Raw genomic sequence first — 461,373 nt, forward strand, 5'->3', positions numbered from 1 at the left:
GTTGGTTTTATGTTTTATCCTGAAGCTAATGTGTTATTTAAGGCGAATGTTGATCCGCACTGTGGGACTCCGGCTTATAAACGGGTTCCGGTTTGGATTTATGGGGGTGATTTATGACAGAAGAGGTAGAGAAACAGGAAGAATCTAAGTCTGAGGAGAAAAAATCGTCAGATTTAGCCCAACTTCATGATCAAGTTAACCAGGTGGCTCCATTGGTTAAACCATTAGGGGCCAATGTTCTGGAATTAATCAAGTCCATTCCCTTTATTGGAGCATCCGCCGCAGGCGGTATCAGTTTTTGGCTGCAACAAAAGCTAGTCACCTCTTTGCTTTATTTTGGAATCGTCTTTTTTCTGGTTTATTTTCTTTTGCCTTTTTACAACAGTGCAGGCAGGCGTTTACGCCATTATAGCGATCAATGGGGTAGCTCATTTATTGATGGCCTAATTGCACGATTCAAACGGGAATTGCGAGAAATTCAGTGGCGATATGCCCGCAAAAATCAGAAATTTCTCTTAGTTCAAGCTGCAAATTGTCGATATGACATAATGGAAAGTTTTGGCCATGATCGCTTCACACCACAACTCAAAGATATTTTTGTTCCTTTACAATTAGTCTCAGTCCACCAAGAAAATTTGCACCGTAGGGGTTTGGTTCCCAAATCCACTCCTTCGATTGCCAAACTTATTATTTCGGTTGCTAAATTTATTCCGTTTCCTAAATTCATTAAACAGAGGACTTGGAGACCAAGCCCCTACAATCAACTCCAGGAGCATCAAAATTTACAAATTTGGCATTTATTAAGACTCGCTAAACGCGATCACACTTACCGACGCATTTTAATTAAAGCAAATGGTGGCAAAGGCAAAACATTTCTTTTACGTTACATCACCTATAGTTATTGCGATCAACAACTACGGCAAGGATTACCCAAACTGTTGCCTGTCTTTATTCGGTTGCGCGAATGGGATCATCGTTTAATTCCTCAAAATTTAGCTTCTGACCCTGAAAAAGCCCAAGCTCCTATTACTGATTTAGCGGAACTTTTACAAACCTATATCAAGGAAAATAGTCTGCTCGAAAAGTACAACTTTCCAGATAATTGGGCAAAAAATGCCCTAGAAAAGGGTCAATTATTAATTCTATGGGATGGCTTTGATGAGGTTGAAAAAGATTGGCAAAATGCCGTCAGTGATTGGCTAGGCCAACAAATGTACAAATACTCTGAAAGTTATTTTATTTTAACGTCTCGTCCCCATTGGTATGATCAAAGTTATACCGCGAAAGAAAAACCCAGGGCTGTTTTATACATCGAAAAATTCAATCTCGATCAAATCCACAATTTTGTGTATAAGTGGTATGCTTACCGCTTAAATAGTATCAATGAGATTAATAATTATCCCGATCCTCAAGATTTTGTGGATAGTAATATTAAAGACTATACAGATAATTTATTGAAGCAGATTGAAGAATATCCCGACCTCAAAAAATTAGCAGAGATTCCGCTCAATCTCAATATGATTGTGAATTTACACATGATTGTGAATTTACACAGTTCTAATCCAAAGGTAAAACTCCCCCAACGTCGTGCGGATTTGTATAAAGAAATTCTGGAGTTACAATTAATTCAACGTCCTAGATATCGGGAACAAAATATGGTTCTGCACGAACCAGATCGCCAAAAGGTTCTCCAAAATTTAGCTCTATTTATGGGAGAAAATCAAGACAAAACTAAGCAAATAGAAATTGACAAAAAAAGTTTGGATAATCATGTAATTGAATTCATTCAGTCCTTGGGCTATCCCGATAGTATTAATAGTGCCGCTTTTATCGAAAAAGTAGTGACAATCAGTGAAATTCTGTTTCAAAAAGACCAGTTTTATGAATTTGCCCATCTTAGTTTTCAATCCTATCTAATGGCTAAGGAAATCACTGATCAAGGTCTGGAGGATTTACTCTTTGACAAAATTACCGAAAAAACTGATTGGTGGAGAGATACAGCGAAACTTTATGCTGCTTCTCAGCGAAATCCTTCTATTTTTCGTCGTCGTTTAGTTGCTTTAAATAATGAGGATGCAACGGCTTTAGCAAAGGAGTGTTTGCTAGAAATTCCCCATGATCATCTTGAACCTGAGTTATTGGCCGAGTTAAAAGCGGTTGAAAAAACAGTTCAAAATTCTCTTTATCAACAATTGGAAACTTTTTTGAAAAATAGTCAATGGAAAGAGGCAGACAAAGAAACAGACCGCCTAATGTTGCAAATCGTGGGTAAGGAGACTGATCAATGGTTAAACGAAGAAGATATTCAAAACTTTCCCTGTGAGGATTTACGGGCGATTGACAAGCTCTGGGTAGATTACAGTAAGGGCAAATTTGGCTTTTCCGTGCAGAAAAAAGTCTGGATGGCTTGCGGTGGTGTCGCCGGGGAGTCTGATTATGAAGTCTATAAAAAATTTGCTGACCAAGTGGGTTGGCGACGGAGCGGCAACTGGTTGGGCTATGATGAGCTAACTTTTTCTTTGATGGATTGGTATGTTGTGGAAGGGTAGTAAGAAACACGCACACCTACCAGCATCCCAAAGTAAAAAATCGAGATATATTACCATGTCTCTTTTCTCGCGCAGCGACTTGTAACCTGTAGCCTATCACAGATTGAAGAATTTTAAAACCTTAATTTTGGGCTATTTTTTCACGAGATCATAGGGTTTTCCTCAATTCATTACCTGACACCAACGGTCTAAAAAATTGAATTGAGATAACAAAACAAGAACTATTGCTCTGGTCAGGTCAGTTTTGTTACCTGATCGCCCATCAAGAATCATTGAAAAAACGCATCGCAATTTTGGGATCATAGGCATTGGCCGCCACAAATTTTTCCGCCACCGCTTGAATTTCTGGATTGGTTGCCACAGTCTCGCCCCAGGGCAACGGTATTTGTCCAGGTGAATGTTTTTTGCGGTCTTTCACCTTCAGAATTTTCGGCAACAAACGACAACCCCAAGAAAATCGCCTTTCTGACTTCGGTTTCGGTTTGTATTTCTTGCAAAACTTGCGGTATTTTTTGGCACATTCATCCAAAGATTTACCTAAACTTAAAAAAGCAGGATGCCACTGAGTTAAACCATCATCCGTTAGGCGATCATGAATGCCATAATTAGAAAAATCATAAAAGAAACCCGCTTGCATTCCCGCCGCTTTAGGGTTAGCATGAATATATCGTAAAGTATTTAAAACCCGCTTGTAATCACCATTCGGAAACCCGCCACTGTAATACCGTGCCTCCCAAAAATGTCCCGTTCGATTTAACATCCGATTGAAACACATGGCGGTGTACCAGTTAATCCAGTGCATAATTTTGGATAAATCTTCAGGACTTTTCGGCTCCAACAAATAATGAACATGATTGCTCATAATGCAAAGTGCATAGAGCTTAAAACCAAATTTTTTCTTAGCTTGATTAAGAGCATATAAAAAAACTTCACGACATTCATGGCGTAATAATTTAAACTCTCGATTATTACAACGAACAGTGATATGGTAGCAGTAACCTGCTTGTAAATGCCTAGGCTGACGACTCATAAAGTTAATATCAAAGAAAAGTCAGTAGGGGCGAATTGCGTTCGCCCAAAAAGGCAATTTGATCACCATAAATATAATATTAGTTCCACTCAAGGCACGAGATTTTATTCCCATTTATAACCGCATTTTGTTGATCATTGATTACCCATTTTTTATCACATTGATAACCGCGATTGTTTATTGGGCGCACGCCATGCGCCCCTACAGTGAATATAGAAAAATGTGGCGGCGATCGCATTAAATTTTACCCATATTTTGTAGGGACTTAACACTGTTAAGTCCTCCAATCAACGTAATAGAAAACAGCGTTAAAAAAAGGACATAAGCGTTAAAAAAAGGACATAAGCGTTAAAAAAAGGACATAAGCGTTAAAAAAAGGACATAAGCGTTAAAAAAAGGACATAATGGTATTATGTCCCTACGGTTAATTTTGTTTAGTAGAAAAAGATAGCCGCGATCGCATTAAAATTACCCATTTTCCGTAGGGATTTAACACTGTTAAATCCAGATAAGTGTCATCATCAAGGACAAGGACATAATGGTATTATGTCCCTACGGTAAATTTTGTTTAATTGATTATTGCTGTAGAGAAATATGGCGGCGATCGCTAATCCAAAAATCATTAATAAATTGCATCGTAAATCGGCGATCGTTTGAGTCCATTCTGCTCGGATGGAAACCAGCTCAGACTCTACTTGTGTGTACACAGTAGGTATTACGCGAACTAAAACCTGAAACCCTTGCTACAGGGCAAATTTAGAATTACTGATTGATGACACGCCCTAAGACGGGAGCGTTTTCTTCAGATTTTTGGGATCGCGATGGACTTGAGGGAAGCCCAGGGGTTTAATTTCCTGTTCTGTACGATTCTCTTCCAATTGTCTTAAGGTCGTATAGTCAGCCCAATAAATACAGTCAACAGGACAGGTATCGATCGCCTCTTGCACAATCGCCTCGGTATCGCCATCCTGATTAAAGACCCGCGATCGCCCATAATTGGCCTCAATAAAGAAAGTATTTGGGGCAACATGGGCACAATGCTTACAACCGATGCAGGTGATTTCATCCACATAAACCCCCTTTTGTCGGTCTAGTCCCCCCAACTCTGGCTCGAATCCAGTGCGGTCAGATAAATTACGTAGTATTCCCCCCAACTCTGGCTCAAAACCGGTGCGATCGGGGGGCGAGGAAAAGTCAGCCATTAGGCACTCCAACGTTGAACCACCAAGCGAATCGAACCATCTTGGTTATTTTGCTGTTCCGCCACCTGAAAACCTTGTTTACTGGTTTCCAACAAAATGGTTTGTAGTGCGTAACCCTGGGTCACTTTTTTCAGAAAACCTTCTACGGAAAGAGGCTGCTGCCAATATTGTAGATCGGCCACCAGTTCATACTCCTGACCATTCCAACGAAAACCTAAATCATAGTTATTCTCTTGTTTGACCACGATCGCTGCCTGTAGGGTTTGGCCCTGATAACCTCTGACCATTTCTGGCCCCTCTTGCCAATCAATACCTAGATTAGTTAAAGCACCTTTAAGAGAATCTAAGTTACGGATTTGAGTCTTGATATTACTAAAGTGTGACATGGCGTTATTTTGATAAAAAGAAACAACATTGGAATCGGAAAATCAAAAGGCTGGTAGCAAAAATTACCAACTATGATAATCGTTGGCCTGATTGACCTTGAGAGTTTGGTCATTGGTTTGGGCGTAATAGTCAGCCGTTGTGGCCTGGGAGAGAACATTTCCCAGTTGGGCTTCGATCGCCGCCGTAACTTCTTGACAAGAGTTTCCTACGATTCCCGTCACCATCTCTTTGACACGGCCATCTGGGTAAATCACAAATTCTAGGGTTTCCATATTCATGAGCGATCCTCAGTTAACCGTTGATCTTGAGCGGGGCCAGAAATCGTATTAGTACTAAGCATGGGAATAAACTTTTTACCAGTTTAAACTGATTTGTCCAAATATCTTATCAAAAATTCATATTTATGACAGAATTTATTCTTGTTTCTGTATCATTTCTGTAACATTAGTTAACTACGACCCAAGGAAGAACAGCAAGGCTTCTCGGTCTAGTCCCACCAGCCTGGAGCCGCATCTCAGCAAGCTTGGTCAAGAGATAAATACGATAACGATTGAGAAATATGTATAGAGAACCTAGGAAATAGCAATGGTCAATTAGCGTCACGAGAGGGAGGTAACAGAGGCAGAGTGGTCGAGGACAGCTTTTGTTGTAGTGTTTGTAGGGATTTTTCTAAATTGTTGACTTTGTTGTTCAGTCTGGCGATCTCCATTTGGGATGCTTCTGTTTGATTGGTACGAAGATTAATTAATTCTTGTCGTAAGGCGGCTTGTTCCCGATGCAGTGTTTGGATTTCCCGCTCTAGTTTTTGGTTGATCTGGTCTAGATCGGTACGACTTTGTAGGACGTAGGGTAAACGATTGTGGGTTAATAGGTAAGTCATCACTCCTAGCACGACAGCACCACTGAAAATACCGAGGTAAAGCCAGCGTTGTTGACGTTTTTGGCGATCGCGTTGAAATGTTTGTAATAAATTGAGAGCTTCTTCTGAGTCTGGTTGAATGGCTAAACATTGACGGACTTGCCGATGGAATTGGGTTGCATCTTCCCGTTTATGGGATCGTCTCCAGCGTCCTAAATAGGCACTGGCAGAAGCCAACATCATGGCCGCCGAACTGGGATTAAAGGCGATCGCTTCTTGTAACTCTAAAATGGCATCATCCCAATATTGCAAACGCAAATAACCCTGGGCGCGGGTAAAATGGGCTTGCGACTCCTTTTCTGCCTTGGCAATTTCTTCGGGCGCAATACCTAGCTCCGTGACAATTTTTTCGAGTTCATGAGGGGTGGGAATGCGTTTAGTCGATTGACTTAATTCCGTAACCCGTTCAATATAGGTTTCGATTACACTGCTCGGCATTAGGGGCATAGTAGGAACTGTAAATAGCAAGTCTGGATAACAGGGCCGTTGGCTGAACGACCCTCAGCCGGTTTTAAACCTGGGCAAAAAGTTGTTCTAAGGGCAGGGCAGAAACATCCGGTTTACTAATAATTTCCAGAATTTTGTGATCCGCAGTGGACTGGAAAAGAGCTTCGACGCAAACTTGTGCTACTTTCTGACGGGGAATACTCCCTTCAAATAAACTATCGGCCCCAGCCATAACAATCCCATTGGCATTATCTTCATTTTTTAGACCCCCAGGCCGCACAATCGTATAATTTAAGCCGCTCTTTTGTAGATAGGCTTCCGCCTGTTGCTTCCAAAAAAGAATTAACCAAAAGAGATTGAGAGGATGGAAGAATTGGGAAACACAAAGAGAAGAGACCAAGATAAATTTTTGAATGTTATTGGCCTTGGCTACATCGACTAAGTTGCGAGTTCCTAAGTAATCCACCTGATAGGGGCCAGTGATATCTAAACTGGGTCTCGCTCCCGTTGCACAGAAGACCACATCACAATCAGCGATCGCGGCCTTTAGGGTTTGAGGTTGCAGCACATCTCCCACGACAATTTCTGCTTGGGGCGGTAATAACGTTTTGGCCTGATCAAAATTTCGTACCATTGCCCGCACAGCAATCTGTCGAGCCACTAAGGTTTCCACAATCCGCCGTCCTGTTTCCCCTGTTGCGCCGACTACTAAGGCTTTCATTGACTGTAACTCTCCAGAGACTACAAACTGTTAACCCTTCTATTGTAGGCAGTTGTCACTAGATCAGTTTCAATACAAAAAAAGAGAAAAAGTTTAACTCAATCAGTGCTATTCGAGAATCTGTTAATTCAGGGCAAACGCATCAAAATTCTAGACTCTTTATTTGACAAGCCTTTTAGCATTTCATAAAAAATCAATAATGATTGCTGAAACCTTTACCTAGCCTATCGTTCAAAAATAATATGCGTTTGCCCTGAGCCCTAGAAGAGCAAGAGGAGACGGTGCCGAATCAGTTGGGAAAGCCGACTCAGCGTCCGACATTGCGTTGGATTTTTCAATGTTTGAGGGGATTCATTGGGTTGTACTGGACGATTGTCCCCAAATTATCAATCTAACGCATGAGCGCGAGAGACTTTGAGGCTTTTGGGGAGCTACTACTTGTCAGTATTATCTGTTGTCATGAGAGTTTTTCTTATTTTCTTTGTCCTTGTCTTTAGTACGAAATGTGGGTTGTAAGGTGAGTGACTGGTTGATTTGATTGTAGCTATTCCGTTGCTATTTCTGAGCTTATTTTTTACTTTCTCTTAACCAGTACGGAATATGGGTTAGAACAGCTCAATGATTAATTAATCATCTTCGTAATCGTCGTCGTCATCGCCAAAATCATCCTCGTAGATTTCCTCCAGTTCCTCATCATCATTATCGTCATTAGTGCGACGAAAACGGTTGCCGGTATAGACACGAGCGATGTTATCATCTAGCACCATGTGATCATCGCCATCTAAGTCTTCAACCTTGAGACGAGATTTACGACTAGCAATGGGTTGTTCCACTGTTTCCAGCAGATTGTAACTAGAGGAGCGATTATATCCGGTATCTTCGCTGCTATCTGCCATACTGAGAAGCTCTTCGTGGTTATTAAATCCCGTCCCAGCCGGAATCAGGCGACCAATAATCACATTTTCCTTCAGACCTCGCAACCAATCGGATTTTCCTTCGATCGCCGCTTCAGTTAGCACACGAGTTGTTTCCTGGAAGGAAGCTGCACTAATAAAGCTATCCGTATTCAAAGAGGCTTTTGTGATTCCCAGCAGTACAGGGGTATAACGGGCTGGCGCACCTCCCGTAATGGCCATAGCCTCATTCACCTGTTCCACCTGACGCAATTCAATCAACTCCCCAGGTAACATAATTGTGTCACCACCATCATCAATACGAACCTTAGAGGTCATTTGACGAACAATGACTTCAATATGTTTATCGGAAATATCGATCCCTTGGGACTGATACACCATCTGCACTTGATTGACCAAGAACTTCTGGGCAGCCTGTAATCCCATCAACGCCCCTTCATATACGCCTTTGATATCAACGTAGTAACTGAAGAAAACATCAAGGATTTCATGAGGATTGGCCGGGCCATCGGTCAGAGGATCTCCCACTGTCACCCTTTGTTCATCGGCGACCATGGCATTTTGGCCTGGTAGCAAGGGATATTCGCTGATCGTACCATCATCTTCAATGATCTTGACATCAACGCTTTCATCCTCCATGTACTCTACCTGACAAACCCCTGGTTTACGGGCCAGAATACAAGCTTCTTTGGGTTTACGAGCCTCAAGCAGTTCTTCGATCCGAGGTAAACCTTGAATAATATCACCAGTTTTAGCCCGTTCAAACACGAGTAATACTAAGTTGTCTCCCCGTTGTACGAGATCTTCATGGTCAATATGCAAAACTGCACCAGGAGACACTCGATAAGGACGCGCTAAACGCAATTTAATTTCATAGCTATCCCCTTTCTCCGTAATTTTCAGCACTTGCCCCGATTCAGAAATAGAGACACCACTGGTTAAGGGAGAAGCTGCCACTAACAAAGCACCTTCTTTGACGAGGGGAGGTTCATTGACCGTAATGGTTTGAATATCCGCATCCCGAACAATCAGTACCCGACGCACCGATTCACTGCCACTTTTCACACCGCGAATCAAACCCGCTTCCTTACATTGGATCTCAGTGCGAGCCACAACAGCCCCGGCCGGAATTTGATCGCCATCTTTAATCAGTAGGCGGGTTTGGGTTGTACCACTATGGGGATCATTTTCCGTATCCCGACGCAGGACAAGGGATTCTAAAATCACCAGTTGCAGACGTTGACAGTCCTCATCCTCATCATCTTGCAGTTCAATATCCGCCGATAAATGGGCAATACTGTCCACATTGTCGCCTGACATTTCCAGTACCAATTGAGTACTGAGAAGATGGGAGCCTTCAACCGATTTAACCCGTTCACCATCCTTAAAGAATAAACGTTGAACAGAACGCAGTTCAATTTGTCGTCCGCCATCAGAATTCTGAGATCCCTGGGAAGGAGCAGCCGGTTCGTCAAACACCGTATATTCTTCGACGGGGCGCAGCAACAGCCCTAAACCTTCCGTACTTTCGATCCATTCGGCCTGCCGTAATTCGGTCACGACTACTCCAGGTAAGACTTCTGTCCCTGGTTGAATCAGCTGACCGGCTTCAATTTTAATGGCATCGGGATCTACGTCTAGATGATATTCTCCTGGTTTAATAATAATTTCGCGGAGAATATCGTTCTTTTGGATGACTTCTACCACTCCACTGGATTGACAGAAAATATCCTTAACAACTTCAGTTCCTCCCTCTAAGTACTGACCATTCTCAACGATCAGCAGGGAAATATCTTTGTTGATTTCGTGGGTTTCTTCAGGAATCCAAAGTAAGGTTCCTCCCTTGGTCACTTCGTAGCCCTGTTTGCGGGTTCCTTTAGCAACTTCAATGCCTCCATAACGAATCAACCCTCCCGTTGTGGTGCGATAGCGATCATCGATCAGTTCTGCCACGATCGCATGATTAGTGACTTTCGTTCCAGGAGCAGTTTTCAGTAAAAAGCGTTGGCCATCAGCCGTATAGATAACGTATTGCTCCCGACCACCGGCACTTTCAACCTTGACCTGGGCCTGATCTAGCAGCACCGAAGCCGTAATAATATCAATTTCCCGACTACCTTCTAAATGACGAACCACGCCGCCACTGACGGAGGTTAGTTTGGTTTCTGCCAGTACACTGCCAACCTGAACTTCTACCCCATTTTGGACAACGGATTCCGCCCCAGGGGGTAAGTTATAAACCTCACCAGAGAGTACCCAGATCAGTCCGCCCCGTTGAGCGATACGGGTAGTGTTGCCCTGGCGATCGGTTTTTTCTTCCGGCACTAACTTGTCAAAGAAAACTTCCCCCGCTAAATCGGTGGATACATCCTTGGTTGCCCGCTCCGTTGAACGTTGGGCCTTAGAAAGGGAAACCTCCGTTAATAGCTGATCAGCTTCGACCGCATCCCCATTTTGGACAAAGACAAGAGAACCAGGCGTGAGGGAAATGGCTTGGGTTTGAGGCTTTTTACCTTCTCCCTTCCAGATTAAATCTCCGGCCACTTCGACCTGCTCGGCCTCTTCACCATGACGGGTACGGACTTTACGGGTATTGAGTCCTGGCCCCCATTTCACCGTTCCTTTGGCAGGAGCCTTGACTTGACGAGCCACTTCCCCAGTAAAAACTCCCCCGGTGTGGAAAGTTCGCATGGTTAATTGAGTCCCTGGTTCGCCAATGGATTGGGCGGCAATGATTCCCACCGCTTCGCCTAAGTCCACCATCTTCCCGTGGGCTAAACTCCAGCCATAGCAACATTGACAAACAGAACGGGCCGCTTCACAGGTCAGGGGCGATCGCACCCAGACTTCCGGTGTTTGGGATTTTAATTCTGGAGATAGATCATATTTTTTCTGAAGTTCTCGACTGATTTTCTCGGCCAACTCTTCGTCCATTTCCTGGTTTCGTTGGGCAATGACTTCGCCGTCTTTATCCACCACATCCTTGGCTAATAAACGTCCAATCAGGCGATCGGCCAACTTGATTTTGACTTGATCAGCCTCAATCATGGCTGTCACCCGCAAACTCCGCTCCGTACCACAGTCAAATTCCCGCACGATCATATCCTGGGAAACATCGACTAGACGACGGGTTAAGTAGCCCGAATCCGCCGTTCGTAAAGCCGTATCTACCAGACCTTTGCGCGCACCGTAGGAAGAAATAATATACTCCGTTACCGTCAACCCTTCCCGAAAATTGGTTTTGATCGGTAAATCGATAATTTCCCCCTGGGGATCCGCCATCAAGCCCCGCATCCCCACCAACTGACGTACCTGGCTCATATTGCCCCGCGCCCCGGAGAAGGCCATCATATAGACGGAATTAAGCGGATCCGTTTCCCTGAAATTCCGAACAACCTCATCTTTCAGTTCTTCTGAGGTGCTATTCCAGGTGTCAATTACCTTCTGGAAACGTTCAACCTCCGTAATTTCTCCCCGCGCATAGCGAGTTTCTGTGATCCGAATTTCCTTTTCCGCACTTTCCAGCATGTCTTTTTTACTAGGCGGAATGGTTAAATCCTCCACACTAATAGAAACCCCCGCCTTAGTCGCAAACTGGAATCCCAGAGCCTTCAATTCATCCGCCAACTGGGAACAACGAGCAGCACCGTGAGTCCGAAAAGCCGCAGCAATCAGCTTTTTCAGGCGACCTTTATCAATCGTATAGTTGTAAAATGTCATAGCAACGAGGGAAGAATGGAGAATGGAGAATGGATAATTGAGAATGGATAATTAAGAATGGAGAATGAATAATTAAGAATGGAGAATAGATAATTAAGAATTAGAAATAGGATAACTAACAGACTAGAATTAGAAATCATCAACTGTTAATTGTCAATTATTAATTATCAATTAAATTAAACTTCCTCTTCCTCCAGATCATCCACATGGAGAGACTCATAGGTAGGACGGCTAGGCGCACGACGTTGAGAATCAATCATCAAATCTACCTCCACATCTCGACTACTACCATCGTCAGATAATTCGACCTTATGAACCGCAATATCTAAACCGAGGGATTGCAATTCCCGCATCAAAACCTTAAAGGATTCTGGGGTTCCGGGACGAGGAATCGGTTTACCTTTCACGATCGCATTGAGAGCTTCATTGCGGCCCTGCATATCGTCAGATTTCACCGTTAACAACTCCTGCAAGATATAGGCGGCACCGTAGGCTTCCAAAGCCCAAACCTCCATTTCTCCAAAACGCTGCCCCCCCTGTTGAGCCTTACCCCCCAAAGGTTGTTGCGTTACCAAGGAATAAGGTCCCGTCGAACGAGCGTGAATCTTATCATCAACCAAGTGAACCAATTTCAACATATAGGCTTGACCCACCGTCACAGGACGATCAAACGGCTCTCCCGTGCGACCATCAAAGACCTGAATTTTACCAGGATGCTCAGGATTGAAGACCCAGTTTTTATTGGGTTTCTGGGAAGCATCATTGAGCAAACCATGTACCGTTTCACGGGATGCCTCAGCCCCATACATTTCATCAAAGGGAGTCACCTTAAAGCGCAGACCCAGATTTTCCCCAGCCCAGCCCAGCAAACATTCAAAGACTTGACCCACATTCATTCGGGAGGGAACTCCCAGGGGATTAAGGACAATATCCACCGCCCGACCATCAGGAAGATAGGGCATATCCTCTAGGGGCAAAATACGGGAAATAATCCCCTTATTACCGTGACGACCGGCCATTTTATCGCCCACTTGGATCTTCCGTTTTTGAGCCACATAAACCCGAACGACCATATTGGCTCCCGGCGGCAATTCATCCCCTTTCTCACGGGTAAAGACTCGCACATCCACAACCCGACCCTTTTCACCGTTGGGAACTCGTAGGGAATTATCCCGTACATCCCGTGCTTTTTCCCCGAAAATGGCTCGCAGCAGTTTTTCTTCCGGTGGTTGATCGGCTTCCCCCTTTGGTGTGACTTTCCCCACCAGAATATCGCCTGACTCTACCCAGGCCCCAATGCGGATAATGCCATGTTCATCCAAGTTACGCAGGGAATCTTCCCCTACGTTCGGAATTTCACGGGTAATTTCTTCAGGCCCTAATTTGGTTTGACGAGCTTCAATTTCAAATTTTTCAACGTGGATACTGGTATAGGTATCGTCATAAACGAGACGTTGACTAATGAGAATAGCATCCTCATAGTTGTAACCTTCCCAGGGCATATAGGCCACCAGAATATTTTGGCCGAGGGCTAATTCTCCCCCTTCTGTGGCTGAACCATCCGCTAAAATTTGACCTGGTACTACATCTTCGCCGACATAAACCAGGGGACGTTGATTTAAACAGGTGTCCTGGTTAGACCGTTGATACTTTTGCAGTTCGTACTCAATATGCCGTTCCTGATCCGCCACCTTAACGCGGATCTTATTAGCATCCACATAGGTGACAACACCGTGTGTCCGCGAAACAATGACCATGCCAGAGTCACGAGCCGCCTGGGCCTCCAATCCGGTTCCCACTAAGGGACGTTCTGGACGCAAAAGGGGAACAGCCTGCCGCTGCATATTAGAGCCCATCAAGGCGCGGTTAGCATCGTCATGTTCCAGGAAAGGAATCATGGAGGTAGCAACAGAAACAATCTGAACAGGGGAAACAGCTACATAATCTACCTGTTCTGGGCTGGTGGTGGAAAACTCCTGACGGTAGCGAATGGGCACACTTTCCCCCAGAATTTTACCATCGAGATCGGTGGAGATATCCCCAGGAGCTACCCGCATATCGTCTTCCTCATCTGCCGTTAAGTAGAGGGGAGCCGTATCTCGCAAGACCCGTCCATTTTGGACTTTATAGTAAGGTGTTTCAATAAAACCATAGGAATTGACCCGCGCACAGGTCGCCAGGGAACCAATTAAACCGGCATTAGGGCCTTCAGGCGTTTCTACCGGACAAATACGACCATGATGGGAAGGGTGAATATCCCGTACCGCAAAGCCGGCTCGTTCCCTGGTTAAACCGCCTGGCCCTAGAGCAGAAATCCGTCGTTTGTGGGTTAACTCTGCAAGGGGATTAGTTTGATCCATAAACTGGGAGAGTTGGGAAGACCCAAAAAATTCCTTAATGGCAGCTACTAACGGCTTGGGATTAACTAAGGAGGCCGGAGTCAGCATATCGGACTCAGTAACGGTCATCCGTTCGCGAATGATACGTTCTAAACGGTTTAAGCCGACGCGAATTTGGTTTTGCAATAATTCCCCAACGGAACGAACTCGACGATTGCCTAAGTGATCAATGTCATCGGTGGTACCAATATCGAACTCTAGATTAACCAGATAATCGATCGCCGCCAAAATATCTTTGGGAGTGAGTACACGGGTCACATCCGGTTCATTGAGCCGTAATTTTTTGTTGAGTTTATACCGACCAACCCGACCAAGATCATAGCGTTTGGGGTCAAAGAAACGAGAATCTAGTAACTGCTGTCCCCCATTAACGGTCGGTGGCTCCCCTGGCCGCAACTTTTTATAAAGTTCGATCAAGGCCTCTTCTTCACTGGGATTGCCTTCTTTGTCCAGAGTCTTTTGATAAAACTCTGGGTGACGCAGGGAATCTAGGATTTCGTTATCACTTAAACCGATCGCCTTGAGCAACACCTGGGCCGATAATTTACGGGTCTTGTCAATGCGAACCCAAACTAAGCCATTTTTATCGGTCTCAAATTTTAACCAGGCTCCTCGGTTCGGAATTAAAGAGGCGGAATAGGTACGACGACCATTTTTATCTAATTCTTTTTTGTAATAAACGCCAGGAGAACGAACAATTTGGTTAACGATAACCCGTTCGGCTCCATTAATAATAAAAGTTCCCCGTTCCGTCATTAGGGGAAGATCGCCAATAAAAACTTCCTGTTCCTTAATTTCCCCCGTTTCTTTATTAATTAGGCGGGTCGGAACGTACATCTGCACGGAATAACTGGCATCCCGTCGTTTTGCCTCATCGACCGCGTACTTCGGCTCCTTAAGCTTATAGTCTTTGCCCAGAAAATGAAGTTCTAGCTTACCAGTATAGTCGGTAATCGGAGAAAAACTATTGAGTTCTTCAATTAATCCTTCTTCAAGAAACCAGCGAAAACTGGAATGCTGAATCTCAATCAGATCGGGTAAAAGACTGTTAGCAAGGTTAGTCATAATTCTGTTTAAAATCTTACAGAGGTCGGGATTAAGGAGTGAGGATGCCAGGATTCAAAAATCGGTGTTCAGCGTTAACTGAAAGAGTTCACAAGCATTACGGGTCGTTTGATGAGCAAGCTTTTCTAAAGGGACTTCTCGCAAAGCGGCGATCGCCTCGGCCACATAACGAACATAGGCAGGTTCATTGCGCTTACCTCTTTGGGGAACAGGAGCGAGAAAAGGACAATCGGTTTCAATTAAAAGACGATCCTCTGGTACTATTTTGGCACTGGCATGGATTTGTTCAGCTTTTTTAAAAGTCACAATACCACTAAAACTAATATAAAAGCCTAAATCTAAAAACCACTGGGTTTCGACGGGACTACCGCTCCAGCAGTGCATTACACCGCGAACGGGGCCATTCGTTTTTTGAAAAGTCAAGATTAAATCCCGTAGGCTTTCTGCCGCATCACGGCAATGAATAATCACTGGTTTATCGAGTTGATAGGCGATTTCCAGTTGGGCTTGAAAGACCTGCGCTTGCCAAGCCTGATTATCTGCTTTAAAAAAATCTAAGCCTGTTTCACCAATGGCCACAACCCGCCGATCAGACTGAGCCGCCTTCTGAATTTGATCTGCCATTGTATCCGTCCATCGATGAGCATCTAGGGGATGCAAGCCAACAGCAAAAGAGAGTTCAGAAAAACGATCCGCTATGGACTGAATTTGCTGAAACTCCCCTGGTTCCACACAGGAGTGAACCAAGTGAACAACCCCCGCCTCTTGCCAACGGGTTTGTAAGGATTGAAGTTCAGGCTGGAAGACCTCGAAATTAATGTGGACATGCGTATCGATTAACGGAATCGACATCTCACCCAACCCTTGAGTTGTATCAAATTGCAATGGTTTTATGGAAGCGATAAGACCAGGTTAACCTGTTGATCTAAAACGAGACCTAGGAAGCAACCGTCGTTGCTTGTTTGAGAGCTTTGGCTAAACGGGCTTTTTTACGAGCACCATTATTGCCGTGCAAGACATTCCGTTTAACAGCTTTATCAATCTTGCTGTAGGCAGAAGACAGGTTTTTCTGAACCTGCTCCAGGGCTTCTTCATTCGGACTTGCCTTATAGCTATCAACCGCCAGAAATGTTTTTTTCATGAGGGTTCTGATTGCCGACTTATAGGACTTATTGCGAAGTCGGTTGCGTTCGGAAATTTCAATACGCTTTAGCGCAGACTTGGTGTTGGCCACGATTGCTCTCGGAAGGAATTATAACGAAAAATAGACAGTGATCTTAGAACCAGAATTGCCATTGTAACAAAGATGGGGACACTCTGGCAAGGGAATCTCCAGAATGTTATTGGTCAATCTATGGGCGCAGAGAGTTAAGGTTAGAAAAAGACCTGTTAAGATTCGGCCACATCTAGTATTTCAAGCGGAATTGATCGAGTGAGCACGGGGGCAAGGTGAATTTTTTCAACCAAGGGACGAAACCCTAGCCATTGCTGGGACACTTCGGCAAAGGTATCGGGACAACCACTAACGGTAAAACGGGTTGCTAATGATCGCTGAAGATTGCTTAAACCTAAGACTTCTAACTCTTTGCGAGCAGCCTTAACCACATAGCTGGCGGGATCAATTAACTGAATCGAGGCCGGTAAAATGTCCCTAAAAACAGGGGTCAAGTGTTGATAGTGAGTACATCCGAATACCAGTGTGTCAATATTCGCATCTAAAAGCGGTTTTAGGTAGCGTTGGGCAACCTGTTTGGTGTAGGGATCACTAATGCGATTTTGCTCAATTAACGGGACAAACTCTGGACAAGGCATTTGCCAAACTTCGGCAGTGGGATCAACTTCTTGAATGGCATTACGGTAGGCATTACTGGCAGCAGTGGCGGGGGTAGAAATGACACCAATACGTTTACCTTTGCGAACGGCGGCTCTGGCACCAGGTAGAATGACCCCTAAAATGGGGATATTAAATTCTTCACGAACAATGTCTAGGGCAAGGGCAGAACTGGTATTACAGGCCATAATCACCATTTTGATCTGTTCCTCTCCCATCCAAGTCAGGATTTCCCTAACATACTGGATAATTTCCTGGGGAGTTCGTGTTCCATAGGGTAATCGGGCTGTATCCCCGAAATAAAGAATCGGTTCCTTGGGAAGTTGTCGATAAAGCTCTCTTAAAACGGTTAAACCACCCACACCACTATCAAAAACGCCAATACGGCTTAGTTGAGCTTTTCTCATATCAAGCAATATCTAAAAAGATGTTGATTATTGAAACATGAATATTCAGAGAAGTAAATACGATTGAAAATGATTTCCAGTCATATTTCCCAAGCATACTAGGAGTTGTTAGAAGTAATTTGCTTTAATTTTGTTGCATATATTCGACGATTCCTCTGGCGATCGCCTGGGCCATCTGTTGTTGATAGGTGGGATTAATCAATTTAGCCGCATCATCATAACCCGTCACAAAGCCTACTTCAACTAGGGTGGAAGGCATTTTACTATGGCGTAATACATAAAATCTAGCCCGTCTTACGCCGCGATCTGGAATACTGACACTTCTTAAAATACTACGATGGATGGTATCGGCTAAACCGCGATCGCCGAAATAATAAACCTCTAAACCACTAATATCAGGACGACCAGCCCCCATCGAATTGGCATGAATACTGACAAATAGATTGGCATTGGCCCGATTGGCCATATCCGTCCGTCCCCGTAAACTGACAAAATAGTCACTGGTACGGGCTAACATCACCCGAATGCCCTGCTGTTCTAGATAATTGGCCACATATTGGGAAATAGCCAAAATAATATCTTTTTCCTGAATCCCATTTAAGCCGATCGCCCCTGGATCTTTACCGCCATGGCCTGGATCAATAAAAACTAAACGACTACCTCTATTGGGACGAGGATAATTATTACTCGGTGGTGGGAAATTGTTACTTGGCAGTGGAAAGGAATTATTGGGGGGAACATTGATCGGAATCGGCGTATTACCACTGGAAGGATTGTAAACTTGAGTCCTTCCCCCATAGAGCGGTCGAGAACTGCCGCCCCCCCTCGGCGATATTTCCAGCGCCACTCGCCCATCGCTACCTTGAATAATGCGCCCAAAACGAGTGCCAATGGAAGGCTGTACCAGAATGGAGACGCTGTTAGTCCCTTCCTGACGAATTCGCAGTTGGTAAATGGGACTAGTGCGACCCAGTTGGGGCCCCTTTAGGTTATCGATCAGTCGGGCATCATCAACACGAATTTCGTAGTCTCCCGATAGACGATTGAGGTTTCCCCTGGCTTGAATAGGGCGATCGGCAAGAATAATTAGCTGTCGATTATCCCTGGTCAGTTCTAAACCGCTAATGGTCGCAATGTTGGGATTAGAAATGGTCGGCAGAGGATTGGGACTAAGGCTTGAAAGGGTCGAAAGAGGAATGCCAGTGGAGGGTGGTGGAGAAAAGTCCTGAGCCGCTTTCATCCCACCTCTCGGTAATAAGACAATGCCGCCTAGACGACTATAATAGGCTTGCCAAGGAGGACTATCACGGTTAATGGTTAGGTTAATTTGCGGGCTATTTTCAGACGAGACAATGAATTGAATATCACTGACACCATATTGATTCATGGCAAAGGTCTGACCCGCTAAAGGCTTTGGGAAAGTTGCCCCCGGTAGAATGAAACTGACTGTCTGGCCATCTTCACTGCGATTGGTAGTAATACTGCTATTGCTGCCATTGCGGTCTAGGCGAACAAAAATGCCGTTCTGGGTGGGCTGAACATATTCGTTGTTTCCCGAACTATTAGTTGCAGGATTATAGGAACTGGATTGGGGTCGGGGATTGGCTGGATAGGACGGAGCCGTGGACTGGGGGCGAGGCCAAGGATTGGGATTGGAGGCTGGGGGTTGGGGATAAGCAGGTGGTGAGGTAGATTCAGGTAATCGCTGAGGTGTGGGTAACTCGATTGTCCATTGAGTAGGAGTGATGCCTCGCACTTTGACCTGTTGCGGATCGACGGTATAGCCAGGGGCTAACTCAATGACTAAACGAGTTGTAAAGGCATCAAATTGGGCCACGCGAACATTACTGACGACACCACCAATGGGTTGATTGACGGTTGATCTTCCCAGGGTGATGCCAGGGAGATCGACCACGACCCTTGTGGGGTTAGGGATCAATTGGGCAGTGGGTTGAACCCGATCATCGGTCGTAAAAACCAAACGATTTTGGGCTGATTCAAATCGCCAATAGACCAATTTACCGGCCTGGGCTGGCAGAGCATAAAGCAGTAGCGCGAGAAAGGTAAGGACTAATCCGTGAAATTTGGACATCATGACTCCTAACATAGGATGCTCATTTAAGGCTGATAATTTTTTTGCTACCTCAATAACACCCGCTCAGGATAAGGTGTAGAGAAGCGATCGCGACGGATCAACTTCGTAGTGTGCCAAAAAATTATCACCAAAAATGGCAGTATGACCTTGAGAGATGTTAACCGCAAAAGGGTGATAAATCAAGGGATAGTATGCCAGATAGATCTGTGCTTGGGAATCTAAGCCCTACAAAAAAGGGGTGATGTTGTAAGCCTGTGGATCGAGTTTCTGAATCGTAGCCAGTTTGCCCATTAGAGAGCGATCTATCTACAGATTCAGAACACGGCCTCATTTCTGTTTGTCTTGCCTCATTTGTTGCTGAATCATTAAATTCTTAGCAATACTTCGGGGGAGTAAATGAAGATGATCTAGTATCAAATTCCAAATGTAGCCATATTGGGAAAATTTTCTGAGTAATAAAATTTCAGCAACAAGATAAAAACGGTTATGTCTTGGGTACTGGGGAGGATTATCTTCTATCCGGATCATTTCAGGTAAAGGCATCCAATGACCAATAACTTTATCCGGCTCAAAAAATCTAGCTTGAATTGCCAGTCCTAACAGGCGATCAAGACACCAAAAAGGAATATATTTAAAGGGGCCAGGTATATTCATTGTATCAATAATATCTTGAATTGTTACCTGAACCATTGCAGTTTTCCAAACCTTTTTATCAAAATTTTCTGGGTGTAATCCATTCTGATCTGTTCTCCCACGCAGTAGGATTAGTAAGTCAATTTTTTTATTGAGAGGTGCAATAGGTAGTTCTAATAAATCTTCTTCGTCCCGATAATCTTTCTTATCTAGACTTGATTTTCCATAAACCTTAAGGAGTTCTATTGCTGGCGGATTAATCCAGGGTTTTTCAAGTTGAGGTTTGTCACCGTATTTAAAGCATTGTATTCTTACACGCATGACCCAACTATCGGGAAATCGATTAAAATAATGTTGTGTAATTTCTACTATGTTCGGATTAATATATTCATCACAATTACAGCTTAAAGTATAGATTCCTGTTACATTTAAAAGTCCTGTGATTCTTTGGATAATTTCTCCTCGAAAAGGGGCATAAATTTGTCTAAATCGAGGGTCAGCGATTGCAACTTTTGGGCAGTTAGGAGGATAAACTAAAATAACTTCTATATCACCTTTAACCTTGAGAAGTTCCTGTAACCAATGGGCTTCAAAACCTTCACGAGTCGGTATAACCACTGATAAAATCGGTACACTCATAACCCTCTACCAGCTAAGTACAGAACAAAAGGCTTGAAAAGTATAAAAGAAAGGGGTTTCATAGAAAATGAAGGTAATTCAAGAAACCCTATAAACCAATTTGCAAGGGGATTAATTTTTACGATCTATTAGGTTGTATATTCGGCATTAATACGAACATAGTCGTAGCTAAGATCACAACCCCAAGCGGTTCCGATACCTGAGCCATTGCCCACACAAACGCCAATCAGGACAGTATCCTCCTTGAGGTAAGCTCCTTCGGTAGCCGCTTTGAGATATTGACTCGCAGCCGCCCGATCAAAGGGTAAGGGTTGCCCGTTTTCCATTAACAAAAAATTGCCTAATTTAATCTGTAGATCCTCTTGATTAAAGGTTACACCTGCTCGACCGGCAGCCCCGGCAATCCTTCCCCAGTTGGGATCACGACCAAAGATGGCAGATTTTACAAGGGATGATCCGGCAATGGTGCGGGCAATTTTACGGGCGGCTTCATTATCGGATGCACCACTGACCTGAACTTCGATTAAACAGGTGGCCCCTTCTCCATCACGGGCGATCGCCTTAGCTAAATATTCACAAACGGCGGTGAGCATGGCTTCAAGTTTTTGGGCATTGGCACTGGCTTCGGTAATGGCGGGAGTGCGGGATTGGCCATTCGCCAGGGCAATTAAGCTGTCATTGGTACTAGTGTCGCCGTCAACGGTAATTTGATTAAAGGTTTTATCCGCAGCCCGACTGAGCATTTGTTGCCAGAGTGAGGTGGACACCGCAGCATCACAAGTAATGAAGGCTAACATAGTAGCCATATTGGGGTGAATCATTCCCGATCCTTTGGAAATACCGCCAATTCTGACAGGACGGCCATCAATTTGGGTTTCCAGGGCGATCGCTTTGGGGACTAAATCGGTGGTAATAATGGACTTAGACGCTGCATCTCCTCCGGTTTCCGACAATTCCGACACTAATTGGGGAATGCCCTGCCGCAGAATATCCATTTTGATGCGTTGCCCGATCACGCCGGTTGAGGCTAAGAGTACGGATTCCGAGGATAAATTCAGAGCTTCTCCCACTAATTCGGCACATTCAACGGCATCATCCCATCCTTGTTTGCCTGTTCCTGCATTGGCCTGACCCGCATTGACCAGAACGGCCCTGGCACTGGCTTTGGACTGTAAGCGTTGACGACAGTAATCGACACAGGCTGCTCGTACTTGACTGGTGGTAAAGACTCCCGCCGCGATCGCCTCCGTGTCAGAATAAATCAGAGCTAAATCGGGGGCACCGGATGGTTTTAAACCAGCTGTAATCCCAGATGCCTTAAACCCTTTAGGAGCGGTAATGTTGCCGTCAATGACTTGCCAGTCTGTCATGGGAGATTGATCCTGATTCTTTGCGTAAAAAGTTGATTATATCAGTTGACTTTAATGTCTTTGGAGCGAGGAGAGGAAAGCGTTAACATTTCTTGACCTTTAAGCTAAGCGAGTAATCTAAGCAAGTTCCGCTTACTTTTCTCAATATCGACGATTCTTTCATTGTACCAATCTAATTTTGAAATGAACGGCGATCGCGGAGATTAATTTTTTCGGCAAGATTGCTAGTTGTTCTGGGTGTGACCTTTAGTTGATGAAGGAAAAGAAAAGTGTTAACATGAGATGAAAAGTGACAAAGAGGAAACAATGATGACAGCAAAACTAATTAATGTAGAGGGTTCAAAGATAAAAATAGAACTAACATTAGAACTAAGTCGTTCAATGTTGGATACAGAAATAAATATTCAAAAAGGCTTAAACGAAGTAGGTTGCATCGCCAGCAAAGAAGCCTTGAAATATTTAGATACAGATGGTTCACCCTTAAAAATCGGTGAAGAAATCTGGAAGAGTAAGGGAGAGCAACCGAAAGAATATCAAACACCTTATGGTGAGGTTATAGTGAATCGTCATGTATATCAGCGTTCACCTTTGAGGAAAAACGTATTGCCCCTTAGAAAGAGAAGCAAGGATAATCATAACATCAACGCCATTATTGGCAAAACAGGTATCCTCAAAAATGTCAGGGATGGCAGGCAAAGAGGCGAAAAATGATTTATTAGAAAATCATGGTAGAAAAGTAGCGCTATCCTATATCCAAAGATTGAGTGAAGCAGTAGGAAGTGTGGTACAGGCAAAAGAAGAAGCGTGGAGTTATGCCCCGCCCAAGGAGGATAGCCAAATTGCAACAGTGGGAATAGGATTAGATGGAACCTGTATGCTGATGTGTGAGGATGGCTACCGTGAAGCAATGGTGGGAAACGTTTCCCTATACGATAGTGAAGGCGAACGTCAACCTACAATCTATCTAGGTGCGGCACCAGAGTATGGAAAAAAGAGTTTTCTAGAAAGATTAGAAAGAGAAATTGAGCGAGCGAAAAACCGTTATCCAGAGGCAACATTGGTCGGGATAGCAGACGGGGCAGAATCAAATTGGAAGTTTTTAGAAAAGCAAACGGAAGAACAGATATTAGATTTCTATCATGCCTCTGGTTACTTAGGTGCCTTGGCAGAAGCGTTGCATCCGAATACCGTGTCAAAACAAAAAGAATGGTTGACTGAAAATTGTCGAGAACTCAAGCATGAAAAAGGAAAAGCAGGAGAACTGCTAAATCTGATGAAAGAAGTCAAAGAAGAAAAAAGTCATTCTAAGAATCTTACCGAGAAACTACAAGCGGCGATTACTTATTACGAGAATCATCAGCATCAAATGGATTATGCTGAATACATAGAGAAAAAGTATCCGATTGGTTCAGGTGTTACGGAAGCAGCTTGTAAGACGTTGGTCAAACAACGATTATGTTGTTCAGGGATGCGATGGAAGGAAAAAGGAGCAGGAATTATTTTGAGCCTACGAGCTTTGGTATTGACCAAGGAACGATGGAGTCAATTTTGGGCAAAACTTGATCAATATGGGTTCCCTGTAGAACCCTGATTACAACAGCTTTTATCAACTAAAGGTCGCACCCGTTGTTCTCAACAATTTTAATCTCTGAATCTTCGCTATTTTTTAAACTTTTTTCTTTTTCTGAGAATTATTTAAAGCCGTTTGCATCGTTTTTAATTCCAGCTTATTTAACTTCCACAATTTAGCCGCCAGTAAATCAACTTGAGCCTCTAAAACAACAATCTGATCAAGTTGATTTTTCTGTTTTAAATCATGACATTGTTCTGACAAAGTTGCTAATTCTAAATGAGATGAATCATTTTCTAAAAATTTGGGGATAGCAATATTATCTAATACATGAGTTGATGTCGAAGTTGAAATAGCATAGGAAAAAACAAGCAGTTTGCAAGGTGCAGAATTTAATAGTGCCGATAAATAATATGCTTCCCTGGCGGAGGAACAAGATACTAGCATTAATTTATGGTCTGGAATGGGAGGATGAGTCGTTTCTGAAATAACCACCGAAGCTTGAAAATCGGCAGACTGTTCACGCCAAACTACTTTATAAGGAGAAATTGTCTGAGCATTGACATTATAAAGAGAATAAAAGGGATCATTTGCTTGAAAATAACGACGGTAGCCCGAACGTTTTCTTAAAGCTTGTTCAAATTGCTTAAAATAAGCAAAAGTTTTGGGATAATAACGCTTCATCTCTGTTTCAGCAATCCCCATACGACTTGTTGTATCCTGGGGCATAACTAAATAAATAGAAGGTTCAGCTTGCCAACGGATAACATCTCTTCCTCGGAGTAGTGGATAGACTAACTTGGATTCAATAACAGTTTCTACTTGTTCAACTTTAATATCACCAATATTATAAAGATTTTCAATGCGTAAATCACCATTACGCAGTTTCTCAATAATGTTAATCCAATATACACCGTTAAGCCAGGTACAGCAACCTGCATAGGCTTGATAATTGCTTTTTCCAAGAATTTTTTGCAATCCTGACAAAGTTGCCTCAGGAGCCGTTAGCCAGGGAGAATTTATCTTTTTAGGTTGAACAGGAAGGGCTCCAAATTGTTGATAACTTGTTAGAGCATTGACCTGAGCTAAACTTATATCCTGATTAATACGAGAAGTTCCTTGCCAAATTTTGTAGGGAATAGGATAATTAAAAGATTGATTTGTTTTTTGGCAAATAAAGACAGCCGTGCGATTTGTGGCTCCATCAAATACTTGAATTTTACTCAAATCATCAACGATTAAGGGTTGAATAATAATTTTATTTTTATTATTTGTAAATTCAAATTGACGAAAACCATCGCCTGCCCCCTGACTCTTAAAAATTGATTGAGTAATGACAAAACCTAAATAGCCTGAGTCAGATAAATAGTTATCAATACAACTATAAACAAACAACATAGATAAATCTTTTTTGCCCCCACCCAGTCTTCCCTTTGCCCCAGATAGGGAAAAAAGACCGTAAGCTTGCCAAAGGGGTTTCATACTATCTCGATAATTGGCAGGTAAACTTTCCCAATTTACCCAGGGCGGATTACCAATAATAAAATCTACTTTGCCAATGAATAAAGGAGCAAAAGCATTCTTAATAATTCTAGCCCAAATACCATTTTGATTTTCCTGATCTAATCTCAATAATTCCCGATATAAGGCTTCGTGAATAGGTTGAACGGAATGGGTTAATTGCTGTTCTTGGGACGACGCTTCTTTATTTGATGATAAAGCCACTGGTAATCTCTCATCTTGACAGCGTTGAATAAATTCAGTTGGTGAATAATCATTTTTTACACAAAATTCTAAAATCTCAACATATTGACTAATTAATTCTAGACTACCTGTAATTTCTGTGGGAATATAAAAATTAGCTACAGAGGTTTTTAACTCTTGAGTTGAACCAATTTCCCCAACAGCTAAACCTGTTTCTGTTAATAAGCGGCCACTACCATAGTTAGAAGGGGTCATAATTGAATCGCATAGATAGACAGGAATTTCAACTCTATCCACATAACGAATTAAATCTCGGATAGCGACTAAATAGTTAGTTCTGGCTGCCATAACTGCTAAAGGATTGAGATCAAAACCAATCACATTACTCAATATTTTTTGACATAATTCTCCTTCTTCAAAAGGACAGTTTTCTCGATTTTCTTCATACCAGGCACGGATACGAGTGATTGCCATCACTAAAAAGGTTCCAGAACCACAGGATGGGTCTAATAAGCGGCGATCGGGGTTGCCATCATATTGCAAACGATTGAGAGTATGTTCTGCCAACCAATCGGGAGTATAGTATTCTCCGAGATCATGGCGCAGAGATTTGGGGAAAAGTTGTTGATAAAGTTTTTTTAATAAATCTCGACTGCTGGCAGGGTCTTCTGAAAGAGTGGCAGGGTTATATTCATCTAATTTATTGACCATCGCTCGAATTAATATCTCGATATCTTCATTCCAAGCAGGCAAGTACCAAGCAAATAAATCCCCTTCTAAGAAATTGATAATTCCCAAGTCTTTAAAAATACTACCAGTCTCAAGTTTTTCTAACTCTTGTTTAAGTTTTTGAGAGGTTGCGGCTCTTAGCATTTTTTTATGGGGTGAGGTCGCAAAGCTTTGGGACAAAACGACAATCTCGGCAGCAATAAGTTTAATTAATAAGGCGTAATAGCTATGGACAGCAAATAGTAATTCTGGTGCTTTTAAGGCTTTTTTATCTTCCGTAATTCCATAGAATTCTGCTAACTGAGTAATTTTTTCTGAGGGAATATTAACGTCATAACCGCAGACCTGACCAAAAAGAATTTTCCATTGTCGGAAGAAGGCTTGGGCTTTAAGATTATCTGTTATAAAAATGGCTTGATAGAGAGTTTTAATTCCCGCCTGGGCAACGCTTCCCTCGGCTCCAAAATCCTGAGCTAAATAGTCTGGAACAAAGGGTTTTCCTGAAATTCCTAAGTTAAAAAGAACTCTAAGAAACCTTGTGACTGAGTATTTATTCATGGCGATGGGTTCTTGTACATCCCATTGCTTTTGTCGGTAACGGACAAAAATAAAGTAATGACCATCAAAACCAACCCCAAATAGCGATTCAGGGGGATGACCTAAATCTTTTTGTAGAGGACTAAAACGGCTTTTTATTTGTTCGATGACTTTCTGGTTGCCAGTATCTTCTAAACGTGCAGATAGGCGATCGCCTTTGCTATTAGGATTTTTATATTCGATAAAAACACGGTCATAGGCTGAATCGATACGGCCTTTTGTTTTGGCGACCGTAAATTCATATTTAGCCTCTAACTCAATATCAACGTCCTTTGCTACCTGTTGAATTTGTAACTCTGTTGCAATTTTAATATCCTCCTCATTCTTCACTTTTTGAATTGCCTGTTTAAGATTATTGGCAAATTCTTCAGCTTTTTGAGTAATTAATTGATCGTTGAGCCAGATTGGAGTATTCATTAGCAATTTAAAAATATGTTGTTGGTATTGGTGATTAAATTAAAGATAAGGTTTTACCTGATGCTATTTCCCGGCAACCAATCTTCAAGAACTTGTTCGATTCTATAGAGACAAAACTCTGGAAAAATACTAATTTCCAAAGGGTATAACCTTTATTTGATGAAGGGAAAGAAAAGTGTTAACATGAGATGAAAAGTGACAAATAGGAAACAATGATGACAGCAAAACTAATTGAGGGTTCAAAGATAAAAATAGAACTAACATTAGAACTCAGTCGTTCAATGTTGGATACAGAAATAAATATTCAAAAAGGCTTAAACGAAGTAGGCTGTATCGCCAGCAAAGAAGCCTTGAAATATTTAGATACAGATGGTTCACCCTTAAAAATTGGTGAAGAAATCTGGAAAAGTAAGGGAGAGCAACCGAAAGAATATCAAACACCTTATGGTGAGGTTATAGTGAATCGTCATGTATACCAGCGTTCAGTAGGAGGAAAAACGTATTGCCCCTTAGAAAGGGAAGCAAGGATAATCATAACATCAACGCCATTATTGGCAAAACAGGTATCCTCAAAAATGTCAGGGATGGCAGGCAAAGAGGTGAAAAATGATTTATTAGAAAATCATGGTAGAAAAGTAGCGCTATCCTATATCCAAAGATTGAGTGAAGCAGTAGGAAGTGTGGTACAGGCAAAAGAAGAAGCGTGGAGTTATGCCCTGCCCAAGGAGGATAGCCAAATTGCAACAGTGGGAATAGGATTAGATGGAACCTGTATGCTGATGTGTGAGGATGGCTACCGTGAAGCAATGGTGGGAACCGTTTCCCTATACGATAGTGAAGGCGAACGTCAACCTACAATCTATCTAGGTGCGGCACCAGAGTATGGAAAAAAGAGTTTTCTAGAAAGATTGGAAAGAGAAATTGAGCGAGCGAAAAACCGTTATCCAGAGGCAACATTGGTCGGGATAGCAGACGGGGCAGAATCAAATTGGAAGTTTTTAGAAAAGCAAACGGAAGAACAGATATTAGATTTCTATCATGCCTCTGGTTACTTAGGTGCCTTGGCAGAAGCGTTGCATCCGAATACCGTGTCAAAACAAAAAGAATGGTTGACTGAAAATTGTCGAGAACTCAAGCATGAAAAAGGAAAAGCAGGAGAACTGCTAAATCTGATGAAAGAAGTCAAAGAAGAAAAAAGTCATTCTAAGAATCTTACCGAGAAACTACAAGCGGCGATTACTTATTACGAGAATCATCAGCATCAAATGGATTATGCTGAATACTTAGAGAAAAAGTATCCGATTGGTTCAGGTGTTACGGAAGCAGCTTGTAAGACGTTGGTCAAACAACGATTATGTTGTTCAGGGATGCGATGGAAGGAAAAAGGAGCAGGAATTATTTTGAGCCTACGAGCTTTGGTATTGACCAAGGAACGATGGAGTCAATTTTGGGCAAAACTTGATCAATATGGGTTCCCTGTAGAACCCTGATTACAACAGCTTTTATCAACTAAAGGTCGCACCCTGTTAAACCATTAACCCAACCTTCCAAAATATCTAGGCGTTTATCCAGTCCAGACACCCTCTCATCTAGGGTCGTAATTTGTCCCGACAGTTTCTCAATGCCGATTTTTATCCCTGTTATCTCTGAGTTAATTTCCTTAAACCCTGATGTCATCAGGTCTTTTATTTCCTTTAGTTCCGAATCAGTGACGGTAGGCATAGGACAGTATTCCAGAAGCAACAATACAAATTATACAACAAGAAAAAGTGCGATCGCATAACAATAATTGGTAAACCCTTTTGACAAAGCCGTTACAGTCACCACCACGATCAAATCATTACCTAATTTCTGGCAAACACTAAATGATAAGATGGATAACAGTCAAAACCATTTCTTGCTCTGCCCCTATGTCCACTCTGCTAACGCCTGCCATGACTATTAACTTTCCCCTGACGGCGATCGTTGGACAGGATGCGATTAAATTGGCTCTACTGTTAGGGGCGATCGATCCCAGTTTGGGCGGTATTGTTTTGGCAGGACGGCGTGGTACAGCGAAATCTGTGATGGCGAGGGCCATTCATACTTTGTTACCGCCCATTGAAATTATTAAAGATAATCGTTTTAACTGTGATCCGAGCGATCGCTGTGCCTGGGATGATGACACCATTGAACAGTACGGCTCTCAAGATTTTGACCAGATACCGACGGCGGTAATTCCTGCGCCCTTTGTGCAAATTCCCCTGGGTGTAACCGAAGACCGTTTATTGGGTTCCGTTGATGTGGAAGAATCCATTAAACAAGGACAAGCCATATTTCAACCAGGGCTATTAGCTCAAGCCCATCGAGGCGTTTTATACATTGATGAAATTAACTTATTAGACGAACAAATTGCTAACCAATTACTCAGTGTTCTGAGCGATGGGCGCAATCAAATTGAACGGGAAGGTATCAGTTTTCAACATCCTTGCAAACCCTTATTAATTGCTACCTATAACCCCGAAGAAGGGCCACTACGTCGTCATTTATTAGACCGAATTGCGATCGCCCTTTCTGCTGATGGCGTGTTGGGATTAGATCAACGAGTACATGCTGTAGAACAGGTATTAGATTATTCCCTTTCCCCCCAAAGTTTTATTCAACAATATGATGCCGATTTAGATGACTTAAAAACCAATATTATTTTGGCGAGGGAATGGTTAAAAGAAGTTACTATTACCCACGATCAAATTGCTTATATTGTCGAAGAAGCAATTCGGGGACGGCTCCAGGGACATCGGGGAGAACTCTATGCTATGCGGGTTGCCAAGGCGATCGCAGCTTTAGATGGACGTAACGTGATTACCGCCGATGATTTAAAACAGGCCGTAGAATTGACTATTGTACCACGTAGTATTTTAATGGATGAGATGCCACCGCCACCGGAACAACAGGCCCCTCCTCCCCCACCGCCACCGGAACAGCCCCAAGATGAGTCAGAACAAGAACAGGACGAAGAGGAAGACGAAAATCTCGACGAACCTGCTCAAGAACCACCAGGCATTCCCGAAGAATTTATCTTTGATGTAGAAGGAGTCAGTCTCGATCCCAGTGTCTTGTATTTTGCCCAGATGGCCCAACGGCAGGGAAAATCGGGCAGCCGTACTATTATTTTCTCGGAAGATCGGGGACGTTATCTCAAACCCATTATTCCCAAGGGCAAAGTACGACGTATTGCAGTAGATGCTACCCTGCGAGCCGCTTCTCCCTACCAAAAAAATCGTCGCCTACGTCATCCCGGTCGTAATTTGATTGTGGAACAGGGGGATATTCGAGCCAAACGGTTAGCCCGCAAAGCCGGAGCCTTAATTGTTTTTGTAGTGGATGCGTCGGGATCAATGGCTCTTAATCGGATGCAGGCGGCCAAGGGTGCAGTCATGCAATTATTAACAGAGGCTTATGAAAACCGCGATCAGGTGGCCTTAATTCCCTTCCGAGGCGAAAAGGCTGATGTTTTATTACCGCCTACTCGTTCCATTGCCATGGCCAAAAAGCGTTTGGAAACCTTACCCTGTGGGGGAGGCTCACCGCTCTCGCACGGTTTAACCCAGGCGGTTCATGTGGGTATGAATGCCAAAATGTCGGGAGATATTGGTCAGGTGGTGATTATTGCCATTACCGATGGTCGGGGAAATATTCCTTTATCGCGTTCTTTAGGAGAACCCCAAACCGAAGGAGAAAAGCCTGATATTAAGGCCGAATTATTAGATATTGCCGCTAAAATCCGTCATGTGGGAATGCAATTATTAGTCATTGATACGGAGAAAAAGTTTGTCTCCACTGGTTTTGGTAAAGAGTTGGCCCAAAAAGCGGGCGGTAAATATTATCAATTACCCAAGGCAACGGATCAAGGCATTGCTTCTATGGCCCGACAGGCGATCGCGGATATGAAGTAGGCATCAGCAATTCTAAATTTGCATTGTAGCAAGGGTTGCAGGTTTTAGTTCGCGCAATACGGGGTAAAATTCAACAGGATTAACAAGTTCATTTTACGAGTCTTCAGGCTTTTAGGCACAATAGTACGCCCATGATTGCCCCAAAACTAAGTACAGAACAAAAGGCTTGAAAAGTATGCGAGCAAGGGGTTTTATAGAAGATGAACGTAATCCAATAAACCCCATAAACCAGTATAACGCCTTGAAACAAGCCCTAAAACCCCATTTGGGATGGCATGGTGCCAGACTCTCCTTCCTCGCCTTGTACTGACTCGCTCTCCTCAAAGTGAAAACGGTTAACCTTAAAGAATTGGCCTTTGGGTTTTGAAGGTCGGGCATTGGTGGATTCTCATTACAAACGCTTACAACGCTTTTTCTCAGAATTTGAGCTGGATTACCACCAGATTGCTCGTATTGTGGTCAGTTGGCTGGATATCCCTTAACCTTGGGTATTAACCCACATTCCGCAGGGAACCTCGAAAAAAAATTTTTGTTATAAATTTGGGCGTTGGACAGTAGCAAGATTAGCAACACATATGGAAAAGGGTGCGACCTTTAGTTGATAAAAGCTGTTGTAATCAGGGTTCTACAGGGAACCCATATTGATCAAGTTTTGCCCAAAATTGACTCCATCGTTCCTTGGTCAATACCAAAGCTCGTAGGCTCAAAATAATTCCTGCTCCTTTTTCCTTCCATCGCATCCCTGAACAACATAATCGTTGTTTGACCAACGTCTTACAAGCTGCTTCCGTAACACCTGAACCAATCGGATACTTTTTCTCTAAGTATTCAGCATGGGTGTGACCTTTAGTTGATGAAGGAAAAGAAAAGTGTTAACATGAGATGAAAAGTGACAAAGAGGAAACAATGATGACAGCAAAACTAATTAATGTAGAGGGTTCAAAGATAAAAATAGAACTAACATTAGAACTCAGTCGTTCAATGTTGGATACAGAAATAAATATTCAAAAAGGCTTAAACGAAGTAGGTTGCATCGCCAGCAAAGAAGCCTTGAAATATTTAGATACAGATGGTTCACCCTTAAAAATCGGTGAAGAAATCTGGAAGAGTAAGGGAGAGCAACCGAAAGAATATCAAACACCTTATGGTGAGGTTATAGTGAATCGTCATGTATATCAGCGTTCACCTTTGAGGAAAAACGTATTGCCCCTTAGAAAGAGAAGCAAGGATAATCATAACATCAACGCCATTATTGGCAAAACAGGTATCCTCAAAAATGTCAGGGATGGCAGGCAAAGAGGTGAAAAATGATTTATTAGAAAATCATGGTAGAAAAGTAGCGCTATCCTATATCCAAAGATTGAGTGAAGCAGTAGGAAGTGTGGTACAGGCAAAAGAAGAAGCGTGGAGTTATGCCCCGCCCAAGGAGGATAGCCAAATTGCAACAGTGGGAATAGGATTAGATGGAACCTGTATGCTGATGTGTGAGGATGGCTACCGTGAAGCAATGGTGGGAACCGTTTCCCTATACGATAGTGAAGGCGAACGTCAACCTACAATCTATCTAGGTGCGGCACCAGAGTATGGAAAAAAGAGTTTTCTAGAAAGATTAGAAAGAGAAATTGAGCGAGCGAAAAACCGTTATCCAGAGGCAACATTGGTCGGGATAGCAGACGGGGCAGAATCAAATTGGAAGTTTTTAGAAAAGCAAACGGAAGAACAGATATTAGATTTCTATCATGCCTCTGGTTACTTAGGTGCCTTGGCAGAAGCGTTGCATCCGAATACCGTGTCAAAACAAAAAGAATGGTTGACTGAAAATTGTCGAGAACTCAAGCATGAAAAAGGAAAAGCAGGAGAACTGCTAAATCTGATGAAAGAAGTCAAAGAAGAAAAAAGTCATTCTAAGAATCTTACCGAGAAACTACAAGCGGCGATTACTTATTACGAGAATCATCAGCATCAAATGGATTATGCTGAATACTTAGAGAAAAAGTATCCGATTGGTTCAGGTGTTACGGAAGCAGCTTGTAAGACGTTGGTCAAACAACGATTATGTTGTTCAGGGATGCGATGGAAGGAAAAAGGAGCAGGAATTATTTTGAGCCTACGAGCTTTGGTATTGACCAAGGAACGATGGAGTCAATTTTGGGCAAAACTTGATCAATATGGGTTCCCTGTAGAACCCTGATTACAACAGCTTTTATCAACTAAAGGTCGCACCCCTCATAAAAACCCAATGAATCGCCGCCGATGCAAATGCTCCCAACACACAAGCGAGATATTTTGCTTCTGGTGTCAACTCATCCCAACTCAAATCAAAAGCCGCTTGAACTCCCCTGGTCGCTTTGATCGCCATCGGCACTTCTTCGGGTGACAAAGCAGGATGTTTAACCTTTTCCTTTAACTTAGCCAGCATCGCCGACAAAGAGAGAGATTGATAATCCTCATCCTCCAAATAATAACCCACCAATTCCAACGCCAAGGGCAAATAGCCCAACTCCTCACAAAGTTTTTCTGCGGCTGATGTTTCTCTTGCCACCCTTTCTTGGCCAATAATCGAAGCTAATAATGCCACTGCCGCTCCAGGTAACAATACTTCTAGAGGCAATTCTTCGGCAATGCGTTGATCAGGTGTATCGCGTGAAGTGAGCAGTAACCGCAACTTCCCTAAATCCGCAGGCGGTAAATATTGCTTAAAATTTTTCGCTAAACCAGACACATCGGCACTGGTATCGTCTAGCTAGAAGCTATAAACGTTGCAATACAAGAGGTTCAACAAATCAGGCGAATTTGGAGTAAGTCCTCCCAAGTTAACCCTTTTTGAATTATACCGAGAGCTACCGCAGGAACTTTTTTCGTCGTAAAATGGCTGCGAACAAAGTTATGAACCATCCAGAAAATATCTAGCACTCGCTGTAATCCCACAACAGATTTAGCATAAGTATTTGTTCGACGACGAAAGGCGGCTAAATAGCGTCGTAGAGAACTATTAAATGCCTCAACGTGGTTGGCATGAACATCCTTGTCTTCTGGTTTTTCTGTTGTCTCAGGATGTTCAGTTTTCGGAGTTTCTACTTTCTCTAGTTTACCCTCAGAATCTCGACGTTTACTACTCTTATTTTTTAATCTTACCACCATACCCTTCGGTAATACTTTGGTGGGACGACCTCGCTTCCCAGTCCTTAATACTTCGTGACAAATATTAAATAGCAGTTGACTATATCGCTTTTCTCCATCTGTAAATAACTGGAGAGATTCTGCACTCCTTTCAAATAATTCCGCTACCGTCATCATTGCTTCTAGAAATAATTTCTGCTCTTTTTTACCACATTTTAAATGCCAAATAAAGCGGCTAGCCCTGTCCATGAGCACGATTGTCCACCCCTCAGAGGCACTTGCTTCTTTATTTTTTCCAACTTTTGTGTATAGTTCATCCCCTTCTATTACTAATTTAACAAATTCATTCACTAAGGCGTATAAAAATAATGTCTCTTGTAATCCTGATAATTTCTTTTCCCAATTCAATATTGTTGTTTTTGCGTAGCCGAATACTCGGGCTGCTGCATTTAATCCTATTCCTTCCATTCTGGCTTTTAATACTTTTACAATTTCACTTAATGGGGTTTCTAAGCCAGCGATTACGCTACCATAAGTCTCAGCAAAACAAGAACCACATTCTTGACAGATGAACATTTTACGTTCCCCGTTACCTTTCGTTTGGTAATGAGAATGTATTTTTACTTTTTCACTATAGCAATGAGGGCAGTTTTTCTGAAATAAGGCTTCCTCTTTCTCTTGAGGTAAGCCAATATCACTTAGGAGGTCAATTGAGCTTTTATTCAATGTTGACATTGCTTTCCGTTTTCCCTTTCTTTAATATAATGACAATAATAATAGTATAACAAAAACGGGAATATGTCCAGTCGTAAGTTATTTTCTATTTTCTCAAACTCTTACACCATAACTTTTTCTAGCTTTGATCACACGATACCAGTACCGACACATCATCGAGAATTAATAACACCGCTTCGGTCTGGTTTTTCCATTCTTGCCAACACTGAGTTACTTTCTGGGTATCCGATAAACTATCCTCTATCTCACGCTGAAAATGATGCTTAGTCACGGCCACAATCTCAGCCGCAATATTCTCACGACTCCGTGCATCCAGATAAAATACTCCTCCCGAAAAATGTGCCTGGCAATCATCACTTGTGGCATAGTTCCGCACTAATTCCGTTTTACCCACTCCTCCCATGCCCGACACCACACAGACATTCTTCTTCGTTTGCAATAACTTATGCAGTCTGTCTAACTCGATTTCCCGACCAATCAATCCTCCCTCGCGGGGTTGCGGTGGTACAAAAGGATTTCCTTCTAGGGAATTTTTTCCCAACTGGCCATAGTTAATATTGACCGTGCCAAAATTATCTTTGACGATGGGAGCTTTGTTATCGGTAAAGAGATTCTGCTCGGCTTTACCTGTCACATTCCAAGACTCAGAACCTTGTGTTTCGTTTGACATTTTTTTCTCCTAAGTTAAGTGGAACAGGCTTCTAGCCTGTGGATCCCCCCCAGCCCCCCTTAAAAAGGGGTGAGGACATGAAACGCTTACTGTGTATGGCTTTGAGTTTTTGGGTTAGGAGATTCGCGCAACAAACAGCTTTGAAAGGGGGAAGACAAATTAAAGGTTTGAAGTCCCCCTTTTTAAGGGGGATTTAGCGATTATCTTGTTTGTCAAGGCCTTGATAGGATCGCTATCAAATAAAATTAGGGCTTGCTGAAAAAAGCTGAAACCTTTACGGAGAAAAATAGTAGGCGAATTAAGAACCGCTAGAATGCACGAAAATAGGGTAGAATGCCTCAAAACCATTGCATTAAGAAGAGAGAAAGCAGATGTACCGAAAGCAACAGTACTCAATTGAAACACCAGAAAACTTGAAAAATCTGTTCGGCGGGCAGTTAGACGAAGAAAATCGTTGGATAGAAATGTCAAAAATGATTCTTTGGGAAGAATATGAGGAAGAATATGCAAAAAACTTCACAGAAAAAAAAGGAGCCCCAGCCAAATCATTTAGAATGGCATTAGGAGCATTAATTATCAAAGAAATTTCAGGAAAAAGTGACAGAGAAACAGTAGAACAAATAAAAGAGAACCCTTATTTACAGTACTTTATAGGAATGGAAAGCTATAGTAGCAAAGAAGCATTTAATGCGTCAATGATGGTTCATTTTCGTAAAAAAATAGGAATGGAATTAATAAATAAAATTAATAAAGAAATAGAAAAAAAGCGACGGGTGTAGCGTCAGAAAAAAAAGAAAATGAAGGAAAGTTATTGTTAGATGCGACTTGTACACCAGCAGATATAAAATATCCAACGGATATAGGAATATTGAATGATGCCAGAGAAAAAACAGAAAAAATAATAGATAAGCTGTATGAAGAAATAAAAGAGAAAAGGAAAGAAAAGCCGAGGACTTATAGGGAAGTGGCAAGAAAAGAGTACTTAGCCATAGCAAAAAAACGTCGTGTGTCAAAAAAAGAAAGAAGAAAAGGAACAAAAAAACAACTAGGATATATAAAAAGAAACTTGTCTCATATAGAAAAAATGATAGAAGAGGGAGCAAAGTTAGAAAAACTAACGAAAAAAGAGCAAGAAGAGCTTGTAACGATAGGAAAAGTGTATGAGCAACAGTTAGAAATGTATGAAAAAAAGACAAATAAAGTAGAAAACAGAATTGTGAGTGTAAGCCAACCTCACGTGCGTCCAATAGTGCGTGGAAAAGCGGGAAAAGCAGTAGAGTTTGGAGCTAAAATATCGGCAAGTAATGTGAATGGCTTTGTCTTCTTAGACAAATTAAGTTGGGATAATTACAACGAATCGGGAGATTTACAAGCGCGAATAGAAGAATATAAAAGGGAAACAGGATGTTATCCGGAATCGGTTTATGTGGATAAAATCTATCGAACAAAAGCGAATCGAGCTTATTGTAAAGAAAGGGATATAAGAATGAGTGGTCCCCGATTGGGAAGACCGCCGAAAGAGGTGAGCAAAGAAAAAAAGAAAGAGGCACGCTCAGATGAAAGAGTGCGTAATGCCATTGAGGGTAAATTCGGACAGGGAAAGAGGAAATTTAGTCTTGGTCGAGTGATGGCCAAACTACCTGAGACCTCGGAAACGGTAATTGCGATGAACTTTTTGGTAATGAATCTTTCTACTCTACTTCAGAAGACAAAAAGTAAAAAGTTGTAGAGTCGTTTTTCTTGTGAAAAATGGTGTTAATTTTCCTCTCTTTTGTGAGGAGTGATTTGTGTTGACCTTTTTAGACAGAAAGGAACAATAGATTAAACAAAATCTGTATTTTGATTTGTTTCCATAAGGATAAGTTATCTATGCTTTTTCAGTCCATACTTCCCTAACCCACATTTCTTTCGTTTTTTGACTTTTTCAGCAAGCCCAAATTAGTCAAAACAAACAACTCATCCTCATACAACTCGTCAGAGAATGAGTTATGTTAACTCTTTCAACCAATATCAGAGAATTAGCACGCTTGCAGTTTTTCCTCCTTTGTCTCTATATTTTCAGGACATCGCCAAGGTTTTTGACTCTTGACTATAGCATGAAGAAATCCCAATAGCTTATGAGCGCAGGCAATTAAAGCTACTTTTTTGGCCTTACCTGCCTGGAGCAATTTTTGATAAAACGCCTTAATTACCGGATTGTGTTGTATTGCCACTAGGGCTGACATATACAGCACGGCACGCACCCTTGCTCGTCCACCGATAATACGTCGTTTTCCTCGCATTTGCCCACTGTCACAGTTCATGGGAGCAATTCCCACTAGACTCGACAGTTTCTTCAATGGTAGCTCTCCTAATTCTGGCAACATTGATAGCAAGGTCACGGCCGTTACTCTGCCCACTCCAGGTACACTGGTTAATAGCTCATACTGCTTTTTACTCTCTTCGTTGTCTTGCCGCAGTTGGTCTATCTGCTCATCCATTCCTTTTATCCTTTGTTTGAGCCATTGAATATTAGTCTCAATGTCAGCTTTCGCCGTGCTACTACGAACACTGTGCGCTCGTTTTTGTTCACTGTTTAGCATTTCCACTAACTGACTACGACGATTGACCAAATCGGATAAAGCTACTTGAGATTCTGATGCTAACGGTTTTGGGCTTGGTTGCAAGGCTTCTCCAAAATGGGCTAATACCTCGGCATCTATTTTGTCCGTTTTCGCTAGACGACCTGATGCCTTGGCAAAATCTCTGGCTCTTTTGGGATTAATCACTGCTACCTTGAATTCCTCTTTTTGCAGCTTGTGAGCCACTCCTCTTTCCATTCCTCCTGTTGATTCGATGATGATTAACTCAATTTTGTATTTTTTGAGTTGTTCGCTTAATTCCTGCCAGCCTGACTCTTGATTGGTTACTTGCAAAACCTTATTCGCTGGACGTAAAGCTATGTCCAACTTGGCTTTGCTGACATCTATACCAACCCATTGGCTTGCTACTTGAGTTTCCATGCTTTTACCCCTTTACTTTGAGTTTTTATCTTCATTACTCGACCTTGTTCACTACGGGTTCGAGACCCTCTCGATTTTTCGAGTTTTTGAAGGATTGATGAGTGGCGACCTAGACTAAATCTCGGCTTTTATAACCAAGGGGGAATCGGTCTACCACTCTTCCTTTAAGATACAAGGGGGCTCAAACCTAAAAGCGTAGCCTATGGACAGGCAGGATGCCCATCCCACATTTTATATTTAATTGTAGAACAGGCTTCTAGCCTGTGGTAGCCTATGGTAGCCTGTGGCAGCCGATAGACAGGCAGGATTTGTACTGAGCTTGTCGGAGTATGCCTATCCTACTTATGATTGAGGTGGTATGCCGTAGTTAATGTTTACAGTACCACTGCTATCTTTAATAATCGGTGCTTTATTATCCGTAAATACATTCTTCTCTGCTTTACCAATCACATTCCAAACTTCTCCCCCTGCACCCTGCTGAATATCAATATCTTGCTGAATTTGCTGGGCTAATGATTGCACTTGTTGGGCAAAAGCCTCATCCTGCATGGCAGATTCTAAATGTTCACCGACCGTTGCGATCGCAGTAAGATCACCTTTTTCCGCGCCCGTTAGTGCTGTATCTAACTTTTCATCTTTGCCCCGTAATTTATGAACAATCATTTTACGCAATGCGTTCATTTTAGCGATCGCCTCTGCGGAAAACTTCTTAGCTACTTCACCCGCTCCCGATTTAATAAATTCTCGAAACGCTAAATCGGCTATCGCGCTGGCGGTGAATATGGTGACGGGATCGGTCATTTTTCTGTCTCCTAATGTAAATTAACTGGTCTCATTATATGTTATATCAATGAATAAAATATGCTATGGCGAATTATCGTTTAGAATAGATTAGGTCGTCAAACAATGAATAACACCATTAACGAAATTAATATTGTTGCTTTAACTCAAGATTTACCAAAATTAGGGTTAAATAAAGGACCTGACTTTTCCCGTTAAGTCCAAAATCCAGCAATGCAAACTTCTAGAGGCTTTATCTGGCAAGGGTTTGAGTAATGATTCTCTTGACAGGAAAAAAATATTCTGAAGCCATCATCCCGCTTATCGTTCAAATTTCAAAAACAAAGGATGAAGGGAGTATGAGACTGTAAAATGGAGAAAATCTTAAAGGGCAGGTCAAAAAATGTTGGAATGGTGGACAAAAAACTTTGCCAGTTGTGAATTGGGAGACGAGAGGCTAAACAATCGTGCCTTCTCGATTGGGAAAAAGTTAAGTGAGGGGTTTGGAAAAGCCTTATCAGAAGTGTTTAAGGGAGGAAACGAGTTAAAGAGGTCCTATGAATTTTTGGGAATCCGAAAACAGACTTTGTCAAGATAATAGAGCCGCACTGTGAAATGACAACTGCCGCCGTAGAAGAATATAAGATAATGCTATCAGTCGGAGATACGACCTTCTTAGATTATCGCAATATCAAGGAAAAAAGGGAAGGGTATGGGCCGACTGGAAAAGGAGGGAATGGATTAATACTGCATAGTGCTTTAGCAATTGAGCCAGAAAAAGGACAAGTATTAGGTTTATTATGGCAAAAACTGTGGAATAGGGAGGTAAAAGAAAAGCCCCCAACAGATGAAACGGCGAAGCAGAAAAAAGAAAGACAGAAAGAACAAAGAAAAGCAGCTCGTCAAAGACCATTTGAGGAAAAAGAATCCTACAAATGGGTAGAGGCTCTAAACACCTGTGAGAAACAGGTAGAAAGTTCAACGAGGGTAATTCATGTATTTGACAGAGAAGGAGATGTTTCAGAAGTCTTTGACTCAGTGCGTCAACTCAAGCATACAGGAGTGCTGGTCAGAGCGTCTCATAATCGTAGTTTAGACAAAAATAGTGAACGACTTTGGCAACATTTGGAATCAGAACCGATTCGTTTTCATCAAGAAATCGAGATTCCGAGTACAGGAAAAAGAAAAGCACGGAAGGTTAAGCTTGCCGTCCGATTTTGCTCAGTTAATCTACGAACTCCCTATCGTTTTGATAATCGTGACCCGTTGAATGTCTATGCTGTTTATGCGACAGAAATCGATTGTCCCGAAGGCGAAACTCCTTTATCTTGGATGCTTCTGACTACAGAAGTTGTTGAGACTATTGAGATGGCTGTCACTATTCTTCGTTGGTACACCTACCGATGGCGGGTTGAAGAATTTCATAAAGTCCTTAAGTCTGGTTGTCAGAGTGAGCGTTATCGACTTGCCTCTGATGGAATGAAAACTCTTTTGGGTTTTTTAAGTGTCATTGCTGTTGAACTTTTACACGTTACTTATCTTCATCGTACCCAGCCCGATGCTCTCGCGATTGAAATTCTTAATCCTCTTCAACTTCAGGTGTTAAAAGCAGCCGCCTCTCAAAAACTTCCCCCTATTTTGACTGTTGCTTGGGCTGTCGAGTCTGTTGCTTTTCTTGGTGGTTATCTTGAACATCGTCGTAAAACTCCTCTCGGTATCCAAGTCCTTTGGCGCGGTTGGTTGAAGTTGCATGACCTTTGCCAAGGCTGGCAGCTTGCAATCCGCACTTAACGGGAAAAGTCAGAATAAAGGACAAGCTGGAACTGTAGTAGATATTTCTGAATCAGGAGTGTTTTTAGTTGAATTTTCTAATGAAAAGGGAGAAATGATCTCTCTAGAATCTTTAAAAAGAGAACAGATAACATTAGTAACTTCTTATACTCAAGAAAAAACTAAAATAATGGGATATCAACTTGGGTGCGACCTCTGATTGATAAACTATTGCTGCGTAAGGATTCTGGTTGTTGCTAATTCACAACATGATTTTTGAGTGGATTCGATGAAAGCTTTGCTAGGCAAGAATTTTCCAGAGTCGAGAAGGTATCATATGAAGGTCGCACCCATCAACTTAAGGCAGGCCAGCTTACCCGGAAAGGGTTTTAGCTTTGCTCCTACAGAGTAAGCCTTACAGCCATTTTCATTAGTCAAGATCCAAATCAAAGTGTTCCGCTTTACACTGCTACCCGCTTGCTGTGCCAAAATTGAGAATTGCTGAGTCCTTACGCGGCTGGCTCTGCTTGGCTGCGGAGCATTTTAAGCAAAATAGTTAATTTCTTCTAGCAGTTCAGGAGAGACCGGTTGACCATCACGACGGCGCAGTTCAATTTCCACCATCATTTTCAGTCCCATCGCAGGAGGCGCGGGTTTTTGGTGAAAGATAATTTCGTAGTCATTGGGATCATGCTGTCGTTCCCGCAACCAGTCCTGAACCTTGAAGGCACAAAAAAAGGACTGACCCTGGTCAAACATTCGACTGAGTTGCAGACGGAGGTTATAGGAATCAAATCTAGCCATACTTGAGCATATTGGGAAAAGACGAAGGACATTCAGACTGATTTCAGTCTAACGCGACCATTGGATTAGTGAGGATAGGCTATGGAGCTAAACCTGGACAGAGCCAGATCGTCGGTAGGATGAGCAAGCTTTTTGGTAAACTAGTTTGTAACAATAGCAGCCTTAGCCAAATCAGATTTTTAATTAAAACTTTAGATTTGACGGAGGTTCTGCTAGAATTTTCTAGGTTTCTATCACTTTTAGACCAATGGCAGCAACGCGGGCAAGAATTGCACTAGACGCTATGGGCGGCGATCACGCTCCCGATGAAATTATTGCTGGAGCCATACGCGCCTCCGAGGAACTGGATGTCGAGATTCTACTGGTGGGCGATCGCGCTCAAATCACGGACTATCTCCAACAGCATGGCTCCCATTCCCAAAATCTAGAAATTGTGGAGGCTGAAGCGGCCATATCGATGGAAGAGGAAGCGGTTACTGCCGTCCGTCGTAAACCCAAAGCCTCTATTAATGTGGCCATGGAATTGGTCAAACAAAAACGGGCTGATGCGGTGGTGTCGGCAGGCCATTCCGGTGCAGCAATGGCGGCGGCTTTGTTACGGTTAGGACGTTTAAAGGGAATTGATCGTCCGGCGATCGGAACCGTTTTTCCCACCTTACTGGCCGATAAATCGGTAATCGTTCTAGATGTGGGGGCCAATGTGGACTGCAAGCCCAAATATTTGGAACAATTTGCCCTGATGGGAAGCATCTATAGCAAGTACGTCATGGGAACGGAAGAACCCAAAGTGGGACTGCTCAATATTGGAGAAGAAGCCACCAAAGGGAATGAATTAGCTCTTCAGGCTTATCAACGATTGCAAGACAATCCTCACCTGCTTTTTATCGGTAATGCAGAAGGTCGGGATGTCCTCTCTGGCAATTTTGATGTCATTGTCTGCGATGGCTTTGTGGGCAATGTTGTACTCAAGTTTGCCGAGGCAGTTGGGGGTATTGTACTGAATATTTTAAAAGAAGAATTACCCCAGGGATGGCGCGGTCAATTGGGAACGCTACTACTCAAACCCAATCTCAAACGGATTAAACAACGTATTGATCATGCAGAACATGGTGGAGCCTTGCTGTTTGGGGTAGATGGCATTTGCATCATTAGTCATGGTAGTTCCCGCGCACCCTCAATTTTTAATGCAATCCGTTTAGCAAAAGAGGCTTATGATAATCGGGTTTCGGAACGCATTCAATCCTGGACAGATGGCATAGACAGTGCTGAAACCAGTTCATTACTCAATAGTGAACGTTAATCTTCAAAGCAGAATGACATCACTCGCTCAATTCGGGCAGCATTAACACAGGTATTAATCGGGAGTAAGGGATTGGACAGCCTTAAAACGGGAATCACCATCATTGGCAGTGGCTCGGCTACCTCAGCCCAGCTTTTGAGCAATGAGGATCTCAGTGAGATGGTGGAAACCTCGGATGAATGGATTCAAACCCGCACGGGAATGCGTCAGCGTCATATCTGTTCTCCTGATGAGTCCTTGGCGGATTTAGCAGCTCAGGCTGGTCGTAGGGCTTTAGAAATGGCGGGTATAGGCGCAAACGAGATTGATTTAATTATTTTGGCCACTTCTACTCCTGACGATTTATTTGGGAGTGCTGGCAAAGTTCAAGCCTTATTAGGCGCGTCCCAAGCCGTTGCCTTTGATCTAACGGCTGCCTGTTCGGGGTTTGTGTTTGGCATGGTGACTGCGGCCCAGTTTCTTCGCACTGGAGTCTATCAACGGGTGTTGCTGATTGGTGGTGATGTGCTTTCCCGTTGGGTGGATTGGTCAGATCGATCAACTTGTGTCTTGTTTGGAGATGGTGCAGGGGCAGTGGTGCTTCAGGGTCAGTCTGATCGAGATCATCTTTTAGCCTTTGAAATTTATACCGATGGGAATCTCAATCATTCGCTCAATTTGGGTTATCAAGGACAACCGCGATCGCTGACTGAGGAAAAAACCATTAGCCAAGGGAATTACCAGCCGATTAGTATGAACGGTCGAGAGGTCTATCGCTTTGCGGTGGCACGGGTTCCTGAAGTGATCGAGAAGGTTTTGTTCAAGGCGCAATTGGAGATAACGGCGATCGATTGGCTAATTTTGCACCAAGCCAACCAGCGAATTATGGATGCAGTCGGTGATCGCCTACAACTTCCTTCAGAAAAAATTATTAGTAATCTGGCCCAGTATGGCAACACCTCGGCGGCTTCCATTCCCATCGCCCTAGATGAAGCAGTCCGAGCCGGAAAAATTCAAACCGGAGATTTGATTGCTGCTTCTGGATTTGGAGCCGGACTTAATTGGGGAGCTATCCTTTTCCGTTGGGGAGAAGATTGCAACGGTCACAGTTAATAGCCAACGATAATCTGACTCATTAATATAGCCAAAACAATAATAGCTAGATGTTGAGGCCAAAGAATCTTCAGGGATTGGCGACCAATTTTTTGAGTAATTAACATGGCAGCTAACGACCCAACAATTAATAAGCATCCTTGTAAAAAAGCAATAACCGCAGGATGAGCGATGAGGACTGGTAACTGTTGACCCGACAAACCGAAAGTTGCCATAAAAAGAGGCATAATTGTCCCTGCTTCTCCCATTCCCAAACGCAGATAATGGGCCAGATTACCCGCTAAAACTAGAGGCAGATAACCATAGGCTAATTCCACAAAAGAGATATGGCTGAGAATGCCTTTTTTGGGGATAAATTGATGGCTGAGTAAGGGAATAAGAATCGGTAAACTTAAGGTGAGAAATGCGGCTAAAAAATGAAATGCAAAGGGTTCAAGATTCAAATGTAAACCCCATTCTAGATTGATTTCTGGCAGTCGTCTTAAAAATATACTATTGAGCAAAAGAAATAACAGAGCAACTTCGTAGGCACGGGGAACATGGGTTGTCCAAAGCTCGATCGCCGGTGGACGGAGATTAAATTCCACAGAGCGATGGGGACAGGCTTTTAAACAGGTCATGCAGAGAACACAATCCCGATTATCTTCCAATTGGGCAGGATGGGAATACAGAGGACAACCTGCCGTTGCTTGCCCTTCTCCCTTTTGGGGGCCACCCTTATAACATTGATAGGTATTGCATTCGGCGGAACAAGTTCCCTGTTGGGCCCGTAATTCAGTCATCGCCAGTTTGGCAAACAGACCATTCATGCCGCCAATGGGACAAAGGTAACGACACCAAAGACGACGTTCAAAAATAGCAGAACAAACCATTGCTCCGGCAGTAATTAACAATAACAAACAGGCGGAAAGATAGGCCGTATTTTGTAAATGCCAGAGTTCTTCCCAAAGTAAAATTAAAGCAAAAAGTCCAAATAAAAACCATCCTCCCCATTTTTCTAGCGTTTGCTTCGGCCATTTCTTTAAAGTGCGAGGAAAGAGCCAGAGGGACAGTTTTTGAGTAATTTCACCGTAGATCATAAAGGGACAAACGGCACACCAAAGTCGTCCAACAAAGGGAAAACTAATCAAAACCAGGGGCCACCACCAAGCCCAAAAAAGATTCAGGGCAAAATTTTGATCACGAGTCTGGGGGCCAACAAATAAAATGATCACGATCGCCGCAAAGGCCCAGGTGGTAATGCCATAGTTAATCCTGTCTGGCCACCAAGAACTGCGAAGAAATTGACGTAATTGGGAATAGGTATTGAGTAAATTCAAGCGAAATTGTTTTTTCTTGCTCTGGGAGGGCCAAATGATTTCCTCGGTAATTTTTGTATAGCCCTGAAGTTGAGTAACAGCCCGTTCAACTAGGTTAGAAAGTTCCCGTAAATTATTGGGAAAATCGTAGGCCTGTAGTTTTCGTAGGGCTTCAGGGGTGATGGGTACAACGTCTATACCCTTGGCTTTACAGGCTAGACTAATGTAGTAGTTTACATAGTCATCAATATCAGCTTTTCTGACTCGTAGGGGTGGAACTTTAATATTTTTAGGAAAAAGAGTATTAAGAGAAGGAACGATGGTTTCTGAGATGGCAATAATGCGAGCTTGGCTAACTTGTTCAGGTACAATTTCTTCCTCATCACGACTAACCGGATGGTAGGTTTTTTGTTGAATTAATTGGGCTATTTTAGGTAATAATTCCTGGGGTAACTCTTGAATATTATTTAACAGTAATGTGCCTTTACCCAGGGCTGCTAACAAACCCATTTTGCCGTTGGCCCGACCAAATAGCTCGGCTCCACTCCCTTTTAAATTGGCACAATTGACCTTAATCATTGGTTCTTTACGATATTGATCAGAACCAAAGTGAATTAGGGCGGCCATATTATCTTTTTCTAGACCAGGTTCTCCAAAAATCAACACAGCTTCGTCTGTTTCAAAGGCTTCTCTAAGCTGCGATCGCAATTTAACCGCATAACGACTTTTCCCCATAATGGCCCGACGGGCTTTCGGCACAATATAAGAGCGTAAAACCGCATGACGCTGCTGTTCAAAGAATAACTGAGCCGATAATTCCTGAACTTCCGCAGCCAGATATTGGGAAAAAGCTTGGGTAATTTGGGGATATTGACGAACAAACTCTCGAAAAGTATTGGCTTCCAAAAACAAAAATTCACATTGTCCGGCTGTCACCACGGATCGCCGCACCGGTTGATCGAGAATTAAGGCTCCTAGATTAATCACTTCCCCTGGTAGCAAACCTAAATTTTGGGTTGTTCCCTCCAGATGTCCTTGATAAAGAACATAAAGTCCCTGGGGTTTAGTTCCCGCTTCCACCACCGTTTGCTGATCTGCCAGGGTGAGAGATTGTAGATGGGGCGCGATCGCCGTTAAAATCTCCTCATTCAATAAACTTAATTCTGTTCTTTCCTTGAGCCAGATTACAATATCGCTAGATAACATTAGCCGCTCCCCCGAATTGATCGAGCACTTTACCCCTGCATGGTTCCATCCCTGACGACAGTTACTAACGCTTCTCTTTGTATTTCAGAACAAACGTCCGATTCGTCTTCTAGTAATCAGTCTGCTCTAAAATTATCGCTAATTTTGCCGACCTATAACGAGAGTGGCAATATTACAGAAATTGTAGCGGTACTAACTCGGCTGCTTGACCCTGTATTGGGAGAGAATTATGAGTTGATTGTAGTCGATGATGATAGTCCTGATTATACGTGGAAAATTGCCCTAGCATTGCTGGAGTCTTACCCCCAATTGCGGGTTATGCGCCGTACTGAAGAAAAGGGTCTTTCTACGGCGGTGATTCGGGGTTGGCAAGCAGCCAGAGGTGAAATTTTAGGCGTAATTGATGCCGATCTTCAGCATCCGCCCGAAGTGTTATTGCAATTACTGCAAGAAATGGAACAGGGGGCTGATCTGGCTCTGGCTAGTCGTCATGTGGAAGGGGGAGGGGTCAGTGAATGGAGTATGATTCGCCGTATTCTCTCTAGGGGAGCGCAAATGCTCGGCTTACTGATTTTGCCGGAAGTGATTAGTCGTCTTTCCGATCCCATGAGTGGCTATTTTATGGTCAAACGCCAGGCGATCGCCGGTAAAACCTTAAGTCCGGTGGGTTACAAAATTTTAGTGGAAGTGGTTGCCAGGGGAAAAATCCGTTGGATTGGAGAAGTGGGTTATGTTTTTCGAGAACGGCAGAGTGGAGAGAGCAAAGTTACTAGTCAGCAGTACTGGGAATATTTACAGCATTTAATTCGATTACGCCTGTCCCTATCATCTCGCTTTGTTCAATTTTGTTTAGTCGGTTTAACGGGAGTTGTGGTTGATATGGGTTTTCTTTATTTACTCCATGATCCCAGTACCCTCGGTTTCCCCCTAACTCGTAGCAAGATTATCGCCGCAGAATTGGCAATTTTAAATAATTTTTTGTGGAATGATCTTTGGACTTTTCGAGATGTAGCCCAGCGTCAACCTGGCAAACGTCAAAGGATCAAACGTTTTCTTAAATTTAATCTTATTTGCTTAGTGGGTTTGTTCCTTAATGTCATTTTTCTTAACCTATTGGTTAACTTATTTGGCTTAAATCATTATCTAGCTAATTTTCTGGCGATCGCCCTAGTAACTGTATGGAACTTCTGGTTTAATCTGAAACTCAGTTGGCGGGTTACAGATGTTTAATCGCTTGATAAAGTCTAGACATCTCTGCTAAGAAGAGGATAATTGTACAAAGATGGAAAATAGAACTGCTATGTGAATTCTTATTCAAAGGTAAAGTTTTGTTACGGAATTCAACATTTCTGTTAACCAATGACTAATGACTTAGGTCTTTCGGTTAAGATTCGTTATCTTTTCCTCGCAACTCTTGTCGAGAAATTTTCAATTGTTTCCAAAGTTGACGAATTTCTTGATAAGCTTCTTCTGGTGTGATTTTGCCATTGGTTTCTAGACCACAGAGATAAATAATGCGTTGGGCAAATTCTTGAAGATTGGCATTAAAAACTAAGTTTTCTGGGGTAAATGCTCCCTCATAGGAATGGTGAGGATACAGAAATTTTTCTATCGGATCGGGTTCAGTTGGGTGTTGATTAGACATGAGGACTCCTCAATTAAATAAGTAACAAGAAATAATTACCAGAAAGGTAAGTTTCTTAATTAAGGCAATTTTTTGCTTTAATGGGACTCCATAGGGATGAGAACATCATCCAAAATTGTCACTGCACATTAGTTTATTTAGTCTATTGATCAAATATTTTTATTGGTACAAAAACAAGATTGTTTTATTTTGCAGACTAATTTACTAATATTTGCATACGATTATAACCCCATGAGCAAATAGCAAAGGTTAAGAAAAAGATAAGATTTGATTTACTTCTGTTTAATTTCCAGTCTAACTATCAAGATGACTTCCTTGGGTTTTGACTAATAGAGCTACGATTTGCATTTTCTTTAAGGCGCGAAGTAAGCGTTGGGCCTGGGGACGATAAAGAGGTGTTATTAACGTATTAGGAAGATCATCGAGTAATTCCCTCGCCTGTTGAAGAGAACAACCTGAAATGCGGCTGATGGTATTAGCTCCATCAAAAATAAAATCCTGATTGATAATCTTTTCTATTCGTATTCGCCAGGTTTTAGGTTTTAAATCACGCACCTCGATTTTTCTTAAGCTTTCAATGGTCGCTAATACGACTAGGCGATCGCCTTCTCTGAGTAAGACATCATCAGAAGGAAATAATAAAGAAGGGTGATTACTCGACTGGTACAATAAAGGGACAATACTATAACCGTAGGCAACTTCTGCTAGTAATAAACCGACCAATGTATCCTGATTTTCAATATAATATTCCGTCACCAGAATAGTTTGATAGTGAAGCCGAAAAAGATTGAGAATATTTTCTCCAAAGGCAGCCCCAACAAAAACTTCTGCGGCTAATCGATAGGTTTCTAATACCTGAGCTTTAGGCAATAATCCCATTAAACTATGGCTTAATCCCTGGCGAGAAGTCCGAATAACTAAGTTTGCTCTGGGATTAATTTTATGGGTTGTCAAAGCAACTTCTAGATTTAACATATCGTCATCAGTTACCACGACGACACTATTGGCTGTGGCTAAATTTACTTTAGCAAAATTTTCTTCTAGGGATTGATTAACAATGGGAATATCGGGTAAAAGGCGGAAATCAAAATCAAATTTAAGGGTGATACCGATAAGGGGTTGCTTCCAGGTTTTTAAGAGACGAGCAACCCGTTGACCAATGCGTCCTAAACCCAAGAGAACAATATGGTTTTGTTTGGGTAAAGTCAAACGTTTACGGGCAAAAATAAATTTCGTAGCTAAAAGACTTTCTGTTAATAAGGCATAGAGAATGCCGACAAAAGCAATGCCCGCTAACGTTAACAATAATGCTAAAGGTTCCAACAGCCAACGGTAGTTTTTGACTTCTTGAAGTTCAGCAAATAGATCTCCATAACCACCTAAAAGTAACACGAAAGTTCGATATAATGCGCCTAAAATTCCGATCTGAGGAATGGTCAAATAAAATAACAGGGTTCCTAATATTAACAAACCCAAAATTACCAATCCGGCAAATAGGATTACAGGACGGGATTGCACTGCTGATTTGAATTGTTGCCAATGTTCTAGTTGGGTTTCTAGCCAGAGAGATTGTTTGCTTAGGGTAAAATTATTTAAGGTTTTCTTGGGGGAATATTGTAAATTAGAGAAAAGATTATCTACCGCTTCGATGGCAATAATAACATCGTTAATTCTAACAACTTCTTCCCCGTCCCATTGATGAAAACCCCAATCCTCTGAAATTTCCCCTCTTTCAACACTCAAAATACGGCGATCGCGGCGATTTAAATCCTGAAGTCGAGACTGATTTAACCCAGGATGATTGGGAAAAATGGGAATGCGAATAACTCGTAACCATTGCTTTTCCAACTCAAAAAAACCGAGGGTTTCATTCCCTAACGCAGCCAGCGCGAAAGCATTAGCAGGTAAATCTAGGGGATCATAAGCAATAAAATTGCCCAGTTGTTCTCCTAATAACTGATTGAGGTGAGTTTGTCCTGATCGTACAACTAAACGAGTGGTGGGATTTAATTCTCGAATCATGAGGGCGGTTTCAATATTAACTTCCTCATCACTGGTGACTAATAAAGCGGTTCGACATTGGGCAATATTGGCACTTTCCAGAACGGGTAAATGGCTACAATTGCCGATAATTAATTGTTCCAAAAGAGAGGGAACTTTAGGGATTTCGTAGGCATTAGGCGTTTGTTTTTCAATCGCGATAATTTTGACATTAAAGGAACTCAGAGCCACCACACACTGTTGCCCTAAATTGCCTAGTCCACAGACTAAAAAAAAATCTAACGACATGGAAAGAACTAAGTCATTGCTTTTTGTAATTGAGCTTTAACTTTCCGTAATCGTTCTGAATAACTTCGCAAAAGTTCCAAGGCAAACATCGGGGTTTGTTGCACTGCAAAAAAGAAATGTTCTTTTTCCATGGCCGCAAGGCGAACTTCAGTTTTTGCGATCGCCGTACAGAAGCGTCGGTGGTCTTCATGAACTAACGCTCCAACTCCAAAAGCATCTCCTGCCTGCAAAGTTTCTAGCAATTTGCCTTCCAAATACATTTCGACTTCTCCCTCAATCAAACCATACATAAATTCACCGCGATCACCGGCTTCAAAAATAACTTCTCCCGTCTTAAGTATTTTTTCAGGGTGACTTTCAAAAATAAGAATAGAATCAATCGGTTTTAACATCGCTACAAAATATAGGGATTTTAAGCTACTTTTTGAGTAGCAGTTTAGTCTTGAGGCTCTAAACTTAAACCTCAAGCAATTAGATCATACTGGGATAGGTTGACACAAAGTGTTAAGAACAGAATAAGATTCGATTAAAATCAAGCCACTCATAGAATAAACCCATCAGTCCAATTAATGATTAGCGAAAAAAAATAGGGAAAAATACTTAGAAAAAATGGACAGCAAAACAGTGTAAAAAGAAAGAATGGATAAAATCAAAAAGTGTGAACTAAAAACAGAAGGCATCAACAGAGAACTATTTTGGGCTATGTCCGTTCCATCGTTATTCCTCAAAATCAAATTCGTCCATATCTTCTATTCTTGTACGTCGTTTTGCCGGACGTTGCCAGAGTAACGGTAAGAAAGCACCTAAAATGAGTCCAAAACCAATACAAAAGGCGAGGAGAATACCAACGGGTAATTGTATGGACTCAAAAACAAATAAGCGGAGGGAGACAGGGGTAATATTTTGAACGGCAAAAACCGCGATCGCCGCAAAGCCCAGGGCGATCATTAAAGAACTTAAAAAGTTAGCGATAAAAGTCATAGATACCCCTAAAAACTTAGGGATTGGTCGTCGTTGTCGGGTTCAGATCGGTAGGCAGGGGAGGACTCTCCAACTCTGGAGTATTGGGTGTGACAGGAACACTGGTCGGAACAGGTGTTAAGGCCTGTTTCCAATCCTTAATCAAGTCTCTGGCCGTGTTATAGGCGGCACTTTCCTTGGGAATTACTCGTGCTAGGCGAATCGCTTCTGATAAAGAAGCCTCACTGGCTTTTTCCTGGGCTAGGGATAGGAGTTGATAGCTCCATGTATTAATCGATTGAATCCGCTGACTGCCTGCTTCCGTTGAGAGGGGAATTTGGAGAATTAAACGAATGGCATTGGAGAGAGATTCTGGTGTTCGAGCCTCGGCCAGTGCGTTTGCCCGTTGCAGGGTTTTCTGAGATTGAATTTCCTGCTGCCAAAGATTGATATTTTTACGCGCTTCAGGATACAGAACTCGTCCAGAGCGAACTTGAGATGCCGTACTAATCGCTGAGGCATAGTCTTGATTGGCAGCGATCGCTTTTGCTTGATCGAGCAAGGGTTGATCCTCTTGGCGTTCTACCATTGTCTGCCATTCTCGCATTTCTTGACGGGCTTCGGAATAAAGAGCGCGATCGCGGCTAATACTAGAAGCTTGATCGATGGCCTGTTGCAGATCGCCAACATTACCAGAGTCAGCTAATTCTTTTGCCTTAGCAAGTACTGGTTTATCTTCATAGATTTGAATTTGCTTTATCCAGTTATTGATATCCCGTAGAGCATCTTGATAACGGGGATTGCTATCGGGAACCAGTTTGGCCTCGGCGATCGCGGTCGTTAAATCTGCGACCGTACCCGATTCAGCCATTTGTCGAGCCTTAGCCAATTGGGTTAAAGCCGTTTCCTCCGTGCGCCAACCTTGGATTAATTCTTGCGCCACCGTGTAAAGGGGACGAGTTTGATCTGCTATTCTTTCCGCCGTTGAAATGGCCGATTGAATGCCCTCTAACGTGCCGGATTGAGCATCACTGCCAGCCGTTCCTAGTAACTGCCATTCGTTAGTATCTTCCGCCGGAAAAATATTTTCTGGAATACGATCAACGGTGCTGGACAGGGTTTGCCAATCCTTGTCATCAATTAGATTTTGAATAAAGTTCTGTAATTTTTCCTTGGCTTTATTTATTAAACCCAAAGATTCCTGATAGGCATAACTTTCCTTGGGAATTTTTTGAGCTTCGGCGATCGCTTTCAGCCAATTGTCAATGCCACCCCGACGCAAAATCCGATAAGCCGTGTCTAATTTACTGCTTTCTTCCTGGGCTAACTGAATATTTTTAACGCTTTGATCGTATCTCGTCGTTCCCCAGTAACGATTATCCAGATTCAATAATTTTACCGCCGCCCGAAAAGCATCATTCCAGCGTGCCTTCCGCAGGTTATCCTCAACCTCAGCAAAAATAGCTTCTCCTTTTTTCCAGGTCTCTTGCCAACTGCTAATACGCTCTTCAACTAATTTATAGGCCTGTACCTGATTGGGAATGCGTTTTACCGTGGCGATCGCTTCATCTAACTTGCCATCTTGGAAAGATTCATCCGCTAAACTCACAATTTCATTGGCCCATTCTTCAATGCTACGGTTTGCTTCGCCATAGAGAGGGTGATCCTTGGGCAAGCTTGCTACCAATTTGATCGCCTGTAATAGACTATCCACCGTTCTATCATCCGCAGATAACTGAGCACAATATAAGCGCATAGAGGCGGAGGCGATCGGCCAGAAAATACGAGAACACTGGGGACTCTTGGGCAACTTAAACAGCATGTTCGTTGCCGTAAAGCCAATCCCTCCTGACACCAAAATCAGCACAATCGCCCAAAACTGATAGGGAAACCGTTCGGCTTGACGCTGAACCTGCTGATAAGCTTGGCGACTAACAGATTGTAAATTATTCATCAGAGGAGGCCGTTGATGGTCTGGAGGAGTCGGGTTTGAAAACACAGTATTATCAGGCTAGGGAATTGAGGACACCGAGAGAGGATTTAATCTCTGGACGACTAAGATCAGGAATTTTCTGAAAGCAGGAAATTTTTGACCTATCTTAGCATTACTTTGACGATCTCCCTAGGCATTTTTCCTTAGCCAACCCATTTTTTCTCCAAAACAACAGAGAGTGATCGCCGCTTAACGAAATCTTCGCTAGACCAGGGGCGATCGCTTTTCCTCAAACGCTTTAAACTACAACGCAACTGTTGACAGACTACTCGGTTCAATCACCTTATCAATGAGTCCGTATTCCTTCGCTTCGGCTGCGGACATAAAATAATCCCGGTCCGTATCCTTGGCAATTTTCTCGATGGTTTGGCCAGTGCGAAGGGCCAACATTTCATTGAGTTGCTGACGAATCCGCAGAATTTCCTGGGCCTCAATTTGAATATCCGTTGCTTGACGACGACCGGTACCCCCCATCGGTTGGTGAATCATGATACGGGCATGGGGCAAGGCTAATCTTTTACCCGGCGTACCGGCGGCTAATAAAAACGATCCCATTGATGCCGCTAAACCCACACAGATTGTCACCACTTCCGACTTAATGTATTGCATGGTGTCGTAGATGGCCATGCCTGCCGTTACCGATCCCCCCGGAGAATTGATATACAGATAGATCGGTTTACTGGGATCATCGGAGTCAAGATAGAGTAAAAAAGCGACAATGCGGTTGGCGATCGAGTCATTCACTTCTTGACCCAGAAAAATAATTCGTTCCTGGCTTAGACGAGTATAGATATCGATCCAACGCTCATACTGACTACCGGGCAGACGATAGGGAACACTGGGAACACCAATAGGCATAGGTCAAAAGGTCAAAAATATTCAAAAGGACAGAGGACAACAAGGCAGGAGTGTAAAAACTTAGCGTAGAGCCGCAAGCGGTTGGGGCAATTGCTTGGAATTTTCTAAGACCTTATCAATTAATCCGTACTCTTTAGCCTGTTCTGGGGTGAGATAAAAAGTACGATCCAAGTCTTTGGCCAATTTCTCAACGGTTTGACCCGTCGTTTGGGAAAGAATTTCTAGCATGGTACGTTTATTGTCTAGTACCTCCTTGGCCCGAATTTGGATATCTGTGGCCTGCCCTCTTGCTCCCGTACGATTTTGATTCAGGACAATGGTGGCATGGGGTAAACTAGCTCGAAAGCCCTTCGTTCCGGCAGCGAGGATCATAGCAGCCGTTCCCATCGCTTGACCAATACAAATAGTATGGACGGGGGGTTTAATGTAATTAATCGTGTCGCAAATCGCAAAAGCTTCTGTTTCAAACCCGATCGCATCCCCTGTGTACCAGGAAGTTCCCGTTGAATTAATATAGAAAAAGATCGGTTTATCGGGGTCATCAAATTGCAAGAAGAGGAGTTGGGCAATGATTAATTGCGTCACATCCAGCCCGACTTGCTGTTTATGCTCATCGGAAGAAAACAGCGGCATTCCCAAATAAACAATCCGTTCTTTGAGTAACAGGGACTCTAGATCGGGAGGTGGAGTACGGAAAGACATATCTCCGTAGTAGGCAGTTTGAACCGCTTTAATTTCCATTGTTACTTTGCTAGTCAGGTTAGGGCTAAAGACAAACGCGATTTTGGCAAAATGTTGTCTGTTTTTTTAGTCTAGTTATGTATTCTAGCGCAGATCAACTTCCGAATCATGGCCCGAATCATTGCCACAAAAAACAACCCGATCTCCTTAACTGAAGTCGGGCATAGAGGCTTTTAATTAATTTCCAGCAATTGCTAACCGCCAAAAACCTAAAGAGGAGATTTCTAATCAGTAGAATAGCGGGGACGGGAGCGACGACGCTGAAACTTTTCTGCTTCATGCCCGTTGCCGTAGGGTCGTCTTTTTCTGGTCAGATAGGAACTGCTTTGATCGCGATCGCTCTCATAGACATCCAGATAAACCGTTTGACCCACCGTTGCCGCTGCCACCTCTAGAACAGTGCAGATAGCATTCAGATTGCGGCCACCACGCCCAAAGATACGACCCTTATCTTCACCTTCTATGGCCACTCGAATCCAAACCCGTTGTTTACGGTTCGCTTGTTCACAGTCAACGCGCAGAGAATCAGAAGCCGATAAAAAAGGGGTTATTAAAAAAGAGACCAATCCCATGTAGTCGGGACTATGAATTTGAGGAGAGACAGCAAGAACCATTACATTTATGCTTTGAGTTGTTCAAATACTTGAGCTTTCTCTAGTAAGGAGCGCACTGTATCAGTGGGCTGAGCACCTTGCTTGAGACGCTGGATAATTGCAGGTACATCAAGGCGAGTTTCATCAGTACGGGGATTATAAAATCCTAACTCTTCCAAGGGACGACCATCACGGCGACTAGTACTGTGCATAGCCACAATACGATAACTCACTTCTCTTTTTTTACCGAAACGTTTTAAGCGCAACTTGATCATAAGTTCTTCAAAATTCACCTTTCCGATTCTATCGTATTCCTGGCATTCTGGTGCATTTTCTAAGATCTAAGGCCTGTCAAGGGTTAAGCGAGGAGCCTATTTTCAAAAGCTTAGATCATCCTAGAGTTGACTTCTGAATTACAATAATCAGGATACAAATCTTTACATATTGTCGAATCACCGAAAATTATGGCCGCTAACGTTGAAATCTATACCTGGAGAACTTGTCCGTTCTGTATTCGTGCAAAATCCCTGCTCAAGCAAAAAGACGTAGATTTTACGGAATACTGTATTGATGGGGACTCTGCCGCTCGTAGTGCCATGAGCGATCGCGCCAATGGTCGTTCTAGTCTGCCTCAGATTTTTATCAATAATCAGCACATTGGAGGCTGTGATAATCTCTACGCACTCAATGCTCAGGGTAAATTAGATGCCCTGTTAGTTGCTTAATTGCTTTTCTGTACGTTTTACCCTTTTTTTAGCAGGATAATTGCCGTGAAATTTGCCTTTATCATTGACCCCTTGGCCCGTCTCGACCCAGGCCATGACACCACTGTCGCCATTATGGAAGCCGCCCAGCGTCTTGGCCATGAGGTCTGGATCACAGAAATGAATCAGTTAAGCGTGGTCAATGGTAAAGCCTGGGCAACCTTACAACAGCTTAAACTTAATCCGGTATCCCTCATTGAGGGGCGTTGGGTGGCAGAGGCTCGATGGTATGAGATTCAAGAAACGGGTTTTTTCTGTCTAGAAACAATGGATGGAGTCTGGATGCGAAAAGATCCCCCTGTCACCATTCGTTATCTCTATGCCACCTATATTTTGGATTTAATTGATCCCCAAAAAACCCTGCTGATTAATTCTCCCCAGGGATTACGGGAAGCGAATGAAAAAATGTACACTCTGCAATTCCATGAGGTAATGCCCGCAACCATTGTCAGTCAAGACAAAGCAGTTATTCGGGAATTTGTAGAAGAGCATGGTTCGGCTGTCCTGAAACCCTTGGGAGGAAAAGCAGGGGAAGGAATTTTATTTTTAGAACCCGGCGATCGCAATTTTAATTCGATGATTGAAATCAGTACTCAACAGGGGCTGGAACCTGTGATGGTGCAGCGTTTTTTACCAGAAGCGAAGGAGGGGGATAAACGTATTATTTTACTTAATGGGGAAGCGATCGGAGCCGTCAATCGCATTCCGACGGGTAAAGAATTTCGCGGTAATATGGCTGTTGGTGGAAGGGTTGCTAAAACGGAAATTACACCCAGGGAACAGGAAATTTGTCAGCGTTTAAGTCCCAAGTTACAAGCAGATGGTCTTTATTTTGTCGGCATTGATGTAATTGGGGGTTATCTGACGGAAGTGAATGTCACCAGTCCAACGGGAGTGCGAGAAATTGATCGACTCCAGGATGTCAGTTTAGGAGAGACGGTCATTCGTTGGTTAGAATCTTATCGTGCTAAAAATACCTAATCCACCGGCGATCGCGCTTTCTCAACACTTAACTTCCATAGGCTGACATAAAGATAAAAATGATGTTGCAGAGACTTTCCACAACATCAAAAATATCTCAGAACTTTAGTGTTAGATCTTGTTAGATATCGTCCCAGCCTGATACGCCAGAAGACATAACATAGCTGGTAACAGTGGCCTCAAAGAAATTAGCCTTGGTATGACCTTCTTTTTTGGTATCAGAAAAACGCTCTAAATGAGTATAGGGACTCTTATCATATTTAGAGTCTTTAAATAAAGGTTCTAACCCGATCGCTCGCAGGCGCATATTGGCTAAATACTTAGTGTATTGCTCTGTGCTGTTTTCGGTGATCCCCAAAATGTTATTGCCAACAATATGATTTGTCCAACGACATTCTTGCTCTACGGCTCCCGCAAACATTTCATAAACTTGATCAACAGAATAAGGAAAAATTTGCATGGCTTCAGGCAATAGTTTTTGGTAAAGTCGAACGTGACTTAATTCATCCTTTATATGTTCAGCAAGGTTCGTTAGTCCCTGCCCGTCCTTCACAGAACAGCTAATAGTCACCTACTAGAACAGACCATATCACCTTCCCCATTGGGAAGCCCCCCATTTCGGACTACTTAGCCCTACGCCTCTCGGCTGGTCGTTGCACCTTCAGACTCGACGACATCCCAAGCATCTAACCAAGCCTTCTTATATCGAACATTACTGATTTGAGAAGGATCTATACCGAGTTGAATCGCTAATTCCTTATTCGAGCAAGTAGAAAGTTTTTTAATAACTTCAATTCTTTTCTCGATAGGGATTTTACTATTCAATCCTCGACTATTTACAGTTTTGGTAATACCATTCAGAGACTCATACTGGTTCCAAATAGAAGTTAGTCGCTTTCTATGGCGAATCAAAGAAACGTAACGGCTATGCAATCCATACTTAAGTCCAATCTCCGTGTTGTCAAGTCCATCAATAATGTCTTGAATTAACATTAAATATTGGGCATTTGTAAGTTTAGCCATCCCATTATCCTCCGCTTTTGATGGAGGCTTTAAACCTATTTGGATCGCATGGCGGATGTTCTCTGATGGAGTTACCAATTCTAAATTAGTTAGCTGGTTATTTGCTTTGTTTCCATCAATGTGATTAATTTGAAATCCGTCTGGAATTTCGCCGTTGAATGCTTCCCAAATTACTCTATGAGCCAACCAAACTTTTCCATAGCAAGAAAATTGACTATAGCCACTTGTGCCTTTTGTCATTTGCTTAAACCCAGAACCTCTGGTTTTCAACATAGAACCATCATCAAAGATTCTATACGGCAACATTGGATGTTTCGCTTCCATATCATTTCCTCTTCATCTACGAGATGAATTATGACATGAGAGAGTTCGTCTTGTCCACTTGGCTCAGGATTGTCTCTGTGAGATATTCCCTGAATTAAAGGGGTTTTTCAATTGGAATTACTTCCAAAAGCCGCTACGAATTAACGGTTAATCATTTTGAAAATGTCGGCTGAACCAGGCATTAACATCCGTGAAGCTAAGTTGTAAAAGTAAATAACGCGAATACCCATCTTTTCAGTAGGGGCTAGAACATACCATTATCTTTGAAAACCTAAAGATACTCACCCTCTGTTCGTTGAACCTTCTCCCAATATGGGGGCTTGGCTGCTGATCGCCCATTATTAAGATCAAATCCCTTACGGCTTTCGATCAATCCCTTAATTTTTTTCTGCTCTCGCTCCATTACGTTTGTCATTTCTAACTTCGCTTTGGCATAAAGGCTTTAGGGGGTTCCAGCAATTTGGCGAGTTTTCACTGACATCTCACGATGCTAGGGGGCCTTAATTTAACCCATTGTAAAAATACAAACCTTCTAGTAAATAATCTGCCAAAAGGGCAATAAAGTAATTTTCTTGAGTCGAATTATCTACATACTTTTGATACAGTCCCGCAATAAATTGACAACGATCTTTTAAGACCTTATCTGTACGCCAAAAATCATAAACAGCAGTTCTTTTTTCAGAAGGAATAATGCTCTCAATCATGTACTGATAACTCTGGTTGTGCATTCCTTCCTGGGAAATTTGTTCTGCCATACAAAGACTAATTTCAGGAGCCGTAATCGAATTTTTAAGATGAGGAATGTTACACGTTTGGACGGAATCGAGAAAAGTTAAATAAGATAAAATTCCATCAAAAGCGTAGCGTTCATCATCGGTTAAATTCCAATAATCGGTAACATCCTGGGTAATATCTAAACGCTGCGGAATCCAGAAGTTTTCACGCATTTGCTGATATAAACCAACTGCCCAATTGTAACGAAGTTGCCCTAAGCACATGTGTCACCACTTGCACTCGGCTTCAGAACGTAGCATGAGACTTTCACCTCACTACGCTCCTGACTTCTAATCCCTTTCGGTTTGCCAGATGGTTTACCGTTGAACTTTGTTTTCCCTACAGGTTTCTTCCTTCATATCAATCCTTGTTTTCTTGTCATGGCAATCCAGATGGAGTAGCTGGAGATTATAATAATAATCCTTGCCGCCTTTATAAGTGGGGACAATGTGGTCTATCTCCCATTTGTCGTCAATCCTGAATGGATTGTGACAGTATGGACACACTCCTTTTTGTCTGCTCATTAGTTTCAGTACTCTTGGGCGTATGGTTGGATGGTGTTTCACCCTGTTTGCCCAATATGCCTCGTTTCCATCATAGATACTTGCGTGACCTTTTACCCTTATGTGCCTTTCGATTTTGGTGTCCGAATGAGCGTGTAGGGTGGTATTGTTGTCAGAAAATTCCCATTTTCTGTCCTTATTAGTATCCATCGTGTGGAAATACTTATTATCCACCCATCCTCTTGGTTTTTGAGGATGTCTTCTTCTAGCCCATTTTCTGAGTTTCCAGAATAGTAGATGGTCTAATTTCCCAAATGTTTCTTTGGAATTGGCGAATCGGTAATAGTTCGCCCATCCTTTGATGATTGGGTTTAGTCTTTTGATAAGGACTTCTTGTGGGGCTGACTTGCAATGGTCGATGATCTCCGCTAGTCTTCCATAGTGTTCCTTGATTGCCTTACGAGAAGGTTTGATGAGCGTTGTGTATCCTGTTGGCTTGCCATTGGATAGCTTGTTGCTTCTGTATAATCCAGTTTTGTATTGCTTGAAGTTGAATCCGAGAAAGTCGAATCCTTCTCTGCTGCTTTTGATACTGGTTTTGTCTTCTCTGAGTGTAAGACCAATGGGGGTCAGAAATTTCTGGATAACCTCTTGACATTCTTCTATGATGTCCTTGTCTTCGTGTATTACCACGAAATCATCAGCGTATCTTACTACTGTTAGTGTAGCTTTGGTTTGTTGCTGACTTAGACTGTGCATAGAGTTTGTGCAGATGTTGTAATATTTCTTCCTGTATTTCTTTTCGCTCCATAGCCATTCCTTGAGGTCTGTTTCCAGTCCGTGTAAGGCTATGTTTGCTAACAGGGGTGATATTATTCCACCTTGCGGTGTGCCTTTGGATGTAGGGGAGAATCCTTTATTGTCCTTTATCCCATAAAAATCTATTGCTCCAGATTTTAGCCATGCTTTTATCTGTCTTCTGATTTTTGGGGTGGCGTTCACCTTGTCAAGTAAGTACTGATGGTCGATGTTGTCGAAACATCCACTAATGTCGGCATCTAGCACCCATTTTTCTTCACTTTTGGATAGTGCGCTAAACACCATGCCACAAGCGTCGTGGGTACTTTTTGCTGGTCTAAAGCCGAAGCTGTTTGGCTCGAATTTAGATTCCCATTCAGGCTCTAGTGCCATTTTTACAAGTGCTTGCCTTGCTCTCTCCTCTATTGTGGGTATTCCTAGAGGTCGTTTTTCGTCCTTGTTTGGCTTAGGTATCCAAACCCTTTTAACTGGTTTTGACTTACTTTTTAATTTGAGTTCGTTGACCAGTTTTAGGCGTTGGCTCGGAGTTAGTTGTTTTATTCCATCTACTCCTGCCGTTTTCTTCCCTCTATTCTCTTGTGTTACCTTTTTGACGGCGAGAGCTTTGGCTGACCAAGAATTGAGCAGGGTTTTTTGTAGAGATTTAGCTGTTCTGTGGTTTCCTTCTTGAGTGGCTTTGTAAATACGTTTCTGTAGTTTGTATACCTTCCTTTCCACCTTGCGCCAGTTGATTTCTGACCAATGTGTAGATTCAGGGTACTTTACTTTCCTCTTAGTACTACTACTAATGGCATTAGTCATTTCTACTTACTCCAATAATTTACTCTTTAGAAGCCTCTCCACGTCAGCTTATCTTTCTCGTTACAAGAAAGCCTTTGCTTCTTGGAGAATCCCTCCCTTTAACGTCTTGCGCGGACTAACTACTTAGAAAATCGACCTTTCTAAGAGACGTTAGAGGGTTATCCCGTTCCCAATCGACCTTATATGATATTTAGGTTCTGCCCTTAAGTCGGATTCTATTTGGGTATGTTTAATTAGACAACGACGCAGTCTAATCCTAGAATCATGCCTTTTGGCTTGGCGTATCATCTGTTATGTTTTCGCCATTGCAACTTACGACTCGGAAGCAGTTCACTTTCGTTAACCATGTATCATTCCCTGCCATTTCTCGGTCTAACAGCTAACCGATTCTGGCTTTTCTCCTAGCTTCAGACCCTTGGGTGGTCATCCTTTTGCGCCTGTAGGAGTGGAGTCACACTGTATACCTCAGTGGGCTGGGCTCCTTAGTTCCCCTGACCTGTTTTGTTGCCTGTGAGGCTTAGGTCTTGGTTTCTAATCCACCAGCAGGTTGATTGAGTTGTCAAGGTTCGGTTATTTCTACCTAAATTACTCGGTAGTTTGTGAACCTTGCTGGCTGTTCCCCTGTTTCAGATTGCGTTTAAACGCTTTCTGTGTATGGGTTTAAGCCAAACGGGTCGCACCATCATTGAGTTGCATCAAATTTGTGGTATTACCAAACCAAATAGTTCGGTTTGCCACTGAATCATCCCCCGTTGGATTAAAGATCGGGGTAATAGGCATTTTTTGAGTAGGATTATGAGTCGTCAATAGCATGGGCATTTAGAAAGTAACAGTGCATTCGTCTATAAAGACAAGCTGTTTTATTCTAGCCTAATTTTTAAAAAATAACTTCAGAAGTTTGAGTTTTCTCTCTAAAATAGTGAAGATAAAAATAATGGAAGCATCAATATAGATCACAAAATATGAAAATTAAAATATCACTTTGTTCTTGCTATTTGTTCTGAAAAATGTCATTTAATATCAAACATTAAAGGTAAAATTTCCTCGGCTAATCCCAGATATTCTTCATGAAAATAAGGGTTTTTAGGTTCCATTGGCTCTAAATTAATCAGTATAGTTCTAGCTCCAGCATAATCTGCTGAACGAACATAATTAGAGACGGGGGATACTGTTCCAGAAGTGCCGATCGCAATAAAAAGATCACAATTCCGTAAGGCTTTTTTAACGAGCCACTCTTCTTGAATGGGTAGATGTTCACCAAATAATACTGTATCTGGGCGCAATAGGGAACCACAGAGCGAGCACATAGGCAGATCTTGATGAGGCTCTTTATCTATGTAGGGCTTCAAGCTACAAGCTGGATTGTTACATCGAGTTCGTTCTACATTACCATGAATTTCAATCACGTTTTTGCTACCGGCATGTTGATGTAGTCCATCACAATTTTGAGTAATTAGGGCTTGCTGAAAAAGTCAAAAAACGAAAGAAATGTGGGTTAGGGAAGTATGGACTGAAAAAGCATAGATAACTTATCCTTATGGAAACAAATCAAAATACAGATTTTGTTTAATCTATTGTTCCTTTCTGTCTAAAAAGGTCAACACAAATCACTCCTCACAAAAGAGAGGAAAATTAACACCATTTTTCACAAGAAAAACGACTCTACAACTTTTTACTTTTTGTCTTCTGAAGTAGAGTAGAAAGATTCATTACCAAAAAGTTCATCGCAATTACCGTTTCCGAGGTCTCAGGTAGTTTGGCCATCACTCGACCAAGACTAAATTTCCTCTTTCCCTGTCCGAATTTACCCTCAATGGCATTACGCACTCTTTCATCTGAGCGTGCCTCTTTCTTTTTTTCTTTGCTCACCTCTTTCGGCGGTCTTCCCAATCGGGGACCACTCATTCTTATATCCCTTTCTTTACAATAAGCTCGATTCGCTTTTGTTCGATAGATTTTATCCACATGAACCGATTCCGGATAACATCCTGTTTCCCTTTTATATTCTTCTATTCGCGCTTGTAAATCTCCCGATTCGTTGTAATTATCCCAACTTAATTTGTCTAAGAAGACAAAGCCATTCACATTACTTGCCGATATTTTAGCTCCAAACTCTACTGCTTTTCCCGCTTTTCCACGCACTATTGGACGCACGTGAGGTTGGCTTACACTCACAATTCTGTTTTCTACTTTATTTGTCTTTTTTTCATACATTTCTAACTGTTGCTCATACACTTTTCCTATCGTTACAAGCTCTTCTTGCTCTTTTTTCGTTAGTTTTTCTAACTTTGCTCCCTCTTCTATCATTTTTTCTATATCAGACAAGTTTCTTTTTATATATCCTAGTTGTTTTTTTGTTCCTTTTCTTCTTTCTTTTTTTGACACACGACGTTTTTTTGCTATGGCTAAGTACTCTTTTCTTGCCACTTCCCTATAAGTCCTCGGCTTTTCTTTCCTTTTCTCTTTTATTTCTTCATACAGCTTATCTATTATTTTTTCTGTTTTTTCTCTGGCATCATTCAATATTCCTATATCCGTTGGATATTTTATATCTGCTGGTGTACAAGTCGCATCTAACAATAACTTTCCTTCATTTTCTTTTTTTTCTGACGCTACACCCGTCGCTTTTTTTTCTATTTCTTTATTAATTTTATTTATTAATTCCATTCCTATTTTTTTACGAAAATGAACCATCATTGACGCATTAAATGCTTCTTTGCTACTATAGCTTTCCATTCCTATAAAGTACTGTAAATAAGGGTTCTCTTTTATTTGTTCTACTGTTTCTCTGTCACTTTTTCCTGAAATTTCTTTGATAATTAATGCTCCTAATGCCATTCTAAATGATTTGGCTGGGGCTCCTTTTTTTTCTGTGAAGTTTTTTGCATATTCTTCCTCATATTCTTCCCAAAGAATCATTTTTGACATTTCTATCCAACGATTTTCTTCGTCTAACTGCCCGCCGAACAGATTTTTCAAGTTTTCTGGTGTTTCAATTGAGTACTGTTGCTTTCGGTACATCTGCTTTCTCTCTTCTTAATGCAATGGTTTTGAGGCATTCTACCCTATTTTCGTGCATTCTAGCGGTTCTTAATTCGCCTACTATTTTTCTCCGTAAAGGTTTCAGCTTTTTTCAGCAAGCCCTAATTAAGGTAAATTTTTGGTTGGCAGATAATTGAGCTTCAAATTCGACTAGTTTTAGATGGGCAATATTGGGTTGAGCTATTGCTATTTTCTTTCTTAGATCCCATATCCCGTACTAATTTTGAAAAAATAAAAATAGATTCAAAAATAGCAACAGAATAGTTAAAATAAAAAAGCTAACAAACCGAGGAGAAAATGACCCAATTAAACGTTAAAAATCTCGACCATTTAGGAATAATCGCGGCCGTAGTTGATGAACTAGGTCTAGTGGATTATATCAATGAACAGTTACAAGAAAATGACCGTGCGAAAATCAGTGCGGGTCTGGTGGTTAAAGCCATGATTCTCAATGGCTTAGGATTTATTAATTCTCCCTTGTATTTATTCAGGGAGCATCTCACCTTTGCAATAAGTAGAAATACTTAACGAGGTAAATGAAAGAGTCAAAAAAGGTAATCATTTAAATAGGAACAGCGATGACGAAGGACTTGTGGTACATTGTCAGAATTCCAACTCGCACCAGTAATTTTAAGACGATGACCAATTTGTTTAACTTGAGATTCGACAGAGCCAGAGCCAATGGAAATGCCCTCTGCCTGCAAATAACCATAATTGACAATCCGATGTTTATGCTTGTTTAAATAAATGATAAAATTCTCAGCTTGAGGCTCTGACCATCCCTCAAAACAGGAGATAGCGGCATCCACTTCACCCGTCCAAAGAAAAGACTTGACCTCCTCAATTCGCTGGAATGACCCCCCAACTTTATAGAGGTTTTCAATTAAGTGATACCAGTCCAAAATTTCAATTCGCTCATGTTTCTGTCCTATCTCACGAAATAAGTTCCAGATACCATCATGTCCATCTCCCAAACAAATTAAAGGCTTAGCCAAAATTTGAGAATTAACCAAATCTAATAAAGCCGAGTTATCTTGAAAAAAGGCAGCTACCCCCAATTGATGAAAACTGACTCCTTTATAATCACGCCAAATTAAGGGTTCTCCCTTGGGAGTTCTGAGTCGTACCTTCCCACCATCTATGCTAATTTCTTCGACTTCTGTGTTAGAGCCCGTATTCCGTACTAGTTTTGAAAAAATAAAAATAGATTCAAAAATGGCTACAGAATAGTTAAAATAAAAAAGCTAATAAACCCAAGAGAAAATGACCCAATTAAACGTTAAAAATCTCGACCATTTAGGAATAATCGCGGCGATAGTTGATGAACTAGGTCTAGTGGATTATATCAATGAACAACTAGGAGAAAATGACCGTGCTAAAATCAGTGCGGGTCTGGTAGTGAAAGCGATGATTCTCAATGGCTTAGGCTTTATCAACTCTCCTTTATATTTGTTCAGTCGTTTTTTTGAAGATAAACCAGTAGAACATCTTTTAGGAAAAGGAATAAAAGCCAGCGACCTGAATGATGACCGTTTAGGGAGAGTCTTAGATTTAATCTTTATGGCCGGCATCAGCCGTTTGTTTCTCGGAATTTGTCTAAAAGCCGTAGAAATCTTCAAAATAGTGATGAAAAGTTCCCATTTAGACTCCAGTTCATTATCGGTACAAGGGGAATATAAATTATCGGTGGAGAGAGAAGACAAAGAAAGCCAAATAATCCATATCACTCATGGCTATTCAAAGGATAAGCGACCAGACTTGAAACAATTTGTCTTGAATCTAGTCTGTTGGGGGGATGGCGACATTCCCGCTTTTCTCGAATTAGGAGATGGCAATCAAAGTGATAAAAAAGAGTTTGCTAAACTCTTGAAAAAGTTCAATGAGCAGTGGCAATTCGATGGTTTGTATATAGCAGATTCAGCCTTATACAGTGCCGATAACTTGCAAAAGTTAACCGGCATATACTGGTTATGTTCTGTGCCGAAAACGATTAGAGAAGTGCAGGATGCGGTCAGTCAATTAGCCTCGGAGCAATTCATCACAACTGATTTAGAGGGCTATCGTCTTACCTCCTTAGAAAGTGAATATGGGGGAGTCAAACAACGTTGGATAGTGGTAGATAGCGAGCAAAAAAAAGCTTTAGACCTCAAACAACTGACGAAGAAGACAGAGAAAGCAACGGCTCAAGCTCAAAGACAATTAGAACAATTACAGCGTCAGGAATTTGCTTGTCGGGAGGATGCTTTAACCGCCCTGAGCCGATGGGAGAAGAGTTTAGAATGGCATCTTCTTCAAGACCTAACTGTCGTCGAAAAATGTCATTACGGTCATCGAGGTAAACCCCGTCCCCATGAACAGCCCATTCGTCGTAGCTATCATGCCCAAGCCACTTTCAGCCTCAATAGTGCGAAAGTTCAAGCTTCAGAGCGGGCAGCAGGACGTTTTGTCTTGGCGACGAATCAGCTAGATGGAGACTCTTTGAGCGATGAGCAACTGCTTGTCCACTACAAGCAACAGCAAGGGGTAGAGCGAGGTTTTCGCTTCCTTAAAGACCCTCTGTTTTTGGCGTCCAGTGTTTTTCTCAAAACCCCTGAGCGGATTATGGCATTGAGTTTCATCATGGTGTTGTGTTTACTGGTGTACAGCTTGGGACAACGTAAACTGAGACTGGCTCTGGCAGAGCAGGAGGAGACTGTGCCTAATCAGTTGGGAAAGCCGACTCAGCGTCCGACACTGCGTTGGATTTTTCAGATGTTGAGAGGAGTTCATTGGGTTGTACTGGATAATTGTCCCCAAATAATCAATCTAACGCTTGAGCGAGAGAGGATTTTGCGCTTTTTTGGGGCTACTACTTGTCAGTATTATCTTTTGTCATAATGACTTTTCTTATTTTCTTTGTTCTTTTTTTATGTAGGGCTTGCTGAAAAAAGCTGAAACCTTTACGGAGAAAAATAGTAGGCGAATTAAGAACCGCTAGAATGCACGAAAATAGGGTAGAATGCCTCAAAACCATTGCATTAAGAAGAGAGAAAGCAGATGTACCGAAAGCAACAGTACTCAATTGAAACACCAGAAAACTTGAAAAATCTGTTCGGCGGGCAGTTAGACGAAGAAAATCGTTGGATAGAAATGTCAAAAATGATTCCCTGGGAAGAATATGAGGAAGAATATGCAAAAAACTTCACAGAAAAAAAAGGAGCCCCAGCCAAATCATTTAGAATGGCATTAGGAGCATTAATTATCAAAGAAATTTCAGGAAAAAGTGACAGAGAAACAGTAGAACAAATAAAAGAGAACCCTTATTTACAGTACTTTATAGGAATGGAAAGCTATAGTAGCAAAGAAGCATTTAATGCGTCAATGATGGTTCATTTTCGTAAAAAAATAGGAATGGAATTAATAAATAAAATTAATAAAGAAATAGAAAAAAAAGCGACGGGTGTAGCGTCAGAAAAAAAAGAAAATGAAGGAAAGTTATTGTTAGATGCGACTTGTACACCAGCAGATATAAAATATCCAACGGATATAGGAATATTGAATGATGCCAGAGAAAAAACAGAAAAAATAATAGATAAGCTGTATGAAGAAATAAAAGAGAAAAGGAAAGAAAAGCCGAGGACTTATAGGGAAGTGGCAAGAAAAGAGTACTTAGCCATAGCAAAAAAACGTCGTGTGTCAAAAAAAGAAAGAAGAAAAGGAACAAAAAAACAACTAGGATATATAAAAAGAAACTTGTCTGATATAGAAAAAATGATAGAAGAGGGAGCAAAGTTAGAAAAACTAACGAAAAAAGAGCAAGAAGAGCTTGTAACGATAGGAAAAGTGTATGAGCAACAGTTAGAAATGTATGAAAAAAAGACAAATAAAGTAGAAAACAGAATTGTGAGTGTAAGCCAACCTCACGTGCGTCCAATAGTGCGTGGAAAAGCGGGAAAAGCAGTAGAGTTTGGAGCTAAAATATCGGCAAGTAATGTGAATGGCTTTGTCTTCTTAGACAAATTAAGTTGGGATAATTACAACGAATCGGGAGATTTACAAGCGCGAATAGAAGAATATAAAAGGGAAACAGGATGTTATCCGGAATCGGTTCATGTGGATAAAATCTATCGAACAAAAGCGAATCGAGCTTATTGTAAAGAAAGGGATATAAGAATGAGTGGTCCCCGATTGGGAAGACCGCCGAAAGAGGTGAGCAAAGAAAAAAAGAAAGAGGCACGCTCAGATGAAAGAGTGCGTAATGCCATTGAGGGTAAATTCGGACAGGGAAAGAGGAAATTTAGTCTTGGTCGAGTGATGGCCAAACTACCTGAGACCTCGGAAACGGTAATTGCGATGAACTTTTTGGTAATGAATCTTTCTACTCTACTTCAGAAGACAAAAAGTAAAAAGTTGTAGAGTCGTTTTTCTTGTGAAAAATGGTGTTAATTTTCCTCTCTTTTGTGAGGAGTGATTTGTGTTGACCTTTTTAGACAGAAAGGAACAATAGATTAAACAAAATCTGTATTTTGATTTGTTTCCATAAGGATAAGTTATCTATGCTTTTTCAGTCCATACTTCCCTAACCCACATTTCTTTCGTTTTTTGACTTTTTCAGCAAGCCCTATGTACGGAATGTGGGTTAGATCGTTATTAAATTGCCAGATAGCGGATGGATTGGTTTCCAGCAAGGAGAATTCTACATATTCTAACGGATCGATTTCATTCCACAAACCATTTTCACCACGAAAGGGACGAATTCCAGAAGCAACAGATATTCCGGCTCCGGTTAAAATAACAATGTTGTGATAACGATTAAAGTTTATAGTTTGCAAGCTTATTTCCTCTTTGACTAGTTTATTTATCCCGATTTGAAAAATTCAATACAGAACTCATAATACTAAAATTATACGATAGAGTTTTTCTACCTGTTCTTTGGAAAAAGTATGATAAGACTTCCGCGATAACATCGGACATAATCAACGAAAAAGTTACAGCAAGGTATAGTCTCATTTTAAATGAATAAATCAACAAAAAAGGGCAGCGATTAACTACCCTTAAAATCTAAAATCAGCCGATTAACTTAGAGAGCATTACCACGAGGTAAAACTTCCTCAGGGAAAATAAAGTTTTCGTGGGGTTGATCCTGCGGAGCCATCCAAGCTCGCATCCCCTCATTTAATAGGATGTTCTTAGTGTAGAACGTTTCAAACTCTGGGTCTTCAGCCGCCCGTAGTTCTTGGGAAACAAAGTCATAGGCACGCAGGTTTAAAGCTAAACCGACGATACCCACGGCACTCATCCACAGGCCCGTTACCGGCACAAAGAGCATGAAGAAGTGTAACCAGCGTTTGTTGGAGAAAGCGATCCCGAAAATCTGTGACCAGAAACGGTTAGCTGTTACCATCGAGTAGGTTTCTTCGGCTTGAGTCGGTTCAAAAGCGCGGAAGGTATTGGCTTGATCACTATCTTCAAACAAGGTGTTTTCTACTGTCGCACCGTGAATCGCGCAAAGTAAAGCACCACCCAAAATACCAGCAACACCCATCATGTGGAAGGGGTTGAGAGTCCAGTTGTGGAAACCTTGTAGGAAGAGAATGAAGCGGAAAATTCCAGCTACGCCAAAACTAGGGGCAAAAAACCAGCTAGATTGTCCCAAGGGGTACATTAAAAAGACGCTGACAAAGACGGCAATGGGGCCAGAGAAGGCGATCGCGTTATAAGGACGGATACCGACTAGACGGGAAATTTCAAACTGACGCAGCATAAAGCCGATCAAGCCAAAAGCACCGTGCAGAGCCACAAAGGGCCACAGACCACCGATTTGACACCAACGAGTAAAATTACCTTGGGCTTCAGGGCCCCATAAAAAGAGAATGGAGTGACCGAAAGCGTCGGCGGGAGAAGAAACAGCAACGGTTAAGAAGTTAGCACCTTCGAGGTAGGAACTGGCTAACCCATGAGTGTACCAAGAGGTAACAAAGGTGGTTCCCGTTAACCAACCACCGAGGGCAAGGAAGGCACAGGGAAATAGAAGTAACCCAGACCAACCAATAAATACGAAGCGATCGCGCTTAAGCCAGTCATCGAGGGCATCAAACCAACCCTGTTCTGCTGGGGCGCGTCCGACTGCTATGGTCATGGCACCGATCTCCGAATAATATATAAGTACGAGATTTGTGACTCCTCACCCTTTCTCAAAAGACCACTTTCCGATAGGGGAGCAGAAGTTTGAAGCAATTGTGAGAAATCTTTACTTTTCTTAACTTACACTATCTTAAAGGAAATCGGGGCTGCGTCCAATGCCAATTCTTAACAAAATCTAAATTTTTCTAGCGGCGATGATTCTCAGGGTTAACGTTTTCTACGATTGAGCGTCGGCTTTTGAAATCCCTGTTCTAGATTGACATGACGTTTCAAAAAGCGAATTTCGGATGGTTGCAAACGACGATAGTGACCACTGGCTAATCGTTCTTGGGATGAATTAAGCTTAATTTCACCGATCGCCCGACGATGGAGCTTGAGGATCTCTAACTCAAAAATTTCCTCGACGATGCGTCGGATTTGACGGTTGCGCCCTTCGGTCAGTTTAACTTCAAGCTGGGTTTGAGAACGATCCCAATCTAGGATTTCCACCTGGGCCGGCAGAGTTAAACTATCATCCAGCATTAATCCTTTTCGCCATTCTTCTAGCTGTTGTTCTGTCAGATGGCCAGCAATCACAACATCATAGGTTTTTGGCAGATGATAACGGGGATGGGTGAGACGTTGGGTTAATTCACCATCATTGGTTAGGAGCAAAGCCCCCGTAGAGTTACGATCCAAGCGTCCTACTGGATGTAAACCTTGACCGTCTCGTAAATGGCTAGGGAGTAGATCTAACACTGTTTTTCGTGCTTGAGGATCATCGCAGGTGGATAGTACTCCTTTCGGTTTATTAAGAAGCAGGTAAATTAACGGCGGTTTGGTGGCCGATTCAACCCGTTTGCCATCCACTTCTAGGCGATCGCGGTAAGGATCGGCCTCATCTCCCAGTTTGACCAATTTGCCATTCAATTTCACTCGACCCGCCAGGATTAATTCCTCGGCATGACGACGGGAGGCAATTCCCCACTGCGATAAAATTTTCTGTACCCGTTCAGCCATGTTTGATCTTCTCTCGGTCGTAGCGTCACTCAGTTATCGATAAACTCTTGTAAACTTGGTGTTACAAAATTTCTGTCATTTAATCCTACCCACTATTCTATGGCCCTTAGCCCTTCTAACCTGATTAGTAAAATCCTCTCCCCTGCGTTACGGCTTTGGTTGCGTTCCCAAGTAGAACAGGCTGAAGAGCTAGAAATTCAGATTCAGGGACAGGATCGGCAGATTTTACGAGGTTATGTCCCAGAGGTTTCTCTCCAGACTCGTCGGGCTATTTATCAAGGTTTGCGTTTGGGTCAGGTGTTATTGCAAGGGGAAAATATTCGCATTAATATTGGTCAGGTGGTTAAGGGTAAACCATTGCAGCTATTGGAACCCATTCAAGTCAGTGGAGAAGTTCAGCTTACGGAAACCGATCTACAGGACTCGCTTTCTTCAACTATTTTAGCCAATGCTTTGACAGAATTATTGATTGCTTTATTAGAACGTCAGGGTGTTGCCAATCCCCAGAATTTTCTGGCTTCCTTTGTAGTGAAATGGCGAGCGATCACGCTAGGAATGGATTCTTTTAGTTTAGAGGGAACTATCCTTTTTCCTGATCGTCAACAACAAATTTTTAAACTTTGTGCCCGTTTAATTCTGATCAATGCTCAAAGCTTACTGCTTAAGGAGATTCGTTTAGAAGGTTTTCCTCCCCTTACGGATGCCATTCAGGATTATCCCATTGATTTAGGAACCGATGTGGCGATCGCCTCTTTAACGCTTCGTCCGGGGGAATTGGCTTGTGTGGGACAACTTTTGATCCGTCCCTAGTATCATCTCTGAGCCAAGTTATGACGGAATTAATATTTGTGGGGTTGCTAAGATCAAGATTGGCAAATCTTTTAACCAAATTCTGATGGGGAGAAGTCTATGGGGACTACCTATGATCGCGATTTAACTCTCTGGGCGGGTGTGACCTTTAGTTGATGAAGGAAAAGAAAAGTGTTAACATGGGATGAAAAGTGACAAAGAGGAAACAATGATGACAGCAAAACTAATTAATGTAGAGGGTTCAAAGATAAAAATAGAACTAACATTAGAACTCAGTCGTTCAATGTTGGATACAGAAATAAATATTCAAAAAGGCTTAAACGAAGTAGGTTGCATCGCCAGCAAAGAAGCCTTGAAATATTTAGATACAGATGGTTCACCCTTAAAAATCGGTGAAGAAATCTGGAAGAGTAAGGGAGAGCAACCGAAAGAATATCAAACACCTTATGGTGAGGTTATAGTGAATCGTCATGTATATCAGCGTTCACCTTTGAGGAAAAACGTATTGCCCCTTAGAAAGAGAAGCAAGGATAATCATAACATCAACGCCATTATTGGCAAAACAGGTATCCTCAAAAATGTCAGGGATGGCAGGCAAAGAGGTGAAAAATGATTTATTAGAAAATCATGGTAGAAAAGTAGCGCTATCCTATATCCAAAGATTGAGTGAAGCAGTAGGAAGTGTGGTACAGGCAAAAGAAGAAGCGTGGAGTTATGCCCCGCCCAAGGAGGATAGCCAAATTGCAACAGTGGGAATAGGATTAGATGGAACCTGTATGCTGATGTGTGAGGATGGCTACCGTGAAGCAATGGTGGGAACCGTTTCCCTATACGATAGTGAAGGCGAACGTCAACATACAATCTATCTAGGTGCGGCACCAGAGTATGGAAAAAAGAGTTTTCTAGAAAGATTAGAAAGAGAAATTGAGCGAGCGAAAAAACGTTATCCAGAGGCAACATTGGTCGGGATAGCAGACGGGGCAGAATCAAATTGGAAGTTTTTAGAAAAGCAAACGGAAGAACAGATATTAGATTTCTATCATGCCTCTGGTTACTTAGGTGCCTTGGCAGAAGCGTTGCATCCGAATACCGTGTCAAAACAAAAAGAATGGTTGACTGAAAATTGTCGAGAACTCAAGCATGAAAAAGGAAAAGCAGGAGAACTGCTAAATCTGATGAAAGAAGTCAAAGAAGAAAAAAGTCATTCTAAGAATCTTACCGAGAAACTACAAGCGGCGATTACTTATTACGAGAATCATCAGCATCAAATGGATTATGCTGAATACTTAGAGAAAAAGTATCCGATTGGTTCAGGTGTTACGGAAGCAGCTTGTAAGACGTTGGTCAAACAACGATTATGTTGTTCAGGGATGCGATGGAAGGAAAAAGGAGCAGGAATTATTTTGAGCCTACGAGCTTTGGTATTGACCAAGGAACGATGGAGTCAATTTTGGGCAAAACTTGATCAATATGGGTTCCCTGTAGAACCCTGATTACAACAGCTTTTATCAACTAAAGGTCGCACCCCCTTAGCTCAAGCTCAGTCAGAGAGTGCGGGGGTCAGTATAGATGGGGGAAAGATTTGTCTGCGGGGCGAGGAGAAGGAAGGGGGACAGTGGCGAGATTATAAACTGGTGAGTCTTCATGGCAATGTCTGTGAAGCCTTTTTCCAAGACCCAGAGGGCTTAAAGAATTGGAGCAATGTTCAACCTTTGTCTCCAATAGTGACCTTTTTGGGAGATGGTCATCCCGGAATCTGGAATGCGGTAGAGAGTTTCGCCACTCAATCGTGGCTGATACGACGAGAGGTGTTGGATTGGTATCATCTCAAGGAGAATCTGTTCAAAGTGGGTGGCTCTCTCAAACGGCTAGAAGCAGTGGAGCATTTACTGTGGCGGGGTTTTGTGAACAAGGCAATAGATCTGACTTTTCCCGTTAAGTGCGGATTGCAAGCTGCCAGCCTTGGCAAAGGTCATGCAACTTCAACCAACCGCGCCAAAGGACTTGGATACCGAGAGGAGTTTTACGACGATGTTCAAGATAACCACCAAGAAAAGCAACAGACTCGACAGCCCAAGCAACAGTCAAAATAGGGGGAAGTTTTTGAGAGGCGGCTGCTTTTAACACCTGAAGTTGAAGAGGATTAAGAATTTCAATCGCGAGAGCATCGGGCTGGGTACGATGAAGATAAGTAGGGCTTGCTGAAAAAAGCTGAAACCTTTACGGAGAAAAATAGTAGGCGAATTAAGAACCGCTAGAATGCACGAAAATAGGGTAGAATGCCTCAAAACCATTGCATTAAGAAGAGAGAAAGCAGATGTACCGAAAGCAACAGTACTCAATTGAAACACCAGAAAACTTGAAAAATCTGTTCGGCGGGCAGTTAGACGAAGAAAATCGTTGGATAGAAATGTCAAAAATGATTCTTTGGGAAGAATATGAGGAAGAATATGCAAAAAACTTCACAGAAAAAAAAGGAGCCCCAGCCAAATCATTTAGAATGGCATTAGGAGCATTAATTATCAAAGAAATTTCAGGAAAAAGTGACAGAGAAACAGTAGAACAAATAAAAGAGAACCCTTATTTACAGTACTTTATAGGAATGGAAAGCTATAGTAGCAAAGAAGCATTTAATGCGTCAATGATGGTTCATTTTCGTAAAAAAATAGGAATGGAATTAATAAATAAATAAATAAAATTAATAAAGAAATAGAAAAAAAAGCGACGGGTGTAGCGTCAGAAAAAAAAGAAAATGAAGGAAAGTTATTGTTAGATGCGACTTGTACACCAGCAGATATAAAATATCCAACGGATATAGGAATATTGAATGATGCCAGAGAAAAAACAGAAAAAATAATAGATAAGCTGTATGAAGAAATAAAAGAGAAAAGGAAAGAAAAGCCGAGGACTTATAGGGAAGTGGCAAGAAAAGAGTACTTAGCCATAGCAAAAAAACGTCGTGTGTCAAAAAAAGAAAGAAGAAAAGGAACAAAAAAACAACTAGGATATATAAAAAGAAACTTGTCTCATATAGAAAAAATGATAGAAGAGGGAGCAAAGTTAGAAAAACTAACGAAAAAAGAGCAAGAAGAGCTTGTAACGATAGGAAAAGTGTATGAGCAACAGTTAGAAATGTATGAAAAAAAGACAAATAAAGTAGAAAACAGAATTGTGAGTGTAAGCCAACCTCACGTGCGTCCAATAGTGCGTGGAAAAGCGGGAAAAGCAGTAGAGTTTGGAGCTAAAATATCGGCAAGTAATGTGAATGGCTTTGTCTTCTTAGACAAATTAAGTTGGGATAATTACAACGAATCGGGAGATTTACAAGCGCGAATAGAAGAATATAAAAGGGAAACAGGATGTTATCCGGAATCGGTTCATGTGGATAAAATCTATCGAACAAAAGCGAATCGAGCTTATTGTAAAGAAAGGGATATAAGAATGAGTGGTCCCCGATTGGGAAGACCGCCGAAAGAGGTGAGCAAAGAAAAAAAGAAAAAGGCACGCTCAGATGAAAGAGTGCGTAATGCCATTGAGGGTAAATTCGGACAGGGAAAGAGGAAATTTAGTCTTGGTCGAGTGATGGCCAAACTACCTGAGACCTCGGAAACGGTAATTGCGATGAACTTTTTGGTAATGAATCTTTCTACTCTACTTCAGAAGACAAAAAGTAAAAAGTTGTAGAGTCGTTTTTCTTGTGAAAAATGGTGTTAATTTTCCTCTCTTTTGTGAGGAGTGATTTGTGTTGACCTTTTTAGACAGAAAGGAACAATAGATTAAACAAAATCTGTATTTTGATTTGTTTCCATAAGGATAAGTTATCTATGCTTTTTCAGTCCATACTTCCCTAACCCACATTTCTTTCGTTTTTTGACTTTTTCAGCAAGCCCTAAGTAACGTGTAAAAGTTCAACAGCAATGACACTTAAAAAACCCAAAAGAGTTTTCATTCCATCAGAGGCAAGTCGATAACGCTCACTCTGACAACCAGACTTAAGGACTTTATGAAATTCTTCAACCCGCCATCGGTAGGTGTACCAACGAAGAATAGTGACAGCCATCTCAATAGTCTCAACAACTTCTGTAGTCAGAAGCATCCAAGATAAAGGAGTTTCGCCTTCGGGACAATCGATTTCTGTCGCATAAACAGCATAGACATTCAACGGGTCACGATTATCAAAACGATAGGGAGTTCGTAGATTAACTGAGCAAAATCGGACGGCAAGCTTAACCTTCCGTGCTTTTCTTTTTCCTGTACTCGGAATCTCGATTTCTTGATGAAAACGAATCGGTTCTGATTCCAAATGTTGCCAAAGTCGTTCACTATTTTTGTCTAAACTACGATTATGAGACGCTCTGACCAGCACTCCTGTATGCTTGAGTTGACGCACTGAGTCAAAGACTTCTGAAACATCTCCTTCTCTGTCAAATACATGAATTACCCTCGTTGAACTTTCTACCTGTTTCTCACAGGTGTTTAGAGCCTCTACCCATTTGTAGGATTCTTTTTCCTCAAATGGTCTTTGACGAGCTGCTTTTCTTTGTTCTTTCTGTCTTTCTTTTTTCTGCTTCGCCGTTTCATCTGTTGGGGGCTTTTCTTTTACCTCCCTATTCCACAGTTTTTGCCATAATAAACCTAATACTTGTCCTTTTTCTGGCTCAATTGCTAAAGCACTATGCAGTATTAATCCATTCCCTCCTTTTCCAGTCGGCCCATACCCTTCCCTTTTTTCCTTGATATTGCGATAATCTAAGAAGGTCGTATCTCCGACTGATAGCATTATCTTATATTCTTCTACGGCGGCAGTTGTCATTTCACAGTGCGGCTCTATTATCTTGACAAAGTCTGTTTTCGGATTCCCAAAAATTCATAGGCCCTCTTTAACTCGTTTCCTCCCTTAAACACTTCTGATAAGGCTTTTCCAAACCCCTCACTTAACTTTTTCCCAATCGAGAAGGCACGATTGTTTAGCCTCTCGTCTCCCAATTCACAACTGGCAAAGTTTTTTGTCCACCATTCCAACATTTTTTGACCTGCCCTTTAAGATTTTCTCCATTTTACAGTCTCATACTCCCTTCATCCTTTGTTTTTGAAATTTGAACGATAAGCGGGATGATGGCTTCAGAATATTTTTTTCCTGTCAAGAGAATCATTACTCAAACCCTTGCCAGATAAAGCCTCTAGAAGTTTGCATTGCTGGATTTTGGACTTAACGGGAAAAGTCAGGGCAATAGATGCGTTTGATGGAGTCAAAAGCAAGAGGGCAAAGAATTTTCAAGCCTATTTGACGAAGCATTATCAGCGTATCCCTGATTACCAATACTATCAACAGCTTGGTATTGTGATTGGTTCTGGTGATGTGGAGTCTAAGATTAAACAGGTGGGAGCTAGGGTTAAATTGTCGGGAGCACGTTGGCATCTTCATAATGTTTCTCGTATTCTTCGGCTACGATGTGCTTATCTCAATCCATCCGTGTCAACTTAAAGGAATGGGTTCCCAAATTTGTTGATTGAGAGCGGCCTTTTCTCGATGTCGCTTTCTCTCAGCTTTGACCAAACCAAATAACTTAGCACGTTCAGCCAGATAGGTTACTGTATCAGGCTTTTCTCCTCTAGCAATAGCCTTCGCTACATAGGGCTTGCTGAAAAAAGCTGAGACCTTTACGGAGAAAAATAGTAGGCGAATTAAGAACCGCTAGAATGCACGAAAATAGGGTAGAATGCCTCAAAACCATTGCATTAAGAAGAGAGAAAGCAGATGTACCGAAAGCAACAGTACTCAATTGAAACACCAGAAAACTTGAAAAATCTGTTCGGCGGGCAGTTAGACGAAGAAAATCGTTGGATAGAAATGTCAAAAATGATTCTTTGGGAAGAATATGAGGAAGAATATGCAAAAAACTTCACAGAAAAAAAAGGAGCCCCAGCCAAATCATTTAGAATGGCATTAGGAGCATTAATTATCAAAGAAATTTCAGGAAAAAGTGACAGAGAAACAGTAGAACAAATAAAAGAGAACCCTTATTTACAGTACTTTATAGGAATGGAAAGCTATAGTAGCAAAGAAGCATTTAATGCGTCAATGATGGTTCATTTTCGTAAAAAAATAGGAATGGAATTAATAAATAAAATTAATAAAGAAATAGAAAAAAAAGCGACGGGTGTAGCGTCAGAAAAAAAAGAAAATGAAGGAAAGTTATTGTTAGATGCGACTTGTACACCAGCAGATATAAAATATCCAACGGATATAGGAATATTGAATGATGCCAGAGAAAAAACAGAAAAAATAATAGATAAGCTGTATGAAGAAATAAAAGAGAAAAGGAAAGAAAAGCCGAGGACTTATAGGGAAGTGGCAAGAAAAGAGTACTTAGCCATAGCAAAAAAACGTCGTGTGTCAAAAAAAGAAAGAAGAAAAGGAACAAAAAAACAACTAGGATATATAAAAAGAAACTTGTCTGATATAGAAAAAATGATAGAAGAGGGAGCAAAGTTAGAAAAACTAACGAAAAAAGAGCAAGAAGAGCTTGTAACGATAGGAAAAGTGTATGAGCAACAGTTAGAAATGTATGAAAAAAAGACAAATAAAGTAGAAAACAGAATTGTGAGTGTAAGCCAACCTCACGTGCGTCCAATAGTGCGTGGAAAAGCGGGAAAAGCAGTAGAGTTTGGAGCTAAAATATCGGCAAGTAATGTGAATGGCTTTGTCTTCTTAGACAAATTAAGTTGGGATAATTACAACGAATCGGGAGATTTACAAGCGCGAATAGAAGAATATAAAAGGGAAACAGGATGTTATCCGGAATCGGTTCATGTGGATAAAATCTATCGAACAAAAGCGAATCGAGCTTATTGTAAAGAAAGGGATATAAGAATGAGTGGTCCCCGATTGGGAAGACCGCCGAAAGAGGTGAGCAAAGAAAAAAAGAAAGAGGCACGCTCAGATGAAAGAGTGCGTAATGCCATTGAGGGTAAATTCGGACAGGGAAAGAGGAAATTTAGTCTTGGTCGAGTGATGGCCAAACTACCTGAGACCTCGGAAACGGTAATTGCGATGAACTTTTTGGTAATGAATCTTTCTACTCTACTTCAGAAGACAAAAAGTAAAAAGTTGTAGAGTCGTTTTTCTTGTGAAAAATGGTGTTAATTTTCCTCTCTTTTGTGAGGAGTGATTTGTGTTGACCTTTTTAGACAGAAAGGAACAATAGATTAAACAAAATCTGTATTTTGATTTGTTTCCATAAGGATAAGTTATCTATGCTTTTTCAGTCCATACTTCCCTAACCCACATTTCTTTCGTTTTTTGACTTTTTCAGCAAGCCCCAATTAGGAGATGGCAATGAATCGGACAAAAAGGTGTTTCCCCAGATAATCAAAGACTGTCAAGAAACGTTGAATATGGAAGGTTTATCGGCGATTGATGGAGCTTTTTATACGGCGGAAAATGTGGGCATGGCGAGGTCAATTCAATGGTTAAGTCGTGTCCCTCTGAAAGAAGCCACTGAGACTTTGGCAAATATATCAGAAGACCAATGGCAGCAGGGTGAACAGGACGGTTATCGTTGGCAAGTGAGGGCTTCGGAATATGGGGGTGAACAGCAACGATGGCTTGTGGTCGAAAGTGCTCAACGTCTCCAGTCCGATAATAAAGCTATAAGTCAAAAAATTGAGAAAGCCGATAAAGTTGTCAAAAAAGAATGGCAGAAACTTTGTGGACAGAATTTTGCTTGTGAGGCCGATGCTCTTACTGAGGCTCAACTCTGGCCAAAAACCTTGACTTATCATCAACTCAGTCAAGTTGAGGTTCAGACTATTCCTTACTATGCCAAGGGAGGAAGACCGAAACAAGGGGCTACCCCTCTCGGTTTTCATTACCGCTTAACTGGGCAATTAAGCCTTGATTCCTCTTGCTTGGAAGCCGCATCTAAACGGGCTGGACGTTTTATTTTAGCTACTAATGTTCTTGATTCTCAGGTTTTGAGTCCCGACCAGATGTTGGCTGAATATAAGGCTCAACAAAACACCGAGCGCGGCTTTCGCTTTCTCAAAGACCCTTTCTTTTTTGCCTCTGCTCTTTTTCTCAAGAATCCTCAACGCATTATGGCTTTGATGATGATTATGGTTGTCTCTTTATTGGTTTATACTTTGGCACAACGTCGCTTACGACAGGCTTTGGCTCTTGCCCATCAGACTATTCCTAATCAAAAGGGTAAACCGACCGCCATTCCCACTCTGCTTTGGGTCTTTCAGTCTTTTCTGTTTATCCGTTGGTTAGAGATTGACGGCATTCAAACTATCGTTAATTTGACCTCCAAACACAAACATATTCTTTCCTTTCTTGGCTCTTCATGTCAAAAGTACTACTTTGTCTCTTGACTTACCTGCGGAATGTGGGCTATACGGTCTTAAATCAATTGGTAGGGGAAGTGGCGATTGCTCTAAATCAACCGAAAGAAAAAATCTCAGTAGAGATGGTGTTTCGGAGTCTATACTATGTAGCGAAGGCTATTGCTATACTTCAAACGTTCATAATCTGAGATTTATCAAAGCGTTGAAATCGTAAGGTGAGCAAAGAATCAAGCTCCTCCTTATATTTTACGTTAGCATCTTCAAGACATCCTGAAATTGCTGCAGAAAACTGCGTAAAATCTTCATAATATTTTGCGTATAAACACTTCTTCTTCACAAACTTCCACAGTCTTTCAATTAAATTCAAGTTAGGAGAATAAGGAGGTAAGTACAGTAACTCTATTCCTAATGATTCTGCCAACTCCTGCACAATTCGGCATTTTTGATAACGAGCATTGTCTAATACCAACGTAATCGGTATTAATAGTCCTAATTCTGCTATCTTTTCTAGGAGTTCACAAACCTGAGTTCCCGTAATATAAGAACTGTTCGTTACCATAATTACTTCATGGGTAATTGCATTTAATGCTCCTAACACATTAAAACGTTTTCTCCCTGATGGTGACTTAATAAAAATCCTTTTGAAGCACCATATAAAATTTACAAATGCTCCCATTACAAAATGAGAGGCATCTACAAAGAAAACTGCCCTTTTTCCTGCTTTTGCCTCTTCTAGCCTTGGTTCTAGCTCTTTTTCTCTATAGCTATCCTGAGCTTCTACATCTGCTTTTGATGGAATTGTTCCCACCTTTAGACACCTCATTCCTATTGACTTTAAAAATTTTCTGACTTGCGTTGGACTTCTTTTTATTCCCGTTAATTCTTCTATTCTTTTTACTGCTTCATTTATTCTTGCTGGTGGATTTGACTCAAAATATGCCTCAATTTTCCCTTGATGCTCTGTTAACTCGCTTTTCGGGCGATTAAATTTTATTTCTTTTAGTTTTTCTATCCCGCCCTCTTGATAATCACGGATATAGCTTGTCACCGTATTTACTGAAACTCCTGCGAATTGAGCAATTTTTTGATGAGATAATCCCTGACTTTTTAACCATAAAACTTCCATCTTTAGCTGTACTCTAGGATGCGGGTGATTAAACCGACCGTAAGACAACAGTCTTTTGTCTTCTTCCGTAAATTCTAACTTAATCATTTCTCAGCCTCTTGACTACTTTTTCTATTTTTACTATATTATCTCTTATTTTTAAAATTCGCAACTTGTGACCGTGTTCAGTATAGAGTAGAAAAGCCTGATACAGTAACCTATCTGGCTGAACGTGCTAAGTTATTTGGTTTGGTCAAAGCTGAGAGAAAGCGACATCGAGAAAAGGCCGCTCTCAATCAACAAATTTGGGAACCCATTCCTTTAAGTTGACACGGATGACTACCATCCCATGGCTACCCTAGTGAACGGATCGCTCAACTAGCCCTCCAACATCAAGCCCAAATGATTTTTCCTCAAAGTCCACTCAGTCTGCTTTTGCCTAAATTCCTTGCCGCTAAACTTGCCTCTTCCCCAAGCCCTGATATGCTTACTTTGGCCGCATAGTTATTACCTTATCTGGCATCCATAAACTTCGCACTGTCCAGTTTTATAAACCTCTACTAATAAATTCCATTGATCATCTTCTACTGTGCGATGATAAATCTCCCTCGCTTGAGTAATAGAAAGCTTTGCTGCTTGTTTGGTAATCGGTAGATTTTCAATATGATCAAACGCCGAACGAATCAATAACATCAGATTACGAATATGTCCCCCACTCATTAAACATAGTTTCTCTAAAACTTCCATGCTTTGAAAAACATTAGTTTCTAAAGGTTGGGTTGGTGCATACTTCCGCACACGACGAGCAATCAATTCTTTAAGCTGTTTCATCCCTTCATCACAAATCTTTTGATTATCAGGCATTTCCACCATAATCATCGGCAAAACTAAGGGATCATTATCATAAATATCTCGCAAATCTGAAACACGAGAAGAATAGACCATTGAAATAGGAATGGTATAAATAACGTGACAATCTAATCCCTTTAATTGATTAGCTCGATCAATAAAAATCTCCTCATGGTTTGTGCGATTATTCGTTCGATTCATTGGCACAATGCGGTCTAAATTATCCACAATCACCACTAATTGCGATTGATCGGTTGGTAAATACCGCTTTCCATCCCCAATAAATTCATTTAAGGCACTCAGCAAAGTAACCGTATGAGGGTCTAATTTAGCGCGAATTTTCGTTCGTTCATTGGGAATTGCTCGAATCGTTGAAGATAATTTACCAAATAGTCCGATCGCCGTCTCTAACTTCAGATCATCAAAGCGAATTTCTGTAAACGCTAACTCTTGTAAATCTTTCTGCCTATCAGATAACCAAGTTAATAAAGGTTGAGGATTAGCATTTTTTAACTGCTCCAATAAATGACGAGTACAAGCAATTAAAATATCTGTGTATTGGGCATCTTCTTTATCAATATCTCCTTCATCTGCCGCAAAATAAACGACAAAACAGCCCTGCTTTTCTAACTCTGCTTTTAATCGCAATAATTCTGTTGATTTACCGCCGCCCCGATGACCGACATAAAGTTGACAAGTATTTCGATTAGGCGATCGCAGAATTTTATGGCCAAAATCCCGAATAATATCACTGTCTCCCCGCACTGCTTTTAAGTCAACATAAACAGGATCACCCGCAGGCAGAGCCTTATCAGGATCAAACGCATTATAGAGATTGGTAATAAGGTCTTGAGACATCGGCGATCGCCAAAAATTACTTGTCTAACCCATTATAGACAAATTCCCCGCCTTCCCAACCTCTGCAATTATCATAGAAATTGTCCTCCACCTTTGCCCCTTGTGACAGAACGCGATCGCCCCGACTGGCTACGACTCCAAAAAGCTCTCTCTGTGGAAGCAGAGCGGGGTTTTACTGACTTGCAAGGCAATCAATATCGTTTTAGTGAATTTTTGTGTTTAACCTTGGGACAATCACCGCCGCCTGGTACTCCCGCCCGCCTTCGTCATCGTTGGCAAGAATTAGCGGTCAAATTTAGCGATTACAGTCAACAAACCCTCGAAGAAAGACAATCCCTCGTTGCCACAACTCGTCGTTTTCTGCACGAATTACGCCAAAATCTCGAAACACCTAATGCGCCTAAAACCGTCGTTCGGGAAGTCGAAAATAAACCGCCTGCTCCCCTACCGATTAGCAATAAAGCGATCGCCTTGGATCAACTATTAAAAGAAGTCGAGGATATTGGCACTTATCGAGCGAAAACCTTAGCCTATTTAAACTTACAAACTGTTCGGGATTTACTCTTTTATTTTCCCAGAGATTATATTGATTATGCCCAACAAAAAAGCATTGTCGAATTAAAAGCAGGGGATACGGTTACGCTTATCGGTCGTGTGGTCAAATTTAATATTTTTAATAGTCCTAAAAATCCCAAACTAGCTATTTTTGAAATGATCATACGGGATCAAACAGGACGCATTAAACTCAGTCGCTTTTTAGCGGGGAATCGTTTTACCAGTAAAGCCTATCAAGAAGGTCAAAAAAAACGTTATCCCCCAGGAACTGCGATCGCGGCTTCAGGATTAGTTAAAGAAAATAAATTTGGGCTAACCTTAGATAATCCCTCTATTGAAATTCTAGAAGACCCTAATTCGCCCGTTGAATCCCTTAATATTGGTCGCGTTCTGCCCGTTTATCCCCTCACTGAAGGCGTTCCCATTGACTTACTGCGAAAATGTGTGGTTATTGCTCTAGGGGCAGTTTCCCAATTAGAAGATGCTTTACCTCCCGCCATTCAAAAAAAGTATGACTTAATAGATTTAAAAACCGCGATCGCTCAGATTCATTTTCCCGATGACAATGATAGTTTAACCTTAGCTCGACGACGATTAGTTTTCGATGAATTTTTCTATTTGCAACTCGGTTTTTTACAAAGAAAATATATTCAAAAAGCCACAGAAAAAAGTGTTGTGTTCACCCCTAGTGGTGAATTAATTGAAAAGTTTAATCAACTTTTACCTTTCAAATTAACCAATGCTCAACAGCGAGTTGTCCAAGAAATTTTAGAAGATTTAAAAAATTCTACTCCCATGAATCGTCTCGTACAGGGAGATGTGGGGTCTGGAAAAACTGTTGTTGGAGTATTTGCCGTTTTAGCCGCTTTGCAGTCAGGTTATCAGGCCGCTTTTATGGCTCCAACGGAAGTTTTAGCCGAACAACATTATCGTAAATTAGTGCAATGGTTTAATCTGCTTTATTTACCTGTGGAATTATTAACAGGTTCGACAAGAGTTAAAAAACGTCGTGAAATTCATACGCAATTAGAAACAGGAGAATTACCATTATTAGTGGGAACCCATGCCCTCATTCAAGATAAGGTTAATTTTAATCGGTTAGGCTTAGTGGTGATTGATGAACAACATCGCTTTGGGGTACAACAACGGGCAAAACTGTTAGCAAAAGGCGAAGCTCCCCACGTTTTAACTATGACGGCAACTCCCATTCCTCGTACCATGGCCTTAACCTTACATGGGGATTTAGATGTGAGTCAAATTGATGAATTACCCCCAGGTCGTCAACCGATTCAAACGACGGTTTTAACACCGAAAGAACGGCAACAGGTCTATGATTTGATTCGGCGAGAAGTAGCTCAGGGGCGACAGATTTATATTATTTTTCCGACCATTGAACAATCTGAAAAATTAGATTTAAAGGCCGCTGTAGATGAACATCAATATTTATCAGAAACAGTGTTTCCCAACTTTCAAATTGGTTTGTTACATGGTCGCATGAGTTCAGCCGATAAGGATACAGTATTAAATTCATTTCGAGATAATCAAACCCAAATTATTGTTTCTACCACAGTGATTGAAGTGGGGGTTGATGTTCCCAATGCAACAGTAATGTTAATTGAAAATGCGGAACGTTTTGGTTTATCGCAATTACATCAATTACGTGGTCGTGTAGGTCGCGGTGAACATTCTTCCTATTGTTTATTAATGACTAATAGTAAAAATCCCGATGCCCGTCAACGTTTAAGTGTTTTAGAACAGTCTCAAGATGGATTTTTTATCTCTGAAATGGATTTACGTTTGCGCGGGCCTGGTGAAGTTTTAGGCACTCGTCAATCGGGTTTACCAGATTTTGCCTTAGCGAGTTTAGTAGAGGATCAGGAAATTTTATTATTGGCAAGGGAAGCGGCAGAAAATATGATTAAAACTGATGCCAGTTTGGCTGATTTTCCGATTTTGCAAGGGGAGTTACAACGGCGTTATGAGAAGATAATTGGAGCAGAAATGTTAACTTGATTTTTGATTTTTTAGAGAGCGATCGCAATTTTATCCCCCTAAATCTCTCTTGAAAAAGGAGACTTTTTTGAAGCGGTTTTATCCCTCTGAATCCTCATTTGAAAGGGTGACTTTTTTAAATTTGCAATAAGTCTAATGCGATGAGAAACAAGTGATCAATATTGATGAAATAATTCTCTGTAATTATTATGACTGATGATCAATTGAAACAATTAATCGAGTCCAATGCCAAATCTATTGCGGCTTTATTTGATTTAATGGCAATCGAGCGAGAGGCGATCTCCCAGACACGTTTAGAACAACTGAGCCAGGACTTAGTTAAAACTCCTGAAGAGACTACCGAAATCCCAAGCTGGCGACCCGTTCAAATGGCAGTCATACTTATACGCCAAAAATTATTTAGAATTTCGATACTAAATCAGTCCATATTCTCTGGTTCCATATCGTCTTCAAATTGATGTCTTAACTTGCGATTTATGTTTGCATCCTTTTGTGGATCGTAAGAAGTATCAGGTAAGTTAATTGCTCCTAATATTTTTAGAACATACAAATCACGATTAGTCAAACCTGTTACACCTTTAAAGTCCGCATTACGCCAAGTTTTTAGAAACTCATTTCCTTGAGTTCCAAGAAGTCCATCTGGTTGAGTATCAATACTGATAATTTCTCCTTCAATAGTAAGAATATGGATTAAATCACCATCTTTTTTATATTTCAAAATAAATACGGAATTAATCTTTTTCTGCCACTTTATAGATTTATCTTCCTTTATGTAAGCAATTATTATTTCGTTGTCTCTCGGATAAATAAGATTATCATCAAAATCGCTTTTATAAATATAATCATCACCTGGATAGATAAATAAAATGTATGGAAGGGGTATTGAAAACGCATTTAATTTATTTAATGATTTTTGATTTAAACTTATTGAAGTCCCAACAAACCATCCATTCATGTCATAAAAATGAACATTTTTAAATTGACAGCCTTGCATTTTAGTATTAATCATTAAACAATTTTCACCAAAGACAGCATTGCTAAGATTGGCAAATTCTAAGTTACATCCTGATAGATCAGCAGATGGCAAATGAACAAAACTTAAATCCACGCCATATAAATCTTGCCCAATTAATGCGTTTTTATTATAGGTAGTCAAAATAGTTGCAACATTACCACCGATTGATCCCACTTGACTTAAAGGTTGATTGCGTGTCTGTTTGATAATTGATAATAATCGTTCTTTGACCATTTCCTTGTCAGAGGAAAGCATATTTCTGATTAGAGAAATAATCGCAGATTCGCCTTGATCATCAAAATTGGATTTATTGCCCATTAATGGTTCTTTACCAATTGTTTCAACTATCAAATCAAAATTCTCTGGAAGAAATTCGTCCAACGGTGGAATAGAATTAACGAATCCCTTTTCGTTACATTGACGATGAAAATAAGATGACCAAGTATATTTAGATGATTGCTCTTGATTTAAGCCTGATTGTTCTTTGGCTAACTCCAAAAAATCTGGAGCTAATACTCCTAGTTCAGCAGCAAATTTGTAGGCGACAAAAAATTCTAATAGTGAACGATGAGCAGGCGTATAATCACCATCTGCATTACGAATAAGCATTGTTTGACCCATCATGTCATAATGCCAATGATCAAGATTTTTCTCCTCTTGTACAGCGTGTCCAAATAAACGGCGTAAGCGGTCAGGAAAAAGCCGATAATTGAGACTCATCTGATCCGTAGAAAGCATTTCCCATGATAATTCACAAAGAAAATAAAGTTTGTCAGCTAGTGATGTAAAAGTCCTTTCTGCTTTAATATCCCGCTTCATTTTCTCCTTGACTGCATAGAGATAAATGCGAGACATATCAATGGGTTTACCTGCTTCAATCTCTGGCAATGCTTCTAAGATTAATTCGGTCATTACTGGACGACGAGCTAAATCCAATAATTGAGGATTTCCCATTATCTCTTCTACAACAGAATCATTAGTTCGTAAAGATAAAACTTGACGAATTTGCTCATCATTAAACTTCTCTAATTCCACTACTTCAAATTGTGGAGGTTCACCTGTTAGAGCAGAAATAGAGGCTTTTAATTCTGCATTGAGCAATGCACGTCCTGATTTAGCTTCTGGAAAATGTTCAGTCCGACTGGTTAAAATAGCTTTTGAACCAGGGACAACAACTCTCGCCAGTTCCCAGAAATTATTAATCATTTTTTGTTCATCTACTCTGTCTGCCATCTCATCAAAACCATCAAAAATGAGGAGCAGTTTCCCCATACGATTTAGTTGTTCAAAAGCAGAATAACTAGGCAAAGGAATTTCATATTTACGAAAGAAAAATTCCGAGAATAATGATTCTATACTCACTGCCTTGGCATAATCTCGCAGAGGAATAACCAAAGGAATACGGGGTCTTTCAATACCTTGTTCTTTTGCAGTTTTATATTTTTGTAACGCTGTCCAAGCATAATGTAAAGTTATCCAGGTTTTTCCTGTGCCAAATTCACCCAATATTGAAATATGTTCCTTTGATGGATCACCTAACCAGCGATCAATATAGCCATCAATCCATCCCTCATTTTCTCCATATTTGCTAACAGCAATCTTTTCTTTAGTTATCAGATTAAATTCATCTTTAGTGCAGGCTAAAGGAACATACATTTTATCAATTTCTTTTCGCGTTACTTCAGCTTCTAACCAATCAAGATACGCATTAAAATTAGCATCCTGATCTATAAGTTCATCAAAGGTATAGCAAAATATTTTCTCTTGATTTTCTGGTTTATCTGCTTCATTACGAGCGGCTGGACTAATTCGACGATGGGCTACGAGCCAGCCCTCTTGTGTTTTTTGTGCCTTTACAGACCTTTGTAAAGCTTCAACATCAGGGACTTTTGCTTCCCCTTCAACTCCACGAACTAGAACACGATCATAACCTCGTCTGCCTGGAATACGAATAATTAACTCAAAATATGTATTGTCCTGAACATCATAGCTTTCTATCTCATATTTTAAAGCTGTAAACCATGATCTCATTTCCTGAGAGAGAATAAATTTTCTAACTTTTCCTGAATTGATATTAGTGGTAGGCTGAAGATATTGCAATTGTTGGGCTAGAGCTAGTAAAATATCTTCTGGTTTCTCAAGCCTGACTAATTGATTTTGTAAACTTGTAATACCTCGCTGTATCTCATCAAGCTTTTGATCCCTTACTACATCCGCTGGAGTACGTGTTCTTTCCGTCACATGCCAAAAATGTGATAAAAAATAAGCAAACTCTCGTAGTAGATTAATCCCAATTTCTTTTATTTCATCTCCGAGCGCATATCCATCTATAAATGCTTGTCCTTCGCTAATTAAAATAGAAAAATCGTTCTGTTCAAATGCTTCTCGAAAAGCCTTGCGGATTTGATCTTGCTGAAATAACTCCAAAACAGCTTGAGGTTTGCCAACACCATATTCAACAAGAGAATAAGCATAAACTCCCGCAAAATCAGCAGGAGGATGATCTGGCTCAAAATCACACTTCTTTAATAGCTTAATTACTTCTGTATTACGCTCAAGCTTATTTTTGACGGGATTAGTTGCAACCCCTGTAATACCAGTAATCATTTTGATAACAAAAGAAAGTTCCATCACCTAAGACCTTTTGATTGATGTGCTTTCTATTATAGTGCTTGTTCAGACAGCCATGACAAAATTATCATCACCCTTGACAACATTTTTGAGACCCACGCTCATCAAGTAGGGAGTTGGCTATGTTAGCGTATCATAACAAGTAATTGTAGTTGATGAATAAAACCAGTTAAGGACGACGACGAAAGCAATAATCGCGTTTTTTCCGACTGTTTATAATGGTGATCGCACTTTTTTTGAGTGTTTATGAAGGCGATCGCTTTTTCGGATAGGAGAGGAAAATGGCAATCTTGCCGATTTGTCTAAAATTTACGATATTGTAGAGGGTAGCCGCAGGAGCGTTGAAGTTCACTTGGCCCTTATAGCTCATCTTATTTGACCCATTTAAGGTACTCTCAATGTGAAATATCAAGTTAAGTTTCAGCCAAAAGCAATCAAAGCACTAGACAAGTTACCGACCTCAGAAAAGATCAAAATTGTAACCAAGATTGAAGCTTTGAAGGACGATCTACAAGGAGATGTTAAGAAATTAACGAATTTTACGCCAGAGTATCGCTTACGAGTTGGTAATTACCGAGTGCTATTCGGTATTGAGGGACAAACTTTAACCATCTATCAAATTAAACATAGACGAGACGTTTACAATTGATTTCAGGAGTCTAAAATGCTTGAATTACATCCCGAATTTCTAATCAAAAATGGTAAAAAAGAGTTTGTTGTTCTAACCTATGAAGAGTTTATAGCAATCCAAACTATGCTGGAAGATTTAGAAGACTTGCACGATCTAAGACAAGCCAAAAATGAGCAGATAAATGAGCCATCATTTCCTTTAGAAGATGTTAAGGTAATGCTTGCTATTGATCATCTTTGTTGATTCTATTTGAATTGATTGCTGCTTAAAAATAGATTTAGAGAAGGCGATCGCACTTTGTTTGAGTGTTTATGAAGGCGATCGCTCCTATAAATCCTAACATCTCTATTGCCCTCTTGGTGACTCTTATCACACCATTAAGAATGGGTTCCGTCCATAATAGTAAGCTCCAAAATTTTTGAATGGATAATTATCAACTATTCACTATTCACTATTCACTATCAACTATTCACTAAATCATCGTTATTTTGCAGACCATCTAACATCTCTTTCACAAAACTGGTACAGGGTACGGCAATTAAAACACCGAGGACACCGGCCACCTTAGCCCCAATTAATAAAGACAACAAGACCCAGACCGGATGAACACCTGTAAATTTTCCTAGCAATCGAGGGGCGATCGCATTTTCCACCAATTGATCGATGATAGTGGCAATGATAAAGACTTTTATTCCCAGCCAAAAACTATTGAGCGTTGCTAAAAAGCTAATGATAATAATACTAACCCCACCCCCAAAGGGAAATAAGGCCATGAGGCCAATCACTAATCCAAACAACAAACCAAAGGGAACATTAAAGAGAATAAAAGTAAGAATTAACGATAATCCTAATAAAGTGGCTACGGTTGCTTGGCCAATATAATAATTTTGAAAACTGCGTCGCAAACTTTGCCGAATCCGATGTCGCCAAGGTCGAGGAAACCACTGGAAAATACCATCCCAAAAACTTTTTCCCCGCAACAATAAATAAACCGCAATAATGATAATTAAACCCGCTTCAAAAATACCACCAGCGGCCCCAATAAAAAAGCCTAATACTTGCCCAACAATGGACTGTAACTGTTCTGGTAGTTTCTCCGATAATTTATTTGCCAATTGGCTTAAATCGGTTGGTAATTGCCATTGTACAGACCAATCATGTAGGGCTTTTAAGTGATGACTGCTAGAGGCTCCCCATTGGGGCAGACTTTGTAACAATTGATTAATTTGAGTGGCTAATAAGGGAATAACTGTAATTGCAATTAATCCTAATAAAATAAAGGCAACAGATAAGACTAAAATAACGGCTTGTAATAGCTGAATACGAGGATGACGTTGCAACCAGCGCACAGGATAACCTAAGATAAAAGCAATCAAATTAGCAATTACAAAAATGCGAATTGGAGCTTGGAAATAGTCAATAATGAGGGTTAAAACCCAACCATTTAAAACCATCAAGGGTAATGCCAACCCCCAAACAATAATCTGTTGTCCTTTTGGTGGCAGCCCCTTAAGTTTAATCATGGTTCTTAATCATTATGCCCTGTTATAAATAGTAAGATTTAATTTAGGAATGCAATTTTGCTTGAACTTGTCGGAAACCTTCATAGAAGCCAAGGCTTAGGGTTGCTAACAAAAGAGGTATCCAAAAATAAATGACTCGATAAGCTAATAATGTTCCCAACAGTTGTACGGAGGAAAAAAGGGGGGTTAAACTCAATAAAATGACTGTTTCAAAGATGCCTAGTCCTCCTGGTACATTACTAATTAATCCAACAATTTGAGCCAATAAATAAATACCAAAAAAGCCAGGATAACTGAGGGAGGAATGGTTCGGTAAAAGAATATAAAGAATGGCCGCGGCTAGTCCCCAATCGATCGCCGTAATGATAATTTGCCAAAGGGAAAGATAAAGTGGAACATGGGGTAAACGCCATTTCCCAATTTGGAGCGATTGACGGCTTAAAAGACTTAACCAGAGATAAGCTAAAGTAAGAGTTAAGAAAATAAATCCTAAAGGATGGGCTGAAGCAAAAGGCAGCCGCAGAAAGGAGGGAACCTGTAGGGGATCAATGAGGAACGTAATCCCACCCACCGTCAATAAACCTAGCCAAAAACTGAGATTACAAAAGGCAATAATACTAGCAATTGTACGATTGGAGAGACCCCATTGGCTATAAAAACGATAGCGAATAGCACTACTACTGAGTAAGGCTAATCCCACACTATTGCTAATGGCATAGCTCACAAATCCCACAAATCCTGTTTTGAGATAGGGTAAAGATTCTCCCACATAAGTTATTGCCAGGGTGTCATAGGCCGTTAGGAAAATATAATTAATTACCATCAGCACGCCTGCCCCTAACAGATGTTTGCGAGGAATATTTTGGAGACTTGTTAAAACATTTTGCCAGCCGTAGCGATGTAATTCCTGATGAATGGCCCAAAGGGAAAGACCAAACAATAATAATCCTAATAAAGCTGGCGCGAAACGTTTTAAGGCTTGCCATTGATTCGTCATTGGTCTTATCAAGAAGCTGTTTCCAAGGAATTTAGACTGGCTTTTTCCTGTTGAACTTCAATGACTGTATGCACATTTCCCCTTGGACTAAAGTCTGCTTTGATTTTGACAAATAGAGGATTGCAGGCCGCGACAAAATCATCTAGGATCACATTGACAACCTCTTCATGGGAAATACAGCGATCGCGGTAATGATTAATATAAAGTTTCAGAGCCTTTAACTCGACAACCGTTTGATCTGGACAGTAGGTGATATTAATGGTGGCAAAATCAGGATAGCCCGAAAAAGGACATTTACAGGTAAATTCGGGCAGGGTAATATGGACATCATAGCGACGGCCAACCCTCGGATTCGGAAAGGTAATTAATTGTCCAGACTCAATCAGACGTTCACCATACTTAACTTCAGTACTATTTACGTTCGTAGGCAGATTTGAGACTTCATTCATGGAAAATAGATTTAATGACCGTTAACAATCCTTCTATTATGGCAAAAGATTACCCTCTCCTATCTCCAGTTCTCGCAAACTGATTGCTTGTCCTCTAAGCTATACTGAACACGGTCACAAGTTGCGAATTTTAAAAATAAGAGATAATATAGTAAAAATAGAAAAAGTAGTCAAGAGGCTGAGAAATGATTAAGTTAGAATTTACGGAAGAAGACAAAAGACTGTTGTCTTACGGTCGGTTTAATCACCCGCATCCTAGAGTACAGCTAAAGATGGAAGTTTTATGGTTAAAAAGTCAGGGATTATCTCATCAAAAAATTGCTCAATTCGCAGGAGTTTCAGTAAATACGGTGACAAGCTATATCCGTGATTATCAAGAGGGCGGGATAGAAAAACTAAAAGAAATAAAATTTAATCGCCCGAAAAGCGAGTTAACAGAGCATCAAGGGACAATTGAGGCATATTTTGAGTCAAATCCACCAGCAAGAATAAATGAAGCAGTAAAAAGAATAGAAGAATTAACGGGAATAAAAAGAAGTCCAACGCAAGTCAGAAAATTTTTAAAGTCAATAGGAATGAGGTGTCTAAAGGTGGGAACAATTCCATCAAAAGCAGATGTAGAAGCTCAGGATAGCTATAGGAAAAAAGAGCTAGAACCAAGGCTAGAAGAGGCAAAAGCAGGAAAAAGGGCAGTTTTCTTTGTAGATGCCTCTGATTTTGTAATGGGAGCATTTGTAAATTTTATATGGTGCTTCAAAAGGATTTTTATTAAGTCACCATCAGGGAGAAAACGTTTTAATGTGTTAGGAGCATTAAATGCAATTACCCATGAAGTAATTATGGTAACGAACAGTTCTTATATTACGGGAACTCAGGTTTGTGAACTCCTAGAAAAGATAGCAGAATTAGGACTATTAATACCGATTACGTTGGTATTAGACAATGCTCGTTATCAAAAATGCCGAATTGTGCAGGAGTTGGCAGAATCATTAGGAATAGAGTTACTGTACTTACCTCCTTATTCTCCTAACTTGAATTTAATTGAAAGACTGTGGAAGTTTGTGAAGAAGAAGTGTTTATACGCAAAATATTATGAAGATTTTACGCAGTTTTCTGCAGCAATTTCAGGATGTCTTGAAGATGCTAACGTAAAATATAAGGAGGAGCTTGATTCTTTGCTCACCTTACGATTTCAACGCTTTGATAAATCTCAGATTATGAACGTTTGAAGTATATCATCAACTCAGTCAAGTTGAGGTTCAGACTATTCCTTACTATGCCAAGGGAGGAAGACCGAAACAAGGGGCTACCCCTCTCGGTTTTCATTACCGCTTAACTGGGCAATTAAGCCTTGATTCCTCTTGCTTGGAAGCCGCATCTAAACGGGCTGGACGTTTTATTTTAGCTACTAATGTTCTTGATTCTCAGGTTTTGAGTCCCGACCAGATGTTGGCTGAATATAAGGCTCAACAAAACACCGAGCGCGGCTTTCGCTTTCTCAAAGACCCTTTCTTTTTTGCCTCTGCTCTTTTTCTCAAGAATCCTCAACGCATTATGGCTTTGATGATGATTATGGTTGTCTCTTTATTGGTTTATACTTTGGCACAACGTCGCCTACGACAGGCTTTGGCTCTTGCCCATCAGACTATTCCTAATCAAAAGGGTAAACCGACCGCCATTCCCACTCTGCTTTGGGTCTTTCAGTCTTTTCTGTTTATCCGTTGGTTAGAGATTGACGGCATTCAAACTATCGTTAATTTGACCTCCAAACACAAACATATTCTTTCCTTTCTTGGCTCTTCATGTCAAAAGTACTACTTTGTCTCTTGACTTACCTGCGGAATGTGGGATTCACGACGGCTGAGGCTCGTATCCGTCTCCATTGGTGTCAACTTAAGCCAAAAGCCTTACTAAATAGGGCTTGCTGAAAAAAGCTGAAACCTTTACGGAGAAAAATAGTAGGCGAATTAAGAACCGCTAGAATGCACGAAAATAGGGTAGAATGCCTCAAAACCATTGCATTAAGAAGAGAGAAAGCAGATGTACCGAAAGCGACAGTACTCAATTGAAACACCAGAAAACTTGAAAAATCTGTTCGGCGGGCAGTTAGACGAAGAAAATCGTTGGATAGAAATGTCAAAAATGATTCCCTGGGAAGAATATGAGGAAGAATATGCAAAAAACTTCACAGAAAAAAAAGGAGCCCCAGCCAAATCATTTAGAATGGCATTAGGAGCATTAATTATCAAAGAAATTTCAGGAAAAAGTGACAGAGAAACAGTAGAACAAATAAAAGAGAACCCTTATTTACAGTACTTTATAGGAATGGAAAGCTATAGTAGCAAAGAAGCATTTAATGCGTCAATGATGGTTCATTTTCGTAAAAAAATAGGAATGGAATTAATAAATAAAATTAATAAAGAAATAGAAAAAAAGCGACGGGTGTAGCGTCAGAAAAAAAAGAAAATGAAGGAAAGTTATTGTTAGATGCGACTTGTACACCAGCAGATATAAAATATCCAACGGATATAGGAATATTGAATGATGCCAGAGAAAAAACAGAAAAAATAATAGATAACTGGACAGTGGGAAGTTCTCGAGGCGTGTAAGTGGAGAAAAGAAAATCGGACATCCGATACAAAAGAGTGCCGTTATGTCCGAAACTGGCTGATATAAGAAAATCGATAGCCAGTGCTATCTATCAATTATGCAACTATGTCAGCGACTAGAGCAAATCCTCAATAATCTCCGTCCAGCCTTTAGCCGAGAAGCAACGTTCCAATGGTTTATCCTGTTAGTCTGGGGAGTAGTGCTCAACAGCCAACCCAGCGCAATAACTAGCTATGTCAATGCCATTGGCTGAACAGAGAGCTACTACAATCAGGCTCTACATTGGTTTGATTCCAAGGCGTTTAGGGTCGAAGGACTAACTTTACAATGGTCAAAGTGGCTAAGTCAGCATGAAAGTCTATACAGAATTAAAGGGAAACGGGTGTATGTGGGTGATGGCATCAAAGTGGGGAAAGAAGGACGCAAGATGCCAGGTGTAAAACGACTACACCAAGAATCGGAAGATGTGTCCAAGCCAGAGTGGATAAGGGGTCATTACTTCAATGCCTTGAGTATTTTGGTGGGAGTAGGGAAAGCCTGCTTTGCCTTGCCCTTAGTGTTGCGGCTAGACGATGGCATCAAGTCCAAAGCAACCGAGAAGGGGGAGGGAAAAGGCAAAAAAAAGGTGAAGACGAGCCTGGTGACAAAAATGGCTGACCTTTGTGTTACTTACGCAGAGGCAGGGAGTTATGTAATTTTGGATGCTTATTTTGCTTGCGAACCAGTGCTCAAAAGTTTTCGCCAGAACGCCTTGCATCTAATCACAAGAGTGCGTTGCTCCACCGTCGCCTATGCCCCCTTTTGTTCCGTGCCGACGCTGACGGGGAGAGGACGACCACGGATTTGGGGGAGTTCGATAAAACTAGAAAAGCTGTTCGCTCTGGCGGCGGACTTTCCGACAGCTAAAGTCTGGCTCTATGGTCAACAAGTCACGGTTTCTTATCAGTGCTTTGAGTTCCACTGGGATAGTCCCCATCAGCTCGTCAAGTTTGTTCTGACCCAATTGCCTAACGGACGACGACTGATTCTGCTTTCTACTGATCTCTGTTTGACTGGACCTGAGATTATTGCCGCTTACGGTCTCCGATTTAAGATTGAAGTCACTTTTCGTCAATTAGTCCATCTTTTGGGCAGCTTTGCCTATCGTTTTTGGCTTAAGAGTCTTCCTACTTTACCTACCTGGCCCAGCAATCTTATCCTCAGTGACTATCCACAAGCTGTTCAGACTCAGATTTTAAACAAGGTAGAAGCCTTTGAGCGTTTTGTTAACCTTAATGCCATTGCTTTAGGGCTACTTCAAATTCTCGCCTTAGAGTTACCCCAGGGGATTTGGGCTAATTTTCCTCGATGGTTTCGGACATTACCATCCCATGGCTACCCTAGTGAACGGATTGCTCAACCTGACTTTTCCCGTTAAGTCCAAAATCCAGCAATGCAAACTTCTAGAGGCTTTATCTGGCAAGGGTTTGAGTAATGATTCTCTTGACAGGAAAAAAATATTCTGAAGCCATCATCCCGCTTATCGTTCAAATTTCAAAAACAAAGGATGAAGGGAGTATGAGACTGTAAAATGGAGAAAATCTTAAAGGGCAGGTCAAAAAATGTTGGAATGGTGGACAAAAAACTTTGCCAGTTGTGAATTGGGAGACGAGAGGCTAAACAATCGTGCCTTCTCGATTGGGAAAAAGTTAAGTGAGGGGTTTGGAAAAGCCTTATCAGAAGTGTTTAAGGGAGGAAACGAGTTAAAGAGGGCCTATGAATTTTTGGGAATCCGAAAACAGACTTTGTCAAGATAATAGAGCCGCACTGTGAAATGACAACTGCCGCCGTAGAAGAATATAAGATAATGCTATCAGTCGGAGATACGACCTTCTTAGATTATCGCAATATCAAGGAAAAAAGGGAAGGGTATGGGCCGACTGGAAAAGGAGGGAATGGATTAATACTGCATAGTGCTTTAGCAATTGAGCCAGAAAAAGGACAAGTATTAGGTTTATTATGGCAAAAACTGTGGAATAGGGAGGTAAAAGAAAAGCCCCCAACAGATGAAACGGCGAAGCAGAAAAAAGAAAGACAGAAAGAACAAAGAAAAGCAGCTCGTCAAAGACCATTTGAGGAAAAAGAATCCTACAAATGGGTAGAGGCTCTAAACACCTGTGAGAAACAGGTAGAAAGTTCAACGAGGGTAATTCATGTATTTGACAGAGAAGGAGATGTTTCAGAAGTCTTTGACTCAGTGCGTCAACTCAAGCATACAGGAGTGCTGGTCAGAGCGTCTCATAATCGTAGTTTAGACAAAAATAGTGAACGACTTTGGCAACATTTGGAATCAGAACCGATTCGTTTTCATCAAGAAATCGAGATTCCGAGTACAGGAAAAAGAAAAGCACGGAAGGTTAAGCTTGCCGTCCGATTTTGCTCAGTTAATCTACGAACTCCCTATCGTTTTGATAATCGTGACCCGTTGAATGTCTATGCTGTTTATGCGACAGAAATCGATTGTCCCGAAGGCGAAACTCCTTTATCTTGGATGCTTCTGACTACAGAAGTTGTTGAGACTATTGAGATGGCTGTCACTATTCTTCGTTGGTACACCTACCGATGGCGGGTTGAAGAATTTCATAAAGTCCTTAAGTCTGGTTGTCAGAGTGAGCGTTATCGACTTGCCTCTGATGGAATGAAAACTCTTTTGGGTTTTTTAAGTGTCATTGCTGTTGAACTTTTACACGTTACTTATCTTCATCGTACCCAGCCCGATGCTCTCGCGATTGAAATTCTTAATCCTCTTCAACTTCAGGTGTTAAAAGCAGCCGCCTCTCAAAAACTTCCCCCTATTTTGACTGTTGCTTGGGCTGTCGAGTCTGTTGCTTTTCTTGGTGGTTATCTTGAACATCGTCGTAAAACTCCTCTCGGTATCCAAGTCCTTTGGCGCGGTTGGTTGAAGTTGCATGACCTTTGCCAAGGCTGGCAGCTTGCAATCCGCACTTAACGGGAAAAGTCAGATTGCTCAACTAGCCCTTCAACATCAAGCCCAAATGATTTTTCCTCAAAGTCCACCCAGTCTGCTTTTGCCTAAATTCCTTACCGCTAAACTTGCCTCTTCCTCAAGCCCTGATATGCTTACTTTCGTCGCATAGTCATTACCTTATCTGGCATCCATAAACTTCCCACTGTCCAGTTCACAAGAAAAACGACTCTACAACTTTTTACTTTTTGTCTTCTGAAGTAGAGTAGAAAGATTCATTACCAAAAAGTTCATCGCAATTACCGTTTCCGAGGTCTCAGGTAGTTTGGCCATCACTCGACCAAGACTAAATTTCCTCTTTCCCTGTCCGAATTTACCCTCAATGGCATTACGCACTCTTTCATCTGAGCGTGCCTCTTTCTTTTTTTCTTTGCTCACCTCTTTCGGCGGTCTTCCCAATCGGGGACCACTCATTCTTATATCCCTTTCTTTACAATAAGCTCGATTCGCTTTTGTTCGATAGATTTTATCCACATGAACCGATTCCGGATAACATCCTGTTTCCCTTTTATATTCTTCTATTCGCGCTTGTAAATCTCCCGATTCGTTGTAATTATCCCAACTTAATTTGTCTAAGAAGACAAAGCCATTCACATTACTTGCCGATATTTTAGCTCCAAACTCTACTGCTTTTCCCGCTTTTCCACGCACTATTGGACGCACGTGAGGTTGGCTTACACTCACAATTCTGTTTTCTACTTTATTTGTCTTTTTTTCATACATTTCTAACTGTTGCTCATACACTTTTCCTATCGTTACAAGCTCTTCTTGCTCTTTTTTCGTTAGTTTTTCTAACTTTGCTCCCTCTTCTATCATTTTTTCTATATGAGACAAGTTTCTTTTTATCCCACATTCCGTACTTGGCAACAAGAATTTTAATTAATACGAACAAGTCTAGATTAGCAGAAGTGCTTCCCCACAACGGTTTCAGGAATCACAATCTGCTGATCAACAAAAGTACGCCTCTTTATGCAGAACAAAAGCACTGATAAACGCACTACTATAGTCTTTCCTTCTCCGTCTATATCTAGTTTTGTGATGGCTAATGATGCCTGCATATAGCGTGTAAATTTTAAATTATTTATTTTCTTCTAATTGGTACGGAATATGGGTTTTATATATCCTAGTTGTTTTTTTGTTCCTTTTCTTCTTTCTTTTTTTGACACACGACGTTTTTTTGCTATGGCTAAGTACTCTTTTCTTGCCACTTCCCTATAAGTCCTCGGCTTTTCTTTCCTTTTCTCTTTTATTTCTTCATACAGCTTATCTATTATTTTTTCTGTTTTTTCTCTGGCATCATTCAATATTCCTATATCCGTTGGATATTTTATATCTGCTGGTGTACAAGTCGCATCTAACAATAACTTTCCTTCATTTTCTTTTTTTTCTGACGCTACACCCGTCGCTTTTTTTCTATTTCTTTATTAATTTTATTTATTAATTCCATTCCTATTTTTTTACGAAAATGAACCATCATTGACGCATTAAATGCTTCTTTGCTACTATAGCTTTCCATTCCTATAAAGTACTGTAAATAAGGGTTCTCTTTTATTTGTTCTACTGTTTCTCTGTCACTTTTTCCTGAAATTTCTTTGATAATTAATGCTCCTAATGCCATTCTAAATGATTTGGCTGGGGCTCCTTTTTTTTCTGTGAAGTTTTTTGCATATTCTTCCTCATATTCTTCCCAGGGAATCATTTTTGACATTTCTATCCAACGATTTTCTTCGTCTAACTGCCCGCCGAACAGATTTTTCAAGTTTTCTGGTGTTTCAATTGAGTACTGTTGCTTTCGGTACATCTGCTTTCTCTCTTCTTAATGCAATGGTTTTGAGGCATTCTACCCTATTTTCGTGCATTCTAGCGGTTCTTAATTCGCCTACTATTTTTCTCCGTAAAGGTTTCAGCTTTTTTCAGCAAGCCCTATGTATTCAGCATAATCCATTTGATGCTGATGATTCTCGTAATAAGTAATCGCCGCTTGTAGTTTCTCGGTAAGATTCTTAAGAATGACTTTTTTCTTCTTTGACTTCTTTCATCAGATTTAGCAGTTCTCCTGCTTTTCCTTTTTCATGCTTGAGTTCTCGACAATTTTCAGTCAACCATTCTTTTTGTTTTGACACTGTATTAGGATGCAACGCTTCTGCCAACGCTCCTAAGTAACCAGAGGCATGATAGAAATCTAATATCTGTTCTTCCGTTTGCTTTTCTAAAAACTTCCAATTTGATTCTGCCCCGTCTGCTATCCCGACAAATGTTGCCTCTGGATAACGTTTTTTCGCTCGCTCAATTTCTCTTTCTAATCTTTCTAGAAAACTCTTTTTTCCATACTCTGGTGCCGCACCTAGATAGATTGTATGTTGACGTTCGCCTTCACTATCGTATAGGGAAACGGTTCCCACCATTGCTTCACGGTAGCCATCCTCACACATCAGCATACAGGTTCCATCTAATCCTATTCCCACTGTTGCAATTTGGCTATCCTCCTTGGGCGGGGCATAACTCCACGCTTCTTCTTTTGCCTGTACCACACTTCCTACTGCTTCACTCAATCTTTGGATATAGGATAGCGCTACTTTTCTACCATGATTTTCTAATAAATCATTTTTCACCTCTTTGCCTGCCATCCCTGACATTTTTGAGGATACCTGTTTTGCCAATAATGGCGTTGATGTTATGATTATCCTTGCTTCTCTTTCTAAGGGGCAATACGTTTTTCCTCCTACTGAACGCTGATATACATGACGATTCACTATAACCTCACCATAAGGTGTTTGATATTCTTTCGGTTGCTCTCCCTTACTCTTCCAGATTTCTTCACCGATTTTTAAGGGTGAACCATCTGTATCTAAATATTTCAAGGCTTCTTTGCTGGCGATGCAACCTACTTCGTTTAAGCCTTTTTGAATATTTATTTCTGTATCCAACATTGAACGACTGAGTTCTAATGTTAGTTCTATTTTTATCTTTGAACCCTCTACATTAATTAGTTTTGCTGTCATCATTGTTTCCTCTTTGTCACTTTTCATCTCATGTTAACACTTTTCTTTTCCTTCATCAACTAAAGGTCGCACCCATTTAGAATGGCATTAGGAGCATTAATTATCAAAGAAATTTCAGGAAAAAGTGACAGAGAAACAGTAGAACAAATAAAAGAGAACCCTTATTTACAGTACTTTATAGGAATGGAAAGCTATAGTAGCAAAGAAGCATTTAATGCGTCAATGATGGTTCATTTTCGTAAAAAAATAGGAATGGAATTAATAAATAAAATTAATAAAGAAATAGAAAAAAAGCGACGGGTGTAGCGTCAGAAAAAAAAGAAAATGAAGGAAAGTTATTGTTAGATGCGACTTGTACACCAGCAGATATAAAATATCCAACGGATATAGGAATATTGAATGATGCCAGAGAAAAAACAGAAAAAATAATAGATAAGCTGTATGAAGAAATAAAAGAGAAAAGGAAAGAAAAGCCGAGGACTTATAGGGAAGTGGCAAGAAAAGAGTACTTAGCCATAGCAAAAAAACGTCGTGTGTCAAAAAAAGAAAGAAGAAAAGGAACAAAAAAACAACTAGGATATATAAAAAGAAACTTGTCTGATATAGAAAAAATGATAGAAGAGGGAGCAAAGTTAGAAAAACTAACGAAAAAAGAGCAAGAAGAGCTTGTAACGATAGGAAAAGTGTATGAGCAACAGTTAGAAATGTATGAAAAAAAGACAAATAAAGTAGAAAACAGAATTGTGAGTGTAAGCCAACCTCACGTGCGTCCAATAGTGCGTGGAAAAGCGGGAAAAGCAGTAGAGTTTGGAGCTAAAATATCGGCAAGTAATGTGAATGGCTTTGTCTTCTTAGACAAATTAAGTTGGGATAATTACAACGAATCGGGAGATTTACAAGCGCGAATAGAAGAATATAAAAGGGAAACAGGATGTTATCCGGAATCGGTTCATGTGGATAAAATCTATCGAACAAAAGCGAATCGAGCTTATTGTAAAGAAAGGGATATAAGAATGAGTGGTCCCCGATTGGGAAGACCGCCGAAAGAGGTGAGCAAAGAAAAAAAGAAAGAGGCACGCTCAGATGAAAGAGTGCGTAATGCCATTGAGGGTAAATTCGGACAGGGAAAGAGGAAATTTAGTCTTGGTCGAGTGATGGCCAAACTACCTGAGACCTCGGAAACGGTAATTGCGATGAACTTTTTGGTAATGAATCTTTCTACTCTACTTCAGAAGACAAAAAGTAAAAAGTTGTAGAGTCGTTTTTCTTGTGAAAAATGGTGTTAATTTTCCTCTCTTTTGTGAGGAGTGATTTGTGTTGACCTTTTTAGACAGAAAGGAACAATAGATTAAACAAAATCTGTATTTTGATTTGTTTCCATAAGGATAAGTTATCTATGCTTTTTCAGTCCATACTTCCCTAACCCACATTTCTTTCGTTTTTTGACTTTTTCAGCAAGCCCTAATTAGCCGCGATCGCCGTTTTATTGACCTCATTAATCAAGCGCGATTCCCCGTAAAAATTTAACACGGTTAAAATCTCAAAATATCCCTACCTGTAAATAGGGCTTGCTGAAAAAGTCCACAAAACGAACCTAGATGCCACAGGGCGCGAAAAATGGTGACTTCAGAGATCAGTTTCCAGTTTTACCTCATATTTTTCCAGCAAAGTGCATGGATTTTGAGCCTCCAAATGCCATAACCTTGCATCTGATCGTTTGTAAAATGCCTGAAAGTATTGTCTAGCAAGGATTTTATCCTTATTCAGCAAGCCCTAAATAATTCGTTGATAGATTATCCTGTGAAACGGTACGATAGGGCTTTCGAGCTCGCGTCAGATGTAATCAACGAAAATTTTACAGCAAGTAGAAATTTGCCCAATATTGCCGCTCCGCCAAGAGGCTATCCAGTTTGCCTAACTGTACCAATCCCACCGCCCCTTGCCGATCCGTCATGCGATAGTTAAATCCCAATAGATTAAACTCCGGCAGTAAATAGGTTTACTCTTTTTCTCTTTGATAGCTGGCAACACCTCCTTAATTTTATGCTTGAGCAGTTTGACCCTCTTCCCACTGCCAACTCTTCCTAGTCTTTCAAATTTAGAATTGCTGGCTAAAGGGCCAGGGCGAACGCATCTAAAAATGATACAGATACAAGAACATTATAGAGGGATGGATAAGGGAAAATAAGGGAAAGTGCATAGAAAACAAAAGCGATGAAACTCCGACCCAAATATAGACTGGTAGAACACTTTGCCGAAATAGATGACCCTCGCATCGAACGAACAAAACGGCATAAACTCATTGATATTCTAACGATTGCCATCTTAGCCGTCATTTGTGGAGCAGAAGGTTGGGTAGCCATGGAAAGTTTCGGCAAGGCTAAACATCAATGGCTAAAAAAAATTTTGGAATTGCCAAATGGCATCCCCTCCCACGATACGTTTGCGCGTGTATTTGCTAGTCTGAATCCAGAGCAATTTCAAGACTGTTTTCTGCATTGGGTCAAAAGTATAGCGGAGGTAAGTGAAGGGGAAGTGATAGCGATTGACGGCAAAACCCTTCGCCACTCCTATGATAATGCCAACGGAAAGGGCGCAATTCAGATGGTAAGTGCATGGGCAACAGCAAATCGTCTAGTACTAGGACAGTGCAAGGTGGAAAGCAAATCGAATGAAATCACGGCGATACCCAAACTCCTGAAAATGCTAGAGGTCAAAGGTTGTATCGTAACGATTGATGCCATGGGAACTCAGACAAAGATTGCCCAACAGATAGTAGGGCGAGGGGGAGATTATGTTTTGGCATTGAAAGGCAATCAAGGTAATCTATGTGAGGATGTTGAACAATTATTTGCTCATGCTCAATCGGTTAATTTTGCGGGAATTAAGCATGATTTTCATCAAACAATAGACAAGGGACATGGACGGATTGAAATTCGCCGTTGCTGGACGATGGAACAAACAGAATTTTTGCTGGGTGGGGAGAAATGGGCAAAGTTGACGAGCATCTGTATGATTAAAGCGGAGAGACGATTGAAAGACAAAACAGAGTATGAGACCCGCTACTATATCAGTAGCCTGCCGAGTAATGCTCAAAAATTATCCCAATCTGTTCGTAGTCATTGGTTGATAGAAAACTCTTTACATTGGGTTCTAGACTTGGCCTTCAACGAGGATGCTTGTCGCATTCGTAAGGATTTTGCTCCTGAGAATTTAGCCGTCTTACGCCATATCGCTCTTAACTTGCTCACAAAGGAAAATACTCTGAAACTTGGTATCAAGAATAAACGGCTACGCGCTGGTTGGGACGAGGACTATCTCCTTAAGGTTTTACTCGGATAAGATGCGTTTGCCCTGTTCTGACCTTATCTGGCATCCATAAACTTCGCACTGTCCAGTTAGGCAACTTGCTCAAGAGCAGCATCAACAGGAAAAGCGATTAATTTTCTATAACAAGACTCAAAACCGCGATCGCAGAGCAAACGCATCTAAATTCTAGACTCCTTATCTGATAAGACTTTCAGCGTTTCATAAAAAATCAATCATGATCTCGGAAACCCTTATCCAGCCTACCTTTCAAAAATAAGATGCGTTCGCCCTGGCTAAAGGGCTGGGTTTCTACCCATTTTTCCGATGAATGGGAGAATAGAAAAGACAATTTGACGAATAACGCTGACTCTGATTCTAGAACCTTGACTAGTACTGTAAAATGTTGCTCCTTCAATTTAGTACTTCTCACTACTGTCGTAAAGCCCGATTAGCTCTTAACTATAAGGGAATTTCCTTTCAAGTTGAAAACTTAACCCCTGGTCTCCATGTTCTAAAACTCAAACCACTTACGGGATTAACTACCATTCCGGTATTGCTGCCTCAAGAAGCAGGACAACCTCAAGTGGTAGCTGATTCTACTCAGATTTTTCATTACTTAGAACAATATCAGCCTTTACCCCCTTTAAAGTTGCTTAATCCCCAACAACAACTCCAGGCCGCATTATTAGAAGACTGGTTAGATGAAAGTATTGGTACAGCAACCCGATTTGTCTATTATCATTTTCGAGCCGGAGCCGGCAAGATGCTCGATGCTTCGCTGATGAGTCAGACCGTGATTAGCGTTGTCCGTGCTCAGTATGGTATCAATCCAGCTTCCGTCAAATTGGCCCGCGATCGCCTGACATTGGCCATGCAGGTACTAGAGACATGGAAAGTTTCTCCCTATCTAGTCGGAGAGCAAATCAGTATAGCAGATTTAGCGGCCGCCGCCTTACTCAGTCCTTTAGCTTTGATCCCTGACTATCGGCAATCCTATCCCTGGCTCTTTGAACGAATTCGGGAAATTCATCAACAATGTGGTGAACCCTTACCCCCTGGATTAAACCCAGGCTAATTTATCAATTAAGCTTCCTCCACTGCTCTGCGCTTGCGATCGGCAATAAAAGATTCTACTAATTTGACATCCTCTTTGCTACCAATCACTAATGGCGTGCGTTGATGAAGCTTTTTCGGAACTAAATCTAAAATAGCTTGAGAACCATCACTGGCTTTACCGCCCGCTTGTTCGACTAAAAAGGCCAAAGGAGCCGTTTCGTAGAGTAAACGCAATTTTCCTTCGGGATTTTTAATGGTACCAGGATAAAGAAAAACGCCTCCCTGCATCAGAATGCGATGAATGTCTCCCACTAAGGCCCCGCTATAACGAGAGGTATAACCTTCATGGCGATGAACATAACGAGTATAGTCCCGAAGAGCTTCGTCCCACTGCCAAAAGTTGCCTTCATTGGTGCTGTAGATGGGGCCATGATCGGGAATTTGAATATTCTCCTGGGCTAAAATAAATTCTCCCAAACTGGGATCTAGGACGAATGAATGCAGACCCGCGCCGAGGGAATAGACCAAAAGGGTAGAAGGGCCATAGAGAATATAACCGGCTGCCAACTGTTGACGGCCATTTTGTTGTAATAAATCCTGGGCATCTCCGGCTAGATCATCTCCCTGTTGTTGACGAATGGCAAAAATGGAACCGACGTTTAAATTAATATCCACGTTGGAGGAGCCATCTATAGGATCATAAAGCAGGGTATAGCGACCAATCGGGCAATTTTCAGGAATGTAGTAGGGTTTTTCCATTTCTTCAGAGGCTAATCGACAGACCAGACCGCTTTGTTTAAAAACGGAAATAAACACGTCGTTAGCATAAACATCCATTTTTTTGACGGATTCCCCCTGGACATTCGTTTCGCCAGTAAATCCCAGAACATCGGCCATTAACCCAGCTTTGCTCAAACGACGAGAGATTAATTTACCGGCCAGGGCAATACGATTCATAATGGCACTGAGATCCTGGGCTTCGGCACTAAAACTATGCAGTTGTTGCAGAACGTGGCGAGAAAGGGTTGTGCAATCTCGATCCAGGGTATGTTCAGGAATACTTACACCACTTGCCTCAACCATGACATTCACCTCTGAAGTTAAAAGTTAACAGGACGGAATCAATGGCCAATCAATCAATGGAAATGGTCTGGGGGCGATTATCGTTGCTACGATCTATGTCCTGACTGGAAAAATCGGTGACACCTTGTTTCTCTAACCAACTTTTGAGGGGATCTTCGGTCAGTTTGACTCGTAGTAATCCAGAGAAAAAGCCACCGGCAAAGGCAAGCGGTTGATGAACGAGTTCTTTCAGAATTGGTTGTAGTTCAGTGATAAACATAAATGAAGTAGGTTGGTTCGAGATAGAGAATGAAGGTGCGTCTGTTTTGCCGTTAACAAAGCCACTACTTAAAGCTAATACTTAGGTTAACGCATGATAATGGGGTAAAATTTTCAGATCCTGAATCGGTTGATTGTTAAGACAATACCAGTGACAGGTAAATAGATCCGGGGATTGAAGACTGAGAGAGGCGATCGCCGGTGCTGCCGGAAAGGGCCAGAGACGATCAAAGATTACCGTCTGCTCACTGAGACCAAATTGCAGAAGATAGACTGAAGGCGGAGCGGCCAAGGCTTCCAAACAATTAAAGGCAAAGGAATAAAGCTGCTGTCGTAGCGCATCTGTCAAGTCAATGGCTGGCTGATAGGCATTGGGCATTTCGCCTTCACTAATTATCTCACCATACAAAGGCCCTTTACTTGTCCAGACAATAGGTAGCCAGTGATCTCCTAACCAATGAATATCGGTGTGACTAGTGCAATTTAACTTTTCTGTTACCCAGCGACGATAACCTAAGATATCCTGACAAGTTTGATAGACCGAACGGGCGGGAAAGGTTAACCAAGGGGGCAATTGAATCGTTAAGGGACAGAGGATTTGGCCCACCGTCGGCATTGATCGCTGTCCCCCCTCTGACCAAAGTGAGGCTACGGCGATCGTTTCAATCACTGTATGAGGAGAATTGGTATCAATCGCTTGTTTGAGAGCCATCACCATTCTTTCTGTGACGGGGGACGCAGCAATTAAACGTCCTTCCTGTTTAACTTTGGCATTGACAATAATACTGACTCGTCCATTGCGGTTTGGTTGTTTAAGTTGATGATTGCCCACGATCCCTAAAACCTTAATTGTTAATGCTGACGTTGGAAGGCGATCGCCTCTCATACCTGTCTCTTACTTTACTTTAACGATGAACGGGTAAGGTAAACACAAAACAACTTCCCTGTTCCGGCACACTATTGACCCAAATTTGTCCATAGTGGGCCCGAATAATTTTACGACACAGAGAAAGTCCCAAACCATAACCATCCTTTTCCTGATCTCGTTGGAGACGAAAATGCCCTTCAAAGATACTTTCTTGTTTAGTCTCAGGAATGCCAGGCCCATTATCAGCAATGCTAACTTGTACCTTTTGAGTTGTACGGTGAAGGATTGATAGGGTAATTTTTCCGCCATCCGGTGTATATTTGATGGCATTGTCTAACAAATTGACAATTACCTGTCGAATTAATTCCTCATCGGCAAAGACAAAGGGAACATCCTGGGGAATATCATCAATTAACGCCAAGGACTTTTTCCGAAATTTTTCCTGATAAAGCTCTAGTATTTCATAGCAGAGAGACTGAAGACACATGGGACTGCTATTGACCACGAACTGAGCATTCATGTTTTTAGAAGCCTGAAGAATATCAGTAATCAGACGGTTCATAACCCGAAACTGCTTACGGGATTGTTGAAAGAGTTGATCCCGCAGTTTTAGATTTTTTTCGGTATTTCCTTGACTCTGCAAAATCTCTAAGGTATCCACAGCAATGGATGCGGCTGTTAAAGGACTTCGTAAATCGTGAGCTAACATCGCCAGCACTTGATCCTTAAACTTAAGCTGTTCTAATAAAGCTTCCTGCTCCTGTTTCAAGTGGAAAATTTCATCCGCCATTTTCATGATTTCCCCAGAGTACCCCACCGATGACAATTCTCTTGGACAACTAGGGGCAACCTCTTCTAAGTGAACCTGTTGCAACAACTGTTCGGCGATCGCTTCTTCCCAACGAGGCCACCATTTTTTCAGTTGATTAACAATATTACTGCCGGCTAAGGTTTGCTTTGGTTCTGGAGCAACTTTTACCAAGGAAGGTGTAGCTACTAATCGAAAATGCTCAACCAATTGGGGCTGTTTGCCGATCTCAATCACTTGAAGCTCAAAATCGTAATGCTTTTCAATTGTTTTCAGATAATTTTGGATTTCTTTAACATATTCCTGGGAATAGGGACGCTCATCAATAAACAGCAAAAATTGCAGTGACAGAGGAACTGAGTTACCTTGCCTAGAGGCTGTTGGCATACTATGAGGTCTACTCCTGAAAGGATGAAAAGTCTGTCCTTGGCGGAATCTCTCTGATAAAAAGATATAACAGAACGAGCTTGCTTGATTTTAATGTCTGCTTAAGGATTAACGCAATGCCCCTATTGTCAAACGACTCAGAAGCGACTGCCCTGATTCTCCTCTTCCAACTTAAAGCGATTCGTTTTAGCCGGGCTCTCGTAAGATCTTGCCATGAATACTGGTAAAATCAGCTAAACTTAACAGTGAATGTTAAGACAACCCCAAAAAGGTGCGGAATCCCTATGGCTCTTGGCTACGTTGCCCTTGTTCTCCACGCTCACTTACCTTTTGTCCGACACCCTGAAAGTGACTATGTATTAGAAGAAGAGTGGCTCTATGAGGCAATTACGGAAACTTACATTCCCCTCATTCGTGTTTTTGAAGGGCTGAAACGAGACGGTGTTGATTTTAAGATCACCATGAGTATGACACCGCCCCTGGTTTCTATGCTTCGGGATTCCCTCTTGCAAAAACGCTACGAAGAACACCTCACTAAACTGCAAGAATTAGTTGATCAGGAAATTCTCCGTAACGAACATAACGGGCATCTTCGCTACTTAGCGGAATATTATGCCCAGGAATTTGCCAATATTCGAGAAATTTGGGAACGCTACGATGGCGATCTGGTGACTGCCTTTAAGCAGTTTTTAGATTCCAATAATCTGGAAATTATTACCTGTGGTGCGACTCACGGTTACTTTCCCTTGATGAAAATGTATCCCCAGGCGGTCTGGTCTCAAATAAAAGTTGCCTGTGATCATTATGAAGAACATTTTGGGCGATCGCCGAAGGGGATCTGGCTACCAGAATGCGCTTATTTTGAAGGCGTAGAACGGATGCTGGCCGATGCAGATTTACGATATTTTCTCGTAGATGGTCATGGCGTTCTTTATGCCCGTCCCCGTCCCCGTTTTGGAACCTATGCTCCTATCTTTACTGAAACAGGGGTTGCCGCCTTTGGACGAGATCATGAATCCTCTCAACAGGTTTGGTCATCCCAGGTTGGCTATCCGGGCGATCCTGAATATCGAGAATTTTATAAAGATTTAGGCTGGGAAGCTGAGTATGAATATATTAAACCCTATGTCATGCCCAATGGACAGCGCAAAAATATTGGTATTAAGTATCATAAAATTACTAGTCGTCAAGCCGGACTATCCGATAAAGCTCTCTATGATCCCTACTGGGCTAAAGAGAAAGCCGCAGAACATGCTGGTAACTTTATGTATAACCGAGAACGGCAGGTCGAAAATCTAGCTGGAATGATGCAACGGCCTCCCCTAGTTGTTTCTCCCTACGATGCCGAACTATTTGGCCATTGGTGGTATGAAGGGCCCTGGTTCATTGACTATCTTTTCCGCAAGTCTTGGTACGATCAAAGTACCTTTGCCATGACTCACTTGGCCGATTATTTAAAAGCTAACCCCTTTCAACAGGTTTGTCGTCCTTCCCAGTCTAGTTGGGGTTACAAAGGCTTTCATGAATACTGGCTTAATGAAACAAATGCCTGGATCTATCCTCATTTACACAAAGCGGCGGAGCGCATGATTGAAATCAGTTGTCGAGAAGCGATCGATGAACTGGAAGAGCGTGCCCTTAATCAAGCCGCCAGAGAATTGCTATTAGCCCAATCCTCAGACTGGGCCTTCATTATGAGAACAGGAACGATGGTACCCTATGCCGTTCGCCGTACCCGCTCCCATCTTTTGCGGTTTAACAAACTTTATGAGGATGTCAAATCAGGGAAAGTCGATTCTGGTTGGCTCGAAAAAGTAGAAGCAATGGATAATATCTTTCCTCGCATTGACTACCGAGTTTATCGCCCCCTTTAGAAATTTATTAACGAGACCATCAAATACAATTAACACAAAAGCGTTGCCTATAAATTCAAAATAAGCAACGCCTTTATTTTTGTAGTCAGATTTTAAGTAAATCTAGCAGAAAGAAGCTTTTGGGGCTTACCACATGCCACGAATAGGAGCGGGGGTCGGAGCCGGTTGATAAACAGGTGCAGCAGAGGGCTGAACAGGGGGAAGAGAAACAGGTGCAGATGACTCAAAGTTGATAGCACTCTTTTCAACAACGGAAATTTCTTTGATTTTCAAACGAGTAACCCAGTAGGGATGAGCTTGGGAAACGAAAGTCTGGATATATTTAGCATCAATGAAGTCCCAACCAACATACTTGCCGTTGGAGAATCGAGGACGAACAATGATATCATCACCTGGCTCTGCCGCCCCTTCAATGTGGAGATGGGTCATTTTGTTGCCGTTGCCTAAGTCAATGTAACCCGGAAAAGCTCCATATTTTAAAAATTCGATCTGGAGAATGTTGCCAACTTTACCCCGTACCCGACCGACTGCGTAGTTTTTCCAGAGGAGCTGGTCTTGTTTCATATAGGTGTTATGACCGGCTAGTTGACTGATCAAGACATTTTGTTTGGCCGATACTGGTTTAGCCTGGGCAGGAATGGCAGAAATGCCATAAGCAGCTAGAGCTACAAGAACACCCGTAATAGTTTTAGCAGACTTATTTAACACGATAACCTCGCTTGTGAATCACGAAAAAATTAGTCGGACGATCCAAAGTATATTATGGTTCCTCAATTATGGTAAAGATTTTTATCCATAACTTTAGAATTCGTTAACTTGAGAGCCGTTTGGGGACGACAAAGCCATTCTACCGTAATTCTCTAGTTTGGGTCATTCGCGATCGCCTCTATTGTTGTGCCAGTTGTTGTCTCAGTTGTTTCTGGTAACGGATTAGGGCTAGGAGATTGAGGAATATTGTTTTCTGGAACTTTTACGTCAGTCATTTCAGCGTTCTCTTCCCCTGGTGCTCCACTCGATGGTATTTTCTTCTCCTCTAAAGGCGGCAAATTTGGCTCCAGGAGCGGCAATGTTGTGGTCTCTTGTTCTTGGGTCTGGACAGGATTCTCGACCGATGGGGGGATTGCGGCTTTTTCTGGCTCAATCGCCGGAACGATGGGTTCTAATGAGTTATCCGTAACTGGTGTTGGGACAATCGAGTCAAAAACCGCTGGTGAGTCGATAAGAGGCAAATTAGGAGAGCTGATTTCTTCTGGGGGTGGCAACTGATCATCGGGCAATAGGACTGAAGCAGATGGGGTGTTATCCACCATACCCTTGGCAATGGCGAGGGGAAGATCTCCTCTCACTAAACGAGATAGGGTATCTGTTCCTTGGGGATGATAGTCCATGACTCGCACGGTGTTGTTGAAACTATTGGCGACTAAGTTTCCCGCTTCATCAATAAATTCGAGTTTGATCCAATTTTGTCCAGGTTCAAAGCCTTTAAGATAGACAGGTTGCCAGTGGTCTAACAGAAAACTTTCATTGTTAATGGTTACTCGAATCCGCCAATCTGCGATCGCATCGGTTGGATCTTCCTGAGCAACAAGATGTAGAGGTGCATTGCTGAGATAGAAGTCGAGTAATATGGGTTCTGCTCCATAGCTACCCTTCGGACGGCTATAGGTTAGTAACGGTAGCGCAGGATTGGGACGATTATCTTCCGTGGGAGTTAAAACATGAAAAGTGGTTTGAGCATAAGCTCCATCATTCTTAAAACTCTCATGCCAAGGACGCACTGGAAAAGCCCGCAATGTGTGAGTTCCTGGGGTGAGATCTGAAAGGATAATCGGCTGTTCTATGTCATATATAGCCTGATAGGGTTGGTTATCTAAAATAAGATGAACGTGGGGGCCCATTTCAAGGTCAGGATTCTGAAAGAGGGGAAGATCTTGAACCTCTAATTTGACTGCTACTTTTGTTTCCTTAAGAATTTCCTCTGGTTGAGGACTCAGAATCCTTACCTGGGGTTTGTATTGCTCTAAGGATGGTCGAAGTTGCTCAATCAGAAGAGGTGTTGCAACTTCAGCCAGTTTTCCGGCAACAACGGGGGATGGAAAGAGACCAAGCTTAGGTGGCGCAGGTGTAAGTGCATGATTACAGCCGCTCAGTAGCCCACTGACCAGAAGCAACCCTAAACCCAAACGTATGAAATAGGACAACGGCGATCGCGCCCGAAATTTAGACATCAGGATAACCTCCTCTTGAGGAGCTAGAGGATCTATAGGGCAATATAGCTCAATCCGAGGACACTCTCCCGCCAAAATTCACCTTTGTCTATCTTTGGATCACAGTCTGTCCCGTTTATCACAATTATTGCCAAAAACAACAAATCTTAATATTTCTTAAAATATCTTTGGTAGATAATTTGCATTGAAAAAAAACCATAGCCCTTACTGTCAAGATCTAGGGCACAGGAATTCTGAGTAAGAATATTGCTTTTTGTAAAGAAATCGTTTTTTGTCTTGACTTTTATCAAGTTTTTCTATGGTTACAATGCTGATTTGGCAGCCAGTTGGCTGAATTTTAATTATTGTTAAGCGATCAAACAGAATGGGAGGGGAAGACCTATCATCATTTATTGATGCTTCTGCTTGGTAACGTCAAAAAACTAGGCAGATTCAGCGAATCTATTTAGGTTAGGAACGCAAAATGATTCCCCTTTTGCACTTCCTCTATTACACTGTTCAAAATAGGAAACCCTTAAAGTTCATTGTCGAGAGAGGAGTACCCTCATGACAATTAGTCCTCCCGAAAGAGAGGCGAAAGCCAAAGTCACGGTTGATACCAATCCTGTCCCGACTTCCTTTGAGAAATGGGGCAAGCCTGGCCACTTCGACCGTACCCTCGCTAGAGGTCCAAAAACCACTACCTGGATTTGGAATCTCCACGCCAACGCTCATGATTTTGATAGCCAGACCAGCGACCTAGAAGATGTTTCGCGCAAGATCTTCAGTGCCCATTTTGGTCACCTCGCTGTTGTTTTTGTCTGGTTGAGTGGTATGTATTACCACGGCGCGAAATTCTCGAATTATGAAGGCTGGTTAGCCGATCCGACTCACATCAAGCCCAGTGCTCAAGTGGTTTGGCCGATTGTTGGCCAAGGCATTTTGAATGGCGATGTCGGTGGTGGCTTCCACGGCATTCAGATCACTTCTGGATTGTTTTATATGTGGCGGGCCGCTGGCTTCACCGACAGCTATCAGCTTTACTGCACCGCAATTGGCGGTTTAGTGATGGCTGCCCTCATGCTGTTCGCTGGTTGGTTCCACTACCATGTCAAAGCTCCCAAACTGGAATGGTTCCAGAATGCTGAGTCAATGATGAACCACCACCTGGCGGGTCTATTGGGCTTAGGCTCTTTGGCTTGGGCCGGTCATTTAATCCATGTTTCTCTGCCAGTTAATAAACTACTAGATTCTGGTGTTGCACCTCAGGATATTCCCTTACCCCAGGAATACGTTCTGGATGCGGGCAAAATGGCTGAGTTCTTCCCCAGTTTCGCTCAAGGTTTAACACCATTCTTTACCCTCAATTGGGGAGCCTATTCTGACTTCCTAACTTTTAAAGGCGGTTTAAATCCGGTTACTGGCGGTCTCTGGTTAACTGACGTTGCTCACCACCATGTTGCGATCGCTGTTCTATTTATCGTTGCCGGTCATATGTATCGCACGAACTGGGGCATTGGTCACAGCATGAAGGAAATCCTAGAGGCACATAAAGGCCCCTTCACGGGCGAAGGTCATAAGGGTCTCTACGAAATCCTGACCACCTCTTGGCACGCACAGTTAGCGATCAACCTAGCACTGTTAGGATCTTTGACGATCATCGTTGCACAGCATATGTACGCGATGCCGCCCTATCCCTATCAGGCGATCGACTATGCGACCCAGTTATCCCTCTTTACCCATCATATGTGGATTGGCGGCTTCCTGATTGTCGGTGCTGGTGCTCATGGCGCTATTTTCATGGTTCGTGACTACGATCCAGCCAAAAATGTGAATAACCTTTTGGATCGGATGTTACGTCACCGCGATGCCATCATCTCCCATCTCAATTGGGTTTGTATTTTCCTCGGTTTCCATAGCTTTGGGCTTTATATCCACAACGACACGATGCGTGCGTTAGGTCGTCCCCAGGATATGTTCTCGGATTCGGCGATCCAACTGCAACCCATTTTTGCTCAGTGGATTCAACATATTCATTCCCTAGCCCCTGGCAGCACGGCTCCCCATGCTCTTGCGACGGCGAGTAATGTGTTTGATGGTGCAACGGTAGCGGTGGCGGGTAAAGTTGCGATTTCGGCTATTCCCCTTGGTACGGCTGATTTCCTAATTCACCATATCCACGCTTTCACCATCCATGTGACAGTGTTGATTCTCCTCAAAGGGGTTCTTTATGCCCGTAGCTCTCGGTTAATTCCCGATAAAGCGAACTTAGGCTTCCGTTTTCCTTGCGATGGCCCTGGTCGGGGTGGTACTTGCCAGGTTTCTGGTTGGGATCACGTCTTCCTCGGACTGTTCTGGATGTATAACTCCCTCTCCATTGTGATTTTCCACTTTAGTTGGAAGATGCAATCAGATGTTTGGGGGACTGTAGCACCGGATGGAACCGTAACCCATGTTACGCTTGGTAACTTTGCTCAAAGCGCGATCACTATCAATGGTTGGTTACGCGACTTCCTTTGGGCACAAGCTGCTAACGTAATTAATTCCTACGGTTCGGCACTGTCAGCCTACGGAATCATGTTCCTTGCAGGTCACTTCGTCTTTGCTTTTAGTCTGATGTTCCTCTTTAGTGGACGGGGCTATTGGCAAGAGTTGATTGAGTCGATCGTTTGGGCCCACAATAAATTAAATGTGGCTCCTGCGATTCAACCCCGTGCTCTGAGTATTATTCAGGGTCGTGCCGTGGGTGTAACTCATTACTTGTTAGGTGGCATTGTTACCACTTGGGCATTCTTCCTCGCTCGTAGTCTTTCCATTGGCTAGACTCAAAGCTTTTAGGATTTAGGAGTCAGGGTAGGAGGCTTAGGGGCAGCTTTTGTCCTGTGGCCTTTGCCCTGAAACCCCTCCTAAGAATTAACAAAAACGGTTTTCAGTTAGCCTATCAAACTGTTTACAGCCAGCTTGTCAAACTGTTTACAGTGAGTTTATCGAACCGTTTTGATCCGTATTTATGTCTTCATCTGCTACAACCTTTTGTGTTGTAGTTCATTTTAAAAACCGGAAATGAGCAGCGAATTCTGCATTTGCCTCATTTTGCTTGCTTAACGAGGAGAATTTCCGAAAAAGCTATGGCAACTAAATTTCCCAAATTTAGCCAGGATCTCGCCCAAGACCCGACGACTCGTCGGATTTGGTATGGGATTGCTACAGCCCACGATTTTGAAACCCATGATGGGATGACTGAGGAGAATCTTTACCAAAAGATTTTTGCTTCTCATTTTGGTCATATTGCCATCATCTTCCTGTGGACTTCTGGCACCCTTTTCCACGTCGCGTGGCAAGGTAATTTCGAGCAATGGATCAAAGATCCTTTAAATATTCGCCCGATCGCCCATGCGATTTGGGATCCTCACTTTGGCGAAGGGGCTTTAAATGCCTTTACCCAAGCGGGTGCTTCTAATCCCGTGAATATTTCCTACTCTGGGGTTTATCACTGGTTTTATACCATTGGTATGACCACCAATCAGGAGCTTTACCAAGGCGCAGTTTTCCTCCTCATTCTGGCTTCTCTATTCCTGTTTGCGGGCTGGCTGCACCTCCAACCCAAGTTCCGTCCTAGCTTGGCTTGGTTCAAAAATGCGGAATCCCGTTTGAACCACCACTTAGCTGGTTTGTTTGGGGTTAGCTCTTTGGCTTGGGCAGGTCACTTAATCCATGTGGCTATTCCAGAATCTCGTGGTCAGCACGTCGGTTGGGATAACTTCCTCTCCACGCCTCCTCACCCCGCAGGTTTACTGCCCTTCTTTACGGGTAATTGGGGAGTCTATGCAGCAAATCCTGATACCGCTAACCATGTATTTGGAACTTCTCAAGGCGCGGGTTCTGCGATTCTCACCTTCCTCGGTGGTTTCCATCCCCAAACTGAGGCTCTGTGGTTGACGGATATTGCTCATCACCATCTGGCGATCGCTGTTATCTTCATTGTGGCTGGTCATATGTACCGCACCAACTGGGGAATCGGTCACAGCATTAAAGAAATTCTTAATGCTCACAAAGGCCCTTTAACGGGTGAAGGTCACAAAAATCTGTATGACACCATCAATAATTCCCTCCACTTCCAGTTAGGTTTAGCCCTAGCGAGTTTAGGGGTTATTACTTCCTTGGTGGCTCAGCATATGTACTCTTTGCCTTCCTATGCTTTCATTGCTAAGGACTACACCACCCAAGCGGCTCTTTACACCCATCACCAGTATATTGCTGGCTTCCTGATGGTTGGTGCATTTGCTCATGGTGCGATCTTCTTTGTTCGTGACTACGATCCCGTTGCTAACAAAAATAATGTGTTGGCACGGATGTTGGATCACAAGGAAGCTCTAATCTCCCACTTAAGCTGGGTAACGCTTTTCCTCGGTTTCCATACCTTAGGTCTCTACGTTCATAACGATGTTGTGGTTGCCTTTGGAACCCCTGAAAAGCAAATCCTGATTGAACCCGTATTTGCTCAATGGATTCAAGCGGCTCACGGTAAACTCCTCTACGGTTTTGACGTACTGCTTTCTAATCCTGACAGTGTTGCTTATACCGCTTACCCTAACTATGGCAATGTCTGGTTAACCGGTTGGTTAGATGCAATTAACAGTGGCAAAAACTCTTTGTTCCTGCCCATTGGCCCCGGTGACTTCCTCGTCCACCATGCGATCGCGTTAGGGTTACACACAACTACCCTAATTCTGGTTAAAGGTGCTTTGGATGCTCGCGGTTCCAAGTTAATGCCCGACAAAAAAGACTTCGGTTATGCCTTCCCTTGTGATGGCCCCGGTCGTGGCGGTACTTGCGATATCTCTGCTTGGGATTCCTTCTACCTTGCTATGTTCTGGATGCTCAATACCTTGGGCTGGTTAACCTTCTACTGGCACTGGAAACACCTCGGTGTTTGGTCTGGCAACGTTGCTCAGTTCAACGAAAATTCTACCTACCTGATGGGTTGGTTCCGCGATTATCTCTGGGCTAATTCGGCTCAGTTGATCAACGGTTACAATCCCTACGGTGTGAACAACCTCTCGGTTTGGGCTTGGATGTTCCTCTTCGGACACTTGGTCTGGGCGACTGGATTTATGTTCCTAATCTCTTGGCGCGGTTATTGGCAAGAGTTAATCGAAACAATCGTTTGGGCTCACGAGCGCACTCCTCTAGCGAACCTGGTTCGTTGGAAAGACAAGCCCGTTGCTCTCTCCATTGTTCAAGCTCGCTTAGTTGGTTTAGCACACTTCACTGTTGGCTATATCCTCACCTATGCTGCGTTCCTAATTGCTTCTACGGCTGGTAAGTTCGGTTAAACGACGACTGGTTTCAGGTGATTAAAGCTTTCCCCTGCCTTCATCGGTGGGGGATTTGCTTTGGGAAGGCGAAAAGCTATTTTTTCCTGATGTTCCAATCATAGAGTACAAAAATGAATCTGTTAGACTAACAGTGGATTGGGTTTTATGGAGTCGTAACGATGACAACTTCCCCGACATATTCTCTTTTTGATGTTGTTTATCCTGAGAGTGACGGTTTACCGATGGCTGAAAGCGATGCAACCAGGGATTATTTAATTTATGGCGTTGAAGCTCTAGATCGTTATTTTCAGAAAGATCCCAAGGTTTATGTTTCGGGAAATTTATTTATTTATTATGAGCAGGGTAATCCCAAGGCTGTGGTGGCTCCTGATGTATTTGTCGTTTTGGGAGTGGATAAAAAGAAGCGATTTTCCTATAAAACCTGGGAAGAACGAGACAAGATGCCTGATTTTATTTTAGAAATCACTTCCAAAAGTACGGCTAGTCAAGATCGTGGCATCAAGAAAGGCTTATATTCTTATTTGGGAGTTAAAGAATATTTTCAGTATGATCCGACTGCGGACTATCTAAGACCCTGTTTGCAAGGTTTTCGTTTGATGGAAGGGAATTATTTACCGATTTTGGGCCAACTTCATGGCGATCACCTATCAATTCATTCTGAAACCTTAGGTTTGGAGTTACGATTAGAGGCAGATGGTGAAATGCGTTTTTATAATCCTAAAACGGGTGAGAAATTACTGAGTACTGGGGAGATGGAACAAGCCAGGGTACAAGCGGAACAAAGAGCTGACAAGTTGGCGGCTAAGTTACGGGAACTCGGACTTGATCCAGATAGACTTTAACCGGCGGCGATGTTAGCAACTCATTTTGAGGAGTGAGACTAGAAGGTTGTCAGTTGGGAAGAAGGATGATTTCTTTTAAGGTTGTACAAGAATATAAGACCATCTCCCTGTCCATCTAAATGGTGACAGATTTTGTTTTATGTTTTTTGACACATTAATAAAAACAACAAAGACTATAATGTCAAGAAAAGCTGATAATAAATTTGGTGTACTTTATCCTAATTTAATATATTGTGGTATATTAACAATAAGAGTATAATTTTGTCAAGGATAAAACATTATGACTCAGAAATCCTATGAAGTTTTCCAAGCAGTGGAGAATAAAGCTAATCTGCTTGCTGTTTATTGGGATAACTTCAAAACAGAAATTATTCAGCATTTACCTGAGTCGTATCATGCTGAGATTGACGAGCTTTCTAGCAATCTAGAGAAAGCATCAGAGAAGTTGATTGATGAGTTGCGCCATCCAACCCTGATTTTAGCGACTACAGGTACAACGAGTAGTGGTAAGAGTACCTTAGTAAATTTTCTGTGTGGTGCTGACATTGTGCCAACAGCCGTGAGTGAAATGAGTGCAGGGACGGTCACGATTGAATATAGCGAAGAGAGGGCTTTGATTATTCAAGAAACACAAGGAGCTTTGTGGGAATGTGGAAAATGGAAAGGTATTAGTGACGAGGAAATTTATGATCGTTTGGATGAAGTAATGATTAGTTATCTTAATGCTAGGGAAGAGCAAACTAATTTAGCTTGTCCACAATCTATCATTTATTATCCTTTTAGATTGGTTAAAGATGAAAAAATTTTAGAATTACCAAAAGGTGTCGCAGCTAAGTTGTTAGATTTGCCTGGGTTATCCCATGTTGGAGATGAAGGAAGTCTTTCGGTTATAAAACAGTGCCGTGAAGCTTTATGCTTAGTGACTTATAATAGTGCAGAAAATAATCAAGTTACGCAAGAAAAGTTATTGTCAGAAGTAGTTGAACAAGTAAAAGAATTAAAAGCGTCTCCCGCTCGAATGCTTTTTATTCTAAATCGAGTTGATGAGTTTAGAAAAGACGTAAAATGGCCGAGGAATGAAGATCGTTTTTTTGATAAAATGACAAAAAGTATTAAAGCCAAATTAATGGAAGAACTAGGAGAATATGTAAAAGATACTGAAAATTTGGCAATTGTTAAACTGAGTACATTGCCAGCTTTGTTGGCTGTACAAATTGAGAAAAACAAAGAATTAATACAAGATATATTGGGAGAATTACCCAGTATTGAAGATAAGTGGTCATCTCATGACAGAAGTAGAATCGATGTACTGCTGAAACCTTATGAAATAGTGGATGATTACTTTAAGCCATTAATCAAAAATATAGTTAAATCTCTACCTCCTGATCCAAAAGATTTGTCTATTAAACAACGGAGTTTAATAGCCCAAGAACTGCGACAACAATCTTATGCACAGGTTTTTGAAGAACACTTAAAAATACATATAGCAGAACATTTTCCTAAGCTAGTTATTCCCCAAGCTATAGAGAGATTTAATGTTGCCGCAGGAAATAGTATTGCACAATGGGCAGTACAAACTACTACAGTTATTCTCAATAGTTCAGAAGAAGATTATCAGCGAGAAATTGAGAGACTTTCACAAATAAAATCATCTCTTGATCATTTTCTAAAAGTTAGTGATGCTAATTTAAGAAAACCTTTTGAAAAAATCAATCAAAAGTGTGAAGAGTATCTTAGTCAGCAAACAAAAGCTGATCCACTCTCTGTGTTAACAGAAGCCATTACAGAACTTCAATTTACCGAACCTTATAACGATATTGAAGAAAAATTAATTCCTCTCTACGATTGGAGAAATGCTTTGGGGAGAGGCGTTGATCAGATTTTGGAAGCAGTAGCAGAATCTTTAGAAAAAGGTATAGTTACTCTAGATCATCCTAATTTTAAAAAAGCTAGTATTGCCAATGTAAAATTGCTAGAGAGTAATCTAGGAAGATTGATTAAGTTAGGCTATAGTTATTCAACTGCACGAGATGGTCAAAATGTGGTTGCAAAAACACAAGAAGAGAAGGATAATCTTAATCAAAAAAACAAAGAATTAAACGAATTATCTATTCATCTTAGTTTGATTATTGCGCAAGTACTGGACAAAATTTCTACTCAAGAGATTCATCGAATGTATGAGGCCGTTAATGAATTATTTATATGTCATCTTGCTTATTTAGAGAAAGGTTCTAATTCTATCGCGGAAAATATTGTGATTAGATTTCCAGAGTCAGAGCTAAACAAAGTTAAAAATGATCTAAAATTTGATTTTGTTAAGTTTGATTCAGATTTTAAAATTAAAGAAGAAGACTACACTGAAGAACGAAGAACTTGGAAGCATTGGTTATGGATCGTTCCTAAAAAGGAAGAACGCTCTAGTGAGAATGCAGAAATTCCAAGCACAGGGCAAATTTTATCCGATTGGAAAAAACAATTAAAAAAAGTTGAACCTGATATGTTAAAACAAGTGATAGAATGGTTACTAGCACAAATTAATGATTTAAAAAAAAATGTAGATGAAACCCAAAGTGATGTTCTTAATCTCTATCGAGATAGATTGGAGAAAGCTAGACAAGAAATTACCTTGGATTACGAGCAAAAGCAAAATGTGTGGAAACCTATGCAACAAAGAGCCGAAAAATTAAAAGAAAGATTTTCTCGACTGGGGAACTTTCAAGAGGAGGTTAATCCAAGTGGGAATTGAATCCTTTGAAACAAATTTTGATCAAATTTTTAAAAAAGTTTATCCCCATATCGAAGGTCATAAAACAGGGACTTTAAGGACTGTGATTTACTTGATTTTGGATAGCCTTCAAGCGGAAAAACTTTGTCAAGAATATGACATTAAAAAAAATGCTCCCTTAGACGATGATCTAGATTTATCTGATGATATTATATATACGGTTTCCATCAATAAACAAAAACCTGTGAAAGAAAACTGGTTCTTCAAGACAGGGGGGGAAACTGTTAAAAACTTGTCCAGACCACTTCGTAAATCACTAGATAATAATAAGGACAAAATGGAATTTATTGTAGTTGCTGCTGTTATTTTAATTGGAACTTATATTACTCAAACTTTTTTGAGTAAGACTCCTACACAAAGTATAACTTCTCCTGCGCTTTCTAGCCAACCAATTCCTACTGCAATATGTTTAGCTGTTCCTGCATCAGTAGTTTACGGCTTAACTTTAGGAAAAATAATAAATAAAGAAAAAATGATTGAACTAATTGAAGCCGCTCCAGAATTTTTATGTATTAAAGCAGAGGAAGCCAATAAAAAAGTTATAGATGTAATCAATCAAGAAGTTTCACCAGATAGTCAACTTAAATTTTATATTAGGATTGACATCCCTAACGGACAAGAGATAATTGGTTCAGAGACTAAGTATGTCATCAAAAGGGATATTCCACCTAATGCACAAGGTCAAATTATCCAGCTAGGCCGTCTGAGAGATGCTTCTATTCTCAAAACATTTAACCGTATTTAAGGAATTAATTTAATGGATTGGAAATCCGCTTCATCCTACTACGAAACACGCCTCAGTGATGTCTTAAACATCCAACATTATGCCGTTGACTTAGCTAAACTTCCCCAAGCTGAAGTTCCCTCTAAATTAACAGAAACTCTTATTCAAGAAGCCGCACCTGCTAACCGCCAACTCGATCGCCTAAGAAAACGAGAATTTCGCATTGCTGTAGTTGGTTTAGAAAAAGCAGGAAAAAGTACCTTTATTAATGCTTGGTTAGAATGTGACTTACTTCCCGCCAAAGGAGGAAGATGTACCTTTACCACCACCCAAATTTATTCCGTTAAAAGTGAATCTAAACAAAGATTAGAAGTGCAAACTCGCACCGAAGAACAGTTTATTCATTTACTTAAAGAATTAGAAACCGTTGGTGCAAAGGAAGACTTAAAAACAATTAGAGAATATGAAACTACCTTACAACAAGTTAGAAAAGAAGGAAATTTAGTTATTCCCTTTACCCGACTCGAAGACATCCGAGAACAACTTAAAAAATACGTTGCTGATGAAAAATATGCCCATGCCGTCTTAGAAGCCAGACTTTATACCAATAAACTTGCCCAAGCAGAAGGAATTGTCTTTTATGATGTTCCTGGTTCAGATTCTGGGTTAACCAAGCACGTTGATGAAGCCCAACAAATGCTCTCAGATTGTGATGCCGTGATCGTGATCCAGCGTTTCCGTAGCATTCGAGAAGCCGAATTAGAAATTATTAAATTTACAGAACAAGGCGATAAAAATATCACTATTGCCGATAAACTATTTGTTTTTTTAAGTCATATTGATGCTCTCGGTAGCGCAGAATCCCTTAAAACCCATATTGCAGAAGCTTCTCAAGATTGGTCAAAACGCGCCAATTTACCACAAAATCGTATTGTTTCAGGTTCAGCAGGAGCTTATTTAATTTTAAACAATCTTGCGGAAGAACATACCCAATTAGAAATTGGAAAAGCTAGTAATATTCAAGATAAATTAAGCACTTTAACTGGTATTAAAGACGATGAAATCCTAAGAACTCAAGGGACAGGTATTCCTGAAATTAAAGAAAAAATCTTCAATTATATTAATACTGAGCGAGTTACGATCCTGAAAAAACGCTGTGAAACTTCTATTGATAAAATCATCAATACCTCAGAAGAAATTTATCATCTTGTTAGTCAAAGATTTCCCGAAAATCCCGAAGAAGCACAACGCTTTGAAGAAGAAAGAAGACGAATTTCTTTTTCAGAGTGGTGGAAAAGTCAATGGGAATATATTAAAGCTGATTTGCAGAAATTTTATGAAACATCAGTGATTAATCAGCCCTTAGAAAAAGTTAATAACGAATCTTCCAGTAGCATTGAGAAATTTAGAGAACGTTATCTACAACTGATAGAAAGTGAAATGAACAAATTAAGAGAAGAAACTTTAAGGAAAAAAGAGATTATTTTTGATGCTAACTCTTTTCCAGACTTTGACAAGGCAAGAGCTAATTACGCTTGGCGAGATGATTTATATGCAGATATAAGAAAATTGTTAGATCAGCTTGCCCGACAATTGGCTGCCGAGTTAAAGGATGAATCCTTAAAATTAGTGGATTATATGTCATCATTATTATGGGGAAGTTCTCAAGTTAAAGAACGACTAATTGGTTATTCAGAAGATGAATTTTTAATCCGTTTAGAAAATAGTTTGAGTGTTTTATTTTTAAGATTTGCTCGTCCAGTTGCCGAAGCCTTAATTCGCGGCCCCGTTAACAGTGATACCCGAACTCAAATTGTTAAATCTCTAGGGGCTGATGTTGAATTGATTGATAATTATTATCAAGGAGATGAACCCGCTTTTAGAGTGTTGAAAAAATACGTTAAATATGGTTCTGATTTGCTCTTTAACCGTGACCTTCGCCAACAAGTGTTAGGCGTAACAGGCATCGCTGAAGAAGTTATCGGGATGACGATAGATAAAGTCATAGATTTAGCTGACCAATTAACTCCACCTAGAGAATTTGTTACCTTTGAAGTCACTAATGATATTAATGCTTTTGAAGAATACTTACGCAATGGTATTTTTGAAGCGGCTGGATTTGAATCCTATTGTATCCAAGAATTAAGAGGTTTAGTAGATCTCTTTCGAGAAAAGGAGGGTACATGGGCTGGCGTAGCACAAAACGAATGGTATAAGGAAAATCCTCAACTTTTAGCCGAATTGCCTGCTAACCTAAAATCCCAAGAATTTAATTTAGAGGTTAGTGAACGCCTACGACAATTATCAATTGCTTTAAAGAGAAACAGTTTTGGTGAGTAGTTTTTAGAAAGAGAAATAATAACCCACATTCCATCGTACATAAAATCGGGTTAAAGATTATCTAAAAATTTTCCCGATCAATCCATGACTATGATGTCCCACTGTCCATTTTTAATGCGATCGCAGTTAATTAGGGCTTGCTGAAAAAAGCTGAAACCTTTACGGAGAAAAATAGTAGGCGAATTAAGAACCGCTAGAATGCACGAAAATAGGGTAGAATGCCTCAAAACCATTGCATTAAGAAGAGAGAAAGCAGATGTACCGAAAGCAACAGTACTCAATTGAAACACCAGAAAACTTGAAAAATCTGTTCGGCGGGCAGTTAGACGAAGAAAATCGTTGGATAGAAATGTCAAAAATGATTCTTTGGGAAGAATATGAGGAAGAATATGCAAAAAACTTCACAGAAAAAAAAGGAGCCCCAGCCAAATCATTTAGAATGGCATTAGGAGCATTAATTATCAAAGAAATTTCAGGAAAAAGTGACAGAGAAACAGTAGAACAAATAAAAGAGAACCCTTATTTACAGTACTTTATAGGAATGGAAAGCTATAGTAGCAAAGAAGCATTTAATGCGTCAATGATGGTTCATTTTCGTAAAAAAATAGGAATGGAATTAATAAATAAATAAATAAATAAAATTAATAAAGAAATAGAAAAAAAAGCGACGGGTGTAGCGTCAGAAAAAAAAGAAAATGAAGGAAAGTTATTGTTAGATGCGACTTGTACACCAGCAGATATAAAATATCCAACGGATATAGGAATATTGAATGATGCCAGAGAAAAAACAGAAAAAATAATAGATAAGCTGTATGAAGAAATAAAAGAGAAAAGGAAAGAAAAGCCGAGGACTTATAGGGAAGTGGCAAGAAAAGAGTACTTAGCCATAGCAAAAAAACGTCGTGTGTCAAAAAAAGAAAGAAGAAAAGGAACAAAAAAACAACTAGGATATATAAAAAGAAACTTGTCTGATATAGAAAAAATGATAGAAGAGGGAGCAAAGTTAGAAAAACTAACGAAAAAAGAGCAAGAAGAGCTTGTAACGATAGGAAAAGTGTATGAGCAACAGTTAGAAATGTATGAAAAAAAGACAAATAAAGTAGAAAACAGAATTGTGAGTGTAAGCCAACCTCACGTGCGTCCAATAGTGCGTGGAAAAGCGGGAAAAGCAGTAGAGTTTGGAGCTAAAATATCGGCAAGTAATGTGAATGGCTTTGTCTTCTTAGACAAATTAAGTTGGGATAATTACAACGAATCGGGAGATTTACAAGCGCGAATAGAAGAATATAAAAGGGAAACAGGATGTTATCCGGAATCGGTTCATGTGGATAAAATCTATCGAACAAAAGCGAATCGAGCTTATTGTAAAGAAAGGGATATAAGAATGAGTGGTCCCCGATTGGGAAGACCGCCGAAAGAGGTGAGCAAAGAAAAAAAGAAAGAGGCACGCTCAGATGAAAGAGTGCGTAATGCCATTGAGGGTAAATTCGGACAGGGAAAGAGGAAATTTAGTCTTGGTCGAGTGATGGCCAAACTACCTGAGACCTCGGAAACGGTAATTGCGATGAACTTTTTGGTAATGAATCTTTCTACTCTACTTCAGAAGACAAAAAGTAAAAAGTTGTAGAGTCGTTTTTCTTGTGAAAAATGGTGTTAATTTTCCTCTCTTTTGTGAGGAGTGATTTGTGTTGACCTTTTTAGACAGAAAGGAACAATAGATTAAACAAAATCTGTATTTTGATTTGTTTCCATAAGGATAAGTTATCTATGCTTTTTCAGTCCATACTTCCCTAACCCACATTTCTTTCGTTTTTTGACTTTTTCAGCAAGCCCTAATTAGGGCTTGCTGAAAAAAGCTGAAACCTTTACGGAGAAAAATAGTAGGCGAATTAAGAACCGCTAGAATGCACGAAAATAGGGTAGAATGCCTCAAAACCATTGCATTAAGAAGAGAGAAAGCAGATGTACCGAAAGCAACAGTACTCAATTGAAACACCAGAAAACTTGAAAAATCTGTTCGGCGGGCAGTTAGACGAAGAAAATCGTTGGATAGAAATGTCAAAAATGATTCTTTGGGAAGAATATGAGGAAGAATATGCAAAAAACTTCACAGAAAAAAAAGGAGCCCCAGCCAAATCATTTAGAATGGCATTAGGAGCATTAATTATCAAAGAAATTTCAGGAAAAAGTGACAGAGAAACAGTAGAACAAATAAAAGAGAACCCTTATTTACAGTACTTTATAGGAATGGAAAGCTATAGTAGCAAAGAAGCATTTAATGCGTCAATGATGGTTCATTTTCGTAAAAAAATAGGAATGGAATTAATAAATAAAATTAATAAAGAAATAGAAAAAAAAGCGACGGGTGTAGCGTCAGAAAAAAAGAAAATGAAGGAAAGTTATTGTTAGATGCGACTTGTACACCAGCAGATATAAAATATCCAACGGATATAGGAATATTGAATGATGCCAGAGAAAAAACAGAAAAAATAATAGATAAGCTGTATGAAGAAATAAAAGAGAAAAGGAAAGAAAAGCCGAGGACTTATAGGGAAGTGGCAAGAAAAGAGTACTTAGCCATAGCAAAAAAACGTCGTGTGTCAAAAAAAGAAAGAAGAAAAGGAACAAAAAAACAACTAGGATATATAAAAAGAAACTTGTCTCATATAGAAAAAATGATAGAAGAGGGAGCAAAGTTAGAAAAACTAACGAAAAAAGAGCAAGAAGAGCTTGTAACGATAGGAAAAGTGTATGAGCAACAGTTAGAAATGTATGAAAAAAAGACAAATAAAGTAGAAAACAGAATTGTGAGTGTAAGCCAACCTCACGTGCGTCCAATAGTGCGTGGAAAAGCGGGAAAAGCAGTAGAGTTTGGAGCTAAAATATCGGCAAGTAATGTGAATGGCTTTGTCTTCTTAGACAAATTAAGTTGGGATAATTACAACGAATCGGGAGATTTACAAGCGCGAATAGAAGAATATAAAAGGGAAACAGGATGTTATCCGGAATCGGTTCATGTGGATAAAATCTATCGAACAAAAGCGAATCGAGCTTATTGTAAAGAAAGGGATATAAGAATGAGTGGTCCCCGATTGGGAAGACCGCCGAAAGAGGTGAGCAAAGAAAAAAAGAAAGAGGCACGCTCAGATGAAAGAGTGCGTAATGCCATTGAGGGTAAATTCGGACAGGGAAAGAGGAAATTTAGTCTTGGTCGAGTGATGGCCAAACTACCTGAGACCTCGGAAACGGTAATTGCGATGAACTTTTTGGTAATGAATCTTTCTACTCTACTTCAGAAGACAAAAAGTAAAAAGTTGTAGAGTCGTTTTTCTTGTGAAAAATGGTGTTAATTTTCCTCTCTTTTGTGAGGAGTGATTTGTGTTGACCTTTTTAGACAGAAAGGAACAATAGATTAAACAAAATCTGTATTTTGATTTGTTTCCATAAGGATAAGTTATCTATGCTTTTTCAGTCCATACTTCCCTAACCCACATTTCTTTCGTTTTTTGACTTTTTCAGCAAGCCCTAATTAATCTCTTGAATCTTGCCTAAATCATTGAAAAAAAGGAGTAACTCACCAATGAAGAAGACAAAGTATTGGCAAGTTTTTCCATCAAAGGTAGTAAGTAACTCGGTCAAGTTGCACGGGTATTTAAAACAATGACTCGAATCGAGTATCTTGATAAATTTTGTTGATGAGGTAAGTTTTTGTCGGCTGTGATAAAAATATCAAAAGGGTAACTTGAAGCTCGTTCCAAAATTTCCCTATCCTTAAGACCTTGCCATCTCAGATCATAGACATTTAAAACCCGATAACCTCGTTCTGTAAAAGGCTGCTTAAGTTGTTTATTTAAAAGATTCTCATCTAACAAGATAAGCATTATTTTGACGGGCTTCAATAATAACTAATTTTGCAACATTTTCTAAAACTTTAACTGCTAACTTCTCCAAATAGGGGAAATCATTAACGAACTCACTTAAACCGTCTGGTCCTTCCAAATAGTCAAAAAAGGTTTGTAGAGGAACGCGGCTACCAACAAAAACAGGAGTTCCACTCATAATTTCTGGATCAGAGTGGATTACCTCTTCTCTTTCTAATATACTAACAAGTTGCATATTTCTGGCTAATTAGATGTTATTTTCATTGTAGCTCATGCTCTCCGATATTTTAAGCAAGGATAATTCAAAATTATTATTTTAAAAACGCGATCGCCTTTTCTAAACCATTCATCTCAATCCAATTCTTACTGAAACTGAGATAACAACCAAGCCCCAACCTCGGCTTGATTCGTTTGGCGACTACGCTGTAAAGCCTCCTCTAAAACAGCAACTTCCAATTTAGGCAAAACTTGAGAAACCTGAATCCGTTGACTGCCCTGATTCATCATCGAATAAGCCAACAATTGAGCCTCTTGAACATCCACTACCCAATATTCATTAACCCCTAACTCTTCATATAAAGAGCGTTTTGTCCCCAAGTCATCTAACAACGAAGATCGTGCAATTTCAATCGCTAAATTAGGCGAAGGATATTGATCCAAATTCACGATCCCTGTTCCCGATGGAATGGTTTTAGCATTTTCCCCCAAATAATAAGCTACATCAGGCTGACATTCTCGCACACCTATTTTACGAAAAGTCGTTGTATCTAAACCCGTCGCAGGAATTTGTTTCAGCGCAACAAATAAATTCACAGCAAAAATAATAATTACATGATCCTGACCATGATCAAAGCTAACGGGTGACATCTCAATCCTCATATGTCCTTTATAATAGTAGCCCTTGGCTTGTTGATAAATCGGATCATTTAACTGATTAATATAATCATCCCAGGTCGCCAAAACCCAAGAATCTGTGCGGGGTTTAACTTGTAAACTGGTCATCCCTTAACCCTCCTGTAAAAATGAGAAATTTTGTGGTTTAGCGAAATCAATAAACATCTCAGCAATTTCATCTAAAAATAAATAATTGTCGAACAATTTCTTCTGGTTTAGCTGGCCGTTCCTTACCATCTACAAAATCTTGCAAATAACCTTTACCCTTACGATCAAATTATTGAATCGCTAATTTTTCTTGCCCATCAAAAATCGTCAGTGCGTAATCTGTCCCCTTAAGAACGTCAGAAATCGTATATTTTGGCTCATTATCGTTATCCATAAAACTTAAATCCACAAGAATCAGTGTTTTTCGCTTAATCTATAAAAAGTGATTAAATACGACACTTTATAATATTAGCATAATGCGATCGCTCCTGAGAACACAATTAAGATGAGGTCTGCGTAAATAAATTATCTGGATTTATTACTGTTACGGGCGGAAGACTTTTTTCTTGCTAGAGATTTCCTTGTGTGAATCAAAATAATCTTGTAAACCATGAATTGTATAGAGTTGCTGAGGGGGGACTAAATTCCAAACCGCAGGAACAACATCCAGTAACCACCAATTAAATAAGTCTCTGCAATTCTCTGACCCAGGGAAAATAGCATAACCTTGAAAACAGTCATCTAAGATTTCTAATAACGCATTTTGTGACAAGCTGGGTACGAGAGTTTTAACAAGATTTTTAAATACATCAAATGCTTCGTCAATTTCTTGAAGTCCAAAGGAAATTTCAGGAAATAGTTTCTCTAAATCTTTTTCTATTTTTGCTATTAGTTTCTTTTGATCAAGTAAATTGTTGTTGACTTTTTTCTGAATTAATAGATAATTAATCAATTGAAAAACTTTTTGACTCCTGTTGTCCTTATGCAATTTCTTTTTTATTGTAGGCTCAACAGCATCAGCCATAATTAATGCCATATAAAGATAGCGTTTTTGAGTTAATAATTCATCCTTATCTTTTAAATTATTTAAAATCTTAAGACACATATCATCTAACGAAATTTTTCCAGCATTTTTCTCATATAATTCTTCATATTTTTCTTGACAAGCAAAATTAAGCAACTCCCTTAATGTTGGAGGAATATTTGACAAACAAGAATCTGATTTTATGGAATACTTTAATAATATAGTCATGGTAGTTGTTCTCCTATTAAATTAGGGATAGGGGTAGTCTCAAAATACTTATAGTCTAATATCAGCAAAAATTTTCTCAAATTGCCGAATAATTTCTGAGCAACTTCTACAGGGTTGTCTTTCTGTATAAAGATAAAGCTTTCCTTGAATAATTTTAGGGTTAATAGTCTCCAAAGTCTCTGCAAGAGCAAAAAGGGCTTTGTATTCAGCATCTTTATCTCTTAAATAATCATCTACAATCGGTTGAAAATGGCCACCTTCAGATCGGGCGTTGGGTTTTGGAGTTGGGCTTTTCGTTCCACCTCTAGAAGTAGCAGCCGTGCCAATAACAGTACCATTTGTAAGATGTAATTCAATGATAGCAACATTAGCTTTAGGAAAAGGTTTGTCAAGATAAATTTTGCGAACTAAAGCCGCATCCGCCTGTAAACGCTTTTTAATATTGTCCATTAATAAAGCCTATTTCATATCAGCGATCGCCTGTCGGGCCATAGAAGCAATCCCTTGATCCGTTGCCTTTGGTAATTGATAATATTTACCGCTGAAGATGAAGAATGAGGACAAGGTTTATCCAAGGGTGATTTTAGCTCGTTTGATCCCTTCGATCATTAAATCAACGGCTAATCCTGCCTGTAAGACAGCAAAAACCCAGCCCACAATGACGAGGGTAATAATATTAACTTTTTGGACAATGACTTTAGCGAAAATCATTCCTAGCCAGTTTAGCAAAATGATCAATAACAACAACGCAAAAATACTGATTTGCCGTTTAATGTCCCCCTCAGCTTGACTAGTCGCCACTAAAATTGCCACAATACCGTAGGGGGTGATAATTGCGGGAATAGTTAAAGGGTTAATAGCGATCGCGGGAATATTCTCTTCAGTATAGGGTTCAGTCTCAGGAGATAAGGGTTTGGGCAGACTAAAATTAGATAACATTTGTAGAGAAGCCATCAGAATCAAGAGTCCACCTGCGACAAATAGTGCCGCCGTAGAAACATCCCACTTCGCTAAAATACCTTTACCAATGATTGCAACCGCAAAGAGAATAATACTAGAAATTATGGTTGCTTTCAAAGCCAGCTTTTTGGCAAAATTAGGCTCCGTTTTATAACAAAGGCGGTTAAAAATGGGAATCACCTTGAGGGGGCCAAGGGTCAAAAAGAAAATCACAAAAACATAAGAAAATGGGTAAACTTGTACAGTGTCTTGCATGGTAATAGTCTGGAATTTAATCTAGAATTTGACAATTTTTGCCTAAAGGAACGAGAAGTTGATCAACTTTAGCAATTTCCCTAAAAACAATTTAGAGACAAGGAACATAAGCCCCTAGATAGAAAAACTCTATTAATACATCACAGCGTAAAAAGCGCGATGGTTAACATTACTGAGCATCCACATCAGGGTAAAAATGACAGTGGGTAACTCTTTTTTCAAGACCCGTTAAGACGAAGAAAAGAGAGCTTCTTCTGCTAATTTAGATTGTTCTTTTTCTAGTGCTAATTCGGCTTCTAGTTCTTTACTCAGGAAGTAGTTTAAAAAAGTACGAATCAGAGCCAGTAATCCGAGTTTTCCCAAACTGTCTAAGGTCGGTGCGATCGTTGTGGCTAATATGTCTGCACCGAGTTGAAATTCGAGGGCGAGGGCCAACCACATCCCGAACCGAAGGCGGATCTTATTAAAGGAGGGGATAGGGGTACGTTGACGATTTAATTGATAGGCTAATTGCAAGGTTTTAATAAAACCAACGACAATACAAATAACAGAAAAAGCTTCTAAAGCAAACTTGCTAATCGTAACTAAATGTTCTAGAGCTTGCTCAAATATTTCTAGCATGGGTCAGTTTATCCTCCAATAATTAAGATACTAAGAAAGGCAAAAACACCCACTGAAATAAGGGCGATCGCCACCACTAAACCTAGGGATAAACGGGGTTGATAGGTAAACTGTCCATGCTCAATACGTTTCAAGTCTTGACGATGATTAAGAGCCGCGACTCCAAGAGCTAAAGTGCCAATAATAATAAACAATAAACCTAAAATTCGGGAGAGATGGAAAGAATCCAGATTGGTGTTAAAAGTACTATGAATAGCCGCAACAATTCGATCAATTCCCACACCAAAACTAATGAGAGAAAGACTGGTACGAATCCAGGCCATGAGGGTTCGTTCGGCCGCCGCTCGGTTCCGCTCTTTGGCTAATTCATTGGTCATTTTATAAGCATCAGGAGAAGAATTCATGGGTTTTCGCAGGGAAAAATTGAGAAAAGAAATTTGTGGCAAAAATAAAGCTTAAATAATAGACTTCTTGCACAATAGCGTTCGATCCCCCTAAATCCCCCTTAAAAAGGGAGACTTTCTTTAATTTGCAAGAGGTCTAATCTGATGACTAGGTTGACTGGGGTAAACGAGTATTCTCTAAATGAGCAACACTTAAATCAACATCGGTCAGATTCGCTTGGGTTAAATCAGCATTGGTTAAGTCGGCATTAGTTAAATTGGCTCCTTGTAAATTAACTCCTTGTAAATTAGCTCCAATGAGTCTGGTTCCTGTCAAGTTTGCCTGAGTTAAATTGACATCCTGCATATTTGTATAAGAAAGTTCACTATTAATTAAATTTGCTTTACTTAAGTTAACAAGATGGAGATGAACATGGGGGATTGCTAGTTGCTCTAAATTAGCTCCCTCTAAATCCAAATTATCAAAATGAATTCCTGCTTCTCCAAGTATTTCAAGGGCTTCGATACGAGCAATACTGTAGATATGCCCTTGGGTATTATTAACAATTTCGAGGGCTTCTAAATTTTGCTGTTGTTTTCGCTTAGATTTTTCTAAAATATACATCCAGGCAGCCGTTACAATACTAAATGACTCTACATTACCCACGCTGATTAATCCTAAAAGATTAGAACTTAAACAGGTGGAAACAAACTTTTGCTGGTTACAAATTTCAAAACGTTGAACCAGGGCAAGAAACCCCAAAGAAATGCCCGACGCAAGCAGTAAGCGAAATGTAAAAGAACGATTCAGTAACCGAAAAAAAGGTTGTTTCTTTCTCGCTTGGTATTTCTCATACCAAGTTTTTCGTTTTGGAGGCTGTGTTGTTACCATTATGCCAAGTAAAAAGTTAACGAAGAAAAGAACAATTAACAATATGAGCTAAAAAATAAAAACATATTGTTAGAAAAATGAAAAAATCAAAAAAATAAATTTGAGCGGAAGAACGACAATCACATTATTTACCGAGCCAATTTACCAAAGCCTACAGGCTTATTTTTAGCCCGATCTTTAGCCGCTAATTTTGGCATGATTTCAGTGGCATCCTTACCTTGGCGGAGTAAATTTACCATCATTTTTAAGGGGTTATCAATGTGAGTAAAAAAGGTTTTATAACCCGCACAAAGGTAATTTAGCCCTGGCTCACCATCAGGCGTATCGGTAAACCGATGTTTTGGACATTCTCCATGACAAGCAAACCGCACTTCACACTGTTGACAATAGCGAGGCAAGGTCGTTAACTTATCTTGACCAAACTGAAATTGACGCGAACTTCCCACTAATTCTGCCATCGAAGTCTCTTGAATATTTCCTAATAAGTAATCTGGCTCTACAAAATGATCACAGGAATAAAGATCGCCATTGTGTTCTAAGGCTACTCCAGAGCCACAGGTAGGCGAAAAAAAGCACATTCCTGTTGGTAGGCCGAGCCAACTCCTGACTGCTGCTTCAAAGGTTTGTACAAAAATTTTTCCCACATCTCGCCGTACCCATTCATCAAAAATGGTTGTTAAAAAAGTGCCAAATTGTTCGGGCAAAACGGAATTTTCTGAAACTTGTGTGCCTTTTTGATAGAGCGTTTTCCCATCTTCATTGATGCGTTCAACTACAGGAATAAACTGTATCCAACTGGTTTTCACTTCATCGCGTAGAAAACGATAAACCTCTAGGGGATATTGACTATTGACCCGATTAACGGTAGTTAAAATGTTATATTCAACCCCATGTTTTTGGAGTAAACGTAACCCCTTCATCACCCGATCAAAGGTCGGACGACCGACTTTATCCACGCGATTAGCATCATGGAGTTCTCGCGGCCCGTCTAAGCTTAAACCAATGAGATAGTTATTTGCTTTAAAAAATTCACACCATTCGTCATTTAATAGCGTTCCGTTCGTTTGTAAGGTATTTTCAAAGGTCATCCCCGGTCGGCGATATTTTTCTTGGTAGGCGATCGCCTTTTTAAAAAAATCTAAGCCCATTAAGGTCGGTTCTCCCCCCTGCCAGGCCACAGTCACTTCAGGGGTTTTATGGCTTTCAATCAATTGACGAATATAGGTTTCTAAAATCTCATCACTCATGCGAAAATTACTATTCGGATAAAGCTCTTCTTTGTCTAAGAAGAAACAATAGGAGCAGTCTAAATTACAGATCGCACCAGTGGGTTTGGTTAAAACGTGAATACGCGGTGGCAGAAAGTTTTCCATAAAAAACGAATGGTTTCGAGTTAGATAGGGTTTAATTTGTAATTATAAATAGCTGATTTAAGTAAGTGGGCTTAATTAATTGTTAGATAGTGGAACAGGCTTCTAGCCTGTGGACGGGCAAGATGCCCATCCCACGTTTTATATTTAATTGCAACCAGCTACTTAATTCTAAAATTAAGCCTCAAAATCAAGATTAATCTGAGTTTAAAAACTGAAGATAGCCCAGACGATAGCCTAACCAGCCTGGAATGGCTAAGGTCGCTACTAAAATTGTGGTCGTCGTGCTTAACCGACTCGATAAGGTGCGAGCAGGATCAAGACCTTCAAAAACGAATTTAAGGGCGACAATAAAGGCATAGGCTACCGTAGTTAATGCGCTGGCTCCTTTAATAAATTCCTTTGGACGCGGTATTTTTAAATCGTGGGAGCCTTTACCGATTAACAGCCCCGAAATGAAGCCCGCAATACTCAATAAAGCAATGGTTGTTAAGCGATCGCCAAACGCAATTTTGGGTAATAATTCCTGGGGATCGGCAATGACTAAGGCCGTTCCGCCAACGGCTCCCGCGATCGCGCCTAAATTCGCCCACCATAAAATAGGATGGGTCTGACGGGTGCTGGCTAAACCCGACAGGGTAATCACAACTACCGTACAAATAAACGCTGAGATTAATTCCGAGAAATGACTAGTAATGCGATAGAGAATCACACCACCCGCGATCGCGCCAAGCAGTCGTAAAAAATCGGTTTTGATGGATGTTAAATGGTTCTGCATCGCGTTTTAGGTAGGATTGAAATCAACAACTAGTTGATCACTTTAATGACAAAAAGTAAGATAACGCCAAGCCTAGTAATTGTTTTTCTATCTTTCCTCTACATAAACCTTAAAAATTTGTTTCCAATCTCGTTTCATACTGATAAACCACGTCTATTTTGGGAACTGAAGTTTTTTGAGATATATTTCAGGCGCAAGTCCCCCTTTTTTAGGGGGATTTAGGGGGATCGACTTGAGTGATTAAAAACTATGGATTTCGAGTTAGACGGGGTTTAACTGACCCATCATTTTCTTTCACAGTTGTCCCCACAGCAAGTGTTAAAAATTGCTGGCGTGTAAGTTTCGACATAACAAAAAACTAGAAAATGTAGGGGCTTAGTCTCCAATTCCTAGACTTTAGAAACTTAAAAACTAAACTCCTACCAAAACATTAAGGCCCTTTTGACCAAGAAATTTCGTCTAATTTGTAGAGCCAATTAAGCACTCGGTATCCCGGCTTCCAGTTTTTCTAGCACATTGTCTAGGCTAAAACTGGCGGCTTTTTGGCGAGGTGGGTAGTCCTTAAAGGTGGCTAAAAATTCCCCGACGATCGCCTGGGCAGGAACCAACATAAACGCTCGGTCTATCATCCAATCGTAATAAGTATTGGAAGTAATATCGGCTCGTTCGTAGGGATCCGTCAACAAATTAAAGATTTTCGGAACTCGTAAGGGGGTAAACGGTTCAGCCCAAACACGTAACGTACCTGCCGCCCGTTGTTCCATAAAAACGATTTTCCAGTTGTCGTAACGTAGGCCCGTTAAATCACCATCATCAGAGAAATAAAAGAACTCTTTACGCGCACTGGTATCTGTTTTACCTGTCCAATAATCCAACTGGTTATAACCATCTAAATGGATTTTGAAAGTTTTAGAGCCGACTTGATGCCCCTTCAGAAGTTTTTCCTTAATGTTGGGTTCTCCTGCGGCGGCCAAGAGGGTCGGCAACCAGTCCAAATGGCTGACAATACCGTTATAGACTTGACCAGGAGCAATTTTGCCAGGCCAACGCACCATCGCTGGCACTCGATAGGCCCCTTCCCAATTGGAATTTTTCTCATTGCGGAAAGGAGTCATCCCCCCATCTGGCCAAGTATTCATGTGGGGGCCATTGTCCGTGCTGTACATGACAATCGTATCTTCAGCCAGACCCAACTCATCAAGCAGATCCACCAGTTCTCCCACCTGCTTATCGTGGTCAACCATGCAATCGTGGTACTCACTTTGCCAACGTCCTGCCTGCCCTCGGCTTTCGGGTTTGATATGGGTGCGGAAGTGCATATGGCTGGTATTGAACCAGAGAAAAAACGGCTCATCGTCCTTTTGAGAATCTCGGATAAAGCGTTTGGCTTCTGCAAGGAATTCCTCATCAATGGTTTCCATCCGTTTTTTGGTCAAGGGGCCAGTATTTTCGATACGTTGTCCCCCATTACCATCAGCCCAGCAATGCAGAACGCCACGCGGGCCATACTTCCCTTTGAACTCAGGGAAATCCTTGGGGCTGGGATAATCTACCTGCTCAGGTTCTTCCTCCGCATTGAGATGATATAAATTGCCAAAAAATTCATCAAAGCCGTGCATCGTTGGCAAATGTTCATCGCGATCGCCAAAGTGATTTTTGCCAAATTGACCCGTGCGATAACCGAGAGGTTTTAAGAGTTCGGCAATAGTGGGATCTTCTGCTTGAAAACCGAGTTTCGCCCCAGGTAAACCGACTTTACTGAGGCCCGTCCGAAAAACACTTTGACCTGTAATAAAAGCTGCCCGTCCTGCCGTACAACTCTGCTCCGCGTAGTAGTGATTAAAGCGGATCCCTTCGTGGGCAATGCGGTCAATATTGGGAGTCATATAACCCATCAAGCCGCCCGTATAGCAACTGAGGTTACTTTGACCAATATCATCTCCCCAAATAATGAGAATATTTGGTTTGTTTTTAGGCATAAAAAGCTACTCCTAGATAGGGTTATAAATCATTATTTCAGATGAGTTGACTCATTTAAATAGATAGCCTGAAAGACAGGATTGCTCCTTCGTTAATGCCGTATTAGGGGCCAGCACAGTGTCTCATCCTAAGGGATAACCAAGGGATTAAGCGTCTTGCCGCCTATTCAAAAATTGCACGTTTTTCGTTAGAATTAGCCCAAAATAAAGATTTCCTTTATATTCTTATTCTCTCAACGAATAATGTACTCATATTTTCTGGGAAGATTGGGATGGACAATTTTCTGATTCTGCATCGAACCTTTAATCATATCGATAAGTTGAAACCCTTGTAGAACCAGTTTTTTAACGTCATTACGGAGTTGTTTGGCATCCTGGCCGAGATGGGGATCGTCTTTGAGCTTATCTAAAGAGGTGTTAAAGATGTCGGTAAGTTTCTTTGTTCCTGCCTGTTCCTGACCTTGTTCGTACTAGTAATTCTGATATTTCATCCTATTTTTTCCCTTTATTCTTCAGTAATAGAATTAATATTCTTTCTCTTGTAACCGCGTGCTCTTCAGTTTTTAGAGCTTTCTGTCGCTCTTTCTTTGTTTTTTTGTCTAAGAAGTCTAACTTCAGTATAACTATATCAAAAATTAAGTCTATATATTCTAGCTTATATCCACTTAGAGTGTTGACAGCTTATTCCAGCAATAAGTTAAAAAATCTCGGCGATCGCAGGCAAAAATCCGCCCATGAACTAGATATTCAGCTATTTTGACAAAATGCCTAAAAGCCTTGCTTTGAAAGCCTTTCAGCGATTGTGAGTCTTGAAGAGGTTTGAAGGACGTTGGGGGCTGAAACCCTAGTAAACTCGTTGACTTTCCTAGAACTTCGCACTGTCCAGTTGTCAGGATATTACTCAATCGCTACAGAAGAAATACAATAGGCTTTCAACACGAGGTTGAGATGTAAAATAATTTCTTCATTTTCTTGTTCCGTTGTTAACATTGCTCTTCGGACTAGAGAATGAATTGCATTTAATGAGTCTGCAACAGGGAGAGAAGATTGATGAAGAATTTCTTTTAGGTAAACAGGACAGTTGAATTTTGCCAACTCTGTCATTATAATTTTTTCTGATTGCGTTAATCGCTGTAACTCTTCAGCTAAGACTTGTCGTAAAGCTTCTCCCAAAATAGGATTTTCGTGCTGTAGAAATTGATTAACCTTTCCCAAAAATAATTCCTGAATCAAGCTAGATGTTAATTTTAGCCAAAGAGGATTACCTTGATAAAGGTTAATTAGTTCTATCCACTTTTGCTCATCTAAAAGATGATAATCTTGAAATATTTCTATACTTTTCTCTTTTAAACCTGACAAAACTAATGCCTTAACTAATTTATGTTTGGCTTCTGTAAAAGTAATATCTATCGGTTTTTCTTGACTTAATAAAATAAGACAGCTTTGATGATTAACTTCAGCTACTAATTTAAAAAAGCGTTGATAATCTTTATAATCTGATTGATAGTTTCCCGCCAGTTGATTGGGGGAAAATAGATTTTGTAGATCATCCAAAATAATCAAGAGTTTATGTTTTTTTATAGTTGCTAATAAAAGATTTAGTTTACTCTCAAGCTTTTGTGCAACAGGCATTTGAGCATCTATCAACTTAAGAATATTAGTGAGTGTTTCATCTAAACTTGGACAAAAAGTAAGGTCTCGATAAATGATATATTTAAAGTTAGATTTGATATTTTCAATAAGCTTAATAGCAAGGGTCGTTTTACCCATACCTTTTAATCCTAAAATAGTGATGAGACGATATTTATTTTGGATAATATAGGTTTCTAGAGTTTCTAATTCTTGCAAGCGTCCATAAAAACGGTAAATATCGGGGGCATTTCCTAAATCAATCAAAGGTGTATTGGGATTAGATACGGGTTCTGAACTTTTTTCTATCGGAGATGAGTTATTTGTACAGATATGAATATTATTAAAAGAAACAAAATCTCTACCAGATGAAACATGATTATAAAATTGGGATTTCTCTAAGACTGCTCGGATATTTGATTTACTAATATTTTCTCCTAAAATTTCGCCTAAGATTTTCCATAATTCCGAAGCCTTATCCCGAATATGACTTTCACTCACATGAAATTCTTTGGCAATATCCGCGTATTTTTGTCCATCGAAAGTACCTTCAAGAATTATCTTTTGAAAATAGTCTAGATTTTGTCCTGTTTTCGCTAAAACCAACTCATCTAAAAACTTTAGAACAGTATCAGGTAAATGTTCTTGAGACATAAATTAATAGCCCGATGAATCTTTAATCGTTATCTTAGCCGATAATTCCGACATTTCCGATACTTTACCCTATTTATCCGATCCAAAAATGTCCTACTTTTCCGATTACGATACTTGACATTTTAATTTATATTTAACTGTGTCACTGGTGTGGTGGTGTCATCTAGCACTGTAAACCGCTAAACGGCATAAGTAATTTCTCCTGTTTGACTTGTTTGGGCCATTAAAAAACGAGACAAAGACGCTTTCGTCCTGATTTTTTATCAAAATTATGAATGTTGATCAAGTTAATTCAGACTGTCCGCCTACAGAGTTCCCTGTGGATAGCGATCAAATCTATCCAGATTCTCGGCCAACAGTGATTCACTCTGAAGAGTCATCACCGACTTCAGATGCAGAGCATCAAATTCTCGGTAAGCTCACTGAGCTTGAAACCCAGTTAAAATCATTGAACAATGTCTTTGAGCAACGCCTCACCTACGATAAGGACAAGGAAAAGGCTTTTGACTTACTTTATGGTGAACTGGAAGCACTGAAAGAGAATTCAGCGTTCGATAGTGTTAAATCTCTCTATCTTGACCTCATTCTACTACTTGACAGGGTAGAAACCATTAAGGAGAGTATCACTGATCAAAATCTTTCAACTCAGTCCGATGCAATTAAGGGAATTTTAACCTCAGTCAGTGAGGAGGTGTTAGAAATTCTTTTCCGTCAACAAATAGAAATCATACAGACGGTTGCTGGCCTCTCATTTGATCCTACTCAACAAAAAGCGATTCAAACTCAAAAAACTGCTGTTGAGTCGGAGAATAATAAGGTTTTCTCTATTGTCCGTAGTGGATTTCGCTATGGCAATCGAATTTTACGGCCAGAGGAGGTAATTATATTCAAATATCATAAGGCGTAGTTCCCTATTTTTATAGTATTAAAAATTAAACTTTAAAGCTAATTTTAAAAAGAAATTAACATGAGTGAAGAAGTCATTGTCGGTATTGATTTAGGAACAACGTTTTCTGCGATCGCTTACATAAATAGCTATGGAAAACCTGAAATTATTCCTAATCTAGAAGGAGAAAGAACAACACCATCGGTTATCTTCTTTGAAGAAGAAGATGGTACACCCATTGTTGGTCAAGTTGCTTTTAATCAAGCAATTACTAATCCTGAGAGAACGGTTAGATTTGTTAAGCGAGATATGGGTAATCCATCGTTTCGTTTTAATGTTGACGGGGAAGATTATTTACCAGAAACGTTATCCGCTATCATTCTTAAAAAACTTAAAAATGATGCTGAAGAACGTTTAGGAAAAGAGATTAAAAAAGCAGTAATTAGTGTTCCTGCCTACTTTAAAGATTCCCAAAGAGAAGCAACAAAACAAGCTGCTCAGATTGCAGGATTAGAAGTTATTCGCATTATTAATGAACCTACTGCTGCGGCATTAGCTTATGGTTTAGATAAAGAAGAGAATCAAACAATTCTCATTTATGATTTCGGAGGTGGAACCTTTGATGTCACAATTTTAAGAGTTAAAGATCGTGAATTTACGGTTTTAGCGACTGATGGAGATCCAAAATTAGGAGGCAGTGATATAGATTCGCTGCTAGTTAATTATCTAGCTGAAGATTTTAAAGAAGTCCATAATATGGACTTAAGAGAACAACCTCATACCCATCATGAATTATGGCAAAAAGCTGAAATTACTAAAAAAGATGTTGGGTTAAGACCATCCGTAAAAGTTATTTTATCTCATGGGGGAAACACCGCCAGTGTCAACGTTGATCGAGATAATTTTGAGGATTTAATTGAAGATTTGATTAACAAGACTGAAACCTATATGGAGAAAGTCATTAAAGATGCCAATATGGATTGGTCAGACATTGATAAAATCATATTGGTAGGCGGATCTAGCCGTATTCCTGCTGTTCAAAAAATGATTAAGCGTGTAACAGGAAAAGAACCCGTCAAAGACACTAATCCTGATGAATGTGTGGCGTTGGGGGCTGCTATTCAAGCTGTTGTTACGACTAAAGAGACTCCAAAAAAATCAAATGGGAAAAAAACAAGCCAAGAAATACCAGATCTCAAATCAGATAAAGGAGAATCTGTTGATCTGGTTATCAATGAAGTGGCTTCTCATAGTTTAGGAGTTCGAGTTAAATCTTCACAAACAGGCAAATATATTAATAGTATTATTATTCCTCGGTTAACTCCAATTCCCTGTGAAAAGACTAAGGATTACACAACTTTAGAGGATAATCAAACCAGGGTTGAATTTGATGTACTTCAAGGAGAAGATGAAGATCCTCATTCCCCTGATGTGGACAGGATCGGTAAAGCAGGATTAAGAAACTTACCTCCTTGCAAAGCAGGGGAATTAAAAATTGATGTCACTCTTAAATATACGGCTGACGGCATTATTGAAGTTGTTATCCGTGAACAGATAAGTGGCCAAGTTTCTCGTGAGTCTATCATGCAAAAATCAAATATTCTAGCTGATGATATTGTTAATGCAAGTACGCAAAAACTAAAGGCAATGGATATTTAACTTTAAATTTAATTTAACTAACTTAACTTGGAGAAACTATTATGGTTAAAGCTATTGGTATTGATTTAGGAACAACCTATTGTGCTATTGCTTTTACTAACAAGTATGGCAAACAGGAAATTATTCCTAATCGAGAGGGAGAGCGAATAACACCTTCGGTCGTTTTATTTGAGGATGGTTCACCTATTGTTGGAAGTATAGCTAAGCGCTCTGCTGTTGCTATGCCTCTTGATACGGTTCAATTTGTAAAGCGATACATGGGACAAAAAAATTGGAAATTTATCTCCGAGAATGGAGACGAATATACTTCTGAAGAGATTTCTGCTTTTATTCTTAAAAGATTGAAGGAAGATGCAGAAACAGCACTAGGAGAAGGTATTACAGATGCAGTGATTACCGTGCCTGCCTATTTTAATGATGCTCAACGTACAGCTACAATGGATGCTGGAAAAATTGCGGGATTGAATGTATTACGGATTATGAATGAGCCTACGGCGGCCGCATTAGCCTATGGAATTAATCAACAAGAAAATAACCAAAAAATCTTAGTTTATGATCTAGGAGGAGGGACATTTGATGTCACAATCATGGAAATTGTGCAGGGAGAAATTAAGGTCATTGCTACAGGTGGGGATAAAGATTTAGGAGGCTTTGATTGGGATAATAAAATTATGAATTACCTCAATGAAGAATTCAAGAAAGAATCGGGAATTGACCTTTATGATGACCCGACTTTAACTCAAGACTTAAGGGACAAAGCAGAAATCACCAAGAAAACTCTTTCTAGTAAAAATTCAACTAAAGTGTTTTTAACCGCAGGAGGAAAAACTATTTCTGTTCCAATCACACTGGAAAAGTTCCAGGAAATTACTCAACCTGAGCTACAAAGAACAGAAACAATCACCGAACTTGTCCTTGAAGACTCTAAATTGACCTGGAAAGATATTGATAAGATCCTTCTAGTTGGTGGGTCAACAAGAATGAAAGCAGTTCCAGCTCTCATTGAGAAAATGGCAGGAAAAAAACCTTCTATGGAGTTGCATCCAGATGAGGCTGTTGCAATGGGAGCAGCATTTCAAGCTGCGCTATTACAAATTCAAGAGGGAACTTCTGATTTAGTAGAGATAAAAGACTTCCCCTTAGTTGAAATTAAAGATGTTACTTCCCATAGCATGGGAGTTATTTCGGTAGATCAGAATGATCGTAAGGTTAATAGCATTGTTTTGAAAAGAAATACTGTTATTCCTTGTAAATTCAGTGAAGAATTTCGCACTATTCAAGATAATCAGCGCGAAGTTCTTGTGCAAGTTACTGAAGGTGAGAGTCAAAATGCCAAAGAAGTTACAATCAAAGCCGAAAAGCCGATGAAACTCAAGCCTTACCCTAAAGGCTCACCCATTCGCGTCGATTTTGAATATGATGCAAATCAAATGATTACTGTAAAAGTCTTTGATCTGACTCCTAAAAAGCCTGAATTTCTGGGTGAAATTCAAATTGAAGGGCGTTCATTGACAGAAAACCAAGTAGCAGATAAACAAGTAAGAATGAGCATGACCACTGTTCAGTAAATTTTTAATGACTTTCCTAAACTCAAGTAAAACCCCTGGAGAAATCATGAAAGACTACTACAAACTGTTAGAAATTGACAAAACTGCCTCAGAACACGAAATTGACCAAGCAATTCGCAGGCAAACACGGCGATATCTTGGACTGCAAAATCATCCCGAACAACATCGCAGACAAGAAGCTGAACGAGTAATGAAAGAGTTGGCAGAAGCTAAGACCATTCTGCTTGATGCTAATAAACGCCAACAGTATGATCGTGATCTCGCTCGTAATCCGCCTGAAACACGTCAAGTTAATGACAACAATTTATCTCAAAATTCAAGTGAGCTAATTAAAGAAGCAGAAGAGCTTATTGCCGATGGTCAAATTCCTGATGCAATCGTTGTTGCAGAAAGGGCAACTTTATTAGAACCAACAAATGCAGATGCATGGGCGGTTTCAGCGCGTGCTAAAGCTAAATGGGGTGAGACAAGAGAGGCAGATTATGAATTTAAAAAAGCTATTTCACAGCGTCGCAACTACGCTCCATTCTACTTTGATTATGGATTTTTCCTACAATCAACTGCTGATTCGCAAAAATATATGGCTGTTGCCAATTCACCCGATGAAGCCTTGATGAAAGCACTTGAACAATTTGAGCGCGCCTATTCAATAGATCCGCAAACAATCTATTTACAGGCTCAAGGTTTAATTTACACTAATAGTAATACTCTTCAACACAAGACTCAATATAAGCAGGGTATTGAAATTCTTGAACGTTGTGTAGCTCAAGAACCTGAAGACGAGCGGTACAAAGAAAATTTAGGATATGCGTATCTTGATGCTTGCATTCTAGGTTGGACATACGTCACTAAAGAAGGTTGGCAAGAGGCTTATTATGCAACAGAAAGAGCGCATATAGATGAAGCTCAATTATATATTATTAAAGCTCAGAGTCTTAATCTTAACGATGAAACAATTATAAGTAGTATTCGTACAAGGGAAAGTTTAATTGTAGCAAATCTTAAACGTCATTTTACAGGTAGTTGGATTTTAGCTATAGTTGGCGGCTTAATTTATTCTAGGTTAGCAATTGTTTTTGTCCCTCTGTATTGGTTCTCAGCCCGAGTTACCCAGTATAATATTAATAATAAATTACTTAATAATCGTAGTAACAACATTGTGGATACTCTCTTTGGTGGTTCAACAAATGGGATTTATCGATTGATTGTGTTAATAATCTGTGGAATTTTATTTCCAGTTATTATTTTGTTGAACTTTTTTTCAAACTATAAGGAGGATATTCAATCAAAAATCAAAGCTAAAGACTAAATTTCTATAATTTTGAATCTAAGCAATTTATCCATTAATAATGAGGTGATGATCATGTCGTTAAGTCAGCCAGCAATACAAGCTAATATCAACAAACTTGAAGCTGAGGCTAGAGATCATGAGAGCAAGGCAAAAGAATATAAGTCTCTAGCAAAAATGGCTGGATCTCGTGATCCTAGAGAAGCCAGCGCATATGAAAAAGCAGCAGGCAGTGAATTAAAAAAAGCTGAACAATGTAGAGAAGAAGCCGAATCGCTAAGAAAGCAACTTAAGCAACGCGAAGAAAATCAAAGAGAAAAATCTCAGACCTGGAGCGAGAAAGCCGAGGTATCCTACTCATCCGCAGAAAGAGCAAAAGACGCGCGCGAAAAAGCAGAAAGAGAAGACGCGGAAAGAAGAGCGGCGGCAATTCAAGAAAATCTTCGTAATAGAAGTAGGGGTTAAAATTTATATGATTGGAGGTTTATTGAAGGTATTTTTTCAACTCGTCCAAATATTCTTGCAACTCACTGCTAAAATATTTCTAGTTTTACTCGATCTAACTCGTCTTTATCCTTTCCATTTCCTGGGAGGTTTCTTATTAGTTATAATTGCTCACTTTATCTGGGCTGGATTAACGTTGAGTCATCTTATTTTTATTTTTTGTGGTGGTGTTGTAATTGCAATACTTCTTAAAGCAAAAACTTTTCCTTTTTTGGGTAAAAATTCTGATAAAAAAAGAATTGGCTCTGGACAAGCTACAGCACGTTGGTCAGATGAAACCGATATGAAATCCTTAAATTTATTTGAGTCAGAAGGTCTTCTTTTAGGGAAAATTGCTAAAAGGAAAGGAATTATTTCATTTTCATCTAAGCAAAAAATACAGCCAGACTCAACATTACTCAGATTTAATCAAGATTTTAGTAGCTTTGAAGGTAATTTACTAACTGTTGCTCCCCCTGGTGCGGGAAAAGGCGTTGGAGTTGTTATTCCCAATCTCTTAACCTACCCAGGATCAGTTATTGTTACTGATCCTAAAGGAGAAAATTATGCAGTAACAGCCCTCGCACGTCGGCGCATGGGACAAGGAGTATTCTGTTTAGATCCCTTTGAAATTTGTGACAAGAAAAATAGAGCAAAATTAAATCCATTGGATCTTTTAGATCCCAATGAAGATGACTTAATTGATGACGCAAGAACTTTGGCGGATTCTTTAATTTTAAGACCAAAAAGTGAGCAAGGCAATGATAAATACTTTAATGATGAAGCAGTTACTCTTCTGACAGGATTGATTCTGTATGTAGTTTGTGAATTGCCTGAAGAATCGAGACATTTAGGAGAGGTGAGAACACTGCTCACTTCCCCTGCTGATGAATTAGCTTTTATCCTTAATATGATGGAAAGTTCCCCCTATGCTCATGGAATAATCGCCAGAACTGCATCTAGCTTTAAACAATTACCAGAAAACACTTCAGCCAGTGTCCTTTCCACCGTCAAAAGTAACACCGGATTTCTTGATTCTCCTAGAGTAGTTAAGTCTTTATCTAAGAGTAGTTTTGACATTAGAGATCTAAAAAAACGGGGTGATATTTCTATTTATTTAGTCTTGCCTACTGATAAATTATCATCCTATTCTCGCTTGCTTCGCTTATGGATAAGTACAGCCATTCGAGCCATTTTAAGCGTTCAAGGTAAGCCTAAATACCGAGTTTTATTTTTATTAGATGAAATGGCACAGTTAGGTCGTATGGACTCTCTGAGAGATGCCGTTTCAATTGTCAGAGGCTATGGAGCAACTATCTGGACAATTCTTCAAGATCTATCCCAAATAAAAGCTCTTTATCCTAATGATGAATGGCAACCCTTTGTGTCGAGTAGTAAAGTTCAGCAGTATTTTGGTGTGGCTGATTTAGAAACGGCTAAATATGTTTCAGAAAAACTAGGGAAGAAAACTATTGAAGTAGAATCTATTAATGAAGGGCAAAGTCGAAATTATGGACAACATGGAGGTAATAGCACTAATCAAGGAATTACAAAAACGCAACAAGTTAGACCACTTCTTCATTCGGACGAAATCATGAGAATGAATCGTAACGAACAAATAATTTTTATTCAAGGTCAAGACCCAATTTTGGCAAACAAGATAGAATATTTTAAAGAGGCCTATCTTCAGAAAATTGCTAACTCTAATCCTCAACATAAATCCGTCTAATCGTTTTTTATCAATATAATTAGCGATCGCCGTTTTCTATCCTGTTTTAAAGGGAAATCATCAGAAATCGTTTTTAGAATTAGATAAGACGCGATCGCTTTTAAAAATAAGAGAATGGAGAAGCGATCGCTGTTTTAGGGATGTGGGAGGTGCGATCATTCTTTGAGAATTTGAGGGGTGATCGCTGTCTCCTTGTTGGTAAAAGTTTAAAACTGCAATCACCCCTTACCCAGTAACAAAAAGTGATCCTGTTTGCGATGCAGAATGTAGAGTGAAGGGGCAATCATTGAAGAGATTGGAATGGCGATCCAGCTTATGCACTTCATTTTTTAATTGGCGCATTAATGAAATGTAACGCATCTTTTTATATTTATTACATTAATAATTTGTTGGGTGTTTTTTAATGATAATATATCCCAAAAAACTATTTTAATACTGTTGCTAAAATCAAATTTAACGCTGAGAAAACGGTACCAATTACAAAAAAGTTTCCAGCTAATATTAATTGTCTCGCTTTCCAATCATTTAAACGAGCTAGAGTTTCAATATCCTTCTCATACTTGTCAACAAACCACAATTTGTACTCATCGGATGTTAACTCAAGAAATTTCTCCACCTGTTCATTAGGAGAAATAATCGAATCTTCCCCACCTCGTTTTTTCAAAATTCCTACTAAACTAATAATCGCTGAAACAACCAATAAAACCAAACTTAAAACATTCATAACAGAACAACTATAACAAGGCAATGAATCCTGTATAATCACCTGCTGATCGGGTAAATCTCCCGCAAACTTGATTAATGCTGCACTAAAACCCGCCAGCGCACTCAATTGAGTATTGAGAAGATTAACACGACTATCAAGAGTATTGATAGATTCTTTGGCATTTGTAAAAATAAGCTCTATGATTTGAGAATAGCTATTTGGAAGAGGATCATCATTCATGCCAGACATAAGTAACTCGGAAACAACTTTTCAAAATAATACCGAATCTCAGGATAGTAAACCACAACGCCCCAAAAAGCCCGAACTGTATTTCTTGAAAACCTATCCCTTTCGCTATGATAGCTCGCACCACCATCCCCAGGAACAAGATTATTGGAATGAAACCGTTGAAATCGAAACTTCTCAAGGTCAAACCCTAACCATCACCGCCTATTTACTACGAGTTTATCCTACGACCTTTAATGAATATGATGCCTATATGGACATCCCCTATTGCTCATTATCTGATATTACTGGCCCCGTCAAATCCCCTGATATTAAAACCGCCAAATCTCCCCGTTTAGAAAAAATTTGGAAAGTTGTTGCAGGCCCTCAAGAATCAACCATTAACGGTTATTTTCGCGGTGACTATACCAACAATAACCCCCCTGCTTGGATATTCGGACTTCGCTTATTAAGTCAAGAACAATCTAGGGCGATCGCCGCTTCGTAGGTTGGCTTGAAAAAAGGGAACTAAACTAATAACTTTGAGGTTGAAAATTTTCAGGAGTATCCAGTTCAAAAACTTGGTCGTGAATACGAGCAACATAAAATCCTTCTTGCCAAGTTTTTTCTCGTAAATCGGGAGACATATTAACCGCCGCTAAAATGCCATAGAGTTGTTTATTCTGATGTACAGGGCAGAAAAATCGAAAACGTTGCAGGATGCTTTTAAGTTGAGTAATCGAGTCCTAAGTACAGGACAAAAGGCTTGAAAAGTATACGAGAAAGGGGTTTCATGGAAGATGAACGTAATGTAAGAAAACCCATGAACCAATATAACGCATTGAAACAAGCCCTAAAACCCCATTTGGGATGGCATGGTGCCAGACTCTCCTTCCTAGCCTTGTTCTTACTCGCCCTCCTCAAAGTGAAAACGGTTAACCTTAAAGAATTGGCTCTGGGTTTTGAAGGTCGGGCATTGGTGGATTCTCATTACAAACGCTTACAACGCTTTTTCTCAGGATTTGAGCTGGATTACCATCACATTGCCCGTATTGTAGTCAGTTGGCTGGATATCCCTCAACCTTGGGTATTAAGTATTGACCGCACAACCTGGGAGTTTGGCAGTCATGGTTATAATATCCTCACTGTCGGCATTGTCCATGAAGGAGTAGCCATTCCCATCTTGTGGTGGATGCTTAGCAAGAAAAAGGGCAATTCTAACAGTGATGAACGAATGCGTTTTATCGAGGAGATGCTCAAGATTTTTCCCACCGCCCTGATTCGTTGTTTATGTGGCGACCGTGAGTTTATTGGTCAGGCTTGGCTTCGCTATCTTCTGCTCGAACCGCTACTGGCTTTCTGTCTGAGAATTCGGGCTACGGACAAGATTGAGCACAATGGCAAGCTTTTGGCCGCCAAAGTCATTTTTGCCCATCTTGCAAAAGAGTGAATCTCAACGTCTTCAAGGGAGTTGTCGGGTTTGGGGATATCCTGTTTCTGTAGAGGCTCTTCGCTTGCCTGATAATTCTCTACTCATCGTCATTGGACATCCCGATTCCCAAGGTCTTATTCACGATTATGCCCTGCGTTGGGGCATTGAAACCCTTTTTGGCATCTTTAAGACTCGTGGCTTTTGCTTGGAATCTACTCACTTTACTGACCCCAAGCGTCTTCGTAAGCTTTTGGCTTTACTGACTTTAGCTTTGGCTTGGTCTCTCAAAACTGGTCTAGCAATTCATCATCTTCATCCCATTCCCCTCAAGAAACATGGTCGCCTAGCGCAGAGTCTTTTTCGTCTTGGTTTTGACCATCTTCGTCATCTTGTTCTTAATCCTTCTCTACCCAATTTTTCTCTTTTTCTCGACTCCCTACATTTTTTGTCCTGTACTTAGAATCGAGTCTTCTACAGGATGATTTTTGACATCTACAATGTAGGCGGCATTAATGGGAGCGTTAGCATAAGCAAGGACATCAATTCTCATCTGTTCTTCACCGTTTCTGCATATCCTTACACTCGGACAGATTACTTTTATTCCAAATTGTTCGCGGAGAACCGTTTCCATTGAGGGTAGAGCTAATCCTTCAGTAAAGCCACCAAATTTAGCCCCAAATCTGCTAATTTGTCTTTCTGATTCGGCTAAGATTTGCCATACGTCTTCGGAGCTGGTTGCCATAGATGATTTTTCTCCTTGATTTCACCTAATCACTATTTTATCGGATTTTAAGTGATCGGCGTTTGCTATCCCGTTTTAAAGAGCGATCGCATTTTCAATTTAAAACTATCAACTATTCACTATCAACTATCAATTAATCGGCGATCGCGTTTTGAGTTTAGACTTAGGAGGCGATCGCTTAAAATTCGATAAAATAGTGATTGACAAATTTGAGAGAGATTATGGCAACTACAGCAGAAGACGTATGGCAACTGTTAGCTGAATTAACAACGGCTCAAAAAGAGACCGACCGACAACTGAGGGAAACCAACCTACAACTCAAGGAAACCAGCCTACAACAGCAGGAGACTGACCGACAACTCAAGGAACAACAGAAAGAAAGCAAGAGACGGGAAAAGAAGACCGATCAGCAACTCAAAGAATTGGGTAAACAGATTGGGGGACTTGGAGCGAAATTTGGCAGCTTTACCGAAGGTTTAGCCCTGCCTTCCATGACCACCATTCTGGAACAACAATTCGGAATGGAAACTATTAGTCCTAGTGTACGAGTTAGCAAAAATGGACAACATATAGAAATTGATGTCCTTGCCTATGCTAATGGCAATCTGAATACTGCCTATGTTGTCGAGGTTAAAAGTCATGCAAGAGAAGAATCTATTGCTCAATTAAAAAGTATTTTGCAACGTTTTCGTAGCTTTTTTCCTGAACACAAAGATAAACAACTCTATGGCATTTTAGCGGCGGTTGATTTGTCCAATGGATTACGCGAAAAAATTCTACAAGAAGGATTGTATGTAGCCCGTATTCATGACCAAGTTTTTGAACTTGATATTCCCGATAATTTCCAACCTAAAACTTATTAAAATATTTTAGGTGATTGCATTTTCAATGGATAATTGACAATGGATAATTATCAACTATTCACTATCAACTATCAATTAAGAGGCGATCGCGTTTTCAATGAATAATGGACAATTGACAATGGATAATTATCAACTATTCATTATCAACTATCAATTAATCAGCGATCGCGGTTTTCCATCCTATTTTAAAGGCGATCATCAGGCATCGTTTCTTGATGGTAATCTTGACCGGCTCCATATTGCCAAGCGTCTCGCCAACGATGATAACGATATTTCTGCTCAGTAGAGAGAGATTGGGTTAACGGTTCCAGGGATCGCGCTAGGGGATAAAGACCACTGTAGGCGGCCAGATTGCCATAGTGCTGAAGCCAATCGAGAAGAGGATAAAGTCCGATCTGGGATAGAATTGGCAAAACCTTAAGGGGATTAACCAAAGGCAAGGTTTTCGTTAAAGCGGAAAACTGGATCACATCTTGTAAAAAGGGTCTTAATACTGGGTCGCCTTGCTGATCCATGACCTTAAAAACCGCACTCATTAAGTCATTAATTTGTTGAGGGTTAACCTTTTGGTTCAGTCCCACACTCATGGTTTTTTGAAAAAGCCAGGTCACAGCAATATTGGGTTGATAGGGTTGCAGTAAAGCTAGATTAGATTGCTCTAATTGATCGCTGCTTAAGGCTTCACTAATCCCTTGAGTTAAACGTTGTAAATGCCGCACCATCGCTCCAAAACCGCCAAAGCTAATGGGAGATTGACCGCCCGCACTGTCGCCGATCGCTAACAGTCTTGACCAGGGCATTTGCAGAGGACTTTGACGATAGGCAGGGAAAAAGCCAAAGAGAAAACGCTGAAATTGTAGTTGTGTCAGTTCACAGTTTTGGTAAGTCGGTAAAAGCCGCAGATATTCCGTCATCAGGAACTCTAAACTAAAGCGATCGCATTGGGCATCCAGATAGGTAAAAAGATAAGTGGTGCGGCCATCACGAGCTGGAAACGCTTCCCAAAAATATTGGCATTGATGCAAAATTGGAGTGATAGTAGCGATCAAGTCTCCCGTTTGATTATGATCAAAACCCTGGGCACAGCTACCCACCACCAGACAAATACCATCCGGTTTCGCGCCCTGTCTAACCTGTTGCACAATGGGCGAAAAATGACCCATTGCATCGATCAGTAAACGGCAATTGAAGGTTTGTTCTCCGACCTGTAATTTGACACCTGAATCGCCAATTTCGGCTCTTTGAAAAGCGGTTTTTTCTAAGAGAATACCTCCTGCTTCTAGAAATTTTTGTTTCAGAGTTGCTAATAGATAAACCGGATCAATGCCAATATTGAGAATATCCTTGACCCAAAGTTCATAACCTTGATAAAAACTGAGACGGGCCGGATTGTATTCTGTGGCGATCGCCGTTGCCAATTCCGATTCTGTCAACAAATCTAAGTCCAGAAAAACCTGCAATTCTTGACGAGAAATATTCCATTCCTGCTTTCTTCCCTGGAGCTTACCCTGTTCCAATAAGACCACTCGCCATCCCTGGCTTTGCAAGGCTGCCCCTAGAAAAATGCCCAAAGTTCCCCCCGCGATCGCCACATCAAAGCTAACTTCCCCTAAACTTTCTGTGAGGGGATAAATTACCCTAGGAGGCGGAACCGCATTGCACCGCAATTGTAACCAACGTTGATCAACGCGACGCAGATTTTCGAGGGGATTACCCGCCGTTTGAGAAAGCAAGTTAACCAGGCTTGTCATGGGTTTCGTGGCCACAGTTTAGGATTCAAGATTTTGCAAAAGAGCCTCTCCCATCTCCCGACAACCGACCAGTTGGGTTCCTGCCGAAAGAATGTCTCCAGTGCGATAACCCTTTTCTAACACCGCATTGACGGCTTGCTCAACTTTGGTAGCGGCTGCCGGTTGATTCAGCCCATAGCGTAACATCATGGCCACACTTAACACCTGGGCGAGGGGATTGGCCTTATCTTGACCCGCAATATCAGGAGCCGAACCATGAACGGGTTCAAATAAACCGGGCCCCGTTTCTCCCAAACTGGCAGAGGGTAACATCCCAATACTGCCGGTTAACATAGCCGCCTCATCGGAAAGAATATCGCCAAAGAGATTACTCGTCACAATGGTATCAAACTGTTTGGGAGCGCGAACTAACTGCATAGCAGCATTGTCCACATACAAATGGGACAATTCCACATCGCTGTATTGACTGGCCATCAGGGTAACGCGATCGCGCCACAGTTGGGACACATCTAAAACATTGGCCTTATCAACGGAACAGAGTTGATAACGACGTTTGCGAGCAATTTCAAAGGCCACCTTGGCAATACGATCAATTTCCGACTGTCGATAGGCCATGGTATTGACCCCTCGCTTTTCCCCCGTTTCGGTTTCAAAAATACCCTTGGGTTGGCCAAAATAAATTCCCCCTGTCAACTCTCGTACTACCATAATATCTACTCCTTCTACCACTTCGCGTTTGAGACTAGACGCATCAATTAATTGGGGAAAAATGGTTGCGGGTCGCAGATTGGCAAATAGTCCTAAACCTTCTCGAATCGCCAATAATCCTGTTTCTGGTCGTTGTTGACGAGGTAAATTATCCCACTTATAACCCCCGATCGCCGCCAGTAGCACTGCATCACTATCCCGCGCCACCTTCAGGGTTTCTTCCGGTAAGGGTTGACCGGTGGCATCAATCGCGGCTCCTCCAATTAAGGCATTCTCAAAGGTAAAGGCTAGATCAAATTGGGAGGCGATCGCCCTAAGAACATCGACAGCAACGGCCATAATTTCAGGGCCAATGCCATCGCCAGGCAGGAGAGTGATACGGTATTGCTGAGTCATGGAACTAGAGTAGGCGTTAGAGTTTGCAATTTGCACAATCTTTAATTGTACAGGCCCCAGACCGCTTCTTAACGGGAACTCAAAATGTTGAATGGGTGCGATCGCGATAAAAGCTATTCTACCCTTACGGATTGTTATTCATTCTACTGGTCTGGAATATCACCAGATTTTAGTCTTAATCAATCTTGCTAAATGTACTTTTTGAGCCAAAGGTGGTTAAAGATCAAGCGGTAAATACGATTATTGATCTTGAGAGAATTCGCTTTTTTAATCACTAATCCTGATAGAAGTAATTCTCTTTCGACAGAATTGTCAGTTAGGGGAATTTCTTCCTGTTCTAACACCTGTCGGTAAAGTTCTAAGAGTTGGGCTGATCGTTTACTTTTCAGAAGGCGATCGCGAATCGTTTTCAAATGTTCTGGCTCGTCCTGATATTCCCAATTCTGGATCACCTGGGTTTGGATCAAGTTTTGGAGCCAGGTGGCTTCGTCGTTGACGGGAATGGGAGTAGAAGTATTATGAATCAGTTTACAAATTTTTTGAGTGAGAAAAGGTTGACCATTCGTCCAGTTGAAGACTTCTTTGAGTAAGGTTTGGGGATTACTGACTTTTTCAGCTAAGCCTTGCAATAAAGGTTGGGCTTCATGTTCTTTAAAACCTTCTAGATGAATCGCTTGACCAATATTAAAAGGGGTTATCTGAACATCGGTCATTAAATCGCTAGGCGTTGTGACTCCAAAAAGAGCAAAGGTCAAACGCTGATAGGCGGGATTAAGACTGCGTTGATTGTAACAGGAACGAATGAGGGCAAAAAAGTCATGAACAGAGAATTTTAAGCCGAGAACGCTGTCAATTTCATCAATAAAAATAACCAAGGGTTTGGTGGGAATACCATTTTCTACACCCACTTCCGTTAATAGGACTTCTTCGATCAAGTCACTTAATCTTTGAACAGGGGGCCTATCTTCTCGTTCTTGCCACCAGCTTTTTAGGTTAATCTTGCTCCGCAAATCAAAACGGCGTAATAGCTCAAAGGCGAATCCTTTATACCACTGTTCTGGAGTTACGTTTTCACTGCCGATGCGGGTCATGTCAATGGGCGCACAGCAATAGCCCTCGCGCTGGAGATAGTCAATCATCCGCACCATTAAACTGGATTTACCGACCTGTCGGGGATTAAGAACGTAGCAAAATTCTCCTCGTTTTAAGGCTTTATAAAGATAGCGATCGCTGACTCGGACGACGTAGGTAGAGGCATCCATCGGTAAGCTTCCGCCCACTTGATAATCGAAATTTGAAAAGGAATCTTCGCTACGGAGTAAATCATTTTCAAAACGGAGTTCGGCTTGGGTAGCTTGGAGAATTTTTAGGGTTTGAGATAATTCTTTGGTTCGTTCTTCTACTTTTTGTTCCAAAGTCTGACTATACTCTTCTAGTTCATTTTTAGCTCGTTCTAGAGCAAGATTTTTGAGGGCTAGTTCTTGGGTAAACTGAACTCGATCCGTTTCAGCTTGTTTGCGTTGGGTAATATCTTGGAAGGCAGCGATCGCATAGGCAATTTGACCTTTCTCGTTAAAAACAGGAGTAGCTGATACATCTAAAGGAATTGTTCGATCAACTTGGTGAATCTCCATATCATCCGCAGTTGTACTTTCGCCATTTAATGCTTTTACAATGGGTTGTTGTTCAGTTGGGTATAATTGGTCTGTCCCTGCTAAATAAGCATGGTAAATTTCAGTCAATTGATTGCTTGATGCAAGAGTTACAATTCCTTTGCCAAGAATGTTCTGGGCAGTCTGATTTGCATAGTAGGGTTCGCCCTTAGCATTAAGCACAAAAATACCTATGGGGATAGCTTCTAAAAATTGAGTTAATCTTTTCTCATTCTCACTTAGAGCGACATAAAGTTGAGCGTTTTGTAGAGAAATTCCAGCTTGATAAGATAAGAGTTTTAGGACTTCTAAGCGATCAGGAGTAAAGGCACCAGTACTGAGATTATTTTCTAAGTAAAGCAGTCCAATAACTTGACCTTGATGGATGATGGGCGTACATAAAATAGATTTAGATTGGTTTTGAATTATATAAGGATCTGTTGTGAATATTCCCTCACAAGTTGCATCGTTTAAAACCACATTTTCTCTGGTTCTTTCTACATAATTGATTAGAGATAGGGGCAAATGTTGGCTAGTCGAAACCATGACTGATTCGCTCACTATCACTTTATCTTGCTCCACAGTACCTTGGGTTTTAATGAGTAACTGACCTTCCTTTACCAAGATGAAAAAACCAGTTTGAGCACCAGCATTCTCAATCATGATTTTTACCAAATTTTCCACAAGTTTATCCAACAAAATGTCGCTAGAAATCGTTTGCGATGCTTTAAGCACGGTAGCTAAATCTAGGGCTTCACTAGAACCACCAGTAGTTTTTGAAACGCTTGGGAAAGTGGCTTTGTTTTTGGATAATGCTGAAGCCAAAAACTGCGGGTATCGAGTCTCCATATCTTTTAGCTTGGCTAAAGCCCCCCAGCGCTGATAGGCGTAGTAGGCATCAACTAAATAATGACGAGCTACCTGTTTTTGGTCCCTGCCTAAATAAAATCGGGCTGCTAGTTCGTTAGCCAGAGCTTCTTCGTTGATATATTCGTTTATTGTTGCTAGAGAGATAGCTTGATCGTAATATTCCCTAGCATCTTTATGTTGACCTAATACCCTGGCAAGTTCAGCCTCAACTAGATAATATTTATGCAAATAATTCATGGGGGCATGATGAGACCAATGCTTCATTTTTGTCTGATTGGCAGTTACTTTTTCGAGAATGTACTGTTGTTGGATATTTAGAGTATCAGTAAGCATCGCCAATCTAGCGAGAGAATCATAAAAGTGAAAAATGGCAAAATTAATTGTCCCGACTGCGTTTCCTACATATTCTTCTGCCTCTGTTGAATTTTCAATAGCTTGAGGGTATTTCTGAAATAAATAGCAAAGAATTAGTTTCTGGAGATACATCTCACAAAGGGCATTGCGATCATTTATTTCCAGATAAACTTGTCTCATGGTTTCTTCATTATAATGCTCTCCAATTAAGCGACAATTGTCTTCAGATTTTCCTCTCAGATTTAAGACGGCTTGCCAATAAGTTTTATGTCTTTCAAGTATATGCTTCTGCTGAATTTGAGATATGGCAGCACTAGCTTTTTCCATTTCCCGTTCTAGTTCTCCCAGTTCCTTACCCATATAGTAGCCAAAGTAGCAGCATGAATGTATTCCCCATGCAGCAAAATGCAAATCCCCTGTTTCTAGCCCGATTCTATATCCTTCTAAAAAAGGAGTGAGAGTTTCTCTGATATGCTCTTTCCAATGTCTGACAAAACAATTTACGATGAAGAAAGTACTCGGCTTAAGTTCTTTGGCATCAAATTTTTTGAGCAGCTTCAAAGTGAGTTGACCAACTTTATAACCACCATCAAGATCTTCTACTACTCCACAGAGAACTATTCCATATAGAGCATAGGCCTTAGCCGACAAAATTGTATTACCATATTTAACCGATAAGCTGACCATTTTCGACACAACCATTGTGAAGAGGGGAGGAGAGGTAACATAGCAACAGTGTATCATTTGAAACATGAAATCCATGACTGCCAGTTTTTCTGGATCTGTCATTTCAGGCAAATTGACTAAATCCTCTATATCTTTAATTCCCCTCTTACCTAAAGCCGATTTAACTTCTTCAAGACTCTTTTCAACATCCAATTGGCTGGGTAGTTTTGGAAAAACTACGCCCATCATTTCCAGAATTGACAGCGCGATCTTCACTGCTTCGACTAGCTTATTCTGCGAGGCATTAGCTTGGATTTTCAGAGTATAAACTTTCGCTTTATCCAGCAATGTGTTTGCTTTTTGCAATACGACCTCAATTAACCGTTCCATCTGCTCCAGATCACCAATGAGGAACTTTGTTTCTGCCGCTTCTATATACAGTTTTAGTGTTAAATCATACTGCCTCTGCCAGTAGTCCTCCCCTAATAGGCTCAATCCAACCTGAAAGTAATTGAATGCTGGTTGATAAGCTGCTGATTTCTTGGCTTTTTTACCAACTATTAGATTTAATCTAGCTAGTTCATCTCGCTCTTCCTGTCGATTAATTAACTGCCTACCCAAGTTTAATTGGTTGACAATCTCAAAGATTTTAGAATCTTCTTTTTCTAAAGAAATGCCATGCAACAGCAGTTGACCTATATGCAGATGAACAGCTTGTTTATCCGCTTCGGGAATTAGGGAATAGACTGCCTGGTGGATTCGGTCATGGGAAAACTTATATTCAACAGTGACTGTCTCTGCCAAACCCTGTACATCAGATTCTGTTAGCTTGTAAGCATCACTAAGAGGTAAAACTAAACCATTGAAAAGTGCTGGCAACAGATCTGTTGCGGTTTTTTTGGGCGATTGTTTATATACAGTTGCCAAAGTCTGGAGATCAAATTGGTTACCAATAGAGGCTGCCAACTTTAATACCTGTTGTGTTGCCACCCCCAACTTTTGCACCTTAATGGCCATTAGTTCGACCACATTATCGGTTATAGCTTGAGCTTGAATTTCCCTTAAATCCCACTGCCAATGGTTAAGCTGATAGTCAAATGTTAACAGTTCTTCGCTATACAGTGCTTTTAAAAACTCATTTATAAAGAAAGGATTGCCATTAGTTTTGGTTAGCACTAATTCTGCCAGTGGTCTAGCAGTCTCTACTGCAACATTGAGAGTCATACTAATTAACTGATTTACCTCGATCAATTTTAAAGGCTGCAAGGTGATGTAACTGACAAGATCTTCAGTTTTACTAATCTCATCCAAAGTAAGCATTAAGGGATGAGCCTGAGTGACCTCATTATTTCGATAGGCACCAATAATGTATAAATAATAGCTTTCAGTTGGTGTCATTAGTAGTTGAATGAGTTTCAAGGAAGCTTCATCAGCCCATTGTAAATCGTCTAGAAATAACACTAATGGATGTTCAGGCTGGGCAAATACCTGGATAAAGTTTTTAAATACCAAGTTGAAGCGATTTTGGGCTTCCATTGAAGCTAGTTCTGCTACAGTGGATTGGGAACCAATAATCAGTTCTACTTCGGGAATTATATCAATAATTATCTGACCATTATTTCCCAGAGCAGCTAATAATTTTTGTCGCCAAGCAGATATCTGGACTTCGTTTTCCGTCAAGAGTTGCTCTATTAAGAAGCGAAAGGCTTGTACTAGGGACGAATAAGGAATATCTCTTTGAAATTGGTCGAATTTCCCAGAGATAAAGTACCCCTGCTGCCGAGTAATTGGCCTATAGACTTCCCTTACTAAAACCGACTTACCAATGCCGGAATAACCTCTTACCAGCATCATTTCCTTTCCCCCTTGGCTGACTCGTTCAAAGCCAGCCAACAATTGCTCAATTTCCTGTTGTCGCCCATATAATCTCTGAGAAATTTGGAATCTATCCGAAATATCCTGCTGTCCTAGAAGAAAGGGATTAAGGCATCTCGTTTGCTCCCATTGTCTGTGACATTCCTCTAAATCCATCTTGAGACCGTAGGCTGATTGGTAACGATCTTCAGCGTTTTTAGCCATCAGCTTCATGACAATCTCCGATAGAATGTGAGGAATCTCTGGCACGAGTGCGTGAGGAAAGTTGGGTTGTTTAGCGATATGGGAGTGAACCAACTCCATTTCCTCAGTAGTTTCAAAAGGCAATCGATTAGTTAATAGCTCATAAAAAGTTACCCCCAAAGAATAAAAGTCAGTGCGATAATCAATGTCTCGATTCATGCGCCCAGTTTGTTCTGGCGAAATGTAGGCTAATGTACCTTCTAACTGATTCGGGTTGCCTAAGGTGGTTTTTTCTCGTGAGAGTACGGTTGAAATGCCAAAGTCAATGAGTTTGATCTGACCTGTTGTGGGGTTTAAAACTATGTTGGATGGGTTAATATCTTTGTGGATTATTAGACACTGATGGACCTGAATTAGAATCTCAACAATTTGTCTGGTAATGGTTAGAAACTCAGCCAAAGTGAATTGTCTGCCTTTCTGCATTAATCGTTCTAGAGATTCAGCGCCAAAATCCTCCATGACTATTAGCCAACAGTTTTGTTCATTTTCCAAGTTATAGGCATTTACTACGCCCCTAAGTTGAAGGTTTTTGGTGATTGTATACTCTCGTTTGAACCAGGCTATTTTTTCTGGAGGTGGATAGGCTTGCTTTAGGGTTTTGAGTATAACTGTTTGGCTATCTCCTACCCGATGTCCGCGATAAACCAGCGAGTTGGTACTTTCATAAAGTTTTTCAATAATCTGATAGCCGGAAATAATTGCCATAATTATTATTGCTTTTGCTATAGATCTCAATTAAAATTTTTCTAAATTTTTATTAATTATGCTTCAATTTGAAGATTTGCTTGTCAGTCGATATTTTTCATGATAGCGTACCTGTACAGTAGATGCTACTTTTACCTAATTCAATATCAAACGATTCCTTTAGAGGAATCACAATAGCTCAATCACTTGTCTGCTCTAAATTTTACACACTTTGTTCCTCTGCTCTACAACTGACTACCAATGCTCGACGTTGTTGGACTGTCTTATTTGGGCGGGAATAATGTAATGTGTGGCAGTGGTGAACAGTTGCTCCTCCAGGTGCTAAGGGGCAAACAACTGCTTGAGAGTATTGTACTCCGTCTGCTATCAAACCTGAGCCTGTCCTATCTCCTTCATAGGGACGATGCGGTATAATGCCTCCAAGATGAGAACCAGGGATGAAATGCAAACAGCCGTTCTCGGGGGTGGCAGGGTCTAAAGGCATCCAAATTTTGAGGAGATCAAGCGAGCCAGGATAGGCAGCATCTTGGTGCCAGGGCATCTCAGCACCAAAGTGTGCTGGCTTTAGGTACAGACGCACTCTGCCGATGACCTTTGTTTCCTCGACATTGAGAAGGTGTGCCACAATCTTAAGGGTATTGCGGAAGTAGATCGTATCTATCAGTTGGGGAAAGACTAACTCTGGAGATGGTATCCACACCAAGATTTCTCTCCCACCAGCAAGAGGTAGCTGTTGTTGATCTGCAAGTAGAGCTATCTTTTCTGGGCAGTATACTTTCATCTCTTCTATGATGCGATCGTAGATTCCCTTCAGCCACTCAATTTCTTGGTCAGTAGTAATACGGTCGAAAATCAGGAATCCTTGTTTTTTAAAGACGGTAACTTGCTCATCTTTCAGATTTAAATTCAATTTATCTTTCATAACTTGGTGACAAGATAACAGATGTTGTAGAGGTTTAGCAATGCCAAACCCCTGCAATAATGTAACATAAAATACATTTTCCCATGACATCGGGAGAGCTAGATTTTCCCTAAGGTTCTGTTAAAAGAATTGGGGTCAAATGCAACAAAGTTGCATTATCCCAAAAATACCCGGGTTCTCCGAAAGAAACTGTTCAAGCTCCTTTAGAGTTAAGCTTCCCAAACCTTCTGGTAAATCGGGTATGGCAAAAAATCCACCAGCACCACTACCAAGGTCACTTATATCACCTAGTTCTGGGGGCTTTTCCGCTTGTAGCCTTTCAATCTCTGTTTTAGGATCTTGCCGCAAATTGGCCAAAATGCTTGGGTTACTCCAAGCATTAGCAATTAGTCTAGCCCATTGTTCTTGTTCGTTCATATTTTTTTTAAGTGGGAAATGAAACAATTTATGCTCTCTGCAGCGTCTTATGGTATCATTCTAACTGGGTTTCATGTCAAGTAAGTTTCGTACTGGGTATGAGGGGTTTAGAGAACATCGTCTTGTAAAGAAACATTACTTGTGGTGTGGAGTCACTATGAAGAGCCAATATTGTGGAGGAAAATTATGCTAAGTAACACTAATCAAGATGCAAACAATAATTATGACGAAGCTTACAATTTTTTAGAACGATCAGAAATAGACCCCGATCAACCAGACATTCGTTTCAGACTAGAGGATATACAAGGCAATATTCTTAAAAGTCACGGGAGAACTTATTCTATTTATGTTTTCTTACACTTTGACAACAGTCAACCAGAAGCTACTAAGAAATGGATTGGGGATTTTGCTGAAAAGTATGTTGTATCTGCCATTAGGCAACGAGAACAAACCCAAGAACATAAAAAATTCCTTAAAACAAAGAAGGAAGCTTCGTCTTCAACCTTATTTGTTAATTTTTCTTTATCATTTAAAGGGTATGAAGCATTAGGATTAGATGCTAAGACTAATTTCCGAAAACTTTATCAGCAAAAACTACAAGATAAAGAACGTTCTTTTTCTACACATCCTTTCGAGGAGGGAATGCTCGAAAACCTAGAGAGTCTCAAGGACAAGAAAAGAGATTGGGAGATTGAGTATCAACAAGTTGAGTCCAGTGTAATGAACAACGATATTCATGCTTTAATCTTACTGGCTGATTGCGATATCGATAATTTATGTGAAAAAACACAACAAATATTAGATAATATTGAAGCGAACAACATTAGAATTATTAAGAAAGAAATTGGTTGGGTACGTAAGAACGATCAAGATCAGTGTATAGAACCATTTGGGTTTGCAGATAATATCAGTAATCCTTTATTTCTGAAATCAGATATTTACCAAGTAACAGATAAAGACCAATGGGACCCAAGTGCTAACTTGCGCTTGGTGCTTAATGTCGATCCTTTTGGCAATCTCCAGAATAAGGGTTATAGCTATGGAAGTTTTTTAGTTTATCGAAAGCTGGAACAAAATGTAGAGGGTTTCAATGAAAAAATCAAAGAGTTAGCTGGTAAGTTAGAAAATCTAGGAGCCGATTCCCATCCAAAAAAGAAACAGAACAACTCGTTAAAGCTTATACTATGGGGCGTTTCCAAAATGGACGGCCTGTTATGATTTATAGTAGCCCAGATTCTCTAGAACAAAGTGGAGTAGATTTAAATAATTTTAACTATGGAAAGGGAAATGATTTTAAAGAAACATCTCGATGGAAATGCCCATTTCACGCTCACATTAGGAAGATGAATTCGCGGGCAATAAGTGATAATGTACATAGTGGTACTTATAAAGATAAACCAGATAACCAACGTCAGAGAAGAATTGTTCGGCGAGGAACAACCTACGGTTTACCCAAAGAAAATCAAACTTCACTCTTGTCACAAACAACGAAAGAAAACTTACGGCACTACAAAAGCCTCTCAGAAAAACTGGGAGTCAAAACAGAAGTGGGTAAGGAAGGATTGCTATTTTTTTGTTTCCAAAGTGATATTCACGCCCAATTTGAGAAGCTTCAAGACTACGCTAATGATAACAATTTTGGGACAAATCCATTCGGAAAACTAGGCGCAGATCCTATTTTGGGACAGCAAAAGACACTGTTAATTCAACAGGTGACAGATAGGATATTAAAAATACCGTTAATTCATCGGGTGACAAATAGTATATTAAAGACACCGTTAATTCAATGGGGGAGAGAAAAATTGCCGCCAATGCTAAAAGAAGCGTTTGGCAAATGGCCAAGTCAGACATGGCCAAGAACGTGGGGAAATTCACAAGACCCAGTTAAGGATTTCGATTTTTTTGGGTATGTGACTCCTAGAGGAGGTGAATATTTCTTTACACCCAGTCTAAGTTTCCTGAAATCCCTAAAAGAAGAATGAGTCAGATAACTGCTTATCGTCCCAAATTGAAATCCTGCTTTCGTTGTGAAATTATTCCCTCGGAAGGGGTTTTGCTGCTATCTGAAAACCAATCTATTATTCTTCCTAATCCTGCCTTCATTAAGTTAGTTCAACTTCTCGATGGCCAGCACACCCTAGAAGAGATTATTAAGCAACTTCAGCAAAAAATGCCTTCCGCAGAAGTTCTATCCCTGCTGATGCAAATTAAGAACTATACAGTTGATGCTACTCCTTCTATACCCTCAGAACAAGCTGCTTTTTGGGAAATGCTTGGCATTCAACCAGAAGTAGCTTACCAACGGTTGCAAACCACCTCCGTGACAGTAACAACCTTTGGCAATATTGATCCAACTTCCTTCGAGACCATGCTAACTTCCGTGGGGGTACAAGTCAGGGATGGAGAAGAGCGGTCAATCGTTCTCACTGATGATTACCTGCAACCAGGGCTAGAAGCTTTTAATCAGCAAGCTTTGTCCGAAAATCGTTCTTGGCTGTTAGTCAAACCTATGGGGACAGAGATTTGGTTAGGCCCCTTGTTTATTCCAGATAAAACAGGGTGTTGGGAGTGTCTCGGACAACGACTACAGGGTAAGCGAAAGGTCCAAACCTATCTCCAGCATAAACAAAAGACGAATCACCCTTTCTCTTCATCCTTAGCTGTTTTACCCTCTACTTACCAAACAGCCCTCAGTTTAGCCGCCACCGAAACTGTTAAATGGATAGTAAGTGAAGCAAATGAAAGTATTGAAGGTAACATCATTACCCTCAATACTTTAACTCTCGAAAAAAACAACCATCCCCTGATTCGTCGTCCTCAATGCCCAACTTGTGGAAATCCCAACTTGATGGCTCAAAAACAATCAATAATACCAGTTTTACAAAGTCGCCAAAAGAATTTCACCAGTGATGGCGGGCATCGCAGTATTGCACCAGAGGAAACTTTTAGGAGATTGCAACCTTATATTAGTCCAATTACAGGAATAATAAGCCTTCTGGGACAACCTCAAGGTTGGGAACACCAGCAGCAATTCACGCCTGCTTACATTAGTCAGGGCATTTTCTTAGAGTATAACCAAGACTTAGAATCTCTACGCCGCAGTCTGAATCGATGTGCTAGTGGTAAGGGAAAAAGTGATATCCAAGCCAGAGTTAGTGCCATTGGGGAGGCGATGGAGCATTATTCAGGAGTTTTTCATGGGGATGAATACCGCGTTCGAGACCGCCTGAAAAATCTCAGTAACCCAATTCATCCGAACGCCTGTATGTTGTTTAGCGATCGCCAAATCCAAAATCGGCATCTAGAAACTTCCAACCCGTCTCGTCTCAACTGGATTCCCGAACCCTTTGATGAAGAACAGCAAATTGATTGGAGTCTAGTTTGGTCTTTGACTGATAATGAGCCTCGATACCTTCCTACTGCTTATTGTTACTACGGCTATGCTCAACAGCATCACATCAAGTTTACTAGGGCTGACTCCAATGGCTGTGCTGCGGGTAACACCATGGAAGAGGCGATTTTACAAGGCTTTATGGAGTTAGTCGAGCGGGATAGCGTAGCTTTGTGGTGGTACAACCGTTTGCGAAAACCAGCAGTGAATCTTGCCGATTTTAATGAACCATACTTCCAAGAATTGCTGAGATTCTATCAGCAACACCACCGCGATCTCTGGGTATTGGATATTACCAGCGATTTTAACATTCCTACCTTTGCTGCCATTTCTCGACGAAATGACCAAGCTGTTGAAAATATTATTCTCGGTTTTGGAACCCATTTTGACCCACAAATTGCTATTCTTCGCGCCTTAACTGAACTCAATCAGTCACTCCCTGCTGTCTTGTCTAACAAGCCTGAACACAGTCGTGCTTACCGAGATCATTATCCTGAAGCCCTAGAATGGTGGCAAACGGCAACTCTTGAAAATCAACCCTATTTAATCCCTGATGAAAGTACAACCTGTAAGGTTTCAGCAGACTATCATAACAACGGTTATGGTGACCTTTATACTGATGTAATGAGTTGTGTAAACCTGGCTCAATCCAAGGGATGGGAAACTCTAATTTTAGATCAGACTCGCCCTGATGTTGGATTGTCAGTTGTCAAAGTTATCGTCCCTGGGCTGCGACATTTTTGGCCTCGATTTGCCCCAGGACGGCTGTATGATATTCCCGTCCAAATGGGGTGGTTAACAACACCATTAACAGAGGAGCAATTAAATCCTCTACCTATTTTCTTTTAAGCGATTCGGCTACCTTGAATTTTAACATGAGTGACTCATCAAGCAAGGAGCAGCATTTTGTTATCTCTACCTCAGAGAAAACTTGGGCTGAGATCGCTCCTTTTGGTACAAAACAAGTTGTCCCTTTTCCTCTAGAGTCGAACCAACTATATACGCTCTCACGTTTTGCCTACCTCCACAATCTTGACGGGAAAATGGTGCTGGAATCTCCCTTGGCTCATTGTCAAGTGATTCTGTATGATGAGCGATCGCTTGCCATTTTTCATGCTCTTTCTGCTCCTCAAACTCTGGCACAATTGGGTAATCAATTTTCAGATATTCCCCAAGATATTATTGCAACCTTCCTAAGTTGGTTGCTAGGAGAGAAATTTTTAGCGGTTACTGATAAAGATGGAACGGTCAATGAGGAACCATCATTACATCTGTGGGAACTTCACGACCTGTTGTTTCATGCCAGAAGTCGTTTAGGAAGGCATAATTATCCCTATGGGAAAAGCAATCTCCATTTAGGTAAAATCGAACCACTTCCTGCTGTGAAGTCGTCAAACTCATTTGCAACAATTACTCTATATCAGCCAAATATTGAAGCCTTGATGGATTGTGATATTCCCTTCACTCGTGTCATGGAACAAAGGCGATCGCAAAGGCAACAAGGTAAACAGCCAATTACTATTGAACAATTAGGTGAGTTTCTCTATCGTACTGCTCGTATTAGATCGCTCAAAATGACTGAATCTGTCGAGTATGAATTTAGCGATCGCCCCTATCCTAGTGGTGGTGCTTGTTATGAGTTGGAACTGTATTTGATAATCAATGCTTGTCAGGGAATAGAATCAGGACTCTACCATTACTGTCCCAAAGAACATTTTCTCTGTCAATTAAACGGTTACACGGGAGAAGTTTATAAACTTTCCTGTCAAGCAGTTACTGAATCAGGCTTACCTCAAGTCTTAATTATCCTAGCAGCCCGCTTTTCCAGAGTCGCTTGGAAATATCGCTCTCTTGCTTATTCCTTGACATTAAAACACGTCGGCGTTCTTTATCAAAGTATGTATCTAGTTGCAACAGCGATGGAGCTTGCCTCTTGCGCCATCGGAGGAGGAGATTCTGACCTGTTTGCCGAAGCAACTAAAACTGATTACTTGATTGAAACTTCCGTCGGTGAATTTATACTGGGTAGCCAAGCAGACTAGCAACCTCTCTTTACCGTGGAAATATCAATTTAGCGACTATTGAATCTTTCGGCAAAATACTGTCTATACAACTCACAACTCAAGATCACTTGATTTCCATACTGTTTAATTAGTCCCATGCTACTTAATTTATGGATCAGAATATTATCATCTAGAGAAATAGCTTCAGTCGCATCCATGACACGTTTAAGCGCAGTAGTTAATTTAGGTTGTTCTTGCAATGTGGCCCAATGTCGCTGCAAATAGTGAGTATAAATGCCAACATTTGTGGCCGCAGTTTCTAATAGTTGTTCTAGGGTCATTTCTCCCTGACCCAGGTGATAAAAGGCAATTTGTACCAATGCGGGATGACCATCTACCATCTCCATCAGTTGTTGACAATGTTCTCCTTGTCCACAGTCTAGTCCGTAGCATTGTGCTAATTTTTTAACCTCTTCTTGAGAAAAGTTACTTAACTGAATGGGCAATCCTATATTAAAGGGAGACTGATTAAGCTGAAGCGGAACGTAAATTTCTGTGGAGTGGACGATGACTAGACGAAGTCTTTGCCAGAGGGGTGAGGTTTTGGCTTCTTCGTACCACGATCGCAGTAGAGGAAAAAAATCCTTTGCCACCTCAGAATGCTCAAAAAGCTGGTTTGCCTCATCTAAAGCCAAAACGAGAGGCGTTTGGATTGACTTTAATAGATAATCTTCAAAATAGGAAGTACAACTAATTTTGCTACCTAAGTCTTGATCCCAATATTCATCTAATCTAGGTTCTAAGTGAAGTTGACGGGCAACATTAGCACAAAGCCAGCGCAAAAATTGATTGAGGTTATTCAGGATGGCTTGATCCGCTTGGTCTAAATTGAGGCTAACGGTCTGGTAGCCCTGGTTTTTTGCAAATTCCAAAAGTCTCAGTAATAGCGAGGTTTTACCCATTTCCTTTGGAGCTTTGATTCGCACGAGGGAACCTGGTTTCCTAATTTCTTGTTTACTTTGTTCTTCGACGGGAAAGCGTTCGAGATAAAAAGGGGAACCGAGGGGAACGGCTCCATTGGGGTAAAGCGGCTGGGGATTAGGATTAGTTTCTAAAAATTCAAGGTTTTCAGGGGTTTTAGGATTTGTCGGGGATGTTGTTTCAAAGTCCAGATTAGCTATTTCTTTCCATTCCAAGCCCAATTGCCGACAGAGTTCTTCAAAGGTGGTGAAGTCAACGGGTTTGCCTGTGAGAAAGTTACTGACGGTAGCCAGGGCCAAACCAACCTCTTCCGCTAAGGCTCGTTGGCTGGGGAAGCCGTTGCGTTGGAGGGCTAGTTTGACGCGGCCTAGTTGGGCTGGTTGGACTCTCAGCGATCGGGGCATGGAGGGGCGGTTTTAAGTTTAATGGTCTTATTCTAAGGCAAAAGTCAGAACTCAGAACAAAAGTAGTCATAAGTCAGAAAGAAGTCAGGTGTTCTCAGGTTTGAAGTCAGATAATGGTGGAGTTTTATGGATATATCGAGAAGTTCTACTTTAAGCAATCAACCAATTACAGGGAGTAAACGATGACAGGGCAAATTGTTGAAGCGAATGATTTTAAGCTTGGTAACAAGGATACGCAAATCTACTATCTAGTAGAAAATATCGTTGGTAAACCACAGCTAATTTATAAAACGCCGCAACTTGACCGTCAGTTTTATGGAGAAGACATCCGTGTTCTAGAAACGGAGATTGGTAAGTTAGTCACTGTTACCGTCGAAAGACCACCAATTCCCGATATAGGGGGAAAAGTTGTCACCTTAACTTTGTTGTTACCAGTTATAAACTTATCAGCTAGTTTAGAAATTTCTATTCAGACTGAGGCAGTTTTAACTACTAAATTGCAACAAGGTTTTATTAATAACCCGCCTGAAGGGCAACTACAGACTTATGAAATCCTTTCTTTAGCAGGGACGGCCAATCTGGTTAATACTTAATATTTCTATACGGGACAAAATATTGAAGTCTTTTAGATAATTTAAAGCAAGATTGCTGAGTATTTAACTATAAGAGTTTCAGAAAAACTTTTGATCTAAATCAAACTTTTTGTCCCGTTTTTTGGATTTGTCCTGTCATTAGTTCCGTAAAACCATAATACTTTATTAGTTCTTTAAGAGTGTGACTTCGATCACGCAGGAGCATCTATGAAAAAGTTAGTTCGTCCGTTTGCCCTTGGTTTAAGTATGATGGTTGGCTTCGGGGTCAACATTCCTGCTCTGAATGCAAAAACTCCATCTAAACCCAATCAGTCAGTAGCTAATCCTTGCGAAGAAGCTCAAAACGTGTGTGCTGCTGAATCCGTTCCACTTTATTACAATCGTTCAGCAGACGCAATTAAAACGATACTGGAAAAAATTGTTGGTGATGGTAAGACTGGCAAATTTGCGGGAACTTTTATCGGAGAAAATGGCACTGGCACTGGCGAAGCATCTGGTAATAACCATAATGTAATCGTCCTATATGGTACAGATGACAACCGAAAAAAACTCAAACGAATCATTGCAATTCTCGACCTTCCCCGTGAGCGCGTCAATATGGAGATGTGGGGAATACTAATCTCTAGTGACAATCCTCAGCAATTGGCTGAAGTCATGAATCGGGTTAACAAGGAAATTGATAAGACTCAACAATTACTGCAAGAGACCTACAATCAAATTAAAGAATATTCCATCAATTATGCTCTTAAGGCAGAGAATAATCCTGATCTTAAAATAGAACCTGATTTTAAGAATTTATTTACAGAGGTTCTTGGATATAAAACAGCATTTGATGAAGATTCTTCTTCTCTCTCTATGATAGATATTTTGCTAATCTTGTTAGCAAGAAATAAACCTAATATTGCATATAATAATGCAGCAAATGGTCTTTGTCAGATTTTCTTTAAAAAAGACGGCCAGCCTAAAGAAGATTTTCAACCCTATTTAGAGGCTTTAGCTAAAAATGAAAAAAAACGACCCTTTGAAAACTATATCCGTTTGGGTTTACATCAAGAGGATAAAGGATCAACCCCAGGGTGTAACAGTCTAAAAAATGCTGAGGATTTAGATCAAAGAAATTTTATTGCACGAAAAGCCGTTCTAAATTTTGCCTTACAATATTCTCGTCTCAAGAGAATACCAGCCGAAATTGATCCCGATGCTTTACAAGAATCTGCCGAAACATTGAACTCTGTTTTGGAACCTGTGGTTAATGCGCTTAACCGTGACATAGAAGATTTGTTCATTCAACCGACTTTAGAAAGAATTCAACGCATCGTGAGCGAATATGATGATGTAAGCTATGCGGAAGTGGGCAAAACCAGTGTCGCAGGATTAAATGGTATTCATTCGGAAGTCTCTTCAACATCAGTCAGTACCTTTGATGAAACTGGCCCTTTAAGGCTTAGTCAATGGCTTGAGGATGCGGGCAAACTCAATAACAGTGTCTCAAGTTTATTACCAAAAGAGGTTGCGTTTGAAGGTAGTCCAATCCCTGTATCCTCTTTGATAAGTACGGTTGCTGCCCTGAGCGCGGATCACTCCCAATGGCGAGGATTAACATCAGGGATTTCGATAACGATTACCCCTTCGGTGTTACGCAACAGCGAGTCGGCAGAACTGCAAATAGATTTTACCACTGGCCCAAAAGAGATCACTCAAGGAGAAGAGAGTAACAACGGACAAACGAAGCTACGTCCTTTATCCCGCATTGCCCAGAGTCATGTGAAAACAAGTGTTTATGTTAAAACCTTAGATTTATTTGCTCTTTCTACTTTCAATAATCAAACTACTGAAGATGGTGGACGAGGCTATATCCCTCTAATTGGCCCAATTTGGAAAGGATTTTTCAGTGGACTTCCAATTGTTGGCGATCTGTTCAGTTGGCAGAATGCACCCAACAATGTTCAGCATCAAAGTATTGCATTAGTTAACTCCTTTATTGTCCCTACTGCAATGGGATTAGCTCATTTATACAGCAACAGTAACAGTAACACAATTCCCTTTGAATATAAGTCTTCTGCCGTTGAAAGATATTTGGATTGTCTTAAGAAAAAGAATCAAGCAACTGTTGTTGATTCTCAGTGTTTTGTTACAAGCCCGCAACAACCATATCAATATCAGCAACTCCCACCTCAATATCAACCTGACTTTTCCCGTTAAGTGCGGATTGCAAGCTGCCAGCCTTGGCAAAGGTCATGCAACTTCAACCAACCGCGCCAAAGGACTTGGATACCGAGAGGAGTTTTACGACGATGTTCAAGATAACCACCAAGAAAAGCAACAGACTCGACAGCCCAAGCAACAGTCAAAATAGGGGGAAGTTTTTGAGAGGCGGCTGCTTTTAACACCTGAAGTTGAAGAGGATTAAGAATTTCAATCGCGAGAGCATCGGGCTGGGTACGATGAAGATAAGTAACGTGTAAAAGTTCAACAGCAATGACACTTAAAAAACCCAAAAGAGTTTTCATTCCATCAGAGGCAAGTCGATAACGCTCACTCTGACAACCAGACTTAAGGACTTTATGAAATTCTTCAACCCGCCATCGGTAGGTGTACCAACGAAGAATAGTGACAGCCATCTCAATAGTCTCAACAACTTCTGTAGTCAGAAGCATCCAAGATAAAGGAGTTTCGCCTTCGGGACAATCGATTTCTGTCGCATAAACAGCATAGACATTCAACGGGTCACGATTATCAAAACGATAGGGAGTTCGTAGATTCTGACTTTTCCCGTTAAGTGCGGATTGCAAGCTGCCAGCCTTGGCAAAGGTCATGCAACTTCAACCAACCGCGCCAAAGGACTTGGATACCGAGAGGAGTTTTACGACGATGTTCAAGATAACCACCAAGAAAAGCAACAGACTCGACAGCCCAAGCAACAGTCAAAATAGGGGGAAGTTTTTGAGAGGCGGCTGCTTTTAACACCTGAAGTTGAAGAGGATTAAGAATTTCAATCGCGAGAGCATCGGGCTGGGTACGATGAAGATAAGTAACGTGTAAAAGTTCAACAGCAATGACACTTAAAAAACCCAAAAGAGTTTTCATTCCATCAGAGGCAAGTCGATAACGCTCACTCTGACAACCAGACTTAAGGACTTTATGAAATTCTTCAACCCGCCATCGGTAGGTGTACCAACGAAGAATAGTGACAGCCATCTCAATAGTCTCAACAACTTCTGTAGTCAGAAGCATCCAAGATAAAGGAGTTTCGCCTTCGGGACAATCGATTTCTGTCGCATAAACAGCATAGACATTCAACGGGTCACGATTATCAAAACGATAGGGAGTTCGTAGATTAACTGAGCAAAATCGGACGGCAAGCTTAACCTTCCGTGCTTTTCTTTTTCCTGTACTCGGAATCTCGATTTCTTGATGAAAACGAATCGGTTCTGATTCCAAATGTTGCCAAAGTCGTTCACTATTTTTGTCTAAACTACGATTATGAGACGCTCTGACCAGCACTCCTGTATGCTTGAGTTGACGCACTGAGTCAAAGACTTCTGAAACATCTCCTTCTCTGTCAAATACATGAATTACCCTCGTTGAACTTTCTACCTGTTTCTCACAGGTGTTTAGAGCCTCTACCCATTTGTAGGATTCTTTTTCCTCAAATGGTCTTTGACGAGCTGCTTTTCTTTGTTCTTTCTGTCTTTCTTTTTTCTGCTTCGCCGTTTCATCTGTTGGGGGCTTTTCTTTTACCTCCCTATTCCACAGTTTTTGCCATAATAAACCTAATACTTGTCCTTTTTCTGGCTCAATTGCTAAAGCACTATGCAGTATTAATCCATTCCCTCCTTTTCCAGTCGGCCCATACCCTTCCCTTTTTTCCTTGATATTGCGATAATCTAAGAAGGTCGTATCTCCGACTGATAGCATTATCTTATATTCTTCTACGGCGGCAGTTGTCATTTCACAGTGCGGCTCTATTATCTTGACAAAGTCTGTTTTCGGATTCCCAAAAATTCATAGGCCCTCTTTAACTCGTTTCCTCCCTTAAACACTTCTGATAAGGCTTTTCCAAACCCCTCACTTAACTTTTTCCCAATCGAGAAGGCACGATTGTTTAGCCTCTCGTCTCCCAATTCACAACTGGCAAAGTTTTTTGTCCACCATTCCAACATTTTTTGACCTGCCCTTTAAGATTTTCTCCATTTTACAGTCTCATACTCCCTTCATCCTTTGTTTTTGAAATTTGAACGATAAGCGGGATGATGGCTTCAGAATATTTTTTTCCTGTCAAGAGAATCATTACTCAAACCCTTGCCAGATAAAGCCTCTAGAAGTTTGCATTGCTGGATTTTGGACTTAACGGGAAAAGTCAGTTCGTAGATTAACTGAGCAAAATCGGACGGCAAGCTTAACCTTCCGTGCTTTTCTTTTTCCTGTACTCGGAATCTCGATTTCTTGATGAAAACGAATCGGTTCTGATTCCAAATGTTGCCAAAGTCGTTCACTATTTTTGTCTAAACTACGATTATGAGACGCTCTGACCAGCACTCCTGTATGCTTGAGTTGACGCACTGAGTCAAAGACTTCTGAAACATCTCCTTCTCTGTCAAATACATGAATTACCCTCGTTGAACTTTCTACCTGTTTCTCACAGGTGTTTAGAGCCTCTACCCATTTGTAGGATTCTTTTTCCTCAAATGGTCTTTGACGAGCTGCTTTTCTTTGTTCTTTCTGTCTTTCTTTTTTCTGCTTCGCCGTTTCATCTGTTGGGGGCTTTTCTTTTACCTCCCTATTCCACAGTTTTTGCCATAATAAACCTAATACTTGTCCTTTTTCTGGCTCAATTGCTAAAGCACTATGCAGTATTAATCCATTCCCTCCTTTTCCAGTCGGCCCATACCCTTCCCTTTTTTCCTTGATATTGCGATAATCTAAGAAGGTCGTATCTCCGACTGATAGCATTATCTTATATTCTTCTACGGCGGCAGTTGTCATTTCACAGTGCGGCTCTATTATCTTGACAAAGTCTGTTTTCGGATTCCCAAAAATTCATAGGCCCTCTTTAACTCGTTTCCTCCCTTAAACACTTCTGATAAGGCTTTTCCAAACCCCTCACTTAACTTTTTCCCAATCGAGAAGGCACGATTGTTTAGCCTCTCGTCTCCCAATTCACAACTGGCAAAGTTTTTTGTCCACCATTCCAACATTTTTTGACCTGCCCTTTAAGATTTTCTCCATTTTACAGTCTCATACTCCCTTCATCCTTTGTTTTTGAAATTTGAACGATAAGCGGGATGATGGCTTCAGAATATTTTTTTCCTGTCAAGAGAATCATTACTCAAACCCTTGCCAGATAAAGCCTCTAGAAGTTTGCATTGCTGGATTTTGGACTTAACGGGAAAAGTCAGCAATATCAACAAGTCCCCAATACAGGGGTACGACCCTAAAACAGAACTTTTTTTCAATGATCACAGGTTGGGCTAGATGACAGTATTTTAAATTTCTAAAAACTTTTTCTAGTCCGATTATTACTTCTAAAATAGGACAATATTATGAACAGAAAGACTCATAATTTAGCAGAAAATACTAGCTAAATTATCGACTGGAAATTATCATTATTGAAGTCCAGTCAAAGTCAATTCTTATCTCGTTTGAAATATCTTCAATAGAGATGAGTTAACCACCATTTTCATCAATGTAATTTATTTAACTTAGGAGAGAATGACAAAATGAAAAACAAAAACTATGGACTCACCTTCGGAAGTTCTGCTCTATTTATTGGAGGCTTGATTTTTAAATTCTTATGGTTTATATTACTGTTTATCTTGGTTTGGGGGCTTGCAAAATTTATTTCTGAATATTTTCAATTTCTCAAAAAACCAGCAGAATTCTTGAAGTTAGATAAGTTAGATGAAAAATTTACTTCAATTTTAGATTGGTCATATAAGCATTTTCCTGATCTGTTATACTATGCTTTTTTATTGCGAGTGCCAATCATCAGTGGATTAATTTTATTTTTGTTTCCACTTATTTCCTTCCCATTGATTCCCCAGTTTAATGCTTCTAATTTTCTACAAAATATTTTTGTAATGGAAAGTGGAATACAATTAATCTTAGTTATGTCATGCGCTACATTAACCTCAATAACTGTTGTCTCACTCTTGAAAACTACCCTTGTTTTGATAGATGAAAACTTCAACGATAAGGAATACTTTCGGTTCGGAAGGTTTATTGGAATGATCGCGCTGTTCCTGCCAACTTGGGTATTATTATTGTTGAATAAAGAAACTAATATCGAATGGATTTATTCATTTTTTGGGATAGCAATTAGCGCAATATTACTTGTAATAACTGAGATTTATGAGTATCGCTCTAACCCTATAATAAAGGGGATAGGCTCTAAAATATCCGATATATCCCAACCTGTAATAAGTGAGATTAGTAATTCACCAATAGGCTCTAAAATATCCGATATATCCCGACCTGTAATAAAGGGAATCACAACATTAAAAACAAGAAGAATTATCTTTTTTACTATTCAAGTAATTAGTGGACTCTTTTTTTATGGATTAGTTATTTTCTTTAATTGGCCACGAAATCCAAGTGAAAGTATTTTGCCTAATAACCTTCAAGCACCTACATTACTTTATGTTCTGTTGATGATTTGGATTCTCACTCTTTTTGTAGGATTAGTCACTTTTCTTTTTGATAAATCCATTGATAATCAATTAGATAGCCAGAAAAAGTCACTTGGAAAAAAAGTCATTTTTCTTGTAAAAAAAGCCACTAAAATCGGAGATAATGAAGAAGAAATGAAGTTTACAGTTGAATTTTTAAATAAATTTCAAGAGAAATTTAAATTACTGAATCACACTTTTTACTGGCCTGTTATTCTCTTCTTAATTATATTTTCTGGTTTAGGCTATGGGACTTTTGGAGTAGATCACTTTTTTAAACTAGAAAACAGTAACACTCCTGTAAAAATGGAAAACTATAAGCAGGATTTTCAAGAAGCTATTTGGAATCGTCTTTGTGAAGAAAAGTTTGATATAAAGAAGGAAATTCAAACTTGTAACAAGGACAAAGAACAATCCTTAGTTGTAGTGGCTGCTAGTGGTGGCGGTATTCAAGCTTCTGGTTGGATGACTCAGGTTTTAGCAGGATTACAAGAGCAAAAATCGGGAATAGGAGAAGATTTTACCAAGGCTATTGGTTTAATTAGTTCGACCTCTGGTGGTTCTGTAGGCTCAATGTTTTACTTGGATCAATTTGAGAATGGCATACTGAGTGATCAAGGCTTGAAAAAAGACGAAAATAAATTATCAAAAGTGGTTAAAAATTCTACAGATGATTGGTTAAATTCCGTCGGCTGGGGATTAGCTTTTCCCGATTTATTTCGAGCTATTGGATTACCTGTTGTTCTTAATTGGTTTGGGGAAAATCATAAGTATCTAGACCGAGGATACGCCCTAGAAAAAAATTGGGGAAAAACTTTAACTGTCGGTGATAAAAAGCCACCGACTTTAGACGATCGACGTAAGAAAATTCTCGCAGGAGAGGTTCCGATCGCTGTTTACAATACAACCCTAGTAGAAAATGGTCGCCCTTTTTTGGTATCTTCTATGAAATTTGTCGAAGGAACAATGGCGAATTATGCCAGTGAATTATCTGGGAAAAGTGTTGATGATACTGCATTAGATTTTAAGACACTTTATAACAATTGTGGGACAAACGGAGATCAACCCTGTGATCTCACACTAACAACAGCAGCCCGACTCTCTGCCAGTTTTCCTTACGTTACTCCAATGGCGCGTAATGATCGAGAAAACATCATTAAAAATAAAGAAGGTCAAAATATTAAAGTTAAAGACAAAAATGGTAACGACACTGATTTTTTACAAAACTATCACATTGCTGATGGTGGATATTATGACAATTCAGGTGCATTCACGGCAATGAATTGGTTAAATAATTTTCTAGAATACAATAATTCTCTGAAAAATAAAGATCATCGAATCAACATCAAAAAGGTGATAATATTGCAGATTAATGCTTTTCCAGAAGATAAACTAGAGCTAGATCAACATGGAAGTCCAGGGTTTGTTGTTACTACCATTGGCCCTGTAAATACCTTAAACGGCATTCGGGACTCTACTCAAATTGGCCGTAATAAATTATTTGCAGAACTCCTTAAAGACCGTTGGCATAATGATAAGAATGAGGAAAATAACATCAGTATTCAAGACTTCACTATTTCTTTTCCAGAATCAAAACCATTAAAGGATAAAGATGGCAATGTAGTCAAGGATAAAGATGGCAATCTGGTCAAAATACCTTACAATCCTCCTTTATCATGGCGACTAACCGAAAGTCAAAAAATGAACCTAGTAGAAGCTTGGCAGCAAGATACGGACATACGGGAAACTGTAGAAAAAATGAAAACATTCTGGACTCCTGAAGCAAAAGCTAAAATTTAAGTTATTCAAAGGCGATCGCATTCTCAAATTTACGTGGTGCGATCGCTTTTTGTGAGGATGAGATTGATGAGGCGATCGCTCTTTTTTTCTCATAGGGCGATCGCGTTTTATGTCCTGAACTAACTTGCAAAGGGCTAGTTTAATGCGCTCTAGTTGGGGGGGATTCCCTGCTATCACTCTTTGAGTTTTTACGCGATCGCAACCCTTTTGCTAAAAAGTTACGGAAAATTGCGTTAAAATTGAGTGCTAATATCTAACTTGTGAGTAGTCTCTATGGTAAATTTCTCCAAGCGATCAATCACCTCTCTCGAACTGCTCATTTCTGAAATAGAAGCCACACCTAGAGAGTATTGGACAGAACTACTAGAAACCTTGCGCCAATTTCGGCAGACAATTCCGTTAACAAACTCACCCGTTATTAACGCAGAACAAGCTCAAAAAAATCAAGCCGCGATTGATCTTTTAGACTCCTGGTTGAGTGAAGATGAAGATGCTTCAGAACATCAACAAACTTGGGACTATTTAAAAAAGGTTATGGATGAAGACCGTTTATCAGATCGTCCTCTATTCCCATGAACCGCTTAATTTTATTAGATTCGGGGCCGTTAGGCATGGTGACAAATCCCAAGGCAAAAGGACTTCCGCTTGCTTGTCAACAGTGGCTAAAAAGGCTTCTAAAACGAGGTGAACGATTTGCAATTCCTGAAATTGCAGATTATGAGGTACGTCGAGAATTGCTCCGTGCCAATTTATTGAAAAGTGTTCATCGTCTCGATCATTTAACCCAAACGCTTGAATATATTCCTATTCAAACAGATACCATGTTGTTAGCTGCAAGTCTTTGGGCAGAAGTCAGAAAAATGGGACAACCAACGGCCGATCCCAAGGCATTAGATGGAGATGTTATTCTAGCTGCTCAAGCGCAAATATTGGCTAATAAGATGACACCAGTAATTATTGCGACAACTAATGTTGGTCATTTGAGCCGATTTGCTACAGCCTTAAATTGGCAGGACATTGATTAGTTTTAAAGACGCGATCGCTTTTTAATATTTTTGCTCAGACTATCCGAAAAATGTTAGCTGGAAAATTTTTTCGTTGGAGAGCTAGTTTGACGCGGTTTAGTTGGGCTATTGGACTCTCAGCGATCGCTTATATTTCTCTCTATTAATCAAACTTTGGGAAGACGCGATCGCACAGGAGAAATTGTTATTCCGCCATCAGGATATGCTATGATGCGGGGTATTTCAGTTTTCAAAAGTGGCAATGACTTGGAACTAGCATTTGAATGGGATAAACAGAAAGCAAAAGCAAATCAAAGAAAACATAGCATTGCTTTTGAAGAAGCATCCACCGCATTTGATGATCCCTTAGCTGTAAATTTCGATGATCCTGACCATTCTTCAGGGGAAAATCGCTATCTTATAATAGGTTTATCAGACCAAGGTAAATTTCTATTTGTTTCTTATACGGATCGTAATCATAAAATTCGTTTAATTAGTGCAAGATTAGTTACCCCCAAAGAAAGGAGATCTTATGAACGAGAAAATCCAAAATGAATTAGAAGACGACTTACGAGAAGAATATGATTTAAGTCAACTTAAAAATCCTGTTCGCGGAAAATATTACCAACAATATCGGGAAGGTCATAGCGTTACGATTCATCATGAAGATGGCACAAAAACGGTTGAACATTTTCCAGCGCGAAATGATGTAATTATTCTTGATCCTGATGTAAAGAAATATTTTCCTAATTCGGAATCTGTTAATTCTACTTTAAGAAGTTTAATTAAATTGATTCCTCAACAATAGCTAGTAGGCAGGGATGGCGATCGCTTTTCTATGTTTTAACTAAATTGCGATCTTTTTGATGTTTTAAACTAAATTGTGATCGCTCTTCTTTCTTATCATAGGGCGATCACTTTTTAAATGTGAGAGTTTAGAGGTGATTGCCTTTTTGAAGATTGAATTAAATTGCGATCGCTCTCCAAAATTAATATAGGGCGATCGCATTTTTTGATCTTCAACTAATCCGCGATCGCTTTTTATATCTTTAACAAACTGCGATCGCTTTTCTGTCTTGAATTCAATTGCAATTTTCTATATCTTGAACTAAATTTTCATTGATTTCAATCCCATAACCTTAAAAATAAGTCTTACTTGCCAAGAAAGGGATTGCGTACTTCAGCACGTGTATGATAAAGTATGACAATATGATTAAACCCGTAAAGCCAAAAACTTTAACCGTTTATCAGGATGCAGATGGAAACGAGCCATTCACAAACTGGCTTAATAGCTTACGTGATGTTCAGGGGCGTAAGAGGATCAGTGCCAGATTAAGACGGCTAGAGCAGGGGAATTACGGAGATTGTGAACCAATCTGTGAAGGACTTTCAGAATTACGAATGTTCTTTAGTCCAGGCTACCGTGTATATTTCGGGGAAGAGGGTGACAACATTGTGCTTTTGCTGTGTGGCGGCGACAAAAGTAGCCAAACACAGGATATTGAAGCAGCTAAAGCTTATTGGAAGGAGCATCTAAATCATGCGTAAATACAGAACATTTGACCAAGTTGAAGAAGAATACTACCGCGAACATCCAGAAGAAATTGATAGTTTTCTAACTGTTACCTTTGAGGAATATGCAAAGGACAATGATACAGGTGCTTTATTGTCCGCATTGTGTATGATTAGCCGTGTCAAAGCAGTTACAGCAGAAGCCGCAGGGATGAGTCAGAAAAAACTACGCAAAGTATTGTCAGAGCAGGGAAAACCACTTTTTGAGAATGTAAACGCGATTCTACATACTATGGGCTATCAGCTTGTTCCCCAAGCTTTGACTATGGATGTCAGAGACTAAAATACGTCTCTAAATTATTAGCGTAGATATTGCCTTGGAGCGGTATTGCATTCAATGTCTTTGGTATTGCGATCGCGTTTTTATATCTTGAACTGATTTGCGATCGCTTTTCTGTCTTGAATTCAATTGCGATCGCTTTTTTATGTGTTGAGTTAAACTGCGATCGATTCCTAAGTCTAAACTCAAAACGCGATCGCAGATTAATTAATAGTTGATAGTGAATAGTTGATAATTATCCATTGTCAATTGTCCATTATCCATTGAAGCCCGCGATCGCCCTTTCACTTCACAAAAAGCGATCGCCCTTTTAATTAATAGTTGATAATGAATAGTTGATAATTGTCCGTTGGAACGCGATCGCAGATAATCCATTAAAATAGAGAAAACCAAAGATGATAAAGGTAGATAATCTATGGCAACCACCGCAGACGATGTATGGCGACTCCTCGCCGAATTGGCCACCAGTCAATCTGAGTTAACGGCGGCTCAAAAGGAAACTGACCTACAACTGAAGGAAGTTAGTCAGGCTCAGAAGGCGACTGACCGCCAACTCAAAGAATTAGGTAAGCAAATTGGGGGACTCGGTTCAAAATTTGGCAGCTTTACCGAAGGTCTTGCTCTTCCTTCAATGGAAAAGATTCTCAGACAACGGTTTGGAATGAAGGTCGTCAGTCCCAGTGTACGAGCCAGCGAAGATGGAAAGCATATAGAAATTGATGTCCTCGCCTATACCAATGGCAATTTGAATACTGCCTATATTGTGGAAGTTAAAAGTCATGCAAGAGAGGACTCTATTACTCAATTAAAAAGTATTTTGCAACGTTTTCGTACCTTTTTCCCTGAACACAAAGATAAACAACTCTATGGTATTTTAGCGGCGGTTGATATGTCCCCTGAATTACGCGAAAAAACTCTACAAGAAGGATTTTATGTTGCTCGTATTCACGACCAAGTTTTTGAACTGGATACTCCTGAAAATTTTCAACCTCAAAGTTATTAGTTTGGTTTCCTTTTTTCAAGCCGACCTACGAAACGGCGATCGCCTTTCCAAATCTTTTCAATAAAAAAGCGATCGCACCTTAAAACGTAATCGGGAACTGCGATCATCTTTCCAAGTCTTTACGGTAAAAATGCGATCGCCGATTAATTGATAGTTGATAGTTGATAGTTTTAAATTGAAAACGCGATCGCAGATAATCCATTAAAATAGAGAAAACCAAAGATGATAAAGGTAGATAATCTATGGCAACCACCGCAGACGATGTATGGCGACTCCTCGCCGAATTGGCCACCAGTCAATCTGAGTTAACGGCGGCTCAAAAGGAAACTGACCTACAACTGAAGGAAGTTAGTCAGGCTCAGAAGGCGACTGACCGCCAACTCAAAGAATTAGGTAAGCAAATTGGGGGACTCGGTTCAAAATTTGGCAGTTTTACCGAAGGTCTTGCTCTTCCTGCAATGGAAAAGATTCTCAGACAACGGTTTGGAATGAAGGTTGTCAGTCCCAGTGTACGGGCCAGCGAAGATGGAAAGCATATAGAAATTGATGTCCTCGCCTATACCAATGGTAATCTGAATACTGCCTATATTGTGGAGGTTAAAAGTCATGTAAAAGAGGACTCTATTACCCAATTAAAAAGTATTTTGCAACGTTTTCGTACCTTTTTCCCTGAACACAAAGATAAACAACTCTATGGTATTTTAGCGGCTGTTGATATGTCTCCTGAATTACGCGAAAAAACTCTACAAGAAGGATTTTATGTTGCTCGTATTCACGACCAAGTTTTTGAACTGGATACTCCTGAAAATTTTCAACCTCAAAGTTATTAGTTTGGTTTCTTTTTTTCAAGCCAATCTACGAAGCAGCGATCGCACTTTTCAATCATAAACAATAAAACAGTGATTGCTTCCTAGGCCGAAACTCAAAATGCGATCGCCGTCTCCTGCTTCTGTATTGCAATTTTTTAACTGTTAGGGCATAATGATTATGTTGGTATTGCTGGCCCGATTGAAAGCGACAAATTAAGCCATGAACAAAAATCGTCTAAAAGAGATTGAGTCTCTTCTTGAACAACTTTACGAACAAAGACGGGAAAAGGAACAGGCTATTATTACGGCTCCAGCAGGCAGCAAAACAATCCTAAAACAGCAACTTCGGTCAGATATTCTTCCATTCATTCAGGCTTATGAAAAAGAATATTGGGAAATTATCGCTACTCAGTCCAATCTAGCTGAGATTCTAGAAGCGGAAGCTGAAGTGGTTATCGCCGAATTTGTGGAAGGAGTCGGACAAATTCATGGAGAAAATGCGAAAATTATAGAATATTTGCAAAAAATCCTCGCTAAAGTGGAACAACCTGGCCCAACAGCAGCCGCTAAACTTAAAACGGTTATTTCTTCGATTCCTCCTTTTGTGGGAATTTCCTATGAAGCAGAATTAGATACAGAAAATTTCTTAAATCGGCATTTTCCTCTATTGATGAAGGGAGTGCAACGCCTAAAAAAGTAGTAGGTAAGGATGTCACTTCAGCCAAACAAGAAGAAACTCCTCAAAAGAGTTCGTCAAAAATAATTCTGATCTTAGCTTCTAGTCCAACGGATGAAGCAAGATTACGGCTAGATCAAGAGGTACGAGAAATTGACGAGGGTTTGAGAAGATCGCGGACAAGAGAAAAATTAACCTTACAGCAACGTTGGGCGGTTCGCCCTGATGTTTTACGTCGAGCGTTACTAGACTTTAATCCTCAGATTCTCCACTTTTGTGGGCATGGTTCAGGAGAAAATGGTTTAGTCCTCGAAAATGATACGGGCGAGGCAAAACTTGTATCTACGGAGGCATTAGCAAACTTATTGAAACGGTTTGCAGATAGAGGATTGGAGTGTGTTGTTCTCAATGCTTGCTATTCGGAAGTTCAAGCCAATGCGATCATCGAACATATTGATTATGTGATCGGTATGGATAGTTCGATCAGTGATAGAGCGGCCATTAAGTTTGTACAGGGTTTTTATGACGAATTGGGTGCTGGTTGGTCGTATGAGGATGCTTTTCAAGGTGGCTGTGATGCGATCGCATTGGAAGGTATTCAACAGGAACATATACCGATTTTAAAAAGAAAGTCTCAATTTAAAAAGCCAAGCTCTCCTAATGAACCTGATATACAAATTCCCGCAACTTTGGGATCTGAGAATAGTAAATTAAAAGGAAATTATGATCAACTTCAATCTTTATTAGCCGAGAAGAACTGGAAAGAAGCAGATTGGGAAACAATGCAGATTCTGCTTCGTATTGCTGAGAGAACTGAACAAGGTTGGCTACTAAGTATTGACGAAATTCCCTCTGAAGACATCAGAAAAATAGATTTTCTCTGGTTAGATGCCAGCAAAGGCAAATTTGGTTATAATGTACAAAAGAATATCTGGCTGAATGTCCAAGGTGAACTTGGTGTATTTGACACCTTAGTATTTTATAAATTCGCCAAACAAGTAGGTTGGCAAGTAAACGAACAGTTGCGAATGAACTATGACGATTTTGATTTTTCCTTAAATGCACCTAACGGCCATTTACCCACATTTAGATTTCCTTCTGATACCGATCAGTTAGGAACATGGCTTGATGCTTTCAAGGATTTTTTACCTCGATTATAAATTTACATTCTAAAATAGTAAAAGGAGACACAAACAATGGTTTATATTCATATCAAAGAAGATGAAGTTGGAATTGTTTATAAAAGATTTGGTCGTCCCTTGCCTGCGGGTCGTCGAGTTGCCCTCAATGGAGAGAGCGGTTTACAAGCGGAGGTGCTTACCCCTGGACGGCATTTTAATTTGCCTAATGTGGAAATTCGCGTAACTAAGGCAATTTTGGTTGCCTCAGATGAAGTGGGACTAGTTGATGCAAAAGATGGGGCGAGCTTACCTCCTGGTGAAAACTTTGGAAAAGTTGTCGAGTGTAAGGATTTTCAAGATGCTAAAGCATTTATCCATAATGATGGACAAAAAGGAAAACAACGAGCCATTTTGACTAATGGTACTTATTACATCAATACTGAGCTATTCTCTGTTGAGATGGTTAATGTTGTTCGTATCCGTGAAGACGAAGTAGGACTCGTGGAAGCTAGGGATGGTAAACCTCTACCGCCAGGTCAAGCCTTTGCTAAGTTTGTAGAATGCAATAATTTTCAAAATGCCCAAGCTTTTTTTGATAATGGTGGTCAAAGCGGTAAACAACTGACAATTTTAACCGCTAATACCTATCAGATTAATACCAATATCTTTAAAGTAAAAAGGGTAAAATGTATTCGCATTGCGGAAGATCAAGTGGGATTGGTTCGGGCTACCTTTGGCAAGCCGCTACCCACAACCCGAACTTTTGGTAAGGTTGTTGAATGCAATAATTTTCAAGATGCTCAAGCTTTTATCAGTGGTGGTGGCGAAAGTGGTAAGCAATTAACCTTTTTAACGCCTGGGACTTATCAACTTAATACCGATTTATTTGAAGTTAAAATTGATTCAGTCACCAAGGTTCCCCACGGAGAAATTGGTTTAGTTGTTGCTAACGGTGGGGAAACCCGTCCCGAAGATAAAAATTTAGGTAAAGTTGTTGAATGCCAAAATTTTGAATCTGCTGAAGCTTTCATTAAAAATGGCGGTGAAAGTGGCAAACAATTGGCAGTTCTACCCGCCAGAACTTATCAGATTAATACCGACTTGTTTACTGTCATTACTTCCGCTAATGCTACTCAGCATAATGTCAACCCCGAAGAATTGAAAGTTTATACTGTAGGCAAAGACAAAATTGGTATTGTTACGACACTTGAAGGAAAAACACTTCCTGAAGGAGAAATTGCTGGCCCTATTATTCAAGGTCACGATAATTTTCAAAAACCACAAAAATTTATCGAGGCTGGGGGATATAAAGGCTTACAACAGGAATTTTTGCAGGAAGGTTCATGGACTCTCAATCCTTGGTTTGTTCGTGTTGAACAAGTACCATTGGTTGAAATTCTTGCCGAACAAGTCGGGGTGATTATTTCTTATGTCGGCAAAAGTGACGAGTCAAAAAATGATGATCGACTTTCAGAAGATGGGGAAAAAGGCATACAGCGCAAGCCTCTTCTGCCAGGAAAATATTCTATAAACAAAAGAATTAAAAATGTTCATGTTGTCCCTACCAACGAAATTATCTTGGAGTGGTCTAAGTCGGAGGGAAAAGCTGAGGATAACTACGATAAAATCCTTGAGCCATTACAACTTCGATCAAAAGATGGCTTTGTTTTTCAGTTGGAATTAACTCAGACTATCTGCATAGCAGTAGAAGATGCCCCACAAATGATTCTCAAAGTCGGTGCTCAAGTAATTGATCCTTTGATCTTAGAGTATTCTAATGCTCTTGATGGCAACGATAAGAAACTTGTCAAATCTCCTGCCATCAAAAATTTAGTCGGTAGAGTTTTGGCCCCTCTAGTTAACTCTTATTTTCAGAATGCGGCTCAGTATTTTGAGGCTCTTGATTTTTTCAGTAAGCGAAATGCTATTCAAAAGCATGCGGCAGATTTTATTAAAAAGGCACTTAATGATTATGGCGTACAGTCAATCCAGACTTTGATTACAGACATTGATTTGCCTGATGAATTGGAGGAGCTATTAAGAGAGCGTCAAATTCTGCAACAACAAGCTGAGAATTATAAACAACAAGAGTTAACCGAGCAAGTACGTAAGTCCCTCATCAAACAGCAAGAGGAAAACAAGGCTCAAACCAAGTTAGTTGAGGCTCAAAGTAATTTAGAGGTAGCAGATCTTAATAATAAAGCTAAACTTAAGGAATCACAAGTAGATGTACAAATCCAACAAGAAAAAAATAATCTTGAGGCAGAACGGATGCGGGCAGAGTCTGAAATTAAAACTAATGAAGACAAGAAAATGAATGAAAATCGTTTGCAAGAACTTCATGATAAAGTTGAAAAATACGGTCCTGAAAGGGCTGCCCGATTGGAATCAGAAGAAAAATGGGCTAAAGCATTCGCTGAAACTAAAATGAAATTTCCAGAAATTGTTATTCAAGGAGGTAATAGCGGCGGCGGAAATTCTAGTGGAGGAGGAATGGCAGAATCCTCTGCTATGTGGATGATGGTCATAGAAAACATGAGAGATTTGCAGAAATCAAAAAGACAAAATGATCAAATTAATACGCTACAAGGAAATGAAGTTGAAGTTCAACCCCGTTCTGAAGATGATTAAATTCAGAGAGTGTTAATTCCTTTATTTTGTCCCTGACTAAATTAAGCGGAGTGATTGTTAACAAAGGTAATCAAGTGCCAACTAAAATACGACTCAATTCTGTACAAAAATTTTTAATTTGGTCTGCTGGTGCAGATCAAGAAGTTTTGTCTCAAGAAAGTTGCCGAACAGAAAGGTATAAATATGAATCTATCGGCACAACCGTTGTTCTGACTGCGATAATGGCTTTTTGTTCAGGAGGCTATGCACTTTTTACGGTTTTCGGCTCTTTGAAAATTTCAATTTCTTTGGGTTTTATTTGGGCTAACATAATTTTCAATTTAGATCGCTTTTTTATCCTAACAGCTAGTCAAAATAAATCTTCATCAAAACTGCAATTTTGGGGAGGAGCCACTACTCGCTTAACCATAGCGATTCTTTTAGGTTTTATCGTTGCTAAACCTCTGGAGTTAAGATTATTTGAAAGTGAAATCAATCAAAAAATTAGTCAACAGAGAAGAGAAAGAGAAAGACAAGAAAGCATAAACGATCAGAAGACTCCATATGCCCAAAGAATTAATGAAATAAATCAGATACTCAAAGATAAAACAAAAGAAAGAGAGCAACTTTCACTATCTTTACAACAAGCGCGTAGAAATGCGATAGAAGAAAGAGAAGGCAAAGGTAGAACAGGCAAGCCTGGTAAAGGCACTATTTACGAAGAAAAAAAAGAGCTTGTAAAAAATTTAGAGCAGGAATTCGCCTCTTTAAAGCAAGAAGTTCAAGACTTAAATAATGAAAAAAGTGATTTGCTAGAAAAGCAGCGATCAAAATCAAATAAACCTCAACTACCTCAACAGCAATGGCAAGAAGGAAGTCTTTTAGATCGTATCTCAGCCCTAGAAGCATTATCGAAAAATGATTCTGCTATTTTATACACAAATTGGTTGATAACTGTTTTATTAATTATTATTGAAATTTCTCCAGTTCTTGTAAAAATCTTGTCGAAAGAAGGCGTTTATGAAAAACTGCTTAAGAAAGAAACTATCTATAGAATGGATCAAGAAAATCTTGCCAGAATTACAGAAAAAGAACTCTTAAAAATGAAGGAATTAAAGGATTTTCAGCTAAAAGTTGACGACTTAATGTTTGAATACATTCGACTTAGAGAAAGAAATAGAGAAAAAATTGAAAATATAGAAATCAATGATGCAAAAAAGTTTTATCAGGAATACGATGAAGAAACTGCTAAATTTATCAAATTATGTCAAGAGCGAGTAACTCATTACAAATCTTTAGTGGAGCAAACTCTATTTTTGGATAAAGATAATGAGCTTTTTAAAAATTGATATTAATCTCTCAAATTGCGGTTCTCTATTTTGTTTTAAAGGGTGATCCTGTTTAGAGTGTAGAGTTAAGAGGCGATCACAAGCTGAAAAAATGTGTTAAATTAGCGATATATGAGTCTAATTTGGCAAGAAAAATGGAAATCACCCTCAATCTCAGTGACGAACAATGGCAAAAAATAACCTTTATCCAACAGCATAGTTCAGAAAATATTCTAGCTTTACTAGAAATAACTATCAATCAACAATACGAAAAACTTCAGGTAGCTGATCCTGATCCCATCAAAGGATGGCAAGAAAGTGGCTTTATTGGCTGCGGAAAAGGTGATGCCAACCTTTCAACTAATTATAAAGAAATATTGAAAGAATTTTGGTCTGAAAAACATGATTATAGTTGACACAGGTTTTTGGTTAGCTCTTGCGAACCAAGACGATGCTGAATATCTAGGTCATGGGCGAATTTTTACCTGCGATCGCCGAAATTTTTTAACCTATCGCTGGAATAATACCCATACTTTTGAAAATTTATTTTTAGATTAAAGCCCTTCGTGAATTTTTAATAACTATCAATTAATTATGGATAATGGACAATTGGGCACTGGTATCGTCTAGCTAGAAGCTATAAACGTTGCAATACAAGAGGTTCAACAAATCAGGCGAATTTGGAGTAAGTCCTCCCAAGTTAACCCTTTTTGAATTATACCGAGAGCTACCGCAGGAACTTTTTTCGTCGTAAAATGGCTGCGAACAAAGTTATGAACCATCCAGAAAATATCTAGCACTCGCTGTAATCCCACAACAGATTTAGCATAAGTATTTGTTCGACGACGAAAGGCGGCTAAATAGCGTCGTAGAGAACTATTAAATGCCTCAACGTGGTTGGCATGAACATCCTTGTCTTCTGGTTTTTCTGTTGTCTCAGGATGTTCAGTTTTCGGAGTTTCTACTTTCTCTAGTTTACCCTCAGAATCTCGACGTTTACTACTCTTATTTTTTAATCTTACCACCATACCCTTCGGTAATACTTTGGTGGGACGACCTCGCTTCCCAGTCCTTAATACTTCGTGACAAATATTAAATAGCAGTTGACTATATCGCTTTTCTCCATCTGTAAATAACTGGAGAGATTCTGCACTCCTTTCAAATAATTCCGCTACCGTCATCATTGCTTCTAGAAATAATTTCTGCTCTTTTTTACCACATTTTAAATGCCAAATAAAGCGGCTAGCCCTGTCCATGAGCACGATTGTCCACCCCTCAGAGGCACTTGCTTCTTTATTTTTTCCAACTTTTGTGTATAGTTCATCCCCTTCTATTACTAATTTAACAAATTCATTCACTAAGGCGTATAAAAATAATGTCTCTTGTAATCCTGATAATTTCTTTTCCCAATTCAATATTGTTGTTTTTGCGTAGCCGAATACTCGGGCTGCTGCATTTAATCCTATTCCTTCCATTCTGGCTTTTAATACTTTTACAATTTCACTTAATGGGGTTTCTAAGCCAGCGATTACGCTACCATAAGTCTCAGCAAAACAAGAACCACATTCTTGACAGATGAACATTTTACGTTCCCCGTTACCTTTCGTTTGGTAATGAGAATGTATTTTTACTTTTTCACTATAGCAATGAGGGCAGTTTTTCTGAAATAAGGCTTCCTCTTTCTCTTGAGGTAAGCCAATATCACTTAGGAGGTCAATTGAGCTTTTATTCAATGTTGACATTGCTTTCCGTTTTCCCTTTCTTTAATATAATGACAATAATAATAGTATAACAAAAACGGGAATATGTCCAGTCGTAAGTTATTTTCTATTTTCTCAAACTCTTACACCATAACTTTTTCTAGCTTTGATCACACGATACCAGTACCGACAATTGACAATGGACAATTATCAACTATTCATTATCAACTATCAATTATTCACTAATCGGCGATCGCATTTTTTCTAACTGAGAAGAGGCGATCGCGTTTAGATTAAAGATCGTCTGTTGTGCAATAAGCTATTAACAAAAACAATGATCTTTATTACTGCTTACCTCTCTCGCCGTATAAACTCCCTCAACAAACGCAAAGAACTATGGTCACGACACCCTTAAGCCCTCTCAAAATTTCAGGCTATCTTAACCTCGCTAAGGCCATTAAAAGCCTTTAATGATTTGATTATATTGTAAAGAGATAGACTGATCTATTCGGCAGCAAGACTCTTCGCATATTGACTGGTAATGATCGCAATTAAGAACCACCAAAGCGTACTGACTTGAGGACGATACCAAACGGTGTCAACACAACCATGAATCATTAAGCCAATCATGCCAGCGATCGCGGCCATAATCCAGAATCCTTCCCGACTAGGAGATTGACGAAGGCGTTTAATTTGTTGAATACCCTGGTTAAACGTTACGGTCAATAACCAAATAAAACAAGAAAAACCAATAATGCCCGTCTCTACCAAAATTTCTAAATAAATCGAATAGGCACTCAAGGCACTATATTTAGGTCGCATATAAAGGGGATAAATTTTATTAAACGCACTGTTACCAGGGCCAATCCCCAAAATCGGGCGATCACGGATCATACTTCTGACCCCTTCCCAAACATTAATCCGAAAGTTATTACTACTATCATTGCGTCCGGCAAAAATACTGAAAACCCTTGTCCGTAACGGAGCAACTAAGAGTAAACCCAAGCCGACCAGCACCACCACTGAAGCGATCGCGCTAGGCAATAACCATTTTTGCCAAAAGGGAGAAAGATAGGGCTTCCACCACAGATAGGAAAGAATTAAAAAGGTGAGAAAAACCCCCACCAATCCCAGCCAACCACCCCGACTTTGGGTGAAAAATAGACAACAAACATCCACAACGACCATCGTAATTGCTAATACTTTAGGAAGCCAGCGTTGCCAAACAAAGAAAGCTGCAATACTCAAAGAGATCATCGGCAGTAAATAGGCGGCTAACAAATTGGGATTGCCCAGATAACTATAAACCCGCGTTGCTCCGGCCATATCCGAGGTCGGATCATTCCAGGTGGCTAATTGTTCAACCCCATCAAACTGTTGCTTAATCCCGTAGGCTCCAACTGCCAATCCAACCATTAGAATAACGGTAATAATGCGATTTAACAGGGAATTATTCCGCAAAATCCGAGAAGCCAGGGCAAAAAAGACCATATTTAAGGTTAATTTACCCAGCCCTACTAAAGCCGCCATTTTCACCGGCGAAAAACCTACCGCGATCGCCGAAATCCCCCAATAGAGAATAACTAACAGATGAATAGGGGTTAAGCCATTGGGTTTCCTATCGGCAAGGGTCAGCAATCCCCAATAGAATCCGGTCGCTGCCATGATTAAACCGATCAGCCCCGTCGAGACAAAAGGACTGAGCAGAAAGACACCACTAATTAACAGTGCACCCAAGCCTTCTGACCACTGCCATAGTCCACTGTAGGTCGTCCAATGGGATAACAGACCAACCAAGCGGTGAATGTAACTCCCACTACGCCACTCAGACGGAGAAAATCCTTGAAACGTGATTTGCTGCCAAACCGAATTCATTAGTACATCAAGCCGATAATGAGCGGTGTAATTATAGCCTAGATTAGGTAAGGCATTCGCATTCAGATCGAGATAGTTCAAGCGATCAGCAACCATCCCAACCGTTTAGCCGCACCACCAGCGCGACAATCAGTGCCACCACAACAGTGGGTGTGTCCGTCCATCAGCCTTTTTTCTTTAACTTGATGAGATGTTTTTCGTTTTTAAGGGGAGACGGTCTCTAAAATCTCCCCGATCGCCGTTATTCTTCTATGGTTTTATCTCGAACCCCGCGCACAATCCGAGACAGTTCCGATTTTTCATCCACACTAATGCGAGTGGGCGAACCACTAATAATGCGCTCATAGTTACGGAAAGAGTCCTTGATATCGGGGCCATCATGACTAATGGTATATTCCCGAATGCCTTTATCATGCCAAGAGCCGCGCATTTTAAAGACGTTAATGGCACGAGACATTTCGCCCCGAATTTCTACGTATTGCAGCATGATAATAGTGTCGGTAATGGTTGAAATATGGGATTCCGTAATGGAATGGGCCCCCATAAATTGGTCGGTTGTGTTGGTGAAAAAGCCGGTAATTTCCTCCTGTTTAGCATAGCCTGTCACTCCAATGACAAACTGACGGAAGGCATTGTTGGTAACACCTCTGGCTAAAGCGGAGAGAGAATCAATGGCAATACGGGAAGGTTTAAACTCAGAAATTTCAGATTTGATCATTTGTAAGTGATCCTCTAGCCCGGCTGACTCAGGATAGGTACAGAGTAACTTTAATAATCCTTTTTGCTCCATTTCCTCAAAGTCAATGCCCCAGGAAGAGGCGTTACGCGATAATTGGGCTCGTGATTCTTCATAGGCAAATAAAATTGCCCGTTCTCCCTGACGACAACCTTCCTGTAAAAATTTGCTGACCAATAGGGTTTTGCCGGTTCCCGTTGCCCCCGTTGCTAAAATAATTGAATCTTTAAAAAAGCCGCCACCACACATTTCATCCAAGGTTTTGACACCAGAAGAAATGCGTGTGTTTGAGGATCGTTGAGTCAGACGCATAGCACCTAGGGGGAAAATGTTAATACCGTCATGGGTAATCGTAAAGGGATATTCCCCTTTCATGTGGGTTGTCCCCCGCAATTTTAAAATTTCAACGGTTCTTCTTCTGCGTTCGCCCTCTAAAACATTTCGCAAAATGACAACGTTATCTGATACAAATTCTTCCACTCCAAAACGGGCGATCGCGCCATATTCTTCGATCCGTTCAGTGGTCATGATTGAGGTGACATTCAGTTGTTTGAGGCGGGCTACGAGGCGAAAAATTTCTCGTCTCACCACGGAAGCGGCATCATATTGTTGAAAAACGGCTGTTACAGAGTCAATAGAGACTAATTTCGCCTTATATTTACGAATAGCGTACTGAATCCGTTCAATTAAGGCCGAAAGATCAAAACTGCCCACCACTTCTTGCCCTTCAGGATCGGGAGAGGCATCTAAAATAAATAATTTGCCATCATCAATTAATTTTTGCAAATCCCAACCAAAACTATAGGCATTTTGAATAATATCGGTGGGAGATTCTTCAAAGGTGATAAAAAGACCCGGATAGTCAAAATGATGAATGCCATGATAGAGAAATTGAACGGCGAGCAGTGTTTTTCCAGTCCCTGATGTGCCGCTAACTAAGGTTGTTCGTCCAATCGGCAGGCCACCATGAGTAATTTCATCAAATCCTTCAATAATTGTCCGAATTTTCTGAACTCCTTTGCGAGGGGTTTCAGCCGGTTCAGTCGTATTTAAAATAGATTGGTTCATTGTACATTTTTATTAAGGTGTTATAAAGTATTTACAGCTTATCGCGGTTCAGTCATTGTACGATTGCGTCGTAGAGCCTGAATCCCTTTCCCTTCTACAGTGTAAGTGATAAGACTGCAATACCCCCGTATCGTTTTGCGGCTATTGACTTTGGCTATTTTAAAATAAAGTTTTTATTGAAGTTTGCGAACTAATCCCAAAACAGGGGATTAAGGATGAAGACTAGAGTTCATTTTCTCGTTCACGAATTTCATCGTAAAGGAGATCTAAGCCAATGAGGACTTTTTCTCTATCTGAGAGATCGCCAATAATTTTACGAACGGGAGGGGGTAAGACTTTCGCTAAGGTGGGGGTCGCTAAAATTTTATCTTCCTCTGCCAGTTGGGGATTTTTGAGTACATCGATAACTTTCAGGGCATAAACCCCTTTAAATTCCTGTTCTAAAATTGTCTTTAAGGTTTTTAAGGCTCGAACTGAGTTAGGGGTATTCCCAGCGACATAGAGTTTGAGAACATAAGTTTTTTTGAAATTACTCATTGTTAATGATCCTGAGGTTTTCGCTAGCCGCTAAAAATAAAGGATAAGAGTCTAAGTATAAAGGTGAGCAAGGAATAGGTTTAGGATAACGTAAATTAGTCCGTTTGATAGAAAACATCAAAGGGAATATCTTCCCTGGGAGGGTGCGACCTTTAGTTGATAAAAGCTGTTGTAATCAGGGTTCTACAGGGAACCCATATTGATCAAGTTTTGCCCAAAATTGACTCCATCGTTCCTTGGTCAATACCAAAGCTCGTAGGCTCAAAATAATTCCTGCTCCTTTTTCCTTCCATCGCATCCCTGAACAACATAATCGTTGTTTGACCAACGTCTTACAAGCTGCTTCCGTAACACCTGAACCAATCGGATACTTTTTCTCTAAGTATTCAGCATAATCCATTTGATGCTGATGATTCTCGTAATAAGTAATCGCCGCTTGTAGTTTCTCGGTAAGATTCTTAGAATGACTTTTTTCTTCTTTGACTTCTTTCATCAGATTTAGCAGTTCTCCTGCTTTTCCTTTTTCATGCTTGAGTTCTCGACAATTTTCAGTCAACCATTCTTTTTGTTTTGACACTGTATTCGGATGCAACGCTTCTGCCAAGGCACCTAAGTAACCAGAGGCATGATAGAAATCTAATATCTGTTCTTCCGTTTGCTTTTCTAAAAACTTCCAATTTGATTCTGCCCCGTCTGCTATCCCGACCAATGTTGCCTCTGGATAACGTTTTTTCGCTCGCTCAATTTCTCTTTCTAATCTTTCTAGAAAACTCTTTTTTCCATACTCTGGTGCCGCACCTAGATAGATTGTATGTTGACGTTCTCCCTCACTATCGTATAGGGAAACGGTTCCCACCATTGCTTCACGGTAGCCATCCTCACACATCAGCATACAGGTTCCATCTAATCCTATTCCCACTGTTGCAATTTGGCTATCCTCCTTGGGCGGGGCATAACTCCACGCTTCTTCTTTTGCCTGTACCACACTTCCTACTGCTTCACTCAATCTTTGGATATAGGATAGCGCTACTTTTCTACCATGATTTTCTAATAAATCATTTTTCACCTCTTTGCCTGCCATCCCTGACATTTTTGAGGATACCTGTTTTGCCAATAATGGCGTTGATGTTATGATTATCCTTGCTTCTCTTTCTAAGGGGCAATACGTTTTTCCTCCTACTGAACGCTGATATACATGACGATTCACTATAACCTCACCATAAGGTGTTTGATATTCTTTCGGTTGCTCTCCCTTACTCTTCCAGATTTCTTCACCGATTTTTAAGGGTGAACCATCTGTATCTAAATATTTCAAGGCTTCTTTGCTGGCGATGCAACCTACTTCGTTTAAGCCTTTTTGAATATTTATTTCTGTATCCAACATTGAACGACTGAGTTCTAATGTTAGTTCTATTTTTATCTTTGAACCCTCTACATTAATTAGTTTTGCTGTCATCATTGTTTCCTCTTTGTCACTTTTCATCTCATGTTAACACTTTTCTTTTCCTTCATCAACTAAAAGTCGCACCCCCCTGGGAATAGAGCGTCGATACATTTCACCTAAATGCGCCAAAATATCAATCAGTGCTAAACGATAGTCTAATAAAATTTCTTCGCTGCGTCCTTCCAGTTTTAGGTGTTGAGAAAACTCATCCATGAGGTTAATATGAATTTCCAAAATTTGGGAAACCGAAATATCGGCAAAGAAAGCACTATTCACAAATTGATCAATCTCTTGGTTAATATCAACACTTTGGTTGAAATAGGTCAAGATAATTTCACGATATTCTAAGGCAAGCTGTTCTAGAAATTCTTGTTTCTCAGCCGGCTCTAGATTGCGATAAAAGCTTTTGGGGTTGCGCTTGTAATACACACCTAAATATCCCAATCTTTCTTTTAGCTTATCCGCCAAGCGACGTTGTTGTAGGAGCAAGAAACTTTGTTGAGAGTCTTGAGGATCACGTTTTTGAGTACTAGCATTTGGAGGGGGGATGGTGCAGCTAGGGCCAAGATGTAAATAATGGGCGATCGCCCGATCAATGACTGTCGGGATAGTTTGCCATTCTGATTCGGGTAAATGGATTTCGGCATTGTGGTAAATGACCGTCGGCGTTTCCTGAGGGGCAGATGTCTCGCGTTGAGATTCGAGGATGATTATTGGCAGGAGGCAGCCTTGCTCGTAGAGTTGGTTAAAAAAGGGTAAGGCGGGACTATCTCGTAAGACGATCAGACAATCAATATGCTCTGTATGACTACCAATAAACTCGATAAATTCATTAACAGAATAGACATAGGTCAGCCGATAGCGATCGCTCTTTAACATCTGAGAAAGTTGCTGGGCGATCACCTCCGTTACAAAGAGGCAAAGAGAAAGAGAAGACTGCAAAGCGTTCTCGACAGGGTAACAGGGAAGGGTGTGAGGAGTAGAACACCCCATAGGGGGGACTGACCATAGACATTTCTACACTACAAAAGCTATCACATCTAGGCAGTCAGGAGTAGGAAAATCTAAAGAAAAGGTGAAAAAAGGTCAAAGTTAGGTTGCTAACGGTTGCCGAGGATGGGGATTCAGCCCGCGATCGCCGCTTGACGATGGCTTTGAGCCTGATTGACTGACAAAAGTTATGCAGAAAAGTACTGATAAGAGTGGATAGTGAATTCGAGACGATGTAGTCGCTGACGATGTTGTGGGCGTGAAGCCATAGAGGGTTCGGAGTCAAAATTAGAAGAGAAACGGACTTGATGAATGAGATTCCAGGCATTGAGAACAGCCGCCTTAATCCAATCACAGCCAATCCGAAAATAACTGTTGACGCGAAACCAATGAGTATCGACCCAGCGACGATGCCCTCCATCAACGACAGCAAGACCTTGAGAGGTGGCAAAAAGTGTAGCCACAGCCATGATAAAACTTTGAACTTTGAACTTTGAACTCGCCATCTATTGTGTACTGAATCTCTACCCAAACTCCATCTACGAGAATCATCTTGGGAATTCGGGTTAAGGGAACCTGTCTTCTGCTTTCTATTTGTTTTTGGACATTAAGAGTAATCTGGTTCACCGCACTTACCGATAGCACTTTTCCTAGTATTAAATATAAAGCCTCCTGCAAATCTCGTAAGGATAGCCCCATCACATAGAGAACACACATCCAATCCAATAAATTTCCCAGACTTCGCTGATATCTTTCTAAAATCTGCCATTCTCTTTCTTTATTTCCCTCTCTTAATTTGGGGACAGCTAAATCACTTATCTGTCCATATTGAGTGTTTACTCCACGAAGATAGTACCCAGAACGATACGGTTTTTTCTCTTTTCCCTTGAGAAATTCTGTCACTTCTTACTTCAAGGCACTTTCTAAAACCGTTTTGACCGTATCCACCACTCCACCACTTCTGTCTTTAACTTTGAGTTTAAGGCTTCGTTTAGTTGAGGATGAAAACCTTGCTGTCTCACACGCAGGATTTGTTTTTCTTGCTCGGCTATACTCATCGCTACAATCCTTTCCAATCTTTTTTATTCTCTTGTTTTATACCTTTTCATACCATTTTCTACCTGCGCGAATAAATAAAGACACTAACGAAATTGTTAACTACCACCAGCGTGAATATGAGTCCATCATTCTAAGTGTTTGGAAAGGATTGACCACAAGTGAATAATCGCTTGTATTAATTAATGTCTAACTTAGCCGCTAGACGATGAACAAGAAGCTTAGAAATTATCATTTAGTGCGATCTCTGTTTCTGTCGCGTCATTTTAAGGTGTGATCGCGGTTTCATTATCTGTAATTGAAAATAGGCGATCGCGGCTTTATTGTTTGTAATTAAAAGGGGCGATCGCTATTCTTATCGTCGTTTCCTATTTAGCAAGCTTAGGGTTTAAAATAAAGAAGAGGTGTTTAGAGTTATCAACAAGAACTATGGTGGTACAACGTTGGACAGATGAAATGCTTGATGATTTAGCGTCAAGTGTCACTGAGCTACGGAACGGCTTTGCAGATGTACGGGAAAGCATTACCGAGATTCGGGATAGTGTGGATGGATTAAGAGTGACTTCCCAAGCGTTGTTACAGGTGGCAGCGCAGAGTCAACGGGATATGGAAGCAATTAAAGAACGGCAAGCGGAAAGTGATCAACAGTTTAATGTTTTATTGGAGGAGGTACGTTTTTTGATTCGGGGAAAAACCAATGATTAATTAGATTTTAAATCGCGGTTTTATTCTTTATGATTGAAAAAGGCGATCGCAGTATGAATTTGGGCTTTAAGGGCAATCACGGTGCAAGAGTTGATTGTTTTAAGAATGGCGATCCATTGAATCTTATTGTAAAATAGTGACATCAAGAACATCTTGCACATTTTTTTATTATGACGGAACTACTTGAACAAGATATTTCAAAAATCAGAACTTTATCCTCTGATCAACAAGAGACTCTAGCGACTATCATTCTAGAAGAAATCGAAGAAGAAAAGCAATGGGATCAATCCTTTACTCGTTCACCTGATTTATTAGCCAAACTTGCCGCAGAAGCGATGACTGAATACCGACAAGGAAAAACGAAAGAACTCGATCCAGAAACTCTGTGAAATCCCAAACAACAATTCAGTTTCGTAAACAATTTTCTGCTCTCCCTAAACAAATTCAAGAACAGACCCGCAAAGCCTATCGGCAATTTCAAGATGATTCCAGTCATCCTAGTTTACGGTTCAAAAAAATCCATTCTCAACTACCTATTTATTCTGCTCGAATTAACAAAGATTATCGAGTAGTTGGTCAGTTAGAACAGGATACAGTAATCTGGTTTTGGATTGGTTCCCATGCTGAATATGACTTGCTTTTGAATCAGATTTAAGGCGATCGCGTTGCAAGAGTTGATTGTTTTAAGAAAGGCGATCTCGGTTTCGTTATTCGCAATTGAAAATAGGCGATCACTTTTGAAAGGAGAATTAGTGAGTGGTGATCGCTTTTTTGGCGCTAGAATCTAACTAACAATAAATTCTATATTTCAACTGATTATGACGGAACTACTTCAACAGGCGATCGCCAAAATCGAACAACTTTCTCCACATCAACAGGACGCGATCGCTTCTCGGTTATTAACAGAAGTGCAAGATGAACAGCATTGGGAAACCAGCCTTAATAACACAACTGATGGTCAGTGGGAGCAAATGGCCGATATGGTGCGCCAAGAAATTAGTGGGAGTAAAACCGTTCCTCTGAATCAAATTTTTCCCTCTTAGCAATGAAATCAAGCGTTACACAATCCTTTCGTAAGCAACTGGAACAATTGCCAATCTTCGTTCAAGAACAGGCAGCTAAAGCTTACAAACTTTGGCAAAAAGACCCGTACCATAATAGTATTTAATTCAAAAGAGTGAGTCCTCAACAACCGATTTATTCGGTGCGTGTTAGTCTCAATTATCGTGCATTAGGTTTTTGGGAATCTGATCACGTTTATTGGTATTGGATAGGTACTCATAATGAATATGACGAATTACTCAAAAATTTGTAGAATTGCGGTTTTGTTGTGTGTAATTGATAAAAGGCGATCATTAAAATTCTAATATGTTAAGATTGAGGTAAAATGTGAATTATTATTTTTCTGAACACGCTAAACAAGAAATAGAACGCCGTTTCATTCCCTTATAACATATTGAATCAACTCTAAATAGTCCTCAACAAATTACCGAGGAACGAGAACAAAGACGGTGCTATCAATCTCTCGTTAAAATCAATGATAAGCAGTTTTTACGGCGCATTATTGTCAATCGAGAAAGCCCCAAAAAAGTTATCACACTTTATCTAACCACAAAAATCAAAAAATATTGGAGATAACCATGAAAATTAATTATGATCAAGACGTTGATATTCTTAGAATTTTACTCACCGATGCCGCTATTGAAGAAAGTGATGAGATAGAAACAGGTGTAATTTTTGACTACGATAGTCAAGGTAATGTTGTTGGTATTGAGATTTTAGATGCCTCTAAACGCAACACTCAATCTCGTCAACTAGAATACTCAATTTCCAATATTTAGGTTAATCTTGTTGGGAAAAAGGAGATCGCATTATGAGTTCAGGGTTTAGAGGCGATCGCGGTTTGTTATTTGTGTTGAAAAAGGATTATTGTCTTTTCCTCTCCTGATCTTAATTTCTATGCTAAAATCGAATCCAGAGCTTAATCTTAATATTTAATCGTAAAGCCATGACGACTATTAATTTATCAGTTCCCTTTGAATCCCTTGTTACTGCAATTCGATCTTTAACCTGGAATGAACAGCAACAATTATTAAAATTACTCGAAGAGCAAATGTTTGAATCAGAAGAAGCCTGGGAGGATAGTCCTGAAATAGTCGCCGAAATTCAACAAGCAAGAGAAGCTTATCAAGCAGGAGACTATCAAACACTCGAAGAATTTATGTCTAATAAATCTCAAGGTTAGCCATGAGATATACAATAATTATTCCTAAACCCGTACAAAAACAACTTAAAAATTTACCTACAGAAACGTATCAAAGAATTATAGAAAAAATCGGACAACTATCTAGTCAGCCTCGTTCTCTAGACACGAAAAAACTCAAGGGATTTGAAAATGAGTACCGAATTAGAATTGGCGATTACCGTGTTCGCTACGAAATTAAAGACAAAACCCTAACAGTTCTTCTTCTTAGTTGTCGCCATCGAAGAGATGCCTATAGAGATTAATGGCGATCGCAATATAAGTTCAGATTTTAGGGGTGATCGCAGTATGAATTCAGGATTTAGAGGCGATCGCAATATAAGTTCAGATTTTAGGGGTGATCGCAGTATGAATTCAGGATTTAGAGGCGATCGCAATATAAGTTCAGATTTTAGGGGCGATCGCAATTTGAGTTAAGGGTTTAGGAGCGATCGCGTTTTCATTATCTGTAATTGAAAAGGGCGATCGCTGTTTCGTATCGAGTAGAGGTAGAGCCGATGTTCAGTGGTTAAGGAAAGGATTTGAGGGAAAACTTTGCCGTGTAAATTTGTTATACTCTAATTAGTCTAACTTTTGAGGTAATAAGCGTGTGACTATCAGCATCGAACGCCCTCCTGCTAGTTCTATTACTTTAACTGAGTTTTTGGCATTGCCAGAGACTAAACCTGCCAGTGAATATTTAGATGGAGAAATCATTCAAAAACCAATGCCCCAGGGAGAACATAGTCTGTTTCAAAATGAGCTACTAATGCGTATTAATCAATTAGGCAAACCTGCCAAAATTGTTTACGCCTTCCCTGAATTGCGTTGTGTCTTTGCAGGACGAGCGATCGTGCCAGATATAGCAGTATTTGCTTGGAATAATATTCCGAGAACTGCGGAGGGAAAGGTCGCAAATAGATTTGAAATCCCCCCCGATTGGTTAATTGAAATTCTCTCACCTGAACAATCTCCTAATCGGGTTATTAAAAAGATTGTGTTTGCACTTAAACAGGGAACCCAGTTAGCTTGGTTAATTGATCCGATGGATGAGTCTGTCACAGTTTTCTATCCTCAAAGTTTACCTGATATTAAAGAACAGGAGGATTTATTGCCAGCTTTAGATGGTCTTCAGAACTGGCAATTATCAGTAGCAGAAATGTTTAGTTGGTTGGCTTTATAGATTCAAAAATAAGTGGCGATCGCGGTTTCATTATCTGTAATTGAAAAAAGGCGATCGCGGTTTCGTTATCTGTAATTGAAAGTAGTGATCGCGTTTTCATTATCTGTAATTGAAGAGGGGCGATCGCAGTATGATTTTAGAATTTAGGGGCGATCTCAGTATGAATTTGGGGTTTAGAAGCGATCGCGGTCTTGTTGTTTATGAATAGTGCGATCGCGGTTTCATTATTTATAATTGAAAATAGGTGATCGCCGTTTCCTATCCTGTTTGAAAGTGCGATCGCAGTATGAGTTCAAGGTTTAGAGGTCGATCGCCTTATGAGTTCGGAGTTTAGGGGCGATCGCTAGGGTAAACAACCTTGTAATTCTTCTTGACTCACTGATTGTCTTAAGATTTCACTAATCAGTGATTGATAACCCTCTTCTCCTGCTTTTAACTTAAAATAGGCAATTAAAGTTTCGTCTAAATCAATCATAATAGATTGCTTGCGTGGCGAAGGCTTAAGACCTACCCGAAAAACAGCACGGTCTAAATCTGTTTGAGTGACTTCAGGATATTCGTCTTGCAGATCAGAGATTTCTAAAGAAGAGTGATTGTTCATGGTTGTTTGCCTCACGCATTGAAATAAGACGAATTTCAGTTTCGGTTTCTGTGTGGATAATAACCACAACTTTAAGCCCTAATAATCCTAGCGTTACCCAACGCTGTTCGCCATAATTTTGACGATTATCTTCAAAAGTGAAAGTTGGCCCAGCAAATACGTTTTCCGCATTACAAAAATCCAGACCGTGCTTTTTAAGGTTACTTTGTCGCTTAGGTTCGTGCCAAATAAATCTCATACATAGACATTATACAAAGAATTTGGGTGATCGCAGTATAAGCTCAGAGTTCGGGATGTAGGGGCGATCGCAATTTGAGTTCAGAGTTTAGGGGCGATCACTGTTTTCTAGTTTCGGGAGAGAGCGATCACTATAACAGAATTTCTCTATAATATAGAGAGTATCTCATCCCGTTAGGAGATGGTTAAATGCTGACAACTGACCCCAAACCTTCATTATACGAACAGGATTTTTATTTGTGGATACAAAGAACCATCGAGCTACTAAAAAAAGGTAAGTTAGAGCAATTAGATCTAGAAAATTTAATTGAAGAAATAGATAGTATGGGAAAAAGTCAAAGGAAGGAGCTTAAAACTCGCCTGACGGTGTTAATTGAACATCTATTAAAGCTTCAATATTGGACAACGGAAAAAGAATATAATGTTAGGGGATGGCTCAATACTATTGTTGAACAAAGACGACAAATTACTTACATTTTGGCTGATAGCCCTAGTTTAAAACCTGTTTTAAATGATATATTTTTAGACTGTTATCAGGATGCAAGAAGCGATACCCTTCGCAAATATCAACTCCCTGCAACTCTATTTCCCCAAGAATCTCCCTTTTGTCTGTTGGAAGTGCTTGATCCAGATTTTATTCCAGTATAATTTGGGTGAATTTTTAAGAGATCACTATTTTTCTCCGTTAGAGATGGGGCGATCGCAGTATAAGTTCAGGACTTACGGGCGATCGCTGTTCCTGTTGTTTGATTCTAAGGTGCGATCACAGTATAAGTTCAGGACTTACGGGCGATCGCGGTTTCATTATCTGTAATTGAAAAGAGGCGATCGCGGTTTCGTTATCTGTAATTGAAAGTAGTGATCGCGTTTTCATTATCTGTAATTGAAGAGGGGCGATCGCAGTATGATTTTAGAATTTAGGGGCGATCTCAGTATGAATTTGGGGTTTAGAAGCGATCGCTATTTTGCTGTTTATGACTGAAAGGGCGATCACAGTAGAAAAAACGTTAGTAATCTAGGTTATTACAGATTAACTTATTGCAGAGTATCTAAAATCAAAGATAACTCTAAATCAAGAGTTTCGGAAATTTGCTCTGCGGTTAGTCCAAGTTTTGTTAATTTAGGAACAGTTTCTAATTTTAGCTGTTTGAATTTGTTCTCAATTTGTGGATTTTCAGCATCAACATTGTTAGGAATATTGACTTCCAAATTTTCAGGAGATTGGAGAGATGTAGGACATAAATTAATATTACCTATTCGTCCAGGGTTGATCACAATATTTGAGTTTGTAGCTGTAAATCTTTCAATAGCTGATCGAACATTTGACTTATTCAACTCTTCTCCTAGTGTTTCTGAAAGAATATGCCATAACTCATAGGCTTTATCTCTCGCATGACCTTCAGAGCAGTTATATTCTTGGGCAATTTGAGAATATTTTTGTCCATTAAAAACATTTTTTAAAATACCCAATTGTAGAGTATCAAGATGTTTTCCAGTTTGACTAAAAACAAGATTATCAAGTGTCTTAAAAAGTTCTTTAGTATCCATAAGAAATAATTTTAAGGTTAGTAGCCGTTATTTTCCGACATTTTCCGACTTTTGTAAAGGGTCACAAACAAAGTCCCGACATTTTCCGTTGTTTTCCGTCTTGACTCAAGCTGATCTTGTTTGTGATAATTTACGCAAATTCTTAGGAGATTTAGAGTATGAAATTTTTAAAAATAAGTAAAGCAACTCATGTACTTATCTTGGCTGGAGCCATTTTCGGCTTTCAAACAACAATTAGCACAATTAACGCTAACGCAGACAACCCCTATATGGGGCCAGTTCTTCAATTAGACAAAGAAGTAAGTCGCTTCGTGGACAATGAACTGAGAAAAGATCAACAACGAGTTTCACAGATGTCCTGCTCACAATTAAAATCTGAAGCTCGTCAATATCGTAACCGAGGAAATTATTGGGCTGCTCAAGTTAATGTTCGTGGTTATGCAGCCCAGGCAGAGGGAAATTATCTTTATGAAGACCGAAGACTTGCAGAATACTCCAGAAGATGCGGATAACTTTTGTTAAATTTGTATTCTTTCTGTAAATCAACCCTTAATTTAATTATTATGAATCGCTTTCTTCTGTTTGTTTCCAGTGTTCTAGTTCTTTTTTGTTTCGTATTTTATTTTATGTGGAAGGAAAATGAAAAAACGGTTGATTGTCTTTCCTATGCTTATCAAGGTATTGATTCAACAGGAAAAGGGCGGGACAATTGTACGCAATGAATAACTATACACATTTTTAGTTCTTGATTTTTGCACTATAACCCTTGATTTTTGTGCCATTTGTCGCTGATTGCCGTTATTTATATTCCTTTTAGTATAATCGCCGATTTTGTAAATCGGCTTAACAATTAGTGCTGTTTCTTAGAGGTTTAATGGTCAACAAGAGATCGCCGCTCTTGTTTCGTTTAATTTCCGAGAGAAAAGTACCGTGAGCAGTATAGTCAGAAAATCCATTACAAAAGCGTAACGATTTGTTAAGCTAGGTTAAGATTTTTACCCTTTGCGCTGCTCATGCCTAATCGACCACTTGCCGCCCCCGCGATCGCGCCCTCTGCAACCCTGGCTCCCACCGATACCTTTGTTAATCGTCATCTTGGCCCCAATGCTGCCGAAGTGGGGAAAATGCTCAGTTTTCTGGGGTTCAGTGATTTAGAGAGTTTGATTGCCAAGACCGTTCCCCCCGCTATTCGGTTAAAAAATGCCCTGAAATTGCCCCCCGCTCAGAGTGAATATGCGGCGATCGCCCAGTTGAAGTCCATCGCCTCCAAAAATCAGATTTATCGTTCCTATATTGGCATGGGGTATAATGACACTATTACGCCCCCCGTCATTCAACGCAACATTTTAGAAAATCCAGGTTGGTACACCGCATATACTCCCTATCAAGCGGAAATTGCCCAGGGTCGTCTCGAAGCTCTGTTAAATTTCCAGACCATGATTATTGAGTTAACAGGCTTAGAAATAGCCAATGCCTCACTATTAGATGAAGGAACGGCGGCGGCGGAAGCAATGGCCATGAGTTATGGGGTTTCTAAAAATAAAGCTAATGCCTTTTTTGTGTCTAGTAGTTGTCATCCCCAAACCATTGAAGTGGTTAAAACTCGTGCTATTCCTTTGGGTATTGAACTAATTATTAGTGATCACCAAACCTTTGATTTTAGTACCCCCATCTTTGGAGCTTTATTACAATATCCAGCCACCGATGGCATCATTTACGATTACCGCAATTTTATTGAAAAAGTTCACGCCCAAAAAGCCTTAGTCACTCTAGCCGCCGATCCCCTCAGTTTAGCTCTGTTAACTTCTCCTGGAGAATTAGGGGCTGATATTGCGATCGGTTCTACCCAACGGTTTGGCGTTCCCCTGGGTTATGGTGGCCCCCATGCTGCCTATTTTGCCACCAAAGAAGCCTATAAACGTCAGGTTCCAGGTCGTATTGTGGGCGTTTCTAAGGATAGTCAAGGTAAACCCGCTTTACGTTTAGCATTGCAAACCCGCGAACAACATATTCGTCGAGAAAAGGCGACGAGCAACATCTGTACTGCTCAAGTTTTATTGGCGGTAATTGCCTCGATGTATGGAGTTTATCATGGTGCAAAAGGAGTTAAAAATATTGCCCTGCGAGTGCATCAATTAACAGTTTTATTAGCCGCAGGATTAAAGCGTTTAAATTATACTTTTGGCAATGATCCTGTCTTTGATACTTTGCGAGTAGGAGTCGGTGATCAGAGTGCTGCCGCTATTGTCAAAGCGGCCACAGCCCGCAAGATTAATCTGCGCTTATTAGATCATGGTTCCGTTGGTATTAGTTTAGATGAAACCACTACCATTCAGGATTTAATTGACCTCTGGCAAATTTTTGCCGCCAAAGAAGATTTACCTTTTACGGTTGAAGAATTGCTGCAAACCGTTAATTTTGACTTTCCTAAATACCTAACCCGTCAAACTCCCTATCTAACTGATACTGTTTTCAATAAATATCATTCTGAGCATGAATTATTGCGCTATCTCCATCAATTAGAAAGTAAAGATTTAGCATTAAATACTTCTATGATTCCTCTCGGTTCCTGCACCATGAAGCTGAATGCAACAGCAGAAATGATGCCCGTAACCTGGCCAGAGTTTGGAAAATTACATCCCTTTGCTCCTGTTGATCAAGCGGAAGGTTATCAAATTTTATTTGAACAATTGGAAACTTGGTTAGGAGAAATCACTGGATTTGATGGGGTTTCTTTACAGCCAAATGCGGGTTCTCAAGGGGAATATGCGGGCTTGCAAGTCATCCGCCAATACCATTTAAGTCGCGGCGATCACGATCGCAATATCTGTTTAATTCCAGAATCTGCTCACGGTACAAATCCCGCCAGTGCGGTTATGTGTGGAATGAAAGTTATCCCTGTAAAATGTGATGGGGATGGCAATATTGATGTCACTGATTTGACAGCAAAAGCAGAAAAGTATGCGGCTAATTTAGCAGCTTTGATGGTGACGTATCCTTCCACTCACGGGGTTTTTGAAGAAGGTATTACGGAAATTTGTGAAATTATTCACCGTCATGGTGGTCAAGTTTATATGGACGGGGCCAATATGAATGCTCAGGTGGGGTTATGTCGCCCTGCGGATTTTGGGGCAGATGTTTGCCATTTGAATTTGCATAAGACATTCTGTATTCCTCATGGTGGCGGTGGGCCTGGTATGGGGCCGATTGGAGTTAAGGCTCATTTAGTACCATTTTTGCCGAGTGTTATCCCCCCTAATCCCCCTTTGGAAGGGGGGAACCAGAGTGAGTCTATTGGCTTAATTTCGGCAGCCCCCTATGGTAGTGCGAGTATTCTGGTTATTTCCTGGATGTATATCGCCATGATGGGGTCGGAAGGGTTAACGGAAGCCACGAAGATTGCCATTCTTAATGCGAATTATATGGCCCGTCGTTTGGAAGTGTACTATCCGATTCTGTTTAAGGGAAGTAACGGTTTAGTTGCTCACGAGTGTGTCATTGATTTGCATCCTCTCAAAAAGGCGGCGGCGATCGAGGTGGATGATGTGGCTAAACGGTTGATGGATTTTGGTTTTCACTCGCCTACGGTTTCCTGGCCTGTGCCTGGGACGATGATGGTGGAACCGACGGAAAGTGAGTCCCTCGAAGAATTAGACCGTTTCTGTGATGCCATGATCGCCATTTATAAAGAGTCCGAGGCGATCGCCAATGGTGAGATTGATGCGGTCAATAATCCGTTGAAAAATGCGCCCCATACGGCAGAAAGTTTACTCTGTGGCGAGTGGGATCGTCCCTATTCCCGTGAACAAGCTGCCTATCCTGCCCCCTGGACAAAGGTTCACAAATTCTGGCCTGCGGTAGGACGAATTGATAATGCCTACGGCGATCGCCATTTGGTCTGTTCCTGTGAGGGCATGGAGGCTTATAAAGAGGGTTAATTGTTGAGAAATTGGGACGGCGATCGCTTTTTATCCTTGGGTGAGGGGCGATCGTGCTTGATCCGAGAAACTGATCACAGTAACCCACAATAAGGTTGTCATTTCCCATAATTGAGTTACGTTCCTTGGTAGTGATTTGGTAGTAATGGTAGCAGTTTAAGCCTTTGCTAAGTGGGTATTGTAGTTGTGTATAAGGCTATTTAAAACTAGTCTTTGAGGGACAAGCTTTCTCTGCCAATTATTGTTCTACTGTCAATTAAGTTGAGACAAAAAATAATAGCGCAAAAATGTTAGTCATAAAAACGTTGATTTAGGAGACAAATTTGACAAATATAGATTTGCCAAATATTTATATTAGTTAATATTCTACACAGTTCCTACCATATAAGCCATTTAGACCACCACTACTACCGAATCACTACCCAATGATCGGTAATCTAACCATTCAACCTAATCCAGACTTTAACCCAGATAAACAATGAGTTTGCCCTTAACGAATATTAAACGTTTACTAGGTGTTAGCTATTGTACTTGATTGTAGGGTAGCTTTGCTAATAAATTAGCCATCATACAGTTATCTGAAATACCCGAAAATAATAAACCACAGCCCACTAGCCCACTTAACACAAAGAAACCTGGAGTCACCAAAGACCCTAGAAGAATGCCTGTCACCACTAAGCTGCCGGCGACAATGTGAACCTGTCGCATAAGACTGATGGGTGCGTTGGATTGCCTTTTTAGCGGTAATCCAGCTTGTTTCCAGGCATTCAATCCACCCTGTAAATGGGTCACTTCTGTATATCCTGCGGCTAATAAACGTTGGGCAGCTTGTCCTGAACGATTAGCACTTCGACAGGTAAGCACAAAGGGTTTATTCCCTTCAAGCGGTAACTTTTCTGGATCAAAAGTGGAAAGAGGAAATAGTTTTGAACCTTCAATTCTTTACTGAGCGATATTCGTCAAGCTCCCGGACATCAATAAGAGTGACATCACCTTTCCGAAGTAATTTTTCAAGCGTTAGTGCATCAATCGTGTGGATTGTTTTGGTAGGGGTATTGGTCATGATAGTTTTCCTTAAAATCAAACTGCTTAATGAAGTTAAAAAATAACAAGATGCAATTGCACCTATGTGATTGGGGCAGCAACTAATTTTTGCCATTCTCGAATGAGAAAATAGGGGATCTTAAGAATGATCTTTGATTCAGATACGACAGGAATCTCTAATTCCCAAAAGCTGCTGGCTTCCATTTGTTGAATAATGTCCTGAAAGTCATACTGTCCAACATTAGTCGCTGGAGCTTTTTCTGCAAATACATCCTGTGCCAGCCTGTCCAACTGGGTGAAAGAACGAATTAAAAGCGGTGCCGGATGAATAAAGGTTGTAATCTCTGGAAAACCCACCAGGCGCAAATTAATCGTCGCAGCTTGATGATTTTGGGTTTGTTTAAATAAGATGACTTGCCAGCGATGGCCCTGTTGATCCTGAAGGGTTTCACGGGATTGGTCCAGCAAATGTCCAGGAGACTCTTCTCGCTGATCAATCATTGCGTTTGTGTCTGGGACAAGGAGGAGGTTAAAGCCAAGCAAGGTGAGCAGCACGATGAACAGGCGTATTTGCATTAAGCATTTTTTAAACATGGGGGCCAAAAATCTAATCATTGCTAGTTCCATATCTCATCAAAGCGACTCCTCCTTGAGAACATAACAGAACATTATTCAGAACTATTGTTTGAAGCTGAACAGGGACAGATACTTAATTGCACCCATTGTTTTCGTCAATTGACTATATAGTAATGAAAATGGGGCGGTTTGTCAACTCCTTAGCCTAACCTTGGGCAATAGTTCCCACGACTTGATACACTGGAAAAATTGATAGGTTAATTGCAAAATTAATTCAGCCCATCTAGTTCTTTTTTTGACTGACGCTCAAGACTTGCCATGCTATCGACGGAATCTCCCTTGCAACTTTCTGGACAACATTTTCTGCCTGCGACTCCCTCGCCCTCACCTAATCAGAATTTGTTGCCCTTAACGGCTCGCACCAATGCCCAAGGTCATCTAGAAATTGGGGGCTGTGATGTCCCATCTTTAGTGGAACAGTTTGGTTCCCCTCTCTACATTTTGGATGAACAGACGCTGCGGGAAACCTGTCGTCAGTATCGGGAAGCTTTCCAAACCTATTATCCTGGGGTTAGTCAGGTTATTTATGCTTCTAAAGCTTGGAGTTGTTTGGCGGTTTGTGCGATCGCGGCCAGTGAAGACCTGGGCTTTGATGTGGTTTCTGGGGGAGAGCTTTATACAACTTTGACCGCCTTAGAACAGATGGGATGGACGACGGAGCAAGCGGCGAGCAAAATTTATTTTCATGGCAATAATAAATCGGTCAATGAATTGGAATATGCCATTGAGGTGGGTTGTACCATTATCGTTGATAACTGGTTAGAACTACAAACTTTGGTGAAGTTAGGGAGTCAGTCATCGGAGCAACCGTTACGGATCATGCTGCGTTTAACCCCTGGGATCGAATGTCATACCCACGAATATATTCGCACAGGCCATTTGGATAGTAAATTTGGCTTTGATCCCCATCAGTTAGAAGCGGTTTTTACCTATATCTGTGAGCAATCGGTTTTAAATTGTGTGGGACTCCATGCCCATATTGGATCACAAATTTTTGAACGTCAGCCCCATCAGGATCTAGGGGTTGTCTTGGTAGAATGGTTGGAAAAAGGTTTAGCCTACGGTTTGCCCCTGACAGAACTTAATATTGGTGGCGGTTTAGGAATTTGTTACACCGAGATGGATGATCCCCCCAGTATTGAAGAGTGGGTGCGGGCGGCGGCTCAGTCAGTGGTCAAGGCTTGTACCGCCAAAAATTTACCCTTGCCCAAACTGTTGGCCGAACCAGGGCGATCGCTGATTGGCACAGCTTGTGTTACGGCCTATGGGATCGGCAGTCGTAAAGTCATTCCCGAAATGCGAACCTATGTAGCGGTAGATGGAGGGATGTCGGATAATCCCCGCCCTATTACCTACCAGTCCCTCTATCGGGTGGTGGTGGCCAATCGGATGAACGCTCCCTATACAGAAACGGTGACGATCGCCGGTAAACACTGTGAATCAGGAGATATTTTAATTAAAGAAACCCAACTACCGAACACCGAGCCAGGGGATACCTTAGTGGTCATGACTACAGGAGCCTATAATTACAGCATGGCTTCTAATTACAATCGGTTGCCCCGTCCGGCAGCCGTGCTGGTCAAAGCAGGAGAGGCCAATCTATTTTTAGAACGGGAATCCTTAGCCGATTTAATTCGTCAGGATCGACTTCCCAGCCGCCTGTTACAATCAGACCTTGGTGACGAATAATTCATCTTTTACCAATAACCCTATTCTTCCTTTTTCCCATGTCGGGCTTCCCCCCTGACCCCGAATTTATAGCGTCATTATTTCATAACGCCCTGGATATTGGTCTGGTTCTAGGGTTGTTCTATTTGATGAGCCTGATTATTGGCGAATATCGTACTCTCTGGATGATGCGCGGCCTCGTTGTTTTGATGGTGGCCCAGGTAATCAGCGATCGCCTTCATCTAGAATTACTGAAATTTGTGCTAGAGAAATTGGTGTTAGGGGCAGCAGTGGCCCTGGCAGTTATTTTTCAGGGGGAGTTCCGTCGTTTTTTAGAATTACTGGGTCGGGGACAAATTCTGCAATTATTTAAGCGACAGCCCCAGGTACCCAAAACCGATAATGCCATTGATGAAATTGTAGATGCGGTCAAAGAACTTTCCCAAAATCGCATTGGTGCTTTGATGGTCATGGAAACGTTTGGAACGTTGGATAATAAACTTTTTGTTAATAAGGGCGTAATGCTCAATAGTGAACTATCCAAGGAGTTGTTACAAACCATTTTCCAACCCAAAACCCTGTTACATGATGGAGCGGTTTTTATTCGCGGTACTCGCATTATTGCGGCGGGTGTTATTTTACCCCTCTCCGAACGGAGTGCTTCTCGCCAATTGGGAACTCGTCACCGAGCGGCAATGGGCATTACCGAACGCAGTGAAAATTGTCTCTGTGTGGTGGTCTCGGAAGAAACTGGCTCTATCACCTTGGCAGAGAGAGGTTTACTCAATCGTCCCCTCACCAGTAGCAAACTCAGAGAACTGCTAGAAACCAAATACGCTCCCCGAATGGAACGAGAACCTGGAACACCAAGTTTAGGGCGGCTTGGTCGTACAATTGGGTCACAAGGAAAATGGTTTCTCCAGCGTCTGTTTTTGACTTCATCAGCTAAAAACGATAAGAAATGACAGCTAACTCCACTGTGTTACAAAAACTCCCCACTGACCTCGATCCGAGCCTCTTACCCCATCATGTTGCGGTAATTATGGATGGCAATGGACGCTGGGCAAAACGGCGGGGCTTACCTCGTATTATGGGACATCAACGCGGGGTTGATGCGCTCAAAAGTCTTTTGCGTTGTTGTAATGACTGGGGAGTGCCAGCCTTAACGGCCTATGCCTTCTCAACGGAAAATTGGGGTCGTCCCTTAGAGGAAGTGGAATTTTTGATGACGCTGTTTGAACGGGTGCTCAGGCGGGAATTACAGGAAATGATGACCGAAAATGTCAAAATTCGCTTTGTTGGCAATTTAGATTCGCTGCCTCTTTCTCTACAGGAGGAGATTGATCGTTCGATGCGGGACACAGAAAATAATACCGGTATCCAATTTACCGTTGCTACTAATTACGGGGGCAGACAGGAGATTTTGCAAGCTTGTCGGGCGATCGCTGTTAAAATCCAAGCGGGCAAACTCGCTCCCGAAGACATTGATGAAGCTGAAATCGAACGTCATCTCTATACCTTTGGCTTATCCCATCCTGATCTGCTCATTCGCACCAGTGGAGAAATGCGGATCAGTAACTTTCTACTGTGGCAGATGGCCTATGCCGAAATCTACGTGACTCCGACCCTCTGGCCTGACTTTAACCGCCAGGAATTTCACAAAGCTCTCTTAGATTATCAGCAGCGTGAACGGCGTTTTGGTAAAGTCTAGAGAATTATTGTCTAGGGCAGCCATAGCTCACCTATCTATTCACTGAATTCCGCGCTTCCTATGTTATCTTCTTCCAAAAGCAAAGCGATCGCCGTCCGTCCCCAGCCCCCTGTTCCCCCTAGCATCCTAGCCGAAGAGCGGTTTAAACAGGAACGTCTCCATGATGTACAACTATTACTGAAGGATCTTTTTATTCGGGAAGAAGCGACCATTAAACTGATTTTGGAATCTCTCTACGACATTGGCGCGATTAATATTATTAATAAAAAGTTTCCCTTTCCTCCGCTCAATCGTTTTTTAAAGTCTATTGTGGGCATTCCTAGACCCATTGCCAAACGCTTATTATTGCGTTGGTTTCAACAAAAATGTCCTGGCTTACTAGCCAATTGGCTATACCGAAAGGTTAAATTTTAACGCATTCCCACACTTCCCTTCTGAAATTTAATATTTGAACATGGGTACTTTCTTTTAAGTTGCCATCTCAAAATGAATCGGCTAAGGCGTTCAGATGTACGGTAAAATTTTTTATGAAAAGGGTTAAACATCCCAAATCTGAGATTGAAGCGGTTTTAAAATATGCAGAGCAAAGGAAATGGCAGATCGAAGTGGGCGGCTCCCATGCCTGGGGAAAGCTCTATTGTCCTTTTAATGACAAAACTTGTAGAGACGGTATTTTTTGCATTATGAGTATTTGGAGTACTCCCAAAAATCCCAGCAACCATGCCAAACAAATTCGTCAAAAGATTGATACCTGTATAAGATACAAGCAAGCTCAAAATTCTTTAGAAGAAAAAACTAACTAAAACAATGAAGGAATACGATTTTACACTCAAATTTGATTTAAAAGACCCTGAACTAGACCCTGCTATCTATGTTGAGTCATTGTATGAAAGTGGCTGTGATGACGCTTTAATTGGCATTGGTCAAAAAGGTTATATCGTACTTAGTTTTATTCGTGAAGCCTTATCTTCGTCACAAGCAATTACCCAAGCGATCGCTGATGTTAAAAACGTGATTCCCTTTGCGACTCTAGTAGAAACAACCCTTGACAGGGCGGAAACTAATCCTGATGTTATTAGCGTAAAAGCTGCGGCTCCAGACTCATATCTTGAATCAATAATGGAACTGGCGAATGTACGGGAAAAAGCAAAAGGAACGGCTAAGGTATAATGAGGCCAGCTTTTTCTCATCATTTCTATGACCGCCACTGCTGTTAAGACTGACTACGAAGCCGTTATTGGACTAGAAACTCACTGTCAACTCAACACTGCCAGTAAGATTTTTTGTAACTGCTCTACCCATTTTGATAGTCCACCCAATACTAATGTCTGCCCTGTCTGTTTAGGCTATCCAGGGGTATTGCCCGTCTTAAATGAACAGGTTTTGGCGGCAGCAGTTAAGCTCGGATTAGCGATCAATGGCCAGATTGCTCCCTACAGCAAGTTTGATCGCAAGCAGTATTTTTATCCTGATCTCCCTAAAAATTATCAAATTTCCCAGTTTGATCTGCCCATCGTCGAGCATGGTTCCCTAGAGATTGAATTGGTGGATAAGAAAACCAAAGCAATCACCCGTAAAACTATCGGTATTACACGTCTGCACATGGAAGAGGATGCCGGTAAGTTAGTTCATGCTGGCAGTGACCGCCTATCGGGATCAACCCATTCCCTGGTGGATTTTAATCGTACTGGCGTTCCTTTATTGGAAATTGTCTCAGAGCCAGATTTACGATCGGGGCAAGAAGCGGCGGAATATGCCCAATCCTTACGACAATTAGTGCGTTATCTCGGTATTAGCGATGGCAATATGCAGGAAGGTTCCCTGCGCTGTGATGTCAATATTTCCGTCCGTCCCGTTGGTCAGGAACAATTCGGCGTTAAGGTTGAGATCAAAAATATGAACTCCTTTAGTGCGATTCAACGGGCGATTGAGTACGAAATTGAACGGCAGATTGAAGCGATTGAAAACGGCGATCGCATCTATCAAGAAACTCGTCTTTGGGAAGAAGGCAGTCAACGGACGATTAGTATGCGTTCCAAGGAAGGTTCCAGTGATTATCGCTATTTCCCGGAACCGGATTTACCGCCTCTGATGGTTTCCAATGCTCAAAAGTTGGACTGGCAAGCGGAATTACCTGAACTCCCCGCCGTTAAACGATCGCGCTATGAACAAGAGTTTGGACTATCTGCCTACGATGCTAGGGTGATTACCGAGGATCGGGAAGTGGCCGAATATTTTGAAACGGCAGTAAAAACGGGAGGCAATCCCAAATTAGTGGCCAATTGGGTCACTCAGGATTTGGCGGCCTATTTGAATAATGCCAAATTGACGATTACGGAAATTCCTTTTAAACCTGAAGCCCTGGCTGAATTGGTGCAATTGATTGATCAGGGAACTATTAGCGGCAAAATTGCTAAGGAAATCCTACCTGAACTTTTAGAAAAAGGTGGTTCTCCCCAAAAAATTATTGAATCCAAGGGTATGACCCAACTTTCTGATCCCCAGGAATTAGCCAAAGTCATTGAGGAAATTCTGGCGGCTAATCCCAAGGAAGTCGAAAAATTCCGCAGTGGTAAGGGCAATATGAAAGGCTTCTTTGTCGGTCAAGTGATGAAGAAAACGGGGGGACGGGCTGATCCCAAATTAACGAATCAATTGATTGATGAAAAATTGCAGGCTTGAAATAGTTTGCGAGCCAGGAAACTGCCTAATTCTAAACCAATTACTCCAAAAATTAGGCTTCCTAGGCTATAAAATAAGCCCATTCCCCAATTGCCAGAGCGGAGAAAAAGATCATTATCTAGGGTGTAGGTGGAAAAAGTAGTATAGGAACCTAAAAAACCCACGGCCAGAAATAGGCGTAGATCGGGAGAAATTAAGGCGCGTTCTAGGGCTAAGGTGATAATAAAACCCATCAAAAAAGAACCGCTAAGATTGACGAACATGGTTCCATAGGGAAAATTTTCACCTAACCATTTTGCTAATCCCACTGTCAAATAGTAGCGACATAAGGCCCCTGGTATGGCCCCCAAGGCGATCGCGATCGGGGCCCGCAAGTTAGGATCTAGAGACGCAAACATAGGAAAAAATACTAATTATCTATCTGATTTAATGTTCTCTTCATTCTAAGCCCTAGAGAGAACACAACTGCTATCATCAGTTTAATCTATTTCAGTATTTCAGCGATCGTCATTATTTCTTTAAGGAATGACTTTATTTTGTTGCCGATAAGCTGCAATCATTTCCTGTAGAACATCTTGGACTGATTGACGACATAATTCCAGGGTTTCACCTTCTGAAATTACTTCTGGCCACTCTATCAATTGACCCATATAACCTGAGCTAATTTTAGTGTACGAAATAGTAAAAGTCAGCATAATGAGCAGTAATCTAGCTAAGATCTTCTATCTTAATGTAAATTTTTAGTGATCGCAATATTTCTTTAAACTAAACTAAGAGCGGAAATATGAAAATATTATTGATGAATGATGATCGCCTGACGATTAATCTCTAAATAATAATGTTGATCAAGTTGTAAACTAAGATAGTCTAGATGTTTTAGGAATAAATTTTCTAATTCTTTATTACTGATGTTACCTGTTGTAACTAACAAAAATTTATAGGGGATTTTGTATAAAATAAAAGATTCCAAAAAGTCCGTATCTTTAGTAATAACAATCCTTTGTTGTCGGATAGAAATTGCATTGATTTCCTGATCCGAAGTTTGATTTTGGTGAGGTAATTCCTTTGTATGAATTGCATCATAGCCTTTTTGTCTAAGTATTTGAGCTAGTTTAACAGGGAGTTGGGCATCTACTAAAAATTTCATGATGCAATTTTATAAATGTTTTTTAGTTGACTCAGTTTAGCAGCATAAAGTAAGGTAGCTCGAATATCATCCAATTCTAAATCGTCGTAGTCTTCTAAAATTTCTTCGTTTGTCATACCTGAACTCAGCAATTCAAGAATAAATTCTACGGGATAGCGCATTTCTCTTATGCAAGGTTTTCCGTGACAAATATTGGGGTTAATGGTAATCCGTTCTAATAATGAGTCTTGCATCTTTTTTAATGTTTTTTGTGACTAAAGAATAGGAGATTAATTCACTTTCTTTTAATATAGCATTTAATACGGATAGTGGCGATCGCAATATTTCTTTAAACTAAACCAAGAGCAGCGATCGCCTTTTCTAACTTCGACTCTTTAACCAACGCTGAAATGAGGTTTGACTTTCTCCCGATGGCTGTCCTAGAATTAAATTTTTAAGACTAATATCTTCATCAAGCTGATGCCAATGAATACCGCTACCATCAGCAATTAAACGATAATCATTACGCTCTAAAATGGAACCATTCAACAGACGTGGATACCAAGCCAGTGGGACGAAAATGGTTCGTCCATCGGATAAATCTACAGAAAGAGTATCGTCAGTTATGGTTACTTTCTGAATGATGGGTATGGTTAGTAATTCAATCGTTGAAGAAGTCATGCCAGCCTCTTAGTAATTGTTCTTGATGGGTTTCAACTAATTTTTGAACGCGGTTAATTTCCACACGGCTAAATCCTTGATTATTTTGAAGACGGACAGGTTGAAGCCAAAATTTAGCGAGGGATTTATCCCGTTCAATATGAATATGGGGAGGCTCATTTTGATCCCCTGCATAGCAAAAAAATCGGTATGGGCCAACGGTTAACAGGGTGGGCATTCAAAAACATTAACTCTATTCTTTACAACATAACTGATATTTATTTTAAGTGTCAATAAAAATTTGTATTTTTTTAAATAAACTAAGAGCGGCGATCACATTTTTATTATTGTTACGGTAAAGTTAGCGATTGCCATATTTCTTTAAGGAGATTAAGAACAGCGATCTTGGAGTATATTTTTAAATTTCTCTGCGTATTCTGATGCGTTTTTCCTCGACAATCCATAAATTTTACTGGCAAGTTTTCATCAATTTTAAATTTCATAATATCCCTATGAAGCAGATATGATTCTTTCACGAGCCAGTTCTGCGGCGTAGGAAATCGCTGCTTTTAGATCAAGTTCACTCAGAGATGGATAGCTTTTTAATATTTCTGCGTTAGTGACCCCAGCAGCTAAGTTATCTAGAATAACAGACACCATAATGCGAGTTCCTTTAATGCAAACTTTACCATGACAGATGGAAGGATCACTTACAATTCTTTCTTGCCATTTCATATTTTTTAACTGGAATGTCTTTCATCTCGAATTATATCAGAAAATTTCTGTCAGTAAAAAATTCTAACGGTAAGCGATCGCAATCATTCCTTCAACTAACAAAAAGCTGCGATCGCAATCATTCTTTAAACTAGCTAAGAGCGGCGATCGCAACCAGACCTATAGCAGATAAAATCCCAAACAAGGCAAATAATATTAAAATATGTTAATTTTTGCACTGGTACTTTCGCAAAAACCAAGTTAAATAATATACTAAGATCTGAACGCTTAATTGTGAGCTACGATGACTAACTCCTCCTTACAACAGGCTTGGTTAAATTTAACATCTTCTGCTGATGAATCCGAAATTGCTGGGCATTTAGTGATCCCAGAAATTCTACGAATTTTAGGTTTTATTTATAACCAAGGTGAAGTTGTAGAAGAATATAAAACTGGTTTAGGTGGTCAAAAAGTTGACATAGCCGCGAAAAAAAATACATCTAACTGTAAATTATTGCATACACTTACGGATGCCTCTCTTATAATTGAGTTAAAAAATAGAACTAGAAACTTGAATTTTGGAAGTCAGGACTATAAATCAGCCGTTAGACAACTTAAAGGTTATCTTCATCCACAAGCGACACATTGTAGCGAAGTAAAATGGGCAATTTTAACTAATGCTAATCATATACAACTTTTTCGTCGTCATGGGCGAGTTTTCTATCCATTTACAACTAATATTACATTAACCGCAGGGAATATTGATGACAAGATTAATCTGATTAAAAAATATATTTATAATGATTATAAGGCTCTATCTGTTTCACTCTATAACAATAAGGGAGGAGTTGGCAAAACAACAACTGCTATTAATTTAGCGGGTATATTATCATTACCCAAACCAGAAGGATTTGACAAAAAAGTACTTTTAGTTGATTTTGACCCAAACCAAAAAGATTTAACGGATTTACTTAATCTTCAACCAGGTAAAATAAAATTTTCTGATTATCTTAATCAACATAAGAACAAACAAATATCAATTAAAAATATCATTTCAACTTATCAATTAAAACTAAAAAGTGGTAAATTACATGGTTTTTTCGATGTTATTCCTGCCGATGATGGTTTCCTTGGCACCTCTTATGTCTTTCAACAGGGAATATTAAAAACGATTCTTAACTCATTGTTAAATGACTATGATTATATTATTATTGATGCTCCACCAGGTGATAATTATTTTACAAGAGAAGCGATTATCGCCTCTGATGTTATTTTAATGCCGTCTAAACACAATGGACTTGCCTCCTTTAAGAATGCAGCAATGGCAATGAAACAAATATTTCCTCTATTAGGTGGTGAGCGTCGAGCTTTCTACCCAGAATTAGCTGATCCAATACCCTTACCGATTTTTTTTAATGGAGAACAAATAACTCCTGCTGCGAAGGAACAAGCTCAAAAGGCTATCAGTCAGATTATAAAAGAGGCAAAACAGCAGGATCAAGTTGATTTACTTAATTTTTTCTTTCCAAAATACACTGCTGCCCATAAAGATTTAAGCATATTTGAGATACCCAATAATGCTTATATTGCATCATCAGCATTTATTCAACGACCAGCCGTATTTCGTAGCAAGGTCGCTCTAGGATATTATCGACAATTAGTTGAGGAGTATTTTCTCTAATGAAACAGAAAATTGGTGCATTATTGCCTCTCTATCGTGATGAAATTGAACCTCTATTTCCCATTGAGACTCATCAATTTTTAATTGCAGAAGCAGCAAAAGCGATAAATCAAGCAGGAGATCGTAATTGGATTCCCGTGATTGTTAGACAAACGGAGGAAGACAAGTATCAGGCGATCGCTAACATTTTTGTTTTAGCCGCAGCCCAAGAAGCAGGTCTTGATAAAATTTGGTGCATTATTGCCGACGATTCTGAGCAAACGGAAAAAGCTTCACAGTTATTGTCTCAAGAAATTGCACCCAAGGTTAATTTAGCTACGGCAAGCAGAGAAGAAATTAAACTTGCTTTAGACTATCTCATTAATCGTTCTATTCGACCTCTGAGCAGTGTAACTTTAGCAACGGCTTTAGATAAAATTGATAAAGCTCCACGTCAATACTGGAAAGAAGAATTAAAAGAAGTAAAAACCCTTGGCTGTGGTATCACAACACCCGCAAAATTAAACATTTTTAAAGAAGTATTCTATTCCACTCCTGAAGCACCGTCACCGCCACCACCACAGATTAATTTGGCAACTGCAACTAGGGACGAAATTCGTGTAAGATTAGAGTATCTTATTAATCGTCCTATAAATCCATTGAAAAATGTTGATTTAGAAGATGCTCTTGATAAATTGGATAATCCTTACCGTCAATACTGGAAAGAAGAACTAAAAGAAATTACGTTTCTTGATTTTGGTATTACAGCAGCTAAGTTGAAAATTCTTAAAGAGATTTTTTATACAACACCTCAACCTTTGCCAGAAATTATTAACGATAGAGTTATTCTGAATACTCTGACAGTTAAAGAACTCCAAAAAGTAGCAGAAAAGCGAGGTAAATTAGAATTTAAAAAACTTAAAAAGCCTGAATTAATTGAAATACTGGCAATGCCTAATTAGTGAAGAAAATTAATTTTCTTAATTGTTTGATTGCCACCACCTGTAATATCTAGCTATCGTAGTCTAAAACCAATTATCAAATTAGTTTCTTCCCCTGATAATGTCCTCTCTCAACATCTTCCACACCTTTAAATTCACCCCTTCCCTCGCCTTAGAAGCCCTACAAGCCCAACGATTTAATACTCTAGACTACTATCAAGTACAGGGATTAAGTGTCTAAGTTGGCATCATTCGCTACAGACAAAAGTCATTTCTGTCAATTCTATTCCTAAAAGTTAAGTGAATTTCTGAGTCTTGAGTAACAATTCCCCATCTTCCGTCTATTTCTAGCATCAACATGATCTGTGAGCATTAAATTCTCGCCTGACGTTAGGATAGAAGCCGACCACACTCTAATTATTTTTGTTTTTTATGCTAAATACCAACCCTACCTGGCTTTATAAAGTTGGCGGTAGTTTGGCTTTTAATCATCCCACCTATGTGGCCCGCCAGGCTGATCATGAACTTTTGGCCGCATTACAGACGGGTAAATTTTGTTATGTCTTTAACTGTCGACAGATGGGGAAATCTAGTTTGCGGGTTCGGGCGATGCACCAACTTCAAGCCGAGGGCAAAGACTGTGCTTCCATTGATATTACTAGTTTGGGTAGCGATATCGATCAACAACAGTGGTATAACGGCATTATTACCCAATTATTCTTAAGTTTTAATTTTGTCGGTAAAGTTAATCTAAAAGTCTGGCTAAGAGAGCGATCGCATTTATCGCCAGTGCAGAAATTAAGCCAATTTATTGAAGAGATTGTCTTAAGCCAGGCGAAGGGAGAACAGGTTTTTATTTTTATTGATGAAATTGATAAGGTTCTCAGTTTAAAATTTTCTTTGGATGACTTTTTTTCTCTGATTCGTTTTTGTTACAATCAACGGGCTGAAAATGCGGCCTATAATCGCCTGAGTTTTGCCTTATTTGGTGTAGCCACTCCTTCGGATTTAATTCGAGATAAGACCCAAACACCTTTTAATATTGGTCAAGCGATCGCCTTAACCGGATTTACAGAAACTGAGGTAGAACCGTTAGCTTTGGGATTAGCCCATCTGGCCAAAAATTCCCAAAAATTATTAAACGTTATTTTACATTGGACAGGCGGCCAACCCTTTCTAACCCAAAAAGTCTGCGCCTTGCTCTGTGAAAAAGGGGAAATCATTGTCGAAGGGAAAGAAGTCATTACCGTAGAAGCTTTGATTGATCAACAACTGATCCACCATTGGGAATCCCAAGACGAACCTGTTCACCTCAAAACCATTCGCGATCGCCTGCTTCGCAATGAACAAAAAACGGGCCGATTATTAGGACTTTATCAACAGATCTTAGAAAAAGGCTTTATTCAAGCAGACGATAGCCAAGAACAAAGTGAGTTAAGACTATCAGGCATTGTGGTTAAAAATGATGGCCAACTAGTCGCTTACAATCGCATCTATCAGGCGGTTTTTAGTTTGGATTGGGTACACCGAGAATTAGCTAAAATTCGTCCCTATTCCGAAGCCATTCTCGCTTGGCAAGCGAGTCACTATGAAGATCAATCTCGTTTATTGCGTGGTCAAGCTCTTAAAGATGCTCTACGCTGGTCTGCCAATAAAAATCTCAGTAATCTAGACTATAAATTTCTCAATGCCAGTCAAAATTTAGAACAAGCAGAAGCCGAACAAACCAATCTAATTCTGCAAAAAGCCAATCAAAAAGCCCAACGCATGATCCAGTTTGGCGTAGGCATTTTAACCCTTTCTCTGCTCGGTTCCGTCATTGCCATTTTTCAAGCTAACCTTGCTTCTCAAAAACAACAGCAAGCTCAAATTGGCACCGAATTACAACGTATTGGAGAAAGTGCAGAACGTCAATTTAACTTTGAACAAATTAATGGTTTATTATCGGTAATGCAAACCGGTCAAGATTTAAAAAAATTAGTAACTTCTAATGAAGTTTTGTCCCATTATCCCGCCACCAGTCCTCTACTTTCTCTCCAAAAAATTCTAGATCACATTCAGGAACATAATATTCTCCAAGGTCATCAAGAATCCGTCAGTAGTGTGGCCTTTAGTCCCAATAATCAAACCCTTGCCTCTGCTTCTGGTGATAAAATCGTCCGTCTCTGGCATCTCAACGGAAAACTACAAAAGTCATTACTTGGCCATCAAGGCGCAGTCTATCGCGTTAGTTTTAGCCCCGATGGTCAAACCCTGGCCACTGCCTCCCAGGATGAAACCGTCAAACTTTGGAATTTAGCAGGACAAGAACTGAAAACCCTACGGGGCCATCAAGGTTCGGTTTATGCTGTTACGTTTAGTCCCGATGGTCGTTATCTAGCCTCTTCCTCTAGAGATAAAACGGCTCGTCTTTGGAATCGAGAGGGTCAAACCTTAGCCGTGTTAAAAAATCATGGGCGTTCCGTTGATGATGTTAAATTTAGTCCCGATAGCCAACATCTTGTCACGGTTTCACGGGATGGTTTTATTCGCCTTTGGGATTTACAAGGTCATTTACTTAAACGCTTTGGATTACCGAATATCGCTTTTTTTAGTGTTAATTTTAGTCCCGATGGTCAAATGTTAGCCGTCGCTGGTGATGATGGTAATAGCTATCTTTGGAATTTAGAAGGTCAGTTATTAGCTACTTTTAAAGGCAATCAAGAGTCAGTCTTAAGTGTTATTTTTAGTCCTGATGGCCAAAGATTAATTTCCTCTGGTAGCGATGGTACTACTAAAATCTGGAGTCGTTCTGGCTTGGAATTAGCAACTCTACGAGGGCATCAGGAAGCGGTTTTTAGTGTGGCAATCACAGGCAATGGGAAAACCCTAGCCACGGCTTCTGAGGATGGAACGGTCAAACTTTGGGATCTAACACCAAAAGCCACGGTAGGCTCTAGATTAGCAACAGCTAGGTTAACGGGTTTTGCCTTTAATCCGGTTCAATCGGAAATTGCCATTACCACCATAGAAGAACCACCAAAAATATTTAATTTGCAAGGACAACTCCAGCGTACTTTTCCCGCCCAAGTGCAGGATTTTTCCAGTCTGGGTTTAGCTCAACTCAATTTTAGTGCGGATGGTCAATATTTAATGGGTAATGCTGGGGGAGGCAATATTCAAATTTGGGATCGTCAGGGTAAATTAATCAGTCATTTTCAGGCTGCAATGGGCAGAATTTATGATCTGCAAATGAATGCTGATAATACCGTGATTGCTATTGCTAATCGTCAGGGAGAGATTTGGTTATGGGAGTGGCAAAATCACCAACAACAACCTCGATTGCTACGCACGATTAAGGCCGATAGCGATCGCCTACGGAGTGTAAGTTTTAATCCCCAGGCTTCTCAGTTAGCGAGTGCTTCTGATACAGGAATAGTGAAGATCTGGAATTTACAGGGACAGCTAGAAACCCATTTTCAGGCAGCAACGGATCTGATTTATCAAGTGCAATTTAGTCCCACCGGCAAATATTTATTAACAGCTTCTAGGGATGGAACAGCCAAACTCTGGACAGGGCAAGGAACTCGCTTGCAAACGCTCAAGACTGATCCCCTACCAATTCAAAAAATTAGTTTTAGTCCCCAAGAACAATGGATCGCGATCGCTTCGAGTGATGGAACTATCCGACTGTGGGATTTGGCGGGTAATTTGCGAGGAGAATTTAAAGGAAAGGAAACTGCTATTGTGCTTCTCGGTTTTACGTCCGATAGCCGCAGCATTGTCACCCTTAATCAAGAGGGTACTCTGCGAGAATGGCCAGTGGAAAAAGAATTAAATCGTCTGGAGAGACTATTAAAAACAGGCTGTCAATGGTTAGGGGATTATTTACAAAGCCATCCCCAGGAACAAGAAAAGTTACCTATTTGCCAACAGTTAAAAATTTAAGCATTTTTTCTCTGACTCTTTCTGGTTTAAAGTGTTTTATTGAGAGATCAGACTCGGTGTATTAGCCTTTTTGTTTAGGCAAATAGGGAATCAATCCTTTGCGTAACGCCTCCTCTTGAATCTCACGGGGAGCAGAACGAATATCCATAATAAAACCATTGACCATGACCATCCAGATCATTAGATTGTCATCCATACGACTCGGTAAACACCAATGACGATCCATCTGGTGAATATCCATCAAATCTCGAATCTGTTTCGACTTCGCCTGGCCGGTACTTTCAGAAATACCAAAAATCCGATAAATTTCCGTCGCCTTAATATGGGGGGTCTGGGAAGGATCAAACAGAAAATTTGCCATACCAAGAGCATGAATAATACCACAAGCCCAACCTTTTGCCTGTCCTTTACTCAAGGGTGAAGGTCGTTTTCGACAGAGAGCCGCTGCCAATTGACGAGACAGTTCTGCATATTCCTGGTTAAGATAATCCGCACAGAAATCATTCGTCAGTTTGGTAATTTCCTCAAACTTTGCCTGCATTGGCTGGGGGACTTTTTCGCTAGTTGGTTTGGTCATCGCTCAAAACCTCTCAAACAAGGAGGAGAAAGATTAAATTCTAGTTAACATTATCTGGATATTATTCCCATATTACCGGAAAGTTAACTTCGCATTGAATATTGAAATAGAACAAGTTTAGCGACTTAATTATAGCCCTTCTTGCTGGTGACAAAGAGATGACTTGGTTTGTAAAGAAACTTGAGCCAGTTGACGGTAGGATCTTAACCAAAACCCAAGATTTGTTACAAATGTCTAATGGTGCTAGGCTTTTGCGGATTTTTTTGGTAGATTGAAGTCAATTTTTGAGGAGTAACATCTACGAAACGACTATGAAAAAAGAATACATTGCAGAGTTCTTAGGAACCTTCTGGCTTGTCTTTGGCGGTTGCGGTAGTGCTGTCTTCGCCGCTTTTATTACTGTTCCTGGTGGTGGGAACACTAACGTTTTTGGTTTGGGCTATCTAGGGGTAGCCCTCGCTTTTGGTTTAACGGTTTGGGTGTGACCTTTAGTTGATGAAGGAAAAGAAAAGTGTTAACATGGGATGAAAAGTGACAAAGAGGAAACAATGATGACAGCAAAACTAATTAATGTAGAGGGTTCAAAGATAAAAATAGAACTAACATTAGAACTCAGTCGTTCAATGTTGGATACAGAAATAAATATTCAAAAAGGCTTAAACGAAGTAGGTTGCATCGCCAGCAAAGAAGCCTTGAAATATTTAGATACAGATGGTTCACCCTTAAAAATCGGTGAAGAAATCTGGAAGAGTAAGGGAGAGCAACCGAAAGAATATCAAACACCTTATGGTGAGGTTATAGTGAATCGTCATGTATATCAGCGTTCACCTTTGAGGAAAAACGTATTGCCCCTTAGAAAGAGAAGCAAGGATAATCATAACATCAACGCCATTATTGGCAAAACAGGTATCCTCAAAAATGTCAGGGATGGCAGGCAAAGAGGTGAAAAATGATTTATTAGAAAATCATGGTAGAAAAGTAGCGCTATCCTATATCCAAAGATTGAGTGAAGCAGTAGGAAGTGTGGTACAGGCAAAAGAAGAAGCGTGGAGTTATGCCCCGCCCAAGGAGGATAGCCAAATTGCAACAGTGGGAATAGGATTAGATGGAACCTGTATGCTGATGTGTGAGGATGGCTACCGTGAAGCAATGGTGGGAACCGTTTCCCTATACGATAGTGAAGGCGAACGTCAACATACAATCTATCTAGGTGCGGCACCAGAGTATGGAAAAAAGAGTTTTCTAGAAAGATTAGAAAGAGAAATTGAGCGAGCGAAAAACCGTTATCCAGAGGCAACATTGGTCGGGATAGCAGACGGGGCAGAATCAAATTGGAAGTTTTTAGAAAAGCAAACGGAAGAACAGATATTAGATTTCTATCATGCCTCTGGTTACTTAGGTGCCTTGGCAGAAGCGTTGCATCCGAATACCGTGTCAAAACAAAAAGAATGGTTGACTGAAAATTGTCGAGAACTCAAGCATGAAAAAGGAAAAGCAGGAGAACTGCTAAATCTGATGAAAGAAGTCAAAGAAGAAAAAAGTCATTCTAAGAATCTTACCGAGAAACTACAAGCGGCGATTACTTATTACGAGAATCATCAGCATCAAATGGATTATGCTGAATACATAGAGAAAAAGTATCCGATTGGTTCAGGTGTTACGGAAGCAGCTTGTAAGACGTTGGTCAAACAACGATTATGTTGTTCAGGGATGCGATGGAAGGAAAAAGGAGCAGGAATTATTTTGAGCCTACGAGCTTTGGTATTGACCAAGGAACGATGGAGTCAATTTTGGGCAAAACTTGATCAATATGGGTTCCCTGTAGAACCCTGATTACAACAGCTTTTATCAACTAAAGGTCGCACCCAACGGTTTTGACAGGAGCCTATGCCTTTGGTCACATTTCGGGAGGACATTTTAACCCGGCTGTGTCGATTGGACTCTTGGCTGGTAAGCGTTTTGGCAGTAGTAAGTTGCCTGGTTATATTGGTGCCCAGGTGGTGGGGGCGATCGTGGCAGCCTTAGTCATTTTAATTATTGCCAAGGGGAAAGATGGTTTTGAACTGGCTGGTTCTAATCCCCTAGCGACCAATGGTTTTGGAGCCCATTCTCCCAGTGGTTATGGGTTAGTCGCTGCTGTGCTTACAGAAATCGTTTTAACCTTTATTTTCCTACTCATTATTCTCGGTTCGACCGACAAGCGTGCCCCCGCCGGTTTTGCCCCTGTTCCCATTGGTTTAGGACTGACTCTCATTCACTTGGTTAGCATTCCTATCACTAATACCTCGGTCAATCCTGCCAGAAGTACTGGAGTTGCCCTATTGTGTGGTAATGCCGAACTCATTTTTCAGTTGCCAGTTTTTTGGATCGCGCCTATTATTGGAGCCTATGCCGCCGGCTACGTTTATAGCAATTTTCTAGAACAGTCTGAACGGGATCCTTTTCCTGAGACGGATCTGAGTGAATAAGACTTGCATTGAATATTAGCGAAATATCGGCATTGCTGCCTCTTTTTAGAAGAATTAATTTTTGTCTGTCTGCTCATCTTATCCAAGTAAATTGATAGATATATTTTGGTAATTCAGCAATGCCTTTTTTCAAAATCTCCGTATAATAATTGCCAACGGAAAAAGACTTAACTACAGGGCGAACGCATCTTATTTTTGAAAGGTAGGTTGGATAAGGGTTTCCGAGATCATGATTGATTTTTTATGAAACGCTGAAAGTCTTATCAGATAAGGAGTCTAGAATTTAGATGCGTTTGCCCTGAGCCTACGAGCTTTGGTGTTGACGAAGGAAAGATGGAGTCAATTTTGGGAAACACTTGATCAGTATGGATTCCCTGTAGAACCCTGATTACACCATCTTTTATCAAGAAAAGGTCGCGCCCGTTAAGAATTTATTTTCCCTGACTTTCCCGTAGATTCAACACCCTACCTTTAGCCCACTTTGGACGGAAAAGAATCAAAAGGATTTGCGCTGGTATATATAATAGAAGTTCTTCCCTTTAGCTTATGTGGAATACTCAACAATGGACAGTTGCTCACCGATCTATCAAGGCCAATTTGGTGAATTTACCATTACTGACAGCGATCGCCGCGAAGTGATTCTCTACCGCACAGGATTAGCGATCGCCGCATTGAGTTTTGTATCCGGTGTCACTTTATTCTTAACAAATACCCTTTCTAGCTTTTTATGGCCTATCTTAAACCTGCTCTTTTTACTATTTAGCTTGGGATTGAGTCTAAGCCTGTGGAAAATTCATATTTATCTGAAACCACTACACCAAACCTTGCAACTATTTTTAGTAATCGGTAGCCTATCTGCCTTATTTTTAGTGATTTATCTTCAGCAACCCCTCGCCCAATTAGTTTATTTTTATCCTCTTTCCTTGCTGGGCATTGGCTTTAGTTTTGCGGCTCTAACAGGAATTTTTTTCAAAGAGGCTTTTTGTTTTAATCGGTTAGAGACAAAACTGTTAACCCCCCTAGTACCTTTATTACTCCTCGGTCATTTATTCTCCATTTTACCTGTCAGCTTGGAGAAAATTCTTCTCGCTCTTTGGGCCGGACTATTTTTGATTTTTGTGGCCCGCAAGGTTGTTCAACCCATTCCACCCGATATTGGCGATAAGTCGGTTTTTACCTATTTAGAACAACAGCGATCGATTTCTTCTACCTAATCTAGGGTTTGCTTCCGGTTAATATCTCCGTGAAAGAAAATGAAGCGTCCTATTTACCTCGACTATCAGGCTACTACCCCGATGGATGAAAGGGTGTTTGCGGCCATGAAACCCTTTTTTTTAGATCATTTTGGTAATCCTTCTAGTCCTCATCTCTATGGTTGGGAAGCCCTGGCGGCCATTAATCAAGCTAGAGAAAAAATTGCCGCCTCAATTCACGCTAGTCCTGATGAAATTATCTTTACCAGTGGAGCTACGGAGGCCAATAATTTGGCAATCAAAGGGGCGGCAGAAGCCTATTTTAGTCAGGGCAGACATTTAATTACGGTGCAAACGGAGCATCGGGCTGTTCTCGATCCCTGTCGTTATTTGGAGTCCCTGGGTTTTGAAGTGACCTATCTGACCGTTCAGGCTGACGGATTACTAGATCTCGGGCAATTAGAGGCCGCTATTCGTCCAGACACGATTTTAGTCTCAGTGATGGCCGCCAATAATGAGATCGGGGTATTACAACCGTTGGCGGAGATTGGAGCTATTTGTCATCGTCAGCAGGTACTTTTTCACAGTGATGCAGCCCAGGCGATCGCCAAAATCCCCCTAAATGTAGAAACCATGCAAATTGATCTGATGTCCTTAACTGCCCATAAAATCTATGGCCCCAAGGGCATTGGCGCACTCTATCGACGTAAGAGAAATCCGAAAGTGCAATTGGCGGCTCAGATTCAGGGAGGAGGTCAGGAAGATGGTCTGCGATCGGGAACCTTACCCACTCCTTTAATTATCGGTTTGGCAGAAGCAATCAGCCTAGGTTTAGCCGAATTACTAACGGAAAATTCACGTCAACAAGTATTACGCGATCGCCTTTGGCAGGGATTACAAAGCTTAGATGGTGTTATCTTAAATGGCCATCCCAATCAACGTTTAGCCGGTAATCTTAATATTAGTATTGAAGGTGTAAAAGGGACGAGTTTACTGTTAGCTCTTCAACCCCATATCGCGCTTGCTTCCGGTTCTGCTTGTTCTTCTCAAAACAATTTACCTTCCCCCGTTTTAAAGGCTTTAGGTCGTTCCGATGCCTTGGCTCAAGATTCTCTACGGTTAGGGTTAGGACGATTTACCACTGCGCCAGAGATTGATCAGGCGATCGCCATTATTTTAGAAACAGTTAAATCCTTACGTTCGGGTAAATCTTATAAGTTATTCTGAATTGTTCGAGACATTTAGTGAGATATACGGCCTTGCTCTAGATTGGGCTGCTGCTGAGGCGTTCGGTGGACATTTTGAATCGGCTGAGTTGGGGGCAATGGTTGATCGCGAGGCGATTATCAATCAGGCGATCGCTTAGTTTCTGGAAGTGATGGGTGAGGGAATAACCGCTTCCCAAAACTCGTAGGGACAAACTGCGAAAACTGCGATCACCCCTTACTGTGAAGAAAAAAGCGATCGCCCCTTACTGTGAAGAAAAAAGCGATCGCCGTTTAGTGAATAGTTAATAGTAAATAGGGCTTGCTGAAAAAGTCAAAAAACGAAAGAAATGTGGGTTAGGGAAGTATGGACTGAAAAAGCATAGATAACTTATCCTTATGGAAACAAATCAAAATACAGATTTTGTTTAATCTATTGTTCCTTTCTGTCTAAAAAGGTCAACACAAATCACTCCTCACAAAAGAGAGGAAAATTAACACCATTTTTCACAAGAAAAACGACTCTACAACTTTTTACTTTTTGTCTTCTGAAGTAGAGTAGAAAGATTCATTACCAAAAAGTTCATCGCAATTACCGTTTCCGAGGTCTCAGGTAGTTTGGCCATCACTCGACCAAGACTAAATTTCCTCTTTCCCTGTCCGAATTTACCCTCAATGGCATTACGCACTCTTTCATCTGAGCGTGCCTCTTTCTTTTTTTCTTTGCTCACCTCTTTCGGCGGTCTTCCCAATCGGGGACCACTCATTCTTATATCCCTTTCTTTACAATAAGCTCGATTCGCTTTTGTTCGATAGATTTTATCCACATGAACCGATTCCGGATAACATCCTGTTTCCCTTTTATATTCTTCTATTCGCGCTTGTAAATCTCCCGATTCGTTGTAATTATCCCAACTTAATTTGTCTAAGAAGACAAAGCCATTCACATTACTTGCCGATATTTTAGCTCCAAACTCTACTGCTTTTCCCGCTTTTCCACGCACTATTGGACGCACGTGAGGTTGGCTTACACTCACAATTCTGTTTTCTACTTTATTTGTCTTTTTTTCATACATTTCTAACTGTTGCTCATACACTTTTCCTATCGTTACAAGCTCTTCTTGCTCTTTTTTCGTTAGTTTTTCTAACTTTGCTCCCTCTTCTATCATTTTTTCTATATGAGACAAGTTTCTTTTTATATATCCTAGTTGTTTTTTTGTTCCTTTTCTTCTTTCTTTTTTTGACACACGACGTTTTTTTGCTATGGCTAAGTACTCTTTTCTTGCCACTTCCCTATAAGTCCTCGGCTTTTCTTTCCTTTTCTCTTTTATTTCTTCATACAGCTTATCTATTATTTTTTCTGTTTTTTCTCTGGCATCATTCAATATTCCTATATCCGTTGGATATTTTATATCTGCTGGTGTACAAGTCGCATCTAACAATAACTTTCCTTCATTTTCTTTTTTTTCTGACGCTACACCCGTCGCTTTTTTTCTATTTCTTTATTAATTTTATTTATTAATTCCATTCCTATTTTTTTACGAAAATGAACCATCATTGACGCATTAAATGCTTCTTTGCTACTATAGCTTTCCATTCCTATAAAGTACTGTAAATAAGGGTTCTCTTTTATTTGTTCTACTGTTTCTCTGTCACTTTTTCCTGAAATTTCTTTGATAATTAATGCTCCTAATGCCATTCTAAATGATTTGGCTGGGGCTCCTTTTTTTTCTGTGAAGTTTTTTGCATATTCTTCCTCATATTCTTCCCAAAGAATCATTTTTGACATTTCTATCCAACGATTTTCTTCGTCTAACTGCCCGCCGAACAGATTTTTCAAGTTTTCTGGTGTTTCAATTGAGTACTGTTGCTTTCGGTACATCTGCTTTCTCTCTTCTTAATGCAATGGTTTTGAGGCATTCTACCCTATTTTCGTGCATTCTAGCGGTTCTTAATTCGCCTACTATTTTTCTCCGTAAAGGTTTCAGCTTTTTTCAGCAAGCCCTAAATAGTTGATAGTTATCCATTTAAAAAGCGATCGCCCCCTTATTTTTGGTTAACCAAAAGCAAAGGTTGCCCCCAAAAGATTAACATTGACATCAGCAAAGACAAAACCCGTCGTGGCACTGGTGGTTAACAATAAAGTTCCCGTACCAAAAGCAGCATTGCCTGTTACGCCATCACCAACTTTAAACAGAGTATTACTGCCAGAAACCTGTACATCAATAGCGGTTATGCCGGTGAATTTGAGCAGATCTCCACCGACTCCACGCACAAAGTTGTAAACGGTATCAACCCCATCGCCACTGGTATAGTTAACCGTATCTTTAACAGTATCACTGCCGAGATAGAGTAGATCGTTGCCTCCTCCTCCTGTGAGGATATCTGCGCCGCCGTAGCCATAGAGAACGTTAACCCCCGTATTGCCTGTGAGATTATCGCCTGCGGTATTGGAGCCTTGAACGTTTTCAATTAAAGAAAGAGTATCTGTTCCGCCTAAACCATCGCTGGCGGTTCCCGTTGCTAAGTTTACTGTAACGCTACCAGTGGAAACATAATAGTAAGCTGTATCAGTGCCGTTATCACCAATCAAGCTATCATTGCCTGCACCGCCATTGAGGGTATCGTTACCATCTCCGCCATTGAGGGTATTGTTGGCAGTATTGCCTGTGAGGATGTTATTGGCAGCATTACCCGTACCATTAATCACGCTAGAACCCGTTAAGGTCAGGCTTTCGATGTTGGCTATACTTCAAACGTTCATAATCTGAGATTTATCAAAGCGTTGAAATCGTAAGGTGAGCAGAGAATCAAGCTCCTCCTTATATTTTACGTTAGCATCCTCAAGACATCCTGAAATTGCTGCAGAAAACTGCGTAAAATCTTCATAATATTTTGCGTATAAACACTTCTTCTTCACAAACTTCCACAGTCTTTCAATTAAATTCAAGTTAGGAGAATAAGGAGGTAAGTACAGTAACTCTATTCCTAATGATTCTGCCAACTCCTGTACAATTCGGCATTTTTGATAACGAGCATTGTCTAATACCAACGTAATCGGTATTAATAGTCCTAATTCTGCTATCTTTTCTAGGAGTTCACAAACCTGAGTTCCCGTAATATAAGAACTGTTCGTTACCATAATTACTTCATGGGTAATTGCATTTAATGCTCCTAACACATTAAAACGTTTTCTCCCTGATGGTGACTTAATAAAAATCCTTTTGAAGCACCATATAAAATTTACAAATGCTCCCATTACAAAATGAGAGGCATCTACAAAGAAAACTGCCCTTTTTCCTGCTTTTGCCTCTTCTAGCCTTGGTTCTAGCTCTTTTTCTCTATAGCTATCCTGAGCTTCTACATCTGCTTTTGATGGAATTGTTCCCACCTTTAGACACCTCATTCCTATTGACTTTAAAAATTTTCTGACTTGCGTTGGACTTCTTTTTATTCCCGTTAATTCTTCTATTCTTTTTACTGCTTCATTTATTCTTGCTGGTGGATTTGACTCAAAATATGCCTCAATTGTCCCTTGATGCTCTGTTAACTCGCTTTTCGGGCGATTAAATTTTATTTCTTTTAGTTTTTCTATACCCGCCCTCTTGATAATCACGGATATAGCTTGTCAACGTATTTACTGAAACTCCTGCGAATTGAGCAATTTTTTGATGAGATAATCCCTGACTTTTTAACCATAAAACTTCCATCTTTAGCTGTACTCTAGGATGCGGGTGATTAAACCGACCGTAAGACAACAGTCTTTTGTCTTCTTCCGTAAATTCTAACTTAATCATTTCTCAGCCTCTTGACTACTTTTTCTATTTTTACTATATTATCTCTTATTTTTAAAATTCGCAACTTGTGACCGTGTTCAGTATATTAAAGACCTCGACCACTTAGGAATCGTAGCGGGAATTATAGATGAAATGGGTTTAGTAGAAATTATCGATGAGGAAGTGGGAACTCATCCTCAAGAAAAGCTCAGTGTAGGTACAATAGTAAAAGCAATGATATTAAACTGCTTAGGATGTATTAATGCTCCGTTATATTTGTTTAGTGAGTTTTTTAAAGGAAAAGCATTAGAACACCTATTAGGAGAAGGAATAAAAGCAGAAGATTTAAATGATGACAAGCTAGGAAGGTCATTGGATAAGGTATTTGGAGTGGGGGTAAAAAACCGGTTCACGAAAATAGTCCTAAAAGCGGCAGCAATCTTTGGAATAGAACAAAAGTCAAAGCATTTAGACTCAACCTCAATGTCTGTACAAGGGAAGTATAAGGAAAGGATAGAAGATGAGGAAGACGAGCAGACAAAAGCCATAAAAATAAAATTTGGTTATTCCAGAGATAAACGACCAGACCTAAAACAGTTTATGTTAAATATGATATGTAGTGGAGATGGTGGTGTCCCTCTCTTTATGCAATTAGGAGGTGGCAATGAATCGGATAAAAAGGTGTTTCCCCAGATAATCAAAGACTGTCAAGAAACGTTGAATATGGAAGGTTTATCGGTAATTGATGGAGCTTTTTATACGGCGGAAAATGTGGGCATGGCGAGGTCAATTCAATGGTTAAGTCGTGTCCCTCTGAAAGAAGCCACTGAGACTTTGGCAAATATATCAGAAGACCAATGGCAGCAGGGTGAACAGGACGGTTATCGTTGGCAAGTGAGGGCTTCGGAATATGGGGGTGAACCAGGGTAATCGCATATTAGTAGAGTGGAATCAAAAAAGAAATCTAGCTTAAAAATAGACTATATCAAAAACTAAAAAGAGAAGAAAATCAACTTAAACTCTAAAAGATTAAGTAATTTCGCTAATTCATAATTGTTGGTGTCAATATTTTGCCAATCCTCCTATTTGGGGCTTGCTGAATAAGGATGAAATCCTTGCTAGACAATACTTTCAGGCATTTTACAAACGATCAGATGCAAGGTTATGGCATTTGGAGGCTCAAAATCCATGCACTTTGCTGGAAAAATGTGAGGTAAAACTGGAAACTGAGCTCTGAAGTCACCATTTTTCGCGCCCTGTGGCATCTAGGTTCGTTTTGTGGACTTTTTCAGCAAGCCCTATTTGAAGCTAAATATACTCATGAATATCACTCCCGTGAACTAGCTGCTAAAACCTGTAGAAGAAAATTGTTGTCCATCGCCGCCAAATAACGCTTCATCTTCAAGCTTTTTTGAGATGGCTCATGTTTAAGCAAATTAATACTTAGGGCTTGCTGAAAAAAGCTGAAACCTTTACGGAGAAAAATAGTAGGCGAATTAAGAACCGCTAGAATGCACGAAAATAGGGTAGAATGCCTCAAAACCATTGCATTAAGAAGAGAGAAAGCAGATGTACCGAAAGCAACAGTACTCAATTGAAACACCAGAAAACTTGAAAAATCTGTTCGGCGGGCAGTTAGACGAAGAAAATCGTTGGATAGAAATGTCAAAAATGATTCCCTGGGAAGAATATGAGGAAGAATATGCAAAAAACTTCACAGAAAAAAAAGGAGCCCCAGCCAAATCATTTAGAATGGCATTAGGAGCATTAATTATCAAAGAAATTTCAGGAAAAAGTGACAGAGAAACAGTAGAACAAATAAAAGAGAACCCTTATTTACAGTACTTTATAGGAATGGAAAGCTATAGTAGCAAAGAAGCATTTAATGCGTCAATGATGGTTCATTTTCGTAAAAAAATAGGAATGGAATTAATAAATAAAATTAATAAAGAAATAGAAAAAAAAGCGACGGTTGTAGCGTCAGAAAAAAAAGAAAATGAAGGAAAGTTATTGTTAGATGCGACTTGTACACCAGCAGATATAAAATATCCAACGGATATAGGAATATTGAATGATGCCAGAGAAAAAACAGAAAAAATAATAGATAAGCTGTATGAAGAAATAAAAGAGAAAAGGAAAGCCGAGGACTTATAGGGAAGTGGCAAGAAAAGAGTACTTAGCCATAGCAAAAAAACGTCGTGTGTCAAAAAAAGAAAGAAGAAAAGGAACAAAAAAACAACTAGGATATATAAAAAGAAACTTGTCTGATATAGAAAAAATGATAGAAGAGGGAGCAAAGTTAGAAAAACTAACGAAAAAAGAGCAAGAAGAGCTTGTAACGATAGGAAAAGTGTATGAGCAACAGTTAGAAATGTATGAAAAAAAGACAAATAAAGTAGAAAACAGAATTGTGAGTGTAAGCCAACCTCACGTGCGTCCAATAGTGCGTGGAAAAGCGGGAAAAGCAGTAGAGTTTGGAGCTAAAATATCGGCAAGTAATGTGAATGGCTTTGTCTTCTTAGACAAATTAAGTTGGGATAATTACAACGAATCGGGAGATTTACAAGCGCGAATAGAAGAATATAAAAGGGAAACAGGATGTTATCCGGAATCGGTTCATGTGGATAAAATCTATCGAACAAAAGCGAATCGAGCTTATTGTAAAGAAAGGGATATAAGAATGAGTGGTCCCCGATTGGGAAGACCGCCGAAAGAGGTGAGCAAAGAAAAAAAGAAAGAGGCACGCTCAGATGAAAGAGTGCGTAATGCCATTGAGGGTAAATTCGGACAGGGAAAGAGGAAATTTAGTCTTGGTCGAGTGATGGCCAAACTACCTGAGACCTCGGAAACGGTAATTGCGATGAACTTTTTGGTAATGAATCTTTCTACTCTACTTCAGAAGATAAAAAGTAAAAAGTTGTAGAGTCGTTTTTCTTGTGAAAAATGGTGTTAATTTTCCTCTCTTTTGTGAGGAGTGATTTGTGTTGACCTTTTTAGACAGAAAGGAACAATAGATTAAACAAAATCTGTATTTTGATTTGTTTCCATAAGGATAAGTTATCTATGCTTTTTCAGTCCATACTTCCCTAACCCACATTTCTTTCGTTTTTTGACTTTTTCAGCAAGCCCTACTTAAACGACGGAGCAAGCCCAAATTATCAGCCGCATTACCTTGACGCACTCGACTCGCATCCTCATTAAAAGTGACATCTAAAACCCAATGCAGACTATTTTCAATACTCCAGTGAGAACGAATCACATGGCTATGACGTTCGGCATCCGTAGGAAGACTGCTAATATAATAGCGAAACGTCTCTGTTGTTTTATGACCGAATTGAGTTTTACTTTTAACCATCACAACAGTTGCTAAACCGACCCACTGATTTTGGCGATGCAATGCGGAAAGCTGATTGATTGACACTGTCCAGACTTGACGAGTTTCTAAACGGTAATGTCCTTTTTCTGTCTTCTCATGATAACTGTATTCAATTCCTTGCCAGTTCTGAGCGACCGCTTGTTTAAACCAATCCCTAACTTGTTTATTAAGTTTGCCCTGATTTCCTTTGAGAGCCAATACATAGTCACCTTCACCTTGCTTTATTTGTTTTGCGATTTCTGTCTGCGTTCCCATTGCATCTAGGGTTACTACTGCCCCCTTGATGTTAAGTAACTTCAGTAACAAGGGGACTGCTTTTATTTCATTAGATTTACTATCTACTTTCTTTTGCGCTAACATCAGTCCCCGCTCACTACTCCACGCACTTATGCTGTGTAACGCATTTAGTCCTTTTTCCCTATCATAAGAACCTCTTTTCGTTTTTCCATCTATCTGTATCAGCTCTATGTCCATTTTCTCCGTTAGACTGCTTATCCAGCTCAGAAAACTTTTTTCTAGTTCTTCTGTTTCCAACATTCCAAATACTCTTCCAAAGGTATCGTGAGAGGGAATTCCCTTTGGTAACTCTAGAAACATTTCTAGCCATTCTCGTTTGGCTTTGCCATAGGCTTCAATTGCTACGAAGCCATCTGCCCCTGACAATACTGCCAATATTCCTATGGTGACAATTGCTGTTAAGTTATGGTCTTGCCTTCTCCCTGTTCTCGGTTCTTTTAGGCACTGAAAATGTTTCAGTATGCTTCTTTTGATAATTTTGACTTCTTTTTCTTGTTGTGGGGTTAGAACTCTTGCGCCGAAGCCTTTTGCCATCTTTGACCTCACTCACTTACTTTTTTTAAATAATAGCCTTTTCTTCTCTTAGATGACTGCTTCTTTTTTACACTATATTTCTCTCTTTTTGTCTGTATTTTTTGTAACAAATAAGATGCGATTACCCTGGGGTTTGAGGTTTTTCTTAGTCATGGTTTTGTGTCTCCACAATTAATGAATTTGACTTGGTAGCACACTAAATTAAAGCTAGGCTACTTGTCAAGTTTTTTTGAACAATTTCTAACCGAGTATTTCTAGTGAGCTTCTGTTAATAATTAAGCCCAAAATACTCACCTCAAAAAATCTAAATCTCGTTTTACTTTTCCAAGGGTGCCAGGTATCCGAAAGCCCCGAACTGACTAGGATTGTGAGTCAATTCATAGAGGCGAACCGTGCGCCAAGGGAGACAGAACAGCAATTCCAAATTCAGAATGTAGTCAAAGATACAAAAGGCTCAATGTATTTACTGGCAAGGGTTTTGCTATGAAAATTGCCAATTAATCAACTAGGAAGAATTCGAGACAGCGAGAGAAACTGAGTCATCAAGCATAAAATCTAAAAGATGATGCCAGCTTTCAAAGAACAGATATTTGGTCAAAGAGAGAATATCTTGAAAGAATCCCTTATGAGTGCCGCGTTGGACGCGAATTCTCTGGTAACGTTCATCAACCAAACCTAAAACCGTGTGCAAGAGAAAAGCCAGCAAATTCAGGGTAAGCAAAACAGAGGCGAGGTGTTGTTTACCATGCCCAAAATTATGCTCTAAGTGATAGCCTCGATTTTTGAGAATATTGTGATTCTCGTTCTCAGTACGCCAACGAGTCCGTCCAGCACGACAGACATCAAGAACGATGTGAGGGGTGAGAAAATGATTGGTAATCCAACTATTGTGATAAAGAAGTTGAGCATCGGATTCGCGGTGGATTTTTAGCTCACACCAGTTAACCAACAAAGCAGGCTGTTGGTCTCGCAGGGGAATCTGATTGAGATAACGGCAGTGCCAAATCTCGAAATACTTCCCATTCCAACGTCGGTGTTGAGTGGTTTTGACTTCTCCATTAGCTTCTAAATAGTTTAACCATTCATAGAGTGTGGGATGAGAAGTCGGTAAACAGACGAAGATAAAGTTGAAATCGTGGTCGAGACAGTGCTGACAAGTGGGCTGACGACTGTACAAGTCATCCCCTAGCAGAGTTATCTTCTGTCCCGCAAACAAACTAGCATGGTTACTTATCCAACGTTTCGCCGCATTTTGCTCACAATCTTGCTTTTCAGAACCGTCTTGAGGGGTGATAAATTCAGGGGGTAAGGAAAAAACTGATTCATGGTCTGGGGAAACAATCACGGGCAATAATGCCTGATGGAAGTAGGTGACTTTTCCCTGTTTTGACGTTTTGGTTGAACAGCATGGACAATTTACTTTTTCCGAACTGTAGTAATTTGTCCCATCCATTGCTACTAGAAGATTTCCCCTCAATATTTCATAGGCTTTCAAGAATCCCATGCTCCTCAATGCTTGGTAAATTAACCCAAACAAAGGGAATAGACTACCATCCGTGTCAACTTAAAGGAATGGGTTCCCAAATTTGTTGATTGAGAGCGGCCTTTTCTCGATGTCGCTTTCTCTCAGCTTTGACCAAACCAAATAACTTAGCACGTTCAGCCAGATAGGTTACTGTATCAGGCTTTTCTCCTCTAGCAATAGCCTTCGCTACATAGTATAGACTCCGAAACACCATCTCTACTGAGATTTTTTCTTTCGGTTGATTTAGAGCAATCGCCACTTCCCCTACCAATTGATTTAAGACCGTATAGAAAATCAAAGTGCAAATAATCTGGATTTGGACACCATTCTTATTACCTACCCATAAATAGGCTAGTCCTAAAAGTCTTTTCGTTAATAAAAAGGCTTCTTCGATTGTCCATCGTCTTCGATATAAATCACAGACCTCTTCGGCGGACAGTTGTTCGGGAGACAACACATTTGTTAAATACTGATACCAGATTGTTCCCCATAATACTGAGACTAATCTCACCGGATGCTTGCAAGGATTAGAACGGTAATTTCCCATAATGATAATCTCATCTCTGTAATGACTACCTTGAGACAATACTTGTTTGGTTTTGTAAGATGTACCCGCTCTAAATCTGGTTAGAAAAAACTTTTTAGCTTCTGTTAACAAATCAAACCACACAAAGCTAAAAAATCCCATATCTACAAGAATTAAACCATTTTCTGGTAATTTAGCTGCCAATTCTTCACACCATATTTTATCATTTGATTTATCATTTTCTGTGTACCATAAAGTAACGGGTCTTTGGGTAAAGGCTTCCACTACCATCATTATTTTACCCCCCAATTTACTCTTTTCTTCTTTACTTATTTTCATATTTTTCCTTATCTGCTCTAGCGTTGAGCCATCTGCTATCCACACTGCACTAAACTTTTCTCTTATTTTTTCCCATTTTTCTCCTACTTGGAGCTTCTTCCCTTTTTCGGCTGCTTTTTCTAACACTCCTTTTAGTAATATTGCAAATATTTCGGCTGGCACATTCATCATTCTTTTTGATACTGCCTGTTTGCTTACTTTTAATGATGCTACCCATAGCAATCCCTCTTCCTCTAACAGTCTTACCGCTTCACTTATACCCGCTATTTGACGATACACTATACTTAACACTAATGCCACCATTACTGGTAAATTTAATACCCTATCTCTCATCATTTTCTCATGAGTTCCCTGTAAATATTTTAATGGTGTAAACATTGTGGGTTCTAGTAATTCAAACAACTCTTTTGTTATTTCAGGGATTTCTACCCCTGGCTGATTTGTCTTACGACGTAAGTCTGGGTTTCCTTTTCTCCGAGGATGTTGTCTTGCCATTTGTTTTTTGCTCACTTTTTTATATACTAACCTTTTTTTCAGCCTACTCTTACTTCCGCCTGCTTTTAGGCTAATCTTTTGTGAGTAGGCATTTTGGCTTAAGTTGACACCAATGATAGACTACTCGCTGCTACCCCATCCACAATGTTGCGAATCTGTTCTACTGTTGGTATTTTTTCTAGTCCAAACAAGCTCTGAGCATTATCTCGCCCACAACGGCTGTTAAGCTGACGTTGGTACTCTAAAAATGACTCATTTTGCATAAAAAAGGCGGCAAATGCCCCCAGTATCGCCTCTCTTAGACTATATTTCGTTGCATTACTAACCGAACGGGGGTCATCTATCTTCCCAATGACCTCGTTTAAACAGTGAACGATTCCGTCAAAACTTAGGTCGTTTACTTCCATCTTTCTCTCTGCAAAATCAGTAGACACTTTTCTCTTTATTCATAACTTCCTATAGGTCAAAGTTTTTCTGTCTCTATTTATACCATTTGAATTTGGAATTGCTGGAGACAGAAAAAGACTTTTGACACTTTTTGAGGTGAGTGCTAGAATCAAGTGAGCTACTCCGCGTCGTCGCCCGCAAAAGGATATGAACAACACCCCCCACTCATAATCGCAAGGGGTGTCAGCCCTGTACCCATACCACCCTCAGCCGAGGAAGTGGTATTAATTTCCCGTTGTACAGGTGCGGCTTGTTGGGGTGTGAGATTTTTCTTCGTCATGGTTTTGTGTCTCCACATTTTAAGAATTGAGGGTATTCTAACTTACATGCTTTAGGGTTTGTCGAGTTTTTATGATAGATTTTTATGATATTCCTAATTAATATTTTCTATTTTCTACAATACTAAATCAAAGTTTTCTACAATACCAAACCCCAAAACACTCACCCCAAAAAATTTAAGTCTCGTCTTGTTCAAACCCCATACCAGATATGGTCAAGCCCCGAACTGACTAGGATTGTGAGTCAATTCGTTGATGCGAATCGTGCGCCCTGGCAAGTAGAAAAAGACTTTCGACACTTTTTTGAGGTAAGTGTTAGGATGAAACGGACTATTCCGCATCGCCGCCCGCAAAAGGATCCCAACCGTACCATTCTAGTTGAGGTGTCAGCCCTGTACCACTTTCGGAGGATGTGGTATTAATTTCCCGTTGCACAGGAGCGGCTTGTTGGGGTTTGAGATTTTTCTTAGTCATGGTTTTGTGTCTCCACATTTGATGAGATTTGAATTAGTAATAATTCAATCCTAAATTAAAGCTAGTCCACTTGTCAAGATTTTTTTGCAACATTTTTTACCGAATATTTTCGGTTAGATTCTACCTACAATCAACCGAAAGAAAACTTGTAAATTTTCTAATTCTAATGAAAACAAAAAAATAGAATAAAACTTTCATACATTAAAAAGCTGTTGAACAGTCAACTTTAATTTAGGGAAAAGTAAAGATTTAATTTCCTGTTCATCTGTGAATTCTGTAACCTCATAAAAACCAGAAACCAATAATAAAACCGAAACTTTTTCAATTTCTGGATCAATAATCCAATATTCAGGAATTTCTCTAACTGCATATTCAGAACGCTTATAGCGGTAGTCATCATCAGAATTATTCGGGCTAACAATTTCTATTGCTAAGAGAGGGGGATTTTCTAAAACGGCGGTGGACATTGTTCTGAGTTCTTGACATTGCTCCTCTGACAAAATGACCAGATCAGGAATTCTTGATTTTCTTTTAGCGGTTCTTACTCCTACAGTTCCAGGCATCACTTTCCATTGCTGTTTTAGTTTATTAATTTCTTGTTCCAAAATTGTAAAAAGAAAATGTAAAATTAAGGGGGTGCGACCTTTAGTTGATAAAAGCTGTTGTAATCAGGGTTCTACAGGGAACCCATATTGATCAAGTTTTGCCCAAAATTGACTCCATCGTTCCTTGGTCAATACCAAAGCTCGTAGGCTCAAAATAATTCCTGCTCCTTTTTCCTTCCATCGCATCCCTGAACAACATAATCGTTGTTTGACCAACGTCTTACAAGCTGCTTCCGTAACACCTGAACCAATCGGATACTTTTTCTCTATGTATTCAGCATAATCCATTTGATGCTGATGATTCTCGTAATAAGTAATCGCCGCTTGTAGTTTCTCGGTAAGATTCTTAGAATGACTTTTTTCTTCTTTGACTTCTTTCATCAGATTTAGCAGTTCTCCTGCTTTTCCTTTTTCATGCTTGAGTTCTCGACAATTTTCAGTCAACCATTCTTTTTGTTTTGACACTGTATTCGGATGCAACGCTTCTGCCAAGGCACCTAAGTAACCAGAGGCATGATAGAAATCTAATATCTGTTCTTCCGTTTGCTTTTCTAAAAACTTCCAATTTGATTCTGCCCCGTCTGCTATCCCGACCAATGTTGCCTCTGGATAACGTTTTTTCGCTCGCTCAATTTCTCTTTCTAATCTTTCTAGAAAACTCTTTTTTCCATACTCTGGTGCCGCACCTAGATAGATTGTAGGTTGACGTTCGCCTTCACTATCGTATAGGGAAACGGTTCCCACCATTGCTTCACGGTAGCCATCCTCACACATCAGCATACAGGTTCCATCTAATCCTATTCCCACTGTTGCAATTTGGCTATCCTCCTTGGGCGGGGCATAACTCCACGCTTCTTCTTTTGCCTGTACCACACTTCCTACTGCTTCACTCAATCTTTGGATATAGGATAGCGCTACTTTTCTACCATGATTTTCTAATAAATCATTTTTCACCTCTTTGCCTGCCATCCCTGACATTTTTGAGGATACCTGTTTTGCCAATAATGGCGTTGATGTTATGATTATCCTTGCTTCTCTTTCTAAGGGGCAATACGTTTTTCCTCAAAGGTGAACGCTGATATACATGACGATTCACTATAACCTCACCATAAGGTGTTTGATATTCTTTCGGTTGCTCTCCCTTACTCTTCCAGATTTCTTCACCGATTTTTAAGGGTGAACCATCTGTATCTAAATATTTCAAGGCTTCTTTGCTGGCGATGCAACCTACTTCGTTTAAGCCTTTTTGAATATTTATTTCTGTATCCAACATTGAACGACTGAGTTCTAATGTTAGTTCTATTTTTATCTTTGAACCCTCTACATTAATTAGTTTTGCTGTCATCATTGTTTCCTCTTTGTCACTTTTCATCTCATGTTAACACTTTTCTTTTCCTTCATCAACTAAAGGTCACACCCCTTCCAGATTTCTTCACCGATTTTTAAGGGTGAACCATCTGTATCTAAATATTTCAAGGCTTCTTTGCTGGCGATGCAACCTACTTCGTTTAAGCCTTTTTGAATATTTATTTCTGTATCCAACATTGAACGACTGAGTTCTAATGTTAGTTCTATTTTTATCTTTGAACCCTCTACATTAATTAGTTTTGCTGTCATCATTGTTTCCTCTTTGTCACTTTTCATCTCATGTTAACACTTTTCTTTTCCTTCATCAACTAAAGGTCACACCCAATTAAGGCATGAAAACCACTGGCAGTAGGCATAAGTTTTAATTCTCCGTTAACTAATTCATATTTATTATCCGTACCATCACTATAAACTAGATATTCTTCAAAGGAATAGGTTTTAGTTAGTAATTGAACCATGTTTGATTGACTCCTATTAAATTAATTAGCATTTAAAATATCTAAAATCCGTAGTTTGAGTTGTCCAAAGGTCGGCGATCGCACTAAATCATCGTTACTAAAATTACCGACTGTTGTATAAACACTATTTAGGGCTTGCTGAAAAAGTCAAAAAACGAAAGAAATGTGGGTTAGGGAAGTATGGACTGAAAAAGCATAGATAACTTATCCTTATGGAAACAAATCAAAATACAGATTTTGTTTAATCTATTGTTCCTTTCTGTCTAAAAAGGTCAACACAAATCACTCCTCACAAAAGAGAGGAAAATTAACACCATTTTTCACAAGAAAAACGACTCTACAACTTTTTACTTTTTGTCTTCTGAAGTAGAGTAGAAAGATTCATTACCAAAAAGTTCATCGCAATTACCGTTTCCGAGGTCTCAGGTAGTTTGGCCATCACTCGACCAAGACTAAATTTCCTCTTTCCCTGTCCGAATTTACCCTCAATGGCATTACGCACTCTTTCATCTGAGCGTGCCTCTTTCTTTTTTTCTTTGCTCACCTCTTTCGGCGGTCTTCCCAATCGGAGACCACTCATTCTTATATCCCTTTCTTTACAATAAGCTCGATTCGCTTTTGTTCGATAGATTTTATCCACATGAACCGATTCCGGATAACATCCTGTGTAATTAGTCACCGCAATAAAGAAGGAAATTATTGAGAATGAGAAGCAAATGAAAAAAGTAAAGAATAATGAAGAAAGGAAAGGCGGTTAAAGAGATAGGTTAGAATAGGGAGACTATGAAAAAACTAGACCCAGTTCCAGACTTAAACCAAGAAGAAGTGAAAATGCCATGGCAAAAAGAAGTGGCAAAAGATTGGTATGAAGATTATCAGAAAGAAAAAGAAGAGAACGAAAAGCTGAGAAAAGAATTGGTAGAGTTAAAGAAAGAGATAGAAAAGTTGAAAGAAAAGCTGAAAAAGCTTAACCAAAGAACGAGTGAAAATAGCTCTCAGCCCCCAAGCAGTGACGGTTACAAAGGGTGCGACCTTTAGTTGATAAAAGCTGTTGTAATCAGGGTTCTACAGGGAACCCATATTGATCAAGTTTTGCCCAAAATTGACTCCATCGTTCCTTGGTCAATACCAAAGCTCGTAGGCTCAAAATAATTCCTGCTCCTTTTTCCTTCCATCGCATCCCTGAACAACATAATCGTTGTTTGACCAACGTCTTACAAGCTGCTTCCATAACACCTGAACCAATCGGATACTTTTTCTCTATGTATTCAGCATAATCCATTTGATGCTGATGATTCTCGTAATAAGTAATCGCCGCTTGTAGTTTCTCGGTAAGATTCTTAGAATGACTTTTTTCTTCTTTGACTTCTTTCATCAGATTTAGCAGTTCTCCTGCTTTTCCTTTTTCATGCTTGAGTTCTCGACAATTTTCAGTCAACCATTCTTTTTGTTTTGACACGGTATTCGGATGCAACGCTTCTGCCAAGGCACCTAAGTAACCAGAGGCATGATAGAAATCTAATATCTGTTCTTCCGTTTGCTTTTCTAAAAACTTCCAATTTGATTCTGCCCCGTCTGCTATCCCGACCAATGTTGCCTCTGGATAACGGTTTTTCGCTCGCTCAATTTCTCTTTCTAATCTTTCTAGAAAACTCTTTTTTCCATACTCTGGTGCCGCACCTAGATAGATTGTAGGTTGACGTTCTCCCTCACTATCGTATAGGGAAACGGTTCCCACCATTGCTTCACGGTAGCCATCCTCACACATCAGCATACAGGTTCCATCTAATCCTATTCCCACTGTTGCAATTTGGCTATCCTCCTTGGGCGGGGCATAACTTCATGCTTCTTCTTTTGCCTGTACCACACTTCCTACTGCTTCACTCAATCTTTGGATATAGGATAGCGCTACTTTTCTACCATGATTTTCTAATAAATCATTTTTCACCTCTTTGCCTGCCATCCCTGACATTTTTGAGGATACCTGTTTTGCCAATAATGGCGTTGATGTTATGATTATCCTTGCTTCTCTTTCTAAGGGGCAATACGTTTTTCCTCCTACTGAACGCTGATATACATGACGATTCACTATAACCTCACCATAAGGTGTTTGATATTCTTTCGGTTGCTCTCCCTTACTCTTCCAGATTTCTTCACCGATTTTTAAGGGTGAACCATCTGTATCTAAATATTTCAAGGCTTCTTTGCTGGCGATGCAACCTACTTCGTTTAAGCCTTTTTGAATATTTATTTCTGTATCCAACATTGAACGACTGAGTTCTAATGTTAGTTCTATTTTTATCTTTGAACCCTCTACATTAATTAGTTTTGCTGTCATCATTGTTTCCTCTTTGTCACTTTTCATCTCATGTTAACACTTTTCTTTTCCTTCATCAACTAAAGGTCGCACCCGTTACAAAAAGAAAGTCGCCAAAACCTTCGGTCAAAAAGGAAAAAAAAGAGGTCCAAAGTACGACCATGTGGGTAAAACCAGAAACCTGACTTTTCCCGTTAAGTCCAAAATCCAGCAATGCAAACTTCTAGAGGCTTTATCTGGCAAGGGTTTGAGTAATGATTCTCTTGACAGGAAAAAAATATTCTGAAGCCATCATCCCGCTTATCGTTCAAATTTCAAAAACAAAGGATGAAGGGAGTATGAGACTGTAAAATGGAGAAAATCTTAAAGGGCAGGTCAAAAAATGTTGGAATGGTGGACAAAAAACTTTGCCAGTTGTGAATTGGGAGACGAGAGGCTAAACAATCGTGCCTTCTCGATTGGGAAAAAGTTAAGTGAGGGGTTTGGAAAAGCCTTATCAGAAGTGTTTAAGGGAGGAAACGAGTTAAAGAGGGCCTATGAATTTTTGGGAATCCGAAAACAGACTTTGTCAAGATAATAGAGCCGCACTGTGAAATGACAACTGCCGCCGTAGAAGAATATAAGATAATGCTATCAGTCGGAGATACGACCTTCTTAGATTATCGCAATATCAAGGAAAAAAGGGAAGGGTATGGGCCGACTGGAAAAGGAGGGAATGGATTAATACTGCATAGTGCTTTAGCAATTGAGCCAGAAAAAGGACAAGTATTAGGTTTATTATGGCAAAAACTGTGGAATAGGGAGGTAAAAGAAAAGCCCCCAACAGATGAAACGGCGAAGCAGAAAAAAGAAAGACAGAAAGAACAAAGAAAAGCAGCTCGTCAAAGACCATTTGAGGAAAAAGAATCCTACAAATGGGTAGAGGCTCTAAACACCTGTGAGAAACAGGTAGAAAGTTCAACGAGGGTAATTCATGTATTTGACAGAGAAGGAGATGTTTCAGAAGTCTTTGACTCAGTGCGTCAACTCAAGCATACAGGAGTGCTGGTCAGAGCGTCTCATAATCGTAGTTTAGACAAAAATAGTGAACGACTTTGGCAACATTTGGAATCAGAACCGATTCGTTTTCATCAAGAAATCGAGATTCCGAGTACAGGAAAAAGAAAAGCACGGAAGGTTAAGCTTGCCGTCCGATTTTGCTCAGTTAATCTACGAACTCCCTATCGTTTTGATAATCGTGACCCGTTGAATGTCTATGCTGTTTATGCGACAGAAATCGATTGTCCCGAAGGCGAAACTCCTTTATCTTGGATGCTTCTGACTACAGAAGTTGTTGAGACTATTGAGATGGCTGTCACTATTCTTCGTTGGTACACCTACCGATGGCGGGTTGAAGAATTTCATAAAGTCCTTAAGTCTGGTTGTCAGAGTGAGCGTTATCGACTTGCCTCTGATGGAATGAAAACTCTTTTGGGTTTTTTAAGTGTCATTGCTGTTGAACTTTTACACGTTACTTATCTTCATCGTACCCAGCCCGATGCTCTCGCGATTGAAATTCTTAATCCTCTTCAACTTCAGGTGTTAAAAGCAGCCGCCTCTCAAAAACTTCCCCCTATTTTGACTGTTGCTTGGGCTGTCGAGTCTGTTGCTTTTCTTGGTGGTTATCTTGAACATCGTCGTAAAACTCCTCTCGGTATCCAAGTCCTTTGGCGCGGTTGGTTGAAGTTGCATGACCTTTGCCAAGGCTGGCAGCTTGCAATCCGCACTTAACGGGAAAAGTCAGAACCAGAAACGGGTTTGGTCGGGTAGATGAAATAGTAGATTTAAGGATGGAAAAATGCCCAAAATGTGGTGCGTCAGTGGAAAAGCAAAAGGAGACTATCATCAAAAAAAATCAAATAGCTGAATTAGTCGGGTGTGACCTTTAGTTGATGAAGGAAAAGAAAAGTGTTAACATGAGATGAAAAGTGACAAAGAGGAAACAATGATGACAGCAAAACTAATTAATGTAGAGGGTTCAAAGATAAAAATAGAACTAACATTAGAACTCAGTCGTTCAATGTTGGATACAGAAATAAATATTCAAAAAGGCTTAAACGAAGTAGGTTGCATCGCCAGCAAAGAAGCCTTGAAATATTTAGATACAGATGGTTCACCCTTAAAAATCGGTGAAGAAATCTGGAAGAGTAAGGGAGAGCAACCGAAAGAATATCAAACACCTTATGGTGAGGTTATAGTGAATCGTCATGTATATCAGCGTTCACCTTTGAGGAAAAACGTATTGCCCCTTAGAAAGAGAAGCAAGGATAATCATAACATCAACGCCATTATTGGCAAAACAGGTATCCTCAAAAATGTCAGGGATGGCAGGCAAAGAGGTGAAAAATGATTTATTAGAAAATCATGGTAGAAAAGTAGCGCTATCCTATATCCAAAGATTGAGTGAAGCAGTAGGAAGTGTGGTACAGGCAAAAGAAGAAGCGTGGAGTTATGCCCCGCCCAAGGAGGATAGCCAAATTGCAACAGTGGGAATAGGATTAGATGGAACCTGTATGCTGATGTGTGAGGATGGCTACCGTGAAGCAATGGTGGGAACCGTTTCCCTATACGATAGTGAAGGCGAACGTCAACCTACAATCTATCTAGGTGCGGCACCAGAGTATGGAAAAAAGAGTTTTCTAGAAAGATTAGAAAGAGAAATTGAGCGAGCGAAAAACCGTTATCCAGAGGCAACATTGGTCGGGATAGCAGACGGGGCAGAATCAAATTGGAAGTTTTTAGAAAAGCAAACGGAAGAACAGATATTAGATTTCTATCATGCCTCTGGTTACTTAGGTGCCTTGGCAGAAGCGTTGCATCCGAATACCGTGTCAAAACAAAAAGAATGGTTGACTGAAAATTGTCGAGAACTCAAGCATGAAAAAGGAAAAGCAGGAGAACTGCTAAATCTGATGAAAGAAGTCAAAGAAGAAAAAAGTCATTCTAAGAATCTTACCGAGAAACTACAAGCGGCGATTACTTATTACGAGAATCATCAGCATCAAATGGATTATGCTGAATACTTAGAGAAAAAGTATCCGATTGGTTCAGGTGTTACGGAAGCAGCTTGTAAGACGTTGGTCAAACAACGATTATGTTGTTCAGGGATGGGGTGCGACCTTTAGTTGATGAAGGAAAAGAAAAGTGTTAACATGAGATGAAAAGTGACAAAGAGGAAACAATGATGACAGCAAAACTAATTAATGTAGAGGGTTCAAAGATAAAAATAGAACTAACATTAGAACTCAGTCGTTCAATGTTGGATACAGAAATAAATATTCAAAAAGGCTTAAACGAAGTAGGTTGCATCGCCAGCAAAGAAGCCTTGAAATATTTAGATACAGATGGTTCACCCTTAAAAATCGGTGAAGAAATCTGGAAGAGTAAGGGAGAGCAACCGAAAGAATATCAAACACCTTATGGTGAGGTTATAGTGAATCGTCATGTATATCAGCGTTCACCTTTGAGGAAAAACGTATTGCCCCTTAGAAAGAGAAGCAAGGATAATCATAACATCAACGCCATTATTGGCAAAACAGGTATCCTCAAAAATGTCAGGGATGGCAGGCAAAGAGGTGAAAAATGATTTATTAGAAAATCATGGTAGAAAAGTAGCGCTATCCTATATCCAAAGATTGAGTGAAGCAGTAGGAAGTGTGGTACAGGCAAAAGAAGAAGCGTGGAGTTATGCCCCGCCCAAGGAGGATAGCCAAATTGCAACAGTGGGAATAGGATTAGATGGAACCTGTATGCTGATGTGTGAGGATGGCTACCGTGAAGCAATGGTGGGAACCGTTTCCCTATACGATAGTGAAGGCGAACGTCAACATACAATCTATCTAGGTGCGGCACCAGAGTATGGAAAAAAGAGTTTTCTAGAAAGATTAGAAAGAGAAATTGAGCGAGCGAAAAACCGTTATCCAGAGGCAACATTGGTCGGGATAGCAGACGGGGCAGAATCAAATTGGAAGTTTTTAGAAAAGCAAACGGAAGAACAGATATTAGATTTCTATCATGCCTCTGGTTACTTAGGTGCCTTGGCAGAAGCGTTGCATCCGAATACCGTGTCAAAACAAAAAGAATGGTTGACTGAAAATTGTCGAGAACTCAAGCATGAAAAAGGAAAAGCAGGAGAACTGCTAAATCTGATGAAAGAAGTCAAAGAAGAAAAAAGTCATTCTAAGAATCTTACCGAGAAACTACAAGCGGCGATTACTTATTACGAGAATCATCAGCATCAAATGGATTATGCTGAATACATAGAGAAAAAGTATCCGATTGGTTCAGGTGTTACGGAAGCAGCTTGTAAGACGTTGGTCAAACAACGATTATGTTGTTCAGGGATGCGATGGAAGGAAAAAGGAGCAGGAATTATTTTGAGCCTACGAGCTTTGGTATTGACCAAGGAACGATGGAGTCAATTTTGGGCAAAACTTGATCAATATGGGTTCCCTGTAGAACCCTGATTACAACAGCTTTTATCAACTAAAGGTCGCACCCTTCAGGGATGCGATGGAAGGAAAAAGGAGCAGGAATTATTTTGAGCCTACGAGCTTTGGTATTGACCAAGGAACGATGGAGTCAATTTTGGGCAAAACTTGATCAATATGGGTTCCCTGTAGAACCCTGATTACAACAGCTTTTATCAACTAAAGGTCGCACCCAATTAGTCAGTAAACCAGTAGAGGTAAGGGAATATGTTAGGGAAAAGTATCAATGCTCAAAATGTGATTGGGAAGGTTATGCCCCACTTCCTTTGGGATGTCGTGAAGATTTTAGCTACGGTGCAACCTTATCCAGCTTAGTGGGATGGCTGGGATATGGGGGAAATTTGACTTGGCTAAAACAACGATACTTGGTAGAAACGGTCTTTGGCATTCCTCTGTCTCAAGGGAGTTTAGCTAAAATGCACCGATGGTTTTGCGAAAGCTTGTATCCTAGTTATGAACAGTGGTGGACTTACATACAGGAGCCTGGAGTCCGTTGTGTGGACGAAACCAGCTATCGCGTCAATGGGGTTAACTATTGGATGTGGGTGGCTACTTCCTCCTCTGTTTGTGTTTTGTTTCTGGCTCCCAGCCGGAGTTCCGATGAGGTTCATTCCCTATTAGGTAAAGATTTTCATGGGCTTCTCAGTACGGACTGTTGGGGGGCTTACCATCGCCAAAATGCCCAGCATAAACAGAAATGTCTGGCTCATATTGGGCGGGAATTGAAGGCCTTGGAAACTTCCCACTTTTCTGAAAATAAACTTTTTGCTCAGAGAGTTTTTCCTATTCTAGAGCAAGCTCGTCAATCCCATCGAGATTATCATCAAGGCAAACTGAGCTTAGAAGCTTTACAACAACAGCGACCCCTAGTTGAAGCTCAACTTCAAGAGGTTCTGGATAATCCGCCGCCCACGGGATGGGCAAGTGATTCCCAATTGTTATCTAATCGCTTTCGACGTTATTGGCATGATTGGTTTACTTTTCTTACTTTTCCTGAAGTTAAACCTGATAACAATGATGCCGAGAGAGCCTTGCGTCCTGTTGTTATTCATCGTAAGGTTAGTGGCGGTGCTAGAAGTCATTGGGGCGGACAACTTGTTGCCATGATGTTTAGTTTTCTTGAAACCATGAGACTTCAAGGTAAAAGTGCGGTCGAACAGTTATCTCTTATTTTATCTTCCTCTGGTCTTTCTCCTCCTTCCATTGATGACTTTCTTCCTCTCTAGTATTTTTGGGGCTTAATGAGAATTAAGCCCCACTTATTGCTGTGACTAATTACGAATATGCAAAAAACTTCACAGAAAAAAAAGGAGCCCCAGCCAAATCATTTAGAATGGCATTAGGAGCATTAATTATCAAAGAAATTTCAGGAAAAAGTGACAGAGAAACAGTAGAACAAATAAAAGAGAACCCTTATTTACAGTACTTTATAGGAATGGAAAGCTATAGTAGCAAAGAAGCATTTAATGCGTCAATGATGGTTCATTTTCGTAAAAAAATAGGAATGGAATTAATAAATAAAATTAATAAAGAAATAGAAAAAAAGCGACGGGTGTAGCGTCAGAAAAAAAAGAAAATGAAGGAAAGTTATTGTTAGATGCGACTTGTACACCAGCAGATATAAAATATCCAACGGATATAGGAATATTGAATGATGCCAGAGAAAAAACAGAAAAAATAATAGATAAGCTGTATGAAGAAATAAAAGAGAAAAGGAAAGAAAAGCCGAGGACTTATAGGGAAGTGGCAAGAAAAGAGTACTTAGCCATAGCAAAAAAACGTCGTGTGTCAAAAAAAGAAAGAAGAAAAGGAACAAAAAAACAACTAGGATATATAAAAAGAAACTTGTCTGATATAGAAAAAATGATAGAAGAGGGAGCAAAGTTAGAAAAACTAACGAAAAAAGAGCAAGAAGAGCTTGTAACGATAGGAAAAGTGTATGAGCAACAGTTAGAAATGTATGAAAAAAAGACAAATAAAGTAGAAAACAGAATTGTGAGTGTAAGCCAACCTCACGTGCGTCCAATAGTGCGTGGAAAAGCGGGAAAAGCAGTAGAGTTTGGAGCTAAAATATCGGCAAGTAATGTGAATGGCTTTGTCTTCTTAGACAAATTAAGTTGGGATAATTACAACGAATCGGGAGATTTACAAGCGCGAATAGAAGAATATAAAAGGGAAACAGGATGTTATCCGGAATCGGTTCATGTGGATAAAATCTATCGAACAAAAGCGAATCGAGCTTATTGTAAAGAAAGGGATATAAGAATGAGTGGTCCCCGATTGGGAAGACCGCCGAAAGAGGTGAGCAAAGAAAAAAAGAAAGAGGCACGCTCAGATGAAAGAGTGCGTAATGCCATTGAGGGTAAATTCGGACAGGGAAAGAGGAAATTTAGTCTTGGTCGAGTGATGGCCAAACTACCTGAGACCTCGGAAACGGTAATTGCGATGAACTTTTTGGTAATGAATCTTTCTACTCTACTTCAGAAGACAAAAAGTAAAAAGGGGTACATCCCGGATAAAGTAGTACATAGAATCTGGGGTAAAATGGAAAAAAACTGATGAGCGAAAAAAGTATGTTACCGATTCCCCCAGAAGAAAAAGCACTGTTAAAACAGCATCTCACCGAATCAGCCCGTATCCTGCGCAAATATACGGAACCAGAGAAACAGAAGGACTTTGGAAGCATCGAAGTAGAAGTCAGAACCCAGATGTTAGAAATTGTGGGGCCAACAATGGGGGAGTTTTTTTTTCAGAAGGGGGAAAAAAACGGTCTGGAAACAAGCGAAAAATCAAAACCCTAGTCGGAGAAGTGGAAATAAGCCAAAAACAAGCCAGAAAACTAAAGGTGTCGCCAAAAATCGTCTTAAGTCCAGGTTTAGAGAAATGCTGTCTAAGAGCCAGTGCGAAAACATCCTACCAACAAGCAGAAGAAGATATAGAGGAGTTGATGGGGATAAAAGTAGGACATAGCAGTTTACATCGCTTGGTAGAACGGACAGAACTGCCCTTAGCTCAAGCTCAGTCAGAGAGTGCGGGGGTCAGTATAGATGGGGGAAAGATTTGTCTGCGGGGCGAGGAGAAGGAAGGGGGACAGTGGCGAGATTATAAACTGGTGAGTCTTCATGGCAATGTCTGTGAAGCCTTTTTCCAAGACCCAGAGGGCTTAAAGAATTGGAGCAATGTTCAACCTTTGTCCCCAATAGTGACCTTTTTGGGAGATGGTCATCCCGCAATCTGGAATGCGGTAGAGAGTTTCGCCACTCAATCGTGGCTGATACGACGAGAGGTGTTGGATTGGTATCATCTCAAGGAGAATCTGTTCAAAGTGGGTGGCTCTCTCAAACGGCTAGAAGCAGTGGAGCATTTACTGTGGCGGGGTTTTGTGAACAAGGCAATAGATGCGTTTGATGGAGTCAAAAGCAAGAGGGCAAAGAATTTTCAAGCCTATTTGACGAAGCATTATCAGCGTATCCCTGATTACCAATACTATCAACAGCTTGGTATTGTGATTGGTTCTGGTGATGTGGAGTCTAAGATTAAACAGGTGGGAGCTAGGGTTAAATTGTCGGGAGCACGTTGGCATCTTCATAATGTTTCTCGTATTCTTCGGCTACGATGTGCTTATCTCAATCACTCTCCTCTTTTGAGTGTCAATGTATTATCTTAAGTGGGATGCACCCATTGACAGTAGAACAACAATTAACAGAGAAATATTCTCCCTCAAAAACTAATTTTAAACAGCCTTGCCCCAGTTGTGGCTCTTATCACACTATTAAGAATAGTTCTGCTCATCATGGTAAGCCCAAAAATCAATGTAAAGACTGGGGTCGCCAGTTTGTTATTAATCCTAGTCAGAAGATAGTTTCTGAGGAGACAAAACAATTAATTGATAGGCTCTTGCTAGAGCGAATTTCTCTACAGGGCATTGCGGGGCATTGAAAGAGTCAAAGGAGTAAGTTGGTCATGGTTACAAAATTATGTGAAGGTAAATTGTTAAGGGGTTTTGATTGAGAATGAATTTGGTGGGTCATAATTGAGTTTTCACCTTATTATTGATATTTTTATTATAAGCAGAATTTAAGGTTGCGATCGCAGTTTCTTTTTCTGCACAAGGGCGGATCCGCCTATAATCAAAATTATTGTTGGGTTAAGCCGTTATGACTACCACTCCTAAAGCAACTGTCACCTATAGTATTGAAGACATCCTCGCCCGTATTGAGGATAAGATAGATGCGCGTTTCGAGAAAGTTGATCGCCAATTAACGGAGATAAACCAACGGTTAACTAAACTGGAGGTGGGACAGGCTGAGTTGTCGGGAGATATTAAGGCTCTTGATGAAAGATTATCAGGAGAAATAAAAGCTCTTGATGAACGGTTATCGGGAGATATTAAGACGTTGAGCGCGAAAGTGGATGGGCTTGGTAAGCGTTTGGATAATCAGGAGTTTTTGAATCGTGGGGTAGCTGTGGCGGTTTTGGCGGCGTTACTGGCGGGTTCGGCTAAGTTATTTGGATTATTACCCAAGGGTTGATTTTTGAGGTTAGGGGCGATCGCCAGGGAATGTCAATTTAATTTAAGCAACTGTTGGGTTATCAAGCTTCTATTGTTGTATAATGCTAATCGTCTTTCGTAACTTACTGTTGGTATGTGAAGCCTTTCTTCAGACTAGCTATCCACTAAAAAAATTAGGATCTGGACAGTGCGAAGTTCTAGGAAAATCAAGGAGTTTACTAGGGTTTCAGCCCCCAACGCCCTTCCATCCTCTTCAAGACCCACAATCGCTGAAAGGCTTTCAAAGCAAGGCTTTTAGGCATTTTGTTAAAATGTCTGACAGAGAATTTCGCACTCACCAGTTAGGATTATTATGTTTTTTGATTTTTTTACATAAATAGGAAATTTTTATGATCTCTTCCGTTTTGAGCCTAAGATTACAACACCTAGAGGCAAACATCAGGAAAATTCTAGAATTGCTTAATCAATATGAGATTGAGTTATTTGATAACAATGATCCTGGAGTAAGAAGTAGGTATCGTCGCCGTATAGAAGAGTTAAAACAACAAAAACTGAATTTTGAAAGTGAATTGACAGAATTACAGTCTCAACTAACTAATGAACAGTTCTTACAAACTCAAACTATTACCAGCCAATTGCAGATTATTGACAATAAAATAGAGATTATTGACAATAAAATAGATTTGCTTTTAGATAATCAATCTCAACTGAATCAAGTATTATTATCATATTTTGATCAGCAAGAACAAATACTTTTGTTACCCTTTACAGAGAAGCTAGACGAATCACAATTATTACAAATAAGCGCATCTTTAGAAGCGGTAGATAAAGACAAATTTTCTAAAGATGATATTGATTCAGTACTGCTTGAAATTAGAAATACACTAAAGTATATGAACCGTCAAAATCCTCTTTTGCCAGAAAGTAGTAAAGCTCTTTGGGGAATAATTGACGATCCAAAAATCGATGCTAAACATTCTCTTAAAGTAACCATTCCCATAATTCCTTTTATTCTTAATTATGAGGCAGAATTAGCATTGGGTACTAGTAGCAATCTGAGGGAAATTTGGGAATCAAAGTTTTCCAAAAAAAATCGCAATAATGAGGCTTATTTATGAGTTGGCATGAAGAGCGTAGATCTGATATTGAAAGTAATCTGCAAAAAATTCTGGAGTTACTTCGTGAATATGAACACAATTTGATTCTTGAGGATGATCCAGGAAAAAGCTCTGCTATACGAGATAAGATTGCTGGTCTTAAAGTAAAAATGAATGAGTGTCAAAATGATTTAGATTCATTAGAGAAAACAAAGCAACCAGAGAGAGATTTGGCACTGAAGATGACAAATATTAATTATGATGACATGAATTTTGTAATTGCAGCTTTATTAAGACAAAAAATCGACATTATTGACAATCAATCTATTGTCCCCCCGACTAATCCGAAAGAAAAAATGTCAAAAAACGGATTGACATCCAACATAGCGTTTTTATTACGTTGCGGAATGGCAAGTGCGGGTGAAGTTCGCCATTTAATTGAAAATAATGCGAAAATCAACTTTCCCGATGTACCAGAAAAGTTAAGAGCGACTCTTAATGCTGAATATATTAGACTACGAAAAGCGGGTATTTATGGTGATGATCTATTTAAACATTTACATGAATTTTCAAGTTGTAAAAGCTCCGATGCTAGTTGGCGGGCTGCTGGACTGGCGATTTTATGTTACTTTTTTGAAAGTTGCGATGTATTTGAGCCATGATATTACCAACAAAACATATCTCTACTCGTAATTCGTTGTTGGCTGTTGGTGCTACGATCATAGATAACCTGAATTATCCAAGAACAGTAACATCTCTTTGGAGCGATGTATCTAGCATCCCAGAAGTTGCTACATTTGAGAGATTTATTTTAGTCCTTGACCTTCTATATATAATTGGAGCAATTGAGATGGAAGAAGGGTTGCTTCGTAAACGAGAAACATGATTAATTCCGTTTTTGCAAATAAAGACTCATTTAAAACCGTTTATTTTACACCTGGGCTTAACGTAGTTCTTGCGGATAGAACTGAGACTTCTAGTGTAAGAGATTCACGTAATGGCGTAGGGAAATCAACTTTAATTGAAATTATTCATTTTTGTTTAGGAGCAAATCCTAATAAAAAGGCAGGGTTTACGGTCTCTTCATTGAGGGGATGGTCTTTTGGTCTAAATTTGACATTGAGAGATCAAGAAACTGTTGTCGTTAGAGGTATAGATGATCCATCAAAAGTTATCATTCAACGAGGAGATGTCAGTGAATGGCCTGTCAGAGCAAGTGTTGAAGATGGAGAAACCATTTTTAGAATTGATGATTGGAAAACTGTTCTTGGTTTTTTAGTGTTTAATCTTTCAATTAGTGAAGAAAGAAAATTTGTTCCTACGTTTCGTAGTCTGATCTCATATTTTATTCGACCAGGAAAAGATTCTTTTTCCACACCATTTGAATTTTTTCCAAAGCAATCAGCTTGGATGAAACAAGTTTATAATACTTTTTTGTTAGGATTGGCATGGGAAGATGCTAGGGATTGGCAACAACTTCAAGAAGAAGAAAAACTTCTTGATAGTCTTAAACAATTAAAAAATAGTAATAATACTGGTGTGGTGACAAGAATTTTCGGTTCTCTTGGTGATTTGGAAGCAACTAAGATTAGACTTGAACAAGAACTATCAAGAAAGGGTAATGCACTCGGCAATTTTCGTGTTCATCCCCAATATGAAGAGTTACAACAAGAAGTAAATAAATTAACTAATCAAATTCACGAAATTACCAACGAAAACTTATTTAATCGTCAACTATTAACTTTCTATAAATCTAGTATTGAACAGGAACAGGAACCGTCGCCTAATGAGTTAATTCGATTATACGAAAGCGTTGGAATAGAACTTCCTGGTTTAGTAGTTCGTCGCCTTGAAGATGTAAAAATTTTTCATAACCAAATTATTAAAAATCGTCGTAAATTTTTATCTAATGAAGTTGATCGTCTTGAACGAACTATTATTGATTTAGATAGGATGATTCATTTTAAAACTAATCAGCGAGCTGATAGACTTCAAATATTGCAAACTCATGGAGCTTTAGATGAATATACAAGGCTTCAAGAGTTGTATTTAGAGACTCGCTCTAACCTTAATGATATAAATCGCCGTATTGAAGAATTACGGAAAGTAGAAGAAGGAAAAATTGCCTTAAGAATAAAAAAAGAGCTATTAAAGCAGAAAACCCGCCGAGATTATGAAGAGCGTCATGTTCAAGCAGAACGGGCAATTACTCTATTTAATGAAAACTCACAAGCTCTTTATGATGCACCTGGAACTCTTGCAATTGATCTTGATAGAAATGGCTTTCAATTTAAAGTAGATATTCCACGAGGTCAAAGCGAAGGAATTAGCAAAATGAAAATCTTTTGCTATGATCTGATGCTTGCACAGCTTTGGTCACAACGTGTACCTTCGCCAAATATTCTTATTCATGATAGTACAATTTTTGATGGAGTTGATGAAAGGCAAATTGCTTTAGCGATTGAATTAGCAGCCAAAGAATCACAAAAGCTAGGCTTTACCTATATTTGTATGTTTAATTCTGACATGATTCCCAATGGAGAATTTTCACCAGAATTCGATTTTAATTCTTTTGTTAAATGCACATTAACTGATAATGACGATGGCAACTTACTTGGCATTAATTTTAGTACATAACCACGACTACAACTATAACTATAAAGATATTAAGCTAAAAAATGGCAAAAGATTTATTTCATCAAGCAGTTAAACAAGCCTTAATAAAAGATGGCTGGACAATTACTAACGATCCCTTAACTATTCGGATTGATCGCGTTAAACTTAAAATTGATTTAGGAGCCGAAAAAGTATTTGCTGCTGAAAAAAATGGACAAAAGATAGCAGTAGAAGTTAAAAGCTTTATCAATCCTTCCACGATTAATGATTTCCATAATGCCCTCGGTCAGTTTCTCAATTATCGCCTTGCCTTGCAAATGACAGAATCTGATCGCATTCTTTATTTAGCAGTTCCAATTGATATTTTTAACACCTTTTTTCAGGAACGTTTTACCCAAGCGGTCATTGAACAGTATGACTTGAAAATCCTAGCCTACGACCCCAATATAGAGGAGATTATCACATGGAAAAACTAGCTAAATATCGCCAAATTGTACGCGAATTACTCTCTGCCCATGCCACTACCAATGAACCCAATATTGAATGTCAACTCATTTTTGATACCGAACACGATCACTATCAACTTCTCGATCTAGGTTGGCAAGAATTAAATCGCATTTACGCTTGCTATATTCACCTGGATATTAAAGACGAAAAAATCTGGATTCAACACAACATGACAGAAGCCGATCTCGGTCAAGAATTAGTCGAAAAAGGGGTTCCTCCCACCGATATTATTTTAGGGTTGCATCCTCCCTATAAACGACCTTATACTAATTACGGTGTTGCCTAAAATCAAGATTTTAGAAATGACCCAAAGTAAGACCGTATATTTTAGTTATCATTAAGAAGCAACGTCACAATCAAACTCCTATGAAAACAACCCTTAACCTCAATCAAACCTTTGAACAACTTTGTGAACAGGCGATCGCTACTCGACAACCCGTAGAAATTCAACAGGAAGGGCGCGAAAGTGTTTCTCTGATCCCTACCGCCGAACTTAATAGCCTCCTAGAAACTGCCTATTTGTTCAGTTCTCAGGAAAATGCCGATCGCCTTCTCGATTCCCTTAAACGAGCCAAAGCCAGAAGCAATCAACCCCAAACCTTAGAAACCCTACGCCAGGAGTTCGGACTTGACGAAACCGAAAAAATCCCCGCTTAAACCAGAACGTGAACTGGTCTTTGATATAAATTTTTTAGTTGACCTCAAATACTGGGTAGAAACTGATAGAAAAATCGCCCTACGATTGCTAACTTTAGTGGAAGAAATTCGACGAAATCCCTTTGAAGGAATCGGTAAACCTGAACCCTTAAAATATCGAGATGCTAATGTTTGGTCACGTCGTCTAACCCAGACAGATCGAGTTGTGTATGTTGTTAGTCATGATCGTATTGAATTCTTGCAAGGTCGCTTTCATTACCATGATCAAAACTAACGGGTGACATCTCAATCCTCATGTGTTCTTTATAATAGTAGCCCTTGGCCTGTTTATAAATTGGATCATTTAACTGGTTAATATATTCATCCCAGGTCGCCAAAACCCAAGAATCTGTGCGGGGTTTAACTTGTAAAGTGGTCATTCCTTAATCCTCCTGCAAAAATGATAAATTTTGTTGTCTAGCAAAATTAATAAATCTCTCAATGGGTAATCCGTCCCTTTTATTAGCATGATCTTTCCGCATAAAAACCAACTGCTTGGGTTTGTGCAAATTGCTGCTTGAGTTACGCTAGGGCCATTTCAGGTTTACCATACTGGATAGAAGCATTGCTGATCGTGGAAGCAAAACTGCCGCGAGGACAAGGTTTTCAACAATTAACCCTTATTCTCTCAATATTTGTTCATGTTAGCCCAACACCAAAAAACCTTAGCCCTCCATTGTCAAGGAAAAACCCTGATGGATATTACGGCTAAAGTACAGGAAATCGTCAAAGAGTCTGGTATTCAAACGGGGCTTTGTAGCTTATTTGTTCGTCACACTTCCGCCTCTCTAATTATTCAGGAAAATGCCGATCCCGATGTGTTAGCCGATCTGGCCACCTTTTTTGCCCAACTCGTACCGGAAGATGCCCGTCGCTATCGTCATAGTACAGAAGGGACAGATGATATGCCAGCCCACATTCGCACCGCCTTAACTAAAACATCAGAACAAATCCCGATCGCCAAAGGACGTTTAGTATTAGGAACCTGGCAAGGAATTTATCTCTGGGAACACCGCCAAACCTCCCGTTATCGAGAAATTGTTGTTCATATTAGCGGAGTCTAAATTCTCGACAAAAACGTTATACTGATTAACTCAAGATTTTTAGATTTTTATGCCAACAATTCGAGATTCGGTTCGTCAAACCCCTGGCTACGTTCCTGGAGAACAACCCCAAACAACGGATTACGTTAAACTTAATACAAACGAAAATCCCTATCCACCACCAGCCAATATTTTTGATAGTTTATCGGCCGAATTAGCAAAAGTTCGGCTTTATCCTGATCCAGTTTCTACACAACTAAGACAAGCTGCTGCCCAGGTTTTTCAGGTGTCTCCCACCCAAATTTTAGCGGGAAATGGCTCTGATGATATTCTGAATATTGCCCTCAGAACCTTTGTTGATCCAGGTGAAACCGTTGCTTTTTTAGATTTAACCTATTCTCTCTACGAAACGATCGCCGCAGTGCATGGAGCCGTAATTGAGAAGATCCCGCTTAATGATCAATTTGAGTTAACTGGCCCTGTGATTTGTCCCCAAGCAAAAATAATTTTTCTAGCTTCTCCTAATGCCCCAGTCGGAAAACATTTAAACAGAGAATTTTTACGTCAAACTTGCGCCCAAGCATTAGGCATAGTTTTAATTGATGAGGCTTATATTGACTTTTCTGATCAGGATCACTGGGATTTTATCCAGGAATTTAATAATGTCATTTTATCCCGTACTCTTTCTAAAAGTTATAGTTTAGCGGGAATGCGGGTCGGTTTTGGTATTAGTTCCCCAGAAATCATTCAAGAGATGGATAAGGTGCGAGATTCCTATAATTTGGATCGACTAGCCCAATGTTTAGGAACAGCCGCTTTAGCAGCCACCGAAGACTTTAAACCGATCTGGCAACAAATTCGTCAAACTCGTCAACGCTTAACCCTTGCCTTAGAAAAATTAGACTTTAAGGTGTTACCATCCGATGCTAATTTTGTCCTCGCCTCTCCCCAATGGATAGGGGCCTTTGATCTTTATCAGCAATTGAAAGCCCAAAAGGTATTAGTCCGTTATTTTAAGCATCCTCGTATTTTGGATTATGTACGTATTTCGATCGGAACTGAGTCCGAAACTGACCAATTATTAACGGCGATCGCTGCCATTCAACAGGATTATCTTAACTCATCAAAAGGCTGATATTAATGTCAAGCTTAATTAATTACTCTGTGCAAAAACGTTTAGAATTAGCTCATATTTTGGCTGATTTATCCGGTGAAATCATTCGTCATTATTTTCGGCGATCGCATCTGCAAGCGGAGACTAAATTGGGCGAAAGTTCTGCCATTGTCACCATTGCCGATCAGGAAGCAGAACAAGTGATGGTGGATCGTTTATTACAGGATTTTCCTGACGATGGTGTCATTCGAGAGGAAGGAGAAAACAAAACTTCCCAAAGTGGTTATTCCTGGGTAATCGATCCCATTGATGGCACATCTGCTTTTGTCAAAGGCTTACCGATTTTTGGCACATTAATTGGGCTAATTGATCACCAAAATAATCCTCTCTTGGGAATTGCCAATCAACCGATTACACTGGAACGTTGGCAAGGAATACACGGTGCAAAAAGTCTGTTTCAGAATCAATGTCTAGAGAATCATTACGCTCAGGAAAGTCACTGGTCTTTAGCAGAAGCTTGTCTCGCCTCAACGACACCCTTAATGTTTATCACCTCTCGTCAACAAAGAATCGCTAATCAACTTCAGCAAATCTGTAAACGTACCGCTTTTGGAGGAGATTGTTATAATTATTTATCGCTGGCGGCGGGCTGGACAGCAATGCCTTTAATTATCTTAGAATCGGACATGAAATACTATGATTTTTGTGCCTTGATTCCGATTATTGAAGGCAGTGGTGCTATCATTAGTGATTGGCAAGGTCAACCCTTAAATCCACAATCTACCGAAGTTTTAGCCACCGCCAATGCTCATTTACATCAAGCTGTTTTAGCGGTGATTAAAAAGGCTGAAAGTCATAATTATGATTCCGCCTAAGTTGCTTGCTAGGGGGAAATTTGTTAGCTTGCCAAAAGAAAAGCTAGGGGTGGAATCAAGCAGCCGATTATCCCTAGCCTTCTATCTACAATCTGGTGAATTTCTTGGAATTCAGGAAACAGAGCCTAACTCGCTTTTGGGACTAAATTGAGGAAAGCATCAAAATCTTTCAGAGCTTCTTTGTATTGGATTGCCGCCTGAGCAACTAAACGTTCTTTTGCCGTCGCATCTAATCGTTCTAGGTGACTAAAGACCTCACGGGCTAATTCCGTCGCCGCATCCTGATCCTTGGGTAAGAGAGAACGCGAGAAGCCCAACATATCGGCTCGCAGATGACCCAGGGGGCCATGCAGGAGAGTGATGGTATCTACCCAATTCTGCTCAGAAAGTAAGGTTCCGAGGGTTGTCATTTGTTCCCGTGCTGCTTCAATCGGTTGAACATAGACCTGAAGTTGGGCAATTTTCTCAGGGGAATAGGTGGTAGGAATTTCTACCTGGGGGCCACTACAGCTAACCAAGAGGGTGGTGGCGAGAACAAGTATTAAAGAAAGAAGAGAACGAAAAAATTTCATGGTAGTGGTTTAAGAACTGTAATCAGGATAGAAGAAAGTTTGTCTCTTGGAATCTCAAGACGTGCTTCTTTCATAGTATCTGTGACAGGTTCCCAACTGGCAACTACTTTGAGATTTGGCTCTCTCTAGGGAGAATCGGCGATCGCGATTTAAATAATTGCCTTTATTTTGGTTTAGATGATTTCTGTGAAATAGAGTACCTAAGACAGAAAAAGATAGAGTCTTTGGTAACTTGATCGGGGCTAATGTAACCGCACTGCGCACCGCCCTCGATCACCATATTACAAACGGTCATGTGTTCTTCTCTAAAAGCTTTTATAATAAGGGGCTTAAGCCCCTTGCCTGTGTGCGTTCAGATGACGAACATTCTTAAATCTATTCAAAGGGAGACGGCTGATCAATTACCTCATGCCAAGGCAAACCCAAGGGGCCAAGTAATTCCATAAAAGGATCGGGATCAAACTCTTCCACATTGTAAACCCCTGGCTTTTGCCATAAACCTTTGATCAGCATCAAAGCTCCGATCGCAGCCGGAACACCAGTTGTATAGGAAATTGCCTGGGAACCCACTTCTTGATAACAAGCGGCATGGTCACAGTTATTGTAAACATAATACTGCTTAAGTTTGCCATCTTTAATACCTTGAATGTGACAACCAATCGAAGTCTGGCCCGAATAATTTTCAGCCAAAGAAGCGGGTTCGGGTAAAACTGCTTTTAGAAACTGTAAAGGCACAATTTTTTGACCTTTATATTCCACTTCATCAATGCGAGTCATCCCCACTGCTTCAAGAACTCGTAAATGGGTAATATAAGCCTCAGAAAAGGTCATCCAAAAACGGGCTCTTTTCAGACCAGGAATATTTTTTGCTAAAGATTCCAGCTCTTCGTGATAGAGCAAATAAGATTCTTTTTCGCCAATTTCTGGATAGGGAATCGGTCGATGAATCGACAAAGGCTCCACTTCAATCCATTGACCATTTTCGTAGTAACGACCTTTTTGCGTAATTTCTCGAATATTAATTTCTGGATTAAAATTCGTTGCAAAGGCTTGACCGTGACTCCCTGCATTACAGTCAACAATATCCAGATAATGAATTTCATCAAAATAATGTTTGAGGGCATAGGCCGTGAAAACGCCTGTAACACCTGGATCGAACCCACAACCGAGAATGGCAGTCAAACCCGCTTCCCTAAAACGCTCTTGGTAGGCCCACTGCCAATGATATTCAAACTTAGCGATATCAGGCGGTTCGTAATTAGCCGTATCTAAATAGTTAACTTTTGCCGCCAGACAAGCATCCATTAACGCTAAATCCTGATAGGGTAAGGCCACATTAATGAGCAAATCCGGTTTAAAAGATTCTAAAAGTGCTACGGTTTCGCTCACCTGATCCGCGTTGAGGGCAGCCGTTTTCACTTTGTTTGAACCAATATGGGCCGCAATTTGATCACATTTTGCGACGGTTCGACTCGCTAAGAGAATTTCCGTAAACTCAGGCTGGGAAGCACACTTATGGGCAACGACGCTACCCACACCTCCGGCACCTACAATCATTACTTTGGCCATGCTGCTTCCTAAGATGTAAATCCACTAGGATTATAAAACTTCACCCAGTTTATAGCCAAACCCTGAGCCACAAAAATTGCAGTAACAATTTCCTAGAGTAAGCCGACGAAATGAAGCGGGCCACGGCCACTAATCAGTTCAATTAACAAAGCAATAAAACCCAGCATGGCTAAACGGCCATTCCAGACTTCAGCCGCCGTCGTTAGTCCCCATTCCCAACGCTCCTGGGGATACATCTTCATATTTTTCTTGGGATGAGCAACACAGTCAAAGGTACAAGAGGGGTTCGCCAAGGCCGAATCCACCATTTGTGCGAGGGCATCAATAAAGAGAGGATGGGTATTCAGGGCTGGAACCCGTTGAAAATTATGGATACCTGCCTCCTCTGCCACTTCCCGATACTCGATATCAATTTCCTGTAAGGTTTCGATATGTTCTGAGACAAAACTGATGGGAACCACGAGGAGATTCTCAATGCCCTGTTCTCCTAATTCCTGTAGGGCATCTTCTGTATAGGGTTTGAGCCATTCTACGGGACCGACCCGACTTTGATAGGCCAGGGTATAAGCATTGGGACGGTTGAGGGTTTGCATGATCAAACGAGTGCAGGCCTCAATTTCCTGTTGGTAGGGATCTCCTGCTTCATCTACATAACTTTGGGGTACTCCGTGAGCACTAAAGAAAATATGGGCATCGTCAGGGTGGGGAAATTTGGGAAGTTCCTGAGCAATTAAATCTGCCATCGCTCGGAGATAGCCAGGGTGGTCGTACCAGGACGGTACAAGGGTATAGTCCACTTGACGGAGGCTTGGATCTTGATTCCACATTTCTTCCAACACCCGAAAACTAGAACCACTAGTACTAATGGAAAAGTGAGGATAGAGGGGCAGAACAACTAAGCGTTGAATGCGATCGCGTTTAATCTGGGCAATAGCCTCTTCAGTAAAGGGGTGCCAATAACGCATCCCAATATAAATTTTGGCATCCTGACCAATTTCTGTTAGACGCTGCTCTAAGGCTTCTCCCTGGGCTTCCGTAATTTGCAACAAAGGAGAACCACCACCAATCTGTTCGTAATTGGCTTGAGACTTACTAGCCCGTAGAGTAGAGATCAGCCAAGCTAGGGGTTTTTGCAACCAGGGAAAAGGAAGCCGAATAATTTCTGGATCGGAAAAGAGATTAAATAGAAAGGGACGGACATCCTCAAGTTTCTCTGGCCCCCCTAAATTGAGCAGCAATACCCCAACACGACCCATAGCTTTATATTAATGAGAAAGTTTTTCAGATTCTTTACCAAGTGTAACAATTATAGGGGAAAAAGCGAGGAGATTTCCTAACGAACCTCACAATTCAAGAAGGACTGTATCAATGGCAACGATTTTTAGAATCTGGAGCTATCAATATCCCTGGTTATATGCGATCATCTCTCGGTTAGCAACCCTGGGTGTGGGCGGCGAAAACCGTTTCCATCAATTACCGTTACAGGGCTTAACCTTGAACCCTGAGACCTGCATACTCGATCTCTGCTGTGGTGGTGGCCAAGCCACTCAGTTTTTAGTTCAAAAATCTCAAAAAGTAACAGGTTTAGATGCCTCTCCAGTGGCCTTAAAAAGAGCCGCCCTGATCGTACCGCAAGGGGGATCAATCCGCACTTACGCAGGAGGTCTAATGAAGGTGTTTTTCTGTTATAAATCCCACATTCCGCAGGTTGTCGAAGAGGAACACTAGTTCACGCGAGCTAGTATCGGTACTTGTGCATTGATTTCGGGCAAGGATAAAAAATGTCAATAAAGTTCTAAAATGGAGTCTTGTCTTAGATAGAATCAACAGTAAAAATGAATAACCTAAATATTAAAGACCTCGACCACTTAGGAATCGTAGCGGGAATTATAGATGAAATGGGTTTAGTAGAAATTATCGATGAGGAAGTGGGAACTCATCCTCAAGAAAAGCTCAGTGTAGGTACAATAGTAAAAGCAATGATATTAAACTGCTTAGGATGTATCAATGCTCCGTTATATTTGTTTAGTGAATTTTTTAAAGGAAAAGCATTAGAACACCTATTAGGAGAAGGAATAAAAGCAGAAGATTTAAATGATGACAAGCTAGGAAGGTCATTGGATAAGGTATTTGGAGTGGGGGTAAAAAACCGGTTCACGAAAATAGTCCTAAAAGCGGCAGCAATCTTTGGAATAGAACAAAAGTCAAAGCATTTAGACTCAACCTCAATGTCTGTACAAGGGAAGTATAAGGAAAGGATAGAAGATGAGGAAGACGAGCAGACAAAAGCCATAAAAATAAAATTTGGTTATTCCAGAGATAAACGACCAGACCTAAAACAGTTTATGTTAAATATGATATGTAGTGGAGATGGTGGTGTCCCTCTCTTTATGCAATTAGGAGATGGCAATGAATCGGATAAAAAGGTGTTTCCCCAGATAATCAAAGACTGTCAAGAAAGGTTGAATATGGAAGGTTTATCGGTGATTGATGGAGCTTTTTATACGGCGGAAAATGTGGGCATGGCGAGGTCAATTCAATGGTTAAGTCGTGTCCCTCTGACTCTGAAAGAAGCCACTGAGACTTTGGCAAGTATATCAGAAGACCAATGGCAGCAGGGTGAACAGGACGGTTATCGTTGGCAAGTGAGGGCTTCGGAATATGGGGGTGAACAGCAACGATGGCTTGTGGTCGAAAGTGCTCAACGTCTCCAGTCCGATAATAAAGCTATAAGTCAAAAAATTGAGAAAGCCGATAAAGTTGTCAAAAAAGAATGGCAGAAACTTTGTGGACAGAATTTTGCTTGTGAGGCCGATGCTCTTACTGAGGCTCAACTCTGGCCAAAAACCTTGACTTATCATCAACTCAGTCAAGTTGAGGTTCAGACTATTCCTTACTATGCCAAGGGAGGAAGACCGAAACAAGGGGCTACCCCTCTCGGTTTTCATTACCGCTTAACTGGGCAATTAAGCCTTGGTTCCTCTTGCTTGCAAGCCGCATCTAAACGGGCTGGACGTTTTATTTTAGCTACTAATGTTCTTGATTCTCAGGTTTTGAGTCCCGACCAGATGTTGGCTGAATATAAGGCTCAACAAAACACCGAGCGCGGCTTTCGCTTTCTCAAAGACCCTTTCTTTTTTGCCTCTGCTCTTTTTCTCAAGAATCCTCAACGCATTATGGCTTTGATGATGATTATGGTTGTCTCTTTATTGGTTTATACTTTGGCACAACGTCGCCTACGACAGGCTTTGGCTCTTGCCCATCAGACTATTCCTAATCAAAAGGGTAAACCGACCGCCATTCCCACTCTGCTTTGGGTCTTTCAGTCTTTTCTGTTTATCCGTTGGTTAGAGATTGACGGCATTCAAACTATCGTTAATTTGACCTCCAAACACAAACATATTCTTTCCTTTCTTGGCTCTTCATGTCAAAAGTACTACTTTGTCTCTTGACTTACCTGCGGAATGTGGGATAAATGGTTTTGGGCACAAGCCTTCATTGGTGTCAACTTAAGCCAAAAGCCTTACTAAATAAGGATCGTAGGATGGATTATGCGATGCTAACCCATCATCAATCAACGATTAATCAAGCGTTATAGTTTCTAATCCTCCGAAATAAGGCTCAACGGCTCGTCATCAAACGGTTCCAAAGCCTTAATTAGCAAGAGTTACACGTTAAGTTGACACGGATGGCAAGCCTTGCGCCCCTACGGTTAAACTAATTTAAAACAAGATTGTCAATATGAGTACAGACCCAATTTTAGCCGCGATCGCCGATTTAGTTTCCCTAGAGGGAGGTCTTGCTGAATTAGAAGAAGAACAAACCTTAAATATTTTACTCACTAAAAATATTGCTAAAGCCCTAGAACTGCCCGAAGAAGTTTCCCTTTCTACCCAGATTGATAATCCTAATAGTTTGTTTGTAACTTATCATTCAGACTTATTACAAAAGTTCTCTAACTTATTAGGAACTAGAGGCCTAGTTGCCAGCTTAGGAGTGCAATTCACGGGTCATTTTAAAAACAGTGGCTTTGACAAAATGGTATTGCAAAAAATTATTCCCCACAATGGTTTAATTAAATTTGTAGAAGCAAAACGGCAAAATACCCCCTATCTTTGGTGTCATGTTGCCTATACCGCTGAAGCCGATGAGAAAAGAATTGGCATGATTTCTTTTTTTGTTAATGGTTTAACAGGGGTTGCTCCCGTCGAGATTGGGGACGCATTACTTTGGCAAAGCGATCGCATTGCTATTGATCCTCAATATCAACCCCAGATTATTTCTATCGAAGAATTAACCCCAATTATTGAGAAAATTTCTGGTAATATGATTACTGAAAATCTCCATCATTGGTCGGCAAAATTAGCGAGGGCCAAGGCAAGAGATGAAGAAAGACTAAGAGCCTATTATGGAACTATTAGCAGTGAAATTAATCGGAAAATTATGACCAAACAGTTAGTAGATGAAGCCAAGGAAAAGGAAGAACTACGTTTAGCCGCCACTGAAGGAGAATTAGAAAGAAAATTAGCGGATTTGGAACAACGTTATGCGATGCAGATAGAAGCGAATTTGTATAGTGCAATGGTCATTTATTTGCCCACAGTCCATGTGCAGTGTGAACTAACTCGCAAAAAAGCCAAGCGCATGATTACAGCCATTTGGAATCCTTTTACTAAAATTATTGAACCGCTCCGTTGTGAGTTGTCAGGTGAGACAATTTATGATTTTTATTTGGATGAAAAAGAAGCAAAAATGATTGCCCCTAGCTATTGGGAAAACAGTGGTATGGGTAAACGAAAATAGAATGTTTGATAATAGAGAGATCGCACTGTCATCAACCAAACCGACAGATCCGCGATCGCTCTTTGGATTAGGGGTTAAAATAGGCATAAAAATTGTCGTCTAACTTCAAAGAAAATGAATTGCTCCTGTTTGCCAGCGATCGCCGTTAATCAAAGTGTGAACTTGCCATTCGGGTGAGGTTTCAGGATAATCCAAACGGTAATGGCCGCCACGACTTTCTTGCCGAAAAAGAGCACTTTTTAAAATCAGATAGGCAATATCCAAGAGATTGCGAGTTTCTGACCAGGTACGCAGCTTTTCTTCCTCTAGATTTTCCAATAATTGCACCGTTTGACCCTTAGGAATCGTCGTTAAATATTGACTACTGGGAAGTTGTTCAAAAATTTGTCGCCATGCTTCTACTTCCGCGATCGCGGTTTCTAGATGGGATTGAGTTCGACAAATGCCCGCCGAATGCCACATTAAAACCGGTAAAGATTGACGCAATTGTTGAATTGTCGCCCAATCCGATGACCAATCTTCTGTACAAATAATTGGGGGAAGAGAAATCGATGGCTGCGAGACTGGAGGTAAGTCAATCTGAGTTAATTGAGAAGCAAAAACAATACATTCCAACAGGGAATTACTGGCTAAACGATTAGCTCCATGAACTCCGGTACTGGTTGTTTCACCGATCCCATAGAGACCGGTAATCGAGGTGCGACAATCGAGAGCCGTGCGGATTCCTCCCATCCAATAATGGGCTGCTGGGGCCACTGGAATTTGCAGTTCGGTTAAAATATCGATGCCCCATCCCAGACAACGTTTGATAATGTTGGGAAAACGTCGTTGAATGCGTTCCGGTTCAATGGGACTAAGATCCAAATAAACTTTTGCGGTTGTGGGATCGGTTTCCGTAGCTTCCAAATGCTGAAAAATCGCCCGACTCACCACATCCCTGGGGGCTAATTCTCCCTTCGGATGGTAACGAAAGGCAAAGCGATCGCCGACCCGATCCAATAAATGCGCTCCTTCTCCCCGAACCGCTTCACTAATCAAAAAATGAGGCACCCCAGGTTTCGTTAAGGCCGTGGGATGAAATTGAAAAAATTCTAAATCCTGTAAAATTGCTCCCGCCCGCCAAGCCAAGGCCACCCCATCTCCTGTACTAACTGCCGGATTGGTCGTTTGCACAAACACCTGGCCGCCGCCCCCTGTGGCCAAAAGCACCGCCCTTGCCGATAGCCACCGCACCTGATTTTGGTAAAGCAGACTAATGCCCTGACAAGTTTGGGTTTCAGGATCACAGTCTAAACCAAGGGCGATCGCCTGGGAAAAAATTTGAATATGGGGACAGGCCAAGACTTTATCCATTAAGACACTAACAATGGCCCGGCCCGTTGTATCGGCGGCATGGAGCACCCTGGGTTGAGAATGGGCTGCCTCTAGGGTTAAGGCTAAATCTGAACCATGACGGTCAAAGCTGACCCCTAAATTGACGAGATCTTGAATGGCCTGGGGAGCGTGTTCAACTAAAAACTGTACCGCTTGAGGTTCACAAAGTCCGGCACCAGCTTCAAGCGTATCCTGACAGTGAAATTGAGGCGAATCGGTTGGGGCGATCGCGGCAGCAATGCCTCCCTGGGCCCAATCACTGGCCCCCGTTTTCAATTTGGCTTTGGTGATTAAAGCAATACGAAGGGAAGCGGGTAAACACAAGGTTGCATACAGCCCCGCAGCCCCAGAACCGACGACAATCACATCAAAGTCCGTTTCAATCATTCATGCAAGTCCAGTTTTAAAATAATGAGTCTTATGGGCAAAGAAAAAAGGCTAATCTTCCTAGGATACTGCAAATAAGCCTGAGCGATAATGCTCAATGATCTTCTTCGCCAGAATGAGGGAATATTTGCTCTCAAGTTTGTTTCATTCGTTAAGCTAGAATCATTCTTTCTTTCTGGATCAGTCAATCCATCAAGATTATTTGATGAATACTTCTGTGACGCTTGCCCCCCCAACTATTCAAGCGGGTTTCCATGCCCTTTCCGATCCCTGGCGACTGCAAATTATTGAGCTACTGCGATCGCAGGAATTATGTGTGTGTGAACTGATGGAAAAACTGGAAATCAGTCAGTCTAAGCTCTCCTTTCACCTCAAAATCCTCAAGGAAGCGGGGCTAGTTCAGACTCGTCAAGAGGGGCGTTGGATCTATTACCGTTTAAATCTGGCTCAATTTGTCCTGATGGAAGAGTATTTTGCTAATTTGCGGCGTTATAGTCCGATTTTGCCGGGCCGTTCTTGTTGAGACTGGGAGATTGGGAGACTGGGAGATTGGGAGATTGACAAATCAATTTTTTTTGATATGTTGGAGGTGGCAACTTTATTGTTTTAGCTGTTATGACCACAGAAGCGGTGATTCGTCGTTTATCATGGCTAGATCGTTTGCTCACACTCTGGATCTTTCTGGCAATGGCGATCGGGGTGAGTTGGGGCTACTTTTTCCCAGGCATTGAAGGTTTTATTAACCAATTTCAAGTTGGAACCACTAATATCCCCATTGCGATCGGTTTAATTTTGATGATGTTTCCTCCCTTAGCCAAAGTGCGTTATGAAGAACTGGGAGATGTTTTTCGGAATGGGAAAGTTTTAATACTGTCTTTATTACAAACCTGGTTAATTGCACCCATTTTGATGTTTACCTTAGCAACGCTATTCCTTCACAATTACCCAGAATATATGACGGGTTTAATACTAGTCGGTATTGCCCCCTGTATTGCAATGGTGATTGTTTGGAGTGAATTGGCCAGGGGAGATGCGGAATTTACCGCCGGACTAGTTGCCTTTAACAGCATTTTTCAAGTTCTTTTTTATAGCGTTTATGCCTGGTTTTTTATCTCTGTTTTGCCACCTTTATTTGGCTTACAGGGGAGTGTTGTTAATATCAGCATTGCAGAAGTTGCAAAAAGTGTTTTTGTCTATCTCGGTATTCCCTTTCTGGCTGGCTTTTTTACACGCTACTTTTTACTCAAAGTGAAGGGAAGACAATGGTATTACAATTTCTTTATTCCCAAAATTAGTCCGATTACCCTCATTGCCTTACTGTTTACCATTTTAATTATGTTTAGCTTGAAAGGTAGTCTGATTGTCCAGATTCCCTTGGATGTGGTTCGCATTGCCATTCCCTTGATTATCTATTTTACGATTATGTTTTTTGCCAGCTTTTATATGGCTTGGAAAATTAAAGCTAATTATGCTCAAGCTGCCAGTGTGGCCTTTACCGCCGCAGGTAATAATTTTGAATTAGCGATCGCCGTAGCTATTTCAGTCTTTGGGATCAACTCTGGAGCCGCCTTTGCTGCCGTGATTGGCCCCTTGGTAGAAGTTCCCGTTTTGATTAGTTTAGTGAATGTTTCCCTTAGTCTTAAAAAACGTCTCTGGGCAAACAGTCTCTAACTTGTTTAAGGGTTAAATTTTTAACAACCGAAATCGGCTCTGACTTCAATACTTCAACTTTATTTGATGAAAACAACTTTCCCTCATCCATCCATCGAAATTATTTCTAGTTTCCATGCCCTGTCCGATCCCCTACGGATTGGGGTGATAGAACTACTGCGATCGCAAGAATTATGTGTTTGCGAATTGTGTGAACAGCTAGAAACGTCTCAATCCAAGTTATCTTTTCACCTAAAAACCTTAAAAGAAGCGGGTTTTCTTCGTTCCCGTCAGCAAGGACGCTGGATCTATTACAGCCTTAACCTAGCTCAATTTTTGGCTCTCGAAGAATATCTGGCAGAATATCGACGATTTAGTCCCGTTTTACCTGCTCGCTCCTGTCCAGAGCCAAATTAACCCACCAATTTTTCAAGGTATATTTTTCTTTTTGCACACCATCCCCTCTTGACAAATCAATTTTTTTTGAAATAATAAGAAAAGAAAAAAACCTTATTTTATTTAGTTTGTGTCTAGTATGACCCAACGAACCCTCCAGGTTTTCAGACAGCAATTTAGGGAAATCCTAGCAGAAGCTTTGGGAACTTTTATCCTTGTTTTTGCGGGAACGGGGGCAATTATGACCCATGAAATTAGTGAAGGAGCGATTACCCATTTAGGCATTAGTTTTGTTTTTGGGGCGGTCGTAACTGCCTTGATTTACGGACTGGGGCATATTAGTCAAGCTCATTTTAATCCTGCTGTCACCCTAGCTTTTTGGTCGAGTGGTTTTTTCCCAAGAAATCGAGTTTTTTCCTATATTTTGGCTCAATGCTTTGGTGCGATCGCGGCTTCTCTGACGCTTTTACTTTCCTTGGGCAAAGTCGGTAATTTAGGTGCGACAGTTCCTTTAGAGGGTAATTGGCTACAATCCTTGATTTTAGAGACGATTTTAACCTTTATTCTCATGTTGGTGATTTTAGGCTCAGGCTTAGACCGACGCGCACCATTGGGTTTTGCTGGTTTAGCGATCGGTTTAACCGTTGCCCTAGAAGCCGCTTTTATGGGGCCAATTACAGGAGCAAGCATGAATCCCGCCCGATCTCTTGGGCCAGCCTTGGTTAGTGGAGTCTGGGAAGCCCATTGGATTTACTGGATCGCACCAATTTTGGGAGCGCAATTAGCCGTCATCGTTTATCGAGTTTTATCTAATGATTTTCGAGATTTTCAGGGAAAAGAACAATGGTCGTAAACACAGGTTTTGAGGAAGATTGTAGGGGCGAATTGTGGTCAGTGAGTTTATCGAACTGCGTTCGCTCATTATATGCAATAAATCTATTGTTCCAGTTTCCAGAGAACAAAAAAAATCAGTAATTAATTGCTGATGGTTCGTATTAAATTCAGTTCACTTTATCCCCTAAAAATCATGAAAAAAGTCATGTTTGTCTGTAAAAAAAATTCCGCCCGCTCCCAAATGGCCGAGGGCTTTGCCAAGGTGTTAGGAAAAGGTCAAATTGAAGTTACCAGTTCAGGTTTAGAAGCCAGTCAAGTTCGACCAGAAGCGATCGCTACCATGAAAGATATTGGTATTGATATTACGGATCAAACCTCCAAAGCCTTGGCAGACTTTAACCCAGAGGATTTTGACATTGTTATTTCTCTCTGTGGGTGCGGCGTAAATCTACCCGAAGCATGGCTACTGCGCGATGGGTTTGAAGATTGGCAATTGGATGATCCCGCCGAACGCCCTGAAATCTTTTCAAGGGTACGGGATGAAGTGAAAGAGCGAGTCATTCAGTTAGTTAGGGCTTGCTGAAAAAGTCCACAAAACGAACCTAGATGCCACAGGGCGCGAAAAATGGTGACTTCAGAGATCAGTTTCCAGTTTTACCTCACATTTTTCCAGCAAAGTGCATGGATTTTGAGCCTCCAAATGCCATAACCTTGCATCTGATCGTTTGTAAAATGCCTGAAAGTATTGTCTAGCAAGGATTTCATCCTTATTCAGCAAGCCCTAGTTAAGGTTGTATCATCTTCCCAATTCCCTCCTTCAAAAGCGATCGCCTCTCTCTACTTTCTCCTTCAAAAGTGATCGCCTTTCCGAGTCTTTACGATCAAATAGCGTGCGCGAAGCGTGCCTTTGGCATCGCAGATAATCCATTAAAATAGAGGAAACCAAGAATAACAAAGGTAAATAATCTATGGCAACCACCGCAGATGACGTATGGCGACTTCTCGCTGAATTAACGACTGCCCAAAAGGAAACTGACCTACAACTTAAGGAGGTTAGTCAGGCACAGAAGGAAACCGATCGCCAACAAAAGGAGACTGATCGCCAACTCAAGGAATTGGGTAAACAAACCGATCGCTGCCGATCGCTGCCCATGCTGCCAATGAGGTTTAAGTATTGGGTTTTAGGAAGAAGAATTGGAAGTTGGTGTTGCATCGAGTAATAACCATTGGTCGGCGATCGCCACAGACTTGATCCATAATATTGTCTAAGTTATTTTGGGCTGAATTTATACTGATTGCGTTCATGTTGATTACGGATTTGAAGTAGTCTTAAGTCTAGCACGGGGGAAAAAGGGCAAGAAAAAAGGCAAACCAAGGTCTGCCAATGGATTTAATAATTAATTTTTAGGAAGAAGAATTAATTTTGGTGGTGCGTGAGATGCACCCTACAGGCTACTAGATCGCACTAAAAGGGACTAAGCATAAGGGACAGGTTAGTTTACTTGAACACGCTTCCATGCAGTTGGTGAACCGCCAAGATTATAGGTTGTGTAAGAAGAATCGGGAAGAGTGACATCTAAACCCGTTGTATTAAAGAGTGCTTGCCACACTTTTCCGTCGCCTCCAATTTCAATGGATTTAGCCCATAAGGCCCCAGCAACATCTTCTGTACCACCCATCAGGGCATTTGCGTTGGGGGCAAACACAAAACCATAGAATGAACCATTGCCTCCTAATCGAACACTTTGTGTCTGAGTAGTTGTATTTTTAGCATGGGCATTCGCATTACTACCACTAGCAAAACCATTATCTGTCGCATAAACGTACAACTGAAGGGCTGAAGGGGCAGAAACTAATCCAACATTGCCGCCAGCACCAATGTCTAAATAGCCTGCTGGAGCAATATAGATTTGGGTATTAGTTCCAGATAGAGGCTCAAAATTACCACTTCCACCGAGTATCATGCTACCGCCAAGGTAGAACTTGAATTTCTCTTGTCCCGATATGCCTAGTGTTACACCATCGTTTGAGCTAATATCAATTGACTTACCTTCTGCATTACCGGGCTTACTTGAACAAACAACGTAAACGTATGTTGCATTTAGCTGTGGTGGATTAGCACTTCCGTACTGCTTTCCCGTCGTATCATAGTCATCTTTCCTTGGAAATACTGCGGGAACACTTTTACCCTTGCTATCTGTTTGTCCTGAGTAAGGACACGAAAGAGCATTTGCTGTCTGGGGGGTACCTGTTGTTGAAGGAGCCGCATAAGTTCCACCATTCGGGAGTGACGGAAACCCCTGTTTTCGAAGCTTCATAATACCTGCATTTGTCTTTTGATATAAATTATCATTTCCTGCTCCCGTATTTTTTTTCGTAGAAGTGACTACTAAAGGGGAATCAGGTACTTTTTCTATATAAGTGGAGGTTTCAGAGATCGGGGTCGTGGTAGAAATTGATTTAGCATTAGTGAGACACTGCGATGAATCACGAACATTGGAATAAATACTGACCTTATTTATCTTAAAATCTCTTGCCCATAGACCTGGAAAACCCGAACCTGAACCACTACCACTACTAGCAGAATTTGGGGAGGCAGGAATTGTAATCTCTATGCGAGCTTTACCTGTATTGACATTTTCTGTAGCAGTAGTTTCTGTACCAGTTTGATTAGCCCGACCCTCAACGATCAATTTAGCAGATCCTGAAGTGGTAGAAGTAATACCAGTTGGTATGTAGCTCACTAAACGATATTGACCTGTTCCATTTGGCAAATCTTTCCAGCCAATATTGCTACCAGTCGTGGCAGATTTTGCCCAGTCAGCAATACTACTCGAAGAATCAGTCTGATAATTAGATGGTAAATTTGCACTGGAGCTAGAACTATCACAAGAGGTAGAAGTAGAAGTAGTAGAAGGGCTGGGTGCAATATTAGGAATTGATGTTGTCGAAGCCGTACTTGCTGTCTGGCCTACACCATACCAACTTTGCGCTGAAGCCGTATCACTACAAGCTCCCGTTGTTGCATCCTGAGTTACACAAGCAGAATAGGGAATGAGTCCGCGATTATTATTTAAAAAGTCCACATAGCGAGTGGCCCCAGCTTCAGCAATGGCCATTGCCTTATTACTGGTTGTTTGGGAAATAACATTAGATTGATCACTTTGGGCGCGAATAATCATGGTTGCACCGACAACGAGAATGACCATTCCCACCATCAGAGCCATTGGTAAAGCAAAACCGCGATCAGAGCCAATTTTCTGACGGCTTAAATTGGCAAGAAAAAATAGTTTTAAACGAGCATTTATCATAATAGAAATACCTTTCCCCTTAGTCCATAACTATAGTTAATCTACCCAAAAAGCGATCGGCAGTGATCTCAGTCACAGCTAAAAAATTTTTGAGAGCTGGATTAGCCATAAGAACAAAAGACTGCTTTTGCGTACTAAGTTAGGCATCGCCCTGATCCTAAAAGCCGATCTATCATAGGGAGGAGATGGGCGTTAAGGTTGATTTTCCGCTCGTCTAAATTGTGAGGAGTGAGTATTATGCAAAAACATCATTTTGATAATCGGAGAATGCAGCCCCGACAAAGTTCCATTTCTGCCCTGGGACGCATTGTGCTAAGTGGACTTTTAACCGGATTCGTTTCCTTTGGTTTAGCTCCTAAAACGAGTCAAGCCCAGTATTCCCCCACTGCGGTTCGACCATCTAATCCTTGGCAATATGCTTCTTTTCCGGTGGAAAACTTTCAATCCTATACCTCTGGCTTTGGCTATCGTTCTTCGCCCGTTGATGGTTCTAGTCAATTTCACTATGGCTTAGATCTAGCGGCTCCCATTGGTAGTTATGTGCGGAATTGGTGGACAGGACAAATTGTCGAATTGTCTGATAATACGGCCTGCGGAACCATGATTCGAGTCCAATCGGGAGAATGGCAACACGTCTATTGTCATCTCATGGGACGAGTCGAAATTAGTAATGGAACCCGTTATCTGGTTGATCGCGAAGGGGGCATTGTTTTACAACAGGGACAGGAAATTCCAGTCGGGGCCAGAATCGCCAGGGTGGGGATGAGTGGACGAACAACGGGGCCTCATCTGCACTGGGGACTAAAATACGATGGGCAGTTTATCGATCCGGCTTTGGTACTACAAGCCATGTTTACGCAACAAGCGGCTTCCTAGGAAAGATGCTGAGTTTCATCTACTAAATAGGTATAACGACGCAGACTTTTTTCATAATCCTCTAGGAGACGTTGGGATTCTTCCAGGGTAATTTTCCCTTCCATCAAGGCTGTTTCGCTGTAACGTCGCATACTTTCAATTAAGTCCTCGGCATCATATTGCACATAACTTAAAACTTCCGTCATCGTATCTCCCTTAACGACGGATTCAATTTGATAACCCTTGGGAGTCATAACAATATGCACCACGTTAATATCGCCAAATAAATTATGCAAATTGCCCATAATTTCCTGATAGGCTCCCACTAAAAACATGCCTAGATAATAGGGCTGATTGGGGACTTTCTTTTTACTTTTGCCATCAGTCGTAGGGGATTTTTGAGCATGATTTAAGGCATGAAGTTCCAACACTGATTTCACATCCCGTAGATCAATAAAACGGTCAATTTTACCATCACTATCGCAGGTAATATCGGCTAAAATACCGCGTTGTTGGGGTTCTTCATCCAGACGATGAATGGGCATGATCGGGAAAAGTTGATTTAATGACCAGGTTTCAGGAGCCGATTGAAAAACGGAAAGATTAATATAGTAAATAGAAGCCATAATCTTTTCTAGATCTTCAAAATCATCCGGCACATAGTCTAGATTACGAATGATTTCTAGGATTTTCTGACAACAGGCCCAATAGAGTTTTTCGACCCTAGCTCTTTCCGTTAAACTTAAATAACCAAAGTTAAATAAACTGGCCGCTTCTTCTTTAAACTGCACCGCATCATGGTAGGCTTCTTGATAGTTTTTAGGGGTAATGGATTGATAGGTTTCCCAAAAACTTTGGAGAATGAGAGCTTCTTTTTTCTCGATCGCTTTGGGTTCACTGGGGGGAATATCGTTAGTGCCTAGCACATCAAAAATTAAGACTGATTGATGGGCCGCGATCGCCCGACCGCTTTCACTCACCAGGGTAGGAACCTGAATTTCGGCTTGGTCACAGGCTTCTTGAATGGCGGCCACAATATCATTGGCATAATTCTGCATATTGTAGTTTTTAGAAGCGACAAAATTGGTATTGGAACCGTCGTAGTCGATCGCCAATCCCCCACCCACATTGAGATAGCGCATTTTGGCTCCCAGTTTGACCAGTTGCACATAGATCTGGCTGGCTTCGCGCATCGCTTCTTTGATCAAAGTAATGTTAGAAATTTGGGAACCAAGATGAAAGTGCAGCATTTTTAGGCAATCCAGGCGATCGCAGGCTTCCAGACGATTCACCACTTCTAGAATTTCTGGCACAGTTAAGCCAAATTTGGGACGATTTCGCAGCGATCGCTTAGGCGAGTGATGATTTCCCCCCCGATCTTGAGCACTGTCTTTGGTGCTTAATTTGGCTCGAATCCCCAGAATCGGTTTAATGTTAAGTTGCTGACTAATGCAAAGAATGCGATCTAGTTCCTGTAGCTGATCAATGACAATGATCGGTTTATGACCTAAGCGTTTGGCTAACAGAGCCGTTTCTAAATATTCCCGATCCTTGTAGCCATTACAGATAATTAAACTTTTGGGGGATTTTTCATTGCGCTCTAGTTGGGGCGGCAGGGTGGCCAGGGCAATCATTAATTCAGGCTTGGAACCCGCTTCTAGACCAAAATTGTAGGGCTGGCCATAATGTACCAAAGCTTCGACAATATGACGCTGTTGATTACATTTGATCGGATAAACCCCCTGATAGATGCCATCGTATTTATAACGAGCGATCGCCTTAGCAAAGCAAGCATTTAAACGTTCAATTCGATCCGCCAGAATATCAGAAAAACGCAGTAATAAGGGTAATTCTAGTTTGCGTTTACGGAGGGATTCCACCAATTCTAAGAGGTCTAGGGAACCACCGCGATCGCCATGGGGAGAAACGGTAATATGGCCCACTGCATTAATGGAAAAGTAGGGATTTCCCCAACCCTGAATCCGATAGAGATTTTCACTTTCCTCAATGCTCCAAGCCGAAACCGCCTTTTTAGACTTTTTTTCAACTTTTTTCTCTTCCGGCTGAACGTCTAAACCCATAATCTGTTTCCTAGACTAATTTGACCATCTTTCTATCCTAGAGCCTGACGGTTAAGGTTTCTTTAGGCTGTTATTCAAAGGATTGTCTCTGGATCAATGCCCAAGGCCTTTAATTGTTCTGCGAGGCGATCGGCCCGTTGTCGTTCTTGTTCCGTATTTTGCCGTTCTTGTTCAATCCGTTCGGCTCCCCATAGTAAAAGATTACCTTCGCTATCCCACCACCTTAGCCAGTAACCACTTCGTTGACTGCGTGCGCGCAGCGTGCCCTTGGCATCGCCTTGCCAAACACCGAGATCAAGATTGAGTGGCGCGATTCGGTAGCGTTCTAGTTCATCCGCTTTAACCATTTGATAACGCCCATCGGTCAGACGATAAACTTCCAATCGTCCCCTTTCTGGCTCAAAGATGCAGTAGTAGGGAACCTGCAAAATTCGTTCGTAAAAGTACCATTTGCCGTAGGGGTAATTAGGATTGACTGAATATTCGCCCCCCTCGGTTTCCGACAGAAATTCCATCACGATCAGGGGCAAATCGCCTTCTCGCTGCGGAGTATAACTGCGGCGGCGCGATCGCTGACTTTCCGTTCGAGGAATATAGACCCAATCGGGAGCCTTAATCACAAATTTGTCGTTGACCTGGGTACAAATACCAAAGTTAGTGGCCACAAAGCCTTGGGACGGCAATTGGTGGGCCAGATCTAAGCTTTCTCGTAGGGCTTCGGCTAGAAGAGGTTGATCAATATTATCCACGGGGTCATCGGGTAAGGGGTAATCATCAGGGAGCAGTTCCCAGCTAATTTGCAAAGGAGAGCGAATAGAGGCGATCGTCATGGGATTAGCCAAGTGGTGAAGGCATTACTAGATAAATGATAGAAGTTGTGTCGAAAAATTGTTCGTGAAATCCATAATTTGCAGGAAACCAGTTATGCTACAATTGCCTAGGTTTTTACCCCCAGAGAGTTCCTCTTTAATCTTCGTCCGACATCTCCGTCCAACGCGCACCGCGAAGCGGATCTCTCCGAGATCGCCCCAATTCTAGTCTTCCGTTTCCCAATAAAATAACCGTTAAATTTATTTCACCTAAAAAGTTGCTATGAAATTATTAGATGCTAAAGGCCGTGTATTCGGCAAAATCAGTATTTTGGATCTAGGGGCAGCCTTGATCCTTTTCATGGTGATTGTCGGTATTTTTGTTATTCCTGGTACATCGGGAAAAAGTATTGTTGCTCAAGTACAAACTAAGCCAATTGAAGTTGATACAATAGTGCGAGGGCTGAATGTGCTGAAGCCTGAAAGTTTAATACAGGAATTTAAGTTAGATAATAAAACCAATATCATTATCCGTAATCAACCCGCCGGACAAGTAGAAATTCTCAAGGTACAGGAATTACCCCGCAATTTAGCCGTCCCCCAACCCGATGGTTCTGTGAAGGCTCTCCCCGATCCCCGACCAGAAGGCAATTTTAGTCAGGATATGATTCTGACTTTAGGGGGCAATGCAGAAATGACTCCCACAGGTGTAGTTCTCGGTAATCAAAAAATCAAAATTGGAACTGTATTGGAGTTAGAAGGAAAAAGTTACGATTTTAATGCCAGTGTGATTGATATTCGCATTAAGTCCTAGAGATTTTAACATTGCTAAACTCCGTCTAACTTGAAAACAATAGTTTTTTGATTGCTCAAGTCGATCCCCCTAAATCCCCCTTAAAAAGGGGGACTTGACCTCAAATATTTCTAAAAAAACTTCAGTTTTCAAACAATGTGATGTGGGTTGATTTCAGTCACGGGAAATTTTTTGTACAAATTGCCATTGTTCTAGCCAATGTTTTAATTCAATGTTATTACGCGGTATTTTTTGACTATTTAGCAGCGATCGCAGACTGAGATTAGATTGTTGTGTTTGCTTTTCCCAAACAGTTAATAGAGCTTCCTGGGGCAAAGCCTGATCTCCTAAGCCTAATTGCGATCGCAGTTGTTTTTGTTCCGCTTGACTTAAATAGTTAACCACAAATTCCACACTTTCCGCTTTTTCCAAAACACTGGCTAAGGCACGAATATAAACCTCACTATTATTACGTATAGCTGGAGTGACAGGAATGGCTTGTCCAAAGCGTCGATTCCCTGACCAAAGGATAAAAATCAAGACAACTAAAGCTTGTAAAAACAGAATCAGTAACGGTGTTTTTAGGAAATAATGCCAAACAGTTTGGGCAACTTCCTCGCGAATAGTACCAGAGTCCTTATAGCCATGTAAATATTCATCCACCCAAATCGTTGTCTGGCCCTGGGAAACTAAATTGGCTAATAGTTGAAAATTCTGGGGATAGTCCTGATAGGCATTGGCTGCTAGGTAGGGCTTGCTGAAAAAAGCTGAAACCTTTACGGAGAAAAATAGTAGGCGAATTAAGAACCGCTAGAATGCACGAAAATAGGGTAGAATGCCTCAAAACCATTGCATTAAGAAGAGAGAAAGCAGATGTACCGAAAGCAACAGTACTCAATTGAAACACCAGAAAACTTGAAAAATCTGTTCGGCGGGCAGTTAGACGAAGAAAATCGTTGGATAGAAATGTCAAAAATGATTCCCTGGGAAGAATATGAGGAAGAATATGCAAAAAACTTCACAGAAAAAAAAGGAGCCCCAGCCAAATCATTTAGAATGGCATTAGGAGCATTAATTATCAAAGAAATTTCAGGAAAAAGTGACAGAGAAACAGTAGAACAAATAAAAGAGAACCCTTATTTACAGTACTTTATAGGAATGGAAAGCTATAGTAGCAAAGAAGCATTTAATGCGTCAATGATGGTTCATTTTCGTAAAAAAATAGGAATGGAATTAATAAATAAAATTAATAAAGAAATAGAAAAAAAGCGACGGGTGTAGCGTCAGAAAAAAAAGAAAATGAAGGAAAGTTATTGTTAGATGCGACTTGTACACCAGCAGATATAAAATATCCAACGGATATAGGAATATTGAATGATGCCAGAGAAAAAACAGAAAAAATAATAGATAAGCTGTATGAAGAAATAAAAGAGAAAAGGAAAGAAAAGCCGAGGACTTATAGGGAAGTGGCAAGAAAAGAGTACTTAGCCATAGCAAAAAAACGTCGTGTGTCAAAAAAAGAAAGAAGAAAAGGAACAAAAAAACAACTAGGATATATAAAAAGAAACTTGTCTGATATAGAAAAAATGATAGAAGAGGGAGCAAAGTTAGAAAAACTAACGAAAAAAGAGCAAGAAGAGCTTGTAACGATAGGAAAAGTGTATGAGCAACAGTTAGAAATGTATGAAAAAAAGACAAATAAAGTAGAAAACAGAATTGTGAGTGTAAGCCAACCTCACGTGCGTCCAATAGTGCGTGGAAAAGCGGGAAAAGCAGTAGAGTTTGGAGCTAAAATATCGGCAAGTAATGTGAATGGCTTTGTCTTCTTAGACAAATTAAGTTGGGATAATTACAACGAATCGGGAGATTTACAAGCGCGAATAGAAGAATATAAAAGGGAAACAGGATGTTATCCGGAATCGGTTCATGTGGATAAAATCTATCGAACAAAAGCGAATCGAGCTTATTGTAAAGAAAGGGATATAAGAATGAGTGGTCCCCGATTGGGAAGACCGCCGAAAGAGGTGAGCAAAGAAAAAAAGAAAGAGGCACGCTCAGATGAAAGAGTGCGTAATGCCATTGAGGGTAAATTCGGACAGGGAAAGAGGAAATTTAGTCTTGGTCGAGTGATGGCCAAACTACCTGAGACCTCGGAAACGGTAATTGCGATGAACTTTTTGGTAATGAATCTTTCTACTCTACTTCAGAAGACAAAAAGTAAAAAGTTGTAGAGTCGTTTTTCTTGTGAAAAATGGTGTTAATTTTCCTCTCTTTTGTGAGGAGTGATTTGTGTTGACCTTTTTAGACAGAAAGGAACAATAGATTAAACAAAATCTGTATTTTGATTTGTTTCCATAAGGATAAGTTATCTATGCTTTTTCAGTCCATACTTCCCTAACCCACATTTCTTTCGTTTTTTGACTTTTTCAGCAAGCCCTAGGTAGGGTGTTGTCACCCAAATTATTTCGCCATTGTCCACTGCTTGTCGCCAGATGACTGCCCCAAAGCGATCGCCTAAAATAACAGAATCAACTGGATTTCGTCGTCGTCCATCAATCCTAATTAGGCCTTCGGAGCTAGGAAGAGAACTGTGAAAATGGGCCTCACTCACGGGGGCAAAAGTCCCGACATTAATCAGACGATTCCCTTTTTCTAGCCATTCTCTTTCATTGCCATCAATGGATTCTGCATATTTTGGAACTTGACTCTGGATGCGAAGTAGGGTGATCGGCTCAGGCTGTTTAGCCAAACTAGAAAACTGATCACCGTAATCAGCACCAGAAAGGTGATCGCCAAAATGATGAGCCAACGGTTTTTGCGGGAGGAAAAAGTCCGAGAAGTCATTGTTTATCAACCAGGGGCTTAAGGGCCTTGCCTATATGCGTTTTATCTATTTCTCTTCTGCTAGTCTAGGAAGACATTTTCAGACCTCAAATACTAAAGTCCTTCCATAGCAGGACTTTTAAGCTATTAAGTTAGGAGGAAACACACATTTTACGTCTGATGTGAGTTGGAGCATGGAATGGCGTAAACTTGTTTAATTGATGCTTTCTCTAATTAAAGGGGGGGCTAAAACCCTTGCTGACTACTAGGTTATTTTAACTCACATCAGACGTATTTTATTTTATTCTCAGAAATAACGACAGAATCCTTGTTGAGCAAGGGGTGTAGGATTTGAGATTCAGGGCAAACGCATCTAAATTCTAGACTCCTTATCTGATAAGACTTTCAGCGTTTCATAAAAAATCAATCATGATCTCGGAAACCCTTATCCAGCCTACCTTTCAAAAATAAGATGCGTTTGCCCTGGTGCGGATGCTTTTGATCTTGCCATCCGATTCCCATCGTCGAAGGGAGGAGATACTAACCCCAAGTAATTGGGAGGCTTCTTTCGGTGTGACATATTTCATTTTGCAACAAATCTAGTTAAGCAACTTTATTGTAGTAGATAAATGTATCAGTTAGCTATGATTTGCAAGGTTTTTGGGTACTAGCAACTACCTCTAGCCAAGGCTATACTTCAGAGGAGAGAATTTTTCGGGATTAAGGTGTTTCCTTCCCAGTCCATAAGCCCATGATTTCTACTGAGCGCAATCATCCCATTCCGCCTCCTAATCATCCTCGACAATATCGGGCGATCGGTTTAGTCTATGGCCAATATTATCCCTCGGAAACCCATCTCACTCGTGGCGTTTTGACAACCGAGGAAGGCGTATTGGTGGAGGCTGTTCTGCTAGGTAAAATGATGAGTGTGATCAAAAATCATCTTGATCTCAGTGAACCCCATCTTTGGGTAGTCTATCCTCGGATGCGAGATGAGGACGATCATCTTCATTTTCAGTTAGCTGGAGTCTGGGAGCCGGCAACGCTTCACCCGCAAGCTCGTCCAGCTTTGGCAAGCGATCAGCCTCCTCCTGAATCCCAACAGGGACAGTTTTCCATTCGAGGCGAAGTGGTCTTTGCAGATCGGGAAAGGGAATTGATTATTCTCAAAATTCGTCAGTCTCCTCGTCCTAGTTCTTCAATGGATCAAACCACTCCTTTTCAACGGCCCAAATGTTTCAAAATTAAACTTAAAGGGATTCTTTCTGAACGTCCTCTAGGGCATTTTTGGGATTTAAAGGTCAAGTTACAGCGTGATACTTTGATTATTCAAGCCGCGAAGGATCTCGGTTTTGTCCTCACCAAGCGGCTTCCCCGCCAGACCAGCAAGCCTTATCGTAAATCCCAGGGCGATAATCCTCGTTCTTTTCCTCGCAGCGATCGCCTGACATCCTTGCGTCCAGAAGATAAACGTCCAGCTTTACCGTCCCGTAAACCTCTCCCTAAACCCATGAAACGAGATCAAAATCCCTAAGCATTTTAGAAAAAAGGGCCGAAATCTAGGGGAATTCTCGGTGGGCCTCAGCTTATACTAAGGGGGACAGTTATTAGTCCCTAGCAAACATTTATCCTAATCGCCCATTGGCATGGTTTTTTGGAAACGTCTTTTCAGCCCTGACACCGTAGCTCCTTCCTCCAACCTGAAATTTGAAGGAGAATTCCTCGAATTGAGTGAAGATGGCAATGGGATTAGTCGCGCTCGTGTGGTTTTCAGTACAGAGCGAGAAATTGATCTCTATGAATTAGAGGAATTGTGTGATGCGGTGGGTTGGGCCCGTCGTCCCATTCGCAAAGTTAAAAAAGCATTGGAATATAGCTTTTTAGTTGTAACCATGTGGGAACTGAAGGCTAACCGTCGGCGTTTAGTTGGCTTTGCCAGGGCAACATCAGACCATGCCTTTAATGCAACGGTTTGGGATGTGGTGGTGCATCCTAGTTTCCAAAGTCGCGGTCTAGGAAAAGCCCTGATGCAATTCATGATCCGCAAACTTCGCAATGAAGATATTAGCAATATCACCCTTTTTGCCGATCCCCAAGTGGTGGACTTTTATCGGCGATTAGGATTTGTTCTTGACCCAGAAGGGATTAAGGGGATGTTTTGGTATCCTGATTAGGCTTCTGTTGTTGATTTTATCCCAAAATTGAATCGCCTAAAAACTATTTGTATTAATTAGTGCATTGTCAGCTTTTTCGGTACTGGTTCAGGTTGGTTAAAGGTGGGAAGCCTTACTGGCTATGCATTAGAGAGACAAGAAGTCAATATAAGCTTGGAAGATAACGACTTTAAAGTTATAGCAGTTTAACAAGTATAATAACATAAAGGCACTAGTCTCGTCTGATCAAAGTTGAAAAAAGCTATGGTGTAAGGCTTTGAGAAAATAGAAAAATAGTTTAAGACTAGACATCGTCCCGTTTTTATTGTACTATTATTGTCATTATATCAAAGAAGAGGGAAACAGAAAACAATGTCAATATTGAAGAAAAGCTCAATGGAAATCCTAAATGATGTTGGCTTGTGCCAAGAGAAAGAGGATGCCTTATTCAAGAAAAACTGTCCTCATTGCTATACTGGACAGTGCGAAGTTCTAGGAAAATCAACGAGTTTACTAGGGTTTCAGCCCCCAACGTCCTTCACCCCTCTTCCAGACTCACAATCGCTGAAAGGCTTTCAATGCAAGGCTTTTAGGCATTTTGTCAAAATGTCTGACAGAGAACTTCGCACTCTCCAGTTGCTATAGTGAAAACGTAAAAATACATTCTCATTATCAAACGAAAGGTAAGGTCGAACGTAAAATGTTCATCTGTCAAGAATGTAGGTCTTGCTTTGCTGAAACTTATGGTAGCGTAATCGCTGGCTTAGAAACCCCATTAAGTGAAATTGTAAAAGTATTAAAAGCCAGAATGGAAGGAATAGGATTAAATGCAGCAACCCGAGTATTTGGTACGCGAAAACAAAAATATTGAATTGGGAAAAGAAGTTATCGGGATTACAAGAGACATTATTTTTATACGCCTTAGTAAATGAATTTGTTAAATTAGTAATATAAGGGGATGAACTATATACAAAATTTAGAAAAAATGAAGAGGCAAGTGCCTCTGAGGGTTGGACAATCGTGCTGATGGACAGGGCTAGCCGCTTTATTTGGCATTTAAAATGTGGTCGAAAAGAGCAGAAATTATTTCTAGAAGCAATGATGACGGTAGCGGAATTATTTGAAAGGAGTGCAGAATCTCTCCAGTTATTTACAGATGGAGAAAAGCGATATAGTCAACTGCTATTTAATATTTGTCACGAAGTATTAAGGACTGGAAAGCAAGGTCGTCCCACCAAGGTATTACCGAAGGGTCTTGTGGTAAGACTAAAAAATAAGAGTAGTAAACGTCGAGATTCTGAGGGTAAACTAAAGAAAGTAGAAACTCCGAAACCAGAACATCCAGAGACAACAGAAAAACCAGAAGAAAAGGATGTCCATGCCAACCACGTTGAGGCATTTAATAATGCTATCCGACGCTATTTAGCCGCCTTCCGTCGTCGTAAAAATACTTATGCTAAATCTGTTGTTTGCTTCGAGTGTTTTCCTCAAAACCCCTGAGAGGATTATGGCATTGACTTTCATTATGGCGTTGTGTTTGTTGGTGTACAGCTTGGGGCAACGTAAACTGAGACAGGCTCTGGCAGAGCAGGAGGAGACTGTGCCTAATCAGTTGGGAAAGCCGACTCAACCTCCGACTCTGCGTTGGATTTTTCAGACTTTGAGGGGGATTTATTGGGTTGTACTGGATAATTGTCCCCAAATTATCAATCTCACGCTTGAGCGAGAGAGGCTTTTAGGCTTTTTTGGGGCTACTACTTGTCAGTATTATCTTTTGTCATAGGTGCTTTTCTTATTTTCTTTGTTCTTCTTTTATGTACGGAATGTGGGTTAAAACGCTATATTTGTAAATAGGGTCTGCTGAAAAAGTCCACAAAACGAACCTAGATGCCACAGGAGGCGAAAAATGGTGACTTCAGAGAGTAGTTTCCAATTTCAACCCCCAGTTTTCCAACGACGTGCATGGGCTTTGAGCCTCCAAAGGCCATAACCTTGCACCTGATCGTTTTTAAAATGCTTGAAAGCATTATCTGGCAATGGTTCTATGCTTATTCAGCAAGCCCTAAATAAAGGTAAAAACCCACATTCAGCAGACGATTTGTACTTAAAAGAATTTCCTAGCAAGTTTTTAGAGTAAAAAAATAATTTAGCTAAGTGCAGCCTAACTCTTGCCAGATAGGGAGTTTAGGCATTTTTACCAGAAAATCAAGTTATGTAATGAGCCGCAGGAGTTTGAAGGATGCAGAACAAATAATCGAGATATTTCTACCTGTAAATAATTCGTTGATAGATTATCCTGTGAAACGGTACAATAGGGCTTTCGAGCTCGCATCAGATGTAATCAACGAAAATTTTACAGCAAGAGTTATTTGCTAGGATCACGAAAAGGGGGCTAAACTCTTTGCTCTTCCTGACTAATACGTTAATTTATAATAACTACCTGCCAACCTTTCACTGTAACTCGGAGACCTTATGCCTGCCACTGACTTTAAAGACTATTACGAAATTTTAGGGTTAACAAAAACAGCAATGGAAGATGAGATCAAAAAAACCTTCCGTAAGTTGGCTCTCAAATATCACCCTGATCGCAATCCAGGTAACAAGGCTGCTGAAGAACGTTTTAAGGAAATTAGTGAAGCCTACGAAGTGTTATCTGACCCAGAAAAACGGCAGAAATACGATCAATTCGGCAAATATTGGCAACAGGCGGGTCAAGGAAATTGGGGTCAAGGAGTTCCCAATACAGATTTTGGCGGTTTTGACTTTAGCCAATATGGTAATTTCGATGAATTTATTAACGAACTGTTAGGACGTTTCAACACGCCTGGGGCAGGTAATCGCTCCTATTCCTATCGGACTCAACCAGGCCCAGGTACAGGCTTTAATGATTTTGGCAGTTTTGGCAATCAACCAACCAACAGCGATCGCGAAGCCACTCTGCGTTTAACGTTATCGGAAGCCTTTCGGGGAGTGCAAAAAAGACTTAACCTCGGCAATGAAATTGTTGAAGTGCGTATTCCTGCTGGAGCCAAAGCGGGCAGTCGAGTTAAGGTTAGGGGCAAGGGACAGGTCAACCCTTACAATCAACAACGAGGTGATCTCTATCTGAATGTGCAATTAGAACCCCATCCTATTTTTCAGTTTGAGGGTGACAATCTGGTTTGTGAAGTGCCGATTACACCGGATGAGGCAGTATTGGGTTGCTCCATAGAAGTTCCCACACCGGGCGGCTTGGTGACAATAAAGGTTCCGCCAGGGGTAAAATCGGGGCAGTCTCTACGGTTACGGGGCAAGGGTTGGATTTTACCGAAGGATGGACGGGGTGATCAGTTAGTACGTATTGTCATCGAAATTCCAAAAAGCTTGAGTGAAGTTGAACGGGAATATTATGAAAAAATTCGCGCCAGTCGAATAGAAAATCCCCGTCGCTCTCTGGCAAAATTTACGGCTCTTTAAAACGTCGGATTGTTAACCCAGACCTTAGTTCAATCTTCGTTTAAGTTTCTCTAGTGGGCGATCGCTTTTTGATTCTTGCGGATTAGGGGGCAGTGGTGTCGTCTAGCTGGAGACGAAAAGACTTACAGCCCACATTTCGTACTAAAAAAACAAGGACAAAGAAAATAAGAAAAACTCTCATGACAACAGATAATATCTTGCTGTAAAATTTTCGTTGATTACATCTGACGCGAGCTCGAAAGCCCTATCGTACCGTTTCACAGGATAATCTATCAACGAATTATTTACAGGTAGAATAATTTTGTTAAATAGTCGGTTTTGGGTTAATAAAATATCAATGGTTAAATTCCCAAATTCACCGCGAATAAAATCATTGTTTTCTTCGATAATCGTAATTTCTGGTAATGCTTTTAAATCTGATTTGGCTAAAATCAAATTAATCTTTTGGGTATTCCGCCCTTCTACATAACTTAATAAAGCGACTCCGCTGACTAATAAGTAATCAATATTGCGATCAGTTAAAGTATCAAAGACATTTTCAATAAATTGAACAAATTGATCTGTATTAGACATTCCTTTTTTCCAATTTTTTAGATCAAACAAAATACCATTTTTAACTATTTTACTAATGGCTGCAACCATATTGCCACCTTATACCTTATAATTTAGCAGATTTTAAAATATAGTCTATATTCATTGACAATCTTTAGTCAAGAATTGCAACAAAAAACTTGACAAGTGGCCTAGCTTTAATTTAGAGTGCTACTAATTCAAATTCATTAATTGTGGAGACACAAACTATGACGAAGAAAAACCTCAAACCCCAACAAGCCGCACCCGTACAAAGGGAAATCAACACAACCTCCTCTGAAAGTTGCACAGGGATGACACCCCTTTGGTTGGGAGAATTAGCTCCTTTTGCGGGTGACGACGCGGAATAGTCGCCTCAATTCCAGCACTCACATCAAAAAGTGTCAAAAGTCTTTTTTTGCCTCTCTTGGTGCATGGTTCGCCTCTACGTTGACCTACAAGCCTAGTTCAGTTCGGGGCTTTTTGGATACCTTGCACGGAGTTTGAACAAGACGAGACTTAGATTTTTTGGGGTTAGTGTTAGAACTTTATTAGCAGTATCATTTGGTGGGAGACTTTAAGTTATGACCGTCCAACTAATTGAAAAACCTAATCTCAGTGATAAAACTAATGTCATTGATGAACAACGTTTAACCTTACCTAGCCATTACAGTTGGCAGCAATTTCTGGACTTAGAAATGTGGTTGGCAGATACGGCAGGTTTGCGGATAACCTATTTAGACGGCAATATAGAACTTATGACATTAGGAGAAACTCACGAAGGTATTAAAAGTATTTTAGGATTTTTGTTGGAAGTTTATTTTGTTGAAAAAGGAATTAGATTTTTTCCTGTTGGTAGTGCCACTCGGCGAGATGAAACCAAAGATGTTTCTTTTGAGCCTGATGAGTCTTACTATTTAGGAACAAAAAAGAGTCATCCTGATTTAGCAATTGAAATTATTATTACCAGTGGAAACATCAATAAACTAGAAAAATATCGTCGTTTTAATATTCCTGAAGTTTGGTTTTGGCAAAATAATCAATTGTCTTTATACTATCAGCAAGAGTCGGGTTATGTCCAAATTTATCGTAGTGAATTTTTACCAGATTTGGATGTAAATTTACTATTAAAATGTTTACAAATGCCTGATATTTTAGAGGCAAGACTTGAGTTGTTAAAAGGAATTAGCCAGAGCGAGTAAATTACACAATTAGAAATTATTTATGGAGTAAGCTTTTTGTTGACGATAGAAATGAATGACTTAAAACAACTCTATGATGTTGATGATGCTCAATGGCTAGAAGAAATGGTTTGCTTACTAAAAAGGCATCAATTTCAACAGCTAGATTTAGATAATTTAATCGAGGAATTAGAGGATTTTGGAAGAGAAAAGAGAAATTCTGTAGCCAGCCTCTTAGAACAAATTATCCGTCATTTATTGTTACTGCAATACTGGACAACTGAAGCAGAATATAATGCAGTTCATTGGCAAGAAGAAATTTACACCTTTCGTACTCAATTAGGACGAAAAATTACCACCAATCTCAGCAACTATTTAGAGAAAGAATTAAATTCTATCTATCAAGATGCGTTAGGATTTGTGAAAATTAAAACCGTTAATTCGGTTGTTTTTCCGCCTGATTGCCCTTACTCCCTAGAACAATTATTTGATCGATCTTGATTGCCCTAAAAATTAATAAAGAGTTCATAGCTTTTATCAACATCAAGTATATTACCTAAATATGTGGGTGGGAACTGCCCAAAAAGAGCTAAGAAAAACAAGAATAGAAAATGTTAGACTTTATTATTACAAATCTTTTAGCGAATCCGAATAATTTTTATACTCACTTGCTTAGGAGTCCAAAATGATTACCTTAGAACCGATTACTTTGAGTTTTAGAAATGTTGCCTTAAGCGACGATCAATTCTATCAACTTTGCCAAGATAATGAAAACTGGCAACTCGAACGAACGGCCCAAGGAGAATTAATTATTATGCCCCCCGTCGGTGGATTAAGCGGTAATCGAGAATCCAATTTAATCGGTGAACTTTGGTTATGGAATCGTCAAACCAAACTCGGTAAAGTCTTTAGGGCTTGCTGAAAAAGTCAAAAAACGAAAGAAATGTGGGTTAGGGAAGTATGGACTGAAAAAGCATAGATAACTTATCCTTATGGAAACAAATCAAAATACAGATTTTGTTTAATCTATTGTTCCTTTCTGTCTAAAAAGGTCAACACAAATCACTCCTCACAAAAGAGAGGAAAATTAACACCATTTTTCACAAGAAAAACGACTCTACAACTTTTTACTTTTTGTCTTCTGAAGTAGAGTAGAAAGATTCATTACCAAAAAGTTCATCGCAATTACCGTTTCCGAGGTCTCAGGTAGTTTGGCCATCACTCGACCAAGACTAAATTTCCTCTTTCCCTGTCCGAATTTACCCTCAATGGCATTACGCACTCTTTCATCTGAGCGTGCCTCTTTCTTTTTTTCTTTGCTCACCTCTTTCGGCGGTCTTCCCAATCGGGGACCACTCATTCTTATATCCCTTTCTTTACAATAAGCTCGATTCGCTTTTGTTCGATAGATTTTATCCACATGAACCGATTCCGGATAACATCCTGTTTCCCTTTTATATTCTTCTATTCGCGCTTGTAAATCTCCCGATTCGTTGTAATTATCCCAACTTAATTTGTCTAAGAAGACAAAGCCATTCACATTACTTGCCGATATTTTAGCTCCAAACTCTACTGCTTTTCCCGCTTTTCCACGCACTATTGGACGCACGTGAGGTTGGCTTACACTCACAATTCTGTTTTCTACTTTATTTGTCTTTTTTTCATACATTTCTAACTGTTGCTCATACACTTTTCCTATCGTTACAAGCTCTTCTTGCTCTTTTTTCGTTAGTTTTTCTAACTTTGCTCCCTCTTCTATCATTTTTTCTATATGAGACAAGTTTCTTTTTATATATCCTAGTTGTTTTTTTGTTCCTTTTCTTCTTTCTTTTTTTGACACACGACGTTTTTTTGCTATGGCTAAGTACTCTTTTCTTGCCACTTCCCTATAAGTCCTCGGCTTTTCTTTCCTTTTCTCTTTTATTTCTTCATACAGCTTATCTATTATTTTTTCTGTTTTTTCTCTGGCATCATTCAATATTCCTATATCCGTTGGATATTTTATATCTGCTGGTGTACAAGTCGCATCTAACAATAACTTTCCTTCATTTTCTTTTTTTTCTGACGCTACAACCGTCGCTTTTTTTTCTATTTCTTTATTAATTTTATTTATTAATTCCATTCCTATTTTTTTACGAAAATGAACCATCATTGACGCACTAAATGCTTCTTTGCTACTATAGCTTTCCATTCCTATAAAGTACTGTAAATAAGGGTTCTCTTTTATTTGTTCTACTGTTTCTCTGTCACTTTTTCCTGAAATTTCTTTGATAATTAATGCTCCTAATGCCATTCTAAATGATTTGGCTGGGGCTCCTTTTTTTTCTGTGAAGTTTTTTGCATATTCTTCCTCATATTCTTCCCAGGGAATCATTTTTGACATTTCTATCCAACGATTTTCTTCGTCTAACTGCCCGCCGAACAGATTTTTCAAGTTTTCTGGTGTTTCAATTGAGTACTGTTGCTTTCGGTACATCTGCTTTCTCTCTTCTTAATGCAATGGTTTTGAGGCATTCTACCCTATTTTCGTGCATTCTAGCGGTTCTTAATTCGCCTACTATTTTTCTCCGTAAAGGTCTCAGCTTTTTTCAGCAAGCCCTCTTTAGTTCTTCTACCATCTTCACCTTGCCCAACGGTGCTAAACGCTCTCCTGATGTGGCTTGGGTTAAAAGCGATCGCTGGGAATCTCTGACCTTAGAAGAACAGGAAAAATTTCCGCCACTATGCCCAGATTTTGTGATTGAATTGCGTTCTCGTACTGATTCTTTAAGTCAACTTCAAGAAAAAATGCAGGAGTATCTTAACAGTGGTTTGCAGTTAGGTTGGTTAATTAATCCTCAAGAACAACAGGTAGAAATCTACCGTCCTAATCAAGCTATTGAAATTGTTCAATTACCCACAATTTTATCAGGAGAAAAAGTTTTACCTGAATTTATTTTAGACATTTCTCTTTTCTGAAATAGGGGGAATTTTTATTGAATAATTGTCATTAAAATCTTGACAAATCCTAAAAAATAGCTTTCTCCCCAGTGCGATCACGTTGAGTTTTCTCATTATTGATTTTCATAGTTTATTTACTTGTTGTTTCTAATTCCTCAAAAATAATATCCTCATAAACGGACTCAATGGAAAAGCTTAAACCAATACTTTGTAAATCGATATTATCCCCCGATTGATAATTAAAAATCTCCCAATTACCGCGATCATTTTTGCGGTATAAATCGATCGCTATTTTCTCAGCATCAACTAAAACATAATCTTGCAAACTAGGATTGCGACGATACATCCTAAATTTATCCCCTCGGTCATAACTGGCTGTACTTGCAGATAATACCTCAACAATTAGACAAGGATATTGAATCGCCTGAATGGCAGTGCGATCGCGCTCATCACAAGTAACGCTCACATCAGGATAAACGTAATCCTTAGTTTCAAAAATATTTACACGACAATCGGAGTTACCTACCTGGCAACCACCACCCCGTAAATGACCTTTAAGGATGAAAATAATATTACTAGCAATTCGCCCATGATTCTGAGTCCCCCCACTTATGGCATAAACTTCACCACTAAGATACTCGTGGCGCAGCAGTTGTTGTTCTTCCCAAATAAAATATTCTTCGGGTGTTAACCTAAGAAATTTATCTTTTACAGCAATCATTTCTTGTCACCTCATCGGCGATCGCGGGATTAGGATTACACGCTCGCTACCGCGCAGTAATCACCTCGATTTTAACACTTACCTCTTTTAGGTGAATTGTTGGAGTCTTATTTGAGAATTGAACCCCAGCCGATAGCTTACTTCTCCAGTGCGAGAGATATTATTATTTATTTTTGAAAATAAGTGATAAGATTAGGTATTCAAGTTAAATTTAAATAAAAGCGGAAGAATGTCTTATAGTCAATTTACAACTCTGGAAATGATTGAATCCAATTTTGGCATAAAAATTGCTGATAAAGTGGGCATTTTTGATCAGATTCCTGAATCTGAATATAGCGATTTTCTGGGTCAAACTTTACAAGACAACATTGCTTTGGCTTTAGCTATCAACACAGAAAAAGCACGCTCAGAACTAATTGTTACTCCTATTTTAGTCGAATTGAGAAAGCATTTTAATTATCAAATTAGTTTTTTCTCAGGCAAAGAGTTTAATATAGATCCTGAAAAAGGATTGAATGGGTTTTGCGATTTTCTAATTAGTCGCTCTCCTGAACAACTCTTAATTAAAACGCCAGTTGTCGCTTTAGTAGAAGCTAAAAATGATAATCTGCAAAATGGACTTCCTCAATGTATGGCTGAAATGATTGCTGCTCGCATTTTTAATGAAAGAAATAATAATAATATTTCGGCCATCTATGGAGTTGTCACTACAGGAACTAATTGGAAGTTTTTACGGTTGATCAATCAAACGATAGAGGTTGATTTGAATGACTATTTTATTGATAAGATTAGCAAAATAATTGGCATTTTAAAGCATTTAATTAACTCAACAAATCTTTAATTTATTGAGATTAAGTGTAGATTCGGGGTCTGAACATACCTAGCATAGCCTTATTTTTTTATTTTAAAGGATTTAGATACTGATTGAAAAATTCAGAAGGTGTTAAACATTCAAATTCACCTGTTTGTTGGACTAAAACTTTAATTAATTTATGATTAGCAGATATAAAACATTGAGATTGACCAATTTTTGCCGTTAAATAAACTCCTACATCTTCACGAGGAATTACCCCCAAATTTTCCATTTCAGCTAACTCAACATCATCAAGCTGGACATAACAAAACTTTAAGTTTTGCCAAATTCTTCCAATTATTTCTCCACTCCAATCTTTATTTTTTAAACGTTTAGCAACTCTGGCAATTTGGTCAATAAGTTCTTCAGAAATTATTACCCCCACAGGATTATCGTTTGGGGCTTCCCAACCTAACCATTGTACTGACTTTTCCCGTTAAGTGCGGATTGCAAGCTGCCAGCCTTGGCAAAGGTCATGCAACTTCAACCAACCGCGCCAAAGGACTTGGATACCGAGAGGAGTTTTACGACGATGTTCAAGATAACCACCAAGAAAAGCAACAGACTCGACAGCCCAAGCAACAGTCAAAATAGGGGGAAGTTTTTGAGAGGCGGCTGCTTTTAACACCTGAAGTTGAAGAGGATTAAGAATTTCAATCGCGAGAGCATCGGGCTGGGTACGATGAAGATAAGTAACGTGTAAAAGTTCAACAGCAATGACACTTAAAAAACCCAAAAGAGTTTTCATTCCATCAGAGGCAAGTCGATAACGCTCACTCTGACAACCAGACTTAAGGACTTTATGAAATTCTTCAACCCGCCATCGGTAGGTGTACCAACGAAGAATAGTGACAGCCATCTCAATAGTCTCAACAACTTCTGTAGTCAGAAGCATCCAAGATAAAGGAGTTTCGCCTTCGGGACAATCGATTTCTGTCGCATAAACAGCATAGACATTCAACGGGTCACGATTATCAAAACGATAGGGAGTTCGTAGATTAACTGAGCAAAATCGGACGGCAAGCTTAACCTTCCGTGCTTTTCTTTTTCCTGTACTCGGAATCTCGATTTCTTGATGAAAACGAATCGGTTCTGATTCCAAATGTTGCCAAAGTCGTTCACTATTTTTGTCTAAACTACGATTATGAGACGCTCTGACCAGCACTCCTGTATGCTTGAGTTGACGCACTGAGTCAAAGACTTCTGAAACATCTCCTTCTCTGTCAAATACATGAATTACCCTCGTTGAACTTTCTACCTGTTTCTCACAGGTGTTTAGAGCCTCTACCCATTTGTAGGATTCTTTTTCCTCAAATGGTCTTTGACGAGCTGCTTTTCTTTGTTCTTTCTGTCTTTCTTTTTTCTGCTTCGCCGTTTCATCTGTTGGGGGCTTTTCTTTTACCTCCCCATTCCACAGTTTTTGCCATAATAAACCTAATACTTGTCCTTTTTCTGGCTCAATTGCTAAAGCACTATGCAGTATTAATCCATTCCCTCCTTTTCCAGTCGGCCCATACCCTTCCCTTTTTTCCTTGATATTGCGATAATCTAAGAAGGTCGTATCTCCGACTGATAGCATTATCTTATATTCTTCTACGGCGGCAGTTGTCATTTCACAGTGCGGCTCTATTATCTTGACAAAGTCTGTTTTCGGATTCCCAAAAATTCATAGGCCCTCTTTAACTCGTTTCCTCCCTTAAACACTTCTGATAAGGCTTTTCCAAACCCCTCACTTAACTTTTTCCCAATCGAGAAGGCACGATTGTTTAGCCTCTCGTCTCCCAATTCACAACTGGCAAAGTTTTTTGTCCACCATTCCAACATTTTTTGACCTGCCCTTTAAGATTTTCTCCATTTTACAGTCTCATACTCCCTTCATCCTTTGTTTTTGAAATTTGAACGATAAGCGGGATGATGGCTTCAGAATATTTTTTTCCTGTCAAGAGAATCATTACTCAAACCCTTGCCAGATAAAGCCTCTAGAAGTTTGCATTGCTGGATTTTGGACTTAACGGGAAAAGTCAGAACCATTGTAGAATTAAACCTTCAGGACTTTGTAGCTCAACTGCACCGATTAAATAAACATTAGTATCTAAAAAAATTAATTCAGGAATTTTTATCATTGTATTGAATCTTGTTTTTGTTGACGTTCTTGAGATATTTCCCGTTTAATATCTTGGACAAGATCAACAATTTTCTCTCTCGAATCATAACCTGCTTCGGTCAAAGATTGTTTTAACTCCTGTTGTAATTGTTCTACTGACATTAACGGATGTTGTTGATATTCACTGATTTGTTGCCAAAAGTGATTAACCCCTGTTTCTGTTTCTTCCCAAAGAATAATAACTCTTACCGAACTGGGTGGAGTCCCTTTAATTGGGTGGTCTAAAGATAATTGACCTACCTTATCGATCTTTCCAGTAGATTGAATTGCTTTCATAGTTATAAAGACTTTTGCCAACGACTTTTATTTGCCTGACCTATTCTATCACTACTTCACTCAGACAAATTCTCACTAGAAATATTTGGTAACAAATTCTCACAAAAATGTTGACAAGTGCTGAAATATTCGATTGCGATATCCATTGAGTTAAATTTCACCTTAAATTGCGGAGAAACAAACCATGACTCAGAAAAACCTCAAACCCCAACAAGCCGCTCCTGTGCAACGGGAAATCAATACCACTTCCTTTGAGGGTGGTACAGGGCTTTCACTCTTTGAGTACTACCGCCCCTACTACCGCCCCTACAATCCTTTTGCAGGCGACGATGCGGAATAATCCCCTTGATTTTAACACTCACCTCAAAAAGTATCAAAAGTCTTTTTCTGCTTCCCTTGGCGCACGGTTAGCTTCTATGAATTGGGTGCGACCTCTAGTTGATATTAAATAAGGTTTTTAAAAAGTTTACTGGACATCGATTTTTCAATCAATCGTAACATACGATGTTCTGAAGTATCTACCGGCAAAAGGACTCATTAAACAAGGATTTATCAATTAGAGGTCACACCCTATGAATTGACCCACAATCCTTGTCAGTTCGGGGCTTTCGGATACTTGGCACGGTAGAGAAGTAAAACGAGATTTAGATTTTTGGGGATGAGTGCTAGAACCTTGTTTCGAGAGATGAACCCCAGCCAACAGCTTACTGCTCCAGTGCGATCGCGTTAGGATTTTCTGGTCTTGAGATTTAGGCTTTATGCTAGGATTAATTAGATTAAAGTTGGCTCAAAACTCGATTAGTTTATATTATAAATACTGAATATCGTACACAATTAGTCCGTGATGGGAATCGTCAAACTTTGCAAATACCGCAAGAGCTATTTCTGCTGACTAAAGAGGTCAGTATTCGCAAAGAGGGAGAAAAATTAATTATTGAACCTTATCTTCAAAAAAAACTGGTAGAAATTCTTGCTACTTTAGACGATATTGATGAAGAATTTCCTAATATTGATGAAGGATTATTACCTCTAGATAATATTGAGTTGTAACAAAAATGTCTTATTGTTATGGGTACATCCCGGATAAAGTAGTACATAGAATCTGGGGTAAAATGGAAAAAAACTGATGAGCGAAAAAAGTATGTTACCGATTCCCCCAGAAGAAAAAGCACTGTTAAAACAGCATCTCACCGAATCAGCCCGTATCCTGCGCAAATATACGGAACCAGAGAAACAGAAGGACTTTGGAAGCATCGAAGTAGAAGTCAGAACCCAGATGTTAGAAATTGTGGGGCCAACAATGGGGGAGTTTTTTTTTCAGAAGGGGGAAAAAAACGGTCTGGAAACAAGCGAAAAATCAAAACCCTAGTCGGAGAAGTGGAAATAAGCCAAAAACAAGCCAGAAAACTAAAGGTGTCGCCAAAAATCGTCTTAAGTCCAGGTTTAGAGAAATGCTGTCTAAGAGCCAGTGCGAAAACATCCTACCAACAAGCAGAAGAAGATATAGAGGAGTTGATGGGGATAAAAGTAGGACATAGCAGTTTACATCGCTTGGTAGAACGGACAGAACTGCCCTTAGCTCAAGCTCAGTCAGAGAGTGCGGGGGTCAGTATAGATGGGGGAAAGATTTGTCTGCGGGGCGAGGAGAAGGAAGGGGGACAGTGGCGAGATTATAAACTGGTGAGTCTTCATGGCAATGTCTGTGAAGCCTTTTTCCAAGACCCAGAGGGCTTAAAGAATTGGAGCAATGTTCAACCTTTGTCTCCAATAGTGACCTTTTTGGGAGATGGTCATCCCGCAATCTGGAATGCGGTAGAGAGTTTCGCCACTCAATCGTGGCTGATACGACGAGAGGTGTTGGATTGGTATCATCTCAAGGAGAATCTGTTCAAAGTGGGTGGCTCTCTCAAACGGCTAGAAGCAGTGGAGCATTTACTGTGGCGGGGTTTTGTGAACAAGGCAATAGATCTGACTTTTCCCGTTAAGTCCAAAATCCAGCAATGCAAACTTCTAGAGGCTTTATCTGGCAAGGGTTTGAGTAATGATTCTCTTGACAGGAAAAAAATATTCTGAAGCCATCATCCCGCTTATCGTTCAAATTTCAAAAACAAAGGATGAAGGGAGTATGAGACTGTAAAATGGAGAAAATCTTAAAGGGCAGGTCAAAAAATGTTGGAATGGTGGACAAAAAACTTTGCCAGTTGTGAATTGGGAGACGAGAGGCTAAACAATCGTGCCTTCTCGATTGGGAAAAAGTTAAGTGAGGGGTTTGGAAAAGCCTTATCAGAAGTGTTTAAGGGAGGAAACGAGTTAAAGAGGGCCTATGAATTTTTGGGAATCCGAAAACAGACTTTGTCAAGATAATAGAGCCGCACTGTGAAATGACAACTGCCGCCGTAGAAGAATATAAGATAATGCTATCAGTCGGAGATACGACCTTCTTAGATTATCGCAATATCAAGGAAAAAAGGGAAGGGTATGGGCCGACTGGAAAAGGAGGGAATGGATTAATACTGCATAGTGCTTTAGCAATTGAGCCAGAAAAAGGACAAGTATTAGGTTTATTATGGCAAAAACTGTGGAATAGGGAGGTAAAAGAAAAGCCCCCAACAGATGAAACGGCGAAGCAGAAAAAAGAAAGACAGAAAGAACAAAGAAAAGCAGCTCGTCAAAGACCATTTGAGGAAAAAGAATCCTACAAATGGGTAGAGGCTCTAAACACCTGTGAGAAACAGGTAGAAAGTTCAACGAGGGTAATTCATGTATTTGACAGAGAAGGAGATGTTTCAGAAGTCTTTGACTCAGTGCGTCAACTCAAGCATACAGGAGTGCTGGTCAGAGCGTCTCATAATCGTAGTTTAGACAAAAATAGTGAACGACTTTGGCAACATTTGGAATCAGAACCGATTCGTTTTCATCAAGAAATCGAGATTCCGAGTACAGGAAAAAGAAAAGCACGGAAGGTTAAGCTTGCCGTCCGATTTTGCTCAGTTAATCTACGAACTCCCTATCGTTTTGATAATCGTGACCCGTTGAATGTCTATGCTGTTTATGCGACAGAAATCGATTGTCCCGAAGGCGAAACTCCTTTATCTTGGATGCTTCTGACTACAGAAGTTGTTGAGACTATTGAGATGGCTGTCACTATTCTTCGTTGGTACATCTACCGATGGCGGGTTGAAGAATTTCATAAAGTCCTTAAGTCTGGTTGTCAGAGTGAGCGTTATCGACTTGCCTCTGATGGAATGAAAACTCTTTTGGGTTTTTTAAGTGTCATTGCTGTTGAACTTTTACACGTTACTTATCTTCATCGTACCCAGCCCGATGCTCTCGCGATTGAAATTCTTAATCCTCTTCAACTTCAGGTGTTAAAAGCAGCCGCCTCTCAAAAACTTCCCCCTATTTTGACTGTTGCTTGGGCTGTCGAGTCTGTTGCTTTTCTTGGTGGTTATCTTGAACATCGTCGTAAAACTCCTCTCGGTATCCAAGTCCTTTGGCGCGGTTGGTTGAAGTTGCATGACCTTTGCCAAGGCTGGCAGCTTGCAATCCGCACTTAACGGGAAAAGTCAGGGCAATAGATGCGTTTGATGGAGTCAAAAGCAAGAGGGCAAAGAATTTTCAAGCCTATTTGACGAAGCATTATCAGCGTATCCCTGATTACCAATACTATCAACAGCTTGGTATTGTGATTGGTTCTGGTGATGTGGAGTCTAAGATTAAACAGGTGGGAGCTAGGGTTAAATTGTCGGGAGCACGTTGGCATCTTCATAATGTTTCTCGTATTCTTCGGCTACGATGTGCTTATCTCAATCACTCTCCTCTTTTGAGTGTCAATGTATTATCTTAAGTGGGATGCACCCTATTGTTATTTACTCGATACCAACATTTTATCTGATCTTGTTAAGGAATTAAAAAAAATAACCTGTGCTTTTTCTGTTGCCAACAGACCTTAAAAATACCTTTGTTCTTGATTATTAAAATTGTAGGTTCCTATCCCTAAAATAATTCTTTTTTTTGTAGGGGCTTAACACTGTTCATCCGTGTCAACTTAAAGGAATGGGTTCCCAAATTTGTTGATTGAGAGCGGCCTTTTCTCGATGTCGCTTTCTCTCAGCTTTGACCAAACCAAATAACTTAGCACGTTCAGCCAGATAGGTTACTGTATCAGGCTTTTCTCCTCTAGCAATAGCCTTCGCTACATAGTATAGACTCCGAAACACCATCTCTACTGAGATTTTTTCTTTCGGTTGATTTAGAGCAATCGCCACTTCCCCTACCAATTGATTTAAGACCGTATGGAAAATCAAAGTGCAAATAATCTGGATTTGGACACCATTCTTATTCCCTACCCATAAATAGGGCTTGCTGAAAAAAGCTGAAACCTTTACGGAGAAAAATAGTAGGCGAATTAAGAACCGCTAGAATGCACGAAAATAGGGTAGAATGCCTCAAAACCATTGCATTAAGAAGAGAGAAAGCAGATGTACCGAAAGCAACAGTACTCAATTGAAACACCAGAAAACTTGAAAAATCTGTTCGGCGGGCAGTTAGACGAAGAAAATCGTTGGATAGAAATGTCAAAAATGATTCCCTGGGAAGAATATGAGGAAGAATATGCAAAAAACTTCACAGAAAAAAAAGGAGCCCCAGCCAAATCATTTAGAATGGCATTAGGAGCATTAATTATCAAAGAAATTTCAGGAAAAAGTGACAGAGAAACAGTAGAACAAATAAAAGAGAACCCTTATTTACAGTACTTTATAGGAATGGAAAGCTATAGTAGCAAAGAAGCATTTAATGCGTCAATGATGGTTCATTTTCGTAAAAAAATAGGAATGGAATTAATAAATAAAATTAATAAAGAAATAGAAAAAAAAGCGACGGTTGTAGCGTCAGAAAAAAAAGAAAATGAAGGAAAGTTATTGTTAGATGCGACTTGTACACCAGCAGATATAAAATATCCAACGGATATAGGAATATTGAATGATGCCAGAGAAAAAACAGAAAAAATAATAGATAAGCTGTATGAAGAAATAAAAGAGAAAAGGAAAGAAAAGCCGAGGACTTATAGGGAAGTGGCAAGAAAAGAGTACTTAGCCATAGCAAAAAAACGTCGTGTGTCAAAAAAAGAAAGAAGAAAAGGAACAAAAAAACAACTAGGATATATAAAAAGAAACTTGTCTCATATAGAAAAAATGATAGAAGAGGGAGCAAAGTTAGAAAAACTAACGAAAAAAGAGCAAGAAGAGCTTGTAACGATAGGAAAAGTGTATGAGCAACCTAAGTACAGGACAAAAGGCTTGAAAAGTATACGAGAAAGGGGTTTCATGGAAGATGAACGTAATGTAAGAAAACCCATGAACCAATATAACGCATTGAAACAAGCCCTAAAACCCCATTTGGGATGGCATGGTGCCAGACTCTCCTTCCTAGCCTTGTTCTTACTCGCCCTCCTCAAAGTGAAAACGGTTAACCTTAAAGAATTGGCTCTGGGTTTTGAAGGTCGGGCATTGGTGGATTCTCATTACAAACGCTTACAACGCTTTTTCTCAGGATTTGAGCTGGATTACCATCACATTGCCCGTATTGTAGTCAGTTGGCTGGATATCCCTCAACCTTGGGTATTAAGTATTGACCGCACAACCTGGGAGTTTGGCAGTCATGGTTATAATATCCTCACTGTCGGCATTGTCCATGAAGGAGTAGCCATTCCCATCTTGTGGTGGATGCTTAGCAAGAAAAAGGGCAATTCTAACAGTGATGAACGAATGCGTTTTATCGAGGAGATGCTCAAGATTTTTCCCACCGCCCTGATTCGTTGTTTATGTGGCGACCGTGAGTTTATTGGTCAGGCTTGGCTTCGCTATCTTCTGCTCGAACCGCTACTGGCTTTCTGTCTGAGAATTCGGGCTACGGACAAGATTGAGCACAATGGCAAGCTTTTGGCCGCCAAAGTCATTTTTGCCCATCTTGCAAAAGAGTGAATCTCAACGTCTTCAAGGGAGTTGTCGGGTTTGGGGATATCCTGTTTCTGTAGAGGCTCTTCGCTTGCCTGATAATTCTCTACTCATCGTCATTGGACATCCCGATTCCCAAGGTCTTATTCACGATTATGCCCTGCGTTGGGGCATTGAAACCCTTTTTGGCATCTTTAAGACTCGTGGCTTTTGCTTGGAATCTACTCACTTTACTGACCCCAAGCGTCTTCGTAAGCTTTTGGCTTTACTGACTTTAGCTTTGGCTTGGTCTCTCAAAACTGGTCTAGCAATTCATCATCTTCATCCCATTCCCCTCAAGAAACATGGTCGCCTAGCGCAGAGTCTTTTTCGTCTTGGTTTTGACCATCTTCGTCATCTTGTTCTTAATCCTTCTCTACCCAATTTTTCTCTTTTTCTCGACTCCCTACATTTTTTGTCCTGTACTTAGATGAGCAACAGTTAGAAATGTATGAAAAAAAGACAAATAAAGTAGAAAACAGAATTGTGAGTGTAAGCCAACCTCACGTGCGTCCAATAGTGCGTGGAAAAGCGGGAAAAGCAGTAGAGTTTGGAGCTAAAATATCGGCAAGTAATGTGAATGGCTTTGTCTTCTTAGACAAATTAAGTTGGGATAATTACAACGAATCGGGAGATTTACAAGCGCGAATAGAAGAATATAAAAGGGAAACAGGATGTTATCCGGAATCGGTTCATGTGGATAAAATCTATCGAACAAAAGCGAATCGAGCTTATTGTAAAGAAAGGGATATAAGAATGAGTGGTCCCCGATTGGGAAGACCGCCGAAAGAGGTGAGCAAAGAAAAAAAGAAAGAGGCACGCTCAGATGAAAGAGTGCGTAATGCCATTGAGGGTAAATTCGGACAGGGAAAGAGGAAATTTAGTCTTGGTCGAGTGATGGCCAAACTACCTGAGACCTCGGAAACGGTAATTGCGATGAACTTTTTGGTAATGAATCTTTCTACTCTACTTCAGAAGACAAAAAGTAAAAAGTTGTAGAGTCGTTTTTCTTGTGAAAAATGGTGTTAATTTTCCTCTCTTTTGTGAGGAGTGATTTGTGTTGACCTTTTTAGACAGAAAGGAACAATAGATTAAACAAAATCTGTATTTTGATTTGTTTCCATAAGGATAAGTTATCTATGCTTTTTCAGTCCATACTTCCCTAACCCACATTTCTTTCGTTTTTTGACTTTTTCAGCAAGCCCTAAATAGGCTAGTCCTAAAAGTCTTTTCGTTAATAAAAAGGCTTCTTCGATTGTCCATCGTCTTCGATATAAATCACAGACCTCTTCGGCGGACAGTTGTTCGGGAGACAACACATTTGTTAAATACTGATACCAGATTGTTCCCCATAATACTGAGACTAATCTCACCGGATGCTTGCAAGGATTAGAACGGTAATTTCCCATAATGATAATCTCATCTCTGTAATGACTACCTTGAGACAATACTTGTTTGGTTTTGTAAGATGTACCCGCTCTAAATCTGGTTAGAAAAAACTTTTTAGCTTCTGTTAACAAATCAAACCACACAAAGCTAAAAAATCCCATATCTACGAGAATTAAACCATTTTCTGGTAATTTAGCTGCCAATTCTTCACACCATATTTTATCATTTGATTTATCATTTTCTGTGTACCATAAAGTAACGGGTCTTTGGGTAAAGGCTTCCACTACCATCATTATTTTACCCCCCAATTTACTCTTTTCTTCTTTTTTACTTATTTTCATATTTTTCCTTATCTGCTCTAGCGTTTAGCCATCTGCTATCCACACTGCACTAAACTTTTCTCTTATTTTTTCCCATTTTTCTCCTACTTGGAGCTTCTTCCCTTTTTCGGCTGCTTTTTCTAACACTTCTTTTAGTAATATTGCAAATATTTCGGCTGGCACATTCATCATTCTTTTTGATACTGCCTGTTTGCTTACTTTTAATGATGCTACCCATAGCAATCCCTCTTCCTCTAACAGTCTTACCGCTTCACTTATACCCGCTATTTGACGATACACTATACTTAACACTAATGCCACCATTACTGGTAAATTTAATACCCTATCTCTCATCATTTTCTCATGAGTTCCCTGTAAATATTTTAATGGTGTAAACATTGTGGGTTCTAGTAATTCAAACAACTCTTTTGTTATTTCAGGGATTTCTACCCCTGGCTGATTTGTCTTACGACGTAAGTCTGGGTTTCCTTTTCTCCGAGGATGTTGTCTTGCCATTTGTTTTTTGCTCACTTTTTTATATACTAACCTTTTTTTCAGCCTACTCTTACTTCCGCCTGCTTTTAGGCTAATCTTTTGTGAGTAGGCATTTTGGCTTAAGTTGACACCAATGAACACTGTTAAGCCCTTTTATACGTCTATCAAGCAATACATTGTCTGTTGACCGTTGAGATTATGGACATAATGGTATTATGTCCCTACAGAAATCGGAATCTTGAATGCACAACTTATTAAATCCTTGTTCCTTATTATGCTGAAGTTCGTACCTACTTGGAGCGTCAAGGAATACCCATTGGAGGTAATGATTTGATTATCGCTGTCCATGCACTGGCATTGGATTTGATTTTAGTAACAGCAAATGTGAAAGAATTTTCTCGCGTTCCTGATCTGCGAATAGAAAATTGGTTGGATATTTAATTTCAGACAGAATCTCACAAGAAATATTCGGCTAAAAAATTGTTACAAAAAAACTTGACAAGTATCCTAGCTTTAATTTAGGATTTTGCTAAGTCAAATTTCACCTTAAATTCTGGAGAAACAAACCATGACTAAGAAAAACCTCAAACCCCAACAAACCGCTCCTATACAACGGGAAATCTAGATCAATGCCTGCTAAAGATATTTTTCATGATGCGGTTAGAAAGGGATTAGAACAAGAGGGTTGGGTAATTACAGATGACCCTTTGAGAATTGAAGTTGGTGATGTAGAAATGTATATTGATCTCGGTGCGGAGCAAGTTTTAGGGGCTGAAAGAGCGGGACAGAAAATTGCGGTGGAAATTAAAAGTTTTATTGGTACATCTAATGTTTCTCAATTTCATCAAGCTATTGGACAATTTTTTAACTATCGTTTAGCATTAGAAGAAAAAGAGCCAGAGCGGGTTTTATATTTAGCTGTTCCTTCGGGAATTTATTTTTCTTTTTTTCAATTACAATTCATTAAGACTGTTATTGAGCGTTTCCAACTTAAAATCATAATTTATGACCCGATTCAGGAGGTAATTGTGCAATGGAAAAACTAGGGCAATATCGTCAATATGTACAGCAAGTTATCAAGGAATATGCTCAGTTAGGTTCAGCTAAAGATGAAATTGAGCAACAATTAATTTTTGATACCGTTGGAGATCATTATCAATTAATGTATGTGGGCTGGAAAAACAGGCGACGACAGCATGGTTGTGTTTTACATTTGGATATTAAGAATAATAAGATTTGGATACAACATGATGGAACTGAGATTGGTATCGCCGATGAATTAGTTAAATTAGGCGTACCTAAAGAAGATATTGTGTTAGCTTTTCACGAACCTTTGGTTAGAGAATATACTGGGTTTGCGATCGCTTGACTTAATCGTGTTTGTCGTTACAATTTGTTGAGCAAAAATTTTGATAAGTCCTAAAGCATTAAGTTAGGATTCTCTCAACTTAAATTCATTAATTGTGGAGACACGAACCATAACCAAGAAAAACCTCAAACCCCAACAAGCCGCTCTGTGTGCAACGGAAAGTCAATACCACTTTTTTTACTAAAGAATAAATTTTATGTTAACAATTAAGCCTCGATTTGAAACCTTTGAAGAATATCTTGTATATGAAGATAATTCGGAAAAACTCTATGAACTGTTTAATGGAGAATTGATAGAAGTGCCGCCAGAGTCAGGTTTTAATGTCCAAATTGCTAATCGCCTTGGGTACATCCCGGATAAAGTAGTACATAGAATCTGGGGTAAAATGGAAAAAAACTGATGAGCGAAAAAAGTATGTTACCGATTCCCCCAGAAGAAAAAGCACTGTTAAAACAGCATCTCACCGAATCAGCCCGTATCCTGCGCAAATATACGGAACCAGAGAAACAGAAGGACTTTGGAAGCATCGAAGTAGAAGTCAGAACTCAGATGTTAGAAATTGTGGGGCCAACAATGGGGGAGTTTTTTTTTCAGAAGGGGGAAAAAAACGGTCTGGAAACAAGCGAAAAATCAAAACCCTAGTCGGAGAAGTGGAAATAAGCCAAAAACAAGCCAGAAAACTAAAGGTGTCGCCAAAAATCGTCTTAAGTCCAGGTTTAGAGAAATGCTGTCTAAGAGCCAGTGCGAAAACATCCTACCAACAAGCAGAAGAAGATATAGAGGAGTTGATGGGGATAAAAGTAGGACATAGCAGTTTACATCGCTTGGTAGAACGGACAGAACTGCCCTTAGCTCAAGCTCAGTCAGAGAGTGCGGGGGTCAGTATAGATGGGGGAAAGATTTGTCTGCGGGGCGAGGAGAAGGAAGGGGGACAGTGGCGAGATTATAAACTGGTGAGTCTTCATGGCAATGTCTGTGAAGCCTTTTTCCAAGACCCAGAGGGCTTAAAGAATTGGAGCAATGTTCAACCTTTGTCCCCAATAGTGACCTTTTTGGGAGATGGTCATCCCGCAATCTGGAATGCGGTAGAGAGTTTCGCCACTCAATCGTGGCTGATACGACGAGAGGTGTTGGATTGGTATCATCTCAAGGAGAATCTGTTCAAAGTGGGTGGCTCTCTCAAACGGCTAGAAGCAGTGGAGCATTTACTGTGGCGGGGTTTTGTGAACAAGGCAATAGATGCGTTTGATGGAGTCAAAAGCAAGAGGGCAAAGAATTTTCAAGCCTATTTGACGAAGCATTATCAGCGTATCCCTGATTACCAATACTATCAACAGCTTGGTATTGTGATTGGTTCTGGTGATGTGGAGTCTAAGATTAAACAGGTGGGAGCTAGGGTTAAATTGTCGGGAGCACGTTGGCATCTTCATAATGTTTCTCGTATTCTTCGGCTACGATGTGCTTATCTCAATCACTCTCCTCTTTTGAGTGTCAATGTATTATCTTAAGTGGGATGCACCCACTGTCAATTGAGTTAAGACAAAAAATAATAGTGCAAAAATGTTAGTCATAAAAAAGTTGATTTAGGAGATAGATTTGAAAAAAATTTATATTAGTTGATATTCTACATGATCCCTACCATATAAGCTATTTAGACTACCACTACTATCGAATCACTACCGTCATTTGTTTTCTCCAAAGAAAATAAGTTTTATGTCTGGTTAGCTATAGACAGAACAACAAGAGAAATTGTTGGTTGTTATATTGGGGACAGAAGCCGTGCATCAGCCAAAAAACTTTGGGCAAGTTTGCCTGCTGTTTACCGACAATGTGTCGTTGCTTACACGGATTTTTGGGTATCTTATGAGAAAGTTATTCCCAGTAAACGTCATTGAGCAGTCGGTAAAGAGACGGGACAAACTAATCATGTTGAAAGATTAAATAATACCTTTCGACAAAGAATCTCTCGACTGGTGCGAAAAAGCCTCTCTTTTTCCAAAAATGTGGAAAATCATATTGGGGCAATTTGGTACTTTATACACGACTACAATGCCCAATTAGCAAAGGCTTAAGCCGCCACCACTACTATCGAATCACTACCGATAGAACCCATTTTGTTAGCAAATGTTAGTGTTTTAGGAGCGGTTCTATTGACAATGGGATATCACGCAATCTCTCATTCAGTACAAAGCTCAAGGATCTTTTGACAACTTGAAATTTTGAGACAAGATAGGATCAATCCCTCTGTTGCCGAAAGCGAGTATTGTTATGTACCTAGAAGCCATCGATTTAGGAGTCAGCGTTAATCCTACTCATCACCATAACTATCTTAGTTGTTGTTTAGATGGACTTTCCTCGCGCGATCGCGAACAACAAAGGGTGACATTACTGGAACAGTTAGGCCTCTTAGACACGGAAATTATTCCTATTTTTGATGAAGCAGTTCAGACGGCGGCTCGCTTTTTGGAGGTTCCCATCGCGCTGTTAACGATTCTGGTCTATGATCAGCTTTGGATTAAATCAGCCCTCGGCTTATCTCGTTTGGGATTGCGTAATCCTTTAGCCGCAGAGCGGAAAATGAACCGTCAGGACGGATTTTGTACCCATGTAGTGGACAGTCAACAGTCCTTAACTATTTTCGATACGTACCAGAACAAGGCTTTTGCTCAGAGTTTATTGACTCAACATTATGGCATCCGAGCCTATTTAGGAACGCCACTGTTAACCTCTGATGGGCATTGTATTGGCAGTTTAGCCGTGATGGATTTGGTTCCCCATGATTTTTCTTGTCGGGATCTGGAATTTTTAACCATGACAAATCGCTGGTGTATGTCCGAATTTGAACGGGATCTGCTCCAGAAAAATCAGACGACGATCTCAATGATTGCCTCTTCTTTCTCAGAAAATAATACTACCCAGCCACCGTTATCTCACCAGGAAACGGCGATCGCTTACCCTCAAGAAATACTCCCCGAAAGTAACCACTCACCGCTTGCTTTAATCACCCCCAATCCTCTGAGCTATTCCTTAGAAAGTATTAAGCTCAAGTTATTACACCAGTTAGTTCAAGAATTACAAACTCCCTTAACAGCCGTCATTGGTATGTCCAGTGTCCTACGGGGGGAAGTGTTTGGCAAGTTGAGTCCTAAGCAAAAAGAATATTTGGGCATTATTCATAACAGTGGTGAAAATATCCATTATCTAGTCAAGGAAATTCTGAATTTAGGGTCAATTGACGAGCAAGCAAAGATGCTAGAGTTGATCCCAGTCAATATCGAAATGTTGGCTCAAAAAGCAATCAATAGTTTATCGGAAGTTGCTAAACAAAAACGTCAAGATATTCGCCTATCTATCGAGCCAGGCAAGCGAGTCTGGTTATTAGATAAGGACAAGTTTCGCCAAGCCATTTACTATGTTATTTCCAGTGTGATGGAAGCGTCGGAGCCAGGGGGAGAGATTCGCATTCATATTTCCCGTCGCAGTCAAACCATTAATTTCGCTATCTGGATGTATCATCCCTGGGTGGGAGATGGTCTGCCCCATATCCATTTACAACCACCGTTGCTGATTCCAGGCGGTAGCAAACCCGTTGCGGGAGATGATTTAAAAGAAAGCTTAAATATTACCAGTAAGGAACAACTTCTAACCGTTCCCCTGTTGGAATCTTTGATTCAGAACGCCAATGACGATACCCAGCCCATTTTAAAACAACCTCAAAAGTTATTAGGTTTATTGTTAGGCTGTTATTTAATTGAATTTCATGGTGGCAAGATCATTGTTCAAGGTTCTTCTGATGCGGGCTATCGCTATGTAATGATGTTGCCCAAAATCGCGGCCAATGAAGATGACTCATCAAAAATTTGGGTCTGAAACCCCGCTGATGGGGCGACAAGAGTGGTCTAAAGCCTTACTGGATAAAGGTTGTAGGATTATGCAATCTTACAAGATAAGTTCCGAATAAGATTCTTAATAAGAAAGATTCTTATTAAGATTGGCTGAAGCCCTCATTCTATCGTCAATTAGTACGTATTATAGGAGAGGATTTTGTACAAACTCAATCGCCTAAAATACTTGCCTAGCAAGAGATAGAGATAGTATTGTCGCCCCTTCAGGCAGGGCGAACGCATCTAAAAATGATACAGACACAAGAACATTATAGAGGGATGGATAAGGGAAAATAAGGGAAAGTGCATAGAAAACAAAAGCGATGAAACTGGTAGTGTTCTGAATCTGTGGAAGCACATCTAAATAAGACATCCAAGCGATTGATAAATAATCCAAGGACAATATCGTGCATCACAATAGATTTGGAGAAACAAATCGTTTTTCTCGCTATACCTCGCACGGTGATAATTTGCGTTTTTTAGTTCAGCCCCCCTAGCCCCCCAAGTTTTGGGGGAACCATTCTCTATTTAGGGCTTGCTGAAAAAGTCAAAAAACGAAAGAAATGTGGGTTAGGGAAGTATGGACTGAAAAAGCATAGATAACTTATCCTTATGGAAACAAATCAAAATACAGATTTTGTTTAATCTATTGTTCCTTTCTGTCTAAAAAGGTCAACACAAATCACTCCTCACAAAAGAGAGGAAAATTAACACCATTTTTCACAAGAAAAACGACTCTACAACTTTTTACTTTTTGTCTTCTGAAGTAGAGTAGAAAGATTCATTACCAAAAAGTTCATCGCAATTACCGTTTCCGAGGTCTCAGGTAGTTTGGCCATCACTCGACCAAGACTAAATTTCCTCTTTCCCTGTCCGAATTTACCCTCAATGGCATTACGCACTCTTTCATCTGAGCGTGCCTCTTTCTTTTTTTCTTTGCTCACCTCTTTCGGCGGTCTTCCCAATCGGGGACCACTCATTCTTATATCCCTTTCTTTACAATAAGCTCGATTCGCTTTTGTTCGATAGATTTTATCCACATGAACCGATTCCGGATAACATCCTGTTTCCCTTTTATATTCTTCTATTCGCGCTTGTAAATCTCCCGATTCGTTGTAATTATCCCAACTTAATTTGTCTAAGAAGACAAAGCCATTCACATTACTTGCCGATATTTTAGCTCCAAACTCTACTGCTTTTCCCGCTTTTCCACGCACTATTGGACGCACGTGAGGTTGGCTTACACTCACAATTCTGTTTTCTACTTTATTTGTCTTTTTTTCATACATTTCTAACTGTTGCTCATACACTTTTCCTATCGTTACAAGCTCTTCTTGCTCTTTTTTCGTTAGTTTTTCTAACTTTGCTCCCTCTTCTATCATTTTTTCTATATCAGACAAGTTTCTTTTTATATATCCTAGTTGTTTTTTTGTTCCTTTTCTTCTTTCTTTTTTTGACACACGACGTTTTTTTGCTATGGCTAAGTACTCTTTTCTTGCCACTTCCCTATAAGTCCTCGGCTTTTCTTTCCTTTTCTCTTTTATTTCTTCATACAGCTTATCTATTATTTTTTCTGTTTTTTCTCTGGCATCATTCAATATTCCTATATCCGTTGGATATTTTATATCTGCTGGTGTACAAGTCGCATCTAACAATAACTTTCCTTCATTTTCTTTTTTTTCTGACGCTACACCCGTCGCTTTTTTTTCTATTTCTTTATTAATTTTATTTATTAATTCCATTCCTATTTTTTTACGAAAATGAACCATCATTGACGCATTAAATGCTTCTTTGCTACTATAGCTTTCCATTCCTATAAAGTACTGTAAATAAGGGTTCTCTTTTATTTGTTCTACTGTTTCTCTGTCACTTTTTCCTGAAATTTCTTTGATAATTAATGCTCCTAATGCCATTCTAAATGATTTGGCTGGGGCTCCTTTTTTTTCTGTGAAGTTTTTTGCATATTCTTCCTCATATTCTTCCCAGGGAATCATTTTTGACATTTCTATCCAACGATTTTCTTCGTCTAACTGCCCGCCGAACAGATTTTTCAAGTTTTCTGGTGTTTCAATTGAGTACTGTTGCTTTCGGTACATCTGCTTTCTCTCTTCTTAATGCAATGGTTTTGAGGCATTCTACCCTATTTTCGTGCATTCTAGCGGTTCTTAATTCGCCTACTATTTTTCTCCGTAAAGGTTTCAGCTTTTTTCAGCAAGCCCTATTTATCGGTTTCAAAGTCCCCCAGCATTGGGGGATTCAGGGGGCGAAAATCTCAATCCATGACCGTGCCAAGTATAATCTCTTTATTCGAGTTCTCAATGTCAAGTGCTTTCGTTCGATTTTTTGAGTATTATACTTACCCACCTCATGCAATGCTGGCTCAATATGTCGTTCGTAAGCCCCTCATCCATCTGTATAATATTGAGTAATACCAAAAGGTTCTAACAACTCTTTTAGCCTTAGAAATGCTTCGTCTTTGTGACCAGACAAAACATAAGCTAATATCTCACCTGTCTTATGAGCAATAGCGTGCCATAACCATCTTTGCTCTTTTTTGCTCTTCACAAAACCCCACATTTCGTCGAGTTCTGCTTCCACGTCATTCCATTGGCAGAGCGTTACAATACTCTGACTGGGTTCCAGTTCTGCTAGTTTTTTTTCGTTGACGAATACTAAACTAGACTCTTTTTTTTTTAGTTCACTAATCACTGTTGATGGACTAATCCTCAGCACACGGGCTGTATCCCTTATGCCACTACCATTCATTGCCATTTCGGCAATCTTTTCCTTTACTTCTGGCAAATAACCTTTATAAGTATAGTTTAAGATAAATGTGCAACGCTTACATTCTGTATTACGACATCTGTAACGCTCTTTCCCCTCCCCAGAGGGGCCGTGTTTCACAATATCCGTACTTTGACAACTTGGGCAAACAATTGCTTTGAATAGCATGGCACACCAATTTTAAGATTTACATTTATTTATTATTACTCTTTTCCACAGGTTTAGAACACGACCTTTCTTATATCAGCCAGTTTCGGACATAACGGCACTCTTTGGTATCGGATGTCCGATTTTCTTTTCTCCACTTACCCGCATCGAGAACTTCCCACTGTCCAGTTAGAGAAAAAGTATCCGATTGGTTTAGGTGTTACGGAAGCAGCTTGTAAGACGTTGGTCAAACAACGATTATGTTGTTCAGGGATGCGATGGAAGGAAAAAGGAGCAGGAATTATTTTGAGCCTACGGGCTTTGGTATTGACAAGGAACGATGGAGTCAATTTTGGGCAAAACTTGATCAGTATGGGTTTCCTGTAGAACCCTGATTACACCGTTCTTTATCAATTAGAGGTCGCACCCTGTTTGACAAAGAGGCGATCGCCCTTTTTTTCGAGATCGGAAAAATAAAGCTACCAAAGCAACTCCAAGAAAAGGCATCATCGCTAAAGAGGGGAGCATCGCTGGATGATGAGCAACCTTGCCCATTGTGGGTGAAGTGGGTAAAAAAACCTGAGAAACTCGTAACGAATTAAGAGCAGTCTGGGAAGATGTCTGGTAAGAAACTAAAACATTATTTGTCGTACTAACAGTAACTTCCGGATCAAAAACAAGCTGGGGAGTGGTTCCATAATTACTAACCTTAAGTTGCACGCTATTGTCCAGAAGACTTAAAACCCAGACATCATTAGTTTGGGTTGTCTGTTGCCCTTTAACCACGCCAGCAACCAGAGCCACATAACTACGACCACCAAACACAAAGGGAAGAGGATTCGCCAGCCAAGGAATTTGACCAGATGGATAGGGAACGGTCGTTGTATTGATTAATGTCCATTGATTATTAATTTGACGATAGACTCCTATCTTGGAATGGTTGAGCAAGGCGACAATAATGTTTTCTCCATTGTATTCAGGAGTTGCCAAAATCTTAGGGTCTGTTTTTTGGTTCCCAGAGTCAGTGGTTAAGGTCGTTGTAGTTCTGCTATCAACATCAAAACGAGCCGCCTGATTAACCCCATTGGTATCTCTTACCGTTGTAATGATCGATCTGGTGGTGGTTCCATCCGAATTTTCTATCCAGCGAGGCCCTTCAGAGCCTCCATTTTTTGGGGCATAGGGAAGGAAAGCTCCCGTATTGGTCGGTGTTCCTTCCTTCCAAACATTGAGATATCCTAGATCGGTGCCATTCGTTGTTTGTTTTTGGAGATAAATCATACTAGTGGATGTGTCCTGGGCATTGACTGATGGTAATGCCCCTCCCACTTTTGGATAAGAACCCGTCGTGATGGCGATGGGGTTGGCATCGGTAGTGTACCACCTAAAAAGCTGATATTGTCCATTCGTATCTACGCCGGTGTAGTAAACCGCTAGACCCTTTGCACTGAGCCCAAAACTGGCTCCGTAACCGGGAACACCTTGACCAGGCGTTACGCTGTTAGATTGTTGCTGTACGCCAATAAGACGACCTTTCGTATTGGTGGGAATTATGCCTGTATTAGGCTCAAAGTCAACAATGTAAACATTAGACAATAGGGAAGTCCCTGTTGCGGCGTTCCTATAAATCATTTGATTGGTTGTTGGCGAGTACTCATTGTCATAGTAACTAAACTTGGGATTGCCGACTGGACGATCAATGAAGGAAGGGACAGCTTGAGCTTGTAGCATGGGGTGAAAATCCTCTAATCGTTAACGTTTTTGAATTTATAAAATTATCGAGTCTATAGAAAGTTTACGCCTTAATGCCTATCATTAAAGAGCCTATTCCTGCTGCACTAGATTTTGTTCGTCATAGGATTGACAGAGACGATCTAGTAGCTCAATCTCCCAACGAGTTTGTTGAAGTAGGAAACGGAGCCAAACTTCTCGATATTGTAATTCTTTTTTTCGCTCTCCTAGCTCTGCGATGCTACTTGAACCCATGAGAATAGAAGGGTCATCGGTTCGGATCATGTCCCAACTTTGGAGACTATCAAGGAAATCAATAACACTCCCATAGGGTTCAATAAACTCATCTAGACTAACATTGTCCACCAAGGAAGACAATAGAGGCAGATTACCAGAATCAGTCATTTCTGAAATATTCTCCTATTTCAAATAATACGGGTCATTGAAAATAATACTAGGAAATAGACTTTAAAAACTAAGAAGAGATAAGAGTGTCAATTTCCTTTTTGTAGATTTGAGCACTTTCTTGCCAATTAGAAGCTCCGTCCTTCAAGTTTGCTTGTTTATTATTTAATAATGTTTTAGCTTTGGCATAGGTGAGGGTAAGCTCATAGGCGTTACTCGCTTCTTCAAACCTTTTTTGTTTAGTGTATAGATCCCCTAAAAGTTTATACTTTTTCCATTGGATATCATCCGTGTTCGGTAGATTTTTAAGGAGCTTTTCTGCTTTTTTTAGATCTAGGTTTAAGGTGACTAAAGCTTCTGCTAATCCAAACTTTGCCAAAACTTCTGATCGTTCATCAATATCTCGAAAACTCAGGGTTTTTTCAAAATTATCCTTGGCATCATAGAATTTCCCTTTTTCAAGATAAATACTACCTAGTTGAACATAGGCTGGTGCCTTGTCTGGTGCAAATTCAATTAAATTTTTAAGCACAGTACTAGCGTAGGCAATGTTACCTTGATTTTTATAGGCACGGGCAATCAAAAGATAACTTTCTGTTTGATAGGGATCTAGATCAATGGCCTGACGGAAGTAAGCGATCGCTTCATCATACCGATTTAACTTAAGCAACAGATTCCCTAACCCCAGATAACCAGCCGTTGACTTAGGATCAATGCGAATCAAGTCTTGGAAATAGTCTGATGCTTTGCCCCATTCCTGATTCGCCAAACATATTTTGCCAGCCAAAGTAAAGGCTTGAGGCATAAACGGATCTAGCCGAATAACTTCCTCTGCATGGCGTAAGGCTTCATCGTAGCGTTTTCGAGAAAAAAGTATTCCCGCAATGCAAACATGAGCACCTTTAGAGGTTGGATCCTTAAGAAGAGCTTCATCAAAAGCTTCCAAGGCCTGATCATATCTTTTTTGCTCCATCAACTGGATACCTCTTTTAAAAATATCCGAAGACTTTTTGCCAAGAAGTCTTAGACCCTGCTTTGATCTTCCTGAGGACGGAGCTTGGTTATCCTTTTTAACACGAGGAACAAAATCAGCCATAGGTCATAAAACTCCCTGGATTCCATTAAAATTAAGGTTTTATTCCTTCTACAAAAGGGATCTCAAAACATTTCTTGTGCATGATGGGGCCGTGGCCAAAATAATTATCTTCACCAAATAACTCACCATGATCGGCTGTGACAATAATGTGAGTGTTCTCTGGACATTTTTCTAACAATTTTCCCAATAAACCATCAATGTATTCTACACAGGATATCTGTTGAGTGTGTAAGCGTTGCATTTCTTGTTTAGAGAAAAAACTTTGTTCTTCCTCTGCCTCTTCCTCGATTGGTTCGTTAGAATCCTCAATAAACTGATCCATCTTCTTGAAAACACCATGAACACCAGAGATTCTTGGCAAATTTTCTTCTGAAAGCATATAGGGGTAGTGGGTTTCTCCTAAGTTGAGAAAGTAAAAGTAGGGACTATCGCCGTCAAAATCAATTTCCTCCACCATCGAAGCAAAGTCATTATGATTGGGCATCAGAGCGTAGTCATCAAAGTATTTATTCAGATTAGTAAACTGATTGAGAACAGGCATAGAGACTCTTGCCACTGTCCGATAGCCCAAATTCTTGCAAACTTTTGCTAGAGAGAGTTCAGGCACAAAAGTTTTGAAAGAGAGATTGGGAATGCCGAGGCGATCTACCCATTTAACGAATTCCTGTTTATAGACTTCAGAGGCAAAAACATTCTGAGGACTGGTGTGGGGTATCATACCCATCAGCATGGTGTAATGGGAGGGGGATGTCCAGGAAGCATAGCTATAACGACACTCAACGGTTCCGATTGAGTCTATATTTGGCGTTTTAGCGGCCTGATAGCTATCAAACCGACAGCTATCCATAATGATATAGAGCAAATGGTTGGGCATATTTAAAGATTGTCCTGGAATAATCCCCTGATTTTAACCCAAAAATACGAAGATGCCATAGCTCGAATAACTATAAAGCACTACAAGAATAGTTTAAAATACCCAAAAAAAGCAGTGGGATAAATTTGAGAATATTTAGATTCCTGCAAAGAGAACTGCACTAATGTGGCACAGTCTCGTACTACATGCTTGATCGCGATCGCCGCTCATACTTTTGTAATACTTTTTTTGAAAATGCTTAGAGATATCTGGTTAATTGCACTCGATATCTTTCTTTTTTGGTGACGACAATTTCTCCCACTTCCAAACGACCTTTCCCTCGATAGGTAATCAGATCACCAGATTGAACATTATGGCTAGTTTGGGTAATTTCTTTCCAGTTAACCTGTACGTTTCCCCCACTAATCACTTCCGCCATTTTACTACGTGACACTCCAAATCCGGCTGAGGCGATCGCATCTAATCGTAAAGACGCTTCGACGGTGGTTAATTCCTTTTTCTGCGGTGGACGAATTTTTAACTCACTGAGATCTAGGGGCTGGGTTTTAACCGGAACAGAGCGCACTTGCACCAAGGCTGTTTGTAAAAACTCCACCAATTCAGGAACCACAATGGCCTGGGCCCCGCGATCGCCGAGGGGAAGAATATCACCCACTTTTTCGCGCACAATGCCAGTTCCTAAAATCGCGCCTAAAAAATCTCGATGACTAGCTGTATCAAAGAGAAAATTGCCAGCAATATCCAGAGCCGCCAGGTCAACCTGGGACAGATCCAAGGGGATTTCCGCACGGGCGATCGCTAGGCGTTGACGTTCTGCTTGAGGATAACCGCCCCAACTAATAAAAACCAATTCCGTTAAACGACTAAAACGCGATTGCACTTCTGCTAAAACACGAGGCGATAGAAAATCTGTGACGACCACTTCCCAGGTTCGTAGGGATTGTTCCGCCTGGTCAATAATTCGCGCCATTTCTTCTCGGTTCTCGACCCCTTTTAACAATTCCTCTCTGGGTAACATCACCTAATCCTCAAAGTTGCTGTTTAGCTGTAGCTATATTCCTCATTCAAATCGTTATAGGACTGTAAATCTTCAGGATTGAGAGCACCTAAAATCCGATTCGCTTTTGTTCTCAGTGCGTCTGAACCCTGCACGATGACCAGATACTTGCCCTGATTGAGATAATCACGATAGGGAGTTCCTTCTCGTCCGCCAAAACTCAAGCCGATACCTCCACCGACAAAAATACTCCCCATTGCGCCGCCCACCATTCCTAACAGTCCACCCACAATATGATTGCCTGGTTCTCCCGCCCAATCAAGGGTATGCAAACCCGTAATTAAATTAAAACTAAAACCCGCAACAAAGCCAAAGGGGACTAACCAATAGGCCATAAAAATTGCTCGCTTTTTGGACTGTCTCTGAGGATCAATAAACGCAAAAGTTTCGGCTGAACTATAGCCCCGACCCACAATCGTCATTTGTTGTTGGTTAATGCCTGCGCTTTCTAGGGCTGTATAGGCTTCCTCAGCTTGAATACGGTCAGCAACAACAGCAATAAGGTAGGTCATAGATCAATAAAATGTAGGGAAGAGAACGAGTCTCCCTGAATCGAGAGGCTTAACTTCTCTATCCTACAAACATTTTGCCGCGAAACAGCACTTAAAGTTCGGAACCAATTTCTTTCAGAACGAAAAAGAGGAGACAAAAAACTGTCTCCCCCTCTTCTTTGATCAAAGCGTATCTAAATTGGGTTTTGGATAATAACTGACTTAATCCAGGGATTTTAGTAAGCAAGACCCATACTACGGGTTGTTTCTGCGCCTAAATAGACGCGGATGCTTAAGAAATCGGTGGGACAAGCCGTTTCACAACGTTTGCAACCAACACAGTCTTCGGTACGAGGAGAGGAAGCGATCTGAGCAGCTTTACAACCATCCCAGGGAACCATCTCCAGAACGTCTAGAGGACAAGCCCGAACGCATTGGGTGCAACCGATGCAGGTATCATAGATGTTTACGCGGTGTGACATTGAGTATCGGCTCCTTAACCGAGGGTTCTCCGTACAGTAGAATATTAAAGTCAGGATTAAGGGCTAGTTTACCCTAGAGAAGAGTTTCTATTGCTAAAAATACTCACAACTTTAAATTCTGTAACATAATCGCCTCTCATTTCCACTTTAGGCGATCGCCGTTTGCCCTGATTTTAGATAAAAATAAATGATAGAAAGCTTGCCTGATAAGGTTTTTAGTCAGTTGGATTATTTTAGGCTTAAGGAGTGGAGAACCAATTAGTTATTTAATAATTCAAGAGGAAATTAGAGCAAGTTGTCTTTTTGAGTTCTTTCGTATGGCTCAATATAATTCTGGGAGTTTTCTCTAAAATAGTGAAACACTAATTTTGAACGACTCAATGTCCTTTGTAGATACCATCGCCGCGATCGCCACTGCCATTGTGCCGCAACAGGGAAGTATTGGCATTGTGCGTCTATCGGGAACTCAGGCGGTGATGATTGCCCAAAAACTCTTTCAGGCTGCGGGGAAACCCACTTGGGAAAGTCACCGTATTTTGTATGGCTATATCCGTCATCCTCACAATGGACAAATTATCGATGAAGCTCTTTTGCTATTGATGTTGGCTCCCCGTTCCTATACGAGGGAAGATGTGGTGGAATTTCACTGTCATGGTGGCATTATACCCGTACAACAAGTTTTACAGGCTTGTCTAGAACAGGGGGCCAGATTAGCCGAACCAGGAGAATTTACGCTGAGGGCTTTTCTGAACGGTCGTTTAGATCTAACTCAAGCAGAAAGTGTAAGTGAATTAGTCGGGGCCCAATCTCCCCAGGCGGCCCAAATGGCCCTGGCCGGTTTGCAAGGTAAGTTAGCTTCTCCCATTCGTCAGTTGCGATCGCAATGTTTAGATATTTTGGCCGAAGTGGAAGCAAGAGTGGATTTTGAAGAGGATTTACCGCCCCTGGATCTCGGACAAATTCAATGCCAGTTAGAGCAAGTACTCGCCTCTGTGTCCCAAATTTTAGCGACGGCGGATCGGGGTGAATTATTACGAACCGGCTTAAAAGTGGCCATTGTTGGCCGTCCCAATGTGGGCAAGTCTAGTTTGCTCAATGCCTGGAGTCGCAGCGATCGCGCCATTGTCACCGATTTACCTGGTACGACCCGTGATGTAGTGGAATCCCAATTAGTGGTAGGCGGTATTCCGATTCAGGTGTTAGATACGGCGGGGATTCGGGAAACAACGGATACAGTGGAAAAAATTGGTGTACAGCGATCGCGCCAGGCAGCCCAACAGGCCGATTTAATTTTACTGACCCTAGAGGCCATAACAGGTTGGACAAAAGAGGATGAGGAAATTTATCAACAGGTCAAACATCTGCCGGTTATTTTGATTATTAATAAAGTGGATTTAGCCAATCCGCAAACGGTTCATTATCCAGAAACGATTCAACAAATTGTGCCGACTGTTGCCGCCCAACAGCAAGGGATTGATGCCCTAGAAAATGCCATTTTAGCCATTATCCAACAGGGCAAATTAATAGCAGCCAATCTCGATTTTGCGATCAATCAACGTCAAGCCGCAGCCCTGATCGAAACGAAACAGGCATTAGAACAAGTACAAGCAACGATTTGCCAACAATTACCGCTAGATTTTTGGACAATCGATCTCAGAACTGCCATTCAATGTCTAGGCAATATTACCGGCGAAGAGGTGACAGAATCCGTTTTAGATCGGATTTTTAGCCGTTTTTGCATTGGTAAATAGTTTGCTTTCCCTATTAAGTAGCTTAGTGTTCAAAAATATTACTAAAAAGCTCCAGATCAAGAGAGACAAAAACCGGAATACATTCAAAACAACGCTGTGCTAATCCTAACCGCTCTTCCCTGACTAACATCTCGATTAATTTATCTTTCATACTGATTAAATAACGCACATCATTGGCAGCATAGCTTAACTGAGAGATGGACAGGTTTTGGGAATTGCCCCAATCTGAACTTTGGGACGTTTTATCGAGTTCAACTTTCGCCAATTCTTGTACTAGGCTTTTCAGCCCATGACTAGAGGTATAGGTGCGAACTAATTTGCTGGCAATTTTGGTACAAAAAATCGGATGGGTTTTAATGCCAAAGGTGTAATTTAACTGAGCCACATCAAAGCGGGCAAAATGAAAGACTTTGACAATTTGTTCGTTTTCCATCAATTGCTTAAGGTTCGGTGCTTCGGTCTGTCCCTTGCTGATCCGAATCGCGACAACAGAACCATTGGGATCACAGAGTTGCACCAGACAAAGGCGATCGCGCTGGGGAATTAGCCCCATTGTTTCCGTATCGACAGCGATCGCGTTAACCGTCGAAAAGTGGTTCAGAAGGTCAGCAGACAGATCTTGATTACAAACTTGAAAATTACTTAAAGTTGTCATAGAGCAGGAAAAAGTACTGGTCAGAGATTAAGCTTATTTTAAAACAGTTTCGTTTATTAGGAGGCGATTCGAGGTTTTTCCCATCACATCTGAGATAAAAAAAGAATAATTGGATAATATTTTTAAGCCAAAAATGACTAGTTAGCAGTTTTCGAGGAAAATGTGAGAAACACGCCACAGATTGGGGTAGTTAGGGTAAACTAGGACTAAATTCTCTGTATTTGCTAATCTAGTTTACTTTCGTCTATAATTTCTCTGGGAGGTAGTCTTATTCCTACATCAGCACAGCAGTTAACTTGTTTTATTCTGACCTATTAGTTAACCAAGCTATATTTGCCGATTTACCTGATTCGCATTGATGAAAGAACCAAAGATGTTTTTCTTTGGGCGGGCGAAGAGAGTGAAATCGTGATCTTTCCTAATGGTAAATGGAGGTATTTATAATGAAGTCTAAGTTTGAAGCGATGTCTCGTCAAGAGTTACGGACTTATATTTTGCAAAACCGTGATGATGATGAGGCGTTTCAGGTTTATATAGATCGCGCATTAGCAGAGCCAGGGGAAATTTATTCTGCTCCTCAAACGATTGATGATCTTAAGGATTTTCCTTTTTTGAAAAGGGGGGTTACATCCTATTAGCGCATCCTACTATATCTAAGTTTGATGTGATCGCTTGTCAGTAATGAAACCGAGAAGAGCGGAGATCGCCCCTTGCAAAGATTTCTAACGCTTGGCTAAATTTAGGGCTATCATTGTCATCTCAAATCAATTATCCTAGAAGGAAGTACAGCTAACTCTCCCTATACAGGAGAAACTTACAACGAAAGGAAGTTTAGGCGATGGCAACAGCAACCGACACCGACATCAAAGAAATTAAGGACATCCTTACGAATATCCAAACCCAAATTGTTGACCTTAAGTTAAGTGTCGGCAAAATAGAAGCTACTCTACAGACTCAAAGTCCTTCTATCCAAAAGATTCCAGACCTTGCAGAAAAAGTGGGAGAACTCAAAAACTGGAAACAAATTGGTTTAACTATTGTTGGGGGATTGATTGGGGCTTGGATTACCTTTCTGCTCAAAACACAAAACCACTAACCCGCGATCGCTTTTCTGGTTATTTAGCTGATAAGGTAAACGAATACTAGATTTTCACCTATCTGTTCGACGTAAAAATGGAATCTGATTTAGGTACAATGAGTAAGGAGAAGTTGCGTGAGTATGTGATCGGCCATCCTAACGATAAGGAGGCTTTCTATCTCTATGTTGATGCTTTGAAGTCTAGTTCTTCTGGTCAGAGTTATCCGAGTTCTCTTTCTCCTGAAGAGATTGAACAGGCTGTTATGGAATATGTTGGGCAAAATCAAGCTAAATAGAGGTTTTCTATGATTGAATCTAAGTTTAATGCGATCGCTTGTCAATGGTTATGGGCTTCTGTTTTACAGAACTGTGATGATGAGGTGTTTTACTTATACCGAGATCGCACTACCACATCGGCAGTCGCACTTAGATAACGAATTATTTTAGGTATAAAATTATGATTAATCTGTCTGTCGGTAAAATGTTGTATCTGCTTTATGCTGAAGCTTATTCAGAAAAAGTAAAATCTGATTCTCAAAGTGAATATAAGGAAAAATCTAATGAGATTTACAACTATAGCGTTACTAAAGGAGATGTAAAATCTCATCTTCCAAGTGAATACAAGGAAAAATCTGATGAAATTTATAGTGATTTGGTAGATCAAAAACTTATTATACCGACTGATTTAAGAGGCAACTTAACAAGTAAAGTCGGTCGTTTTTCTTTAACTAAAGAGGGAAAAACTGTTTTAGTAAATTATTTAGCCAATACAGATTATCAATTTGTTTCTTCTAAAGGTTATAAGGTTTTAAACGCTCTTCAGCGTTGTATCAAATATGCTGTTTTAGCTAACTCCAATCAAACAATGGACTATGAAGAATTTAGAGAAAAGTTCAAACAACTTTATTTTCAACAATGGGCAAGACAATCATCACAAGGAATAATTGTTATCTTTAAAAAGGATTTAACTCAAAAATTTATCACGGAAAATAATCTCTCTCTTCAAGAATTCGATCTGCATTTTGATATGTTGAATAATAGGGGAGAAATTTCTATTACTCAAGATAAAGAAGATAAACTTATCCAATGGGTGGAATAAAAATGGCTGAAAATACATCTAAAAAAGAAGAATTCAGAAAATTCCTTGAGCGTGTAAAACGTGGACTTGATTTTATTGAAGAAATATGGGTCGAACGTGAGATTAAACATCCTCCTAAATCAGATGAATCAGAAGGATTATTAATTAAATCAGAAGGATTATTTTGCATTGCAAAGACCTTGTCAGGCAAGTCCGCATCAAATGTGACTGAGCTTCTTAGGGACGACTTACAGTATTCTTTCGAGAGAAGAGAGTTTGCTTTTAGATTCATTGCCGCGAAGCCAGGTAGTGGAAAAACAACAATTCAGAGTTACTTGTGTCAACTGATAGATGCACAATCGGAATATAGAAAATCTGCAATTATTGTTAAATTCCGATGTGGAAAGTTGCTTTCACAAGCAGGCGTAGAGAGTTTTAGTGTTAAATTTTTTATTTATGCTTTAACTCAGACTTTTTGGGAAATAATGAGAAAAGATAATGAAGTATTATCTGAAGATATTAAACTAATCGCTGAAAAGTCATTAAAGAAGATCATAGGTGATGAAAAAGCGTTTAGTTTGAGTGGAAAGACTGATGATTATTTGGGATATTGTGAGCAACTAATTAACTATCTTTCTGAAAAGAAGGATAATTTTCAAGATCGTTTTTTCTTGAATTTACACAATTTTAAAGAAAATGATTCCTCTGCAACTTTTGTTTATTTAATAGACGAACTAGACTCTTTAGATTCAAGTCCCCAATATCTACAAGATTTTAGAGTTATCATGAGAGAGCTTATCAATGAAGGTAAAGATAAAGGTTTACCTATAATGGTTTACATAGCTGGTAATAGTAGGTTTATGAATGATTTTATAAGCCCAGATAAAGGTTTATCCAGAAGAGTTGTTCCTTCTATTATAAATCTTATTAGTTTTCGTAAAGATGAGTGTGAAAAAATAAAATCTAAAATTGAGGAACGAATTTACGATGCTTATAATGGCTGTCAAGACTTTAGCACTGCTTGGCAAGAAATTAAAAAAATACAGTTGGAGGCAACCAAGCATTACAATAGTCTTGGTGAATTTTGTAACAGTTTTGCAGAAAGAATTATTGAAGTCCATGAAAATTATTTTGATGTTTATGATAAGAATTTTAATCAATATGAAAACAAAGCACGTCGAATTTTTGAAGACAATATCAAAAAACAATGGTCTCAATTTATTGGTGATAACTTTACCTTACAGTCAGATTGTCAAGAAGGTCTTTCAGGACATCATGGCCATACAAAATGGCAGAAATGGAAGGGCAAGAATGGCTATTCTATTTTAATCGCTCAGAGTAACACCAATCTCTTGTATAAAAACGAAAGCAAACATTCGTTAGATTGTTATGCGGAATTATATAAGGGGGATGATTTAATGGCAAAAGCTTATGGAGAGGCTAAGAATTACGCATTAATTAAAGAACACATTAATACATTTAGCCAGTGGTTAAAAGATTTTGATTTTAAACCATTAAGAACTCATCCTGATCTTGCGTTGATATTTTCTCCTTCTTGTACAGAACTTCAACTAGGCAAACTTGAATTAAAACATATTAAATTTATCAAAATTGAAAAGATTTTCAGTCCCCCTCCCCCTCCCCCAAATACCTCTAAGACAATTAATAATTCTGAAGTTATTAATATCAATTTAGCTGAACTTGATGAGCTAAAAGCTATTTTCAAGGGAACTAAAATTTCTTCAATTAATACTTTCAATAAACTTATCAAGGGCAGACCCTACAATAGCGTTGAAGATTTAACTAGAAGAATGAAATTTTCGGATACTTGCAAGACACATCTTCAAAAAAAGTTTGCCAACGGAGAAATTTCTTTTGATAAACTCAACTGATTCTTTAGTACTAGGGTACGTCTCACGCACCAAAATCTCTCTTTTCTAATCTCATTACCCTCTGATCAAGGAGTGTAAACCCAGATGAAACCCAATTTTAAACAAATCAGCAAAGCTAATTTAAGAGCCAACATTTTAGAACACCTTGAGGATGACAAGGCTTGAACAATGAAATTCCCTCTATTTTCTCAAGTTCAACTAACCCAAAATATTCCTCAACTTAATCTAAAAAAAGGGAGTATCGGCACAATTGTCGAATATTATCCAATGCCCAATAGTTTGGAAGATGGCTACAGCTTAGAAGGCTTAATTTGTCAAGATACCGTTGAAGTTTCTGAATCACAAATTGAATTAGTTCCCATCCAGCAAAACAGAGAAAAAGTGAGTAGTCAATAATCTACACACCCAAATATGTTTCTATAACATCACCGTTAATTATCATGAGGGCAAAATCGTGAACTCCATCACCATCAATCAATTTAAAAACGATCTCCAAGATCTTATCAAACAAGTCATCAATCAACATATTCCAATTAAAATTACCAATCAAGATGGCCAAGACTTTATCGTTATTAGTGCCGAAGATTGGGAACAACAACAAGAAACCCTATTGGTTTTACAAAATAGTAATTTAATGCAACAAATTGCCTATTCAATGGCTACCCATACCCAAAACCAAGGCTACTCTCCTAACCAGGAAGAACTCAATGAGATACTTAGTATTTGAAGGTAACACTTGGGAAATTTACGAAGAACTCAGACAGAAAGACAAAATTCTGCATAAAAACCTTTGTAAACTCATCAAAGAAATGCTGAGAGACGATCCCGCCAAAGGAACAGGTAAACCTGAACCCTTAAAACATAACTTATCAGGCTTGTGGTCAAGAAGACTGTCTCAAAAAGATCGCTTAATTTATAAATTTGATGATAAATATGTTTATATTTTTGCCATAGGTGGTCATTATAATTGAATTAAACAAAGCGCGATCGCCGCGAATTATCCCCTTAAATTCTTGTCATCAAACATCTTAATTTAACCTATGTCCTCCGAAAATATTGCTACCGTTACTAAAATGATCGAATCTCTCCCAGAGACAGCCCAAACCCAACTTATTGAACATCTTCGAGAATATATTGCTAGTCTTCAAAATGAACTAGAGTGGGATAACCTGGTTAGCAAAACCCAAAATAATTTAATCAAAGCCGCCAAACAAGCTAAACAGGAAATTGCTCAAGGTAAATCTCAACCGATGAATTACGAAAAACTATGAAATCGGCAACCTTACCTTCATTCTGGGAAACCTATAAATTACTAGATAACCAAACTAAACAACGCACTAGAAAAACCTATTATTTATGGCGTGACAACCCATTTCATTCTTCTTTACATTTTAAATGTATTAATCGAGAAGAAAATATCTGGTCTGTCAGAATTAGTCTAAATTATCGGGCATTAGGTATCCTCGAAAAAGATACAGTGACTTGGTTTTGGATTGGTAGCCACAAAAAATACGAAGAATTTTATGCCTAGCGCGATTATTAACTGAATGGCGATCGCCCTATTTTTTATCCTCAACATTCAATTAAACAATCAAAATGAAACTTGATCGCATCACCATTAACCCCAATCAAATGAACGGCCAGCCCTGCATTCGAGGACAACGTTTAACCGTTCGGAGAGTGCTAGAGCTATTAGCAACCTATCCTAACCGTAATGAACTTTACCAAGAATTTCCCGAATTAGAGGAAGAAGATATTCAACAAGCCCTAACCTATGTTTCCGCTTGTTTAGAAGATCGCATTATCGAACTATCTCCCACCTATGAAACTGTTGCTTGATCAAGGTTTACCGCGTTCTGCGGCCCCATTACTTAGTCAAAGAGGCATTGACAGTATTCATGTTGCCGATCTTGGAATGTCTGCCGCAGAAGATCAAGACATTTTAGAAAAAGCTAAAAACTTAGGTCGTATTGTTGTCACCTTAGACGCTGATTTTCATGGATTATTAGCCCTAACAAATGCAATTTCTCCCTCCGTCATTCGTATTCGCATAGAAAAACTTCGCGCCCAAGCCCTAACGAATTTATTGATAACGATTCTTCGTGAATGTGAAATAGAGTTAAAACAAGGAGCCGCTTTATCAGTTAACTCTAAACGTATCCGTATTCGACGATTATCTTTAGTTTAGGAATATTATTTGTTAAATACAATACCTTCAAAAAGATTAGTAGCCCAAAACACGAAGGATTTTATTCCTAACGCGATCATTAACTACTATTAACTGAATGGCGATCGCCCTATTTTTTATTCTCAAAGTTGAAGTAAACAATATGATGATTATTAAAAACAAACAACGTATCCAAAAACGCTTAGGAATCTCCTTCCCAATCCTTCGTGAATTTTGCCAACAACACAAAATCACTGAATTATCCGTCTTTGGTTCCATGCCAGAATATCCTAAATAATTCGGAGATTATTTTAGACTTTTATCTTGCTCTCAATCAGGTTCTTAATTTTACTCAAAATATGAATAAACAAGAATTCATTAATGATGAAAAGACACAATCTTCAGCATTATACCAATTAGTAATTATGGGAGAAGCCGTAAATCGCTTATCTGAACAATTTAAAAATTAACATCCTCAAATTCCTTTTAACGAAATCCGAGGCACGAGAAATCAGTGCTCTGCCTTAAACATCTGCACTGTCTAGCTTTTGTTCATTGTTAAGAATTGTGTGCGGTTGCCCTATATTCCATCTTCTATTAAACTGCTTGAGCAAACAAACAATTTAGAACAGACGAAAAATCAATGAATTGATAAAACCCAATAAAATAGCTCCCATCAAAGCACTCCAAAAACCCCACTTTAAAGAAAAGCCGTCCACTAACATAGCCGCTAAACCAAAAATAGCTGCGTTGATAACAACGGAAAATAGACCAAAAGTTAAAAAGGTGATCGGAAAAGAGAAAAAAGCCAAGACAGGACGAACAAAGACGTTGAGCAATCCAAAAACCAGGGATGAAATCATGGCTTTCTGAAAACTGTCGATTTCAACTCCGGTCGGTAGCTTAGAAATAATAAATAAACTTACAGAAGTAACAAACCAGGTCACAATTAAACCAATGGGATTCATAGCTGTCTCTCAATTTTGGAGGATTTGTCTATATTATAAAAACATTCGGGTCAGTTGTAACCAAACTCACCAATACTCAGGAGAGAATCTCCCAATGCAAAAATATGTTTGTTCCGTCTGTAACCATGTATATGATCCGGAAGAAGGCGATCCTGATACTGGGATCGCTCCAGGCACAGCCTTTGAAGACCTGCCGGAAGATTGGACTTGTCCAGTTTGTGGGGTATCTAAAAGTGATTTTGCACCAGAAGAATAGTGGCTTGTCCTGAAAGCCTTGTATACTCTAAACGGCTAAGAAATGGACTTCTCGACAAAAGGGCTGAAATCCTCATCTGATAAAGATTTTAGGCATTTTCAAAAAGTTAAGCTCCAACCCGTTCAGAGTATAACAATGGGCTTAAGCCCCTTGTCTATATGCGTTTGAGATAGTGAACAGCTTAAGCGATCTCCCAAATAAGACAAAGGCACTATTTTGTCACTTCTGGTTTCTCCTCTGTCACCCTGCCAAATCGTCTCAAACAAGATCGCCGAAAAATTGAGCACTTTAAGGATTAAGCCGTACGATAATCACCATTAACGCTGTACTTTCCCCATGACTTCTGCTAATTTTCCAGTTCCCATCGCTCTCCTCGATCAAAACCTGTTGGAGGAGTTATTACGAGATAAGCGATCGCCGAATACTCGCCGGACTTATGCCAAGGGATTGCGGGATTTTTTTGTCACCATGACCCAGGATGAACCTTCGCCAGAACGGATTGCCTGGTTCTTAACCCTGGGACGCTTTGACGCGATCGCCCTATTATTACGCTATCGGGCTGGTTTATTAGAACGAGGTTTAACGCCAGCAACAGTTAATGTTCGCTTGTCAGCCGTTAAAAGCCTAGTGAATTATGCCCGTAAAGTGGGGAAGTGTGACTATACCCTAGAAGATGTGGAGAGCTTACAGGTTGAGACTTATCGAGATACGAGTGGGGTGAGTCCCGATGGCTTTAAACGGATTGCGGAGCAGGTGAAAAGGGATTCCCTCAAGGGTAAACGGGATTTAGCCATTCTTCGACTTCTCTGGGACAATGCTCTGCGGCGGGCTGAGATCTCTTCTCTGGATTTGGAAGATTACAGTCCCAGGGAAATGAAGTTATGGATCAAGGGGAAAGGCAGACTTAGCAAAGAATCGATTCGCTTGAGTGTTAAGGCGATCACTTTTATTAATGATTGGTTATTGGTTATTGGCGATCGTGCTCCCGATAAACCACTTTTTTGCACGGTAGATCGAGCTACCTTTGGACATCGACTTAGTGGCAATGCCATCTATAACATTGTGAGAGATACGGCCCAAGCCGCAGGCATTTCTAAGATTATTAGTCCTCACCGTATTCGACATAGTGCCATCACTGCCGCCCTTGATGCGACTAATGGTGATGCGCGTAAGGTTCAGAAACTAAGTCGTCATCGCAATTTGAATACTTTAATGATCTACGATGATAACCGCCATCAGCATCAAGCGGAAGTAACAAGTCTTTTGGCAGATTTGGTTTAATCCAGGGTTATGGAGGGATTAGGCGGTTTTCGGTTGCCAATCACTGCGATCGCCACGCCCACTAATAGGATTAAGCCACCCCAGATAACAGTCAAAGGTGGAATTTCCATAAATACCAGCCATCCTAATAAACTTGATCCGAGGGGTTCAAACAAAATAGCCAGGGTAACTAAGGTGGGGGAAATCCAACGAACGGCCCAGTTAAGACTGGTATGGCCGATTAATTGCGGAAAAAGAGCCATTAATCCCACATAGCCATAAACCGCGAGGGGATAATTGCCATAGCCTCCTCCTTCAAGTAAGGGCAGGGGCAATAGACAGAGGGCGGCACTCCCGTAGGCAATGAGAATATAGGAGCCAATTGTTAATCCTTGTTTTTGCGCTTCTCGTCCCCACAGCAGATATAGACTGGCGAACCAAGCTCCCACCAGGGCTAACCCATCTCCTAGCAAAGGATTAATACCGTGTTTTCCCTGGCTTGATTCTCCGATCGCAATAACCACTCCACCCCCCAGAGCGATCGCAATACCCAGGGTAGTTAAACGGCTGGGTTTTTCCCGAAACCAAAACCAGGAAAGCAGGGCAATCCAGACGGGGTTAGTGGTGACAATGGTGGCAGACGCTGCAATAGAGGTAAAGGATAAAGAACTAATCCAAGTGGCAAAATGACCCGCCAGACAAATTCCCGCCGCGATCGCCCAGAGATAGGCTTGCAGAGAGGCCGGCGATCGCCGTAGTTGTGGCCAGGTCGGCAGCAACAGTAGTGTGGCCAAGAGTAAACGGGTAGCTGCCAAAAATAAACTAAAACCCACTCCTGAACGATTGGCCGCTAATAATGCCAAACGAATTAAAATCGCAGAGGTGGAAGTTGTCAAGACACCAACTGCTAAAATAAGCGTAACTCGTTGCACTGAAGGGCGATCGCCTTTTAAAATATCGCTCAAAATTAAATATCAAAATAAGTTAAGGTAAATCAATCTTCCCGTGAACCATCAATTACCCCCTTTAAATATTGACACCATCTGGGCAATTCTTAACGAAACTATCAGCGATGAAACCGTTAATCACTTAGTTGCCTATTATTTGGGATATCGCTACGATACCGTTCACAATTGTTGGGATAATCATCAAGTTGCAGCCGATTGGCGTGAGGAGTATCCTGAACCCCCAGACTTTATCGGCAATCGTCCTCCGACGGTCAAGCTAACCCGCTCAATTCCACCAGAGTATAAACAATTATTAAAGCAAAAATTAGGATTTAAAGGCTATAAAATCGGGGAATTTGGCCCCCGTCAAACCCGTCGTGCTACGGCCGCTAATTGGCTGCTTTGTCATCTTCAATCCCATATTTCCTAGAATTTGTTCGTAAATCTCGAATTAAGTTAGTGGCTAAGAAGATGTTTGAAAAGTCAAAAGACCACCATAAGTAATGTGATAGCATAAACGCTCGATAAACCCAAAAAGTTATCAAGGAGATATGACAGACGCTCAGACCGAATCCAAATTTTCCACATTTAGAATTGCTGCCTTACCATAGCCGCCGCCGCCAGGTGTTTCAATGACAAAGACATCTCCAGGTTGCATGGTGACTGAAGCTGTATTTTTTAATACTTCGATGTTGCCATTTTGATATTCGACATAATTCATCCCAAGCGAGCCAGCTTCACCGCCTGCCATCCCAAAAGGCGCGATCGCCCGATGATTAGAGAGGATAGAAGCTGTCATCGGTTCTAAAAAACGGATCTTACGGGTGACACCCTTACCCCCAGTAAACTGACCTTGACCACCACTATGGGAACGAATCGAAAATTCTTCTAGCAGGACAGGAAAACGACTTTCCAACACTTCTGGATCGGTTAAGCGAGAATTGGTCATGTGAGTTTGCACAGCATCGGTTCCGGTAAAAGTAGGGCCAGCCCCCGAACCGCCACAAATCGTTTCATAGTATTGATACTGTTCATTGCCAAAGGTGAAATTGTTCATCGTTCCCTGGGAAGCGGCCATCACACCCAAAGCTCCATAGAGAGCATCGACAATTGCCTGGGATGTTTCCACGTTACCCGCTACGATCGCCGCCGGATAAACAGGGTTTAGCATTGAGCCTTCAGGAATAATGATGTTGAGCGGTTTTAAACAACCATGATTCAGGGGAATATTCTCGTCAACCAATGTGCGAAAAACGTATAACACTGATGACTGACAAACGGCGATCGGCGCATTAAAATTACTGGTTAATTGGGAAGAGGTTCCGGTAAAATCAATCGTTGCTGATCGCGCTTGAGGATTAATTGTAATTTTGACCTGAATAATAGTTCCATTGTCCATTGCATAACAAAAACTTCCATCTTTCAAGACCTCAATCGCACGGCGCACCGCCTCTTCGGCATTGTCTTGTACAAAATTCATATAAGTTTGCACCGTCTCTAAACCATAGGTTTTAACCATTTGGGTCAATTCTTCTACCCCCTTAGCATTAGCATTCACTTGGGCCGTTAGATCCGCTAAATTTTGGTCAGGATTGCGAGCCGGATAGGGGTGATTTTGCAATAATAAACGTAAGGCTTTTTCTTGTAATTCTCCAGCTTCAATCAATAAAAAATTATCGATTAAAATGCCCTCTTCTTCAATCCTTTGACTGTGGGGCGGCATGGAACCAGGGGTAATACCACCAATATCGCTGTGGTGTCCCCGTGAGGCAACGTAAAAAATAACTTCAGTTTGGGAGGGATTAAAAACAGGTGTAATAGCAGTAATATCGGGTAAATGGGTTCCACCATTGTAGGGATTATTGGAAATATAAATGTCGCCTGGTTTTAGGTTTTGACCCACTGCCTTAATAAGACTATAAATACTGGCAGACATCGAGCCTAAATGAACAGGAATATGGGGAGCGTTGGCAACAAGATTTCCCTGCTTGTCAAAAATGGCACAGGAAAAATCAAGGCGTTCTTTTATATTGACAGAAGTCGCTGTATTTTGCAGGGTAATTCCCATTTCTTCCGCAATAAATTGAAAGAGATTTTTGAAGATTTCTAGGCGAATTGGATCTGGTTTAAAGGAGGAACTCATACTTAATATTTCTTTATTCAAAAAGTATTTTGTAAGGATTTAAATCCTATTTTTCATATTTTTGAGACAATAAAAACTTAGTTTATTTTTGCTTTTTTCTCTATTTAGCAAAAGAAAAACAGGGTATTTTTACTAATATATAATTATGTTGATAGCATTGCACTATAGGCGTACTACTTATTTTGTATTTTATCGGGATAGGTAACGTTGCTGTTATTATACAGCTAATACTTTTTGTTGAAGTCAATAATCGAGGTCTAAAATGCTTGAGATCCCAAAACAGTACATCCTTGATGAACAACAACGACCCTTGGCGGTTCAGATACCTATTGCTGTCTATAATCAAATCGAAGAAATTTTGGAAGACTTTGGTTTGGCAAAATTAATGGAAGAAACCAAAAGTGATGAACGACTTTCTGGCAGTGAAGCCTTTTCCTATTATCAATCACTAAAAAAGTGCAATGTGGAAGATTGAATATACTAAACGATTTTTAAAAGAACTTGCCTCCTTACCCAAGCAGATTCAAAACCGAGTTGAAATCATTGTATTCCAAGAACTCACATCGGATAATCCTTTTAGTCTTGGATATATTGAAAAAATGAAAGGATATACAGATAAATATAAAATCCGTGTTGGCGACTATCGAATTGGTATAACTATTAATTCAGAGGTTAAGCAAATTATTTGTCAACGAATTGCCCATCGAAGAGAAATTTATCGGGTATTTCCCTAAGACTTCTTGCACAATAGAGTTTGATCCCCCTAAATCCCCCTTTTTAAGGGGGACTTTCTTAAATTTGCAAGAGGTCTAATGTCGAGTTAAAATAAGATAATTTCTGTCCGTTAACTTGGCCTTCCAATGCGGTTCCACAATAATTGTGCCAATTTTTTCTACAATGATAGCTGGCCCGATAATAGAATCCTCTGGCTCTAATTGCTCTCGTAAAAAGATGGGGGTTTGATGCCATTGATCTTGAGTAAAAATCTGAGTTTGCTCCACTGCTTCAGGAGGCGTTAAACGCGATCGCTGATGCTGCGGTTCTTCGGGTATGGCTGTCTGTTGTACCACTTCTACAGTAATTGAGTCCACCACTAATGGTTTATGGGGTTGAATAAAACCATAGCGCGATCGCTGTTCCTGCTCAAACATTGTTTTCATCAATTGCAGATCATCCTGAAAGTCAACGATTAAGGTAGAATCCGTCCCTTGATATTTCAGATGAAGTTGGGCCAAAGTGGTTAAAGAAGATTCTGAAAATTCTTCAGTGGTGTCTAGTTCCTGTTTTGCTTCTAGCATTAATTGAGTGATTGTTAATTTTAGTTGGTCGAGAATACTAATATCTAGAATTTTTTCCACCGAACTTTGTTTAATGACTCGTAAATCTGCTAAACCAATACCGTAGGCAGACAAAACTCCGGCAAAGGGATGAATAAAAATCGTTTTTATCCCTAATTTATCTGCAATTAAACAGGCGTGTTGTCCCCCAGCACCGCCAAAGCAAACCAGCGTATATGCTGCTGTATTATAACCCCTTTGTACAGAGATTTTTTTGATGGCATTAGCCATATTTTCCACTGCAATTTCAATAAAGCCAGCAGCGACTTTTTCTACGCTTAAAGAATAACCTATCTGTTGGGAAATTTCCTGAGAAAGTGCGGTAAAACCTTGCTGAACTATATTAGTATCTAAAGGTAAATCGCCAGTTAATCCAAACACCTGGGGGAAATAATCGGCTCGAATTTTTCCTAACAGAATATTAGCATCAGTAATACAAAGTGGCCCACCACGACGATAGGAACTTGGTCCTGGATTAGCTCCCGCCGAGTCTGGCCCTACTTGAAACCGTTGATTTTTAAACTGTAAAATAGAACTGCCCCCGGCTGCAACGGTATGAATAGCCATCATTGGCACTCGTACTCTAACTCCAGCAATTTCTGTTTCAAATTGACGTTCATATTCTCCTTTAAAATGGGCTACATCAGTAGAAGTTCCTCCCATATCAAAGGTCAGAATCTTTGTAAATCCAGCCCTCAAACTGGTTTTAACTGACCCTATAATGCCACCAGCCGGCCCGGACAATAAACTATCTTTTCCCTGAAAATTCTTAGCATCCGTTAATCCTCCATTAGATTGCATAAACATTAATTTAATACAAGACTTATCTGAAGAATTTAACTGACTAGTTACTTGCTCTACGTAGCGTTTTAAAATGGGAGATATATAGGCATCAATAACAGTTGTATCTCCCCGTGAAACCAATTTCATTAAAGGACTAACCTGATGGGAAATTGAAATTTGGCTAAAGCCGATCGCCTGGGCAATTTCTGCTATCTGTTGTTCATGCTGAGGATAACGATAACTGTGCATTAAAACAATGGCACAACCGCGAATACCGCTATTATAAATGGCTTGTAAATCCTGTTGAACTTGATTAATCCTAATGGGAATTAACTCATTTCCCTGAGCATCAACTCTTTCTTCTATTTCAATTACTTGCTCATAAAGCAATTCGGGTAAAATAATTTGACGCGCAAAAATATCGGGGCGATTTTGATAACCAATACGTAACGCATCTTTAAAGCCTTTGGTAATGACTAAAACGGTGCGATCGCCTTTGCGCTCTAAAAGTGCATTGGTACCAACGGTTGTGCCAATTTTGATGACTTCGATTTGGTCTGAAGGAATTGGCTCCTCTAGCGAGAGTCCTAAAATATCGCGTATGCCCTGAACAATCGCATCGGCATACTGTTCAGGATTTTCTGATAAGAGTTTATAGGTGATAATTTGATGATCGGGAGTAATGGCCACTAGATCGGTAAATGTACCACCCCGATCCGCAAAGAACTGCCAACGTTTTTGGGGTTTGGTTAAATCGGGAGCCCTAAACATAAGTCCTATTCAGCAAGGCGAGCAACAATAAAAAAATTTGAAAAAGGCGATCGCCTCATCACCTTTCTTATCTAGATTGATATTGATAACTACAACAATCTCACAACAGAGATCATTATGATGATCTAAAGAGGCTTTTTAATCGGAGCGGCGGGATTCGAACCCACGACCCCCACTACCCCAAAGTGGTGCGCTACCAAGCTGCGCTACGCCCCGAACACTGACAAGATTCCATTCTATAACGATATCGAGAAAATTAGCAACCCCCTCCTCAAAATTTGATCCATTCCCGTCCATCTGCCTCTCCGTATTTACTATTCACGACCACTATTTTTACTGGTTCATCGGTAGTTACTATGCTAAGTCATTTTATCAACTCCTAAAACCCTTGCTGTATAAGGCTTTCAGTTAAAACTGTCAGTTGATTTGGCATGAATTGAGTGTAAAGACAAGGAAACCCTTTCTTGGCATGGTTTCTGGAGTAGATAACCTCATATTTGGCATAACGAATACCGAAGAACCAAAAATACTACTCACTTTTATTAGGAAGTTGTTTGTTTGCTTCTACCACTTGATTAGAAATTTCATCTAATTTTCTGCTTGTAACCCCATCTTTTCAAAAATTTCCTACCTGTAAATAATTCGTTGATAGATTATCCTGTGAAATGGTACGATAGGGCTTTCGAGCTCGCGTTAGATGTAATCAACGAAAATTTTACAGCAAGAAAAGTTTTTGATTTTGTTCAATCTTTACAAGCCAATTCGCTTTTTCAAAAGTGGGATAATATTTCTGAGGAAGAATCTCAAGCATTACAAGCGGAATTTGCTCAAGAAGATATTGATTTTTCAGAGAATATTTTAGCAGATTATTTAGCCCATCTGAAAGAAGTGGAAGAAGGTTAAATGCGAGATGCTTTTTTTTATTTTAAATCAATTACCCAGAAAAGATAATCACAAATCCCTCTTGACTAAAGTGTTTATCATTGGTTAATACTTCAGAGATATTAAGATTTCTCATTACAACCATTGAAATACAATCGGTTAGACTATATCCTTTATCAGGTCGTTTTTTATAAAGTTCGATACTCGCTTGTCGCAATTCTTGATTATAAGAAATGAGTTGAATACTGGGATCATCAAGAATATTTTGATAAAGTTCTATAACCTTGCCGCGCATGATGTCTCCTTGTTTGGAGAAATGGGCAAAAATTTCATCAATGATACCGTCTGTAATTATGAGGGATTGCTTAGAGTTAGATTGGCTCCATTTTATCACTCTAGAATGCCAAGTATCTTTAGGACTCAGCAAGGCGATCCAGTAAAAGCTATCGGCAAAAATGATGTTCATAATTCGCGTTTTGGTGTGCCATAAATATAATGATCGTGTTGTTCGGCTCCATCGGTGGGGAGTTGATCAATGATTTCTGGCGGAACATCGGCCATAATTTCTTGGGCAATTTGCCAGATGGGTTTACGAGTTTCAGGATAATTTTTTGCTCGTATTGATATAAGAAAATTAAGAACTTCTTGGAGGAGAGGTTCGGGACTTTTTTCGATTTCTTGGAGTAGTTGTTCTTTGGTGGTCATGGGGAGATGGGGGGACTTGGGGACTGGGAGACTGGGAGACTGGGAGACTGGGAGACTGGGAGAGGGTGTGACCTTTAGTTGATGAAGGAAAAGAAAAGTGTTAACATGAGATGAAAAGTGACAAAGAGGAAACAATGATGACAGCAAAACTAATTAATGTAGAGGGTTCAAAGATAAAAATAGAACTAACATTAGAACTCAGTCGTTCAATGTTGGATACAGAAATAAATATTCAAAAAGGCTTAAACGAAGTAGGTTGCATCGCCAGCAAAGAAGCCTTGAAATATTTAGATACAGATGGTTCACCCTTAAAAATCGGTGAAGAAATCTGGAAGAGTAAGGGAGAGCAACCGAAAGAATATCAAACACCTTATGGTGAGGTTATAGTGAATCGTCATGTATATCAGCGTTCAGTAGGAGGAAAAACGTATTGCCCCTTAGAAAGAGAAGCAAGGATAATCATAACATCAACGCCATTATTGGCAAAACAGGTATCCTCAAAAATGTCAGGGATGGCAGGCAAAGAGGCGAAAAATGATTTATTAGAAAATCATGGTAGAAAAGTAGCGCTATCCTATATCCAAAGATTGAGTGAAGCAGTAGGAAGTGTGGTACAGGCAAAAGAAGAAGCGTGGAGTTATGCCCCGCCCAAGGAGGATAGCCAAATTGCAACAGTGGGAATAGGATTAGATGGAACCTGTATGCTGATGTGTGAGGATGGCTACCGTGAAGCAATGGTGGGAACCGTTTCCCTATACGATAGTGAAGGCGAACGTCAACCTACAATCTATCTAGGTGCGGCACCAGAGTATGGAAAAAAGAGTTTTCTAGAAAGATTAGAAAGAGAAATTGAGCGAGCGAAAAACCGTTATCCAGAGGCAACATTGGTCGGGATAGCAGACGGGGCAGAATCAAATTGGAAGTTTTTAGAAAAGCAAACGGAAGAACAGATATTAGATTTCTATCATGCCTCTGGTTACTTAGGTGCCTTGGCAGAAGCGTTGCATCCGAATACCGTGTCAAAACAAAAAGAATGGTTGACTGAAAATTGTCGAGAACTCAAGCATGAAAAAGGAAAAGCAGGAGAACTGCTAAATCTGATGAAAGAAGTCAAAGAAGAAAAAAGTCATTCTAAGAATCTTACCGAGAAACTACAAGCGGCGATTACTTATTACGAGAATCATCAGCATCAAATGGATTATGCTGAATACTTAGAGAAAAAGTATCCGATTGGTTCAGGTGTTACGGAAGCAGCTTGTAAGACGTTGGTCAAACAACGATTATGTTGTTCAGGGATGCGATGGAAGGAAAAAGGAGCAGGAATTATTTTGAGCCTACGAGCTTTGGTATTGACCAAGGAACGATGGAGTCAATTTTGGGCAAAACTTGATCAATATGGGTTCCCTGTAGAACCCTGATTACAACAGCTTTTATCAACTAAAGGTCGCACACCTGGGAGACTGGGAGACTGGGAGACTGGGAGACTGGGAGACTGGGAGACTGGGAGACTGGGAGACTGGGAGACTGGGAGACTGGGAGACTGGGAGACTGGGAGACTGGGAGACTGGGAGACTGGGAGATGGGGGGATTAGAGGAGCCAGTTTTTGGGGTCTTTGATCATGGTAACTAGACTGGCAAGAATTTGATTGTATTGGGCATAGATTTGTCGCCCTTGTTCGATGTCTAAATAGCCACATTTTACGGCAAATTTTAACCAAACTTGAACTTCGGCAGCCTCGGCTTCACTGTCACTTAATTTGGCAATAAAAGCAGATTGGTAACGGCGTTTTCTCCAAGCTTCGGCAAGATTCGCACAGACAGATCGAGAGGAGCGACGAATTTGATCGGTGAGAGAATAGCGTTCTTCGATAGGAAATTTTTTAGACAGTTCAAAAATTTCTATCGCTGCATCAAAAGCCATTTGATACACTCTTAAATCTTCATGGGTTTTGATTTTCTGGCCGTTTTCCATCGTAGTCAGACATTTTTTAGAAATATAACCCCCATCTTACAAAATTTCACCCCATCTCCCCGTCTCCCAGTCCCCCAGTCTCCCCCTCACCCCGTCTCCCTTGTGAATATTGAGATAGAAAATAAGTTATACTTTACCCATGATCACACCCTACTTGATTCGATATTAAACGGAGCGTTTTGATTATGACGACAATTAGTTTTAAGGAAAAAGTTCTTCAATCAGTTCAGGAAATGCCTCAAGATATTGGTATTGAAGATATTATGGAACATCTTTATTTTCTTTATAAGATTGAGCAAGGTTTAAAGCAAGTTGAAGCGAATGACGTGATTGGGTGCATCCCACTTAAGATAATACATTGACACTCAAAAGAGGAGAGTGATTGAGATAAGCACATCGTAGCCGAAGAATACGAGAAACATTATGAAGATGCCAACGTGCTCCCGACAATTTAACCCTAGCTCCCACCTGTTTAATCTTAGACTCCACATCACCAGAACCAATCACAATACCAAGCTGTTGATAGTATTGGTAATCAGGGATACGCTGATAATGCTTCGTCAAATAGGCTTGAAAATTCTTTGCCCTCTTGCTTTTGACTCCATCAAACGCATCTATTGCCTTGTTCACAAAACCCCGCCACAGTAAATGCTCCACTGCTTCTAGCCGTTTGAGAGAGCCACCCACTTTGAACAGATTCTCCTTGAGATGATACCAATCCAACACCTCTCGTCGTATCAGCCACGATTGAGTGGCGAAACTCTCTACCGCATTCCAGATTGCGGGATGACCATCTCCCAAAAAGGTCACTATTGGGGACAAAGGTTGAACATTGCTCCAATTCTTTAAGCCCTCTGGGTCTTGGAAAAAGGCTTCACAGACATTGCCATGAAGACTCACCAGTTTATAATCTCGCCACTGTCCCCCTTCCTTCTCCTCGCCCCGCAGACAAATCTTTCCCCCATCTATACTGACCCCCGCACTCTCTGACTGAGCTTGAGCTAAGGGCAGTTCTGTCCGTTCTACCAAGCGATGTAAACTGCTATGTCCTACTTTTATCCCCATCAACTCCTCTATATCTTCTTCTGCTTGTTGGTAGGATGTTTTCGCACTGGCTCTTAGACAGCATTTCTCTAAACCTGGACTTAAGACGATTTTTGGCGACACCTTTAGTTTTCTGGCTTGTTTTTGGCTTATTTCCACTTCTCCGACTAGGGTTTTGATTTTTCGCTTGTTTCCAGACCGTTTTTTTCCCCCTTCTGAAAAAAAAACTCCCCCATTGTTGGCCCCACAATTTCTAACATCTGGGTTCTGACTTCTACTTCGATGCTTCCAAAGTCCTTCTGTTTCTCTGGTTCCGTATATTTGCGCAGGATACGGGCTGATTCGGTGAGATGCTGTTTTAACCCATATCCCGTACTAATTTTGAAAAAATAAAAATAGATTCAAAAATAGCAACAGAATAGTTAAAATAAAAAAGCTAACAAACCGAGGAGAAAATGACCCAATTAAACGTTAAAAATCTCGACCATTTAGGAATAATCGCGGCCGTAGTTGATGAACTAGGTCTAGTGGATTATATCAATGAACAGTTACAAGAAAATGACCGTGCGAAAATCAGTGCGGGTCTGGTGGTTAAAGCCATGATTCTCAATGGCTTAGGATTTATTAATTCTCCCTTGTATTTATTCAGGGAGCATCTCACCTCTGCAATAAGTAGAAATACTTAACGAGGTAAATGAAAGAGTCAAAAAAGGTAATCATTTAAATAGGAACAGCGATGACGAAGGACTTGTGGTACATTGTCAGAATTCCAACTCGCACCAGTAATTTTAAGACGATGACCAATTTGTTTAACTTGAGATTCGACAGAGCCAGAGCCAATGGAAATGCCCTCTGCCTGCAAATAACCATAATTGACAATCCGATGTTTATGCTTGTTTAAATAAATGATAAAATTCTCAGCTTGAGGCTCTGACCATCCCTCAAAACAGGAGATAGCGGCATCCACTTCACCCGTCCAAAGAAAAGACTTGACCTCCTCAATTCGCTGGAATGACCCCCCAACTTTATAGAGGTTTTCAATTAAGTGATACCAGTCCAAAATTTCAATTCGCTCATGTTTCTGTCCTATCTCACGAAATAAGTTCCAGATACCATCATGTCCATCTCCCAAACAAATTAAAGGCTTAGCCAAAATTTGAGAATTAACCAAATCTAATAAAGCCGAGTTATCTTGAAAAAAGGCAGCTACCCCCAATTGATGAAAACTGACTCCTTTATAATCACGCCAAATTAAGGGTTCTCCCTTGGGAGTTCTGAGTCGTACCTTCCCACCATCTATGCTAATTTCTTCGACTTCTGTGTTAGAGCCCGTATTCCGTACTAGTCTTGAAAAAATAAAAATAGATTCAAAAATGGCTACAGAATAGCTAAGTACAGGACAAAAGGCTTGAAAAGTATACGAGAAAGGGGTTTCATGGAAGATGAACGTAATGTAAGAAAACCCATGAACCAATATAACGCATTGAAACAAGCCCTAAAACCCCATTTGGGATGGCATGGTGCCAGACTCTCCTTCCTAGCCTTGTTCTTACTCGCCCTCCTCAAAGTGAAAACGGTTAACCTTAAAGAATTGGCTCTGGGTTTTGAAGGTCGGGCATTGGTGGATTCTCATTACAAACGCTTACAACGCTTTTTCTCAGGATTTGAGCTGGATTACCATCACATTGCCCGTATTGTAGTCAGTTGGCTGGATATCCCTCAACCTTGGGTATTAAGTATTGACCGCACAACCTGGGAGTTTGGCAGTCATGGTTATAATATCCTCACTGTCGGCATTGTCCATGAAGGAGTAGCCATTCCCATCTTGTGGTGGATGCTTAGCAAGAAAAAGGGCAATTCTAACAGTGATGAACGAATGCGTTTTATCGAGGAGATGCTCAAGATTTTTCCCACCGCCCTGATTCGTTGTTTATGTGGCGACCGTGAGTTTATTGGTCAGGCTTGGCTTCGCTATCTTCTGCTCGAACCGCTACTGGCTTTCTGTCTGAGAATTCGGGCTACGGACAAGATTGAGCACAATGGCAAGCTTTTGGCCGCCAAAGTCATTTTTGCCCATCTTGCAAAAGAGTGAATCTCAACGTCTTCAAGGGAGTTGTCGGGTTTGGGGATATCCTGTTTCTGTAGAGGCTCTTCGCTTGCCTGATAATTCTCTACTCATCGTCATTGGACATCCCGATTCCCAAGGTCTTATTCACGATTATGCCCTGCGTTGGGGCATTGAAACCCTTTTTGGCATCTTTAAGACTCGTGGCTTTTGCTTGGAATCTACTCACTTTACTGACCCCAAGCGTCTTCGTAAGCTTTTGGCTTTACTGACTTTAGCTTTGGCTTGGTCTCTCAAAACTGGTCTAGCAATTCATCATCTTCATCCCATTCCCCTCAAGAAACATGGTCGCCTAGCGCAGAGTCTTTTTCGTCTTGGTTTTGACCATCTTCGTCATCTTGTTCTTAATCCTTCTCTACCCAATTTTTCTCTTTTTCTCGACTCCCTACATTTTTTGTCCTGTACTTAGACAGAATAGTTAAAATAAAAAAGCTAATAAACCCAAGAGAAAATGACCCAATTAAACGTTAAAAATCTCGACCATTTAGGAATAATCGCGGCGATAGTTGATGAACTAGGTCTAGTGGATTATATCAATGAACAACTAGGAGAAAATGACCGTGCTAAAATCAGTGCGGGTCTGGTAGTGAAAGCGATGATTCTCAATGGCTTAGGCTTTATCAACTCTCCTTTATATTTGTTCAGTCGTTTTTTTGAAGATAAACCAGTAGAACATCTTTTAGGAAAAGGAATAAAAGCCAGCGACCTGAATGATGACCGTTTAGGGAGAGTCTTAGATTTAATCTTTATGGCCGGCATCAGCCGTTTGTTTCTCGGAATTTGTCTAAAAGCCGTAGAAATCTTCAAAATAGTGATGAAAAGTTCCCATTTAGACTCCAGTTCATTATCGGTACAAGGGGAATATAAATTATCGGTGGAGAGAGAAGACAAAGAAAGCCAAATAATCCATATCACTCATGGCTATTCAAAGGATAAGCGACCAGACTTGAAACAATTTGTCTTGAATCTAGTCTGTTGGGGGGATGGCGACATTCCCGCTTTTCTCGAATTAGGAGATGGCAATCAAAGTGATAAAAAAGAGTTTGCTAAACTCTTGAAAAAGTTCAATGAGCAGTGGCAATTCGATGGTTTGTATATAGCAGATTCAGCCTTATACAGTGCCGATAACTTGCAAAAGTTAACCGGCATATACTGGTTATGTTCTGTGCCGAAAACGATTAGAGAAGTGCAGGATGCGGTCAGTCAATTAGCCTCGGAGCAATTCATCACAACTGATTTAGAGGGCTATCGTCTTACCTCCTTAGAAAGTGAATATGGGGGAGTCAAACAACGTTGGATAGTGGTAGATAGCGAGCAAAAAAAAGCTTTAGACCTCAAACAACTGACGAAGAAGACAGAGAAAGCAACGGCTCAAGCTCAAAGACAATTAGAACAATTACAGCGTCAGGAATTTGCTTGTCGGGAGGATGCTTTAACCGCCCTGAGCCGATGGGAGAAGAGTTTAGAATGGCATCTTCTTCAAGACCTAACTGTCGTCGAAAAATGTCATTACGGTCATCGAGGTAAACCCCGTCCCCATGAACAGCCCATTCGTCGTAGCTATCATGCCCAAGCCACTTTCAGCCTCAATAGTGCGAAAGTTCAAGCTTCAGAGCGGGCAGCAGGACGTTTTGTCTTGGCGACGAATCAGCTAGATGGAGACTCTTTGAGCGATGAGCAACTGCTTGTCCACTACAAGCAACAGCAAGGGGTAGAGCGAGGTTTTCGCTTCCTTAAAGACCCTCTGTTTTTGGCGTCCAGTGTTTTTCTCAAAACCCCTGAGCGGATTATGGCATTGAGTTTCATCATGGTGTTGTGTTTACTGGTGTACAGCTTGGGACAACGTAAACTGAGACTGGCTCTGGCAGAGCAGGAGGAGACTGTGCCTAATCAGTTGGGAAAGCCGACTCAGCGTCCGACACTGCGTTGGATTTTTCAGATGTTGAGAGGAGTTCATTGGGTTGTACTGGATAATTGTCCCCAAATAATCAATCTAACGCTTGAGCGAGAGAGGATTTTGCGCTTTTTTGGGGCTACTACTTGTCAGTATTATCTTTTGTCATAATGACTTTTCTTATTTTCTTTGTTCTTTTTTTATGTACGGAATGTGGGTTTTAACAGTGCTTTTTCTTCTGGGGGAATCGGTAACATACTTTTTTCGCTCATCAGTTTTTTTCCATTTTACCCCAGATTCTATGTACTACTTTGTCCGGGATGTATCCGACGTGATTTCTCATCAGGACGCAAAGCAAAATTTTAAACAATGGCACAAATAAATTGGACATCCCAAAATGGCACAAATAAATTGGACATCCCAAACATTACAAGATTTAGAGTTGATTATCTATTTTAAAAGCCTGAATAATTGATAATCCCATTTTCTTAAAATACTAGATTAAGAATCATTCCTCAATAAAGCGTTAAAACCTTCCTGTTGAAAATGGCGATCAAATGTCAAGACATCTCTGATATTTTGCTGTCTCATAATCAACATAGAAGCACAATCGGTCAAGCTATAACTTTTATCTTTTCTTTGGCGATAAAAAGCTAAGGCTTCAGCAAATAATTGAGGTGTTTGGGGAACAATTTCAACATTTTTATTTTGTTGTAAACCATCCACAATACTCAGCCCCGCTTGGCGCAAATACTCACCTCTACCGCATAGGGCATTGAGTAATTCCGTTAAGACCATTTCACTTGTCACCGAAGGAAAACGACCTCTATTGTTAGTAATTTGTACGGCTAAAAGATGTAAATCATCACGGGTGTCAACCAGAGCTTGAAGATAGGCTGTGTCCAGAAAAACTGTGTTCATTCCGCTTCATCTTCCTCCCTGGGTGCGCCGTACATATAATGTTCAAAGTTGCGGGCAAAGTCTTTCGGTAATTTGTTCCATTCTTCAATGGGGACTTGCTTACCAATTTCGACAATCATTTTCCAGAAGGGTTGTTCTGATTCGTCTAGTTCCTGATCGGCTGTGTTATCGGGGATTGCTGTCGGTGTTGGGTTATCCATTGTTAGCGATTCCGTAATCAAACTAAAGGTTATTGAATATTATTGTAACAGAGATTTTTTGTGGGATGGGGGGGAGATGGGGAGACTGGGAGACTGGGAGACTGGGGGATTAGAGGAGCCAGTTTTTGGGGTCTTTGATTATGGTGACTAGACTGGCAAGAATTTGATTGTATTGGGCATAGATTTGTCGCCCTTGTTCGATGTCTAAATAGCCACATTTTACGGCAAATTTTAACCAAACTTGAACTTCGGCAGCTTCGGCTTCACTGTCACTTAATTTGGCAATAAAAGCGGCTTGGTAACGGCGTTTTCTCCAAGCTTCGGCAAGATTAGCACATACAGATCGGGAGGAGCGACGAATTTGATCGGTGAGAGAATAGCGTTCTTCGATCTTCGATAGGAAATTTTCTAGACAGTTCAAAAATCTTTATCGCTGCATCAAAAGCCATTTGATACACTCTTAAATCTTCATGGGTTTTGATTTTCTGGCCGTTTTCCATCGTAGTCAGACATTTTTTAGAAATATAACCCCCATTTTACAAAAATTCCCCCCAGTCCCCCAGTCTCCCCGTCCCCCAGTCCCCCAGTCCCCCAATCTCCCCCTCACCCCGTCCCCCACTCCTTCAATTTCTCTTGGGCAAATTCTCGCAATTGTTCATCGGAATCATTAAGCGCGACCTGATTTAAAATCTCTAAGGTTTTAGGATTGTCGCTGAAGTTTTCGAGTAAGCCTAGTAGGGCATCTCCACGAGGATTATCGTCAAAATCATATTCACGTCTAATAAACCCGACCTGATTTAAAATCTCTAAGGCTTCATCAGGATTGTCGCCGAAGTTTTCGAGTAAGGCTTCTAGGGCAGTTTGACTAGGATTATCTTGGAAATAATATTTACGTTTAAAGGGATCATTGAGGGCAATATTGGCTAAAAATTCAAACAATTCTGGGTCTTCTTGCCAGTTTTGAATGATCGCCTGTACCGCCACTTGTCGAACCCGTTTCTCTTCATCTTGTAGAGCGCGGTTTTTAAGGAAAGGCAAGGTATCAGGGTCTTCTTTCCATCCTTCGCTGATCGCAGTTATCGCCGTTCGTCGAACATAATAATCTTCATCCAGTAAAGCGCGGTCTTTAAGCAAAGGCAAAGTATCAGGGTCTTCTTTCCATCCTTGAGTGATCGCATATACCGCCAATTGTCGAACAGTACCATCTTTATCCAATAGAGCGAGATATTTAAACCAATGCAAGGTATCAGGGTCTTCTTTCCATCCTTCGGCGATCGCATTTACCGCCGCTTGTCGAACATATTCACTTTCATCCAGTAGAGCGCGGTCTTTAAGCAAAGGCAAAGTATCAGGGTCTTCTTTCCAATTTTGGGTGATCGCATTGATCGCCACTTGTCGAACATATTTACTTTCATCCAGTAGAGCGCGGTCTTTAAACCAATGCAAGGTATTAGGGTCTTCTTTCCAATTTTGGGTGATCGCATTTACCGCCGCTTGTCGAACATATTCACTTTCATCCAGTAGAGCGCGGTCTTTAAACCAATGCAAGGTATCAGGGTCTTCTTTCCAATTTTGGGTGATCGCCCTTACCGCCGCTCGTCGAACATCCTCATTTTTATCCAGTAGAGCGCGGTCTTTAAGGAAAGGCAAAGTATCAGGGTCTTCTTTCCATCCTTGAGTGATCGCATATACAGCCAATTGTCGAACAGAGTGAAACTGATCCTGTACAGCGCGGTCTTTAAGCCAAGGCAAGGTATCAGGGTCTTCTTTCCAATTTTGAGCGATCGCCCTCACTGCTGCTACCCGAACAGAGTGAAACTGATCCAGTAGAGCGCGTTCTTTAAGCCAAGGTAAGGTATTAGGAACTTCTTTCCAATTTGTGGTAATTAAAGACATCAAAGGGTCTGCTAAATCAAAATTAAACCAAGGTTCAGACTCTTGTTCAATTTCGTGTTTTAATATTTTTAATATTTTCTCTGAAATTGTAGCGATCAAGTTCTTATTTCTAACCTCTGCAAAACAATTGGTTGCTAAAATAAAATTACCCAGTCCTTCTCTTTTTACGTGTCCATTTCCATCTAAAAACTCGCTTCGATCAATTTCTTGCTTCAAAAGAAAATCAATAATGTCCGCCACAAACTTCGGCTCAGTCATTCCACAAATTAACCGCAAAACCTCATGCCAACTTTCATCCTGCCAATGCTTGCCAAAAACATCATTAATCAAACCCTCAATCTTTAACGTTTGTGTTTCCTTGAACTGCCAAACAAACTCCCAAGCACAAAAATATTCTAAAAAAGTGCGATGCACAAAACCATAGGAATCTGCCCCCAAATAACACAAAATAAAATTACGATTCCGTAGTTCTTCAATCATTACACGAGCGATCATTCTCGGTTCTCCTCGCTCAATAATCTCTCTCAAAGATTCAGTCAGAATATTTTCTAAATCGGTCTTACTGATCAGATTTCCTGAAGTATCTTTTTTGTTGGACTGCATAAAACAGGCAACTTTTCTTAACATTTTTTGCTTATGATCTAATTCTATTGAAATTTTCCAATCTTTAAACTTAGGATTTTCTAAAAGCTTAACTTCAACATCCCATTGATAAAGTAAAACTTCTGATGCTTTTTCATAAAGTGTAGAGCGACTTCTGGGTAACTCTTGTTTACGGTTCAAAATCGCCATCATCGTCAATAACAACGGATTCCTCGCCAACTCTCGAATCGCCTTAGAATCCTGAATAGCCTTAATTAACCGTTCCTTTTTCCGTAACTTATCCGCCTCATCCGTAAACGTGAGATTATGCCAACGCTCAAGAAAATCTTCAATTTGCTCAATCTCCAAATCCTGCAACATAAAATGCTTAAACCCAGCATCGCGCAAGGGTTGCGCTTTATACCCCAAACGCCGAGACGTTACGATAATCTGCACGTTCTTAAACCGATTACTAAAACGGTGAATATCCTTCCGCACCTCATCCCGCAAAGCAGGATCAAACACTTCATCAATACCATCAAATAGAGCAATCCCCTGACCTGCATTTAACTTGTCAAAAACGGTCTGCTGATTCAAGTGACAAGTAATATTTCCACCATGCAAAAACGAAAGAAAATCAAAAGGTTTCCCTCCTTGTTTCGCCGCCTGCTTATCCCGTCCATAAAATCGTAACTCAATCAACAACGGGATTGGAAATAAAGACAAATCACGGGTCGGACGTTGCGCCCAACTCAGTGCCAAATATTGCAACAAACTAGATTTTCCTGAACCAGGATCGCCCAAAATCACCGCATACTGGACAGGCTTAGATAACGATTTCGATTCCTCTGTAGGATCGCCCAAAAGTTCCCACACCAAACGTATCGGCTGATTAATATAGGCATGGTGGCGTTTGTCTCGTTCTTCATCTGTTAACTGGCTTTTTTCTAACTGTCCCTCCTTCACTAATCTCTGTTCAATTTCCTTTGGAATTTCTGGCGGCAATAACTCCTGACATTCCCGTACATTTTGGGCAATAAAAATTTTCCAGAGTTTTAACTCATTGTAATAAACTCCCGTCGTATCCAAAGACTCTAACTTCAGATTGCCATACTGTTCTCGCAATCCTTCCGCATACCGTCCCAAATCAAAATCAGGCGAGATTCCCACCAATTCCTGGATACCTTCAGCTTGTTTCGCCTGGAGTTGAACATCATAAATCGGGCGCAACTTTTCAGACTTAGCAATAATTTGTTTAACACCTCGGATATAAAGTTTTCCGATCAACTCCCAATCAAAATCTTCTGGCAAAAAAGGCAAATTCATCTCTTGCCAAGTTTTCGCTAAAAAAGATGTATCTAAACTCTTACAATTCGCTTCAAAAGCATTACCTAAAATGGCCGCAACTTTTGGCTGTTCAATAAATTTCTGGATCGGCTCAAGATATTGCTTAATCTGACCTTCCTGATAATCAGCATTTTTCAATTCCTGCTGAAATAACTGTAAAAATGCTTCTAATGCCGTCAAATAGGCTTCCTTTTGAACATCTTTCTCAGGCAAGCGAAACACATTTTTCAGACAATCTTTGAAAAAATCCTTAGCGTAATCCTTGGCTGAATCTTCCACTAAACTCTTTAAAACTGGCCAGAAAACGTTTCCTGCGGCCTTTGCCCCTTCCCAAATTAGTATATATTCTATCATTACTTGTTCCTCCTTTGATTAATTTAATAGGCTGGTGGATTTGGAAACCAAACCCCTACCTTTTGATCGGATTTTATTGCCAAAGCCAAGCAATATTGAGCACAAAATTAGGTAAAACATTTTCGCCAAATAATTCCCTAGGACGGAAAAGAATTTCAACGGGATAACCTAAACGATAAATTTCTACCTGTTGATCCTGGGGATTCAAAAGCCAAGCCAGTTGCACACCATTAGCCTGATATTCTTGCATTTTAGCCTGAGCAAGACTGAGATTATCGCTAGGAGAAAGCAATTCCAAGACAAAATCAGGACAAAGGGGTGGAAATTTGCGTTTTTGTTCAGAGGTAAGGCCATCCCAACGTTCTTTTTTTAGCCAAGAAAGATCAGGAGAGCGATCGCCACCCTTGGGTAAACGAAAGCAGGTAGAAGAGTCAAAAACAATCCCTAATTTAGATTGACGATTCCAAATGATAAAATCAGCAATCAGTTCAGCATTTTTACGACCCGTTTCTCCACCCGTCGGCGGCATAATAATTAATTCTCCTTGGCCACTGCGTTCAATTTTCAGATCAGGATTTTGTTGACATAACGTAAAAAATTGATTTTCACTAAGCGCGATCGCCGGTTCCAGTTTAAGGGTAGTATTCATAGTTTGCAAACAGTAGAAATTATTGACACTATAGCCAGAACCAAGCTAGATTCAGCACAAAATTAGGTAAAACATTTTCGCCAGATAATTCCCTAGGACGGAAAAGAATTTCAACAGGACAACCTAATCGATAAATTTTTACCTGTTGATCCTGGGGATTCAAAAGCCAAGCTAGTTGCACACCATTAGCCTGATATTCCTGCATTTTAGCTTGAGTAAAACTCAGATTATCGCTAGGAGAAAGCAATTCTAAGACAAAATCAGGACAAAGGGGCGGAAATTTACGCTGTTGTTCAGGAGTCAGACTATCCCAACGTTCTTTTTTTAGCCAAGAAAGATCAGGAGAGCGATCGCCGCCCTTGGGTAAACGGAAGCAGGTAGAAGAGTCAAAGACCACACCAAGATTATCGGTTTCATTCCACATTACCAATCGGGCAATTAAAGTGGCATTTTTACGACCCGCTTCTCCACCCGTCGGCGGCATAATAATTAATTCTCCTTGGCCACTGCGTTCAATTTTCAGATCAGGATTTTGTTGACATAACGTAAAAAATTGATTTTCACTAAGCGCGATCGCCGGTTCCAGTTTGAGAATCGTAGTGTTCATGAGAGTTTTATGTAGCAGCTAAGTTAAAGTCTTGCATTGTCCTTGAAAACGCAAAAGATGATCGCACAATACTAAAGCCACCATTGCTTCCACCATTGGCACAGCACGGGGTAAAACACAGGGATCATGCCGGCCTTTAGCCGCTAAAGTGGTTTCTTCGCCAGCCTTACTGACGGTATTTTGTTCCTTGCCAATCGTGGCAGTGGGTTTGAAAGCGGTACGGATAATAATATTTTCGCCATTACTGATGCCGCCCTGTATCCCACCAGAACGATTTGTCCGAGTGCGAAGATTGCCGCTTTCATCTAAATAAAATTCATCATTATGTTCACTTCCCGTTAATAAGGTTCCAGCAAAACCCGATCCAATTTCAAAGCCTTTACTAGCCGGTAAAGACATTACTGCCTTGGCTAATTCTGCCTCTAATTTATCAAAAACTGGTTCCCCTAAACCCCTTGGTACATTGCGAGCTACACATTCAACGACACCACCAATCGAATCTTTTTGCCGACGAATTTGATCAATTAAATAAATCATTTTTTCGGCACATTCTCCATCGGGACAACGCACAATATTACTTTCCACTGCGGCTAAGGTAACGGTTTCAGGATTCACGATCGCCGCTAGATTTTGAATGCGTTGAACGTAACCAATAATTTCAACCCCGGCCACCTGTTGCAGGATTTTCTTGGCGATCGCCCCTGCGGCCACCCGACCAATCGTTTCCCTGGCTGAAGAACGTCCCCCCCCCTGCCAATTGCGAATTCCATATTTAGCATCGTAGGTGGCATCCGCATGGGAAGGCCGATATTTGACCGCCATTTCGTCGTAGTCCTGGGAACGGGCATCTTTATTTCTCACCAGGATGGCGATCGGGGTTCCAGTGGTTTGACCGTCAAAAACACCTGATAAAATCTCGCAGATATCACTTTCTTGTCGGGGTGTGGTAATTTTGCTCTGACCTGGACGACGACGATCTAATTCAAATTGAATTTCTGCTTCTGAAATTGCTAAACGAGGCGGGCAACCATCAATAATTACCCCTACTCCGCCCCCATGCGATTCGCCAAAGGTGGTAACTCGAAATAAATGTCCAAAGGTGTTGCCCATAAGTCTTTTCTATTGTCTGATAGGCCTTTTATTGTACCCTAATCAGTCGGGACTCTTGAATATTTCTCCTTTTTGAGGAGTAAAAGGTGAGAACAGGAAAATCCTTATTTTTCTACCCCTAACTACAGATTAGAAAAAATCTCTGGAGAGTTTGCTTTTCGATGCGTCTTCTCAAAACCGGCAACTTCAGCCAAGGTATATAATGGTCTTCCCTTCACCTCTTCATAGATACGGCCAATATATTCCCCCAAAATGCCAATACAAACCAGTTGCACCGACCCCAAAAATAAAATAGCAATTATAATGGTAGCTAATCCTGTTACAGGAGAATGGGGCTGATATAAACGCCAATAAAGCACTAAACAAGCCATGAGTAGGGCTAAAAGGGCTGATAACAAACCCAGGTAGGTAGAAAGTCGAAGAGGCACTTTAGAAAAGGAAACCAAACTATTGATGGCCAAGGTAAAGGATTTACGAAAAGTATATTTAACTTCTCCAGCAAAACGGGGATCGCGCTCAAATTTAATGGCTGTTTGCCGAAATCCGACCCAGGAACGCAGTCCTCGAATATAACGATTTTGTTCAGGCATCGCATTCAGTAAATCGACGACTTGCCGATCCATTAAACAAAAGTCGCCCGTATCGGTAGGGATATTAACATCCGCTAATTGTTGTAATAAACGATAGAAAATATAGGCCGTTAAACGTTTAAACCAACCTTCTTTTTTGCGTTTTGTACGTTGGGCATAAACGACTTGATAACCCTGTTGCCATTGTTCAATTAACTCTGGAATTAACTCTGGTGGATCTTGCAGATCGGCATCTAGAATAATCACCGCTTTGCCCCGCGCAAAATTTAAACCGGCGGTGACGGCAATTTGATGGCCAAAGTTACGGGCTAAACTCAAATAGCAAATGCGTTCATCCTGCTGCTGAAGTTCTCGAATCAGGAACAGGGAGCGATCGCGGCTACCATCATTCACAAAGATCAATTCACTCGCGCCGGGTAAGGTCTCCACAACCTCCATCACTCGACGATAGAGTTCAGAAATATTATCCTCTTCGTTATAAATTGGGATGATCAGGGAATAGCTAGGACAATTTTCTTGATTCACAGATGACTAACTCGCTGTAACTTGGCAAACCTGCTCTAGGGTGGCGATAAAACTGGGGTAGGAAATACTGGCCGCTTCGGCTCGATGGATCTGGGTAGTTCCTTTGGCTCCTAGGGCCGCGATCGCCAAACTCATGGCAATGCGATGATCGGTATAACTATCCACTTCAGCCCCAATCAAGCCATTACCACCTGTAATTTCTAGCCCATCAGCAAATTCTGTAATTTTGGCCCCCATTTTGCCCAATTCCGTGGCCATTACTGTCAGGCGATCGCTTTCTTTAACCCGTAATTCGGCCGCATCTTGAATACGAGTGGTTCCCTGGGCAAAGGCCGCCGCCACAGCCAAAATGGGAATTTCATCAATTAAACGGGGAATAATCTCACCGCCAAAGGTACAACCCTTCAAGGGACTGGATTTTACCCGCAAATCGGCCACCGGTTCTCCCGTCACTAGGCGTTGATTTTCGAGGCGAATATCGGCTCCCATTTGTTCTAAAACTTCTAACACACCAGTGCGGGTGGGATTAATGCCCACATTCTCAATCACTAACTCGGAATCGGGAATAATAGCGGCGGCCACTAACCAAAAGGCGGCTGAACTTATGTCACCTGGCACAATCACCGCTTGTCCGCTTAACTGGGCTGGCCCTGTGACGGTGACGCTGTGGGTTTCTGGATCAATGCTCAGTTCTGCCCCAAAGGCTTGCAACATCCGTTCACTGTGATCACGCGATAAAGCTGGTTCCGATACAGTTGTCTGGCCTGTGGTCGCTAATCCGGCTAAGAGAATACAGGATTTGACCTGGGCTGAGGCGATCGGGGAGATATAGTGAATGGGTTTCAGGGCTTGCCCTTGAATGGCGAGGGGAGCCAGGGAATTGTGTTTCCGTCCCCAAATTTGCGATCCCATCTGTTGTAGCGGTTTAATTACACGGGACATGGGCCGCGATCGCAGAGAATCATCCCCCGTCACGGTAAACAAGCGATCCTGATGGGCTGCCAATAAACCTAACATCAAGCGCATCGTTGTCCCCGAATTGCCCGCGTTGAGAATATCAAGGGGTTCCTGTAAATTTCCCAGCCCAATCCCCTTGACGGTTACTTTTTCGCTATTTAATTCGGAAATCTCGGCTCCCAAAGCCTGAAAACAATGGGCCGTACTGCGAGGATCTTCCCCTAATAACAGACCCTCAATCACCGTCTCTCCCGCAGCGATCGCCCCTAACATCAAGGCACGGTGGGAAATAGATTTATCGCCTGGAATGCGAATCCTTCCCCGTAGCGACAGCGTATTGACTGGATTCAGGCTTAGGGTTTGATGGGCGGCAATTTGATCAACCGAGATAAGAGACATGGAAAGGACTCAAAAATACAATCACTTCCCCTATTATCCCTAAAAGCGTCTTGATTAAATCGACCCTTCCTGTAACCAACGGGCCGCGTCTTTAGCATGATAGGTGAGAATTAAATCGGCTCCCGCTCGTTTAAAACTGGTGAGAGTTTCTAGGGTGACTCGTTTTTCGTCAATCCAATCATTGAGGGCGGCCGCTTTAATCATGGAATATTCCCCTGACACATTGTAAGCAGCGACTGGTAAATTGGTGATTTCTTTGACACGCCAGATAATGTCCATATAGGATAATGCCGGTTTGACCATTAACATATCGGCTCCTTCGAGAATGTCTAACTCTACTTCCTTGAGGGCTTCTCGACCATTACCTGGATCCATTTGATAGGTACGGCGATCGCCGAATTGAGGAGAAGATTCTGCCGCATCTCGAAAAGGGCCATAGTAAGCCGAGGCATATTTAGCGGCATAGGAAAGGATCGGAATCTCTGTAAAACCGGCTTCATCCAAAGCTTCTCGAATCGCTTGCACAAAACCATCCATCATTCCCGATGGGGCAATAATATCAGCTCCAGCCCTGGCCTGAGCAACGGCCGTTTTTTGGAGTAATTCGAGGGTCGGATCATTCAACACTCGTCCCGTTAAATCCCCTGTTTGCAAATAGCCACAATGGCCGTGACTGGTATATTCACATAAACAGGTATCGTTAATAATGATTAATTCGGGAACTACCTTTTTGACCGCCATCGTAGCCTGCTGAACAATCCCACAATCATGCCAGGCATCTGTCGCGTCCATATCCTTAACTTCTGGAATCCCAAAAAGAATAATGGCTGGAATCCCTAAATCATAAACTTCCTTCGCTTCCTCAACGATTTTATCCACCGACAACTGATAAACCCCTGGCATTGATTTAACTTCTTTCGCCACCCGTTCTCCTGGTACCGCAAAAAGCGGATAGATCAGATCACTGGCGGTTAAAATCGTTTCCCGTACCATGCGGCGTAGGGGGTCAGTTTGGCGGAGGCGGCGAGGACGAGTAATCGGAAACATAATCTTTAAGGATATTCAGATCGGGTCACTAAACCCACCAGTCTAAAGCGATCGCCGATAATTATGCCGACTTACTTCATGTTTTGTAACGATTCATGTTCAAGATGTTAAGTCTCTTCCTCCAGATCCCGTAGTTTGCTAGGAGAGGAATGGTAAAGAGCATCGAGTTGTTGCCGAGCATCTTCCACATTCACGGAACGCATTACCAGTAGTGGTTCATTGATGGGATTACCGTTATCATCAAACAATTCAGGATGGTAACTCTGTTGGCGTAAACTGGCAGGCGAAGCTCGAAAAGGGCGTTGGCTGCCCAAACTCACCGTAATCAGACTGCGTATTAGGTTGCTAACGGCTAAAAAAGCAATAATTGTAAAAGCAAGAATATAAAGTAGTTGTAGCACTAGCTTTCCTCCATCGGGTGTAGTTACTGTTAAATCAGTAGAAACAAGACTATTAAAATGTTTGATGAAATCTAAGTCCTTATTTATAGCTTAACAAGGTTTAGGGCAGTGGATGATTTTGTTGCTTGCTGGCCCTGAGGCGCAAAGAAACTTGCCAACATTCCATTACCAGTTGATGCCAGGGCATTAAGGCCTTCATCTCGATACCGACCTGTTGTCCCATGGTCTGAAAGAGGATTTGGGCAGAAGTCACTTCCTTTTGTTGTTCGATCACCCGATCTAGCAAGTTTTTTTGTTCTTGCTCTGAAAGAAAGGGAATGGCTTCGGATTCTAATAAAGTTCTAGCACGGGTAAACCAATATTGAAAGTCTTCTAAAAGCGGCTCTAGAAGGGTTTTCATGAGTTCCTGTTCACGCAGATTGGCGGGGGTCATCTCGGTAAGCCTAGAGGTTATCTGAGTTTTATTGTAATCTTTCTTTACAAATCTTTATCTCATTGGAGAAATAACCAATTTGGGTTTTGCCGAACCCCTGATCGTTGATGTCACACTATTCAAGGTTCAAAGCGACCTATCACCTTACTTCCTGCGAACGATCCTTGGTATGGTCCTTCTTGCGATTCTGGGCATTGGTGTTATTCTAAGTAACATCTCTCTAGATTAATGATTTAGCCAGCTAATCCCATGCAAGATCTGACCAAGATAACCTATCAGCCTCCGGTTCCAGGGCAAACAATGTCGCCTTCGATGATTGAGGCTGACTCCTCAGAAGCAGGTATCCAGAACGTGATTGGTATTTTGCGTCGGAGATGGCTAGTCCTATCGTTGGTCAGCTTGAGTGTTTTCACCTTTCAGCTATCCAAAGCTCTCAAAGCTCCACCGGTGTACGAAGCACAGTTTCAGCTTTTAATACAACGTCCTGAACAAGATATCACCAATCCGTTAGAAGGAGCCGCTATTCTAGGTCAAGGACGTGGATCAGATGACGATTACTATAATACTCAGATGACTATTCTGCTCGGGAATAAATTACTGAATCCTGTTCTGCAAAAAATATATCAGAAATACCCTGATTTCAATAAACACACATTTGGCTATGATGAATTCTTGCGGCAACTTTCTATTTCCCGTCCTGAAAAAGGACAAATCTTAACCGTTAGGTATATTGACAGCGATCCTCAAAGAGTTGAATTTGTTTTACAAAGCCTTGCCAAAGCCTTCCTAGATTATACGAAAGAAGATCAGGATTTAAAAACCCAAGAAAAATTGAAATTCGTCAATCAACAAATTCCTCTATTGCAAAGACAGGTTATCACTCTACAGGATCGACTACTTCGCTTAAAAGAAAAATATGAATTCTATAATCCCGAAGAGCAAGGTCAATTTTATGGAAATGACTTAAATATCACGAGCCAGAAAAAACGAGAAGTTACTCTCCAAATTCAACAAATAGAAAGTATTATTAATATACTGGAAATAAAATTAAATACGACCGAGAATAAAGCTCTTGCCCTTGACACTCTTGCTCAATCTCCCCAATATCTTCAGCTTATTAGCAAACTGAATGAAATCAATCTAGAGTTGGCTAAACAATCAAACCGATTAACAGATGATAACGTGGTTGTTCAGCAACTCAAAGCAGACAGAGAGAGTATCCTGCGCTTGCTTGATCAATATTCTTCCTCTCTGCCTAAATCGGTTCAAGATAATATTTCTAAACCCGATCTATTAACTACGGCTCCGAATGCTGTTCGTACTAGTTTGACGGCAAAATTACTGGATGCAAAGATTCAATTAAAGGAACTACAAGCCCAGCAGCAATACTTAATTCTGACGGAGGCTAATGCTCGTAATAATCTTAAAAAATTTACCCATATTGTCAATCGTTATCTTAATATTGAGCGACAACTTCAGCTCTCGGCGGAAAGTTTGAACCGTCTATCTGCCTCAAAACAGGCCCTAGAAGTTGAAAGTGCTAAACGTTTTGTTCCTTGGCGACTCGTCTCTGTTATTGAACCGCCAGAATCACCCAAAAATAATTTACCGAAGGATATTCTACAGGCTATCTTGATGGGATTATTGGCTGGGGGAGCGGTCGCAATGTTGGTAGAAAATTTAGATAGAACTTACCATAATCCTGAAGATCTGGCTAGAGACTTTGATAAAACCTTGTTGGGGGTAATTCCTTTTGAAGGTAAACTTAAGGCGATCACGCAAAAAAGCAAGGTTAAAAATGATAAAACTAATTTTTTAGAGGCTTTTTCCATCCTCTATTCTAATCTATTTTTTCTGGGTCAAAAGCAGACCTGTCGTAGTTTTATTATTACTTCAGCCACTTCTGGAGATGGCAAGTCAACTGTCTCATTCTTCCTGGCGCTGGCAGCAGCAAAATTAGGACAGCGTGTTCTCCTCATTGATGGCGATCGCTATTTTCCTCAAGGCAAGATCTGGAAACAGTTGGCAGAATCTTTTAATGCAGATTTAGATTTTCCCGAAGTACAATCAGAAGATTCAAGGCTACAGCAATATAATTTTGAAGTCTTGGCTAATAACTTGCTTTATTTCAAGACCAAAGATGACGCAATGGAACCCAAACAGTTAATGTCATCGACCAGCTTATTTACCTTAATCCAACAATGGCAAGCCAGCTTTGATATCATTCTCATTGATACGCCACCAATCTTAGGGATATCGGACGCTAAACTGATTGCCAGTAAAACGGATGGCGTTCTTTTAGTGGTAAGACTTGAGCAAACTATTAAAGATAGTATTCGTTTAGCCCTGCATGAGTTGAATTTAGGGAATTTAAACCTATTAGGTCTGGTTGCCAATGGAGCCAAGCGGTATGGTAGTGGCTACTATTACAATTATTATTATTACAGGAATCGCTATTACAGTCCTAAAAAGAGACTCAAACAGATGGAAGAAAGCTAGGTATAGTGAGGTTTCACAAGCCGATTGCTCTCTCTGGGAATTGGGGTAATAGATTTATTTTATATCGTTTAAGGGCGAACGCAATTCGCCCCCTACATAAGATTCTTTGGGGATCGTAGGGTGTACCTAAGTACAGGACAAAAAATGTAGGGAGTCGAGAAAAAGAGAAAAATTGGGTAGAGAAGGATTAAGAACAAGATGACTAAGATGGTCAAAACCAAGACGAAAAAGACTCTGCGCTCGGCGACCATGTTTCTTGAGGGGAATGGGATGAAGATGATGAATTGCTAGACCGGTTTTGAGAGACCAAGCCAAAGTCAGTAAAGCCAAAAGCTTGCGAAGACGCTTGGGGTCAGTAAAGTGAGTAGATTCCAAGCAAAAGCCCCGAGTCTTAAAGATGCCAAAAAGGGTTTCAACCCATATTCCGTACTGATTAAGAGGAAGTAAAAAATAAACCTTGCTGTAAAATTTTCGTTGATTACATCTGACGCGAGATCGAAAGCCCTATCGTACCGTTTCACAGGATAATCTATCAACGAATTATTTACAGGTAGAAAGACTTTGCTCGCAATGCTGAACACTATATGTACGGCGCACCCAAAGAAGAAGATTACCAAGAATGAAAAAGATTTTTTTGGATACTTTTTATCTTCAAGCCTTAGCCGATTACCAAGATAATGCCCATCAAAAAGCGTTGGAAATGACAAATGCTTTAGGTGGGTTTCTTTCGGTGACAAGTGAAATAGTCTTAACGAAATTACTCAATGCTCTATGCGGAAGAGGTGAGTATTTTCGTCAAGCGGGGCTGAGTATTGTGGATGGTTTACAACAAAATAAAAGCGTTGTAATTGTTCCCCAAACACCTCAATTATTTGCCGAAGCCTTAGCTTTTTATCGTCAAAGAAAAGATAAAAGTTATAGCTTGACCGATTGTGCTTCTATGTTGATTATGAGACAGCAAAATATCAGAGATGTCTTGACATTTGATCGTCATTTTCAACAGGAATGTTTTAATGCTTTATTGAGGGATGATTCTTAATCTAGTATTTTAAGAAAATGGGATTATTAATTACTCAGACTTTTAAACTCAACAATTAACTCTAAATCTTGTAATGCCTAAGATGTCCAATTTATTTGTGCCATTGTTTAAAGTTTTGCTTTGCGTCCTGATGAGAAATCACGTCATTCGCTTCGACCTGCTTTAAACCTTACTCAATCTTATGAAGAAAATAAAGATGTTCCATAATATCTTCAATGCTAATATCTTGAGGCATTTCCTGAACTGATTGAAGAACTTTTTCCTTAAAACTAATTGTTGTCATAATCAAAATACTCCTTAAATACTCCTTTTAACGTCAAATCAAGTAGAACAGGCTCATGGATAAAGTATAACTAATTTTTTACAATTCGTTCTAAAAATGAAATTGTGATGAACCCCTACGTCAAGAAAGTTAAACCCATCGAAAATTATTGTTTAATGCTTTGGTTTGATAACGAAGAACAAAAAATATTTGATCTAAAACCCTACCTCAACAAAGGCATATTTAGTCAATTAAAAAATGTTTCTTTATGTACTTCAGCACCAGTCGTTGCAGGTTCCGTTGAATGGCCAAACGGCCTTGACCTCAGTTACGATACACTTTATCTAGAAAGCATAACCATTAAAAAACCTGATTAAGTGTTCAGTAAAGCGATCGCAACCAAAGCAAGGAATAGTCCGATATATTGAACAGAAGTCAAAGTTTCATGGAAATAAAAGATACCAACAAAAACAGTCCCCATGACAATCATTAAATTAACCAAAGAACCGGCAATGCCTAAATTAACTTTTTGATTAAGCAAGCCAAAAAATAGGTAAGTGAACGGTGATAAAATACAGACAATGGCCATACTTTTCCAATCCCCCGTTTTACCCCAATTAGCACTAAGAGAGTCGCAAAGCGTAAAAAAAGCTCCACAGAAGATCACTAATAGCCAAATTAAAAATGATTGCATAAGTCTCCCCTCGATATACAGCAAATGACGAAAACAGATCCCCTCTCAACAAATAATGAAGTTCAGACAAATTTAAAGCCGCTTTAAAACCGCGATCGCCTATTTCAACAGACAGTCAATGATTGACAAAAACTTTAATCTGAAGATTGTGTATTATTGAGATACCGTTCCTGTAATTGTAAACGAATGGTTCCATGTACCTCTCTCGTAATCGGATAAAAATAGGCCAGCACTAAACCAATAATTAAAAAAGCAGCCGGTAAAGGGGCGATCGCAAAACGAATGGCAAATAAAGCCGAGGGAGGCTGAATTGGAATTGGTTGGCCCGGAATGCGAGGCATAAATCCAGCCGCTTCTAAGGTAATACCCACTAGAAACAAGCCTAGAGCTAAACCAATTTTCTGTAATAAAACCATAAACGCATAGAAAATTCCTTCCCGTCGTTTGCCCGTTGTTAACTCATCTAGATCGACCACATCAGGAATCATCGACCAGGGAATGAGATAGGCCACAGAAACCCCAAAGCCAGTTAAAATAGCCAGTCCATACATTAAGCTAACTTGACCTGGCTGCAATAACCAAAGCCCCACTTCCGCTCCAATCCAAATCACCATACCCAGTAAATAAACAATTTTTTTATCCAAGCGTTGACAAACCCATTGCCAAAAAAAGAGCATTATTAGGGCCGTTCCCTGTACAGCTAAAGCAACCGTGCCGGATTGTTGTTCTGGGAGTTTCATCCAACTCACTACGTAATAGACCAAAATAGAAGCCGTTAATTGCACCGCTAACCAGGAGCAAAGATAGATGCCAATTACGAATAAAAAAGGGCGATTACTAAAGACAATCTTGAGTTGTTGTAGGTAGGATAAATTGCTAACCTCATCCTGACTTTTCTGTTCGCTAGGATTACTCATTAAGTGGGGTTCGACAATGGTATCCATCAAGGTAAAACCAAAAGTTCCAAGCATTAAGCCCAACAAAACTTCAAAAAAGACGAGATAATCGATCCCGCCTTTGCCTCCGAACCAAGTCGCACTGAAAGGTAAGGCTCGGAGAATGCCTAAACTAATTAAGGTAATACCAACAATTTCTAAAAATCTGCCTAGACTACGTTTTTGACGAATTGAGAGAATCGGCGATCGCCCCCGTTCCTGAAGTCGCAGAGAACACCACAATAGAGCCACTAAAGCAAGACTACAACACATTAATCCCAATTGCCAAAATTGTTCTTTCGGTCGGTTGGGAAGAGCCGCCGCAATTAAAATATAGAGAATGAGAGAGAGAATACTGCCCCCAATCGAAAAGGCAAAACGAAAACTATTCAGTCCCGTTCTCTCATTATAATTTTGAGTTAATTCGGGGGTTAAAGCCGTATAGGGAAGATTAACGGCGGTATAGAAAAGGTTAAAAACAATGCCGATCGCCACATAATAGCCAAAAAGTCCCCATTGATTGACTGTTACCTCTTCGCTAAAGTGGGGAATTGTCCATTGCAAACCATAAAAAAGAATGAAGGGAATAATCCCCCCTAAAATCCAAGGTAAACGTCTGCCCCAAATACTCCGGGTGCGATCGCTGAGTACGCCAATAAAGGGATCGTTAATAGCATCAAAAATTTTACCGATCATCAACACACTACCCGCTAATCCGGCGGGCAAACCGGCCACATCGGTTAAAAAGAAGAGAAGATAAAAGACTAAGATATTAGCTGTAATCGCTGGGCCAAAATCTCCGGCTCCATAGGCTAATTTAGTCGTTAGACGCAGCTTTTCAGGTGCTAAATTGTCGGAATTTAAAGTAGTCATTTTAGGCTCTTCTGGATTGACGTTGAAAAATGTATAATAAGATACCCTATATGAGGATGGCATCAATGTTATTTTTTCTAGAAAATCTGGTAGATTTGCCAAAGGTAAAAATAAGAAATGTTATTCAAGAAGGAACAGAGGCTTTTTTGATACTGAGTTGTCAAGAGGAAGAAGTCAAATGTAATTACTGTGGAGGATTAACCGATGAATTACATCAGACCAACAATCTACTCATAAGGGATTTGCCCATTTCTGGTCAAACGGTGTACCTACAAGTCCCTCGTCGTAAGTTTTATTGTAAAAAATGTCAAAGGTTTTTTACAGAAAATCTAGAATTTATGGAAGCACGTAGAAAATATACAGTGCGGTATGAAGAATATGTGTATAATCGAGTAAATGTGAGCAGTGTGGAACAAGTAAGCCGAGAAGAAGCCCTATCTTGGGATAAAGTTCATGGAATTTATCAACGTCAATGTGAAAAGAAAAAAAAAGATTGGCAAGGGATAAAAAAAGTAGGAATAGATGAAATATCGAAACGAAAAGGTCATAAGAATTTTGTAACAGTGGTAGGAGACCTAGAAAAAGGAGAATTAATAGAAGTAATTGATAGTCATCAACAAGATGAAATAATTGAAGCCCTGATGGAGAAACCATTAGAGGTAAGAGAAGCTGTCGAGGAAGTGAGTGTGGATATGTGGGGAGGATTTCCAAAAGTAATAGAAAAAGTGTTTCCTAATGCGGTAATTGTGACGGATAGATTTCAGGTAATGAAAGCGGTGAATGAAGAATTAAATAAAATCCGTAAACAGACAAGCTTTACTCTAAAAATTAAGGGAGAAAAGTGGCTATTATTAAAAAATAAAAAAGACCTGACAGAGGAGGAATTACAAAAACTAGAATTGGTGTTAAAGCAATCAAATCGTTTACGAAAAGCCTATGAGTATAAAGAATCATTTCGAGAGATATATGAAAAAGTAAAGGACAAGGAGGAAGGACGTTTAAAATTCACAGAATGGCAAGAGAATGCTAAAAGCATTTATACAGAATGTAATTAGCACAATTCGGAGTCATTTAGACTCTATTTGTAATTACTTTTTAAGTCGAACAACGAATGGGGCGATGGAAGGAATTAATAATCGTCAGAAGCTAATTAAGCGTCAAGCTTATGGATTTGTTAACTTTGATAATATGCGAAGTCGCTTTTTAGCTTGCTTTTCGTGATAAGTTTTGATTATAACTCTTTATTCAGGAGAGCCTCATTTTAGAAAATAAACCTATACTAAAGGAAGCTGGAATTAGCTAGGGACAGTTTTAGCCAATAAAATCAACAAATAATAGAAAAGGTCAGAAGTCTTAATCCTCAAAAATGGTTAACTCCTGACCCTTTATTCACATTGAAACTTTTAGAGCAATTTTAGCCAATGACATAGGCAACTTTAAGGGCCCAAATAATCAGAGCTACAATGCTACCGAGAACGAGGATTGAAGAGATAAAGACCAACTTCGGTTTATCTGCCCCGTCAAATTTCATGATGCCACGATTCAGATCCGACATGAAAACGTCTCTCCTGGTTCCATTCAGGTTAAATTGGGGCTATCGAAGCCAGAACCCCCTTCAGTTTACTGCGAACCGCAAAATTCAACCTTAATTTCTCCGTAAATTTTTTTAACGGATATTGTCAAAGTTTGCAGAAAAGCAAGCATATTTTACGAGTTTATTGGGTCGTAGCCTAGTTTTATCTCGAATGTCGCGATCGCTCAAAAGTTAGTTCAATTAAATTACAAGCAGCCCACGACAGAGGCCCTATAGGTTTGACCGATCGCCGGCAAGCCATTGACAAAAATATTGACCTGAAAAGGATTATCTTCCGGTCGCGGTGTTGCTTCAATCGTTAATGGCTGGTCGGGTTCCAATCGCTTGCCATTTTGGTTAAAAAATTCCTCGGCAGTTTGGTCGCTGTACTTAAGAAACATCCGAATGTCAAAGGTTCCTCCATTTTCAGCAACAATGGTCGCCACAAAACGGCTAAATTTCCTGCCGCCAGGCACAGCCCAATCGGTATTCCAATTATTGCGCTTAATTTTAATCCCAAAGGGGCCGGGAAGCGTTGGTCCAGAAACCGTCTTAGTGACTTCGCTTCCTTGACCCCCCACGAGGGAAAGCGGAGTGCAAGTTTCAGCGTGGGTTGGTAGTTGGACACTGAACAAAAGAGCGGATATTCCCACTAAGACAGCACGATTAACCATTAAGTTTTTCCTCAATTTTTTTGATAACAATTGATAATAGTATTCCCAAGAATATACTAACCAATTCCCAGTTGCTTGAGTCGGGTTTCGAGGAATTGTTTTCCTTGTTTTTCTCCATCTTCAATCAGCCGACGAATATTTTCAGAGGAACGATCAAGTTTACTTTCGTAGTTCAGACTTTTAGCTAAATCCTCAGACATTTCGATCATAGGAATATGATAGTCTTTATCCAGATCTTCCGAAAAAGATTTAGGGATTTTAAAGGGTTCAGTAAGATCAAGCTCTGCTAAAAATTCCTCTTTAAAGGCTCCTCTTAAAAACAAGTCATTCAGAAATTCAATTTGATCCAGACTTTGAAATAAGGAGACATTACCTTCAAGTTCATTACGGCGATCAGCAATATCATCGGATGCCACTGGAATCTGCTCAGTGGTCGTTGGATTAATCTTGATGACCCAAAGTTCATTAGGAATATTTTCCACTCCGACAAAATCACGCCGGATCAGAGAACGAATGGGGGGATTGTCAGAAAATAATCCATCCCAGTAGGCCAGGTCTTCAATCGTTACAGACGGAAAAATGTTAGGAACACAGGCAGAAGCGAGGAGATGTTCGATTCTAATAGCTTCATTACGGGAGTTGAATTTACTCAATTTTCCAGTGAGGATGTTACAAGCCCCCAACACTAAAATAGGGGAATTGGGTTGAGCACCCCATTGGGCTAAGTCTGAGAAATCAACATGGGTCTTCAGCAATTCGTTGAGGTCGGTAAAACGTTGCCGTAAACCTTGGGTCGCCATGGAAAACCAAGTTTTTACTAGAGGGGAAGAAGGACTGAGATTATATTGGGGAATAATCCCTTTACTCGCTAATTCCAAAGATTTAATAACAAAATCATTGAATAGTTTTTCTTGATAGCTTTGGGCTGTGTTATCTTCCCAAAAATCTAGTAGTCGCTTCCATACTGGAGTGTCACCTTTTTTCAGTGCATACCAAATCAACAGGGCACAAATTGCACCGCCTGAAGAACCACTCAAGCTGACAATATGGAAATGATCTTGAATGTGATTCTCAAAAAGTGCTTTCATTACACCAGCAGTGAAGGCCGTTTGGCTGCCTCCTCCCTGACAAGCGATCGCCACTTTGGGTTTCATAACTCTGATTTTCTCCACAGGTAACGGTAAGAAAGACATTCCAAGACCCATAATAGCCCTTTTTCCAAATTATCAAACAAGTTGGAGTATTTATTTGTGGACTACTTGATAATGAGCTTTAAGTTTTACCTATTTTTTTAAATCTTGCCATAAAGTTTTCTTAACCTTGATCCAGGATGATCTAGATAACGTTTAAGGCACGGCGATCGCTTTTTTTTCAGGAAAGATGCCTTTACAATAAACCTTTCATGGGTACGCGAGAAGGAAGTTAACGGCTAGTGCAGAGCCTAGTCCCATACTATTGAGCACGATTCCGAGACAAATCACAAATGGAGTTACATTCAGGTAATTAATCGTTATTATTAAATATTATTAAATATATAAGTTGATAAAAATTATTAAATATATAAGTTGATAAAAAATACTACATAATAAAAAAATCCCCGTCAATTAGGAAAAAATCCGAAAAAGTCAGGCTTTAGTTAGATCCAAATTCGTACCAACGCAAAGTACACAACTATCGTACCATCAAACAATTTAGGTGTCATATACTTTTGTAAAAGTATGCAATTAGCTACTTGAGGATGATCGCGAACCACTATTATTCTGATTAGGTTTTTGATCGCATATTTTCAACTGTTCTAAATTCCAAAAAGCTCCCCCTAAGGCTGAAAATTGAATGCCACAAAAACGATTACGAACCGCAGAAAGAGCATAGGGGTTAACTAAATAAATAAAGGGTAAATATTCTTGGACTAAAACTTGAGCTTGATCGTAGATTTTGCGACGCTCATCAAACTGAAGAATCTGGGAACCCTGAAGATAAAGAGCGGCGATTTGCTTTTCCCAATCGGAGATAACTCGTCCTTGAATAGGTTGGGTTCCAGGCTGAGGTTCCTGATTAAACATATGTAAATTACCATCAACGTACCAAACATTCGGCGCGTGGGGATCATTTCCTCCTGTTAACCCTAAAATAATGGCATCCCAGTCCAAACTATTACTCATTTTGTCAACTAAAACATTAAAACTGATGGGACTAAAATCCACTTTGATGCCAATTTTACCTAAGTCTTCCTGAATCTGCGTTCCCATTGCTTCTCGAATTTTATTACCGGCATTCGTATTCAAGACAAATTGGACAAGATTGCCATTGGAATCTAATAATTCATTTTTAGCATTATATTGAAAACCAGCTTGCGATAAAAGTTTTTTGGCCTTTTCAGGATCGTAGTTATAACCTTTAAGATTTTTATTATAAAAGGGAGATTGGACAGAAACTTGAGAATTTTGTTTTGACCCTAACCCACGATAAATATTATTAATCATCTGATCGCGGTCAATGCCATAGGCGATCGCTTGCCGAAAATTGAGATTATTAAACCATTTTGATTTAATCGGATCGACTAGGGGTTTACCTTTGCGCTGACCCTGATTCAAGTTAAAACTCAAAAAACTAGTGCCATAGGCAGGCCCACCATTATAAATGGTAAAATTGCCCCGTTCTTCCTCTTTTTTAAGCAAAGAAAAATATTCAGGAGAAATCCCTACGGAATCAAGACTACCTGAACGGAATTGTAACAAAGAGGTATCGGTTGACTCCACGATCGCCCACACCACTTCAGGAATATGGGGTAAAGCATTGCCTTGATTATCTTTTTTCCAATAATAGGGATTTTTTTCAAAAATAAGACGTTGACTGGTCACATAACTTTTAAGTTTATAAGCTCCATTGACAATCAAATCCTGGGGCGGTGTATCGGTTCCCCAGACAGTCAAAAAGATGGGGTTGCCATTTTTATCTTTTTTCTCAATGGTTTCCCGTAAAACATGGGCTGGTAAAATGGGGAGTTCCGCCGCATCTAAAAAGGGGGCAAAGGGTTCAGTAATTTGAAATTGAATACGACGATCATCTAACTTTTGAATCTTAGGAAAAGCTTTACTTTGGCCAATCCGTAAACTGTCACGGTAATTATTAGGAATCTTGGGATTTAAGTACAGGTTATTATAGCTAAAAATCACATCTTCGCTCGTTAGTGGCTGACCGTCTGACCACTTTAAACCATCTCTAAGCGTAAAGACGATAGTTTTATTATCCTCAGAAATTGTCCAGGATTCGGCTAAAGTTGGTTCCTTTTTGCCCGTAATCGGATTCTCGGTAATTAAGCCTTCATAGGTTAAACCAAAAATATTGGGAGATTCTGCCGATAAAACCGCATTAAAGGTTTTGGGATCACTTAAAACGGAAAAAACAACTTGCTCCTTTACAATCGGGGTGGAACAACTAACGAACAGCATTAAACTTAAGCCGAGACTCAAAACAAGTCCAGCAAACTTTATAATTCTTTTAGATAACATTTTTATTTTCATAATCAATTTTTAAGACAGAGAGTCTTGTCTGCCCATGGCATAAATTCCCCCACTCATGGCCACAATTAACCCCATACTTATGCCCCAGTTATGGCCCAGCATCCATTCTACTAACCAATTACAAATTCCTCCTAGCACTAAAAAAGGAATAATGCTAAACAGTGAGGCATAAAAAAGATTTTGGGATTCTCTGGCCGAACGGGTTCTTTCAAATTCGGCTTCAGAAGGATACAGCGATCGCTCGGCAAAATTAAACCAGCGTTGCAACTGTTCAATCAACCAGTTCTTAACGGTAACAGAGGCTAAATATAATCCCAAAGACCAGAGACAACTACTGGTAAGCATTACAGTATCGATGGTAATGGTGAAGGGAATCCAGTCAGTCAGCATAGGTCAAGGAGGAAAAGGACTGTCAGCATCTTAACAAACTCAATGACGCTAACACCAAGATTTCCTGTACTTTAAAACAAAGGGAAAAGAACCGCGATCGCCGCTTCTCTCTGGAATAATTAACCTCCATTGACTATGATCGATTTATTCTGATCATGTGATCTAATGGGCAATTCTCGCTTTCGTATCCTACTGAACTATCTTGCGCCCCACTGGAAGCTAATCACCGGCGGTATTATCGCGCTGTTGATCGTCAACGCCCTGGGAGTTTATATTCCTCTTTTGATCCGCGACAGTATTGATGACCTGCATTCCACCCTCAGCTTTGAGCAAGTGGTTCGCTATGCCCTCTGGATGTTGGTGTTGGCCTCCTTAATGTGGGTTACCCGGATGCTTTCCAGGACTACCATCTTCGGAGTCGGACGACAAGTAGAATATGATCTCAAGCAGCGTATTTTTCAGCATCTTTTAACCCTTGAACCGGCCTACTTTGCGGTGAACACCTCTGGGGATTTAATGAGCCGAGCCACCAGTGATGTGGATAATGTGCGTCGTTTGGTTGGTTTTGCTGTTCTTAGCTTGATTAATACTTTTTTTGCCTATGTGTTAACCCTGCCAGCGATGTTGGCTATTCATATTCCCCTCAGTTTGATGGCGATCGCAATTTATCCTTTCATGTTATTGAGTGTACAGTTATTCAGCCAAAAATTACGGGATCAGCAGTTAGCCGTTCAGGAACAACTCGCCGATCTAAGTGAATTACTGCAAGAAGATATTAGCGGCATTAGTTTGATCAAAATCTATGCCCAGGAAGAAAACGAACGCAATGCTTTTCGAGAGAAAAACCACCAACTCCTTAAGGCCAATTTAAAGTTAGCAAAAACACGCAATTTACTCTTTCCCATTGTGGAAGGATTGGCCTATGTTAGCCTGCTTTTACTATTAGCCTTTGGCACGACAGCGATTCAAAAAGGAGAAATTACCATTGGAGACTTTATTGCCCTACTCATTCTCGTAGAACGTTTAGTCTTTCCGACGACTTTACTAGGCTTTACCATCACTGCCTATCAACGGGGAGAAGTCAGTATTGATCGTATTGAAGCCATTTTTCAGGCTATTCCAAAGATTAAAAATGTACCTCGCCCTATTGCTCTCAAAGGTCAACCACTGAGTGGGAAAATTACCGCAGCCAACCTGACCTATTCCTATCCTAATACTAAAACACCAGCCCTAAAAAATCTGGACTTTACCATTTATCCAGGGGAAATGGTCGCTATTGTGGGCCCCATCGGCTGTGGCAAATCCACTCTGGCCAATGCCTTAACCCGTCTTTTAAACATAGAGTCAGGACAACTTTTCCTCGATGGCTTGGACATTACCCAACTAGAGCTAACGGATTTACGCACCGCGATCGCCTACGTTCCCCAGGACAGCTTTTTGTTTAGTACAACAATTGCCAATAATATTCGCTATGGTCAACCCCTAGAGAGTCAAGAATTAGTAGAAATGGCAGCCCAACAAGCCTATATAGATGCCGAGATTCGCTACTTTCCCCAACAATATCAAACTCTGGTGGGAGAACGGGGTATTACCCTTTCCGGTGGTCAACGGCAACGGACTGCCTTAGCCAGGGCCTTGATTCTGGATGCCCCCGTCTTAATTCTTGATGATGCTCTTTCCAGTGTAGATAATCAAACCGCCACGCAAATTCTGCGACAGTTATCCCAGAAACGCCACCAAACCGTTATTTTTATTTCCCATCAATTATCCGCCGCCGCCCAAGCGGATCGTATTTTAGTGATGGAGCAGGGTACAATTGTGCAAAATGGAACCCATGAAGAACTGCTACAGCGATCGGGCTTGTATCAAACCCTTTGGCAACAGCATCAACTAGAAAAAGTCTTGCAATAATTATGATGAGGAATCAAGATAAAAATGAATCAAACTAAACTCTTGGTCATTGACGATCAGCTCGATAATTTTGATGTGGTGGAAGCCTTATTAGCAAGTGAAAATTATCAACTATTTTATGCTTCTAGCGGCACAAAAGCTTTCTCTTTACTGGAAAGTATGAGTCCCGATCTGATTTTGCTAGATGTCATGATGCCAGAGATGGATGGTTTACAAATTTGCTCTCGTCTCAAAGCCGATCTTCAATATCAACATATTCCTATCATTATGGTAACGGCTCTTACCTCTAAGGCCGATTTAGCCCGTTGTTTAGAACAGGGAGCCGATGATTTTATTAGTAAACCCTTAGACAGTTTGGAGTTACGGGCAAGGGTTCGTTCATTGCTGCGAATTAAACAACAACATGACAAATTAAAGGACTTGTTAGCCCTACGGGAAGAAGCACTAACTTTACGGGAAGATATGTCTAATATGATTATTCATGATCTCCGTAATCCTTTATCAACCATTATCCTGGCAGCAGGAATTATCAAAAGAAATATTAATCAAACCGATAAAACAGAGACCATTCTCCACAAAATAGAGCAAATTCTAGATGCTAGTCAGCGTCTGCAAAAGATGATCGATAGTTTGTTGTTTATGGCCAAACTTGAAGCAGGCAAAATACTATTTAATCCCATTAAGACAGATTTATATCAGTTGGGAGTAACGATTATGGCAGATTTTGAATTAATTGCGATCGCCCATCATATTAAGCTATACAGTGAACTGCCCCCCCAAGGACAAACAATCTCAGTTGATGCCGGCACTGGTATCGTCTAGCTAGAAGCTATAAACGTTGCAATACAAGAGGTTCAACAAATCAGGCGAATTTGGAGTAAGTCCTCCCAAGTTAACCCTTTTTGAATTATACCGAGAGCTACCGCAGGAACTTTTTTCGTCGTAAAATGGCTGCGAACAAAGTTATGAACCATCCAGAAAATATCTAGCACTCGCTGTAATCCCACAACAGATTTAGCATAAGTATTTGTTCGACGACGAAAGGCGGCTAAATAGCGTCGTAGAGAACTATTAAATGCCTCAACGTGGTTGGCATGAACATCCTTGTCTTCTGGTTTTTCTGTTGTCTCAGGATGTTCAGTTTTCGGAGTTTCTACTTTCTCTAGTTTACCCTCAGAATCTCGACGTTTACTACTCTTATTTTTTAATCTTACCACCATACCCTTCGGTAATACTTTGGTGGGACGACCTCGCTTCCCAGTCCTTAATACTTCGTGACAAATATTAAATAGCAGTTGACTATATCGCTTTTCTCCATCTGTAAATAACTGGAGAGATTCTGCACTCCTTTCAAATAATTCCGCTACCGTCATCATTGCTTCTAGAAATAATTTCTGCTCTTTTTTACCACATTTTAAATGCCAAATAAAGCGGCTAGCCCTGTCCATGAGCACGATTGTCCACCCCTCAGAGGCACTTGCTTCTTTATTTTTTCCAACTTTTGTGTATAGTTCATCCCCTTCTATTACTAATTTAACAAATTCATTCACTAAGGCGTATAAAAATAATGTCTCTTGTAATCCTGATAATTTCTTTTCCCAATTCAATATTGTTGTTTTTGCGTAGCCGAATACTCGGGCTGCTGCATTTAATCCTATTCCTTCCATTCTGGCTTTTAATACTTTTACAATTTCACTTAATGGGGTTTCTAAGCCAGCGATTACGCTACCATAAGTCTCAGCAAAACAAGAACCACATTCTTGACAGATGAACATTTTACGTTCCCCGTTACCTTTCGTTTGGTAATGAGAATGTATTTTTACTTTTTCACTATAGCAATGAGGGCAGTTTTTCTGAAATAAGGCTTCCTCTTTCTCTTGAGGTAAGCCAATATCACTTAGGAGGTCAATTGAGCTTTTATTCAATGTTGACATTGCTTTCCGTTTTCCCTTTCTTTAATATAATGACAATAATAATAGTATAACAAAAACGGGAATATGTCCAGTCGTAAGTTATTTTCTATTTTCTCAAACTCTTACACCATAACTTTTTCTAGCTTTGATCACACGATACCAGTACCTTGATGCCACTATTTTACGGCGAATTATTGATAATCTTATCTCTAATGCCCTTAAATTTGCCCCAGCTAATAGCCAAGTATTATTAAGTCTAGAGTGTTTACCAGAGGATCGAGTCAGAGTTCGAGTGACAGATACGGGGCCGGGGATTGATGAAAATAGACGAAAACAGATTTTTGAAAAATTTGAAATTGGGACATTGAAGAATAATATCTCTCAAATTGGTTTAGGTTTAGCCTTTTGCAAAATGGCCGTTGAAGCCCAGGGAGGAAGCCTAAAAATTTCAGACAATTTCCCTCAAGGTTCCATTTTTACAGTGGAAATTTAGTAAAAATTTAGCAGGAACTTACCTCAAACCTAGATAGGGCTTGCTGAAAAAAGCTGAAACCTTTACGGAGAAAAATAGTAGGCGAATTAAGAACCGCTAGAATGCACGAAAATAGGGTAGAATGCCTCAAAACCATTGCATTAAGAAGAGAGAAAGCAGATGTACCGAAAGCAACAGTACTCAATTGAAACACCAGAAAACTTGAAAAATCTGTTCGGCGGGCAGTTAGACGAAGAAAATCGTTGGATAGAAATGTCAAAAATGATTCTTTGGGAAGAATATGAGGGGGTGTGACCTTTAGTTGATGAAGGAAAAGAAAAGTGTTAACATGAGATGAAAAGTGACAAAGAGGAAACAATGATGACAGCAAAACTAATTAATGTAGAGGGTTCAAAGATAAAAATAGAACTAACATTAGAACTCAGTCGTTCAATGTTGGATACAGAAATAAATATTCAAAAAGGCTTAAACGAAGTAGGTTGCATCGCCAGCAAAGAAGCCTTGAAATATTTAGATACAGATGGTTCACCCTTAAAAATCGGTGAAGAAATCTGGAAGAGTAAGGGAGAGCAACCGAAAGAATATCAAACACCTTATGGTGAGGTTATAGTGAATCGTCATGTATATCAGCGTTCACCTTTGAGGAAAAACGTATTGCCCCTTAGAAAGAGAAGCAAGGATAATCATAACATCAACGCCATTATTGACAAAACAGGTATCCTCAAAAATGTCAGGGATGGCAGGCAAAGAGGTGAAAAATGATTTATTAGAAAATCATGGTAGAAAAGTAGCGCTATCCTATATCCAAAGATTGAGTGAAGCAGTAGGAAGTGTGGTACAGGCAAAAGAAGAAGCGTGGAGTTATGCCCCGCCCAAGGAGGATAGCCAAATTGCAACAGTGGGAATAGGATTAGATGGAACCTGTATGCTGATGTGTGAGGATGGCTACCGTGAAGCAATGGTGGGAACCGTTTCCCTATACGATAGTGAAGGCGAACGTCAACATACAATCTATCTAGGTGCGGCACCAGAGTATGGAAAAAAGAGTTTTCTAGAAAGATTAGAAAGAGAAATTGAGCGAGCGAAAAACCGTTATCCAGAGGCAACATTGGTCGGGATAGCAGACGGGGCAGAATCAAATTGGAAGTTTTTAGAAAAGCAAACGGAAGAACAGATATTAGATTTCTATCATGCCTCTGGTTACTTAGGTGCCTTGGCAGAAGCGTTGCATCCGAATACCGTGTCAAAACAAAAAGAATGGTTGACTGAAAATTGTCGAGAACTCAAGCATGAAAAAGGAAAAGCAGGAGAACTGCTAAATCTGATGAAAGAAGTCAAAGAAGAAAAAAGTCATTCTAAGAATCTTACCGAGAAACTACAAGCGGCGATTACTTATTACGAGAATCATCAGCATCAAATGGATTATGCTGAATACATAGAGAAAAAGTATCCGATTGGTTCAGGTGTTACGGAAGCAGCTTGTAAGACGTTGGTCAAACAACGATTATGTTGTTCAGGGATGCGATGGAAGGAAAAAGGAGCAGGAATTATTTTGAGCCTACGAGCTTTGGTATTGACCAAGGAACGATGGAGTCAATTTTGGGCAAAACTTGATCAATATGGGTTCCCTGTAGAACCCTGATTACAACAGCTTTTATCAACTAAAGGTCGCACCCATATGAGGAAGAATATGCAAAAAACTTCACAGAAAAAAAAGGAGCCCCAGCCAAATCATTTAGAATGGCATTAGGAGCATTAATTATCAAAGAAATTTCAGGAAAAAGTGACAGAGAAACAGTAGAACAAATAAAAGAGAACCCTTATTTACAGTACTTTATAGGAATGGAAAGCTATAGTAGCAAAGAAGCATTTAATGCGTCAATGATGGTTCATTTTCGTAAAAAAATAGGAATGGAATTAATAAATAAAATTAATAAAGAAATAGAAAAAAAAGCGACGGGTGTAGCGTCAGAAAAAAAGAAAATGAAGGAAAGTTATTGTTAGATGCGACTTGTACACCAGCAGATATAAAATATCCAACGGATATAGGAATATTGAATGATGCCAGAGAAAAAACAGAAAAAATAATAGATAAGCTGTATGAAGAAATAAAAGAGAAAAGGAAAGAAAAGCCGAGGACTTATAGGGAAGTGGCAAGAAAAGAGTACTTAGCCATAGCAAAAAAACGTCGTGTGTCAAAAAAAGAAAGAAGAAAAGGAACAAAAAAACAACTAGGATATATAAAAAGAAACTTGTCTGATATAGAAAAAATGATAGAAGAGGGAGCAAAGTTAGAAAAACTAACGAAAAAAGAGCAAGAAGAGCTTGTAACGATAGGAAAAGTGTATGAGCAACAGTTAGAAATGTATGAAAAAAAGACAAATAAAGTAGAAAACAGAATTGTGAGTGTAAGCCAACCTCACGTGCGTCCAATAGTGCGTGGAAAAGCGGGAAAAGCAGTAGAGTTTGGAGCTAAAATATCGGCAAGTAATGTGAATGGCTTTGTCTTCTTAGACAAATTAAGTTGGGATAATTACAACGAATCGGGAGATTTACAAGCGCGAATAGAAGAATATAAAAGGGAAACAGGATGTTATCCGGAATCGGTTCATGTGGATAAAATCTATCGAACAAAAGCGAATCGAGCTTATTGTAAAGAAAGGGATATAAGAATGAGTGGTCCCCGATTGGGAAGACCGCCGAAAGAGGTGAGCAAAGAAAAAAAGAAAGAGGCACGCTCAGATGAAAGAGTGCGTAATGCCATTGAGGGTAAATTCGGACAGGGAAAGAGGAAATTTAGTCTTGGTCGAGTGATGGCCAAACTACCTGAGACCTCGGAAACGGTAATTGCGATGAACTTTTTGGTAATGAATCTTTCTACTCTACTTCAGAAGACAAAAAGTAAAAAGTTGTAGAGTCGTTTTTCTTGTGAAAAATGGTGTTAATTTTCCTCTCTTTTGTGAGGAGTGATTTGTGTTGACCTTTTTAGACAGAAAGGAACAATAGATTAAACAAAATCTGTATTTTGATTTGTTTCCATAAGGATAAGTTATCTATGCTTTTTCAGTCCATACTTCCCTAACCCACATTTCTTTCGTTTTTTGACTTTTTCAGCAAGCCCTAGATATTTATGACTTTGCAAACTTAATCGCCATTGAGGATGCTGCAAAATATAGTTAACAATCAATGCTTGACTTTCAGGACAATTCCATTCTGGTTGCAGATATTGTAACGCCGTTGACGGAATACAGAGAGCCTGTTGTTCTGCCCAACTAAAATCAGCAGTATTGCTAATAACAACCTTTAGTTCATTAACTTTTTCATAAATACTCAACTTGGGCAATTTATAGGTTTTAGGAGAGAATGCAGGGCGAACGCATCTTATTTTTGAAGGGTGTGACCTTTAGTTGATGAAGGAAAAGAAAAGTGTTAACATGGGATGAAAAGTGACAAAGAGGAAACAATGATGACAGCAAAACTAATTAATGTAGAGGGTTCAAAGATAAAAATAGAACTAACATTAGAACTCAGTCGTTCAATGTTGGATACAGAAATAAATATTCAAAAAGGCTTAAACGAAGTAGGTTGCATCGCCAGCAAAGAAGCCTTGAAATATTTAGATACAGATGGTTCACCCTTAAAAATCGGTGAAGAAATCTGGAAGAGTAAGGGAGAGCAACCGAAAGAATATCAAACACCTTATGGTGAGGTTATAGTGAATCGTCATGTATATCAGCGTTCACCTTTGAGGAAAAACGTATTGCCCCTTAGAAAGAGAAGCAAGGATAATCATAACATCAACGCCATTATTGGCAAAACAGGTATCCTCAAAAATGTCAGGGATGGCAGGCAAAGAGGTGAAAAATGATTTATTAGAAAATCATGGTAGAAAAGTAGCGCTATCCTATATCCAAAGATTGAGTGAAGCAGTAGGAAGTGTGGTACAGGCAAAAGAAGAAGCGTGGAGTTATGCCCCGCCCAAGGAGGATAGCCAAATTGCAACAGTGGGAATAGGATTAGATGGAACCTGTATGCTGATGTGTGAGGATGGCTACCGTGAAGCAATGGTGGGAACCGTTTCCCTATACGATAGTGAAGGCGAACGTCAACATACAATCTATCTAGGTGCGGCACCAGAGTATGGAAAAAAGAGTTTTCTAGAAAGATTAGAAAGAGAAATTGAGCGAGCGAAAAACCGTTATCCAGAGGCAACATTGGTCGGGATAGCAGACGGGGCAGAATCAAATTGGAAGTTTTTAGAAAAGCAAACGGAAGAACAGATATTAGATTTCTATCATGCCTCTGGTTACTTAGGTGCCTTGGCAGAAGCGTTGCATCCGAATACCGTGTCAAAACAAAAAGAATGGTTGACTGAAAATTGTCGAGAACTCAAGCATGAAAAAGGAAAAGCAGGAGAACTGCTAAATCTGATGAAAGAAGTCAAAGAAGAAAAAAGTCATTCTAAGAATCTTACCGAGAAACTACAAGCGGCGATTACTTATTACGAGAATCATCAGCATCAAATGGATTATGCTGAATACATAGAGAAAAAGTATCCGATTGGTTCAGGTGTTACGGAAGCAGCTTGTAAGACGTTGGTCAAACAACGATTATGTTGTTCAGGGATGCGATGGAAGGAAAAAGGAGCAGGAATTATTTTGAGCCTACGAGCTTTGGTATTGACCAAGGAACGATGGAGTCAATTTTGGGCAAAACTTGATCAATATGGGTTCCCTGTCTTACATCTTGCAGCAGAACAAAAGAACGACTGGCGGAAAGGGTCAAGAAAGTGGAAAAAGGAGTAGAAGTGAAAAAACAGCAAAACAATGGAAACCATTCTTATACAAGCCCAGACCCTAGTTTATACATTGCTAGGTTTGATGCCGACCTCCTATCAACGCGATAGTTTGCAGGCAATGTTGGGGCTATTCCTAGAAGCTCAAGGTCATCCTCTACCCCAACATAGTCAAACAAAATCACCCTCGGCCTTAAGCCGATTTTTGAATCAGTATGATTGGGGTACTCGCCAAATTATCCGAGCAGTGCGAAAAGCAATTCTCAAAGAACTACTTACCTATGCTCCAAGAGGAAGACGACCTTGGTTGCAGGTGATTGTGGACTTAACGACACTGGAGAAATGCGGAAAATTTAAGGCTTTTGAGCATTTAATTCATGTTCTTCACGGGAAGAGGGGTTTACATCTTTTGGTGATTTATCTGGTGATAGGAGAATTTCGAGTCCCCTGGGGATTTCGAGTTTGGAGAGGTAAAGAAACAAGAAGTCCCGCTCAACTCGCGGTGCGATTAGTGGATAGCCTACCTAAAGAACTCCTGAGTGCTTTTCGGGTTGTCATTTTAGCCGATACCGCCTTTAGTAGTGTGCAATTCCTTCAAGCGATGAAAAAACGCCGTCTTGCGGTTATCGTCGGTGTGCGTTGTGACCGTAAATTAGCTGATGGTCGTCAGCTTCGTGATTTGCTCAAAAAAGGACAACAGGTCACTCTTGATGGATTATCTTTCCCTGTTACTATCTCTTGGTTCTACCTCAAACGTAACGGCAAACTCGAAAAACGCTTCGTCTTATCGACTCGTCCTCTTAAGTCCAGTACCATTATCTGGTGGGGACGGCGAAGATGGAGTATTGAGGGCTTTTTCAAGACCGTAAAACATCGTTTTGGTTTACATCGTTTTGGTCAACAAACTCTTCTGGGGGTTTATCGCTGGTTGCTTCTTTCGATGATTAGTTTTCTTCTTGCCCATTAGACATCTCCATAATACTATAAAATCGACAAATATGCTATAATCATAGAAATTTAGACAGGAGTAACTATGCCTGAATACATCTATATGTGGGCTTATATTCAAAAACAGCCTCAAGAAACAAAGAGGTTGTTAGGAATAGAGTACCCAAAATTATTAGAGCTTATAACCTATGGCAAATTACTTAAAAAAGAATTTGAAGAAAGCAAAACCACACTGATTAAAGCAGGTGGTGGAAATAAACCGAAATTATCAGAGGAGGAGCAAATAGTTTTAATGCTAGTTTACTTAAGGCATTATCCGACCTTTCAGCTACTAGGAATAATGTTTGAAATAAGTGAATCGTCTGCCCATAATATATTCAATTATTGGCAGTCACTATTCGGAGAAAATTTACCAGCAAGTCTATTTGAACAACTAAAAAAGTTGCCAGAAGAAATAGAAAAAGTTAAAGAGGAGCTAATCCAACATGAACTAATAGTGGATGCGACAGAACAACCAGTAGAAAGACCTTTAGGGCAGGAGGCACAAAAACCATACTACTCAGGTAAACAAAAAAGGCATACCTCAAAAAGCCAAATAATCATTTGCCCAAAAATCAAGGAGATTGTGGATGTTGTGATAGGAGAAATAGGTTCAAAGAGCGATGTACAAATATTACGTCAAAGATTGGCTAAATTCCATCAAGAACAAGGCTTTCTAGGTGATAAAGCCTACGAGGGAGAATTCCAATTAACAACACCAAAAAAGAAACCAAAGGGGCGAGAATTAAGCAAAGAAGAAAGGTTCTTCTGGCTTTGCGGTAGAAGATGTATAATAAGATACACTATATGAGGATGGCATCAATGTTATTTTTTCTAGAAAATCTGGTAGATTTGCCAAAGGTAAACATAAGAAATGTGATTCAAGAGGGAAAACAAGCGTTTTTAATACTGAGTTGTCAAGAGGAAGAAGTCAAATGTAATTATTGTGGTAGCTTAACGGATGAATTACATCAGACGAACAGTGTATTAGTAAGGGACTTGTCTATCTCTGGTCAAATGGTATATCTGAAAGTCCCTCGTCGTAAATTTTACTGTAAAGATTGTCAAAGGTTTTTTACAGAAAATCTAGAATTTATGGAAGCCCGTAGGAAATACACAGTGAGGTATGAAGAATATATTTATGGACGAGTAAATGTGAGCAGTGTGGAACAAGTAGGTAGAGAGGAATCTCTATCATGGGATCAAGTGAATGGAATTTACCAACGTCAATGTGAAGCTAAAAAAAAAGATTGGCAAGGAGTAAAACACCTCGGGATGGATGAAATAGCGAAACGAAAAGGTCATCAGAATTTTGTAACAGTGTTAGGAGATATAGAGAAAGGAGAATTAATAGAAGTGATAGATAGTCATCAACAAGATAAAATCATCGAAGTGCTGATGGAGAAAGAATTAGAGGTGAGGGAAGGAGTAGAACAAGTGAGTGTAGATATGTGGGGAGGATTTCCTAAAGTAATAGAAAAAGTATTTCCGAATGCAGTAATTGTAACAGATAGATTTCATGTAATGAAGGCGTTGAATGAAGAATTGAATAAAATCCGTAAACAGACAAAATTGAATGTAAAAATCAAGGGAGAAAAGTGGCTATTATTAAAAAATAAAAAAGACCTAAAAGAGGAAGAGTTAGAAAAACTAGAATTGGTGTTAAAGCAATCTGCTCGTTTGCGTAAAGCGTATGAATATAAAGAGTCATTTAGAGAGATATATGAAAAAGTAAATGATAAGGAAGAAGGAAGATTAAAATTTACAGAATGGTTAGAGAATGCAAAGAGCATTTATACAGATGTAATTAGCACAATTCGTAGGAATTTGGACTCTATTTGTAACTACTTTTTGAGTCGAACGACGAATGGGGCAATGGAAGGCATCAATAATCGTCTTAAACTAATCAAGCGTCAAGCTTATGGATTTATGAACTTTGATAATATGCGAAATCGTTTTTTAGCTTGCTTTTCATGATAAGCTTTAATTATCACTCTTTGTTCAGGAGAACCAGAAGAAAAAGAAAGAAATAGTTGGTTATCGTCTCGACGAGTAGTGGTTGAACATATGATTCGATTGCTCAAAGTATTCAAAGTGATGCAAGAAAAATTTAGACTAAGAAAGGGAAGATATAAGTCATTAATCTCAACAGTATGTGGATTGGTGAGACTAAGGATAAATGCGCTGATATTAAGCATTATAAAATGTAGCGAATCAGGGCAGGTAATTGAGGTAAAGATGAGTCATTGTTTTTTGCCAGAATTGAATTTGGAGGTCTGAAAGCCCTGTAAACTCGTCTATGTACCAAGAAGTCTACTGAGTCTAGATTTAGCTACACTGCTTGCTAGACTAGGCTTTCCAGTTTTTGGAGATGTCTATTGGGTTTATCTTTCTACTGACTCCTCTAAACCACCTGATTGGGGTCAAGCTTCTGCTTCTGCTCTTCAGACACTTTTTCCTGATGTTGCTCTTTGTTCCCTTTTTTCTCAAGTCGAGCGATTACGTCCACTTTTGCAATCTTTTGGACTCCAACTTCAGTTAGTTGCTGTCACAACTTAGAACATGAGTTTTGGTGCAAGATGTAAGCTGTAGAACCCTGATTACAACAGCTTTTATCAACTAAAGGTCGCACCCTTTTTGAAAGGTAGGCTGGATAAGGGCTTCCGAGATCATGATTGATTTTTTATGAAACGCTGAAAGTCTTATCAGATAAGGAGTCTAGAATTTAGATGCGTTTGCCCTGGAGAATGTGACATCACAACCCGCCAGGCGAATAAAAAACGCATTGGTGCCAGCCCAAGCTCCCTCCCCTTGAAGAGAATGAAACGTTTCGGCGATCAGGTAAGTTTGAACTTGAGTAACAACCATTGTTTTAAAAGGTTCTTATTTCAACGAAATTTAAGTAATTGAATCTCAATATAAACCAGATTTGGAAACCAAAATATAGCAGAGCATAGATTCCTCAAGACCGTAGAAAAGCCTCAAAAAAAGTTTAACCCCCAGTCTCCCCATCTCCCAGTCTCCCAGTCTCCCAGTCTCCCCAGTCTCCCCCATCTCCCCAGTCTCCCAGTCCCCCCATCTCCCAGTCCCCCCATCTCCCAGTCCCCCTCATCTCCCCATCCCCTACTGATCAGCATGACTCAAATGCTCATATTGCTTCTCCGTAATCCGACCCGCTTCATAAAGAGTTTGCGTAATTTCAGAAATCCCTAACACCGAATAGGCATTATAGCCCTTGGTTTTTAATTTATCTTTAACCCCCTTCTCATGATCAATAAAAACGACAATATCTTCCACTGCTAAACCTGCCGATTGTAACTTTTCTGCTCCCTCGATCGCACTCTTGCCCGAAATCAAAATATCATCCACCACCACCACCTTTTCCCCCTGATGATAATTGCCCTCAATCAAACGACGAGTTCCATGAGCCTTTACCTCTTTGCGTGGATAAATCATCGGATAATGAAGTAATAACGATAAACCTGTCGCTGTCGGTAGTGAACCGTAGGGGATTCCAGCAATCCGATCAAAGGTCAGGGTCGTTAAAACGTCTGCATAGGCATGAAGCACCTGATGAAAAATTTGGGGGTTAGAAATAATTCGTCGCAGATCAATATAGTAGGAAAAAGTAGCACCCGATGCTTGTACATAATCCCCAAAAAGCAAACAACCAATATCAAATAATTGCAAAATTAAATCTTGATGAGGATGGGGATTCAGAAAACAAAGATCTGGTGTCCACAGTTCACAATGGGATTGATTGCTAATCACCTGTTGGCGAAGATTATTAATCTGAAGATTGAGAGCTTGAATTTTCTCACTGAGTTGGGAGGATTGAAAATAATCCTGAGGAACTGGTACAAGTAGTCCATCCCCGTTGGTCGTCAATCCCGATCGCAATAAACTCTCTAGATCACTGCCTTCTTCCCAAATACTCCGCAGCAGGATAGTTCGCTCTGGAGCCGCTAACCGAATTTGTTGGATCACCTCAGCTTGAGTGGTTCCGACTTCCAGATAAAGTTGTTCGGGCGTTCCCCAGGTCTGCATTTCCTTGACCACCTGCAAATAAAAGGGATTATCCGAGCTAGGAAAATTTTGTAAGGCCGTGGCCCCAGGGTTAGAGGTGTGACAGAGAATAAATATCCCCTTGTCAGGATAGACCAAAAAGGGCGCGCTCTGATCCTGACCGGCGTAGGGATTGAGGGTAATGGCATCCACCCGCCAATCTTCAAAAGCGGTCTTGGCCAAAACAGTACTCGTATTTAAGTCCCCGTGCTTGGCATCTAGAATAATGACCATTTCAGGAGGAATACGCCGGAGAATTCTGCTCAACAAATCCATTCCCGCCGCCCCCAAGGCCGTATAAAATCCGAGGGTCGGTTTGTAGGCACAGACTTGGCCGTTGGTTTGTTCGATGATGGAACCTAACCAGCTTTCCAGTCGGTCTATTAGGGGGACATCTAGATCTTCTATGTCTCCCTCTGGCATCATCTCTGGATTGGGATCTAGGGCAACGACCAATAAACTGCGATTAAGGGCGATCGCCTCGTTCAGTTTGTGAAAAAAATTCATGATGAAAAGTCACAAAACTCGAAAGTCAAGATAATAATTATCTTAAGTCAGTCTTGACCACCCGAAAATTTGATTCTCCTGTCCTCGAATTTCGCTATCATTAACGACAACTTTGCAAGTTAAGTAACATTGAATTTAACGATATGAAAATTTATAACCTGACTCCAGCCATTATTTTAGGAATTTTGGGTGCGACCTTGACCCTAACTCCCTCGGCCAAGTCCCAGCCGGCTTGTCCCCCCCCCGCCAATGCCCGTGAAGCCCGTGAAATAAGCTGTGCAGAAGTCTATAGTGCTACCCCAGAGCGAGTCAAACTCAATCTAGGTGGCCGACAATTACCCGTTAACACCTCATCGGAAGAAAAAATTGGAACTTTTGCTAATTTTGCACCCACCCAGACCCTTTTACGGAAAGACCTTAGCGACAAGGATGCTTTTAATGTGCTGACAACGGCCAATTATGCCAGGGCCGATCTACAACTCAGTGATGGTTCCCTGGTTTGGACAAAACCGGATAGTCAGATCGCCCTCAGTTCCGGCAATTCCTGTGGTGTGAATAATCTCTATGAATCCTTGCCGGGCCAACCGTCTCCGATTCTTTGTTTGCGCTCTGGATCAATTTTGGTGATTTCCCCCTCTAACCAATCTAAGGTATCTGTTGTCACCAATGAAGGTATTGTCTTTACACCTGGAACAATTTATTTAGTCAATCGAGATCTAGCCCAACAACGAACGGATATTTTTGTCTTTAGTGGTGGTGGTTCAACCCGAATGTTACTCAATAGTAATGTGGCTTGTGTTGATCCCGTACAAGCTGCAACCTTTGAAGGAACGAGCGTTGCGCCCCTAGGAAAAGAATGCCGTTTCCGTGCTAGTGGGGGTCAATATGTTTCCGTGACGAAGAATGAATTATCTTTACCTAAATCCTTTGACTTACCGGCTTGGGTTGCTACTGATCCTTTCTTTGCTCCCTTAAGGGCTAATACGGGTTTACAGCTGGACGGTTTGGCTATTCAAACAGAAGATGCGTTCCAACCCCCCATTGCTACGCCCACGATCGCTGCTTCTCAACCGATTTTTGCAGAAACGGTGGGATTGCAAACAACGGACTGTCCGGTAATAGCCAAGGAAGATTCCTTTGGGGGGGCAACGGCTGAGGCCAATTTCCTCAATCCGCCTATGCCAGCAAGGAAACAATCGGCTCCAGTTATTCCCCGACCGCCCATCCAACCGATTCGAGGGATGTGGTAACTTCTCTCAACTGCTCAGGGTTTAAAATGGCGATCGCTGGCTGTCTCATCTTCAGAATTAAAAACGGCGATCGCTTTTTGGCAAGTACCCATTAATATTTGCGAACTTTGCCCGTAAAACCCCTGGCTCTAAATTGCTCTAACTGTAAAGGAGTCGGTTGATTGGCAGGGACACTAATACGAATTTCAAATTCACTATTGCCAGGGGGAATTTCAGCGATGGAACCCACACGGGTACGATTCTGCATAGCCGGTTCATTATTGGCATCATAAATACGGCCAAATACATCTGCATCATAGACTGTTTTTCCTGTCTTATTGTTAGCAATGCCCGTGACTAAAAAACAATTGGCTGGATCATTAGAGCCACTGGTCACACTTCCCTCGGCGATTTCAGGGGGACAGTCTCGATAGTTAACTTGCGTTAAAGGAATTTCACTTAAGGCTAAAACCGGAGCCGCGATCGCTCCCCCCAGTAAGGACAATAGACCGATTAAAAAAATTGTAAATAGAGTTCTCATAGTTTGCTTTTTTGGACGGGTAGAGAGACAGGAATTGCCTCCAAAGAGTGAGTAACTATTAACTGGATAGCCAAATCTTAACCGATTTAAGTGTGATGGCCATTTTCTGGAATCTCTTCTGGTTGAGGTTTAACAACCTTAGACTCATCGGATTCTAGGGAATTTTGGAACCAAGAGATGCGGCTGGGAATGGGGGTACGGGGCACGGGTTGTAATCCCTGCAAAACTTCCGATAGTTGGATTCTTTCCGGCTTAGTTTCCTTGAGTTTGTGCCAAACCGAACGGGACATCAGTAGAGTATGTTCGACTCGCTCTGCCCCCAATTGCTCCAAATATTCTTCTCGCTCATGCTGATAGTCGGCTGAAATCAGTTCTAAGGGGTGGGGGGGTAAACCCTGAACTAAATTGGCCATCTGGAATAATAACTTGGGATAGAGCCAGGTATAGGCTGGATGAACGGTTAACTCAGCTTGGTGAGCACGACAACCATCCTGGGAAAGAGTCAATTTAAAATAGGCGATCGCCGCTTTGCGTTGAGGTTCAAAGACATAACCACTAAAAACACTGCGCTGATGGAGCCAATTTTGAAAACGATCCGCCAGGGCAGTTAAAAAACGCGATTTAAAATCCTGGGTATGACGGTCAAACACCTGCCGCATCAAAGGAGGCATGGAAACACAATCCAACTGATAGAGCAACTGGGCATCCGCATTACTGACGGGGAGAAGATTGGGTAAATCGGGGTTATTTTTAGCTAATTCTTGTAATAACTCAGGGGACAACGACCAATAGGTCATCTGGGCTAGGGGTTGAAATCCATTTTGGCGATAGAGAGCTAGAACATTTTTATCTTGAATATTGACTTCTAACAGCCAGGTTCGGGCTTCCCAAATCGTTTGAAAACAGTAACGCAATAGTTGGGAACCAATCCCCTTGGGATCGGTAACGAGTTCAGGCTGAATAGCAGATTGCTCGACTAAGACTCGCTCAACTCGCCAGGTGCTACGACTTTTATTAAAAGGAGCAATTTGAACAAAACCCCGCAAATGATTGAGGTTATCCTGTTCTGCCACAAAACCGGAAAAGAAATGCTGAAAGGGATTGGGAAAATAACTTAAGAACTTGAGCAGTCCGTACCATGACCGAGCGCGTTCTAGCTGTTCCGACAGCAGCAAATCTGATGTTCCTGTTTCTGTCTCAGTGGTCGCGGCTAAACGGGCAATCCCTTCCAGATCGCGATACTGTACCGAGCGGATCAAAAGTGGGGGAGCGTCAGTTGCAGTGGTCATGGTGGTTAGGGGAAATTGCCTACGGTTTCTATATTAATGTTTTTCTTAATATTTTTTCAGGCATTGATGAGACGAGGCTTAGTAAACGGCTTTTAGCCAAGATTTTTTCCTGAGTTCTGATCATTTTTCGTAAAGATTTGTAAACTATAGACTGACTCTCTTTACATGATGGTGATTTTTGTAAGCACTGAATGGATAAACTAATGCGTATTGAACGTTTGCTCCTGATAAGTCACATTGCATCAATGGCTTTTGGATTAGCGGGCCTGCTCTGGGTCTTGCCTAACCCTGATTTTATTCTTAATTTACCGGACTTTGGCCAGACTGCCTTTCGTTGGTCAATGGCCGGCGGTGGGGTGGTTTATATGTTGTTAGGGATGGGAGCCGTGTCAACCTATGCCTATCGTCGTTTAGGGGCTTGGCATACCTTCAGTTTTATGGCGGCTGCGATCGCCGTTTCCTTGAGTAGTGAGTTACTGGGAACTAGCACCGGTTTTCCCTTTGGCCATTACCGTTACCTATCGGGCCTAGGTTACAAAATTGCCGGTTTAGTGCCTTTTACCATTCCTCTCTCCTGGTTTTACCTTGGTTTTAGTGCCTATTTGATTGTACGCATGGGCTTAAAACAAACCCTGTTAGCGACCTGGCTGCAAGAATTTGGGGCGATCGCCTTTGGCTCACTGTTGCTGATGTCCTGGGACTTTGTACTCGATCCAGCCATGAGTCAAACCGCAGTCCCCTTTTGGATCTGGGAGCAAGCTGGAGCCTTTTTTGGAATGCCCTATCAAAATTTTGCCGGTTGGTTTGGTACAGGAACCGTCTTTATGACCCTGGCCACCCTGCTTTGGCGAGTCAAGCCCCTGAACTTATCGGAAGAACAACCTGGCTTACCCTTGGCTATTTATCTGAGTAATTTTGCCTTTGCCACCCTGATGAGTATGGGAGCCGCCATCTATCCCCCCATTATTCTCGGTTTAATCCTGGGTGTATTGCCAGCCCTTTTCTTTTACCGTCTGGCCCGCCCTGAATCTCGTTCCATTGCCGTAGAACGCTTGCAAGCCGTGATTGAGCGAGACAAAACTGATTTAGCTGCTGTTAAGTAGGAAAAGTGACTGAATTCCTGGCTTTTGTCTGCTTTTTACTATTGCTCTTGCAAATTCCGGCAACGCTAATTTTGCTGTCTCGTCTGCTCAAAGGGGCCGTTCGTCGGCCTCCCCTACTACCTGACCAACCCACTCCCGAAATGCTAGGTGCGGTCAGTATTGTGGTTCCGACCCTCAATGAAGTGGATCGCCTTACTCCCTGTCTCACGGGATTACAACGACAAACGGGGGAAGTTCGGGAAATTTTAATCGTTGATAGTCATTCCCATGATGGCACCAGAGAACGGGTGACAGAGGCGATCAAAGTAGATCCGCGTTTCCAGTTATTGACCGATGATCCCTTACCCTTGGGATGGGTCGGTCGTCCCTGGGCTTTGAATTATGGTTTTCGTCATAGTTCCTCTGCCAGTGATTGGATTTTAGGCATTGATGCTGATACCCAGCCCCAGCCAGGATTGGTTGCCAGTTTGCTCAAGGCTGCTGATCAAGAGGGTTATGATCTGCTCTCTCTTGCACCCCAATTTATTTTGGAATCCCCAGGGGAATGGTGGCTGCAACCGGCTTTATTAATGACATTGCTATACCGTTTTGATTCGGCGGGAGTTCGCAATCAAGCACCGACCAGGGTGATGGCCAATGGCCAATGTTTTCTCTGTCGTCGTACGGTTTTAGCCGCCTTGGATGGCTATCAAGTGGCCGCCCGTTCCTTTTGCGATGATGTCACCCTAGCTCGTTATGCCGCTCAACAGGGTTACAAAGTCGGATTTTTGGATGGGGCCAAGGTTATTCGCGTGCGAATGTATGCAGGAATGGCGGAATTGTGGCGGGAATGGGGGCGATCCCTGGATCTTAAGGATGCCACGTCTCGAACAGAACTTTGGGGAGATTTAGCCCTATTAACCCTAGTGCAAGGTTTACCCCTATGGCTTTTGGGAATGTTAGGTCTGGCTTGGCTCTTAGGTAATCATTTTTTAACCCTACAAGCAGCGATCGCCGTCAATGGGGTTTTAGTTTTGATTCGTTTCGCCCTTTTATTCGCCGTTTATCCTTCCTATTACCGAGAGCAACAATCTTTAGCAGCCCTCTGTTTTTGGTTATCTCCCCTAGCCGACGTGATCGCTGTGATACGGATTTTTTTGTCAGCCTCTCAGCAACCGAAACAATGGCGAGGCAGACAATATTAAGCTATCTTTAAGAGCGTGAATGCACCTGTAAGACCTGGGCTAAATATTGACCCGTATAGGATTGCGGATTCTGGGCAACGGTTTCAGGGGTTCCCATGGCAATGATTTCTCCACCGCGATCGCCGCCTTCCGGGCCCAGGTCAATCACCCAATCACTACAGCGAATCACATCTAAGTTATGTTCAATCACTAAAATCGAATTACCTTTGTCAACTAATCTTTGTAAAACATTTAATAATTGATGAACATCGTAAAAGGATAAACCGGTTGTCGGTTCGTCAATTAAATATAAGGTTTTCCCCGTGGCCCGACGTGATAATTCCGTCGCTAATTTCACCCGTTGCGCTTCTCCGCCGGATAGGGTGGGAGCCGATTGACCTAATTTGACATAGCCTAAACCCACATCCACTAATGTTTGTAAACGAGTAACCGCACGGGGAATATTTTCAAAGACTTTGAGAGCTTCTTCAGCCGTTAATTCCAAGACATCAGCAATGGAATAATCTTTAAATTTGACTTGTAAAGTTTCACGGTTATATCTAGTTCCTTTACAAACATCGCACTGCACATAAACATCCGGCAGAAAATTCATTTCAATGATATTAACCCCTTGTCCTCCGCAGGCTTCACAACGCCCTCCTTTAACATTAAAAGAAAATTGTCCAGGCTTATAACCTCTGGCTTTAGCTTCAATAGTTTGGCTAAAAATTTCTCGAATCGGGTCAAAAATGCCGGTATAGGTCGCCGGATTAGAACGAGGTGTACGGCCAATAGGAGATTGATCAATCACAATCACTTTATCAATAGCTTCTAAACCTTTTATCTCTTCCAAATGTTTAGGAAATGGGGTTAAACGGGTTAAATGGTGTTGTAAAGCAGGATATAATAACTCATTAATTAAAGTTGATTTACCCGACCCTGAAACTCCTGTAATGCAAACCAATTTACCGAGGGGAATTTCTACATTAATATTTCTCAGATTATTTTGAGCGCAATTCTTGAGTTTTAAAATACAACCATTGCCTACTCTTCGAGTCTCTGGAGTTGCGATCGCCTTTTTTCCTGATAAATAAGCTCCTGTTAACGATTCTTCTGAGCTTAATAGGGTTTCTAAATCCCCTTCACAGACAATTTCACCACCATGAATACCTGCTTTGGGGCCAATATCCACCAAATAATCTGCCTGACGAATGGTATCTTCATCATGTTCAACCACAATCAGAGTATTGCCTAAATCTCGCAATCTTTTTAAAGTATTTAAGAGGCGATCGTTATCCCGTTGATGAAGACCAATACTTGGTTCATCTAATACATAAAGAACTCCCGTTAAACCCGAACCAATTTGGGTGGCTAAACGAATGCGTTGGGCTTCACCTCCCGATAGAGTCATGGCGGCTCGATCTAGGCTCAAATAATCTAGGCCAACATCCATTAAAAATTGCAATCTAGCGCGAATTTCCCTCAGGGCCAATTCCCCAATTAAGGCTTGCCGAGGCGTTAAGGTTAGTTGTTGAATTCGTTCTAAGGTTTCTCGAATTGGAGCACTGGTTAACTCATCAATATGATATTGTCCTAAACGCACGGCTAAAGCTTCCGGTTTTAAGCGTTTACCAGCGCAGGTTTCACAAATTTGATTAACAATATATTTTTCTAACTTTTGTTTAATGGCATCAGAGGAACTATCTTGGTAATTGCGGTCTAACATCGTTAAAATACCAGCAAATTTACGATAGTAGCCCTTGCCTTGGTGATAACGAGAATCTTCGGCAAACCACACCTCTTCTTCGCTACCATGCAGTAGAATATTTTGCTGTTCAGGTGTTAATTTTTGCCAAGGGGTTTGCAACTCAAAATTGAAGGCTTGCCCTAAACTATATAATAATGATAAATAATAGGAATTATCTCGATCTGACCAGGGTGCGATCGCTAAATATAAAGGTTGAGTGGGATCAGGTATGACTAATTCGGGGGAAAAGGTGCGATGGGTTCCCAAGCCATGACAATCAGGACAGGCTCCATAGGGAGAATTAAAGGAAAATAAACGGGGCGATAATTCTTCCATGACAGCCCCATGTTCAGGACAGGCAAAATTTTCAGAAAAGATCATTTCTTTGCTATCGGGCAAGGCATAGATTCCTGGTTTTTCGGCAGCTATTAAGGTTTTTTGAGATGATTTTTCCGATTCTAGATCATTCAATATTTCAATAATGGCTGTGCCTTCTGCCTGTTTTAAACAAGTGCTTAAAGAATCGACTAATCGCTCTTGTAGTCCTGGTTTTTGAATCAGTCGATCAATGACAATTTCAATATGGTGTTGATGATTTTTATTTAGTTCAATATTGTCCGTTAATTCTCTCACTTCACCATTAATTCTCACCCTCACAAAACCCTGGGAGGCTAAACTGGAAAGTAATTGTTTATGAGTTCCCTTTTTGCCTCGTACTACTGGAGCTAAGATCTGGAATTTGGTGCGCTCTGGTAAAGCCATAATGCGATCGCACATTTCATCAATGGTTTGAGGCGCGATATTTCTGTCACAATGGGGACAATGGGGACTGCCTGCCCGACCAAAAAGTAGGCGTAAATAGTCATAAATTTCGGTGACAGTACCAACGGTAGAACGGGGATTATGGGAGGTGGATTTTTGATCAATAGAAATAGCGGGGCTTAGACCTTCAATGGCATCCACATCCGGTTTATCTAGTTGTCCTAAAAATTGGCGAGCGTAGGCACTCAGAGATTCCACATACCGCCGTTGACCTTCGGCAAAGATGGTATCAAAGGCCAAGGAAGATTTTCCTGAACCCGAAACTCCCGTAAAGACAATCAGGCGATCGCGGGGTAAATCCAGATCAACGTTTTTGAGGTTATGTTGTCTCGCGCCTCGAATGCGGATGGTGTTTTGGTCAGTCATGGGCGATCAGGCTTAACTTTTCTTTATAATTGTAGTCCGACTTTGTACAATTTAGTAGATGATATAGGACGAGCAATAAGTACGTTTTTTTTGGTAAAATGCAAAACTCAAAAAAAGGCCCTCAGTTCGTTCAATATTTTGAACCTGTTATAGCAGCATTAAAAGAATTGGGTAATTCAGGAACTCCAGCAGAAATTAGGGATTTGATCATGCAAAAACTGAATATTTCTGATGATTTTATTGATGGGAAATTGAATAGTGGCGCATCTCGTTTTGAAAATCAAGTTTACTAAAAAAATGAAAAAGAATTAACAAAAAAACAGCAAGAGAAGTTAAAAAAGTAAACTTTACATACCCTTGAGGAAAATACCTCTTTTGGGAATTTGGCACGGGACGTGAGACGACAATTAAATGTTTCTTTAGCCAGTACGATATTTTCTGTTTAGCATTGATGACCAAAAAGTAGTTGAATCCTTGTTATCCCGTCCTAACGAAGCCCCTGTAACCGTTGCTCTTACCAATATAGGTCGTATAGACATTCCTAGTGATTATGGATTACTTAAGTTAGAGGAAATTAGTTTTATTCGTGCTCAGGCAGTTTTTGGTGGTATTTTTAGTGCGGCAGTGACAACCTTTCAAGACACCATGATTTTAAATTTTATGTTTTCTGAGCCTTCGTTAAGTCAAGAAAAAATCGAAATTCTAGTTGATCGGACATTTTCTTATATTATGGATCTTTGTCATCCCGAAAACAGACCAGAACAGGGAATTATGTTTTAGGTTCTTAGTCTTTAATTAATTAACCATAACATTATGAATGCCTCTACTTTATCCCACCCGCCAGGGACGCTTCCCAAATTAAAGCTCTTAACGATGTTCCGTTTGGGTTTATTCCAAATGGGATTGGGCATTATGTCTCTATTGACGCTAGGTGTCCTGAATCGTCTGCTTATTGATGAGTTGGCCGTGTTACCTGGAATTGCTGCCGCCGCGATCGCCACCTATCAATTTGTCAGTCCGGTGCGGGTATGGTTCGGGCAGCTATCGGACAGTAAAAGATTATTTGGCTACCATCGAACTGGTTATGTTTGGCTTGGCGCGATTTTCTTTACCGTCATTGCCTTTCTCGCTTTACAAGTGGTTTGGCAGTTGGGCTGGTCGGTGCAAAATAATGGTTGGACAACGGTGACTTACCTCTGGACAGGGCTTTTAGCCATCGTTTTTGGATTCTATGGCTTGGCTCTCAGTGCCAGTTCGGTTCCCTTTGCAGCTCTTCTGGTGGATGTTTCCGATGAGGATAACCGTTCTCAATTAGTGGGCATTGTTTGGTCGATGTTAATGGTGGGCATTGTGGTAGGGGCAATTGTTAGCTCGAAACTGTTGGATACTCCCAATATTTGCGGGGCCGCTATCCTCAGCTATGATCCAAACCAGGTAACAAAAAACGCCAATATTCCCCAGCTTCAACAGGCGATCAATCCCGTTTTTGTGATCATGCCGGCGATCGTTTTATTATTTAGCATCCTAGCAACGTTCGGGGTAGAAACCAAATATTCTCGTTTTTCGAGTCGTTCTCAATACATTGAACGAGAGGATCAAATTACCTTGGGTCGAGCCTTAAAAGTGCTAACAGCGAGTCGGCAAACAGGCTTTTTTTTCACCTTTCTGTTGTTACTAACGATTAGTCTATTTATGCAGGATGCCATTATGGAACCCTACGGAGGGGAAGTGTTTGGTATGTGCATTGCTCAAACCACCCAATTAAATGCTTTTTTTGGCATGGGAACCCTAATCGGTATTGCTACAACGGGCTTTTTAGTTTTACCAAAGCTGGGCAATCAACGTACAACGAAATGGGGCTGTTTAGTGGCGGCCACTTGTTTTAGTGTTTTAATTTTGGCAGGATTTTTAGAAAATCAGACCTTACTAAAATCGGGTTTACTCTTGTTTGGTTTAGCCTCTGGCATGATTACCGCCGGAGCCACTAGTTTAATGTTGGATTTAACGGCGGCCGAAACGGCTGGAACCTTTATTGGTGCCTGGGGTCTGGCTCAGGCTATGTCACGGGGTTTGGCCACGGTATTGGGAGGCGCGTTTTTAAGTTTAGGAAAGTTTCTCTTTGTCAGTCCGGTTCTTGCCTATGGTTTGGTGTTTGCCTTGCAATCAGTGGGTCTTGTCTGTGCCGTTTTGTTATTGAATCGGATTAGTGTCCGCGAGTTTAAGGCCAATGCTCAAGCGGCGATCGCCTCTATTATGGAAGGGGATTTAGGCAGTTAATGAAGGATAGATAATTTTTTCTAGCCAGCCTGACTGTTAGGCTAGAGAGAAGATAGTAAGAAAAACCATAGACAAATATCTTAGGTCTTACTTTGCCGGTGTAATCCTGACTGGGTGAACTACAACCCCCTCAGTCGGACTAGGCTTGTAGCCTATCAGAGAGTAGATGATCGCAAGCCAACAGGTTAAGATTGGTTAACGATCCCTCTAATTTCTGGTCATGACCTTTTCGTCTGTAATTCGCCATCTTGAAAAATTGCCATTGACGGCAGAACTACGCCAAAAACTGGAAAAAACGCGATCGCTTTCCCTCAGTGGGATTTCTCGTTTGCCGAAGGGGTTAATTGCTTCAACGTTGGCTCAATCCCTAAATCAGAATTTAGTCGTGGTGACAGCAACCTTAGAAGAAGCAGGGCGTTGGGCAGCGCAATTGGAAATCATGGGTTGGCCAAGTGTCAATTTCTACCCCACCTCAGAAGCCTCTCCCTATGAACCGGCCAATCAAGAGTCGGAAATGGTTTGGGGCCAGATGCAGGTTTTAGCCAATTTGGGACAGACCCGTGCAGGGTTCGTCATCATTACCACCGAAAAGGCTTTGCAGCCCCATCTTCCGCCCCTAGAGGTTTTTCAATCTTACTGTCTCAATTTGCGGGTGGGAGCAGTCCACAGTAGTAAATTATTGGATCAAACCTTAGCGAGATTGGGTTATGAGCGGGTTGCCTCTGTGGAAACGGAAGGCCAGTGGAGCCGACGAGGGGATATTGTCGATATTTTTCCGGTTTCAGCCGAATTGCCAGTGCGCTTGGAATGGTTTGATGATGAGTTGGAAAAGTTGCGTGAATTTGATCCGGCAACTCAGCGATCCCTGGACAATATTGAGAAGTTAATTTTAACCCCTACGAGCTTCGACTGGATCACCTCTCAATCAGTCGAAAAAGAAATTCTTGAACCCTATTTATCGACACGCGAAAAAGAGCAATTACAAACCGAAATTTTCTCAGAGGGAATGCAACGATTTTTGGGCTTTGCCTTTGAACAACCGGCTTCTTTAAAGGATTATTTACCAGAACAGACGATTTGGGTTTTTGATGAAGTTGAGCAATGTGAAAGTCATAGTGATCGCTGGTGTGAGTTAGTGGAACAGGATTGGGTCGGTTTAGGCGATGTCAATTTCCCTAAAATTCATCGAGCTTTTCAAACCTCTTTGGCTACTATTAAAAGTCAATTTTTAACCCTCTATTTTTCGGAATTAACCGATGCAACAGACAAGGAAAGTTTAGATCTTTCTAGTCGTCCGATTCCGACCACGCCTCACCAATTTGCCAAACTCAGTGAAATTTTACGTGGTAAACGGGAAATCTATCATGGGATGACCTTAGAACGCTATGCGACTTGGTTAATTTCAGCCCAACCGTCACGTACTGTTTCCCTCTTACAAGAACATGATTGCGTTGTACAATTTATTCCCAATCCGAGGGACTATCCGGCTATTGAAAAATTCCAGATCCAAAAAACAGCGATCGCTTTAAAGTATGCAGGGATTGCGGAATTAGAGGGTTTTATCCTTCCGACTTTTCGTTTAGTGATTGTCACGGATCGAGAATTATTTGGGCAACAATCCTTAGCTACCCCAGAATATATTCGCAAACGTCGTCGAGCGGCATCTAAACAGGTTGATCTTAATAAACTTTCGCCTGGTGATTTTATTGTTCATAAAAGTCATGGGATTGGTAAATTTTTAAAATTAGAAGCCTTAGAAACCCGCGAGTATTTAGTCATTCAATATGCGGATGGTATTTTACGAGTTCCGGCGGATAATTTTGATAGTTTATCGCGCTATCGTCATACGGGAAGTGAAGCCCCCCAACTCCATAAAATGGGGGGTAAAGTTTGGGAGGCAACCAAAAATAAAGTTCGTAAAGCTATCAAAAAATTAGCGGTAGATTTGCTTAATCTTTATGCTAAACGCGCCCAACAAAATGGTTACACCTTTCCACCTGATACGCCTTGGCAAAGCGAGTTAGAAGATTCCTTTCCCTATCAAGCAACCCCCGATCAACTTAAGGCCGTTCAAGATGTTAAACGGGATTTGGAAAGCGATCGCCCGATGGATAGATTGGTCTGTGGCGATGTGGGTTTTGGTAAAACAGAAGTGGCAGTGCGGGCTATCTTTAAGGCTGTCACCAGTGGTCATAAACAAGTGGCCTTATTAGCTCCTACAACCATTTTAACGCAACAACATTACCATACTTTAAAAGAACGTTTTGCCCCCTATCCGATTAATATTGGCTTATTAAATCGCTTTCGGACTGCTTCTGAGAAAAAAGAGATTTTAGAAAGATTAGCATCGGGAGAACTCGACATTTTAGTAGGAACTCAAGGCATTTTAGGCAAGGGGGTAAAATTCAAAAATTTAGGTTTATTAGTTATTGATGAAGAACAACGTTTTGGGGTTAATCAAAAAGAAAAAATTAAAACCTTGAAAACTGAAGTGGATGTGTTAACCCTCACGGCTACCCCCATTCCTCGCACGCTTTATATGTCCTTATCGGGCATTCGAGAGATGAGTTTAATTACCACACCACCACCCTCTCGTCGTCCCATTAAAACCCATTTATCTTCCTATCATCCTGAGGTAATTCGCACCGCCATTCGGAATGAATTAGATCGGGGTGGACAGGTTTTTTATGTAGTTCCCCGCATTGAAGGCATTGAAGAAGTGGGGGGACAATTACGCGAAATGGTTCCTAGTGCGAGGCTGGCGATCGCCCATGGACAAATGGATGAATCGGAGTTAGAAAGTACGATGTTAGCCTTTAACGATGGTGAGGCCGATATTTTAGTTTGTACAACCATTATTGAGGCGGGTTTAGATATTCCCAGGGTGAATACGATTATTGTTGAAGATTCTCAAAAATTTGGGTTAGCGCAACTTTACCAATTACGAGGACGAGTGGGACGGGCCGGGATTCAGGCACATGCTTGGTTACTGTATCCCAGTAAACGAGAGTTAACAGAAACGGCACGGCAACGTTTAAAAGCATTACAGGAATTTTCTCAGTTAGGTTCGGGTTATCAACTGGCGACTCGTGATATGGAAATTCGGGGTGTGGGTAGTCTTTTAGGGGCCGAACAATCGGGACAAATGGAAGCGATCGGGTTTGAATTTTATATGGAAATGTTACAGGAAGCTATTAGGGAAATTCAAGGTCAAGAAATTCCTAAAGTAGAGGAAACACAAATCGATCTACAAATTACGGCCTTAATTCCCTCCGATTATATTCCCGATCTAGAGCAAAAAATGGCTGCTTATCGACAAATTACAGCGGTAGAATTTTCTAAGGAATTAGCTTTGATTGCTGCCGATTGGAGCGATCGCTATGGAGCTATTCCCTCCCCTGTAGAGCAATTATTTAAGGTCATTGAGTTAAAGCAGTTAGCTCGTTCTCTTGGCTTTTCACGCATTAAAGTTGAGGGTAAGCAAAATATTGTTTTGGAAACACCAATGGAGGAACCGGCTTGGAATTTACTCGCTGAGAATCTCCCTAATCATCTGCGATCGCGTTTTGTCTATAGTCCTAAAAAGGTCATTGTGCGGGGTTTAGGTTTAGTTAAGCCGAAGCAACAATTAGAAAATTTAATTGAATGGTTTAGTAAAATGAAAGCTGCTTTACCTGATGCTAAAATTTAACAAATGGTCAATCTTCTATGACATCTACTTTAATTATTCCCCCCACCCTAACTATTAGCCAAGAACAATTTGAACTTTTGGCTACTGCTAATCGAGATTTACGCTTAGAGCGATCGCCGACGGGAGAGTTAATTATTATGCCGCCAACGGGTGGAAATACAGGCCGACGTAATGCCAAGCTAATCACTTATTTTGTTAATTGGAATGACAAGAATAAGTTAGGAGAAGTATTTGATTCGTCAACCGCCTTTCGATTACCTGATGGGAGTAATAGATCGCCTGATGTAGCTTGGGTAAGTCGGGAAAGATGGCAGAGTTTGACCCCTGAACAACAGGATAATTTTCCGCCGCTTTGTCCTGATTTTGTGGTGGAGTTACGGTCTAAAAGTGATTCTTTGAAAAATTTGCAGGATAAGATGCAGGAGTATTTAGAGAATGGTTTACAGTTGGGCTGGTTAATTGATATTCAAAATCAAACGGTGGAAGTTTATCGGCCTCAACAGGCTTGTGAAGTTTTGCAGAAACCGATTTTATTAACAGGGGAATCGGTGCTACGCAAATTCTCGGTCAGTTTAGATTTTTTATGGTTATAGCCAATTTTGTGAGAATCTGGTATTTTTCCCCACATTTATCTATAATCGAGGTAATGTTTGATATTTTCATTAGAGCTTAACTCTTTTTCTTTTGAACAATATCTAAAACTGGTAAAACTTTGCTAAAGTTTATTTAGTTCGTACATCAACAAGGTAAAGGAATCTAAATTATGAATATTGAAGTTCAGAATAACAAATCCCAAGAGCATTTTCTTGAACAGCATAAATCTTGCTGTAAAATTTTCGTTGATTACATCTGACGCGATCTCGAAGGCCCTATCGTACCGTGACCCAGGATAATCTATCAACGAATTATTTACAGATAGATTTAAATTGGTATGACTATACTAGTCGCGCTGACGCGCTAAAGGCCGCCAAATGCGGTGTAAATTTGGCGGTAAAGAAGCAAATATTGACAAGCCTCCTGCCGAGTGGCTACGGACTATGGAGGCTCTATGTCGGTTCCTACGTTGGTCTCCACCAGAGCGTATTGTCCTGATTATCGCAGATTCCTGAATGAGTTTTCCAACCGACATATCGGGGGAAGTACAGAGCTTGGCGACTACCAGAATAGACTTTTGAAGGTCTAGGACTTCACTACAACACTCCCTTGACTACGAGAAACGAACTACTTAAACAGGTCTCGATCCGCATCAAAGAGACATGGCAAAAGGCTAGAGTTCTTTCAACAGGAGGCTAATAAACTTATTAAGCACCTTTACGGTCTCCTTGTAATACTTGGATTGTTCCCCAACCGACAAAATCTTCATCCCAAGAACCCGATCTCGAAGCTGATGTAGCAGATCACGATCAAGTTGCTTAATACCTGAAAACATATCTAGTTGTTGAGGATTTCCATGATTAGAGAAAGAAGTCTTACCCTCCATGTCCGATAGCTGAAGTCGCAATACTGCCATCTCGTCTTTCAGTTTCTCGTTTTCTTTTTCCAAACTCTCATGTAATACATGGTTTAATGCAAAATGTTCAATCAAATCTGCCCTTGTAATACGCTGTTTGTCGGCTATATTTCCTAGCATTTCCCATGTTGAATCTGTCGCCCGAATGCTTCTGACAGGACGAAGCTCATTAGACTTTTGAATAAATTTACCGTTGTCACCACGAATGCGGGTCATACCGAGTAATACATGAAAGTCAGAGGATTGATTACCGAAAGGATAGCACTATCCATGTATTACTTGATTATTTATTATTTTTCATCTTCAAGATAGAACCGTCCTCGTCTAGCTTGCTCTAAGCGATACCTTGCAAAACTTATTTTTTCAGTAAAGTCAATTGGATTTGGAACATGGTTCGGAGGCAAAACTTGCTTGGCGGCCATTTTTATGGCGTTTATGGGGTGCATCCCGTTTTCTATGTTGTTTGCTGCTGTCTGACAAATCGCAGCATAATCAGCCAAATCAGTAATAGGAAAATAATCACGAAGTAATTCATTTTCACTAACAGGCTTACCTAAAGAAGACTCCAGCCTTTGCCTCATGTCAGAAGCCTTCTCTCCTGTAAGAACAAGATTGACTTCGTTGTGGACTCGTCCAAAGAATATCCCTGTTTCTTTAGAACGTGGGTTGTATTGGTTGGATGCCTCTAAAAACGACTTTACCTGATCTGTCAGTGCTGTCCTGCTAGAATTTTTCAATTTATCACGCATAGCAATCCTGTCTATATCTGCTTCCATCTGAGCAGGAGTATAGCCAGAACCCAACCAAGAATGAATCCAGTCTTCTACGAACAAAGAAAAATCATCGTTGACCCACATCGTAAAACGAACAGCAAGACGGGGATGTATCCATGTCCCCTGATATTTGCCACCTTGCTTTACCTCTATTAATTCCGTTACAGGAATTCCTGTAACGAGAGAAAGCTTATTGATGGCGGACTGTGCCATTTTTGTTTGTAGCCAATTGGACGTATCTTTTCTCTCTCCCGTTATCTCCAGATGTGCCTTACATATCTGGGTTGCATTGACATATCCATCTGTTTCTCGCTGATATATGGCAATTCCCTCAATTTTGCGCTCTATAGTCTTAATTCTAGTGTTCATACTCTAAATTCCTTTGATTAACTGGTCTTTATAAGCTTCAGAGATAATTCTTTCCGTTAATTTATCTGGCTTAATCTCATAACCCAAAAATAGTAGATCACTGAGAAATATACAGGACTTGCCATTCTTTGTGAAAACTGACACCCCTGACAAATCAATGATTTTTGTCTCTGTAACACAATCATAGTCGCTTGCGTCTAATCGCCTAGCGAACTCCAAAATATCATTAGCGAGTGAATCGGGAACCCTGATAACTCTTGTTTTCCCGTGATTCCACTTAAACTTTCCTCCTGCGCCAACACGCTTACCACCTCTAGGCATTTTCTTTCTCCTATATTGACTATGTTACACCATCATTATCATAAGTAATGGAAAATGTCATGTAATACATGGTAAAGTATAGCAAAAATTATCCATGAAATACATGGATAAAGCCAGTGTTATACTCTGAACGGGTTAGAACTTAACTTTTTCAAAATGGCTAAAAGCCTTATTAGCAATGGATTTTAGTCCTTTTTTATAAGTCCATTTTTTAGCCGTTTAGAGTATAGAAAGAGTCATGTTTTAGTGGTGTTAGGTGGTGTCGTCATATCCCTTTTCGGGAATCTTACAGACAATCCCTATCGCGGTCGCCGTAACCATGACATATTTTTTGATTTTCCTATTCCATCGAAAATAGAGAGACGGGCCTTCAGTCTCTTCCGTTGATTCCTCATCATGGCCAATTAAATCCTCTGGCTCCTCTTCTAATTCTCTGAAATAGTCCCGAAGAACACCGCCAACCCCGACTGCTCTTGTACCATGTACCTGTTTAACATACTCCAAAAACCAATCACAATCAGCCACAAGGTCACTTTCCTTGCACTGGTACTTTAAGATTTCCGCAATCAACCCCACTGGTGAACTTTCAGCCTGAACAGCTTTTACGTCCAGAATTGGAGAATAATCAACTCGAAGGCATTGTTTCCATAAAGCGATCCAATCAGTCTTGGATAGATAATCTTCCTTGTAATAGCTATCCTTCAACAGGATTAGACAATGGAGATGAGGATGTGCTGATTGCCCATCGCGTCCCCTTGTAATCTCAACCGACTTTATCCAACCTATCCCAGGGAATGCCTTCAACTGGGTTAACCGTCTAAAAGACTGATTAAGATGATGCAATGTCTCTCTTAAATCGGTCAACTCACAATTTTTCATGGTCAACGTCAGAAAAATCCAACGCCCATCAGGATAATCAGTAACTACCTTTGGTAGATTCTCGTAGGCTTTTGCCTTCCAACGGAGCGATCGTCTCCACTGACAGATCGGACAATGGCGAACCCGACAGAATTTAGCAGAAGCCAACTTTAACCTCTGTTGACCTGTCTTATTATCGGGAACCAGTTTGAATTCTAGTAATTGAGAGCAAAGGGAAACCCTCTCGGCGTGAGAATCCATTCCCCCTTGCTTGTAATAATTAGAGATGATGTCGGCATTTTTCCGATGCTTATCCCAAGGCTTATCTTTTTCAGAGAGGGATTCTAAGAATGTATATCCATCTTGATGAATAAAAGATACAATGGGAACATTAGATTTTTGACCGATATTGAGTTGGTCAGGCACAAAAACTCCGAGTATTTGGTTGGCGTAAGATACCTTCTAGGATACTGGAGTTTTTTGCTATTTGAGATTAATTATTTTGAAGTGCAGGGGATACGGGCAAAACCTCGATCAACGTTATCCCTTAATGATTCAAGCATGAGTAAAGCAGAAATCGCAGGTAATAATTTGCTACACTCTAAAACGAGTTTTGTTGTTTCTGAAAGTCCAGAAGTTGTTCCTTTGAGAATTTTCATGGCAGTTTTGGCTGCTTTTTGCAGGTTACTATCTTCAGGTGTTTGACCAGCCTCAGCCAGGGTTTTTACTTGCTCTAATGCTTCCGCTTTATCTTCATTGGGTAACTCGCTTTCTGTCTCAATGGCTTTTTGTAGTTGTGTCAGCAATTCTTTAAAGGTTTGGTTGCTCTGATTGGGATGTTTCAGGTAATTGATTAATGGTGTTGGTAACTGCACCACGAATCGCACCAATGGCAACGCCTGTCATGGTTTGATTTTCACCCGCAGCTACAACGCTACTGATATTTCCTTGTGTGCCACTGATGTTGACGTTTCCTTTGTTTTGAGTCATGGTTACATTTCCTTCCGTTTCAAAATAATAGTTGGGTTTCTCAATGGCTTTAGTTAACAAGTTTTCTAACCGATCAACATATCGATCTTTTTCTTCTAATAAAATTTGTTCTTTTGTTGTATCTGGCAATAATTGAATCTGGCGGTAGATTTTATTTAATTTATCAGAAAGTTGTAAAGGAGTTTCAGTTTCAGTAACTTTAGTATGAAATTTAAGATTGTTTTCTCCGCCTCCTTCAATGGCTAGTAATTCAAATGTATCTGGATATTTTTGGGCAAGTTGTTGAAGGGCGATCGCCGTTAGATATGGCTCTATTCCTTAGCTGATAAGGTTTTCAGAAATAGCTAAATAGAAAATTTACAATTGGTTACAGAAGGAGTTGGGTTAAAGTTGCGATCGCCGATCAATATATCTCAGTCTCAAACGCGATCACTTTCACAAGCCTAAGCTAAAATTGGCTTGAGGTTTAAAATTACCAATAATGGATAAAAAAGACAAGCTACTGAAAAAAGCCATAAATAATCCTCAAGGTTTACGTTTCAGCGAATTTGAGACATTATTAAGTCTTTGTGATTGGGTTTTTGATCATCAAACAGGCAGTCACCGTATTTGGTATTCGACAACTAAAGTACGTTTATCTATTCAACCGACTAAGAATGGAGAAGCGAAAGCCTATCAAGTTAGACAATTTTTATCTTTACAGGACTAATCCTATGACTCAAACAAATATTTTTGATGGTTTTACGATTAATCTTTTTCAAGATGAAGATGGAGATTGGTTGGCTCATTTGGTAGAGATGCCAACGGTTTCTGCTTTTGCGGATACTCCTCAAGGAGCTATTGATGAATTGGAATTAGCTTGGCAAGGAGTTAAGGAGAGTTATCGTAAACATGGAGAAACTATTCCTCTTGAACCGATATTGATTAAGACATAAATAGTAAAGCGATCGCCAATCAGTCTATCTCAGTCTCAAACGCGATCGCGCTATCAATATTTCTCAGTCTCAAACGCGATCGCTCCTTATTATCTACAAAACCGCGATCGCAGACCTCGTCCTCATCCTGATGCTGTTCTCTGGGGCGATCACGGGATCGTTTAACTTTTTAATCTCTCTTGGGTTTAATTTTGGGAATATATTCGACAAAATCTTGTTAAGACTGGTTTGACAGAACTTCCTAAAAATTATCCTTTTTTATGGGGAGAGCTTTAATAACTACCTTAAAAAATGTAAAAAATAATTTTTCCAAAAAATCATAAATACTTTAAAAGATTCCAATATTTTTAACTTATGCCTATTTATTCCAGCTTTTTGCAATTTTATATATCGAATTGAATCAATAGAAGAATTTACAGAATTCAAGTCATTACGTTTGTGAATAACTTCACGAGATTCTGGTGGTATAGAAAAAGTAATTAAAGGATAAATATTTTTTTCATATTCATTTATAGAAGCTAAGGTACTTTTACTAAATTCGGATAGATAGCTATAGGCAGCATCTTTATAAGCCTGCCACTTCTTATTTTCATATTCTTGGTCTAATTTTTTTCGATTTGCACCACCGTTAAAAATATCACCAATCCACTGTCCCGCATTTCGATCTTGACGACTAGGTAATGAGACATTTGGGAGGTTAGGAAATGAAATATTAATGCTACTAGAATTACTTTTATTGAGTTTTCTACAGGCCTTGCTAACGCATTTTTCTATAGATTGAGTATAACCAATAATAATAGATTTAAACTTGCTATCTTGCCATCCATAAAAAGCTTGAGTTTCTAAAGCTTTTGCGGCATCCATTTGATAACTGGCTACAAGGGTATTTGAAGATAGCCAATTTTTATAAGTTTCTACTCTTTTTAAAAATTCTTCTTTTAGTGATTTTTCTTCTTGTTTTCCTTTCTCAATAGCAAGATTTCTAACATTTTCAGCATTTAAAATTTCCATAGCTAAGTCATTAGCTAACTCTTGCAATATGTATTTTACTTTACTTGCTACAGGGAGTACACGGAGTAACCTAGTATGACTTGTTCTTTTTTTCTGTATTGAAATAATAGTCAATAAAGTAACTTCAAAATCAATAATGCCACTTTTGAAGACTTTCCTTTTTTTGTTTTTTTGTTTTGCTTCTAGGGCAGGAAGTGCATCAACACAGTATAGGTTTTTTAACCCATTAGGTAAATCAGGTTTGAAAAATTTAATTGTTGAGACAACATCATCATATATTTCGCTTTTATCCTTTTGGGTTTCTATTTCATTCATACGATTAAGTACAAAAACAACTGTTTTTATTCCTCTCTCAATTAACCATTGATTTAAAGTGTCTTGTTCACCTTGAGTAAAGGGTTGTCTTGCATTTAATATTTGGATAACTAAATCAACTTGTAATAATTGGTCACGAACTAAAATATCTTGTGCTTCTCTATCATTTGTCCCAGGCAAATCCAGCAGTTCTACTCCGTTCTTTAATAAGAAATGAGGGTATAAAACTTCCACAGAGCTAACATCTTCTCTTCGTTGTCCTTTTCGGTTTAGGACGGCAAATTCTTTAAGGATTTCTGTGTCATTGCTTCTAATGATTTCACCTGATTTTAAGGTAATAATTGTAGTTAAAGTTTTTCCATATTTAATTCTGATGACTGTACCCGTCGTTCTGACCATCTTGACAGGCATTATATCTTGACCTAAGAGAGCATTAATTAGGGTGGATTTGCCAAAGTTAAAGGGGGCAAGCACAGCTATTCTAAAGTTAGGATTAACGAGTTGTTCGCAGACCAATTCTACGTCTTTAATAAGTTGTTGATGTTCTTGGAGATCGAGAAATTGGCAAGCTGTTTTAAGAGTGTTTGAAATAGTAACTACGGATTTCATTTTTGAATTTAAGTCCTTAATTAAATTAATAGAGAAAAGCGTAGTCCACTAAATAATTATTTTAGTAAACTACGCTTAAAAAGTCACCAAAATACGCTTATGTTTTAGCGGTAGCTATCTCTGTATATTTAGCATTGATAGCTTCCCATTGGGCGGAAATATATGCTTTCAAGGCTTCTAAACGTTTTGCTTCAGCTTGAGAATCAACTTCTTTACTCCTTTTGGATTCCAGTAAGTTATTCAGAGAACTTTCCAAAGATTCAACATCATCTTTTAACTGATCGGCATAACTCTCAAAACCAACAAATAAATTCCCAATAGCTTCCTTAATACCCGATATTTGCTCAGGTTCAAGCAATTTTTGGAATTCTTGCACTAATTGTTTCTGCATTGCTTTTTGAAATTTCTCGACCTCCGAACGTTTTCCCCACCAAGCCGCCAATGCACCACCTCCAACACCAACAGCTAATAAAGCCGCTCCTATTGGTGTCACAGCTAACCCAGCCATTAATAGTATGTGAGTGCCAAGATAAACATTTGCAGCTGTAGCCAGTCCAACACCTGCTGTGATTGTACCGACTGTAGCGGCTGATCCAGCTAAAATCATTTTTTTAGTTGCGTTACCATCAATTGCCTTTAGGGAACTTTCTGGAGTAGAACCAGTTTGATAGGTTGATAGTTGAGATTGATTTTGAATATTAAGGTCTTTTCCTTCAAGAATTTCCTTAATTTCTTGTCTTTCCTTATCGTATTCTTTGTTTTCTTCATTAAACAACTCAGTCAACTCAAGATAAGTATTGGCTACTATACCCGCACTTATTTTTTTCCATCCATCAAGTTTCTCTTGCTGGTATTCTTGGAATTTTTTCTCTAACAGTTTTTTATAGTTCTCTTTCTGATTCTCTCCGAGACCAGCTACTGGGGGCATTGTGAAATCATTCTCAATTTTGCTTAGTATTTGACTAAAGTAACTCTGATAGTCTCCCCCAACTTGTGCAATACAAGAATTTTTTGTATTAGTAGCCTGGGTTCTTAACCCTTTGGCAATTTTCTTCATTAACTTAATATGAGGATTAACTTTTCTGATTTTTTCTTCCAAAGACTTTACCGTCTCATCAAGAACAATTAATCTCTCCTCAACAGTCTTAGTTACTGTATTCGTAACAGATGTTGCCGTTTGGAGAGATGGCAATAGTTCAGCAATTAATCGTTCATGAATCAAGAACCGATCAAGCCTCGTGCTGAATTGTATAAACCCAGTTCCATCGAGAGAGTTTCTTTCTTTTAGTTTTTCTAACGCTGTACGAGCATATACATCAAATATGGTATCCTCCCACATTTGTTCGATTTCTTCTTCTTTTGCTGTTAAACAGTCAGATAATCTTTCAACAAAAGCCTCATGTATTTCTTCTTTATCTGATTCTGGGACTAATTCCCATTGATTTATCAAAAAGAATACTGATCCTACTTTATCCTTAATATGCGTGTTTAGATAAGCTTGCTCTTTGGCAGTAAGCTGCTGGTGAGCACTTAAAACAAATAGAATTGCATGACATTCAGGAATGTACGACAACGTTTTTCTATCTTCAGCCTCCGAACTGTTCAGTCCCGCTGTATCAATAAACTCTACCCCCCTCGATAACAATTCGATTGGGTAATAAATTTCAGCTTTTTCTAAAGAATTTAGCCAATTCTCAACTGTTTTAAAAAAATCCTTGATTTTGTTTTTTACTTGCTTTGAGTTAAAGGTATATTTCTCTTGATACTCCCGTAAGCTCATACTTTCTTGTGTGCCATTTTTTTTATAAACTATAACTTTTTCTTGCTCACCGTATTGAATAAAAGTAGGAATAGACGTAGTAGGAGTGACTCCCATTGGTAGCAATTCTTGACCAAATAAAACGTTTAAAATACTGCTCTTACCACGATTAAAATCTCCAATAATCAAGAAACGAAACTTTGCATTTTTCAATTTATCAACTTCCCTACGCAAATTATCTATTAGAGCCGATAGTGCCAACTCTCCCGATGCTTCTGCCGCTTGTTTCTCTGATGTAACTAAGGTTTGACGTATTTGATCCAGTTGATCGGCAAACCAAAGACGAACTTCAGTTGCCTCTAAATTAACGGAAGAAGTTTGATTACTCATGGGATTTTTCCTCGTGGTTGTTTGACTAATGACGCTTGGTTGACTCATCATACCAGATTTTTTAGTATTTGTCTCAATGATCACTGGTGATTTTTCGTCTTCTATCATTGGCAGATCGAGAATACTACCAAGGTGGATCAGAAATTCCCAACCAACTAAAAGGCCACTAATTCCAGTCGTTTTACTTTCATCAATCCCTTCAGCCCCCCGAATTTTCTCTGATAACGAATTTAATGACTCTAAAAAGAGTTTATTCTCTTGATAAATAATCCGTTTTAATACTTGACAATCATCATCGTTATTAACATCAAAAATCTTATCTGCGGGGATACGATTAACCTCTAGCCAATCAGAAAAAGCCTTATTTCCCTGTTCTAAAGCCAAGTATTTATACTCACTAGGTAAATTAGCCAAAGACAATGCTAACTTCATCCGAATTTCAGGCGCACAATAGGCAAAATTCGACTTTAAGCTATCATAAAACTTTCCGTAAACCTTCACAATGCTGGAAATAGCTTCCTGCCAAAATTCCGAAGTTAACAGAGGATTATCCCGATATTTTTCTAATAAGTAAGGAATTAAACTAGGCAATAAAGGAGTATTTTCCCAAGAATTACCCAAAAAGAGAATGTCCGCATAAAGCCCGATGGTCAAACAATGCCATACCGCTAAATATCGATAAAATGTTTTATAGTCTTCCTCCGTAATTATGTATTTCTTGCGAATGGGTAAATCGGTAACACCAGTTTGTTTTAATTCAGCAATTTCTGCTAACTCTTGGTAATAAATCTGTAAATTTTCCTCATCAACCTTGCCTAAAGCCTTAATATAAGCTTCATCTTTACCACTAGCCTTAATTTTTTCTCTTTTTTTCTCCCATTCCAACGCTCTTTTTTTAGCAGATTCGTAAAGCAAGTCAGAAAAGGATTGACCCGATAAAATGGAAGAGCGACTAAAAGAAACATCCCCACTAAACCAATATCCCACGCTGAAATTTAGTTCTTCCAAGGGAATTTTCGTATCTAAGATTAAAATAGGAATGCTTTTCAACTGTGAATGCAGAGACAATAGAGCCGCATTTCCACCTTGGCTATTAGAAATCCAATTTCCATCTAAGAATTGAACAGGCCATTCTTGATTACCAGCATAACCCTGGCGAAGAAACTGATGAATTTCTTCCGCTAAAGTATCTTCAAAGCCAGAAAGATAGGGTTTGCCTGTTTTGGGATCATAATTTAGTTGCGGTGGTGAAATTAACACCTGTAAAGGCATCACCCGATGAGCAAAAGAATTTTCTAATAAATCAAAAGCTTGATTATGAATAGGGGATTTATCCGATCTCAACCTTTCCCGCATCAACTCCACCGCATTTTGATGTTGCAAACGAGCTAAATCACGTTGAAAATCTTGCTGTAATTGCAATATCTCAAGCTCAATCTTTTTCCTTTGTTCAAAACTCCACTTTTGAAAATCCAGATTTTTTTGATTAATCGCAAAATTAACTTCTGCTCGAAATACCTCAATTTCTTTTAGTCTTTCGTGACTAAGCTCGGCCAATTCTTTTTGAAAATCTTGATTTTCCCGTTGTTGCAATATCGAAAATTTGATCTGATTATATTGCAATTCAGCAGAATGCTTTCTACTTAACAGCGCAACCTCTTCCGATGAGTCCCGATTTAAAGAACTGATCTTTTCAGATGATTGACGGTTTTTTCCTGCTTGCCAAGCATTAATTCCACTTGATGCTAATAAACTTAAGCCATACATCCAAGACATAGTTTTAATTTCTCCACAATGATTTTTTGTAAATTTAATTTGATCCCAATTAATCCCAGTAATCCAGACCAGAACAACGCGATCCTTTGATTATAGGCAAAATTACCTAAAAATTCCCCCGTAGGCTTCCAGCCTGTCCAATTAAGAACGAAAGAAACAGGCAAGATGCCTGTTCTACTATTTGATAGCATAGAAACCACATTTCATAAAATCTTAAACTTTTTTAGCCTGTTCTCTTAAGTTTTGAGCCTCTGCCTGATATTTTTCGGATTTAGCCATATCACTCCGAGCATTTTCATCATAACTAGCGGCATTTGACGGGTTGTTATGGTCACGATGCCAATCAGCGTTTTTAGTGTTATACTCAGAACTACTTTTACTTTCATTAGCCTTTTTTTCTAGTTCATTAGCTTTGCTCAATAACTCAGAAGCCTGCTCAGAACCCGATCGCTGAGAAGGATGATTCAAATGAGAAGTATGATCAATGTGAGAGTATTGATGATCAAGCAAGCCATTAGCATGATGGGGCTGATAATCTGCTAAGTGCTGGTTTTCAAAAGAATGCTCCAAATGGGAAGAATGATCAACTTGAGAATACTGATGATCGAGCGAGCTATTAGCATGATGGGGCTGATAATCCGCTAACTGCTGGTTTTCAAAGGAATGATCCAAATGAGAAGGATAATCAACTTGAGAATATTGATGATCTAAAAAATTGTTTGCGTTATGGGGCTGATAGTCCGCTAAATTATGACTATCAAACCCACTGTGAAAATGATTCGGCTCATAAACCCCAATACTAGCTGGATCGAAAGGATCATGATGGACTCCAATGGCTGGATCACTCAATAAGTCTTGGGGCGTGTCCAAATCGCTTGGTAAGTTGGGTACATCGGCAGAGTGAAAACTATGGTCTAGAGGCTGAGTATCCATTGATGATTACCTTGGTAAAGGAGTTAAGAGTTAGACACAATTAACAGATTGTAGTGATAGCTTAAATACGGTAGAAAATATTTATGTTGGAATTATAGCTTTATTTTTCTAACCTGGCACCTCAAGATAGTGCGATCGCCGCTTCGCAGTTTCGTAGGTTTGCTTAACACAAGGAACCCCAACTTTAGTTCAAAGAGGCGCGATCCTTAGCTGACACTGCTTTCACAAATAACTGAATAGGGACAAATACTACAATTAATTACCGAGGGAGTCGGTTCAAAATAGCGATCGCAACTTTTTTGGCGGGGTTGTCTTTCTAAAGGATAAAATGGAGAAGCAACATTGAAATCGAGGTCAAGCCTATGACAATTCGACTAAACAATTATTGGTTTCACATAAAGAATGATAATTTGTGTATAACGCATAATAGAGGCTAAATGGTTACAACTCTTAACAAGCCATCTTCTTTAATCAATGAAATCCAACTTGAAAAAGTTGGCAACTGGAATTTATTCAAATTCAGTGAATCTCTTCAACTGCGAATGGAGAGCCTACTAGAACAGAAAAAAGCAGATCAAATCACTCCTGATGAAATCTCTGAATTGGATGCGATCGGCGAGTTAGATCGTATTTTTACTCGTATCAACGCAATGCTTGCTGCTCAAAATGCCAATTAGTGATGAACTGAAGCAAGCTATTCGAGAGCGTGCAAAATATATCTGTGAATATTGTCATTCTCCAGAACGGTTGAGTGCCAATAGGTTCACCATTGATCATGTTATTCCGAAATCTTTGGGTGGTTCTGACGCACTCGACAATCTTGCACTTGCTTGTCGTCGTTGCAACGAGAGACGCTACAATTTTGTGGCTGGTATCGATCCCGAAACTCAGGAAATCGTCCCTATTTTTAATCCTCGTCAACAGAAGTGGGCAGAGCATTTTGTTTGGCAGGATCACGGCATTGTAATAGAAGGAACTACACCCATTGGTCGCGCAACTTGTCTTCGACTTGATTTAAACGATACCCGTTATCCAGAGAACGATTCCATCCGAGAAACAAGACGATTTTGGATACAAACTGGATTGCATCCTACACCAGATGATCCCTGCCAAGCTTAAAATTGTGTTCTTGCCAGCGAGTGCGATCGCCATTTCATAGTTTTGCTTAACACAAGAAAAACCAACTTTAGTTCAAAGAGCCGCGATCGCCCTAGCCTTTTGATCCAGTTCCCCATAGGTTAAACGAGCTTCTTCGGTTTCTCCGTCCCGCAGAAAAATATAGGCAATGCGTTCAGGTTGGCTACTGGCCCGATAACGGAGTAATTCAACTAGGGTTGAGAATTTATTAAAGGGTTCTTGCAGATCATCATAGTTAATAGTCATAGGTAACAATCATCAGAAAAGTATTAATCAAGATTGGCAGTAATTTTACCTTTGATAGCTGAAATTGCGACTGTTCTAGGGGAAGCCAAATAATTTTTAGCGGTAGGGTCGCCACTACGTCCTTTAAAATTACGATTGGTGGCATAGACTCCCGTTTCTTCTTTCTCTAATACTCCCTTTCCTGAATTAATACAAGCTCCACAACCAGATTTGAGCATTTGCGCTCCAGATTCCTCAAAAATGGCAAGATAGCCCAATTCTTCGGCTTTTTGACGTACCTCCATCGAAGCTGGCACTACAAATAAATCTACCCCCTGGGCAACCTGACGATCTTTTAATACAGCCGCCGCTTGGGCGAGATCGTAGAGTTTTCCGCCAGTACAAGAGCCGATAAAAGCTTTGGTGATGGGAACATCTTCTAATTGACTAATGTTGACTACCTGATCTGGTTTGGGGGGACGGGCAACTTGGGGTTCTAAATGGCTCAGATCGAATTGATAAACAGCCTCATACTCGGCATCGGGATCAGCGATAGCGTCTTCAAACTCAATTGATGTGCGACTGGTAACATAATCATTTGTCACCTCATCCGCCGCAATTAAACCACACATAGCACCACATTCAATGGCCATATTAGCCAAGGTCAGGCGTTCATCTAAGGGCAATTGTTCAATGATAGAACCGCGAAATTCCATGACTTTACTGGTGGCTCCCCCACAGCCCAATTTTCCGAGAATAAACAAGATAATATCCTTAGCACTAATCTGAGCAGGCAGGGTTCCCGATAACTCAAACACCAGGGTGGGCGGGACTCGTATCCACATATCTCCCATCGCAAAAATATTGGCCATATCTGTGGTTCCCACCCCTGTGGAAAAAGCTCCTAAAGCTCCATAGGTACAGGTATGGGAGTCTGTTCCCGCAATGATCATGCCAGGGCGAATAAATCCTTTTTCTGGCAACAAAACATGACAGATACCCGCCGCTTCCCCTGGGGAAACCAGATCAAATAGATGACAGCCTTGAGCTTGGGCAAATTTAACCATCTGCTCGTACATAACAGGGGCTTTGTTATCAAGGCGAATGTCATTAATTTGAATAAAGTGATCCGCGACTAACACCACCCGTTGCGCGTCCCATAATTGGGCAGTTTTCCCATAATTGTCATAAAATACCTTTGCGACCGAACTAGCCACCGCATCATGGGATAAAGCCAGATCAACCTTGGCAAACACTCCTTCCCCTGGTTTAACGTAATCATTGCCCGAAGCTTTTGCTAACATCTTTTCTACCCTGGTCATGGGACGGGCAGGGGTAACACTCCGAGGAATATTAACTTCTCCTTGACGACGCTTTTGGTTAAAGGCCATTAATCCCCCAGCAGTGGCGATCGCTTCTACCACAGGGTTTTGTTCCGTCTCCCCAATAATTTCTAAGGGGAGTCCAATATTAATACTATTGCGATAGAAAATTTCGGCGAACGATCGCGCTTTAACTTTTTTGATGCCAGCCGCTTTGAGGGCAATGGGGGCAATTTCTCGACTTGATCCACAGCCAAAATTATCCCCGGCTTCGATCTCATCGTATTTGAGTAGTTCTCCCACGCCAATGATGTGTTCTAGAGCATATTGTTTTAAGTGGTCTGGATCATCATTAGTCCCCCTTTTCGCTGGAATAATATCGTCAGTATTAATATCATTTCCCAGGTTTAGGATTTTGTTGGCATCAGTCATGGATTAGACTCCTTATTGAGTAGGTTGTTCAAGGGAAATTTCTTCAAGCAATAGGTCAACGAGGGTGGCAGTATTGACCAAAGTTTCGTGGTTTTGAGGAGACAAATCGGCGGTTCGGTATCCTTTACTTAAGAGTCGTTCTTGGGCCTTAAGAATCCGTTGGGCTGCCTTGATTTCTCCCCATTGTTGTAGCATCAAAACACAACCCGCTAGAGTACCCAGGGGGTTAGCAATACCCTTGCCAGCAATATCTGGGGCAGTGCCATGAATGGCTTCATACATCCCCAAACCCTGCTCATTGAGACTGGCCGATCCCAGTAACCCAATGGAACCGACCAACGCTCCACCAATATCGCTGAGAATGTCCCCAAACAGATTCCCTGCCAAAATCACATCAAATTGTTGGGGATTAAGAACCAGTTGCATGGCCAAATTATCAACGAGCATCGGAGACACTACCACATCAGGAAAATTAGTAGCTTCCTCTTGTACCAGTCGAGTCCAGGGAATCTGAGGTAGGGCATTTTCTTTGTGGGCAACGGTCAGTAAACCTCGACGTTCCTGGGCTTTTTGGAGGGCGATCTTTGCAATACGACGAATTTCTTGATCGTAATAGCACATGGTGTGATATCCGTAGGCCCCCTTTTCATCGGTACTCCGACCTGCTGGGCCAAAATAGATACCACTGACCAGTTCTCGAACGATGAGGATATCGAGATTTTTTACTTTCTCAGGTCGCAGACTAGAGGTATGCAGTAAACTTGGGCAACTGCGAATGGGTCGCAGATTGATAAAAAAGTCGAAGTGCCGCCGTAGTTCTAGCAGTCCCCCTTGGCTTACTGCACCAAAGACAATGCCATCAGATCCTTCACACTGTTGGATCGTTTCTGGGGGAAAAGGACTACCTAATTTTTCTAAGGCCAATCCACCGAGCAAAGCGTAGTCTATCTTTAAGGTAAATCCTTCGAGTTGGGCAACTTGGCGCAGAATGGTTAAGGACGCTCCGACAACTTCAGGGCCAATGCCTTCTCCTGGGATGGCGACGATACGATAGGATGATTTATTCAAAGATGCCATTTTTCCATAACTCCACCACCTCATTGGCGGTAAAATACCGTTCTTGCTCTAGAGCTAAGGTTTTGATAACAGCGCACATTTTTTCATATTTTTCCTTGGGTTGGGGAAGATTCAAGGTTTTCTCAAATAAATAACGGAAATTGCTTGCACCACTCCATTTCCCAAAAAGAATATCAATTGTATTATGGGGCAACACGGCATAACTTTTGGGATCAGCTAACAACGAATTAACATGAATACCAGATTCATGGCGTTGGGCCTGTTGGGAGTAAGGAGCGGCGGGACGAATGCCTTTTTGTTGCATATAATCCAGAACTGGGGCGATCGCCTCATAGTTAATGCCTTCGACTTCAATACCAAAGCGAACTTTTAAGCCGTTTAATACCTGTTCAATGGCAACATTCCCAGCCCGCTCACCAATGCCGCCAAAGGTTCCCGAAACCAGGGTCGCACCTGCCATCACTGATTGGAGGGTATTTTCTAAAGCCAAGCCTAAATCATTATGGTAATGTACTCCCAGATTAACCCCTGTGGTACTTTGCAAGAGATCGTTAATCCAGATATAACTTTTTTCGGGACTGAGAACCCCAACGGTATCACAAAGGTAACAGTGTTCAACATAAGGACTGAAAGTACGCAAGCATTCAACCAAAAAGTCAAAATCAGCCCTTGACGCATCCTCGATCGCAAATTTTACCCTTAATCCTGCTTCCTGGGTTGCATAGCGTAAATGCTCAACAATTTCATCAATGGCATTTTCACGGATTCGGTTAATAATGCGGGCAGGAATGGGATCATCAATGGTCTTTCCTTGAAACTCCTTCATCTGAGAGATTTCGCGATCGCGTAGAAAGAGTAAGCGATCAGAAAGCCCTTTAAAGAGCGAGATCTTCTCAATACCACAGTCTTTTGATCTATCAATTAAGTGCTTTTTAATCGGAGTGGCAGCAATAATATCATGTCCTAGTCCTTGTGCTACTAAAGTTTTGACTAATTGTGCTTCCTGATCACAGACACAGGGCATTATTTCGATCTCAGATACCTTTGTTTTAGCAATTAAATGGGCAAATTCCTGTTTCATCTCATAGGAGAAGAACAATCCGGCTTGCTGTTCTCCATCTCGTAGGGTCGTATCTGAAATTTTAATGGGAAGGGTTTGCATTTTTCCTCTAATTCATAAGAATTGCCACAAATTCCTGCCGATAAGTCGAATGACTTACAGCCTTAATCTTACTTCCAATGTAGAATGTTGACAATTGAGGTTAATAGAAGTAAATTGATCTGAGGGGCCTGTCACCCTATTAGCTACTAAACTTTTTAAGAAATCGCCTTTTAATCTAGCGATCTTCATGTTACTGTTTAAAACTAGGACTTCTAGGTACCGAATTCTCTAAGTATTTTCACCAATGTTCAAGCAATATATCCACCAATTATTTGAAAGCCAAGTTGAACGCGCACCCGAAGCAGTGGCTATCCTTTCAGAACAAGGCCAGTTAACCTATGGGGAGTTAAATACCAAAGCGAATCAACTAGCTCATTATCTGCGAACCTTGGGGGTTAAGTCCGAGACATTGGTGGGACTTTGTGTTGATCGCTCCCTAGAGATGATCATTGGCTTATTGGGGATTCTTAAGGCAGGGGGAGCCTATGTGCCGCTAGATCCAGCTTATCCCAAAGAAAGATTGACTTACATGGTGCAGGATGCTCAAATCTCTGTGTTAGTCACGCAAGCCCAATGGTCTAACTTAATGGCTGACTATGAAGGGCAGGTGGTTTGTTTAGATAGTCAATGGGAAGAAATTGCCAGTTATGGTCAAGAGAATCTGGTTAATACGGTAAATCCTGAGAATTTAGCCTATGTCATCTATACATCAGGATCAACGGGAAAACCCAAGGGGGTAATGATTGAACACCAATCCTTAGTAAACTTTATTAAACTAGCGATCGCCCAATATCAGATGACGACAAGCGATCGCTGGCTTCAATTTTCCTCTATTAGTTTTGATATGGCAGCAGAGGACATCTATGTAAGTCTTTGTTCTGGTGCTACCTTGGTCTTGCGAACTGAAGAAATGATCAGTTCTATTCCCTTATTTGTTCAAAAATCTCAAGATTGGCAAATAACTGTTTGGGATTTACCCACCGCCTACTGGCATTTATTAGTTAGTGAATTAGTTAAGAGTAAAATAGCATTACCAGATAGCTTGCGATTAGTCATTATCGGCGGCGAAAGAGTTCAACCAGAATTGGTAAGAATGTGGTTTAAAAATATAGGAAATTTCCCTGAATTAGTTAATGGTTATGGCCCCACAGAAGCGACAATTGCAGTAACCATTTGTCGCCTACAACAACTGACAGAAAGTCAACGCAACAGGGCGGAAATTCCTATTGGAAAAAGTTTAGGGGAAAATATTTCAATTTATGTTTTAGATGAAACTTTGAAAATCGTTCCTACTGAAACACCAGGAGAAATTTATATCGGAGGTGCTGCGGTGGCAAGGGGGTATTTGAATCGTCCCGAATTAACGGCTGAAAAATTTATTCAAGCTCCCTTTAACCCCTCAGAAAGATTGTATAAAACAGGGGATTTAGGCAAGTATTTAGCCGATGGTAATTTAGAGTATGTAGGAAGAATCGATCATCAAGTTAAAATCAATGGTTTTAGGATTGAATTAGGAGAAATTGAAACCGTTTTACTCCAACATCATCAAGTCGCTCAAACCGTTGTCATTGATCGAGCCGATACTCTGGGAAATAAACAATTAGTGGCTTATCTTGTTCCCCATGCAACTGAGGAAAATTTAACAGTAACTCTGCAACAATTTCTGAAAGATAAGCTGCCTAGCTATATGATTCCTGGAACTTTCGTGGTATTAGATGAGTTACCCCTTACTCCCAATGGAAAAATTGATCGCAAAGCTTTACCCATACCCGATTATGACGGAAGCGATCGTCAAACCCCCTTTATTGCTCCTCGTAATCACCAAGAAGAAAAATTAGCAAATATTTGGCATCAGGTATTTGGATTAGAAAAAATTGGAGTTAACGACAACTTTTTTCACTTGGGGGGACATTCCCTCATTGCCACACAAATTTTATCTCGAATACGGGATATTTTCCAGGCTGAAGTGTCCTTTAAACAGTTATTGGAGAATCCTACCATTGGTGATTTAAGTCAAACAATTGTACAGCAACAACAAGTTAAGAAAACAACTAGCTTTAAAACAATCCAACCCATTGCACGGGACGGTTATTTGCCAGTTTCTTTTGCTCAAGAAAGGGTTTATTTTATTGAACAGTTAGCCCCATCTGTCACCGCCTATCAATTTCAAGAAAGTTTACGCATTAAAGGATTTTTAGATGTCTCTATTTTAGAAAAAAGTATCAGTGAAATTTTAAGTCGTCATGAAATATTTCGCACCACATTTCCAGCTATAGCGGGAAAACTGGTACAAGTTATTCATCCACCTGAACCTGTTAAATTACCAGTCATTGACTTACAAAATATTCCCAAAGATAAACAGGAAGAAGAAGTCGAAAAATTGACTGAACAGGCAGTTCATAAACCCTTTGATATTAGTCAATTACCGTTAATACGTTGGACGTTATTAAAATTAAATGAACAAGAATGGGTGTTAATTCATGTCGAACATCACATGGTTCATGATGGCTGGTCATTTAATTTATTTTTAAAGGAATTAGTCACTCTTTATCAAGCCTTTTCTCAAGGAAAACCTTCTCCCTTAAGTGAACCGTCCTTACAGTTTGTGGACTTTGCCCATTGGCAGCGAGAATGGACAAAAACAGAGGAAGCAAAAACACAACTCAACTATTGGCACCAAAAATTAGCGGGAAGTCCCCCTCTATTGGAATTACCCTATGATCGACCTCGGCCCACTGAGCAAACCTATGGGGGCGGAAGGGTACGGGTGGATCTTCCCTTAGATATTTGCCAACCCCTGAGAAGCCTGGGTCGTCGAGAGGGGGTAACGCTCTTCATGAGTATGTTTGCCGTCTTTGTCGCGCAAATTTATCGCTATACAGGGCAAGAAGATATCTGTGTGGGTTCTGGAGTGGCTAACCGACGGTTGCGAGAGACAGAGGGACTGATTGGCATGATTGTCAATAATATTGTCCTTCGTACTGATGTTTCGGGAAATCCCACCTTTAAGCAACTGTTAGAGCAAGTACGTCAAGTTACCCTGGAAGGCTATGCCCATGAAGACTTACCTTTTGATAAAGTCGTCGAAGTGTTAAAACCCGTTCGTCACTTAAGTTATAACCCCTTATTTCAGGTAATGTTTAGTTTCCATGATGCTCAATTGCCTGATTTGAATTTACCTGGGTTGACTATTAAACAGAACGAAGCCCTTACTAATAATTCGGCAAAATTCGATTTAGATATTGTGGTTATTCCGCGTTCTGAGCAACGGGTTGGACGTAATTCGGCCACAGAAACAAAGGGCATTGAGACCGAAGGAATTACGATGGTTTGGGAATATAATACTGACCTCTTTGATGAATCTACTATCAACAGAATGGTCGAAGATTATCAAACCCTATTACAAGGAATTTTGGCGAATCCCAATCAAAAACTATCTCAATATTCCCTGTTAACAGAACAACAGAAACATCAGTTATTAGTAGAATGGAATAATACTCAAGCTGAGTATCCGAAGGTTAAGGGCATTCATCAACTGTTTGAAGAACAAGTCAAAAAAACACCAGAGGCGATCGCTGTTATCTTTGAGGATCAATACCTCAGCTATCAACAATTAAACGAACAGGCAAACCAACTTGCCCATTATCTCCAAACATTAGGGGTTGAACCTGACAACTTAGTCGGAATTTTTCTAGAACGTTCCCTAGAAATGTTCATTGGACTATTGGGAATACTCAAAGCAGGCGGAGCCTATCTACCCCTAGATCCCACCTATCCAGAAGACAGATTAGCCTATATGGTTAATGATGCTCAAATTTCCACGATTGTTACTTTGGAAAAATGGGCAAATTTAGCCACTCAACAGGAACTTAACTGGGTTTGCTTAGATAGTCAAAAAGATATTATTGCTCAACAAAGTAGTAGTAATATGGATGTTGCAATAGAAGCCAAAAATCTTGCCTATGTCATCTATACATCAGGCTCTACGGGACAGCCCAAAGGGGTCTTGATTGAACATCAATCCTTAATTAACTTTACTAAAAGTGCGATAGAGAAATATGAAATAACGGGACAAGATACGGTCTTACAATTTGCCTCTATCAATTTTGACGCGGCGGCTGAAGAAATTTACCCCTGTTTAAGTCGTGGGGGAACCTTGGTGCTGAGAACCGAAGAAATGATGAAATCTGTCTCAGCATTTATCCAAGAATCTCAGAAAAAAGAAGTAACCGTTTGGGATTTACCCACTGCTTACTGGCATTTATTAGTCAGTGAAATTACTCAAGAAAATCTCCAATTACCGCCATCTTTGAGACTGGTAATTTTAGGGGGTGAGCGACTATTACCAGAAAGGGTAAAAATGTGGCAGGAATATGTGGGACAATATCCCCAATTAGTGAATAGTTATGGGCCGACAGAATCCACTGTTGTCTCCACTCTCCACTATCTAGAAGAAATCCCTGTTAATCAACCCGAAATTCCCATCGGAAAACCCATTGATAACGTCCAAGTTTACATCTTGGATCAATACTTACAACTGATGCCAGTTGGTGTCCCTGGGGAACTTCATATTGGAGGTTTAGGGGTAGCAAGGGGGTATTTAAACCGACCAGAATTAACAGTTGAAAAATTTATCAATAATCCTTTTAAAGCAGGAGAAAAACTCTATAAAACAGGGGATTTAGTTCGTTATAAGTTCAACGGTAATTTGGAATTTTTAGGACGCATTGACTCTCAAGTTAAAATTCGAGGTTTTCGCATTGAGTTGACGGAAATTGAAGCAGTTTTAAATCAATATCCAGCTATCAAGCAATCAGTCGTCATTGCCAGGGAGGATAATCCAGGGATTAAGCGATTAGTTGCTTATCTCGTCGGCAATAAAAATCAAAACACAATCGAAGAAATCCGCTATTACCTTAAGCAGAAACTACCGCCCTATATGGTTCCCTCTGCTTTCGTCTTCCTGGAAGAAATTCCCATAACGACTAACGGAAAAGTTGACCATCGTGCCTTACCTATTCCAGAAATGACTCCCTCGTTAGCTGGTGAGTTTACTGCGCCTAAAACCCCCATCGAAGAACATTTAACCGCAATTTGGGCTGAGGTCTTAAGACTGGAAAAAGTTGGTATTCATGATAACTTCTTTGAACTGGGAGGAGATTCAATTATTAGTATCCAGATGATTTCCAAAGCGAATCAAATGGGATTAAAATTAAGTCCTAAGCAACTTTTCCAGTATCAAACGATCGCAGAATTAGCTACCGTTGTCGGCACAGATAAGCAAATAAAAGCGAACCAAGGATTGGTGACAGGAATGATTCCTTTAACACCTATTCAACATTGGTTGTTTGAGCAAGATTTACCTGATGTTAATTACTTTAATCAATCCGCATTAATGGAGGTTCCCTCAACAGTAAACCCAGAACTATTAAAGCAAGTTATACAGGCATTATTAAATCATCATGATGCTTTGCGGTTGCGCTATATTCAAGAAAACGAAAGTCTAACTCAAGTTAATGATCCAGCCAAAGATGTAGTCCCTTTGACCGTAGTTGATTTATCACAGCTGTCTCCAAACGAACAAAAAACAGCAATTATAGCCAAAGATGAAGAAACTCAAAGGAGTCTAAACCTAACCACAGGAGAGATTGTCAAAGTTGTTTTATTTAACTTAGGAAATGAACAACCCAGTCAATTACTCATCGTCATTCATCACTTGGCGATCGATGGAATTTCTTGGCGCATTTTACTTGAAGATTTGGCTACCGCTTATCAACAAATTAGCCAAGTTCAAGAGATTAAATTACCGCTAAAAACGACTTCATTTCAAGATTGGTCTAACCAGTTAGTCATCTATAGTCAATCTGAAAAATTACAACAGGAAAGGAATTATTGGCTATCTCAATTAACCGAAGAAATTGCTTCTTTACCGATTGATTATCCTTGGACACAAGAGAGTAATCAGTTAAGTTCAGCTAAAGCGTTTCAACTATTTTTGAATGAAGAAGAAACTCGTAGCTTGTTGCAAGATGTTCCTGGGGTTTACAATACCCAAATTAACGATGTCTTGTTAACTGCTTTACTGGAAAGTTTTAGCCAATGGACAGGAGAAAAATCTTTAATTGTTGACTTAGAAGGCCATGGACGGGAAGATTTATTTGAAGTAATAGACTTGTCTCGTACTGTTGGTTGGTTTACCACCCTATTTCCAGTGCGACTAGAAGGGAGTCAAACGGGACAACTGCCAGAAACCTTAAAGTCAGTTAAAGAGCAACTGCGTCGCTTGCCTAATCGTGGCATCGGTTATGGTGTCTTGAAGTATTTGTCTAAAAATGGTGAGATTAACCAGCAATTTGAGAACTTAACCAAAGCACAAGTTAGTTTTAATTATTTAGGTCAATTTGATCAGGTGTTATCAGCATCAGGGGTTCTAGGAGAAGTTAAAGAGTGGAAAACGGAACGAAGCCTGGTCGGCGATCGCAGTCATCTCTTAGAAATTAGTGGATTAATTCGTTCCCAAAAATTAGAAATGCAATTTGTTTATAGTGAGAAAGTTCATCAACGAGATACCATTGAAAGATTGGCAAATGGATTTATGAGTGCCTTAAAAAGCCTAATTATTCACTGCCAGTCATCCCAGGATAAAGGTTATACACCATCAGACTTTTCTGCTGCTCAAGTTAGTCAAGAACAGCTAGATAAATTCTTGTCAAAAATTAATCAAAAGAAATCTAAAAAGGGGTCAGTTTGATGAACAACATTGAAGATATTTATTCCCTTTCCCCCATGCAACAAGGGATGCTCTTTCATACCCTTTATTCCCCAGAGTCTGAGGTTTATTTTGAACAGCTAGTTTGTACTTTAAAAGGAGAATTAAATCTTTCATTTTTTCAAGAAGCTTGGCAAACAGTTGTGGCCAAACATCCCGTACTAAGAAGTTCTTTTCATTGGGAAGAAATTGAAAAACCTCTGCAAATGATCAGCCAGAAAGTAGAGTTACCCTGGATGGTTTATGACTGGAAACATTGGGATAATTTACAACAAAAAGCAGCCTTAGAGTCGTTATTGAAAAGCGATCGCGCTTCAGGAATTGAACTTGATCAAGCCCCTTTAATGCGCTTTGCTTTAATACAGTTAGAAACCGACAGTTATCAATTTATTTGGAGTCATCATCATATTCTGCTTGATGGTTGGTCAATGCAAATTGTTCTTCAAGAGGTTTTTGACTGCTATGAAAGTTATAATCGCGGGGAATCTTTACAATTAAAATCCTGTCATCCCTATCGGGAATATATTAGTTGGTTACAGGAACAAGATAGTTCTCAAGCTAAGAAATTTTGGCAACAAAGACTTAAGGGGGTTGAAGCACCGACACCTCTGGTTGTTGAGCAATTGAGCAATAATCAACCCCAACAAGACATTTATCAAGAAATACCTTTTAAGTTATCTTTTGAGATTACCAACCAATTACAATCATTGGCACAAAAACATCATTTAACCCTTAATAATCTAGTGCAAGGAGCTTGGGGTTTACTGCTTTCTCGTTATAGTGGAGAAACGGATATTGTTTTTGGCGCAACGGTATCTGGTCGCCCTAGTGACTTGCCCAATATTGATAGAATGGTAGGGCTATTTATCAATACCTTACCCGTGCGATTACAAATTTCTGGACAAGAGAAATTAATTCCTTGGTTAAAAACATTACAAAGTCAGCAATTTGAACAAGAACCCTATACTTATTATTCCTTGGCTGATATTCAAAAAAATAGTGATATTCCGCCCAATATGTCTTTATTTGAAAGTCTCTTGGTATTTGAAAATTATCCAGTCAATTCCTCGAAAAATACTTCGGAAAAAACCTTAGAGATTACTGATATTCGGTGTTTAGAGAGAACAAACTACCCTTTGACGGTTGTGATTATTCCTAATAGAGAATTATCAGGCAGAATTGTCTATGATACCCGTCGTTTTGAAGCAGAAACTATTGAGCGTATGATTGGACATTTGCAAACCTTATTAGCAGCAATGGCGAATCACCCAGAACTCTCTCTCTATGAATTTTCACTATTAACTAAAGCGGAAGAAGAACAATTAATATTGGCAGAAAATCAAAATGATGCTCTCATCAAAAATATTGACTATCAATCTGTTCATCGCTTATTTGAGAAACAGGCAGAGAAGACTCCTAATGTGATCGCGATCTCCTATAAAAATGAACAATTAACCTATCAAGAATTAAATCAAAGAGCGAATCAATTAGCCCATTATTTACAATTTTTAGGCATCAAATTAGAGGATAAAATTGGCGTTTGCATTGAAAGATTACCTTTAATGGCGATCGCAATTTTAGGAATTCTTAAAGCAGGAGGAGCCTATGTTCCTTTAGATGCTGCTTATCCAGTGGAAAGATTAGCTTTCATGCTCGAAGATGTAAAATGTCCCATACTTTTAACTCAAACTCATTTATCTAATCAATTACCAGTTGATAATATTAAACAGGTCATTAATATCGAGTCAGAATGGGAAAATATTAGTCAATATTCCTCTGAAAATTTATTAACCCAAGTTACTCCTGATCACTTAGCTTATATTATTTATACGTCAGGTTCAACAGGCACGCCAAAAGGAACTGAAGTTCCCCATCGTAGCTTCATCGGTTTTATGTTTGGGGTTGATTATATTAAGCTTGACGCTGACAATATTTGGCTACAACATTCTTCAATTTCTTGGGATGCTTTTACTTTGGAATTGTGGCCACCATTGCTTTATGGGGGACGTTGTGTACTGTATCCAGACAATGTTACGAGTCCTGAAAACTTGAGTAAAATTATCAAAGAAGAAGGGGTTAATATTCTCTGGCTGACTTCTGCCTTATTTAACCTAATGATTGATACAATGCCAGAAGCTTTATTAGAAGTCAAACAATTGATAATAGGAGGAGAAGCTTTATCGGTTTCTCATGTTCGTCGTGCTTTAACTTTATTATCTAAAACACAGATTATTAATGGTTATGGCCCTTCGGAATGTACCGTGTTTTCTGCTTGTTATGGGATTCCTAAACAACTTGATCAGAATGTCAATTCAATTCCCATTGGTAAGCCAATTGGAGACAGAAAAGTTTATTTACTTGATCACAATTTACAACGGGTTCCAATGGGGGTTGCTGGAGAAATTTACATAGGCGGAAAAGGTGTTGCCAGAGGTTATTTAAATCAGCCAATGTTAACCCATAAAAAATTTATTGATAATCCTTTTTTAGCTGGAGATACTCTCTATAAAACAGGAGATTTAGCACGTCGTCTGACCGATGGAAATTTAGAATTTTTGGGGCGTATTGACAATCAGGTAAAAATACGCGGTTTCCGCATTGAATTAGGAGAAATTGAGACGATTTTAACGAATCATTCTGAAATACGAGAAGCCATTGTTACAATACGAGAAGATGTTCCTGGGAATAAATCTCTAGTTGCCTATATTGTTCCCCAGAATTATCAATTAACTGCCCATGATGTCAGAAATTTTCTGAGTCAAAAGTTGCCTAACTATGTGATTCCGAATGCTTTTGTCTTTTTAGACAAATTTCCTCTCACACCTAATGGTAAAATTAATCGTCTTGGTTTGCCCGTAGCCGATATTTCTCGGCAAAATTTAGGGGTTGAATTTGTTGCTCCTCGAACTTCTACAGAACGGGAATTAGCAACAATCTGGACTGAGGTTCTACAGTTGACAAAGGTAGGGATATATGATAATTTTTTTGAATTAGGAGGTCATTCTTTACTCGCAACTCAACTGATTTCTCGATTAAAAGAAACCTTTGAAATTGAGTTTCCCTTCCGCTACTTATTTGAAAATCCTACCATTAGCCAACTAGCAGAGAAAGTTGTTAACCAACGGATTGAACTAGTAAAAGCTGATGAATTGGCTCAAATCTTAGGGGAGATTGACGAGTTATCTGAGGATGAAGCGGCACAACAGTTAGTTTTGTGATTTTCAATTCAACTACTGTTATAATGGCAACTAGAAATGAGGGCTACCAAATATGGATAAGTCTATTAAACTCCTAAATATGACTACTAATACTGTATAAATCAAAATAGACCATATAAGCGAGTGGACTTAATTAATTGTTAGATCGTAGAACAGGCTTCTAGCCTGTGGACAGGCAGGATGCCCATCCCACATTTTATATTTAATTGCAATCAGCTACTTAGTAATTCTACATAACTTCTAAAAGTTTTTCTTTCTTGCTTCTATTTCTTTAAAAACTAATCTTCTACAAATCCTATGAGTGATCTACTAAAACGTTTAGAAAATCTTTCCCCTGAAAAACGAGAATTAGTGCTGCAAAAGCTGAGGCAGCAACAATCAAAGCCTGGGAATAATCAAAAGCAACAAAAATTATCATTGATTCCTGTATCAAGAGAAGAAGATATTCCTCTCTCTTTTGCTCAAACGAGACTCTGGTTTTTAGCGCAATTTGATCAAGAAAATTCCCCTTATCATGTGCCGATTTTTTGGCAAATTAAGGGAAGTCTTAATGTAAAGGCACTAGAGCAGGCGATCACCGAAATGATTAACCGTCATGAAGTATTACGGACGACTTTTTCTGTGGTTAAGGAGTCTCCTGTACAGGTTATTAATCCTCCTTATCAGTTAAGCATACCAGTGATTAACTTAGAGGGAGAGACAGAAAATATTAAATTAGAGAAAGCCCGACAATTAGCCACCGAAGAACTGCAAACCTCTTTTGACTTATCCACAAGTCCTTTATTGCGGGTAAAATTACTCGAAATTAACCCTCAATTTCATGTTTTATTATTAGTTATTCACCATATTATTTTTGATGGTTGGTCAGTTGATATATTCCGTCAAGAATTATCCACTCTTTATACCTCTTTTTCCCTCAACAAACCTGCTTCTTTGCCCAAATTAGCCCTTCAATATGCTGATTTTGCCCATTGGCAGCGACAATGGTTACAGGGAGACATACTAGAAACCCAACTCAATTATTGGCAGCAACAGTTAAAAAATGCTCCCCCTATCTTAGAATTTCCCATTGATAAACCTCGTCCCTCTGTACAAACCTATGAGGGTTCTAGTCAATCTCTACATCTCAACCTGACTTTAACACAGCAATTGAAGGGATTAAGTCAAACATCAAGAACAACTCTGTTTATGACTCTTCTCACTGCTTTTACGGTGCTACTTTATCGCTATAGTGGACAGGAAGATATTGTCATTGGAACGGCGATCGCCAATCGAAACCGTCAGGAATTAGAGCCGTTAATGGGCTTTTTTGTGAACACTTTAGCCTTACGAACTAATTTACAAGGACATCTTACTTTTTTGGAATTGTTGCAACAGGTTAAGGATAGAACCCTAGCATCTTATGATCATCAAGACTTACCCTTTGAGAAATTAATTGATGAATTACAAATTGAGCGATCACTGAGTAATCATCCCTTATTTCAAGTGTTTTTTACCTTACAAAATGGATCTCAAGAGACCTTAGAATTACCAGAGTTAACCATCAGTAATTTTGATTGGGAAAACAAAACAACTTTATTTGATTTAGGGTTGATTTGTCGGGAAACTCCCCAGGGGTTAATCGCAGAATTAGAATATCGGACAGATTTGTTTGAAGCCAAGACTATTCAAGGAATAGCAGAACATTTAGAAGTTTTATTACAGGGAATTTTTGATCATCCTCAACAGTCAATTAATACTTTACCGTTACTGACGGAATCTAACCAAAAACAACTAAAAATATGGAATCAAACGAATAGTAACTATTTTCAAGATCAGACTTTAGTTGATTTATTTGAAGAACAGGTTAATCAAACCCCTAGTAATATAGCATTAGTCTTTGAACAGACAAGCTTAACCTATCAAGAACTCAATCAAAAAGCTAACCAATTAGCTCACTATTTACGAGCAAACTATCAGATTGAAGCAGATAGCTTAATGGGCATCTGTACCGAACGTTCATTAGAAATGGTTATCGGTTTATTAGGGGTTTTAAAAGCGGGTGCTGCTTATGTTCCGATTGACTCCAATTATCCAGAAGATAGAATTAAATTTATTTTAGAAAATAGTAAAATTTCAGTCTTATTAACCCAGGGTTTTGTTCAATATCAATTATCCCTATCGCAATTAAAATCGTTAAGTCAGTTCATTGATTTAGATCGGTTTGATTATGATTTATTGCCAAGCCATAATTTAACAACTCCAATTAAGCCTAATCACCTAGCCTATGTGATTTATACTTCGGGTTCAACAGGGCAACCGAAAGGGGTAATGATTGAACATCAATCAATTGTTAATTTTGCCTTAAGTTTTGGGAAACTCTTATCTATTAATCCTCAAAGTCGTTTACTTCAATTTGGGTCTTTTAGTTTTGATTTATCCATTGGTGAAATCGCCACTAACCTTAGTCATGGTGCTTGTTTATACTTAGCAGAAAAAGAAACATTACTACCAACTCAAACTCTAGTAAATTTTCTAGAAACGAACCAAATCACCCATAGTTGTTTTCCCCCTTCAGTCCTGTCTGTTTTACCCCAAGCCAGATTATCCCATTTAGAAAATATAGCGGTTGGGGGAGAAGCTTGTTCTGCTGAAGTGGTAGAAAAATGGGCAAACCAAAGACGTTTATTCAACTGCTATGGGCCAACAGAAACAACGGTAGTAGCGACAATTTCTCTTTGTCAAGCCAATGGTCAAAAACCCAATATTGGCAAACCATTAGCTAATATTCAGGCTTATATTTTAGATGAGAACCAGCAACTTTTACCCCCAGGAATCCCAGGAGAATTATGTATTGCCGGAGTTGGGTTAGCAAGGGGATATTTAAATCGTCCAGACTTAACATCAGAGAAATTTATTGAAGTTAGCCTCTTGGGAAAAACCGAACGAATTTACAAAACAGGAGACTTAGCTAAATGGCGAACTGATGGAAATCTAGAATTTTTAGGACGTATTGATGATCAAGTAAAACTACGGGGGATTCGCATTGAATTAGGGGAAATTGAAGCAGTTTTATTAGAGCATCCCATGGTTAAACAAGCGGTTGTTAACTTATATGAAACTGAAAATAATCAGCAATTAGTGGCTTATATTATCCCGCAAGAAAAACACTGTGATGTCAGAGATGAACTGAAAAGCTTACTGAAAAGCCATTTGCCAAATTACATGATTCCCAATCAGATTATGGTCTTAGAGACTTTTCCTCTAACCCCTAATGGAAAATTAGATAAAAAAGCCCTACCTATCCCTGATTTAAAAACATTCACCGATGGCGAAATGCCAGTTACTCCCACAGAAGAATTATTAGCCAGTTTATGGCAAGACCTCTTGAAAATCAAATCTGTAGGTCGTCGGGATAACTTCTTTGAATTAGGAGGACATTCATTATTAGCCACTCAATTAGTCACCCGTATTCGTAACAGTTTTGGGGTAGAATTAGCCGTTCGTAAAGTATTTGAGCAGAGTATTTTAGCTGAGTTAGCAACAGCAATTGAACAGGAAAATAGAGCGATCGCCTTACCTCCTCTCACTCCCCAGCCCTCCCAGGAACCGAAGGTGCTATCCTTTGCTCAATCAAGACTTTGGTTTATGGCCCAATTAGAAGGGGATGGGACTTCACTGACCTACAATATGCCCAGTGCATTGCAACTTGAGGGTAACTTAAATCTAGAAGCGTTGCGTAGTAGTTTTGCCTATCTTCTCTCACGTCATACTATTCTGCGTACCTCTTTCCCCATCCAGTCGGGAGAACCACAAATTTTTGTCCATAATGTGGAGGACATTAGCGTACTGGAAATCCTGGACTTACAAGAACTTGATCCCCAAGTTCAAGCTAAAACGGTACAAGAACTGATTGATAGCGATGCTCAATATCCCTTTGATTTAAGCAACGGGCCGCTGTTTAAGTCCAAATTACTGCAATTAAATCCAGAGAAAAACGTATTACTCTTGAATATGCACCATATTATCAGTGATGGCTGGTCAATGGGAGTGTTCAAAAGCGAATGGGAACAAGCTTATGATGCTTTTGTGGCTGGAAATATGCCGAACTTAGCCCCTTTGCCCATTCAATACAGTGATTATGCTATTTGGCAGCGTCATTGGTTAACGGGGGAAGTCCTGGAAAGTCAAGAAAATTATTGGAAAAAACAACTAAAAGATGCTCCTCAATTGTTAGATTTGCCCGCAGATTATCCCCGCCCTGCCAAACCTAGTTATCAAGGAAGACGAGAAGAATATACATTAGGTCAAGAACTGACTGAAAAATTAAAAAATTTGAGTCAAAAACAGGGAGTTAGTTTATTTATGACTCTGTTTACGGCTTTTAGTATTTTACTGTCTCGTTACAGTCGCCAAGAGGATTTATGTATTGGAACTGGGATTGCCAATCGTACCCATAGTCATACAGAAAAATCTCTCGGTTTTTTCGTCAATACTTTGATTTTGCGTAGTCAAGTTAATCCTGAACACAGCTTTAGTGAATTACTACAAAAAAGTCGTCAAATCTGTTTAGATGCCTATGGTAATCAAGATATTCCTTTTGAGTATTTGGTCGAAACACTACAACCAGAACGCACATTAAGTTATAACCCTTTATATCAAGTGGTTATTGTGTTACAAAATATCGAAAAATCGGGAAAAAATGTAAGCTTAACTGGGCTTAAAGTTGAAGCTCTGGAGCAAACTTATCCCTTTTCTAAAGTAGATTTATTATTAGATTTAGTGGAAAGAGATGGTCAACTATACTGTACATGGGAATATGCCACCGATCTCTTTCAAGCCAGCACTATTCAAAGAATGGCAGAACAGTTTAAATTGTTGCTAGAGGGAATTGTTAGCAACCCACTACAGTCTATTAATACCCTACCTTTACTCACAGAAACTAATCGGCAAGAGTTACTATTATGGAATCAAACAGAGACTCCTTATCCCCAAGACAAAACCTTAGTAGATTTATTTGAGCAACAAGTCCAGGAAAATCCTAATAATTTAGCCTTAGTTTTTGAACAAGAAAGTTTAACTTATCAACAACTGAATGCCAAAGCGAATCAATTAGCTCATTATTTACTGAAACATTACGCCATTAAACCAGATACTTTAATGGGTATCTGTGTTGAACGTTCCCTAGACATGATTATTGGAATGTTGGGTATTCTTAAAACAGGTTCCGCCTATGTCCCCATTGATCCCCATTATCCCAGCGATCGCATTCGTTTAATCTTAGAAGATTGTCAAGCAACAGTTTTATTAACCCAGCGTAACCTTAAAGACAAATTACCTTTAGAGCAATGGGTTCAAACTGCTCAAGTTTTGTGTTTAGATGAAAATAAATTTGCCCAATACCCGATTAATAATCCCAATGTTCTCAGTAAGCCAAATAATTTAGCTTATGTGATTTACACTTCGGGTTCAACGGGACAACCAAAAGGGGTGATGATTGAACATCAAGCAATTGTTAACCTTAGCTTAAACTGGGGCAAGCTGTTTCACGTTAAACCGCAAAGTCGTTTACTTCAATTTGGGTCTTTTAGTTTTGATTTATCCATTGGTGAAATCGCTACTAATCTTAGTCATGGTGCTTGTTTATATTTAGCAAAAAAAGAAACATTACTACCCACCCAAACCTTAGTCAATTTTCTAGAAACGAACAAAATCACCCATAGCTTTTTATCTCCTTCCGCCTTATCGGTTTTACCCCAGGCAAACTTATCCCATTTAGAAAATATAACGGTGGGGGGCGAAGCCTGTTCTACTGACGTGATAGAAAAATGGGCAAATCAAAGACGTTTATTTAACTGCTATGGCCCTACAGAAGCAACGGTAACAGCGACACTTTCTCTTTGTCAAGCGAATGGTCAAAAACCCAATATTGGTAAACCATTAGATAATATTCGGGTTTATATTTTAGATGATAATCAGCAACTTTTACCCCCAGGAATGCCAGGAGAATTATCTATTGCAGGAGTTGGCTTGGCGAGGGGGTATTTGAATCGTCCAGACTTAACATCAGAAAAATTTATTGAAGTTAACCTCTTGGGAAAAACCGAACGAATTTACAAAACAGGAGACTTAGCTAAATGGCGAACTGATAGCAATTTGGAATTTTTAGGACGCATTGACCAACAAGTAAAACTGCGAGGTTTTCGCATTGAATTAGGGGAAATCGAAACTGCCTTAGCCCAACATCCTAACATTAAAGAATCTGTTGTAATTTTGCGGGAAGATACAGGTTTCGACCCCCGTTTAGTCGCCTATATTGTTCCCAGTGAAACAGGAAAAGACTCAGAAGTAAAACAACTAGCAGGGCAACAAGTAGAACTGTGGCAGAGTATTTTTGATGATGGCTACTATCAGCAAGATACTGAAATTGATGACCCCACACTTAATTTTACAGGTTGGAATGATAGCTACACAGGACAACCCTATGCTAAGACAGAGATGGAAGAATGGCGAGACAAAACGGTTGAACAAATTCTAGAATTAGCACCTCAACGAGTTTGGGAAATTGGCTGTGGAACAGGGATGTTATTATTTAAAATCGCGCCCCATTGTCAAACTTTTATCGGAACAGATTTTTCAACCAAAGCTTTACAGTATGTTCAGGAAAATTTAAGATTACAAAATCTGGAGAAAAAGGTTACATTAAAACAGAGTCCAGCGAATCAGTTTGAAGGAATTGCTCCCCAAAGTTATGACTTAGTTATTCTCAATTCTGTCATTCAATATTTCCCTTCCATTGATTACTTATTAGAGGTTTTAGATGGAGTAATCAATTCTCTAGAAACAGAGGGGAAAATTTTAATCGGAGATGTGAGAAACTTTAAACTTCTAGAGGCTTTCCATACAGCCGTTGAATTCTATCGTGGGGATGATGACCTAGCGATTCAAGAATTACGTCAACGAATTAGAAACAGTCTGAGGACAGAAGAAGAATTACTGATTGATCCCGATTTCTTTATTGCCCTAAAACAAAAATATCCTCGGATTAGTCAAGTTCAAATCGAACTAAAACGGGGTTATAATCAAACAGAAATGAATCGTTTTCGTTATGATGTTGTCCTATACCTAGATCAACCTCAAACCCTTGTTACAGAATGGCAATGGTTAAACTGGGAATTAGAACAACTTAATCTAGAAAAGATTCAACACATTTTAGACACTCAAAAACCTGATTTGTTAGGGATTCAATACATCCCCAATATTCGTCTGATTTCAGAAATGGTATTATTGGAAAAAATTCCTGAGTTTGAGGGAACGGTTAAACAGTTAAAAGCCTTTTTAAGTCAGATGGAAACGGGTATCAACCCTGAAGCATTACGAACCTTAACGGAGAACTTACCCTATACTCCATTTATTCAATATAGCGATCGCGAATTTTCCACTTATCAAGTCATTTTTCAACGCAATACAACTTATCCTTTTAGTCAGCCTCGTTTTGCTTTAAAACAGACCTTAAATTCCCAATCTTGGCAAGATTATGCAAATCAACCTTTAACTGTTAATCCTAATTCTATTGATCCAGTTTTAAGCAACCAGTGGCGAGATTTTTTAGGGCAAACTCTCCCTGAGTATATGATTCCTAGCCATTTTATTCAACAGTCGAAATTACCCCTAACTCCTAATGGAAAAATAGACCGCAAAGCCTTACCCGCACCTGAAGCATTCATTGTCTCAACGGATATTGAATTACCCCAAACAACCACAGAAGTGCTCCTGGCCGCTATCTGGTCGAAATTGCTTAAATACGAAGGGATTTCTCGCCAAGATAATTTCTTTTACCTAGGAGGACATTCTTTATTAGCAACTCAATTAATTAGCCGTATTCGGGAGCAATTTCAAATCGAATTATCTGTAAGTAAATTATTTGAATATCCCATTCTCAAGGAATTAGCGGGCTATCTTGATACCTGTTTATGGGTTAATGCTCCAGAAGATTCTCAACCCTTAGATTTAGATGAAGAGGAAATTGAACTATGAGTAATGATCAACAAATTATCAACTTAATGGGAGAGTTACGACAACTTGGATGTCGAATTTCTGCTGATGGAGACAAGTTACGCCTTCGGAAGACAAAAAATGACATTCCTGCTGAATTAATCCAACAAATAAAAATTAATAAAACCGAGATTTTAGCTTTTTTAAATACAGCTAAAGACCAAGCCGTTACATCTCAAAAAGATATTCCTAAATTACCCAAAAATGCGTTAAAACAGCTTTCTTTTGCTCAACAAAGACTTTGGTTTTTAGGGCAAATGGAAAACTCTAATGCCACCTATAATATGCCAATCTGTTTACAATTAGAGGGAAAGCTTAATGTTAATGCTCTTTCTGAGAGTTTAGCCTATGTCATCAATCGTCATGAAAGTTTGCGGATGTATTTTCCGACCGTTGAAGGACAACCCCAGATTCGGATTAAAAAGATAGAAAATTTCAATGTGTTGAGCCTACAAGATTTAAGCAATCTTGATCAACCCACTCAGTCTGTAACGGTTCAAACATTAATCAATAATCATGTTCAAGAACCATTTAATCTCAAGACTGGCCCTTTATTTAAAGCTAAATTACTACAATTAAAAGACAATCAATTTATTTTGCTACTAAATATGCACCATATCAGCAGTGATGGCTGGTCAATGGGTATCTTTATTCGTGAATTACGCCATGCTTATCTTGCCTTTTCCCAGGGACAAAAACCAACCCTTGAACCCTTACCAATTCAATATAGTGACTTTGCAACTTGGCAACGAAATTGGTTACAGGGAGAGATATTAGAAACTCAGATTAACTATTGGAAAAAACAACTAAAAGACGCACCACCACGATTAGAATTACCCACTGATCATCCTCGTCCTCCAATACAAAGTTATAAAGGTGCTCATTATAGTTATACTTTAACCCCTGAATTAATTGAGCAATTAAACAGTCTCAGTCAACAAGAAGGGGTCAGTTTATATATGCTTTTATTGGCGGTTTTTAATCTTTTACTCTCTCGTTATAGCCGACAAAATGATTTATGTATTGGTTCCCCCATTGCCAATCGTCCTCACCGTCAAACCGAAGGATTAATCGGCTTTTTTGCCAATACTTTAGTGCTACGAAATCAAATTAAACCAGAGCAAACTTTTCAAGAATTTTTACAGCAAACTCGTCAAACTTGTTTAGAAGCTTATCAGCATCAGGATATTCCTTTTGAGTTTCTTGTCGAACAATTAAAGCCTGTTCGTAGCCTTAGCTATAATCCTATTTTTCAAGTCATATTTGCGGTAGAAAATAATGACAGTGAAGCTCTCGATTTACCAGAATTAAAAATTGAATGGTTAGACTCAAGTTATCCCTTTGCTAAGTTTGATTTATCCCTTTTAGCTTTAGAATCTGATGGTCAATTAAATTGTATATGGGAATATACAACTGATCTATTTGAAACAACAACCATTCAAAGAATGGCAGAACATTGGGAAATTCTTTTACAACAAATTGTCACTAACCCACAGCAAACAATTTATAATCTATCTTGGCTAACCAAAGTTGACCAAAAACAATTAGAACTGTGGAATCAAACAAATACGAATTATCCTCAAGATAAAACTTTAGTTAATTTATTTGAAGAACAAGTCAAAAGCTATCCTAACAACATAGCCTTAGTCTTTGAAAAACAAAGTTTAACTTATCAAGAACTCAATCAAAAAGCTAATCAGTTAGCTCGTTATTTACGAGAAAACTATCAGATTGAACCCAATATCTTAATTGGTATTTGTATCGAGCCTTCTTTAGAAATGATTATCGGGTTATTAGGTATTCTTAAATTAGGCTCCACTTATGTTCCCATTGACCCGAACTATCCTGAATCACGAATAGATTATATCATTAGCGATAGTGAACTTTCAATTTTATTAACACAAAGTATTATTCAAGATAAATTTTTGTCATCCCAAGGTAAGAACCTTGACCATCTAATTTGCTTAGATGAATGTGATTTTGAACTCGGATCAAAGGAGAACTTAGGTATCGAAAATCAGCCGAATGATTTAGCTTATATCATTTATACATCTGGTTCAACAGGAAAACCAAAAGGAGTTGCGGTAAATCATCAAGCGATCAATCGCTTAGTATTAAAAACTAACTACATACAAATAGCTCCTGAAGACAGAGTTGCTCAAGCCGCAAATATTGCTTTTGATGCTGTGACGTTTGAAATTTGGAGCGCATTACTGAATGGAGCAAAGCTCGTTATTATCCCTAAATCTATACTGCTTTCGCCATCAAAATTTGCCGCTAGTCTTCAATCTCAAAAAGTTAGTGTCTTATTCTTAACAACGGCTTTATTCAATCAGTTGGCCTCATTAGTTCCAGAAACCTTTAGTTCTCTTCGTTATCTATTATTTGGTGGGGAAGCGGTTGATCCTAAATGGGTACAAGAAGTCTTAGACAAAGGTTCACCGCAGAACTTACTGCACGTCTATGGGCCAACAGAAAATACAACCTTTTCTTCTTGGTATTTGGTCGAGAAATTACTGAAAACAGCAATAACTATTCCGATTGGAAAACCCATCAGTAACACCAGAATTTATATTTTAGATCAATACCTTCAACCTGTTCCTGTTGGTATTCCAGGTGAGTTATGTATTGCAGGAGTTGGGTTGGCGATCGCCTATTTGAATCGTCCTGACTTAACAGATGAGAAATTTATTGAAGTTAATTTATTCGGAAAAATAGAACGAATTTATAAAACAGGAGATTTAGCAAAATGGGGAAATGATGGTAATATTGAATTTTTGGGACGGATTGATCATCAAATAAAATTGCGAGGTTTTCGCATTGAATTAGGAGAAATTGAGTCAATTTTAGTGGAATATCCTGCTGTTAAAGAAGCAATTGTTAACTTACATAAAACCGAAAATAATCAGCAATTAGTGGCCTATGTTACAGGCGAACAAGTTGATGATCTTCCTCAACAATTAAAACAACACCTCAAAACTTATTTACCTGATTATATGATTCCTAACCAAATTATCAGGTTAGATGAATTTCCGTTAACCCCCAATGGCAAAATTGATCGTCAAGCTTTACCGCTTCCTAATCATGAATCCAAAAATCTATATGAAGCTCCTCGTAACACAATTGAACAACAATTAACTGAAATTTGGTCTTTAATGCTTCAATGTGAAAAAATTAGCATTCATGATAACTTTTTTGATTTGGGCGGACATTCAATACTAGCGATTAAACTCCTAAATCAGATTCAAAAAAGCTTTAATCAGGAACTATCTTTAACCAGTTTGTTTCAGAATCCCACCGTTGCTCAATTGGCGCAACAACTGTCTCAAGTTGAGGTACAAGAATTCATTTCCGACTTATTAGTATTGCAACCTTCGGGACAAAAAATACCAATATTTTGTGTAGCTGGGTCGAATGGACACGCCTTCTATTTTCGCGATTTAGCCATAAATTTTGCCGATGAACATCCTGTTTATGGACTAGAAACACCAGGCAGAGATGGTTCTCATCCCCTCCCAATTTCAGTAGAAGATCATGCTAGTTCCCTCATTGAAACCTTACGACAAAAACAACCAAAAGGCCCTTATATTTTAATAGGATACTCATCAGGCTGTTCGGTTGCCTTAGAAATGGCTTTCCAACTAGAACAACAAGGAGAAACGATCAGTTTATTGGGTATATTTGATGCGGGGCTGGTGGCAAACCCTGATCATATTACCCAAAGAAGCGATCTAGATTGGATTTGGCATATGATTGAACGAATTGAAGCGGTTAAAGGGATTTCTTTGGGCCTTAACTATGAGCAACTGGCCGCCCGATCCGATGATCAAAACCGTTGGGAGCTTGCGGCGGAGGCTTTATATCGTCACAATGTGTTACCCGAACATTCTACCCTATCTTTGCTCAAAACTAATCTTGAGGTGATGAAACGAGTTACTCTTAATTATGCGGCTTACCAACCCAATTTTGTAATTTCCGCCCCGATTGTTTTATTTCGCGCTCAGGATGCCAAAGAAATCGTGGTGCAAGAACATCAAGCTATGTCCCATTACGAGCAATCCGATTGGGGATGGCAACCCTATAGTAACAAACCTGTACAGGTGGTTTCCGTACCAGGAAATCATGGACAAATGCTCTATGAACCCAATGTCAAAGTTTTGGCTGATCAACTTAAAAAATCCATACAAGAGCATTTTAATCAACCTGAAACCTAAAGCAAGGTTTTGCTTGCTGATCTGTAATTTAATCAACTAACCTATTGGAAAAATTCCTTTACTTAATTTATAACTATGCAATCACAATCTATTCCTAAGCAAGCGAAAAAAAACTCTGATTCAAAGCTTAATTTTCTGGAATTTTGGAATAAGCTGAAGTTAGTGCTGGAAGCCTATTGGTATCCAATGGAAGCAGATGGTAGAGTTTTTTCCGAGGTTATTAAATCCTGGGGAATGTTGATACTTTTGCTGTCATTAATCATCGGTTTAGTGGCTGTTAATGCCTTCAATAGTTTTGTTTTGCGTGAATTGGTTAATGTAATTGATGAGAAAGATTTATCTGGGTTTACTAACAATCTTTCTATTTTGATTGTTAGCTTTATTTTTATCACTCTCTTAACGGGACTTTCTAAGTTTGTGAGGGAGAAAATCGCCATTGACTGGTATGAGTGGCTTAACAACTATACGTTGCAGAAATATTTTAGCAATCGTGCCTATTATAAAATTAACTTTGACTCAACCATTGACAACCCTGATCAACGTCTAACCCAAGAAATTAAACCCATCGCCAAAACAACCCTCAGTTTTTTTGCAACTTGTGTTGAGAAGATGTTGGAAATGGTCGTTTTTTTCGTAATTCTCTGGCAGATTTCCCATGTTATTGGCATAGTTTTAATTGTTTATACCACTATAGGTAATTTGATTGCCTTTTATTTAAGCCAACAATTTAATAAGATTAATCAAGAAGAACTCGAAGTTGAAGCTAATTATAATTATGCCGTTACCCATGTTCGTAATAATGCTGAATCTATTGCTTTTTTTCAGGGAGAAGATCAAGAATTTAATATTCTTAAAAAACGATTTAGGGCTTTGATTCAAAGTGCTTTACGAAAAATTGATTGGGAAAGAAATAAGAATTTTTTTGATCGGGGCTATCAGTCAATTATTAACGTTTTTCCCTTTTTAATCGTCGCCCCTTTATACATTAGAGATGAAATTGATTTTGGACAGGTAAATCAGGCTAGTTTAGCTGCCAATCTTTTCGCCACAGCTTTGGGGACATTGATCGCTGAATTTGCCACTTCAGGAAGACTTTCTAGTTATATTGAGCGTTTAGTAAATTTTTCAGAAACATTAGAAACGATTACCCAGGAAGTTGAGGGTGTAAGCACGATTAAAAGCATTGAAGAAAACCGTATTGCTTTTGATCATGTTACCTTACAAACGCCTAATTATGAAAAAGTAATCGTTGAAAACTTGACAATGGACGTAAAACCAGAACAAGGTTTATTAATTGTTGGGCCGAGTGGACGGGGCAAAAGTTCTCTTTTAAGGGCGATCGCCGGTTTATGGAATTCAGGCACTGGACGTTTAATACGACCACCAGGAAAAGAAATTCTATTTTTACCCCAGCGTCCATATATCATTCTCGGAACATTACGCGAACAATTACTGTATCCGAATGTGGATCGTCAAGTAAGCGATCAAGAACTCAGTGAAGTTTTACAACAAGTGAATCTTCAAGATGTGCTTACCAGGGTCGGAGGCTTTGATCAAGAAGTCCCTTGGGAAAATATATTATCACTAGGGGAACAACAACGTTTGGCTTTTGCCCGAATATTAGTGACCCATCCTCATTTTGTTATCTTAGATGAATCAACTAGTGCTTTGGATTTGATCAATGAACAGAATTTATATCAACAGTTAAAAGAAACAAAAACAACCTTTATTAGTGTGGGACATCGAGAAAGTTTATTTGATTATCATCAAACGTTTTTAGAACTGTTGCCAGATTCAACTTGGAAAATTTCTCCCGTTTCTGGGTGATTAAATATAAAATGTGGGATGGGCATACTTTGACAAGCTCAGTAACAACTTCGACAAGTCTTACAGTGAGCCTGTCGAACTGCCCAGTACAAATCCTGCCTGTCCACAGGCTAGAAGCCTGTTCCACTTCTAACAATTAATTAAGCCCACTTACTTATCTCAATTTGTTCAAGTTCTTGTCCGATTAATCCCAAAATTTTCATGAGGTAATTTTAAAAATGAAGCATCTAATCAACGAACATATTAGAGCATTAAATCCTCCTAAAGCTGACTTATTGAATCACGACAGAGGCGTTTTTTTGGACAAAAGTGAGTTGCCCTATGGCCCGTCTCCTCTCGTCATCCAAGAAATGATCAAGGCCGCAACGACAGTTAACAGATATCCAGAAATTTTGCATCATTCTCTGCGGGCTGCAATCGCTAATTATACTAATAGTAGAAAGGAACAAATTTTTGTAGGAAATGGCTCAGATGCTATCATTGAATTATTGCTCAAGATTTTTGTTAAATTCGGCGAGAATGTTTTAATTCCGATTCCAACGTTTTTTGTTTATCAATACGCAACGAAAATTGTTGGTGGTAATCCAATTTTTGTTAATAGATTAGATGACTTTAGATTAGACGTTCCTAGTCTTTTACAGAAAGTTACCCCTGAAGTAAAACTTATTTTTATTGCTAATCCGAATAATCCTACCGCTAATTATGTCTCACGAGAGATTATTCTCAAAATCCTTAATGAAGTGGATTGCATTGTAGTTGTGGATGAATGCTATTATGAATTCTGCCAAGAAACGGTAATAGACCTAGTTGATCAATATCCTAATTTGGTCGTTTTGCGTAGTTTTTCAAAAAGTTTTGGTTTGGCTGGACTTAGGGTAGGTTATGGTATTGCTAATGAAACAATAATTGATTATCTTTATCGAGTTGCCAAACCATTTTCGGTCAATGCGATCGCCCTTGCTGCTGCTGTTGTTGCCTTAAAAGACATAGATTATGTAAGTTCCAATATTCAAAAAATCTGTCAAGAAAGAGAAATTATGGCAAAGAATCTAGCGCAATTGGGTTGTTTTGTATATCCATCATCTACCAACTTCTTGTTTATGGGAACCCATTCATTAGGGATTCCATCAAGACAGTTGGTTCAAGCACTTCAAGACAAGCAAATTTTTGTTCAGGATTGTGGTTTGCAAGCTGGTTTAGATGAATATTGTTTTAAAATTTCGATTGGTACTCCTGCGGATAATCAGGCTTTAATTAAAGGTATGAAGGAAGTTCTTCAAATGGCTCCATAGGCGATCACAGTTTTAAAAATCAGACAGAGGAATGATGCCACAAGTTTGAACTTTGGTTAAAACGAGATGAAGTTGCCATAATAACCAATGGCCGACCCGCCAGCAAGCCAGGGACTTTTGACTGTCAGAGAGTGGGAAGGATGAGTGACAACAATTTTCTTCAAAAATTAGCCAATGAACGGGTAAATGACCCAGGGGGGCATTAGGTTCTAGCTCAAAGTTTAGTTGTTCATAATTGAGCCATTGACCTTCTTTACGCCAGCCCAGGCGATCGCCGAGTTTCTTTTTAGTTTCATAATCTACCAGACCACCGAGGCTAGACCAAATAGTTTGCTGAATACTAAAACCAAAATGACCATTGCTGTAATGAAGCCAAAGTTGATCAATTTTTTTGAGTTCTAAACAAGGGAATTGAGCAATATCTTCGGGATAAACCTCATTCCAGTAAGCTTTATTTAAAATTTTTAATAATAGTTTAGTAGTTTGGCGATCGGCCTCTTGCCACTGATGCTTTTTAAGCAAATCTTGTAATTGATGATAATCAGAATCCGCCAATTTTTGAGTTAAGCTATTTGGGGAATTGTGGTTATTTTGAGAATTTTTTGGAGGATAAAATTTCTGAGTATTTTTTTGATTGGATTGAGAGACAACTATCTCTAAGGGTTTTTTAGGTATAATTTTCGGTATAAATTGTTGTTGATGGGCAAGTTGTTCTCCTAGATAGTTGGATAATTTATTAATCGTTTGTTCTAGGGGAATAAATTGTTCTACCCATTCACTTTCATTTAATAGGCGATCGCTTAATTGGGAATATAAAAAAGCGTCTTTTAATCTCGTTTCTTTCTCATAACCTGCCACCATAAAATTGAGAAAAAACTCAGAAGCAATTTCGGAATCTTCCATTTCCAAGCTATCAGGTTGAGTTTGAAAAATATTATCTACCAGATATTTAATTTCTCCGACCGTTGCATAAAATTCTTGATCTACCTTAATAACTTCTTCTATCAGTAATTGAAAAGGAGCAAAATAGTTCTGTAGATAGGTTTCAAAATTAGTAGCATTTTGAGCAAGATCAGCAATTTCTTGGCGAACCCGTTGGGATTTAAGTTGATAATGATTTAATTCTTCATAAATTTTTAGTTCTTGAATAATTGCCTGCACAATTTCCTTTTGTTTTTGAGTATCTTCCGCTAATTTTTTAACACCTTCCCCCAATAATTTGGTCTTTTCCAACATCAAAAATGAAGTTTTACCTAATAGCACAATTGCCCGAAAATTTTCCTGTTTTTCGAGTTTGAGTTGATGAAGAATTTTTTGATTATTGTTATTTTTAATTTCTAGTTTAATCCGTTCATAGTCTAAGATTTTCAACTCCTGATACTTTTGAGCAAAGAGAGCTTTGAGATTATCACTGAGTTTGAGCAAAAAATGATAATAACTGTCTTGATAGGTTTCTAGTCCATTAATTAAAAAACTATAGTCTTTAACTAATAACTGAGTCTCAAGGAAAATTTCCTGTTGAGTAATTTTTTCTTTTCGTTTAACGATCTTGCCAAAATAATAATAGTAGCGAATTCCTTCTTGAATTAATTTTCGACGTTCCTTAATCGTTTTCTGAAAATTTTTTAAACGTCTATTTTGAAAAACAGGCAATTGATAGCTCTGCTCATAGATAGCAATTTTCTTATAGGTGATTAACTGTTGAGGATTTTTAGTTAACATAGCTATCTTAAGCAGACAAAAATTTTAACTACCCCCTCATCGTCTTTGAAAAGGGGGTAATAGATTCTAAACATTTTCAATAACAACCGTTTGAGGCACTTCGGGCGTTGGCTCGGTCGCTGTTTTGTCTGGCTGTACTGTCTGGTTTTGATGATCAGTCAAGTGTTTTTTAATTTTAAATTTGAGGTCATTCGTAAGAGGTAAACCATCAATTTCAGCAAATAGACTTTCCAGAGATTCTTTTTTGCTCCGCTCCACATAAAGGGCATTCAGAACCGCTTCAATCCCATATTGGGCGATCGCATCTCCCAAAATAGAAACCAACCCCATCGCCCCAATCCCCATAAAAATAACAAAGGGTTGTCCGAGGGTTAGAATCAGAATAATGACAGCAAAAATAGCAGAAGCTAGATAAGTACCTGTCACCTTTTTAATAATGTTGTCAAGTTCCATTGAAATCACCTCAAATCTTTAGCTGGTGGTAAGTTTAATTGTAACGAATAATCTGAGCTTAGTCTGTTGGTTTATCCTTGTCGAGTAAATCCTGAAGAAAAATTTCAAGACTTTTAGGACGATAATCAGAACAAGCCTTCAATCGTCTCACCACACTAAGTAGATGGTTCTCCTCCATGCCTCTCAGGTTATTCAACTATTAGCCAAAAAATAGCACAGTATGGGGCTTAAATGTTTACTTGTGACTGCTCAAGGCAAACTTTTAGCTCTTCGGCTAAAACCTGGACATGGGGTTCCACCATAATGGTAACATGATTACCCAGTACAAAATGAATATCCACTGCTTCCGTAGAAAACTCACTCCAGCCGAAGGATAAATCCTCAGAACACTCAGCAACTAACTCACGATTGGGATCATCGGGTAAATCCTCGTTAGCGCGTAGAATCGTAATTTTGCTGGGATAAATTTGTTTAGGGAGATAATCAACTAAACATAAACAGCTAGTTTTATAGGCTTGTACAATATTTTCAAGTTGCGTAGTTTTCGCATTAGGAGGAAGCATATTCGCCATTTTAAAAAAGTTTAAAACGTATTTTAATTGTTCCTCCACAGTCAAGGATTGAAGGGTTTCATAGGAAATATCTACAGTTTTATCTAAATAAATTTCTATACCTTTGCTTACTTCCGCTAACCACCTCGCATGATCCCAATTAATATAATCAAGCAACATTTGCTTATCTTTATAAGTTGGGGCTGAGGAATCAATGATGGCTAGTAATGCCACTTTTTGACCCTGCTTAACTAACTGTTGAGCCATTTCAAAAACCACATTGCCCCCATAGGAATGTCCCCCTAAAAAGTAAGGGCCTTGGGGCTGTAAATCTTGGATGGCTTGAATATAAATACTAGCGATCACCTCAATCTGAGTGATTTCTCCCAACTGTTGATAGAGATCATTTTCAAAACTATAAAAAGGCTGATCTTTTCCTAAATAACGTCCTAGATGGTAAAAATAAAAGGGTCGTCCTCCAGCCCCTGGAACACAGAAAAAAGGTGGCTTGGAACCATTGGGTTGAATGGGGACTAAACAAGACTCACTAGAGTTATCTGAATCGGTTTGGAGAATGGTCGCTAACTGTTCAATAGTTGGGTTTTGAAACAGTGTTGTTAAGGCAATTTCTTTGCCAAACTGTTCTTTAATTTGGGTCGTTAAATAGGGAGCCAAAAGGGAGTGACCACCAAGGTCAAAAAAGTTATCCCGAACGCCAATTTTGTCGATTTTTAAAACTTTTGACCAAATTTGTACTAAGCTTAATTCTAACTGATTACGCGCTTCAATGAATCTGTCTGAATCTTTGGGGTTACTAGGAGCCTGTAACGCACGGCGATCAATTTTTCCGTTAGCGGTTAAGGGCAAAAATTCCAGCATCACAAAGGCACTCGGAACCATGTAACCAGGCAATTTATGGGTCAGGAACTGACGCAAATCGCCACTTGTGATTGTCACCCCTGGTTTTGGCACAATGTAGGCAACTAACCGCTTGTCTCCTGGATTGTCTTCACGAACAATCACACAAGCCGACTGTACATCTTCATTTTGACCGATTATAGCCTCAATTTCCCCCAATTCAATGCGAAAACCGCGAATTTTCACCTGATTGTCAATCCGCCCGATATATTCAATATTACCATCAGGCAAATAACGAGCTAAATCTCCCGTTTTATAAAGGGTATCCCCTGCCAAAAAGGGATTAGAAATAAACTTTTCACGGGTCAAAGCTAACTGATTTAAATAACCCCTGGCGACACTCGCTCCTCCTACATGAATTTCCCCAGAAACTCCAACTGGTACTGGTTGTAAATTGCGATCAAACAAGTAAACTTTTCTGTCTCCAATGGGTTTCCCAATGGGAATAGAAGCTAGATTTTCATCTAGTTGTTTAGAAATAGGATAACAACAGGTAAATACAGTACATTCTGATGGGCCATAACCATTAATAATTTGGGTTTTAGGTAATAAGGCTAAACCGCGACGAACATGAGCAACAGACAGAGTTTCTCCACCAGTTATTAGTTGTTTAACGCCTAATAAAGATTCTGGCATTGTGTCAATCATTAGATTAAATAACGCGCAAGTTAGCCAGAGAATGTTCACCCCTTCTTCTTTGATAATTTTACTCAGGTCTTCAGGTGTAATAACATTACCAGGATAAAGCACACAACGCCCCCCCAAAAGTAAGGGAGTCCATAATTCTAGGGTTAAGGCATCCCAAGAAATTGAGGAATGTTGTAGCCAAATTTGGTGAGCATCAAGCTGGACATAATCAACCCCAAATATAAAACCGATGATGTTACGATGGATGACTTCCGTTCCTTTGGGGGTTCCCGTCGAACCTGATGTATAGATAATGTAGGCTAAGTTGTTTGGAGTAACTTTACTTGCGATATTTTCTGGCGAATATTGGGTAATACTTTCCCATTTTGACTCAATATCTACCAGCCTTTGACTGTTATTAACTGGGAGTCGATCAGATAAATGGTTTTGAGTGAGGATAATAGAACATTGTACATTTTCGATCATGAAAGCCAATCTTTCTGAGGGATAAGCAATATCTAGAGGAACATAAGCTGCCCCTGCTTTAAGAATGGCTAAAATTGCTATTACCATTAAAGGAGATCTTTCAATACAAACCCCGATCTTGTCCTCTAATTTAAGCTCCAAAGATTGTAAATAATGGGCTAATTGATTTGCACGACTATTCAATTCATCGTAAGTCAGTTGTTGACCTTCAAAAACCACTGCGATCGCATCAGGGGTGCGTTCTACCTGTTCCTCAAATAACTGATGAATACATTTATAATGGGAATAATCTGTTTGAGTTTCGTTCCACGATGCCAACAGTTGATGACGTTCTGCATCACTCAACATCCGTAACTCAAAAATTCCGAGGCTGGGATTAGCGGCGATCGCGGTTAAGAGATTTTGAAAATGTTGCCCCATTTGGGTAATAGTGCTGGCAGCAAATAAATCCGTGCTGTAGCACCAAACCGCCTCTAAACGATCAGAAACTTCCCAAAAATTGACTTCTAAATCAAATCGAGCTTTAGTATCAATCGGTAAAGGCAAATTCTCGATTTTTAAGCCCGACAAACTGCCCTCTGATTGGGGAGTATTTTGCAGAGAAAACATCACCTGTACCAAAGGATTACGGCTTAAATCACGGTCTAATTGTAACCTTTCTACTAACATTTCAAAGGGCAAATCTTGATGAGCATAGGCTGATAGGGTCGTTTGCTTTACTCGCTCTAATAACGCCAGAAAACTGGGATTTCCCGATAGATCGCCCCTTAAAGCCAAAGTATTCGCAAAAAAGCCCATCAATTTCTCGATCGCGGAACTATTCCGATTAGCGATCGGAGAACCCACCACCACATCCAATTGACCACTATAACGAGAAATTAGGACAAAAAAAGCCGCCAGTAAAGTCATAAATAGGGTTGCCCCTGAATCTTGGCTTAACTGTTTAAGACGTTGCGTTAAATCTCGATCCAGTCGAAAAACCGCTCCATCACCTCGGAAACTAGGAATAGGGGGACGGGGATAATCCGTCGGCAGTTCTAAGACAGTCGGCGCATCGGTCAATTGTTCTCGCCAGTAATTAAGTTGACGCTCCAAGACTTCACCTGTGAGCCATTGACGTTGCCACACCGCAAAATCGGCGTACTGGATAGATAATTCAGCGAGAGGGGAAGGTAAACCCTGGACAAAGGCCGCATAAAGTTGAGATAATTCACCGAAAAAGATGCTCAGAGACCAACCATCGTAAATAATATGGTGCATCTTCAACAGCAATACATACTCTTGAGAACTCAGTTTAAGTAACCTAAATTGAACTAATGATTCCTCTGCTAGATCGAAGGGTTTGAGTGAAAGGGCGATCGCAATTTCCCGCAGACGCTCTGTTTGTTTTTCTGTTGATAAATCCTGTAAATCTTGAAGGGGTAAACTAACGGGTGAAGGGGGAGCAATGCGCTGAATCGGTTGCCCTTCTACCATCGGAAAAGTGGTTCTTAAAACTTCGTGACGGCGAATCAGTTCACTGAGACTTTGTTCTAAAGCCAACAGATTCAGGGTTCCTTCTAACCGTAGAGCTTCTAACAAATTATAGGAATGACTATCGGGGGAAAGTTGGTGTAAAAACCAGAGTCGCTGTTGAGCAAAAGAAAGGGGTAAGTCCTGATCCCGTGACACAGGAATAATCTCTAACTCAACCGTATTAGTCGGGATTTGTGCGGCTTTTAAAAAGTCCAGAATTTCAGTTTTTTGAGCCGCGATCGCCGCTTTAATTTCCGTCGTCATGGCCCCCTTGGGAGCTTGATAACGGAGTTTTTCTTCTTCAATCCACAGTTTAATCTCTAAACCCTTCAAATAAGATAAAAATTCTACTACTTTCACTTACCAATTGCCTCCCAAAGTTGTTGTTTAATTGTACTTAAATTGCGGGGTTCGCTCTTAGGATTAAAAAGTCCATCAGCCTCCCATTTACTAGCATCTAGACTAATTGCCCAAGCATTTAACCAAGAATGAGAGCTAACTTTTGCTAATATCTCTGGCATGGTATCTTCTAGAGCTAAGTGAAACATAACCTGTGCCACTTCCTCCAATAATGTTAAGCTACTGAGATAATCTTCAATAATTTCCGACTCGGTTTGGTTATATTTTAAATTCCGCGATCGCAGTTCATCAACAAAAGGAATTGCTAAATAGTCAATAAATTCAAAATTAACCCGATGTAAAGATTGATTCGCCCAATCCTTAAATAACTGTTGCATTCGATAGGAAAGGGGGAAAAATTTGCTATTGATCTGTTGAACTTTCGTTCTAAATGCTTGGTCAAGGTAGATCGAATTAAACATCATCAAACCACTAAATGTCCAACCTGACAACGTATCCCAGATGAATTTTGTTGCCATCACCATACCATTACCTAGACAATTGTAGGCATTTTGAATATTAAACGTTACCCCATCGCTGTAACTTAGATAAAAGTAGTTAGCATCTTGAACTTTTTCCTGGGTAAGTTTACCTTCTAGATCAAGCGTAATCAACTGGGTTGTTAAGGAATTTCCAAAACCAATATTATCTGTCCCTGGAGAATAAAAAGGATCGGGAAATGTCCCTGCTTCACCCACACAAGCCCAACGATTGTGGGAAAATACTTGTTTAGATGAGTAGCTATATTTGGGCATTTTCCGAAAGTCTTCTGGTTTTTTATCGGCTAAGTGAAAAGCCAAAATCGGCTCATTTTTCTCTAACCATTGGTAAGCCAGTTCGTAGTTATAATAATTCTCCAAAGGATGAATATCTTGACGAGCGACAATACCAATACTGGTATGACCAGTGGCTAGAGGAATTGTCCAAACCCAGTAACCTTTACCGCATAAATGATTGGTAGAATAGTAACGGTTTTTATTTGGAACGCGATTATGCCATTTTTCTTCACTACTAGGGACGAAATCGCTGATATCAAAGCGACCCTCAACCCGAAACCAAACAGCACCAAATTGATCATTATTAGGTTTATCTAAGCCTAATTTTCTTTGCAGAAAACGACGGCGACCCATTGCATCAACGACCCATTTGGCTTGAATGAAGTGAGTTTTTTTATTATCGCCTTGGCCTTGAGTATAAACAATTTTATGATGTTGCTGTAAACCAACCGCAAGTTCAATCTCATTAACCGCACAATTTTCCCGTAATTCTACGCCTTTTTCTTCATTAAAGGCACGTAAATCGTTTTCTAATTTACCCCGATCAATTTGATAGGAATTAGGAAGATGAAACTCTGATAAACCTAGTTCGGGTCGATCTTGAAAATTAGGAGCAGTATTGTTAAAGAAATATCGCAATCCCAATTTAACTAAATGTTGCTCTTCAAAATAATCAGTTAACTGAAGCGTATTGGCTAAATAAAAAGCACCCACTTCAACTGTGGATTCTCCCACCTTAAAACTTGCTTCTGGTAAGGGACGAGCCATTTTATCGAGAACAACGACCGAAATATTTGGCTTTTGCAGTTTTAACTGTCTTGCTAAGGTTAAACCCGCTAAACCACCGCCACAAATGACAACATCATAGACATCTGCTTGACTTAACTCTTCAGCTTGTTGGCGCAAAAAAGTGATTAATTCCGCTTTATGCTCCTTTAACTGTTCTAAAAGTTCGGTCGTCATTATTCCCTGGGGTGAACGATAGCGGAGCTTATCATTTTCAACCCAAATTTTAATCCCTAACCCGTTGAGATGAGCTAAAAATTCAACTGTTTTCATAATTCACCCTCCTCATAATCTTCTAAGGTTTCAGTAATCGCTGGTTGTCCCTGCTGTGCAACGGCAAGAAGTTCAATAATTTGGGCTAAATTAGCGATCGTTGGGTATTCTAGCAAATTTTGTAAAGACAATTCCACCGAGAAAAGATCGCGGGAACGGGAGATAACCTGAGTCGCTAACAAAGAATGTCCTCCAAGTTCAAAGAAATTATCCTTAATGCCAATCCGTTCCAATCCCAAAACTTCACTCCAAATTTGGCCCATTTGGGTTTCAATGGGGGTACGCGGTGCCAAAAAGCTCGTGGCCAGATTGCGCGTAGCTGTATTAGGTGTCGGTAAAGCCCGCCGATCTATCTTGCCATTGGGAGTCAAAGGTAGAGCATTGAGCAGCACAAAAGCCTGGGGAACCATATAACTGGGTAGCTTTTGTTGGACAAATTCCCGCACCTGCGGTACTAGCTTCTGGACTAACTTACCGTACAGAGGATTATTCGTGTAATCAGTCCAGGATTTAGGAATAACCGTCTCATTGTCCCAAAAACTGGGGTATGGTTGGCCATCAACTGCGCTCATTGCAGATTCTAGGATTGAACTCTGGCGATGGAAAACCAGATCAAAAGAACCGTCTTGACTCCCTTCCCACCAACTGAGGTGAACGGTGTAGCCGAATTTTTCTCCCAATTGCCACATTTGCTCAGGATTAATCCCCATCCTGGGTTTTTCTTTTAACAATTGCCGCAATTCTCCCACCGTCGAAACGACCGGCGGATTTTCTAACCAGTCTAAAATTTGTAGGGCTTCTTGTACTCGTTGATTGGGGACATCCCTGATGCCTAACCATTCTGGCTGTTCCAGTTTCAGTTGATCTTGCAGTTTTGCTAAGGAAAACCCATCTCGTTGCCAATTTAACCAAGGAATAACCGTTCTTTGAACATCCTTACCCAAATGTAAGGTCACATCATAGCGAAATTGGGTTAACTCATTGTCAGCTTGACCCCGTTTTGGTGCGATCTCTACCCAAGAAATTTGCGGAAAACGTTGTTTAAGAGCGATAAAAAACTGAGGTTCAATGAGCAATTCTTCTTCGGTGGCGACACTCTGATTTACCTGTTTTTGCCATTGTTCAAGGGTTTTATTGGCTTCGGTGCGGGCTAACTGTACGGCGGCATGGTATGGCTCTAGTAAGGGCAGACTACGAATATCACCTAAGAAAATCTTTCCCTCAGCCGCGATCGCCTTCACTGCTCCTTCGATAACCTGTAATAGATAATCCACACTAGGGAAATACTGAACAACGGAGTTAATAACCACCGTATCAAAAGCTGCTTGGGGAATCCCTGTCAAATTATCGGCTGTTCGGTGCAATAATCTTACTTTCCCCGCTAAACCCTCAATTGTGCCGCATAACCGTTCTAGGTTGTCAATGGTGGCAGAGGAATAATCGGCTCCCCAATATTCCTGACAATGTTTAGCCACAGGAAACAGCAACAAGCCACTCCCGCAACCAATTTCTAACACTCGTTGCGGTTTTCCGACCAGAATGCGGCTTACGGTATGCTCAACCCATTCTCGCATTTCGGAGGCGGTCATCGCTTGCCCCGTATAACTACTATTCCAACCACTAATATTAAAGGTGGGATCATCAGTTGCAGACTGGGATTGACGATAGGATTCTTCATAAAGCTGTTGCCAATCACTCACATATTCACTCTGCCATTGGGCAAGCTGTTCGGGTAAAACTTGACCCTGGAGAGCAGGAACCAAATATCCTACTAAATTAGTATTCAGTTCAGTTGCGGATGGATTATCGCCCTGATGGTCAGCACGGGCAATCACAACCGCTTCTTGTACTAATAAATGTTGGCTCAAAACGGCTTCAATTTCCCCTAACTCAATACGGAAACCCCGCACTTTAACCTGATTGTCAATCCGTCCCAGATATTCAATCTGACCATCGGGTAAATAACGGGCTAAATCTCCCGTTTTGTATAATTTTGACGGCTGTTCTCCCCCCTTATCAAGGGGGGTTAGGGGGGGATCAAGGGAGACAAACGGGTTAGAGATAAACTTCTCGGCGGTCAATTCTGGGCGATTCAGATAACCCCTGGCTAACCCCGCACCGCCAATATGTAATTCCCCTGCCACTCCGATAGGAACTGGTTGTAAATGAGGGTCTAAAATATAAACCTGCACATTGGCAATCGGGCGACCAATGGTTATTTTTTCGTCAAAAGGCGTACATTTTGCGATCGTTGCACAAACACTCCCCTCTGTTGGGCCATAAGCATTAAAGAAATTTCGTCCCTTCGACCATTGTTTGACCAATTCAGGAGAACAAGCTTCACCCCCGACAATTATTGTTTGCAACGTTGATAATTCGACTAAAGGCAAAAACGCCAAAGCTGATGGAGGTAAACTGATATGGGTAATGGCATAATCGCTTAATCGCTTAATTAAGGGCAGACCAGGCATTAGAGAGTCTTTTGTTGCCAAGAAAAGTGTTGACCCAGACCCAGACCCCAGTGCCATTAAGATTTCTGATATACAAACATCAAAGCTTAGGGAAACAAACTGGAGAACGCGACTCTGAGAATAGACACCAAAAGTCTGAATTTGAGCCAAAGCTAAGTTACACAACCCTTTATGCTCAACCATCACCCCCTTAGGTTTACCTGTAGAACCAGAGGTATAAATCACATTGGCCAAATTAGAGGGGGTTACTTTCGCCGTCAGGTTATCCTGGCTAGGTTGGTCAGTTTTTTCCCAAATTTCCTCTAAAAAGACTGTTTGGGCTTGATGATTGGGAAGTTTATCAATTAGTGAATGTTGGGTGAGCAGTAAGGGGATTTGGCTATCAAAGAGCATAAATTGTAGGCGTGCTTGGGGATATTCGGGGTCAAGGGGTAGATAGGCCCCACCTGCTTTAAGAATGCCGATTAAGGCGACAATCATCTCTAGGGAGCGTTCGACACATAAACCGACTATTACCTCCGTTTCTACGCCCAGAGAGTGTAAATAGTGCGCCAATTGGTTGGCCCGATTATTTAATTGTGCATAGGTCAATTGTTGATTTTCAAAGACTACGGCGATCGCATTAGGAGTGCGTTCTGCTTGTTCTTCAATCAATTGGTGAATACATTTGTCGTAGGAGTAATCGGCTTTTGTCTCATTCCACTCCTCTAACAGTTGATAATGTTCCTGGGGATTTAATAAGGGAAGTAAGGCCACGGGTTGCTGTGGATTTGCCACAATGGCCGCTAACAAAGCCTTAAAATGAGTCATCATGCGGGCAATGGTCGCTGGATCAAATAAATCCCTGTTATAGGAGCAAAAACCGCCCAATCCTTCGGGAACATCCCACAGATAAACCTCTAGGTCAACCCGAACCGAATCAAGTCCCGATGACATCTCTTCAACTTTCACCCCAGGCAAATCCCAAGGCTCCGTTGGTGCATTCTGGAGGGCAAAAACGATCTGTATTAAAGGATTGCGGTCTAAATGTCGTTCAATTTGCAATTCTTCGACTAACATCTCGAAGGGTAAATCCTGATGGTCGTAGGCGTTTTGAGTCGTTTGTCTGACTTGCGCTAGAAAATCCTCAAAGGTCGGTTCTTGGGACAAATCAAATCTTAAGACTAAGCTATTGACAAAAAAGCCAATGAGTTTTTCGATTTCGGTGCGGTTGCGGTTGGCGATCGGTGAACCAATCACTAAATCGGTTTGTCCACTATAGCGAGACAGCAACACAGCAAAACCTGCCAGTAAGGTCATAAATAGGGTGCTACCAGACTCTTGGCTGAGTTTTTTAAGCTGTTGCGTCAGTTGACTATCGAGTTGTAGTTTTTCCGTTCCACCGCGAAAAGTTTGTATGGCTGGACGGGGGCGATCGCTGGGAAGTTGGTGCAGTAGGGGAACTCCCTTTAACTGTTGTTTCCAGTAGTTTAATTGCCGTTCTAATACTTCATTGGTTAACCATTGACGCTGCCACACCGCAAAGTCTGCATACTGTATCGGTAAGGTCGGTAAATCGGCTTTTGTTCCTGTGCTGAAACTGCGATAAGAGGCTGATAATTCATCAATTAAAACCCCTAGCGACCAACCATCCGCCGCAATATGGTGAATAGCTAATAATAGTACATATTCATCCGCCCCGACTTGCCATAATTTGACTCGTAATACTGAACCATTGGCTAAATCAAAGGGTTCGGAGGCCGCTTCTGTCAACAGTTTCTCTACCTGCAAAGGCTGGCTTTGTATTATGGGTAGCGTAAAGTTGACGCTAGGGGCGATCGCTTGTATTGGTTTATTATCTTTGAGTTTAAACTGAGTCCGTAGGGGTTCATGGCGTTGAATAATTGCTTGGAAAGCTTTTTCTAGGGCTTTAACATTGAGATTTCCTAGCAAACGCATCGTTAAATCAATGGTGTAGGCTCCACTTTCTCCTTCTAACTGATTGACAAACCAGAGACGTTCTTGAGCCCAGGAGAGGGGGATGTCATCCTGTCGGTTGAGGGGAACTATAGCTGGAAGTTTGAGCCGCGAGCCAGTTTGCAGTTCTTTTAAAATCACCGCACTTAACTGGGCAATGGTTGGGGATTCAAACAGATAACGTAGGGGTAAAGCAATTTCAAAGGCTTCCTGACAGCGAGAGATCACCTGGGTCGCTAAGAGGGAATGTCCCCCTAATTCAAAGAAATTATCCTCAATGCTGACTCGTTCTAATTTCAGTACCTCAGCCCAAATCTGCGCTAGTTTTTCCTCAATGGGGTTACGGGGGGCGATATATTCACCTTTGCCCTGTAAATCAGGTGCAGGTAAGGCTCGGCGGTCTATTTTGCCATTGGGAGTAAGGGGTAAAGCATCTAAGATCACGAAAGCATTAGGAACCATGTAATCAGGTAACTTAGCTTTCAAAAATTGCCGTATTTCGTCAATGGTCAGGATTATTTCGGGTTGGGGGACAACGTAAGCAACTAGGCGTTTATCTCCTGGTTTATCTTCGCGAGCAATAACGCAAGCTCCTTGTACCGACTCATTTTGGTTA

375 protein-coding genes, 1 tRNA gene and 57 pseudogenes (2 of these 433 only partly in view) are annotated in these 461,373 nt (G+C 40.3%); 224 read left to right on the forward strand and 209 right to left on the reverse strand.

What is annotated here, in order from left to right; genetic code table 11:
* Together KA717_21020 and KA717_21025 are read left to right on the forward strand one after the other, a co-directional pair.
* Positions 1 to 117: the 3' portion of an FdhF/YdeP family oxidoreductase gene (locus KA717_21020; GenBank protein ID UXE58535.1), read on the forward strand. 2,136 nt of this gene lie to the left of the window's left edge; the window shows 117 of its 2,253 coding nt (coding positions 2,137–2,253); its start codon lies beyond the left edge, outside the window; the stop codon is at positions 115 to 117.
* Positions 114 to 2,549, forward strand: a complete 2,436-nt coding sequence (locus KA717_21025; GenBank protein UXE58536.1) for a GUN4 domain-containing protein — start codon at positions 114 to 116, stop codon at positions 2,547 to 2,549. The genes KA717_21020 and KA717_21025 overlap by 4 nt, the downstream gene beginning before the upstream one ends.
* Positions 2,550 to 2,811: 262 nt before the next feature.
* Here the strand turns inward: KA717_21025 and KA717_21030 are convergent, their stop codons facing one another.
* From KA717_21030 to argJ, 14 genes are all read right to left on the reverse strand, one after another.
* On the reverse strand, positions 2,812 to 3,579 hold the full coding sequence (locus KA717_21030; protein ID UXE58537.1) for a transposase: 768 nt from the start codon (positions 3,577 to 3,579) through the stop codon (positions 2,812 to 2,814).
* 782 nt (positions 3,580 to 4,361) lie between these two features.
* Complete coding sequence (locus KA717_21035) at positions 4,362 to 4,781, reverse strand: ferredoxin (GenBank protein ID UXE58538.1); 420 nt, start codon at positions 4,779 to 4,781, stop codon at positions 4,362 to 4,364.
* Positions 4,781 to 5,167: a DUF1257 domain-containing protein gene (locus KA717_21040; protein UXE58539.1), complete on the reverse strand. Its 387-nt coding sequence runs from the start codon at positions 5,165 to 5,167 to the stop codon at positions 4,781 to 4,783. Before KA717_21040 ends, KA717_21035 begins: the two co-directional genes overlap by 1 nt.
* A gap of 63 nt (positions 5,168 to 5,230) precedes the next feature.
* Positions 5,231 to 5,446 carry a DUF2997 domain-containing protein gene (locus tag KA717_21045; protein UXE58540.1) on the reverse strand — a complete coding sequence of 72 codons (216 nt, stop codon included), beginning with the start codon at positions 5,444 to 5,446 and terminating at the stop codon, positions 5,231 to 5,233.
* A gap of 311 nt (positions 5,447 to 5,757) precedes the next feature.
* The gene (locus KA717_21050; GenBank protein UXE58541.1) at positions 5,758 to 6,534 is read right to left on the reverse strand and encodes a hypothetical protein; all 777 of its coding nucleotides are present in this window, start codon (positions 6,532 to 6,534) and stop codon (positions 5,758 to 5,760) included.
* A gap of 64 nt (positions 6,535 to 6,598) precedes the next feature.
* The gene (locus tag KA717_21055) at positions 6,599 to 7,255 is read right to left on the reverse strand and encodes an SDR family oxidoreductase (GenBank protein UXE58542.1); all 657 of its coding nucleotides are present in this window, start codon (positions 7,253 to 7,255) and stop codon (positions 6,599 to 6,601) included.
* Positions 7,256 to 7,881: 626 nt separating this feature from the next.
* Complete coding sequence (locus KA717_21060; GenBank protein ID UXE58543.1) at positions 7,882 to 11,889, reverse strand: DNA-directed RNA polymerase subunit beta'; 4,008 nt, start codon at positions 11,887 to 11,889, stop codon at positions 7,882 to 7,884.
* A gap of 176 nt (positions 11,890 to 12,065) precedes the next feature.
* Complete coding sequence (rpoB, locus tag KA717_21065; protein ID UXE58544.1) at positions 12,066 to 15,353, reverse strand: DNA-directed RNA polymerase subunit beta; 3,288 nt, start codon at positions 15,351 to 15,353, stop codon at positions 12,066 to 12,068.
* Positions 15,354 to 15,407: 54 nt separating this feature from the next.
* Complete coding sequence (locus KA717_21070) at positions 15,408 to 16,199, reverse strand: TatD family hydrolase (protein ID UXE64743.1); 792 nt, start codon at positions 16,197 to 16,199, stop codon at positions 15,408 to 15,410.
* A 91-nt stretch (positions 16,200 to 16,290) separates the two neighbouring features.
* Positions 16,291 to 16,587, reverse strand: coding sequence for a 30S ribosomal protein S20 (gene rpsT, locus KA717_21075; protein ID UXE58545.1), 297 nt, complete (start codon positions 16,585 to 16,587; stop codon positions 16,291 to 16,293).
* A gap of 155 nt (positions 16,588 to 16,742) precedes the next feature.
* On the reverse strand, positions 16,743 to 17,591 hold the full coding sequence (gene murI / locus KA717_21080; GenBank protein ID UXE58546.1) for a glutamate racemase: 849 nt from the start codon (positions 17,589 to 17,591) through the stop codon (positions 16,743 to 16,745).
* Positions 17,592 to 17,715: 124 nt separating this feature from the next.
* On the reverse strand, positions 17,716 to 19,686 hold the full coding sequence (locus KA717_21085) for an N-acetylmuramoyl-L-alanine amidase (GenBank protein UXE58547.1): 1,971 nt from the start codon (positions 19,684 to 19,686) through the stop codon (positions 17,716 to 17,718).
* Positions 19,687 to 20,013: 327 nt separating this feature from the next.
* Positions 20,014 to 20,958, reverse strand: a complete 945-nt coding sequence (locus tag KA717_21090; protein UXE58548.1) for a hypothetical protein — start codon at positions 20,956 to 20,958, stop codon at positions 20,014 to 20,016.
* A 128-nt stretch (positions 20,959 to 21,086) separates the two neighbouring features.
* Positions 21,087 to 22,328, reverse strand: a complete 1,242-nt coding sequence (gene argJ, locus KA717_21095) for a bifunctional ornithine acetyltransferase/N-acetylglutamate synthase (GenBank protein ID UXE58549.1) — start codon at positions 22,326 to 22,328, stop codon at positions 21,087 to 21,089.
* Between the two features lie 309 nt (positions 22,329 to 22,637).
* Here argJ and KA717_21100 point away from each other — a divergent pair.
* A pseudogene (locus tag KA717_21100) lies at positions 22,638 to 23,919 on the forward strand (ISKra4 family transposase).
* A 75-nt stretch (positions 23,920 to 23,994) separates the two neighbouring features.
* On the opposite strand, the gene KA717_21105 reads toward KA717_21100, so the two are convergent.
* Positions 23,995 to 27,345, reverse strand: a complete 3,351-nt coding sequence (locus KA717_21105) for an N-6 DNA methylase (protein UXE58550.1) — start codon at positions 27,343 to 27,345, stop codon at positions 23,995 to 23,997.
* Between the two features lie 215 nt (positions 27,346 to 27,560).
* On the opposite strand from KA717_21105, the gene KA717_21110 reads away from it, so the two are divergent.
* On the forward strand, positions 27,561 to 28,835 hold the full coding sequence (locus KA717_21110) for an ISKra4 family transposase (GenBank protein UXE58551.1): 1,275 nt from the start codon (positions 27,561 to 27,563) through the stop codon (positions 28,833 to 28,835).
* Between the two features lie 19 nt (positions 28,836 to 28,854).
* On the opposite strand, the gene KA717_21115 is transcribed toward KA717_21110, so the two are convergent.
* Positions 28,855 to 29,067, reverse strand: a complete 213-nt coding sequence (locus tag KA717_21115) for a hypothetical protein (GenBank protein ID UXE58552.1) — start codon at positions 29,065 to 29,067, stop codon at positions 28,855 to 28,857.
* Positions 29,068 to 29,255: 188 nt separating this feature from the next.
* Between KA717_21115 and bchD the strand changes: the two genes are divergently transcribed.
* A complete protein-coding gene (gene bchD / locus KA717_21120; GenBank protein UXE58553.1) occupies positions 29,256 to 31,280 on the forward strand; it encodes a magnesium chelatase ATPase subunit D in 2,025 nt (674 codons plus the stop codon).
* 223 nt (positions 31,281 to 31,503) lie between these two features.
* Positions 31,504 to 31,759 (forward strand): annotated as a pseudogene (locus tag KA717_21125) (IS4 family transposase).
* 138 nt (positions 31,760 to 31,897) lie between these two features.
* Here KA717_21125 and KA717_21130 read toward each other — a convergent pair.
* Positions 31,898 to 32,089: pseudogene (locus KA717_21130) on the reverse strand (ISKra4 family transposase).
* Between the two features lie 100 nt (positions 32,090 to 32,189).
* Between KA717_21130 and KA717_21135 the strand changes: the two are divergent.
* Positions 32,190 to 33,471, forward strand: a pseudogene (locus KA717_21135) (ISKra4 family transposase).
* A gap of 15 nt (positions 33,472 to 33,486) precedes the next feature.
* Here the strand turns inward: KA717_21135 and KA717_21140 are convergent.
* From KA717_21140 to KA717_21150, 3 genes are all read right to left on the reverse strand, one after another.
* Positions 33,487 to 34,002 carry a hypothetical protein gene (locus tag KA717_21140; protein ID UXE58554.1) on the reverse strand — a complete coding sequence of 172 codons (516 nt, stop codon included), beginning with the start codon at positions 34,000 to 34,002 and terminating at the stop codon, positions 33,487 to 33,489.
* Positions 34,003 to 34,055: 53 nt separating this feature from the next.
* The gene (locus KA717_21145) at positions 34,056 to 35,135 is read right to left on the reverse strand and encodes an IS1 family transposase (GenBank protein UXE58555.1); all 1,080 of its coding nucleotides are present in this window, start codon (positions 35,133 to 35,135) and stop codon (positions 34,056 to 34,058) included.
* Positions 35,136 to 35,253: 118 nt separating this feature from the next.
* Entirely contained in the window at positions 35,254 to 35,805 is a 552-nt protein-coding gene (locus KA717_21150) for an ATP-binding protein (protein UXE58556.1), read from the reverse strand.
* Between the two features lie 371 nt (positions 35,806 to 36,176).
* Between KA717_21150 and KA717_21155 the strand changes: the two are divergent.
* Positions 36,177 to 37,513 (forward strand): annotated as a pseudogene (locus tag KA717_21155) (IS5 family transposase).
* A gap of 310 nt (positions 37,514 to 37,823) precedes the next feature.
* Here KA717_21155 and KA717_21160 read toward each other — a convergent pair.
* Entirely contained in the window at positions 37,824 to 38,807 is a 984-nt protein-coding gene (locus KA717_21160) for an IS110 family transposase (protein ID UXE58557.1), read from the reverse strand.
* Between the two features lie 342 nt (positions 38,808 to 39,149).
* Positions 39,150 to 39,608 (reverse strand): hypothetical protein, encoded by a 459-nt coding sequence (locus tag KA717_21165; GenBank protein ID UXE58558.1) that lies wholly within the window; start codon positions 39,606 to 39,608, stop codon positions 39,150 to 39,152.
* A gap of 382 nt (positions 39,609 to 39,990) precedes the next feature.
* Between KA717_21165 and KA717_21170 the strand changes: the two genes are divergently transcribed.
* The 3 genes from KA717_21170 to KA717_21180 are packed head-to-tail and all read left to right on the forward strand — an operon-like array spanning position 39,991 to position 41,577.
* Positions 39,991 to 40,185, forward strand: a complete 195-nt coding sequence (locus KA717_21170; protein ID UXE58559.1) for a transposase — start codon at positions 39,991 to 39,993, stop codon at positions 40,183 to 40,185.
* A gap of 17 nt (positions 40,186 to 40,202) precedes the next feature.
* Positions 40,203 to 41,378: an IS4 family transposase gene (locus KA717_21175; GenBank protein ID UXE58560.1), complete on the forward strand. Its 1,176-nt coding sequence runs from the start codon at positions 40,203 to 40,205 to the stop codon at positions 41,376 to 41,378.
* Positions 41,338 to 41,577 (forward strand): DUF4926 domain-containing protein, encoded by a 240-nt coding sequence (locus tag KA717_21180; GenBank protein ID UXE58561.1) that lies wholly within the window; start codon positions 41,338 to 41,340, stop codon positions 41,575 to 41,577. The genes KA717_21175 and KA717_21180 overlap by 41 nt, the downstream gene beginning before the upstream one ends.
* Positions 41,578 to 41,900: 323 nt before the next feature.
* On the opposite strand, the gene KA717_21185 is transcribed toward KA717_21180, so the two are convergent.
* The gene (locus KA717_21185; protein ID UXE58562.1) at positions 41,901 to 42,161 is read right to left on the reverse strand and encodes a hypothetical protein; all 261 of its coding nucleotides are present in this window, start codon (positions 42,159 to 42,161) and stop codon (positions 41,901 to 41,903) included.
* Between the two features lie 247 nt (positions 42,162 to 42,408).
* On the opposite strand from KA717_21185, the gene plsX reads away from it, so the two are divergent.
* Positions 42,409 to 43,461, forward strand: a complete 1,053-nt coding sequence (gene plsX / locus KA717_21190) for a phosphate acyltransferase PlsX (protein ID UXE58563.1) — start codon at positions 42,409 to 42,411, stop codon at positions 43,459 to 43,461.
* Positions 43,462 to 43,554: 93 nt separating this feature from the next.
* Positions 43,555 to 44,553 (forward strand): ketoacyl-ACP synthase III, encoded by a 999-nt coding sequence (locus KA717_21195; GenBank protein UXE64744.1) that lies wholly within the window; start codon positions 43,555 to 43,557, stop codon positions 44,551 to 44,553.
* On the opposite strand, the gene KA717_21200 is transcribed toward KA717_21195, so the two are convergent.
* Entirely contained in the window at positions 44,550 to 47,057 is a 2,508-nt protein-coding gene (locus KA717_21200; protein ID UXE58564.1) for a sigma 54-interacting transcriptional regulator, read from the reverse strand. The two genes, KA717_21195 and KA717_21200, sit on opposite strands and share 4 nt — an antisense overlap.
* A 144-nt stretch (positions 47,058 to 47,201) precedes the next feature.
* Between KA717_21200 and KA717_21205 the strand changes: the two genes are divergently transcribed.
* Positions 47,202 to 48,287 carry a glycosyltransferase gene (locus KA717_21205; protein ID UXE58565.1) on the forward strand — a complete coding sequence of 362 codons (1,086 nt, stop codon included), beginning with the start codon at positions 47,202 to 47,204 and terminating at the stop codon, positions 48,285 to 48,287.
* 154 nt (positions 48,288 to 48,441) lie between these two features.
* Here KA717_21205 and KA717_21210 read toward each other — a convergent pair whose 3' ends face one another.
* The 9 genes from KA717_21210 to rpsP all read right to left on the reverse strand — a co-directional run bounded on the left by KA717_21210 (position 48,442) and on the right by rpsP (position 56,411).
* On the reverse strand, positions 48,442 to 48,702 hold the full coding sequence (locus KA717_21210; GenBank protein UXE58566.1) for a hypothetical protein: 261 nt from the start codon (positions 48,700 to 48,702) through the stop codon (positions 48,442 to 48,444).
* A 294-nt stretch (positions 48,703 to 48,996) separates the two neighbouring features.
* Positions 48,997 to 50,991 carry an NAD-binding protein gene (locus KA717_21215; protein ID UXE58567.1) on the reverse strand — a complete coding sequence of 665 codons (1,995 nt, stop codon included), beginning with the start codon at positions 50,989 to 50,991 and terminating at the stop codon, positions 48,997 to 48,999.
* 8 nt (positions 50,992 to 50,999) lie between these two features.
* Positions 51,000 to 51,383 (reverse strand): cyclic nucleotide-binding domain-containing protein, encoded by a 384-nt coding sequence (locus KA717_21220; protein UXE58568.1) that lies wholly within the window; start codon positions 51,381 to 51,383, stop codon positions 51,000 to 51,002.
* A 325-nt stretch (positions 51,384 to 51,708) separates the two neighbouring features.
* Complete coding sequence (locus KA717_21225; protein ID UXE58569.1) at positions 51,709 to 51,972, reverse strand: LapA family protein; 264 nt, start codon at positions 51,970 to 51,972, stop codon at positions 51,709 to 51,711.
* 16 nt (positions 51,973 to 51,988) lie between these two features.
* Positions 51,989 to 53,905 carry a chromosome segregation ATPase gene (locus KA717_21230; protein UXE58570.1) on the reverse strand — a complete coding sequence of 639 codons (1,917 nt, stop codon included), beginning with the start codon at positions 53,903 to 53,905 and terminating at the stop codon, positions 51,989 to 51,991.
* Between the two features lie 282 nt (positions 53,906 to 54,187).
* On the reverse strand, positions 54,188 to 54,802 hold the full coding sequence (locus tag KA717_21235) for an ATP-dependent Clp protease proteolytic subunit (protein ID UXE58571.1): 615 nt from the start codon (positions 54,800 to 54,802) through the stop codon (positions 54,188 to 54,190).
* Positions 54,803 to 54,862: 60 nt separating this feature from the next.
* Positions 54,863 to 55,543, reverse strand: coding sequence for an ATP-dependent Clp protease proteolytic subunit (locus KA717_21240; GenBank protein UXE58572.1), 681 nt, complete (start codon positions 55,541 to 55,543; stop codon positions 54,863 to 54,865).
* Positions 55,544 to 55,767: 224 nt separating this feature from the next.
* Positions 55,768 to 56,157, reverse strand: coding sequence for a KH domain-containing protein (locus KA717_21245; GenBank protein UXE58573.1), 390 nt, complete (start codon positions 56,155 to 56,157; stop codon positions 55,768 to 55,770).
* Between the two features lie 5 nt (positions 56,158 to 56,162).
* Positions 56,163 to 56,411 carry a 30S ribosomal protein S16 gene (gene rpsP / locus KA717_21250; GenBank protein ID UXE58574.1) on the reverse strand — a complete coding sequence of 83 codons (249 nt, stop codon included), beginning with the start codon at positions 56,409 to 56,411 and terminating at the stop codon, positions 56,163 to 56,165.
* A gap of 189 nt (positions 56,412 to 56,600) precedes the next feature.
* Between rpsP and grxC the strand changes: the two genes are divergently transcribed.
* Both grxC and gshB read left to right on the forward strand, forming a co-directional pair.
* Positions 56,601 to 56,861 (forward strand): glutaredoxin 3, encoded by a 261-nt coding sequence (gene grxC / locus KA717_21255; GenBank protein ID UXE58575.1) that lies wholly within the window; start codon positions 56,601 to 56,603, stop codon positions 56,859 to 56,861.
* 45 nt (positions 56,862 to 56,906) lie between these two features.
* The gene (gene gshB, locus KA717_21260; GenBank protein UXE58576.1) at positions 56,907 to 57,881 is read left to right on the forward strand and encodes a glutathione synthase; all 975 of its coding nucleotides are present in this window, start codon (positions 56,907 to 56,909) and stop codon (positions 57,879 to 57,881) included.
* 121 nt (positions 57,882 to 58,002) lie between these two features.
* On the opposite strand, the gene KA717_21265 is transcribed toward gshB, so the two are convergent.
* The 7 genes and pseudogenes from KA717_21265 to KA717_21295 form a co-directional block, all read right to left on the reverse strand.
* Positions 58,003 to 58,452, reverse strand: coding sequence for a ribonucleotide-diphosphate reductase subunit beta (locus KA717_21265; protein ID UXE58577.1), 450 nt, complete (start codon positions 58,450 to 58,452; stop codon positions 58,003 to 58,005).
* 62 nt (positions 58,453 to 58,514) lie between these two features.
* Positions 58,515 to 59,228 carry an HNH endonuclease gene (locus tag KA717_21270; protein ID UXE58578.1) on the reverse strand — a complete coding sequence of 238 codons (714 nt, stop codon included), beginning with the start codon at positions 59,226 to 59,228 and terminating at the stop codon, positions 58,515 to 58,517.
* Positions 59,229 to 59,728: 500 nt separating this feature from the next.
* Entirely contained in the window at positions 59,729 to 60,175 is a 447-nt protein-coding gene (locus tag KA717_21275) for a ribonucleotide-diphosphate reductase subunit beta (GenBank protein ID UXE58579.1), read from the reverse strand.
* A 144-nt stretch (positions 60,176 to 60,319) separates the two neighbouring features.
* Positions 60,320 to 62,125 carry a group II intron reverse transcriptase/maturase gene (gene ltrA / locus KA717_21280; GenBank protein UXE58580.1) on the reverse strand — a complete coding sequence of 602 codons (1,806 nt, stop codon included), beginning with the start codon at positions 62,123 to 62,125 and terminating at the stop codon, positions 60,320 to 60,322.
* Between the two features lie 660 nt (positions 62,126 to 62,785).
* The gene (locus KA717_21285) at positions 62,786 to 62,938 is read right to left on the reverse strand and encodes a hypothetical protein (GenBank protein ID UXE58581.1); all 153 of its coding nucleotides are present in this window, start codon (positions 62,936 to 62,938) and stop codon (positions 62,786 to 62,788) included.
* 197 nt (positions 62,939 to 63,135) lie between these two features.
* Positions 63,136 to 63,531, reverse strand: a complete 396-nt coding sequence (locus tag KA717_21290; GenBank protein UXE58582.1) for a hypothetical protein — start codon at positions 63,529 to 63,531, stop codon at positions 63,136 to 63,138.
* 277 nt (positions 63,532 to 63,808) lie between these two features.
* Positions 63,809 to 65,146: pseudogene (locus KA717_21295) on the reverse strand (IS5 family transposase).
* A gap of 318 nt (positions 65,147 to 65,464) precedes the next feature.
* On the opposite strand from KA717_21295, the gene KA717_21300 reads away from it, so the two are divergent.
* Positions 65,465 to 65,695, forward strand: coding sequence for a DUF4277 domain-containing protein (locus KA717_21300; GenBank protein ID UXE58583.1), 231 nt, complete (start codon positions 65,465 to 65,467; stop codon positions 65,693 to 65,695).
* 17 nt (positions 65,696 to 65,712) lie between these two features.
* Here the strand turns inward: KA717_21300 and KA717_21305 are convergent.
* A pseudogene (locus KA717_21305) lies at positions 65,713 to 66,327 on the reverse strand (ISKra4 family transposase).
* 103 nt (positions 66,328 to 66,430) lie between these two features.
* Here KA717_21305 and KA717_21310 point away from each other — a divergent pair.
* Both KA717_21310 and KA717_21315 read left to right on the forward strand, forming a co-directional pair.
* On the forward strand, positions 66,431 to 68,044 hold the full coding sequence (locus KA717_21310; protein ID UXE58584.1) for an IS1634 family transposase: 1,614 nt from the start codon (positions 66,431 to 66,433) through the stop codon (positions 68,042 to 68,044).
* Between the two features lie 159 nt (positions 68,045 to 68,203).
* Positions 68,204 to 69,541, forward strand: a pseudogene (locus tag KA717_21315) (IS5 family transposase).
* Between the two features lie 155 nt (positions 69,542 to 69,696).
* Here the strand turns inward: KA717_21315 and KA717_21320 are convergent.
* From KA717_21320 to KA717_21330, 3 genes are all read right to left on the reverse strand, one after another.
* Positions 69,697 to 69,978 (reverse strand): hypothetical protein, encoded by a 282-nt coding sequence (locus KA717_21320; protein UXE58585.1) that lies wholly within the window; start codon positions 69,976 to 69,978, stop codon positions 69,697 to 69,699.
* Between the two features lie 248 nt (positions 69,979 to 70,226).
* Positions 70,227 to 71,285, reverse strand: a complete 1,059-nt coding sequence (gene psbD / locus KA717_21325) for a photosystem II D2 protein (photosystem q(a) protein) (protein UXE58586.1) — start codon at positions 71,283 to 71,285, stop codon at positions 70,227 to 70,229.
* A 212-nt stretch (positions 71,286 to 71,497) separates the two neighbouring features.
* Positions 71,498 to 72,289, reverse strand: coding sequence for an rRNA pseudouridine synthase (locus KA717_21330; protein UXE58587.1), 792 nt, complete (start codon positions 72,287 to 72,289; stop codon positions 71,498 to 71,500).
* Between the two features lie 99 nt (positions 72,290 to 72,388).
* On the opposite strand from KA717_21330, the gene KA717_21335 reads away from it, so the two are divergent.
* Both KA717_21335 and KA717_21340 read left to right on the forward strand, forming a co-directional pair.
* Positions 72,389 to 73,099 (forward strand): DUF2993 domain-containing protein, encoded by a 711-nt coding sequence (locus KA717_21335; protein ID UXE58588.1) that lies wholly within the window; start codon positions 72,389 to 72,391, stop codon positions 73,097 to 73,099.
* 211 nt (positions 73,100 to 73,310) lie between these two features.
* Positions 73,311 to 74,592 (forward strand): annotated as a pseudogene (locus tag KA717_21340) (ISKra4 family transposase).
* Between the two features lie 442 nt (positions 74,593 to 75,034).
* Here KA717_21340 and KA717_21345 read toward each other — a convergent pair.
* Positions 75,035 to 75,292 (reverse strand): annotated as a pseudogene (locus tag KA717_21345) (IS4 family transposase).
* Between the two features lie 124 nt (positions 75,293 to 75,416).
* Here KA717_21345 and KA717_21350 point away from each other — a divergent pair.
* A pseudogene (locus tag KA717_21350) lies at positions 75,417 to 76,762 on the forward strand (IS5 family transposase).
* A gap of 229 nt (positions 76,763 to 76,991) precedes the next feature.
* On the opposite strand, the pseudogene KA717_21355 reads toward KA717_21350, so the two are convergent.
* Together KA717_21355 and KA717_21360 are read right to left on the reverse strand one after the other, a co-directional pair.
* Positions 76,992 to 77,912 (reverse strand): annotated as a pseudogene (locus tag KA717_21355) (IS4 family transposase).
* A 17-nt stretch (positions 77,913 to 77,929) separates the two neighbouring features.
* Positions 77,930 to 78,124, reverse strand: coding sequence for a transposase (locus tag KA717_21360; GenBank protein ID UXE58589.1), 195 nt, complete (start codon positions 78,122 to 78,124; stop codon positions 77,930 to 77,932).
* A 277-nt stretch (positions 78,125 to 78,401) separates the two neighbouring features.
* On the opposite strand from KA717_21360, the pseudogene KA717_21365 reads away from it, so the two are divergent.
* The 4 genes and pseudogenes from KA717_21365 (at position 78,402) to KA717_21380 (ending at position 81,636) form a co-directional block, all read left to right on the forward strand.
* Positions 78,402 to 78,584: pseudogene (locus KA717_21365) on the forward strand (ISKra4 family transposase).
* A 273-nt stretch (positions 78,585 to 78,857) separates the two neighbouring features.
* Positions 78,858 to 80,195, forward strand: a pseudogene (locus KA717_21370) (IS5 family transposase).
* A 260-nt stretch (positions 80,196 to 80,455) separates the two neighbouring features.
* A complete protein-coding gene (locus KA717_21375; protein UXE58590.1) occupies positions 80,456 to 81,475 on the forward strand; it encodes an IS1634 family transposase in 1,020 nt (339 codons plus the stop codon).
* On the forward strand, positions 81,472 to 81,636 hold the full coding sequence (locus tag KA717_21380) for a hypothetical protein (protein ID UXE58591.1): 165 nt from the start codon (positions 81,472 to 81,474) through the stop codon (positions 81,634 to 81,636). The genes KA717_21375 and KA717_21380 overlap by 4 nt, the downstream gene beginning before the upstream one ends.
* On the opposite strand, the gene KA717_21385 is transcribed toward KA717_21380, so the two are convergent.
* Both KA717_21385 and KA717_21390 read right to left on the reverse strand, forming a co-directional pair.
* Positions 81,618 to 82,661 carry an IS630 family transposase gene (locus tag KA717_21385; protein UXE58592.1) on the reverse strand — a complete coding sequence of 348 codons (1,044 nt, stop codon included), beginning with the start codon at positions 82,659 to 82,661 and terminating at the stop codon, positions 81,618 to 81,620. The genes KA717_21380 and KA717_21385 overlap by 19 nt on opposite strands.
* Before the next feature lie 399 nt (positions 82,662 to 83,060).
* Positions 83,061 to 84,260, reverse strand: a complete 1,200-nt coding sequence (locus tag KA717_21390) for an ATP-binding protein (protein UXE58593.1) — start codon at positions 84,258 to 84,260, stop codon at positions 83,061 to 83,063.
* A gap of 93 nt (positions 84,261 to 84,353) precedes the next feature.
* Here KA717_21390 and recG point away from each other — a divergent pair, with 93 nt between their 5' ends.
* Positions 84,354 to 86,828 carry an ATP-dependent DNA helicase RecG gene (gene recG / locus KA717_21395; GenBank protein UXE58594.1) on the forward strand — a complete coding sequence of 825 codons (2,475 nt, stop codon included), beginning with the start codon at positions 84,354 to 84,356 and terminating at the stop codon, positions 86,826 to 86,828.
* A 418-nt stretch (positions 86,829 to 87,246) separates the two neighbouring features.
* Here the strand turns inward: recG and KA717_21400 are convergent, their stop codons facing one another.
* Positions 87,247 to 90,474 (reverse strand): pentapeptide repeat-containing protein, encoded by a 3,228-nt coding sequence (locus KA717_21400; protein UXE58595.1) that lies wholly within the window; start codon positions 90,472 to 90,474, stop codon positions 87,247 to 87,249.
* Between the two features lie 400 nt (positions 90,475 to 90,874).
* Between KA717_21400 and KA717_21405 the strand changes: the two genes are divergently transcribed.
* Positions 90,875 to 91,123 (forward strand): type II toxin-antitoxin system RelE/ParE family toxin, encoded by a 249-nt coding sequence (locus KA717_21405; protein UXE58596.1) that lies wholly within the window; start codon positions 90,875 to 90,877, stop codon positions 91,121 to 91,123.
* Between the two features lie 15 nt (positions 91,124 to 91,138).
* Positions 91,139 to 91,348, forward strand: coding sequence for a hypothetical protein (locus KA717_21410; GenBank protein ID UXE58597.1), 210 nt, complete (start codon positions 91,139 to 91,141; stop codon positions 91,346 to 91,348).
* Between the two features lie 218 nt (positions 91,349 to 91,566).
* Here the strand turns inward: KA717_21410 and KA717_21415 are convergent, their stop codons facing one another.
* The 3 genes from KA717_21415 to queF are packed head-to-tail and all read right to left on the reverse strand — an operon-like array spanning position 91,567 to position 94,074.
* On the reverse strand, positions 91,567 to 92,628 hold the full coding sequence (locus KA717_21415; GenBank protein UXE58598.1) for an AI-2E family transporter: 1,062 nt from the start codon (positions 92,626 to 92,628) through the stop codon (positions 91,567 to 91,569).
* A 43-nt stretch (positions 92,629 to 92,671) separates the two neighbouring features.
* Positions 92,672 to 93,625 carry a lysylphosphatidylglycerol synthase domain-containing protein gene (locus tag KA717_21420; protein UXE58599.1) on the reverse strand — a complete coding sequence of 318 codons (954 nt, stop codon included), beginning with the start codon at positions 93,623 to 93,625 and terminating at the stop codon, positions 92,672 to 92,674.
* Between the two features lie 8 nt (positions 93,626 to 93,633).
* Positions 93,634 to 94,074: a preQ(1) synthase gene (gene queF / locus KA717_21425; protein ID UXE58600.1), complete on the reverse strand. Its 441-nt coding sequence runs from the start codon at positions 94,072 to 94,074 to the stop codon at positions 93,634 to 93,636.
* A gap of 185 nt (positions 94,075 to 94,259) precedes the next feature.
* On the opposite strand from queF, the gene KA717_21430 reads away from it, so the two are divergent.
* The 8 genes and pseudogenes from KA717_21430 to KA717_21465 all read left to right on the forward strand — a co-directional run bounded on the left by KA717_21430 (position 94,260) and on the right by KA717_21465 (position 99,821).
* Positions 94,260 to 95,303 (forward strand): IS630 family transposase, encoded by a 1,044-nt coding sequence (locus KA717_21430; protein UXE58601.1) that lies wholly within the window; start codon positions 94,260 to 94,262, stop codon positions 95,301 to 95,303.
* A gap of 37 nt (positions 95,304 to 95,340) precedes the next feature.
* The gene (locus tag KA717_21435) at positions 95,341 to 95,904 is read left to right on the forward strand and encodes an IS1634 family transposase (protein UXE64745.1); all 564 of its coding nucleotides are present in this window, start codon (positions 95,341 to 95,343) and stop codon (positions 95,902 to 95,904) included.
* Between the two features lie 210 nt (positions 95,905 to 96,114).
* Positions 96,115 to 96,653: pseudogene (locus tag KA717_21440) on the forward strand (transposase).
* 128 nt (positions 96,654 to 96,781) lie between these two features.
* Positions 96,782 to 96,937 (forward strand): hypothetical protein, encoded by a 156-nt coding sequence (locus KA717_21445; protein UXE58602.1) that lies wholly within the window; start codon positions 96,782 to 96,784, stop codon positions 96,935 to 96,937.
* A 129-nt stretch (positions 96,938 to 97,066) separates the two neighbouring features.
* Complete coding sequence (locus KA717_21450; GenBank protein UXE58603.1) at positions 97,067 to 98,101, forward strand: transposase; 1,035 nt, start codon at positions 97,067 to 97,069, stop codon at positions 98,099 to 98,101.
* Between the two features lie 184 nt (positions 98,102 to 98,285).
* Positions 98,286 to 98,480, forward strand: a complete 195-nt coding sequence (locus KA717_21455; GenBank protein UXE58604.1) for a transposase — start codon at positions 98,286 to 98,288, stop codon at positions 98,478 to 98,480.
* A gap of 17 nt (positions 98,481 to 98,497) precedes the next feature.
* Positions 98,498 to 99,673 (forward strand): IS4 family transposase, encoded by a 1,176-nt coding sequence (locus KA717_21460; GenBank protein ID UXE58605.1) that lies wholly within the window; start codon positions 98,498 to 98,500, stop codon positions 99,671 to 99,673.
* Positions 99,633 to 99,821, forward strand: coding sequence for a hypothetical protein (locus tag KA717_21465; GenBank protein UXE58606.1), 189 nt, complete (start codon positions 99,633 to 99,635; stop codon positions 99,819 to 99,821). The genes KA717_21460 and KA717_21465 overlap by 41 nt, the downstream gene beginning before the upstream one ends.
* A 59-nt stretch (positions 99,822 to 99,880) precedes the next feature.
* Here the strand turns inward: KA717_21465 and KA717_21470 are convergent.
* The 3 genes and pseudogenes from KA717_21470 to KA717_21480 all read right to left on the reverse strand — a co-directional run bounded on the left by KA717_21470 (position 99,881) and on the right by KA717_21480 (position 102,738).
* A pseudogene (locus KA717_21470) lies at positions 99,881 to 100,555 on the reverse strand (transposase).
* 266 nt (positions 100,556 to 100,821) lie between these two features.
* A pseudogene (locus tag KA717_21475) lies at positions 100,822 to 101,510 on the reverse strand (transposase).
* 202 nt (positions 101,511 to 101,712) lie between these two features.
* Positions 101,713 to 102,738, reverse strand: coding sequence for an ISKra4 family transposase (locus tag KA717_21480; protein ID UXE58607.1), 1,026 nt, complete (start codon positions 102,736 to 102,738; stop codon positions 101,713 to 101,715).
* A gap of 48 nt (positions 102,739 to 102,786) precedes the next feature.
* Between KA717_21480 and KA717_21485 the strand changes: the two are divergent.
* Positions 102,787 to 103,946: pseudogene (locus tag KA717_21485) on the forward strand (IS5 family transposase).
* A gap of 620 nt (positions 103,947 to 104,566) precedes the next feature.
* Here the strand turns inward: KA717_21485 and KA717_21490 are convergent.
* Complete coding sequence (locus KA717_21490; protein UXE58608.1) at positions 104,567 to 104,683, reverse strand: DegT/DnrJ/EryC1/StrS family aminotransferase; 117 nt, start codon at positions 104,681 to 104,683, stop codon at positions 104,567 to 104,569.
* Positions 104,684 to 104,925: 242 nt separating this feature from the next.
* Between KA717_21490 and KA717_21495 the strand changes: the two genes are divergently transcribed.
* Positions 104,926 to 106,053 (forward strand): ISAs1 family transposase, encoded by a 1,128-nt coding sequence (locus KA717_21495; protein ID UXE58609.1) that lies wholly within the window; start codon positions 104,926 to 104,928, stop codon positions 106,051 to 106,053.
* Between the two features lie 367 nt (positions 106,054 to 106,420).
* Positions 106,421 to 107,095, forward strand: a complete 675-nt coding sequence (locus tag KA717_21500) for a glutathione S-transferase (protein ID UXE58610.1) — start codon at positions 106,421 to 106,423, stop codon at positions 107,093 to 107,095.
* A gap of 8 nt (positions 107,096 to 107,103) precedes the next feature.
* Here the strand turns inward: KA717_21500 and fbp are convergent, their stop codons facing one another.
* The 4 genes from fbp to KA717_21520 all read right to left on the reverse strand — a co-directional run bounded on the left by fbp (position 107,104) and on the right by KA717_21520 (position 110,480).
* Positions 107,104 to 108,159 carry a class 1 fructose-bisphosphatase gene (fbp, locus tag KA717_21505; protein ID UXE64746.1) on the reverse strand — a complete coding sequence of 352 codons (1,056 nt, stop codon included), beginning with the start codon at positions 108,157 to 108,159 and terminating at the stop codon, positions 107,104 to 107,106.
* A 49-nt stretch (positions 108,160 to 108,208) separates the two neighbouring features.
* Positions 108,209 to 108,418 carry a hypothetical protein gene (locus KA717_21510; GenBank protein ID UXE58611.1) on the reverse strand — a complete coding sequence of 70 codons (210 nt, stop codon included), beginning with the start codon at positions 108,416 to 108,418 and terminating at the stop codon, positions 108,209 to 108,211.
* A gap of 81 nt (positions 108,419 to 108,499) precedes the next feature.
* Positions 108,500 to 109,303, reverse strand: a complete 804-nt coding sequence (locus KA717_21515) for a hypothetical protein (protein ID UXE58612.1) — start codon at positions 109,301 to 109,303, stop codon at positions 108,500 to 108,502.
* 19 nt (positions 109,304 to 109,322) lie between these two features.
* Complete coding sequence (locus KA717_21520; GenBank protein ID UXE58613.1) at positions 109,323 to 110,480, reverse strand: histidine kinase; 1,158 nt, start codon at positions 110,478 to 110,480, stop codon at positions 109,323 to 109,325.
* 284 nt (positions 110,481 to 110,764) lie between these two features.
* Between KA717_21520 and KA717_21525 the strand changes: the two genes are divergently transcribed.
* The gene (locus KA717_21525; GenBank protein UXE58614.1) at positions 110,765 to 112,354 is read left to right on the forward strand and encodes a glycoside hydrolase family 57 protein; all 1,590 of its coding nucleotides are present in this window, start codon (positions 110,765 to 110,767) and stop codon (positions 112,352 to 112,354) included.
* Positions 112,355 to 112,480: 126 nt separating this feature from the next.
* Here the strand turns inward: KA717_21525 and KA717_21530 are convergent, their stop codons facing one another.
* Positions 112,481 to 113,062 (reverse strand): hypothetical protein, encoded by a 582-nt coding sequence (locus KA717_21530; protein UXE58615.1) that lies wholly within the window; start codon positions 113,060 to 113,062, stop codon positions 112,481 to 112,483.
* A gap of 152 nt (positions 113,063 to 113,214) precedes the next feature.
* Complete coding sequence (locus KA717_21535; protein UXE58616.1) at positions 113,215 to 114,582, reverse strand: hypothetical protein; 1,368 nt, start codon at positions 114,580 to 114,582, stop codon at positions 113,215 to 113,217.
* Positions 114,583 to 115,128: 546 nt separating this feature from the next.
* Here KA717_21535 and psaA point away from each other — a divergent pair.
* The 8 genes and pseudogenes from psaA to KA717_21575 all read left to right on the forward strand — a co-directional run bounded on the left by psaA (position 115,129) and on the right by KA717_21575 (position 129,890).
* Positions 115,129 to 117,384 carry a photosystem I core protein PsaA gene (psaA, locus tag KA717_21540; protein UXE58617.1) on the forward strand — a complete coding sequence of 752 codons (2,256 nt, stop codon included), beginning with the start codon at positions 115,129 to 115,131 and terminating at the stop codon, positions 117,382 to 117,384.
* A gap of 305 nt (positions 117,385 to 117,689) precedes the next feature.
* On the forward strand, positions 117,690 to 119,897 hold the full coding sequence (gene psaB / locus KA717_21545) for a photosystem I core protein PsaB (protein UXE58618.1): 2,208 nt from the start codon (positions 117,690 to 117,692) through the stop codon (positions 119,895 to 119,897).
* A 161-nt stretch (positions 119,898 to 120,058) separates the two neighbouring features.
* Positions 120,059 to 120,742, forward strand: a complete 684-nt coding sequence (locus tag KA717_21550; GenBank protein ID UXE58619.1) for a Uma2 family endonuclease — start codon at positions 120,059 to 120,061, stop codon at positions 120,740 to 120,742.
* Positions 120,743 to 121,022: 280 nt separating this feature from the next.
* Positions 121,023 to 123,488, forward strand: a complete 2,466-nt coding sequence (locus KA717_21555) for a dynamin family protein (protein ID UXE58620.1) — start codon at positions 121,023 to 121,025, stop codon at positions 123,486 to 123,488.
* A complete protein-coding gene (locus KA717_21560) occupies positions 123,478 to 124,272 on the forward strand; it encodes a hypothetical protein (protein UXE58621.1) in 795 nt (264 codons plus the stop codon). The genes KA717_21555 and KA717_21560 overlap by 11 nt, the downstream gene beginning before the upstream one ends.
* Before the next feature lie 12 nt (positions 124,273 to 124,284).
* Positions 124,285 to 126,591, forward strand: coding sequence for a dynamin family protein (locus KA717_21565; GenBank protein UXE58622.1), 2,307 nt, complete (start codon positions 124,285 to 124,287; stop codon positions 126,589 to 126,591).
* A gap of 256 nt (positions 126,592 to 126,847) precedes the next feature.
* Positions 126,848 to 128,197 (forward strand): annotated as a pseudogene (locus tag KA717_21570) (IS5 family transposase).
* Positions 128,198 to 128,553: 356 nt separating this feature from the next.
* Positions 128,554 to 129,890, forward strand: a pseudogene (locus KA717_21575) (IS5 family transposase).
* 336 nt (positions 129,891 to 130,226) lie between these two features.
* Here KA717_21575 and KA717_21580 read toward each other — a convergent pair.
* The 13 genes from KA717_21580 to KA717_21640 form a co-directional block, all read right to left on the reverse strand.
* Positions 130,227 to 130,472: a DUF5615 family PIN-like protein gene (locus KA717_21580; GenBank protein UXE64747.1), complete on the reverse strand. Its 246-nt coding sequence runs from the start codon at positions 130,470 to 130,472 to the stop codon at positions 130,227 to 130,229.
* Positions 130,453 to 130,707 (reverse strand): DUF433 domain-containing protein, encoded by a 255-nt coding sequence (locus KA717_21585; GenBank protein ID UXE58623.1) that lies wholly within the window; start codon positions 130,705 to 130,707, stop codon positions 130,453 to 130,455. Before KA717_21585 ends, KA717_21580 begins: the two co-directional genes overlap by 20 nt.
* A gap of 128 nt (positions 130,708 to 130,835) precedes the next feature.
* Positions 130,836 to 131,474: a Uma2 family endonuclease gene (locus KA717_21590; GenBank protein UXE58624.1), complete on the reverse strand. Its 639-nt coding sequence runs from the start codon at positions 131,472 to 131,474 to the stop codon at positions 130,836 to 130,838.
* A gap of 424 nt (positions 131,475 to 131,898) precedes the next feature.
* The gene (locus KA717_21595; GenBank protein UXE58625.1) at positions 131,899 to 132,606 is read right to left on the reverse strand and encodes a hypothetical protein; all 708 of its coding nucleotides are present in this window, start codon (positions 132,604 to 132,606) and stop codon (positions 131,899 to 131,901) included.
* A gap of 48 nt (positions 132,607 to 132,654) precedes the next feature.
* On the reverse strand, positions 132,655 to 133,056 hold the full coding sequence (locus KA717_21600; protein UXE58626.1) for a hypothetical protein: 402 nt from the start codon (positions 133,054 to 133,056) through the stop codon (positions 132,655 to 132,657).
* A gap of 117 nt (positions 133,057 to 133,173) precedes the next feature.
* The gene (locus KA717_21605) at positions 133,174 to 133,821 is read right to left on the reverse strand and encodes a hypothetical protein (protein UXE58627.1); all 648 of its coding nucleotides are present in this window, start codon (positions 133,819 to 133,821) and stop codon (positions 133,174 to 133,176) included.
* Positions 133,822 to 134,049: 228 nt separating this feature from the next.
* Positions 134,050 to 134,442, reverse strand: a complete 393-nt coding sequence (locus KA717_21610) for a DUF1622 domain-containing protein (GenBank protein UXE58628.1) — start codon at positions 134,440 to 134,442, stop codon at positions 134,050 to 134,052.
* Between the two features lie 8 nt (positions 134,443 to 134,450).
* Complete coding sequence (locus tag KA717_21615; protein ID UXE58629.1) at positions 134,451 to 134,846, reverse strand: DUF202 domain-containing protein; 396 nt, start codon at positions 134,844 to 134,846, stop codon at positions 134,451 to 134,453.
* A gap of 148 nt (positions 134,847 to 134,994) precedes the next feature.
* Entirely contained in the window at positions 134,995 to 135,759 is a 765-nt protein-coding gene (locus tag KA717_21620; GenBank protein ID UXE58630.1) for a pentapeptide repeat-containing protein, read from the reverse strand.
* 86 nt (positions 135,760 to 135,845) lie between these two features.
* Positions 135,846 to 137,090 carry an anaerobic sulfatase maturase gene (locus KA717_21625; protein UXE58631.1) on the reverse strand — a complete coding sequence of 415 codons (1,245 nt, stop codon included), beginning with the start codon at positions 137,088 to 137,090 and terminating at the stop codon, positions 135,846 to 135,848.
* A 193-nt stretch (positions 137,091 to 137,283) separates the two neighbouring features.
* Positions 137,284 to 137,865: a hypothetical protein gene (locus KA717_21630; protein ID UXE58632.1), complete on the reverse strand. Its 582-nt coding sequence runs from the start codon at positions 137,863 to 137,865 to the stop codon at positions 137,284 to 137,286.
* 476 nt (positions 137,866 to 138,341) lie between these two features.
* Positions 138,342 to 139,844, reverse strand: a complete 1,503-nt coding sequence (locus tag KA717_21635; protein ID UXE58633.1) for an arylsulfatase — start codon at positions 139,842 to 139,844, stop codon at positions 138,342 to 138,344.
* 897 nt (positions 139,845 to 140,741) lie between these two features.
* Positions 140,742 to 142,127 carry an ATP-binding protein gene (locus KA717_21640; GenBank protein UXE58634.1) on the reverse strand — a complete coding sequence of 462 codons (1,386 nt, stop codon included), beginning with the start codon at positions 142,125 to 142,127 and terminating at the stop codon, positions 140,742 to 140,744.
* A gap of 271 nt (positions 142,128 to 142,398) precedes the next feature.
* On the opposite strand from KA717_21640, the gene grpE reads away from it, so the two are divergent.
* From grpE to KA717_21670, 6 genes are read left to right on the forward strand one after another with little or no spacing between them, the layout of a single operon-like run.
* Positions 142,399 to 143,034, forward strand: coding sequence for a nucleotide exchange factor GrpE (gene grpE, locus KA717_21645; GenBank protein UXE58635.1), 636 nt, complete (start codon positions 142,399 to 142,401; stop codon positions 143,032 to 143,034).
* A gap of 60 nt (positions 143,035 to 143,094) precedes the next feature.
* Positions 143,095 to 144,672 carry an Hsp70 family protein gene (locus KA717_21650; protein ID UXE58636.1) on the forward strand — a complete coding sequence of 526 codons (1,578 nt, stop codon included), beginning with the start codon at positions 143,095 to 143,097 and terminating at the stop codon, positions 144,670 to 144,672.
* Between the two features lie 41 nt (positions 144,673 to 144,713).
* Positions 144,714 to 146,240: an Hsp70 family protein gene (locus KA717_21655; GenBank protein ID UXE58637.1), complete on the forward strand. Its 1,527-nt coding sequence runs from the start codon at positions 144,714 to 144,716 to the stop codon at positions 146,238 to 146,240.
* A 7-nt stretch (positions 146,241 to 146,247) separates the two neighbouring features.
* Positions 146,248 to 147,549 (forward strand): DnaJ domain-containing protein, encoded by a 1,302-nt coding sequence (locus KA717_21660; GenBank protein ID UXE58638.1) that lies wholly within the window; start codon positions 146,248 to 146,250, stop codon positions 147,547 to 147,549.
* Between the two features lie 12 nt (positions 147,550 to 147,561).
* Entirely contained in the window at positions 147,562 to 147,993 is a 432-nt protein-coding gene (locus KA717_21665) for a hypothetical protein (protein UXE58639.1), read from the forward strand.
* A 7-nt stretch (positions 147,994 to 148,000) separates the two neighbouring features.
* Positions 148,001 to 149,740: a type IV secretory system conjugative DNA transfer family protein gene (locus KA717_21670; protein ID UXE58640.1), complete on the forward strand. Its 1,740-nt coding sequence runs from the start codon at positions 148,001 to 148,003 to the stop codon at positions 149,738 to 149,740.
* Positions 149,741 to 150,164: 424 nt separating this feature from the next.
* Here KA717_21670 and KA717_21675 read toward each other — a convergent pair whose 3' ends face one another.
* On the reverse strand, positions 150,165 to 150,686 hold the full coding sequence (locus tag KA717_21675) for a hypothetical protein (protein ID UXE58641.1): 522 nt from the start codon (positions 150,684 to 150,686) through the stop codon (positions 150,165 to 150,167).
* Here KA717_21675 and KA717_21680 point away from each other — a divergent pair.
* Both KA717_21680 and KA717_21685 read left to right on the forward strand, forming a co-directional pair.
* Entirely contained in the window at positions 150,685 to 151,179 is a 495-nt protein-coding gene (locus KA717_21680; protein ID UXE58642.1) for a hypothetical protein, read from the forward strand. The genes KA717_21675 and KA717_21680 overlap by 2 nt on opposite strands.
* Before the next feature lie 315 nt (positions 151,180 to 151,494).
* A pseudogene (locus KA717_21685) lies at positions 151,495 to 152,563 on the forward strand (IS4 family transposase).
* Here KA717_21685 and KA717_21690 read toward each other — a convergent pair.
* A complete protein-coding gene (locus KA717_21690) occupies positions 152,540 to 152,845 on the reverse strand; it encodes a hypothetical protein (GenBank protein ID UXE58643.1) in 306 nt (101 codons plus the stop codon). The pseudogene KA717_21685 and the gene KA717_21690 overlap by 24 nt on opposite strands.
* A gap of 221 nt (positions 152,846 to 153,066) precedes the next feature.
* Between KA717_21690 and KA717_21695 the strand changes: the two genes are divergently transcribed.
* Entirely contained in the window at positions 153,067 to 153,708 is a 642-nt protein-coding gene (locus KA717_21695) for a DUF3782 domain-containing protein (protein ID UXE58644.1), read from the forward strand.
* Positions 153,709 to 153,893: 185 nt separating this feature from the next.
* On the opposite strand, the gene KA717_21700 is transcribed toward KA717_21695, so the two are convergent.
* From KA717_21700 to KA717_21720, 5 genes are all read right to left on the reverse strand, one after another.
* Positions 153,894 to 155,459, reverse strand: coding sequence for an FAD-binding oxidoreductase (locus tag KA717_21700; GenBank protein UXE58645.1), 1,566 nt, complete (start codon positions 155,457 to 155,459; stop codon positions 153,894 to 153,896).
* Between the two features lie 18 nt (positions 155,460 to 155,477).
* Positions 155,478 to 156,563 carry a 3-isopropylmalate dehydrogenase gene (gene leuB / locus KA717_21705; GenBank protein ID UXE58646.1) on the reverse strand — a complete coding sequence of 362 codons (1,086 nt, stop codon included), beginning with the start codon at positions 156,561 to 156,563 and terminating at the stop codon, positions 155,478 to 155,480.
* 188 nt (positions 156,564 to 156,751) lie between these two features.
* Entirely contained in the window at positions 156,752 to 162,928 is a 6,177-nt protein-coding gene (locus KA717_21710; GenBank protein UXE58647.1) for an AAA family ATPase, read from the reverse strand.
* A gap of 202 nt (positions 162,929 to 163,130) precedes the next feature.
* Positions 163,131 to 163,940 (reverse strand): phytanoyl-CoA dioxygenase family protein, encoded by an 810-nt coding sequence (locus KA717_21715; protein UXE58648.1) that lies wholly within the window; start codon positions 163,938 to 163,940, stop codon positions 163,131 to 163,133.
* A 45-nt stretch (positions 163,941 to 163,985) separates the two neighbouring features.
* Entirely contained in the window at positions 163,986 to 164,294 is a 309-nt protein-coding gene (locus KA717_21720) for a hypothetical protein (GenBank protein UXE58649.1), read from the reverse strand.
* A gap of 159 nt (positions 164,295 to 164,453) precedes the next feature.
* On the opposite strand from KA717_21720, the gene KA717_21725 reads away from it, so the two are divergent.
* From KA717_21725 to KA717_21740, 4 genes are read left to right on the forward strand one after another with little or no spacing between them, the layout of a single operon-like run.
* Positions 164,454 to 165,485, forward strand: coding sequence for a hypothetical protein (locus tag KA717_21725; GenBank protein ID UXE58650.1), 1,032 nt, complete (start codon positions 164,454 to 164,456; stop codon positions 165,483 to 165,485).
* Entirely contained in the window at positions 165,482 to 166,249 is a 768-nt protein-coding gene (locus KA717_21730; protein UXE58651.1) for a hypothetical protein, read from the forward strand. The genes KA717_21725 and KA717_21730 overlap by 4 nt, the downstream gene beginning before the upstream one ends.
* Positions 166,246 to 168,507: a TOMM precursor leader peptide-binding protein gene (locus tag KA717_21735; protein ID UXE58652.1), complete on the forward strand. Its 2,262-nt coding sequence runs from the start codon at positions 166,246 to 166,248 to the stop codon at positions 168,505 to 168,507. The genes KA717_21730 and KA717_21735 overlap by 4 nt, the downstream gene beginning before the upstream one ends.
* Positions 168,450 to 169,700, forward strand: coding sequence for a SagB family peptide dehydrogenase (locus KA717_21740; GenBank protein ID UXE58653.1), 1,251 nt, complete (start codon positions 168,450 to 168,452; stop codon positions 169,698 to 169,700). The genes KA717_21735 and KA717_21740 overlap by 58 nt, the downstream gene beginning before the upstream one ends.
* A gap of 29 nt (positions 169,701 to 169,729) precedes the next feature.
* Here KA717_21740 and KA717_21745 read toward each other — a convergent pair whose 3' ends face one another.
* Positions 169,730 to 171,046 carry an AAA-like domain-containing protein gene (locus KA717_21745; protein UXE58654.1) on the reverse strand — a complete coding sequence of 439 codons (1,317 nt, stop codon included), beginning with the start codon at positions 171,044 to 171,046 and terminating at the stop codon, positions 169,730 to 169,732.
* A 182-nt stretch (positions 171,047 to 171,228) separates the two neighbouring features.
* Here KA717_21745 and KA717_21750 point away from each other — a divergent pair, with 182 nt between their 5' ends.
* Together KA717_21750 and KA717_21755 are read left to right on the forward strand one after the other, a co-directional pair.
* Complete coding sequence (locus tag KA717_21750) at positions 171,229 to 171,639, forward strand: hypothetical protein (GenBank protein UXE58655.1); 411 nt, start codon at positions 171,229 to 171,231, stop codon at positions 171,637 to 171,639.
* A 207-nt stretch (positions 171,640 to 171,846) separates the two neighbouring features.
* A complete protein-coding gene (locus KA717_21755; GenBank protein ID UXE58656.1) occupies positions 171,847 to 173,841 on the forward strand; it encodes a hypothetical protein in 1,995 nt (664 codons plus the stop codon).
* On the opposite strand, the pseudogene KA717_21760 reads toward KA717_21755, so the two are convergent.
* The 5 genes and pseudogenes from KA717_21760 to KA717_21780 all read right to left on the reverse strand — a co-directional run bounded on the left by KA717_21760 (position 173,838) and on the right by KA717_21780 (position 176,837).
* A pseudogene (locus KA717_21760) lies at positions 173,838 to 174,365 on the reverse strand (IS4 family transposase). The gene KA717_21755 and the pseudogene KA717_21760 overlap by 4 nt on opposite strands.
* A 49-nt stretch (positions 174,366 to 174,414) precedes the next feature.
* The gene (locus tag KA717_21765) at positions 174,415 to 175,590 is read right to left on the reverse strand and encodes an IS4 family transposase (protein UXE58657.1); all 1,176 of its coding nucleotides are present in this window, start codon (positions 175,588 to 175,590) and stop codon (positions 174,415 to 174,417) included.
* 17 nt (positions 175,591 to 175,607) lie between these two features.
* Positions 175,608 to 175,802 (reverse strand): transposase, encoded by a 195-nt coding sequence (locus KA717_21770; GenBank protein UXE58658.1) that lies wholly within the window; start codon positions 175,800 to 175,802, stop codon positions 175,608 to 175,610.
* Positions 175,803 to 175,986: 184 nt separating this feature from the next.
* A complete protein-coding gene (locus KA717_21775) occupies positions 175,987 to 176,625 on the reverse strand; it encodes a hypothetical protein (GenBank protein UXE58659.1) in 639 nt (212 codons plus the stop codon).
* Positions 176,626 to 176,642: 17 nt separating this feature from the next.
* Positions 176,643 to 176,837, reverse strand: coding sequence for a transposase (locus KA717_21780; protein UXE58660.1), 195 nt, complete (start codon positions 176,835 to 176,837; stop codon positions 176,643 to 176,645).
* Positions 176,838 to 177,359: 522 nt separating this feature from the next.
* On the opposite strand from KA717_21780, the gene KA717_21785 reads away from it, so the two are divergent.
* From KA717_21785 to KA717_21815, 7 genes are all read left to right on the forward strand, one after another.
* Positions 177,360 to 180,107, forward strand: a complete 2,748-nt coding sequence (locus KA717_21785) for a hypothetical protein (protein ID UXE58661.1) — start codon at positions 177,360 to 177,362, stop codon at positions 180,105 to 180,107.
* A gap of 273 nt (positions 180,108 to 180,380) precedes the next feature.
* On the forward strand, positions 180,381 to 180,683 hold the full coding sequence (locus KA717_21790; protein UXE58662.1) for a hypothetical protein: 303 nt from the start codon (positions 180,381 to 180,383) through the stop codon (positions 180,681 to 180,683).
* Positions 180,680 to 181,132, forward strand: a complete 453-nt coding sequence (locus tag KA717_21795) for a nuclease (protein ID UXE58663.1) — start codon at positions 180,680 to 180,682, stop codon at positions 181,130 to 181,132. Before KA717_21790 ends, KA717_21795 begins: the two co-directional genes overlap by 4 nt.
* A 210-nt stretch (positions 181,133 to 181,342) precedes the next feature.
* A complete protein-coding gene (locus KA717_21800; protein UXE64748.1) occupies positions 181,343 to 181,666 on the forward strand; it encodes a BrnT family toxin in 324 nt (107 codons plus the stop codon).
* The gene (locus tag KA717_21805) at positions 181,644 to 181,919 is read left to right on the forward strand and encodes a hypothetical protein (protein UXE58664.1); all 276 of its coding nucleotides are present in this window, start codon (positions 181,644 to 181,646) and stop codon (positions 181,917 to 181,919) included. Before KA717_21800 ends, KA717_21805 begins: the two co-directional genes overlap by 23 nt.
* Positions 181,920 to 182,320: 401 nt before the next feature.
* Entirely contained in the window at positions 182,321 to 182,659 is a 339-nt protein-coding gene (locus tag KA717_21810; GenBank protein ID UXE58665.1) for a type II toxin-antitoxin system RelE/ParE family toxin, read from the forward strand.
* Positions 182,652 to 182,966 carry an addiction module antidote protein gene (locus tag KA717_21815; GenBank protein ID UXE58666.1) on the forward strand — a complete coding sequence of 105 codons (315 nt, stop codon included), beginning with the start codon at positions 182,652 to 182,654 and terminating at the stop codon, positions 182,964 to 182,966. The genes KA717_21810 and KA717_21815 overlap by 8 nt, the downstream gene beginning before the upstream one ends.
* Positions 182,967 to 183,170: 204 nt before the next feature.
* Here the strand turns inward: KA717_21815 and KA717_21820 are convergent, their stop codons facing one another.
* Positions 183,171 to 183,389: a hypothetical protein gene (locus tag KA717_21820; GenBank protein UXE58667.1), complete on the reverse strand. Its 219-nt coding sequence runs from the start codon at positions 183,387 to 183,389 to the stop codon at positions 183,171 to 183,173.
* Here KA717_21820 and KA717_21825 point away from each other — a divergent pair.
* The 7 genes from KA717_21825 to KA717_21855 all read left to right on the forward strand — a co-directional run bounded on the left by KA717_21825 (position 183,379) and on the right by KA717_21855 (position 190,926).
* Entirely contained in the window at positions 183,379 to 183,966 is a 588-nt protein-coding gene (locus KA717_21825) for a DUF3782 domain-containing protein (GenBank protein UXE58668.1), read from the forward strand. The genes KA717_21820 and KA717_21825 overlap by 11 nt on opposite strands.
* A 242-nt stretch (positions 183,967 to 184,208) precedes the next feature.
* Positions 184,209 to 184,796: a DUF3782 domain-containing protein gene (locus tag KA717_21830; GenBank protein UXE58669.1), complete on the forward strand. Its 588-nt coding sequence runs from the start codon at positions 184,209 to 184,211 to the stop codon at positions 184,794 to 184,796.
* A 199-nt stretch (positions 184,797 to 184,995) separates the two neighbouring features.
* A complete protein-coding gene (locus KA717_21835) occupies positions 184,996 to 185,475 on the forward strand; it encodes a hypothetical protein (protein UXE58670.1) in 480 nt (159 codons plus the stop codon).
* Between the two features lie 140 nt (positions 185,476 to 185,615).
* Positions 185,616 to 186,611 carry a GUN4 domain-containing protein gene (locus KA717_21840; protein ID UXE58671.1) on the forward strand — a complete coding sequence of 332 codons (996 nt, stop codon included), beginning with the start codon at positions 185,616 to 185,618 and terminating at the stop codon, positions 186,609 to 186,611.
* Between the two features lie 36 nt (positions 186,612 to 186,647).
* Positions 186,648 to 189,203, forward strand: coding sequence for a hypothetical protein (locus tag KA717_21845; GenBank protein UXE58672.1), 2,556 nt, complete (start codon positions 186,648 to 186,650; stop codon positions 189,201 to 189,203).
* Between the two features lie 50 nt (positions 189,204 to 189,253).
* Positions 189,254 to 190,531 carry a DUF4407 domain-containing protein gene (locus KA717_21850; GenBank protein ID UXE58673.1) on the forward strand — a complete coding sequence of 426 codons (1,278 nt, stop codon included), beginning with the start codon at positions 189,254 to 189,256 and terminating at the stop codon, positions 190,529 to 190,531.
* A gap of 134 nt (positions 190,532 to 190,665) precedes the next feature.
* Positions 190,666 to 190,926, forward strand: coding sequence for a hypothetical protein (locus KA717_21855; protein ID UXE58674.1), 261 nt, complete (start codon positions 190,666 to 190,668; stop codon positions 190,924 to 190,926).
* A gap of 246 nt (positions 190,927 to 191,172) precedes the next feature.
* Here KA717_21855 and KA717_21860 read toward each other — a convergent pair whose 3' ends face one another.
* The 7 genes from KA717_21860 to KA717_21890 all read right to left on the reverse strand — a co-directional run bounded on the left by KA717_21860 (position 191,173) and on the right by KA717_21890 (position 199,763).
* Positions 191,173 to 192,252: an IS1 family transposase gene (locus KA717_21860; GenBank protein ID UXE58675.1), complete on the reverse strand. Its 1,080-nt coding sequence runs from the start codon at positions 192,250 to 192,252 to the stop codon at positions 191,173 to 191,175.
* A gap of 462 nt (positions 192,253 to 192,714) precedes the next feature.
* Positions 192,715 to 194,085: an IctB family putative bicarbonate transporter gene (locus tag KA717_21865; GenBank protein UXE64749.1), complete on the reverse strand. Its 1,371-nt coding sequence runs from the start codon at positions 194,083 to 194,085 to the stop codon at positions 192,715 to 192,717.
* A gap of 241 nt (positions 194,086 to 194,326) precedes the next feature.
* Positions 194,327 to 195,889 carry a circadian clock protein KaiC gene (kaiC, locus tag KA717_21870; GenBank protein ID UXE58676.1) on the reverse strand — a complete coding sequence of 521 codons (1,563 nt, stop codon included), beginning with the start codon at positions 195,887 to 195,889 and terminating at the stop codon, positions 194,327 to 194,329.
* A gap of 222 nt (positions 195,890 to 196,111) precedes the next feature.
* The gene (gene kaiB, locus KA717_21875) at positions 196,112 to 196,426 is read right to left on the reverse strand and encodes a circadian clock protein KaiB (protein UXE58677.1); all 315 of its coding nucleotides are present in this window, start codon (positions 196,424 to 196,426) and stop codon (positions 196,112 to 196,114) included.
* Positions 196,427 to 196,601: 175 nt separating this feature from the next.
* The gene (locus tag KA717_21880) at positions 196,602 to 197,882 is read right to left on the reverse strand and encodes an ISKra4 family transposase (GenBank protein ID UXE64750.1); all 1,281 of its coding nucleotides are present in this window, start codon (positions 197,880 to 197,882) and stop codon (positions 196,602 to 196,604) included.
* 33 nt (positions 197,883 to 197,915) lie between these two features.
* Entirely contained in the window at positions 197,916 to 198,812 is an 897-nt protein-coding gene (locus KA717_21885; protein ID UXE58678.1) for a circadian clock protein KaiA, read from the reverse strand.
* A 468-nt stretch (positions 198,813 to 199,280) separates the two neighbouring features.
* Positions 199,281 to 199,763: a transposase gene (locus KA717_21890; protein UXE58679.1), complete on the reverse strand. Its 483-nt coding sequence runs from the start codon at positions 199,761 to 199,763 to the stop codon at positions 199,281 to 199,283.
* A gap of 582 nt (positions 199,764 to 200,345) precedes the next feature.
* On the opposite strand from KA717_21890, the gene KA717_21895 reads away from it, so the two are divergent.
* The 8 genes from KA717_21895 (at position 200,346) to KA717_21930 (ending at position 204,046) form a co-directional block, all read left to right on the forward strand.
* On the forward strand, positions 200,346 to 200,621 hold the full coding sequence (locus KA717_21895) for a hypothetical protein (protein UXE58680.1): 276 nt from the start codon (positions 200,346 to 200,348) through the stop codon (positions 200,619 to 200,621).
* Between the two features lie 170 nt (positions 200,622 to 200,791).
* Complete coding sequence (locus tag KA717_21900; protein ID UXE58681.1) at positions 200,792 to 201,010, forward strand: hypothetical protein; 219 nt, start codon at positions 200,792 to 200,794, stop codon at positions 201,008 to 201,010.
* Positions 201,007 to 201,276 (forward strand): hypothetical protein, encoded by a 270-nt coding sequence (locus KA717_21905; GenBank protein UXE58682.1) that lies wholly within the window; start codon positions 201,007 to 201,009, stop codon positions 201,274 to 201,276. Before KA717_21900 ends, KA717_21905 begins: the two co-directional genes overlap by 4 nt.
* 163 nt (positions 201,277 to 201,439) lie before the next feature.
* Complete coding sequence (locus KA717_21910; protein UXE58683.1) at positions 201,440 to 201,664, forward strand: hypothetical protein; 225 nt, start codon at positions 201,440 to 201,442, stop codon at positions 201,662 to 201,664.
* A 585-nt stretch (positions 201,665 to 202,249) separates the two neighbouring features.
* The gene (locus tag KA717_21915) at positions 202,250 to 202,462 is read left to right on the forward strand and encodes a DUF2283 domain-containing protein (GenBank protein UXE58684.1); all 213 of its coding nucleotides are present in this window, start codon (positions 202,250 to 202,252) and stop codon (positions 202,460 to 202,462) included.
* 167 nt (positions 202,463 to 202,629) lie between these two features.
* The gene (locus KA717_21920; protein ID UXE58685.1) at positions 202,630 to 202,866 is read left to right on the forward strand and encodes a hypothetical protein; all 237 of its coding nucleotides are present in this window, start codon (positions 202,630 to 202,632) and stop codon (positions 202,864 to 202,866) included.
* A 246-nt stretch (positions 202,867 to 203,112) separates the two neighbouring features.
* Positions 203,113 to 203,301 (forward strand): hypothetical protein, encoded by a 189-nt coding sequence (locus KA717_21925; GenBank protein UXE58686.1) that lies wholly within the window; start codon positions 203,113 to 203,115, stop codon positions 203,299 to 203,301.
* A 172-nt stretch (positions 203,302 to 203,473) separates the two neighbouring features.
* Positions 203,474 to 204,046 (forward strand): Uma2 family endonuclease, encoded by a 573-nt coding sequence (locus KA717_21930; protein UXE58687.1) that lies wholly within the window; start codon positions 203,474 to 203,476, stop codon positions 204,044 to 204,046.
* A 343-nt stretch (positions 204,047 to 204,389) separates the two neighbouring features.
* Here the strand turns inward: KA717_21930 and KA717_21935 are convergent, their stop codons facing one another.
* On the reverse strand, positions 204,390 to 204,647 hold the full coding sequence (locus tag KA717_21935; GenBank protein ID UXE58688.1) for a BrnA antitoxin family protein: 258 nt from the start codon (positions 204,645 to 204,647) through the stop codon (positions 204,390 to 204,392).
* Positions 204,616 to 204,885 carry a BrnT family toxin gene (locus tag KA717_21940; GenBank protein ID UXE58689.1) on the reverse strand — a complete coding sequence of 90 codons (270 nt, stop codon included), beginning with the start codon at positions 204,883 to 204,885 and terminating at the stop codon, positions 204,616 to 204,618. Before KA717_21940 ends, KA717_21935 begins: the two co-directional genes overlap by 32 nt.
* A 188-nt stretch (positions 204,886 to 205,073) precedes the next feature.
* Here KA717_21940 and KA717_21945 point away from each other — a divergent pair, with 188 nt between their 5' ends.
* Positions 205,074 to 205,532, forward strand: coding sequence for a DUF29 domain-containing protein (locus tag KA717_21945; protein ID UXE58690.1), 459 nt, complete (start codon positions 205,074 to 205,076; stop codon positions 205,530 to 205,532).
* A gap of 387 nt (positions 205,533 to 205,919) precedes the next feature.
* On the opposite strand, the gene KA717_21950 is transcribed toward KA717_21945, so the two are convergent.
* A complete protein-coding gene (locus tag KA717_21950) occupies positions 205,920 to 206,432 on the reverse strand; it encodes a hypothetical protein (GenBank protein UXE58691.1) in 513 nt (170 codons plus the stop codon).
* A 158-nt stretch (positions 206,433 to 206,590) separates the two neighbouring features.
* Here KA717_21950 and KA717_21955 point away from each other — a divergent pair, with 158 nt between their 5' ends.
* Positions 206,591 to 206,944, forward strand: a complete 354-nt coding sequence (locus KA717_21955; protein ID UXE58692.1) for a hypothetical protein — start codon at positions 206,591 to 206,593, stop codon at positions 206,942 to 206,944.
* 501 nt (positions 206,945 to 207,445) lie between these two features.
* Positions 207,446 to 210,370, forward strand: a complete 2,925-nt coding sequence (gene gcvP / locus KA717_21960; protein UXE58693.1) for an aminomethyl-transferring glycine dehydrogenase — start codon at positions 207,446 to 207,448, stop codon at positions 210,368 to 210,370.
* Positions 210,371 to 210,892: 522 nt separating this feature from the next.
* On the opposite strand, the gene KA717_21965 is transcribed toward gcvP, so the two are convergent.
* Both KA717_21965 and KA717_21970 read right to left on the reverse strand, forming a co-directional pair.
* A complete protein-coding gene (locus tag KA717_21965; GenBank protein UXE58694.1) occupies positions 210,893 to 211,234 on the reverse strand; it encodes a rhodanese-like domain-containing protein in 342 nt (113 codons plus the stop codon).
* Between the two features lie 261 nt (positions 211,235 to 211,495).
* A complete protein-coding gene (locus KA717_21970) occupies positions 211,496 to 212,041 on the reverse strand; it encodes a DUF3122 domain-containing protein (GenBank protein ID UXE58695.1) in 546 nt (181 codons plus the stop codon).
* Positions 212,042 to 212,308: 267 nt separating this feature from the next.
* Between KA717_21970 and lysA the strand changes: the two genes are divergently transcribed.
* From lysA to gatB, 7 genes are all read left to right on the forward strand, one after another.
* Positions 212,309 to 213,739, forward strand: coding sequence for a diaminopimelate decarboxylase (gene lysA / locus KA717_21975; protein ID UXE58696.1), 1,431 nt, complete (start codon positions 212,309 to 212,311; stop codon positions 213,737 to 213,739).
* 38 nt (positions 213,740 to 213,777) lie between these two features.
* On the forward strand, positions 213,778 to 214,683 hold the full coding sequence (gene cdaA, locus KA717_21980; protein ID UXE58697.1) for a diadenylate cyclase CdaA: 906 nt from the start codon (positions 213,778 to 213,780) through the stop codon (positions 214,681 to 214,683).
* Positions 214,680 to 215,429, forward strand: a complete 750-nt coding sequence (gene uppS / locus KA717_21985) for a polyprenyl diphosphate synthase (protein ID UXE58698.1) — start codon at positions 214,680 to 214,682, stop codon at positions 215,427 to 215,429. The genes cdaA and uppS overlap by 4 nt, the downstream gene beginning before the upstream one ends.
* 60 nt (positions 215,430 to 215,489) lie before the next feature.
* Complete coding sequence (locus tag KA717_21990) at positions 215,490 to 215,843, forward strand: hypothetical protein (GenBank protein ID UXE58699.1); 354 nt, start codon at positions 215,490 to 215,492, stop codon at positions 215,841 to 215,843.
* Between the two features lie 113 nt (positions 215,844 to 215,956).
* Entirely contained in the window at positions 215,957 to 216,232 is a 276-nt protein-coding gene (locus tag KA717_21995; protein UXE58700.1) for a hypothetical protein, read from the forward strand.
* Positions 216,233 to 216,236: 4 nt separating this feature from the next.
* Entirely contained in the window at positions 216,237 to 216,599 is a 363-nt protein-coding gene (locus tag KA717_22000) for a hypothetical protein (GenBank protein ID UXE58701.1), read from the forward strand.
* A 27-nt stretch (positions 216,600 to 216,626) separates the two neighbouring features.
* Complete coding sequence (gene gatB / locus KA717_22005; protein UXE58702.1) at positions 216,627 to 218,111, forward strand: Asp-tRNA(Asn)/Glu-tRNA(Gln) amidotransferase subunit GatB; 1,485 nt, start codon at positions 216,627 to 216,629, stop codon at positions 218,109 to 218,111.
* On the opposite strand, the gene crcB is transcribed toward gatB, so the two are convergent.
* The 6 genes from crcB to KA717_22035 form a co-directional block, all read right to left on the reverse strand.
* A complete protein-coding gene (gene crcB, locus KA717_22010) occupies positions 218,081 to 218,509 on the reverse strand; it encodes a fluoride efflux transporter CrcB (protein ID UXE58703.1) in 429 nt (142 codons plus the stop codon). The two genes, gatB and crcB, sit on opposite strands and share 31 nt — an antisense overlap.
* Positions 218,510 to 218,904: 395 nt before the next feature.
* The gene (locus tag KA717_22015) at positions 218,905 to 219,258 is read right to left on the reverse strand and encodes a DUF5615 family PIN-like protein (GenBank protein ID UXE58704.1); all 354 of its coding nucleotides are present in this window, start codon (positions 219,256 to 219,258) and stop codon (positions 218,905 to 218,907) included.
* Complete coding sequence (locus KA717_22020; GenBank protein ID UXE58705.1) at positions 219,255 to 219,491, reverse strand: DUF433 domain-containing protein; 237 nt, start codon at positions 219,489 to 219,491, stop codon at positions 219,255 to 219,257. The genes KA717_22015 and KA717_22020 overlap by 4 nt, the downstream gene beginning before the upstream one ends.
* A 127-nt stretch (positions 219,492 to 219,618) precedes the next feature.
* Positions 219,619 to 219,918 carry a DUF2442 domain-containing protein gene (locus KA717_22025; GenBank protein ID UXE58706.1) on the reverse strand — a complete coding sequence of 100 codons (300 nt, stop codon included), beginning with the start codon at positions 219,916 to 219,918 and terminating at the stop codon, positions 219,619 to 219,621.
* Complete coding sequence (locus KA717_22030) at positions 219,899 to 220,135, reverse strand: DUF4160 domain-containing protein (GenBank protein UXE58707.1); 237 nt, start codon at positions 220,133 to 220,135, stop codon at positions 219,899 to 219,901. Before KA717_22030 ends, KA717_22025 begins: the two co-directional genes overlap by 20 nt.
* A gap of 272 nt (positions 220,136 to 220,407) precedes the next feature.
* A complete protein-coding gene (locus KA717_22035; protein UXE58708.1) occupies positions 220,408 to 220,632 on the reverse strand; it encodes a DUF433 domain-containing protein in 225 nt (74 codons plus the stop codon).
* A 283-nt stretch (positions 220,633 to 220,915) separates the two neighbouring features.
* On the opposite strand from KA717_22035, the gene KA717_22040 reads away from it, so the two are divergent.
* From KA717_22040 to KA717_22050, 3 genes are all read left to right on the forward strand, one after another.
* Positions 220,916 to 222,292: a ParA family protein gene (locus KA717_22040; GenBank protein UXE58709.1), complete on the forward strand. Its 1,377-nt coding sequence runs from the start codon at positions 220,916 to 220,918 to the stop codon at positions 222,290 to 222,292.
* Positions 222,292 to 223,233, forward strand: coding sequence for a transcription termination factor rho family protein (locus tag KA717_22045; GenBank protein UXE58710.1), 942 nt, complete (start codon positions 222,292 to 222,294; stop codon positions 223,231 to 223,233). Before KA717_22040 ends, KA717_22045 begins: the two co-directional genes overlap by 1 nt.
* A gap of 411 nt (positions 223,234 to 223,644) precedes the next feature.
* Positions 223,645 to 227,139 (forward strand): AAA-like domain-containing protein, encoded by a 3,495-nt coding sequence (locus tag KA717_22050; protein UXE58711.1) that lies wholly within the window; start codon positions 223,645 to 223,647, stop codon positions 227,137 to 227,139.
* Positions 227,140 to 227,200: 61 nt separating this feature from the next.
* On the opposite strand, the gene KA717_22055 is transcribed toward KA717_22050, so the two are convergent.
* Positions 227,201 to 227,716 (reverse strand): DUF6398 domain-containing protein, encoded by a 516-nt coding sequence (locus tag KA717_22055; GenBank protein UXE58712.1) that lies wholly within the window; start codon positions 227,714 to 227,716, stop codon positions 227,201 to 227,203.
* A 311-nt stretch (positions 227,717 to 228,027) separates the two neighbouring features.
* On the opposite strand from KA717_22055, the pseudogene KA717_22060 reads away from it, so the two are divergent.
* From KA717_22060 to KA717_22080, 5 genes and pseudogenes are all read left to right on the forward strand, one after another.
* Positions 228,028 to 228,195: pseudogene (locus tag KA717_22060) on the forward strand (aquaporin).
* 72 nt (positions 228,196 to 228,267) lie between these two features.
* Positions 228,268 to 229,549, forward strand: a pseudogene (locus KA717_22065) (ISKra4 family transposase).
* Between the two features lie 35 nt (positions 229,550 to 229,584).
* Positions 229,585 to 230,184 (forward strand): annotated as a pseudogene (gene aqpZ / locus KA717_22070) (aquaporin Z).
* Between the two features lie 563 nt (positions 230,185 to 230,747).
* Positions 230,748 to 231,398: a DUF2301 domain-containing membrane protein gene (locus KA717_22075; protein UXE58713.1), complete on the forward strand. Its 651-nt coding sequence runs from the start codon at positions 230,748 to 230,750 to the stop codon at positions 231,396 to 231,398.
* A gap of 39 nt (positions 231,399 to 231,437) precedes the next feature.
* A complete protein-coding gene (locus KA717_22080) occupies positions 231,438 to 232,604 on the forward strand; it encodes an aminotransferase class V-fold PLP-dependent enzyme (GenBank protein ID UXE58714.1) in 1,167 nt (388 codons plus the stop codon).
* Positions 232,605 to 233,127: 523 nt separating this feature from the next.
* On the opposite strand, the pseudogene KA717_22085 reads toward KA717_22080, so the two are convergent.
* From KA717_22085 to KA717_22095, 3 genes and pseudogenes are all read right to left on the reverse strand, one after another.
* A pseudogene (locus KA717_22085) lies at positions 233,128 to 234,464 on the reverse strand (IS5 family transposase).
* Between the two features lie 174 nt (positions 234,465 to 234,638).
* On the reverse strand, positions 234,639 to 235,292 hold the full coding sequence (locus tag KA717_22090; protein ID UXE58715.1) for a hypothetical protein: 654 nt from the start codon (positions 235,290 to 235,292) through the stop codon (positions 234,639 to 234,641).
* A gap of 42 nt (positions 235,293 to 235,334) precedes the next feature.
* Positions 235,335 to 236,379: pseudogene (locus tag KA717_22095) on the reverse strand (IS630 family transposase).
* A 132-nt stretch (positions 236,380 to 236,511) separates the two neighbouring features.
* On the opposite strand from KA717_22095, the gene KA717_22100 reads away from it, so the two are divergent.
* Positions 236,512 to 237,288 (forward strand): IS1634 family transposase, encoded by a 777-nt coding sequence (locus tag KA717_22100; protein UXE58716.1) that lies wholly within the window; start codon positions 236,512 to 236,514, stop codon positions 237,286 to 237,288.
* 639 nt (positions 237,289 to 237,927) lie between these two features.
* A pseudogene (locus KA717_22105) lies at positions 237,928 to 239,260 on the forward strand (IS5 family transposase).
* 216 nt (positions 239,261 to 239,476) lie between these two features.
* Here the strand turns inward: KA717_22105 and KA717_22110 are convergent.
* From KA717_22110 to KA717_22150, 9 genes and pseudogenes are all read right to left on the reverse strand, one after another.
* A complete protein-coding gene (locus KA717_22110) occupies positions 239,477 to 240,565 on the reverse strand; it encodes an ISAs1 family transposase (protein UXE58717.1) in 1,089 nt (362 codons plus the stop codon).
* A gap of 505 nt (positions 240,566 to 241,070) precedes the next feature.
* Positions 241,071 to 242,069, reverse strand: a complete 999-nt coding sequence (locus KA717_22115) for an ISNCY family transposase (protein UXE58718.1) — start codon at positions 242,067 to 242,069, stop codon at positions 241,071 to 241,073.
* A 55-nt stretch (positions 242,070 to 242,124) separates the two neighbouring features.
* Positions 242,125 to 243,450 (reverse strand): IS4 family transposase, encoded by a 1,326-nt coding sequence (locus KA717_22120; GenBank protein UXE64751.1) that lies wholly within the window; start codon positions 243,448 to 243,450, stop codon positions 242,125 to 242,127.
* Between the two features lie 98 nt (positions 243,451 to 243,548).
* Complete coding sequence (locus KA717_22125; GenBank protein UXE58719.1) at positions 243,549 to 243,884, reverse strand: hypothetical protein; 336 nt, start codon at positions 243,882 to 243,884, stop codon at positions 243,549 to 243,551.
* Between the two features lie 959 nt (positions 243,885 to 244,843).
* Complete coding sequence (locus KA717_22130) at positions 244,844 to 245,254, reverse strand: Uma2 family endonuclease (protein UXE58720.1); 411 nt, start codon at positions 245,252 to 245,254, stop codon at positions 244,844 to 244,846.
* Positions 245,255 to 245,317: 63 nt separating this feature from the next.
* A pseudogene (locus KA717_22135) lies at positions 245,318 to 246,599 on the reverse strand (ISKra4 family transposase).
* Between the two features lie 59 nt (positions 246,600 to 246,658).
* Positions 246,659 to 246,898: a hypothetical protein gene (locus tag KA717_22140; GenBank protein ID UXE58721.1), complete on the reverse strand. Its 240-nt coding sequence runs from the start codon at positions 246,896 to 246,898 to the stop codon at positions 246,659 to 246,661.
* A 32-nt stretch (positions 246,899 to 246,930) separates the two neighbouring features.
* On the reverse strand, positions 246,931 to 247,080 hold the full coding sequence (locus KA717_22145) for a Uma2 family endonuclease (protein UXE58722.1): 150 nt from the start codon (positions 247,078 to 247,080) through the stop codon (positions 246,931 to 246,933).
* 337 nt (positions 247,081 to 247,417) lie between these two features.
* Positions 247,418 to 247,744 (reverse strand): annotated as a pseudogene (locus KA717_22150) (transposase).
* A gap of 119 nt (positions 247,745 to 247,863) precedes the next feature.
* Here KA717_22150 and KA717_22155 point away from each other — a divergent pair.
* Positions 247,864 to 248,118, forward strand: coding sequence for a DUF6444 domain-containing protein (locus tag KA717_22155; GenBank protein UXE58723.1), 255 nt, complete (start codon positions 247,864 to 247,866; stop codon positions 248,116 to 248,118).
* Positions 248,119 to 248,137: 19 nt separating this feature from the next.
* Here the strand turns inward: KA717_22155 and KA717_22160 are convergent.
* Positions 248,138 to 249,418, reverse strand: a pseudogene (locus tag KA717_22160) (ISKra4 family transposase).
* 361 nt (positions 249,419 to 249,779) lie between these two features.
* Here KA717_22160 and KA717_22165 point away from each other — a divergent pair.
* The 18 genes and pseudogenes from KA717_22165 to KA717_22250 all read left to right on the forward strand — a co-directional run bounded on the left by KA717_22165 (position 249,780) and on the right by KA717_22250 (position 263,590).
* Positions 249,780 to 249,974, forward strand: coding sequence for a transposase (locus tag KA717_22165; GenBank protein UXE58724.1), 195 nt, complete (start codon positions 249,780 to 249,782; stop codon positions 249,972 to 249,974).
* Between the two features lie 17 nt (positions 249,975 to 249,991).
* Entirely contained in the window at positions 249,992 to 251,167 is a 1,176-nt protein-coding gene (locus KA717_22170) for an IS4 family transposase (protein ID UXE58725.1), read from the forward strand.
* A 190-nt stretch (positions 251,168 to 251,357) separates the two neighbouring features.
* On the forward strand, positions 251,358 to 251,786 hold the full coding sequence (locus KA717_22175; protein ID UXE58726.1) for a hypothetical protein: 429 nt from the start codon (positions 251,358 to 251,360) through the stop codon (positions 251,784 to 251,786).
* Positions 251,752 to 252,561, forward strand: a complete 810-nt coding sequence (locus KA717_22180) for a hypothetical protein (protein UXE58727.1) — start codon at positions 251,752 to 251,754, stop codon at positions 252,559 to 252,561. The genes KA717_22175 and KA717_22180 overlap by 35 nt, the downstream gene beginning before the upstream one ends.
* 59 nt (positions 252,562 to 252,620) lie before the next feature.
* Positions 252,621 to 253,902, forward strand: a pseudogene (locus KA717_22185) (ISKra4 family transposase).
* A gap of 197 nt (positions 253,903 to 254,099) precedes the next feature.
* Positions 254,100 to 255,152 (forward strand): annotated as a pseudogene (locus KA717_22190) (IS66 family transposase).
* 47 nt (positions 255,153 to 255,199) lie between these two features.
* Positions 255,200 to 256,485, forward strand: a pseudogene (locus KA717_22195) (IS5 family transposase).
* Positions 256,485 to 256,727 (forward strand): hypothetical protein, encoded by a 243-nt coding sequence (locus KA717_22200; GenBank protein UXE58728.1) that lies wholly within the window; start codon positions 256,485 to 256,487, stop codon positions 256,725 to 256,727. Before KA717_22195 ends, KA717_22200 begins: the two are co-directional and overlap by 1 nt.
* The gene (locus KA717_22205) at positions 256,715 to 257,593 is read left to right on the forward strand and encodes an ISKra4 family transposase (GenBank protein UXE64752.1); all 879 of its coding nucleotides are present in this window, start codon (positions 256,715 to 256,717) and stop codon (positions 257,591 to 257,593) included. The genes KA717_22200 and KA717_22205 overlap by 13 nt, the downstream gene beginning before the upstream one ends.
* A gap of 104 nt (positions 257,594 to 257,697) precedes the next feature.
* Positions 257,698 to 257,856: pseudogene (locus KA717_22210) on the forward strand (IS1 family transposase).
* A 227-nt stretch (positions 257,857 to 258,083) separates the two neighbouring features.
* Entirely contained in the window at positions 258,084 to 258,458 is a 375-nt protein-coding gene (locus KA717_22215; GenBank protein ID UXE58729.1) for a DUF4164 domain-containing protein, read from the forward strand.
* A gap of 370 nt (positions 258,459 to 258,828) precedes the next feature.
* The gene (locus KA717_22220; GenBank protein ID UXE58730.1) at positions 258,829 to 259,557 is read left to right on the forward strand and encodes a hypothetical protein; all 729 of its coding nucleotides are present in this window, start codon (positions 258,829 to 258,831) and stop codon (positions 259,555 to 259,557) included.
* Positions 259,554 to 260,198: a hypothetical protein gene (locus KA717_22225; GenBank protein ID UXE58731.1), complete on the forward strand. Its 645-nt coding sequence runs from the start codon at positions 259,554 to 259,556 to the stop codon at positions 260,196 to 260,198. Before KA717_22220 ends, KA717_22225 begins: the two co-directional genes overlap by 4 nt.
* Before the next feature lie 220 nt (positions 260,199 to 260,418).
* Complete coding sequence (locus KA717_22230) at positions 260,419 to 262,173, forward strand: DUF2326 domain-containing protein (protein ID UXE58732.1); 1,755 nt, start codon at positions 260,419 to 260,421, stop codon at positions 262,171 to 262,173.
* A 41-nt stretch (positions 262,174 to 262,214) separates the two neighbouring features.
* Positions 262,215 to 262,628, forward strand: coding sequence for a XisH family protein (locus KA717_22235; GenBank protein ID UXE58733.1), 414 nt, complete (start codon positions 262,215 to 262,217; stop codon positions 262,626 to 262,628).
* Positions 262,616 to 262,945, forward strand: a complete 330-nt coding sequence (locus tag KA717_22240) for a XisI protein (GenBank protein UXE58734.1) — start codon at positions 262,616 to 262,618, stop codon at positions 262,943 to 262,945. Before KA717_22235 ends, KA717_22240 begins: the two co-directional genes overlap by 13 nt.
* A gap of 80 nt (positions 262,946 to 263,025) precedes the next feature.
* On the forward strand, positions 263,026 to 263,316 hold the full coding sequence (locus KA717_22245; GenBank protein ID UXE58735.1) for a type II toxin-antitoxin system Phd/YefM family antitoxin: 291 nt from the start codon (positions 263,026 to 263,028) through the stop codon (positions 263,314 to 263,316).
* Positions 263,288 to 263,590, forward strand: a complete 303-nt coding sequence (locus KA717_22250) for a Txe/YoeB family addiction module toxin (GenBank protein ID UXE58736.1) — start codon at positions 263,288 to 263,290, stop codon at positions 263,588 to 263,590. Before KA717_22245 ends, KA717_22250 begins: the two co-directional genes overlap by 29 nt.
* On the opposite strand, the gene KA717_22255 is transcribed toward KA717_22250, so the two are convergent.
* Positions 263,532 to 263,735 (reverse strand): hypothetical protein, encoded by a 204-nt coding sequence (locus KA717_22255; protein UXE64934.1) that lies wholly within the window; start codon positions 263,733 to 263,735, stop codon positions 263,532 to 263,534. The genes KA717_22250 and KA717_22255 overlap by 59 nt on opposite strands.
* 261 nt (positions 263,736 to 263,996) lie before the next feature.
* Between KA717_22255 and KA717_22260 the strand changes: the two genes are divergently transcribed.
* From KA717_22260 to KA717_22270, 3 genes are read left to right on the forward strand one after another with little or no spacing between them, the layout of a single operon-like run.
* Entirely contained in the window at positions 263,997 to 264,419 is a 423-nt protein-coding gene (locus tag KA717_22260) for a secondary thiamine-phosphate synthase enzyme YjbQ (protein ID UXE58737.1), read from the forward strand.
* Positions 264,420 to 264,468: 49 nt separating this feature from the next.
* Positions 264,469 to 265,533: a histidinol-phosphate transaminase gene (gene hisC / locus KA717_22265; GenBank protein UXE58738.1), complete on the forward strand. Its 1,065-nt coding sequence runs from the start codon at positions 264,469 to 264,471 to the stop codon at positions 265,531 to 265,533.
* A gap of 5 nt (positions 265,534 to 265,538) precedes the next feature.
* Positions 265,539 to 266,387: an inositol monophosphatase family protein gene (locus KA717_22270; GenBank protein UXE58739.1), complete on the forward strand. Its 849-nt coding sequence runs from the start codon at positions 265,539 to 265,541 to the stop codon at positions 266,385 to 266,387.
* Between the two features lie 125 nt (positions 266,388 to 266,512).
* On the opposite strand, the gene psbQ is transcribed toward KA717_22270, so the two are convergent.
* From psbQ to hemH, 3 genes are all read right to left on the reverse strand, one after another.
* Positions 266,513 to 266,959, reverse strand: coding sequence for a photosystem II protein PsbQ (gene psbQ, locus KA717_22275; protein ID UXE58740.1), 447 nt, complete (start codon positions 266,957 to 266,959; stop codon positions 266,513 to 266,515).
* Positions 266,960 to 267,334: 375 nt separating this feature from the next.
* A complete protein-coding gene (locus KA717_22280) occupies positions 267,335 to 268,528 on the reverse strand; it encodes a saccharopine dehydrogenase family protein (protein UXE58741.1) in 1,194 nt (397 codons plus the stop codon).
* Positions 268,529 to 268,620: 92 nt separating this feature from the next.
* Entirely contained in the window at positions 268,621 to 269,784 is a 1,164-nt protein-coding gene (gene hemH / locus KA717_22285) for a ferrochelatase (protein ID UXE58742.1), read from the reverse strand.
* A 112-nt stretch (positions 269,785 to 269,896) separates the two neighbouring features.
* Here hemH and KA717_22290 point away from each other — a divergent pair.
* From KA717_22290 to KA717_22300, 3 genes and pseudogenes are all read left to right on the forward strand, one after another.
* Positions 269,897 to 270,163, forward strand: a pseudogene (locus KA717_22290) (class I SAM-dependent methyltransferase).
* A 200-nt stretch (positions 270,164 to 270,363) separates the two neighbouring features.
* The gene (locus KA717_22295; GenBank protein ID UXE58743.1) at positions 270,364 to 271,980 is read left to right on the forward strand and encodes an IS1634 family transposase; all 1,617 of its coding nucleotides are present in this window, start codon (positions 270,364 to 270,366) and stop codon (positions 271,978 to 271,980) included.
* Between the two features lie 289 nt (positions 271,981 to 272,269).
* Complete coding sequence (locus KA717_22300) at positions 272,270 to 273,331, forward strand: hypothetical protein (GenBank protein ID UXE58744.1); 1,062 nt, start codon at positions 272,270 to 272,272, stop codon at positions 273,329 to 273,331.
* A 105-nt stretch (positions 273,332 to 273,436) separates the two neighbouring features.
* Here KA717_22300 and nadB read toward each other — a convergent pair whose 3' ends face one another.
* Positions 273,437 to 275,092, reverse strand: coding sequence for an L-aspartate oxidase (gene nadB, locus KA717_22305; protein ID UXE58745.1), 1,656 nt, complete (start codon positions 275,090 to 275,092; stop codon positions 273,437 to 273,439).
* A gap of 205 nt (positions 275,093 to 275,297) precedes the next feature.
* Between nadB and KA717_22310 the strand changes: the two genes are divergently transcribed.
* The 6 genes from KA717_22310 to KA717_22335 all read left to right on the forward strand — a co-directional run bounded on the left by KA717_22310 (position 275,298) and on the right by KA717_22335 (position 279,192).
* Positions 275,298 to 275,615, forward strand: coding sequence for a metalloregulator ArsR/SmtB family transcription factor (locus tag KA717_22310; protein UXE58746.1), 318 nt, complete (start codon positions 275,298 to 275,300; stop codon positions 275,613 to 275,615).
* A gap of 92 nt (positions 275,616 to 275,707) precedes the next feature.
* Positions 275,708 to 276,763 (forward strand): ACR3 family arsenite efflux transporter, encoded by a 1,056-nt coding sequence (arsB, locus tag KA717_22315; GenBank protein ID UXE58747.1) that lies wholly within the window; start codon positions 275,708 to 275,710, stop codon positions 276,761 to 276,763.
* A gap of 66 nt (positions 276,764 to 276,829) precedes the next feature.
* Positions 276,830 to 277,159, forward strand: coding sequence for a metalloregulator ArsR/SmtB family transcription factor (locus KA717_22320; GenBank protein ID UXE58748.1), 330 nt, complete (start codon positions 276,830 to 276,832; stop codon positions 277,157 to 277,159).
* 118 nt (positions 277,160 to 277,277) lie between these two features.
* The gene (locus tag KA717_22325; GenBank protein ID UXE58749.1) at positions 277,278 to 277,991 is read left to right on the forward strand and encodes an aquaporin; all 714 of its coding nucleotides are present in this window, start codon (positions 277,278 to 277,280) and stop codon (positions 277,989 to 277,991) included.
* Between the two features lie 174 nt (positions 277,992 to 278,165).
* Complete coding sequence (arsC, locus tag KA717_22330; GenBank protein ID UXE58750.1) at positions 278,166 to 278,555, forward strand: arsenate reductase, glutathione/glutaredoxin type; 390 nt, start codon at positions 278,166 to 278,168, stop codon at positions 278,553 to 278,555.
* Positions 278,556 to 278,940: 385 nt separating this feature from the next.
* Entirely contained in the window at positions 278,941 to 279,192 is a 252-nt protein-coding gene (locus KA717_22335; protein UXE58751.1) for a hypothetical protein, read from the forward strand.
* 273 nt (positions 279,193 to 279,465) lie between these two features.
* On the opposite strand, the gene KA717_22340 is transcribed toward KA717_22335, so the two are convergent.
* Positions 279,466 to 281,283, reverse strand: coding sequence for a hypothetical protein (locus KA717_22340; GenBank protein ID UXE58752.1), 1,818 nt, complete (start codon positions 281,281 to 281,283; stop codon positions 279,466 to 279,468).
* Between the two features lie 237 nt (positions 281,284 to 281,520).
* On the opposite strand from KA717_22340, the gene KA717_22345 reads away from it, so the two are divergent.
* Positions 281,521 to 282,159, forward strand: coding sequence for a M23 family metallopeptidase (locus KA717_22345; protein UXE58753.1), 639 nt, complete (start codon positions 281,521 to 281,523; stop codon positions 282,157 to 282,159).
* Here KA717_22345 and speA read toward each other — a convergent pair.
* Together speA and KA717_22355 are read right to left on the reverse strand one after the other, a co-directional pair.
* Entirely contained in the window at positions 282,156 to 284,219 is a 2,064-nt protein-coding gene (gene speA / locus KA717_22350) for a biosynthetic arginine decarboxylase (protein ID UXE58754.1), read from the reverse strand. The genes KA717_22345 and speA overlap by 4 nt on opposite strands.
* Before the next feature lie 74 nt (positions 284,220 to 284,293).
* Positions 284,294 to 285,049 carry a Uma2 family endonuclease gene (locus KA717_22355; GenBank protein UXE58755.1) on the reverse strand — a complete coding sequence of 252 codons (756 nt, stop codon included), beginning with the start codon at positions 285,047 to 285,049 and terminating at the stop codon, positions 284,294 to 284,296.
* Between the two features lie 262 nt (positions 285,050 to 285,311).
* Here KA717_22355 and KA717_22360 point away from each other — a divergent pair, with 262 nt between their 5' ends.
* Positions 285,312 to 285,842, forward strand: a complete 531-nt coding sequence (locus tag KA717_22360; GenBank protein ID UXE58756.1) for a DUF4330 domain-containing protein — start codon at positions 285,312 to 285,314, stop codon at positions 285,840 to 285,842.
* A 153-nt stretch (positions 285,843 to 285,995) separates the two neighbouring features.
* On the opposite strand, the gene KA717_22365 is transcribed toward KA717_22360, so the two are convergent.
* Complete coding sequence (locus tag KA717_22365; protein UXE58757.1) at positions 285,996 to 286,484, reverse strand: hypothetical protein; 489 nt, start codon at positions 286,482 to 286,484, stop codon at positions 285,996 to 285,998.
* 210 nt (positions 286,485 to 286,694) lie between these two features.
* Here KA717_22365 and KA717_22370 point away from each other — a divergent pair.
* Positions 286,695 to 288,031 (forward strand): annotated as a pseudogene (locus KA717_22370) (IS5 family transposase).
* A gap of 155 nt (positions 288,032 to 288,186) precedes the next feature.
* Here KA717_22370 and KA717_22375 read toward each other — a convergent pair.
* Both KA717_22375 and KA717_22380 read right to left on the reverse strand, forming a co-directional pair.
* On the reverse strand, positions 288,187 to 288,630 hold the full coding sequence (locus KA717_22375; protein UXE58758.1) for a hypothetical protein: 444 nt from the start codon (positions 288,628 to 288,630) through the stop codon (positions 288,187 to 288,189).
* A gap of 475 nt (positions 288,631 to 289,105) precedes the next feature.
* Positions 289,106 to 289,231 carry a MerR family DNA-binding transcriptional regulator gene (locus KA717_22380; GenBank protein UXE58759.1) on the reverse strand — a complete coding sequence of 42 codons (126 nt, stop codon included), beginning with the start codon at positions 289,229 to 289,231 and terminating at the stop codon, positions 289,106 to 289,108.
* 164 nt (positions 289,232 to 289,395) lie between these two features.
* Here KA717_22380 and KA717_22385 point away from each other — a divergent pair, with 164 nt between their 5' ends.
* The 6 genes from KA717_22385 (at position 289,396) to KA717_22410 (ending at position 294,253) form a co-directional block, all read left to right on the forward strand.
* Positions 289,396 to 290,178 carry a hypothetical protein gene (locus KA717_22385; GenBank protein ID UXE58760.1) on the forward strand — a complete coding sequence of 261 codons (783 nt, stop codon included), beginning with the start codon at positions 289,396 to 289,398 and terminating at the stop codon, positions 290,176 to 290,178.
* Positions 290,179 to 290,290: 112 nt separating this feature from the next.
* On the forward strand, positions 290,291 to 290,818 hold the full coding sequence (locus KA717_22390; protein UXE58761.1) for a GNAT family N-acetyltransferase: 528 nt from the start codon (positions 290,291 to 290,293) through the stop codon (positions 290,816 to 290,818).
* A gap of 577 nt (positions 290,819 to 291,395) precedes the next feature.
* Complete coding sequence (locus KA717_22395; GenBank protein ID UXE58762.1) at positions 291,396 to 291,668, forward strand: hypothetical protein; 273 nt, start codon at positions 291,396 to 291,398, stop codon at positions 291,666 to 291,668.
* 149 nt (positions 291,669 to 291,817) lie between these two features.
* Positions 291,818 to 292,297: a hypothetical protein gene (locus KA717_22400; protein UXE58763.1), complete on the forward strand. Its 480-nt coding sequence runs from the start codon at positions 291,818 to 291,820 to the stop codon at positions 292,295 to 292,297.
* A gap of 7 nt (positions 292,298 to 292,304) precedes the next feature.
* Complete coding sequence (locus KA717_22405) at positions 292,305 to 292,580, forward strand: hypothetical protein (GenBank protein UXE58764.1); 276 nt, start codon at positions 292,305 to 292,307, stop codon at positions 292,578 to 292,580.
* Between the two features lie 689 nt (positions 292,581 to 293,269).
* Complete coding sequence (locus KA717_22410) at positions 293,270 to 294,253, forward strand: DnaJ domain-containing protein (protein UXE58765.1); 984 nt, start codon at positions 293,270 to 293,272, stop codon at positions 294,251 to 294,253.
* 177 nt (positions 294,254 to 294,430) lie between these two features.
* Here the strand turns inward: KA717_22410 and KA717_22415 are convergent, their stop codons facing one another.
* Complete coding sequence (locus KA717_22415; protein UXE58766.1) at positions 294,431 to 294,895, reverse strand: hypothetical protein; 465 nt, start codon at positions 294,893 to 294,895, stop codon at positions 294,431 to 294,433.
* A 512-nt stretch (positions 294,896 to 295,407) separates the two neighbouring features.
* Between KA717_22415 and KA717_22420 the strand changes: the two genes are divergently transcribed.
* The 3 genes from KA717_22420 (at position 295,408) to KA717_22430 (ending at position 296,926) form a co-directional block, all read left to right on the forward strand.
* The gene (locus KA717_22420; protein UXE58767.1) at positions 295,408 to 296,025 is read left to right on the forward strand and encodes a Uma2 family endonuclease; all 618 of its coding nucleotides are present in this window, start codon (positions 295,408 to 295,410) and stop codon (positions 296,023 to 296,025) included.
* A 51-nt stretch (positions 296,026 to 296,076) separates the two neighbouring features.
* Positions 296,077 to 296,505 carry a DUF29 domain-containing protein gene (locus KA717_22425; protein ID UXE58768.1) on the forward strand — a complete coding sequence of 143 codons (429 nt, stop codon included), beginning with the start codon at positions 296,077 to 296,079 and terminating at the stop codon, positions 296,503 to 296,505.
* A 184-nt stretch (positions 296,506 to 296,689) separates the two neighbouring features.
* Positions 296,690 to 296,926 (forward strand): Uma2 family endonuclease, encoded by a 237-nt coding sequence (locus KA717_22430; protein ID UXE58769.1) that lies wholly within the window; start codon positions 296,690 to 296,692, stop codon positions 296,924 to 296,926.
* 216 nt (positions 296,927 to 297,142) lie between these two features.
* Here KA717_22430 and KA717_22435 read toward each other — a convergent pair.
* A pseudogene (locus KA717_22435) lies at positions 297,143 to 298,480 on the reverse strand (IS5 family transposase).
* Between the two features lie 125 nt (positions 298,481 to 298,605).
* Here KA717_22435 and KA717_22440 point away from each other — a divergent pair.
* Positions 298,606 to 298,962: pseudogene (locus tag KA717_22440) on the forward strand (Uma2 family endonuclease).
* Positions 298,963 to 299,074: 112 nt separating this feature from the next.
* Here the strand turns inward: KA717_22440 and KA717_22445 are convergent.
* A complete protein-coding gene (locus KA717_22445; GenBank protein UXE58770.1) occupies positions 299,075 to 299,665 on the reverse strand; it encodes a Uma2 family endonuclease in 591 nt (196 codons plus the stop codon).
* Between the two features lie 229 nt (positions 299,666 to 299,894).
* Between KA717_22445 and KA717_22450 the strand changes: the two genes are divergently transcribed.
* A complete protein-coding gene (locus KA717_22450) occupies positions 299,895 to 300,506 on the forward strand; it encodes a hypothetical protein (GenBank protein ID UXE58771.1) in 612 nt (203 codons plus the stop codon).
* A 58-nt stretch (positions 300,507 to 300,564) separates the two neighbouring features.
* Here KA717_22450 and KA717_22455 read toward each other — a convergent pair whose 3' ends face one another.
* The 4 genes from KA717_22455 to KA717_22470 all read right to left on the reverse strand — a co-directional run bounded on the left by KA717_22455 (position 300,565) and on the right by KA717_22470 (position 302,958).
* Positions 300,565 to 300,903 carry a hypothetical protein gene (locus tag KA717_22455; GenBank protein UXE58772.1) on the reverse strand — a complete coding sequence of 113 codons (339 nt, stop codon included), beginning with the start codon at positions 300,901 to 300,903 and terminating at the stop codon, positions 300,565 to 300,567.
* A gap of 51 nt (positions 300,904 to 300,954) precedes the next feature.
* Positions 300,955 to 302,130, reverse strand: coding sequence for an IS4 family transposase (locus KA717_22460; protein UXE58773.1), 1,176 nt, complete (start codon positions 302,128 to 302,130; stop codon positions 300,955 to 300,957).
* 17 nt (positions 302,131 to 302,147) lie between these two features.
* Positions 302,148 to 302,342, reverse strand: coding sequence for a transposase (locus KA717_22465; GenBank protein ID UXE58774.1), 195 nt, complete (start codon positions 302,340 to 302,342; stop codon positions 302,148 to 302,150).
* Positions 302,343 to 302,637: 295 nt separating this feature from the next.
* Positions 302,638 to 302,958, reverse strand: a complete 321-nt coding sequence (locus KA717_22470; GenBank protein UXE58775.1) for a hypothetical protein — start codon at positions 302,956 to 302,958, stop codon at positions 302,638 to 302,640.
* 184 nt (positions 302,959 to 303,142) lie between these two features.
* On the opposite strand from KA717_22470, the gene KA717_22475 reads away from it, so the two are divergent.
* From KA717_22475 to KA717_22505, 7 genes and pseudogenes are all read left to right on the forward strand, one after another.
* A complete protein-coding gene (locus KA717_22475; GenBank protein UXE58776.1) occupies positions 303,143 to 303,298 on the forward strand; it encodes a DUF5840 family protein in 156 nt (51 codons plus the stop codon).
* 521 nt (positions 303,299 to 303,819) lie between these two features.
* Positions 303,820 to 304,008, forward strand: a complete 189-nt coding sequence (locus KA717_22480) for an antitoxin (GenBank protein UXE58777.1) — start codon at positions 303,820 to 303,822, stop codon at positions 304,006 to 304,008.
* 76 nt (positions 304,009 to 304,084) lie between these two features.
* Positions 304,085 to 304,327 carry a hypothetical protein gene (locus KA717_22485; GenBank protein UXE58778.1) on the forward strand — a complete coding sequence of 81 codons (243 nt, stop codon included), beginning with the start codon at positions 304,085 to 304,087 and terminating at the stop codon, positions 304,325 to 304,327.
* Between the two features lie 8 nt (positions 304,328 to 304,335).
* Entirely contained in the window at positions 304,336 to 305,031 is a 696-nt protein-coding gene (locus KA717_22490) for a hypothetical protein (protein UXE58779.1), read from the forward strand.
* Between the two features lie 96 nt (positions 305,032 to 305,127).
* The gene (locus KA717_22495; GenBank protein UXE58780.1) at positions 305,128 to 305,322 is read left to right on the forward strand and encodes a transposase; all 195 of its coding nucleotides are present in this window, start codon (positions 305,128 to 305,130) and stop codon (positions 305,320 to 305,322) included.
* Between the two features lie 17 nt (positions 305,323 to 305,339).
* Positions 305,340 to 306,515 carry an IS4 family transposase gene (locus KA717_22500; protein UXE58781.1) on the forward strand — a complete coding sequence of 392 codons (1,176 nt, stop codon included), beginning with the start codon at positions 305,340 to 305,342 and terminating at the stop codon, positions 306,513 to 306,515.
* Between the two features lie 89 nt (positions 306,516 to 306,604).
* Positions 306,605 to 306,805, forward strand: a pseudogene (locus KA717_22505) (hypothetical protein).
* A 196-nt stretch (positions 306,806 to 307,001) separates the two neighbouring features.
* Here KA717_22505 and KA717_22510 read toward each other — a convergent pair.
* Positions 307,002 to 307,316, reverse strand: a pseudogene (locus KA717_22510) (IS4 family transposase).
* 123 nt (positions 307,317 to 307,439) lie between these two features.
* On the opposite strand from KA717_22510, the pseudogene KA717_22515 reads away from it, so the two are divergent.
* From KA717_22515 to KA717_22525, 3 pseudogenes are all read left to right on the forward strand, one after another.
* A pseudogene (locus KA717_22515) lies at positions 307,440 to 308,237 on the forward strand (transposase).
* A gap of 78 nt (positions 308,238 to 308,315) precedes the next feature.
* A pseudogene (locus KA717_22520) lies at positions 308,316 to 309,384 on the forward strand (IS4 family transposase).
* A pseudogene (locus KA717_22525) lies at positions 309,381 to 309,953 on the forward strand (transposase). The pseudogenes KA717_22520 and KA717_22525 overlap by 4 nt, the downstream one beginning before the upstream one ends.
* A 134-nt stretch (positions 309,954 to 310,087) precedes the next feature.
* Here KA717_22525 and KA717_22530 read toward each other — a convergent pair.
* Positions 310,088 to 310,684 carry an IS4 family transposase gene (locus KA717_22530; GenBank protein UXE58782.1) on the reverse strand — a complete coding sequence of 199 codons (597 nt, stop codon included), beginning with the start codon at positions 310,682 to 310,684 and terminating at the stop codon, positions 310,088 to 310,090.
* A gap of 24 nt (positions 310,685 to 310,708) precedes the next feature.
* Entirely contained in the window at positions 310,709 to 311,194 is a 486-nt protein-coding gene (locus tag KA717_22535) for a hypothetical protein (protein ID UXE58783.1), read from the reverse strand.
* Positions 311,195 to 311,787: 593 nt separating this feature from the next.
* On the opposite strand from KA717_22535, the gene KA717_22540 reads away from it, so the two are divergent.
* The 7 genes and pseudogenes from KA717_22540 (at position 311,788) to KA717_22570 (ending at position 316,397) form a co-directional block, all read left to right on the forward strand.
* On the forward strand, positions 311,788 to 312,204 hold the full coding sequence (locus KA717_22540) for a XisH family protein (GenBank protein UXE58784.1): 417 nt from the start codon (positions 311,788 to 311,790) through the stop codon (positions 312,202 to 312,204).
* Positions 312,192 to 312,527 (forward strand): XisI protein, encoded by a 336-nt coding sequence (locus KA717_22545; protein UXE58785.1) that lies wholly within the window; start codon positions 312,192 to 312,194, stop codon positions 312,525 to 312,527. The genes KA717_22540 and KA717_22545 overlap by 13 nt, the downstream gene beginning before the upstream one ends.
* 196 nt (positions 312,528 to 312,723) lie before the next feature.
* Positions 312,724 to 312,927: a Uma2 family endonuclease gene (locus KA717_22550; GenBank protein ID UXE58786.1), complete on the forward strand. Its 204-nt coding sequence runs from the start codon at positions 312,724 to 312,726 to the stop codon at positions 312,925 to 312,927.
* On the forward strand, positions 312,927 to 313,169 hold the full coding sequence (locus tag KA717_22555) for a hypothetical protein (GenBank protein UXE58787.1): 243 nt from the start codon (positions 312,927 to 312,929) through the stop codon (positions 313,167 to 313,169). The genes KA717_22550 and KA717_22555 overlap by 1 nt, the downstream gene beginning before the upstream one ends.
* A complete protein-coding gene (locus tag KA717_22560) occupies positions 313,157 to 314,035 on the forward strand; it encodes an ISKra4 family transposase (GenBank protein UXE64753.1) in 879 nt (292 codons plus the stop codon). Before KA717_22555 ends, KA717_22560 begins: the two co-directional genes overlap by 13 nt.
* Before the next feature lie 162 nt (positions 314,036 to 314,197).
* Positions 314,198 to 314,599 (forward strand): annotated as a pseudogene (locus tag KA717_22565) (IS1 family transposase).
* A 196-nt stretch (positions 314,600 to 314,795) separates the two neighbouring features.
* On the forward strand, positions 314,796 to 316,397 hold the full coding sequence (locus KA717_22570) for a GAF domain-containing protein (protein ID UXE58788.1): 1,602 nt from the start codon (positions 314,796 to 314,798) through the stop codon (positions 316,395 to 316,397).
* Between the two features lie 772 nt (positions 316,398 to 317,169).
* On the opposite strand, the pseudogene KA717_22575 reads toward KA717_22570, so the two are convergent.
* Positions 317,170 to 318,507 (reverse strand): annotated as a pseudogene (locus KA717_22575) (IS5 family transposase).
* 160 nt (positions 318,508 to 318,667) lie between these two features.
* Positions 318,668 to 319,363, reverse strand: a pseudogene (locus tag KA717_22580) (IS1 family transposase).
* A 165-nt stretch (positions 319,364 to 319,528) separates the two neighbouring features.
* Here KA717_22580 and KA717_22585 point away from each other — a divergent pair.
* A pseudogene (locus tag KA717_22585) lies at positions 319,529 to 319,737 on the forward strand (hypothetical protein).
* 19 nt (positions 319,738 to 319,756) lie between these two features.
* Here KA717_22585 and KA717_22590 read toward each other — a convergent pair.
* The 7 genes from KA717_22590 to psaC all read right to left on the reverse strand — a co-directional run bounded on the left by KA717_22590 (position 319,757) and on the right by psaC (position 325,478).
* Entirely contained in the window at positions 319,757 to 321,073 is a 1,317-nt protein-coding gene (locus tag KA717_22590; protein UXE58789.1) for a hypothetical protein, read from the reverse strand.
* Positions 321,074 to 321,166: 93 nt separating this feature from the next.
* The gene (locus KA717_22595) at positions 321,167 to 321,478 is read right to left on the reverse strand and encodes a hypothetical protein (protein ID UXE58790.1); all 312 of its coding nucleotides are present in this window, start codon (positions 321,476 to 321,478) and stop codon (positions 321,167 to 321,169) included.
* A gap of 70 nt (positions 321,479 to 321,548) precedes the next feature.
* On the reverse strand, positions 321,549 to 322,574 hold the full coding sequence (locus KA717_22600; protein UXE58791.1) for a tetratricopeptide repeat protein: 1,026 nt from the start codon (positions 322,572 to 322,574) through the stop codon (positions 321,549 to 321,551).
* A gap of 31 nt (positions 322,575 to 322,605) precedes the next feature.
* Entirely contained in the window at positions 322,606 to 323,448 is an 843-nt protein-coding gene (locus KA717_22605; protein UXE58792.1) for a sulfatase-like hydrolase/transferase, read from the reverse strand.
* Between the two features lie 238 nt (positions 323,449 to 323,686).
* Positions 323,687 to 324,466 carry a photosystem II S4 domain protein gene (locus tag KA717_22610; GenBank protein ID UXE58793.1) on the reverse strand — a complete coding sequence of 260 codons (780 nt, stop codon included), beginning with the start codon at positions 324,464 to 324,466 and terminating at the stop codon, positions 323,687 to 323,689.
* Between the two features lie 23 nt (positions 324,467 to 324,489).
* Positions 324,490 to 325,017 carry a hypothetical protein gene (locus tag KA717_22615; GenBank protein UXE58794.1) on the reverse strand — a complete coding sequence of 176 codons (528 nt, stop codon included), beginning with the start codon at positions 325,015 to 325,017 and terminating at the stop codon, positions 324,490 to 324,492.
* Positions 325,018 to 325,232: 215 nt separating this feature from the next.
* Positions 325,233 to 325,478, reverse strand: coding sequence for a photosystem I iron-sulfur center protein PsaC (gene psaC, locus KA717_22620; protein UXE58795.1), 246 nt, complete (start codon positions 325,476 to 325,478; stop codon positions 325,233 to 325,235).
* Between the two features lie 380 nt (positions 325,479 to 325,858).
* Between psaC and mnmE the strand changes: the two genes are divergently transcribed.
* On the forward strand, positions 325,859 to 327,229 hold the full coding sequence (mnmE, locus tag KA717_22625; protein ID UXE58796.1) for a tRNA uridine-5-carboxymethylaminomethyl(34) synthesis GTPase MnmE: 1,371 nt from the start codon (positions 325,859 to 325,861) through the stop codon (positions 327,227 to 327,229).
* 22 nt (positions 327,230 to 327,251) lie between these two features.
* Here mnmE and KA717_22630 read toward each other — a convergent pair whose 3' ends face one another.
* Positions 327,252 to 327,884 (reverse strand): ribonuclease H-like domain-containing protein, encoded by a 633-nt coding sequence (locus KA717_22630; protein ID UXE58797.1) that lies wholly within the window; start codon positions 327,882 to 327,884, stop codon positions 327,252 to 327,254.
* A gap of 443 nt (positions 327,885 to 328,327) precedes the next feature.
* On the opposite strand from KA717_22630, the gene KA717_22635 reads away from it, so the two are divergent.
* The 12 genes from KA717_22635 (at position 328,328) to KA717_22690 (ending at position 334,120) form a co-directional block, all read left to right on the forward strand.
* On the forward strand, positions 328,328 to 328,522 hold the full coding sequence (locus KA717_22635) for a hypothetical protein (protein ID UXE58798.1): 195 nt from the start codon (positions 328,328 to 328,330) through the stop codon (positions 328,520 to 328,522).
* Positions 328,523 to 328,722: 200 nt separating this feature from the next.
* Complete coding sequence (locus KA717_22640) at positions 328,723 to 328,980, forward strand: hypothetical protein (GenBank protein UXE58799.1); 258 nt, start codon at positions 328,723 to 328,725, stop codon at positions 328,978 to 328,980.
* Between the two features lie 77 nt (positions 328,981 to 329,057).
* Complete coding sequence (locus KA717_22645; protein ID UXE58800.1) at positions 329,058 to 329,258, forward strand: hypothetical protein; 201 nt, start codon at positions 329,058 to 329,060, stop codon at positions 329,256 to 329,258.
* 161 nt (positions 329,259 to 329,419) lie between these two features.
* Complete coding sequence (locus KA717_22650) at positions 329,420 to 330,061, forward strand: hypothetical protein (protein UXE58801.1); 642 nt, start codon at positions 329,420 to 329,422, stop codon at positions 330,059 to 330,061.
* Positions 330,049 to 331,932, forward strand: a complete 1,884-nt coding sequence (locus KA717_22655) for a hypothetical protein (protein ID UXE58802.1) — start codon at positions 330,049 to 330,051, stop codon at positions 331,930 to 331,932. Before KA717_22650 ends, KA717_22655 begins: the two co-directional genes overlap by 13 nt.
* Before the next feature lie 168 nt (positions 331,933 to 332,100).
* Entirely contained in the window at positions 332,101 to 332,328 is a 228-nt protein-coding gene (locus KA717_22660; protein UXE58803.1) for a DUF4926 domain-containing protein, read from the forward strand.
* A gap of 58 nt (positions 332,329 to 332,386) precedes the next feature.
* Complete coding sequence (locus tag KA717_22665; protein ID UXE58804.1) at positions 332,387 to 332,659, forward strand: type II toxin-antitoxin system Phd/YefM family antitoxin; 273 nt, start codon at positions 332,387 to 332,389, stop codon at positions 332,657 to 332,659.
* Positions 332,640 to 332,903: a Txe/YoeB family addiction module toxin gene (locus KA717_22670; protein ID UXE58805.1), complete on the forward strand. Its 264-nt coding sequence runs from the start codon at positions 332,640 to 332,642 to the stop codon at positions 332,901 to 332,903. Before KA717_22665 ends, KA717_22670 begins: the two co-directional genes overlap by 20 nt.
* A gap of 69 nt (positions 332,904 to 332,972) precedes the next feature.
* On the forward strand, positions 332,973 to 333,203 hold the full coding sequence (locus KA717_22675; GenBank protein ID UXE58806.1) for a hypothetical protein: 231 nt from the start codon (positions 332,973 to 332,975) through the stop codon (positions 333,201 to 333,203).
* A complete protein-coding gene (locus tag KA717_22680; protein UXE58807.1) occupies positions 333,200 to 333,463 on the forward strand; it encodes a hypothetical protein in 264 nt (87 codons plus the stop codon). Before KA717_22675 ends, KA717_22680 begins: the two co-directional genes overlap by 4 nt.
* 65 nt (positions 333,464 to 333,528) lie before the next feature.
* Positions 333,529 to 333,771: a DUF433 domain-containing protein gene (locus tag KA717_22685; GenBank protein UXE58808.1), complete on the forward strand. Its 243-nt coding sequence runs from the start codon at positions 333,529 to 333,531 to the stop codon at positions 333,769 to 333,771.
* Positions 333,755 to 334,120 carry a DUF5615 family PIN-like protein gene (locus KA717_22690; protein UXE58809.1) on the forward strand — a complete coding sequence of 122 codons (366 nt, stop codon included), beginning with the start codon at positions 333,755 to 333,757 and terminating at the stop codon, positions 334,118 to 334,120. Before KA717_22685 ends, KA717_22690 begins: the two co-directional genes overlap by 17 nt.
* A gap of 602 nt (positions 334,121 to 334,722) precedes the next feature.
* On the opposite strand, the gene KA717_22695 is transcribed toward KA717_22690, so the two are convergent.
* Positions 334,723 to 335,067 (reverse strand): phage holin family protein, encoded by a 345-nt coding sequence (locus tag KA717_22695; GenBank protein UXE58810.1) that lies wholly within the window; start codon positions 335,065 to 335,067, stop codon positions 334,723 to 334,725.
* Positions 335,068 to 335,161: 94 nt separating this feature from the next.
* On the opposite strand from KA717_22695, the gene KA717_22700 reads away from it, so the two are divergent.
* Both KA717_22700 and KA717_22705 read left to right on the forward strand, forming a co-directional pair.
* Complete coding sequence (locus KA717_22700) at positions 335,162 to 335,323, forward strand: rubredoxin (GenBank protein UXE58811.1); 162 nt, start codon at positions 335,162 to 335,164, stop codon at positions 335,321 to 335,323.
* Positions 335,324 to 335,659: 336 nt separating this feature from the next.
* Positions 335,660 to 336,604: a tyrosine-type recombinase/integrase gene (locus KA717_22705; GenBank protein ID UXE58812.1), complete on the forward strand. Its 945-nt coding sequence runs from the start codon at positions 335,660 to 335,662 to the stop codon at positions 336,602 to 336,604.
* Here KA717_22705 and KA717_22710 read toward each other — a convergent pair.
* The gene (locus tag KA717_22710; protein UXE58813.1) at positions 336,601 to 337,479 is read right to left on the reverse strand and encodes a DMT family transporter; all 879 of its coding nucleotides are present in this window, start codon (positions 337,477 to 337,479) and stop codon (positions 336,601 to 336,603) included. The two genes, KA717_22705 and KA717_22710, sit on opposite strands and share 4 nt — an antisense overlap.
* Before the next feature lie 97 nt (positions 337,480 to 337,576).
* Here KA717_22710 and KA717_22715 point away from each other — a divergent pair, with 97 nt between their 5' ends.
* A complete protein-coding gene (locus KA717_22715) occupies positions 337,577 to 337,960 on the forward strand; it encodes a DUF1823 family protein (GenBank protein ID UXE64754.1) in 384 nt (127 codons plus the stop codon).
* Between the two features lie 132 nt (positions 337,961 to 338,092).
* Here the strand turns inward: KA717_22715 and KA717_22720 are convergent.
* Positions 338,093 to 339,652 (reverse strand): annotated as a pseudogene (locus tag KA717_22720) (hydantoinase B/oxoprolinase family protein).
* 283 nt (positions 339,653 to 339,935) lie between these two features.
* On the opposite strand from KA717_22720, the gene KA717_22725 reads away from it, so the two are divergent.
* Together KA717_22725 and KA717_22730 are read left to right on the forward strand one after the other, a co-directional pair.
* Positions 339,936 to 340,148, forward strand: coding sequence for a hypothetical protein (locus KA717_22725; protein ID UXE58814.1), 213 nt, complete (start codon positions 339,936 to 339,938; stop codon positions 340,146 to 340,148).
* Positions 340,135 to 340,407 carry a type II toxin-antitoxin system RelE/ParE family toxin gene (locus KA717_22730; GenBank protein ID UXE58815.1) on the forward strand — a complete coding sequence of 91 codons (273 nt, stop codon included), beginning with the start codon at positions 340,135 to 340,137 and terminating at the stop codon, positions 340,405 to 340,407. The genes KA717_22725 and KA717_22730 overlap by 14 nt, the downstream gene beginning before the upstream one ends.
* A 75-nt stretch (positions 340,408 to 340,482) precedes the next feature.
* On the opposite strand, the gene KA717_22735 is transcribed toward KA717_22730, so the two are convergent.
* Positions 340,483 to 342,564, reverse strand: coding sequence for a hydantoinase/oxoprolinase family protein (locus KA717_22735; GenBank protein UXE58816.1), 2,082 nt, complete (start codon positions 342,562 to 342,564; stop codon positions 340,483 to 340,485).
* A gap of 142 nt (positions 342,565 to 342,706) precedes the next feature.
* Positions 342,707 to 342,780 (reverse strand) — tRNA-Pro (locus KA717_22740).
* 429 nt (positions 342,781 to 343,209) lie between these two features.
* Here KA717_22740 and KA717_22745 point away from each other — a divergent pair.
* Entirely contained in the window at positions 343,210 to 343,467 is a 258-nt protein-coding gene (locus tag KA717_22745; protein UXE58817.1) for a hypothetical protein, read from the forward strand.
* A gap of 31 nt (positions 343,468 to 343,498) precedes the next feature.
* Here KA717_22745 and KA717_22750 read toward each other — a convergent pair whose 3' ends face one another.
* Both KA717_22750 and KA717_22755 read right to left on the reverse strand, forming a co-directional pair.
* Positions 343,499 to 343,912 (reverse strand): PIN domain-containing protein, encoded by a 414-nt coding sequence (locus tag KA717_22750; GenBank protein ID UXE58818.1) that lies wholly within the window; start codon positions 343,910 to 343,912, stop codon positions 343,499 to 343,501.
* Positions 343,909 to 344,151, reverse strand: coding sequence for a DUF2281 domain-containing protein (locus KA717_22755; GenBank protein ID UXE58819.1), 243 nt, complete (start codon positions 344,149 to 344,151; stop codon positions 343,909 to 343,911). Before KA717_22755 ends, KA717_22750 begins: the two co-directional genes overlap by 4 nt.
* A gap of 137 nt (positions 344,152 to 344,288) precedes the next feature.
* Here KA717_22755 and KA717_22760 point away from each other — a divergent pair, with 137 nt between their 5' ends.
* Entirely contained in the window at positions 344,289 to 345,569 is a 1,281-nt protein-coding gene (locus KA717_22760) for an ISKra4 family transposase (protein UXE64755.1), read from the forward strand.
* A 170-nt stretch (positions 345,570 to 345,739) separates the two neighbouring features.
* On the opposite strand, the gene KA717_22765 is transcribed toward KA717_22760, so the two are convergent.
* Positions 345,740 to 346,123 carry a four helix bundle protein gene (locus KA717_22765; protein ID UXE58820.1) on the reverse strand — a complete coding sequence of 128 codons (384 nt, stop codon included), beginning with the start codon at positions 346,121 to 346,123 and terminating at the stop codon, positions 345,740 to 345,742.
* Positions 346,124 to 346,308: 185 nt separating this feature from the next.
* On the opposite strand from KA717_22765, the gene KA717_22770 reads away from it, so the two are divergent.
* Positions 346,309 to 346,485, forward strand: coding sequence for a hypothetical protein (locus tag KA717_22770; GenBank protein ID UXE58821.1), 177 nt, complete (start codon positions 346,309 to 346,311; stop codon positions 346,483 to 346,485).
* Here the strand turns inward: KA717_22770 and KA717_22775 are convergent.
* Positions 346,469 to 347,347: an ISKra4 family transposase gene (locus tag KA717_22775; protein ID UXE64756.1), complete on the reverse strand. Its 879-nt coding sequence runs from the start codon at positions 347,345 to 347,347 to the stop codon at positions 346,469 to 346,471. The genes KA717_22770 and KA717_22775 overlap by 17 nt on opposite strands.
* A 275-nt stretch (positions 347,348 to 347,622) precedes the next feature.
* On the opposite strand from KA717_22775, the gene KA717_22780 reads away from it, so the two are divergent.
* On the forward strand, positions 347,623 to 347,853 hold the full coding sequence (locus tag KA717_22780; protein UXE58822.1) for a DUF4277 domain-containing protein: 231 nt from the start codon (positions 347,623 to 347,625) through the stop codon (positions 347,851 to 347,853).
* A 17-nt stretch (positions 347,854 to 347,870) separates the two neighbouring features.
* Here the strand turns inward: KA717_22780 and KA717_22785 are convergent.
* Positions 347,871 to 348,485: pseudogene (locus KA717_22785) on the reverse strand (ISKra4 family transposase).
* A gap of 147 nt (positions 348,486 to 348,632) precedes the next feature.
* Here KA717_22785 and KA717_22790 point away from each other — a divergent pair.
* Positions 348,633 to 349,701, forward strand: a pseudogene (locus tag KA717_22790) (IS4 family transposase).
* Positions 349,702 to 349,743: 42 nt separating this feature from the next.
* A complete protein-coding gene (locus KA717_22795) occupies positions 349,744 to 351,357 on the forward strand; it encodes an IS1634 family transposase (protein ID UXE58823.1) in 1,614 nt (537 codons plus the stop codon).
* Between the two features lie 330 nt (positions 351,358 to 351,687).
* Here the strand turns inward: KA717_22795 and KA717_22800 are convergent, their stop codons facing one another.
* The 12 genes from KA717_22800 to KA717_22855 form a co-directional block, all read right to left on the reverse strand.
* Positions 351,688 to 352,107 carry a PIN domain-containing protein gene (locus KA717_22800; protein UXE58824.1) on the reverse strand — a complete coding sequence of 140 codons (420 nt, stop codon included), beginning with the start codon at positions 352,105 to 352,107 and terminating at the stop codon, positions 351,688 to 351,690.
* Positions 352,104 to 352,307: a hypothetical protein gene (locus KA717_22805; GenBank protein ID UXE58825.1), complete on the reverse strand. Its 204-nt coding sequence runs from the start codon at positions 352,305 to 352,307 to the stop codon at positions 352,104 to 352,106. Before KA717_22805 ends, KA717_22800 begins: the two co-directional genes overlap by 4 nt.
* Positions 352,308 to 352,416: 109 nt before the next feature.
* Positions 352,417 to 352,728: a four helix bundle protein gene (locus KA717_22810; protein UXE58826.1), complete on the reverse strand. Its 312-nt coding sequence runs from the start codon at positions 352,726 to 352,728 to the stop codon at positions 352,417 to 352,419.
* A 182-nt stretch (positions 352,729 to 352,910) separates the two neighbouring features.
* On the reverse strand, positions 352,911 to 356,486 hold the full coding sequence (locus tag KA717_22815) for a HEAT repeat domain-containing protein (protein UXE58827.1): 3,576 nt from the start codon (positions 356,484 to 356,486) through the stop codon (positions 352,911 to 352,913).
* Positions 356,487 to 356,559: 73 nt separating this feature from the next.
* Positions 356,560 to 357,135 (reverse strand): Uma2 family endonuclease, encoded by a 576-nt coding sequence (locus KA717_22820; GenBank protein UXE58828.1) that lies wholly within the window; start codon positions 357,133 to 357,135, stop codon positions 356,560 to 356,562.
* 28 nt (positions 357,136 to 357,163) lie between these two features.
* Positions 357,164 to 357,742: a Uma2 family endonuclease gene (locus KA717_22825; GenBank protein UXE58829.1), complete on the reverse strand. Its 579-nt coding sequence runs from the start codon at positions 357,740 to 357,742 to the stop codon at positions 357,164 to 357,166.
* Between the two features lie 18 nt (positions 357,743 to 357,760).
* Entirely contained in the window at positions 357,761 to 358,852 is a 1,092-nt protein-coding gene (gene aroC / locus KA717_22830; protein ID UXE58830.1) for a chorismate synthase, read from the reverse strand.
* Positions 358,853 to 358,974: 122 nt separating this feature from the next.
* Positions 358,975 to 359,967, reverse strand: a complete 993-nt coding sequence (locus KA717_22835) for a glycosyltransferase family 2 protein (protein ID UXE58831.1) — start codon at positions 359,965 to 359,967, stop codon at positions 358,975 to 358,977.
* A gap of 6 nt (positions 359,968 to 359,973) precedes the next feature.
* On the reverse strand, positions 359,974 to 361,323 hold the full coding sequence (aroA, locus tag KA717_22840; GenBank protein ID UXE58832.1) for a 3-phosphoshikimate 1-carboxyvinyltransferase: 1,350 nt from the start codon (positions 361,321 to 361,323) through the stop codon (positions 359,974 to 359,976).
* A 54-nt stretch (positions 361,324 to 361,377) separates the two neighbouring features.
* On the reverse strand, positions 361,378 to 362,370 hold the full coding sequence (gene hemB / locus KA717_22845) for a porphobilinogen synthase (protein UXE58833.1): 993 nt from the start codon (positions 362,368 to 362,370) through the stop codon (positions 361,378 to 361,380).
* Positions 362,371 to 362,477: 107 nt separating this feature from the next.
* Positions 362,478 to 362,771 (reverse strand): DUF2973 domain-containing protein, encoded by a 294-nt coding sequence (locus tag KA717_22850; protein ID UXE58834.1) that lies wholly within the window; start codon positions 362,769 to 362,771, stop codon positions 362,478 to 362,480.
* A 100-nt stretch (positions 362,772 to 362,871) separates the two neighbouring features.
* The gene (locus tag KA717_22855) at positions 362,872 to 363,204 is read right to left on the reverse strand and encodes a DUF2605 domain-containing protein (GenBank protein ID UXE58835.1); all 333 of its coding nucleotides are present in this window, start codon (positions 363,202 to 363,204) and stop codon (positions 362,872 to 362,874) included.
* Between the two features lie 249 nt (positions 363,205 to 363,453).
* Between KA717_22855 and KA717_22860 the strand changes: the two genes are divergently transcribed.
* Positions 363,454 to 365,703, forward strand: a complete 2,250-nt coding sequence (locus KA717_22860; protein ID UXE58836.1) for an AAA family ATPase — start codon at positions 363,454 to 363,456, stop codon at positions 365,701 to 365,703.
* A 126-nt stretch (positions 365,704 to 365,829) separates the two neighbouring features.
* Here KA717_22860 and KA717_22865 read toward each other — a convergent pair.
* Positions 365,830 to 366,132: pseudogene (locus KA717_22865) on the reverse strand (IS4 family transposase).
* A 190-nt stretch (positions 366,133 to 366,322) separates the two neighbouring features.
* On the opposite strand from KA717_22865, the gene KA717_22870 reads away from it, so the two are divergent.
* Positions 366,323 to 366,742 (forward strand): PIN domain-containing protein, encoded by a 420-nt coding sequence (locus KA717_22870; GenBank protein ID UXE58837.1) that lies wholly within the window; start codon positions 366,323 to 366,325, stop codon positions 366,740 to 366,742.
* Between the two features lie 438 nt (positions 366,743 to 367,180).
* Entirely contained in the window at positions 367,181 to 367,381 is a 201-nt protein-coding gene (locus tag KA717_22875) for a DUF2442 domain-containing protein (GenBank protein ID UXE58838.1), read from the forward strand.
* Here KA717_22875 and KA717_22880 read toward each other — a convergent pair.
* Positions 367,378 to 367,698: an EamA family transporter gene (locus tag KA717_22880; protein ID UXE58839.1), complete on the reverse strand. Its 321-nt coding sequence runs from the start codon at positions 367,696 to 367,698 to the stop codon at positions 367,378 to 367,380. The two genes, KA717_22875 and KA717_22880, sit on opposite strands and share 4 nt — an antisense overlap.
* Positions 367,699 to 367,832: 134 nt before the next feature.
* Positions 367,833 to 369,506, reverse strand: a complete 1,674-nt coding sequence (locus KA717_22885) for an MFS transporter (protein UXE58840.1) — start codon at positions 369,504 to 369,506, stop codon at positions 367,833 to 367,835.
* Between the two features lie 65 nt (positions 369,507 to 369,571).
* Between KA717_22885 and KA717_22890 the strand changes: the two genes are divergently transcribed.
* The gene (locus KA717_22890) at positions 369,572 to 370,561 is read left to right on the forward strand and encodes an ISL3 family transposase (protein UXE58841.1); all 990 of its coding nucleotides are present in this window, start codon (positions 369,572 to 369,574) and stop codon (positions 370,559 to 370,561) included.
* A 359-nt stretch (positions 370,562 to 370,920) separates the two neighbouring features.
* Here KA717_22890 and KA717_22895 read toward each other — a convergent pair whose 3' ends face one another.
* From KA717_22895 to KA717_22915, 5 genes are all read right to left on the reverse strand, one after another.
* Entirely contained in the window at positions 370,921 to 371,061 is a 141-nt protein-coding gene (locus KA717_22895; protein UXE58842.1) for a hypothetical protein, read from the reverse strand.
* A gap of 224 nt (positions 371,062 to 371,285) precedes the next feature.
* The gene (locus tag KA717_22900) at positions 371,286 to 371,753 is read right to left on the reverse strand and encodes a hypothetical protein (protein ID UXE58843.1); all 468 of its coding nucleotides are present in this window, start codon (positions 371,751 to 371,753) and stop codon (positions 371,286 to 371,288) included.
* A gap of 56 nt (positions 371,754 to 371,809) precedes the next feature.
* The gene (locus KA717_22905) at positions 371,810 to 372,958 is read right to left on the reverse strand and encodes a patatin-like phospholipase family protein (GenBank protein UXE58844.1); all 1,149 of its coding nucleotides are present in this window, start codon (positions 372,956 to 372,958) and stop codon (positions 371,810 to 371,812) included.
* A gap of 519 nt (positions 372,959 to 373,477) precedes the next feature.
* Complete coding sequence (locus KA717_22910; protein UXE58845.1) at positions 373,478 to 375,277, reverse strand: ABC transporter substrate-binding protein; 1,800 nt, start codon at positions 375,275 to 375,277, stop codon at positions 373,478 to 373,480.
* A 9-nt stretch (positions 375,278 to 375,286) separates the two neighbouring features.
* Positions 375,287 to 375,667: a hypothetical protein gene (locus KA717_22915; GenBank protein UXE58846.1), complete on the reverse strand. Its 381-nt coding sequence runs from the start codon at positions 375,665 to 375,667 to the stop codon at positions 375,287 to 375,289.
* Between the two features lie 165 nt (positions 375,668 to 375,832).
* Between KA717_22915 and KA717_22920 the strand changes: the two genes are divergently transcribed.
* Together KA717_22920 and KA717_22925 are read left to right on the forward strand one after the other, a co-directional pair.
* Positions 375,833 to 377,578, forward strand: coding sequence for an ABC transporter ATP-binding protein/permease (locus KA717_22920; GenBank protein UXE58847.1), 1,746 nt, complete (start codon positions 375,833 to 375,835; stop codon positions 377,576 to 377,578).
* Positions 377,579 to 377,602: 24 nt separating this feature from the next.
* Positions 377,603 to 378,400, forward strand: coding sequence for a response regulator (locus tag KA717_22925; protein ID UXE58848.1), 798 nt, complete (start codon positions 377,603 to 377,605; stop codon positions 378,398 to 378,400).
* Positions 378,401 to 378,432: 32 nt separating this feature from the next.
* Here KA717_22925 and KA717_22930 read toward each other — a convergent pair whose 3' ends face one another.
* Positions 378,433 to 379,512 carry an IS1 family transposase gene (locus tag KA717_22930; GenBank protein UXE58849.1) on the reverse strand — a complete coding sequence of 360 codons (1,080 nt, stop codon included), beginning with the start codon at positions 379,510 to 379,512 and terminating at the stop codon, positions 378,433 to 378,435.
* A gap of 124 nt (positions 379,513 to 379,636) precedes the next feature.
* Here KA717_22930 and KA717_22935 point away from each other — a divergent pair, with 124 nt between their 5' ends.
* The 3 genes and pseudogenes from KA717_22935 (at position 379,637) to KA717_22945 (ending at position 382,878) form a co-directional block, all read left to right on the forward strand.
* Positions 379,637 to 379,984, forward strand: a complete 348-nt coding sequence (locus tag KA717_22935) for an ATP-binding protein (protein ID UXE58850.1) — start codon at positions 379,637 to 379,639, stop codon at positions 379,982 to 379,984.
* A 360-nt stretch (positions 379,985 to 380,344) separates the two neighbouring features.
* Positions 380,345 to 381,626, forward strand: a pseudogene (locus tag KA717_22940) (ISKra4 family transposase).
* 35 nt (positions 381,627 to 381,661) lie between these two features.
* Positions 381,662 to 382,878 (forward strand): annotated as a pseudogene (locus KA717_22945) (IS5 family transposase).
* A 155-nt stretch (positions 382,879 to 383,033) separates the two neighbouring features.
* On the opposite strand, the gene KA717_22950 reads toward KA717_22945, so the two are convergent.
* Positions 383,034 to 383,327, reverse strand: coding sequence for a hypothetical protein (locus tag KA717_22950; GenBank protein ID UXE58851.1), 294 nt, complete (start codon positions 383,325 to 383,327; stop codon positions 383,034 to 383,036).
* A 123-nt stretch (positions 383,328 to 383,450) separates the two neighbouring features.
* Between KA717_22950 and KA717_22955 the strand changes: the two are divergent.
* From KA717_22955 to KA717_22970, 4 genes and pseudogenes are all read left to right on the forward strand, one after another.
* Positions 383,451 to 384,789: pseudogene (locus KA717_22955) on the forward strand (ISKra4 family transposase).
* A 21-nt stretch (positions 384,790 to 384,810) separates the two neighbouring features.
* Positions 384,811 to 385,743: pseudogene (locus tag KA717_22960) on the forward strand (transposase).
* An 87-nt stretch (positions 385,744 to 385,830) separates the two neighbouring features.
* A complete protein-coding gene (locus tag KA717_22965; GenBank protein ID UXE58852.1) occupies positions 385,831 to 386,577 on the forward strand; it encodes a transposase in 747 nt (248 codons plus the stop codon).
* An 11-nt stretch (positions 386,578 to 386,588) separates the two neighbouring features.
* Entirely contained in the window at positions 386,589 to 387,743 is a 1,155-nt protein-coding gene (locus KA717_22970) for an ISL3 family transposase (protein UXE58853.1), read from the forward strand.
* Positions 387,744 to 388,484: 741 nt separating this feature from the next.
* On the opposite strand, the gene KA717_22975 is transcribed toward KA717_22970, so the two are convergent.
* A complete protein-coding gene (locus tag KA717_22975; GenBank protein ID UXE64935.1) occupies positions 388,485 to 388,634 on the reverse strand; it encodes a hypothetical protein in 150 nt (49 codons plus the stop codon).
* Between the two features lie 255 nt (positions 388,635 to 388,889).
* Positions 388,890 to 390,338 (reverse strand): bifunctional orotidine-5'-phosphate decarboxylase/orotate phosphoribosyltransferase, encoded by a 1,449-nt coding sequence (locus KA717_22980; protein UXE58854.1) that lies wholly within the window; start codon positions 390,336 to 390,338, stop codon positions 388,890 to 388,892.
* Between the two features lie 143 nt (positions 390,339 to 390,481).
* On the opposite strand from KA717_22980, the gene KA717_22985 reads away from it, so the two are divergent.
* Entirely contained in the window at positions 390,482 to 391,588 is a 1,107-nt protein-coding gene (locus KA717_22985) for a FecR family protein (protein UXE58855.1), read from the forward strand.
* A 91-nt stretch (positions 391,589 to 391,679) separates the two neighbouring features.
* Here KA717_22985 and KA717_22990 read toward each other — a convergent pair whose 3' ends face one another.
* Together KA717_22990 and KA717_22995 are read right to left on the reverse strand one after the other, a co-directional pair.
* On the reverse strand, positions 391,680 to 392,108 hold the full coding sequence (locus tag KA717_22990; protein UXE58856.1) for a hypothetical protein: 429 nt from the start codon (positions 392,106 to 392,108) through the stop codon (positions 391,680 to 391,682).
* A gap of 86 nt (positions 392,109 to 392,194) precedes the next feature.
* Positions 392,195 to 393,397 carry a GNAT family N-acetyltransferase gene (locus KA717_22995; GenBank protein UXE58857.1) on the reverse strand — a complete coding sequence of 401 codons (1,203 nt, stop codon included), beginning with the start codon at positions 393,395 to 393,397 and terminating at the stop codon, positions 392,195 to 392,197.
* A gap of 191 nt (positions 393,398 to 393,588) precedes the next feature.
* Here KA717_22995 and KA717_23000 point away from each other — a divergent pair, with 191 nt between their 5' ends.
* Positions 393,589 to 394,500, forward strand: coding sequence for a carotenoid biosynthesis protein (locus tag KA717_23000; protein ID UXE58858.1), 912 nt, complete (start codon positions 393,589 to 393,591; stop codon positions 394,498 to 394,500).
* A gap of 5 nt (positions 394,501 to 394,505) precedes the next feature.
* Entirely contained in the window at positions 394,506 to 395,684 is a 1,179-nt protein-coding gene (locus tag KA717_23005) for a glycosyltransferase (protein UXE58859.1), read from the forward strand.
* 7 nt (positions 395,685 to 395,691) lie between these two features.
* Here KA717_23005 and uvrA read toward each other — a convergent pair whose 3' ends face one another.
* On the reverse strand, positions 395,692 to 398,598 hold the full coding sequence (gene uvrA, locus KA717_23010) for an excinuclease ABC subunit UvrA (GenBank protein UXE58860.1): 2,907 nt from the start codon (positions 398,596 to 398,598) through the stop codon (positions 395,692 to 395,694).
* A gap of 98 nt (positions 398,599 to 398,696) precedes the next feature.
* On the opposite strand from uvrA, the gene KA717_23015 reads away from it, so the two are divergent.
* The 5 genes from KA717_23015 (at position 398,697) to KA717_23035 (ending at position 405,159) form a co-directional block, all read left to right on the forward strand.
* A complete protein-coding gene (locus KA717_23015; protein ID UXE58861.1) occupies positions 398,697 to 398,891 on the forward strand; it encodes a hypothetical protein in 195 nt (64 codons plus the stop codon).
* Between the two features lie 181 nt (positions 398,892 to 399,072).
* On the forward strand, positions 399,073 to 399,378 hold the full coding sequence (locus tag KA717_23020) for a hypothetical protein (GenBank protein UXE58862.1): 306 nt from the start codon (positions 399,073 to 399,075) through the stop codon (positions 399,376 to 399,378).
* A gap of 33 nt (positions 399,379 to 399,411) precedes the next feature.
* Positions 399,412 to 400,875 carry a BCD family MFS transporter gene (locus KA717_23025; protein UXE58863.1) on the forward strand — a complete coding sequence of 488 codons (1,464 nt, stop codon included), beginning with the start codon at positions 399,412 to 399,414 and terminating at the stop codon, positions 400,873 to 400,875.
* A gap of 220 nt (positions 400,876 to 401,095) precedes the next feature.
* The gene (gene mfd / locus KA717_23030) at positions 401,096 to 404,566 is read left to right on the forward strand and encodes a transcription-repair coupling factor (GenBank protein ID UXE58864.1); all 3,471 of its coding nucleotides are present in this window, start codon (positions 401,096 to 401,098) and stop codon (positions 404,564 to 404,566) included.
* A 17-nt stretch (positions 404,567 to 404,583) separates the two neighbouring features.
* Positions 404,584 to 405,159, forward strand: coding sequence for a Uma2 family endonuclease (locus KA717_23035; protein ID UXE58865.1), 576 nt, complete (start codon positions 404,584 to 404,586; stop codon positions 405,157 to 405,159).
* 674 nt (positions 405,160 to 405,833) lie between these two features.
* Here the strand turns inward: KA717_23035 and KA717_23040 are convergent.
* From KA717_23040 to KA717_23065, 6 genes are all read right to left on the reverse strand, one after another.
* Entirely contained in the window at positions 405,834 to 406,292 is a 459-nt protein-coding gene (locus tag KA717_23040) for a hypothetical protein (protein UXE58866.1), read from the reverse strand.
* 74 nt (positions 406,293 to 406,366) lie between these two features.
* Entirely contained in the window at positions 406,367 to 407,218 is an 852-nt protein-coding gene (locus KA717_23045; GenBank protein ID UXE58867.1) for a KilA-N domain-containing protein, read from the reverse strand.
* A 3-nt stretch (positions 407,219 to 407,221) separates the two neighbouring features.
* Complete coding sequence (locus tag KA717_23050; protein UXE58868.1) at positions 407,222 to 407,539, reverse strand: hypothetical protein; 318 nt, start codon at positions 407,537 to 407,539, stop codon at positions 407,222 to 407,224.
* Positions 407,540 to 407,791: 252 nt separating this feature from the next.
* Positions 407,792 to 408,823: a protein rep gene (locus tag KA717_23055; GenBank protein UXE58869.1), complete on the reverse strand. Its 1,032-nt coding sequence runs from the start codon at positions 408,821 to 408,823 to the stop codon at positions 407,792 to 407,794.
* Positions 408,824 to 408,894: 71 nt separating this feature from the next.
* The gene (locus KA717_23060; protein UXE58870.1) at positions 408,895 to 409,203 is read right to left on the reverse strand and encodes a hypothetical protein; all 309 of its coding nucleotides are present in this window, start codon (positions 409,201 to 409,203) and stop codon (positions 408,895 to 408,897) included.
* Between the two features lie 4 nt (positions 409,204 to 409,207).
* A complete protein-coding gene (locus tag KA717_23065) occupies positions 409,208 to 409,516 on the reverse strand; it encodes a hypothetical protein (protein ID UXE58871.1) in 309 nt (102 codons plus the stop codon).
* Between the two features lie 352 nt (positions 409,517 to 409,868).
* Here KA717_23065 and KA717_23070 point away from each other — a divergent pair, with 352 nt between their 5' ends.
* Together KA717_23070 and KA717_23075 are read left to right on the forward strand one after the other, a co-directional pair.
* The gene (locus KA717_23070; GenBank protein ID UXE58872.1) at positions 409,869 to 410,096 is read left to right on the forward strand and encodes a type II toxin-antitoxin system HicA family toxin; all 228 of its coding nucleotides are present in this window, start codon (positions 409,869 to 409,871) and stop codon (positions 410,094 to 410,096) included.
* A gap of 4 nt (positions 410,097 to 410,100) precedes the next feature.
* Positions 410,101 to 410,322: a type II toxin-antitoxin system HicB family antitoxin gene (locus KA717_23075; protein UXE58873.1), complete on the forward strand. Its 222-nt coding sequence runs from the start codon at positions 410,101 to 410,103 to the stop codon at positions 410,320 to 410,322.
* 279 nt (positions 410,323 to 410,601) lie between these two features.
* Here KA717_23075 and KA717_23080 read toward each other — a convergent pair whose 3' ends face one another.
* The 3 genes from KA717_23080 to KA717_23090 form a co-directional block, all read right to left on the reverse strand.
* Positions 410,602 to 412,257 (reverse strand): dynamin family protein, encoded by a 1,656-nt coding sequence (locus tag KA717_23080; protein ID UXE58874.1) that lies wholly within the window; start codon positions 412,255 to 412,257, stop codon positions 410,602 to 410,604.
* Positions 412,258 to 412,354: 97 nt separating this feature from the next.
* Positions 412,355 to 416,182, reverse strand: a complete 3,828-nt coding sequence (locus KA717_23085) for a dynamin family protein (GenBank protein ID UXE58875.1) — start codon at positions 416,180 to 416,182, stop codon at positions 412,355 to 412,357.
* Positions 416,183 to 416,395: 213 nt separating this feature from the next.
* A complete protein-coding gene (locus KA717_23090) occupies positions 416,396 to 417,115 on the reverse strand; it encodes a hypothetical protein (GenBank protein ID UXE58876.1) in 720 nt (239 codons plus the stop codon).
* 437 nt (positions 417,116 to 417,552) lie between these two features.
* On the opposite strand from KA717_23090, the gene KA717_23095 reads away from it, so the two are divergent.
* Both KA717_23095 and KA717_23100 read left to right on the forward strand, forming a co-directional pair.
* On the forward strand, positions 417,553 to 417,792 hold the full coding sequence (locus KA717_23095) for a hypothetical protein (protein ID UXE58877.1): 240 nt from the start codon (positions 417,553 to 417,555) through the stop codon (positions 417,790 to 417,792).
* Positions 417,782 to 418,234, forward strand: coding sequence for an HNH endonuclease (locus KA717_23100; protein ID UXE58878.1), 453 nt, complete (start codon positions 417,782 to 417,784; stop codon positions 418,232 to 418,234). The genes KA717_23095 and KA717_23100 overlap by 11 nt, the downstream gene beginning before the upstream one ends.
* A gap of 72 nt (positions 418,235 to 418,306) precedes the next feature.
* On the opposite strand, the gene KA717_23105 is transcribed toward KA717_23100, so the two are convergent.
* The 5 genes and pseudogenes from KA717_23105 to KA717_23125 form a co-directional block, all read right to left on the reverse strand.
* Positions 418,307 to 418,498 carry a hypothetical protein gene (locus KA717_23105; GenBank protein ID UXE58879.1) on the reverse strand — a complete coding sequence of 64 codons (192 nt, stop codon included), beginning with the start codon at positions 418,496 to 418,498 and terminating at the stop codon, positions 418,307 to 418,309.
* 23 nt (positions 418,499 to 418,521) lie between these two features.
* A complete protein-coding gene (locus tag KA717_23110) occupies positions 418,522 to 419,781 on the reverse strand; it encodes a 3-isopropylmalate dehydratase large subunit (GenBank protein ID UXE64757.1) in 1,260 nt (419 codons plus the stop codon).
* Positions 419,782 to 419,931: 150 nt separating this feature from the next.
* Positions 419,932 to 420,081, reverse strand: a pseudogene (locus KA717_23115) (3-isopropylmalate dehydratase).
* Positions 420,082 to 420,243: 162 nt separating this feature from the next.
* Entirely contained in the window at positions 420,244 to 421,308 is a 1,065-nt protein-coding gene (locus KA717_23120; GenBank protein ID UXE58880.1) for a 3-isopropylmalate dehydrogenase, read from the reverse strand.
* The gene (locus KA717_23125) at positions 421,292 to 422,470 is read right to left on the reverse strand and encodes a 2-isopropylmalate synthase (GenBank protein ID UXE58881.1); all 1,179 of its coding nucleotides are present in this window, start codon (positions 422,468 to 422,470) and stop codon (positions 421,292 to 421,294) included. Before KA717_23125 ends, KA717_23120 begins: the two co-directional genes overlap by 17 nt.
* Positions 422,471 to 422,714: 244 nt before the next feature.
* On the opposite strand from KA717_23125, the gene KA717_23130 reads away from it, so the two are divergent.
* The 6 genes from KA717_23130 to hisC (KA717_23155) all read left to right on the forward strand — a co-directional run bounded on the left by KA717_23130 (position 422,715) and on the right by hisC (KA717_23155) (position 447,824).
* Entirely contained in the window at positions 422,715 to 429,221 is a 6,507-nt protein-coding gene (locus tag KA717_23130) for an amino acid adenylation domain-containing protein (GenBank protein UXE58882.1), read from the forward strand.
* On the forward strand, positions 429,221 to 432,457 hold the full coding sequence (locus KA717_23135) for an amino acid adenylation domain-containing protein (GenBank protein UXE58883.1): 3,237 nt from the start codon (positions 429,221 to 429,223) through the stop codon (positions 432,455 to 432,457). The genes KA717_23130 and KA717_23135 overlap by 1 nt, the downstream gene beginning before the upstream one ends.
* Before the next feature lie 297 nt (positions 432,458 to 432,754).
* Positions 432,755 to 440,473: an amino acid adenylation domain-containing protein gene (locus tag KA717_23140; protein ID UXE58884.1), complete on the forward strand. Its 7,719-nt coding sequence runs from the start codon at positions 432,755 to 432,757 to the stop codon at positions 440,471 to 440,473.
* A complete protein-coding gene (locus KA717_23145; protein ID UXE58885.1) occupies positions 440,470 to 444,705 on the forward strand; it encodes an amino acid adenylation domain-containing protein in 4,236 nt (1,411 codons plus the stop codon). The genes KA717_23140 and KA717_23145 overlap by 4 nt, the downstream gene beginning before the upstream one ends.
* A gap of 162 nt (positions 444,706 to 444,867) precedes the next feature.
* Positions 444,868 to 446,532, forward strand: coding sequence for an ATP-binding cassette domain-containing protein (locus KA717_23150; GenBank protein UXE58886.1), 1,665 nt, complete (start codon positions 444,868 to 444,870; stop codon positions 446,530 to 446,532).
* 218 nt (positions 446,533 to 446,750) lie between these two features.
* The gene (hisC, locus tag KA717_23155; GenBank protein UXE58887.1) at positions 446,751 to 447,824 is read left to right on the forward strand and encodes a histidinol-phosphate transaminase; all 1,074 of its coding nucleotides are present in this window, start codon (positions 446,751 to 446,753) and stop codon (positions 447,822 to 447,824) included.
* Between the two features lie 12 nt (positions 447,825 to 447,836).
* Here the strand turns inward: hisC (KA717_23155) and KA717_23160 are convergent, their stop codons facing one another.
* The 5 genes from KA717_23160 to KA717_23180 all read right to left on the reverse strand — a co-directional run.
* A complete protein-coding gene (locus KA717_23160; protein UXE58888.1) occupies positions 447,837 to 449,546 on the reverse strand; it encodes a GUN4 domain-containing protein in 1,710 nt (569 codons plus the stop codon).
* Positions 449,547 to 449,612: 66 nt separating this feature from the next.
* Positions 449,613 to 449,999: a hypothetical protein gene (locus KA717_23165; protein UXE58889.1), complete on the reverse strand. Its 387-nt coding sequence runs from the start codon at positions 449,997 to 449,999 to the stop codon at positions 449,613 to 449,615.
* A gap of 227 nt (positions 450,000 to 450,226) precedes the next feature.
* On the reverse strand, positions 450,227 to 454,456 hold the full coding sequence (locus tag KA717_23170) for an amino acid adenylation domain-containing protein (protein ID UXE58890.1): 4,230 nt from the start codon (positions 454,454 to 454,456) through the stop codon (positions 450,227 to 450,229).
* Entirely contained in the window at positions 454,453 to 456,330 is a 1,878-nt protein-coding gene (locus KA717_23175; GenBank protein ID UXE58891.1) for an FAD-dependent monooxygenase, read from the reverse strand. The genes KA717_23170 and KA717_23175 overlap by 4 nt, the downstream gene beginning before the upstream one ends.
* Positions 456,327 to 461,373, reverse strand: partial view of a non-ribosomal peptide synthase/polyketide synthase gene (locus tag KA717_23180; GenBank protein UXE58892.1) — the final stretch only. 9,032 nt of this gene lie beyond the right edge of the window; only the last 5,047 of its 14,079 coding nucleotides appear in the window; its start codon lies beyond the right edge, outside the window; it ends in the stop codon at positions 456,327 to 456,329. The genes KA717_23175 and KA717_23180 overlap by 4 nt, the downstream gene beginning before the upstream one ends.

Source organism: Woronichinia naegeliana WA131 (assembly GCA_025370055.1).
Classification (GTDB): Bacteria; Cyanobacteriota; Cyanobacteriia; order Cyanobacteriales; family Microcystaceae; genus Woronichinia; species Woronichinia naegeliana.

Excerpts from the sequence above, each read along its gene's own strand:
- psbQ (UXE58740.1), bottom strand. The coding sequence starts at position 266,959 with ATGAAATTTTTTCGTTCTCTTCTTTCTTTAATACTTGTTCTCGCCACC.
- argJ (UXE58549.1), bottom strand. The coding sequence starts at position 22,328 with ATGACAGACTGGCAAGTCATTGACGGCAACATTACCGCTCCTAAAGGG.
- KA717_21605 (UXE58627.1), bottom strand. The coding sequence starts at position 133,821 with ATGCAAGACACTGTACAAGTTTACCCATTTTCTTATGTTTTTGTGATT.
- KA717_22405 (UXE58764.1), top strand. The coding sequence starts at position 292,305 with ATGGCATTGACTTTCATTATGGCGTTGTGTTTGTTGGTGTACAGCTTG.
- KA717_21755 (UXE58656.1), top strand. The coding sequence starts at position 171,847 with ATGAAAAAGTTAGTTCGTCCGTTTGCCCTTGGTTTAAGTATGATGGTT.
- grpE (UXE58635.1), top strand. The coding sequence starts at position 142,399 with ATGAATGTTGATCAAGTTAATTCAGACTGTCCGCCTACAGAGTTCCCT.
- KA717_21630 (UXE58632.1), bottom strand. The coding sequence starts at position 137,865 with ATGCAGAACCATTTAACATCCATCAAAACCGATTTTTTACGACTGCTT.
- KA717_22930 (UXE58849.1), bottom strand. The coding sequence starts at position 379,512 with ATGTCAACATTGAATAAAAGCTCAATTGACCTCCTAAGTGATATTGGC.
- KA717_23105 (UXE58879.1), bottom strand. The coding sequence starts at position 418,498 with ATGACTATTAACTATGATGATCTGCAAGAACCCTTTAATAAATTCTCA.
- KA717_21650 (UXE58636.1), top strand. The coding sequence starts at position 143,095 with ATGAGTGAAGAAGTCATTGTCGGTATTGATTTAGGAACAACGTTTTCT.
- KA717_21160 (UXE58557.1), bottom strand. The coding sequence starts at position 38,807 with ATGGAAACTCAAGTAGCAAGCCAATGGGTTGGTATAGATGTCAGCAAA.
- KA717_22335 (UXE58751.1), top strand. The coding sequence starts at position 278,941 with ATGGCAACCACCGCAGATGACGTATGGCGACTTCTCGCTGAATTAACG.
- KA717_21415 (UXE58598.1), bottom strand. The coding sequence starts at position 92,628 with ATGATTAAACTTAAGGGGCTGCCACCAAAAGGACAACAGATTATTGTT.
- KA717_21795 (UXE58663.1), top strand. The coding sequence starts at position 180,680 with ATGAACCGCTTAATTTTATTAGATTCGGGGCCGTTAGGCATGGTGACA.
- KA717_22025 (UXE58706.1), bottom strand. The coding sequence starts at position 219,918 with ATGACTTCTTCAACGATTGAATTACTAACCATACCCATCATTCAGAAA.
- KA717_21615 (UXE58629.1), bottom strand. The coding sequence starts at position 134,846 with ATGAATTCTTCTCCTGATGCTTATAAAATGACCAATGAATTAGCCAAA.
- queF (UXE58600.1), bottom strand. The coding sequence starts at position 94,074 with ATGAATGAAGTCTCAAATCTGCCTACGAACGTAAATAGTACTGAAGTT.
- KA717_22255 (UXE64934.1), bottom strand. The coding sequence starts at position 263,735 with ATGACCACTTTACAAGTTAAACCCCGCACAGATTCTTGGGTTTTGGCG.
- KA717_22895 (UXE58842.1), bottom strand. The coding sequence starts at position 371,061 with ATGTCGGATCTGAATCGTGGCATCATGAAATTTGACGGGGCAGATAAA.
- KA717_21910 (UXE58683.1), top strand. The coding sequence starts at position 201,440 with ATGACGGAACTACTTCAACAGGCGATCGCCAAAATCGAACAACTTTCT.
- KA717_23175 (UXE58891.1), bottom strand. The coding sequence starts at position 456,330 with ATGAAAACAGTTGAATTTTTAGCTCATCTCAACGGGTTAGGGATTAAA.
- mnmE (UXE58796.1), top strand. The coding sequence starts at position 325,859 with ATGTCCTTTGTAGATACCATCGCCGCGATCGCCACTGCCATTGTGCCG.
- KA717_21925 (UXE58686.1), top strand. The coding sequence starts at position 203,113 with ATGCCTATAGAGATTAATGGCGATCGCAATATAAGTTCAGATTTTAGG.
- fbp (UXE64746.1), bottom strand. The coding sequence starts at position 108,159 with ATGGTTGAGGCAAGTGGTGTAAGTATTCCTGAACATACCCTGGATCGA.
- KA717_21275 (UXE58579.1), bottom strand. The coding sequence starts at position 60,175 with ATGCGTGAAAACTTCTGGATTCCGCAGCGTTTAGATATTACCCAGGAT.
- KA717_21860 (UXE58675.1), bottom strand. The coding sequence starts at position 192,252 with ATGTCAACATTGAATAAAAGCTCAATTGACCTCCTAAGTGATATTGGC.
- KA717_22015 (UXE58704.1), bottom strand. The coding sequence starts at position 219,258 with ATGAAATTTTTAGTAGATGCCCAACTCCCTGTTAAACTAGCTCAAATA.
- KA717_22555 (UXE58787.1), top strand. The coding sequence starts at position 312,927 with ATGAGCGAAAAAAGTATGTTACCGATTCCCCCAGAAGAAAAAGCACTG.
- kaiB (UXE58677.1), bottom strand. The coding sequence starts at position 196,426 with ATGAGTAATTTCAAAAAAACTTATGTTCTCAAACTCTATGTCGCTGGG.
- KA717_22035 (UXE58708.1), bottom strand. The coding sequence starts at position 220,632 with ATGAAATGGCAAGAAAGAATTGTAAGTGATCCTTCCATCTGTCATGGT.
- KA717_22175 (UXE58726.1), top strand. The coding sequence starts at position 251,358 with ATGAAAAGTGACAAAGAGGAAACAATGATGACAGCAAAACTAATTAAT.
- KA717_22355 (UXE58755.1), bottom strand. The coding sequence starts at position 285,049 with ATGACGATCGCCTCTATTCGCTCTCCTTTGCAAATTAGCTGGGAACTG.
- KA717_21460 (UXE58605.1), top strand. The coding sequence starts at position 98,498 with ATGACAACTGCCGCCGTAGAAGAATATAAGATAATGCTATCAGTCGGA.
- KA717_22675 (UXE58806.1), top strand. The coding sequence starts at position 332,973 with ATGTCCTCCGAAAATATTGCTACCGTTACTAAAATGATCGAATCTCTC.
- KA717_22700 (UXE58811.1), top strand. The coding sequence starts at position 335,162 with ATGCAAAAATATGTTTGTTCCGTCTGTAACCATGTATATGATCCGGAA.
- KA717_21710 (UXE58647.1), bottom strand. The coding sequence starts at position 162,928 with ATGGCAATTATTTCCGGCTATCAGATTATTGAAAAACTTTATGAAAGT.
- KA717_21060 (UXE58543.1), bottom strand. The coding sequence starts at position 11,889 with ATGACATTTTACAACTATACGATTGATAAAGGTCGCCTGAAAAAGCTG.
- KA717_22310 (UXE58746.1), top strand. The coding sequence starts at position 275,298 with ATGAATACTTCTGTGACGCTTGCCCCCCCAACTATTCAAGCGGGTTTC.
- KA717_22590 (UXE58789.1), bottom strand. The coding sequence starts at position 321,073 with ATGCTACAAGCTCAAGCTGTCCCTTCCTTCATTGATCGTCCAGTCGGC.
- KA717_22605 (UXE58792.1), bottom strand. The coding sequence starts at position 323,448 with ATGCCCAACCATTTGCTCTATATCATTATGGATAGCTGTCGGTTTGAT.
- KA717_23135 (UXE58883.1), top strand. The coding sequence starts at position 429,221 with ATGAACAACATTGAAGATATTTATTCCCTTTCCCCCATGCAACAAGGG.
- KA717_22750 (UXE58818.1), bottom strand. The coding sequence starts at position 343,912 with ATGAACATCATTTTTGCCGATAGCTTTTACTGGATCGCCTTGCTGAGT.
- KA717_22030 (UXE58707.1), bottom strand. The coding sequence starts at position 220,135 with ATGCCCACCCTGTTAACCGTTGGCCCATACCGATTTTTTTGCTATGCA.
- KA717_23130 (UXE58882.1), top strand. The coding sequence starts at position 422,715 with ATGTTCAAGCAATATATCCACCAATTATTTGAAAGCCAAGTTGAACGC.
- KA717_21810 (UXE58665.1), top strand. The coding sequence starts at position 182,321 with ATGATTAAACCCGTAAAGCCAAAAACTTTAACCGTTTATCAGGATGCA.
- KA717_22045 (UXE58710.1), top strand. The coding sequence starts at position 222,292 with ATGAAACAGAAAATTGGTGCATTATTGCCTCTCTATCGTGATGAAATT.
- KA717_22080 (UXE58714.1), top strand. The coding sequence starts at position 231,438 with ATGAAGCGTCCTATTTACCTCGACTATCAGGCTACTACCCCGATGGAT.
- KA717_21945 (UXE58690.1), top strand. The coding sequence starts at position 205,074 with ATGCTGACAACTGACCCCAAACCTTCATTATACGAACAGGATTTTTAT.
- KA717_21635 (UXE58633.1), bottom strand. The coding sequence starts at position 139,844 with ATGCCTAAAAACAAACCAAATATTCTCATTATTTGGGGAGATGATATT.
- KA717_22445 (UXE58770.1), bottom strand. The coding sequence starts at position 299,665 with ATGATTGCTGTAAAAGATAAATTTCTTAGGTTAACACCCGAAGAATAT.
- KA717_22020 (UXE58705.1), bottom strand. The coding sequence starts at position 219,491 with ATGCAAGACTCATTATTAGAACGGATTACCATTAACCCCAATATTTGT.
- KA717_22885 (UXE58840.1), bottom strand. The coding sequence starts at position 369,506 with ATGACTACTTTAAATTCCGACAATTTAGCACCTGAAAAGCTGCGTCTA.
- KA717_21465 (UXE58606.1), top strand. The coding sequence starts at position 99,633 with ATGACCTTTGCCAAGGCTGGCAGCTTGCAATCCGCACTTAACGGGAAA.
- KA717_21990 (UXE58699.1), top strand. The coding sequence starts at position 215,490 with ATGTTATCTTCTTCCAAAAGCAAAGCGATCGCCGTCCGTCCCCAGCCC.
- KA717_22260 (UXE58737.1), top strand. The coding sequence starts at position 263,997 with ATGTTAGCCCAACACCAAAAAACCTTAGCCCTCCATTGTCAAGGAAAA.
- KA717_22300 (UXE58744.1), top strand. The coding sequence starts at position 272,270 with ATGAGTACAGACCCAATTTTAGCCGCGATCGCCGATTTAGTTTCCCTA.
- plsX (UXE58563.1), top strand. The coding sequence starts at position 42,409 with ATGGCAGCAACGCGGGCAAGAATTGCACTAGACGCTATGGGCGGCGAT.
- KA717_22075 (UXE58713.1), top strand. The coding sequence starts at position 230,748 with ATGGACAGTTGCTCACCGATCTATCAAGGCCAATTTGGTGAATTTACC.
- KA717_22975 (UXE64935.1), bottom strand. The coding sequence starts at position 388,634 with ATGGTTGTTACTCAAGTTCAAACTTACCTGATCGCCGAAACGTTTCAT.
- KA717_21175 (UXE58560.1), top strand. The coding sequence starts at position 40,203 with ATGACAACTGCCGCCGTAGAAGAATATAAGATAATGCTATCAGTCGGA.
- KA717_22460 (UXE58773.1), bottom strand. The coding sequence starts at position 302,130 with ATGACAACTGCCGCCGTAGAAGAATATAAGATAATGCTATCAGTCGGA.
- KA717_23100 (UXE58878.1), top strand. The coding sequence starts at position 417,782 with ATGCCAATTAGTGATGAACTGAAGCAAGCTATTCGAGAGCGTGCAAAA.
- KA717_22545 (UXE58785.1), top strand. The coding sequence starts at position 312,192 with ATGGAAAAACTAGGGCAATATCGTCAATATGTACAGCAAGTTATCAAG.
- KA717_21520 (UXE58613.1), bottom strand. The coding sequence starts at position 110,480 with ATGCCAACAGCCTCTAGGCAAGGTAACTCAGTTCCTCTGTCACTGCAA.
- KA717_23090 (UXE58876.1), bottom strand. The coding sequence starts at position 417,115 with ATGGATACTCAGCCTCTAGACCATAGTTTTCACTCTGCCGATGTACCC.
- KA717_22100 (UXE58716.1), top strand. The coding sequence starts at position 236,512 with ATGGGTTTAGTAGAAATTATCGATGAGGAAGTGGGAACTCATCCTCAA.
- arsB (UXE58747.1), top strand. The coding sequence starts at position 275,708 with ATGACCACAGAAGCGGTGATTCGTCGTTTATCATGGCTAGATCGTTTG.
- uppS (UXE58698.1), top strand. The coding sequence starts at position 214,680 with ATGACAGCTAACTCCACTGTGTTACAAAAACTCCCCACTGACCTCGAT.
- KA717_21105 (UXE58550.1), bottom strand. The coding sequence starts at position 27,345 with ATGAATACTCCAATCTGGCTCAACGATCAATTAATTACTCAAAAAGCT.
- KA717_22760 (UXE64755.1), top strand. The coding sequence starts at position 344,289 with ATGACAGCAAAACTAATTAATGTAGAGGGTTCAAAGATAAAAATAGAA.
- KA717_22805 (UXE58825.1), bottom strand. The coding sequence starts at position 352,307 with ATGGATAACCCAACACCGACAGCAATCCCCGATAACACAGCCGATCAG.
- KA717_23140 (UXE58884.1), top strand. The coding sequence starts at position 432,755 with ATGAGTGATCTACTAAAACGTTTAGAAAATCTTTCCCCTGAAAAACGA.
- KA717_21180 (UXE58561.1), top strand. The coding sequence starts at position 41,338 with ATGACCTTTGCCAAGGCTGGCAGCTTGCAATCCGCACTTAACGGGAAA.
- KA717_22910 (UXE58845.1), bottom strand. The coding sequence starts at position 375,277 with ATGAAAATAAAAATGTTATCTAAAAGAATTATAAAGTTTGCTGGACTT.
- KA717_22410 (UXE58765.1), top strand. The coding sequence starts at position 293,270 with ATGCCTGCCACTGACTTTAAAGACTATTACGAAATTTTAGGGTTAACA.
- KA717_21300 (UXE58583.1), top strand. The coding sequence starts at position 65,465 with ATGACCCAATTAAACGTTAAAAATCTCGACCATTTAGGAATAATCGCG.
- KA717_22970 (UXE58853.1), top strand. The coding sequence starts at position 386,589 with ATGTTATTTTTTCTAGAAAATCTGGTAGATTTGCCAAAGGTAAACATA.
- KA717_22920 (UXE58847.1), top strand. The coding sequence starts at position 375,833 with ATGGGCAATTCTCGCTTTCGTATCCTACTGAACTATCTTGCGCCCCAC.
- kaiC (UXE58676.1), bottom strand. The coding sequence starts at position 195,889 with ATGAACCAATCTATTTTAAATACGACTGAACCGGCTGAAACCCCTCGC.
- KA717_23125 (UXE58881.1), bottom strand. The coding sequence starts at position 422,470 with ATGCAAACCCTTCCCATTAAAATTTCAGATACGACCCTACGAGATGGA.
- gatB (UXE58702.1), top strand. The coding sequence starts at position 216,627 with ATGACCGCCACTGCTGTTAAGACTGACTACGAAGCCGTTATTGGACTA.
- KA717_21680 (UXE58642.1), top strand. The coding sequence starts at position 150,685 with ATGCCAGACATAAGTAACTCGGAAACAACTTTTCAAAATAATACCGAA.
- KA717_22980 (UXE58854.1), bottom strand. The coding sequence starts at position 390,338 with ATGAATTTTTTTCACAAACTGAACGAGGCGATCGCCCTTAATCGCAGT.
- KA717_21495 (UXE58609.1), top strand. The coding sequence starts at position 104,926 with ATGAAACTCCGACCCAAATATAGACTGGTAGAACACTTTGCCGAAATA.
- KA717_21995 (UXE58700.1), top strand. The coding sequence starts at position 215,957 with ATGAAAAGGGTTAAACATCCCAAATCTGAGATTGAAGCGGTTTTAAAA.
- KA717_22115 (UXE58718.1), bottom strand. The coding sequence starts at position 242,069 with ATGGGATTCTTGAAAGCCTATGAAATATTGAGGGGAAATCTTCTAGTA.
- KA717_21855 (UXE58674.1), top strand. The coding sequence starts at position 190,666 with ATGGAAATCACCCTCAATCTCAGTGACGAACAATGGCAAAAAATAACC.
- KA717_21230 (UXE58570.1), bottom strand. The coding sequence starts at position 53,905 with ATGAATAATTTACAATCTGTTAGTCGCCAAGCTTATCAGCAGGTTCAG.
- KA717_23160 (UXE58888.1), bottom strand. The coding sequence starts at position 449,546 with ATGTTAACTAAAAATCCTCAACAGTTAATCACCTATAAGAAAATTGCT.
- KA717_21410 (UXE58597.1), top strand. The coding sequence starts at position 91,139 with ATGCTTGAATTACATCCCGAATTTCTAATCAAAAATGGTAAAAAAGAG.
- KA717_23015 (UXE58861.1), top strand. The coding sequence starts at position 398,697 with ATGCAAAACTCAAAAAAAGGCCCTCAGTTCGTTCAATATTTTGAACCT.
- KA717_22165 (UXE58724.1), top strand. The coding sequence starts at position 249,780 with ATGTTGGAATGGTGGACAAAAAACTTTGCCAGTTGTGAATTGGGAGAC.
- KA717_22640 (UXE58799.1), top strand. The coding sequence starts at position 328,723 with ATGGCAACAGCAACCGACACCGACATCAAAGAAATTAAGGACATCCTT.
- KA717_21400 (UXE58595.1), bottom strand. The coding sequence starts at position 90,474 with ATGGAACTTTCTTTTGTTATCAAAATGATTACTGGTATTACAGGGGTT.
- KA717_21800 (UXE64748.1), top strand. The coding sequence starts at position 181,343 with ATGCGGGGTATTTCAGTTTTCAAAAGTGGCAATGACTTGGAACTAGCA.
- KA717_22995 (UXE58857.1), bottom strand. The coding sequence starts at position 393,397 with ATGACCACTGCAACTGACGCTCCCCCACTTTTGATCCGCTCGGTACAG.
- KA717_22050 (UXE58711.1), top strand. The coding sequence starts at position 223,645 with ATGCTAAATACCAACCCTACCTGGCTTTATAAAGTTGGCGGTAGTTTG.
- KA717_22650 (UXE58801.1), top strand. The coding sequence starts at position 329,420 with ATGATTAATCTGTCTGTCGGTAAAATGTTGTATCTGCTTTATGCTGAA.
- KA717_23145 (UXE58885.1), top strand. The coding sequence starts at position 440,470 with ATGAGTAATGATCAACAAATTATCAACTTAATGGGAGAGTTACGACAA.
- KA717_22610 (UXE58793.1), bottom strand. The coding sequence starts at position 324,466 with ATGTTACCCAGAGAGGAATTGTTAAAAGGGGTCGAGAACCGAGAAGAA.
- KA717_22905 (UXE58844.1), bottom strand. The coding sequence starts at position 372,958 with ATGGGTCTTGGAATGTCTTTCTTACCGTTACCTGTGGAGAAAATCAGA.
- KA717_22890 (UXE58841.1), top strand. The coding sequence starts at position 369,572 with ATGTTATTTTTTCTAGAAAATCTGGTAGATTTGCCAAAGGTAAAAATA.
- KA717_21700 (UXE58645.1), bottom strand. The coding sequence starts at position 155,459 with ATGACAAGCCTGGTTAACTTGCTTTCTCAAACGGCGGGTAATCCCCTC.
- KA717_23110 (UXE64757.1), bottom strand. The coding sequence starts at position 419,781 with ATGTTAGCAAAAGCTTCGGGCAATGATTACGTTAAACCAGGGGAAGGA.
- KA717_22430 (UXE58769.1), top strand. The coding sequence starts at position 296,690 with ATGATTACCTTAGAACCGATTACTTTGAGTTTTAGAAATGTTGCCTTA.
- KA717_21880 (UXE64750.1), bottom strand. The coding sequence starts at position 197,882 with ATGACAGCAAAACTAATTAATGTAGAGGGTTCAAAGATAAAAATAGAA.
- KA717_21845 (UXE58672.1), top strand. The coding sequence starts at position 186,648 with ATGGTTTATATTCATATCAAAGAAGATGAAGTTGGAATTGTTTATAAA.
- KA717_21220 (UXE58568.1), bottom strand. The coding sequence starts at position 51,383 with ATGTTAAAACCGATTGATTCTATTCTTATTTTTGAAAGTCACCCTGAA.
- KA717_23070 (UXE58872.1), top strand. The coding sequence starts at position 409,869 with ATGGATAAAAAAGACAAGCTACTGAAAAAAGCCATAAATAATCCTCAA.
- KA717_22635 (UXE58798.1), top strand. The coding sequence starts at position 328,328 with ATGAAGTCTAAGTTTGAAGCGATGTCTCGTCAAGAGTTACGGACTTAT.
- cdaA (UXE58697.1), top strand. The coding sequence starts at position 213,778 with ATGTCGGGCTTCCCCCCTGACCCCGAATTTATAGCGTCATTATTTCAT.
- KA717_21585 (UXE58623.1), bottom strand. The coding sequence starts at position 130,707 with ATGCAACTTGTTAGTATATTAGAAAGAGAAGAGGTAATCCACTCTGAT.
- KA717_22695 (UXE58810.1), bottom strand. The coding sequence starts at position 335,067 with ATGAATCCCATTGGTTTAATTGTGACCTGGTTTGTTACTTCTGTAAGT.
- KA717_23040 (UXE58866.1), bottom strand. The coding sequence starts at position 406,292 with ATGACCCGCATTCGTGGTGACAACGGTAAATTTATTCAAAAGTCTAAT.
- KA717_22595 (UXE58790.1), bottom strand. The coding sequence starts at position 321,478 with ATGACTGATTCTGGTAATCTGCCTCTATTGTCTTCCTTGGTGGACAAT.
- KA717_21750 (UXE58655.1), top strand. The coding sequence starts at position 171,229 with ATGACAGGGCAAATTGTTGAAGCGAATGATTTTAAGCTTGGTAACAAG.
- KA717_21745 (UXE58654.1), bottom strand. The coding sequence starts at position 171,046 with ATGCCCCGATCGCTGAGAGTCCAACCAGCCCAACTAGGCCGCGTCAAA.
- KA717_22385 (UXE58760.1), top strand. The coding sequence starts at position 289,396 with ATGATTTCTACTGAGCGCAATCATCCCATTCCGCCTCCTAATCATCCT.
- hisC (UXE58738.1), top strand. The coding sequence starts at position 264,469 with ATGCCAACAATTCGAGATTCGGTTCGTCAAACCCCTGGCTACGTTCCT.
- gcvP (UXE58693.1), top strand. The coding sequence starts at position 207,446 with ATGCCTAATCGACCACTTGCCGCCCCCGCGATCGCGCCCTCTGCAACC.
- KA717_21240 (UXE58572.1), bottom strand. The coding sequence starts at position 55,543 with ATGGAAATTAAAGCGGTTCAAACTGCCTACTACGGAGATATGTCTTTC.
- KA717_21285 (UXE58581.1), bottom strand. The coding sequence starts at position 62,938 with ATGCTATTGACGACTCATAATCCTACTCAAAAAATGCCTATTACCCCG.
- KA717_21625 (UXE58631.1), bottom strand. The coding sequence starts at position 137,090 with ATGGAAAACTTTCTGCCACCGCGTATTCACGTTTTAACCAAACCCACT.
- rpsP (UXE58574.1), bottom strand. The coding sequence starts at position 56,411 with ATGATCAAGTTGCGCTTAAAACGTTTCGGTAAAAAAAGAGAAGTGAGT.
- uvrA (UXE58860.1), bottom strand. The coding sequence starts at position 398,598 with ATGACTGACCAAAACACCATCCGCATTCGAGGCGCGAGACAACATAAC.
- KA717_21445 (UXE58602.1), top strand. The coding sequence starts at position 96,782 with ATGCAACTATGTCAGCGACTAGAGCAAATCCTCAATAATCTCCGTCCA.
- KA717_22180 (UXE58727.1), top strand. The coding sequence starts at position 251,752 with ATGTCAGGGATGGCAGGCAAAGAGGTGAAAAATGATTTATTAGAAAAT.
- rpoB (UXE58544.1), bottom strand. The coding sequence starts at position 15,353 with ATGACTAACCTTGCTAACAGTCTTTTACCCGATCTGATTGAGATTCAG.
- KA717_22985 (UXE58855.1), top strand. The coding sequence starts at position 390,482 with ATGAAAATTTATAACCTGACTCCAGCCATTATTTTAGGAATTTTGGGT.
- KA717_22965 (UXE58852.1), top strand. The coding sequence starts at position 385,831 with ATGTGGGCTTATATTCAAAAACAGCCTCAAGAAACAAAGAGGTTGTTA.
- KA717_22155 (UXE58723.1), top strand. The coding sequence starts at position 247,864 with ATGAAAAAACTAGACCCAGTTCCAGACTTAAACCAAGAAGAAGTGAAA.
- KA717_22915 (UXE58846.1), bottom strand. The coding sequence starts at position 375,667 with ATGCTGACTGACTGGATTCCCTTCACCATTACCATCGATACTGTAATG.
- KA717_21555 (UXE58620.1), top strand. The coding sequence starts at position 121,023 with ATGACTCAGAAATCCTATGAAGTTTTCCAAGCAGTGGAGAATAAAGCT.
- KA717_22820 (UXE58828.1), bottom strand. The coding sequence starts at position 357,135 with ATGAATACTACCCTTAAACTGGAACCGGCGATCGCGCTTAGTGAAAAT.
- KA717_23080 (UXE58874.1), bottom strand. The coding sequence starts at position 412,257 with ATGAAATCCGTAGTTACTATTTCAAACACTCTTAAAACAGCTTGCCAA.
- KA717_21515 (UXE58612.1), bottom strand. The coding sequence starts at position 109,303 with ATGAGAGGCGATCGCCTTCCAACGTCAGCATTAACAATTAAGGTTTTA.
- KA717_21660 (UXE58638.1), top strand. The coding sequence starts at position 146,248 with ATGACTTTCCTAAACTCAAGTAAAACCCCTGGAGAAATCATGAAAGAC.
- KA717_21235 (UXE58571.1), bottom strand. The coding sequence starts at position 54,802 with ATGCCTATTGGTGTTCCCAGTGTTCCCTATCGTCTGCCCGGTAGTCAG.
- KA717_21690 (UXE58643.1), bottom strand. The coding sequence starts at position 152,845 with ATGGCAACCAGCTCCGAAGACGTATGGCAAATCTTAGCCGAATCAGAA.
- KA717_22140 (UXE58721.1), bottom strand. The coding sequence starts at position 246,898 with ATGAAAAGTGACAAAGAGGAAACAATGATGACAGCAAAACTAATTAAT.
- KA717_22800 (UXE58824.1), bottom strand. The coding sequence starts at position 352,107 with ATGAACACAGTTTTTCTGGACACAGCCTATCTTCAAGCTCTGGTTGAC.
- KA717_21215 (UXE58567.1), bottom strand. The coding sequence starts at position 50,991 with ATGTCGTTAGATTTTTTTTTAGTCTGTGGACTAGGCAATTTAGGGCAA.
- KA717_21200 (UXE58564.1), bottom strand. The coding sequence starts at position 47,057 with ATGTTATCTAGCGATATTGTAATCTGGCTCAAGGAAAGAACAGAATTA.
- KA717_22815 (UXE58827.1), bottom strand. The coding sequence starts at position 356,486 with ATGATAGAATATATACTAATTTGGGAAGGGGCAAAGGCCGCAGGAAAC.
- KA717_21655 (UXE58637.1), top strand. The coding sequence starts at position 144,714 with ATGGTTAAAGCTATTGGTATTGATTTAGGAACAACCTATTGTGCTATT.
- KA717_22110 (UXE58717.1), bottom strand. The coding sequence starts at position 240,565 with ATGGCAAAAGGCTTCGGCGCAAGAGTTCTAACCCCACAACAAGAAAAA.
- KA717_21715 (UXE58648.1), bottom strand. The coding sequence starts at position 163,940 with ATGTCATGGGAAAATGTATTTTATGTTACATTATTGCAGGGGTTTGGC.
- KA717_22705 (UXE58812.1), top strand. The coding sequence starts at position 335,660 with ATGACTTCTGCTAATTTTCCAGTTCCCATCGCTCTCCTCGATCAAAAC.
- KA717_22215 (UXE58729.1), top strand. The coding sequence starts at position 258,084 with ATGACTACCACTCCTAAAGCAACTGTCACCTATAGTATTGAAGACATC.
- KA717_21035 (UXE58538.1), bottom strand. The coding sequence starts at position 4,781 with ATGGCTGACTTTTCCTCGCCCCCCGATCGCACCGGTTTTGAGCCAGAG.
- KA717_22735 (UXE58816.1), bottom strand. The coding sequence starts at position 342,564 with ATGTTTAGGGCTCCCGATTTAACCAAACCCCAAAAACGTTGGCAGTTC.
- KA717_21780 (UXE58660.1), bottom strand. The coding sequence starts at position 176,837 with ATGTTGGAATGGTGGACAAAAAACTTTGCCAGTTGTGAATTGGGAGAC.
- KA717_23120 (UXE58880.1), bottom strand. The coding sequence starts at position 421,308 with ATGGCATCTTTGAATAAATCATCCTATCGTATCGTCGCCATCCCAGGA.
- aroA (UXE58832.1), bottom strand. The coding sequence starts at position 361,323 with ATGTCTCTTATCTCGGTTGATCAAATTGCCGCCCATCAAACCCTAAGC.
- KA717_21955 (UXE58692.1), top strand. The coding sequence starts at position 206,591 with ATGAAATTTTTAAAAATAAGTAAAGCAACTCATGTACTTATCTTGGCT.
- KA717_21670 (UXE58640.1), top strand. The coding sequence starts at position 148,001 with ATGATTGGAGGTTTATTGAAGGTATTTTTTCAACTCGTCCAAATATTC.
- KA717_22235 (UXE58733.1), top strand. The coding sequence starts at position 262,215 with ATGGCAAAAGATTTATTTCATCAAGCAGTTAAACAAGCCTTAATAAAA.
- psaC (UXE58795.1), bottom strand. The coding sequence starts at position 325,478 with ATGTCACACCGCGTAAACATCTATGATACCTGCATCGGTTGCACCCAA.
- KA717_22230 (UXE58732.1), top strand. The coding sequence starts at position 260,419 with ATGATTAATTCCGTTTTTGCAAATAAAGACTCATTTAAAACCGTTTAT.
- KA717_21725 (UXE58650.1), top strand. The coding sequence starts at position 164,454 with ATGCTAAGTAACACTAATCAAGATGCAAACAATAATTATGACGAAGCT.
- KA717_22485 (UXE58778.1), top strand. The coding sequence starts at position 304,085 with ATGAGCGAAAAAAGTATGTTACCGATTCCCCCAGAAGAAAAAGCACTG.
- KA717_21455 (UXE58604.1), top strand. The coding sequence starts at position 98,286 with ATGTTGGAATGGTGGACAAAAAACTTTGCCAGTTGTGAATTGGGAGAC.
- KA717_22360 (UXE58756.1), top strand. The coding sequence starts at position 285,312 with ATGAAATTATTAGATGCTAAAGGCCGTGTATTCGGCAAAATCAGTATT.
- KA717_21150 (UXE58556.1), bottom strand. The coding sequence starts at position 35,805 with ATGTCAAACGAAACACAAGGTTCTGAGTCTTGGAATGTGACAGGTAAA.
- KA717_21735 (UXE58652.1), top strand. The coding sequence starts at position 166,246 with ATGAGTCAGATAACTGCTTATCGTCCCAAATTGAAATCCTGCTTTCGT.
- crcB (UXE58703.1), bottom strand. The coding sequence starts at position 218,509 with ATGTTTGCGTCTCTAGATCCTAACTTGCGGGCCCCGATCGCGATCGCC.
- KA717_22340 (UXE58752.1), bottom strand. The coding sequence starts at position 281,283 with ATGATAAATGCTCGTTTAAAACTATTTTTTCTTGCCAATTTAAGCCGT.
- hemB (UXE58833.1), bottom strand. The coding sequence starts at position 362,370 with ATGTTTCCGATTACTCGTCCTCGCCGCCTCCGCCAAACTGACCCCCTA.
- KA717_21480 (UXE58607.1), bottom strand. The coding sequence starts at position 102,738 with ATGAAAAGTGACAAAGAGGAAACAATGATGACAGCAAAACTAATTAAT.
- KA717_22465 (UXE58774.1), bottom strand. The coding sequence starts at position 302,342 with ATGTTGGAATGGTGGACAAAAAACTTTGCCAGTTGTGAATTGGGAGAC.
- KA717_22040 (UXE58709.1), top strand. The coding sequence starts at position 220,916 with ATGACTAACTCCTCCTTACAACAGGCTTGGTTAAATTTAACATCTTCT.
- KA717_22630 (UXE58797.1), bottom strand. The coding sequence starts at position 327,884 with ATGACAACTTTAAGTAATTTTCAAGTTTGTAATCAAGATCTGTCTGCT.
- leuB (UXE58646.1), bottom strand. The coding sequence starts at position 156,563 with ATGACTCAGCAATACCGTATCACTCTCCTGCCTGGCGATGGCATTGGC.
- KA717_21165 (UXE58558.1), bottom strand. The coding sequence starts at position 39,608 with ATGACCGATCCCGTCACCATATTCACCGCCAGCGCGATAGCCGATTTA.
- KA717_21920 (UXE58685.1), top strand. The coding sequence starts at position 202,630 with ATGACGACTATTAATTTATCAGTTCCCTTTGAATCCCTTGTTACTGCA.
- KA717_22780 (UXE58822.1), top strand. The coding sequence starts at position 347,623 with ATGACCCAATTAAACGTTAAAAATCTCGACCATTTAGGAATAATCGCG.
- KA717_21565 (UXE58622.1), top strand. The coding sequence starts at position 124,285 with ATGGATTGGAAATCCGCTTCATCCTACTACGAAACACGCCTCAGTGAT.
- KA717_23000 (UXE58858.1), top strand. The coding sequence starts at position 393,589 with ATGGATAAACTAATGCGTATTGAACGTTTGCTCCTGATAAGTCACATT.
- KA717_22550 (UXE58786.1), top strand. The coding sequence starts at position 312,724 with ATGTTAACAATTAAGCCTCGATTTGAAACCTTTGAAGAATATCTTGTA.
- KA717_22765 (UXE58820.1), bottom strand. The coding sequence starts at position 346,123 with ATGGAAAACGGCCAGAAAATCAAAACCCATGAAGATTTAAGAGTGTAT.
- KA717_22755 (UXE58819.1), bottom strand. The coding sequence starts at position 344,151 with ATGACCACCAAAGAACAACTACTCCAAGAAATCGAAAAAAGTCCCGAA.
- KA717_21055 (UXE58542.1), bottom strand. The coding sequence starts at position 7,255 with ATGAAAGCCTTAGTAGTCGGCGCAACAGGGGAAACAGGACGGCGGATT.
- KA717_22425 (UXE58768.1), top strand. The coding sequence starts at position 296,077 with ATGAATGACTTAAAACAACTCTATGATGTTGATGATGCTCAATGGCTA.
- KA717_22295 (UXE58743.1), top strand. The coding sequence starts at position 270,364 with ATGAATAACCTAAATATTAAAGACCTCGACCACTTAGGAATCGTAGCG.
- KA717_22500 (UXE58781.1), top strand. The coding sequence starts at position 305,340 with ATGACAACTGCCGCCGTAGAAGAATATAAGATAATGCTATCAGTCGGA.
- KA717_22530 (UXE58782.1), bottom strand. The coding sequence starts at position 310,684 with ATGAAAATAAGTAAAAAAGAAGAAAAGAGTAAATTGGGGGGTAAAATA.
- KA717_23045 (UXE58867.1), bottom strand. The coding sequence starts at position 407,218 with ATGAACACTAGAATTAAGACTATAGAGCGCAAAATTGAGGGAATTGCC.
- KA717_22470 (UXE58775.1), bottom strand. The coding sequence starts at position 302,958 with ATGAAAGCAATTCAATCTACTGGAAAGATCGATAAGGTAGGTCAATTA.
- KA717_21830 (UXE58669.1), top strand. The coding sequence starts at position 184,209 with ATGGCAACCACCGCAGACGATGTATGGCGACTCCTCGCCGAATTGGCC.
- KA717_22145 (UXE58722.1), bottom strand. The coding sequence starts at position 247,080 with ATGGTTCAATTACTAACTAAAACCTATTCCTTTGAAGAATATCTAGTT.
- KA717_22685 (UXE58808.1), top strand. The coding sequence starts at position 333,529 with ATGAAACTTGATCGCATCACCATTAACCCCAATCAAATGAACGGCCAG.
- KA717_22570 (UXE58788.1), top strand. The coding sequence starts at position 314,796 with ATGTACCTAGAAGCCATCGATTTAGGAGTCAGCGTTAATCCTACTCAT.
- KA717_22055 (UXE58712.1), bottom strand. The coding sequence starts at position 227,716 with ATGACCAAACCAACTAGCGAAAAAGTCCCCCAGCCAATGCAGGCAAAG.
- KA717_22390 (UXE58761.1), top strand. The coding sequence starts at position 290,291 with ATGGTTTTTTGGAAACGTCTTTTCAGCCCTGACACCGTAGCTCCTTCC.
- nadB (UXE58745.1), bottom strand. The coding sequence starts at position 275,092 with ATGATTGAAACGGACTTTGATGTGATTGTCGTCGGTTCTGGGGCTGCG.
- KA717_22870 (UXE58837.1), top strand. The coding sequence starts at position 366,323 with ATGAAAAAGATTTTTTTGGATACTTTTTATCTTCAAGCCTTAGCCGAT.
- KA717_22925 (UXE58848.1), top strand. The coding sequence starts at position 377,603 with ATGAATCAAACTAAACTCTTGGTCATTGACGATCAGCTCGATAATTTT.
- KA717_21940 (UXE58689.1), bottom strand. The coding sequence starts at position 204,885 with ATGAGATTTATTTGGCACGAACCTAAGCGACAAAGTAACCTTAAAAAG.
- KA717_21210 (UXE58566.1), bottom strand. The coding sequence starts at position 48,702 with ATGTCTAATCAACACCCAACTGAACCCGATCCGATAGAAAAATTTCTG.
- KA717_21245 (UXE58573.1), bottom strand. The coding sequence starts at position 56,157 with ATGGTTCTTGCTGTCTCTCCTCAAATTCATAGTCCCGACTACATGGGA.
- KA717_22415 (UXE58766.1), bottom strand. The coding sequence starts at position 294,895 with ATGGTTGCAGCCATTAGTAAAATAGTTAAAAATGGTATTTTGTTTGAT.
- murI (UXE58546.1), bottom strand. The coding sequence starts at position 17,591 with ATGAGAAAAGCTCAACTAAGCCGTATTGGCGTTTTTGATAGTGGTGTG.
- hisC (UXE58887.1), top strand. The coding sequence starts at position 446,751 with ATGAAGCATCTAATCAACGAACATATTAGAGCATTAAATCCTCCTAAA.
- KA717_22690 (UXE58809.1), top strand. The coding sequence starts at position 333,755 with ATGAAACTGTTGCTTGATCAAGGTTTACCGCGTTCTGCGGCCCCATTA.
- KA717_21170 (UXE58559.1), top strand. The coding sequence starts at position 39,991 with ATGTTGGAATGGTGGACAAAAAACTTTGCCAGTTGTGAATTGGGAGAC.
- KA717_21050 (UXE58541.1), bottom strand. The coding sequence starts at position 6,534 with ATGCCCCTAATGCCGAGCAGTGTAATCGAAACCTATATTGAACGGGTT.
- KA717_22240 (UXE58734.1), top strand. The coding sequence starts at position 262,616 with ATGGAAAAACTAGCTAAATATCGCCAAATTGTACGCGAATTACTCTCT.
- KA717_21420 (UXE58599.1), bottom strand. The coding sequence starts at position 93,625 with ATGACGAATCAATGGCAAGCCTTAAAACGTTTCGCGCCAGCTTTATTA.
- KA717_21225 (UXE58569.1), bottom strand. The coding sequence starts at position 51,972 with ATGACTTTTATCGCTAACTTTTTAAGTTCTTTAATGATCGCCCTGGGC.
- KA717_23050 (UXE58868.1), bottom strand. The coding sequence starts at position 407,539 with ATGCCTAGAGGTGGTAAGCGTGTTGGCGCAGGAGGAAAGTTTAAGTGG.
- KA717_22770 (UXE58821.1), top strand. The coding sequence starts at position 346,309 with ATGACGACAATTAGTTTTAAGGAAAAAGTTCTTCAATCAGTTCAGGAA.
- grxC (UXE58575.1), top strand. The coding sequence starts at position 56,601 with ATGGCCGCTAACGTTGAAATCTATACCTGGAGAACTTGTCCGTTCTGT.
- KA717_22855 (UXE58835.1), bottom strand. The coding sequence starts at position 363,204 with ATGACCCCCGCCAATCTGCGTGAACAGGAACTCATGAAAACCCTTCTA.
- KA717_21040 (UXE58539.1), bottom strand. The coding sequence starts at position 5,167 with ATGTCACACTTTAGTAATATCAAGACTCAAATCCGTAACTTAGATTCT.
- KA717_21610 (UXE58628.1), bottom strand. The coding sequence starts at position 134,442 with ATGCTAGAAATATTTGAGCAAGCTCTAGAACATTTAGTTACGATTAGC.
- KA717_23165 (UXE58889.1), bottom strand. The coding sequence starts at position 449,999 with ATGGAACTTGACAACATTATTAAAAAGGTGACAGGTACTTATCTAGCT.
- KA717_22220 (UXE58730.1), top strand. The coding sequence starts at position 258,829 with ATGATCTCTTCCGTTTTGAGCCTAAGATTACAACACCTAGAGGCAAAC.
- KA717_22270 (UXE58739.1), top strand. The coding sequence starts at position 265,539 with ATGTCAAGCTTAATTAATTACTCTGTGCAAAAACGTTTAGAATTAGCT.
- KA717_21825 (UXE58668.1), top strand. The coding sequence starts at position 183,379 with ATGGCAACCACCGCAGACGATGTATGGCGACTCCTCGCCGAATTGGCC.
- KA717_22345 (UXE58753.1), top strand. The coding sequence starts at position 281,521 with ATGCAAAAACATCATTTTGATAATCGGAGAATGCAGCCCCGACAAAGT.
- KA717_21145 (UXE58555.1), bottom strand. The coding sequence starts at position 35,135 with ATGTCAACATTGAATAAAAGCTCAATTGACCTCCTAAGTGATATTGGC.
- KA717_22655 (UXE58802.1), top strand. The coding sequence starts at position 330,049 with ATGGGTGGAATAAAAATGGCTGAAAATACATCTAAAAAAGAAGAATTC.
- KA717_22645 (UXE58800.1), top strand. The coding sequence starts at position 329,058 with ATGGAATCTGATTTAGGTACAATGAGTAAGGAGAAGTTGCGTGAGTAT.
- KA717_23095 (UXE58877.1), top strand. The coding sequence starts at position 417,553 with ATGGTTACAACTCTTAACAAGCCATCTTCTTTAATCAATGAAATCCAA.
- KA717_21330 (UXE58587.1), bottom strand. The coding sequence starts at position 72,289 with ATGGCTGAACGGGTACAGAAAATTTTATCGCAGTGGGGAATTGCCTCC.
- KA717_21025 (UXE58536.1), top strand. The coding sequence starts at position 114 with ATGACAGAAGAGGTAGAGAAACAGGAAGAATCTAAGTCTGAGGAGAAA.
- KA717_21385 (UXE58592.1), bottom strand. The coding sequence starts at position 82,661 with ATGATTAAGTTAGAATTTACGGAAGAAGACAAAAGACTGTTGTCTTAC.
- KA717_22730 (UXE58815.1), top strand. The coding sequence starts at position 340,135 with ATGTGGAAGATTGAATATACTAAACGATTTTTAAAAGAACTTGCCTCC.
- KA717_21590 (UXE58624.1), bottom strand. The coding sequence starts at position 131,474 with ATGACCAGTTTACAAGTTAAACCCCGCACAGATTCTTGGGTTTTGGCG.
- KA717_21335 (UXE58588.1), top strand. The coding sequence starts at position 72,389 with ATGGCCCTTAGCCCTTCTAACCTGATTAGTAAAATCCTCTCCCCTGCG.
- KA717_21510 (UXE58611.1), bottom strand. The coding sequence starts at position 108,418 with ATGTTTATCACTGAACTACAACCAATTCTGAAAGAACTCGTTCATCAA.
- mfd (UXE58864.1), top strand. The coding sequence starts at position 401,096 with ATGACCTTTTCGTCTGTAATTCGCCATCTTGAAAAATTGCCATTGACG.
- KA717_21770 (UXE58658.1), bottom strand. The coding sequence starts at position 175,802 with ATGTTGGAATGGTGGACAAAAAACTTTGCCAGTTGTGAATTGGGAGAC.
- KA717_21310 (UXE58584.1), top strand. The coding sequence starts at position 66,431 with ATGACCCAATTAAACGTTAAAAATCTCGACCATTTAGGAATAATCGCG.
- KA717_22875 (UXE58838.1), top strand. The coding sequence starts at position 367,181 with ATGCTTTGGTTTGATAACGAAGAACAAAAAATATTTGATCTAAAACCC.
- KA717_21045 (UXE58540.1), bottom strand. The coding sequence starts at position 5,446 with ATGAATATGGAAACCCTAGAATTTGTGATTTACCCAGATGGCCGTGTC.
- KA717_21775 (UXE58659.1), bottom strand. The coding sequence starts at position 176,625 with ATGACAACTGCCGCCGTAGAAGAATATAAGATAATGCTATCAGTCGGA.
- KA717_21935 (UXE58688.1), bottom strand. The coding sequence starts at position 204,647 with ATGAACAATCACTCTTCTTTAGAAATCTCTGATCTGCAAGACGAATAT.
- KA717_22670 (UXE58805.1), top strand. The coding sequence starts at position 332,640 with ATGAGATACTTAGTATTTGAAGGTAACACTTGGGAAATTTACGAAGAA.
- KA717_21805 (UXE58664.1), top strand. The coding sequence starts at position 181,644 with ATGAACGAGAAAATCCAAAATGAATTAGAAGACGACTTACGAGAAGAA.
- KA717_21730 (UXE58651.1), top strand. The coding sequence starts at position 165,482 with ATGATTTATAGTAGCCCAGATTCTCTAGAACAAAGTGGAGTAGATTTA.
- KA717_22450 (UXE58771.1), top strand. The coding sequence starts at position 299,895 with ATGTCTTATAGTCAATTTACAACTCTGGAAATGATTGAATCCAATTTT.
- KA717_21360 (UXE58589.1), bottom strand. The coding sequence starts at position 78,124 with ATGTTGGAATGGTGGACAAAAAACTTTGCCAGTTGTGAATTGGGAGAC.
- KA717_22795 (UXE58823.1), top strand. The coding sequence starts at position 349,744 with ATGACCCAATTAAACGTTAAAAATCTCGACCATTTAGGAATAATCGCG.
- KA717_22320 (UXE58748.1), top strand. The coding sequence starts at position 276,830 with ATGAAAACAACTTTCCCTCATCCATCCATCGAAATTATTTCTAGTTTC.
- bchD (UXE58553.1), top strand. The coding sequence starts at position 29,256 with ATGTCCACTCTGCTAACGCCTGCCATGACTATTAACTTTCCCCTGACG.
- KA717_21185 (UXE58562.1), bottom strand. The coding sequence starts at position 42,161 with ATGGCTAGATTTGATTCCTATAACCTCCGTCTGCAACTCAGTCGAATG.
- KA717_21595 (UXE58625.1), bottom strand. The coding sequence starts at position 132,606 with ATGACTATATTATTAAAGTATTCCATAAAATCAGATTCTTGTTTGTCA.
- KA717_21785 (UXE58661.1), top strand. The coding sequence starts at position 177,360 with ATGAAAAACAAAAACTATGGACTCACCTTCGGAAGTTCTGCTCTATTT.
- KA717_21835 (UXE58670.1), top strand. The coding sequence starts at position 184,996 with ATGAACAAAAATCGTCTAAAAGAGATTGAGTCTCTTCTTGAACAACTT.
- KA717_22725 (UXE58814.1), top strand. The coding sequence starts at position 339,936 with ATGCTTGAGATCCCAAAACAGTACATCCTTGATGAACAACAACGACCC.
- KA717_22680 (UXE58807.1), top strand. The coding sequence starts at position 333,200 with ATGAAATCGGCAACCTTACCTTCATTCTGGGAAACCTATAAATTACTA.
- KA717_22860 (UXE58836.1), top strand. The coding sequence starts at position 363,454 with ATGCAAGATCTGACCAAGATAACCTATCAGCCTCCGGTTCCAGGGCAA.
- KA717_21115 (UXE58552.1), bottom strand. The coding sequence starts at position 29,067 with ATGCCTACCGTCACTGATTCGGAACTAAAGGAAATAAAAGACCTGATG.
- KA717_21950 (UXE58691.1), bottom strand. The coding sequence starts at position 206,432 with ATGGATACTAAAGAACTTTTTAAGACACTTGATAATCTTGTTTTTAGT.
- KA717_21535 (UXE58616.1), bottom strand. The coding sequence starts at position 114,582 with ATGTCTAAATTTCGGGCGCGATCGCCGTTGTCCTATTTCATACGTTTG.
- KA717_23075 (UXE58873.1), top strand. The coding sequence starts at position 410,101 with ATGACTCAAACAAATATTTTTGATGGTTTTACGATTAATCTTTTTCAA.
- KA717_21790 (UXE58662.1), top strand. The coding sequence starts at position 180,381 with ATGGTAAATTTCTCCAAGCGATCAATCACCTCTCTCGAACTGCTCATT.
- KA717_22325 (UXE58749.1), top strand. The coding sequence starts at position 277,278 with ATGACCCAACGAACCCTCCAGGTTTTCAGACAGCAATTTAGGGAAATC.
- hemH (UXE58742.1), bottom strand. The coding sequence starts at position 269,784 with ATGGGTCGTGTTGGGGTATTGCTGCTCAATTTAGGGGGGCCAGAGAAA.
- psaA (UXE58617.1), top strand. The coding sequence starts at position 115,129 with ATGACAATTAGTCCTCCCGAAAGAGAGGCGAAAGCCAAAGTCACGGTT.
- KA717_22880 (UXE58839.1), bottom strand. The coding sequence starts at position 367,698 with ATGCAATCATTTTTAATTTGGCTATTAGTGATCTTCTGTGGAGCTTTT.
- KA717_23085 (UXE58875.1), bottom strand. The coding sequence starts at position 416,182 with ATGTCTTGGATGTATGGCTTAAGTTTATTAGCATCAAGTGGAATTAAT.
- psbD (UXE58586.1), bottom strand. The coding sequence starts at position 71,285 with ATGACCATAGCAGTCGGACGCGCCCCAGCAGAACAGGGTTGGTTTGAT.
- KA717_21675 (UXE58641.1), bottom strand. The coding sequence starts at position 150,686 with ATGAATGATGATCCTCTTCCAAATAGCTATTCTCAAATCATAGAGCTT.
- speA (UXE58754.1), bottom strand. The coding sequence starts at position 284,219 with ATGGGTTTAGACGTTCAGCCGGAAGAGAAAAAAGTTGAAAAAAAGTCT.
- arsC (UXE58750.1), top strand. The coding sequence starts at position 278,166 with ATGAAAAAAGTCATGTTTGTCTGTAAAAAAAATTCCGCCCGCTCCCAA.
- KA717_23035 (UXE58865.1), top strand. The coding sequence starts at position 404,584 with ATGACATCTACTTTAATTATTCCCCCCACCCTAACTATTAGCCAAGAA.
- KA717_21430 (UXE58601.1), top strand. The coding sequence starts at position 94,260 with ATGATTAAGTTAGAATTTACGGAAGAAGACAAAAGACTGTTGTCTTAC.
- KA717_21865 (UXE64749.1), bottom strand. The coding sequence starts at position 194,085 with ATGAATTCGGTTTGGCAGCAAATCACGTTTCAAGGATTTTCTCCGTCT.
- KA717_22420 (UXE58767.1), top strand. The coding sequence starts at position 295,408 with ATGACCGTCCAACTAATTGAAAAACCTAATCTCAGTGATAAAACTAAT.
- KA717_21090 (UXE58548.1), bottom strand. The coding sequence starts at position 20,958 with ATGAGTGTACCGATTTTATCAGTGGTTATACCGACTCGTGAAGGTTTT.
- KA717_22120 (UXE64751.1), bottom strand. The coding sequence starts at position 243,450 with ATGGCAAGACAACATCCTCGGAGAAAAGGAAACCCAGACTTACGTCGT.
- KA717_21525 (UXE58614.1), top strand. The coding sequence starts at position 110,765 with ATGGCTCTTGGCTACGTTGCCCTTGTTCTCCACGCTCACTTACCTTTT.
- KA717_21030 (UXE58537.1), bottom strand. The coding sequence starts at position 3,579 with ATGAGTCGTCAGCCTAGGCATTTACAAGCAGGTTACTGCTACCATATC.
- KA717_21390 (UXE58593.1), bottom strand. The coding sequence starts at position 84,260 with ATGTCTCAAGACCTTATTACCAATCTCTATAATGCGTTTGATCCTGAT.
- KA717_22615 (UXE58794.1), bottom strand. The coding sequence starts at position 325,017 with ATGACCTACCTTATTGCTGTTGTTGCTGACCGTATTCAAGCTGAGGAA.
- KA717_21900 (UXE58681.1), top strand. The coding sequence starts at position 200,792 with ATGACGGAACTACTTGAACAAGATATTTCAAAAATCAGAACTTTATCC.
- KA717_22660 (UXE58803.1), top strand. The coding sequence starts at position 332,101 with ATGAAATTCCCTCTATTTTCTCAAGTTCAACTAACCCAAAATATTCCT.
- ltrA (UXE58580.1), bottom strand. The coding sequence starts at position 62,125 with ATGACTAATGCCATTAGTAGTAGTACTAAGAGGAAAGTAAAGTACCCT.
- KA717_21085 (UXE58547.1), bottom strand. The coding sequence starts at position 19,686 with ATGATGTCCAAATTTCACGGATTAGTCCTTACCTTTCTCGCGCTACTG.
- KA717_21600 (UXE58626.1), bottom strand. The coding sequence starts at position 133,056 with ATGGACAATATTAAAAAGCGTTTACAGGCGGATGCGGCTTTAGTTCGC.
- KA717_21895 (UXE58680.1), top strand. The coding sequence starts at position 200,346 with ATGGTGGTACAACGTTGGACAGATGAAATGCTTGATGATTTAGCGTCA.
- KA717_22200 (UXE58728.1), top strand. The coding sequence starts at position 256,485 with ATGAGCGAAAAAAGTATGTTACCGATTCCCCCAGAAGAAAAAGCACTG.
- KA717_22990 (UXE58856.1), bottom strand. The coding sequence starts at position 392,108 with ATGAGAACTCTATTTACAATTTTTTTAATCGGTCTATTGTCCTTACTG.
- KA717_22475 (UXE58776.1), top strand. The coding sequence starts at position 303,143 with ATGACTCAGAAAAACCTCAAACCCCAACAAGCCGCTCCTGTGCAACGG.
- KA717_21815 (UXE58666.1), top strand. The coding sequence starts at position 182,652 with ATGCGTAAATACAGAACATTTGACCAAGTTGAAGAAGAATACTACCGC.
- KA717_21765 (UXE58657.1), bottom strand. The coding sequence starts at position 175,590 with ATGACAACTGCCGCCGTAGAAGAATATAAGATAATGCTATCAGTCGGA.
- aroC (UXE58830.1), bottom strand. The coding sequence starts at position 358,852 with ATGGGCAACACCTTTGGACATTTATTTCGAGTTACCACCTTTGGCGAA.
- KA717_22495 (UXE58780.1), top strand. The coding sequence starts at position 305,128 with ATGTTGGAATGGTGGACAAAAAACTTTGCCAGTTGTGAATTGGGAGAC.
- KA717_21640 (UXE58634.1), bottom strand. The coding sequence starts at position 142,127 with ATGTCTCAAGAACATTTACCTGATACTGTTCTAAAGTTTTTAGATGAG.
- KA717_21550 (UXE58619.1), top strand. The coding sequence starts at position 120,059 with ATGACAACTTCCCCGACATATTCTCTTTTTGATGTTGTTTATCCTGAG.
- KA717_22000 (UXE58701.1), top strand. The coding sequence starts at position 216,237 with ATGAAGGAATACGATTTTACACTCAAATTTGATTTAAAAGACCCTGAA.
- KA717_22900 (UXE58843.1), bottom strand. The coding sequence starts at position 371,753 with ATGGTTAATCGTGCTGTCTTAGTGGGAATATCCGCTCTTTTGTTCAGT.
- KA717_21580 (UXE64747.1), bottom strand. The coding sequence starts at position 130,472 with ATGCTTATCTTGTTAGATGAGAATCTTTTAAATAAACAACTTAAGCAG.
- KA717_21110 (UXE58551.1), top strand. The coding sequence starts at position 27,561 with ATGACAGCAAAACTAATTGAGGGTTCAAAGATAAAAATAGAACTAACA.
- KA717_22225 (UXE58731.1), top strand. The coding sequence starts at position 259,554 with ATGAGTTGGCATGAAGAGCGTAGATCTGATATTGAAAGTAATCTGCAA.
- KA717_22280 (UXE58741.1), bottom strand. The coding sequence starts at position 268,528 with ATGGCCAAAGTAATGATTGTAGGTGCCGGAGGTGTGGGTAGCGTCGTT.
- KA717_21695 (UXE58644.1), top strand. The coding sequence starts at position 153,067 with ATGGCAACTACAGCAGAAGACGTATGGCAACTGTTAGCTGAATTAACA.
- KA717_21500 (UXE58610.1), top strand. The coding sequence starts at position 106,421 with ATGTTGCTCCTTCAATTTAGTACTTCTCACTACTGTCGTAAAGCCCGA.
- KA717_22170 (UXE58725.1), top strand. The coding sequence starts at position 249,992 with ATGACAACTGCCGCCGTAGAAGAATATAAGATAATGCTATCAGTCGGA.
- KA717_23025 (UXE58863.1), top strand. The coding sequence starts at position 399,412 with ATGAATGCCTCTACTTTATCCCACCCGCCAGGGACGCTTCCCAAATTA.
- KA717_22825 (UXE58829.1), bottom strand. The coding sequence starts at position 357,742 with ATGAACACTACGATTCTCAAACTGGAACCGGCGATCGCGCTTAGTGAA.
- KA717_21270 (UXE58578.1), bottom strand. The coding sequence starts at position 59,228 with ATGGAAGCGAAACATCCAATGTTGCCGTATAGAATCTTTGATGATGGT.
- KA717_21970 (UXE58695.1), bottom strand. The coding sequence starts at position 212,041 with ATGGAACTAGCAATGATTAGATTTTTGGCCCCCATGTTTAAAAAATGC.
- KA717_22245 (UXE58735.1), top strand. The coding sequence starts at position 263,026 with ATGAAAACAACCCTTAACCTCAATCAAACCTTTGAACAACTTTGTGAA.
- psaB (UXE58618.1), top strand. The coding sequence starts at position 117,690 with ATGGCAACTAAATTTCCCAAATTTAGCCAGGATCTCGCCCAAGACCCG.
- KA717_22600 (UXE58791.1), bottom strand. The coding sequence starts at position 322,574 with ATGGCTGATTTTGTTCCTCGTGTTAAAAAGGATAACCAAGCTCCGTCC.
- lysA (UXE58696.1), top strand. The coding sequence starts at position 212,309 with ATGCTATCGACGGAATCTCCCTTGCAACTTTCTGGACAACATTTTCTG.
- KA717_22540 (UXE58784.1), top strand. The coding sequence starts at position 311,788 with ATGCCTGCTAAAGATATTTTTCATGATGCGGTTAGAAAGGGATTAGAA.
- KA717_22380 (UXE58759.1), bottom strand. The coding sequence starts at position 289,231 with ATGAAATATGTCACACCGAAAGAAGCCTCCCAATTACTTGGGGTTAGT.